This window comes from Tenacibaculum aquaeponti (genome assembly GCF_052084715.1).
Classification (GTDB): domain Bacteria; phylum Bacteroidota; class Bacteroidia; order Flavobacteriales; family Flavobacteriaceae; genus Polaribacter.
The window spans coordinates 1,689,901-2,151,273 of sequence record NZ_CP197288.1; the positions used below are offsets into that span (position 1 = coordinate 1,689,901).

423 protein-coding genes, 10 tRNA genes and 2 pseudogenes (2 of these 435 cut by a window edge) are annotated in these 461,373 nt (G+C 30.1%); 232 read left to right on the top strand and 203 right to left on the bottom strand.

From position 1 onward, the window contains the following. Window positions 1-699 carry the 5' portion of a TlpA family protein disulfide reductase gene (locus ACSIGC_RS07480; protein ID WP_442267508.1) on the bottom strand. Its footprint begins 243 nt before the window's first position, so the window shows 699 of its 942 coding nt (coding positions 1-699); the start codon lies at window positions 697-699; its stop codon lies off the left edge, out of view. A 252-nt stretch (window positions 700-951) separates the two neighbouring features. Between ACSIGC_RS07480 and ACSIGC_RS07485 the strand changes: the two genes are divergently transcribed. Then, on the top strand, window positions 952-1,881 hold the full coding sequence (locus ACSIGC_RS07485; RefSeq protein ID WP_442267509.1) for an ABC transporter ATP-binding protein: 930 nt from the start codon (window positions 952-954) through the stop codon (window positions 1,879-1,881). Then, the gene (locus tag ACSIGC_RS07490; protein ID WP_442267510.1) at window positions 1,868-2,629 is read left to right on the top strand and encodes an ABC transporter permease; all 762 of its coding nucleotides are present in this window, start codon (window positions 1,868-1,870) and stop codon (window positions 2,627-2,629) included. The genes ACSIGC_RS07485 and ACSIGC_RS07490 overlap by 14 nt, the downstream gene beginning before the upstream one ends. A gap of 57 nt (window positions 2,630-2,686) precedes the next feature. Here ACSIGC_RS07490 and ahcY read toward each other — a convergent pair whose 3' ends face one another. Continuing rightward, complete coding sequence (gene ahcY, locus ACSIGC_RS07495) at window positions 2,687-4,003, bottom strand: adenosylhomocysteinase (RefSeq protein ID WP_442267511.1); 1,317 nt, start codon at window positions 4,001-4,003, stop codon at window positions 2,687-2,689. Window positions 4,004-4,065: 62 nt separating this feature from the next. Here ahcY and ACSIGC_RS07500 point away from each other — a divergent pair, with 62 nt between their 5' ends. The 7 genes from ACSIGC_RS07500 (at window position 4,066) to ACSIGC_RS07530 (ending at window position 10,537) form a co-directional block, all read left to right on the top strand. Then, window positions 4,066-4,692 carry a 4'-phosphopantetheinyl transferase family protein gene (locus ACSIGC_RS07500; protein ID WP_442267512.1) on the top strand — a complete coding sequence of 209 codons (627 nt, stop codon included), beginning with the start codon at window positions 4,066-4,068 and terminating at the stop codon, window positions 4,690-4,692. Window positions 4,693-4,903: 211 nt separating this feature from the next. Further along, on the top strand, window positions 4,904-5,893 hold the full coding sequence (locus ACSIGC_RS07505) for a hypothetical protein (RefSeq protein WP_442267513.1): 990 nt from the start codon (window positions 4,904-4,906) through the stop codon (window positions 5,891-5,893). A gap of 32 nt (window positions 5,894-5,925) precedes the next feature. After that, a complete protein-coding gene (locus tag ACSIGC_RS07510; protein WP_442267514.1) occupies window positions 5,926-6,186 on the top strand; it encodes a thiamine-binding protein in 261 nt (86 codons plus the stop codon). Continuing rightward, window positions 6,170-6,799 carry a nicotinamide riboside transporter PnuC gene (gene pnuC / locus ACSIGC_RS07515; protein ID WP_442267515.1) on the top strand — a complete coding sequence of 210 codons (630 nt, stop codon included), beginning with the start codon at window positions 6,170-6,172 and terminating at the stop codon, window positions 6,797-6,799. Before ACSIGC_RS07510 ends, pnuC begins: the two co-directional genes overlap by 17 nt. After that, complete coding sequence (locus ACSIGC_RS07520) at window positions 6,763-7,416, top strand: AAA family ATPase (protein WP_442267516.1); 654 nt, start codon at window positions 6,763-6,765, stop codon at window positions 7,414-7,416. The genes pnuC and ACSIGC_RS07520 overlap by 37 nt, the downstream gene beginning before the upstream one ends. Window positions 7,417-7,419: 3 nt before the next feature. Next, window positions 7,420-7,824, top strand: coding sequence for an alternative ribosome rescue aminoacyl-tRNA hydrolase ArfB (gene arfB / locus ACSIGC_RS07525; protein ID WP_442267517.1), 405 nt, complete (start codon window positions 7,420-7,422; stop codon window positions 7,822-7,824). A gap of 298 nt (window positions 7,825-8,122) precedes the next feature. Then, complete coding sequence (locus ACSIGC_RS07530; RefSeq protein WP_442267518.1) at window positions 8,123-10,537, top strand: TonB-dependent receptor; 2,415 nt, start codon at window positions 8,123-8,125, stop codon at window positions 10,535-10,537. Window positions 10,538-10,574: 37 nt separating this feature from the next. Here ACSIGC_RS07530 and ACSIGC_RS07535 read toward each other — a convergent pair whose 3' ends face one another. From ACSIGC_RS07535 to ACSIGC_RS07590, 12 genes are all read right to left on the bottom strand, one after another. Beyond that, window positions 10,575-10,955, bottom strand: a complete 381-nt coding sequence (locus ACSIGC_RS07535; RefSeq protein WP_442267519.1) for a rhodanese-like domain-containing protein — start codon at window positions 10,953-10,955, stop codon at window positions 10,575-10,577. 7 nt (window positions 10,956-10,962) lie between these two features. After that, window positions 10,963-12,363, bottom strand: a complete 1,401-nt coding sequence (locus ACSIGC_RS07540) for an MBL fold metallo-hydrolase (protein ID WP_442267520.1) — start codon at window positions 12,361-12,363, stop codon at window positions 10,963-10,965. A gap of 13 nt (window positions 12,364-12,376) precedes the next feature. Beyond that, complete coding sequence (locus ACSIGC_RS07545) at window positions 12,377-14,104, bottom strand: SulP family inorganic anion transporter (protein WP_442267521.1); 1,728 nt, start codon at window positions 14,102-14,104, stop codon at window positions 12,377-12,379. Then, the gene (ruvB, locus tag ACSIGC_RS07550; RefSeq protein ID WP_095069644.1) at window positions 14,105-15,127 is read right to left on the bottom strand and encodes a Holliday junction branch migration DNA helicase RuvB; all 1,023 of its coding nucleotides are present in this window, start codon (window positions 15,125-15,127) and stop codon (window positions 14,105-14,107) included. A 107-nt stretch (window positions 15,128-15,234) separates the two neighbouring features. Continuing rightward, a complete protein-coding gene (locus ACSIGC_RS07555; protein WP_442267522.1) occupies window positions 15,235-17,013 on the bottom strand; it encodes a cytochrome c oxidase subunit I in 1,779 nt (592 codons plus the stop codon). Between the two features lie 36 nt (window positions 17,014-17,049). Continuing rightward, entirely contained in the window at window positions 17,050-18,063 is a 1,014-nt protein-coding gene (locus ACSIGC_RS07560; RefSeq protein ID WP_442267523.1) for a cytochrome c oxidase subunit II, read from the bottom strand. Window positions 18,064-18,094: 31 nt separating this feature from the next. Beyond that, window positions 18,095-19,747 (bottom strand): quinol:cytochrome C oxidoreductase, encoded by a 1,653-nt coding sequence (locus ACSIGC_RS07565; protein ID WP_442267524.1) that lies wholly within the window; start codon window positions 19,745-19,747, stop codon window positions 18,095-18,097. A 22-nt stretch (window positions 19,748-19,769) separates the two neighbouring features. Beyond that, on the bottom strand, window positions 19,770-20,318 hold the full coding sequence (locus ACSIGC_RS07570; protein WP_442267525.1) for a c-type cytochrome: 549 nt from the start codon (window positions 20,316-20,318) through the stop codon (window positions 19,770-19,772). Window positions 20,319-20,327: 9 nt separating this feature from the next. Then, window positions 20,328-20,855, bottom strand: coding sequence for a DUF3341 domain-containing protein (locus ACSIGC_RS07575; protein ID WP_442267526.1), 528 nt, complete (start codon window positions 20,853-20,855; stop codon window positions 20,328-20,330). Further along, entirely contained in the window at window positions 20,845-22,245 is a 1,401-nt protein-coding gene (gene nrfD, locus ACSIGC_RS07580) for an NrfD/PsrC family molybdoenzyme membrane anchor subunit (protein WP_299682481.1), read from the bottom strand. Before nrfD ends, ACSIGC_RS07575 begins: the two co-directional genes overlap by 11 nt. 23 nt (window positions 22,246-22,268) lie before the next feature. Beyond that, window positions 22,269-25,505, bottom strand: coding sequence for a TAT-variant-translocated molybdopterin oxidoreductase (locus ACSIGC_RS07585; RefSeq protein WP_442267527.1), 3,237 nt, complete (start codon window positions 25,503-25,505; stop codon window positions 22,269-22,271). Between the two features lie 68 nt (window positions 25,506-25,573). Further along, window positions 25,574-26,872, bottom strand: a complete 1,299-nt coding sequence (locus tag ACSIGC_RS07590) for a cytochrome c3 family protein (RefSeq protein WP_442267528.1) — start codon at window positions 26,870-26,872, stop codon at window positions 25,574-25,576. Window positions 26,873-27,088: 216 nt separating this feature from the next. Between ACSIGC_RS07590 and ACSIGC_RS07595 the strand changes: the two genes are divergently transcribed. Next, window positions 27,089-27,451, top strand: coding sequence for an SPOR domain-containing protein (locus ACSIGC_RS07595; protein WP_299682470.1), 363 nt, complete (start codon window positions 27,089-27,091; stop codon window positions 27,449-27,451). Window positions 27,452-27,551: 100 nt separating this feature from the next. Further along, a protein-coding gene (locus ACSIGC_RS07600) for an IS3 family transposase (RefSeq protein ID WP_442265835.1) occupies window positions 27,552-28,846 on the top strand; the annotation gives its coding sequence in 2 pieces (ribosomal slippage) (window positions 27,552-27,918 and window positions 27,918-28,846; 1,296 coding nt in all). Window positions 28,847-28,875: 29 nt separating this feature from the next. Here the strand turns inward: ACSIGC_RS07600 and ACSIGC_RS07605 are convergent. Genes ACSIGC_RS07605 through ACSIGC_RS07615 form a run of 3 tightly spaced genes read right to left on the bottom strand, consistent with a single transcriptional unit; the run spans window position 28,876 to window position 32,292 of the window. Then, window positions 28,876-29,481 carry a TetR/AcrR family transcriptional regulator gene (locus ACSIGC_RS07605; protein ID WP_442267529.1) on the bottom strand — a complete coding sequence of 202 codons (606 nt, stop codon included), beginning with the start codon at window positions 29,479-29,481 and terminating at the stop codon, window positions 28,876-28,878. A 3-nt stretch (window positions 29,482-29,484) separates the two neighbouring features. After that, window positions 29,485-30,693, bottom strand: coding sequence for an NADH:flavin oxidoreductase/NADH oxidase family protein (locus tag ACSIGC_RS07610; protein ID WP_442267530.1), 1,209 nt, complete (start codon window positions 30,691-30,693; stop codon window positions 29,485-29,487). Between the two features lie 6 nt (window positions 30,694-30,699). Continuing rightward, window positions 30,700-32,292 (bottom strand): GMC oxidoreductase, encoded by a 1,593-nt coding sequence (locus tag ACSIGC_RS07615; protein WP_442267531.1) that lies wholly within the window; start codon window positions 32,290-32,292, stop codon window positions 30,700-30,702. Window positions 32,293-32,713: 421 nt separating this feature from the next. On the opposite strand from ACSIGC_RS07615, the gene ACSIGC_RS07620 reads away from it, so the two are divergent. Next, window positions 32,714-33,115: a hypothetical protein gene (locus ACSIGC_RS07620; RefSeq protein ID WP_442267532.1), complete on the top strand. Its 402-nt coding sequence runs from the start codon at window positions 32,714-32,716 to the stop codon at window positions 33,113-33,115. Window positions 33,116-33,148: 33 nt separating this feature from the next. On the opposite strand, the gene infB is transcribed toward ACSIGC_RS07620, so the two are convergent. From infB to ACSIGC_RS07660, 8 genes are all read right to left on the bottom strand, one after another. Next, window positions 33,149-36,037: a translation initiation factor IF-2 gene (gene infB / locus ACSIGC_RS07625; RefSeq protein ID WP_442267533.1), complete on the bottom strand. Its 2,889-nt coding sequence runs from the start codon at window positions 36,035-36,037 to the stop codon at window positions 33,149-33,151. A gap of 94 nt (window positions 36,038-36,131) precedes the next feature. Continuing rightward, on the bottom strand, window positions 36,132-37,388 hold the full coding sequence (gene nusA / locus ACSIGC_RS07630; protein ID WP_442267534.1) for a transcription termination factor NusA: 1,257 nt from the start codon (window positions 37,386-37,388) through the stop codon (window positions 36,132-36,134). A 10-nt stretch (window positions 37,389-37,398) separates the two neighbouring features. Beyond that, the gene (gene rimP, locus ACSIGC_RS07635) at window positions 37,399-37,860 is read right to left on the bottom strand and encodes a ribosome assembly cofactor RimP (protein ID WP_442267535.1); all 462 of its coding nucleotides are present in this window, start codon (window positions 37,858-37,860) and stop codon (window positions 37,399-37,401) included. Window positions 37,861-38,029: 169 nt separating this feature from the next. After that, window positions 38,030-38,662, bottom strand: a complete 633-nt coding sequence (locus ACSIGC_RS07640; protein ID WP_442267536.1) for a hypothetical protein — start codon at window positions 38,660-38,662, stop codon at window positions 38,030-38,032. 28 nt (window positions 38,663-38,690) lie between these two features. Further along, a complete protein-coding gene (locus ACSIGC_RS07645) occupies window positions 38,691-38,873 on the bottom strand; it encodes a hypothetical protein (protein WP_442267537.1) in 183 nt (60 codons plus the stop codon). 62 nt (window positions 38,874-38,935) lie between these two features. Further along, complete coding sequence (locus ACSIGC_RS07650) at window positions 38,936-39,568, bottom strand: response regulator (RefSeq protein ID WP_442267538.1); 633 nt, start codon at window positions 39,566-39,568, stop codon at window positions 38,936-38,938. A 240-nt stretch (window positions 39,569-39,808) separates the two neighbouring features. Next, a tRNA-Gln gene (locus ACSIGC_RS07655) sits at window positions 39,809-39,879 on the bottom strand. Window positions 39,880-40,022: 143 nt separating this feature from the next. Then, window positions 40,023-40,093: transfer RNA gene (locus tag ACSIGC_RS07660), tRNA-Gln, on the bottom strand. Between the two features lie 187 nt (window positions 40,094-40,280). Here ACSIGC_RS07660 and ACSIGC_RS07665 point away from each other — a divergent pair. The 3 genes from ACSIGC_RS07665 (at window position 40,281) to ACSIGC_RS07675 (ending at window position 47,111) form a co-directional block, all read left to right on the top strand. Then, window positions 40,281-43,457: a glycosyltransferase family 117 protein gene (locus tag ACSIGC_RS07665; RefSeq protein WP_442267539.1), complete on the top strand. Its 3,177-nt coding sequence runs from the start codon at window positions 40,281-40,283 to the stop codon at window positions 43,455-43,457. Window positions 43,458-43,631: 174 nt separating this feature from the next. Beyond that, complete coding sequence (locus ACSIGC_RS07670) at window positions 43,632-46,058, top strand: LodA/GoxA family CTQ-dependent oxidase (protein ID WP_442267540.1); 2,427 nt, start codon at window positions 43,632-43,634, stop codon at window positions 46,056-46,058. 9 nt (window positions 46,059-46,067) lie between these two features. Beyond that, on the top strand, window positions 46,068-47,111 hold the full coding sequence (locus tag ACSIGC_RS07675) for an NAD(P)/FAD-dependent oxidoreductase (RefSeq protein WP_442267541.1): 1,044 nt from the start codon (window positions 46,068-46,070) through the stop codon (window positions 47,109-47,111). 47 nt (window positions 47,112-47,158) lie between these two features. On the opposite strand, the gene ACSIGC_RS07680 is transcribed toward ACSIGC_RS07675, so the two are convergent. From ACSIGC_RS07680 to ACSIGC_RS07695, 4 genes are all read right to left on the bottom strand, one after another. Further along, window positions 47,159-47,452: a thioredoxin family protein gene (locus tag ACSIGC_RS07680; protein WP_095069585.1), complete on the bottom strand. Its 294-nt coding sequence runs from the start codon at window positions 47,450-47,452 to the stop codon at window positions 47,159-47,161. 86 nt (window positions 47,453-47,538) lie between these two features. Further along, on the bottom strand, window positions 47,539-48,762 hold the full coding sequence (locus tag ACSIGC_RS07685; protein WP_442267542.1) for a metallophosphoesterase: 1,224 nt from the start codon (window positions 48,760-48,762) through the stop codon (window positions 47,539-47,541). 149 nt (window positions 48,763-48,911) lie between these two features. Continuing rightward, the gene (locus ACSIGC_RS07690; protein WP_442267543.1) at window positions 48,912-49,634 is read right to left on the bottom strand and encodes a cysteine hydrolase family protein; all 723 of its coding nucleotides are present in this window, start codon (window positions 49,632-49,634) and stop codon (window positions 48,912-48,914) included. A gap of 83 nt (window positions 49,635-49,717) precedes the next feature. Further along, entirely contained in the window at window positions 49,718-50,563 is an 846-nt protein-coding gene (locus tag ACSIGC_RS07695) for a helix-turn-helix domain-containing protein (protein ID WP_442267544.1), read from the bottom strand. Window positions 50,564-50,778: 215 nt separating this feature from the next. Between ACSIGC_RS07695 and polA the strand changes: the two genes are divergently transcribed. The 3 genes from polA to ACSIGC_RS07710 all read left to right on the top strand — a co-directional run bounded on the left by polA (window position 50,779) and on the right by ACSIGC_RS07710 (window position 55,661). Then, entirely contained in the window at window positions 50,779-53,592 is a 2,814-nt protein-coding gene (polA, locus tag ACSIGC_RS07700) for a DNA polymerase I (protein ID WP_442267545.1), read from the top strand. A 441-nt stretch (window positions 53,593-54,033) separates the two neighbouring features. Next, a complete protein-coding gene (locus ACSIGC_RS07705; RefSeq protein WP_442267546.1) occupies window positions 54,034-54,264 on the top strand; it encodes a hypothetical protein in 231 nt (76 codons plus the stop codon). 71 nt (window positions 54,265-54,335) lie between these two features. Next, window positions 54,336-55,661 (top strand): DUF6734 family protein, encoded by a 1,326-nt coding sequence (locus ACSIGC_RS07710; protein WP_442267547.1) that lies wholly within the window; start codon window positions 54,336-54,338, stop codon window positions 55,659-55,661. On the opposite strand, the gene ACSIGC_RS07715 is transcribed toward ACSIGC_RS07710, so the two are convergent. The 3 genes from ACSIGC_RS07715 to ACSIGC_RS07725 all read right to left on the bottom strand — a co-directional run bounded on the left by ACSIGC_RS07715 (window position 55,629) and on the right by ACSIGC_RS07725 (window position 58,235). Continuing rightward, window positions 55,629-56,195 (bottom strand): uracil-DNA glycosylase family protein, encoded by a 567-nt coding sequence (locus tag ACSIGC_RS07715; protein ID WP_442267548.1) that lies wholly within the window; start codon window positions 56,193-56,195, stop codon window positions 55,629-55,631. The two genes, ACSIGC_RS07710 and ACSIGC_RS07715, sit on opposite strands and share 33 nt — an antisense overlap. A 325-nt stretch (window positions 56,196-56,520) precedes the next feature. After that, window positions 56,521-56,880: a Na(+)-translocating NADH-quinone reductase subunit F gene (locus ACSIGC_RS07720; protein ID WP_442267753.1), complete on the bottom strand. Its 360-nt coding sequence runs from the start codon at window positions 56,878-56,880 to the stop codon at window positions 56,521-56,523. Further along, complete coding sequence (locus ACSIGC_RS07725) at window positions 56,880-58,235, bottom strand: DEAD/DEAH box helicase (RefSeq protein WP_442267549.1); 1,356 nt, start codon at window positions 58,233-58,235, stop codon at window positions 56,880-56,882. The genes ACSIGC_RS07720 and ACSIGC_RS07725 overlap by 1 nt, the downstream gene beginning before the upstream one ends. Before the next feature lie 67 nt (window positions 58,236-58,302). Here ACSIGC_RS07725 and ACSIGC_RS07730 point away from each other — a divergent pair, with 67 nt between their 5' ends. Next, window positions 58,303-58,764 carry a Na(+)-translocating NADH-quinone reductase subunit F gene (locus ACSIGC_RS07730; RefSeq protein WP_442267550.1) on the top strand — a complete coding sequence of 154 codons (462 nt, stop codon included), beginning with the start codon at window positions 58,303-58,305 and terminating at the stop codon, window positions 58,762-58,764. Window positions 58,765-58,833: 69 nt separating this feature from the next. Here ACSIGC_RS07730 and tig read toward each other — a convergent pair whose 3' ends face one another. Both tig and ACSIGC_RS07740 read right to left on the bottom strand, forming a co-directional pair. Next, window positions 58,834-60,156: a trigger factor gene (gene tig, locus ACSIGC_RS07735; RefSeq protein WP_442267551.1), complete on the bottom strand. Its 1,323-nt coding sequence runs from the start codon at window positions 60,154-60,156 to the stop codon at window positions 58,834-58,836. A 130-nt stretch (window positions 60,157-60,286) separates the two neighbouring features. After that, the gene (locus ACSIGC_RS07740; RefSeq protein ID WP_442267552.1) at window positions 60,287-60,676 is read right to left on the bottom strand and encodes a hypothetical protein; all 390 of its coding nucleotides are present in this window, start codon (window positions 60,674-60,676) and stop codon (window positions 60,287-60,289) included. A 142-nt stretch (window positions 60,677-60,818) separates the two neighbouring features. Between ACSIGC_RS07740 and ACSIGC_RS07745 the strand changes: the two genes are divergently transcribed. From ACSIGC_RS07745 to ACSIGC_RS07760, 4 genes are all read left to right on the top strand, one after another. After that, a complete protein-coding gene (locus tag ACSIGC_RS07745) occupies window positions 60,819-61,076 on the top strand; it encodes a hypothetical protein (RefSeq protein ID WP_442267553.1) in 258 nt (85 codons plus the stop codon). 153 nt (window positions 61,077-61,229) lie between these two features. Then, a complete protein-coding gene (locus ACSIGC_RS07750; RefSeq protein ID WP_442267554.1) occupies window positions 61,230-62,024 on the top strand; it encodes a TerC family protein in 795 nt (264 codons plus the stop codon). A gap of 82 nt (window positions 62,025-62,106) precedes the next feature. Beyond that, complete coding sequence (locus ACSIGC_RS07755; RefSeq protein WP_442267555.1) at window positions 62,107-62,562, top strand: hypothetical protein; 456 nt, start codon at window positions 62,107-62,109, stop codon at window positions 62,560-62,562. A gap of 59 nt (window positions 62,563-62,621) precedes the next feature. Beyond that, on the top strand, window positions 62,622-63,326 hold the full coding sequence (locus ACSIGC_RS07760) for a hypothetical protein (RefSeq protein ID WP_442267556.1): 705 nt from the start codon (window positions 62,622-62,624) through the stop codon (window positions 63,324-63,326). Between the two features lie 56 nt (window positions 63,327-63,382). Here the strand turns inward: ACSIGC_RS07760 and ACSIGC_RS07765 are convergent, their stop codons facing one another. Together ACSIGC_RS07765 and ACSIGC_RS07770 are read right to left on the bottom strand one after the other, a co-directional pair. Beyond that, window positions 63,383-64,156: an alpha/beta fold hydrolase gene (locus ACSIGC_RS07765; protein WP_442267557.1), complete on the bottom strand. Its 774-nt coding sequence runs from the start codon at window positions 64,154-64,156 to the stop codon at window positions 63,383-63,385. Beyond that, window positions 64,156-64,869: a pyridoxine 5'-phosphate synthase gene (locus tag ACSIGC_RS07770; protein ID WP_442267558.1), complete on the bottom strand. Its 714-nt coding sequence runs from the start codon at window positions 64,867-64,869 to the stop codon at window positions 64,156-64,158. Before ACSIGC_RS07770 ends, ACSIGC_RS07765 begins: the two co-directional genes overlap by 1 nt. Before the next feature lie 60 nt (window positions 64,870-64,929). Between ACSIGC_RS07770 and ACSIGC_RS07775 the strand changes: the two genes are divergently transcribed. From ACSIGC_RS07775 to murI, 8 genes are all read left to right on the top strand, one after another. Continuing rightward, window positions 64,930-65,589 (top strand): CBS domain-containing protein, encoded by a 660-nt coding sequence (locus ACSIGC_RS07775; protein WP_442267559.1) that lies wholly within the window; start codon window positions 64,930-64,932, stop codon window positions 65,587-65,589. Window positions 65,590-65,615: 26 nt separating this feature from the next. Continuing rightward, window positions 65,616-66,506 carry an NAD kinase gene (locus ACSIGC_RS07780; RefSeq protein WP_442267560.1) on the top strand — a complete coding sequence of 297 codons (891 nt, stop codon included), beginning with the start codon at window positions 65,616-65,618 and terminating at the stop codon, window positions 66,504-66,506. Between the two features lie 114 nt (window positions 66,507-66,620). After that, complete coding sequence (locus ACSIGC_RS07785; protein ID WP_442267561.1) at window positions 66,621-67,301, top strand: DUF6089 family protein; 681 nt, start codon at window positions 66,621-66,623, stop codon at window positions 67,299-67,301. Beyond that, complete coding sequence (locus ACSIGC_RS07790) at window positions 67,298-68,050, top strand: isoprenyl transferase (protein WP_442267562.1); 753 nt, start codon at window positions 67,298-67,300, stop codon at window positions 68,048-68,050. Before ACSIGC_RS07785 ends, ACSIGC_RS07790 begins: the two co-directional genes overlap by 4 nt. Further along, window positions 68,043-70,601: an outer membrane protein assembly factor BamA gene (bamA, locus tag ACSIGC_RS07795; protein ID WP_442267563.1), complete on the top strand. Its 2,559-nt coding sequence runs from the start codon at window positions 68,043-68,045 to the stop codon at window positions 70,599-70,601. Before ACSIGC_RS07790 ends, bamA begins: the two co-directional genes overlap by 8 nt. Before the next feature lie 61 nt (window positions 70,602-70,662). Further along, the gene (locus ACSIGC_RS07800; protein WP_442267564.1) at window positions 70,663-71,469 is read left to right on the top strand and encodes an OmpH family outer membrane protein; all 807 of its coding nucleotides are present in this window, start codon (window positions 70,663-70,665) and stop codon (window positions 71,467-71,469) included. Window positions 71,470-71,513: 44 nt separating this feature from the next. Continuing rightward, complete coding sequence (locus ACSIGC_RS07805; RefSeq protein WP_442267565.1) at window positions 71,514-72,023, top strand: OmpH family outer membrane protein; 510 nt, start codon at window positions 71,514-71,516, stop codon at window positions 72,021-72,023. Between the two features lie 75 nt (window positions 72,024-72,098). Continuing rightward, on the top strand, window positions 72,099-72,893 hold the full coding sequence (gene murI, locus ACSIGC_RS07810) for a glutamate racemase (RefSeq protein WP_442267566.1): 795 nt from the start codon (window positions 72,099-72,101) through the stop codon (window positions 72,891-72,893). Here the strand turns inward: murI and ACSIGC_RS07815 are convergent. The 19 genes from ACSIGC_RS07815 to ACSIGC_RS07905 all read right to left on the bottom strand — a co-directional run bounded on the left by ACSIGC_RS07815 (window position 72,890) and on the right by ACSIGC_RS07905 (window position 97,987). After that, window positions 72,890-73,867: a PorP/SprF family type IX secretion system membrane protein gene (locus ACSIGC_RS07815; protein WP_442267567.1), complete on the bottom strand. Its 978-nt coding sequence runs from the start codon at window positions 73,865-73,867 to the stop codon at window positions 72,890-72,892. The two genes, murI and ACSIGC_RS07815, sit on opposite strands and share 4 nt — an antisense overlap. Before the next feature lie 213 nt (window positions 73,868-74,080). Beyond that, entirely contained in the window at window positions 74,081-77,905 is a 3,825-nt protein-coding gene (locus tag ACSIGC_RS07820) for an InlB B-repeat-containing protein (protein WP_442267568.1), read from the bottom strand. Between the two features lie 227 nt (window positions 77,906-78,132). Further along, the gene (locus tag ACSIGC_RS07825) at window positions 78,133-79,194 is read right to left on the bottom strand and encodes a hypothetical protein (RefSeq protein WP_442267569.1); all 1,062 of its coding nucleotides are present in this window, start codon (window positions 79,192-79,194) and stop codon (window positions 78,133-78,135) included. 192 nt (window positions 79,195-79,386) lie between these two features. Next, window positions 79,387-80,133: a LytR/AlgR family response regulator transcription factor gene (locus tag ACSIGC_RS07830; protein ID WP_442267570.1), complete on the bottom strand. Its 747-nt coding sequence runs from the start codon at window positions 80,131-80,133 to the stop codon at window positions 79,387-79,389. A 23-nt stretch (window positions 80,134-80,156) separates the two neighbouring features. Continuing rightward, the gene (locus ACSIGC_RS07835) at window positions 80,157-83,102 is read right to left on the bottom strand and encodes a histidine kinase (RefSeq protein WP_442267571.1); all 2,946 of its coding nucleotides are present in this window, start codon (window positions 83,100-83,102) and stop codon (window positions 80,157-80,159) included. A gap of 209 nt (window positions 83,103-83,311) precedes the next feature. Beyond that, window positions 83,312-83,731 carry a CBS domain-containing protein gene (locus ACSIGC_RS07840; protein ID WP_442267572.1) on the bottom strand — a complete coding sequence of 140 codons (420 nt, stop codon included), beginning with the start codon at window positions 83,729-83,731 and terminating at the stop codon, window positions 83,312-83,314. A 22-nt stretch (window positions 83,732-83,753) separates the two neighbouring features. Then, a complete protein-coding gene (locus ACSIGC_RS07845) occupies window positions 83,754-84,587 on the bottom strand; it encodes a universal stress protein (RefSeq protein ID WP_442267573.1) in 834 nt (277 codons plus the stop codon). A 114-nt stretch (window positions 84,588-84,701) separates the two neighbouring features. Then, window positions 84,702-85,403 (bottom strand): sulfite exporter TauE/SafE family protein, encoded by a 702-nt coding sequence (locus ACSIGC_RS07850; protein ID WP_442267574.1) that lies wholly within the window; start codon window positions 85,401-85,403, stop codon window positions 84,702-84,704. After that, window positions 85,403-85,849 carry a FixH family protein gene (locus tag ACSIGC_RS07855; RefSeq protein ID WP_442267575.1) on the bottom strand — a complete coding sequence of 149 codons (447 nt, stop codon included), beginning with the start codon at window positions 85,847-85,849 and terminating at the stop codon, window positions 85,403-85,405. The genes ACSIGC_RS07850 and ACSIGC_RS07855 overlap by 1 nt, the downstream gene beginning before the upstream one ends. Window positions 85,850-85,869: 20 nt before the next feature. Continuing rightward, window positions 85,870-87,291 (bottom strand): cytochrome c oxidase accessory protein CcoG, encoded by a 1,422-nt coding sequence (gene ccoG, locus ACSIGC_RS07860; protein ID WP_442267576.1) that lies wholly within the window; start codon window positions 87,289-87,291, stop codon window positions 85,870-85,872. 26 nt (window positions 87,292-87,317) lie between these two features. After that, entirely contained in the window at window positions 87,318-88,187 is an 870-nt protein-coding gene (locus tag ACSIGC_RS07865; protein WP_442267577.1) for a cbb3-type cytochrome c oxidase N-terminal domain-containing protein, read from the bottom strand. An 11-nt stretch (window positions 88,188-88,198) separates the two neighbouring features. Next, on the bottom strand, window positions 88,199-88,366 hold the full coding sequence (locus ACSIGC_RS07870; protein WP_075340982.1) for a cytochrome C oxidase subunit IV: 168 nt from the start codon (window positions 88,364-88,366) through the stop codon (window positions 88,199-88,201). Between the two features lie 4 nt (window positions 88,367-88,370). Continuing rightward, on the bottom strand, window positions 88,371-90,569 hold the full coding sequence (gene ccoN / locus ACSIGC_RS07875; protein ID WP_442267578.1) for a cytochrome-c oxidase, cbb3-type subunit I: 2,199 nt from the start codon (window positions 90,567-90,569) through the stop codon (window positions 88,371-88,373). Between the two features lie 21 nt (window positions 90,570-90,590). Continuing rightward, window positions 90,591-90,758, bottom strand: a complete 168-nt coding sequence (gene ccoS, locus ACSIGC_RS07880; protein ID WP_095069516.1) for a cbb3-type cytochrome oxidase assembly protein CcoS — start codon at window positions 90,756-90,758, stop codon at window positions 90,591-90,593. Between the two features lie 172 nt (window positions 90,759-90,930). Continuing rightward, window positions 90,931-92,292, bottom strand: coding sequence for an oxygen-independent coproporphyrinogen III oxidase (gene hemN, locus ACSIGC_RS07885; protein WP_442267579.1), 1,362 nt, complete (start codon window positions 92,290-92,292; stop codon window positions 90,931-90,933). 1 nt (window position 92,293) lies between these two features. Continuing rightward, window positions 92,294-94,663 carry a heavy metal translocating P-type ATPase gene (locus ACSIGC_RS07890; protein ID WP_442267580.1) on the bottom strand — a complete coding sequence of 790 codons (2,370 nt, stop codon included), beginning with the start codon at window positions 94,661-94,663 and terminating at the stop codon, window positions 92,294-92,296. Between the two features lie 96 nt (window positions 94,664-94,759). Then, window positions 94,760-95,632: an RsiV family protein gene (locus ACSIGC_RS07895; RefSeq protein WP_442267581.1), complete on the bottom strand. Its 873-nt coding sequence runs from the start codon at window positions 95,630-95,632 to the stop codon at window positions 94,760-94,762. A 61-nt stretch (window positions 95,633-95,693) separates the two neighbouring features. Then, on the bottom strand, window positions 95,694-96,743 hold the full coding sequence (locus ACSIGC_RS07900) for a response regulator (protein ID WP_442267582.1): 1,050 nt from the start codon (window positions 96,741-96,743) through the stop codon (window positions 95,694-95,696). Further along, window positions 96,740-97,987: an ATP-binding protein gene (locus ACSIGC_RS07905; protein ID WP_442267583.1), complete on the bottom strand. Its 1,248-nt coding sequence runs from the start codon at window positions 97,985-97,987 to the stop codon at window positions 96,740-96,742. Before ACSIGC_RS07905 ends, ACSIGC_RS07900 begins: the two co-directional genes overlap by 4 nt. 110 nt (window positions 97,988-98,097) lie before the next feature. On the opposite strand from ACSIGC_RS07905, the gene ACSIGC_RS07910 reads away from it, so the two are divergent. Further along, window positions 98,098-98,496: a hypothetical protein gene (locus tag ACSIGC_RS07910; RefSeq protein ID WP_442267584.1), complete on the top strand. Its 399-nt coding sequence runs from the start codon at window positions 98,098-98,100 to the stop codon at window positions 98,494-98,496. A gap of 79 nt (window positions 98,497-98,575) precedes the next feature. Here the strand turns inward: ACSIGC_RS07910 and ACSIGC_RS07915 are convergent, their stop codons facing one another. From ACSIGC_RS07915 to ACSIGC_RS07925, 3 genes are all read right to left on the bottom strand, one after another. Beyond that, window positions 98,576-100,630, bottom strand: coding sequence for a PepSY-associated TM helix domain-containing protein (locus ACSIGC_RS07915; protein ID WP_442267585.1), 2,055 nt, complete (start codon window positions 100,628-100,630; stop codon window positions 98,576-98,578). Next, a complete protein-coding gene (locus tag ACSIGC_RS07920; RefSeq protein WP_442267586.1) occupies window positions 100,627-100,932 on the bottom strand; it encodes a hypothetical protein in 306 nt (101 codons plus the stop codon). The genes ACSIGC_RS07915 and ACSIGC_RS07920 overlap by 4 nt, the downstream gene beginning before the upstream one ends. Window positions 100,933-101,345: 413 nt before the next feature. After that, complete coding sequence (locus tag ACSIGC_RS07925) at window positions 101,346-103,736, bottom strand: TonB-dependent receptor domain-containing protein (protein ID WP_442267587.1); 2,391 nt, start codon at window positions 103,734-103,736, stop codon at window positions 101,346-101,348. Window positions 103,737-103,912: 176 nt separating this feature from the next. Between ACSIGC_RS07925 and ACSIGC_RS07930 the strand changes: the two genes are divergently transcribed. Beyond that, window positions 103,913-104,878, top strand: coding sequence for a helix-turn-helix domain-containing protein (locus ACSIGC_RS07930; protein ID WP_442267588.1), 966 nt, complete (start codon window positions 103,913-103,915; stop codon window positions 104,876-104,878). 1 nt (window position 104,879) lies between these two features. Here the strand turns inward: ACSIGC_RS07930 and ACSIGC_RS07935 are convergent, their stop codons facing one another. The 11 genes from ACSIGC_RS07935 to ACSIGC_RS07985 form a co-directional block, all read right to left on the bottom strand. Further along, on the bottom strand, window positions 104,880-105,791 hold the full coding sequence (locus tag ACSIGC_RS07935; protein WP_442267589.1) for a sterol desaturase family protein: 912 nt from the start codon (window positions 105,789-105,791) through the stop codon (window positions 104,880-104,882). Between the two features lie 20 nt (window positions 105,792-105,811). Continuing rightward, the gene (locus ACSIGC_RS07940; RefSeq protein WP_442267590.1) at window positions 105,812-106,639 is read right to left on the bottom strand and encodes a crotonase/enoyl-CoA hydratase family protein; all 828 of its coding nucleotides are present in this window, start codon (window positions 106,637-106,639) and stop codon (window positions 105,812-105,814) included. Then, window positions 106,632-107,666 (bottom strand): alpha/beta hydrolase, encoded by a 1,035-nt coding sequence (locus ACSIGC_RS07945; protein WP_442267591.1) that lies wholly within the window; start codon window positions 107,664-107,666, stop codon window positions 106,632-106,634. The genes ACSIGC_RS07940 and ACSIGC_RS07945 overlap by 8 nt, the downstream gene beginning before the upstream one ends. A gap of 2 nt (window positions 107,667-107,668) precedes the next feature. Continuing rightward, on the bottom strand, window positions 107,669-108,769 hold the full coding sequence (locus ACSIGC_RS07950) for a heparan-alpha-glucosaminide N-acetyltransferase domain-containing protein (RefSeq protein ID WP_442267592.1): 1,101 nt from the start codon (window positions 108,767-108,769) through the stop codon (window positions 107,669-107,671). A 10-nt stretch (window positions 108,770-108,779) separates the two neighbouring features. Next, window positions 108,780-109,361, bottom strand: coding sequence for a nitroreductase family protein (locus tag ACSIGC_RS07955; protein WP_442267593.1), 582 nt, complete (start codon window positions 109,359-109,361; stop codon window positions 108,780-108,782). A 1-nt stretch (window position 109,362) separates the two neighbouring features. Beyond that, window positions 109,363-111,180: an IucA/IucC family protein gene (locus tag ACSIGC_RS07960; RefSeq protein ID WP_442267594.1), complete on the bottom strand. Its 1,818-nt coding sequence runs from the start codon at window positions 111,178-111,180 to the stop codon at window positions 109,363-109,365. Between the two features lies 1 nt (window position 111,181). Further along, complete coding sequence (locus ACSIGC_RS07965; protein ID WP_442267595.1) at window positions 111,182-111,757, bottom strand: GNAT family N-acetyltransferase; 576 nt, start codon at window positions 111,755-111,757, stop codon at window positions 111,182-111,184. Between the two features lie 2 nt (window positions 111,758-111,759). Next, entirely contained in the window at window positions 111,760-114,174 is a 2,415-nt protein-coding gene (locus tag ACSIGC_RS07970; RefSeq protein ID WP_442267596.1) for a GNAT family N-acetyltransferase, read from the bottom strand. 3 nt (window positions 114,175-114,177) lie between these two features. Then, window positions 114,178-115,353: an MFS transporter gene (locus ACSIGC_RS07975; RefSeq protein WP_442267597.1), complete on the bottom strand. Its 1,176-nt coding sequence runs from the start codon at window positions 115,351-115,353 to the stop codon at window positions 114,178-114,180. A gap of 171 nt (window positions 115,354-115,524) precedes the next feature. After that, window positions 115,525-116,850 carry a lysine N(6)-hydroxylase/L-ornithine N(5)-oxygenase family protein gene (locus ACSIGC_RS07980; protein ID WP_442267598.1) on the bottom strand — a complete coding sequence of 442 codons (1,326 nt, stop codon included), beginning with the start codon at window positions 116,848-116,850 and terminating at the stop codon, window positions 115,525-115,527. Beyond that, the gene (locus ACSIGC_RS07985) at window positions 116,847-118,364 is read right to left on the bottom strand and encodes a pyridoxal phosphate-dependent decarboxylase family protein (protein ID WP_442267599.1); all 1,518 of its coding nucleotides are present in this window, start codon (window positions 118,362-118,364) and stop codon (window positions 116,847-116,849) included. Before ACSIGC_RS07985 ends, ACSIGC_RS07980 begins: the two co-directional genes overlap by 4 nt. Before the next feature lie 416 nt (window positions 118,365-118,780). On the opposite strand from ACSIGC_RS07985, the gene ACSIGC_RS07990 reads away from it, so the two are divergent. The 4 genes from ACSIGC_RS07990 to ACSIGC_RS08005 all read left to right on the top strand — a co-directional run bounded on the left by ACSIGC_RS07990 (window position 118,781) and on the right by ACSIGC_RS08005 (window position 123,956). Beyond that, complete coding sequence (locus tag ACSIGC_RS07990; RefSeq protein WP_442267600.1) at window positions 118,781-120,016, top strand: helix-turn-helix domain-containing protein; 1,236 nt, start codon at window positions 118,781-118,783, stop codon at window positions 120,014-120,016. An 89-nt stretch (window positions 120,017-120,105) separates the two neighbouring features. Next, window positions 120,106-121,242 (top strand): serine hydrolase domain-containing protein, encoded by a 1,137-nt coding sequence (locus tag ACSIGC_RS07995; protein ID WP_442267601.1) that lies wholly within the window; start codon window positions 120,106-120,108, stop codon window positions 121,240-121,242. A 472-nt stretch (window positions 121,243-121,714) separates the two neighbouring features. Beyond that, on the top strand, window positions 121,715-122,368 hold the full coding sequence (locus ACSIGC_RS08000; RefSeq protein ID WP_442267602.1) for an outer membrane beta-barrel protein: 654 nt from the start codon (window positions 121,715-121,717) through the stop codon (window positions 122,366-122,368). Window positions 122,369-122,528: 160 nt separating this feature from the next. Beyond that, entirely contained in the window at window positions 122,529-123,956 is a 1,428-nt protein-coding gene (locus tag ACSIGC_RS08005) for a S41 family peptidase (protein WP_442267603.1), read from the top strand. Between the two features lie 142 nt (window positions 123,957-124,098). On the opposite strand, the gene ACSIGC_RS08010 is transcribed toward ACSIGC_RS08005, so the two are convergent. The 13 genes and pseudogenes from ACSIGC_RS08010 to ACSIGC_RS08070 form a co-directional block, all read right to left on the bottom strand. Beyond that, a tRNA-Met gene (locus ACSIGC_RS08010) sits at window positions 124,099-124,166 on the bottom strand. Window positions 124,167-124,837: 671 nt separating this feature from the next. After that, entirely contained in the window at window positions 124,838-125,167 is a 330-nt protein-coding gene (locus ACSIGC_RS08015; protein ID WP_442267604.1) for a hypothetical protein, read from the bottom strand. After that, window positions 125,076-125,363, bottom strand: a complete 288-nt coding sequence (locus tag ACSIGC_RS08020; RefSeq protein ID WP_442267605.1) for a hypothetical protein — start codon at window positions 125,361-125,363, stop codon at window positions 125,076-125,078. The genes ACSIGC_RS08015 and ACSIGC_RS08020 overlap by 92 nt, the downstream gene beginning before the upstream one ends. A 254-nt stretch (window positions 125,364-125,617) precedes the next feature. After that, a complete protein-coding gene (locus ACSIGC_RS08025) occupies window positions 125,618-126,814 on the bottom strand; it encodes an IS256 family transposase (RefSeq protein WP_442265948.1) in 1,197 nt (398 codons plus the stop codon). A gap of 280 nt (window positions 126,815-127,094) precedes the next feature. Continuing rightward, entirely contained in the window at window positions 127,095-128,996 is a 1,902-nt protein-coding gene (locus ACSIGC_RS08030) for an OmpA family protein (protein ID WP_442267606.1), read from the bottom strand. Window positions 128,997-129,014: 18 nt separating this feature from the next. Further along, window positions 129,015-129,935 carry a PorP/SprF family type IX secretion system membrane protein gene (locus ACSIGC_RS08035; RefSeq protein WP_442267607.1) on the bottom strand — a complete coding sequence of 307 codons (921 nt, stop codon included), beginning with the start codon at window positions 129,933-129,935 and terminating at the stop codon, window positions 129,015-129,017. Between the two features lie 10 nt (window positions 129,936-129,945). After that, on the bottom strand, window positions 129,946-139,704 hold the full coding sequence (locus tag ACSIGC_RS08040) for a DUF7507 domain-containing protein (protein WP_442267608.1): 9,759 nt from the start codon (window positions 139,702-139,704) through the stop codon (window positions 129,946-129,948). Window positions 139,705-139,891: 187 nt separating this feature from the next. After that, window positions 139,892-140,602 (bottom strand): response regulator transcription factor, encoded by a 711-nt coding sequence (locus tag ACSIGC_RS08045; protein WP_442267609.1) that lies wholly within the window; start codon window positions 140,600-140,602, stop codon window positions 139,892-139,894. 2 nt (window positions 140,603-140,604) lie between these two features. Further along, a complete protein-coding gene (locus ACSIGC_RS08050; RefSeq protein WP_442267610.1) occupies window positions 140,605-142,629 on the bottom strand; it encodes a tetratricopeptide repeat-containing sensor histidine kinase in 2,025 nt (674 codons plus the stop codon). 616 nt (window positions 142,630-143,245) lie between these two features. Then, window positions 143,246-143,789, bottom strand: a pseudogene (locus ACSIGC_RS08055) (transposase); the annotation flags it as partial. A gap of 110 nt (window positions 143,790-143,899) precedes the next feature. Then, a complete protein-coding gene (locus tag ACSIGC_RS08060) occupies window positions 143,900-144,346 on the bottom strand; it encodes a hypothetical protein (protein WP_442267611.1) in 447 nt (148 codons plus the stop codon). A 100-nt stretch (window positions 144,347-144,446) separates the two neighbouring features. Then, on the bottom strand, window positions 144,447-144,632 hold the full coding sequence (locus tag ACSIGC_RS08065) for a hypothetical protein (protein ID WP_442267612.1): 186 nt from the start codon (window positions 144,630-144,632) through the stop codon (window positions 144,447-144,449). Window positions 144,633-144,775: 143 nt separating this feature from the next. After that, the gene (locus ACSIGC_RS08070; protein ID WP_442267613.1) at window positions 144,776-146,071 is read right to left on the bottom strand and encodes a tyrosine-type recombinase/integrase; all 1,296 of its coding nucleotides are present in this window, start codon (window positions 146,069-146,071) and stop codon (window positions 144,776-144,778) included. 323 nt (window positions 146,072-146,394) lie between these two features. Here ACSIGC_RS08070 and ACSIGC_RS08075 point away from each other — a divergent pair, with 323 nt between their 5' ends. Then, complete coding sequence (locus ACSIGC_RS08075) at window positions 146,395-147,735, top strand: tyrosine-type recombinase/integrase (protein ID WP_442267614.1); 1,341 nt, start codon at window positions 146,395-146,397, stop codon at window positions 147,733-147,735. A gap of 6 nt (window positions 147,736-147,741) precedes the next feature. On the opposite strand, the gene ACSIGC_RS08080 is transcribed toward ACSIGC_RS08075, so the two are convergent. The 9 genes from ACSIGC_RS08080 to ACSIGC_RS08120 are packed head-to-tail and all read right to left on the bottom strand — an operon-like array spanning window position 147,742 to window position 156,108. Then, window positions 147,742-149,286, bottom strand: coding sequence for a type IV secretory system conjugative DNA transfer family protein (locus tag ACSIGC_RS08080; RefSeq protein WP_442267615.1), 1,545 nt, complete (start codon window positions 149,284-149,286; stop codon window positions 147,742-147,744). A gap of 2 nt (window positions 149,287-149,288) precedes the next feature. Then, a complete protein-coding gene (locus ACSIGC_RS08085) occupies window positions 149,289-149,558 on the bottom strand; it encodes a helix-turn-helix domain-containing protein (RefSeq protein ID WP_442267616.1) in 270 nt (89 codons plus the stop codon). A gap of 27 nt (window positions 149,559-149,585) precedes the next feature. After that, window positions 149,586-150,296 (bottom strand): hypothetical protein, encoded by a 711-nt coding sequence (locus ACSIGC_RS08090; protein ID WP_442267617.1) that lies wholly within the window; start codon window positions 150,294-150,296, stop codon window positions 149,586-149,588. 18 nt (window positions 150,297-150,314) lie between these two features. After that, on the bottom strand, window positions 150,315-150,737 hold the full coding sequence (locus ACSIGC_RS08095) for a hypothetical protein (protein ID WP_442267618.1): 423 nt from the start codon (window positions 150,735-150,737) through the stop codon (window positions 150,315-150,317). Next, window positions 150,679-153,420 (bottom strand): MobF family relaxase, encoded by a 2,742-nt coding sequence (gene mobF, locus ACSIGC_RS08100; protein WP_442267619.1) that lies wholly within the window; start codon window positions 153,418-153,420, stop codon window positions 150,679-150,681. The genes ACSIGC_RS08095 and mobF overlap by 59 nt, the downstream gene beginning before the upstream one ends. A 37-nt stretch (window positions 153,421-153,457) precedes the next feature. Continuing rightward, on the bottom strand, window positions 153,458-154,183 hold the full coding sequence (locus tag ACSIGC_RS08105) for a hypothetical protein (RefSeq protein WP_442267620.1): 726 nt from the start codon (window positions 154,181-154,183) through the stop codon (window positions 153,458-153,460). Further along, the gene (locus ACSIGC_RS08110; RefSeq protein ID WP_442267621.1) at window positions 154,180-154,887 is read right to left on the bottom strand and encodes a hypothetical protein; all 708 of its coding nucleotides are present in this window, start codon (window positions 154,885-154,887) and stop codon (window positions 154,180-154,182) included. Before ACSIGC_RS08110 ends, ACSIGC_RS08105 begins: the two co-directional genes overlap by 4 nt. Window positions 154,888-154,898: 11 nt before the next feature. After that, window positions 154,899-155,606 carry a hypothetical protein gene (locus ACSIGC_RS08115; RefSeq protein ID WP_442267622.1) on the bottom strand — a complete coding sequence of 236 codons (708 nt, stop codon included), beginning with the start codon at window positions 155,604-155,606 and terminating at the stop codon, window positions 154,899-154,901. Beyond that, a complete protein-coding gene (locus ACSIGC_RS08120; RefSeq protein ID WP_442267623.1) occupies window positions 155,545-156,108 on the bottom strand; it encodes a hypothetical protein in 564 nt (187 codons plus the stop codon). Before ACSIGC_RS08120 ends, ACSIGC_RS08115 begins: the two co-directional genes overlap by 62 nt. 173 nt (window positions 156,109-156,281) lie before the next feature. Here ACSIGC_RS08120 and ACSIGC_RS08125 point away from each other — a divergent pair, with 173 nt between their 5' ends. After that, a complete protein-coding gene (locus ACSIGC_RS08125; protein ID WP_442267624.1) occupies window positions 156,282-159,563 on the top strand; it encodes an NACHT domain-containing protein in 3,282 nt (1,093 codons plus the stop codon). Window positions 159,564-159,577: 14 nt separating this feature from the next. Here ACSIGC_RS08125 and ACSIGC_RS08130 read toward each other — a convergent pair whose 3' ends face one another. From ACSIGC_RS08130 to ACSIGC_RS08140, 3 genes are all read right to left on the bottom strand, one after another. After that, window positions 159,578-160,057: a hypothetical protein gene (locus ACSIGC_RS08130; RefSeq protein ID WP_442267625.1), complete on the bottom strand. Its 480-nt coding sequence runs from the start codon at window positions 160,055-160,057 to the stop codon at window positions 159,578-159,580. Between the two features lie 130 nt (window positions 160,058-160,187). Next, window positions 160,188-161,429 (bottom strand): tyrosine-type recombinase/integrase, encoded by a 1,242-nt coding sequence (locus tag ACSIGC_RS08135; RefSeq protein WP_442267626.1) that lies wholly within the window; start codon window positions 161,427-161,429, stop codon window positions 160,188-160,190. Window positions 161,430-161,705: 276 nt separating this feature from the next. Then, complete coding sequence (locus tag ACSIGC_RS08140) at window positions 161,706-161,894, bottom strand: helix-turn-helix transcriptional regulator (protein WP_442267627.1); 189 nt, start codon at window positions 161,892-161,894, stop codon at window positions 161,706-161,708. Window positions 161,895-162,102: 208 nt separating this feature from the next. Between ACSIGC_RS08140 and ACSIGC_RS08145 the strand changes: the two genes are divergently transcribed. Beyond that, window positions 162,103-162,948, top strand: coding sequence for a hypothetical protein (locus ACSIGC_RS08145; RefSeq protein ID WP_442267628.1), 846 nt, complete (start codon window positions 162,103-162,105; stop codon window positions 162,946-162,948). Here the strand turns inward: ACSIGC_RS08145 and ACSIGC_RS08150 are convergent. The 6 genes from ACSIGC_RS08150 to ACSIGC_RS08175 form a co-directional block, all read right to left on the bottom strand. Further along, window positions 162,932-163,510, bottom strand: coding sequence for an N-6 DNA methylase (locus ACSIGC_RS08150; protein WP_442267629.1), 579 nt, complete (start codon window positions 163,508-163,510; stop codon window positions 162,932-162,934). The two genes, ACSIGC_RS08145 and ACSIGC_RS08150, sit on opposite strands and share 17 nt — an antisense overlap. A gap of 191 nt (window positions 163,511-163,701) precedes the next feature. Continuing rightward, a complete protein-coding gene (locus tag ACSIGC_RS08155) occupies window positions 163,702-163,959 on the bottom strand; it encodes a hypothetical protein (protein WP_442267630.1) in 258 nt (85 codons plus the stop codon). A 291-nt stretch (window positions 163,960-164,250) separates the two neighbouring features. Further along, a complete protein-coding gene (locus ACSIGC_RS08160) occupies window positions 164,251-164,706 on the bottom strand; it encodes a JAB domain-containing protein (RefSeq protein ID WP_442267631.1) in 456 nt (151 codons plus the stop codon). Continuing rightward, window positions 164,699-165,070 (bottom strand): DUF7222 domain-containing protein, encoded by a 372-nt coding sequence (locus tag ACSIGC_RS08165; RefSeq protein WP_442267632.1) that lies wholly within the window; start codon window positions 165,068-165,070, stop codon window positions 164,699-164,701. Before ACSIGC_RS08165 ends, ACSIGC_RS08160 begins: the two co-directional genes overlap by 8 nt. Before the next feature lie 125 nt (window positions 165,071-165,195). After that, window positions 165,196-165,510, bottom strand: coding sequence for a hypothetical protein (locus tag ACSIGC_RS08170; protein ID WP_442267633.1), 315 nt, complete (start codon window positions 165,508-165,510; stop codon window positions 165,196-165,198). Window positions 165,511-165,842: 332 nt separating this feature from the next. Beyond that, window positions 165,843-167,015: a hypothetical protein gene (locus ACSIGC_RS08175; protein WP_442267634.1), complete on the bottom strand. Its 1,173-nt coding sequence runs from the start codon at window positions 167,013-167,015 to the stop codon at window positions 165,843-165,845. A 365-nt stretch (window positions 167,016-167,380) separates the two neighbouring features. Between ACSIGC_RS08175 and ACSIGC_RS08180 the strand changes: the two genes are divergently transcribed. After that, a complete protein-coding gene (locus ACSIGC_RS08180; RefSeq protein WP_442267635.1) occupies window positions 167,381-168,325 on the top strand; it encodes a hypothetical protein in 945 nt (314 codons plus the stop codon). 6 nt (window positions 168,326-168,331) lie between these two features. Here the strand turns inward: ACSIGC_RS08180 and ACSIGC_RS08185 are convergent, their stop codons facing one another. Together ACSIGC_RS08185 and ACSIGC_RS08190 are read right to left on the bottom strand one after the other, a co-directional pair. After that, window positions 168,332-168,946: a hypothetical protein gene (locus ACSIGC_RS08185; protein WP_442267636.1), complete on the bottom strand. Its 615-nt coding sequence runs from the start codon at window positions 168,944-168,946 to the stop codon at window positions 168,332-168,334. An 83-nt stretch (window positions 168,947-169,029) separates the two neighbouring features. Continuing rightward, window positions 169,030-169,146 (bottom strand): hypothetical protein, encoded by a 117-nt coding sequence (locus ACSIGC_RS08190; protein ID WP_442267637.1) that lies wholly within the window; start codon window positions 169,144-169,146, stop codon window positions 169,030-169,032. 114 nt (window positions 169,147-169,260) lie between these two features. On the opposite strand from ACSIGC_RS08190, the gene ACSIGC_RS08195 reads away from it, so the two are divergent. From ACSIGC_RS08195 to ACSIGC_RS08225, 7 genes are all read left to right on the top strand, one after another. Further along, complete coding sequence (locus ACSIGC_RS08195) at window positions 169,261-169,488, top strand: helix-turn-helix domain-containing protein (protein WP_442267638.1); 228 nt, start codon at window positions 169,261-169,263, stop codon at window positions 169,486-169,488. Between the two features lie 310 nt (window positions 169,489-169,798). After that, complete coding sequence (locus ACSIGC_RS08200) at window positions 169,799-170,920, top strand: Fic family protein (protein WP_442267639.1); 1,122 nt, start codon at window positions 169,799-169,801, stop codon at window positions 170,918-170,920. Then, window positions 170,920-173,625, top strand: a complete 2,706-nt coding sequence (locus ACSIGC_RS08205) for a DNA methyltransferase (RefSeq protein ID WP_442267640.1) — start codon at window positions 170,920-170,922, stop codon at window positions 173,623-173,625. The genes ACSIGC_RS08200 and ACSIGC_RS08205 overlap by 1 nt, the downstream gene beginning before the upstream one ends. 3 nt (window positions 173,626-173,628) lie before the next feature. Then, window positions 173,629-175,596, top strand: a complete 1,968-nt coding sequence (locus ACSIGC_RS08210; protein ID WP_442267641.1) for a DEAD/DEAH box helicase — start codon at window positions 173,629-173,631, stop codon at window positions 175,594-175,596. Further along, window positions 175,589-176,803, top strand: coding sequence for a GIY-YIG nuclease family protein (locus tag ACSIGC_RS08215; protein ID WP_442267642.1), 1,215 nt, complete (start codon window positions 175,589-175,591; stop codon window positions 176,801-176,803). The genes ACSIGC_RS08210 and ACSIGC_RS08215 overlap by 8 nt, the downstream gene beginning before the upstream one ends. Window positions 176,804-176,811: 8 nt before the next feature. Further along, window positions 176,812-177,249 (top strand): hypothetical protein, encoded by a 438-nt coding sequence (locus ACSIGC_RS08220; protein ID WP_442267643.1) that lies wholly within the window; start codon window positions 176,812-176,814, stop codon window positions 177,247-177,249. A 31-nt stretch (window positions 177,250-177,280) separates the two neighbouring features. Next, complete coding sequence (locus ACSIGC_RS08225) at window positions 177,281-177,748, top strand: GIY-YIG nuclease family protein (protein WP_442267644.1); 468 nt, start codon at window positions 177,281-177,283, stop codon at window positions 177,746-177,748. A gap of 51 nt (window positions 177,749-177,799) precedes the next feature. On the opposite strand, the gene ACSIGC_RS08230 is transcribed toward ACSIGC_RS08225, so the two are convergent. After that, window positions 177,800-179,761: an ATP-binding protein gene (locus tag ACSIGC_RS08230; protein WP_442267645.1), complete on the bottom strand. Its 1,962-nt coding sequence runs from the start codon at window positions 179,759-179,761 to the stop codon at window positions 177,800-177,802. 198 nt (window positions 179,762-179,959) lie between these two features. Next, window positions 179,960-180,032 (bottom strand) — tRNA-Met (locus tag ACSIGC_RS08235). Window positions 180,033-180,615: 583 nt separating this feature from the next. On the opposite strand from ACSIGC_RS08235, the gene ACSIGC_RS08240 reads away from it, so the two are divergent. Together ACSIGC_RS08240 and ACSIGC_RS08245 are read left to right on the top strand one after the other, a co-directional pair. After that, window positions 180,616-182,433: a tetratricopeptide repeat protein gene (locus ACSIGC_RS08240; RefSeq protein WP_442267646.1), complete on the top strand. Its 1,818-nt coding sequence runs from the start codon at window positions 180,616-180,618 to the stop codon at window positions 182,431-182,433. A 170-nt stretch (window positions 182,434-182,603) separates the two neighbouring features. Then, entirely contained in the window at window positions 182,604-183,509 is a 906-nt protein-coding gene (locus ACSIGC_RS08245; protein WP_442267647.1) for a M12 family metallopeptidase, read from the top strand. A 167-nt stretch (window positions 183,510-183,676) separates the two neighbouring features. On the opposite strand, the gene ACSIGC_RS08250 is transcribed toward ACSIGC_RS08245, so the two are convergent. Further along, window positions 183,677-183,749 (bottom strand) — tRNA-Met (locus ACSIGC_RS08250). A 120-nt stretch (window positions 183,750-183,869) separates the two neighbouring features. Between ACSIGC_RS08250 and era the strand changes: the two genes are divergently transcribed. The 5 genes from era (at window position 183,870) to ACSIGC_RS08275 (ending at window position 193,506) form a co-directional block, all read left to right on the top strand. Next, window positions 183,870-184,751, top strand: a complete 882-nt coding sequence (gene era, locus ACSIGC_RS08255) for a GTPase Era (RefSeq protein ID WP_442267648.1) — start codon at window positions 183,870-183,872, stop codon at window positions 184,749-184,751. A 92-nt stretch (window positions 184,752-184,843) separates the two neighbouring features. Then, complete coding sequence (locus ACSIGC_RS08260; RefSeq protein ID WP_442267649.1) at window positions 184,844-186,400, top strand: choice-of-anchor I family protein; 1,557 nt, start codon at window positions 184,844-184,846, stop codon at window positions 186,398-186,400. A gap of 83 nt (window positions 186,401-186,483) precedes the next feature. Then, complete coding sequence (gene der, locus ACSIGC_RS08265) at window positions 186,484-187,794, top strand: ribosome biogenesis GTPase Der (protein ID WP_442267650.1); 1,311 nt, start codon at window positions 186,484-186,486, stop codon at window positions 187,792-187,794. 404 nt (window positions 187,795-188,198) lie between these two features. Continuing rightward, complete coding sequence (locus tag ACSIGC_RS08270; protein WP_442267651.1) at window positions 188,199-191,003, top strand: outer membrane beta-barrel protein; 2,805 nt, start codon at window positions 188,199-188,201, stop codon at window positions 191,001-191,003. A gap of 118 nt (window positions 191,004-191,121) precedes the next feature. Further along, window positions 191,122-193,506 (top strand): GAF domain-containing protein, encoded by a 2,385-nt coding sequence (locus tag ACSIGC_RS08275; protein WP_442267652.1) that lies wholly within the window; start codon window positions 191,122-191,124, stop codon window positions 193,504-193,506. 52 nt (window positions 193,507-193,558) lie between these two features. Here the strand turns inward: ACSIGC_RS08275 and ACSIGC_RS08280 are convergent, their stop codons facing one another. Together ACSIGC_RS08280 and ACSIGC_RS08285 are read right to left on the bottom strand one after the other, a co-directional pair. Further along, on the bottom strand, window positions 193,559-194,047 hold the full coding sequence (locus ACSIGC_RS08280) for a hypothetical protein (RefSeq protein ID WP_442267653.1): 489 nt from the start codon (window positions 194,045-194,047) through the stop codon (window positions 193,559-193,561). A gap of 121 nt (window positions 194,048-194,168) precedes the next feature. Beyond that, window positions 194,169-195,383, bottom strand: coding sequence for a Pycsar system effector family protein (locus ACSIGC_RS08285; protein WP_442267654.1), 1,215 nt, complete (start codon window positions 195,381-195,383; stop codon window positions 194,169-194,171). Between the two features lie 86 nt (window positions 195,384-195,469). Between ACSIGC_RS08285 and msrB the strand changes: the two genes are divergently transcribed. The 4 genes from msrB (at window position 195,470) to ACSIGC_RS08305 (ending at window position 198,282) form a co-directional block, all read left to right on the top strand. Further along, a complete protein-coding gene (msrB, locus tag ACSIGC_RS08290; RefSeq protein ID WP_442267655.1) occupies window positions 195,470-195,919 on the top strand; it encodes a peptide-methionine (R)-S-oxide reductase MsrB in 450 nt (149 codons plus the stop codon). Beyond that, complete coding sequence (gene msrA / locus ACSIGC_RS08295) at window positions 195,909-196,439, top strand: peptide-methionine (S)-S-oxide reductase MsrA (RefSeq protein WP_442267656.1); 531 nt, start codon at window positions 195,909-195,911, stop codon at window positions 196,437-196,439. Before msrB ends, msrA begins: the two co-directional genes overlap by 11 nt. A gap of 71 nt (window positions 196,440-196,510) precedes the next feature. Beyond that, window positions 196,511-197,731, top strand: coding sequence for a bifunctional alpha/beta hydrolase/OsmC family protein (locus ACSIGC_RS08300; protein ID WP_442267657.1), 1,221 nt, complete (start codon window positions 196,511-196,513; stop codon window positions 197,729-197,731). Window positions 197,732-197,844: 113 nt separating this feature from the next. After that, window positions 197,845-198,282, top strand: coding sequence for an RrF2 family transcriptional regulator (locus ACSIGC_RS08305; protein ID WP_442267658.1), 438 nt, complete (start codon window positions 197,845-197,847; stop codon window positions 198,280-198,282). Here the strand turns inward: ACSIGC_RS08305 and ACSIGC_RS08310 are convergent. Continuing rightward, entirely contained in the window at window positions 198,271-198,513 is a 243-nt protein-coding gene (locus ACSIGC_RS08310) for a hypothetical protein (RefSeq protein ID WP_442267659.1), read from the bottom strand. The genes ACSIGC_RS08305 and ACSIGC_RS08310 overlap by 12 nt on opposite strands. Window positions 198,514-198,749: 236 nt before the next feature. Here ACSIGC_RS08310 and ric point away from each other — a divergent pair, with 236 nt between their 5' ends. The 10 genes from ric (at window position 198,750) to ACSIGC_RS08360 (ending at window position 211,274) form a co-directional block, all read left to right on the top strand. Further along, complete coding sequence (ric, locus tag ACSIGC_RS08315; RefSeq protein WP_442267660.1) at window positions 198,750-199,475, top strand: iron-sulfur cluster repair di-iron protein; 726 nt, start codon at window positions 198,750-198,752, stop codon at window positions 199,473-199,475. 2 nt (window positions 199,476-199,477) lie between these two features. Further along, window positions 199,478-201,703 (top strand): nitric-oxide reductase large subunit, encoded by a 2,226-nt coding sequence (locus ACSIGC_RS08320; protein WP_442267661.1) that lies wholly within the window; start codon window positions 199,478-199,480, stop codon window positions 201,701-201,703. Window positions 201,704-201,779: 76 nt separating this feature from the next. Beyond that, window positions 201,780-203,342 (top strand): protein adenylyltransferase SelO, encoded by a 1,563-nt coding sequence (locus ACSIGC_RS08325; protein ID WP_442267662.1) that lies wholly within the window; start codon window positions 201,780-201,782, stop codon window positions 203,340-203,342. A 240-nt stretch (window positions 203,343-203,582) separates the two neighbouring features. Beyond that, complete coding sequence (locus tag ACSIGC_RS08330; protein ID WP_442267663.1) at window positions 203,583-203,816, top strand: thioredoxin family protein; 234 nt, start codon at window positions 203,583-203,585, stop codon at window positions 203,814-203,816. 66 nt (window positions 203,817-203,882) lie between these two features. After that, window positions 203,883-204,605 (top strand): hypothetical protein, encoded by a 723-nt coding sequence (locus tag ACSIGC_RS08335; RefSeq protein WP_442267664.1) that lies wholly within the window; start codon window positions 203,883-203,885, stop codon window positions 204,603-204,605. 1 nt (window position 204,606) lies between these two features. Continuing rightward, window positions 204,607-204,870 carry a DUF2024 family protein gene (locus tag ACSIGC_RS08340; protein ID WP_442267665.1) on the top strand — a complete coding sequence of 88 codons (264 nt, stop codon included), beginning with the start codon at window positions 204,607-204,609 and terminating at the stop codon, window positions 204,868-204,870. Between the two features lie 54 nt (window positions 204,871-204,924). Further along, window positions 204,925-205,530 (top strand): MarR family winged helix-turn-helix transcriptional regulator, encoded by a 606-nt coding sequence (locus tag ACSIGC_RS08345; RefSeq protein WP_442267666.1) that lies wholly within the window; start codon window positions 204,925-204,927, stop codon window positions 205,528-205,530. Window positions 205,531-205,667: 137 nt separating this feature from the next. After that, window positions 205,668-209,315, top strand: coding sequence for a metallophosphoesterase (locus tag ACSIGC_RS08350; protein ID WP_442267667.1), 3,648 nt, complete (start codon window positions 205,668-205,670; stop codon window positions 209,313-209,315). A 3-nt stretch (window positions 209,316-209,318) separates the two neighbouring features. After that, the gene (locus tag ACSIGC_RS08355; RefSeq protein ID WP_299680752.1) at window positions 209,319-209,687 is read left to right on the top strand and encodes a DUF423 domain-containing protein; all 369 of its coding nucleotides are present in this window, start codon (window positions 209,319-209,321) and stop codon (window positions 209,685-209,687) included. 72 nt (window positions 209,688-209,759) lie between these two features. Next, the gene (locus tag ACSIGC_RS08360) at window positions 209,760-211,274 is read left to right on the top strand and encodes a hypothetical protein (RefSeq protein WP_442267668.1); all 1,515 of its coding nucleotides are present in this window, start codon (window positions 209,760-209,762) and stop codon (window positions 211,272-211,274) included. 189 nt (window positions 211,275-211,463) lie between these two features. Here the strand turns inward: ACSIGC_RS08360 and ACSIGC_RS08365 are convergent. The 8 genes and pseudogenes from ACSIGC_RS08365 to ACSIGC_RS08400 all read right to left on the bottom strand — a co-directional run. Next, window positions 211,464-211,637 (bottom strand): annotated as a pseudogene (locus tag ACSIGC_RS08365) (DUF2237 family protein); the annotation flags it as partial. Window positions 211,638-211,715: 78 nt separating this feature from the next. Further along, window positions 211,716-212,582: a hypothetical protein gene (locus ACSIGC_RS08370; RefSeq protein WP_442267669.1), complete on the bottom strand. Its 867-nt coding sequence runs from the start codon at window positions 212,580-212,582 to the stop codon at window positions 211,716-211,718. A gap of 88 nt (window positions 212,583-212,670) precedes the next feature. Then, a complete protein-coding gene (locus ACSIGC_RS08375) occupies window positions 212,671-213,519 on the bottom strand; it encodes a TPM domain-containing protein (RefSeq protein ID WP_442267670.1) in 849 nt (282 codons plus the stop codon). Next, window positions 213,520-213,957, bottom strand: coding sequence for a TPM domain-containing protein (locus ACSIGC_RS08380; protein ID WP_442267671.1), 438 nt, complete (start codon window positions 213,955-213,957; stop codon window positions 213,520-213,522). Next, window positions 213,958-214,566 carry a LemA family protein gene (locus tag ACSIGC_RS08385; RefSeq protein WP_442267672.1) on the bottom strand — a complete coding sequence of 203 codons (609 nt, stop codon included), beginning with the start codon at window positions 214,564-214,566 and terminating at the stop codon, window positions 213,958-213,960. It lies immediately after the preceding gene. Window positions 214,567-214,581: 15 nt separating this feature from the next. Continuing rightward, complete coding sequence (locus ACSIGC_RS08390) at window positions 214,582-214,914, bottom strand: MerR family transcriptional regulator (RefSeq protein WP_299678954.1); 333 nt, start codon at window positions 214,912-214,914, stop codon at window positions 214,582-214,584. A 1-nt stretch (window position 214,915) separates the two neighbouring features. Further along, window positions 214,916-215,983 (bottom strand): CapA family protein, encoded by a 1,068-nt coding sequence (locus ACSIGC_RS08395; RefSeq protein WP_442267673.1) that lies wholly within the window; start codon window positions 215,981-215,983, stop codon window positions 214,916-214,918. Between the two features lie 18 nt (window positions 215,984-216,001). Further along, window positions 216,002-216,970 carry a M23 family metallopeptidase gene (locus ACSIGC_RS08400; protein ID WP_442267674.1) on the bottom strand — a complete coding sequence of 323 codons (969 nt, stop codon included), beginning with the start codon at window positions 216,968-216,970 and terminating at the stop codon, window positions 216,002-216,004. Window positions 216,971-217,101: 131 nt separating this feature from the next. On the opposite strand from ACSIGC_RS08400, the gene alaS reads away from it, so the two are divergent. From alaS to ACSIGC_RS08415, 3 genes are all read left to right on the top strand, one after another. Beyond that, the gene (gene alaS / locus ACSIGC_RS08405) at window positions 217,102-219,717 is read left to right on the top strand and encodes an alanine--tRNA ligase (protein WP_442267675.1); all 2,616 of its coding nucleotides are present in this window, start codon (window positions 217,102-217,104) and stop codon (window positions 219,715-219,717) included. A 111-nt stretch (window positions 219,718-219,828) separates the two neighbouring features. Then, window positions 219,829-220,461: a hypothetical protein gene (locus ACSIGC_RS08410; RefSeq protein WP_442267676.1), complete on the top strand. Its 633-nt coding sequence runs from the start codon at window positions 219,829-219,831 to the stop codon at window positions 220,459-220,461. A 10-nt stretch (window positions 220,462-220,471) separates the two neighbouring features. After that, complete coding sequence (locus ACSIGC_RS08415; protein WP_442267677.1) at window positions 220,472-221,422, top strand: GSCFA domain-containing protein; 951 nt, start codon at window positions 220,472-220,474, stop codon at window positions 221,420-221,422. Between the two features lie 34 nt (window positions 221,423-221,456). Here the strand turns inward: ACSIGC_RS08415 and ACSIGC_RS08420 are convergent, their stop codons facing one another. From ACSIGC_RS08420 to ACSIGC_RS08430, 3 genes are all read right to left on the bottom strand, one after another. Continuing rightward, window positions 221,457-221,972 (bottom strand): cysteine peptidase family C39 domain-containing protein, encoded by a 516-nt coding sequence (locus tag ACSIGC_RS08420; protein ID WP_442267678.1) that lies wholly within the window; start codon window positions 221,970-221,972, stop codon window positions 221,457-221,459. Between the two features lie 68 nt (window positions 221,973-222,040). After that, window positions 222,041-222,316, bottom strand: coding sequence for a rhodanese-like domain-containing protein (locus ACSIGC_RS08425; RefSeq protein WP_442267679.1), 276 nt, complete (start codon window positions 222,314-222,316; stop codon window positions 222,041-222,043). A 34-nt stretch (window positions 222,317-222,350) separates the two neighbouring features. Continuing rightward, complete coding sequence (locus ACSIGC_RS08430; protein WP_442267680.1) at window positions 222,351-224,108, bottom strand: aromatic amino acid hydroxylase; 1,758 nt, start codon at window positions 224,106-224,108, stop codon at window positions 222,351-222,353. A 110-nt stretch (window positions 224,109-224,218) separates the two neighbouring features. Between ACSIGC_RS08430 and ACSIGC_RS08435 the strand changes: the two genes are divergently transcribed. Further along, entirely contained in the window at window positions 224,219-224,998 is a 780-nt protein-coding gene (locus ACSIGC_RS08435; RefSeq protein WP_442267681.1) for a M48 family metalloprotease, read from the top strand. 116 nt (window positions 224,999-225,114) lie between these two features. Further along, window positions 225,115-226,590, top strand: coding sequence for a hypothetical protein (locus tag ACSIGC_RS08440; RefSeq protein WP_442267682.1), 1,476 nt, complete (start codon window positions 225,115-225,117; stop codon window positions 226,588-226,590). Window positions 226,591-227,002: 412 nt separating this feature from the next. Here ACSIGC_RS08440 and ACSIGC_RS08445 read toward each other — a convergent pair whose 3' ends face one another. Then, window positions 227,003-227,854, bottom strand: coding sequence for a hypothetical protein (locus ACSIGC_RS08445; protein WP_442267683.1), 852 nt, complete (start codon window positions 227,852-227,854; stop codon window positions 227,003-227,005). A 210-nt stretch (window positions 227,855-228,064) separates the two neighbouring features. Here ACSIGC_RS08445 and ACSIGC_RS08450 point away from each other — a divergent pair, with 210 nt between their 5' ends. From ACSIGC_RS08450 to ACSIGC_RS08475, 6 genes are read left to right on the top strand one after another with little or no spacing between them, the layout of a single operon-like run. Next, window positions 228,065-228,331, top strand: coding sequence for a hypothetical protein (locus ACSIGC_RS08450; protein ID WP_442267684.1), 267 nt, complete (start codon window positions 228,065-228,067; stop codon window positions 228,329-228,331). A 48-nt stretch (window positions 228,332-228,379) separates the two neighbouring features. After that, window positions 228,380-229,897: a 2,3-bisphosphoglycerate-independent phosphoglycerate mutase gene (gene gpmI, locus ACSIGC_RS08455; protein WP_442267685.1), complete on the top strand. Its 1,518-nt coding sequence runs from the start codon at window positions 228,380-228,382 to the stop codon at window positions 229,895-229,897. Window positions 229,898-229,910: 13 nt separating this feature from the next. Continuing rightward, window positions 229,911-230,453 (top strand): thioredoxin family protein, encoded by a 543-nt coding sequence (locus ACSIGC_RS08460; RefSeq protein WP_442267686.1) that lies wholly within the window; start codon window positions 229,911-229,913, stop codon window positions 230,451-230,453. A gap of 5 nt (window positions 230,454-230,458) precedes the next feature. Further along, complete coding sequence (locus ACSIGC_RS08465; RefSeq protein ID WP_442267687.1) at window positions 230,459-230,773, top strand: hypothetical protein; 315 nt, start codon at window positions 230,459-230,461, stop codon at window positions 230,771-230,773. 48 nt (window positions 230,774-230,821) lie between these two features. Further along, window positions 230,822-231,640 carry a type I methionyl aminopeptidase gene (gene map / locus ACSIGC_RS08470; RefSeq protein WP_442267688.1) on the top strand — a complete coding sequence of 273 codons (819 nt, stop codon included), beginning with the start codon at window positions 230,822-230,824 and terminating at the stop codon, window positions 231,638-231,640. Then, window positions 231,640-232,419, top strand: a complete 780-nt coding sequence (locus tag ACSIGC_RS08475) for a class I SAM-dependent methyltransferase (protein WP_442267754.1) — start codon at window positions 231,640-231,642, stop codon at window positions 232,417-232,419. The genes map and ACSIGC_RS08475 overlap by 1 nt, the downstream gene beginning before the upstream one ends. A gap of 4 nt (window positions 232,420-232,423) precedes the next feature. Here the strand turns inward: ACSIGC_RS08475 and ACSIGC_RS08480 are convergent, their stop codons facing one another. Together ACSIGC_RS08480 and ACSIGC_RS08485 are read right to left on the bottom strand one after the other, a co-directional pair. Then, window positions 232,424-233,719 (bottom strand): WG repeat-containing protein, encoded by a 1,296-nt coding sequence (locus ACSIGC_RS08480; protein ID WP_442267689.1) that lies wholly within the window; start codon window positions 233,717-233,719, stop codon window positions 232,424-232,426. Between the two features lie 104 nt (window positions 233,720-233,823). Continuing rightward, a complete protein-coding gene (locus ACSIGC_RS08485) occupies window positions 233,824-234,822 on the bottom strand; it encodes an FAD:protein FMN transferase (RefSeq protein WP_442267690.1) in 999 nt (332 codons plus the stop codon). A 110-nt stretch (window positions 234,823-234,932) separates the two neighbouring features. Here ACSIGC_RS08485 and ACSIGC_RS08490 point away from each other — a divergent pair, with 110 nt between their 5' ends. Then, window positions 234,933-235,778: an OmpA family protein gene (locus tag ACSIGC_RS08490; protein ID WP_442267691.1), complete on the top strand. Its 846-nt coding sequence runs from the start codon at window positions 234,933-234,935 to the stop codon at window positions 235,776-235,778. A 262-nt stretch (window positions 235,779-236,040) separates the two neighbouring features. Here the strand turns inward: ACSIGC_RS08490 and ACSIGC_RS08495 are convergent, their stop codons facing one another. Beyond that, window positions 236,041-238,650, bottom strand: a complete 2,610-nt coding sequence (locus ACSIGC_RS08495; RefSeq protein WP_442267692.1) for a DUF5916 domain-containing protein — start codon at window positions 238,648-238,650, stop codon at window positions 236,041-236,043. 190 nt (window positions 238,651-238,840) lie between these two features. Here ACSIGC_RS08495 and rplM point away from each other — a divergent pair, with 190 nt between their 5' ends. The 7 genes from rplM (at window position 238,841) to ACSIGC_RS08530 (ending at window position 245,486) form a co-directional block, all read left to right on the top strand. Then, window positions 238,841-239,296, top strand: coding sequence for a 50S ribosomal protein L13 (rplM, locus tag ACSIGC_RS08500; protein ID WP_442267693.1), 456 nt, complete (start codon window positions 238,841-238,843; stop codon window positions 239,294-239,296). Beyond that, the gene (gene rpsI / locus ACSIGC_RS08505) at window positions 239,296-239,682 is read left to right on the top strand and encodes a 30S ribosomal protein S9 (RefSeq protein WP_299678883.1); all 387 of its coding nucleotides are present in this window, start codon (window positions 239,296-239,298) and stop codon (window positions 239,680-239,682) included. Before rplM ends, rpsI begins: the two co-directional genes overlap by 1 nt. Before the next feature lie 118 nt (window positions 239,683-239,800). Then, window positions 239,801-240,562: a 30S ribosomal protein S2 gene (gene rpsB, locus ACSIGC_RS08510; protein WP_442267694.1), complete on the top strand. Its 762-nt coding sequence runs from the start codon at window positions 239,801-239,803 to the stop codon at window positions 240,560-240,562. An 82-nt stretch (window positions 240,563-240,644) separates the two neighbouring features. After that, a complete protein-coding gene (tsf, locus tag ACSIGC_RS08515) occupies window positions 240,645-241,613 on the top strand; it encodes a translation elongation factor Ts (protein ID WP_442267695.1) in 969 nt (322 codons plus the stop codon). 113 nt (window positions 241,614-241,726) lie between these two features. Then, a complete protein-coding gene (gene pyrH, locus ACSIGC_RS08520; RefSeq protein ID WP_299678841.1) occupies window positions 241,727-242,437 on the top strand; it encodes a UMP kinase in 711 nt (236 codons plus the stop codon). 35 nt (window positions 242,438-242,472) lie between these two features. Beyond that, the gene (frr, locus tag ACSIGC_RS08525) at window positions 242,473-243,027 is read left to right on the top strand and encodes a ribosome recycling factor (protein ID WP_299678838.1); all 555 of its coding nucleotides are present in this window, start codon (window positions 242,473-242,475) and stop codon (window positions 243,025-243,027) included. A gap of 95 nt (window positions 243,028-243,122) precedes the next feature. Then, a complete protein-coding gene (locus ACSIGC_RS08530; RefSeq protein ID WP_442267696.1) occupies window positions 243,123-245,486 on the top strand; it encodes an efflux RND transporter permease subunit in 2,364 nt (787 codons plus the stop codon). 95 nt (window positions 245,487-245,581) lie between these two features. Here ACSIGC_RS08530 and ACSIGC_RS08535 read toward each other — a convergent pair whose 3' ends face one another. After that, window positions 245,582-253,096 (bottom strand): leucine-rich repeat domain-containing protein, encoded by a 7,515-nt coding sequence (locus ACSIGC_RS08535; RefSeq protein WP_442267697.1) that lies wholly within the window; start codon window positions 253,094-253,096, stop codon window positions 245,582-245,584. A gap of 362 nt (window positions 253,097-253,458) precedes the next feature. On the opposite strand from ACSIGC_RS08535, the gene asnS reads away from it, so the two are divergent. The 3 genes from asnS to ACSIGC_RS08550 all read left to right on the top strand — a co-directional run bounded on the left by asnS (window position 253,459) and on the right by ACSIGC_RS08550 (window position 257,042). Then, complete coding sequence (asnS, locus tag ACSIGC_RS08540; protein ID WP_442267698.1) at window positions 253,459-254,892, top strand: asparagine--tRNA ligase; 1,434 nt, start codon at window positions 253,459-253,461, stop codon at window positions 254,890-254,892. 87 nt (window positions 254,893-254,979) lie between these two features. Continuing rightward, the gene (gene rpoN / locus ACSIGC_RS08545) at window positions 254,980-256,443 is read left to right on the top strand and encodes an RNA polymerase factor sigma-54 (protein WP_442267699.1); all 1,464 of its coding nucleotides are present in this window, start codon (window positions 254,980-254,982) and stop codon (window positions 256,441-256,443) included. Continuing rightward, window positions 256,443-257,042, top strand: a complete 600-nt coding sequence (locus ACSIGC_RS08550; RefSeq protein ID WP_442267700.1) for a hypothetical protein — start codon at window positions 256,443-256,445, stop codon at window positions 257,040-257,042. Before rpoN ends, ACSIGC_RS08550 begins: the two co-directional genes overlap by 1 nt. Here ACSIGC_RS08550 and ACSIGC_RS08555 read toward each other — a convergent pair whose 3' ends face one another. The 6 genes from ACSIGC_RS08555 to ACSIGC_RS08580 all read right to left on the bottom strand — a co-directional run bounded on the left by ACSIGC_RS08555 (window position 257,043) and on the right by ACSIGC_RS08580 (window position 261,344). Continuing rightward, window positions 257,043-257,711, bottom strand: a complete 669-nt coding sequence (locus ACSIGC_RS08555; protein WP_442267701.1) for a porin family protein — start codon at window positions 257,709-257,711, stop codon at window positions 257,043-257,045. A 78-nt stretch (window positions 257,712-257,789) separates the two neighbouring features. Next, a complete protein-coding gene (locus tag ACSIGC_RS08560) occupies window positions 257,790-258,263 on the bottom strand; it encodes an ExbD/TolR family protein (RefSeq protein ID WP_442267702.1) in 474 nt (157 codons plus the stop codon). A 22-nt stretch (window positions 258,264-258,285) separates the two neighbouring features. Beyond that, entirely contained in the window at window positions 258,286-258,915 is a 630-nt protein-coding gene (locus ACSIGC_RS08565) for an ExbD/TolR family protein (RefSeq protein WP_442267703.1), read from the bottom strand. Window positions 258,916-258,921: 6 nt separating this feature from the next. Further along, a complete protein-coding gene (locus ACSIGC_RS08570; RefSeq protein ID WP_442267704.1) occupies window positions 258,922-259,359 on the bottom strand; it encodes a hypothetical protein in 438 nt (145 codons plus the stop codon). 12 nt (window positions 259,360-259,371) lie between these two features. Next, window positions 259,372-260,085: a MotA/TolQ/ExbB proton channel family protein gene (locus ACSIGC_RS08575; protein WP_095069227.1), complete on the bottom strand. Its 714-nt coding sequence runs from the start codon at window positions 260,083-260,085 to the stop codon at window positions 259,372-259,374. A gap of 227 nt (window positions 260,086-260,312) precedes the next feature. Continuing rightward, entirely contained in the window at window positions 260,313-261,344 is a 1,032-nt protein-coding gene (locus ACSIGC_RS08580) for an asparaginase (RefSeq protein ID WP_442267705.1), read from the bottom strand. Window positions 261,345-261,446: 102 nt separating this feature from the next. On the opposite strand from ACSIGC_RS08580, the gene ACSIGC_RS08585 reads away from it, so the two are divergent. From ACSIGC_RS08585 to ACSIGC_RS08615, 7 genes are all read left to right on the top strand, one after another. Continuing rightward, the gene (locus tag ACSIGC_RS08585) at window positions 261,447-262,151 is read left to right on the top strand and encodes a zinc metallopeptidase (protein WP_442267706.1); all 705 of its coding nucleotides are present in this window, start codon (window positions 261,447-261,449) and stop codon (window positions 262,149-262,151) included. 56 nt (window positions 262,152-262,207) lie between these two features. Continuing rightward, a complete protein-coding gene (locus tag ACSIGC_RS08590) occupies window positions 262,208-262,717 on the top strand; it encodes a hypothetical protein (RefSeq protein ID WP_442267707.1) in 510 nt (169 codons plus the stop codon). A gap of 210 nt (window positions 262,718-262,927) precedes the next feature. Further along, window positions 262,928-265,309 (top strand): outer membrane beta-barrel protein, encoded by a 2,382-nt coding sequence (locus ACSIGC_RS08595; protein ID WP_442267708.1) that lies wholly within the window; start codon window positions 262,928-262,930, stop codon window positions 265,307-265,309. Between the two features lie 5 nt (window positions 265,310-265,314). After that, window positions 265,315-266,097: a CPBP family intramembrane glutamic endopeptidase gene (locus tag ACSIGC_RS08600; RefSeq protein WP_442267709.1), complete on the top strand. Its 783-nt coding sequence runs from the start codon at window positions 265,315-265,317 to the stop codon at window positions 266,095-266,097. Between the two features lie 206 nt (window positions 266,098-266,303). Next, window positions 266,304-267,311, top strand: coding sequence for a sensor histidine kinase (locus tag ACSIGC_RS08605; RefSeq protein ID WP_442267710.1), 1,008 nt, complete (start codon window positions 266,304-266,306; stop codon window positions 267,309-267,311). Window positions 267,312-267,321: 10 nt separating this feature from the next. Beyond that, window positions 267,322-268,086, top strand: coding sequence for a LytR/AlgR family response regulator transcription factor (locus ACSIGC_RS08610; protein WP_442267711.1), 765 nt, complete (start codon window positions 267,322-267,324; stop codon window positions 268,084-268,086). Window positions 268,087-268,173: 87 nt separating this feature from the next. Next, on the top strand, window positions 268,174-271,317 hold the full coding sequence (locus ACSIGC_RS08615; protein ID WP_442267712.1) for a S41 family peptidase: 3,144 nt from the start codon (window positions 268,174-268,176) through the stop codon (window positions 271,315-271,317). A 74-nt stretch (window positions 271,318-271,391) separates the two neighbouring features. Here the strand turns inward: ACSIGC_RS08615 and ACSIGC_RS08620 are convergent, their stop codons facing one another. Together ACSIGC_RS08620 and lepA are read right to left on the bottom strand one after the other, a co-directional pair. After that, on the bottom strand, window positions 271,392-272,111 hold the full coding sequence (locus ACSIGC_RS08620; RefSeq protein ID WP_442267713.1) for a Bax inhibitor-1/YccA family protein: 720 nt from the start codon (window positions 272,109-272,111) through the stop codon (window positions 271,392-271,394). A gap of 44 nt (window positions 272,112-272,155) precedes the next feature. After that, on the bottom strand, window positions 272,156-273,952 hold the full coding sequence (lepA, locus tag ACSIGC_RS08625; RefSeq protein ID WP_442267714.1) for a translation elongation factor 4: 1,797 nt from the start codon (window positions 273,950-273,952) through the stop codon (window positions 272,156-272,158). Window positions 273,953-274,310: 358 nt separating this feature from the next. Between lepA and ACSIGC_RS08630 the strand changes: the two genes are divergently transcribed. The 4 genes from ACSIGC_RS08630 to ACSIGC_RS08645 are packed head-to-tail and all read left to right on the top strand — an operon-like array spanning window position 274,311 to window position 276,468. Continuing rightward, window positions 274,311-274,670, top strand: a complete 360-nt coding sequence (locus ACSIGC_RS08630) for a hypothetical protein (protein ID WP_442267715.1) — start codon at window positions 274,311-274,313, stop codon at window positions 274,668-274,670. Between the two features lie 25 nt (window positions 274,671-274,695). Continuing rightward, window positions 274,696-275,232 carry a YceI family protein gene (locus tag ACSIGC_RS08635; protein ID WP_442267716.1) on the top strand — a complete coding sequence of 179 codons (537 nt, stop codon included), beginning with the start codon at window positions 274,696-274,698 and terminating at the stop codon, window positions 275,230-275,232. Next, window positions 275,210-275,599: an OB-fold protein gene (locus ACSIGC_RS08640; RefSeq protein WP_442267717.1), complete on the top strand. Its 390-nt coding sequence runs from the start codon at window positions 275,210-275,212 to the stop codon at window positions 275,597-275,599. The genes ACSIGC_RS08635 and ACSIGC_RS08640 overlap by 23 nt, the downstream gene beginning before the upstream one ends. Beyond that, window positions 275,581-276,468 carry a DUF5777 family beta-barrel protein gene (locus tag ACSIGC_RS08645; protein WP_442267718.1) on the top strand — a complete coding sequence of 296 codons (888 nt, stop codon included), beginning with the start codon at window positions 275,581-275,583 and terminating at the stop codon, window positions 276,466-276,468. The genes ACSIGC_RS08640 and ACSIGC_RS08645 overlap by 19 nt, the downstream gene beginning before the upstream one ends. Window positions 276,469-276,498: 30 nt before the next feature. Here the strand turns inward: ACSIGC_RS08645 and ACSIGC_RS08650 are convergent, their stop codons facing one another. From ACSIGC_RS08650 to ACSIGC_RS08665, 4 genes are all read right to left on the bottom strand, one after another. After that, window positions 276,499-277,485, bottom strand: coding sequence for a Gfo/Idh/MocA family protein (locus ACSIGC_RS08650; protein WP_442267719.1), 987 nt, complete (start codon window positions 277,483-277,485; stop codon window positions 276,499-276,501). A 91-nt stretch (window positions 277,486-277,576) separates the two neighbouring features. Then, on the bottom strand, window positions 277,577-277,774 hold the full coding sequence (locus ACSIGC_RS08655) for a hypothetical protein (protein WP_442267720.1): 198 nt from the start codon (window positions 277,772-277,774) through the stop codon (window positions 277,577-277,579). Further along, window positions 277,771-279,165 carry a radical SAM protein gene (locus ACSIGC_RS08660; protein WP_442267721.1) on the bottom strand — a complete coding sequence of 465 codons (1,395 nt, stop codon included), beginning with the start codon at window positions 279,163-279,165 and terminating at the stop codon, window positions 277,771-277,773. The genes ACSIGC_RS08655 and ACSIGC_RS08660 overlap by 4 nt, the downstream gene beginning before the upstream one ends. Continuing rightward, complete coding sequence (locus ACSIGC_RS08665; protein WP_442267722.1) at window positions 279,155-279,892, bottom strand: prolipoprotein diacylglyceryl transferase; 738 nt, start codon at window positions 279,890-279,892, stop codon at window positions 279,155-279,157. Before ACSIGC_RS08665 ends, ACSIGC_RS08660 begins: the two co-directional genes overlap by 11 nt. 79 nt (window positions 279,893-279,971) lie before the next feature. Between ACSIGC_RS08665 and dusB the strand changes: the two genes are divergently transcribed. After that, a complete protein-coding gene (gene dusB, locus ACSIGC_RS08670; RefSeq protein WP_442267723.1) occupies window positions 279,972-280,973 on the top strand; it encodes a tRNA dihydrouridine synthase DusB in 1,002 nt (333 codons plus the stop codon). A 601-nt stretch (window positions 280,974-281,574) separates the two neighbouring features. On the opposite strand, the gene ACSIGC_RS08675 is transcribed toward dusB, so the two are convergent. The 7 genes from ACSIGC_RS08675 to ACSIGC_RS08705 form a co-directional block, all read right to left on the bottom strand. After that, on the bottom strand, window positions 281,575-282,771 hold the full coding sequence (locus ACSIGC_RS08675; RefSeq protein ID WP_442267724.1) for an ABC transporter permease: 1,197 nt from the start codon (window positions 282,769-282,771) through the stop codon (window positions 281,575-281,577). 40 nt (window positions 282,772-282,811) lie between these two features. Then, a complete protein-coding gene (rbfA, locus tag ACSIGC_RS08680) occupies window positions 282,812-283,207 on the bottom strand; it encodes a 30S ribosome-binding factor RbfA (protein ID WP_442267725.1) in 396 nt (131 codons plus the stop codon). A 137-nt stretch (window positions 283,208-283,344) separates the two neighbouring features. Then, window positions 283,345-283,989, bottom strand: a complete 645-nt coding sequence (locus ACSIGC_RS08685) for a response regulator transcription factor (protein WP_442267726.1) — start codon at window positions 283,987-283,989, stop codon at window positions 283,345-283,347. A 56-nt stretch (window positions 283,990-284,045) separates the two neighbouring features. After that, window positions 284,046-284,795 (bottom strand): sensor histidine kinase, encoded by a 750-nt coding sequence (locus tag ACSIGC_RS08690; RefSeq protein WP_442267727.1) that lies wholly within the window; start codon window positions 284,793-284,795, stop codon window positions 284,046-284,048. Beyond that, window positions 284,768-285,382: a hypothetical protein gene (locus tag ACSIGC_RS08695; protein ID WP_442267728.1), complete on the bottom strand. Its 615-nt coding sequence runs from the start codon at window positions 285,380-285,382 to the stop codon at window positions 284,768-284,770. The genes ACSIGC_RS08690 and ACSIGC_RS08695 overlap by 28 nt, the downstream gene beginning before the upstream one ends. A gap of 30 nt (window positions 285,383-285,412) precedes the next feature. Next, window positions 285,413-286,015, bottom strand: coding sequence for a hypothetical protein (locus tag ACSIGC_RS08700; RefSeq protein ID WP_442267729.1), 603 nt, complete (start codon window positions 286,013-286,015; stop codon window positions 285,413-285,415). Window positions 286,016-286,258: 243 nt separating this feature from the next. Then, window positions 286,259-286,783, bottom strand: coding sequence for a hypothetical protein (locus tag ACSIGC_RS08705; protein ID WP_442267730.1), 525 nt, complete (start codon window positions 286,781-286,783; stop codon window positions 286,259-286,261). A 454-nt stretch (window positions 286,784-287,237) separates the two neighbouring features. Here ACSIGC_RS08705 and mce point away from each other — a divergent pair, with 454 nt between their 5' ends. From mce to truB, 5 genes are all read left to right on the top strand, one after another. After that, window positions 287,238-287,642, top strand: coding sequence for a methylmalonyl-CoA epimerase (mce, locus tag ACSIGC_RS08710; RefSeq protein ID WP_442267731.1), 405 nt, complete (start codon window positions 287,238-287,240; stop codon window positions 287,640-287,642). Between the two features lie 174 nt (window positions 287,643-287,816). Continuing rightward, window positions 287,817-288,695: a cell division protein FtsX gene (locus ACSIGC_RS08715; protein WP_442267732.1), complete on the top strand. Its 879-nt coding sequence runs from the start codon at window positions 287,817-287,819 to the stop codon at window positions 288,693-288,695. 3 nt (window positions 288,696-288,698) lie between these two features. Continuing rightward, window positions 288,699-288,944, top strand: a complete 246-nt coding sequence (locus ACSIGC_RS08720; protein ID WP_442267733.1) for a DUF3098 domain-containing protein — start codon at window positions 288,699-288,701, stop codon at window positions 288,942-288,944. A gap of 2 nt (window positions 288,945-288,946) precedes the next feature. After that, a complete protein-coding gene (locus ACSIGC_RS08725; RefSeq protein ID WP_442267734.1) occupies window positions 288,947-289,741 on the top strand; it encodes an undecaprenyl-diphosphate phosphatase in 795 nt (264 codons plus the stop codon). 4 nt (window positions 289,742-289,745) lie between these two features. Next, entirely contained in the window at window positions 289,746-290,438 is a 693-nt protein-coding gene (gene truB, locus ACSIGC_RS08730; protein WP_442267735.1) for a tRNA pseudouridine(55) synthase TruB, read from the top strand. Here the strand turns inward: truB and ACSIGC_RS08735 are convergent. Continuing rightward, window positions 290,427-290,930, bottom strand: coding sequence for a hypothetical protein (locus ACSIGC_RS08735; protein ID WP_442267736.1), 504 nt, complete (start codon window positions 290,928-290,930; stop codon window positions 290,427-290,429). The genes truB and ACSIGC_RS08735 overlap by 12 nt on opposite strands. 93 nt (window positions 290,931-291,023) lie before the next feature. On the opposite strand from ACSIGC_RS08735, the gene ACSIGC_RS08740 reads away from it, so the two are divergent. Next, window positions 291,024-291,560 (top strand): hypothetical protein, encoded by a 537-nt coding sequence (locus tag ACSIGC_RS08740; protein WP_442264451.1) that lies wholly within the window; start codon window positions 291,024-291,026, stop codon window positions 291,558-291,560. 56 nt (window positions 291,561-291,616) lie between these two features. Here the strand turns inward: ACSIGC_RS08740 and ACSIGC_RS08745 are convergent, their stop codons facing one another. The 4 genes from ACSIGC_RS08745 to ACSIGC_RS08760 form a co-directional block, all read right to left on the bottom strand. Further along, window positions 291,617-296,296 (bottom strand): T9SS type A sorting domain-containing protein, encoded by a 4,680-nt coding sequence (locus tag ACSIGC_RS08745; protein ID WP_442264452.1) that lies wholly within the window; start codon window positions 296,294-296,296, stop codon window positions 291,617-291,619. Between the two features lie 96 nt (window positions 296,297-296,392). Further along, window positions 296,393-296,869 (bottom strand): ABC transporter ATPase, encoded by a 477-nt coding sequence (locus ACSIGC_RS08750; protein WP_442264453.1) that lies wholly within the window; start codon window positions 296,867-296,869, stop codon window positions 296,393-296,395. Between the two features lie 73 nt (window positions 296,870-296,942). Next, window positions 296,943-297,536 (bottom strand): thioredoxin family protein, encoded by a 594-nt coding sequence (locus ACSIGC_RS08755; RefSeq protein ID WP_442264454.1) that lies wholly within the window; start codon window positions 297,534-297,536, stop codon window positions 296,943-296,945. Between the two features lie 46 nt (window positions 297,537-297,582). Then, window positions 297,583-298,551: an NAD-dependent epimerase/dehydratase family protein gene (locus ACSIGC_RS08760; RefSeq protein WP_442264455.1), complete on the bottom strand. Its 969-nt coding sequence runs from the start codon at window positions 298,549-298,551 to the stop codon at window positions 297,583-297,585. 283 nt (window positions 298,552-298,834) lie between these two features. Between ACSIGC_RS08760 and ACSIGC_RS08765 the strand changes: the two genes are divergently transcribed. Continuing rightward, complete coding sequence (locus ACSIGC_RS08765) at window positions 298,835-299,284, top strand: hypothetical protein (RefSeq protein ID WP_442264456.1); 450 nt, start codon at window positions 298,835-298,837, stop codon at window positions 299,282-299,284. Beyond that, on the top strand, window positions 299,281-299,787 hold the full coding sequence (locus ACSIGC_RS08770) for a nuclear transport factor 2 family protein (protein WP_442264457.1): 507 nt from the start codon (window positions 299,281-299,283) through the stop codon (window positions 299,785-299,787). Before ACSIGC_RS08765 ends, ACSIGC_RS08770 begins: the two co-directional genes overlap by 4 nt. Here the strand turns inward: ACSIGC_RS08770 and ACSIGC_RS08775 are convergent. The 5 genes from ACSIGC_RS08775 to ACSIGC_RS08795 form a co-directional block, all read right to left on the bottom strand. Continuing rightward, on the bottom strand, window positions 299,776-300,249 hold the full coding sequence (locus tag ACSIGC_RS08775) for a regulatory protein RecX (protein ID WP_442264458.1): 474 nt from the start codon (window positions 300,247-300,249) through the stop codon (window positions 299,776-299,778). The two genes, ACSIGC_RS08770 and ACSIGC_RS08775, sit on opposite strands and share 12 nt — an antisense overlap. Window positions 300,250-300,319: 70 nt before the next feature. Continuing rightward, window positions 300,320-303,832, bottom strand: a complete 3,513-nt coding sequence (locus ACSIGC_RS08780; protein ID WP_442264459.1) for an efflux RND transporter permease subunit — start codon at window positions 303,830-303,832, stop codon at window positions 300,320-300,322. An 11-nt stretch (window positions 303,833-303,843) separates the two neighbouring features. Continuing rightward, entirely contained in the window at window positions 303,844-305,016 is a 1,173-nt protein-coding gene (locus ACSIGC_RS08785; RefSeq protein ID WP_442264460.1) for an efflux RND transporter periplasmic adaptor subunit, read from the bottom strand. Between the two features lie 8 nt (window positions 305,017-305,024). Further along, a complete protein-coding gene (locus ACSIGC_RS08790; protein WP_442264461.1) occupies window positions 305,025-306,350 on the bottom strand; it encodes a TolC family protein in 1,326 nt (441 codons plus the stop codon). Window positions 306,351-306,355: 5 nt separating this feature from the next. Then, window positions 306,356-306,964 carry a TetR/AcrR family transcriptional regulator gene (locus ACSIGC_RS08795; protein WP_442264462.1) on the bottom strand — a complete coding sequence of 203 codons (609 nt, stop codon included), beginning with the start codon at window positions 306,962-306,964 and terminating at the stop codon, window positions 306,356-306,358. A gap of 127 nt (window positions 306,965-307,091) precedes the next feature. Here ACSIGC_RS08795 and ACSIGC_RS08800 point away from each other — a divergent pair, with 127 nt between their 5' ends. The 3 genes from ACSIGC_RS08800 to ACSIGC_RS08810 all read left to right on the top strand — a co-directional run bounded on the left by ACSIGC_RS08800 (window position 307,092) and on the right by ACSIGC_RS08810 (window position 311,189). Continuing rightward, the gene (locus ACSIGC_RS08800) at window positions 307,092-308,063 is read left to right on the top strand and encodes a polyprenyl synthetase family protein (protein WP_442264463.1); all 972 of its coding nucleotides are present in this window, start codon (window positions 307,092-307,094) and stop codon (window positions 308,061-308,063) included. A 51-nt stretch (window positions 308,064-308,114) separates the two neighbouring features. Continuing rightward, window positions 308,115-308,188 (top strand) — tRNA-Ile (locus ACSIGC_RS08805). A gap of 355 nt (window positions 308,189-308,543) precedes the next feature. After that, complete coding sequence (locus tag ACSIGC_RS08810) at window positions 308,544-311,189, top strand: hypothetical protein (protein WP_442264464.1); 2,646 nt, start codon at window positions 308,544-308,546, stop codon at window positions 311,187-311,189. Between the two features lie 175 nt (window positions 311,190-311,364). On the opposite strand, the gene ACSIGC_RS08815 is transcribed toward ACSIGC_RS08810, so the two are convergent. Further along, on the bottom strand, window positions 311,365-312,591 hold the full coding sequence (locus ACSIGC_RS08815; RefSeq protein WP_442264465.1) for a M14 family metallopeptidase: 1,227 nt from the start codon (window positions 312,589-312,591) through the stop codon (window positions 311,365-311,367). Window positions 312,592-312,630: 39 nt separating this feature from the next. Further along, a complete protein-coding gene (locus ACSIGC_RS08820) occupies window positions 312,631-313,377 on the bottom strand; it encodes a LuxR C-terminal-related transcriptional regulator (RefSeq protein ID WP_442264466.1) in 747 nt (248 codons plus the stop codon). Between the two features lie 251 nt (window positions 313,378-313,628). Between ACSIGC_RS08820 and ACSIGC_RS08825 the strand changes: the two genes are divergently transcribed. The 16 genes from ACSIGC_RS08825 (at window position 313,629) to ACSIGC_RS08900 (ending at window position 324,042) form a co-directional block, all read left to right on the top strand. Then, window positions 313,629-315,242, top strand: a complete 1,614-nt coding sequence (locus ACSIGC_RS08825) for a vitamin K epoxide reductase family protein (RefSeq protein WP_442264467.1) — start codon at window positions 313,629-313,631, stop codon at window positions 315,240-315,242. A gap of 277 nt (window positions 315,243-315,519) precedes the next feature. Then, a complete protein-coding gene (locus ACSIGC_RS08830; RefSeq protein WP_442264468.1) occupies window positions 315,520-317,706 on the top strand; it encodes a peptidase domain-containing ABC transporter in 2,187 nt (728 codons plus the stop codon). 77 nt (window positions 317,707-317,783) lie between these two features. Next, window positions 317,784-317,978: a hypothetical protein gene (locus tag ACSIGC_RS08835; protein ID WP_442264469.1), complete on the top strand. Its 195-nt coding sequence runs from the start codon at window positions 317,784-317,786 to the stop codon at window positions 317,976-317,978. 152 nt (window positions 317,979-318,130) lie between these two features. Beyond that, a complete protein-coding gene (locus ACSIGC_RS08840; RefSeq protein WP_442264470.1) occupies window positions 318,131-319,162 on the top strand; it encodes a hypothetical protein in 1,032 nt (343 codons plus the stop codon). A 15-nt stretch (window positions 319,163-319,177) separates the two neighbouring features. Beyond that, window positions 319,178-319,312 (top strand): hypothetical protein, encoded by a 135-nt coding sequence (locus ACSIGC_RS08845; RefSeq protein WP_442264471.1) that lies wholly within the window; start codon window positions 319,178-319,180, stop codon window positions 319,310-319,312. Between the two features lie 142 nt (window positions 319,313-319,454). Next, window positions 319,455-319,676, top strand: a complete 222-nt coding sequence (locus ACSIGC_RS08850; RefSeq protein WP_442264472.1) for a hypothetical protein — start codon at window positions 319,455-319,457, stop codon at window positions 319,674-319,676. A gap of 229 nt (window positions 319,677-319,905) precedes the next feature. Beyond that, window positions 319,906-320,124 carry a hypothetical protein gene (locus tag ACSIGC_RS08855; RefSeq protein WP_442264473.1) on the top strand — a complete coding sequence of 73 codons (219 nt, stop codon included), beginning with the start codon at window positions 319,906-319,908 and terminating at the stop codon, window positions 320,122-320,124. Between the two features lie 18 nt (window positions 320,125-320,142). Next, complete coding sequence (locus ACSIGC_RS08860; RefSeq protein ID WP_442264474.1) at window positions 320,143-320,376, top strand: hypothetical protein; 234 nt, start codon at window positions 320,143-320,145, stop codon at window positions 320,374-320,376. A 48-nt stretch (window positions 320,377-320,424) separates the two neighbouring features. Continuing rightward, window positions 320,425-321,714, top strand: a complete 1,290-nt coding sequence (locus tag ACSIGC_RS08865; protein ID WP_442264475.1) for an HlyD family secretion protein — start codon at window positions 320,425-320,427, stop codon at window positions 321,712-321,714. A 275-nt stretch (window positions 321,715-321,989) separates the two neighbouring features. Then, window positions 321,990-322,160 carry a hypothetical protein gene (locus tag ACSIGC_RS08870; protein ID WP_442264476.1) on the top strand — a complete coding sequence of 57 codons (171 nt, stop codon included), beginning with the start codon at window positions 321,990-321,992 and terminating at the stop codon, window positions 322,158-322,160. A gap of 212 nt (window positions 322,161-322,372) precedes the next feature. After that, complete coding sequence (locus ACSIGC_RS08875; protein WP_442264477.1) at window positions 322,373-322,567, top strand: hypothetical protein; 195 nt, start codon at window positions 322,373-322,375, stop codon at window positions 322,565-322,567. Between the two features lie 60 nt (window positions 322,568-322,627). Next, window positions 322,628-322,816, top strand: coding sequence for a hypothetical protein (locus tag ACSIGC_RS08880; RefSeq protein ID WP_442264478.1), 189 nt, complete (start codon window positions 322,628-322,630; stop codon window positions 322,814-322,816). 301 nt (window positions 322,817-323,117) lie between these two features. Further along, window positions 323,118-323,315 carry a hypothetical protein gene (locus tag ACSIGC_RS08885; protein WP_442264479.1) on the top strand — a complete coding sequence of 66 codons (198 nt, stop codon included), beginning with the start codon at window positions 323,118-323,120 and terminating at the stop codon, window positions 323,313-323,315. Window positions 323,316-323,386: 71 nt separating this feature from the next. Continuing rightward, on the top strand, window positions 323,387-323,584 hold the full coding sequence (locus ACSIGC_RS08890; RefSeq protein WP_442264480.1) for a hypothetical protein: 198 nt from the start codon (window positions 323,387-323,389) through the stop codon (window positions 323,582-323,584). Between the two features lie 20 nt (window positions 323,585-323,604). Then, complete coding sequence (locus ACSIGC_RS08895) at window positions 323,605-323,811, top strand: hypothetical protein (RefSeq protein ID WP_442264481.1); 207 nt, start codon at window positions 323,605-323,607, stop codon at window positions 323,809-323,811. 12 nt (window positions 323,812-323,823) lie between these two features. Further along, window positions 323,824-324,042 carry a hypothetical protein gene (locus ACSIGC_RS08900; protein WP_442264482.1) on the top strand — a complete coding sequence of 73 codons (219 nt, stop codon included), beginning with the start codon at window positions 323,824-323,826 and terminating at the stop codon, window positions 324,040-324,042. A 112-nt stretch (window positions 324,043-324,154) separates the two neighbouring features. On the opposite strand, the gene ACSIGC_RS08905 is transcribed toward ACSIGC_RS08900, so the two are convergent. Beyond that, window positions 324,155-324,742 carry a riboflavin synthase gene (locus ACSIGC_RS08905; protein WP_442264483.1) on the bottom strand — a complete coding sequence of 196 codons (588 nt, stop codon included), beginning with the start codon at window positions 324,740-324,742 and terminating at the stop codon, window positions 324,155-324,157. A 57-nt stretch (window positions 324,743-324,799) separates the two neighbouring features. Between ACSIGC_RS08905 and pdxA the strand changes: the two genes are divergently transcribed. From pdxA to ACSIGC_RS08955, 10 genes are all read left to right on the top strand, one after another. Further along, a complete protein-coding gene (gene pdxA / locus ACSIGC_RS08910) occupies window positions 324,800-325,834 on the top strand; it encodes a 4-hydroxythreonine-4-phosphate dehydrogenase PdxA (protein WP_442264484.1) in 1,035 nt (344 codons plus the stop codon). Window positions 325,835-325,897: 63 nt separating this feature from the next. Further along, a complete protein-coding gene (locus ACSIGC_RS08915) occupies window positions 325,898-326,440 on the top strand; it encodes a YceD family protein (RefSeq protein WP_442264485.1) in 543 nt (180 codons plus the stop codon). Between the two features lies 1 nt (window position 326,441). Further along, on the top strand, window positions 326,442-326,636 hold the full coding sequence (gene rpmF, locus ACSIGC_RS08920) for a 50S ribosomal protein L32 (protein WP_095069128.1): 195 nt from the start codon (window positions 326,442-326,444) through the stop codon (window positions 326,634-326,636). Between the two features lie 136 nt (window positions 326,637-326,772). Then, on the top strand, window positions 326,773-327,768 hold the full coding sequence (locus ACSIGC_RS08925; protein ID WP_442264486.1) for a beta-ketoacyl-ACP synthase III: 996 nt from the start codon (window positions 326,773-326,775) through the stop codon (window positions 327,766-327,768). A gap of 25 nt (window positions 327,769-327,793) precedes the next feature. Then, window positions 327,794-328,285, top strand: coding sequence for an acetyl-CoA carboxylase biotin carboxyl carrier protein (accB, locus tag ACSIGC_RS08930; RefSeq protein ID WP_442264487.1), 492 nt, complete (start codon window positions 327,794-327,796; stop codon window positions 328,283-328,285). A gap of 48 nt (window positions 328,286-328,333) precedes the next feature. Continuing rightward, window positions 328,334-329,671: an acetyl-CoA carboxylase biotin carboxylase subunit gene (gene accC, locus ACSIGC_RS08935; protein WP_299678574.1), complete on the top strand. Its 1,338-nt coding sequence runs from the start codon at window positions 328,334-328,336 to the stop codon at window positions 329,669-329,671. A 107-nt stretch (window positions 329,672-329,778) separates the two neighbouring features. Next, on the top strand, window positions 329,779-330,633 hold the full coding sequence (locus ACSIGC_RS08940) for a DUF2911 domain-containing protein (protein ID WP_442264488.1): 855 nt from the start codon (window positions 329,779-329,781) through the stop codon (window positions 330,631-330,633). 64 nt (window positions 330,634-330,697) lie between these two features. Beyond that, window positions 330,698-331,942 (top strand): 3-deoxy-D-manno-octulosonic acid transferase, encoded by a 1,245-nt coding sequence (locus ACSIGC_RS08945; RefSeq protein ID WP_442264489.1) that lies wholly within the window; start codon window positions 330,698-330,700, stop codon window positions 331,940-331,942. After that, window positions 331,939-332,499 carry a YeeE/YedE family protein gene (locus ACSIGC_RS08950; protein WP_442264490.1) on the top strand — a complete coding sequence of 187 codons (561 nt, stop codon included), beginning with the start codon at window positions 331,939-331,941 and terminating at the stop codon, window positions 332,497-332,499. Before ACSIGC_RS08945 ends, ACSIGC_RS08950 begins: the two co-directional genes overlap by 4 nt. A 1-nt stretch (window position 332,500) precedes the next feature. After that, window positions 332,501-332,914, top strand: coding sequence for a DUF6691 family protein (locus ACSIGC_RS08955; protein WP_442264491.1), 414 nt, complete (start codon window positions 332,501-332,503; stop codon window positions 332,912-332,914). A gap of 3 nt (window positions 332,915-332,917) precedes the next feature. Here the strand turns inward: ACSIGC_RS08955 and ACSIGC_RS08960 are convergent, their stop codons facing one another. From ACSIGC_RS08960 to ACSIGC_RS09000, 9 genes are all read right to left on the bottom strand, one after another. Then, window positions 332,918-333,514 carry a DUF4230 domain-containing protein gene (locus ACSIGC_RS08960; RefSeq protein ID WP_442264492.1) on the bottom strand — a complete coding sequence of 199 codons (597 nt, stop codon included), beginning with the start codon at window positions 333,512-333,514 and terminating at the stop codon, window positions 332,918-332,920. Between the two features lie 60 nt (window positions 333,515-333,574). Further along, window positions 333,575-333,649, bottom strand: a tRNA-Pro gene (locus ACSIGC_RS08965). Window positions 333,650-333,740: 91 nt separating this feature from the next. After that, the gene (locus ACSIGC_RS08970) at window positions 333,741-336,290 is read right to left on the bottom strand and encodes a M20/M25/M40 family metallo-hydrolase (RefSeq protein WP_442264493.1); all 2,550 of its coding nucleotides are present in this window, start codon (window positions 336,288-336,290) and stop codon (window positions 333,741-333,743) included. Between the two features lie 314 nt (window positions 336,291-336,604). Beyond that, window positions 336,605-336,967: a SnoaL-like domain-containing protein gene (locus tag ACSIGC_RS08975; protein ID WP_442264494.1), complete on the bottom strand. Its 363-nt coding sequence runs from the start codon at window positions 336,965-336,967 to the stop codon at window positions 336,605-336,607. Between the two features lie 68 nt (window positions 336,968-337,035). Beyond that, window positions 337,036-338,343 (bottom strand): cryptochrome/photolyase family protein, encoded by a 1,308-nt coding sequence (locus ACSIGC_RS08980; RefSeq protein ID WP_442264495.1) that lies wholly within the window; start codon window positions 338,341-338,343, stop codon window positions 337,036-337,038. Further along, window positions 338,336-338,803, bottom strand: coding sequence for an SRPBCC family protein (locus ACSIGC_RS08985; RefSeq protein ID WP_442264496.1), 468 nt, complete (start codon window positions 338,801-338,803; stop codon window positions 338,336-338,338). Before ACSIGC_RS08985 ends, ACSIGC_RS08980 begins: the two co-directional genes overlap by 8 nt. A gap of 68 nt (window positions 338,804-338,871) precedes the next feature. Next, a complete protein-coding gene (locus ACSIGC_RS08990; protein WP_299681200.1) occupies window positions 338,872-339,096 on the bottom strand; it encodes a hypothetical protein in 225 nt (74 codons plus the stop codon). A gap of 402 nt (window positions 339,097-339,498) precedes the next feature. Further along, the gene (locus ACSIGC_RS08995) at window positions 339,499-339,894 is read right to left on the bottom strand and encodes a DUF6438 domain-containing protein (protein WP_442264497.1); all 396 of its coding nucleotides are present in this window, start codon (window positions 339,892-339,894) and stop codon (window positions 339,499-339,501) included. A gap of 79 nt (window positions 339,895-339,973) precedes the next feature. Beyond that, complete coding sequence (locus tag ACSIGC_RS09000) at window positions 339,974-340,951, bottom strand: hypothetical protein (protein ID WP_442264498.1); 978 nt, start codon at window positions 340,949-340,951, stop codon at window positions 339,974-339,976. Between the two features lie 108 nt (window positions 340,952-341,059). Here ACSIGC_RS09000 and ACSIGC_RS09005 point away from each other — a divergent pair, with 108 nt between their 5' ends. The 4 genes from ACSIGC_RS09005 to ACSIGC_RS09020 all read left to right on the top strand — a co-directional run bounded on the left by ACSIGC_RS09005 (window position 341,060) and on the right by ACSIGC_RS09020 (window position 345,439). Continuing rightward, a complete protein-coding gene (locus tag ACSIGC_RS09005) occupies window positions 341,060-341,569 on the top strand; it encodes an RNA polymerase sigma factor (RefSeq protein WP_442264499.1) in 510 nt (169 codons plus the stop codon). Between the two features lie 57 nt (window positions 341,570-341,626). Continuing rightward, a complete protein-coding gene (locus tag ACSIGC_RS09010) occupies window positions 341,627-342,538 on the top strand; it encodes a FecR family protein (protein WP_442264500.1) in 912 nt (303 codons plus the stop codon). Beyond that, on the top strand, window positions 342,538-345,105 hold the full coding sequence (locus tag ACSIGC_RS09015; protein WP_442264501.1) for a TonB-dependent receptor: 2,568 nt from the start codon (window positions 342,538-342,540) through the stop codon (window positions 345,103-345,105). Before ACSIGC_RS09010 ends, ACSIGC_RS09015 begins: the two co-directional genes overlap by 1 nt. Before the next feature lie 121 nt (window positions 345,106-345,226). Then, entirely contained in the window at window positions 345,227-345,439 is a 213-nt protein-coding gene (locus tag ACSIGC_RS09020; protein ID WP_442264502.1) for a carboxypeptidase-like regulatory domain-containing protein, read from the top strand. Window positions 345,440-345,526: 87 nt separating this feature from the next. On the opposite strand, the gene ACSIGC_RS09025 is transcribed toward ACSIGC_RS09020, so the two are convergent. Beyond that, window positions 345,527-345,601, bottom strand: a tRNA-Pro gene (locus ACSIGC_RS09025). A gap of 168 nt (window positions 345,602-345,769) precedes the next feature. Here ACSIGC_RS09025 and trxB point away from each other — a divergent pair. Beyond that, complete coding sequence (gene trxB, locus ACSIGC_RS09030) at window positions 345,770-346,717, top strand: thioredoxin-disulfide reductase (RefSeq protein ID WP_442264503.1); 948 nt, start codon at window positions 345,770-345,772, stop codon at window positions 346,715-346,717. A 54-nt stretch (window positions 346,718-346,771) separates the two neighbouring features. Here the strand turns inward: trxB and ACSIGC_RS09035 are convergent, their stop codons facing one another. Genes ACSIGC_RS09035 through ACSIGC_RS09045 form a run of 3 tightly spaced genes read right to left on the bottom strand, consistent with a single transcriptional unit; the run spans window position 346,772 to window position 348,953 of the window. Continuing rightward, complete coding sequence (locus tag ACSIGC_RS09035) at window positions 346,772-347,449, bottom strand: ABC transporter ATP-binding protein (protein WP_442264504.1); 678 nt, start codon at window positions 347,447-347,449, stop codon at window positions 346,772-346,774. Beyond that, window positions 347,436-348,365 carry an ABC transporter permease gene (locus ACSIGC_RS09040; protein ID WP_442264505.1) on the bottom strand — a complete coding sequence of 310 codons (930 nt, stop codon included), beginning with the start codon at window positions 348,363-348,365 and terminating at the stop codon, window positions 347,436-347,438. The genes ACSIGC_RS09035 and ACSIGC_RS09040 overlap by 14 nt, the downstream gene beginning before the upstream one ends. Continuing rightward, window positions 348,366-348,953 (bottom strand): lipoprotein signal peptidase, encoded by a 588-nt coding sequence (locus tag ACSIGC_RS09045; RefSeq protein ID WP_442264506.1) that lies wholly within the window; start codon window positions 348,951-348,953, stop codon window positions 348,366-348,368. A 124-nt stretch (window positions 348,954-349,077) separates the two neighbouring features. Here ACSIGC_RS09045 and ACSIGC_RS09050 point away from each other — a divergent pair, with 124 nt between their 5' ends. The 3 genes from ACSIGC_RS09050 (at window position 349,078) to ACSIGC_RS09060 (ending at window position 351,671) form a co-directional block, all read left to right on the top strand. Then, window positions 349,078-349,884 carry a helix-turn-helix domain-containing protein gene (locus ACSIGC_RS09050; RefSeq protein ID WP_442264507.1) on the top strand — a complete coding sequence of 269 codons (807 nt, stop codon included), beginning with the start codon at window positions 349,078-349,080 and terminating at the stop codon, window positions 349,882-349,884. Window positions 349,885-349,968: 84 nt separating this feature from the next. Continuing rightward, the gene (locus ACSIGC_RS09055) at window positions 349,969-351,249 is read left to right on the top strand and encodes a hypothetical protein (protein ID WP_442264508.1); all 1,281 of its coding nucleotides are present in this window, start codon (window positions 349,969-349,971) and stop codon (window positions 351,247-351,249) included. A gap of 8 nt (window positions 351,250-351,257) precedes the next feature. Further along, window positions 351,258-351,671 (top strand): thiol-disulfide oxidoreductase DCC family protein, encoded by a 414-nt coding sequence (locus ACSIGC_RS09060; protein WP_442264509.1) that lies wholly within the window; start codon window positions 351,258-351,260, stop codon window positions 351,669-351,671. 127 nt (window positions 351,672-351,798) lie between these two features. On the opposite strand, the gene ACSIGC_RS09065 is transcribed toward ACSIGC_RS09060, so the two are convergent. The 5 genes from ACSIGC_RS09065 to ACSIGC_RS09085 all read right to left on the bottom strand — a co-directional run bounded on the left by ACSIGC_RS09065 (window position 351,799) and on the right by ACSIGC_RS09085 (window position 359,196). Beyond that, window positions 351,799-353,694 (bottom strand): M61 family metallopeptidase, encoded by a 1,896-nt coding sequence (locus ACSIGC_RS09065; RefSeq protein ID WP_442264510.1) that lies wholly within the window; start codon window positions 353,692-353,694, stop codon window positions 351,799-351,801. Between the two features lie 100 nt (window positions 353,695-353,794). Next, window positions 353,795-354,436: a hypothetical protein gene (locus tag ACSIGC_RS09070; RefSeq protein WP_442264511.1), complete on the bottom strand. Its 642-nt coding sequence runs from the start codon at window positions 354,434-354,436 to the stop codon at window positions 353,795-353,797. Window positions 354,437-354,472: 36 nt separating this feature from the next. Then, complete coding sequence (locus tag ACSIGC_RS09075; protein WP_442264512.1) at window positions 354,473-354,853, bottom strand: TraR/DksA family transcriptional regulator; 381 nt, start codon at window positions 354,851-354,853, stop codon at window positions 354,473-354,475. 4 nt (window positions 354,854-354,857) lie between these two features. After that, window positions 354,858-358,265, bottom strand: coding sequence for an isoleucine--tRNA ligase (gene ileS / locus ACSIGC_RS09080; protein ID WP_442264513.1), 3,408 nt, complete (start codon window positions 358,263-358,265; stop codon window positions 354,858-354,860). Between the two features lie 163 nt (window positions 358,266-358,428). Then, a complete protein-coding gene (locus ACSIGC_RS09085) occupies window positions 358,429-359,196 on the bottom strand; it encodes a TerB family tellurite resistance protein (RefSeq protein ID WP_442264514.1) in 768 nt (255 codons plus the stop codon). Window positions 359,197-359,264: 68 nt separating this feature from the next. Between ACSIGC_RS09085 and ACSIGC_RS09090 the strand changes: the two genes are divergently transcribed. Together ACSIGC_RS09090 and ACSIGC_RS09095 are read left to right on the top strand one after the other, a co-directional pair. Next, a complete protein-coding gene (locus ACSIGC_RS09090; protein ID WP_299681283.1) occupies window positions 359,265-359,675 on the top strand; it encodes a BrxA/BrxB family bacilliredoxin in 411 nt (136 codons plus the stop codon). A gap of 92 nt (window positions 359,676-359,767) precedes the next feature. Beyond that, window positions 359,768-360,799 (top strand): glycosyltransferase family 9 protein, encoded by a 1,032-nt coding sequence (locus tag ACSIGC_RS09095; protein WP_442264515.1) that lies wholly within the window; start codon window positions 359,768-359,770, stop codon window positions 360,797-360,799. Between the two features lie 52 nt (window positions 360,800-360,851). On the opposite strand, the gene lysM is transcribed toward ACSIGC_RS09095, so the two are convergent. Further along, the gene (gene lysM, locus ACSIGC_RS09100; RefSeq protein ID WP_442264516.1) at window positions 360,852-361,322 is read right to left on the bottom strand and encodes a peptidoglycan-binding protein LysM; all 471 of its coding nucleotides are present in this window, start codon (window positions 361,320-361,322) and stop codon (window positions 360,852-360,854) included. Window positions 361,323-361,391: 69 nt separating this feature from the next. Next, the gene (gene thiL, locus ACSIGC_RS09105) at window positions 361,392-362,441 is read right to left on the bottom strand and encodes a thiamine-phosphate kinase (RefSeq protein WP_442264517.1); all 1,050 of its coding nucleotides are present in this window, start codon (window positions 362,439-362,441) and stop codon (window positions 361,392-361,394) included. Window positions 362,442-362,584: 143 nt separating this feature from the next. On the opposite strand from thiL, the gene ACSIGC_RS09110 reads away from it, so the two are divergent. From ACSIGC_RS09110 to sufD, 8 genes are all read left to right on the top strand, one after another. Then, entirely contained in the window at window positions 362,585-364,054 is a 1,470-nt protein-coding gene (locus ACSIGC_RS09110; protein WP_442264518.1) for a choice-of-anchor B family protein, read from the top strand. 3 nt (window positions 364,055-364,057) lie between these two features. After that, window positions 364,058-365,398, top strand: a complete 1,341-nt coding sequence (locus ACSIGC_RS09115) for a hypothetical protein (RefSeq protein ID WP_442264519.1) — start codon at window positions 364,058-364,060, stop codon at window positions 365,396-365,398. Beyond that, a complete protein-coding gene (locus tag ACSIGC_RS09120; RefSeq protein WP_442264520.1) occupies window positions 365,399-366,166 on the top strand; it encodes an MbnP family protein in 768 nt (255 codons plus the stop codon). Next, complete coding sequence (locus ACSIGC_RS09125) at window positions 366,156-367,223, top strand: cytochrome-c peroxidase (protein WP_442264521.1); 1,068 nt, start codon at window positions 366,156-366,158, stop codon at window positions 367,221-367,223. Before ACSIGC_RS09120 ends, ACSIGC_RS09125 begins: the two co-directional genes overlap by 11 nt. A 128-nt stretch (window positions 367,224-367,351) precedes the next feature. Then, on the top strand, window positions 367,352-367,681 hold the full coding sequence (locus tag ACSIGC_RS09130; protein WP_442264522.1) for a HesB/IscA family protein: 330 nt from the start codon (window positions 367,352-367,354) through the stop codon (window positions 367,679-367,681). 29 nt (window positions 367,682-367,710) lie between these two features. Beyond that, window positions 367,711-369,159, top strand: coding sequence for a Fe-S cluster assembly protein SufB (gene sufB / locus ACSIGC_RS09135; RefSeq protein ID WP_442264523.1), 1,449 nt, complete (start codon window positions 367,711-367,713; stop codon window positions 369,157-369,159). A 59-nt stretch (window positions 369,160-369,218) separates the two neighbouring features. Continuing rightward, window positions 369,219-369,971 carry a Fe-S cluster assembly ATPase SufC gene (gene sufC / locus ACSIGC_RS09140; RefSeq protein WP_299622219.1) on the top strand — a complete coding sequence of 251 codons (753 nt, stop codon included), beginning with the start codon at window positions 369,219-369,221 and terminating at the stop codon, window positions 369,969-369,971. 25 nt (window positions 369,972-369,996) lie between these two features. Then, window positions 369,997-371,310: a Fe-S cluster assembly protein SufD gene (gene sufD / locus ACSIGC_RS09145; protein WP_442264524.1), complete on the top strand. Its 1,314-nt coding sequence runs from the start codon at window positions 369,997-369,999 to the stop codon at window positions 371,308-371,310. A gap of 95 nt (window positions 371,311-371,405) precedes the next feature. Here sufD and ACSIGC_RS09150 read toward each other — a convergent pair whose 3' ends face one another. Continuing rightward, window positions 371,406-373,937, bottom strand: a complete 2,532-nt coding sequence (locus tag ACSIGC_RS09150; protein WP_442264525.1) for a trypsin-like peptidase domain-containing protein — start codon at window positions 373,935-373,937, stop codon at window positions 371,406-371,408. A gap of 372 nt (window positions 373,938-374,309) precedes the next feature. Here ACSIGC_RS09150 and ACSIGC_RS09155 point away from each other — a divergent pair, with 372 nt between their 5' ends. Together ACSIGC_RS09155 and ACSIGC_RS09160 are read left to right on the top strand one after the other, a co-directional pair. Further along, on the top strand, window positions 374,310-375,023 hold the full coding sequence (locus tag ACSIGC_RS09155) for a DUF547 domain-containing protein (protein WP_442264526.1): 714 nt from the start codon (window positions 374,310-374,312) through the stop codon (window positions 375,021-375,023). 147 nt (window positions 375,024-375,170) lie between these two features. Then, window positions 375,171-375,965 (top strand): DUF547 domain-containing protein, encoded by a 795-nt coding sequence (locus ACSIGC_RS09160; protein ID WP_442264527.1) that lies wholly within the window; start codon window positions 375,171-375,173, stop codon window positions 375,963-375,965. A gap of 78 nt (window positions 375,966-376,043) precedes the next feature. On the opposite strand, the gene ACSIGC_RS09165 is transcribed toward ACSIGC_RS09160, so the two are convergent. After that, window positions 376,044-376,415, bottom strand: coding sequence for a VOC family protein (locus ACSIGC_RS09165; protein ID WP_442264528.1), 372 nt, complete (start codon window positions 376,413-376,415; stop codon window positions 376,044-376,046). An 11-nt stretch (window positions 376,416-376,426) separates the two neighbouring features. Continuing rightward, the gene (locus ACSIGC_RS09170; protein WP_442264529.1) at window positions 376,427-377,305 is read right to left on the bottom strand and encodes a DUF4349 domain-containing protein; all 879 of its coding nucleotides are present in this window, start codon (window positions 377,303-377,305) and stop codon (window positions 376,427-376,429) included. A 116-nt stretch (window positions 377,306-377,421) separates the two neighbouring features. Here ACSIGC_RS09170 and ACSIGC_RS09175 point away from each other — a divergent pair, with 116 nt between their 5' ends. Then, window positions 377,422-378,315, top strand: coding sequence for a hypothetical protein (locus ACSIGC_RS09175; RefSeq protein WP_442264530.1), 894 nt, complete (start codon window positions 377,422-377,424; stop codon window positions 378,313-378,315). Continuing rightward, entirely contained in the window at window positions 378,312-378,779 is a 468-nt protein-coding gene (locus ACSIGC_RS09180) for a hypothetical protein (RefSeq protein ID WP_442264531.1), read from the top strand. The genes ACSIGC_RS09175 and ACSIGC_RS09180 overlap by 4 nt, the downstream gene beginning before the upstream one ends. Window positions 378,780-378,781: 2 nt before the next feature. Here ACSIGC_RS09180 and ACSIGC_RS09185 read toward each other — a convergent pair whose 3' ends face one another. The 4 genes from ACSIGC_RS09185 to ACSIGC_RS09200 all read right to left on the bottom strand — a co-directional run bounded on the left by ACSIGC_RS09185 (window position 378,782) and on the right by ACSIGC_RS09200 (window position 384,747). Continuing rightward, window positions 378,782-379,429, bottom strand: coding sequence for a hypothetical protein (locus ACSIGC_RS09185; RefSeq protein WP_442264532.1), 648 nt, complete (start codon window positions 379,427-379,429; stop codon window positions 378,782-378,784). Window positions 379,430-379,478: 49 nt separating this feature from the next. Continuing rightward, window positions 379,479-380,687, bottom strand: coding sequence for a DUF418 domain-containing protein (locus ACSIGC_RS09190; RefSeq protein ID WP_442264533.1), 1,209 nt, complete (start codon window positions 380,685-380,687; stop codon window positions 379,479-379,481). A gap of 83 nt (window positions 380,688-380,770) precedes the next feature. Continuing rightward, a complete protein-coding gene (gene odhB / locus ACSIGC_RS09195) occupies window positions 380,771-381,979 on the bottom strand; it encodes a 2-oxoglutarate dehydrogenase complex dihydrolipoyllysine-residue succinyltransferase (RefSeq protein WP_442264534.1) in 1,209 nt (402 codons plus the stop codon). Between the two features lie 41 nt (window positions 381,980-382,020). Then, the gene (locus ACSIGC_RS09200; protein ID WP_299681354.1) at window positions 382,021-384,747 is read right to left on the bottom strand and encodes a 2-oxoglutarate dehydrogenase E1 component; all 2,727 of its coding nucleotides are present in this window, start codon (window positions 384,745-384,747) and stop codon (window positions 382,021-382,023) included. Between the two features lie 198 nt (window positions 384,748-384,945). Between ACSIGC_RS09200 and ACSIGC_RS09205 the strand changes: the two genes are divergently transcribed. The 54 genes from ACSIGC_RS09205 (at window position 384,946) to ACSIGC_RS09470 (ending at window position 431,103) form a co-directional block, all read left to right on the top strand. Continuing rightward, window positions 384,946-385,019: transfer RNA gene (locus tag ACSIGC_RS09205), tRNA-Asn, on the top strand. A gap of 207 nt (window positions 385,020-385,226) precedes the next feature. Beyond that, a tRNA-Asn gene (locus tag ACSIGC_RS09210) sits at window positions 385,227-385,300 on the top strand. A 141-nt stretch (window positions 385,301-385,441) separates the two neighbouring features. After that, a complete protein-coding gene (gene xerA, locus ACSIGC_RS09215) occupies window positions 385,442-386,539 on the top strand; it encodes a site-specific tyrosine recombinase/integron integrase (RefSeq protein WP_442264535.1) in 1,098 nt (365 codons plus the stop codon). Window positions 386,540-386,694: 155 nt separating this feature from the next. Further along, window positions 386,695-387,210, top strand: coding sequence for a hypothetical protein (locus tag ACSIGC_RS09220; protein WP_442264536.1), 516 nt, complete (start codon window positions 386,695-386,697; stop codon window positions 387,208-387,210). A gap of 451 nt (window positions 387,211-387,661) precedes the next feature. Next, on the top strand, window positions 387,662-388,390 hold the full coding sequence (locus tag ACSIGC_RS09225; protein WP_442264537.1) for a hypothetical protein: 729 nt from the start codon (window positions 387,662-387,664) through the stop codon (window positions 388,388-388,390). Window positions 388,391-388,561: 171 nt separating this feature from the next. Further along, complete coding sequence (locus tag ACSIGC_RS09230; protein ID WP_442264538.1) at window positions 388,562-389,980, top strand: hypothetical protein; 1,419 nt, start codon at window positions 388,562-388,564, stop codon at window positions 389,978-389,980. A gap of 204 nt (window positions 389,981-390,184) precedes the next feature. After that, window positions 390,185-390,610: a hypothetical protein gene (locus ACSIGC_RS09235; protein WP_442264539.1), complete on the top strand. Its 426-nt coding sequence runs from the start codon at window positions 390,185-390,187 to the stop codon at window positions 390,608-390,610. A gap of 165 nt (window positions 390,611-390,775) precedes the next feature. Then, entirely contained in the window at window positions 390,776-391,258 is a 483-nt protein-coding gene (locus tag ACSIGC_RS09240) for a hypothetical protein (protein WP_442264540.1), read from the top strand. Window positions 391,259-391,520: 262 nt separating this feature from the next. Then, window positions 391,521-392,108 (top strand): hypothetical protein, encoded by a 588-nt coding sequence (locus tag ACSIGC_RS09245; RefSeq protein WP_442264541.1) that lies wholly within the window; start codon window positions 391,521-391,523, stop codon window positions 392,106-392,108. Between the two features lie 147 nt (window positions 392,109-392,255). Continuing rightward, on the top strand, window positions 392,256-392,801 hold the full coding sequence (locus ACSIGC_RS09250; protein WP_442264542.1) for a TPM domain-containing protein: 546 nt from the start codon (window positions 392,256-392,258) through the stop codon (window positions 392,799-392,801). A 452-nt stretch (window positions 392,802-393,253) separates the two neighbouring features. Continuing rightward, entirely contained in the window at window positions 393,254-393,949 is a 696-nt protein-coding gene (locus ACSIGC_RS09255; RefSeq protein WP_442264543.1) for an SMI1/KNR4 family protein, read from the top strand. Between the two features lie 74 nt (window positions 393,950-394,023). Next, window positions 394,024-394,698, top strand: a complete 675-nt coding sequence (locus ACSIGC_RS09260) for a hypothetical protein (RefSeq protein ID WP_442264544.1) — start codon at window positions 394,024-394,026, stop codon at window positions 394,696-394,698. Window positions 394,699-395,053: 355 nt separating this feature from the next. Then, entirely contained in the window at window positions 395,054-395,431 is a 378-nt protein-coding gene (locus ACSIGC_RS09265) for a hypothetical protein (RefSeq protein WP_442264545.1), read from the top strand. Window positions 395,432-395,871: 440 nt separating this feature from the next. Then, window positions 395,872-396,432: a hypothetical protein gene (locus ACSIGC_RS09270; RefSeq protein ID WP_442264546.1), complete on the top strand. Its 561-nt coding sequence runs from the start codon at window positions 395,872-395,874 to the stop codon at window positions 396,430-396,432. 152 nt (window positions 396,433-396,584) lie between these two features. Continuing rightward, a complete protein-coding gene (locus ACSIGC_RS09275) occupies window positions 396,585-397,004 on the top strand; it encodes a hypothetical protein (RefSeq protein WP_442264547.1) in 420 nt (139 codons plus the stop codon). 119 nt (window positions 397,005-397,123) lie between these two features. After that, on the top strand, window positions 397,124-397,804 hold the full coding sequence (locus ACSIGC_RS09280; protein WP_442267755.1) for a DUF7832 domain-containing protein: 681 nt from the start codon (window positions 397,124-397,126) through the stop codon (window positions 397,802-397,804). Window positions 397,805-397,959: 155 nt separating this feature from the next. Beyond that, the gene (locus ACSIGC_RS09285; RefSeq protein WP_442264548.1) at window positions 397,960-399,027 is read left to right on the top strand and encodes a restriction endonuclease; all 1,068 of its coding nucleotides are present in this window, start codon (window positions 397,960-397,962) and stop codon (window positions 399,025-399,027) included. A 434-nt stretch (window positions 399,028-399,461) separates the two neighbouring features. After that, the gene (locus tag ACSIGC_RS09290; RefSeq protein ID WP_442264549.1) at window positions 399,462-400,490 is read left to right on the top strand and encodes a hypothetical protein; all 1,029 of its coding nucleotides are present in this window, start codon (window positions 399,462-399,464) and stop codon (window positions 400,488-400,490) included. Between the two features lie 266 nt (window positions 400,491-400,756). Beyond that, window positions 400,757-401,173: a hypothetical protein gene (locus ACSIGC_RS09295; RefSeq protein ID WP_442264550.1), complete on the top strand. Its 417-nt coding sequence runs from the start codon at window positions 400,757-400,759 to the stop codon at window positions 401,171-401,173. A gap of 284 nt (window positions 401,174-401,457) precedes the next feature. Then, complete coding sequence (locus ACSIGC_RS09300; protein ID WP_442264551.1) at window positions 401,458-401,829, top strand: hypothetical protein; 372 nt, start codon at window positions 401,458-401,460, stop codon at window positions 401,827-401,829. A gap of 126 nt (window positions 401,830-401,955) precedes the next feature. Then, window positions 401,956-402,483 (top strand): hypothetical protein, encoded by a 528-nt coding sequence (locus tag ACSIGC_RS09305; protein ID WP_442264552.1) that lies wholly within the window; start codon window positions 401,956-401,958, stop codon window positions 402,481-402,483. 149 nt (window positions 402,484-402,632) lie between these two features. After that, window positions 402,633-402,863 (top strand): hypothetical protein, encoded by a 231-nt coding sequence (locus ACSIGC_RS09310; RefSeq protein ID WP_442264553.1) that lies wholly within the window; start codon window positions 402,633-402,635, stop codon window positions 402,861-402,863. Between the two features lie 542 nt (window positions 402,864-403,405). Then, window positions 403,406-404,671 (top strand): caspase family protein, encoded by a 1,266-nt coding sequence (locus ACSIGC_RS09315; protein WP_442264554.1) that lies wholly within the window; start codon window positions 403,406-403,408, stop codon window positions 404,669-404,671. A 402-nt stretch (window positions 404,672-405,073) separates the two neighbouring features. Next, window positions 405,074-405,376 carry a hypothetical protein gene (locus tag ACSIGC_RS09320; protein ID WP_442264555.1) on the top strand — a complete coding sequence of 101 codons (303 nt, stop codon included), beginning with the start codon at window positions 405,074-405,076 and terminating at the stop codon, window positions 405,374-405,376. Continuing rightward, complete coding sequence (locus tag ACSIGC_RS09325) at window positions 405,376-405,561, top strand: hypothetical protein (protein ID WP_442264556.1); 186 nt, start codon at window positions 405,376-405,378, stop codon at window positions 405,559-405,561. Before ACSIGC_RS09320 ends, ACSIGC_RS09325 begins: the two co-directional genes overlap by 1 nt. Before the next feature lie 22 nt (window positions 405,562-405,583). After that, on the top strand, window positions 405,584-406,144 hold the full coding sequence (locus tag ACSIGC_RS09330; protein ID WP_442264557.1) for an abortive infection family protein: 561 nt from the start codon (window positions 405,584-405,586) through the stop codon (window positions 406,142-406,144). Between the two features lie 174 nt (window positions 406,145-406,318). Continuing rightward, on the top strand, window positions 406,319-406,858 hold the full coding sequence (locus ACSIGC_RS09335) for a GNAT family N-acetyltransferase (protein WP_442264558.1): 540 nt from the start codon (window positions 406,319-406,321) through the stop codon (window positions 406,856-406,858). 48 nt (window positions 406,859-406,906) lie between these two features. Further along, the gene (locus ACSIGC_RS09340) at window positions 406,907-408,373 is read left to right on the top strand and encodes a T9SS type A sorting domain-containing protein (protein ID WP_442264559.1); all 1,467 of its coding nucleotides are present in this window, start codon (window positions 406,907-406,909) and stop codon (window positions 408,371-408,373) included. Window positions 408,374-408,431: 58 nt separating this feature from the next. Beyond that, on the top strand, window positions 408,432-408,914 hold the full coding sequence (locus ACSIGC_RS09345) for a hypothetical protein (protein ID WP_442264560.1): 483 nt from the start codon (window positions 408,432-408,434) through the stop codon (window positions 408,912-408,914). Further along, complete coding sequence (locus ACSIGC_RS09350; RefSeq protein ID WP_442264561.1) at window positions 408,915-409,217, top strand: hypothetical protein; 303 nt, start codon at window positions 408,915-408,917, stop codon at window positions 409,215-409,217. It begins immediately after the preceding gene. 147 nt (window positions 409,218-409,364) lie between these two features. Then, window positions 409,365-409,742, top strand: coding sequence for a hypothetical protein (locus ACSIGC_RS09355; protein ID WP_442264562.1), 378 nt, complete (start codon window positions 409,365-409,367; stop codon window positions 409,740-409,742). A gap of 160 nt (window positions 409,743-409,902) precedes the next feature. Beyond that, window positions 409,903-410,427 (top strand): GNAT family N-acetyltransferase, encoded by a 525-nt coding sequence (locus ACSIGC_RS09360; protein WP_442264563.1) that lies wholly within the window; start codon window positions 409,903-409,905, stop codon window positions 410,425-410,427. 73 nt (window positions 410,428-410,500) lie between these two features. After that, window positions 410,501-412,159, top strand: coding sequence for a HEAT repeat domain-containing protein (locus tag ACSIGC_RS09365; RefSeq protein ID WP_442264564.1), 1,659 nt, complete (start codon window positions 410,501-410,503; stop codon window positions 412,157-412,159). Between the two features lie 488 nt (window positions 412,160-412,647). Then, the gene (locus tag ACSIGC_RS09370; protein WP_442264565.1) at window positions 412,648-413,010 is read left to right on the top strand and encodes a hypothetical protein; all 363 of its coding nucleotides are present in this window, start codon (window positions 412,648-412,650) and stop codon (window positions 413,008-413,010) included. Between the two features lie 286 nt (window positions 413,011-413,296). Next, on the top strand, window positions 413,297-414,697 hold the full coding sequence (locus ACSIGC_RS09375) for an amidohydrolase family protein (protein ID WP_442264566.1): 1,401 nt from the start codon (window positions 413,297-413,299) through the stop codon (window positions 414,695-414,697). Window positions 414,698-414,748: 51 nt separating this feature from the next. Next, window positions 414,749-414,871, top strand: a complete 123-nt coding sequence (locus ACSIGC_RS09380; RefSeq protein ID WP_442264567.1) for a hypothetical protein — start codon at window positions 414,749-414,751, stop codon at window positions 414,869-414,871. A gap of 151 nt (window positions 414,872-415,022) precedes the next feature. Further along, the gene (locus tag ACSIGC_RS09385; protein WP_442264568.1) at window positions 415,023-416,489 is read left to right on the top strand and encodes a serine hydrolase; all 1,467 of its coding nucleotides are present in this window, start codon (window positions 415,023-415,025) and stop codon (window positions 416,487-416,489) included. 74 nt (window positions 416,490-416,563) lie between these two features. Continuing rightward, the gene (locus tag ACSIGC_RS09390; protein WP_442264569.1) at window positions 416,564-417,247 is read left to right on the top strand and encodes a DUF4386 domain-containing protein; all 684 of its coding nucleotides are present in this window, start codon (window positions 416,564-416,566) and stop codon (window positions 417,245-417,247) included. A 572-nt stretch (window positions 417,248-417,819) separates the two neighbouring features. Further along, the gene (locus tag ACSIGC_RS09395; protein WP_442264570.1) at window positions 417,820-419,034 is read left to right on the top strand and encodes an MFS transporter; all 1,215 of its coding nucleotides are present in this window, start codon (window positions 417,820-417,822) and stop codon (window positions 419,032-419,034) included. A gap of 54 nt (window positions 419,035-419,088) precedes the next feature. Further along, on the top strand, window positions 419,089-419,550 hold the full coding sequence (locus ACSIGC_RS09400) for a hypothetical protein (protein WP_442264571.1): 462 nt from the start codon (window positions 419,089-419,091) through the stop codon (window positions 419,548-419,550). A gap of 163 nt (window positions 419,551-419,713) precedes the next feature. Further along, window positions 419,714-421,168 carry an MBOAT family O-acyltransferase gene (locus ACSIGC_RS09405; protein WP_442264572.1) on the top strand — a complete coding sequence of 485 codons (1,455 nt, stop codon included), beginning with the start codon at window positions 419,714-419,716 and terminating at the stop codon, window positions 421,166-421,168. Window positions 421,169-421,179: 11 nt separating this feature from the next. Continuing rightward, window positions 421,180-422,112 carry a hypothetical protein gene (locus tag ACSIGC_RS09410; protein WP_442264573.1) on the top strand — a complete coding sequence of 311 codons (933 nt, stop codon included), beginning with the start codon at window positions 421,180-421,182 and terminating at the stop codon, window positions 422,110-422,112. Window positions 422,113-422,231: 119 nt separating this feature from the next. Beyond that, window positions 422,232-423,152: a hypothetical protein gene (locus ACSIGC_RS09415; protein WP_442264574.1), complete on the top strand. Its 921-nt coding sequence runs from the start codon at window positions 422,232-422,234 to the stop codon at window positions 423,150-423,152. A gap of 169 nt (window positions 423,153-423,321) precedes the next feature. Further along, window positions 423,322-424,605, top strand: a complete 1,284-nt coding sequence (locus ACSIGC_RS09420; protein ID WP_442264575.1) for a S28 family serine protease — start codon at window positions 423,322-423,324, stop codon at window positions 424,603-424,605. Between the two features lie 53 nt (window positions 424,606-424,658). Then, window positions 424,659-425,084 carry a hypothetical protein gene (locus tag ACSIGC_RS09425; RefSeq protein WP_442264576.1) on the top strand — a complete coding sequence of 142 codons (426 nt, stop codon included), beginning with the start codon at window positions 424,659-424,661 and terminating at the stop codon, window positions 425,082-425,084. A gap of 6 nt (window positions 425,085-425,090) precedes the next feature. After that, the gene (locus tag ACSIGC_RS09430; protein ID WP_442264577.1) at window positions 425,091-425,501 is read left to right on the top strand and encodes a hypothetical protein; all 411 of its coding nucleotides are present in this window, start codon (window positions 425,091-425,093) and stop codon (window positions 425,499-425,501) included. A 10-nt stretch (window positions 425,502-425,511) separates the two neighbouring features. Then, window positions 425,512-425,955, top strand: a complete 444-nt coding sequence (locus tag ACSIGC_RS09435; protein ID WP_442264578.1) for a hypothetical protein — start codon at window positions 425,512-425,514, stop codon at window positions 425,953-425,955. Beyond that, the gene (locus ACSIGC_RS09440) at window positions 425,955-426,992 is read left to right on the top strand and encodes an OmpA family protein (RefSeq protein WP_442264579.1); all 1,038 of its coding nucleotides are present in this window, start codon (window positions 425,955-425,957) and stop codon (window positions 426,990-426,992) included. The genes ACSIGC_RS09435 and ACSIGC_RS09440 overlap by 1 nt, the downstream gene beginning before the upstream one ends. A 79-nt stretch (window positions 426,993-427,071) precedes the next feature. Continuing rightward, window positions 427,072-427,632, top strand: a complete 561-nt coding sequence (locus ACSIGC_RS09445; RefSeq protein WP_442264580.1) for a hypothetical protein — start codon at window positions 427,072-427,074, stop codon at window positions 427,630-427,632. Between the two features lie 41 nt (window positions 427,633-427,673). After that, window positions 427,674-428,321 carry a hypothetical protein gene (locus ACSIGC_RS09450; RefSeq protein WP_442264581.1) on the top strand — a complete coding sequence of 216 codons (648 nt, stop codon included), beginning with the start codon at window positions 427,674-427,676 and terminating at the stop codon, window positions 428,319-428,321. A gap of 97 nt (window positions 428,322-428,418) precedes the next feature. Beyond that, window positions 428,419-428,877, top strand: a complete 459-nt coding sequence (locus ACSIGC_RS09455; protein WP_442264582.1) for a hypothetical protein — start codon at window positions 428,419-428,421, stop codon at window positions 428,875-428,877. A gap of 39 nt (window positions 428,878-428,916) precedes the next feature. Next, on the top strand, window positions 428,917-430,113 hold the full coding sequence (locus ACSIGC_RS09460; protein ID WP_442264583.1) for a hypothetical protein: 1,197 nt from the start codon (window positions 428,917-428,919) through the stop codon (window positions 430,111-430,113). 112 nt (window positions 430,114-430,225) lie between these two features. Then, window positions 430,226-430,600, top strand: coding sequence for a nuclear transport factor 2 family protein (locus tag ACSIGC_RS09465; RefSeq protein ID WP_442264584.1), 375 nt, complete (start codon window positions 430,226-430,228; stop codon window positions 430,598-430,600). 59 nt (window positions 430,601-430,659) lie between these two features. Further along, the gene (locus ACSIGC_RS09470) at window positions 430,660-431,103 is read left to right on the top strand and encodes a hypothetical protein (protein ID WP_442264585.1); all 444 of its coding nucleotides are present in this window, start codon (window positions 430,660-430,662) and stop codon (window positions 431,101-431,103) included. Between the two features lie 84 nt (window positions 431,104-431,187). Here the strand turns inward: ACSIGC_RS09470 and ACSIGC_RS09475 are convergent, their stop codons facing one another. The 4 genes from ACSIGC_RS09475 to ACSIGC_RS09490 all read right to left on the bottom strand — a co-directional run bounded on the left by ACSIGC_RS09475 (window position 431,188) and on the right by ACSIGC_RS09490 (window position 435,527). Then, on the bottom strand, window positions 431,188-431,784 hold the full coding sequence (locus ACSIGC_RS09475) for a hypothetical protein (protein WP_442264586.1): 597 nt from the start codon (window positions 431,782-431,784) through the stop codon (window positions 431,188-431,190). A 100-nt stretch (window positions 431,785-431,884) separates the two neighbouring features. Further along, on the bottom strand, window positions 431,885-432,520 hold the full coding sequence (locus ACSIGC_RS09480; protein WP_442264587.1) for a hypothetical protein: 636 nt from the start codon (window positions 432,518-432,520) through the stop codon (window positions 431,885-431,887). 20 nt (window positions 432,521-432,540) lie between these two features. Then, the gene (locus ACSIGC_RS09485; protein WP_442264588.1) at window positions 432,541-433,413 is read right to left on the bottom strand and encodes a hypothetical protein; all 873 of its coding nucleotides are present in this window, start codon (window positions 433,411-433,413) and stop codon (window positions 432,541-432,543) included. 2 nt (window positions 433,414-433,415) lie between these two features. After that, window positions 433,416-435,527, bottom strand: a complete 2,112-nt coding sequence (locus ACSIGC_RS09490; protein WP_442264589.1) for a T9SS type A sorting domain-containing protein — start codon at window positions 435,525-435,527, stop codon at window positions 433,416-433,418. Between the two features lie 127 nt (window positions 435,528-435,654). Here ACSIGC_RS09490 and ACSIGC_RS09495 point away from each other — a divergent pair, with 127 nt between their 5' ends. From ACSIGC_RS09495 to ACSIGC_RS09560, 14 genes are all read left to right on the top strand, one after another. Continuing rightward, window positions 435,655-436,203 (top strand): RNA polymerase sigma factor, encoded by a 549-nt coding sequence (locus ACSIGC_RS09495; protein WP_442264590.1) that lies wholly within the window; start codon window positions 435,655-435,657, stop codon window positions 436,201-436,203. After that, window positions 436,196-436,888, top strand: coding sequence for a hypothetical protein (locus tag ACSIGC_RS09500; protein WP_442264591.1), 693 nt, complete (start codon window positions 436,196-436,198; stop codon window positions 436,886-436,888). The genes ACSIGC_RS09495 and ACSIGC_RS09500 overlap by 8 nt, the downstream gene beginning before the upstream one ends. Before the next feature lie 23 nt (window positions 436,889-436,911). Further along, window positions 436,912-437,451, top strand: a complete 540-nt coding sequence (locus tag ACSIGC_RS09505; RefSeq protein ID WP_442264592.1) for an HD domain-containing protein — start codon at window positions 436,912-436,914, stop codon at window positions 437,449-437,451. Between the two features lie 64 nt (window positions 437,452-437,515). Next, entirely contained in the window at window positions 437,516-438,106 is a 591-nt protein-coding gene (locus ACSIGC_RS09510; protein ID WP_442264593.1) for an RDD family protein, read from the top strand. Between the two features lie 50 nt (window positions 438,107-438,156). Beyond that, a complete protein-coding gene (locus ACSIGC_RS09515) occupies window positions 438,157-439,017 on the top strand; it encodes an alpha/beta hydrolase (protein WP_442264594.1) in 861 nt (286 codons plus the stop codon). Between the two features lie 90 nt (window positions 439,018-439,107). Then, window positions 439,108-439,659, top strand: a complete 552-nt coding sequence (locus tag ACSIGC_RS09520) for a hypothetical protein (protein WP_442264595.1) — start codon at window positions 439,108-439,110, stop codon at window positions 439,657-439,659. A 37-nt stretch (window positions 439,660-439,696) separates the two neighbouring features. Further along, window positions 439,697-440,068 (top strand): DUF2200 domain-containing protein, encoded by a 372-nt coding sequence (locus ACSIGC_RS09525; RefSeq protein ID WP_442264596.1) that lies wholly within the window; start codon window positions 439,697-439,699, stop codon window positions 440,066-440,068. Window positions 440,069-440,082: 14 nt separating this feature from the next. Continuing rightward, window positions 440,083-440,979, top strand: a complete 897-nt coding sequence (locus ACSIGC_RS09530; RefSeq protein ID WP_442264597.1) for an alpha/beta hydrolase — start codon at window positions 440,083-440,085, stop codon at window positions 440,977-440,979. Between the two features lie 113 nt (window positions 440,980-441,092). After that, entirely contained in the window at window positions 441,093-441,992 is a 900-nt protein-coding gene (locus ACSIGC_RS09535) for a DMT family transporter (protein WP_442264598.1), read from the top strand. Window positions 441,993-442,022: 30 nt separating this feature from the next. Further along, window positions 442,023-442,889 carry a YicC/YloC family endoribonuclease gene (locus tag ACSIGC_RS09540; RefSeq protein ID WP_442264599.1) on the top strand — a complete coding sequence of 289 codons (867 nt, stop codon included), beginning with the start codon at window positions 442,023-442,025 and terminating at the stop codon, window positions 442,887-442,889. Further along, window positions 442,889-443,479 carry a guanylate kinase gene (gmk, locus tag ACSIGC_RS09545; protein WP_095068994.1) on the top strand — a complete coding sequence of 197 codons (591 nt, stop codon included), beginning with the start codon at window positions 442,889-442,891 and terminating at the stop codon, window positions 443,477-443,479. The genes ACSIGC_RS09540 and gmk overlap by 1 nt, the downstream gene beginning before the upstream one ends. A 15-nt stretch (window positions 443,480-443,494) precedes the next feature. Further along, window positions 443,495-444,079: a nicotinate (nicotinamide) nucleotide adenylyltransferase gene (nadD, locus tag ACSIGC_RS09550; protein ID WP_442264600.1), complete on the top strand. Its 585-nt coding sequence runs from the start codon at window positions 443,495-443,497 to the stop codon at window positions 444,077-444,079. Window positions 444,080-444,126: 47 nt separating this feature from the next. Next, window positions 444,127-444,993 carry a M23 family metallopeptidase gene (locus ACSIGC_RS09555; RefSeq protein ID WP_442264601.1) on the top strand — a complete coding sequence of 289 codons (867 nt, stop codon included), beginning with the start codon at window positions 444,127-444,129 and terminating at the stop codon, window positions 444,991-444,993. 44 nt (window positions 444,994-445,037) lie between these two features. Continuing rightward, a complete protein-coding gene (locus ACSIGC_RS09560; RefSeq protein WP_442264602.1) occupies window positions 445,038-446,534 on the top strand; it encodes a GH3 auxin-responsive promoter family protein in 1,497 nt (498 codons plus the stop codon). Window positions 446,535-446,606: 72 nt separating this feature from the next. Here ACSIGC_RS09560 and ACSIGC_RS09565 read toward each other — a convergent pair whose 3' ends face one another. The 9 genes from ACSIGC_RS09565 to ACSIGC_RS09605 all read right to left on the bottom strand — a co-directional run bounded on the left by ACSIGC_RS09565 (window position 446,607) and on the right by ACSIGC_RS09605 (window position 453,972). Next, window positions 446,607-447,725 (bottom strand): transglutaminase domain-containing protein, encoded by a 1,119-nt coding sequence (locus tag ACSIGC_RS09565; protein WP_442264603.1) that lies wholly within the window; start codon window positions 447,723-447,725, stop codon window positions 446,607-446,609. A 104-nt stretch (window positions 447,726-447,829) separates the two neighbouring features. Further along, a complete protein-coding gene (locus ACSIGC_RS09570; RefSeq protein WP_442264604.1) occupies window positions 447,830-448,558 on the bottom strand; it encodes a DUF4097 family beta strand repeat-containing protein in 729 nt (242 codons plus the stop codon). 62 nt (window positions 448,559-448,620) lie between these two features. Beyond that, on the bottom strand, window positions 448,621-449,433 hold the full coding sequence (locus ACSIGC_RS09575; RefSeq protein WP_442264605.1) for a hypothetical protein: 813 nt from the start codon (window positions 449,431-449,433) through the stop codon (window positions 448,621-448,623). 7 nt (window positions 449,434-449,440) lie between these two features. Beyond that, window positions 449,441-450,199: a HEAT repeat domain-containing protein gene (locus tag ACSIGC_RS09580; RefSeq protein ID WP_442264606.1), complete on the bottom strand. Its 759-nt coding sequence runs from the start codon at window positions 450,197-450,199 to the stop codon at window positions 449,441-449,443. A gap of 3 nt (window positions 450,200-450,202) precedes the next feature. Continuing rightward, complete coding sequence (locus ACSIGC_RS09585) at window positions 450,203-450,757, bottom strand: RNA polymerase sigma factor (RefSeq protein WP_442264607.1); 555 nt, start codon at window positions 450,755-450,757, stop codon at window positions 450,203-450,205. Window positions 450,758-450,866: 109 nt separating this feature from the next. Then, the gene (locus ACSIGC_RS09590; RefSeq protein ID WP_442264608.1) at window positions 450,867-452,453 is read right to left on the bottom strand and encodes a S41 family peptidase; all 1,587 of its coding nucleotides are present in this window, start codon (window positions 452,451-452,453) and stop codon (window positions 450,867-450,869) included. Continuing rightward, window positions 452,446-452,874, bottom strand: coding sequence for a deoxycytidylate deaminase (locus tag ACSIGC_RS09595; protein WP_442264609.1), 429 nt, complete (start codon window positions 452,872-452,874; stop codon window positions 452,446-452,448). Before ACSIGC_RS09595 ends, ACSIGC_RS09590 begins: the two co-directional genes overlap by 8 nt. Before the next feature lie 45 nt (window positions 452,875-452,919). After that, complete coding sequence (locus ACSIGC_RS09600) at window positions 452,920-453,501, bottom strand: HupE/UreJ family protein (RefSeq protein ID WP_442264610.1); 582 nt, start codon at window positions 453,499-453,501, stop codon at window positions 452,920-452,922. 9 nt (window positions 453,502-453,510) lie between these two features. Next, the gene (locus ACSIGC_RS09605) at window positions 453,511-453,972 is read right to left on the bottom strand and encodes an Lrp/AsnC ligand binding domain-containing protein (RefSeq protein WP_095068982.1); all 462 of its coding nucleotides are present in this window, start codon (window positions 453,970-453,972) and stop codon (window positions 453,511-453,513) included. A gap of 86 nt (window positions 453,973-454,058) precedes the next feature. Here ACSIGC_RS09605 and ACSIGC_RS09610 point away from each other — a divergent pair, with 86 nt between their 5' ends. Next, window positions 454,059-455,315, top strand: coding sequence for a Y-family DNA polymerase (locus ACSIGC_RS09610; protein ID WP_442267756.1), 1,257 nt, complete (start codon window positions 454,059-454,061; stop codon window positions 455,313-455,315). Then, window positions 455,312-455,740, top strand: a complete 429-nt coding sequence (locus tag ACSIGC_RS09615) for a LexA family protein (protein ID WP_299626468.1) — start codon at window positions 455,312-455,314, stop codon at window positions 455,738-455,740. Before ACSIGC_RS09610 ends, ACSIGC_RS09615 begins: the two co-directional genes overlap by 4 nt. A gap of 198 nt (window positions 455,741-455,938) precedes the next feature. On the opposite strand, the gene ACSIGC_RS09620 is transcribed toward ACSIGC_RS09615, so the two are convergent. The 7 genes in view from ACSIGC_RS09620 to ACSIGC_RS09650 are tightly spaced (at most 19 nt apart) and all read right to left on the bottom strand, a layout consistent with a single transcriptional unit that may run on beyond the window. Further along, on the bottom strand, window positions 455,939-456,613 hold the full coding sequence (locus ACSIGC_RS09620; protein ID WP_442264611.1) for a hypothetical protein: 675 nt from the start codon (window positions 456,611-456,613) through the stop codon (window positions 455,939-455,941). 7 nt (window positions 456,614-456,620) lie between these two features. Then, window positions 456,621-458,102, bottom strand: coding sequence for a PASTA domain-containing protein (locus tag ACSIGC_RS09625; RefSeq protein WP_442264612.1), 1,482 nt, complete (start codon window positions 458,100-458,102; stop codon window positions 456,621-456,623). A 3-nt stretch (window positions 458,103-458,105) separates the two neighbouring features. Continuing rightward, a complete protein-coding gene (locus tag ACSIGC_RS09630) occupies window positions 458,106-458,810 on the bottom strand; it encodes a hypothetical protein (RefSeq protein ID WP_442264613.1) in 705 nt (234 codons plus the stop codon). Between the two features lie 12 nt (window positions 458,811-458,822). Continuing rightward, the gene (locus ACSIGC_RS09635; protein WP_442264614.1) at window positions 458,823-460,064 is read right to left on the bottom strand and encodes a hypothetical protein; all 1,242 of its coding nucleotides are present in this window, start codon (window positions 460,062-460,064) and stop codon (window positions 458,823-458,825) included. After that, window positions 460,064-460,561 (bottom strand): hypothetical protein, encoded by a 498-nt coding sequence (locus tag ACSIGC_RS09640; RefSeq protein ID WP_442264615.1) that lies wholly within the window; start codon window positions 460,559-460,561, stop codon window positions 460,064-460,066. Before ACSIGC_RS09640 ends, ACSIGC_RS09635 begins: the two co-directional genes overlap by 1 nt. Before the next feature lie 5 nt (window positions 460,562-460,566). Then, on the bottom strand, window positions 460,567-461,334 hold the full coding sequence (locus ACSIGC_RS09645; protein ID WP_442264616.1) for a hypothetical protein: 768 nt from the start codon (window positions 461,332-461,334) through the stop codon (window positions 460,567-460,569). Window positions 461,335-461,353: 19 nt separating this feature from the next. Further along, a protein-coding gene (locus ACSIGC_RS09650; protein ID WP_442264617.1) for a hypothetical protein crosses the window boundary here: on the bottom strand, window positions 461,354-461,373 show its end. The gene runs 490 nt beyond the window's last position; the window shows 20 of its 510 coding nt (coding positions 491-510); its start codon lies off the right edge, out of view; the stop codon is at window positions 461,354-461,356.

Consider the following 461,373-nt stretch of genomic DNA (forward strand, 5'->3'; position numbering starts at 1 on the left):
TTTATTATTTCTATATTTTTTTTCTAATTTATTTAAATCTGGCATTTCTTCTCTACATGGCATACAATCTATAAACCAAAAATTTAAAACAATAACTTTTCCTTTTAAATTTTGTAACGAATATTTTTCTCCATTTATACTCTTAATAGTAAAAGGTTTTGCTTGTTCTCCAGTTGGGTTTTTAATATCTGCGTATGGATCTATATCGTTTTTATACTTTAAAACAACTAATGCTTTATAAACTTCATTTTTATCTACAAACATCTGCGGCATTGCCTTTCCTTCTTTTATAAGATTTACGCCTTCCTCAAAAGGCACTTTTGTTCCATCTTCTAAATATACTAATTCTAGATATTTAGGAACACCTCTTCTTTTTAGCTCATCCATAGATATAGGTTTTAAACCTGTTGGTAAAAAAGAATATCTTCCTCCAATAATTACTAAAGCTTTGTACTTCCCTTTTTTATCTACAAACATCCTTGGATAGACAGCTCCGCTCATTATAAGAGGAATTACTTCATCTAGAGTCGTTTTTGTTCCATCCTCATAAAATACTAACTCTAAGTTACTAGGAGGTCCTTTCTCCATCAATTTTTCAAAAGACAATTCTTTAAGTCCTTTAGGTATAAAAGAATACTCTTGTGCTTGAATTGTAAAAATCGATGCTAGCACGATTAAAAATGTGATTACTTTTTTCATGATTACTTAATTTACTTTTATTATTAAAAAAAAGAGCACACACTTCGTCTTAAAGACTGAAGTATGTGCTCTACTACACAAATTTGATATTAATTCTCCCAATTTCTTCTTCAGTGATAGAGAATTAACCCATTTATAAAGTACAGACGAGTATAAAATAATTTTGTTACAGTGGTTTTTAATACTTCAAAAAAACTCTGTAACAGTTTTTTAAGTTGATCGTTTTCATATATAACAAATAAACCAAGTATTATGTTACAAGTTATTAAAACAGAAAACCTTACTTTTTCTTACACACGGAAGGGTAACGACATCAAAAACTTAAACCTAAACATCTTTAAAGGAAGTATTTATGGTTTTCTAGGACCTAACGGTTCTGGAAAAAGCACTACAATTCGATTAATTCTAGGCTTACTAAAAAAGGATAGTGGGAATGTAGAGCTTTTTGGTAAATCTTTTAATTCAAAAACACGAATTGAAATATTAGAAAAAATTGGTGTATTAATCGAAAATCCATCATTATATAACCATCTTAGCGGAATAGATAATTTAAAAATAGCCGCAAATTATCGTGAAAATATTTCTTCTAATAGAATTGATGAAGTTTTAGAACTTGTAAAATTAAACCATGCTAAAACTAAAAAAGTAAAGACCTATTCTTTAGGTATGAAACAACGTTTAGGTTTAGCCATTACGTTATTAAGTAAACCTGAGTTAATCATTTTAGACGAACCTACCAATGGATTAGATCCTAAAGGAATTATTGAAATGAGAGAACTCATAAAAGATTTAAATCAAAATTATGGTACTACCTTTTTTATTTCAAGTCATTTACTCAGCGAAATAGAAAAAACATGTACGCATGTTGGTATTATTAGAAATGGGGAAATGCTATTTCAAGATACAATTGCTTCTTTTAAAAATTCTACAAATGATAAAATTATTCTTGAAATTGAAGTAGATAATTTAAATCAGGCGAAAATAATTTTAAGCGAGAAATCTTTCAACTTTAAAATTAATAATGAAAACTTATGCATTAATCTAGATTCAAAAAAAGAGATCCCAAATCTTTTGGACATTCTTAGAAATGAAAACATTGAAGTTTATCAATCTCAAATAAAAAATAATTTAGAAGACTTTTTCTTATCACTAACTGAAAACAAAATCAATGAAATCAATTAACTATTTTATATCTGGAGTAAAAAACGAACTAATAAAACTAAAAAACACTTCGGGTTTTTGGTTATCGTTAATATGTGCTTTGCTACTTCCTTTAGTATTTTTTATTTTATACCTTTTAAAGCATGAAAAATTTATTGTAGGAGATGAAATTAATCCTTGGTTAGAATTTATAAAAAATCAAGAAGATAGTTTATCATTATTAACTTCTATTTACACAATAGTCATTATCAGCTTAATAGTACAAATAGAACATAAATCTTCAACTTTTAAATATTTATTTACGCTACCAATTCCAAAATGGAGTATTTATTTTGGAAAACTACTTTTAATAATTTTACTTTTATTAGCTATATATCTTTTATTTTATATTTCTATTATTATATCTGGGAACCTTTTAGGTTTAATTTATTCTGATTTAAATTTTAATTCTTTTAGTCCTGATTACTCTTTGATTTTTAAAAACATTTCGAAAAGTTTTATCCCATTTTTAGGTTTAGTTGGAATTCAATACTGGTTATCATTTAGAATTAAAAATTTTATTATACCTATTAGTATTGGTTTACTACTTTTAGTTGTGGGTATTGTTTTAATAACACAAAAAGTAAGTTTTACTCAATATTACGCTTATGCTTATAATATTATCGGGCAAAATCCTAATTATAATAATATTAGTTTATACAGTTTATTATACCTTATATTATTTAGTACACTTGGTTATATCGATATAAGAAGACTCAATATTAAATAATTATAAAAAAACCTCGCCAATGGCGAGGTTTTAGATATATAACGAGCTACTAATTTTTTAGTATCTGTAATGTTCTGGTTTAAATGGTCCTTCAACAGTTACACCAATATACTCTGCTTGATCTTGACGTAATTCTGTTAATTCAACACCAATTTTTGCTAAATGTAATTTTGCTACTTTTTCATCTAAGTGTTTTGGTAACATATATACCTCATTCTTATAAGCATCAATATTATTCCATAACTCAATTTGAGCTAATGTTTGGTTTGTGAATGAATTCGACATAACGAAACTTGGATGACCTGTGGCACATCCTAAATTCACTAAACGTCCTTCAGCTAAAATGATAATATCATTTCCTTTAACTGTATATTTATCTACTTGAGGCTTAATTTCAATTTTAGTATCTCCATAAGTACCATTTAACCAAGCCATGTCTATTTCATTATCGAAGTGTCCAATATTACAAACGATAGTTTTGTCTTTCATTGCTTCGAAATGTTGACCTTGAACGATATCTTTATTTCCTGTAGTTGTAATAACGATATCTGCATTTCCAACAACAGTTTCTAATTTTTTTACTTCAAAACCATCCATTGCCGCTTGTAACGCACAAATTGGATCAATTTCAGTAACAGTTACGATAGAACCAGCTCCACGGAAAGAAGCAGCTGTTCCTTTACCAACATCTCCATATCCACAAACAACAACTCTTTTTCCTGCTAACATTACATCTGTAGCACGACGAATTGCATCAACAGCAGATTCTTTACATCCGTATTTGTTATCAAACTTAGATTTAGTTACAGAATCGTTTACGTTGATAGCTGGCATTGGTAAAGTTCCGTTCTTTACTCTTTCATATAAACGATGAACTCCAGTTGTAGTTTCTTCAGATAATCCATTGATTCCTTCAGCTAATTCTGGATATTTATCTAATACCATATTTGTTAAATCACCACCATCATCTAAGATCATGTTTAATGGTTTCTTATCTTCTCCAAAGAATAAAGTTTGTTCGATACACCAATCGAATTCCTCTTCGTTCATTCCTTTCCAAGCATAAACTGGAGTACCAGCAGCAGCGATTGCAGCAGCAGCTTGATCTTGAGTAGAGAAAATATTACAAGAACTCCAAGTAACTTCAGCTCCTAAAGCTTGTAAAGTTTCAATTAAAACCGCAGTTTGAATCGTCATGTGTAAACATCCTGCAATTCTTGCTCCTTTTAAAGGTTGCTCATCTTTATACTCCTCACGTAAACTCATTAAACCTGGCATTTCTGCTTCAGCTAATTCGATTTCTTTTCTTCCCCAATCTGCTAAAGAAATATCTTTAACTTTGTAAGGAACATACGCAGCGGTTTTTGTGCTCATATTTTTGTATCTTTATTTTACTTGAATTTGAGTTGCAAAATTACAAAATAACTTTCTAAAACATGCCTCTATATAAAACAATAACTGTTAACAATACTGCTAAAGTTTTGATTTGGAAGATTGAAGAATCTTATGATGACTTATTTCGAGACACCAATCTAACTCCTCAGAGCTTGGAACGCGTTTCTAATATGAAATCTGATTTACATCAGAGAGGTTTCTTAAGTGTACGTCATTTATTAAGAGAAGTAGGTTATGAAGATCATGATTTATTTTATGATGAATTTGGCAAACCCCATTTAAAAGATGGAACTCATATTTCTATTACTCATTCTTTTACTTTTTCTGCTTTAATTATTTCTAAAGAAAAAAAAGTAGGGATCGATATAGAAAAAAGACGTGATAAAATTGTGAAAATTGCGCATAAATTTACTCCAATAGAAGAATATAAATCTATAGCAAATCACGATGCTTTGGTTAGCAAATTAACCATTGTTTGGGGAGCAAAAGAGAGTTTGTATAAAATTTATGGAAAGAAAAAATTACTTTTTCTAGATCATATTTATGTAGAAGATTTCTCTTTCGAAAATGATACTACTACTGGAAAAATTCTGTACGAAGGAACAACTTCTAACTTTGATATTAGTTTCTTAGAGATTGAAGATTTTACCTGTGTATATGCGCTTTGATTCAGTAATGTAATCAGTAATCAGTAATCAGTAATCAGTAATGTAATCAGTAATCAGTAATCAGTAATCAGTAATCAGTAATCAGTAATCAGTAATCAGTAATCAAAATTAATATTCTGGTGACTTGGCAAAAATTAAACTAAACTGAATTCTATTGAAGTTTGGTATGCGTTTTGTTTACACGTTACTCATTATTAAAAACTGAATTACTATGAAACTACATTACACATTATTTATCGGGATAATTTTACTTATTGCTAGTTGTAAACGAGAAAAACTTGAACCATTTACTCCTAAAAATCACTTCGCAAGTTTTCAAAAAGAAAAATCACAATTCTTTGATTTAGATACAATCTATGATAAGTTTATTGAAGGAAAACATGGAACCAAATTTTACTTCAGAAGAGATTTATTTGATTTACAAGAAACTGATAAAGTACAATTAGAGTTAATAGAGTTATACGATTTTAAAGAAATTTTATATCGTAATATTCAAACCTTGACTACCGATAATCAACTTTTAGAATCTTCAGGAGTTTTAAAAATTAAGTTTACTTCTAACGGAAAAGAACTACAATTAAAAAAAGGTGAAAGAATAGCAGTATATCCTCCAAAAGGAAAGCTAAAGGGTAATGATATTTTCCTTTCTGAAACAGATTACTCAAGTAACATTACTTGGAAAATTACCGACCAGAATTATGAACTATTCACTTATCCTGTTGGTGGTGGAATTTGGGTGACTGATTATGTTAATAAAGATTCTATTCCTTATTATAAAAAGCAAAATAAGGAACTATTAGGTTTTGAAACTTACCAAGAGTATATTAAAGAAGGTCTTGTTGTTAAAGATTTTTTTATTCTTGGTAATGTAAATAAACAATGGATTAATATAGATCGTTTTGTCAAAAATGTATCGAAACTTAATTTCTCACTAGTTGAAAAAACAGAACGTTTTTCTGGCTTTGACATTTATTTCTTCTATGATAATCTTAATTCTTTCATATATGAACCTAGAGCAAATAATAATTTGAAATTTCAACAAATCCCAATTAGTGGAAAAACTTATATTCTAGTGGTTGGTTCGTATAAAAATCAGATTTACTATGATAAAATTGAATTGAAAGAAGCTACGAATAACGCTACATTGAATATTAACATGAAAAAAACTACTAAAGAAGATCTAAAAAGACTATTTGAATAATAGTCTTTATTTTTGTCGGAAATAATATTCTAATGAAAATATCAGTAGAGCTAACACTTACTCCACTTCAAGATAATTTTGAAGAGCCAATTATTAATTTCATTAAAAAATTAAGAGCTTCTGGAATCACAGTTCTAGAAAATCCTTTAAGTACTCAAGTCTATGGAGATTACGATAAAGTGATGCAACTATTAACTTCAGAAGTAAAAGAAGCTTTTGAATCCATAAACAATGGGTTGCTTCAAATGAAAATTGTAAAAACCGATAGAAGCGACTATGAACCAAATTTTTAATTTCTTCTTTAACCAATACAAAACCTATGACACTTTAGATATTTGGTTAGAAATTATTGCTGTAATATTCGGTTTTTTATCTGTTTGGTATTCTAAACAAAATAAAATTTGGGTGTTTCCTACTGGAATGATTAGCACTGCCATTTTCGTGTATCTTTTATTAAAATGGGAGCTTTTAGGAGATATGATGATTAATGGTTATTATTTTATTATGAGCATTTATGGTTGGTATATCTGGACTCAAACTAAAGAAGGACATGTAATACATCCTATCTCAAGAACTACTTTACAAGAAAAAAAACTTAGTGTTCTTATTTTCATTGCTACATTAATTTTTGTGTATGTTGTTTATATAAGTTTCGACAAATGGAATAATTGGACAGCTTATGTAGATACAGTTACAACTGCCGTATTTTTTGTAGGTATGTGGTTAATGGCAAGAAGAAAAATAGAAAATTGGATTTATTGGATTATTGGTGATATCATCTCTGTTCCTTTGTATCTTTATAAAGGTTTTACATTTACGAGTTTTCAATATTTAATATTTACATTTATCGCAATATTAGGGTATTTAGCATGGAAGAAAAGCTTAGACAATCCGAAATTAATTTAGTAAAAGTAGTTTTATTTGGCCCAGAAAGCACAGGTAAAACAACACTTTCTCGTCAGCTCGCCCGACACTATAACACAGTTTGGGCACCAGAATATGCAAGAGAATATTTACAGAACAAATGGAATAATGAACGAAAAACTTGCGAAAAAAAAGATATAATCCCTATTGCAATTGGGCAAATGAATTTAGAAAATTCTTTGGCTAAAAAAGCAGATAAATTATTGATTTGTGATACAGATTTATTAGAAACTAAAGTTTACTCTGAAGAATATTATGGAGGCTTTGTAGATTCTTTACTTGATAAATATGCTATTAAAAATACTTATGATATTTATTTCTTAACTTATATTGATACTCCTTGGGAAGAAGATGATTTACGTGATCGACCAGAACAAAGAGAAGAAATGTTTAATGCCTTCAAAAATACACTGGAAAAATATAACCGACCATATGTTGTATTAAAAGGAAATAAAGAAACTCGATTAAAAAAAGCTATAAAAATAATTGATGAATTAATTTTTAACAAAGATAATCTCTATTCTTATTCTGAATCTCTAATCGATTTAGATTTACATTTCCTACATCAAAATATCGATCCAAACACATTAATGTATTAGCCTTTGGATAAAAATATAATTCAAAAAGAAATTAAATTCAAAGCACTTAAAAGCTCAGGAGCAGGTGGTCAACATGTAAATAAAGTTGCTACAAAAATTGAGTTATACTTCGATATCAAACTCTCTGAAGGTTTAAATGTAAATGAAAAAGAATTAATTTTAAGCAAGTTAGAGAATAGAATTTCTAAAAATGGTGTTTTATATCTTTCTTGTCAAGAAAGTAGATCTCAACATAAAAACAAAGAAACCGTAACACTTCATTTTTTTGATTTACTTATCAGTAGTTTAAAAAGAACAAAAAAGAGAAAACCTACGAAACCTACTAGAAATTCAAAAATTAAAAAGGCAAAAAACAAACAAAATCAATCTCTAAAAAAGCAACTTAGAAAAAAACCTAAGTTAGATTAGTTCTAATTATTAGGTCATAATTTAAAAAACCAACTTACCTTTGTTGCGTTCTCACAAAGGGGTGCCATGTTTTTAATTACGAATTATAAAAATCATAATTAAATTCAGGCTGAGATCATACCCATTGAACCTAGAACAGGTAATGCTGTTTAGGGAAAAACACACTAGAGAATTAAGGCTAATAAATTATGCCTTTTTACAACGGTGTTTATGAATTAATTATTCAAAATTATACAATAGAATAATTACCTCTTTTTATTCTTCATTTAAAATGAAATTTTTAACCATTTGTAAAAGAGTGAAGATATTAGTACCTCTTTTATTTTTTTCAATCTCATTATCAGTTCAAGCTCAATCTGTAGTGTTATCAGGTAAAGTAGTAGACGATTCAAAAAAACCATTAATTGGTGCCACAGTAATTATTCGTGAACTTAAGAAAGGATCTACAACAGATGCTGATGGAAATTTTAAAATTAAATTACCTGAAGGAAAGTATTTATTTGAAGTTTCTTATTTAGGATACAGAACTATTAAAAAGAAAATCTCTACTAACTCAAAAGATTTAGTTATTCAACTTACTTCAGAAGAAAATGTTTTAGATGAAGTTTTAGTTTCTTCCATTAGAGCTAAAGAAGAAACTCCTATGACTTATTCTAATGTAAGTAAAAAAGAAATAGAAAAACGTAATTTAGGTCAGGATATTCCAGTTTTGTTAAACTATTTGCCTTCTGTAATTTCTTCCTCTGATGCTGGAGCTGGAGTTGGATATACATATATGAGAGTTCGTGGTTCTGATGCTTCTAGAATTAATGTAACAATTAACGGAATTCCGTATAATGATGCTGAAAGTCAAGGTACATTTTGGGTAAACTTAGGTGATTTTGCTTCTTCAACACAAAGTTTACAATTACAAAGAGGTGTTGGAACATCTACAAATGGTTCTGGAGCATTCGGAGCTAGCTTAAATATTTTAACTGACGCTATTTCTGAAGAAGCTGGTGGTGAAGTATCAAATTCATTTGGATCTTTTGGTACTAGAAAACATACTGTAAAGTTTACTACTGGTTTATTAAATGATCACTTTGAGTTATCTGGACGATTATCTAACATATATTCAGATGGTTATATCGATAGAGCTTCTACAGATTTAAAATCTTACTTTTTACAAGGAAGTTATATTGATAATAATACTTTAATAAAAGCTATTGTTTTTGGTGGAAATGAAAAAACTTATCAGGCTTGGTATGGAACACCAGAAGTAAGATTAACTGGAGATCAACAAGGAATTGAAGATTTTATTATAAATAATGAATTAACTCCTGAACAAACAGAAAACATTAGAAATTCTGACAGAAGGTATAATCATTACTTATACGATAACGAAACTGATAATTATTGGCAAGATCATTATCAGCTACATTGGAATGAAAAATTTAGCGATAAAATTTCAACAAATATTGGTTTAAACTACACACGTGGTAAAGGATATTTTGAGCAGTTTAAAGAAGATGAGGATGCTGCTGATTTTAATAATCTTATTGCTGACAATAGTGATGTAATTGTTCGTAGATGGTTAGATAATCATTTTTATGTAGTTAATGCTTCTGCAACTTATACATTAAAAGGATTAGAAATTATTGCTGGAGGATCTTATAGTAATTATAGCAACGATCATTATGGAGAAATAATCTGGGGAAGTGATTTAGCTCCAGATACTAATATTCGTGATCGTTATTATTTTAGTAATGCTAAAAAGCACGACTTAAGTTCTTTTGTAAAAGCTAACATTAATATAAATGATAAATTTAATGCTTATGTTGATTTACAAGGAAGATTTGTTAGCTACAGAACAAACGGATTAACTTCTGATCGTGATCCATTAGATGTTAACAAAGATTTTAATTTTTTCAATCCGAAATTAGGTTTAACATATCAAGTAAACGATAATAATAGTCTTTATGCATCTTATGCAAGAGCTAACAGAGAACCAAATAGAAACGATTTTGAAGGAGGTAATTCACAACATGAAACTTTAGATGATTTCGAATTAGGTTGGAGATTAAATACAGGTAGTATTAAAGTTAATACAAATGTATACTACATGGATTATAAAAATCAATTGGTATTATCGGGAGCAATTAACAATGTTGGTGAGCCACTTAGAGAAACTAGTGGAAGTAGCTATAGATTAGGTTTAGAAATAGATGCTAGTGTAATTTTAACTGACTTTTTATCGATACAACCAAATGTAGCTTTTAGTGCTAATAAGAATCGTGATTTTAGAGTTCCTATCGATGGTTCTATAGAAAACTTAGGAAACACAGATATTTCTTTTTCTCCAAATGTAATTGTTGGTAACGCTTTAAACTATAAACCTATTGAAAATTTACAGATTTCATTTTTATCAAAATTTGTAGGAGAACAATTCATGGGAAATTTAAGCGGAAGAATTTCTGATAATGAAAGACTAGATAGTTATTTTACGAGTGATTTAAACGTTGTTTATGAAATAAAAACTAATAAGATTTTTGATTCTATAGTTTTAACAGGATTAGTAAATAATATTTTTGATAGAGAATATGTCGATAGAGGATATTATTTCTTCTTTGATGATACATGGTCAAATCCAGGAGTTACAACTACAGTTGACGGCGCAGGGTTTTATCCACAAGCAACTAGAAACTTTTTAATTGGAGCAACATTAAAGTTCTAAACAATAAAAAAACCGAGTGAATTCACTCGGTTTTTTCTTAATTATTTTTTAATGCTTTTTCCCAAGCAACATAACCACCTTTAACATTATATACATCGTAACCATTGTCTGCTAAAATACCAGCAGCAATTTTACTTCTCCTACCAGATCGACAATATACATACACTGGTTTATCTTTATTAAGAACATCTATACTCCTAGTTTCAAAACTATTAAAAATTAAATTTACTTGAATAGCATTAAAAATAACACCGTCGGAAGTTTCTGAAGAAGTTCGTACATCTAAAATCTGGATGTTTTTATCTTCTCGTATTTTGAGTTTTAAATCATCTACGGTAATAGTCTTTACATTTTCATTACTATTCGCGCAAGAAAATAAAATGCAAATCCCGATTAACCCTAAAATGAATTTTCTCATGTTTCAATTACTTTGAAACACATAACGATTGCTCTCTTTGAATATTGGTTTCTTTAATCGCTTTATAACCTCCTGCTACATCTATCACATTATGAAATCCTCTAGATTTTAATATTGAAGCAGCTATAACTGAACGATATCCACCTGCACAATGAATATAAAAATCGTTAGCGTTTGGAAACACACTAATATAATCATTTAAATAATCTAATGGTGTGTTTTCGACATCTTTTATATGATCTGAATTATATTCACCTGGTTTTCTAACATCAAAAACAGTTACATTCTCTTGAATTTTTTTCTCTAAATAACTTGCAGAAACAGAACGTAACGTGTCGAAATCTTTATTAGCTTTCTTCCAGCTATTAAAACTTCCTTCCAGATATCCTAAAACATTATCAAAACCTACTCTGGCTAGTCTTGTAATTGTTTCTTCTTCTTTACCTTCTGGTGTAACTAAAACAATTGGTTGTTCGGTATCACGTATTAATGCTCCAACCCAAGGCGCAAAAGATCCATTTAAACCAATAAAAATTGATTGAGGTATAAATCCTTTTATAAAATCAGATTGATGTCTTACATCTAAAATTAAAGCTTCATATTTATTTGCTATATACTCAAACTTTTCTATCGAAAGGGCTTTTGTTCCTTTTTCTATAATATCATCAATAGAATCGTAACCTTCTTTATTAAGTTTAACATTTAAAGGAAAATATTCTGGTGGAGGTAATAAACCATCAGTAACTTCTTTTACAAATTCTTGTTTAGTCATATCTGCTCTTAAAGCATAATTTGTTTTCTTTTGATTTCCTATAGTACTAACAGTTTCCTTACTTAAATGCTTTCCACATGCAGAACCAGCTCCATGTGCTGGATAAACAATTACATTGTCGTGTAATGGCATTATTTTAGTTCGTAAACTGTCATAAAGATAACCTGCTAAATCTTCTTTTGTTATATCACCTTTCTGAGCTAAATCTGGTCTTCCTACATCTCCAATAAATAATGTATCTCCACTAAAAATCGCATAATCATTATCATTTTCATCTTTTAGTAAATAAGTAGTACTCTCCATTGTATGACCTGGAGTATGCAATGCTATAATTTTAATATCCCCTACTTTAAACACCTCAGAATCTTTAGCTATATGTGCTTCAAAATTAGTGATTGCTGTTGGACCATATACAATTGTTGCTCCCGTTTTTTCAGCAAGTGTTATATGTCCACTAACAAAGTCGGCATGAAAATGTGTTTCGAAAATATACTTAATAACAGCTCCATTCTTTTCTGCTTTATCGATATACTGTTGTACTTCTCGTAATGGATCTATAATAGCGACTTCTCCATTACTTTCAATATAATATGTTCCTTGTGATAAACAGTTCGTATAAATTTGTTCAATCTTCATAATTCAATGTCTTTTATTTGTACGCTTGATGAATGTACTGAGCGTATTTTTTTTGATTTGTATTGTCTCCTGTTTTAAAAAATGTTACTGCGCCATTAACACGCATAAAAAAGTGATCTAAATTTATAATTTCTAATAAACCGCCTCTAAATAAATCATCTCTTACCGGTCCTTTTACACCTGCAAGATAAAATGTTATTTCTTTTTTCATATAGAATTGAATTTGTTGTTTTAACATTTCAATTCCTGTACTATCTACTCTATTAATACTCTCCGCATCTAGAACAATTAATTTCAATTCTTCTCCTTTTTCTTTTACCATATACTCTAATCGTTCTCTAAAATAACTTGCATTAGCATAAAAAATTTGAGCATCGAAACGAAACACAAGAACTTCATTATCTAAAATAACTTCCTTAAATCTGTTTTTGTTTCTATAAAAATCGGAATCTGGTACTTTTCCTAATTCCACTACATTAGGTCTAGATGTTCTAAAAATCAAAACAATTAAAGATAAACTTACTCCAATTAAAATACCATAGTCTATACCGAAAAATAATGTAGCAAAAAAGGTAGCAATGAGTAACCAAAAATCAAGAATATTTGCCTTCCATAAAAATCGAGCTTCCTTAACATTTACCAATCTAAAAACTGCTACAATTATAATAGCAGCTAAAACTGTTTTGGGTAAATAATAAAATACTGGTGTTAGGTATAAAAGAGTAAGTACAACTAAACCTGCTGAAATAAATGCAGCTATTCCTGTTCTTGCTCCAGCATCAAAATTAATTGCCGATCTAGAAAAGCTAGATGTTGATGGATACGATTTAAAGAATGAACCAAAAATATTACTTAATCCTAATGCTATTAATTCTTGGTTAGGATCTATTTTATATTCATCTTGTTGAGCTTCTAAATATTTACCAATAGAAATTGTTTCCAAATAACCTACCATTACTAAAGTAAACGCCATTGGTAATAACTCTCTTACTAAGCCAAAATTTAACTCAGGTACTGCAAAACTTGGTAAACCTGAAGGAATACTCTCAACAATAGCAACTCCAAAGAAAAAAGTTTTAAAAGCATACATTAAAACAATTCCTAAAACGACTACTATTAAAGCGTTTGGTATTTTTTTATTAATTCTTCTTAATACAATGATAATAATACTTGTGACAATTCCAATAGTAGTTGTTTTTGTTTCGAGTTCAGTAATTCTACTTAATATATCTTCAAGTAAAACATGAATTTGATCACTTTGTAGAAAATCTACACCAAAGAAATTTTTGAATTGATTTAAACCTATTGTTATGGCAACTGCTGAAGTAAACCCTGTAATTACTGGTCTTGATAAAAAATTAACAATAAAACCTAAGCGAAAAACTCCCATTAAGAACTGGATACTACCTACTAATAAGGCTAAAAAAATTGCTATAGCAATATAACTTTCAGATCCCATAAGTGCTATTGTAGATATACTAGCAGCAACTATTAATGAATCAGTCGCAACTGGACCAATGGCTACTTGCCTTGAAGAACCGAATATCGCATAAATCACTTGAGGAATTAAAGCTGAATACAATCCGTAAATTGGTGGTAAACCTGCAATCAGAGCATAAGCAATACCTTGTGGTATTAAAACTGTTGCTACTGTTAAACCAGCAACAACATCTCCTTTAAACTGAGATTTCTTGTACTTTGGTAACCACTCTAAAAGAGGGATGATTTTTTGTATTTTCACTTAAAATAATTCTCCTTGACTAGTTCCTTTTATTCTTCCTAGATGTTTATAAGCTAAATCTGTCACTTCTCTACCTCTAGGAGTTCGCATAATAAAACCTTGTTGAATTAAAAAAGGTTCATAAACTTCTTCAATAGTTTCTGCATTTTCTGCAACTGCAGTTGCTAATGTAGTAATACCTACAGGTCCGCCTTTAAACTTATCAATAATAGTAGACAAAATTTTATTATCCATTTCATCTAAACCATGCGCATCAACATTTAATGCCTTTAATGCATATTTTGCTATCTCTATTGTGATATTACCATCTCCTTTAATTTGTGCAAAATCACGTACTCTTCTCAATAGTGCATTTGCAATACGAGGTGTTCCTCTACTTCTACCAGCAATTTCTATTGCAGCTTCCATTGAAATTGGTACGCCTAAAATTGCTGAACTTCTTTGGATAATAGTAGTTAATAATTCCGTAGAATAATAATGCAAACGACTACTAATTCCAAAACGAGCTCTCATTGGAGCTGTTAGTAATCCTGATCTAGTTGTTGCGCCAACTAAAGTAAATGGTTCTAAATTAATCTGAACTGTTCTTGCATTTGGCCCAGATTCAATCATTATATCTATTTTATAGTCTTCCATTGCAGAATATAAATACTCTTCTACAATCGGACTTAATCGATGGATTTCATCAATAAATAGCACATCTCGTTCATCTAAATTTGTAAGTAAACCAGCTAAATCACCAGGTTTATCTAAAACAGGACCTGAAGTAACTTTAATTCCAACTCCAAGTTCATTAGCTAGGATGTGTGCTAAAGTAGTTTTTCCTAAACCAGGAGGACCATGAAATAAGGTGTGATCTAAAGCTTCATCTCTTTGATTAGCTGCTTCAACGAAAATTCTAAGATTTTCTAAGGCTTGATCTTGACCTGTAAAATCATCAAAAGAGAGTGGGCGTAGTTTCTTTTCTACGTCCATTTCTTCATGAGAATAATTAGTGTTTTCAGGGTTTAAATGCTCATTCATACATTAAAATCAAATTCAGTACTGCTAATATACTTATTAGTATTAATATGGATAACAAAAAAGCCTTTCATAATTGAAAGGCTTTTGGTTTTTATATTTCACACTTTTTAAGATGGTTCTTCACCGTCTTTTAAAGGTACTGTTTGTAAAACGAAATCTTCTCCATGAATATAGTTTCCGTTATCATCAACTTTACTATAGTCGTAAGCCCATCTATGAACTTCTGGAATTTTCCCTGGCCAGTTTCCATGAATATGTTCTACTGGAGTAGTCCATTCTAAAGTATTAGATTTCCATGGATTTTGTGTAGCTTTTTGACCTCTATACATAGAAATAAAGAAGTTTGCTAAGAAAATTAACTGAGCCACACCTCCAATGATTGCCATAACAGTCATAAATACGTTTATGTCTGTTAAATCGTCGAACATTGGGAAGTTTGTATTTGTATAATAACGTCTTGGTAAACCAGCTAACCCTATAAAGTGCATTGGGAAAAATACTCCATATGCAGATATAATAGTTAACCAGAAATGCCAATATCCCATTACTTTATTCATCATTCTACCATACATTTTTGGATACCAGTGGTAAACACCAGCAAACATTCCGAATAAAGCAGATACACCCATTACTAAGTGGAAGTGAGCTACTACGAAATATGTATCGTGTACGTTAATATCTAAAGCAGAATCTCCTAATACTAATCCTGTTAAACCTCCTGTAACGAATGTAGAAACTAATCCGATAGAGAATAACATTGCAGGATTTAATTGTAAGTTACCTTTCCATAAAGTAGTTACATAGTTAAATGCTTTTACTGCTGATGGAATTGCAATTAATACCGTTGTGAATGTAAATACAGATCCTAAGAATGGATTCATTCCTGAGATAAACATATGGTGACCCCATACGATTGTTGATAAGAATGCAATACCTAAAATAGAACCAATCATTGCGCGGTATCCGAAGATAGGCTTTCTAGCATTTGTAGAAATTACTTCTGATGAAATACCTAATGCTGGTAATAAAATGATATATACTTCAGGGTGACCTAAGAACCAGAATAAGTGCTCAAATAATACTGGAGAACCTCCTTGATAATGTAATACTTCACCTGAAATAAATATATCTGATAAGTAGAAAGAAGTTCCGAAACTTCTATCGAATATTAATAATAATGCCGCAGATAAAAGAACTGGGAAAGAGATTACACCAATAATAGCTGTTACAAAGAACGCCCACATTGTTAATGGTAATCTTGTCATCTTCATTCCTTTTGTTCTTAAGTTTAATACAGTAACAATATAGTTAAGAGATCCTATTAACGATGATGCAATGAATATCGCCATAGATACTAACCATAAAGTCATACCTAAACCTGAACCTGGAATCGCTTGTTTTAAAGCTGATAACGGCGGATAAATAGTCCAACCTGCTGATGCTGGTCCAGCTTCAACAAATAAAGACACAACCATTACTACAGAAGACAAAAAGAATAACCAATATGATACCATGTTTAAAAAACCTGATGCCATATCTCTTGCTCCAATCTGTAATGGAATTAATAAATTAGAGAACGTTCCACTTAAACCTGCAGTTAATACAAAGAATACCATAATAGTACCATGTATTGTAACTAATGCTAGATAAGTATCTGCATTCATTACACCGTCAGTTTGTTGGTGATCTCCTAAAAATGCTGTAATTATAGAAAACGATTTTTCTGGCCATGCAATTTGCAAACGGAATAACATTGACATAAATACTCCAATGATACCCATAAACATCCCTGTGATCAGAAATTGCTTCGAAATCATCTTGTGATCAGTACTAAAAATGTACTTTGTTACAAATGTTTCTTTGTGATGGTGATGTTCTCCTGACATAATTTATTTTTTCTTAATAAATTTTTACTTAAAATCTTATTGAATTCTTTGAGCTAATGTTTTTTGCTCTCCTAACCACTTTTTGTAGTCTTCTTCTTCTACAACTGTAATTTTCATTTGCATGTTGTAGTGTGAAGCTCCGCAAATCTTGTTACATAATAATAAATAATCAAACACATAAGGATCTTCACCTTTCGCCTGTCTGATCTTATTAATTCCTTTAGCCTTTGCGATAACCTCTGGATTTTTACGCATTTCCTCAGTAGTAAATTTAGGCGTAAAAGAGAATTGAGTTACCATACCAGGTACACAGTTCATTTGAGCTCTAAAGTGAGGCATATAAGCCGAGTGTAAAACATCTTGTGAACGGAACTTAAATAATATCTTTTTTCCTTTTGGAAGATATAATTCTGTTACTTGTTTATCGTCTTGAGCTTTAGGATCAGACATATCAACTCCCATCGTATTTGTCTTGTTGATATCGATAAAGTTAACGTTACCTAAACCTAACTCGTTGTCAGCTCCTGCGTAACGAGCATCCCAACGGAATTGTTGAGAATACACCTCAATAACAATAGGATTCTCGTCATCTCCAACATACATGATGTTATTCCATTGCCATAAACCGTATCCAATTAATAATACAATTGTTACTGCTGGAATCACTGTCCAAATTAACTCTAACTTGTGACTATCAGCAAAGAATAAAGCTTTCTTGTCTTTATTTCCTCTGTACTTATAAGTAAAGAAGAAAATTAAGAATTGCATGATAAACTGAACAACTCCTATTAATATAAAAGTGATATTGAAAAGTCTATCATCGTGTTCTCCTTCAATCGAAGCACTTTCAGGTAACATGATTACATTCATTGCCAATAAGCAATAGATCATCATAGCGTACAAAAACACCATAAACCCTAGAGCGATCTTTCCTTGTTTATTATTATCGTCATCATTAGCAATTACACTGCGTAAATTCATTACGCGGGTGATTTGCCAAAAACTTACTCCTACTGCTACTGCAATGAAAATATAAAATAAAGCTAGCATAGTTATATACTTATTTTTTTAATTCTTGTTATTAATGATGAGCGTTATCTTCTCCTCTATGTTCTATAATATAATAGTGATGAATTTCACTTTCATGTAAAAATGGATTTCCTTTAACTACTGGATTAGCCTTAGCGAATGCGTTAAATGTAGCAAAGATGAATAATCCAAGGAAGAATAAGAAAGCACTTATTTCACCAATTCCGAATCCCCATTGAGCACCAACAGTACCTGGCATAATCATTACAAATAAATCAACATAGTGTCCTACTAATATGAATACTCCAGCAATAACTATAACCCAAGGCACAGTTTTAAAATCACTATTGATTAATAATAAAATTGGGAAAATGAAGTTTAATGCAATCATTCCAATGAAAGGAACTACATATTCTTTAAAACGTAAAGCAAAATATGTTGTTTCTTCTGGCATATCAGCATACCATATTAACATAAACTGAGCAAACCATAGGTAAGTCCAGAATACAGAGAAACCAAACATAAACTTAGCTAAATCGTGTATGTGACTATCATTAACAAATGGTAAATGACCTTTAGATCTTAAATATAACGTAACTAAACAAATAACTGTTAAAGCAGACACTAATAATGTAGCTAATACATACCATCCAAATAATGTAGAGAACCAGTGTGGGTCTATTCCCATAATCCAATCCCAAGACATCATACTTTCAGTAATCATAAATAATAAAATGAAAACTACAGATGTATTATAAATTTTCTTGTGTAAAGCTAAATCTCCATTATCTTGCTCGATTGATTTCTTTCTAATGAAGTAACGGAATCCATTCCATACTAGTAAATAGAAAATACTTCTCATTACCCATCCTGGTAAATTCATGAACCATTTTTTCCCATCTACGATTGGATCATAATTTTCACTTAAAGGATCGAAAACTCCTTCTGCCATCCATGGGAATAAGTGGTTCATGTGCATTGCGGTTACAATGATAAAAATTAACATGATAACACTTACATAATGTAAGTTAGCTGTAATAGCCTCCATTACTCTAAATAATACAACAGACCAACCTGCATGAGCAACTCTTTGTGCTGCATAGAAAGCCATTACTAAAAGAGAAATACCTAAAAAGAAGATTAAAGAAACGTAAATAGCAGACCATGGCTTGTTTCGCATTTGGTGAAACGCATGCTCTGCATGTTTTTCATGATCATCTCCATGATGACCTGCTTCTGCATGATGTTCGCCTCCTGCATGAGAAGATGTATTAACATGTGCTTTTTCAGCAACGTGTCCGTTTAAACTATCAGTTAAACGTGTATCTTCCGCATGATTAGCAGCTTCTTCATGATGATCTGTAGAATGAGCTACTTCTTCATTATGTGCTGTAGAATCAGATTTAGTTTCTTTATGATTGTTAGTATGTGCTGTAGAATCAGCTTTTACTTCTTTATGATCATCTTTATGAGCATCTTCTTTATGCTCTACAGTTTTATGATCTGCATCTACATGGTGCTCTTTTGTTGCTTCACCATGACCTCCACCATGTCCTCCATGATGAGATACTTCTTGTTCCGCTAAAATGTCTTTTGCTTCTTGTAATGTTTTAGGAGTATTCATGAAACTAATAGCAGTTCCAATTAGTCCTAATACCATTAAACCAATAGCAAGCATTTTTAATTTTCCTGAAAACTGGTACATATCTTAACTATCTATTATAGACTTATTTTTTTAATTCGCTTCTTAATTTCTGAACATACTGTACAACTTGCCAACGTTCTTTGTAAGTAAGTTGTGAAGAATGAGATCCCATTACTCCTTTACCATACATTAAAACATGATAAATACTTCCTTCAGTGATATCTCTATCCTTGTAGTTTGGAATACCTAAGAATTTTTCTCTCTGCATTAAAATTCCATTTCCGTCTCCTTTAGTACCATGACAAACTGCACAGTAGATACCGTACATTTTTTTACCATTAGCTAAGTTCTCATCATCTTTCTTTAATGGACTTTTTAATTCTGCTTTAGCTTTTTCATATCCTTCATTAGAATTTGGAATATCATAAGCTACAACACCATTTCTACTAACTGTACCAGCAACAGGTAATCTATTTACTGGAACTTTACCTGCAGATGAAGCACCATTCGCATCATAAGGTACAGAAACATACATATCTGGCATATACTGTACTTGTGGCTTGCGCTTGTTGTTACAAGAGGCAAATACTGCAACTACTAATAAAGTAATAACTATTTTTAAACTCTTCATAATCTTATATTAATGCTTATCTACAACTTTTATTTCTACAGCACCAGTAGTTTCTAATAATGCTGTTAACTCTTCTTCGTTATTATGAACTGGAATTTCCATTAAGAAATGGTCATCAGTAGTTCTTGGATCTGGATTTTCAGCTTCTTTGAATGGCCAAATTCTACTTCGCATGTAGAAAGTAATCACCATTAAGTGAGCTGCAAAAAACACTGTTAACTCAAATAAAATTGGCACGAAAGCTGGCATGTTCTCTGCCCAAGAAAAACTTGGTTTACCTCCAATATCTTGAGGCCAATCTGCAATCATTGTATACCAAGTTAACCAAGCTGCAACTGAAGTACCAGTGATACCATATAAAAATGCAGTTATAGCTAAACGAGTAGGAGCTAACCCTAATGCTTTATCTAGTCCGTGAACTGGGAAAGGTGTATAAACCTCTTCAATATGATGATGTTCTCCTTTTACTTTCTTAACGGCATCCATTAAGATATCATCATCATTATATAATGCGTGAATTACTTTATTAGTGCTCATTGTTCTCCTCTCTTTGTTTTTTGAAATTCTCTCCAGATGACTTTAATATCGTTTTAACCTCAGCCGTTGGAATTACTGGGAAAGTTCTTGCATATAATAAGAATAATACAAAGAAGAATCCGATTGTTCCAATAAATATACCAACGTCAACGAATGTTGGTTCAAAACGCCACCATGTTGATGGTAACTGACCTTTACTTAATACAATTGCAATAATATCAAAACGTTCGAACCACATTCCAATATTAATTGCGATAGAAACTAGGAAAGATACTAAGAAACTTCTTCTTAATTTCTTTATCCATAAAATCTGAGGTATAATGATATTGAAGATCATTAATGACCAGAAAGCCCATCCATAAGCACCAGCTTCTGCTCCAAAAGATAAATATGTATAGTTTTCATAAGGTGAACCTGTATACCAAGCAATGAAAAATTCTGTTGCATAAGCTACAGCTACAATACCACCAGTTAAAATAATTACGATATTCATATACTCGATATGTAAACGAGTAATGTATGCTTCTAAGTTAGTTACTTTACGCATAACCCCTAATAAAGTCTGTACCATAGCGAATCCAGAGAAGATTGCTCCTGCTACGAAATAAGGAGGGAAGATTGTTGAGTGCCAACCTGGGTTTACAGAAGTTGCGAAGTCAAAAGATACAATCGTATGTACCGAAAGTACTAAAGGAGTAGCTAAACCAGCTAATACTAAAGACACTTCCTCAAAACGTTGCCAATCTTTTGCTCTACCTGACCATCCGAAAGATAATAAAGCATAAATCTTCTTTTGGAAAGGTTTTACAGCTCTATCACGTATAGTGGCAAAATCAGGTAATAAACCAGTCCACCAGAAAACTAATGAAACCGATAAATATGTAGAAATCGCAAATACGTCCCATAAAAGTGGTGAATTAAAGTTTACCCATAAAGAACCAAATTGGTTTGGAATAGGTAAAACCCAGTAACCATTCCATGGACGCCCCATGTGAATAATTGGGAATAAACCTGCTTGGAATACGGCAAAAATTGTCATTGCCTCTGCAGAACGGTTAATTGCCATTCTCCATTTCTGACGGAATAATAATAGTACCGCAGAAATTAATGTTCCGGCGTGTCCGATACCTACCCACCATACAAAGTTGGTAATATCCCATGCCCAACCAATATTCTTGCTAAGCCCCCATACTCCAATACCTGTTCCTACTGTGTAGAAAATACATCCAAATCCCCATAACATTGCTGCTAAAGAAATGTAGAATGCGATGTACCAATTTTTGTTGGCTTTACCTTCAATTGGTCTTGCTATATCCTCAGTAATATCGTGATAGCTTTTATCTCCTAATATTAAAGGTTCTCTATAAGACGATTCGTAATGACCCGACATAATCTATTTACTTATATTAATTGTTAAGCTTCGTTTGTATTTCTTACTTTCACTTGATACACTACGTTTGGTTTTGTACCAATGTAATCTAACACGTAGAAAGCTCTTCTATCTTCTTTTAATTTACTCACTGTATCCTCAGAGTTATTTAAATCTCCGAAAGTCATTGCTCCTGTAGAACAAGCTTGAGAACATGCAGTTTGAAATTCATCTTTCTTCACTGCTCTTCCTTCTCTCTTAGCTTTTAATATAGTAGCTTGAGTCATTTGGATACACATAGAACATTTCTCCATAACCCCACGAGAACGAACAACTACATCTGGATTTAACACCATTTTTCCGTATTCGTTATTCATGTTGAAGTCGAATTCTTCGTTCTCAGCATAGTTGAACCAGTTGAAACGACGTACACGGTAAGGACAGTTGTTTGCACAATAACGAGTACCTACACAACGGTTATAAGCCATTTGGTTTTGACCTTGACGACCGTGAGAAGTTGCTGCTACTGGACATACTGTTTCACAAGGCGCGTGATTACAGTGCTGACACATCATTGGTTGGAAAGTAACCTGAGGGTTATCTGCTGGATTTTCTAAAGCATCAAATAACTTACCTTTACTTAATCCTAAAACTTCTGTAGCATATCTTCTTTCTAACTCTTGATCTGCAAACTTCTTAAATTCAGTTTCAGCATTCTTTTTAGCCTCTTCTGGATTATTTCCAAGACCTTCGTATTTCTTAACTAATTCAGCTTTGAATTCAGCTTTGAATTCGTCGATAGTCATATCTCCTTGAACTTTTGAAGAATAATAACGATCGATGCGTAACCAGTGCATATCTCTACCTACACGTACTTCATCTTTACCTACAACTGGAACGTTGTTTTCTGCATGACATGCAATAACACATGCTCCACAACCTGTACATGAAGATAAATCGATAGATAAGTTAAAGTGATGACCTAAACTTCTATCATGTTCATCCCATAAATCTATTTTACTTCCTTCAGTTTCTTGGTGATCATAAGAAACCATGAAAGGCTTATTCCAAGTATGCTTAGGATCTAAAGACTTATTATTAACATCTTTTAAAGATGCTTCTCTTAAAATATCATGACGTCCAGCTAAAGTACTTTGAACTTGTAAGCAAGCAAACTTATACCATCCACCAACGTTTTTAATAGATACTCCTAACTGAACGTTATTTCTGTTTTGATATAATGGGTAAGCATTTACCCCAACTTGCATTTCTTCTTTTAAGTTTTGAGTTCTACCGTAACCTAAAGCTAAACCTACAGAACCTTTTGCTTGTCCTGGCTGAATAATTACTGGAACTTTTAATGTTTGACCTCCTAAAGTAACTTCTGCAAAATTACCGTCGATAGCTCCATTATCTTTTACTGGATTCTTAAACCCTAATGCTTTTGCATCTACTGGAGACACTGTTAAGTAGTTATCCCAAGAAGCACGAGTAATTGGATCTGGGAATTCTTGTAACCAAGGGTTGTTTGCTTGGTTACCATCTCCTAAAGCAACTGAAGTATATAAGTTTAATTCGAATTCTGAACCTTGAACTTTAGCAATTGCTTTAGCTGCTTCTAAAACAGAAACACCTGAAGTTGCTACGCTAGTCTCATCTCCTTCTTCAGTAGATGAAGTTTCTATAACAGCTTCAACAGCATCTACAACTGGTACTGATGCTGCAAAGAATCCATCGTGTAACGCTTGATTCCAAGAAGCACCATTTAATATGTTAGTACTCCAAAATTCTTTAAGAGTATCATAATAATTTTTAGTAGCTCCAGTCCACTTCAATAAAACATCTTGTACTTGACGCGTATTGAATAATGGAGCAATTGTTGGCTGCATTAAACTATACTTTCCTACTGTTGCCATAACATCTCCCCAACTTTCTAAGTTGTGAGGAGTAGGTAAAGTAAATTGAGTAGTTGCTGCTGTTTCATCATCTTGAGTAGATAATGCAACTGAGAAACCTAACTTTTTAACTGCATCACCAAAACCAGCTACAGAATACGCTGGATTTACATTATAAGTAATTAAACCTTTAGCTTTACCAGAAGTTACATCTTTAATTAACTCAGCAACTTTAGTATCGCTACCTTGGCGTAATAAATTTACATTTTCAGTATCAATTACAACACTTCCTAAAGCTTTGTTTATAGCTAAAGCAATAGTTTGTGCATTTTTATCATTAATACCTGCAAGAACAACTGCTTTTTTACCAGCCTTCTTTAAATCTTTAGCTAATTTTTTAATTTCTGCATCAATTGGAGTTTCTTTAGAAGGTAAACTTCCACCTGTAATTGCATTATATAAATTAACTAAAGCGTGCATTTGAGTTGATGGCTTAGCTACTAAACGCTTATCCGCATTTGCACCAGCTAAAGACATATTTGCTTCAATTTGCACGTGGTAAGACATCTTACCAGAATCTACTTGTCTTCCTTCAATATAAGACTTCTCGTAACCACCTTGCCAGTCACCTAAGAAATCTGCTCCAAAAGACGCGATTACTTCTGCCTTACTTAAATCGTAATTCGGTAAAGCACGTTTACCATACATTGCTTCGAAAGCATCAGCAGTACCACTTTCTGAAACTGCGTCGTAAACAACATGCTTTACATTAGGATATTTAGCAATAAAATCTGCAACCACTTTTTCAGTAGACGGACTTGCTAAAGTACCTGTCATTAAATATACTAATCCGTTAGAAGCTTTTAAACTTTCTAACTTAGCTATAATTTCTTTGTCTGCATCTGCCCAAGAAACTTGAGTTTCCCCTTTTCTAGGTTCTTTAACTCTTAATTTCTCATCATATAATGATAAAACTGATGCCTGAACTCTCGCTGTAGTAGTTCCTCCTGCCTCTTTATTTGGCATAATTTGGATTGGACGACCTTCACGAGTTTTAACTAATACGTTGGCAAAATCGAAACCATCAGAAATTGTTGTTGCATACCAGTCTGCTACACCAACTACAATATCATTAGGTTGAACTACATAAGGAATCGATTGTCTTACTGGACCTTCACATGCTGCTAAAGAAGCTGCTGCTGTTGTGAAACCTACATATTTCAAGAAATCTCTACGAGAAGTTGAAGAATTTTCAAGAGTTTCTTTGTCTCCTAAGAACTCGTCTGTAGGAAGCTCTTGAACAAACTCTTTACCACGTAACGTTTCAACAACTGAACTTTCATTAAGTTCTTCAACACTTTGCCAGTATTTTTTGTTTGAAGCCATTTATTTGTTTTTATTAAATGATTGAGAGCTTTTACACTCTCAATTATAGAATTCTTAATTAATTATTTTTAGTAATGACACTTACCACATTCTTTACCACCTAATTGAGCGATGGTAACTTTATCTACACCATACTTCTCAGCTAACTCCTTATGGATTTTAGCATAGTATTCATTACCCTTCAAGTCAACATTTGTTTCCTTGTGACAATCGATACACCATCCCATAGTTAATGGAGAATGTTGATACAACTCTTCCATTTCTTCTACTGGACCGTGACATTTCTGACATTTAACACCTGCAACAGTAACGTGTTGTGAGTGGTTAAAATATGCAAAATCTGGCAAGTTGTGAATTCTAACCCAATCAATTGGCTTTTGCTCACCAGTATATTCTAATTTTTCTGCATCCCAACCTACATGTTCGTAGATTTTAGCGATTTCTTTATCTAATTCTGCTTTACCAACTACTCTTCCTCCATCTTCTAATACTACTTTAGTATCTTCAGCTACTTCAGAAATGTTTTTATGACAGTTCATACAAACATTTAAAGAAGGAATACCTGAATGCTTACTATGCTTAGCAGCAGAGTGACAGTATTGACATTCGATTTTATTATCTCCTGCGTGAATTTTATGCGAGAATAAAATTGGCTGTACTGGCTGATAACCTTGATCTACACCAACTTTAAATAAAGTACCAAATAACACATAAGCAGTAATTAATGCTCCGAAGATTACAAACAACACGTGTAAAAATGTATTCTTTTTAATCCCTTCCCATAATTCTGCAGCTTGCCCCATTAAACCTGGAGTCTTAGGCGCACCTTTTAATTCACTTACAGTTTTAAGTAAGTTTGCAATAATTAAGAAAGCAACGATAATAGCCGCAGCTAATATCCACAGCACCCATGTTGGCGCAGAACCTCCTTGATCACCGCCTCCATTGTTATCTATAACAACTTTATCCTTTATTGGGTCACCAACAGTCGTATAATATAAAATATTATCAATTTGCTCATCACTAAACTGAGGAAAAGCTGTCATATTTGACTGCTTCCATTTGTTATAAATCTCGTTTGCATAAGCATCTCCTGAAGCTCTCAACTGAGCATTGTTACGGATCCACTTCTTTAACCATGCATTCTCCAATCGACTCTCAACACCTCCTAAAGCAGGACCTGTTGCATCCTTATTAAGTTTGTGACAAGAAGCACAATTTGCATTAAATAATTTTCTACCAGCTTTTTGTCGATCCTTATCGACATCTTGAGCATTTATAGAAATACTTACTAAAAAAACGAATAAGAAAGTAAGGCTATTAAGTAGTACTCGACTAAGTTTACTGTGATAATTCACACTTTTCATACTATAAAAATATATATTTCGTATCTATTTTGTATAACGTTTACACTTGTGGTAAAAAATTACCAGGTGCTTAAACTCGGACAAAATTACTACTTCTCTTTAAAATGTGAAATGTTAAGAGATTCCTAATTTGCAATTTATATCGATTCTAAATAAATAATTTTAGCAATCTATTAGATGACAAGTCGTTACTTTTGTAAAAACTATAAACGAAATATGATAAACGGTAAAATTTTAGCATTTATATTGTTTTTAATTTTAGGATTTTGCATTGGTCATTCACAATCTAATTACACTAGTGATCAAAGTATTAATTCACTCTTAGCTAAAAAAAGAAAGTACAATAAAAAGAATGGAACTGGATATAGAATTCAGTTGTATAATGGTAACGAACAACGTGCAAAAAACATTAAACATAACTTTATGTTGAAGTTTTCTGAGTTTGGAAAACCAAAAATGAGTTATGAATTGCCTGAATGGAAAGTAAAAGTTGGTCGTTTTAACACCAAATTAGAAGCTGATAGAGCTTTAAATAAAATTAAAGAAAAGTTTTCGGGAGCAATTGTTATCCCATATTAAAAACTTCAATTATATAAAAAAGGATCAAACGCCGTTTGATCCTTTTTTATTTTGTTAAAGTGTCTCGTCCTGAAATAGCGTTACACAAATTTGTAACCTTATGAACGACAACATTTACCGCAAACGTACTCAGAAAGATTATACGATGAGTTTTAAACTTTCGGTTGTATCGGAAGTAGAAAAAGGCGAATTAACCTACAAACAAGCTCAACTTAAATATGGGATTCAAGGAAGAAGTACTGTTTTAGTATGGTTGAGAAAATATGGTAACTTTGATTGGACTGATCAAACACCATCTAATATGCCAAAATCACCAGAACAAAAATTATTAGAGTTAGAGCAAAAATTACGTCAATTAGAAAAGCAAAACAATCGTTTAAAAGCTCAAGCAGCAGCATCAGAGAAGAAAGCGATACTGTTTGATATGATGATTGATTTAGCTGAGAAAGAGTATAATATTCCTATTAGAAAAAACTCCAAAACCGAGTAATTGATATGTTTGTTTTACAAAAGAAAGAAAGTATTTCTTCTACCTGTAAATTACTTGGGTTTAGCAGACAGGTCTATTATCGAGCTAACTATAGAGTTAAGAAATCTCAATCAATAGCCAATAAGGTTGTTGAATTGGTTAAGCGTGTAAGAATGGAACAACCAAGTATTGGGACAAGAAAACTGTATTATCTTCTTTCGGAGGAATTAAGCAGTTTAGCTGTTGGAAGAGATCGATTATTTGATATTTTACGAGCTAATAAACTATTGATAAAACGACAAAAGAGTTATCACATTACAACCAACTCTCATCATCGTTTTAGAAAACATACTAATCTTATTGAAAATCTGGAAATAAATAGACCAGAACAAGTATGGGTAGCAGATATTACATATTTAGGCAATCGTAAGAACCCTATGTATTTATCATTAATTACAGATGCATATTCTAAGAAAATCATAGGATATCATTTGGATAAAACTTTAGAAGTAAGCTCAACGGTAAAAGCCTTGGAGATAGCTATGAAAAATAGAGTATATCCAGAGAAGGAACTTATCCATCATTCAGATAGAGGATTGCAGTACTGTAGTAACATCTATCAAAATATTTTATCAAAACATAATATTAAATGTAGTATGACAGAATCATACGATCCATATCAAAATGCGATAGCTGAACGGGTTAATGGAATCTTAAAACAAGAGTTCTTTATTGCTACCACAAATCTAGATATTAAGATAATGAAGAAAATAGTAAAGCAATCAATAACTATTTATAACTCTAAAAGACCGCATTGGTCATGTCATTTTAAAACTCCTAACCAGGCACATCAACAAAATAAAATGAAGATAAAATCATATCGAAAAAAAACATCATCTAAAGCTATAGATTTAGATGATGTTTAATATATTTAATCAATAAATAACTGTAACGGTTATTTAGGACTAGTCAAAGCTTTAATTCTCAACTGTAAATATTGTGAAACAATATCTTTTAAGCTTAAGTTTTCATCTTTAAAACGCTCATGATCTGTCATTATATTCATAATAAAAGCGTTATCCATAGCTAACAATAGAGTAATATTCAAATTCGTAAAAACATCAGTTTTCATACCTTCTTCATAAATCAAAGAAAAAGTAATTAAAACTTTATCTGTTATGCTTTTAATTTCAGTCCAAATTTGCGGAAAATTAGTTTGAATTTCATCTAAAAAATGAATTGAAATACCTTCTATTGCATCACTTATTTTTAATAAAATAGATTCATACAAAACGACTAAGTCGGAATCATTAGGTAACTCATCAAAAACTACTTCTTGAATATCATTCAAAACCATAGTTACCATAGTTTGATAGATCTCATCTTTAGTTTTAAAATAAGTATAGATTGTACTTTTACTTTTTTGAATAAGTGCTGCTAAATCATCTAAAGTTAATTTATTAAGTTTTTCATATTGCACTTTGTAAAACAACTCTTTAACCCAAACTTCTGCTTTTTTAGACAGTTGTTTTCTTTCTCTATCTATTGCTTTTCTACCCATAACTTAAAACCAACCTTTTACCATTTCATTCTTAGTTAATCTTAACACGGCAAGATATGGATTATAGTTTGGCTTTAATGATTTTCCTTTCGCTAATTGATGTATTTGATAATCGTAAAAACCAGCTTCAGCAAAATCTTTCATTTTCTTAATTTTAAACTCAAAAATAGCATCGCTTACTCTATAATTCTCATCCTCTAGAAATGCCTTTGGAAAATTTAGATCAGTAATAAATGGACGTGCAAACCCGATCATTTTTAATTCTTTATTGGCTAAAACATCATTACAGAACTTTTGAGATCGAAATCCACCTGTAACCATTATTGGTAGTGTTGTTTCTGATTTGATTTTTTTTGCAAAATCAAGAAAATAAGCCTCTCTCTTACATGTTGATTCACGTTCGTATCGTTCTGTTAGAAAGACAATATTTTCATAAGTTCCACCAGATATTTCAAGTAAATCTATCTTTAAATACTCTAACTTTTTAATTACAAACATTGCGTCTTCTTCGTTAAATCCACCTCGTTGAAAATCGGCGCTATTTAATTTAACTGAGATGGGGAAATCACCTCCTAAAGTTTGACGAACTCGTTTAACAATATTAAAAAGTAGTCTTGCTCTATTTTCGATATCTCCTCCATAATCATCTTGTCTTTTATTTGTTTTTGGAGATAAAAACTGACTCAATAAATACCCATGAGCAGCATGAATTTGCACTCCTGTAAAACCTGATTTTTTTGCTAAAGCAGCAGTGGTTACAAAACGATTTTCAACATCTTTAATTTCATCTAAAGACATCGCTTTAGGTTTAGCAAACAGCATTAATTTTTTAAGCTGAATCGCAGAAGGAGCTATCGGTTTGAAAGTTGAAAAGATAGACGATTGACGACCTGCATGATTAATTTGAGCCCAAAAATGTGTATTATTTTGCGTTGCTACTTTTGTTACTTCTTGTAAAGCTGCAATACCACTTTCATCTTCTAGAACAATATTTGCAGAAGCTTCTTTGTAACGTTTATCTACCAAAATATTTCCTGAAATTAATAATCCTGCTCCATTAGAAGACCAATGTTGATATAAATCAGCAATCGCTTTAGTGGCGTGTTGTTTTTTATTTGCTAAACGCTCGGTCATAGCTGCTTTTGCAATTCTATTTTTAATTATAACTCCACAAGGAAGTTCAAACTCTTCTAAAATCGGTTTTGCTTTCAATACTATTTATTTTGTTAGTTGAGTTTCAATTTTATTTGGAATTTTAGACATAGCTAATTCTGAAATAGCTGTAATTGACAACGAAGGATTTACTCCAGGATTTGCAGAAATCATCGATCCATCACATACAAACATATTCTCGTAACCAAAGACTTTATTGTTTTTATCAATAACTCCTTCTTGTTGGGTTTTCCCCATTACTGCTCCACCCAAAATATGAGCTGTAGTTGGAGTTCCTAATAATACATCTGCAAAATTCGAAAATGGAATCGCTTTAACTTTTTCTCCTAATATTTTTGCCAATTTAGATGCTTCAGGTATAAAACCACTTGGTGCTTCGTTAGATTCTTTTTCAGTTTTCAACTGTGTTACTTTTCCTAATTTTAATCGTAATGTACTATCTAAAGTCTGCATAAAAAGTAATACTGTTGTTCGTTTACTGTAGGCTTTTGTAAATATTGTTTGAAATAACTGAACAGGTGATTTAAACAACACTCCAAAAACTCCTAAAATTCGAACTATTGCATATTTATGTTGTACTGAAGGAATTGTTAGTGTTCTAAAAAACCCAGAACCTTTTCCATAACGAACAGGTTCTAGATGACTATTTTTATCGATATGTAGAATCGAACCTATTGCTATTCCTTTTGAATAATCTTTAGATTTCTTCTCTGTTGATGTTAGTAATAATAACGACTCATTATTTGTTCTAATATTTCCACCAACCATTTCAGATAGATTCGGTAGTGATTTCTTTTGTTTCAATTTTAACAGTAAAGGTACTGTTCCTAAAACTCCACCAGAAAATACAACTCCATTTGCTTCAACTTTCTTTGTTTTAGAAAATTTCGATGTACTTTTATTGAAATGAATTTCATACCCAGATTTTCCATTCACATTATTTTTAGGCAACACATCTAACACTTCATGTTCCGCTATAATTTCTACACCTAGCTTTTGAGCAAAATAGAGATAGTTTTTATCCAACGTATTTTTAGCATTGAATCTACAACCTGTCATGCAAGCTCCGCAATAATTACATGCAGCTCGATCTGGACCTTCGCCGTTAAAATATGGATCTTTTACTTTTTCTCCAGGTTTGCCAAAATGGACTGCAACTTTAGTTGTTGAAAAATGTTCTTCTCTATCTAAATCTTTCGACAAATCTTTGATTAAATGATCAGCTGGACCGAAATATGGATTCTCTTCTGCACCTAACATTCGATACGCTTCTTTATAATGCGGTGCAAGTTCTGTTTCCCAATCTTTAAGTCCATTCCAACTTCCTGAGGTAAAAAACTCCTTTTTAGGAATAGGCAACGTATTAGCATAAGTTAAAGAACCACCACCAACCCCAACTCCAGAAAGTATACTTACATGATTTAAATACGTCATTTTAAAAAAACCAAACAACCTTAATCGAGGTTCCCAAAGCCACTTTTTTAGATTCCAGTTTGTTTTCGGAAAATCTTTTGATTTAAACCATTTTCCTTTTTCGATTACCAAAACAGAATAACCTTTTTGAGCTAATCGTAAGGCACTCACCGAACCTCCAAAACCACTTCCTATGATTACATAATCGTATTTATCTTTTAGCATATTTATGATTTAAGTTTATTCAACTACAGTATTAAAAAGCGTTTAAATCTCCTTATAATATTCTAAGTACTTTTCAATTTACCTTTACTTAAAACAAAACTATTAACACAAATATAGTTCGATTTAAATTAAATTATTAAATATATTTACAACTAAAAATGAAAGTTTTATGATCTTTTTACTGGATTTGATTCTTAAAAAACAATTATGTAGATTTATCTAGAAATAATATATCAAGTGTAATTTGAGTCTAAAAAAAGATATTTTATTATATTCATTAACAAATAGTGTTAAACAATAAATCACACCCCCCTCTATTTATTTCGTAATTAAAATTAAATATTAAACAATTATTGCATAACCTTATGAGAAATAAAAATGGCAGATATGCTAAAGAAATAATAAAGATAGAAGGTTACAAATGAAAGCATTTAAAAGTTTAATTTCAATAACAATATATTTATTCTTTACCGTAGGAGTATTACCTATTATAAATGTAGCTATAGAAGAAATGAAAAATGGAAATGCATGCCCTAAGATTAGCAACTTTCCACTCTGTTATATTATTTTAATATTGTTTTTAATTGCTTTGATTTCACACATTACAAACAAAATGAAATTTATATATTTTACATCTATAGGAATTGCATTTATAATTGCTACAATAGTATCCATACTACATATGAAAGGAGATTTTGTTTGTCCACGAACTTTTATAAAAGGGACACCTAAATGTTATTATGCTGTAGGTTTATTATTTAGTTTAATATTTTTGAAAATATTACATATTAGGGATATAGAAAAAGACCTTATGAAAACATAAGGCCTTTTGAATTTTATATAATTATTTAATTGATTACTTCAATTTCTTTTTAACTGCTACTTCGATATAAACTTCAACTACATCGTCAACTTTAATATCATTGAAATTCTTTATTTGCAATCCACAATCGTAACCTTTGGTAACTTCTTTAACATCGTCTTTGAAACGTTTTAACGAAGTTAACTCTCCATCATGCACTACAATTCCTTCACGAATAATTCGAACATTAGCATCTCTTGTGATCTTACCACTCATTACCATACATCCTGCAATGTTTCCAACTTTAGAAATCTTATAAACTTCTCTGATTTCCACATTACCAATTACCTCTTCTTTCATTTCAGGAGATAACATACCTTCCATTGCATCTTTAAGATCGTTGATAGCGTCATAGATAATAGAATAAGTTCTGATATCTACTTCTTCTCTATCTGCAACAACTCTAGCATTAGATTGAGGACGTACATTAAATCCGATAATGATCGCATCAGAAGCAGAAGCTAATAAGACATCAGATTCTGTAATTGCTCCTACACCTTTATGTAAGATATTTACTTGGATTTCTTCAGTAGATAATTTCTGGAAAGAATCTGTTAATGCTTCTACAGAACCATCTACATCTCCTTTTAAGATGATATTTAACTCTTTGAAATCTCCTAAAGCAATACGACGTCCAATTTCGTCTAATGTTAATGTTTTCTGAGTTCTAACAGATTGCTCACGCTGTAATTGAGAACGCTTAGCTGCAATTTGTTTTGCTTCTCTTTCATCTTCAAATACATTAAACTTATCACCTGCTTGTGGTGCTCCGTCTAAACCTAAGATAGAAACTGGTGTAGAAGGACCAGCAACTTTCACTTTTTTACCGCGCTCATCAAACATTGCTCTTACCTTACCACTGTGTTTACCAGCTAGTAAGTAATCACCAATTTTTAAAGTCCCAGCTTGCACTAAAATTGTAGAAACATACCCTCTACCTTTATCTAACTGCGCTTCCACTACAGTACCAACTGCATTCTTATTTGGATTTGCTTTAAGTTCTAGCACTTCAGCTTCTAATAATACTTTTTCTAATAATTCATCAACACCTTGACCTGTTTTTGCAGATATTTCTTGTGATTGTATATTTCCACCCCAATCTTCTACTAATAAATTCATAGTAGAAAGTTGCGTTTTAATATTATCTGGATTTGCGTTTGGCTTATCAATTTTATTGATTGCAAAAACGATTGGTACATTAGCTGCCTGAGCATGAGAAATTGCTTCTTTAGTTTGTGGCATTACGTCATCATCAGCAGCAATTACAATAATTACTAAATCTGTTACTTGAGCACCACGAGCACGCATTGCTGTAAAGGCCTCGTGACCTGGTGTATCTAAGAATGCAATCTTTTGACCATCTTCTAGAGTAACCCCATAGGCTCCAATATGCTGAGTAATCCCCCCACTTTCTCCTGCTATTACGTTTGCCTTACGGACGTAATCTAGTAAAGATGTTTTACCATGATCTACGTGTCCCATTACCGTAATAATCGGAGCTCTTGGTAATAAATCTTCATCTCTATCTTCAACCTCTTCGATTGACTCTTCAACTTCAGCACCTACGAATTCAACTGTATAATTAAACTCTTCTGCAACTATCTTAAGTGTTTCAGCATCTAAACGCTGATTCATTGTTACCATCATTCCTAACATCATACATGCAGAAATAATATCAGTAACTGGCTTATCCATCATCGTAGCAACTTCACTTACAGTTACGAATTCGGTAACTTTAAGTACTTTTTCTTGTGCTGCTTGCATTTCTGCTTCAGCTTGCTGACGATGTTGATCTCTTTTTTCTCTACGATATTTAGCTCCTTTACCTTTACTAGATTTCCCTTGAAGTTTTTCTAGAGTTTCTCTTACTTGTTTTTGGATTTCAGCTTCGGTTAGCTCTTCTTTTTTAACCTCAGGTCTTCTTCCTCTACCTCTTTGGTTTCCACCTCTTCTGTTTCCACCCGCTGCTTGACCTCCTCGGTTATTTCCTTGTCCGCCTCGGTTATTTCCTTGACCTCCTCCTCGGTTATTAGTATTGTTTCCTTGTTGGTTATTATTTCCAGTACCTGGCTTTGTAATTCTTCTACGTTTTCTCTTATCGTTATTATTAGAATTATTACCGTCTTTGTTTTCTGGTTTTTTCTTTTTAGGTCTTTCAAATTGCTTTAAATCAATTTTCTGACCTGTCATTTTAGGACCATCTAACTTCTGATACTTTGTCTTTATTTTTTCAGCATTCTCAGGAGTTACTTCTTTAGCAACCTCTTTTTTCGGCTCTTGCTTTTTTGCTAAATCTTTCCTCCCATCATTCTTTTTATTAGCAGCATTTGCAGCGTTAGAAGCTTTATCTATTGGTTTTTGAGGTATTGGTTTCACAGTTGCCTCTTTTTTCATTTCGACAGGCTTTTTCTCTTCAACTACTACCTTAGGAGTTTCCTTCTTTTCAACCTTTATAGGTTCTTCTTTAACCTCAACTACTTTCTTAGATTCCTCTTTAACCTGTTCTTCTGGTTTAGCTTTTGGTTTTTCTATATCTATTTTCCCAACTGTTTTGAGTTGAGGTTTTTCTGCTTTAGCTTTTAAAACTTCTTGTTTTTTTGCTTCTTCTTGTATGCGCTTAGCTTCTTGCTCTGCTTCAAGTCTTTTACGAATTTCTTCTTTTTCTTTTCGCTTTTCTTCGCTTACTTCTTGAGAAGCCACTCTTTTAGATTTATCAGTCTGAAAACCATCTAATAAAATCTGGTATTCAGCATCAGAAATCTTAGTAGTAGGGCGTGCTTCTATCTCATGTCCATTTTTTGACAAGTGCTCCACCGCTCTATCTAAAGAGATATTTAATTCTCTTAAAACTCTGTTTAGTCTTAATTTTTTAGCTTCAGCCATAAATAGTTATTATACTTTATATTGATCATGTTTTCTAATTCTTTAAAGAAAACATGCTGTTAATTTTTAAGGTATCAACAAACCTATTATTAATCTATTCTTCGAATTCTTCTCTTAGAATTCTTTGAACATCAACAATTGTTTCCTCCTCTAGATCAGTCATTTTCACAAGCTCAACTACATCTTTTTCTAATACGCTTTTTGCTGTGTCAAGACCAATTTTCTTGAATTCTTCAATTACCCATGCTTCTATTTCGTCAGAGAATTCTGTTAATTCAACATCTTCCTCTTCAATACCTTCTCTTTGCACATCGATTTCATATCCTGTTAACTGACTTGCTAAACGAATATTAACACCTGATCTACCAATTGCTTTAGAGACTTCTTCTGGTTTTAAAAGTACATTTACACGTCCTTTTTTACCATTCTTTTCTTCCTCGAACTTTATAATTTCTACAGATGTCACTTTAGCAGGACTTAATGCTCTTGAGATATATAATTGTTCGTTTTTTGTGTAATTAATTACATCAATATTTTCGTTCCCTAATTCTCTCACTATACCGTGAATACGAGAACCTTTAACTCCAACACAAGCTCCAACTGGATCAATTCTATCATCATATGAATCTACAGCTATTTTAGCTTTATCTCCAGGAATTCTTGCCACACCTTCTATTGTAATTAAACCATCAAAAACTTCAGGAATCTCTTGTTCAAATAATTTTACTAAGAAATTTGGTGATGTTCTTGATAAAATTATTGCTGGTTTATTTCCTTTAAGTTCTACTTTCTTAATTACACCTCTAACAGCATCACCCTTTCTAAAAAAGTCTGAACGTATCTGTTCTGTCTTTGGTAATACAATCTCATTTCCTTCATCATCAAGTAAGATTACAGCATTATGACGAATATGATGTACTTCCGCGCTGTAAATTTCACCTTCTAAATCTTTAAATTGCTTAAATACATTTGTACTATCGTGTTCATGTATTTTTGAAATTAAATTTTGACGTAATGCAAGAATCGCTCTTCTCCCTAAATCAATTAATTTAACCTCTTCAGAAACATCTTCTCCAATTTCGAAATCAGGCTCAATTTTTCTTGCTTCAGAAAGTTCTATCTCTTCATTATCATCTTCAGACATTCCATCTGCAACAACAACTCTATTTCTCCAAATCTCTAAATCTCCCTTATCTGGGTTAATAATTATATCGAAATTATCATCAGAACCATATTTACGTTTCAATGCTGAACGAAACACTTCTTCTAAGATAGACATAAGAGTAACTCTGTCTATACTTTTGTTGTCTTTAAAATCTGAAAATGACTCAATTAATGCAATATTCTCCATTTTCTTGCTGTTAAAATATAATTTTCACTTTTGCTTCTTTAATATCTTTATACAGTACTTCTACTACCTTCTCTACTGTATGTTTACCTTTACCTACTGGTTTCGGCTCTCTTGTTTTCCATTTTAAAACAATATTATCTTTATTTACTTCAGACAATATTCCTTCAAATTCTTCATCTTCCGTTTTAACCTTTAAAGTTCTATTTAGGTTTTTATTGTACTGCCTTTTTACTTTTAAAGGATGAGAAATATCCGGCGAGGTTACTTCTAACGAAAAATCCTCTTCTTCTCTATCTAAATTATGCTCAATATTTCTACTAATTCTAATACATTCATTCAAAGGCAATCCTGTATCTCCATCAACTATCACCTTAATCTTATTATTAGCAAGAAATTGCAAATCGATAAGGAACAATGCGGGGTTCTCATCTAGAGCTTCTTGTAATAATTCTTTTACTTTGTCTTGATTCATTTTAGGTATAAAAAGAGGGGACTGTTTGTCCCCTGCAATTATCTTATCGAGAATTTCTGTGCAAATATAATAACTTATAATATACTAAACAAGTAAAGTTAAGGCCATAAACAGAGTTATTAATACTTTATAAGAAGAGTCGAATTTAAATTCGACTCTTCTTATAAAGTTATTTTATGGGTTGTTCAATTATTTTAGCCATATCCTCTGTTTTATCTTCATCACAATTTACCATAGCGTAATAAGATACTTTCATTAGTTTCTTCTTCACCTTCCTGTTCCAAGTAAGTTCTTTTTTATGAAACAACCATACCGAAAAAGAAACCAAAATAGTTGTAATTACAGCCAAAATATAATATTCTCCCCTACTTAAATCCGCAGATGATTGAAAAACCCAATAAATCTTCACTATTGAAAACAAAAGAAAAACCAAGTGTATAATTTTAATTCCAATATTCTTTTTTCTTTCTTTTACACTGATGTATAGATGATAAACCACATATAAAAAGAAAAGTAATGTTGGAAAAAATTGATATGAAAAAATTTTAAAACTTTTAAACCCTAAAAATTTATCATCTTCAATCGCCTGATTATAATCGGCTTTAGATTTTTTAAATTGTTTATTCACATGTATATACCTAGCATATAAATCAGGATTGTTTTGCCTTACATAACTCTTTAATTCATTTAACTCTTTAGAATTTGCTTTCCTCTCTAGAATTACCCTCTCTCTTGTGACTATAGTAGCTTTTCCTTCTTTCTCTAAAAACTCGAAAGCAAAAAACAAAAACGCCACTATCACTCCAAAAACTATATAAAACAATATAGCTTTAGTCTTCTTCCATGTCTGGATCCTCTGTTTCTGAATCAGGTGCATTTGCATCTTCTTTGTCTATACCGAATTGTTCTGCTTCAATGATTTGCCCATTACTTGTTACTATTTCTTCGTTTTCTGTACAAGAAACAAAACTTACCATAATTACTAATACTATAATTTTAAATAAATTTTTCATGATTATGTGATTTGAGTTTACAAACCACTAAAATTAAAAAATTTATACTTTTATAACCCTACTTACCCTACATTGAATTTATGCTTAATTGTTAATACAGCTAATCCTATTCTTCTCTTTAACTTTAACCCCTTTACCATTCGGGAAATTATAGTATTAAACGAACTTTTTGCCATTCGCATTTCATCACATATATCACAAGCTTCCATGTTCTCAGTTAAAACCTGAAGTGCTTGCGCTTCTCTTGGCATCATCACACTTTGTAATGTCACCATACTATCTTGTTCTAATTGTTTAGAGATAATGATATCTATAACAGAATCTGTATAAAACCTTCTGCCCTGACTTAACTTATGCAAAGCTTCTTCCAATTCTTTACACAACTCAACTTTAGACACATAACCCAAAGCACCTAATAATATTGTCTCTTGAATTTGCCTGACATCATAAGATCCAGATACAATTAAGAATTTCGGAACATTTTCTTTTCCAAAAAAGGTTTTTAATATTTCGATCCCATTCATGTCTGGCAATTTTAAATCTAAAATAACCACATCACATTCATTAGTATCTAACCATTGGATTAGCTCAGCCCCTGTTTTAGCTGAACCCACTACTTTATGCACAGAAGTTTTTAAAACGGCCTTTATACCATCAATGATCAACTCATGATCATCAGCTATAAATACTTTCATTTTTCTCTTTAAATTTATTACTGCAAGAAATACAGTCGGAGGTTAATTAATTTAAATATGTAACAAATATAACAAGCCGACTTAAATTAATCGACAGTCAAAACCCTAATGTTTTAAATAATTACAAAAAAACTCAATTTACTTACACAAAAAACACAATTTTTAAGAAAAAAACAAGAAACCACATAACACAACTAATAAAAAACAAAAAACCTTCAAGAAAACTTGAAGGTTTAAAAGTTGGCCTACTAGGACTCGAACCTAGAATAACGGCACCAAAAACCGGTGTGTTACCATTACACCATAGGCCAATTTTGTGGGTGCAAATATACAAACAAAATTCATTAAAAAAAACACTAAAGTTATTTTTTTATACTCAATTTAAATATTTACTTTTTTTTAAAAACAACTTTATTCAAAAAAAAAGTTTCTACTATTTGTAGAAACTTTGAAGTTGGCCTACTAGGACTCGAACCTAGAATATCGGTACCAAAAACCGGTGTGTTGCCATTACACCATAGGCCAATTATTATTGCGGCTGCAAATTTATAACTATTTTTCAATTTTGCAAATTTTTTTTTCTTTTAACACAACTTTATTACCAAAATGTAGGCTTTCTCTTATTTTTGTTTGTTATTGATTGCAAGAGATAACTACTATAACTTTTAACATAAAATATTTAGTACATTCGCATTGATTTTTTATTCAAATTATGAAAGACTTTAGTTTCAAAAAATGGAACGTAATATTAGGATGGGTTTCATTTAGTATTGCACTTATTACTTATACTTTAACACTAGAACCTACCGTTAGTTTTTGGGATTGTGGAGAATATATATCTACAGCTGTTAACTTAGAAGTTGGCCATCCACCTGGGGCTCCTTTATTTCAAATGTTAGGTGCATTTTTTGCTATGTTTAGTAGCAATCCTAGTAATTGGGCTTATTTGGTAAACTTTATGTCTGGATTAGCAAGTGCTTTTACAATTCTTTTTATGTTTTGGACTATTACTAATCTTGCAAAAAGATTAGTAAATAAAAACAATAATTTTACTCTTGGAGAAAAAATCGCTGTATTAGGAAGTGGTCTTGTTGGATCTTTAGCATATACATTTTCTGATAGTTTTTGGTTTAGTGCTGTAGAAGGTGAAGTATACGCTATGTCTTCATTTTTAATGGCTATTTTATTTTGGTTAGGATTAAAATGGGAAAGTGAAATGCACCTGGCAAGAGGTAATAAATGGCTAATTGTGATTAGTTATGTTGTTGGTTTATCTTTTGGTGTTCACATTCTATCGCTTTTGGTTATCCCATCAATAGTAATGTTATATTTCTTTAAGAATTACAAGGATATTAATATTAAAACTACAAGTATAGCTACAGTAATTTCTATACTGGTATTAGCTTTTGTTTTTAAATTTTTATTTCCTTTTACACTAAAATTCTTTAGTGCATCTGAATTATTCTTTATCAATTCAATTGGACTTCCATATAACTCAGGAACAATTATAGCTGCACTTCTTTTAGTTGGTTTATTTGTTTATGGTTTAAAATACACACGTCAGAAAAATTTAGTTTGGGTTAATACTGCCATATTATCTATTTTATTTATAATGATTGGCTTTTCTACTTGGTTAATGTTACCTATTAGAGCCAATGCCGATACAATTATTAACGAAAACAATCCTTCTAGTGCTAGAGAATTATTAGCCTATTATAATCGTGAACAATATGGAGATGCTAATGTTTTTTATGACAAATATTATTCATTTGCTTTCCAAAAAGAATTAGAGAAAGATTCAAATGGAGATGATATCTACATAAATGATAAACCTAAATATGAAAAAATAAATGGTAAATACGAAATCGTAAATCACTACGAGAATGTTATCCCTAAATGGTCTAGCAAACATAAAGGATTTATACCAAGAATGGTTGATCCAGGAGCCGAGCAATATTATAAGCAAATTGCAGGAATCCCATTAAGAAGTCAACGTAGACCGACTTTCGTTGAAAACTTAAAATTTATGTTTAACTATCAATTCGGATATATGTATGGTCGATATTTCATGTGGAATTTCGTAGGTAGACAAAATGATATTCAAGGACATTTAGACAATAATGGAAATTGGTTAAGTGGAATAAAACCTATAGATGAATTCTTTGGAATTCCTCAAGAAAAATTACCAGATGACGTAAAAAAAAATAAAGGTAGAAATACTTATTTCTTCTTACCTTTAATTTTAGGAATCATAGGTTTATTATATCATGTAAAAGAAGACAAGAAAAGATGGTATACTTTAGGATTATTTTTTGTTTTTACAGGTTTCGCTATTATTTTTTACACAAATCCTAAACCTTTTGAACCAAGGGAGCGAGATTATGCTGTTGTAGGATCATTTTATGTGTTTGCTATTTGGATTGGTTTTGGAGTTTTAGCTTTATACGAAGCTTTAAAAACTTACGGCAAAAAACCAATAATAGCTTTAGCTATTTCTATAGTATCTTTACTAAGTGTTCCTACACTAATGGGATTCCAAAACTGGGATGATCACGATAGAGCTGATCGTTATATAGCTCAATTAAACGCTCAAACCTATTTAGAAAGCTGTGATCCTAATGCTATAATATTTACCATTGGAGATAATGATACTTTCCCTCTATGGTACATGCAACAAATTGAAGGAGTTCGTAGAGATATTAAAATCATTAATACGAGTTTATTTGCTACAGACTGGTACATCGATCAGATGAAGAAAAAAACATACGATGCAGATCCTATTCCATCTAAATTACAACATCATCAGTATAAATACGGGACTTTAGATATCGCTTATCATTTCCCACATCCTAAATTAAAAGATTCGGTAATTCCTATCAAATCTTTTATGGACTGGATTACTACTGATCATGAAGCTACATATTTCGAATCTCCTAGCGGATTGAAAGAAAAATTATTCCCTACAACAAGAATTCGTATTCCTGTTAATAAAGAAAATGCATTAAAATATGGAATTGTAGCTCCTAAAGATGCGGATAAAATGGTAGATTATATTGATATAAATATTGATGAAGCTATCACTAAAAATAGAATTTTAATGTTAGATATTTTAAATAACTTCGACTGGAAACGACCAATTTACTTTACTGGCGGTGCTGGAGCAGACGAAGAATACATCTGGCTAAAAGATTATTTACAATTAGATGGAATGGCATACAAGTTGGTTCCTATTAGAACTCCTATTGCTGGTAAATCGATGTTTGATATGGGACGAATTGACCCTGAAAAAATGTATAATAATGTTAAAAAATGGGACTGGAAAACTATAAATAACGGAGAAATTTACTTAGACGAACAAGCAAAACGTAATGCAATTTCTTTACGAAACAACTTAATGCGTTTATCTGAAGAATTTTTAATAAAAGAAGATACAGCGACAGCTAAAGAAGTTTTAGATTTATCTCTTCATAAAATGCCTATTAAAGATTTTGGTCACTACAGTATCTCTTTAGGATATCCAGAACTATATTACAGAATTGGTGATAAAGACAAAGCTAGACAAACTGCTGAAACTCTTTTAGATATTTTCAATCAACAACTAGAGCATTATAGTACTTATGATGACATTGCTTATATCGCAGATGATTTAGAAACAACAATATTTATGTATCAAAATATCATGGCTCAAATTAGACGTTTTGACAGCGATATGACCTACAAGAAAACAATTGAAGAAATGTTTAATAATAAACTTTTCTTACTAAACCATTTAATACAAATACCTGAAGAAGAATCTAACTTACCCGAATTAAATAAACAAGAACTTCAATTGCTAGACTCTATAGAAATGCTTCAAAAACAACTCTTAGACTCTACACCAGCAAAATAAAATCATATAAGAGTGTCTGTTAAAACAGACACTCTTTTTTATACAGCACTTATTACAAACATTTATCCCAAAAAAAACTATTTTTATTCCTTATTTTTAGCACCTTAATACATTTATTTCAATTTCAGTAGTTTCTAAAACTAAATTTGATTATGAACTTTAAATCAGATAAAAATGAAACTACGAATCTATCCATCTATAGGAATTGCTAGACTCGGAAACGGTCCTACTAATAAAAAAGATGTTGTTTTTACACCAGAAATTCCTTGGGCAAACTTATATGAAGAAAACTTAGAATTTCACACAAAAGACGGAGCCTTAAAAAAACAAGCACAACGTTTTTATATTTATGAATGTGACGATAACGGAAAACCAATTCGAAAAATAGATCCTGCTTCTTGCGATATCGAATGGACTGTTGAAGTTGCCAACAAAAAACCTTTCTGGTACGATTTTAATAATAGTTTAGATTTGTCTGTAAATACAGATAATCATAATTTAAGTCCTAATTTTTTCACTGAAAAAATCGCTCCAGGAATAAGTACTTCTAGAAGAAATCCAAATGTTCTTAACGAACAATTAATCAATGGTAAAGATTATGATTATAGAAAGGAATTGGTAAACAGTCCAGCTCCTACAACTATTACTTCTAAAAATACATCACCAGTAGCATTAGGCGGTAAATTTCCTTTTCCTTTAGAAGGACAAAACAATAGCTTTATTGCAAACGCAATGAACTTAAATGCTAGAGATGTAAACTTAGGAGCTATTGAATACGATGAAGGATCGCTTATTTTTTATCCGGGTGATGGAATTTCAGCAGCATTAAATCCTTCTGATTTAAACACAGATTTTGCTGATAACTCAAACTGGTACGATGATATTTGCGACGGTAAGGTAACTGCTAAAGTAACGATGAATGGAAAAATATACGAACTTAATGATGCTGATTCTGCTGCTTGGGTTGCTTCTGCTCCACCAGATTATGCTCCGCAAATTCAACCTTTAGCAACAATGTACGATCTTATTTGTGGTATCGCTAACGAAAGTTTTACTACAGATTTCAGTTTAATATTCCCTGTACTTTACAGATTATACAGAATGCAATGGGTTAATTTAAGTGATTTCCTTGCTCCTTCTTTTAGAGAAACTATAGACGAATTAACGACTGAAGAATTTAAAGCTTTATACAGTAATTCTGAAGCTGCACAACCTGTTCGTAATAAGATCTTCCAATTGTTTAGAGATCCATTATACAACTATAACAACGAACCAATAATTCCTAGCAAGAGTAAAACAGACATTACAAATATTGGTAGCGGAACTCAAGAATTACAATATCCGTTTTATCCTGGAGATGGAATTAATTACCCTGGAAGTCCAGCGCAATGGTTTGCTATTCCTCCAGTTTTATACGATGAATTGAGAAAATGGAGAGATGGTAACTTTACTTCATTAGAAGGAGATTACACTACCATGGACGATCTTGGAAAGCATTATCAAAATCAATATTTAGAAGCAGCTAAAGATCCAGCTAAAACAGCTTTATTAATGACTCGCGCCGTTTTAGAAACGTTATATGGTGGAGGATTCCATCCAGGTGTAGAATTAACATGGCCAATGCGACATGCACAAATGTATGCTGAAAACTCTTTAGCGTATGCAAACGTTACTCCTGGGAATTCTTTCTTCGGATTACGTGAAGTAAGAATTGGCGCAGCTACTCCAGAAGAACAAAGTCAAATATTTTACAACGATTTTGGATTTCAAATGAATTCTGATGATGTTAAAGAATCTATCAGTGGAAATAGCAATAAAGGTTGGTTATGGAAAAGTACACCAGGTGATTTAACAAAATGGATGGGAATTCCTTGGCAATCGGATGCAGGTAGTTGCCAGAAAGTATTCTTAGATAGTCAATATCCAATTCCTGCTTGGTGGGCTGCAAATTTACCTGTAGATGTGCTTACTGAAGAAAGTTTAGTTGCTATGCGTAATTCTGAATTAAAACCTGAAACTATTCAATATGTTTATGCAAACAGACTTCCTTGGCTGATGACTACAGATACTGGTTATGTTGGTTATCATGCAGAAGGCGGATACATGAACGGCCTAATTAATATGGTGTACAAATGGAAAAATGTTGGTGTGGTTGCTGGTAGAAAATCTAATGTAAACGGAATTCCAGAATTGGTTTATGTAGCTTCAGAAAGTAAAAATGTAAAAAATATAACTTCTGTATTTTTAGGAAAAGCTATTCCTGCTAAACCTGTAAGATTAGCTCCTCCAAATGTATTCTACACAAACACAAGAGAAATGGTTTGGATTCCAGAAAATGCATCTACATTCTTATCATCTAATCTTGAAGGAACAGGTAATGTTTATGTTGACGATGTTTTTGAAATGAAAATTAACGGTAACATTGTTTTTACTCACGATTTCAGTAATAATTGTAGCGGAAGAATTACTCCTGAAGCTCCAATTGACATCACATCAAACTTACAAGAATTTGCAAATTCATTTGTGACTATAGAAGTGAATTACATTGATAAATGCGGAGGATCTGAAGGTTCTTCAGAATTCTTTTTAATCTTTAAATAATATACTATAATGAGTCCTGAACAATTAAAAACCGATGTTCTAATTATTGGAAAAGGAGTTTCAGGACTCATTTTACAATTACTGTTAGAAAGAAAGGGAATCAATAGTATTCTTGTTGATAAAGTAAATTCAAAACAAATTTTACCTTTAGCTGAAACTATTCCTCCCAGTACTTTAGAGCTTTTACATGAAATTGATCTTTTATCAGTTTTTGAGGCTTTTTCAACAAAAACATATGGTTATCAATCAAAATGGAACAATTCACAAATTAGTGATAAAAACTTCTTCTTAAAAGGTAAATACAATAATGGTTTAAAAATCAACAAACAGAAAATCATTACTGCTTTAGAAGAAAAAAGCAAACATATCGTTCATGCTAAAGATATTACTGAAGTAACTGTAAATAACAAGACAAATAGTATATCAATTAGAGAACTTAATAATAAAACCACAACTATTAATAGTGATTTAATCGTAGACGCCACAGGAAGAAAAAGATATGTTTTAAAACAAGCTAACATTAGTAGTATTGAATATGATAACAACTTGGCCTATTTATGCTATTTACCCAAAACGGGACCTAATTTGAAATACGGATTTTTTACTGAATCTTTTAATAATGCTTGGGGAACAATTTCTGATTTAAATGAAACTACAAGAATTGTTTCTTTATACACAACAAAAGAAAACAGACTCTATAAAGAGTTTAAAGACTATAAAAACTGGAACACTTTACTTAACGAAACATCTTTTTTAAAATACTGTATTCCTGCAAAAGGGAATTTTAAAGTTTTTGGAAAACAAGCAAATTCTTCAATACCATCAAAAATTTCATTTCAGAATATATTAAGTATCGGTGATGCAGCTATGGCTTTCAATCCTATTTCTTCTCATGGAATTTCAAATGCAATTTATACAGCTAAAGAAGCAGCTATTACAATTGAAAAGTATTTAAACGGTAACCATCAAAGCCTTAAAGAATACCAAAATAAAATGTATACTATTTTTAATGAGTATATAAAACAGAAAGAAAAGTTATTCGAACTATATTAAAGTAAAAAAGCCACCTTTTGGTGACTTCATTTTATTTTTATTTAAATTTATACATATTGTTGAACTAAACCTATTAAGGTATTAGCATCTTGTTCTCCTGTTTTTCTCCACATCATCTCTCCATTTTTATATATCATAAAAGTCGGATTTCCTTTTACTTTTAACGCAGATGCTAAGATTTCATTTTTCTTAATGTCAATTTTAATCACTTTAGCTTTATCTCCTAAAGCAGCAGCTACATCTCGAAGAGTATCAAGATTATTTTCGGTATCATCCCAGTCAAAATAAAAATCGATCAATACTGGTTTTTGAATATTAATGATTTCTCCAAACTTTGTCATTGTGTTAACAAATTTTAACTATATAGTGCTTAAAATTACTATTTTTTTATTAGGGAGCCATAAAAACACTATAAAAATGCTGGAAATCAAGCTTTTTTTAACTCTATAACAGTAATTTCTGGCCAAATTCCTACTCTACCCGGAAAAGCATGGTATCCAAAACCTCTATTTACGTTAATATAACGCCCAAACTCTTCATACAATCCTGCCCATTGTTTATACACATATTGAGATGGACTCCAACGTAAAAAACCAGGTATTTCGATTCCGAATTGTAAACCATGAGTATGACCACTTAGAGTTAATTGATAATTGAAATCATCTTCTTTTACCTTTAACTCCCAATGTGTAGGGTCGTGACTCATCAACACTTTAAAATCTTCTTTTTGTATTCCTTCTGAAGCCTTTTTTAAATCTCCTTCTTTTTTAAATCCTTTACCCCAGTTTTCAACCCCAACTAAAGCTATTTTTTCACCATCTTTCTCTATGTATCTATTTTCATTCAACAAAAGTTCAAATCCAATTTTTGGATGAATATCTTTTATTGCTTGAAAATTAGCTTCTTTATCTTCTTTTGTTTTCCACGAAGAATAATCACCATAATCGTGATTTCCTAAAATAGAAAACTTACCTCGAGGTGCTTCTAATTGCTTAAACACATCTATCCAATCATCCATTTCACGAGCGAAATTATTTACAATATCACCAGTGAATAAAATCATATCCGATTGTTGCTCATTAATTAAATCAACTCCATATTGAATTTTCTCTTTATTATCGAAACTTCCAGAATGAATATCGGTAATCTGTGTAATTGTAAAACCATCAAAAGCTTCAGGCAAGTCTTTAAAAGCTAATTGATATTTTAAAACCTTATAATTATACTTTCCTTTAAAAATTCCATATAACATACTTGCGAAAGGAATTGCTGCTAAACCTAAAGCCAACTGCGAAATAAATTTTCTTCTTCCTGCAAATGGTTGTGTAGTTTCATTAGAAGCCATTGAAATTCCTTTTTGAAAAAGGCGCACAACGTCTTCACCAAACATTACAAGCACAATTACAATTTTTGGCAACAATGCTAACAACATAAAACCAGCAGCCCATTGAAATTGTTTGGTTTGACCAGAACTTCTATCTGAAGAAAAAATCGTGTAAAAAAAGTTTATATAAGCAATTAAACTTAATCCAAGCCAAACATATTTGATGTAGGTGTTTTTAGTCACCATTTTAATTGATTGGAAAGAATATGCTTCTAAAATTATAATTAAAGTTGTGATAATTATTAACGAAATTAACCAACGCGGCATAATTTAAAGTTTTTAAAAAGCTAACAAAGATACACGTAATAGTCGTATTTATTTTTTATGAATTTGTGAATATTTACATAAACTTTTAAAAAAAACACCCACAAACCATAGGCTTGTAGATGTAATAAATCAAACTGAAAAAACACTATTTATTTTTTTAATTCTTCTACAATTTCTTTTGTAGTAAAGACATGACTAGCAATCATTCTGAAATTCACTAAGGCTGCCTCATAACCATTTAACTCTGGCAATACTGCTGCTGCAGTTGCATCCTTTACTACAGAAACATCAAATCCATTTTCTACTAATTCTCTTAAATGAGACTCAGTACATAAGTTAGCAGACATTCCTGCTAAGATTACTTTATTATATCCTCTTTTTCTTAATTGTAATGCCAGATCATTAGATTCTGGACCATATACTTTGTGTGGGTTTGTTACTACTATATTATCTCCTTCGATATATTTTTTATATGGTTTTAACCAATCTGCTCCAGAATTTTTAAACCCTTTGGTATTTAAAGTATGGCTTCTATCAAACATACCAATTTTATGCATTAATGCTTCTAAAGCTCCTTCAATCTTCCATTTATGATCATGTTTATAATAATAATGAGGTGATACAAAAACTGTTATCTTCTTTTCTTTTGCAACTTTAAAAAGTTCCTCAAGATTTTGAACTGTATTATTCTCTATTACGCTTTTTCCTACTACTCCCCAAGTTACTCCGTCTGGACTTAAGAAATCATTTTGTGGATCTGTAATTACAACAGCAGTATGTTCATCAACTGTAAATCCTGGGTCTGGCAATTGTGCAAAAACGTTAGATATTTGGGTAATTAACAAAACGGCTAAAATTGTTACTCTCTTCATTTGTATTGTTTTTTTAATAATTATTATTTTTTTACACTACAAATTTCAGAAGAAGCCATTCATTAATAATAGGTAACTATTCCCTAAGTGTTAGCAATTATTCCCGAGCCACAATTTTCACGATAAATACTTGGCGACACACCTTCTTGCTTTTTAAAAAAACGACTAAAGGTTTGCACATCTCGAAATCCTAATTCAAAAGCAACTTCTTTTATTGAAATATCATTGTAACACAACAACCGAATAGCTTCTAAAGTAATACGTTCTTGAATATATTTTAGTGGTGATTTAGAATGTTGTTTTGCAAAAATATTGGAAATAGTTTTTGGTGATTTATAAAGCATTGATGCATAATCTACCACTTTATGTTTTGTTTTAAAGTACTGCTCCACTAAAAAATTAAATTCTCTAATAACATCTAATTCATCTGTATTTTTTGTTAGATTTTGCTGCTCTTTATATAAACGAGCACATAAAATTAAATATCTTTTTAACATCATTTGTAACATTTCCTTTTGTAGATTATCTTGATATTCAATTTCAATCGCAAAGTTTTTCCATAACGTTTTAAAATGCTCTAAATTTTTATGACAAACATTAATAATTGGTAATTGTGAAGCACCAAAAAATAATAATCCCTTACAACTTACCTCTTTGTCATGATCAACTACACAATAGAACGGTCTGTTAAATCGTAAAAAATTCACTTTTCCTTTTTTTACAACTATAACTTTATGGAATTCTGTTAAAAATACAACTTGATTCTTTTTAAAATAATACGTTTTACCATCTATCAAAAACTCATTATTATTAGTTAAAAACCAAAGTACTATTAAACTTCCTTCTTTAGGAGATGAAAAGATTGAGCAAGAATTCTCATCTAATGTTTCTAACTCAATAAATTCATGTATTTTACCTATAAAAATCATTTTTAATTATTTAATACGACTTGTGTTTAGTGTATATAATTTAAAAAAACTTTCAAAAAATATTTTTCCCTTTTAAAATGATAATTCCATTATATCAGTAGTTAATTAACACATACTGCTATAGTATATCTTTCATGCAATTCTAATTTTAATGTATTTCTCTCGCAGACCATCTAACTATTTTGTAGTTTTACATTCTTCAATTTTATAACCATATGGATACCAAAAAAAGACTTTTTTTATTAGATGCATACGCACTTATTTTTAGAGGATATTATGCTTTTATTAAAAACCCAAGAATAAATTCTAAAGGACTCGATACTTCTGCCATATTAGGATTTATGAATTCTTTATTGGATGTTATAAAGAAAGAAAAACCTGATTATTTAGCGGTGTGTTTCGATCGTGGAGGAAGTGTAGATCGTAATGAAATCTTTCCTGAATATAAAGCGAACCGACAAGAAACTCCAGAAGCAATTCGCATTGCAGTTCCGTATATAGAGCAAATTTTAGAAGCAATGAACATCCCTTCTATTATAAAGGAAGGTTATGAAGCTGATGATATTATTGGAACACTTGCTAAAAAAGCCGAAAAGGAAAATTTGGTTACCTATATGGTGACTCCTGATAAAGATTATGCACAGTTAGTTTCTGAAAACATTTTCATGTACAAACCACCAAGAATGGGTAATGGTTACGAAAAATGGGGAGTTGAAGAAGTTCAAAAAAAGTTTGAAGTTGAACGACCAGAGCAAGTAATTGACTTTTTAGGAATGATGGGAGATTCTGTCGACAACATTCCTGGTTTACCTGGAGTTGGAGAAAAAACAGCTAAAAAATTCCTTGCTGCCTATGGAAGTATGGAAGGTTTATTTGAAAACATTCATGAACTGAAAGGTAAAATGAAAGAGAAAGTAGAGTCAAATCAAGAATTAGGATTACTTTCTAAAAAATTAGCAACAATAATGCTCGATGTTCCTGTTGAATTAGAACAGGATAAACTAATCTTTGAGCAACCAGATATTGAAAAAACAAAAGCGATTTTTACTGAACTTGAGTTTAGAAGGTTAACTGACAACTTCTTAAAAACTTTTGGAGTAACACCTGCAACAGATAATACTGCAGCTACAAAGACTACGACAAAAACGTCTAATCCAGCTCAATTTGATTTGTTTGCTACTCCAGGAGGAGGAAATAAAACTGAAGAAATCACCGGTTTTAAAACCATAAACAATACACCTCATTTCTACCAATTGGTGAATACACCACTTTCAAGAAAATTATTACTTTCTAAATTATTACAGCAAACTTCGGTTTGTTTTGATACAGAAACTACAGGCTTAAAAGCCTTAGAAGTGGAATTGATTGGTATTGCTTTTTCTTGGGAAGTTGGTAAAGGTTATTATCTAGCTTTTCCTGAAGATCAAGAAGAAACTCAAACTATTTTAAATGAGTTCTTACCGTTCTTTGAAAATACAACTATTGAAAAGATTGGTCATAATATAAAATACGACATTAAAGTTTTATCTAATTATAATATTCCTGTTGAAGGAAAATTATTTGACACTATGATTGCTCATTATCTGATTAATCCAGATATGCGTCACAGTATGGATATACTTGCTGAAACATACTTAAACTATCAAGCTGTTCCTATTACTGATTTAATTGGTAAAAAAGGGAAAAATCAGCTTTCTATGCGTGTTGTTGAATTGGAAAAACAAACAGAATACGCTGTAGAAGATGCAGATATTACACTACAATTAAAAGAACATTTTGTTAAAGAGTTAGAAGAAGGGAAACTTACTGAGCTTTTTAACACTGTAGAATTACCTTTAGTTTCTGTACTTACCGCTATGGAAATTGAAGGAATTAACTTAAACACTGAATATTTAGGTTCATTCTCTAAAGAACTTTCTAGTGATATTGAAAGCTTAGAAAAAGCTGTTTACGAACAAGCTGGAGAAGAATTTAATATAGCCTCACCAAAACAATTAGGTCCGATTTTATTTGAAAAATTAAAATTAGTAGACAAACCTAAGAAAACAAAAACAGGACAATATTCTACTGCTGAAGATGTTTTATCAGCTTTAAAAGAGCACAAAATTGTTGCAGATATTTTAGAGTACAGACAATGTAAAAAACTACAAAGTACTTATGTTGATGCGTTACCAAATGAATTAAACCCGAAAACAAATAGAGTTCATACTGTATACGCACAAGCTGTTGCTGCAACTGGAAGGTTAAGTTCTAATAACCCGAATTTACAGAATATTCCAATTCGTACAAAACGCGGACAAGAAGTTCGTAAGGCTTTTATTCCAAAAGACGAAAATTACACCTTATTAGCTGCAGATTACAGTCAGATAGAACTTCGAATTATTGCTGCATTAAGTGAAGAAGAAACTATGATTAAAGCTTTCCAAGACGGTGAAGATATTCATGCTTCTACAGCTGCAAAAGTATTTAATGTAGCGCTAGATGAAGTTACTCGTGAACAACGTAGTAATGCAAAGACTGTAAACTTCGGAATTATTTATGGAGTTTCTGCTTTCGGATTAAGCAATCAAACAAATTTAACTCGTTCAGAATCTAAAGAATTAATTGAAGCTTATTACAAAACATATCCAAAGTTAAAAGCTTACATGGCAAAACAAGTAGACTTTGCTCGTGATAATGGTTATGTAGAAACTGTTCTTGGAAGAAAACGTTATTTAAAAGATATTAATTCTAGAAACGCAATTGTTCGAGGTGCAGCAGAACGAAATGCTGTAAATGCTCCAATTCAAGGAAGTGCAGCAGACATTATCAAATTAGCCATGATTAACATTCATGAACGATTTAAAGAAGAAGGATTTAAATCAAAAATGTTATTACAGGTTCATGATGAATTGGTTTTCGATGCTCATAAAGACGAATTAGAAACGATTAAACCAATTATTAAACATGAAATGGAAAATGCTTTTAAACTAGCTGTCCCTTTAGATGTTGAAATTGGTTTAGGAGAAAATTGGTTAGAGGCGCATTAAAACTCTTAAAACATAATATAAATTAAAGCTACCAGAAATTCTGAGTAGCTTTTTTTTATGGAATTACACTTCATCAACTCAAACTAGTCAAAAGTTATCAACACGAAATCGTGATAGTACCCAACTTTAAGAAATCCTTGTATTTTCTAGTGTTTTTTTCTTGTAATTTTAAAAACACATAGGTTTTATTTTGAAAAACCTAAAAGAGTTATGAAAGTTTTATGAAGTTTTGATTTTATATGAATTGCTAGGGAATTTCATTTTCACTCTCATTTATTAACACTCCAAAATTGATGTATTGTTAACTCAATCACATCAATTCAAAAATAGATTGCGCAATCCAGACCGATAAAAGTTAATGTCTTTAAACGATCACTTTTGTCTTACATAGCGGAAACCGAAAAGCTTATGAGTAGGTATAATAGATTAAATCAAATAAAAATGAAAAATAATTTTTTAAACAAAGTAAAAGGTGCTATTCTATTATCTAAAGAAGAGTCTAAAACTATTTCAGGAGGTTACACAAGCGCCTATAGTTGCTTCTTTGTATGTTGTCCAAGTAACATGACTTTAGTTAATGGTAGAACAAATGTAAATGGTTGTACTGGTGATAATCGTTATAAATATTATGCACCTCAATTTGCATCTAACTATTGTGTAGATTGTAGTTAACAAAATATAATTATAGAGATGAAACAAAAAGTTTCATCTCTTTATTTAAAAATAAATTCTTTCTCTACATTATGATTATACAAAGCTTTTGGTCTAAACCTTTTCTAAAAAACTCCAATCATCCTAATGCAAGATTCAAAGGAGGTTGGCTTGATGAAAAATACTTCTATTATAGTATAGCATTGAGTTGTTTGAAATTTAAAGAGTATTATTCAGAAATTACACTATATACAGATCAATATGGTAAAAAAGTATTGGGTGATATTTTAAATCTACCGTACACGGAAATCCACACCACTTTAGATGATTTAGATTCTTATGATTCTAATCTTTGGGCGCTTCCAAAACTTCACACCTATAGTTTACAAAAACAACCTTTTATTCATGTAGATACTGATGTTTTCATTTGGGAAAAGTTTCCTGAATCAAAAGTAAATAGTCCTATTTTCTGTCAGAATATAGAAGACAACTATCCTATTTACCAGGAAACATTAGATGCTATTTTAAAAGTTTTTGATTTTGTTCCTACAGAAATTGTGAATTCGTTGTATCAAAATCAAAAAGTATTAGCTTTTAATGCTGGTGTTATTGGTGGAAATGATTTAAACTTTTACAAGAATTTATATTCAAAAGCATTAGAAATGATCCATAAAAACGAGCATTTATTCACTAAAATAGATGTTGGTATGTTTAATATGATTTTTGAACAGTTATTAGGTCATGCTTTAGCTAGTAAAAATGACATCGGTATAAGTCCTTTACTAGAAAATGTTGATCCGAATTTCGCCAAATTAACAAACTTTCATCTCGCAGGTTTTCAAACCAACTATGTACATGCTATTGGATATGCAAAAAGATCTTTACATGCATGTGAACAAATAGAAGCTTTATTAATGTATGAATATCCTGAAGTTTATAAAGACATCACTAAGAAAGGGCTAGAAAATTCCCTTTGGAAAAAACGATTTGAGATTTCTGAACGTAGAAAAGAATATTTATTTGCGGTTTATGATTATTTCAGATCTCATGATATAAATACGCTTTACAAAACAAAATTCAAATTAAATCCTACAGTTAAAATCTCTGAGAAAGATGAAGTCTCTTTTTTAGAATTCAATAGTCCACAGATGAATGAAATTGAAATATTAGAATTACAGGACTGGGAAAATTTAGTTTTCTACTTTGAAGAAGCAATCTCAACTAACAAATTATGTAAGCAATTACTAGAAGATGAAGATATAAAGCAAACGTATACAGAATCTCAATTACAAGAAAAAGTATTCTCTTTTATTTTAGACAAATGTATTTTACAAGAAATACTTATTCCTGAAATTTTTAATGACACTAACTACATGAAATTGATTTTAGCTCAAAATCTTGCTAACTCGGTTTCTTAATTCTGGAACTACAAATTTTTCAAACCAAGGATTTTTAGACAACCAAAATCTATTTCTTGGTGATGGATGAGGCAATACGAAATAATCTGGTAAATAGTCTTCATAATTATTTATCGTTTCCGTTAATGTTCGTTTTGCTTTATCCTTTAAATAATAGTTTTGTGCATACATTCCTATTAACAATACTAACTCTACATTAGGCATTTTATCCCATAACTGTTGATGCCATTCTGGAGCGCACTCTTTTCTTGGTGGAAGATCTCCTGATTTCCCTTTTCCAGGGTAACAAAATCCCATTGGTATTATTCCAAAAAGCGATGTATTGTAAAATTGTTCATCTGTAACATTCAACCACTTTCGTAATTGTTTACCACTAGGATCGTTCCAAGGAATACCAGTAGCATGTACTCTAGTTCCAGGAGCTTGTCCAATGATTATAATTTTAGAATCTACACTAGCCTCAACAACTGGCTTAGGCTCTAAAAAATCTTTACAAATTGTGCAATTATGGATTTCTTGAAGTAATTGTTTCATTAATATCTTAAGGGGAATAAAAAAACACTTATTACTTAGCCCGTAATAAGTGTCTCCGTTAACGGTTTTTCTTTTAATTTCTTAAAGCATAGCTTGCTCCGCTTCCGAAGTCTGCTAATAGTCCGAATAAACTTTTAAAAAAACCACTAACTCTCTTAAGTAATAATTTCCCCATGATAGTTAATAATTTAAAATAATCCCAACACAAAGATACACAGAAGGTTGCGTTTTTCTCAAGGTTTTTTCCTCTTTTGTATTAAATGTTTGGAAATAGCTATAAATGGACATAAATTTCACATATTCTGCATTACACTGATTATCAATACTATAATTTTACAATATCATCAAAAGCAAAATAGTACGGTTGGTCTTTAAAAACTGGTAAATCAACACTTTCTGAATTTGCTATACCAACTCCAGCATACCAAACTTTAGCATTCATCTTCTTTGCATGTGCTATAAATGTTTCCATCCAAATAGTATCATACTCATTTGGATTCTGTAAATTTTTAGTTGCTTTAACTAAAACAAATATTGTTGGTTCTCCTTTTTTGAACAATACAAATTGTGGATGTTTTTTTAATTGACTATTTACAGCAACAAATTCATAGCCCATTTTTTGAATTTTTTTCCCTACAAAATTCATCGCTAAATTGTGTAACTCTTGTTCTGTAAGTGCCTGCATCATTTCTTTTTATTTCTTTTATTGAAATTTTTATCTCCCTTAGTCTTAGGCTTTTTATATTTCTTCGCAATCTCTCTTCTATAACTTCCTCCTAAATTCACCTTTTTATTTTTATCCTTCTTTTCATGGAAAGCTGGACCAGGAACATATTCTTGAGAACTTCTATTCCTTGATTGTGATTTATCTTCCTTTGGTCTTTCTTCTTCAGTTAATTGATTAGAAATTTCCACTTGTTCTGGAATATCGAGCTTTGGAATTACATAATCCATCAGTTCTTCTATTCTAGTTTTTGCTTCTTGCTCTTTAGCTGTACTTAATAAAATAGACTTCCCTTTATGCTCTGCTCTACCCGTTCTACCTATTCTATGCATGTAGTTTTCTGGGAAAAGGGTTGGATTAAAGTTAATGACATGAGAAATCTCTTGTAAATCTAAACCACGTGCAATAACATCTGTTGCTATTAAAATTCTATGCTTTCCTTCATTAAAATTCTCTATAGATTTAATTCTATAATTCTGAGTTTTATTAGAATGAATAACACAATTATGCCCTGGAAACTCTTCTTCTAAAAGATTAAAAATACGATCTGCATTTCTCTTATTAGGCGCAAAGATTAAAACCTTATTGTACTCATTTTTATCAAAAAGCAAATAGTTAATTAAGTTAATCTTGGTGTAAAAGTTAGGAACTTCATAAGCAGTTTGCTCAATATTATCTAAAGGTGTTCCACTTACAGCAATAGCTATCTTTTTAGGTGCTACAAAAAAATCATCGATTAATGCCTCTACATCTTCAGTCATAGTTGCAGAAAACATAATATTTTGTCTTCTTTCAGGAAGCAAATCGAAAATATTTAAAATTTGAAATCTAAATCCTAAATCTAACATCACATCAACTTCATCAATTACTAATTTCTGGATCGATTTCAATTTTAAAACTCTACTTACTGCTAAATCATACAATCTACCAGGTGTTGCTACAATAATATCACAACCTTCTGCAACAGCTTGTTTGTGTCTATTTAAATTTACACCTCCGTAAACTCCTAAAACTCTTAACGTAATATACTTTGCTAATTTTTCTATCTCTTCAACAACCTGTATAACCAGTTCTCTAGTAGGCACAAGAATAAGTACTCTTGGATGTAATTGTTTAGAAAACTTTAAATCCCTTAGTATTGGTAAAATATATGCAAAAGTTTTACCTGTACCTGTTTGTGCGATTCCAACCACATCTTTTCCTGATCGCACTACTGGAAATGCTTGAGCCTGAATTGGTGTTGAATGTGTAAATCCTAAATCGGCAATTGAATTTCTTAATGGATTTGATAAATCTAAATCTTCGAAAGCTATCATTTAACTTAATTTCTGCAAAGGTACAACCATTATTTTGTATATTTAAAGTAGACATATAGTAATACAGATGAAAACACCTAAACGTTTAGAACAAGCTTTAATTAAATTATACAATGCTTTTCATAATAATGAATTAAACCCAGAGTGTTGTTCAGCTTGTGCTGTTGGAAACATATTAGACAATCATGATAGTTGGAAACATTTATCTGATGATCATGGATCTACTGAATTAAACTACATAGGCCAAATACATCAAAAATTAGGTAGAAAGTTTAATGGTTATACTCCCTTGGAATTATTAAATATTGAAAAAATATTTTTAGAAGCATGTGGTTTTATTGTTCCACTTTGTCATTACAATAAGAAACCTAACAAAACTACCAATAAAGATACTTTATTTAACGGTTTATCAGCTGTAGTTGCTTATTTATGTAAGTTAGATAATATTGAAAACGTAATGGATTATTCTAAAATATTTGAATTTGATAATGAAGACCCTGTATATAAATTTGATATTATTTATAATTAAAAATTAAAGCATTAAAAAAGCGAGATATTTCTATCTCGCTTTCAATTTTGAATATATTATATTACAGTTTTACTTATAAACTTCTTTAATGAAATCTTCGTAAGAAACTTCTTTACTCTTAAACTTCATATTCTCTTTAAAGAAACCTAAAAGTTTTTGAGAAAGTAATTGCGTTTGTAAACGTTGTGCTTCTTCTTGGTTAGCTAAAACTCTACCTGCGATGTTATTTAACTCTTCCTCTTCTGGATTCATGTTTCCAAATTGAGCCATTTGAGCTTTAATAAATCCTTTTGCGTAGTCTAACAACTCAGCATAATCTAAATTGATTCCGTTATCTTTCATAATCTTTCCTTCGATTAATTGGTAACGTAAACCTTTTTCAGATTTTGAATACTCTTCTTTAGCTTCTTCTAAAGTTAATTCTTTCTCTCCAGCAGTTTGTAACCACTTTTGTAAGAACGTTTCAGGTAAATCAAATTTAGTATTCTCGATTAAATGCTCTGTAACTGCATTTAATAATTGTTGATCTGCTTGTTGTTGGAATTGCTTTTCAGCATCTTCCTTAATTTTATCTTTTAACTCAGTAACAGTTTTAACGCTACCATCAGCAAATAACTTATCAAATAACTCTTGATCTAATTCTGCTAACTCAGTTTTGTTAACTTCTTCTACTGTAAAAGTAACTTTTATATCTAAATCTTTAGCATCTTCGTTAGAAACACCTAAAACTTGCTGCAACTTGAAATCTTCTTCGAAAAGTTTCTTAGTCTCTAATTCAATTACATCACCTGCTTTTGCTCCGATTAATTTCTTCTCGTTTTTCTTTCCTTTTAAATCATTTACTAAGAAAGTTGATTTTTTGTTAATTCCTTTTTCTTCATTAACAAAAGTTCCAGTAACATTAGAATGCTCTTCAGCAACTTCTTGAGCGATTAATTTTCCGTAACGAGTTTGAATATTTTCAACCTCTTTATCAATTAATTCATCAGTAGCTACAATCTTATATTCATTGATTTTGTTTTTACCTTCTAAATCAACACTAAATTCAGGAGCTAAACCTAATTCAAATTCAAAAGTGAATTGATCTGTATCCCAAGAAAAATCATCCTTAACAATCGGTAATGGATTACCAAGAATATCTAATTTCTCTTCTACTAAAAACTTGTTTAAACTCTCTTGTAAAAGCTTATTTACTTCATCAATCATTACGGATTTACCGTATTGCTTCTTTACCATTCCCATTGGTACATGACCTTTTCTAAACCCAGGAATATTTGCTTTTTTTCTATAATCATTAAGAACTTCAGCAACCTTATCTTTGTAATCTTCAGCTACGATATCAACTTTTACAACAGCGTTTAACGCATCTATATTCTCTTTTGTAATATTCATGTTATGACTATCTTCTTAAAAAATTGGGTGCAAAATTAATACTTTTCTTCTTGAGAACCAAGAGTTTTATTTACTGAAAAAGAAAAAAACCACATAAAGTGCATGTAAGATTTTAATAGAATCTCATTTTTTATTTTTTTTCTTTTAAAAACTGTTTTAATTCATGAAATAAAATGTTTTTAACTTCATCATCTTCAATTAGTAATTGAATTAATTCTGTTTTTAACTTTGAAGTTTTTTTTATTTCATAATTCTCTTTTGGTTCACTAATCTCTGTATTTATAACATCAGTAACAAACATATTTCCTCTTCCTGTTAACAACCAAGTTGGATTGATATCTGGAAATGAATTTAGAATTTTGTTCAACACATTACTTTTAAAAGAAGCTTTTCTCCTAATTGCAGTACCTATTGAGTTATTTGATACTGAAATTTTATCTTCAAAAGATCTAATATTCATGTTTTTATTTACGATTATCTCTTCAACTCTTTTGTATGTTTCATCAATAAAATCGCTCATAAAAGTAACTTTTTTCTAAATAATTAGAATTTTGTTTTTGTTTTTAGAATTTTGTTCATAACTTTGTAATGGAATTTAGTACAAAGTTCGTACAAATATAGAGCAAAGTGCTTTTCAAAATTTAAAAACATGTAAAGTTTTTATGATAACAGATTTGCAACGAAAAGAATTAGAAAAAATAAAACCTCCAAAGTATCGAGAAAAAGTAAAAAGCCATCTATCAGAACTTGGCTATCACTTTTCTTTAGAAATGATACAAAAGGTTTATTCAGGGAAACGAAAAAACATGATAATTGCTAAAGCAATATTATTAGTTTTCGAAAAGTTTTTAGAAGAAAAACAAACAATTAACAACAGTATTGACATAATTACAAACAAAATAAACAAAAAAATCCCTTGAAGTTTTCGTAACTTAATAAGGACGGGGGAGCAACGAGACAGTAGACTTATGTTTATTAGTCTCGTTTTTGTTTAACAAAATTCTACATTAAATTTGATCGCTTGCATATTTAGTATAAATTAGCAAAAAAAATTAAAAAAAGATTTTCTTATTATGGTTGGAATTATTTTCACTCTTTTAATGCTAGTTTTTTTACAAGCTGTTTTAGGATTCGATAACTTATTATATATTTCTTTAGAATCTAAAAAAGCCCCAGAAGCTGATAGAAAAAGGGTTCGTAAAACAGGTGTTTTAATTGCAATCGCTTTAAGAATTGTGCTTCTTTTTGTTTTGATTTCTATTATAGACTTTTTCCAAACTCCTTTTTCTTGGTTAAGTGGAGGAGCAAAAGACATCGTTGAATTTGCTTTTAATGGTCATAGTATTATTGTTTTAGTTGGTGGTGGTTTCATCATATATACAGCTATAAAAGAAATTTGGCACATGATAGGTGTTAAAAATTTAAATCACGATCCTGAAGCAGAAGGAAACGGAAAAAAAACAGCTAATGCTGCCATCGTTAGCATCGTTATCATGAATCTTGTTTTTTCTTTTGACTCTATTTTAGCAGCAATAGGTTTAACAAGTAGCATGAAAAATTCTACTACTGCTTTTATTGTAATGGCTATTGCAATTGTTATTAGCGGTTTACTAATGTTAGTTTTAGCAGATAGAGTATCTAATTTCTTAGCAAAAAACAGAATGTATGAAGTACTTGGACTTTTCATTCTTTTAATTGTAGGTATAATGCTAGTAACAGAAGGAGGGCATTTAGCTCATATAAAACTATTTGGAAACCCAGTTGAACCTATGAGTAAAACAACTTTTTATTTTGTTATTACAATACTTATTATATCAGATGTTGTCCAAGGGCGTTACCAGAAAAAACTCACTCAAAATAATCATTAAATAATTACTTTTTAATAATAAAAAGAACGCAACCTTTATTTATGTTTAATATCTATTTATATACATATTAAACACTATTAAAATGAAAAAGTTTTTTTTACTATTTACCATTATAATTTTACAATCGTGCAATTCAAACGGAGATTGCAATGATACTTTTGATGCAGTCATTTACTGTCCTAATTCTTTTAATTTCAGTTTTAAATTAATTGATAAAAATTCAAACGAAAATTTAATTCAAAATAACACAATCTCCAAAGACGACATAAATATTATCAGAGAGAATGACAATACTGCTATAGACACCTTTATAGATACTACTACATACACTTTATATATTGAAAATTTTATTTCAAAATCTGAAATTTTAAAATACGCTGTAAAATTATCTGATGTAGATTCTTTTCATATTTCTGCAAACGCAAAAGTTATTAATTCAGACGGTTGCTGTCCTTCCACTGTAGAGATTAATGATATCAAAATAGAAAACACAGATTTTGAAATTAAAAACAACACCTACAATATTTTTGTTGAATAATTTTTTTCTCTTTTAAACCTTTTTGATTTTTAATTGTCTTAGTAACAAAATAAGGAATTATGAAGACATTGAAAATTATAATGGTAGCATTTTTTAGTCTTACCTGTTCTTTAACAAACGCTCAGAATTTTAAAGACAAAAAAGAAAAACTTGACAATAAATATGCAATTGCCACAGGGAAGAAACAGTTGCAAAAAGATATTCGTCAATTAGAAGCATTTGAAAAAAAGATAATTGCTTTCGAAGATGCTTTTATAAATCACAACACTAAACTTGTTAAAACACTGAAAATTGACATCCTTTCTGACATGAAAAGAGAAATCAAACAAAGTGAACGTAAAATTGAACAAGATAGAATTGAATTAAAACAAAGTAAAACTGAATTAAGAAATTCTAAAAGAGAATTCAATAGATCTAAACGCGATGTCCTAAGAAGAAACTCAGTAAAAAACAGAAGAGAGTTTCGTGACGAAAAACGAGACAAAAATGATGATCGTAGAGATTTAATTGACGATAAAAGAGATTTAAAAACTCAGATTGCTAGAACTGAACGTCAAAAAGAAATTTATAATAAAATCAAAGCTTTTAACTTTTTAGCAAAAAGAGCATCTGGTAAACGTAAACTAATGACAAATTCAAAATTATTAAATGAATTTGCAAAAACTATGCAAGCAGATATTACTTCCACAAAAAAAGAATTAAAGGAAGATTATAAAGAAATGAATGAAGACAAGAGAGAAAGAAGAGAAAATTTCAGAGGATAAGTTTCCTTGCCCGCCCTTTGGGCACTTTTCAGAAATAACCTTGGCCTTTGCCAAGGTTATTTATTTAAAAAAGTAAATGATTCTTTATAAAAATCTTTTGGATTTTCTGCATGTAGCCAATGTCCTGCATTAGGAACTGTTTTAATTTCAGCTTTAGGAAAATGTGCTTTAATTAAAAAACCATCTTCATCTAAAACATAACCAGAATTCCCTCCTCTTAAAAACAAAGTTTCTCCATCAAAAACTGTAAATGACGGTAACGGTTTAACTATTTCATGATAATTCTCAGACAAAGACTTCAAATTAAAACGAAACGCTAATTGATCTTTTGTTTTTCTGTAGGTATTTTTTAAAATGAATTGACGTACACCAACTTCTGAAATTAACTCACTTAATTTTTCATCAATTAATTTTCTAGAATTATGCTTTTCAAAATCAACAGACTCTAAAGCCTTAATAATATCTTGATGATGTGGCGGGTATTCTTTTGGAGCAATATCGGCAACAATTAACTTATTAATCAATTCTGGATATTCTGTAGCAAACAGCATTGCTGTTTTTCCTCCCATAGAATGCCCAATTAAATCTACTTTAGTAAAATTGTTATTCTCAATATAAGTTAACAAATCTTCTACCAATAACTCATAATTAAAATCATCTGAATGAAAACTTCTACCATGGTTTCTTTGATCAATTAAATGAACCTGAAAACCATCTTCCGCAAACTTATTTGCATGACTTTTCCAGTTATCACCCATACCAAAAAAACCATGTAAAATCAATAAAGGTTTCCCTTCTCCAACCACTTTACTATGTAAGATCTCACTCATTATTTAAGACGATCTAAATATAAATTAACCACATTTTCAATCCCTAAATAAATGCTTTCAGAGATTAACGCATGACCAATAGAAACTTCTGCTAAATTGGGTATGTTTTCTTTAAAGAACTTTATATTTTCTAAATTCAAATCATGTCCAGCATTAATTCCTAATCCGAGCTGACTTGCTAATTTAGCTGCTTCTGTATAAGGTTTAACCGCATCTTTATTTCCTTTAGCAAACTCAGCAGCAAAATTCTCTGTATACAATTCAATTCTGTCTGTACCAGTTGTTGCAGCCGCTTCGATTAAATTTAAATCTGTTTCTATAAAAATAGAAGTTCGTATACCAGCATCTTTAAATTCTGAAATAATATCTCTCAAATATGATTGATGCTTTATAGTATCCCAACCTGCATTAGAAGTTAACACATCTTCTCCATCAGGCACTAATGTTACTTGAGTCGGTTGTATTTTTAGGACTAAATCTTTAAATTTTTGAATCGGATTTCCTTCAATATTATATTCTGTAACAACTACAGGTTTTAAATCATAAGCATCTTGATATCGAATATGACGTTCATCTGGCCTTGGATGAATTGTTATTCCATCTGCTCCAAAATCTTGAATATCTGATGCTACTTTTAACAAATCAGGAATGTTACCACCTCTAGAATTTCGTAACGTAGCAATCTTATTAATATTTACGCTTAACTTTGTCATTATTGTATTTTAAGAGTACAAAAATAATGTATTAAAAGTTTTTAAACTATATTCGTAATAATGAATATAACCGATTATATCCTAAAAGAAATTAAGGCACTAACACTAAACGATTCTGTGTTTAAAGCTTATGATTTGTGCAAAAATTTACCAATTACACATATTCCAATAGTTGTAAATAATAAGTTGATTGGTTGTTTCGCTGAAGATGATATTCAAACTACAGAAAACAAAGAAGTTAAACTTTCAGAATACACACATCTTCTTCATCAATTTCATACAAATACAAAAACCACACTACTAGATTTAATAACTTTATTTGCTGAGAATGATTGTAACATCATTCCTGTTTTAGATGAAAACCAAAACTACATAGGTTATTATGATTTACGTGATATTTTAGATGTTTTTACAGACAGTCCTTTTATGCATCAGGACAATGAAACTTTAATTGTAGCTAAATCAAAATCAGATTTTTCCATGAGTCAGGTTTCTCAAATTGTTGAAAGTAATAAAGCAAAGTTATTAGGTTTATATGTATCTAAAGAAAATGTAGATAATGTGGAAATTACAATAAAATTATCTTCAGAAGAAATGAATGAAGTTATTCAAACCTTCAGAAGATATGATTACAGTGTAGTTTCTCAACACGAAGATGACTCATATTTAGAAGAATTAAAAGACAGAGCTAATTATTTAAGAAAATACTTAGATATGTAATTCTCTAACTAATAATATTAGAACAATTGAAAAAAGTAGCTATATACGCACAATCGTATTCTTTAAATGCAGAACAAGAAGTTAAAACACTTATAAAATGTCTTGAAAAAAACAACATTGTAGTTTTCATTGAAGAAGAATATTACAATCTTCTTGTTGAGAATAATATTTTAAATAAAAAATATCCTGTTTTTTCTCATTTTAATGATTTGTCAGATTCTTTCGACATGCTATTTACAGTAGGTGGAGACGGAACAATCTTAAGAGCGGTTACTTATATCAGAAGTTTAAACATTCCTATTTTAGGAATTAACACAGGAAGATTAGGTTTCTTAGCTACCGTACAAAAAAAAGAAATAAAAGAAGCTGTCGCTTCTATAATGGAAGGAAAATACACTTTACAAGAAAGATCTTTATTAGAAATAAAAACAACTCCTGAAACTGCAACCTTTTCAGAATTAAATTTTGCTTTAAACGAAGTTACAATAGCTAGAAGAAATACCACCTCTATGATAGGTATTAAAACTTATTTAAATGAAGAATACCTAACTAATTATTGGGCAGATGGTTTAATTATATCTACCCCTACTGGCTCTACAGGATATTCATTAAGCTGTGGCGGACCCGTAATCTCACCTAACTCATCGAGTTTAGTTATAACACCTATTGCACCACACAATTTAAATGCTAGACCAATAATAATACCAGAGAAAACAAATATTCAATTAGAAATTAGTGCACGAGAAAAAGATTTTTTAATCTCTTTAGACTCTCGAATAACAACAGTACCTCAAGAAACTATTGTTCAAATTCAGAAAGCTCCTTTTACTGTAAAAACTATTCTTTTAGAAAATCAATCTTATCTAAAAACTCTTCGTCAAAAATTACTTTGGGGGGAAGACACTAGAAACAAGTAAGTTGTTTAACATAAACTTTTACAATAATTCTTCAAAAAGGAAGTTAATCAAAAAAGACAGATTATTAACTTTTTAAAGCAAATTCAATTCCATATATTTGCACGCTTTCAATAGATGAAAAGGTATATTTTAACATTATTAGTAACTTGTATTTCAAGTATTTCATTTTCGCAAATTCACGAAATTGGCTTTTTCCTAGGTGGTTCTAATTTAATTGGAGATGTAGGGGCAACTAATTACGTGTTACCTAACCAACTTGCAGGAGGACTTGTTTATAAGTATAATTTAAACCCTAGAATTGCTCTAAGGGGTAATTATAATTACATACCTGTTATTGGCGTTGATGCTGACTCTGATAACTTGTTTAGACAACAAAGAGGTTATAGTACATCTAACACTGTACATGAACTAGCAATTGGTCTTGAGTTTAACTTTTTTGATTATAACATTAGAATACGAGAACAATCATTCACGCCTTACATTTTAGCACAAGTTGCTGGTAATAATTATCAAACCCCTAAAAGACAAGAAGGCACAAATATATTATTGACAAACAAATTTTCTTATGCAATTCCTTTAGGAGTTGGAATTAAAGGAAGAATATCAGATCATTTAGCTTACGGATTAGAAGTTGCTGTTCGTTTAACATTTGATGATGATATAGATTATACAACTAATTCAATACCATCTCTTGATTTTGGAGGAAATGGTAATGATTTTTACACCTTTACAGGTTTTTCTATTGTATATACATTTGGAAGACCTGCATGTTATGCCGATCAGAATAATTTATGAGTGAAAAACTACAACGTATTAACCTAAATAAAGTTCCAAATCATATCGCCATTATTATGGATGGTAATGGTCGTTGGGCTAAAAAAAAGGGAATGCAACGTGTTTTTGGACATCGAAATGCCTTAACTGCTGTTAGAGAAGCCGTAGCGGCTGCAAGTGAAATTGGTACAAAATACATCACTTTATATGCTTTTTCTACTGAAAATTGGAACAGACCTAAATTAGAAGTGGATGCTTTAATGAGCTTACTTATTACTTCATTAAAAAAAGAAGTTCCCGATTTTCATAAAAATAATATTAGAGTAAATAGTATTGGCGCTACAGATCAACTACCCAAAAAAGCTCAAAAAGTGCTTCAAGAAGTAATAGGAGAAACTAGCAAAAACTCTAAAATAACACTAACGTTTGCACTAAGTTACGGTAGTAGGGAAGAAATTGTTAATGCAATCAAAAACATATCTAAAAAAGTTGTTAATAACGAAATTGATATAAAAAAAATTGACGAAAAAATTATAAATAGTCATTTATATACATTTAATTTGCCCGACGTTGATTTAATGATACGCACAAGTGGGGAACAAAGAATTAGTAATTTTTTGTTATGGCAAATGGCCTATGCAGAACTATACTTTACTGATACTCTTTGGCCTGACTTCAGAAAGGATCATTTATTCGATGCTATAATAGACTATCAAAACAGAGAACGAAGATTTGGAAAGACAAGTGAACAGATTGATACCAATGTATAAAAATTTATTTTTTACAGTTTTTTTTATTGCTTTAACAGCAATTGCTAACGCTCAAGAATCACCAAAAGATACAATCAATCCTGTAAAAAAGGATACTAAGAGTAAAATAAATTACGAAAGAGGAAAAGATTATATTCTTGGTGGGATTACAGTTACTGGATTACAAAAATTTAGTGAAGAAACTGTAAAAGTTTACACAGGACTTTTAATTGGACAACCTATTAAATTACCAGGAGATAAATTAACCAGTGCAATTAAAAAACTTTACGAAAGCAAACAATTTAGTGAAGTAGATGTATATCTTTCTAAAATTAATGGTGAAACTGTTTATCTTCAGTTTGATGTTGTTGAATTACCTAAATTAAACAACATTAAAATTACTGGAATCAGTAAATCTAAAGCTAAAGATCTTCAAAAAGAAGCTGAACTCCGAAAAGGAACTCAAGTTACAGATAACCTAATCGTTACTACTAGAAATTATTTTAAAAAGAAATATACCGATAAAGGTTTCTTAAAAACTAAAGTTTCTTTAACTACTAAAAAAGATACTACAGACACTAATGTTGTTGATATGTTTATTCATATTGATAAAGGAGATCGCATTAAAATTAAAAATATAGATTTTGTAGGTAACAAAGCTTTATCTGATGGAAAGTTAAGAGGAGCTATGAAAAATACAAAAAGAAAGTTTTTAGGACGTTTCTGGAAGTCTTCAAAATATATTGAAGATGATTTTAAAGAAGATTTAGAAGCTGTTTTAGACACCTATAGTGAATTAGGTTTTAGAGATGCTAGAATATTAAACGATCGTTTAACTTGGAACGATGATAATACAATTAACTTAGAAATAGAACTTGAAGAAGGTAGACAATATAGATTTTCTGATATCATTTTTGTGGGTAATAAAAAATATAATGATGAGTTTTTAAATCAATTTTTAAGAATAGAAAAAGGAGATGTTTATAATGGTAAAGTTTTAAAAGAACGAATTTCCGGTGACGGAACTCCTGATTCTCAAGATATTCAATCATTATATCATAACAATGGATATTTATTTTCTTCGGTAAATGCTGTAGAAACTAAAGTTAAAAATGATTCAATTACAGTTGAAATAAGAATTAGAGAAGATGAACCTGCAACTATTGGAAAAGTTACTGTAGTAGGAAATGATAAAACAAATGACCATGTAATCTATAGAGAGCTAAGAGTAAAACCAGGAGATTTATTTAGCAGACAAAATATTATTAGATCTATTCGTGAAATTGGTCAATTAGGATTCTTCGATACTAATGTTACTCCTGATGTAAAACCAGATTATGCAAACAAAACTGCCGATATAGAATTTTCAGTTGTTGAAAAAGGAGGTAGTCAAATAGAACTTCAAGGTGGATTTGGTGGCGGATCTTTTATTGGTACATTAGGTTTATCATTTAATAACTTCTCTATTAGAAACATATTAAACAAAGATGCTTATAAACCTCTTCCAATGGGAGACGGACAAAGCTTATCTTTACGTTTACAAGCAAGTAGAACAAATAGTACTTATAGTTTTTCATTTACCGAACCTTGGTTAGGTGGTAAAAAACCACAATCTTTATCATTCTCTATTTTTTACTCAAATCAATTTAGATTTAATTTCCAAACTAGAGAAGTGGATAGAAGTCAGAGTTTAGATATTTTTGGTGCCACTATAGGTTTAGGTAAACGTTTAAGATGGCCAGATGACTTTTTCTCTCTATCACAGAGCATTAGCTACCAAAGAATAGGATTAAATGATTTCCCATATAGGGTAGGGTCTTCTAACGCTATTCTAAATAACGGAAACTTAAATAATCTATCGTATACAGCTGTATTAAGTCGTAATTCAGCTGGACCAAGTTTAATTTTCCCTACATACGGTTCTGAATTTTCTATAAAAGCAAAAGCTACCTTACCTTACTCTCTAATTAATGGGAAAAAATTATCCGATCAACCTGACGGATTAACTCCTACTGAACAACAAGATTTCTTGGCAGATCGTTTTAAATGGTTAGAATATTATAAATTATCAGCAAAAGGAAAGTGGTATACAGCTTTAGCTAAAAAATTAGTCCTGATGTCTAACTTTGAAATTGGTTATTTAGGTTCTTATAATGATGAACTTGGCTTAACTCCTGTTGAACGTTATTTCGTTGGGGGTGATGGAATTGCTCAAGGACAGTTAGATGGTAGAGAAATTGTAGGTTTACGTGGTTATGAAAACAATAGTTTATCTTCTTTAGATGGAGGCTCTATATATAATAAATTTCAATTAGAGTTAAGATATTCTATTACAGATAAGCCTTCTGCATCTATTTACACATTAGGATTTTTAGAAGCTGGTAATGCTTACGACAATTTTAGTACATTTAACCCGTTTGAATTAAAGCGTTCAGCTGGATTAGGAGTGCGTATTTTTATGCCTGCTTTTGGATTACTAGGAATCGATTTTGCTCACGGGTTCGATCCTTTACCTGGTTTCTCTCAAAAATCTGGTTGGCAAACACATTTTATTATTGGAAGACAGTTCTAAAATACTACATTTGTAACGTTTCGGTTTTTTGGCACGGTTTTTTCTAAATACACTATAAACAATGAAAAAAATAAGTTTTACGTTCGTTCTTTTACTTTTTGCAGTAGGTGTAAGTGTTGCACAAAAAAATCAGAGAATTGCATATATAGATATGGATTATATTCTACAGAGTATACCACAATATATAGAAGCTCAAAATGCTTTAGATGATAAAGTAGCTAAATGGAGATCTAATCTTGATAAAGAAGCGAGACAAATAGAAGTGATGAAGACAGATTTAGCCAATGAAAAGGCTATTTTAACTCAAGATTTAATTGAAGAACGAGAAGAGGATATTCAAGTAAAACAAGAAGCATTAAGAAAACTTGAATCTTTATATTTTGGACCTGATGGAGACATGTATATTTTACGAAAAAAACTAATCCAGCCAATTCAAGATCAAGTGTACAACGCAGTACAAACTATTGCCTCTAGAAAAAAATATGATTTTGTATTTGATAAATCTAGCGAGTTAGTGATGTTATATTCTAACAAAAAACACGATATTAGCTCACTAGTTTTAAAACTGATTAAAATAGATGTAAAAAAACAAGACAAAAGAGACAAAATTGCTGCAAAAAAGAAATTACTAACTGAAGAAGGTCAATCAGAAGAAGCTAAACAAAGAGCAGCTAAAAAGGAAGCTATTAAACAAAAAAAAGTTTCTGATCGTGAAGCAAAACTTAAAGCTATTAATGAAAAAAGAGAAGCTCGTTTAAAAGCTAGAGAAGAGAAGAGAAGATTATTGAGAGAGAAGAAAGAAGCCTTAAAAAAAGCTAAAGAGGAGAAAAAAAAACAAGAAGAGAACAATAGCAAAGATAAAAACTGATTATACAACAGAAAAGAGAACAAAAATTTTAAATTAAAACAAACATGAAACATTTAAAAACGTTATTATTAGTTGCAATTTTTACGATTGGTTTAGGTGGAGCGGTAAATGCACAAAAAACTGCACATATTAATACCGATAAATTATTAGCTGAAATGCCAGAAACTAAGGCGTTAAAAGCTGAATTAGAAAAATTACAAAAAACATACAGAGCAGATATTGAAGGAATGTTTAAAACTTTAGAAGCAAAGTTTAAAAAATATGATGCTGAGGGGAAAAATCAAACAAAAGAAGTAAATGCTCAAAGAGCTCAAGAAATCCAACAAGATAGAGCTAAGATTGCTCAAGCAGAGCAAACTATGAACCAAGAAATGGCTAAAAAATATAAAGAAAAAACAGCACCTATTTTACAGAAAGCTGAAGATGCAATTAAAGCTGTAGCTTCTGAAAAAGGTATTGTATATGTATTAGATTCTGCTCCTGGAAAAGGATTAATCGTATTTGATAAAGGAGAAGATATCTACAATGCTGTAAAAGCTAAATTAGGATTCTAAAACTTACTTAAAGTTTAAAAACCATATTTAAAAATCCTGCTTAAATTAAGCAGGATTTTTATTTTTGCTTTTAATATGATTAACAAATCAAATCAACCTATTGGTATTTTCGATTCTGGTGTTGGAGGAACATCAATCTGGAAAGAAATTCAACAACTTTTGCCAAATGAAGACACTATATATTTGGCAGATAGTTTACATGCACCATATGGTCAAAAATCAAAAGAAGAAATTGTTCATCTTTCTATAAAAAACACAGAATTTCTGATAAATAAACAATGTAAACTTATTATTGTTGCTTGTAATACAGCCACAACTAATGCTATAAAATATTTGAGATCTAATTATTCTGTTCCTTTTATAGGTATAGAACCAGCCATTAAGCCAGCTTCTCTTCAAACAAAAACAAGAACTATAGGTATTCTTGCAACCAAAGGAACTTTAAATAGTGAATTATTTGAAAAAACATCGTCTTTAATAGATAATGATATTAAGATTATAGAACGCATTGGTGAAGGCTTAGTTGAGCTTATTGAGCAAGGTAGAGTAGATTCGAAAGAAATGACTTCACTTTTAGAGTCATATTTACATCCAATGCTTAAAGAAAATATCGATTGTTTAGTTTTAGGATGTACACATTACCCTTATTTAATAAATGCTATAAAAAAAATCACTAAAAACTCTATAAATATTATTGATTCAGGTGAAGCAGTAGCTAGACAAACCAAAAGAATCTTAAATCAGAAAAAACTATTAAATAATATAAAACATAATGTTTCTAATATATTCTACACAAACAAGGATATAACTGTATTAAAAAACATATTAGATGGTGTTAATTATAGTTTAATAGAAAAATTAGATTTTTAAAACAATTGCCCGTTAATATTAGGACAGGCAGCTAATCTTCTTTTGGCACATAATAAGTTCATTCCAACTGATAATTGATGAAATCCTCCCTCTGAAAAAGCAATGTTTCCAGATTGTTTTGTAAATGTATAAGAAAACATAAATCTCTTAAAGTTTACACCTAATAAAGGACTAAAATATTGAGCATTTTCGAAAGAATTACCATCGAAAGAAGATCGGTAAGAAATACCTGCCCAAAGTAAAGAACCTTTTAATTTCTTATACAATTTCATATTTAAATCAACAATTTTTTCTCCTGTTTGTTCTTTAAATTGAAACATAAATGAAGGTTCAAATTGAAACTTTTCATTTTTACTAAAATAATATCCAGCACCTAGTATATAATTCCTCAAATTTAAGGCGTCAAATTCAGAATTTAAGTTATCCTTAGCTGTTAAAAAAATATTCTTTATTGTTAAATAACTAGAAAAACCTCCATAATGATAAGCTAATCCAAAATCTGAATTAAAATAAAATTCACTTTCAATAATTTGCCTTACTACAGGATCACCAGCAAATGTACTTTGATCGACTTGATTTTGAACCATTGATAAAGATAATCCAAACGATAATTGATTGAATATATCCCCTCTACTCATACTCAAATGATATGCATAACTACCTTGAACAGCTTTTTGAGAATGGAATCCGTTTCTATCATTGAACAAAATAGCTCCAAATGCAGCTTTGGAATCTTCTTTAAATTTTGCATGAAAACTTAAAGTTTGTAACTGTGGTGCATTATTTATACCTAACCATTGTCCTCTTGCTGTTAGACGAATTTTTCCGCATTCGCCTATTCCAGCAGCGGCTGGATGTACTAAATACACATTATCAGAAAGATAATCTTGATAAATTGGTAATGTTTCTTGAGAATTAGAAACATGATTCATTAGTAGAAGAGAAATAACTAATATTTGTAGTTTAATATTCATTTGCAACATTTACAGTTGGCAAATATATTGGATTTAAAATCAACATACTAAAAATTAACACTAAACACAATTTAAAAAAAAGAGCTTATAAAATATAAGCCCTTTTAAATTAATCCCCTTTGACTATAACTTTGTCAATACATAAAGAATAAAACTATATAGTATGATCAAAGTTATTTCAAACCGGTATCTATCTTTACTCCTTTTCATTTATTACTTCTTGATAAATCTACTGATTCCTTTTCCTGAATCAGTTTTTATCATTAAGAAATAAATACCTTTACTTAAGTTAGAAACTTCAATTCCTTCTGAAGACGATTCTCTTACTTTAATTTCTTTTCCTAACATAGAATATAATTTTATATCCTTAATTTCTTCCTTAGTTTCAATGTTTATATAATTACTTACTGGGTTTGGATATAACTTAAAACGAACTGGAAACTCTTCTTCATTTATACTTAATGTGTTTACTGAAAAATTTGCAGTAATTGTTTTATTACTATTCATTGTTATAGTTATTTCATTAGTTGTTCCTGATTCATCACCACTCCAATTATCAAATTGATACCCTGAATCTGCTGTTGCTGTTAAAGTAACTAATGTTCCTTCATCATATGTTCCATTTACTGGGCTAGGATTTGTCGTTACACTACCATTAGTTGCATTAATTGTTAACGTATATTGAACTCTACTAAAAACAGCACTAACAGTTTTATCTGCATCCATTGTAATTACTAATGGATTTGTAGTTCCTGAAGCATCACCACTCCATCCTGTAAATTCGTAACCAGCATCTGGTGTAGCTGTTAAGGTAACTAAAGTTCCATTATCATAAGTTCCATTGGTTGGATTTGGATTCGTTGAAACACTACCGTTTGTAGCATTTAATGTTAGTTTTCTTTGAATTGGTGCGAATGTCGCTGTAACTGTTTTATCTGCGTCCATTGTAATATCCAATGGGTTTGTTGTTCCAGAAGCATCACCACTCCAACCCGTAAATTCGTAACCAGCATTTGGTGTAGCTGTTAAGGTAACTAAAGTTCCATTATCATAAGTTCCATTGGTTGGATTTGGATTCGTTGAAACACTACCGTTTGTAGCATTTAATGTTAGTGTTCTTTGAATTGGTGCAAATGTCGCTGTAACTGTTTTATCTGCGTCCATTGTAATATCCAATGGGTTTGTTGTTCCAGAAGCATCACCACTCCAACCCGTAAATTCGTAACCAGCATCTGGTGTAGCTGTTAAGGTAACTAAAGTTCCATTATCATAAGTTCCATTGGTTGGATTTGGATTCGTTGAAACACTACCGTTTGTAGCATTTAATGTTAGTGTTCTTTGAATTGGTGCAAATGTCGCTGTAACTGTTTTATCTGCGTCCATTGTAATATCCAATGGATTTGTTGTTCCAGAAGCATCACCACTCCAACCCGTAAATTCGTAACCAGCATCTGGTGTAGCTGTTAAGGTTATAACACTACCATCGTCATAAGCCCCTGTACCTGAATTTGGAGTTGCAGTAACACTTCCATTAGTTGCATTTAATGTTAGTGTTCTTTGAATTGGTGCGAATGTCGCTGTAACTGTTTTATCTGCGTCCATTGTAATATCCAATGGGTTTGTTGTTCCTGATGCATCACCACTCCATCCTGTAAATTCGTAACCAGAATTTGGTGTAGCTGTTAATGTAATTGATGTACCATCATCATAAGTTCCCCCTGCTGGGTTTGGTGTTATTGTTCCATCAGTTGCATTTAATGTTAACGTATATTGCGTAACTACAGTTTCATAAGCTCCCATATCTACTGCTCCACCAGAAATCCTTGTATTTCCTGCTAAATCTTCAGTAATATCTGTAGGTACATCTGAACTTAAACCTCCATCTATAGCATTAGAACCTGCTTGTAAAGTAAAATCATTATTTGCTGCATCTGTATATAAAGGATCTGAAGACATACCACCACTCTGACCTCCTTGTACTATAGAGTTACTTACTGAAGAACCACTAGTTGTAATTGAAAAAGGAGATATAGAACCATTTCCATAAATAATGCTATTTTTAATTCTACTATTAGCTGCTCTTTCCATTTTAAATACGTTGCCAAGAACACCAGTGTTGTTTGCAAAAGTTGAATTGATTACATCAACATCTATTCCTGTAGTATTACCTCCTGAGCTTGTAACTAAGCGAACACAAGAAGCAGCAGAAGAAGAAGTATTATTATAAAAAACACTATTTACTAAAGATCCTCTACTATATTGAGTATATTGTTGTGAACCTGCAAATAAAAATGCAGATTCAGAATCTGAATAATTGTTTCTAATTATACAGCTTTTAAAATCTATATCTCCAACTATATTGGTTTGACCGCAAGGATTAAATTGAGCATAAACTGCTGTATCTGATCCTGAGTTATTTTCTAATGTACAATTTTGAATTGTTGCATTTATTCTACCAGCATTATAAGGTTGAACTATAATTGCACCACCTCTTGCTCCTACATCTTGATTTGTAGGTGAAGTAGAACAACTTGTACTATTAACTCCATTAGCATTACCATTTGCAATAGTAAAACCATCAATAACGGTTCCATTACCAGTACCTTTTAATGATACAACATGATAAGAGTTATCACTTCTTGTTGGTTCTGCATTATTAATATTGGTATTATCATCTCCATTTAAATCTCCAGATAATATAGTAATATTATTTCTAAAATCTCTTTGGTTTAAAGCAGTTTCTGTTCCATTAAAACCTCCGTAAATTTCAGCTACTTTATTTTCTAGTTTAAAAGTTCTTCCATTTCCTGTTCCACTTGTTGGTAAATATGTTCCCTCTGCAACCCAAATTTGAGTTGGTAAATTTGTATTATCTATCGCATCCTGTAAATTAGTATATGCATCAGCCCAAGAAGATCCATCGTTATTTCCTGTTGCATCAATATCAACATAAACTTGATTAACAGGAGCACTTATAGGGTAATATTGAACCGAAATTTTATTATTATCTATATAAGCTACATAAACCTTACTTCCCGTTTGATTAACCGTTATTTTGGCTTTTGGATCTACTCCTGTAAAATTTAATCCTATATTTAAATTACTCCAAGAATTTAAATATTGATTGTATTGATTAATAATTAAATCGTCATTACTATTATAATACAAAGCATAAGAATTTTTATCTAAATCATTGTATTCCATAAATAAAGTTCTCTTTTTTGGAGAATCAGCTCCAGATGGCCTTGTACCACCTACCATTTCAATTCTATTTGTTGGGACATTTCCTTGGTAATTATAATGGTGAACAATTTTAGAATCTGTTCCTGCCATTGTAAACATATATGCATTTGCTCCTCCAGCTGGAGTGTAAGAAGTATTCGAAGTAATATTCCATGCATTTCCATTATAACCATACCTTGTAGCTCTTGGTCTCCAATTGTTAAATCTATACGCCCAGCCTACAACTAAATTATCTTCAGAAATTAAATCATAACAGTTTTCAAAAATATCTCTATTAAATTCAAGAGCCCAAGATCCACTTCTATTTGAATACAAGTAAAATAAAGAATTAGTAATAGAAGAACCTACTTTTGAAGTACCTACAAAAGCTTTACCTGTAACTGAAAATTTAAGAATAGTTTTACTATGTGGGTTAAAGTTTGTTAACGACGTTCTTTCTGTTACCCAATTCGTTCCATCAAATCTAATAACATCTAATCTACTTGTACTGTTATTTCTATAAACCACCCATGGTTGATCTGTTACTGGGTTAATTGCTATTGCCATTAAACTAGGTATAACAACTCCAGTTGCGTTACTACCAACATCAATCCAATTAGTTCCATCAAACTTTTTAACATGTACTTGTCCGTCTGTATTATCAGCATAAGCGATGTAAGGAACATCATTAGTATCAGACGCAATAGCTACATCTGTTGCATCGTTTGTAAATCTTGCTGTTCCTTCCATTTGCCATTGAGCAAATGCTATATTACTTATAAAAAAAAGTAAAAGATAAAGTAATTTTAATTTCATAATAGTGATTTAAAGTCCTTATTTATAGAAACAAAATTGTTAGAATAACACTAAAGTTTCTATAGAAAATTTCTGAAAGCACGATTTGAGTTGCTAAACAGAAACGCAAAAAAATTATATAAGCAGTAGCAATATTTACAAATTTTATAAAAAAACCATACAGTTAAACTGTATGGTTTTAAAAGCTAAGTATAAAGGATACTTAATAAAAATAGCGGGTATAAAAACTATTTAAAATATTTATTTACCAAGCTTACTGGAATATCTTTTGAAAATTTATCTGAATAATTTTTCTCTATTACTAATTCTTTAGAAAAACCATTCTCTGTACTCTTTTGATTTATTTTTGCTGCATGAATATCTGTATCATCTCCATTAACATATAAATAATATGCTATTAATTGTCGATCTGTTACCTCATCTGTAACACGATCTGTTTTCTCTTTCCATTCATTTGAATATACAACCAATTTTCTTATTTTTAGGTTAGCGTTATTTCTATACTGCTTCAATTTTTTATAAATTGCTTGCTCACATAGCTTAGCTAATTCTGGTGTATGTAATTTCCCCTCCTTAGGCATAAACTTAAATGATCCGATTTTTACTCTTTTTTCAAAATCCTTTACATAATTTAAAGCCTTATCTCCACTCCATTCATCAAATTTTTCTACACTTGGTGCCGCAATAACAAATGGTCCTTTGATTTTAGATTTTGAAGACATAAAATACGGATACTTTCCTCCAATTTTTTTTCCTCCATCGAAAGCATAAATTAAGTACACATTATCTGGAGTTTTAATTACTCGCTTAGATGCAGAAGGAACTGGAGTAAACGAATGCTTAGTTCCATTTGTATCTGTTACATCCTTTAACTCGTCTATATGAAAAACTTCTTCACCTTCTTTTACGAAATTACTACAATACACACCATCTATATCTCTTTGATAATCGTCTTTAGCAAATCTTGGATATAACTTAAATGCTAATTTATTACCAGAACCAAAATGATATACATTAAATTCGTTTCCTTTTCTTTTTTCTTTTGCTGTGCGCATTTCTAAGTTTGTAAAACCACTAGCAAACCTTGAGCTCATTTTATTTTTAGACACGAATTGTTCTTCTCCTTTAGAAATACTAGCTGAAGCTTTACTCGATGATTTACTTTTCTTAGATGATTTGCTCTTATTTAATACTTTTTTAAAAAATTGAGCATTTGCATTGGGTACTGTAAAAAATATTGCACTAAATAATGCAACAGAAAATAAACCTCTCTTACTAATTTTAATCATTTATTTTGTTTTTGATAGAAAAGCGATTGCTTTTACTTGCTGTTAATGATTTAAAATTCTTTAATTAACACGGTTTAAAATCTTTAAAACTTCTAAAAGTTCGTTTTGAACTTCTCAATTATCACATAAAAAACTCAATTAAAATAAAAAAGACTCTAAAAAAGAGTCTTCTCGAAGTTTGGTTAGTTGAAATTAAATACTTTGAACTATGGTTAAAAATTCTTCCTTTTTATCTTTAGATATTGAAACAGTTTTATCGTTTTCCATGATTACATAACCTCCATCTTTTTTAACATATTCTCTTAAAAATCTTAAATTAATTAAATATGATCTATGAGGACGATAAAATGTACTTATTTTATGGAGTGTTTCTACAAAAAACTTTAATGGTTTGCTTACTAAAATATTCTCTTTCGTAGTAGAAACCTTAGTATACATTCCATCTGCTTCTAACATAATAATATCATTAAAATTGACAAACTTAATTCCATTTCCATTTGGCAATCCTATTTTTTTGAAGTCAGATTCTTGTAAACTTTGTTTTAATTCTTTTAGCCTCTCATTAATTTGAGTGTTCCCAATAAATGTGATTACTTTTTCTACAGATTCTCTAAGTTCTTCACTATCTATTGGTTTTAATAAATAGTCGATTGCATTTAATTTAAATGCCTCTATCGCATAATGACTATACGCTGTTGTAAATATGATTTGAAATGTAATTTCTTCTTCTGAAAAGAAATTTAATATTTCTAAACCAGAATATTCAGGCATTTCAATATCTAAGAAAACAATATCTGGTTGATTCTGTTTTATTTTTTCTATTCCAGTTAATAAGTCTTCAGCCTCATCTATTTCTTTAATTTTATGACACTCTTCTTTTATGAGTGTTTTTAAAACACTTCTTGCTTTAGCTTCGTCATCTATTATTATTGCTTTCATTTTTACTTATTTTTTGAATAGCACTAAAAATCTATTGGTATTTCTAATTTCACTAGAGTTCCTGTAGGATTTTTAGCGTTATCATATTGGTCTATAATTTCTAATTTTATCGGGGTTTCTCTTGTTTTATTTAACAAACTGATCCTTTTAGCATTAGCGTCCGAAGAAAACGATTTTGGTTTAAATGCTTTTCTATTATTTATTTCTTTTGAAAAAGCACGACCAACTCCATTATCTTGAATTAAACATTCTAAAACTTTTAACTCTTCATTTATTCTAAAACTAAGATTTAGCTTTCTATTTTCTTTTCGGTGTAATAATCCGTGTTTTATCGCATTTTCAACATAAGGTTGTATTAAAAACGTTGGAATTTCAATTGTATCTTGATCTAAATTTTCATCCACATCTATTATAAAGGTAAAAGAATCTTCAAATCGATCTTTTTCTAGCTCCAAGTAAAATTTTAACGCTCCTAATTCTTCATGTAAAGTAACATTATTCTTCTGGCTATGTTCTAAATACATTCGAATTAATCTGGAAAACTTCACTAAATATGTACGTGCTAATTTTTTCTCATTATTTAAAATATAATCTTGAATGGAATTTAGTGCATTAAAAATAAAATGCGGATTCATTTGACTTCTTAAGCTCTCTAATTTTAAAAATATGTTTTCGAGTTCTTTGTTTTGTTTATCAAGAATTAATTTCTGTTTTTCTTTTAATTGAGTATTCTTTTTATTAAAATAGTACCAAAAGAAAAAAGAAATTAATAATGTGAGCAGTAAGAAAAACCACCATTGTTTGTAAAAAACTCCTTTAACATTAAATTGTAATGTTTTAATATCTGAAAATTGCTCTCCTTCCTTTGCTCTTAATTGAAAAATATAATTGCCTTGCCCTAATTTATTATAAACTACGGTATTACTTTTAGATGTTTCTTCTTGCCAAGGTATTGTATCATTTTTATTTTGAAGTAATCTATACTGATATGTAATATTTTCTTTCGAGAGAAATCCATTAGTATTAAAAATAATTTCAATTTTATCTTCATCATTAGAAATTGTATAATGATCAGTTAACTCTCTCTTTGTATTACCTATTTTAATTTCTTTAAAATACGGAAGTGGTTTGTATTTATTTTCTTCCTCAAAAATCTTCTTAGTATTAAAGGAAAATAGTTCGTTTGTAGTTGCTATATATATTCTTTCTTTTAAAACTTTTAATCCTAAAAATTCATAAGAAGAAATCCCTTTATTTTTCGTGAGATTACTGAATTTATTAGTTTTTAAATCAAGCTTTTGAATTCCTTTCTCTCCTGAAATCCAAAGAGCATTATTAAGACTATCATACTCTATAAATGAATTAATGTTAGACAATAATCCATCTTTACATTTAATATGCTTTACAACTTTATTATTTTCAATTTTATACAATCCATTTTTAAAAGATAAAGCCCATATTGTTTTTTTTGAAGATGCAATATCTTTTATATAAATAGACTTCCCTTTATGCTTTATTTCATTTCTTATAAAATTTCTATTAAAAACATGTAACCCTTTTATAGTTCCAAAATAAAAGTACTTTTTGTTATTATCGCTATAACAACTATAAGATCTACTCATAGATTTCTTTAAGGCAAAACGCAATTTAGAAACATCTTTTAAGTTTGCTAATTGTGAAGATGCACCTGTAGCCAATAACAAAGTATCTTTACTAACAAAAAAATGATCTTTAATAGACTGGCTTTGATGCTCTCTAACTATATTAATTTTAGTATCATTAAACTTAATAGCATTAAAGAATTCTACATTTTGTAAGTAATATAAATCTCTTTGCTTTTCATAAAATATATACTCAATTTCTCCTGAATTTTTAAAAGGAATAGTATCTAATTTCTTAGTATCTGTATTAAACCTATAGAATTCCTTTCCAGTGCCAATTAAAAAAATTTCATTTTCTTTCCCTAGAAACATTTTTCGAATTCTATTCGTTTCTGAAGATTTAAAATTTGATTTTAAATCAAGATTTGGAATTATAAATATTCCATCATTTAATGTAGAAACCCAATAATTGCCTTTTTTATCTTTTATAACATCACTTGTTGCTTTTCCTACAAGAATTTTTCGTTGTAAAACAAATTTTTTATTAATTATTCTATATACACATAACCCATTACTTGTAAGTAAATAGATTTCTCCATCTATAATTCTAAAAGTATAAACCAAATCTTTTTCAGAAAGATCAACTGTAGAAAAGTTAAATTTCTCATTAAAATTTGTGTTTATAATAAAAAATCTTGTTGATTTATCTCTATGATAAGTTGAAAGTAAATAAAAATCTTCTAGTTGTTCTATTGAAGCTCCTCTTACTCTTTCTTCTCCAAATGATATTTTTTTTCCTAAATCACTATAAGTAAATGTACTATCAATCTTTCCAAGCGAGCCTTCGGTACTAAACGCATATAAATCATTATTCTTTAAAAATACCTCACTGTAAAACAATGTATTATTTTGTTTACTTTTAAACAATAATTCACCTGAGTCTTTATTAAAAATCATTACTTTCCTTGCTTCGGAAAGAATTATTAAATCATTGTGAAATAAAATTCGTACAACTGCTCCTCTGAAAAAATCTTTTAACTCTTTAAATAAATGAACCTTATCATTTTTAATATAAAATATTTGATTTGATAAATTTGTATACCATATTACATTTTCAGAATCGTTAATCACAGAAAACACAGATAACCCAACCTGATTTGGATGCATAAACTGTTTGAACTCAAAACCGTCATACCTATACAATCCTTTATCTGCTGCTAACCAAATAAAACCTTTATTATCTTCATGTAATCTATAAAACTCTTTGTCTGGTAAACCTTCTCTTTCTGTTAAATGTATAGTCATAGGTTGTTGTGCTAAAACAACTTTAGTAAATAAAAAATAGAAAAAGATTATTAAATTTCTCATGTAATTTAGGGTGATCATTACAATGTAAGCTATAATTTGCTTTTATGCATAAAAGTAAATGAAGTTCATCTAATTATCGCAAATTAGTTTCCAAAATAAACTTTTTAACTTCTAAAAAGAAAAAGAGGAAAACCTTTTTTAAGATTTTCCTCTTCTAGTTCGAGGGGAATTCAGAATACTGAATTACGGGGGAAATAAACAATATTATTTTAATACTGCTCTAATAAATATTTAATTAAATCTGTTGTTGTTACTATTCCTACTAATACATTATTTTCTACCACTGGTAAAGCATGAAACTCTCTAGTTGATAATATTTCTGCCACTTCTTTAATAGTATCATTTGCATTAACAGTTACAACATTTTTAGTCATTACTTGTTCTATTGTAAAAATACTATTCAGTACAATGTCTACTTCTGTTTCATATTCTTGAGCTGTTTCTGCATAACTTACTCTCAATAAATCTGTATGACTTAACATTCCTATTATTTCTTCTCCTTGAACTACCGGGATATGACGTATTTCATGAGTTTTAAATAACTCTTCTGCTGTTGTTAAATCATCAATTGAGTTTAATGTTACTAAATCACTTGTCATTATTTTTGATACAGGTGTTCTTTTTTTCATAATTTATAGATTAATATTGGATTTATATTTTAATTGTTAAAACTGGTAATGAAGTGTGGTTTACAATGTCTTCAGCGATACTTCCATCTAAAAAATGTTCTATTCCATGCTTACCATGTGTTGGCATAATAATTAGATCACTTTCATTAGTTTGTGCATACTCTAAAATGCCATCTTCAATTTTATAATCAGAAACCTCTACTATTTTAGGTTTGTTATCGAAATCTTCACCTACATTATATAAAAAGCTGTCTATTCGCTCTTTTTTCTCCTTTGTTGTTTTAAACTTAGTTCCCGGAGTATTTACATGAACTAATTCTAATTCACACTTAAATGCTTTTAATAACTCTTTAGCTTGCTTATACGGATTTACAAATTCATTTGAAAAATCGCAGGCAAAAACTACTTTTTTGAATGGTTCTGTAATTGGAAGTCCTTTAATAACCAATACTGGAATTGTAGAATTTCTTACTACTACTTCCGAATTCGATCCTAAAAACATTTCTTTAAAACCACTTGCTCCATGTGAAGACATAATAATTAAATCTGCATCTTCTTGTCCCTTTAAATCATGAAAGCTGCTAAAGTCTTTGTAAGGTTGAATTAAAGTTGAAACTGTTACATCTGATAAATATGGTTTATCTAGAAACTCATCGAATTTTTGTCGTGCCAACTTTATTTGGAATACTGCCTGCTCGTTGATATATGATGACGAAACTGAAATTAATGCGTTAGATAATTCTAACATATGAACTGCAACTATTTCTGATTTAAATTGCTTTGCAAATGAAGCTGCTGTTCTTAAAGCATTCTCAGAATGTAACGAGAAATCTACTGGTACAATAATTTTTTTCATGATAGAGAGACTTAATAATTAATAGTGTAAAACTACTTTAACTCTCAAATAAAAACTATGATATCAATCAGTTACCCTTTTTTAAAACATGATGAAAATCATTTTTTGAAAAGATTATTTACAAACTGTTTGGTGTTCTACTAAATTGCTAACAGAATTTGCTGGTGAGATATATGGTATGTCTAGAGCTAAACCTCTAAGAATAAACAATACACCAATAAGAATTACAGCGTATGGCACTATTTTTTTAAAATAATTATAAAAAGTAAAATGTGTAAATTTCCCTAAGTATACAATTGAACTCATTAACGGAATTGTACCAACACCGAATAAAAACATATATAAACTTCCGTATAATGCATTATGAGTAGCTATGGCTCCTAAAATGGCCATATAAACTAAACCGCAAGGAAGAAAACCATTTAAAAATCCAATAAAGAAAAAAGTATTTCTTTTTTTCTCTTTGAGTTCTTTACCTAATTCAGATTTTACTTTGATGATAAACCTATTTAATGAATTAGTAATTTTTAATCCGTGAACAATTCTTGGAAATAAAATAATTGCAATCATTAAAACTCCAGTGAAGATGGATAAATGTTGTTGAAATGTAAATAACTCAAAACCTCTACCTAATAATCCGAATACCAAACCTAACAAAGCATAAGTTGACAATCTTCCTAAATGATAACTCATTAACTGAAAAAACTGTGTTGCTTGGTTTTGCTTGTTTAATGGTAACATAAAAGCTATTGGTCCGCACATACCTAAACAGTGTAGACTTCCTAACAAACCCAATATGAAAGCAGTGTACAGCATTAAAGTGTAAGTTCTTTATGATATAAAAAAGGAGTTCCCTTATAAGTAAAATCAACTGTAATATTCCAACGTCCCCCAACTAAAAACTTTTCAGGAATATGTAGCTTTTGATTTTTTAAAACTATAGGGAACTCACTATCTAAAGTTTTATCTGAAGGTCTGTATAAGAATACTTTTCCTTTTATAAATTCTGATTGAAACTCTTCTGAAAACAGCAATTCTAAACCTTTCTGATTCGATTGAATAACTATGGCATCTTTTATTGCTAATACATTTTGTTCAGCATTAATATTATCTTGATATTTTAACTCTTTTTGATAATAGCTGTCGGTTACCAAATCGTGATTGTATTTGTGATCTGTTATCATTGTTGTAACCATAAACATGATAAATCCAATAAAAGCTATGATTGCTATTACTATACCTGTACCCCAATTTAGTTTCATATTTGTTTTAATTTAAAGTGTTACCAAAATTTTCTAGGTCCTAAAAAATTTGTTGTGGTAGTTTCTATAAGTTTGTCTTTACTGTATACTCCTATTTTGAGTTTCACTCTATCTTTTTTTAACTGACTTTGATGTAACTCAATAAAAAGAGAACCTTCAGCCATACCTTGTTTAGGTATTGTAAAATCTTGATGTGTTACAATTTCTATTTTCCCTTTATGAGATAGTAGTTCGTAATGTATATTGTTAATTTCTTCAGTAGTTTTATTTACAATTTTAAAAGAATACACGTTACTGATAATTCCGTCTGCTTTTCGTTCATATAACTGACCTGGTAATCGAAATACTTTGGCTTCAACATCATTTCTTAAGAATAACATTCCTGTTAAAACACCAAATAAGATGACAAGCACTGCTGCATAACCTTTCATTCTAGCAGTAAACTTAAACGGACTCTTTTTTTCTATATTTTCAATACTAGCAAAACGAATTAATCCTTTAGGATACCCAATGTTTTCCATCATGGTGTCACACTCATCTATACAAGCGGTACAATTCACACATTCTAGTTGTGTTCCATTACGAATATCAATTCCTGTAGGACAAACATGAACACATTGCTTACAAGCGATACAATCTCCTTTACCAGATGCTACTCTATCTTCCTTTTTATTAAATTTTGCTCTTCCTTTCTCTTTTTCTCCTCGTTTGTAATCGTACGCAACAACAACTGATTGGTTATCTAATAAAACACCTTGTAATCGTCCGTACGGACAAGCGATAATGCATACTTGCTCTCTAAACCAAGCAAAAACAAAATAAAAAACACCTGTAAAAATTAACAGTGCTACAAATGTTGAAACATGATTTGCTGGTCCGTTACTTATGTATAATAAAAGTTCATCACTTCCAATAATGTATGCTAAAAACACATTTGCAATACCAAATGAAATCAAAAAGAATATAAACCATTTTAATACCTTTTTTTTAATTTTTTCAGTATTCCAAGGTTGTTTAGCTAAACGGATTTGTTTTCCTCGATCTCCTTCAATCCAATATTCTATTTTTCTGAAAACCATTTCTAGGAAAATAGTTTGCGGACAAATCCATCCACAGAAAACTCTTCCAAAAACAACCGTAAAAAGAGTTACAAACACAACTCCAATAATCATTGATATGACTACCAAATGAAAATCTTGCGGCCAGAATGGAAATCCGAATACATTGAATTTACGTTCTAAAACATTAAATAATAAAAATTGATTTCCATTGATTTTTATAAATGGCGCTGACAATAGAAAAAGTAATAATGCGTAGCTCACATAAGTACGATAATTATATAGTTTTCCTTTAGGTTGTTTAGGAAACACCCAAGCACGTTTTCCTTCGGAGTCTATGGTACCAATGCTATCTCTAAATATTTCGTTTTTAGGTGTTTCCATTGTCAACTATCAAAACTAATTACTAACTATTCTTTTTTCCAGATTTCTCCTTGAGGTTTCTTTGGTTTGGCTGTTGTATTTCCTTCAATGGAAATAATATAACTCGCTACTTTTTGAATATCCTGAGGTTTTAAGACTCCTTTCCAAGGCACCATTCCTTTTCCTGCTCTACCTCCATTATAAACCGTATTGAAGACATTCTTAAACCCGCCGCCTAAAATCCAATATTCATCTGTAAGATTTGGCCCTACACCTCCACCTCCATCTTTTGCATGACATGAAGCACAGTTCAAATTGAACACTGCTTTTCCTCTTGCTATTGCTCCATCATCAGTAAGTAATTCTACTTTTTCTATATCAAATAAATTTGGTGTATTTGCTTTATATTGCTCAATTTCATATTTGGCTTTTGCCATTGCTTTTTCATACTCCATTTCTTGAGAATCTCCTCCTGCAATATGAAAACGAATCATGTAAATTACTCCGAAAACTATTGTAGCATAAAATAAATACACCCACCATGGCGGAAGTACATTGTCTAATTCTTTAATTCCATCATAGTTATGATCTAGAACAATTTCTTCTTCTTCATCTATTGCCTTAGATCTTGTAAATTTTTTGAAGATTTTTTTGAACCATACTTCCCATTCATCTTCTATTTCTTCTGGATTAAAACCTTCTTTTTCTAGTTTTAATTCCTCTGTCATTTTGTATACTGTGTAACTAAAGTATTCTTTAACTAAAATGACTAATATTAAGAAGACTAACAGTATCCAAACTAATGGGTTTTCGTATAAACTAAATGGATTTTCATATGAAGTAATTGCTTTAATTAAAGCCCAAAAACTTACAAAAACAAATAGTAGGTATATGATCGATTGAAAAACTCTTTTCATGATTTTTCTGTTTAATTATCTAATGGTATGTTACTTACTTTTTTTATGTATGATTTCTTTGCTGTAAAGACCCACCAAAAAAGCAATAGAAAAAAGGTGAAGAATATGCTTAATGAAATCAATGGGTAGATTTCAATTCCTGTGATACTCTCTAAATGATTTTTTACAAACTTTAACATGATTCTATTTTTTTGATAATTTGTCTTTTACATCGTTTACTTTAATATCAACTCCTAATCGTTGTAAATAAGCTATAAGTGCTACAATTTCTCTGTCTTTCATTTCTACAAAAGGAATATCATTTGCTTTTGCATACTTTTTACTTGCATCATAGTTGCTTGCAAAATCTGGATCTTCATATAAGTTTTCTTGAATTTTCATTCCTTGTTCATCCATACTCTTTTGAGCATTTTTCACATCTTCTTCTGTATAAGGAACTCCTAAAGTGATCATGGCTCGCATTTTCTTTTCAGTTTGCGATTTATCCAGTTTATTTTTGATAATCCATTGGTAAGCTGGCATAATAGATCCTGGTGAAGTACTTTGAGGATCGTACATATGATTAAAGTGCCAACTGTCGTTATACTTTCCTCCTACACGATGCAAATCTGGACCAGTACGTTTGCTTCCCCATAAGAAAGGATGATCGTATACAAATTCTCCTGCCTTTGAGTATTCTCCATAACGTTCTACTTCACTTCTAAAAGGGCGAATCATTTGTGAGTGACATGATACACATCCGTTCGATATATAAATATCTCTACCTTCTAATTCTAACGGAGAGTATGGTTTTACAGCTTCGATATACGGAATGTTAGACTCAACCATTAGTGTTGGTACAATTTGTACTACTCCTCCAATTAAAATTGCTATTGTAGCGTACAATGTTAATTTCACTGGCTTACGCTCTAACCAAGTATGCCATGTTTCACCTTTTGTTCTATATTTTGAAACTTTAGTTAACGGAGCTGCTTCAGCTAAATCATCAGTTACTTTTTCACCTTGTCTAATCGTTTGCACAATAACATAAACCATTACAATTGCTCCGATGATGTATAAACTACCTCCGATAGCACGTAACCAATACATTGGTAAAATTTCTTGAACTGTTTCTAAGAAGTTTGCATAAGTTAATGTTCCATCTGGATTGAATTGTTTCCACATAAAAGCTTGAACAAAACCTGCAACATACATTGGTAATGTATAGATAATGATTCCTAAAGTTCCTATCCAGAAATGGAAATTAGCTAAAGCTCTAGAATATAATTTTGTTTTAAATAATTTAGGAACTAACCAATAAATCATACCGAAAGTCATAAACCCGTTCCATGCTAAAGCTCCAACATGAACATGAGCAATAATCCAATCTGTAAAGTGTGCAATTGCATTTACATTTTTTAGCGACAACATTGGACCTTCAAAAGTTGCCATACCATAACCTGTAATTGCAACGACCATAAATTTTAAAACTGGATCTTGACGAACTTTATCCCAACTTCCTCTTAGGGTTAATAATCCGTTGATCATTCCTCCCCAAGATGGAGCAATTAACATAATTGAAAAAACTACGCCTAAATTCTGAGCCCAGTTTGGTAAAGCAGAATATAATAAGTGATGCGGACCAGCCCAGATATAAATAAAAATTAAAGACCAAAAGTGAATGATCGACAATCGATAAGAATATACTGGTCTATTTGCCGCTTTAGGAATAAAGTAATACATCAATCCTAAAAAAGGAGTTGTTAAGAAGAACGCCACAGCGTTATGTCCGTACCACCATTGTACTAAAGCATCTTGAACTCCAGCATAAACAGAATAACTTTTCAATCCACTTACTGGTAATTCTAAACTATTAAAAATGTGTAGCACTGCAACAGTAACAAATGTTGCTAGGTAAAACCAAATGGCAACATACAAATGACGTTGACGACGTTTTAAGATCGTCCAAATCATATTTACACCAAAAACAACCCATACTAAGGCTATTGCTATATCTATTGGCCATTCTAATTCAGCATATTCTTTAGAAGTTGTATATCCTAAAGGAAGTGTAATTGCTGCTGCTACAATAATTAACTGCCATCCCCAAAAGTTTATATTACTTAAGAGATCACTTGCCATTCTCGTTTTTAACAAACGTTGGAGAGAATAATACACACCTGCATAAATTGCATTTCCTACGAATGCAAAAATTACAGCATTAGTATGTAACGGCCTTAAACGACCAAAACTAAGCCATGAAATCCCATCAGTTATATTTGGGAATAAAAACATAAAAGCTAAGAGAAGCCCCACTGAAAAACCTACGATTCCCCATAATAAGGTAGCGTAAATAAATTTTTTTACGATTTTATTATCGTAATAAAATTGTTGCATTTCCATAATTTAAATTGAATTAAAAATCTATTCTTTATTTGTATTCTTAGTTACTAACTCGTCGTCAAATAACATTCTAACTGAAGGAGTGTAGGTATCGTCATATTGTCCCTTTTTAACGGAAATTATAAATGCAATAAAAAACACTATTGCTACTGACACACTCACTGCCAGCAATACATAAATTACCCCCATCTTGTTAGTTTATTAATTATATTTCAAAAGTAGTTTTGGAAAGGTTTTTATACTATGACATTGGTCATGTTTGACTTTTATTCTTCATATGTATATAAGTTAGATATCCATAAAAAGATTAAAGTTTTTATCAATAGATCGTCAAACAACGGTTTTCTTCCTTTTTATTAGATTATATCGTCATTGAGAATAACTTTGTTTCAGGTTTCTTTCGTTGTAATCGAACATCAAAAGCCATACAAATATTTCGAATAAATGGTCGAGCTTCTTGAGCTACATTTAATGAATTACTATCAATTGTAATTAAATTATCTGAAGCTATTTCTTCTAATAACTCTATTGATTTCGATAAAGCTTCAAAATGCATTTCTTTTGTTTTCCAACTGGTAGAAAAATGACACATAATATTTAAAATATGTTTTCTAATTACCAAATCTTCCTCAGTTAAAATATGACCTCTAAATACTGGGATTTCACCATTGTTGACTAATGCTTGATATTCTTTTACAGTTTTTACATTTTGTGCAAATCCGTACCAAGAATCACTAATTGCTGACATTCCTAAACCAATCATAAGTTTGGTTTTACTTGATGTGTATCCCATAAAATTTCTATGGAGTCTTTGTGAAGTTGTTGCTTTAAACAAACTATCGGAAGACAACGCAAAATGATCCATTCCTATTTCATGATATCCAATATTGGTTAGCATTTCTTTTCCTAATTCATACAAAGCTCTTTTCTCATCTGACTTAGGTAAATTTTCTTCACTAAAACCTCGCTGACCAACTCCTTTTACCCAAGGTACATGCGCGTAACTATAAAATGAAATTCGATCTGGAAGCAATTCTTTTGTCTTTAAAATTGTGTCGGTAATACTTTCTTTTGTTTGAAACGGTAACCCGAAAATTAAATCATGACTCACAGATGTATATCCAATTTCACGAGCCCATTTTGTAACTTTTTTTACGTTTTCGAAAGGTTGAATTCTATGAATTGCTTTCTGAACAGTACTATCATAATCTTGAATACCAAAACTTACACGTGTAAATCCGAGATTATATAAAGTTTCTAATTGTTCTTTTGTTGTATTATTCGGATGACCTTCAAAACTAAACTCGAAATCAGGATGTTTTTCACTTCCTTCTAAAATTGAATTGATCAATTCTTTTAACTGTTCCGAAGCAAAAAAAGTCGGTGTTCCTCCTCCTAAATGAATTTCTTTAATCACAGGAACTTGGGTCATTTTTTCTTTATATAATTCCCATTCCTTAATTAGAGTTTTGATATACGGAATTTCAACTTCATGACGTTTTGTAATGTGTTTATGGCAAGCACAAAATGTGCATAAACTTTCACAAAAAGGTAAGTGTATATATAAACTTATTCCTTCAGCTTGATTACTCTCCTCAAATGATTTTTTAAAACTTTTAAGCCATCTTTCTTTTGAAAAAGTAGTTGTATCCCAATATGGAACAGTTGGATAACTCGTATATCTTGGACCTGGAATATTATATTTTTGAATTAGTGATTTCATATTAAAGTTTTTTTCCTAAAATATTAGTTGCTATAGTGGTAAACACCACAATACTTATTGAACTTAAAGGCATTAGAATCGCAGCAATTACAGGAGATAATTGCCCGGTTACAGCGAAATACAATCCGACACTATTATATACCAGAGAAATGATAAAACAGTATTGAATAATACGCATGGTTTGCTGTGTGGCTTTTATAAATTTTGGGAGTTTTTCAAACTGATTCGCATCTAAAATTGCATCACATGCTGGTGAAAACACATTAATATCTTCAGATACTGCAATACCAACTTCACTTTGCATTAAAGCCCCAGCATCATTTAATCCGTCTCCAATCATCGCCACATTTTTATGTCTCTTTTGAAGTTGAGAAACATAGTCTAATTTATCTTCTGGTTTTTGATTGAATAATAATGTAGTGTTTTCTGGTAATCTTTTTTTCAAATACGCTTTTTCTCCTTCATTGTCTCCTGAGACAACAGAAAGATCATATTCTGAAAAAGTTTGAAATACTTCATCTACATGTTTACGGTAGGTATTTTTTAATGTAAACTTTCCTTTATAATCGTTTTGAATACTTACATGCACAGAAGTATCTGAACTAAATTGTTCTTTTTCATTTTTCACAAAAGAAGCAGATCCAACTTTAACATCAACACTAGCTACTGTAGCTTGTAAACCTTTTCCTGTATGTTCGAAAACATGGCTTTCTTTTTCCAAAGGAATGTTCGACATCGTTTCATAAATTGTTCTACTTAAAGGATGATTAGAAGCTCGTAATGTTGCTTTTAAAGCTTTCTTTTCTTTAAAATTTAAAGTAGACCCCATATACTTTACTTCACTATTTGCTCTAGTTGTTAAGGTTCCTGTTTTATCGAAAACCAACGCGTTTACTTTTGCTAACTGTTCTATAACTGTAGCATTTTTTAAATAGAATTTCTTCTTACCAAAAATTCGCAACATATTTCCTAAAGTAAATGGAGCTGCTAACGCAATTGCACACGGACAAGCTATAATAAGTACAGCTGTAAAAACATTTAAAACTTTAGATGCATCTGTAAAAAACCAAAACACACTTGCTAGAACGGCTATGGAAAGAATAGCAATAGTAAAGTGTTTACTTATTTCATTTGTTATAGTTGTAAATTTACTCGTTTTATCTTTTTCGAAAACAGCATTACTCCATAACTGGGTTAAATAACTTTGTTCTACAGAATTGATTGCTTCAATTTCTATAGCACCAGACAATTGTTTTCCTCCAGCAAATAATTTATCTCCTGATTTTTTCTGAATCGGATTTGCTTCACCAGTTACAAAACTATAATCGATTTGTGCATTTCCGTTAATAAGAATTCCATCTACTGGGATTAATTCTTGATTTCGAATTAAAATTCGATCTCCTTTTTTAATCTTATAAATCTGAATAGTTTCTTCATTTCCGTTTTTATTCACTTTCGTGACAGCAATTGGAAAATAGGATTTATAATCACGCTCAAAGGATAAATAATTGTATGTTTTTTGTTGAAAGAACTTTCCTAATAATAAAAAGAAAACCAAACCAGTTAAGCTATCGAAAAAACCACTTCCTAAATCAAATAATACCTCAACAGCACTTCTTATAAAAAGCACTAGAATTCCCAATGCGATAGGAACATCTATATTCAATAATTTAGATCGTAATCCTTTGTACGCAGAGATCAGATAATCTTGGGCTGCATATACAACTACTGGAATAGAAAATGCAAACATCAACCAACGAAATGTATGTTTATACTTTTCTAACCAAAATTCATTCACTTCAAAATACTCTGGAAAAGAAAGTAACATTACATTTCCGAAAGCAAAACCTGCCAAACCTAACTTATAAATTAAACTACGGTCTACATTTTTACTTCCCGATTCATAATCTTCTAAAGAAATATAAGGCTCATAACCGATAGAACTCAACAACACAACAACTTCTTTTAAAGTAACCTGAGTTACTTTATAGGTAATAGTTATACTTTTCTTAGGGAAATTGACTTGAGTAGTTATAATTCCATTTTGAAGTTTTTGAAGGTTTTCTAATACCCAAATACATGAACTACAATGAATATAGGGTATGTATAAATCTAGAATCTGTATGTTACCATCATTAAATGATAATAGTTTTTCAATAATACTTTTATCATCTAAATAATCATATTTACCTTGTATATCTTGAGGTGTTGCTCCCGGACTTTCTTGCAGATCGTAATAGCATGTTAAATCATTTAGCGAAAAAATCTCGTATACCGTTTTACAACCATTGCAACAAAAAGATTTATTATCAAAATCTATTTTTTGATAATCTTTACATTCATCTCCACAGTGATAACATGTTGTATTCATATACAGAATTTACTTAAAGCAAATTTCTGTATGAAATGAACAGTAAACTATGATATTAATCAGTTTATAACTTTTAAGTAAGTTATTTTGATGTTATTAAATAAAGCGATTCGACCAATTCTGCTTTAGTACTGGTTTTAATTTTTCTAAAGGAATCTCAATACAGTATGTTCCTACAAATGAAGGGCACATTACACAATCATTAAAATAAAAAATTAGTTGATCATCATTAATTACAAAATCATTTTTAGCAATTTCAAAGTCATCTAAACTTACTTCAAAGCACTCGTAAAATAAATCTCCTTTAGCAATTTGAGTTTTAATTTCTGAATTTAAAATATTATGAACTTCTGATAAGCTTCCCTGTAAAAAATAATCTTCAAAGTTTAATAGTTTACCATTTATTTTGTCAAAATTTACCGTTTTGAAAGTATAGTAAGCCGCTTTAGTTTGTGCATAGTGGTTTTCTAAATAAAAAAGTACACTTATATGTGTTTCTTTTTGCTGATATATTTTATACTCTGCAATTCTGTGCTCTCGTATTGGCTTTGTTTTTAGCGTATCACATAGTAATTCTTGACTTTCTAATATATCTTGCTCCATTTTAGAAAGTTGAATTAATTCATTCTCTACAAATTCATTAAACACCTCAAATTTAGGATTGTATTTTTCATTTAAATGAGGGTAACAAAAATCAATTATATAATTAGCTGTTTCCTTATATAATTGTTTGTGTAAAATATGATCTTTTATTTCGTTGCTATCATCTAAATCTGATATTATAGCTTCAATTTTTATATTTTGATTTAACTCTTCAGAATTAAGTTTGGTTACAACCGTATCTTTATGAATTAATGAATCTATAACTTTATTTTCTACAGAAATATTTGTTGGTTTTTTATCTATTTCACAACTGGTTATTAGTAATGCAACCAATAATCCAAACATTAAATAAGTTGTAATTTTCATGATAAATACTTTATTTGAAATGAAAAATATTTGTTTTTAAAAAAGTATAAAATGATAAAAATCATTCTACTAACTTTAAAGCCTCAATATCTACTATTTTTATATTTCTACCTTCTATTTCTATAATTCCTTTCTTTTTCAATTTAGATATACTGCGTATTAAAGTTTCAGTAGCAATACCCGCAACACTAGCCAAATCATGTCTAGCTATTCTTATAATATCATCTGGGTTTCTATTCATACGTTCTGCAAATTTTAGTAGCGTTGCTGCTGTTTTTTTATGAACAGAATTATAAGCCATATCTAATAATTGTTCTTTTACATCTTTTAAATTATCTGCTAAAAGATCAACTAAATCTAATACAACTTTATGATTTTTATGTAAAATAGAAATTAATTCAGATTTATGTATTCCAACAAGTTCTGTTGTTTCCATGGCTATAGCTGTTTCTTGATAAGGAATATTTTGGGAAAAAGAAGTATATCCAAATAAATCATCTTCTTTATATAGCGAAGTAGTTAATACTTTTCCTTGCTCATTAAGCTTAGAACATTTTACGACTCCTTTAGTAACTAAATAAATATAATTAGAATTATCACCTTCTTCGTATACTTTATCTTCAACATGAAATAAAAAAACAGTTCCGTTATCATCAAAAAAATTTTTTAAATCATTTAGATCTCTAAGTTCATTTTCATTTGTTTCTTCTACTACAGTAACTTTTTGCTCTTTTAAAATAGCAGATTTAGCCAATCTACTTTCTATTGCACTGATTAACTCTTCTTCAGTAAAAGGTTTTGTAATATAATCGTCTGCACCTAAGTTCATTCCTTTTCGTACGTCACTTCGTTCAGTTTTTGCTGATAAAAAGATAAAAGGGATAAACTGTGTTTTTGGGTTTTTAGATAAAATTTCTAAAACTCCGTAACCGTCAATTTCTGGCATCATTATATCACAAATAATAATATCAGGTAACTCTTCTAAAGCTTTTTGTATGCCTACTTTACCATTTTCGGCCATTATTACTTCATAGTAATCTGTTAACTCTAATAATTCGGCTGTATTTTCTCTTAATATAATATCATCTTCAATTAGTAGAATTTTTCTCATAATTCGGCTTTATTAGGTATCATAATTATAAATGTTGAGCCAACATTCTCTTTACTCGTAAAAGTAATAGTTCCTCCTAAATTTTCTAAATGATTTTTTACAATATTTAAACCTATACCTGTGCCTTCATTTAATAATACATTCTCTGCTCTAAAATAACGTTGAAATATGTTTTTCTGATCTTTCTCAGGAATTCCAAATCCTTGATCTTCTACCTGAACTGTAGTTTCTGAATGATTCTGACGAACGGAAATTGTTATCGTTGTATTTTCTGGAGAATATTTTACAGCATTACTTAATAAATTTAAAAAAGTAAGTTCCATTATTTTCTCATCTTGATAAATTGTAATGTCTTCCATATCTGAATTACACACAATTTCTTGACCTTTTTTCAATAACAAACTTGCTCCATTTATCGCCTCTTTTATTGTTTTTTTAATTTGAAAAGAAGTTAAATTATATTTAATTTCTCCTTTTTCAAGTTTTTCAACAGATAAAAAATCGTTTAGGATATTATTTAAATAATGAACCTTGTTTTTTATAATCGATAAATGTTTTTCTCTTTTTTCTTGTTGTTCGGTTAATTTGTATTTCGACAACAACATTGTAGACGTTAAAATTCCGCTTAAAGGCGTTTTAAATTCATGAGAAACCAATGATAAAAACTTTGTTTTTAATTCATTTAATTCTCGCTCTTTCTTTAATGCTACTTTCGCCTTTTTCTCTGCAACAATTCTTTTCTTATTTTCTTCATCTAACTGCTGATTCATTTTTTCTAATTCATCTACAGTTTCACTTAAACTTTTGGTTCTTTCTCTTACTTTATTTTCTAGTTTGGTATTTAACTCTAGGATTTCTAGTTCTTGATGTTTTCTCAAAGAAATATCTACAACTAACGCCATTGTATACATTTCTCCTTGCATTTCAAACGGATTTAAACCTACTTCTATAGGAAATACACTTCCGTTTTTGTGTGCGGCATACAAATCTCTTCCGTGCCCCATTTGTCTTTTCTGCTGTACTTTTAAAAATGAATTAAAATGCGAATCGTGAGTTCCTTTATACTTTTGAGGAATTAATGTTTTCAATTGCTGATTTAACAATTCATCTTTATCGTAACCAAACATAGCTTCAGCAGATGAGTTTACAACCATGATTTCTTGATTATTATCTACCACAATAATACCTTCTGAAACAGCTTCAAAAAGAGTATCAAAAATTATTCTTTCTTCCTTGTCGAACATTCAATTAGAAATTTGATATAAAGATATATTTTATTAAAAAGACTATAGCTGATATTTATCATTTCTTGCCTCAGCTGTTCATTTTATTTTTGTTTTGAATCGTATTTAGAATGAAAACAAAAAAGCTGAACATCAAGTTTTATCAGAATATTGCTAAAGTTTTTTATGCAATCGCTAAATCTGACAACCATATTAATTTACATGAAATAAATGCATTAAAGCAGGTTGTTAAAGATAAGTGGTTAATGATTGATGAAACTTTTGATGTATTTGGTACCGATACTGCTTATCAAATAGAAGTTGTATTTGATTGGCTTTATAGTAAAAATGCTACCACTAATGATTGCTTTTCTGATTTTATAGAATACTATTATAATCATCCATATTTTTTCACAGACGATGTAAAACACTTAATACTAGAAACATCTAACCTTATTGCTAATGCTTTTAAAGGAAAAAACAAATCTGAATTATTAATTCTTAATAAACTTGAAATAGAATTGAACTAAATAATTCCTTTATATTTCATAAATAATAAAAAAGCTTTAGAAAAAATCTAAAGCTTTCTGTTTTACAAACATACTAGTTCTATTTTACACTATCTGATTTCCAATACAATATTTCTTTAATTAAAAAGATATTTGCTACTACCATTAAGAATAAAATTAGAATTTCTGAAACATTACTCATTTCGTAAATCATAGCCGTTATCCAATGATAAATATTAAATAATCCTAATAAAACTGCCCAAATTAAAGAAATCCACTTAAACCATTTTTGAGCAAATTCTACAGTTAAAATTGCAAATAAAAACGCCATCCCTTCTAAAATAATTCTCCATTGATGTGCCCATCCTGGAATTTCTCCATCGGCTCCTTCTAACACTAAAGATTCTTGAAAATACACATTTGCTATTCCGTAAACATGATGTATAATGAATCCGATAACCATGGTTAACCATAGTATGATAATTTTTGTTCGCATTGCTATAAAGTTTTTATCTATTGTTTGTTCTTTTAATTGATTTAATTTTTCTTCTTCCATTAACTGTAATTTGACTGCTTTATAATCGATAGGATTCTTCGTAAATGAACTTTGAGTTTTTATTTTTTTATTAATTTTAGTGTAAGCCAATAAACTTATAATCCCAATACTTAACCATAACATATCTACAGTTAAAATATCATACTGATGCTCTTGAAAAGAAGTCCATATCCATTGTTTAGAAACAATTCCGTTTACTATTGGAATTAAAACACCAGTAATTCCACCAAGTAATAAACTGATCTTATTTATTTTGTAATTATCTCTTTTAAACCTCATGAATAATATTGCCAAAATCCAAAGTGTGAAGTAGAAATAATATATGGCAGATTGTGAATTTGTGAATCGCGTTCCAAATAACTTTATGAAAAGAAAAGAAATTGCTGTTACTGGTAACATCGATAAACATATTGACAAATAAATATGCCCAATGTTAGCTGTAAATAAACGCTGACTCAAAGTCATGCTTTTTTTATTTCTAGCTTCAACCCAAATTAGAACTCCCGATAGTATGACAAAACAAGTAATTAATGCTAAGACGAAATAAATGATTTTCATGAAAACACCTCCGAAATCACCAAAATGTAAACGAGTTAAGACTCGTTGTGTATCTTCAATATAGTTTAGTTTCTCTGGATTTTTATCTGCTTTTATTAATCCAGTTTCCATATCAAAAATTACTCTTCCTAAACCAACAAATCTCTCAGAATCTTTCAACTCACCCTGAAGTACATACTTCATATTAGTGCCACTATAATTTCTTATAAATGCAGTTGTGAATTCAAACTCATTCCAAAATGTATCTGATTTTTGGATAAAGTCATTAAAAAGAGGAAGCTTCTCTGTTGTTTTTTCTTTCCAGACATACGTTTTTCGTTCTGGACGAATATCTTCTAAAAGTTTGGTTTGATCTCCATTATAAAGAAAATTAGCTGGAAGTAAAACCAAAATGGATAAACAAAAGTATGCTCCTGTTACTGCAAAAATAAATTGAAAAGGTAATCCTATAATTCCTAAAGCAGTATGTGCATCTGTCCAAACTCTTTTTAAAGCGATCTTAGGATTGAATGTATAAAAATTTGAAACTATTTTTTTCCAATGTACTATCACTCCTGTGATGATTGCAAATAAGAAAAATATGGCTACAAAACCTGCCAAATAAATTCCAATAACAGGAATTTGATGAAAGAAATGTAATCTGTATAAGAACTCTCCAATACCATAATACTCGTGGTACTCTTTTCTCTCTTCAGTATGAATGTCTAGCGAAAAAAACTGTGCAGTTCTGCTCTTTTCTGTTGCTGTAGAATCTTGACTAGCTAAAAGATATACATAAATTTTATCTTCATGCTTACCTAAATCTATCTGTAGATCTCTACCAGATAAATCATAATCTTTATTTAATGTTGCTAATAATTTATCATAATCGATATCCTTTCTATTGGTATAGGTCGATTTTATTCCTTCTTCCCAAATTCCAATTTCATCTTTGAATAAAGCAAAAGCTCCAGCAAAAAAAATAATATATAATGCTACACTAATTACGATTCCACTTACAGTATGTGTATTGAAAAAAACATTGTAATTTCTATTACTCATGATACAAATGGATTTTCTTTTTGAACTAAAGTGTATAGAATAAAAAGTAACACAATAATCAATACATACAGTAGCAGTGATTTGAATCCGTTTTTAAATAAAAATGGAATTATCAATAATGCTCCCCAAATTAAAAACATGGTAAAAATTGATGTGATTAAAATCTCTTTATGAAATGGTAAAACCAAGGCTGCAATCATGTGCAATAAAACTGTTATAATATAGCCTCCAAGTATACCAGAAACAATTTTAGTTCCTTTATGCCAAGACGACGTTGTTAAGTATTTTCTATTAGCTGGCATAATTCAAGGTTAATTCGATTATAATAGAAAAAATCATAACAAAAAAGGTATAGTTTGTTTTAAATAACCGTAATGGATATATACATATTACAAGACTCAACAAACTACTTAAAGCAAATAACCAGAATAAAAAACCAAGTGTAAATCCGTAAGAAAACATAGCATAAATTAATGCTGAACATAATATCGTTAATCCTATTATTTTCTTGAAATAAAATGACCTATTTAAGATACTATCTAAGGAAGAATTGTTAAATAAAACTACTTTGTTTGAAGTGCTATACATTACAAAAACACCTATTAATAAAATTGAAATTTCAACGGTTATCATGATTTAATTTTTTAATCACAAAACTCTAAACCTTAAGATTTAGAGTTTTGCTTTCATGGCTTTAGTTCAAATTACTTAAATCTTAAAATTTGTATGTTAAAGCACCAAAGTAAGCTCTAGGTTGTTGGGGGGTAAGTGTACTCCAACCTTTATAATACACTTCATTTGTTAAATTATTTACATTAAAACTTACTCTAAATTTGGCATGATTGTAATATATACCTGCATTAAACACAGTATATGCTGGAAGTGTAAACTCACCTACATGCGGATATCCTTCCATAGTGTTATAATCACTTGATCCATTAAATCCTGCAGTAACTCCTAAGTTTTTAATTTTACCTTCTTGGAATCTGTAATCTGCCCAAAAGTTATATGTAAACTCTGCTCCTGCTTCACCAAATCTTTGACCAATTAACAATGGATTAGAAGTTGACTCAACTATTTCTGAATCGTTGTAAGCAAAACCTCCTCTAAGATTTAAACCATCAACAGGATATGCGTTGAAATCTAGTTCAACACCTTGACTTTTAATTTTTCCATCTTGTTGCTGTGTAGCACCAAACCCTGTGATTTTATTATTTATAGTAATATTATAATAACTAACAGTAGTTTCTAATTTATTCCCAAATAAGTTTGCTTTTACTCCTCCTTCAAACTGATCTGCATTTTCTAAGTCGAATGAACGTAATACTAATGGTGAAGTTAAATCACCTGGAATTGAGTTTACTAAAACAGGATTTACATAATTAAATCCATTTTGGTAATTAGCAAATACAGAAACCTTATTTAAAATTGGTTGATATACTATTCCCACTTTTGGTGAAAATGTAGATTTCGTGTATTCAGTTGCGTCGTCTGAAACGGTATTTTTATCTCCTTGATAATCGAAACGATCATATCGAACTCCAGCCATTATTGATAGCTCTGGTAAAATATTTATAACGTCAGAAACATAAGCACTTAATACGTTTTGATTCACATTTGTATTTGCATTAGCTGCGCCATTAAGAGCTAAGTTTAAATTATTTCTATTAGTTGGTAATCCTTGAATTAATTGCCCCTGAGGAGTGATCATATTTAATAACCTAAAATCTGAACTATTATCAATATTTTGAGTTTCTAAATAATCTACTCCAATTAATACTCTATTACGAATTCTTCCTATTTTTAGATCTCCTGTAAAATTCTGCTGAATATCTAAAGAATTAGTCTCTGCATCACTTTTCTGACCTACAGTAGCTAAGAAGGGATTTGGTTGTGTAGCATCTAATGGATTTGCAAAAATGTTATTTATAAATGTATAATACCCTTTTGATTTTGCACTACTTCCAGAAATAAGAGTTTGTGAAGACCAATTATCAGTAATTTTGTAAGCAATCTCACCTCTAAAATTCTGTGTCGGATTACTTATTTGAAGACTATTATCTGTAAAAGATAAGTTAGGGTCGTAATTTAATGTTTCTAAATTATTAAATGCTAAAGGTCCTAATCTGTTTAAGAATAAGAAAACAGGATTTGTTTGTTTGTTTCCAGAAGCTTCATAATTAAAGTTTAATGTTAATCGATCATTAACCTGATATGAAATAGCTGGTGCCATAAATACCGATTCTCTTAAACCAGCATCTTGAAAGCTATCTTCAGATTGAAAACCTGCATTAAATCGAATAGAAAATTTTTCACTACTATCTGTTGTATTTACATCTAATGCTAATTTCTTAAACCCAAATGAACCACCACCAACAGAAATTGTTCCTCCTGTACCTTTATATGGTTTTTTTGTTACAATATTAATTAAACCTCCATAAGAAGTAACAGTACTACCAAACAATGTCGCTGAAGGTCCTTTAATAACCTCTACACGTTCTACATTAAACGGATTAATAAAACCATTGGTAATACCTGGCATACCATTTACTAATTGTGGCTGTGTAGCAAACCCACGAATAGAGTAATATCCTGCTCCATCTCCTGCTCTTCCAGTAGATTGCCATAATTTATCAACTCCTACAGCATTTTTTAAAGCATCTTCAAAATTATTAACATTTTGAGAAACTAATAATTCATCTGTAATAGTACTATAAACTTGAGAGTTTTCTATATTTTTAAGAGGTAACTTAGCCACATAAGCTGTTTTTTTTCTCGAAAATTTATTTTTTTGATTTGTAATTGTCACTTCTTTCAATAGTTCATTCCCTTCATAAAGAACTATAGTAGAGTTTTTAGATAATTCTGAAAAACTAACCGTTTTAGTTTTAAATCCTAAGTAAGAAAAAACAATTAAATCGTTTTTATTCGCGATAATAGAAAACTTTCCTTCTATATCAGTTTCAAATTGTTTTGTTGTTTCTTTTATTATTATTGTAACCCCCGGTAAAGAAACATTGTTGTTATCTACAACTTTTCCACTTATTTGAGCATAATTTATTACGCTGTATAAACACAGTAGAAAAAAAAGTATAATTTTTTTCATTTATTTTTATTTAGACTGATTTAATATTAATTTCGCAGCAAATGTAAATTGTTCCCCGTATACTGCAAAATTATTTAGAATAATTTTAAATAATAAAGCAAGTTATTATTCGAGTACAAAATTATATACAGTAATAGGCTTTAAAATGACGTAACTGGGATAAAAAATGACGAACTATGGATACTATTAATATAATAGTTGATACGACTAATGAATATGTTTTAGATGAAATTCTTGAATTAAAAGAAATAAATGATCATTGTGGTTTAACTACAAAGAAATACAGTCTTAAAAATGAATTCGGAGTAGGTGAAGTAATCTCATGGAATTTTGAAGGCTTAATGGTTCGAAAAAGAGAATTTATATTTAAAAAACCAATCAAATTTAAAGGTTTCTATGAAATAGATTCTTTAGTGTATTCTGTATTATTAAAAGGCGAAAAAAAACTTTTTGTTCCTAATCCTAAGATTGAATTAATTCAAGAAGAAATGGAAAGTTGTATTTCATTTATTAATAAAACAAACGGATATATCGCTTATCCAAAAAATATAACAATTAAAGAAATTGTTATTAAAATGTCTCACGAATTTATAAAGAAGCATAGTTTATCATCTTCTTTTCCGATACATGAAAACTATGCTGTAGAAAATCTTCGTGAGAATTTCACAAATCAATTGGATTATAAGACAGAAAATATCATATATGAAATCGTATCAGATAATAAATCGGGATTATTAAAACGTTTATTTTTAGAATCTAAAGCTTTAGAATTATTAATACTCCAATTTGATAATCAAAACAAAGGCATTAATAATTCTACAACTTTGAAGAAAATATATCTTGTTAGAGATTTAATTACAAACAATTTACACATGCAGTATTCTGTTAATGAATTATCTAAGAAGGTATTTTTAAATGAGTTCCTCTTAAAAAAAGAGTTTAAGAAAACTTTTGGAATTACCATATTCGAATTTGCTCTTCAAGAACGTATGAAAGAAGCTAAAAATTTATTAATAAATAATACTAAACCTATTTATGAAATCGCAGAACTTGTTGGGTATAAAAATCCAACTCATTTCTCTGCGGCTTTTAAAAAAATTGAAAAAATAACTCCTAAACAATTTCGAAATAAAGAACAATAATTTAAGCTATGCTTTTTTCTTTCTTAGCTTTTTCTCTATAATACCTTGCTTTTTTTCCTCCATCAATATGATTCCAGCCTGGCGGCATAAAAATGTATTTTATTTTATCTAGAAGAGTAGGTGCATTTTTAATGTCTATCCATAATTCTTTCCAAAGTAAAAACTGAACATGCCAAAAACTCTCACTATTTAACGTATCATGCATTACGCCATACTCTATTTTTTCTTCTTTTATTTCTTTCTGAAAGGTTTTAAATAAACGATCCCAAATACTAAATGTTTCGCCATAATTTCTATCTAAATACACATGATTTCTAGCATGATGTACACGATGTACAGATGGAGTTACAAGAATTTTTTCTAACCATTTATGTTTCCAAACATATTTTTCATTGATATGCGTTAAAGTTGCATATAATCTTGCAACAGGCTCTATAACAAAAATCATAAAAGGATGAAATCCAAGAATAGGCAACCAAATAAAATTAAAAGGAGTAAAAAATACATCAAAAATAGACCCTCTTGCAACTACTGTTAAATTCATTTCTTCTGCTGTATGATGCACGCCATGAATACACCATAAAACTCTAACTTTATGGCCTAAAAAATGAATAAAAAACACTGTGAAATCGTATAATAAATACGCCAAAATCCAATTATACCAACTAAAATCTAAATTGAATAATTTATGTTCGTATAGCCAAAACATACTTCCCACAATAAAAATTTTAGCCAATAAGAAATATGGGATACTTTGAATTAAATAAGAAAGAATACTTACTATACCTTCCCTTTTCTTTTCAATGTAATTAGTTAGAAAAAGTATTCCTAATTCTAATAACATCAACACTAAAACAATTACACTCATATGCTGTAATTGTTGCATTATATTCTCTATTGATGATAAATTCATAATTATCGTTTCCTTTCGTATTATTTAAGTTGTTTTTCTTTTCGCAGTTGCGCTTTAATAATTAATTCCATTCTTCTTAAACTTTCTTTTTCCATGTTCATACAAGCTTCTACCCACATACTTGTTATGTCATATAGTTCTTTCTTTTGAAGAGGAAATATTTTTTTTATACACTTGTAATGATTATAAATAAAATTGAAACTGTTTTTAGAGATATAGTTGATTACAGCATCTATTTCTGAACAATTATCATCAAAAGTCATATTTATTAATCCTTTTTGTTTTAGTTCTTTTGCTTTGTATACATCTCCACTATATAAAATTTCCATTGCAGATGAAAGGCTAATCTTTCTACACAAAAAGCTATAAGCTCCCATTCCTGGAAAGAGATGAAACTTATTTTCTGGTAGACAAAACCGTGCCTCTTCATTAGCAACAATAATATCATGTGCCATTACACATTCAAAACCACCTCCATAGGCATTCCCATTCACCAAGGCTATACTTAGGACAGGGAGCCCAAATGTATTTTGTATATTATAAACAGCATCAATACACAGATTAGCATATTCTGTAAGTGCGTCTCTATTATTTTCTTGAATATTTTTATAGAAAAAAGGTAAATCTCCTCCCATATTATATACTTCTTTATGAGAAGAAGCAGAAACTAAGTACTTTAATGGATACTTATTATCTGAAAACATTATATGAATATCTTTAGATAAATCTTGAAATTCTTTTAAAACTTCTATTGAAAAGTTTGGAATACCAGTGGTTGCAATTTTCCAAAACATCATTTCATACTCTGGATAATAAGCAACTTCAAAATTTTTATAAGTCTTAATCATTCTTTTTTATTTTAAAACTTTCCTTTAAAAAACTACATATTTGTTCTAAAGCAGCCATAGATGCTTGTGTATCTTTAAGGGCATTTAACACAATAAAATCATGAATAGTCCCTCCATATCTTGTAGAGATTACTTGAACATTTGCCATACGCAACTTCTTAGCATAAGCTTCTCCTTCGTCTCGTAACACATCGTATTCTGCAGTTATTAATAATGTTTTTGGAAGTTCTTTTAACTCTTCTATAGTTGCTTTTAAAGGTGCTACAGTTGATAGATTGTGAGTTTTCACATCTGGAGTATAAACTTCAAAAAACCATTGCATTGTTTCTCTAGATAAATAATGTCCCTTTGAAAATTGATGATAAGATGCTGTATTTAAATTAGTATCAGTAACCGGATATAATAGTACTTGTCCGCTTAACTTAAATTCTTTTCTTTTCTTTGTCATTAAAGCAATTACAGTTGCCATGTTTCCGCCAGCACTATCACCTCCTACAATAATTTTATTAGAATTTAAACCTAAATTTTTTCCAAATTTACTGATGTATAATGTTGCTAGATAAGCTTCTTCATTTGCAACTGGATACTTTATTTCTGGTGTTTTAGAATATTCAACAAAAACTACCGCCGCTTTAGCTTTATCTGAAATATCAGACATTAAACGCTTATGGGTTTCAAAACTATTATAAGCCCAACCTCCACCATGAAAATACATTAATACAGGTAATAACTCCTTATTATTTATAGGTTTAGTAATTATAACATTAACGTTTTTATTACGAAGCTCAAACGAATGTTTTTCAAAAGTTACTTTGCTGTAAGAAATTGAACTATCTCTTTGCATATTTTCCATTGCGTTTCTGGCAATGTTAATAGGCAGTTCATGAATTGGCGGACCATCATAAGAATGAATAACTTCTAAAAATTGTTGAACCGTAGGATCTAATCCATAACTTCCTGCTAGTTTAGCTTGAGCAAGAATACTGTATTGCAAAAAAGCAACACATAAGAAAATTATAAACCTCATTACTAAACTGTTTGGTGAATTAATCTTGCTTTCTTTTTTCTCTTAGGAATAACATATGAATTATAGATATACAACAATAAGAATGTTCCTAAATTGATACCGAAAATGATCAGTAGTGTGATTGGTTCATTGTAATGAGAAAAATTTGCTAAAGGCAGTAACCAATAAATTAAAACCCATTGAAGAATATAAAAAGGTGTGACATTTTTACTGCAATAGAATAATAATTTACTGATATAATTTTCTTTCGGAAGTAATAATTCTATTCGATAATAGACCCAAAATAATACTAATAAAATCCCCATTAATCCCATACTTCCTCCAGGACCTAAATGATAATAATCTCCGAAATGATATTCGTAATTATAATCACAAAGTAATTTACCAATGATTAAAAAAACTATTCCGAAATATAGCATCGGTTTAAATAAAGATTGATTAGCGTCTTCTGGTTTATCTTGATAGCTTAAACCAAAATATAAGCCTACTAAAATGAAAGATAACCAAGGAAATAATGGAAAATAAACATCAAAATTATTACCCCATAGTAAATTTAATATGTAATCGATTCCAGGAACTCCAAGTTGAAAGCCACTTACAACTTTAGACAGCCACATGATTATTAAAGCTAGAATGATTAATACATATTTATTTTTAATTAGAAATTTAAAAGAAAGTCCGATTAAGAATAATGAAATCCCTACCAATTGAAACATATCTCCTTTTAAAAAATAATTCCACATTCTATCTGGAGCATTAAGTGCTAAACCACTAGCTTCTACAAAGCTTTCTGGAAAACCTCCAAAAAGTAATAAAGGCACAATGAATCTTAGAAAATTTAAGACATAACCCAAAGCAATAATTAATAAAGCTTTCCTTAAAATACCATTTCTATTTGCATTTCTAGAAAAGGCAAAAGAAATTCCCATTACTATAAGAAATATAGGAGAACCTCTTTCTAGTAATTGTACAAAATTACCAGTAACAGTATTTTCCCAAGTTTCCATACTTGAATAAAGCATCATTACATGTACAGGTATCATCATCAAAACACTAAAGCCTCTAACGAAATCAACTCCTCTTACTCTATTTTGTTTTTTCATTTAATCTGATTTAATTTTTAAAATCCCAAGTCAATTTTTTAGACAATGGTTTTCTTCTTCTATTGCCCAATGCAATATTTTCTTTCAATTTTCCCATGAATAAGATTCCTAGAAACTGTTCTCCTTCTTCTAAAGGAATTCTTTTTCCGTATTCCATAGTTGCTGAAGCTGTATCCCAGTAACAACCGATATTCGCAGCAGTACAACTTAACCACATATTTTGAACTGCACAGGAAATTGCTGCAATTTCTTCCCATTCTGGAAGTTGTGCTCTTTTAGTAGGTTGAAAAATTACACCTAACAGTGTAGCATTTTTCGCATATTGCTTTGTAGATTGAAAACGCTCTGTAGAAAATTCTTCTTCAGTATATAGTTCTCGATAATATTTTGCCATAAACTCACCTAATGCTAATTTGTGATTTCCTTCTAAAACCACAAATCGCCAAGGTTGCGTTAATTTATGAGTTGGTGCCCATAATCCATTCGACACAATATTTTCAATAGTTTCTTTAGACAATTGTTCTTCAGAAAAATCGTATGCATATGTTGATCTTCTATCTTTAATCAGCTTAGTAACCGCTTCAAAAGTCATACTATATCGTTTCTAAAGATGGTTTTGATTTTGTTTCTTTTTTGAATTTCGCCAATGGATTTTCAAGGGTTCCTACGAGTTTTAAACTTTCAATAGGATCAGCTAAATTCAGCATTTGCTTAGTATTTCCTAATTGGAGTCTATTTAAACAACATCGATCAAATTCATCAACAAATAAATCGTAACACTCATACTTATCCATAAACTCCGGATGTTGCTCTTGATATTCATAAATACAATCTGCTACCAATTGCCAGAAGTTATATTCAGAAAAGTTGACATGAAGTTCTAATTGTTCTCCTAAGAATCTGAAAAAACAATCAAATACATCTGTGAAAATTGATAAAACTTTCATTTTATTTGAAGTCTCTGTGTACAATCTATCAACATGCTCTGGTAAATTCATTTCTTTATTGAAAACAATTACCTCTTCTGTGATGTCTTTCATCAAAACATAAACTGGAGTATCTTCTTCTAAAACTAATATTAAGTTTTCTCCGTGAGGCATAAAAACAAACTCATATTTGTAAAAACAATGGAGTAATGGTGCTAAATATGCTTTTAAATAACATTGAATCCAAGTTGTAGTTCCGTACGGAGATTTATCAATTAATCCTGCTAAAAGAGAATTATCTTCTGCATCTATATGTAATAGTGCAGCCATTGTTAACACTCTTTGATTGGAACTAATTTTAGTAAACGGACTTTCTCTCCACAATGCAGATAGCATTTTATTATGCGGATTTGTTTTTCCTAAAACTTCATAATAATGATTCTGATAACCAATAGTTGCAACTTCACCTAACATGGTAAATCCATTATTAGTTAAGTATTCATCTTCAGCAAGTAAATCGGTTATCCAAGTTGTGATTGGTGGCGTACTTTGCATATAATAAGGCGATAAACCACGCATAAATCCCATATTTAAAATCGACAAAGCTCCTTTTGTATACAACTTTTCTGGATTAGTTCTATTAAATAATGTTCTGAGGGATTGCTGTGCTGAATAAAAATCATCACTTTCACCAACTAAAACAATGTTTTTCTTGGCGATATCAGCTGCAAAAACATGGGTGATTTTGTTGGTCCATTGCCAAGGATGAACAGGCATTAAAAGATAGTCTTCAGTTTTTACATTAACTTCTTTTAAAATTTGGTTGAACTCATATACTTTTTTCTTTCCTAGTTCATTATTTAATAAACTTTCATATTCAAAACCTTTTACAGCGGTGTAAGTTGCATAGTTTTTATGAACAGCTAACCATAAAATTTTAAATGGTGTGTTTGCTTCCGGAGCATATAAATGATAGTCGTTGGTATTAAAACCTATCCTTCCGTTATTTGCTACAAAACAAGGATGACCTTCTGTCATTGCATGTTCTATTTCTTGAAAATTTTGAGTCGCAAGTTCTGTTGCTGAATATTTTTCGTTTGATAGTTTGTAGGCCGCGCCAAAAAGAGTGCTTGTTATTTCTTCTAAATAGGTGGCTAAAAACTTATCTGGAATTCCTAAAGTAAATTTAAATTCTGTGATAAAATGAATTGCATCTAAATCTAAATTATTTCCTTTTGCATCATTTTTTATGATACTATTTTTATAAATACTCCAATGATCTAAAAAGTTCTTTTTAGCTTCAAATTGATACTTGAATCTCTCACAATCAGTTTTAATTTCATAAACTGAATATTCACCTTTTTCCTTTATAAAACTTGGCTTTATAATAAGCTCATGAGCAAATTCACTGATTGCTTTTTTAATTAAGTTACGATTTACAATCTTCCAAATATGAGGCTGTAAATGTGCTATATATTGTGACATTTTATATCTTATTTATGGCTTTTTGAAATGATTCTCTTGTACAAAAAGCTAGTGAAGCTATTTTATGTGATAATTCTATATCCTTTTCATAAATGAAACCTGCTTTTTTGTTTAATACATGAATTTTTTCATTGTTCTTATCCGGTTCAACTACTACCCTTTCTACAAAAGGTAAGCTGAAAAAATATTCCATAACTGTAGAAAACACATGCCATGTAAATTGTGGAATTCTTTTCTCAACTGGAGCTACCAAAATGTGCATTCCATAATCATCTAACAAAGCATTATAATGATTTGAGATTTCATCTTCCGAAGCTTTGTAACGTTCCATAAGAAAGATTGGAACTTCATTTAATAAACCAATAAAAGTATGGTGATTTTTATTCTCTTCTATTTCTTGATAAGCTTGTTTTATTTCCGCTAAGGTTTGACCTAACATTCCCCAATACTTTGCATATGGTTTTGTTACCCACTCATAAAGAAAATTGATATCCTCTTCCAAATTGATAGGACGAATGCTCATTTTTCCTACATCAGGAATATCTTTCGAAAAAATTACTGTAGTAGTTGAAATCATTTCTATACAGTTTGTGTTTTGAATTGTGCTATTGGATTTTCTAAATCGCCTGCAAATTGAAGTAACGCTACAGGATCATCTAAATCAATCATTTGTTTATGATTATTTAATTGTAATCTGTTTAAACATGATAATTTAAAATCATCGGCAAACATGTCGTACTTTTTAAATTTTTCTTCTAATTCTGGAAAATGTAATTGATATTCTGTTACATTTTCTGCCACTAATTCCCAGAAACGTTCTTCTGAATAGTGTGCATGTTCAAATAAAATCGGAGCTAAGAATCTAAAAAATCCATCAAACATATCTGTGAAGATTGAAAGTAATTTTACATCTTCTGGTACAGGAGCATACATACGTTTTAAGTGCTCTGGTAATTCTATATCTTCACTTAAAATACAAGCCTCTTCTGTGATGTCTTTTAATAAAACATACACTGGAATATTATGTTCTAAAACTAAAATAATATTTTCTCCATGAGGCATAAACACCAAATCATAATAGTAGAAACAATGCAACATCGGACTTAAATATGCTTTTAAATATTTTCTAATCCAATCGTCGATTGAAATTCCTGAATCTTTTATAATTTCTGGTAATAAAGCATTTCCATGATGATCAATGTGGAGTAAAGCCGCCATAGTTATTGGCTTTTGATTTTTTGTTACAACTGAGTACGGACTTTCTCTCCACAATGATGCTAACATTTTGTTATAATCGTTATGTGGTCCAAACTCTTCAAAATAAGGATTTACATAACTTACGGATCCTATCTCACTTAACATTCTGAATCCGTTTTCTTTTATAAAAGAATCGTTGTACAATAAATTCTCCAACCAAACTGCCATCTTAGGAGCTGTTCCAAGATAATATAGTGGTAAACCTCTCATGAAGCCCATATTTAAGATTGATAAGGCAGATTTGGTGTAGAATTTTTGGGGATTAGTTATATTAAATAATGTACGAATTGATTGCTGTGCTAAATATTGATCTGGACTATATCCTAAGCAAATTAAATCTCCTTTAGCTACTTCTGGTGCAAAAATGTTTGCGAGCTTGTTAAACCATTGCCATGGATGAATCGGAATGAATAGATAATCTTCTGGTTGATATCCTTTTTCTAAAATTGTATTATTAAATTTAACAATAGTCGTTGCATCTAATTCTTGCTGAATCAATTTTTCGTAAGGCAAACTTTCTAACGCAGAATAAACAGCTTTACTTTTATGACCAGCTAACCATAATAATGAAAAAGAGTTTCCTGCTTCTGGCGCATACGAACGATAATCTGTACTATCGAAACCTATCCTTCCATTATTTGCTACAAAACCAGGATGACCTTCAGTCATGGACTGCTCTATGGTTTGAAAATCTGCTGTAGCCAATTCTTTAGCAGTAGGGTTTCCTTTAGTGATTTTATAAGCACTTCCGTATAAAGTACTAATAATTTCCTCTAAGTATACAGGCATTTTTTCATCTGCAATACCTAAAGCTTTTCTAAATTCTTTAATGAAAAAAATAGCATCTAAAGATACTTCTTTATCATTCTCAAACTTTTTAATTGAAAATTCATCAATTAAAAAATGATTCATAGCCATTGGTTTTCCATAAAATTCATATCGAATTTCTTTCTGATCGCCGTAAACTTTATAATGATGAAATCCCTTATCTAAATTAGAAATGATTTCTGGCTGTATTAGTAACTCGTGTGAAAACTCACATAAGGCTTTTTTTATTAATAATCGATTGGCTTGTTGCCAAACTTTTGGTTGTATATGTTGTGTTGATTGTTGTGGAGAAACCACATTATCTATAGTATTCATACTACTTCTTTTTGAAGGTAAAAGTGTTTTTATTTTTTGCTGATAATTTTGCTTTGTTAAAAAAGCTAATTGAGCAGTTTTGTGTGGTAATTCGATGATGTCACCAAGTTGAAAACCTATACGCTCACAAAGCGCAAACATCTTTTTATTTCGAATATCTGGCTCTACTAATATTCGATAAACAGAATCATTAGAAAAGATGAAATCCATGATTGCTCTAAACATAAACCAAGTAAAATTTGGTGTTTTACTTTTCGTTGGTGGAGCTACAATAATATGTACACCACAATCATTATGTTTAGCGTTATAAAACTCTCCCACAATATCTTGTTTAGGATCGTAACGTTCTAGTACAAAAGCAGGCTCATTATTATATTCTCCTACAAAAACATCATAATGTTCTGGTTTTGTCAATTTTTTATATTCTCTTTTTACATCCTTTAAAGTAGCATCTTGCATTCCCCAAAAAAAGGCATACTCTTTTGTTACCCAAGAATGTAAAAACTCACTATCAATTTTTATATCAAAAGGTCTTATGTTAATTTGACCGATTGAATTATATGTCTTTTTAAAAATTATTTTTTTCTTACTCATAACTTAAGTTTTAGCTAGTTCTTTATGAGTTATTCTTACTGATTTAAATACGAAGAAGTATAAAACGAGAGTAATAACAAACCCAACTAAGGCAATGGTAAATGGAATTTGTAAACTAAACTTATCTACAACAACACCTACACTTAATGAAGCTATTAATACTCCTAAATTTTGAAAAAAATGAATTTTACTGTAATCTAATGCATAAGAATCTGGCGTACTTAATTCGAATAAAAGAATATCAAATTTTACAACTCCTTGGAAAATTGCCCATCCGTAAATTATTCTTCCAATGATTACAAAAGCATCAGAAGGAATTCCTTGTAAAAAGAGTCCGATTAAAGCGATAGCTAATGCATTTACAATTCCTTTATAACCATTTTGAGTTTTTCTTTTGTTGTTAATCAATAGTGTAATTAAAGCTACAAAGCCAGGAATCGCGTAGATAGTTCCTGATATGAATTTAGTTTTATAAGCTGAAAAACTTTCCCAATACAGTGAAAAAAACGGTCTGATTAAGAAATCACTGAAATATAAAATCAGTGTTATTAATCCCAATTTCAAAATGAAACCTTTAGGAATTAATTTCTTTTCTGTCTTAACTTCTTCTGAAACGATTAATCCAGTTGCATACTTATCGCTTTTTAATAAATATCCGCTCATTCCCATCTGGATAAAATCTCCAGCGGCCATGATTAAAAAGATATTTCTAGGATCAATTAAATCTACTGTTAACCCTCCAATTACTGCGCCTAAAATTCCGCCCAAATGAACAACAACTGACAATAATCCAATAGTTTTTGGATGTTCTTCTTTTGTAATTATTTTTAAAATATAAGGATATACTAAAAGATAACTTCCTTTAAATAAAATCATAATTAATGAGACAATCCAAAACAGAAGATAAGAACTGGTATAAAAGCAATACAAAGCTAAAATCCCAGCTATAAACTGAGTATAAACCAATATATTTAACTCTGAAACTTTCTTAGACACATAAGCCCAAAAAGGAAAAGCAATCATTACCATGAAGCAAATAGCAGCGAAGTAATAACCAACCATTTCTGGATCTTTTACACCAAAACGTAATTCAAAAAATTGTGGGTAAAAAGGATGTAACAAATAATCACTGACGACAGCAACTAAAGTCATTAAAATCAAAAAGTTTTTTAATTTCATTTGTTTCAATCTTTACTATCACTTCTAGTGAAATTATTCTCCATTGTATTACGAATAATTTCACTAGAAGTATTCATTTTCACTAATTGTTCTCGATACATTTTTACTTCTGATTTCGACTCCACTCAATCTTCAGAAAAAAATACTCGAACTGACATCTATAATTTATAGTTAGTGACTCATTACGCTCTTCATGATTTCTTCTTCTTGACTCACACCAAACTGTTGAAAAGCAATTTTACTCTCGATAGGGTAATATTCTACTCCTGTCATTTCTTTAATGATGTATGAGTTTCTGTAGGCTGCCATTCCTAAATCTGGAGTTACAAAACCATGAGTATGTAATTCTGCATTTTGCACAAAAATTTCGTTACCATTTTTATCTACACTATAATTACGTGCTACATCAAAACGCTCTTTTGCGTCCCATTGAATTCGATCTGAAATTCCATTTACAAATTCTGGTAATTGGTATGAATATCCTGTTGCCAAAACCAAACCTTCAGTTTTGTGTTGGAAGTATTTATTCTGTTCAATTTGATGTAATTCTAATTGAACTGTATTGTCTTGCAGTTTAGTTTCAATAAGTTCAGTATTTGTTCTTAAAGAAACTTTCAACTTATCTTCTGCAACTACTCGTTTCGTATATAAAGTATCGTGAATTGCAGCTATTAAATCACTGTTTATTCCTTTGTATAAATGTTTCTGATTTTTAATTAAATCGTCTCTTTTTTCACTAGGTAAATCATAAAAATAATCTACATATTCTGGAGATGTCATTTCTAATGTCAACTTAGAATATTCTAAAGGAAAGAATCTTGGAGATCGTGTAATCCAATTCAATTCATAACCAATTGTATCTGCTTCTAGTAATAGATCGTGAAAAATTTCAGCAGCACTTTGCCCGCTTCCTAAAACCGTAATTTTCTTTTGTTTTTGTAAACTTTCTTTATGATCTAAATATGTTGAAGAATGAACAGCTTTTCCTTTTAGTTTTTTACAACATTCTGGAATATAAGGTGGAGTTCCAGTTCCTAAAACTAACTTTTTAGCTTTATAAATTTTTATTTCTTGTGTTTTTGTACATCTTGCTGTAACTACATAAACTTTCTCTTTCTCATCATAATCGATATGAGTTACATCTGTATTAAAATGAATATTTTTTAGTTTGCTAATAGCCCATTGACAATACTGATTGTATTCATTTCTTAGTAACAAAAAGTTTTCTCGAATGTAAAAAGAATACATTCTTCCTTTCTGTTTGATATAATTTAAAAAACTAAATTCATTTGTAGGATCGGCTAATGTTACCAAATCTGCCATAAAAGGAATTTGTAATGTGGTATCTTCTAACAACATTCCTGGATGCCAATCGAACTTTTCTTTTTTATCTAAAAAAATACCATTCAAATTTTCTATCGGCTCAGTTAAACAAGCCAAACCTAAATTAAAAGGTCCTACTCCAACTGCTATAAAATCTGCTACATGCTTACTCATAATAATTCGGTTTTTGGTTGATATTGTTTTCCTGTTTCTTCAATCATTTTCACAATATTTAATAGGTTTTCTATTGTGTTTTTAGGATTAAGAAGTGTAAATTTTAAATAGATATTTCCGTTTAACTTTGTACTTGCTACAGAAGCTTTTCCTGATGTATATAGTTTGTTCTTAATGTATAAATTCACATCATCGTGAGTAGGTTCGTGTGCTGCTTCAGAATTTTTATAACGGAAAACAACAGTACTTAATTCTGGAACATGAGCTAATTCAAAATTCGAATTCTCATTTAAATGCATGTACACTTGTTTTGCCAAATCGTGTACTTCCTCTAAGTATGAAGCAATAGTTTTTGTTCCTAAAGTTTTTAAGGTTAACCACACTTTTAAAGCGTCGAATCTTCTAGTTGTTTGAATTGATTTTTCAATTAAATTCGGCCGCTCTTTGTCTTTATTTTCTAGCGGATTTAAATAATCTGCGTAATACGACACATATTGAAAATGTTGCTTATTCTTTACTAAAAAAGCACTACAACTTACAGGTTGGAATAACGTTTTGTGAAAATCGACAGTTACAGAATCTACCATTTCCATTCCTTTAAAATGATGTTTATGTGTTTCAGTTAAAATGTAACATCCACCATATGCGCCATCTACATGCAACCACATGTTTTGCTCTTTCGCAATTTTCCCTATAGTTTGTAATGGATCAAAACTTCCGTAATCCGTAGTTCCTAATGTAGCAACAACTGCAATAGGAATATTTCCTTCTTGCTTGGTTTTCTCAATAGCTACATATAAAGCTTCAGTATCCATTCGCATTTTTTCATCTACTTTAATAGGAATTACAGCATCGTAACCTAAACCTAATAAAGCTGCATTTTTTTGAATACTGAAATGTGATTTCTCAGAACAGAAAATCTTGAATTTATTTACTTCTTCAGACCATCCGTTTTGCTTAATATTGATTCCATAATTCTCGAAAGCGTAATGATCTCTTGCCATTAACAGCGCCATAAAATTCGATTGTGTTCCTCCACTTGTAAATACTCCGTCTGAGTTTGTATTAAAACGGAACTCATTACAAATCCAACGAATTACTTCTTGCTCTATAAACGTTGCCGAAGTACTTTGATCCCAAGTTTCTACAGCTGTATTTACTGTTGTTGCTATAAGTTCTGCAATAATAGACGGTAATGTAATTGGACAATTTAAATGCGCTACATAATTTGGATTATGAAAACGTATTGCATGATTTATATATAAATCATTAAGTTCTTGCAAAGCTTTATCAATTGATTTTGAATCATCAATATCAACTAATCGAGCTTTTAATTTATTCTCATGAATTTCTTCGAGGTTGTCTCCTTTGTAGAATTTTCTTGTGCCTAAAAACTTCTGAATATAACCTAAAGTCTTTGAAACATAATCTTCATATAACTGTAAAGATTCATCGTTAAACAAGTAATTATTTAATGATAATTCTTTAAAAGGAGGAGCTTCATTTACAAACATTATTTTTATTTAGTCTTAATAATGATGCAAAATTATTTATAGATTTAAAAAAATTAGTGACGAATTAAGGATTAAAAAAGACGTGATTATGAACTACAAATATTCTAACTCTACAGGAAAAGGTTTTACAATTATTCCTTTTAAATTTTATTGTTCTAAAGCTTTTTTAAAGGTTTATTAATTATTACAAAAGAAACATCTCTTAATACAAAGTATAAGACACTAAAAAAAACTTAGTTAAAATTGGTAAACAAAAATTAATCATTTAATAATAGCAATTTGTGATGAACAATAAACTAATTTTTAATATTTACTTTTGTAAAAAATTGCTTTAAACTTTTTATATAATTGGAAAAGGCTCCTAACTAAGGGAAAAAGTATAATATAAACACATAATCATATATTCAATTTCACTAATGTTATTAATAAAAATAATACTTTTCAGTATTGCTATATTTCAAGGAATGATTATTGGTTTTTTACTTTTAAAATCACCTTTTTTTAAAAGTAAATCTAACAAGTTTCTTGCTTATGCTCTTTTTTCTGCATCATGGGTTTTGTTAGATATAATATTAGAAATTTCTAATTCATATAAACTGTTTCCTTACCTTAAAGTCATAGAAACATTAGACGCTCTATTACTATTTCCAACTTTTATATTACTTTTTGTAATTCATCAGGTAAAATCGCCTCAAAGAAATTCTAAAAAATTATTATGGCTGTTTATACCCACAGCTTTTATTGTAATAGTATTGGCTTTTTTTAATTATTTCTTTAATGATTTTAAAGATCTAAATGAAACCAATATGTTATTAGCATTTCTTTTAATTGGTTTATTATATATTATTACTCTTTCTTTTATTCCGTATTGTTTAATTAAAACATACAAATACATAAAACTTTCTATTTATAAAGAAGAAAAACAATGGTTATTAAAGTTATGGAAATTTGAAGTTTTTTTATTAGTAATGGTAATGCTTTTATTCGTTATAAGTCCATTCGTAGTTGATTTGACAGCAAGTATAATACAATTAATAGCACTATTTGGAACGCTGTTTATTCATTGGATTGCTTATTCTGGAGTTTATAAATTGAAATTAAAAAGCGACAGGGAAAAAATTAGAGCTCTACTTACCAATAAATTTTTTAACGCTAATAAATTTGAAAACATAAAAGAAAAATCTTCGCTACCAAAACCTCACAACAATGAAACAAATAATAAAGAAGATTTAAAAGTGACTATAACTAATTTAAACATAGAATCACATAAACAAGAATTCAAAACTAATGAATATACTTCAACCTTATCAAAAGAAAATATTTATTTCAAAAGATTAGAAGATCTTTGTTTAAATGAAAAAATATATAGAGATAATACATTAGACAGAAATAAAGTAGCTAAAATGCTAGGCATTAGCCCTAACTATTTTTCTCAAATTATCAATTCTGAAACAGGGAGTAATTTTACTACCTATATCAATCGATATAGAGTAGAAGATGTGAAAAAGATTATTTTAAACAAAGAGTTTGAAAACTATAGCTTATTAGCTATAGGTCTTGAATGTGGCTTTTCTTCTAAAACAACATTTCATAATTCATTTAAAAAAATTACAGGTATGACTCCAAATGCTTATAAAAGTATACATAAATAGGTTTCAATTTGTACGATTCGGTCTTTTTAAAACCTCTTACTTACATCTTTTATAGAGTTTTGCTGTAGAAAAATTAAAAATCTATAGTAATGGAAATTTCAAAAAAAGAAAAAAACACAACTTACCAAACAATTGTACTTTTTACAATATTTATGATTTTATTACTTGTAAATTGTGATAAAAGCGAACCTATTTCAGATTCATCGTTATCAGATGAAATTAGTAATCAAAAGTACGTTGATATTTTAGAAAGTAAACTATCAAATTTACCTGAAGGAGCCCAAGTAGCTATCGCGCTAATTAAAGGAGATAAAACCGAATATATTGGAGTTATTAGAGAGAATGATGAGTTAAAGGTAAAAGACAATACAAATAGTATATTTGAAATTGGCTCAATCACCAAAGTATTTACTAGTATAAGTCTATCAAGTATGATACATAGTAATGAAGTTAGTTTATCTGAAACTTTACAACAGCAATTTGACTTTCCTGTATTAGCTGGTGGAGATGTTACTTTTAAGCAAATGGCAAATCATACATCTGGCATACCTCGATTACCAAACAATATAAGTGAAATTGTAGGCTTTAATCCAGAAGATCCCTATGCAATTTATACTTACGAAAATTTGAAAAGTTATTTACAAAACCATGTAGTTCTTAATAACCCTAGTGGTACTGTTTATGAATATTCTAATATCGCAACAGGTATTTTAGGATACTCTTTAGCTAGAAAACGAAATACAACTTACGAAGAGCTATTACAAGATCTTATTTTTAATCCATTAGGTATGAATAGTAGTACAACATTACTAAATAACGTTGATGCTTCTAGGTTAGTAGAACCAAGAGATATTAATGGAAATATTAAATCGTATTGGAATTTCGCTGAAATCATAACGGCAACTGGCTCAATAAAATCTTCTGTTAGTGATATGGAAAAATTTATTCGTAAAAACTTTGAAAATGACGCCATCTACAATCTACCACAACAAAAAACATTTAAAAAAGAAACAGATCAGCATGTAGGTTTAGGGTGGGGAATTAGTGATCATGAAGACTTTTCTTTATTACAACATGATGGTGGCACAGGAGGTTTTTCATCAATACTTTTTATAGATAAAAGTAATGAAATAGGTGTTTTAGTTTTAATTAATGTAGAGGAATATCATGAAACAATAGTCCCAATGGCTACTAATTTTTTAATTGAATTAAAAATTCAAAATTAAATAAAGGAAAAAATGAAAACGATTATTGTCTTTTATTATCATTTTTAACCATTCAGTATGAAAATATTCAGAATATATCCATAATTAATACCTCATATATTAAAGTAAAAAGTTATCAAAATATACAATTATATCTTTTCTAAACTTAAAAGAAGTTAAAAAACTGATATTCAAACAGAATATCTATATGTATTGTATATAATTTACCTACGAATTTGAACATAGCTTTAATACAAGTCAATTAAGCTACACTATTGATAAAACTATTGGAGATAATATTATTGAAGATATTTGTCTGAGACACTGTAATCATTAAAACAAAGATGATATTTAACCACAATTATGACGGATTCAAATAAATCTGAATCCGTCATAATTACTAAAGATAGCCTTAGTTGACAACTAACTCTTATAAACATTTAAAATTGTAACCTAACACATATACTACATCCCACATAAATAACAATTAAATATGAAAAAGGCCGGATTACTATTAATAGTATTGACTTTTACAGTTATTACACATGGACAAACTTTAAAAATTCAAGGAGGAACATCGATATCAAAACTTAATTGGAAACTATCAGGGATTAATGACAATTCTTTTTATACCCAAACATTAATCGGATACTCCATATTTGTTGGATTAGATTATTTCGACAAACAGTATTTCAATCTTTCTAGCAACATTGGAATGATTAGAAAAGGTGGTAAAGATGAAATTCAACTTACCAACCAATTTGGGGAATTTACGGGACAGATAGTTACAGAGAAACCATCACTGGATTATTTATCAATTAATACTACGATTGATTTCAAGTATAAAATAAAAGAGAATATTTCTCCATTTATAAGTTTTGGACCTCGATTTGATTATTTAATAAATAGTAGCACGCATTTTGAAAGCCTTAAAGATATTAATGAGTTAAAACGCACATCGCTTGGATTAATTTTTGGTGGAGGATTAAAATATGACACTTCAAACTTTCAACTTGGATTGAGAGCAGATTACTATTTAGATTTTACAAAAGTTGCAAATTGGGAAACTGAAAATACTACAAATGGTAGAGAAGTAACCATAGATACTTTTACTATAAATTTGACAATTGGATATAGACTTAAATAATAGCTGATGCCAACACTATGGCATAAAATATTCTTCAGACAGTACTATATTAAAATCAAAAAACACTTAATAAAAAACTAACAAACTTACGTTTCAAGCCATCACTATTATAAAGAAAACATACTAATTACAAAGTGTAGTTAAAAAGAAAAACAAAATTATGCAAAAACAAATTTTAATAATAGTTATTATTCTAGTCACTATTTTTTCTTGTAACAAAAAACCTAACCAAGAAAACTTTTCAGTAAATGGAACATGGAAATCAATTGGTTCAGGTTGGGTTTTGCAAATCATAGATAGCACAAATTATAGTTTTTTTGACGTTACTAATATTTCTTGTTTACCAAGTAGAAAAGGGAGTTTCAGAGAATTACAAAAATCATTAACTTTAAAAAATGACACACTTGAATTAAAGAAAGGAGTTATTACATATAAATTCACAAAAAGTAATCAAATAGAATTATGCAAAACTCAAACTGACCTTAAAAATAAAAATCCTATTTATAATTTTGAAGTATTTGCTGAAACTGTTAAAGAACATTATGCTTTCTTAGAGCTAAATAATATAAATTGGCATAATATATATAATCAGCAAAAGAAAAAGTTAACGAAAAGATCAACAGATGTTGAGCTATACAACGTAATTAATGAAACATTAGAAATACTTAATGATAATCACGCCTTTCTTGAAGCTACTGATGAAGTTTATAAATTATTAGAAAGTAAATCAGAACAAATAGAAGAAACTGAATCAAAACAACTCCCTGAGTATGGAGATTTTCAAGTTGCCCAAATGGTAGCAGAACATCATTTGATTCAAGAAATGACAAAAGATTCTTGGTTAATTCAATGGGGAAAAATGACTGACAACATCGGATTTATTCAAGTTAAAGCGATGTGGTTATTTGCAGATTTAAATATCCCAAAACAATTAATTAACGACATAGGATATGTAGATGCCTATGTGAGAACTTTTCATAAAATGTATGAAGGAAACTATATTGAAAAAGAAATTGCTGGAATATCTAAACAATTAGACAAAATAATGAAAGATCTTTCTGAAATGGAATCTATAGTTATAGATGTTCGGTTCAATGGTGGCGGTCAAGATGCCGTAAGTTTTGAGATATTGAGTCGATTTATTTCAAAAGAAAAACTGCAAATAGCAACCCAACAATTAAGAAATGGTAATGAGCTAACAAATGTACTCCCTTTATACATCAAAGGAACTAAAAATGCATATAACAAACCTGTTTATATTCTAACATCTCAACAAACAGGAAGTGCTGCAGAAGCCTTTTCTATAGCAACATTGGCAATGGATAATACAAAAAGAATTGGCTCTAAGACATCAGGAGCAATGTCAACAGCATTAGAAAAGACACTTCCAAATGGTTGGTCTTTTGCAATTTCAAATGAAATATATATGGATAATAATGGTAAAGCTTATGAAAACATTGGAATTCCAGTTGATTACGAGTTAAATTACCCCAAAGACAGACAAGCTTTTTTCAGGAGTATCGTGAATGATTTAGATATTGACAAAAAAAACATATTAAAAGCAATTAGCGTGTTAGAAAAAAAATAACGCTTTTAACGTCTAACAAGAATAATATGGCCTTTATGAGAAAATCATAATCTTAGTAATTAAAACTAAACGAATATGAATACAGGTATAAAAAAACGGATTGTCCATAAACAATCCGTTGATTTTAAAAGCTCAAGCTTAGTAGCGGGAACAGGACTCGAACCTGTGACCTTCGGGTTATGAGTTCGAAGAATCACCTTTTTTCTCGCTATTTTATGCTTTAATCTTATAAAATCGTTTACGATATTGTTTACTGTAAATTAAACATTATTATTAAACAAATATAGAATAATTATCTGGTAATACTACAACATTATGTATAGTAAAACATTATGTATATGAAAATTGTTTATGTAGGATAATTACTAAATTTTATCGTAATTTACTTTACATAATAATTATTAGGTTTTTTAAAAAACTCGACATTATATTGTTAACTTATAACAAAATTGCTCTTTAATATATGATTTTATTAGATAAATTAGTACAAATGTAAACATATTCCAAATAAAAAGGAATAAGACTATTCTTAACTTCAATTTTGGTTTATAGTTATACTTCTTACTGAATCAATCTGTACTAAAATTAAAGAGTTATATAACACTAGAGCTTAAAAGTACCTTTTTTAATCTTTGTAAAATTAGTTTCTGTTATTAGGAATTTTATTCATCTTCTATTTTAAATTCTTTATCTAAATTATTAAATCTTTCCTTCCATCATAAGTAAAATGTGATAGCTTTCTTTTTAATTTTAGTAATTAAACAGTTAAAATTTATAGTTTTAATGGCGGGTTTCTACCCTCTATTTAATAATTACAATTTTGTAATACCTATGTTTAAGAAATTAGCGTTAAGTGTTCTACCTCCTGCATTAATAACGTATTATATATTAATAATATCATTATCATTTAAAGGGTACATTAATGTTCCTGTAGTTCCCCAAAAATCTTGATTTGGTATACTAGCAAAACCTCTAGATAGATAACCTTGCCTAACACCATTTATAAACACAGCTAATATAAATTTTATATCCCCACTTGGCATATTAGTAGTTGATAATTCACCAGAAATTAAATAGTTTCCTTTTTTTAAAATGGTAACTTCTCCAGTCCCAGTTACGTTATATAATACGCGGTATAATAAATTGTATATGTATTGTACTAAGAGGCAGATTAAAAAAGTTATTTGTTGCTGTTGGAAAATTTCCGTCATCCCTGTTTAGAATTAAGGTTTTACTTTCAATTCCTATAGCTCTCCAAACATTACCATCCCATATTTTAGTTATCGAATTATTAGTATCTGTATTATCAAACCAAACATCGTTTTTTAATGGATTTATTGGCTGAACATTAGATGTTGTTACTTGATTATTTCTAACTGTATTAATAGTTCCTTTGTTATCAATCATTCTAATTTCCTGAGCCTAAACAACTTGAAACATTAAGATAAAGATGTAAACTTATTTTTTCAAAAAATCTATATTTTATTGTTGAATTTTAACAACATTAATTTTTTTATTTCATTTGATTTTATTCGACATATTTTTAGAAACGTACTCATATTTCAAATTAAAAGGAATAAAACAAATAGAGCAAACAACACTATGTATTTTGAGACACTATCCCAAAAAGTGTGTAAGTTCAAAATATCAGGGTTAAGGTTTTAAATCTTAATCCTGTCTTCAAATATAGCCAAAAACTGGTTAAGAATAATCCCCCAGTTTCTAACGGGCATTGTCCATTTTTTTGTACTCTGTCTTAAAGCCAAGAACACAGATTTAATTACAGCTTCATCTGTTGGGTATGAGAGTTTATTTTTGGTGTATTTTCTAATTTTCCCATTTAGATTTTCGATTAGGTTTGTGGTATAAATTATAGTTCTAATTTCAACAGGGAAGTCAAAGAACACCGTAAGTTCATCCCAGTTATTTTCCCAGCTTTTTATGGCATAAGAGTACTTTGAGTTCCATTTGATTTTAAAGTCTTCTAAAGCTGCTTTAGCGGCTTCTTTAGTGGGCGCTGTGTAGATTTGCTTCATGTCAAGAGTAAAAGCTTTTTTATCTCTCCACACGACATATCTACAAGAATTTCTAATTTGATGAACTACACATATTTGAGTAGTAGAATTAGGGAAAACTGTTTTTATAGTATCAGTAAAGCCATTTAAATTATCGGTAGCTGTTATCAATATATCCTGAGTTCCTCTAGCTTTAATGTCGGTTAATACGGTCATCCAAAAAGCAGACGATTCATTTTTACCCAACCATAAGCCTAGCACTTCTTTCTTACCATCTGTTCTTAAGCCTACTGCCATATAGATGGTTTTATTGATAACCTTAGAGTTTTCTCTAACTTTAAAAACAATACCATCCATCCAAACAATTAAATAAGTAGCTTCTAATGGTCTATTCTTCCAAGCTATTATATCATTGGTGATTTTATCTGTAATTCGAGATATAGTAGAACTAGAGATATTAAAACCGTAAAGTTCTTTTATTTGATCTTCAATGTCACTAGTACTCATTCCCTTGGCATATAGGGATATGATGATATTCTCAACTCCATCAGAGGTACTTTCTCTTTTCTTGACAAGCATAGGGTTAAAACTGCCTTCTCTGTCTCTAGGAACTTGTATCTCTGTTTCGCCTAGTGAGGTTTTTAATTTCTTTTTAGAATATCCGTTGCGAACATTCCCAGTGCTACTTTTCTTATGTTTTTCATAGTCTAAATGAGCATCTAATTCTCCTTCTAGAATCTTTTCTATACCACGTTTATGAAGCTCTTCTAGAAAACTAGTTAATTCTGAACCGTTACTGAATTGTTTTAAAAAGTCATCGTTTAATAAATCTTCTGGTTTCATCTTTGCGTAAAATTTTAAAATTAATTATTTAAAAAAAATATCGGGGTTGAATTCAACCCCGATATTTTTAAAACTTACACAGTTTATGAGATACTACCTATTTTGACATAGTGCTGTAAGGGGGGGGGACCTTATTTGCTCTAAAGTATTTAAAGTATAATTTTTAAAAAATTAATAAGGAGCAAAAGCGATATAATATGTATTATACCGGGGGGAACTTTTGCTCACTAATTGTACTTTTAGAATCCCAATCAAATGAAATAAAAAAATCCAGTTAAATTTAATTCTTCAAAATATAAAAAGTTGATCTTCTATTTATCTGATGCTGCTTTTCAGAACATTTATTTATATTAATATCACTACAATTATTTAATAAAATATCCTCTCCATAACCTTTAGCACTTTGAATTCTATTAATTGATATACCTCTCGATATTAAATAATCTCGAGTTGATTTAGCTCTTTTATCGGACAAGCTTCTATTATATTCTTTAGATCCTCTACTATCTGTATGTGATTCAATTTTTATTACCATATTAGGATGATTTGTCATTACAGAAACAATATGTTCTAACTCATATTCAGCATCTTCTCTTATGTTAAATAAATCAAAATCAAAATATATTGGATTAATTACAATTTGATTTTCAACAATCAATGATTCTAACTGTATATTTTTGTTTATAATTTTTTTATCAACATCTCTTGTTATTACATCGGCTTTAGTGTGTTTATAATCATCTTTAGAAGCTACTACTGTATATTTTTTTTCACAGTCTAAGTACTTAAATGAATAACCTCCACTTTCATTTGTTAATTGTTCTTTAACCGGTTCACCATACTCATTTATCAATCTAACTTTAACATTATTTAATGGTTTATTAGTATTTTTTTCAGTAACAAAACCTTGTATGTCTTCCTTACATTTATAAATTACAAAGCTATATACATCATCATCTCCTTTACCTCCTTTACGATTTGAAGAAAAATAACCTTTTGTGTATTCTTTATTAATTACAAACGCAAAATCATCAAATGGTCCGTTTATAGAAGCCCCTACATTAACAGGTTTAGTATAATTACCGTTTTCAAATTTGGTTTCAAAAATATCTAAAGCCCCCAAACCTAAATGTCCATCAGAAGCGAAGTATAAAGTATTGTTTACATCAATAAATGGAAACATTTCTCTAGATTCAGTATTAATATTCTTACCTAAATTTTTTGGTTCTCCAAACTTATTATCTTCTAAAAGATCTACTTTATAAATATCTGTACCTCCAAATCCATTAGGCATATCAGAAACAAAATAAAGCGTTTTTTCATCTAAGCTTAATGCTGGATGACCACATGAATAAGAATTACTATTAAAAGGCAATTCTATAATATTGATCCATTTATTATCTTTTTTTTCTGCTTTATAAATTTTTAAATGAGATATTCTATTTTCATCTCCTTTTAATTTTTTCCCATCAAAATTATCTCTGGTAAAATAAGCTACATTTCCATCTTTTGTTAATATCAAATTTGATTCATGATATTCTGAAGTAAGATCATTAATCAATTCAGGGGTAGCAACATCGAGATTTTCATAATTATGATTAACTTGGTATATATTCAAATATGGTTGATTATTCCATTTATAAAGTTTTTTATTTTTACTTAATGGTTTTGATGATGAATAATAAAGTTTATCGTTATAAATAAATCCTCCAAAATCAGAAAAAGCTGTGTTACTTGACAGGTTTTTTACTTCTATAAAAGTTTTTGGCTTATTAGAATACTCAATAAAATAATTTTCATTATTCTCCAACGCAATTGCTCTACTATCTTCCTTTAAAGTTTTTAATTTTAATAACCATCTGTCAGACTCATTAATTTTCCCATTAGACTTTAAGGTTTGTGCATATCTAAAAATATGTTCCGATGTAGCATCTGAATAATATTTATTCATTAAAGCTTCATAAAAAATTTCAGCTTCATTATATTCTGAATTAAAATAATAAGAATCTGCCAACCTACTTAAAACCAAATATGTGTCATCACCTTTATTATATATTGACTTATATAGTTCTGCAGATTTTTTATAAGCAAATTCTTTGAAATATCTATCCGCCGCATACTTTCTTTGACCAAAAGCTAAAGACGATAGTAACATTAATATTAAAACTATTATTTTTTTCATAATTTAACTTTATAGGGTTTAGAAGAATCTAGGTGATTTAGGAATTAAATCTTTAAATATTTCCCAACGTAACATTAACTCATATGTGCCTGAATTATAATTACTATAATTTGATGTTGTTAAATCATATGCAAACCCAATATGTAAGTTTTCTGATGCTTGAATACCTAAAAGTGCACTAATAGAATCATCCCATCTCCATGCTAATCCAGCATTAAATTTTTCTTTAATTAAAAAATTAGCAGAAATATCTAATGAAAGGGGAGCACCATTAACTACTTTTGTTAAAACTGCAGGTTTAAATTTTAAATTTTCATTTAAATTAAATACATAACCTCCTATGAAAAAAAAGTGCATTCGCTCTTCTGCAATATCTCCTCCATTAAAGTTATCGTTATAATGGTTTGTTTTCAAAAAATTAGGTATAGCACCTCCCAAATACCATTTATCTGTGTAGTAGTAAACACCTGCACCAATAGTTGGTAAAAACCTACTAACATTTCCTTGTAAACGTTTATCATTTACATTTTGTACTAAACCTCTATCCCAATCAATATTTAAATGTCTACCACCTAACTTTAATCCAAATGATAAATTTCCTTCATTACTAGTTCTTATCGAATAAGAAACATTTGCATCTAAATAAATTTCCTTTGATGGTCCAATAATATCATTAGTCAAATTAATTCCTAAACCTACTCCGCTATAACCTAGTGGAGTATCATAACTTAAAGTCTGTGTGTCTGGTGCTCCATCAACACCAACCCATTGGGTTCTAGCTAAAACATTAATAACAGTATGTCCATTAGAACCTGCATAAGCAGGGTTTACACTCATAGTGTTATACATGTATTGTGTATACTGTGGATCTTGTTGGGCATTTCCCTTAATGCTGGAGAACAATAACGAAAACCCGATTATAATATATTTAATTTTCATATTCTATTTTTTATCTATTAATATATAACCAACCAACCTTCGGTTTAGATCCATTACCTAAATCAAGTACATAATAATATGTTCCTGTTGGTAATTTCTCATTTACTTGTATTGTTACTCTTCCATTTGAAGTACCATTCCACGTATTATCATAACCAGATTTCTTATATACAAGGTTACCCCATCTATTAAATATTTCTAATCTGTTGTTAGGAAAACTCTCTATACCTCCAATTACAAATAAGTCATTATCACCATCATTATTTGGAGTAAATATGTTGTAAATAATTACATCATCATTTTCTAATGGAACTATTGTTGGGTTATCATTTGTAAGACTTTCAAAATCTGATAAATCTGAAACCTCTTCATCATTAGAATTAAAACCTATACAAATAGCTTGATTAGACACAAATCCATTATTTAGATCTTCTTGAGTTATTGTATATATCGCTGAGTATGATGTAGAATCTGATTCACCAGGTAATAAAACTTCTATTACATTTCCTGTAAGGATTATATTAGGTAATTGATCATCTACACTTACATCAAATAAAGTTGTGTTCCCAGTGTTTACCACTGTAAAATAATAACTTATTGTCTCACCTTCTTCAGTTATACCATTGTTGTTTTCATCATTAAACTCTGCTGTCTTTATGATAGCAACACTTGAAACTAAATTTAAACCTACAACAGTAGGGTCATCTGGCTCTCCATCTGAGTTTGCATCTGTATTGGTCGGATTGTTCGGATCATCTGAATCATCACTCACACCTGTACCCGATGGACTGCTTCCTGAAACTGTAGCCGTATTGACTACCGAACCTGAATCAACATCTGATTGTAATAAAGTATAACTCGCTGTATATGTCCACGTCTCATCTACTTCTAATAAATTGTTGCTGTTTGTATCTCCACTTACAGGACCTGATACAACTCCTCCTAATAGAGGATCGTTCAATACAACACTACTTAAAGTTACGTTTCCTGTATTACTAACCACAAACGTATAGTCAATACTATCTCCAGCTTGTAAGCCATCTCCGCCATCATTTAAAACACCAACCTTGGTAATACCAATGCTTGGACTCTCTGGTAAACCTACAACAGTAGGGTCATCTGGCTCTCCATCTGAGTTTGCATCTGTATTGGTCGGATTGTTCGGATCATCTGAATCATCACTCACACCTGTACCCGATGGACTGCTTCCTGAAACTGTAGCCGTATTGACTACCGAACCTGAATCAACATCTGATTGTAATAAAGTATAACTCGCTGTATATGTCCACGTCTCATCTACTTCTAATAAATTGTTGCTGTTTGTATCTCCACTTACAGGACCTGATACAACTCCTCCTAATAGAGGATCGTTCAATACAACACTACTTAAAGTTACGTTTCCTGTATTACTAACCACAAACGTATAGTCAATACTATCTCCAGCTTGTAAGCCATCTCCGCCATCATTTAAAACACCAACCTTGGTAATACCAATGCTTGGACTCTCTGGTAAACCTACAACAGTAGGGTCATCTGGCTCTCCATCTGAGTTTGCATCTGTATTGGTCGGATTGTTCGGATCATCTGAATCATCACTCACACCTGTACCCGATGGACTGTTTCCTGAAACTGTAGCCGTATTGACTACCGAACCTGAATCAACATCTGATTGTAATAAAGTATAACTCGCTGTATATGTCCACGTCTCATCTACTTCTAATAAATTGTTGCTGTTTGTATCTCCACTTACAGGACCTGATACAACTCCTCCTAATAGAGGATCATTCAATACAACACTACTTAAAGTTACGTTTCCTGTATTACTAACCACAAACGTATAGTCAATACTATCTCCAGCTTGTAAGCCATCTCCGCCATCATTTAAAACACCAACCTTGGTAATACCAATGCTTGGACTCTCTGGTAAACCTACAACAGTAGGGTCATCTGGCTCTCCATCTGAGTTTGCATCTGTATTGGTCGGATTGTTCGGATCATCTGAATCATCACTCACACCTGTACCCGATGGACTGCTTCCTGAAACTGTAGCCGTATTGACTACCGAACCTGAATCAACATCTGATTGTAATAAAGTATAACTCGCTGTATATGTCCACGTCTCATCTACTTCTAATAAATTGTTGCTGTTTGTATCTCCACTTACAGGACCTGATACAACTCCTCCTAATAGAGGATCGTTCAATACAACACTACTTAAAGTTACGTTTCCTGTATTACTAACCACAAACGTATAGTCAATACTATCTCCAGCTTGTAAGCCATCTCCGCCATCATTTAAAACACCAACCTTGGTAATACCAATGCTTGGACTCTCTGGTAAACCTACAACAGTAGGGTCATCTGGCTCTCCATCTGAGTTTGCATCTGTATTGGTCGGATTGTTCGGATCATCTGAATCATCACTCACACCTGTACCCGATGGACTGCTTCCTGAAACTGTAGCCGTATTGACTACCGAACCTGAATCAACATCTGATTGTAATAAAGTATAACTCGCTGTATATGTCCACGTCTCATCTACTTCTAATAAATTGTTGCTGTTTGTATCTCCACTTACAGGACCTGATACAACTCCTCCTAATAGAGGATCGTTCAATACAACACTACTTAAAGTTACGTTTCCTGTATTACTAACCACAAACGTATAGTCAATACTATCTCCAGCTTGTAAGCCATCTCCGCCATCATTTAAAACACCAACCTTGGTAATACCAATGCTTGGACTCTCTGGTAAACCTACAACAGTAGGGTCATCTGGCTCTCCATCTGAGTTTGCATCTGTATTGGTCGGATTGTTCGGATCATCTGAATCATCACTCACACCTGTACCCGATGGACTGCTTCCTGAAACTGTAGCCGTATTGACTACCGAACCTGAATCAACATCTGATTGTAATAAAGTATAACTCGCTGTATATGTCCACGTCTCATCTACTTCTAATAAATTGTTGCTGTTTGTATCTCCACTTACAGGACCTGATACAACTCCTCCTAATAGAGGATCGTTCAATACAACACTACTTAAAGTTACGTTTCCTGTATTACTAACCACAAACGTATAGTCAATACTATCTCCAGCTTGTAAGCCATCTCCGCCATCATTTAAAACACCAACCTTGGTAATACCAATGCTTGGACTCTCTGGTAAACCTACAACAGTAGGGTCATCTGGCTCTCCATCTGAGTTTGCATCTGTATTGGTCGGATTGTTCGGATCATCTGAATCATCACTCACACCTGTACCCGATGGACTGCTTCCTGAAACTGTAGCCGTATTGACTACCGAACCTGAATCAACATCTGATTGTAATAAAGTATAACTCGCTGTATATGTCCACGTCTCATCTACTTCTAATAAATTGTTGCTGTTTGTATCTCCACTTACAGGACCTGATACAACTCCTCCTAATAGAGGATCGTTCAATACAACACTACTTAAAGTTACGTTTCCTGTATTACTAACCACAAACGTATAGTCAATACTATCTCCAGCTTGTAAGCCATCTCCGCCATCATTTAAAACACCAACCTTGGTAATACCAATGCTTGGACTCTCTGGTAAACCTACAACAGTAGGGTCATCTGGCTCTCCATCTGAGTTTGCATCTGTATTGGTCGGATTGTTCGGATCATCTGAATCATCACTCACACCTGTACCCGATGGACTGCTTCCTGAAACTGTAGCCGTATTGACTACCGAACCTGAATCAACATCTGATTGTAATAAAGTATAACTCGCTGTATATGTCCACGTCTCATCTACTTCTAATAAATTGTTGCTGTTTGTATCTCCACTTACAGGACCTGATACAACTCCTCCTAATAGAGGATCGTTCAATACAACACTACTTAAAGTTACGTTTCCTGTATTACTAACCACAAACGTATAGTCAATACTATCTCCAGCTTGTAAGCCATCTCCGCCATCATTTAAAACACCAACCTTGGTAATACCAATGCTTGGACTCTCTGGTAAACCTACAACAGTAGGGTCATCTGGCTCTCCATCTGAGTTTGCATCTGTATTGGTCGGATTGTTCGGATCATCTGAATCATCACTCACACCTGTACCCGATGGACTGTTTCCTGAAACTGTAGCCGTATTGACTACCGAACCTGAATCAACATCTGATTGTAATAAAGTATAACTCGCTGTATATGTCCACGTCTCATCTACTTCTAATAAATTGTTGCTGTTTGTATCTCCACTTACAGGACCTGATACAACTCCTCCTAATAGAGGATCATTCAATACAACACTACTTAAAGTTACGTTTCCTGTATTACTAACCACAAACGTATAGTCAATACTATCTCCAGCTTGTAAGCCATCTCCGCCATCATTTAAAACACCAACCTTGGTAATACCAATGCTTGGACTCTCTGGTAAACCTACAACAGTAGGGTCATCTGGCTCTCCATCTGAGTTTGCATCTGTATTGGTCGGATTGTTCGGATCATCTGAATCATCACTCACACCTGTACCCGATGGACTGCTTCCTGAAACTGTAGCCGTATTGACTACCGAACCTGAATCAACATCTGATTGTAATAAAGTATAACTCGCTGTATATGTCCACGTCTCATCTACTTCTAATAAATTGTTGCTGTTTGTATCTCCACTTACAGGACCTGATACAACTCCTCCTAATAGAGGATCATTCAATACAACACTACTTAAAGTTACGTTTCCTGTATTACTAACCACAAACGTATAGTCAATACTATCTCCAGCTTGTAAGCCATCTCCGCCATCATTTAAAACACCAACCTTGGTAATACCAATGCTTGGACTCTCTGGTAAACCTACAACAGTAGGGTCATCTGGCTCTCCATCTGAGTTTGCATCTGTATTGGTCGGATTGTTCGGATCATCTGAATCATCACTCACACCTGTACCCGATGGACTGCTTCCTGAAACTGTAGCCGTATTGACTACCGAACCTGAATCAACATCTGATTGTAATAAAGTATAACTCGCTGTATATGTCCACGTCTCATCTACTTCTAATAAATTGTTGCTGTTTGTATCTCCACTTACAGGACCTGATACAACTCCTCCTAATAGAGGATCGTTCAATACAACACTACTTAAAGTTACGTTTCCTGTATTACTAACCACAAACGTATAGTCAATACTATCTCCAGCTTGTAAGCCATCTCCGCCATCATTTAAAACACCAACCTTGGTAATACCAATGCTTGGACTCTCTGGTAAACCTACAACAGTAGGGTCATCTGGCTCTCCATCTGAGTTTGCATCTGTATTGGTCGGATTGTTCGGATCATCTGAATCATCACTCACACCTGTACCCGATGGACTGCTTCCTGAAACTGTAGCCGTATTGACTACCGAACCTGAATCAACATCTGATTGTAATAAAGTATAACTCGCTGTATATGTCCACGTCTCATCTACTTCTAATAAATTGTTGCTGTTTGTATCTCCACTTACAGGACCTGATACAACTCCTCCTAATAGAGGATCGTTCAATACAACACTACTTAAAGTTACGTTTCCTGTATTACTAACCACAAACGTATAGTCAATACTATCTCCAGCTTGTAAGCCATCTCCGCCATCATTTAAAACACCAACCTTGGTAATACCAATGCTTGGACTCTCTGGTAAACCTACAACAGTAGGGTCATCTGGCTCTCCATCTGAGTTTGCATCTGTATTGGTCGGATTGTTCGGATCATCTGAATCATCACTCACACCTGTACCCGATGGACTGTTTCCTGAAACTGTAGCCGTATTGACTACCGAACCTGAATCAACATCTGATTGTAATAAAGTATAACTCGCTGTATATGTCCACGTCTCATCTACTTCTAATAAATTGTTGCTGTTTGTATCTCCACTTACAGGACCTGATACAACTCCTCCTAATAGAGGATCATTCAATACAACACTACTTAAAGTTACGTTTCCTGTATTACTAACCACAAACGTATAGTCAATACTATCTCCAGCTTGTAAGCCATCTCCGCCATCATTTAAAACACCAACCTTGGTAATACCAATGCTTGGACTCTCTGGTAAACCTACAACAGTAGGGTCATCTGGCTCTCCATCTGAGTTTGCATCTGTATTGGTCGGATTGTTCGGATCATCTGAATCATCACTCACACCTGTACCCGATGGACTGCTTCCTGAAACTGTAGCCGTATTGACTACCGAACCTGAATCAACATCTGATTGTAATAAAGTATAACTCGCTGTATATGTCCACGTCTCATCTACTTCTAATAAATTGTTGCTGTTTGTATCTCCACTTACAGGACCTGATACAACTCCTCCTAATAGAGGATCGTTCAATACAACACTACTTAAAGTTACGTTTCCTGTATTACTAACCACAAACGTATAGTCAATACTATCTCCAGCTTGTAAGCCATCTCCGCCATCATTTAAAACACCAACCTTGGTAATACCAATGCTTGGACTCTCTGGTAAACCTACAACAGTAGGGTCATCTGGCTCTCCATCTGAGTTTGCATCTGTATTGGTCGGATTGTTCGGATCATCTGAATCATCACTCACACCTGTACCCGATGGACTGCTTCCTGAAACTGTAGCCGTATTGACTACCGAACCTGAATCAACATCTGATTGTAATAAAGTATAACTCGCTGTATATGTCCACGTCTCATCTACTTCTAATAAATTGTTGCTGTTTGTATCTCCACTTACAGGACCTGATACAACTCCTCCTAATAGAGGATCGTTCAATACAACACTACTTAAAGTTACGTTTCCTGTATTACTAACCACAAACGTATAGTCAATACTATCTCCAGCTTGTAAGCCATCTCCGCCATCATTTAAAACACCAACCTTGGTAATACCAATGCTTGGACTCTCTGGTAAACTTACAACAGTAGGGTCATCTGGCTCTCCATCTGAGTTTGCATCTGTATTGGTCGGATTGTTCGGATCATCTGAATCATCACTCACACCTGTACCCGATGGACTGCTTCCTGAAACTGTAGCCGTATTGACTACCGAACCTGAATCAACATCTGATTGTAATAAAGTATAACTCGCTGTATATGTCCACGTCTCATCTACTTCTAATAAATTGTTGCTGTTTGTATCTCCACTTACAGGACCTGATACAACTCCTCCTAATAGAGGATCGTTCAATACAACACTACTTAAAGTTACGTTTCCTGTATTACTAACCACAAACGTATAGTCAATACTATCTCCAGCTTGTAAGCCATCTCCGCCATCATTTAAAACACCAACCTTGGTAATACCAATGCTTGGACTCTCTGGTAAACCTACAACAGTAGGGTCATCTGGCTCTCCATCTGAGTTTGCATCTGTATTGGTCGGATTGTTCGGATCATCTGAATCATCACTCACACCTGTACCCGATGGACTGCTTCCTGAAACTGTAGCCGTATTGACTACCGAACCTGAATCAACATCTGATTGTAATAAAGTATAACTCGCTGTATATGTCCACGTCTCATCTACTTCTAATAAATTGTTGCTGTTTGTATCTCCACTTACAGGACCTGATACAACTCCTCCTAATAGAGGATCGTTCAATACAACACTACTTAAAGTTACGTTTCCTGTATTACTAACCACAAACGTATAGTCAATACTATCTCCAGCTTGTAAGCCATCTCCGCCATCATTTAAAACACCAACCTTGGTAATACCAATGCTTGGACTCTCTGGTAAACCTACAACAGTAGGGTCATCTGGCTCTCCATCTGAGTTTGCATCTGTATTGGTCGGATTGTTCGGATCATCTGAATCATCACTCACACCTGTACCCGATGGACTGCTTCCTGAAACTGTAGCCGTATTGACTACCGAACCTGAATCAACATCTGATTGTAATAAAGTATAACTCGCTGTATATGTCCACGTCTCATCTACTTCTAATAAATTGTTGCTGTTTGTATCTCCACTTACAGGACCTGATACAACTCCTCCTAATAGAGGATCATTCAATACAACACTACTTAAAGTTACGTTTCCTGTATTACTAACCACAAACGTATAGTCAATACTATCTCCAGCTTGTAAGCCATCTCCGCCATCATTTAAAACACCAACCTTGGTAATACCAATGCTTGGACTCTCTGGTAAACCTACAACAGTAGGGTCATCTGGCTCTCCATCTGAGTTTGCATCTGTATTGGTCGGATTGTTCGGATCATCTGAATCATCACTCACACCTGTACCCGATGGACTGCTTCCTGAAACTGTAGCCGTATTGACTACCGAACCTGAATCAACATCTGATTGTAATAAAGTATAACTCGCTGTATATGTCCACGTCTCATCTACTTCTAATAAATTGTTGCTGTTTGTATCTCCACTTACAGGACCTGATACAACTCCTCCTAATAGAGGATCGTTCAATACAACACTACTTAAAGTTACGTTTCCTGTATTACTAACCACAAACGTATAGTCAATACTATCTCCAGCTTGTAAGCCATCTCCGCCATCATTTAAAACACCAACCTTGGTAATACCAATGCCAGGATTTACTGGCATACCTATAATTGTGCTATCATTATAAGGATTACCATCTCCGTTTGCATCTGTAGCTCCACCATCATCATCTGAGGGAAAAGTAACGGTATCTGGATTACCATCTCCATCAAGATCTACTGCAAGACCTTGTGCTATTGCATTATTGCTAACGCTTCCGTTATCTAAATCTGCTTGAGTGACTGCATATGTAGCTGTTATTGTATTGTTAGTTGCACCTGGCGCTAGCGAAGCGATTGGATTACCTGATATTGTTAACCCTGGCATAGGATCTGATATTACTATATTATCTATGGCAATATTACCTATATTAGTAATGGTAAATACATAGGTAATGGTTTCTCCAACATCTGCAAAGCTGTTACCGTTTGCATCATTAAATGTTGCTGTTTTAACTACTGTTAATGCTGGATCTGGCACTTGTAATGAAGCCTCATTAGCCGCCACAAATCCTATATCTGACTGACCGCTAAACCTAACTATTAACCTATCTACTTGAGAAGCATTTGCTGTTGTTATACCCAAGGAAGCATAATCTAACGCCATCATTCTTATATCCCTAGAAGTGTTACTAGCTCCCGCCCATAAAGTTCCATCGGGATTAAAAATATCTAATATATATGTACCAAGAACCGGATACCCTAAAAAGGAAATTGAAACCTGATTACCAACAACATTACCTGAAGAATCTACAAACCATATCCTATCAACAGTAGATGATGGTTGTGCTATTTGATTAAATAAGAGATCTGGCACACCATCGTTAATTGTTGAAATATTAATAGCTCCTGGTTGCAACTGAAATGTTGTTTGACCTGCTGGTATGTTTGCGACTCCAGTGCCCAAGGCTAATCCTTTAACCCCATCTGTTAACCTTTGGGCGTATTCTTCTGAAGTTGCCGTTGCACCAGCAACAGGCGGAATTAAGTTTGCTACCGTGACAGTACCATCTATTCTTGCACCTTGCAAAAACAAACCACCTGTTGGTATACTTCTTATTGGCAATGATTTAAAGTTGGCCGGTGTAAAAGAAACACCATTTGCTGTTAAACTTGCATCATTTACACCTGTTGAGTAAACTGTTCCGTTCCATCTAAAAGCTGTTAAATTATTGTAACTATCAGGTCTGTTATTTCCTGTAGTTGCAACATTTGACGTCCAATAGCCATTCCAATCAGTCCATATTCTTCCGACTGAGGATTGAGCTGCTGCTTTTGACATACTTAATAAAAAGCATATCAAGAAAATAATTATTATTTCTCGAATGTCATTTTTTTTCATGTGGTCCCTCCTTTTTGTATTCTTTTATTAGATGGTACAAAAAAAAAAAACCTCTGAAAAACAAGATGTTGAAAAAAAAACAATAATACTTATAACATAAAAAACATATTAACACATGTTTTTTATGTTATAACTTAGTTCTATTATTTCTTAAGTAGTTTTCTGGTGTAGTCTTAACATACTTTTTAAAAGCATGAAAAAAATTTGTATAACTTGAAAAACCTAAATCAAATGCTAGGTCTTTTAAATTTATGTTTTCTGTTACAATTATATGTTTTGCCTTATCTATTTTGGTTTTTATTATGAATTGATAAGGTGTAATACCAACATACTTTTTAAATATATTTGAAAAATGTTGTGTACCCCATTGGGTTAATGTAGCCAACTCACTAATTTCAATTTTTTTATCTATATTATTTTGTATGTATTGAATTACGTTTTTAATGCTTAATGGTAGGTAATCTGTATTATTACTCTTCTCTAATACTAATTGAACTAAAATAGTTACATCTACAGATTTAAATGGTTTAACAATATAACCACTTGGTGATGTTTTTTTTACTTGATTTAATGTTTTATTATCTGTATATGAAGTTATATATATATAAGGACATAAATTTTTTGTTTCTATAAATTTTGCTAACTCTACTCCTGTTTTGCTTGAATCTAAATTTATATCTATTAACACGAGATCTGGCGTTTGAGCTAAAATAGCTTTTACTCCTTCTTCATATGTTGTTGCTCCTATAATAATATCATAATTAAATTCAGATAATATTTCTTTTAAATGTAATGCTACAATTAACTCGTCCTCTACAATTATAATTTTTTTACTCATTATTATAATTTTAAAATTAATTGATTAATAGTACCCATATTAGATGAAGTAATTTCTAAAGTTGCTTTTAATTGTAGTGAAAGTAAATTTACTAATTGCAATCCGAAACTATTACTTTGATTTTTTACATCATAACCTTTCCCATCATCTTTTATTTTTAATATAAATAAATCATTTTTATACTTTTTAAATTCTATGTGTATATTTCCACTACTATTAATAAATGCATATTTACATGAGTTTAAAATTAATTCATTAACTATCAGGCCAATAGTTATTGCTGTATCTATATTAATACTGGTATTTTGTATTGAAATATGAAATTTAATTTTTGATAACTTATTAGTATATATTTTCTTTAAATTATTAATAAGTTGATTTACATATACATCTAAACTAATAAATTCTAGATTTTGATTTTTATACAAGTTTTCATGAACCAATGCCATGGCTTCTATTCTAGACTGACTTTTACTTACAAACTCTTCAACACTAATATTATATTTTTTATTTGCTTGAAGATTTAATAGACTAGTAATTAATTGAAGATTATTTTTAACTCTATGGTGTACCTCTTTAATTAATATATTTTTTTCATTGAGGGTTTTGGTTAATTCATTTTTAGTTAATTCTAGTTTAACAATACTGTTTTTATAACTACTATTTAATTTTTCTTTTTTATTAGAAATGTTTTTTAAAATTAATGTATAAACAAATATTATAATAGTAAATATTACACCTATGAGTAATATTATATTTCTTGTTTTGACCTTTAATTCATTTTTTTGATTTTTTATTTTTAATTTTTCTATTTCAGAATTATCGATATATTTATCAAACTCTAATTGTAACTTTATAAGATCATTTTCTTTTTCACTTTTATAATTTTCATTTTGAATAGCCAAGTAACTATTTTTATATCTAAAGTAATTTAAAGTGTCTTTTATTTTTAAATAAGAATTAGTTAATTTAGAGTATAGCTCTTCTTCATTAATTTCAAAAACTATTTTATTTGTATGAGTTAAGTATTTTTCTGTTTCAATTAAATTTTTAATTGCTTTGTTATATTGTTTTAACTCAAAATAACAAAGTCCTAAATTGTACTTAGCTATATTAATAGATTCCTCATTTAAATTAAGGTCAATTATCTTATTACTTAAAGAAATACATTTATTATATTGATTTTTATAATAAGCTAAGTTTGCTATTCTGTTATTATTGTTTATATAATATAATCTACTTTTTTGGGCATCAAAGTAATTACTTGCTTGATTTAATAAAGTATCTGCTTTCTCAAATTTTTTCAATTTTACTTGGATTAGTGCAGCATTTGATTTTAAAATTGCAATACTTTGATCATCCTTTAATGCAAAAAACTTTTTATCAATAGATTTATTCGAATAATCTAGTGCTAAATCAGGCATATTTAACTTCATATAAAGCAAAGCTACTTCAGAAAAAACATTTGGTATATATATATATTTGTTAGTATTCTCGTATATAATTATTGCTTTTTTATAATTGTTTATTGCTTTTTTTAATTGTTTATTTCTAGTATTAATAGCTCCTAATAAACTATAGGCAAACCCAGCATAAAAATCTTGTTTTAAATTATCTGAAAAATCATTTTGTAAGTTTTGCTCTGCTTCAATATATTTTTTTTTAAAAAAAAGTATTAATGATTTATAGTATAACATTTCATTAATATATATTTTTTCCAAATTTTGTGGTAATTCAAAAAAATTTGCAATTATTTTTTCTGCGTTATTATAATCGCCATCATGTATTAAACTATTTGTCTTTAAAATCAAAGATTGAGCAATACCTTTTTTGTAGTTTGATTTTTCTGAATAAACAAAAATTGTATCAACTAAATCATTATAAGTTTTAATATCTGATTTACGCTTTTTTCTTGCTAGTTTATATAAGGAATCAATTTTTAAAGAAATATAGGATTCTTCCTGATTTTGACTATAAGTATTGCTTATAGTAATTAATACTAATAAAGTGATAATAAATTTACGCACAAAAACCAATCTTATATTCAAAACAAATATTATAAAAAAAGATTAATCAATTATAAATATTATTAAAAAAACTCTCAAATAAACAGGGGTTTAACTATACTTAATTACCTTAAATTCAGAATTTATAGTAACCACGAGAAGTTAGTTCAAAACGAATTTGATTTTCAAGAGGCATTTTAACATTTAACAATAATCGTAAAAAGATTACCATCTTATGCATTAAAAATTACTGTTAGTTCTCACCCAATGTTTTAACGAATCTATACATTTTAAGAATACTAAAATTAGCTTTAAAAGAAATTATTGCATAAGGGTTTTCCCACAGACAAATAACCCAAGAAGTACTTGTTAAAATCATTTATAAAATCAATAAAAAAAGAATTCCATATCTATTATTATTTTAAGAGATTATCGACTTATCTAAAAGAAGATGATATTGAGTATTAAATTATCAAACTAGCTTGACTCCACGGTTTTTTTAAATATTTGAATAAATTTAGACTAACCTTTTTATTAAGTTAATTAATATTTTGATAATGAGACTAGGTTAAATAATCATCTATTATATATAAATGATTTCTAATAATATTGATTCTATAAAAAATTGTGATTATCTGTAGATAATTTTATTAATAACCTTAAAGTTCTCTCTAACTTTAAATACAATACCATTCATACAATTAAATAAGTGGTTTCTAAAGGTCTATTCTTACAAGCTATTATATCATTGGTGATTTTATCCGTAATTCGAGATATAGTAGAACGAGAGATATTAAAACCGTAAAGTTCTTTTATTAGATCTTCAATATCACTAGTACTCATTCCCTTGGCATATAAGGATATGATGATATTCTCAACTCCATCAAAGGTGCTTTCTCTTTTCTTTATAAGTATAGGACTAAAACTACCTTCTTTATCTCTAGGAACTTGTATCTCTATTTCGCCTAATGAAGTTTTTAATTTCTTTTTAGAATATCCGTTGTGAGCATTACCTGTGATACTTTTCTTATGTTTTTTCATAGTCTAAATGAGCATCTAATTCTCCATCTAGAATCTTTTCTACACCTCGATTATGAAGTTCTTTTAGGGAACTGGTTAACTCTGAACCGTTACTGAATTGTTTTAAAAAAGTCGTCGTTTAATATATCTTCAGGTTTAATCTTTGTGTAAAATTTTAAAATTAATTATTTAAAAAATATCGGGGTTGAATTCAACCCCGATATTTTAAAAAACTTACACAGTTTATGAGATACAACCATTACCTACAAAATTATTTCACATTAAACCTACTCTTAAACTTCATTTCAATCAATAATCTTTGCATTTCTTGAATTTGTATCAACATTGCTTCTATATCTCCTTTTGTAGCAGGTAAAGAGTTTGGGTTAAATATTTTTTTTAGACCATAAACAGCTGAATCTGAAATTAAATTACTTGTAACCGTATTTGTTATACTTTTTGTATCAAATATTTTTTCTTCTTTTTCAAGTAGGCTATCAAGTTTTGAATTTAATTCACTGGGTAAAAGCTGATTCTCTTTTTTGGTTTTGATAGCTCCTAATTTGTTAATAGACTTTTTATATCCTCCTGAAACATACTCATATTTATTTCTTTTGTAACAAGCCATAGTTCTACAACTTGCACTGCAATACTTTTGATTTCTTCTTTTTCTTTTAAATACTTCACCACAATTTTTGCAATTTATCTTGATTTTCATCGATTTTAGTATTTTAAAACGTTAAATTGAATAAAATTTAACGTTTTATAAAATGGGTAAAAAAATAAAGACTAACTATTCAGTAAGTCTTTATTTACTATTACTTCTTGTTAAAAACATTCTTTAATAAATATTGAATCGCATCCTCCTTTGTTAAAATATGAGTATTAAGTTTCTTTACATTATGAATGTTAAAACGAAATTCTTTTTGTAGCATTTCAAATAACAATTTTTGCTCTTCTAATGGAAGAGCTTTTGCTACTTGATATACTACTTGTGCATTCAATATTACTTTTGATTTAATATAATTAAACACAATAGTAATAACTCTAAAAATAAGCTAAAGAAGTTAAACGAGGTTACACCACTTTAAGCAAGGTTACGTGAGGATAAACTACTTTACGTCACTTTAAAGTAACCTAACACAAACTATTTTATTAAAAAAGAGTAGTCTTCAGGCAATTCTGCATCTATATCTCGTAAATATTTTTCTAGTGCAGTTATTGTTGAATGACCCGTAATCAACATTAACTTACTTTTAGTTTCAAACGGAGAATTTGTTTTGCGAAGTTCTCTATATAGTTTTGTAATAAAAGTATGTCTAAAACTATATAAGCCATATTCTTTACCTAACTTAAAGTGATCTTTTATATTCTTGAATCTTTTAGTAAAATAGTCTCTTTTATTTTCCTCTTCAATATCCCACTCTCCACCTACCGTGTTTTGTGTGAATAAAAAAGATTTTGGGTTTTTATTTGAGAAATCAGGTAATTGTTCAAGTAAAATTTCTGGTATAATCTTAATTTTCACAGGACTGTTTTTGGCTTTGACATATAGTTTTTTGTCTTTAACATCTATATCTTCAACTTTTAATCTGCACACTTCAATTGGTCGTAAAAAATTATAGGATATAAATTGAATAAATAAGAGCAAATGCTCGTCATTTTCCTTCAAATAATCATAAATATCTTTTTGCAATTTTGGAGTATATGTTTTATTCCTTTTAGGTTTAGATTTTAATACACTAATCTTTTTTACAAAGTTTTCGGTAATCAATTCGTTATCTTCTAAAATTTGAAACAGCGAAGCTATATCTGTACGAGTATTATTTCTGTTTCTTGCACTTGAACTTTGTAAAACTTCGTTTAAATATTCAATCACAAGTTTCTTATGAATGGTAGTTATAGATTGTTTTTCGTAGCCTTCCTTTTTTAACCATTTAGAAAAACGATTAATCCTGCTTTTATATTTAGTAAATGAATTTTTGTTCATTAACCTTTCTTTTAAACTCAACCCAATTTTAAAAGCCTCAGCAATTGATTTACTCTCGAGTTCTTGAGTCTCAATACGTTCTTTTTTTTCTTTTTGATTTTTTTGCGTTTGCGCAATATTAGAAGATTGTGCTATACTAGAACTACCAAATAATTCTGCTTCTAATTGCGAATTATCTTGATATGGATTAAAACCTGCTTGCAGTAATTCTAACAATGCTTTTTGCATAGTAAGTAAAAACGCAATGCGTTCTCTTTTTGTTTTTAACTTATTTACACCAGCCTTAATATGTGGCTGTCTTTTCAGTTTTTGCGTTTGTGGATTTCGATAAGAATAATACACAAACCAATCCTTTTTTAATGCAGTTTCTTTTTCAAGTTTTGTCAGTTTAGACCACTCAGATATTTGTACTCCACCAGTATATATTTTAGGTTCTGTAAAATTCATTTTCATTGCAAAAGTGTTTACGCTAGCGTTTACGGTACGTAAAAGTAAGAAAGATAAAGACATAAAAAAACGGATTGTAGTAAACAATCCGTTGATTTTAAAAGCTTAAGCTTAGTAGCGGGAGCTGGACTCGAACCAGCGACCTTCGGGTTATGAGCTTTGATGTCTTTAACCTTATTTAATACAAAATGTTAAAAAACAACCTGTTAACGAATTAGTTGCAAACATATAAAGTCATTTAATTCTATAAAAACACACTAAATGTTTTTACATTGTTTTTACAAAATGATTTTCGTTTTGTATTTTTGATGTGTAAAACAACATCATTTATGGCTTCAATCAAAGTGATCCTTTGGAAATATAGAAAACGAGAGGATGGCTCCTGTTCTATAGCTATTCGAATAACAAAAGATCGAAAACCTCAGTACATTCATACTGGACAGTACATCCATGAAAAAGATTGGGATACTAAAAACGGTATCATTAAAAAATCACACCCTAATTCGAAACGTTTAAACAATCTCATCCAAAAGAAACTTAGTGAAGCCTACGCAACATCTTTGGATGAGGAAGTTAGCAAAAATCACCTTTCTGCAAAACAAATAAAGAAAAAAGTAAAAAGACAATCTTCTGGTGTTTATTTCTTTGAACTCGCAACGGAACGTATCAAAAGAAAATTCAAAGAAGGAACTTTCTCAGTTGCAAAATCTGAATTATCTATCCTGTATAATATTCAGGAGTTTTTAGACCTTAACACTACAATCCCTCAACAAAAAGCTATTGAGGATATTAAAAAAAGAAGAAAAGAACGAATTTCACAAGCTCGAAAAGGAGCAGTAGATGTTTCAGAGGTCTTAAAGAACTTTGCAAAAAATCAATCGCTTACATTTAGCGATATTGATATGGCTTTTATTAATCGGTTTAAAAGTTTTTGTACTTCTTATCTTGAACAAAAAACACGAACAGTTACCAATCAACTCATCTTTATTCGCACCCTTTATAACCAAGCTATCAAAGAAAATTTAGTGGATGGTAGAAATTACCCTTTTGCTGGCGAAAAAGAAAAAATTCGTATTTCCTCTGGAAACAAAATTGGTTTAACCAAAGAAGAAATTAGTAAAATTGAAAATATCAAATTAGAGAAAGATTCTTCCATTTGGCATACTCGCAATGTTTGGCTATTTTCTTATTACTTTGCAGGTGTTCGTATTTCAGATGTCCTTGAATTAAAATGGTCTGACTTCATTGATGGCCGTTTATACTATCAAATGAATAAAAACGAAAAGCCTGTAAGTCTTAAAGTTCCTGAGCAAGCAATGAATATCCTTAATCTGTACCAAGAAAGCAGGAAAAAGAAAAATGATTTTGTGTTTCCTTTTCTTAAAAAAGCTAATCCTAAAAATAAACAGGATATGTTTACTAAAATGAGAAATGCTACATCATTATTCAACAAATATTTGAAAAGAATTGCAACTCTATGTGAAATTGATAAAAATCTTTCCAATCATATTGCAAGGCACAGTTTTGGAAATATAGCAGGTGATGCAATTCATCCATTAATGCTTCAAAAGCTATACCGCCATACAGATTTAAAAACGACCATTAACTATCAAGCTAATTTTATCCATAAAGAAGCAGATGATGCATTAGAACAAGTTTTAAATTCTTAAAACCAATTATTTCTGCTTAAACCCCACCAAAGCAAAATTCTGTTTGTTCTTTCCCCAAGTCTTTCCTGCTTTAAAAACAATATTTTCGACAATATATTTATTAGATTTTCTACCAGTCTTTAGTGTTGTGAAATGATCTGGAGTCACTCGATATTGCATCTGCTGATTTTTACTTTTGCTAATCTCCATATCTTTACTGAAGCTCAAATGCTCAAAATCAACTTTGTGTTGTCCAATCATTTGTGAAGCCCACAGATTAGTATCGTAATTATCATTGCTAGCAAAATATTTCAGATTCAAGTTTCCGAGTAAACTTTTAGCTCTAGACTCTGGTTGTTCACTCCCCATAATGAAATAGATATTGTTAATATTTTGCGTGATATAAACGGATGCTACCCATGAACTTCTGGATGTTGTAGCAAATATGCTATCCTTTTGTGGATTACAAAAAAGGTGGTATTCATCTATAAATATACCAACAGGTTTTGGGTTTTCTTCGTTTTCAACATCCCTTCTCTCCATACATTCCTGAAAAACAGTCTTGTAGATAGTCGCAGCTAAAACACCTGCTAGCTTAAATTCCTTGATTGGGAAATCAATGATTACAATTTTATTTTGTTCATAAATATTTTCTGGTAGTAATTCTTCACTTAATCCATTTGTAAATTGATCTTTTAAAATTCCATTATTCAAAAAAGGCTCTACAATCCCCATAAAACTAGAAACGATAATTCCCGAGGTTTTTTCACCAATTTTAGGAAGTTCCTGAAGCCAATAATTTATTACCAAATTTGCTTGATCTCTATCATTTGCATTTAGTGTTCTGTTACTAATTTTCAAAAGTATTTGCAGAAAATAACGATCTTCAATCCAAGTGTTAATTTCGGTCTGTGCTTTATGACGTTTGTCTGGATCAATCTTGGGATCTGCTGCCAATCGTTCTAATTTTCGATAATACTCTGGCTCTCCTTCTACAAAACGAGATGAAACAAGCCTACGCATATTGAAAATACTAATTTCTTCTCCTGAGAGTCTCAGAACAGAGATGCAACGACTTATAAGCATCCTCAATGATAAATCCCAATATTCTTCGTTTTTTCCTCTACCACTTCCAGATTGATAAACTCTAACAGCATCACTTAGACCTACTAAAAATTCTACAATGTTAAGAATTTCACCTGCTCCCTCTCCTTCACGGTGCATTTCATAGTCTAAAAAGTTAAATCTGAGGTTACTTTGCTTATCAAATATCACCACATCTTCACTACGATCAGGAGCCACCTCTTCAATGTATCGCATCCACCTTCTACGCTCATCCTTCTTCGCACATAAAATGACCATACCAAAACCACTTTTAAGCATAGCATGTGCAATATGTCTCCCTGCTCCACTGGATTTACCACTTCCAATAGCCCCAGTAATAAGAGTTCCTTCTATGCTATCAGCCCACGTAATCACTGTATCTGTCTTAGGGATTTTATATAAAGGTGTATCTAATAAATCCTCGTAACTTTGATGCTTATTTTTAGAACCAATGCCAAAAAATTTCATAACTAAAAGGTATTTTTGGTTTTACTATCTAAGAATTCCTGTATCGATTCAGGGTCATAGCGAATAACTTTCTTACTCGGCTGTGAATACCTTATTTTTCCTTCATCACGATAGCGTTGTAAGGTCGTTGGCGAAGAAATACCCAATTCCTTCATGGCTTCTTTTGGAGTCAGCCATTTTTTTTGCTCTGCATTTATTTTTCCACTCATTCGCTCAACAGCTCTGTCAATGAGTTCAAAAAATGCTTCTTCCTCAATTAGTATCACTTTCATAATTCTGTATTTTTCAATTCTGCTTTATTATCTATCTCTATCCTTACCTTTTATCTTCTCAAAAGTTTTGCGTATGTCCTTCGGCTCTGGGGTATAGGTATTAAAATATTTGCTCAGGCTTTTTTCCGTTTTCTCTGCTGTTTTTTGATTTGGTTTTAATTCCTCAATAGCATTGTGATTTACAATACCTGATTCAACTACATCTACTTTGGAAATGACATTCTCTTTAGCCTGCTGTACTGCTTTAAATGCACCCATGAGCTTTCCAAGTTTATTGTAAACTTTAGCCTTTTGTCTGTTAATTTTCGGTGCTTGTTTGGTAGTTTTTGAAGGAGCTTCTCTATCAAAAAGTTTGGTTAAATTCTCATGATTCTTGTACTCGGCTTTGGCTTCTTCTAGTATTTCATCCCTAAAATACTGGTCTTGTCGTTCTCTGATGTCTTTTAGGTTGTCATGATACGCATGCGGCAATCCTGCCCTTACTCCTTGTGCATAATACAAATCAGCCTGTGTACGTTTAACTTGCTCTTCTTTGATTTTTTCAACGTATCGCTGCTTGATTTTTTGAACTTTGAAAAATTGTTCTTTGCTTCCGTTGCTATATAAATCCAAACGCTCCTGCAATTCTCCATCAGATAAATCCTTTTCTGCGTTTATCATATCTGGGGTATTATCTTGCTTGATAACCGTTGGTGATAATTTGTCCTGTTTTGTCCTTTCTGTTTTTGATGTTCTCATAAATCATAATGTTTAAAATCAATCTACTTGTTTACTAATAGCTTTTCCCTCAATGGTTATATTGGAAATAAATACCGGTGATATCCCATCATCTTTTTCTGAAAAACTCTCAGAAACCCATAACAGGGATTCTGATGCTAGAGCCTCGTCAATAGGTGCGATATTTCTACCTTTTATGATGATTAAAAGCTGATACGCCATGATAAAAAGTGCATCATTTTTATCGGATAACTCTGTAATGGGTAATGTGGCGTATGGCACTCTAAACTTTCTTCCTGACCTTAGAATAATCATAAACTTCTTTATGATTTCTTCTTCCAAAGCCACAGCATAAAATTGATTCTCCGCTGAAAATTCTTTCGATACATTTGGCAACTCTTGTTTAGATTCTACGGGAAATATGCCTCTCAATGGTTTTGTCTCTTTGTTTTGAAATGTCATATTGTTCTTTTTGTCTATGAATATTTTGATGATAATCGCGCTGTTTTTGTCTATGAATATGCTGTGCATGTTCTTTTTCAATATCTCGTGCCGTGGTTCGCTGAGCACTTCTTACCATGGCTTTTTTAAGTTCCTGCTTGTCTGAGGTATAAAGCTGTATTTTATTTTTTCCTCTTGACACACCAACATAAAAACTCTGCTCATTCACTCCACCAAAGGACATATCTGTCATACTGATATACACATCGCTAGCCGTTTTCCCCTGACTGGAATGACTGGTATCTACATAGCCGTGTTTGAAATGATAACTGTTTTTATCTAAAGTTTTGCCTTTGGCTAGTTTAATATCCCCACCTACAAATCCTTTTACCTTTTGTGGTGTGCCGTTATTGATTTTAGTATTTTCTTTAGATTTTAAATTCTCAGTAGGCCGGATTAAATCACCTACTGCAATTTGTGTTTGTGTTTTTTGATATACTGAAAAATGTGTCGGTGTATTATAAGGAAGCTCTAATACTTGCTTTGTTTTTACATCTCGAACTTCAACAGTTTTCTTAGTTGTTTGGGAAACTACCTCATAATGAGTACCAGCCTTAAACCCACCTTTCTGGTTTTTAGTAAAACGAATGATTTGACCTTGCTGATAATTCACCAAATCTTTCTTTTGACTCTCTGTAAAAGATAAATTTTTAAGAGTTTCAAAAGAACGTTCCTTTCCTTTGACAACTCCTTTTTCTTTTAGTTTTTGACGAACAATAGCTGTAATCTGATCACCTTCTGCATGGGTTGGACTCACAATTAAGGCACTTCGTTTTTTTTGAATAGAGCTTAAATAATCATCTGCAATTTGATTTAAACGCTGATCTGTATCAGGGATTTCCTGTATAGCGTTCATTTTATCTAAAGTTTGATAACCACCGCGTATATTTCCGCTAGCAATTTGATTTACCGCCTTACGGTACTCTTTTGGCTCTTGTCTCATATTTTCTTTAACATGGGCAGTTCTTATCTGTGCACTTTTTTGCAACATATAAAACGCATCACCATATTCCCCAGGAGCATTATGCTGTTTGGTGTCTCCACTTAAAATTACTTGTGCATTCTGCGCTTGGGCTTTTTCTAAAACCTGTGTCATGGATTTTACACCACTAAGCCCCGCTTCATCATACAAAAGCACACCATTTCTTATCTTTTGCCTCACCTTTGAATTCACCAGAAAAGCTGCTACCGTGTAAGCATCAAAACCTTCTTTTCTAAGCACTTCTACTGCTTGTGAGGACGGAGCAATACTTACCAACGTTTTATTTTTTTGTTTCACTCCATCTGCTATTTCACTAAGCAAAGTTGTTTTCCCTGCTCCTGCATTTCCTTGAATGCCTGTTATAAAATCAGGGGAACTAAGTGCTGCCTTAACAGCATTCATTTGTCCCTCATTTAGAAAATCTCGCTTAGGTTTATAATTCGGATGGATTGGTTTAAACTTGCCTTTGGTATTTGCAGCAAGTTCAATCATTTTATTTTCGGCACGTACCATTTCACGAGTGGTAATGATAGAAATAGTCTGATCTTCTGACCTCAGAATATCCTCTCTCTCATTCAACGCTTGAGTCACCTCTTCTGGCAATAGTGTTCCGTATCCCAAGCTTAGAGCATGACCAAGTACGCGCTTTTCATGCGCTGTGGATTGTCTTTCCAAAAAATGTTCAAGGCTTCTTTCTACAGCTTCTTTAGCAGATATAGAATTGATCTCATGTTGAGGACTATTCTTTATGTTTTGTAATGTGCTAAATTCTTTTTCACTCAAACGAGCTTTCCAAAGCTCATAAAGCTGCTTGTCATCAACTGCTTTTCCCTTAGAATTTCTTGTGATTACTGCTAGCTTTGCTTTTTCTTTTAGGCTAGTAATTCCTTTTTCTTTTGCTACCAAATCGATTTGCTTACCACGATTGGAATAACGTTCAATAATAGCTCTGGATACTCCTGAAATCTCCCATCGCTCATGAGTTCGTGCTGTTATATAACCCAATTCATTCAGGCGATGACTCATTAGTGCATGATAATAGGCTTCAAAATAAGGTGCGAGCTTATGAATATTTCCAGTCTCAATGGCTTGAAAACGTTTTTTTTCTTCTACCCATGTCACATTAGGCACATAGCAATGGGTATGCATCTGCATATCTGGAATATATAAAACTCTCCCTTTATGATGCACCTCTACAGGACGACTCTCAAAATGATCAAATGCTGCATAAATGATATTACCTGTAGTTATAAAGCCTCGTTGTTTTTGTGTATTTGCCTGTGTCTGTATATGTTTTTCTATTTCCTGCATTGTACTGCGATAGGCATAACGATGTGCACTCAAAATATCAGGGTCTTTGGTTATACCATATAAAACAGAAGCTGATTTAGGGGCTGAAAAAGTAAAATCATAACCTGCTCTACGATTTTTTGCGTTTATAACAGTAAGTCTATCCTTTGTTCCATAATGTTTATTATGAACGAAATCACTAAAAACTTCACCAGTAACCCTACTTCCATGTAGCATTAACTTGACACCTGTTTTTCCATCCCAATGTGCGACTACTTCCTTCTCTTGATAATAGTTTCCTTCTTTACTCAAAGAGTTTTTAAAGTAATCGGCAGCAGCCTGACCATTATATGATTTATAGATTCCGAGCATTGGTTTCTTTTTAAATTTTAGTTGAGTTGTTTGTGAATTATGCTTTTAAAACAGACTGGGTATGCATTTGATAAGCTTTGTCCAACCATTGTTGAGCAGCTTCTGACATAGAAATCAGTATCATGAAAATTCCAAAACACACATCATCTGCATAGTGCCAAGTAGCAAGACCAAGCCCTATACCCAATAGTGGTTCTACAAGGCCACAAATCAGAAATTCATTTACAGGCATCCATCTTGAAAGCACTAAAACGATTAAGCTATTTCCTCGTTTGGTCTGACTTGGATTAGAAAATCCAAGCCAAACTATTATCAAATGGATAAATCCTGATACGACAAATAATCCTGTATAAATCAACAAATAGCATGAATGGATATCAACAAAAACTAATCTGTAAAGCTCATCTTGTGTTTTAAAAAATGGAACTAATGGAACACAAAATGCTACTATAGGCTTTAGTAAGATAGGTACATCCATGCTATTACAACTCAGTAATAGGCTAACTCCAAACATTATAGCCAGTACCCCAATAGTTGCGCTTCCCGCTCTAAAACGAATGGGTGACCAAAACAACATGGCGTGTATGGCTTTGTTAAAACGGAAATAGTATCTGGCTAAAAGCAAGAGCGTTTCTTTCCAAGATTTATATAACAGCGTTTTCCAAAATTGTGTTTGATATACTGCTGCGAATAAAATAGCTGCATCTGAAACTTTAACCGTTTTGCGAGGTGTAATGTTATGATTGGATTTTTGGGTAATCATAATCCTTGTATTAATGAGCTATTTTCTAAACTAGTTACAAACTCAATTCCTGCATTTTTTGACTCGTAATAGCGTGTCCAAAACTGTCTTACTTCTCTAAAAAGTGAATCGTCTTTTTTACTTGGATGAAACACTACTGAAATAACAATTCCTGATAAGTCTGCATCCTTAATCCGAGGGTCATGTTTTTCTAATTCAGCTACTATGTTCTGATAATCATCTCTAATTTTCAAAGGATTCTTACGGTATTTGTAGAAACTGAATTCCGCATTTTCAAATGAATCGCTAAACGCCAATATGCTTTTTCGATCTGCGTTTGATTCCATCAGTTTGTACAAGTGTTCTGCAAAAACACTATATACATAACTTTTGGATAGTTCCTGATTAGGTACATCATAAAGCTGTAATCCGTTTATAAAATCCTTTTCAAATTTTAGCTCTTTTTCATGCTGTTCACTCTCTACCCTTAAAAAGTAGGATGGGCTTTCTTCTTTAACAATTACGGTGCTTTTAGAGATAGATTGATCTCTAATTTCCGTCATCGTTATTTGTCCGTGTGAGATGTTACGGTATATCGAAAACAGGCTATTTTCATTCAGTGGTTCTCTTTTTTCAGTCTGATCGAAAATCAGGACTGCATCACTTTTAGGTGATGTGGTGCAGCCCATCAAAACGAACATAAGACCAATATAAACTTGTCTCATCTTTTAAAATTTTAGTTGGAATAGTTATTTTTATCGCAGGCGTTATAAGCCGCTTTTTCAATATTTCTTAATTGTTTTGTTCTATGTGCCTCATATCCATCAGTAACTTCGATGATATGAGCTGCTTCACTAATAGCATTCTCTATAAAATCAAATTCATCTTGCACTCTCTGAGCCGCATAAGTTTCACCTTCAACTTTTATTGCATTAACTTCATGCTCATACGATTTTTGTTCACGCTCAATTCCTGATCGAATTCTAGCATCTTCCATACTTTTAGCTTCTATCTTTTTCTGTTTATCAAAATGAGGTTGATGTTCAGCTCTTAAATAACTGACATAGGCAATAGTGCCATAAAATCCTAAATTGGCTAGTGTAAGGATAAATGAAGAATCAGAGATAAATCGGATATACGCTATAATTCCTAAAAACAGAATTCCCAAAACAAAAGCTATGATTGCTGCCTTTAACAAACGATTTTGCAAAGCTTCGCCTGCATAATGTGCTGAAAACATCATAGCCAATGACAAGGCTATTGATAATGGAAGCAAAAAGATATTAGAAATATTTTCACCTCCAAGGTGCTGAAGCCCGAAAAAATTCAAGATGAGTTCAACAAATCCCAGTGTCCCTACAAATAGTATGTACCAGTTTATTTTAAGCATTGTACCAGCTCTTTTTTGGCGCTTCGCCTTTGCATTTTTCGAATAAATAGTCATGTGTTTCGTGTTTTAATTGGTTTAACTGTTCTAAAATCAAATGTCTTTTTGCTTTTTGCGCCTCGACATATTCTGTGAGCTTATTTCTTTTTTCTTGAAGTGCCCCTGAATGTTTTTGTAAGTGTTCTTCCTTATATTTTTGTTTAAGGGCTTCTTTATCAAAATTGGCTAGCCTGTGTTTAAATTTGGATTGCCCTTGCGCTACAACCAGTCGAACTGTACCTAGATCAGCTTGAATCTGGTGTAAGGCTTTCTCACAAAGATTGGTAATGTCTTGTTTGACCACTTCCACAGGAAAACGTCTTACACCCTTAATTGTTAAGGGAAGTTTACTCTCTACTTGACGAACAAGTTTATCGTGCTTTGTTACGTTCAAATCATTGTCTCGGTGAAATGGTTTCATCTCTATGCCTAAACTATTTGACGAGGTTTTCTTTTTTTCGGAAACACTACTTACTGGTATGATCAGCGATGGATTCCTTTTCTTTTTTTTGAAAATCATAATGATGTGATTTTGTTTTAATTAATTATTTTTAACCGTGATTAATTAGGTTACTGATGCAAATTTCGAGGTAATTGATAGACAGATATTTGCAGAGTTTTTGCATTTTATTTGCAAAGTCTTTGCAAAATGGTATTGCATCTAAAAACCTCTTAAAAAAAACCAGCTATTAGATGGATCAACTAGATGTTTTTTGGAAAAATATTGCTGAGGACCTAGCGCAACAATTTAGAAGGGGAAACCCTAGCTCTTGGTCTAGAAGCATAAGTGAAGAATTTGTAAGCGATCTTGAAGCTACATTATTGAATAAAGTAAAAAACGATTATTACTTAGGAAATATTTTGCGCGCAAAACGGACTAAAGAGAATCGATTATATATAGGCTCTATAAGTGCCGCTACAGTTGAAAATATATTTAAATATAGGAGATCGAAAGGGAACAAACACACTAAGAATTGTTTTGCAATCTATCTGGGTTACAACTCCGCTAAGGATTATATAGATAGAAAGATTTATGGAATTCAACCTGAAATTACTCAAGACTTATCCCAAGAAACTCATAAAGAACTACTAACTGAAACAACCCCAAGAACAATTATAAAAACGGAACTGGAAAAATGGAAAAAACAAGTCCTTGAAGACCCGAAATGGAATCCTGTTCAATTACTTCTACACGCTCAACTATCTAGTGATGAATTGTATCAGCCTATCCATTTATCCCCCTTAAACATTAGGGAAAGAATGGCATCCCAGACTAGTGAAATGAGAGAATTTGAGATTTCAAAAGGTTTACATGAGAAATCATTCAATTCAATTTCAATTCAATCTCTTTTTGCAGATACATCCCAATGGTCAGTCCTTATTGGGGTGCCTGGGAGCGGAAAGACGTGCAGCTTAAAATGGCTATTAAAACAAGTTTGTTTTGGACATATTACGGATTACGACTTTGCTCTTTATTTCTCTTTACATGATCTAGAGAAATTTTTTAATCATCATCCAACACATTCTTTTTATACTTATTTCTTTCAAGCATATCTAAATTACAATTTAGACACGGCAATATACAAAGGGCTTCTACTTGAAGATATTGTAATCAAAAAAGAGCTAAATCCTATATTTTTGTTTGATGGGCTGGATGAGGTTTCACCTAAACAAAGAAAATCTATTATCAACCAGATTAGGAGTAAGCTGTCAAATAAAAAAGTAATCATCACTTCTAGGTCCAGTGGACTCAGTAAAATATCCCGTTTAGGGACAGTATCTTTTTATGATATTATTCCTTTAGCTCCCTCCTCAATGAAGCATTTAGTAGCTCAGTACTGTAGTTTAAACCCTGGCAAACTGCATCAAAGTGAGATACTTAGAGTATTATTCATTAATAGAACAATTAGGCAATTGGCAACGACACCTTTTATGTTAATCATACTGTGTGAGGTAATTAACTATCTAATTTCCAAAGAAAAATCAGTTGAAATTACAGAACTTACAAAAGCAAAAGTATTTTTCTATTTAGTAAAGCTAATTCAGTTGGATTACAACGAAAATCACGATGATGTATTAGAAGAAGAACATCTAGAAATCATTACGCATTTTGCAGAGATACTTTCATTTTCATCTGAGCAAAAATTAATTAAAGGAGTCTTACCTAAAAATGATTTTGTAAAAAAAGTATTAAAACAATCTAGGTTTTTAAATGAAATTGGAACGAGCCCAGGAGTATTTGAATTTACACACTTAAATTTACAAGAATATTTTACAGCTCTTAGTATTAATAATAAAGGTATTACTTGGGTTAAACGATTTATGCAAGAAAGAGCTTTTGACTTTGAATGGCTAGAGGTGACTTGTCTTTTAGCGGGATGTTCAATGAATACTGACACAGAAGATGTAATAAATAAAGAGCTTAAAGAACACTTAAAATGGATTAAACGTGAACGAACTGGAAATGGATGGTATATCTTAGCGAAGATACAAGTTTCTAAAGGAGCCTCTTTAAGAGATACAAATGATATAGGGATTAACATTTATGAAATATTAATAAACTATGCGTTAAATGGTCATCCCAGGTACCAAGACATCCTTTCCCTATTATTAGAGTCAGAAAATGAATATCTTATTAAAGATTTGTCAAATCGAATCCCTTCAATTAAATGGAGTAATTTACGTTACTCCGTACCTCAATTATGGGCGTCTGATTTTTATACTCGTCTAACTAGTCCTACTTGGAGTAAGAAAGAAGTTAGTTTTCACACTATGAGTAAACAGGATAGGTTGAGATTCTTAAAAATAATAGACAATTGGGATAATGAAAATGAACTTAATGTAATAAGTGCCATGTGTAATATTGCCTCTTTACGAGATGACCGATTTATTGAGACAATCATTCCTTTTTTAAATCGCTCTATTTTTGCTAGTACCGCTACATTTGCTCTTACAACTATTGGCAGTCCTAAAGTTCTTTGCGTTCTGGCAAATCATCTCATTAATGGATGTGAAGATTCTATTATAGCTCCCGAACATTTTTCACGTATAATTAATACGGCTAATCGTATTGATATTAAAACAAAAAAGATGCTTTGTGATTGGTTATTAAAACAAAAGCCACCTTATCCAAATCAGTTTAGATTAGTGATTTACCTTCTAAAAGGATTCTCTATCGAGAAAAATGTTGAGTCAAAGCTTGAACAAATAGTAACAACAGATACTCATGATAGCAAATTAAAAACAGCTATAGTTTCAATTTGTTCTTCCTTTAAAGATGCCAAGAGTATTGGAAAGTTATTCAACTGGGCAGTTCAGAATATTCAGACTAAAGCTGCTGCTATAATCCTTAAGTCAATTTCATATATCCCTATGACGAGTATACATTTGATAAAAAAAATTCAAAATTATAAAGGCGATATTGGCTATCAAATGACACCACATATATATATGTTACTCTATAGATCGTATAAGCATTTTTCTACTATAAATGAATTCTTATTTGTACCTCAATTACTAGAAGAAGCGTTTACAAAATCATCTGAAGAATTTGATAGAACTGAATTTTCATTTCTATTTTGGTCACATCTCAAAGAATACAATACTGGTGATTTTGTAGAGTTAGCCTGGTCTATTATAATTGATGAGCAAGCCTCTTACTTGGATAAGAGTAATTCCATCGAGTACCTTCTCCATTTGAATCATGTACCCAATGATTATTATATTAGCTGGCTAAAAGGATGTCTAATTGATTGTATAAGAGCAATAGTAGAGAGTAAAAAGTTTGATGATGCATGGGCTAATAGTTTTGTAAGTTTACTTATCAAATACTTACTTTTGACAACATCCATAAGTGGACAAGAATTAATTAAATTCATTGAACAAAGTTTTTGCCACAATAATGTAGTAAATTATTTTATCTCTGTTGTTATAAGGACAGCGACTATTAAAGGGGAGTTTATTATGAGTGATTGAGGTTAATAACTTATCTATGGAGGCCCAAAATCAGCCGAAACCCAATTTTTATAGGCAGTTAGTGTTTCTTTGAATTCATCTGAGAAAACACTTTCATCCTGATTAATTTTATAGTAATCACTATTGATAGCGTTCCTTATGCTAAATTCTTCTCTCTTTTGTTTATAGTCTAGATATCTTAATACTTTTTCATGATCCGTTAATGTTGGTTCTGGACGTTTAGCAATTTCATTGTTAATAAACTGTTTGAAAGCCTCAAAATCTTCTACTCCTAATTCGGTCTCACCACATTCATATAAAACTGTAGTTTTATGACTAAGCATACTTAGCTCAACATCCCATTTAAAATTTATTAGTTGAAGTTTTAAATCTCTCAGGGTTTCTCCATTTATTCCAGAATATGCACCATCCTTTTTTAAATCTTCTATCAATTCTTTATTACTATTAGCTATGTATGCTTTGCGACGTTTACGATGAAACACATGCGTTTTCAAACTTGCAACATGATGAAAATAATTTCTAAGATCCTGTGATAATAATAGCGGCATTAACCTCTCCCTATGCTTATGGTAATGAACAATACTCCATTTTAAGTATTATGTCAATTATTTGCATTGATAAATTTTAAAACTTAAGTCTGTCTATGTAATCCGCCCAATCTTGCATCATTAGGGTTCTTTTTTCTAAAAACTGCGCCCTGTTATAGGTAGCTCCCAATGAGCCTTTGGGTTTATGAGCCAATTGTCGATCTACAACAGAAAAATCATATTCTAACTGTTCTTGAATCAATGTTTCTGCCATAGCTCTAAATCCATGTCCTGTATGACGTCCCTGAAAACCTAGCAATCTAATAGCATTTGAAAACGTATCTCTACTCATAGGTCTTTTTGGGTCACGCTGATTGATAAACAAATGCTCTCTATTTCCATTGAGTTCTTTTAACTCATGTAAAATTCGTATTGCTTGTTTTGACAATGGTACAATATGTTCTTCTCCCATTTTCATTCTCTCTGGTGGAATAACCCATTTATTCTCATTTAAATTAAATTCTTCCCATTTCGCTTCTGCCATTTCAACGGGACGAACAAACGTAAGCATCAGCATTTCAAGAGCAAGTCTTGTTTGTTTATGTAATCGTGCATCATTACGCTGAAACGCATCTAAAAAATCTTTTACATCTTCTGGCTTAATCAATGCAGGTTGATGCTTGATTTTATGTTTTACCAGTGCATCTTTAATATCAACGGTATAATCTCGTTCTACCAGTCCACATGCCAATGCATACCTCAAAATTTGTGAACAATGTTGTTTTGCTCTTTTTGAAATCTCAAACGTCCCTCTTTGCTCAATCTTTTTTATCATAGAAAGAATATCTTGAGAGCTTAGTTCTCTTATTGGGATATTTCCCAAAGACGGTAAAATATATTTTTCAATTCTGCTTTTTTTTGTTTCATAAGTTTGGTGCTTAACTTCCTGCTTATGCTTTGCCAACCATTGATAAGTTATCATTGAAAATGTTTGCCCCTTTTCTTGAAGCTCTTTTTGCTTCTTGTTCTTGTTATATGCAATAGGGTCTATACCTTCTGTAACCATTTTATGTAGAGATTGATGGATATTTCGGGCTTCTGCTAAAGAATATTCAGGGTACATTCCAATACTATACAGCTTTTCTTTTCTTTCTATTCGGTATTTATAACGCCAAAGCTTTGAGCCATTTGGCTTGATAAGCATAAATAAACCCCTGCCATCGGCTTTTTTATACTCTCGATTTTTAGGTTTTAACTTTTTGCATTGTAGGTCAGTTAGTTGCATTGGGGGTATCATCCTTTCTCTAAATTGATTCAGTACCCCCAGAAATACCCCCATATAGGATAGATTTCTGTAAATCCTCATGGACTTACTCGGAAGAATAATTCTCCTGAAAAGCTTATTTAGTATGGGGTTTGGGGAGTTTTTTAGATTTCTTTGGAAGAGTAAGTGGTGATCGCGCAGGAACACGAATGAACGCATTAACCGTTTGAATCAAAACACTTTTGGTAAACCTAAAAAATCTGATACCCCCTAAAATACCCCCACAAACAATTGCTATAACATTCAGGGTTATTCCTGTTGGTACATCATTTAGTATACCAGAATCCCTTGTCAAATTGAATAACTCACTCTTTTTTCTTCAATCCAGTTTTCTATATCCTGTTCAATCCATCCTACACTTCTTCTTCCGAGTTTAATCGGTTCAGGAAATATTCCTTCTTTTTTGTAGGCGTATATGGTTGATCTAGACAATCCTGTTTTTTGAATAACCTCTGGTAATTTCAAGATACGATTTGGCATGTTTACCTCTCTTTGTTGATGGGCTTTATAGATTGTTATTTATGGTGCAAATAAAACTCATGAAGCGTCACATATTCAGGGGATTGATCTCCCCTGACGTGATGTCTGTCCTAAAAATTAATTTCTCTATCAATTGATGAGATGCGCAAAATTGGTTCATAAAAAGTTGTTATTTTTGTTTGGATAACCTCAAAACTTACAGCCATTTATGAAATTAAGAATTGCTTTTCTGCTTTTATTTTTTAGTATTGCTGTTTACGCGCAAAAAGATTCAAAAACTAAGAATATAGGTGTCGAAGATTTACCATTAATAGCAAAAGGTACAGCAGGGCAAGCAGTGGATATTTCAGCTCTATTTCCAGTAATTGTTCTTCATATCTCAGGAGGTAAAGATCCTAAATATTCCGCCACAGACTATGCAAAAATGTTTCACTTAATGTTTAAAGATAAAAAGTACACTCAATATCCAACAGAAATCTATGTGCGTTATGAGGAAAGTGGTAAGGATAGAAAAACATCCGTTAGAGCACTTATTTCTCGAAGAAATTTTGACAAAAATGGAGGCGAATACGAAAATGGAGATGGTGTTTTTACACCTGCTGAATTAGTAAATTATATTCCTGTAATAACTGAGCGGTTTGCAAAATTAAATAGTAAAGATTTTAAAACCAACAAAACGGAAGGTATCTCATTTATAAGAAAAGGAAAATCTTCTGATGCTCACCTTCTTTCAGCAAAAATAAATGCAATTGTAATACATGTATCAGGCGGACAGGATAAAAAATATTCAGCTGAAGATTATGCTAAAATGTTTCGTATAATGTTTAAAGATAAAAAGCGCACACAATATCCAACAGATATTTACGTGTATTATGAAGAAAGTTCCTCAAACAGAAGAACTCTAATATCTGCATACTTACAGGGAAAATATTATGACAAAAGTGGTGGTGAATATGAAGGTGGTGATGGCGTTTTTTCACCAAAACAATTACTAGATCACATTCCTATTCTTACAAAACGGTTTGCTAATGGTACAGCTATGAGAAAAGAGTAAGCTGTTTGTCTTCGTTAATATTTGACTTTTTCAATTTTGGAGCCTCACTCCATATATAAGATTGCTCTTTTTCAACGGGAATAATTCCCAATCCATTCATATTGATTTGCCAACTGCCATACCATTCCATAGTAAGACTATTCATCCACGCCACTTCTCCCTTTAGTCCATTTAAAAAGAAATTAAGCGTTGCCATTTTTGCACAGGTTTGGTCGTTATCTGCACCAAAGAACTCATTTTTGTGATTAATTTTAGCCGCTGCAAGTGGCATGCGTCCAGAGCCACATGCAGGGTCTAAAATTCGTTTTCCTTCTTCTTCTAAATTAGGAACTGTCATTTGAGCCATCATTTCACAAACATGAGTAGGTGTAAAAAACTGTCCGTTTTGTCCTTTGGTAATGCTTTGTGTAAAATATTCACCCAAAATATCCGAATATGGATTATCAAACACATTTAGTTGTAAAGCTCCTAAAGATTTAGCGAGTTCGTTTAATTCTTCTTTTGTATAGGACTTGATAGTCTCCATATATAAAGCTTCATTATCTTCATCTTTCTGTATCAATCGGCTTTGTATGTTTGTGCTATGGAATGAACAAATACCCATAGTTAATAGATCATTGAATACTTTTGAAATTCCGTGTTTTCGTCCGATTTGTTCAATAGGTTTTGCAAAGTCGTTAAAATAGTTTACCAATGGTCTTCCTCCATAAATAAGCTATGCAAGGGAGATATTCCCTTGCATAGTTAAGCTCTTTAATTGTCGTAAGTAATTTCAAAAGCGCGTGTAACAATGCGCCCGTCAACATCTGGCAAAACAGGAATTACACTATCCGACCAAGAAATATAGTTAGTTCCATTTTCATTAGCCTTTTGCCATCCAACAGCCAGTTCTATATTCTTGGTTTCACGAACCTGCTGTCCATTCCTTGCTGTTTTGTAATACGCTTTTTCTTGTACCAATCTCCAGTTAGGTTTGTTTTCATTGTTTGTGGTTTCAGTTTTGTTTTCCATTTTCAGTTCCTTTCATAAAATGGTTTTGTGGTTCTTTGAAGCACACCACCAAAGCGTTAGCGTGGTGGGTCGCTTCCATAGAACCAATGGGTTGCTAAAAGGGGGTGTACGAAGGCTTGGCCTTAAAAAACGAGGGGTATCTCCTAAGTTTTTTTAATAAGATGAAATCGAATTAGAAAAACTTGGGGAAACGGTTTTTAAGCTCGTGAGCAAAGCGAAGCCTTAGCCAAGTGAGGGGGAACGCCTAAATTAATTAGTGAACTCGCCACTAGGGCTAATCTGTGAGTTTTATCAGATAAAACCCTGTTCATTCATAGAACCATAAGCACTATCAGTCACAATAATATGGTCATCTAATGGCAAGTCCAATATCTCACCTGCTTTTTTAATTTTCTCGGTAAGTGCTATATCTTGTCTGCTAGGTTTTGTATTACCACTTGGATGATTATGAGCAATAATTATGCGGTTTGCTCGTCGTAATAAAGCTGTTGCAAACAAAATTTTAAGATCAACAAGAGTACCACTCATACCGCCTTTTGAAATCGTGGCAATAGACATTACCCGTAGGTTTCTATCAAGAGCCATTAATTTGAATTCTTCCACCAAATTAATGGTGTCATCATCCCAATCTTCTCTAAAGATTTTGTAGGCATCCCTATTACATGCAACTTTTGGTCTATCTGAAGCTTTGATCTTATTTCTGTAAACAAGTTTCACATGCTCAATATTGCTTTTTCTTTTAGTCATGCTGAGAACCTCCATCAAAAATCTTTAAATCATTTGCCATTTGATGGGCTGTTTGCTCAAAGGCAAACCAAGATAATGATGTTTTTAAATCATAGGTGATCTTTACGGGCGTACCCGTTTGCTTTTGGATATCCATTCGCAGTGCTTCAATTTCATCATAGTAATGATTAAAAAACCGATGCGTTTGGTCATAGTGATTCAGCGTGCTTATCATTCCAGAGGTACAGCTACGTTTTTCTAAGTTTATAAAAAAACCTTTTATATTCCTCCAACTAAGTGCTTCTTTAGCCACAAAAGCTTTGATGCTGTCAGGCTCATTGTGAATAATGCAATTCAAGCTTTTTCGTAAAAGTGTTTCGTTCATATAGATTCCTTTTTTGTTGTTAATCAGGCAGGCGGTTACATCATCTAAGTGATTAGATGCGTACCAATTGAAATACGGTTTATTAAAAAGAACTGACCAGAGTTATCAGCCAGTCATAGGCAGGTTTAAGAAAATTGCTGAATGGTCTGAGAGGCAATTGTTACCATATCAATACCTGCCAGCTTCTTTTTTTTGATTAGGCATTTAAAAATTCTCTTTGAATAATGGGACAATGCTTGAGATTGATTCATTATTTTGACACCTGATAAATCCTGAACAGCATAAAAGACCCTTGCTGCTTCTGAACAAATTGAAAAATGAGACTGCTCATTGTCTTCAAGATGTACGATATGCTTGATTTTTAACAAATCCCCTGGACTACTTAATAATTCAGATACAATTTGATTTCTGATTTCACTATAAAAAATATGGTTTTCCATGTTCTTTCCTTTCTTAAATACTATTTTTCAACAAGGGCTTAGCTCGGAAAAATTAAAAAAATCATTAACAAAGGTTGCAGGTGTATGTACCTGACATATTCCATTCAGATATGAGTTATTTTCTTAATTATTTTTTCTTTTTTTGGGTTTAAGAGCTGTTTGTAAGACAGGGCTATGATTGCCGCAGCGGTGGAAGAGGCAAGACTTGGGCGGTTATTTTTTTCAAGAAAAAATGTTCGGCAACCCGAAGGGCGAGGTCTTTCATGAGCGCAAAGGCTGAAAGGCTATATTTGCACTGGTTTACAAACTGCTATTTTACTCATTTGCTTCGGCTAGCTTTTATTTGGTTTGTCATTCCATAAAGCCAATATTTGATGAACCATGGTAGCTTTCATTTTAAGGCTAGTACACTCGATTACCGATTTGATTTGAGATGAGGTAATGCCCGCTTTTTTCGCCTCTGTATTCCCTCTAAGAATCTTATGCACACCAATGCCAGTGCGTTCAATTTCATTTTTTACATGAGCGGACATTTCAGGAATAATTTTGATGTAGTAATTATCGGGTAATGTTTTCCAAGTATTTAAGAGCGTTTCTACATGCTCTTTCAAAGCACTTTTAGCGCGTCCTTTTACCCAATTAGTAACATTAGAAATGCCTATGTAATTAAGCCCATACAAATTCATAAAGCGATAAATACCTAATCCAGTACGTTCTATATGGTGTTCGATTTCTTCAATAATGTCTGGTGTAATTTGGGTATATCCGTTGCGGCAACCTCTTTTAAGGTTACCGCTTTTATCGGGTAATTGTGCATAGAGTTTGTAAATTGTATCTAGCTTATCCTTAGCAATGCTTTTTTGATGTCCACAATAAAGCTTATAGATAAATTGGAAATTGCCATCATAATTAGACGCTGTGGAAAGTGTGCGGGGACTTATACCTGTGCGACTAGCTTCGAGTTTTATATGTTGCACCATGTCTTCCGTTACAGGAATATATGTTGATTTTAATGATGCTTGGCTTTTGCCTTTTTTACAGTCCTTGTCGGTTTGTAAAATAGTTTCCTCATTTACAATCCTATCAGGTCTTTGAGCGTAAAGTGAAAGGATAATATCAATTTCTTTTTCAAACCATTTATTGATTTTATTGTTTACAACAAGTCGAACATTGACAGGGTTGATATCGACTTCGGGATGTATCTTTAGAAGTCTAGAAATGGTTAATCCAGTACGTTTTATTTCGTCTTTAATTTTATCTCGTTTCGCACTTGGAATTTCAGTCTTTTCTTTGCTCTGTCTTCGGGTATGTGTTTTTTTCTCTGCTTTACAAGCTGCATAAAGATAATTGATATGGCTAGGGTCTACCAATCCGTCATACTCACCTTTGATAAGGGCCGTAAATAAATCATCATCCAATCCCTCTAGAATATCAGTTCTATCTTTTAGAAACCTGTGAGGCGGTATCTTTGTGGCTGCTACACGAAGCCTTAAATCTCTTGCCAATACTTTTGTCCAACGCACAATACCTGCCCTCGCATCAATGAAATCTCACGGTCATAATTATAAAACAAGAAACCTTAATCCTTCTTTAATCTTTTTTATTTAGAGTGTTCCTTCCTTGGGATAAGTCTCTTTATTCCATTTTCAAAAAAATACTGCTTTCAAGTGACTGCGTTCTTTAGGCTATCTAAGTATAAATCGAAATTAAAACAAAAATCATACGGACTGAAAAGGTTAGTGAGCACTTAAATTGGATAAATAGATAAAATTTTAGGGGTATTTATCTAAAATTAGTTTCCATAATTAACCGTCACTTTATCTTTTTCTGTCAAAATATTACGTGACTATGGGGAAATGAGGGAAAACCAATGTCTGAGGATAACAAACACAAACAGGATAATGCGACAGTTGAGGCGGTAGCTGAAAATGAACTACTGCTTGCTATAAAATCTGGTAATCGTGTGGATATTGCCAATACATACATATCCGACATAATTCAAGAAAAAGATCTTAAGAATAAAAAATCAGACGATATTACTAAAACACTTAATTTGATGCAGCAACTGCAAAACTTTGAGGACAGCATTAAGGACTTACTTGATAAGTTAAAAGAAACGCGCATTCAGATGGAAAAAGCTGCTGAGCGCATTAAAAACCTTAATCACCTTAAAGGTGATTTTGATCTTCAAGAGTTTCAATTACTCATGAAAACCGAATATAACAAGGACGTTTCTCACCTAAATGAAAAAGAAGCCAAAGATGTATTGAACACGCAGTTAAGTAAGGAAAAAAGCGATTTTGACAGACTCAAAGACAAGTACAATCACATCAATAAAAACTTAAACGATAAACTCAATGATCCTTTGATGGATAAGCTTGATCCTAAAGTAAGGGAAGAATTGGAAGCCGAGTATAAAGCGGAAGCACTTAAAAAAATTAAAGACCTCACAGCCCAAGCGAAACATGATGGCATTAATACTGAGAAAGCTCTGGTTGATGTACGCATTGATAATAAAGGAAGCTCATCTCTTTTAAACGAAGCTAGAGCGGATATTAGAGAAGATGAACTGGATAACTACGCCCATACAAATAATCTTACATCAAATGACGATCCGTTTGCTTCCTTTAATAATGAAAGTACCACTTCATTTGCAAGTACTGTATCTGATGATCCTTTTTCTGAAAAAGCCAGTAGTATAAAAGACCCGTTTAATGAGGTGGCTAACGGCATGAATATCCAGCCAAAACAAAATATTGCACTAAACACCCAACCACAAGAACCGGTTATCAAATCAGATATTGGTTTGGGATAAGTTGATTTAATTCATTACAATAGATGGAGAGTCAGCTTCTGGCTTCTTAACAGCGGCAATATTGTTTTTCTTAGCATGTTCAGCCGTTAAAACAGGTATTAATTTAACCATCTGAGCAGGCGTTAAAATACCATCACCATCTTTATAGTCTCCACCATTTTTATCATAAGTACGACCATTAATGTATGCAGAACCAAGCGTAACCCTATCTTTTTGGCTTTCTTGATATACAATGGAAATATCAGTTGGATAATTGGTACGCTTTGCATCTTTAAACATGGTTTGAAGCATTTTGGCATATTGCTCTGCGGAATATTTGTCTTTTGTACCGCCAGAAATGTATAGAACCAATGCAGAATTTTTGATTGAAAGTGTTTCCGCATCACCACCGTGTCCAACTTTAATTATTGGAGCATTGTTATTGGTAGTAACTTCTGTTTTAGCAGCGCCATTAAATGCCAACAAATTGTCATTAGATGTCTGTGCCTTTAACGTGCCAAAGGCACCAAGGGCAATAAGACTTAATGTTGCTAGTTGTTTCTTGGCATTCATAATTTTATTCCATTTCTGTAGGTTGTTTATACCATGTATTTCAATGTGCGGGCAATCTTGTGATGTCATAAGTATTAAGATGTTAAGATTTACGGTATTGATTGTTTAAAATAGGTACTGAAATGCCCATTTTATTGCTTTTAATACTGGTTTTATACCCAAATATATCCGCGTCCTTGGCAAGTAGGACAGGTTTCACTTCCTTTTCGGGCATTGTAAATACGCCCCGTTCCATTACACATCGTGCATTTTTGTTTGTGGTTTGACATGATTTTTATAATTTATTTATACGGCTTTTATGCCTCAAATATATTGATTTTTTTCTAATAGAGGCTTGTAAGCCGTATTTTTTAACAATTAAATTACGGTTATTTCGATACTGTATGGGAATAGATAACAGTAAAAGAATAACCAGTATTGCAGAACGCATAAAGAAACTCCGCATAGATGCAGGGTACACGAGCTATGAGAATTTTGCTTTGGACAAAGGCTTGGATAGAAAGCAGTATTGGAGATTAGAAAAAGGTCAAAACTTCAAGATCGAAACCCTTTTTCGTTTGTTAGATATTCATCAAATTACTTTGGAAGATTTTTTTAAAGAATTGAGTTAATCAAATGAAAATTTGCGTTCTGCTTGAGGTGTTTTAAATACCCTTCCAGGTAGCAGTTGTTAATAGCTGAATTGCCAATACACTTGAAAAAAAACTGCAAGATTTTAAGCAGCATTTTTATGAATTTTGGGAGGTATTGGTTGATGAGTAGTAGTTTATACAGAGTCTTGATATTTATGTCAAGTGTTTTTTTGAAAAAAATCGTAAACCACCTTATTATTGGGATCGATATATAAATTGAGCTAAAAAACCTTTATTTATAGCTCAAAAAAATATTATATTTGAGCTATAAAAAAGAAAGATATAGCTCATGACAGCTTTTAAATGGAATTGGCAACAAGATAAATGGCCTAACTTCACCTATGATGAAGAGGCTTTGCTAGGGTTAGAACTTGCATTTATTCAATCTAGCGCGATGGCATTAGGTGCTTTGAAGCATGTATCTAACGATGAGAAAGATCAGTTACTTGTGGAAGTATTATCTGATGAAGCCATGAAAACCTCAGAAATTGAAGGTGAGTATCTAAATCGTGATAGCATTCAGGAGTCCATCAAGAAAAATTTAGGATTAGCCGTTGAAAACAGAAAATTACCTGCTGCCGAGTTTGGAATTTCTGAAATGATGGTCAATCTATATCAGACCTATGATGAGTCATTAACAAACGAATATTTATTTGAATGGCATAGAATGCTTACCAATGGCAGAAGGGATTTGGTTGATATTGGTCGCTACCGAACGCATGAAGATCCTATGCAAATTGTTTCTGGTGCAAGGATGGATAAGAAAACGGTACATTATGAAGCACCTCCTTCCAACAGTATGGCACATGAAATGAAAGCTTTTAACGATTGGTTTAATGAGCAACACGCAAATGGAATGAGTGCTAGTTCATTATTGGCAAAATCAGGAATCGCTCACTTTTATTTTTTAGCTATTCACCCTTTTGAGGATGGAAATGGAAGGATAGCTCGGGCAATTTCAGAAAAGTCTCTTTCTATAAGTTTGGGTCGCCCTGCCCTGATTTCATTGTCCCAAATGATTCAATCCAATAAGAAAGCCTATTATGCATCTCTAGGTGAACATAATATGAAGTTAGACCTTACAGAATGGTTATTGTATTTTGGTCAGACAGTTATTGATGCTCAAAATAACACCTTACAGATTATTGAGTTTTTAATTCAAAAAGCAAAATTCTTTGATCGTTTTGCTAATCTAATGAATGAACGCCAAACGACTGTTGTACGTCGTATATTTAGAGAGGGACATCATGGTTTTAAAGGTGGTTTAAGTGCAGAAAACTATACGCGCATTGCAAAAACTTCTGCGTCAACAGCAACAAGGGATTTAAAAGATTTGGTAGGTAAAGGTATTCTGTTTAAAACAGGAGAGCTAAAAAGTACACGTTATTATATTAATTTAGAAGAAGCTTAATGAAATCAACCGAAATAAAATATAATGTTCAGAATCTAACAGACAACTTTTCAAAAGACGAATTCATATTTGATTTGTTGATTGCTTATGGAATTTCAAGGACTTCTGTAACAAGGCTAAAAAAAGGAGATTATAACTTATCAAAGGTTGATGGTGAGATTCTTTATAAAAAGAAAATCTTTTTTAAAGAAGAGGCTACTGGAAAACTCTTAAGCAGTATTGATACCATTGCAAAAGACGAACAAATCTTAAAATACAAACCAAGATTTGCAATTCTAACTGACAATAAACAAATTGTAGCAAAGGATTTAAGATTAGGTAAAAACTTAGATATTGAAATAAAGGAACTGCCTAACTATTTCGATTTCTTTTTACCATTGGCAGGTAGCGAAGTATATAATTCAAGTAACGATAATGAAGCAGATAGAAATGCCTCGTACAAAATGGCTTCTTTATATGATTTGCTAATTGAGGAAAATCCAAATATTTATAACTCAAAAGAGAGCATTCATCATCTTAATATCTTTTTATCCCGTTTATTATTTTGCTTCTTTGCAGAAGATACTGAAATTTTTGAGCAGGAAAGCATTTTTACCAATACACTTGCACAACATACTGCTAAAAACGGAAGTGATACACACTCTTTTTTAGATGATTTATTTGATCGCTTAAATAGTGAAAGTGAAGATAATTATCCAGATTTCTTAGCTAAATTTCCCTATGTAAATGGCGGACTATTTGGTCAAAAAGTACACTCTCCAAAGTTTAATACTAAAGCTCGAAAAATATTACTTGAATTAGGTGATCTTAATTGGTCTGAAATTAATCCAGACATCTTTGGTTCAATGATACAGGCAGTAGTTATTCCTGATTACCGTAGCGATCTTGGAATGCATTATACCTCTGTAACTAATATCCTAAAGCTTATTAAACCTTTGTTTCTTGATGAATTATACGAAGAATTTGAAAAAGCAACAACTGTAAGACAGTTAAACGCACTTATTAGAAGAATTTCTAATATCAAATTCTTTGATCCAGCATGTGGTAGTGGTAATTTTTTAATTATTACATACAAGGAAATCCGTTTACTAGAGATCAAAGTTTTACAAAAAATTACTGATTTAGAGACTTCCCCTACTTTTAAATGGACTTCTATTCAGCTCTCGCAATTTTATGGGATTGAAATAGACGATTTTGCCCATGAAATGGCAATACTTTCTCTTTGGTTAGCAGAACACCAAATGAATCGAGTATTTGAAGAAATGCTTTTTGATTTCGGTAAATCTAAACCCATATTACCTTTAAAAGAGGCAGGTCAAATTACACAAGGGAATGCAACAAGAATAGATTGGGAAGCAATTTGTCCAATTTCAGTAGAGGATGAGGCTTATATTATTGGAAACCCGCCATATTTAGGAAGCAACTTACACTCTGACGATCAGAGAGAAGATATGTGGAGAATTTTTGGCACAAAGAATTTAAATCGTCTTGATTACATAGGGACTTGGTTTTTACTAGCTGCAAGGTATATCTCAAGAACAAGTGCAAAAGCAGCTTTTGTTACAACAAATTCTATTACACAAGGAGTTCAGGTTCCAGTTTTATGGAGCAGAATATTTGAATTGAATGTGTTTATCCATTTTGCTGTAAAATCCTTTAAATGGACTAATAATGCCAAAGGCAATGCCGGTGTTACGGTAGCTATAATAGGTCTATCATCTTCAAGTGTAAAAAAGGTTCTTTTGTTCGATAAAAACTATGTAGAAACCGTAAAAAGTATAGGTCCATATCTCATTAAAAACACCTGTGTAATTGTACTTCCAAAATCAAAGCCACCAAAAGGATTTCCTCCATTAGTTATGGGAAATAAGCCTGCTGATGATGGAAATTTAATTTTAAGTCAGCAAGAGGCAGAAGAACTCACCTCACAATATCCTGATAGTAAGAAATTTATCAAACACTACTCTAGTGCAGGTGATTTCTTAAATGGAAATCATAGGTATTGTCTTTGGATAGAACCAAAGGATGAAAAAACAGCTAAAGCAATTCCACTCATTAAAGAAAGAACAGACAGACTTTTTACTTTTCGTTCTGAAAGTAAAGCAAAGTCTACCAGAGATTATGCAGAATATGATTTTAGCTTTAGACAAATTTCTTTCAAAGATACGGATGGTATTATTGTTCCACGAGTTTCATCAGAAAACAGAACTTACATTCCCTTAGCATATATTAGCTCTGATACTATTGTTTCTGATGCTACCAATATTGTATATGATGCAGAACCATGGATTTTCGGTTTTATCCATTCAAGAATCCATATAGTATGGGTAAGGGCAATAAGTGGAAAGTTAAAAACAGATTACAGGTACTCAGCAAAGTTGTGTTACAATACTTTTCCCTTTCCTGAAATCAGTAAAAAGAAAAAAGAGAATCTGAATCTCTATGTATTTGCTATTTTAGATGAAAGAGCAAAACATCCAAGTAAAACCATGGCGCAATTATATAATCCTGACACCATGCCAAAAGGATTGTTGAAAGCTCATCAAGAACTAGATACAGCCATTGAGCAATGTTACCGTTTACAACCTTTTAAAAATGATACCGAACGTTTGGAGTTTTTATTCAAACAGTATGAGGAAATGGTAAAAAGAGACACGCTTTTTGCAAAACAAAAGAAAATAAGAAAAAAGACAGCGAAAAAATAAGATATGCCGAACTTAATAAATGTAACATACAATCAAACAGGAAAAAGCAAAAACACCAACGCTTTAGGAATGCGAGAAATGCAGGAAAAAGCCTATGAAGGTAGAACTGCACAATATTTATTAATTAAAGCACCTCCAGCATCAGGAAAATCAAGGGCTTTAATGTTCATTGCTTTAGATAAATTAAAAAATCAGGGTTTAAAAAAGGTTATTGTTGCTGTTCCAGAAAAGTCTATCGGCGCATCATTTGGAACAACAGAACTAAAGAAATTTGGTTTTTTTTCAGATTGGAATCCTAACCCTAAATATAACCTTTGCACACCAGGAAAAGAAAAAAGCAAGGTAACAGCTTTTTTAGATTTTTTAGAGTCTGATGAATCAATTTTAATATGTACTCACGCAACATTTCGTTTTGCTTTTGAAGGTTTGAACCCTAAAAAACTTGATAATACTTTAGTCGCTATTGATGAATTTCATCATGTATCAGCCGAAGGCGATAATATTCTGGGGCAAGTATTAAAGAGCATAATGGCGAACTCATCAGCTCATATAGTAGCCATGACGGGTTCATATTTTAGGGGTGATAATATTCCTGTTTTAATGCCAGAAGACGAAGCAAAATTTACAAAAGTAACTTATACCTACTATCAGCAATTGAATGGTTATGAATATTTAAAATCTTTAGGTATTGGTTATCATTTTTATACAGGTAAATATTTTAAGAAACACCCTGATAAAGAAATGTCAGCTTTGGCTGAAATTTTGAATGAAAATCAAAAAACAATTATTCATATACCTAGCGTAAATTCAGCAGAATCTTCTAAAGAAAAATATGAAGAAGTTAATCACATTATAGATGTTCTGGGTGTATTAGACTATCAAGATGAAAAAACAGGTGTTTTGTATATCAACAGTCATAAGACAGGTAAGATTCTGAAAGTCGCCGATTTAGTGAATGATAATCCAAAATCCAGAGAAAAAATAAGCACTTATTTACGCAATATAACTTCGGCAGATGATATTGATATCATCATAGCTTTAGGAATGGCTAAGGAAGGTTTTGATTGGCCTTATTGCCAACACGCTTTGACAATAGGTTATAGAGGATCATTAACTGAAATTATTCAGATAATTGGTAGAGCAACTAGAGATAGTAATAATAAAACCCACGCTCAATTTACCAACTTGATTGCTCAACCTGATGCAGAAGATGAAGATGTTAAATTCTCTGTAAACAATATGCTAAAAGCAATAACTGCATCTTTATTAATGGAACAAGTATTAGCTCCTAATTTCAAATTTAAATTGAAGAAAGATGAAGACGATGATGATGATGAAAATGAAGACGAAAATACTATTAAAATTAGAGGTTTCAAGTTACCTACGTCACAAAGAGCTAAAGATATAATTGAAACAGACTTAAACGATTTAAAAGCAAAAATTTTACAAGACCCTCAAATGCTCAAAGCAATGCCAGGGAATATTGAACCAGAGGTTATCAATACTGTTTTGATCCCTAAGATTATTCGAGAAGTTTATCCTGACTTAGATGAAGAAGATGTTGAAGCTGTAAGACAACACGTAGTAGTAGATTCAGTCATAAAAAATAGTACGATTGAAGAACAAGGCGATAAGAAATTCATTAGAATGGCAGGAAGTTTTGTTAATATTGATGATATTCATATTGACTTGATAGACCAAGTAAACCCTTTCCAAAAAGCATTCGAAATCTTGTCAAAATCAGTTACCACTCAAGTTTTAAAATTGATTGATGAACATATTCAATCCACCAAAATTGAAATGACCGAAGAAGAAGCTATTTTACTATGGCCTAAAATCAAAGAGTGGGTAAAAAACAACAAAGGAGAACAACCAAGCATTCAAGCATTCGACCAGAAAGAAAAGAGAATGGCAGAAGCTTTAGTATTTTTGAGAGAATTAAAGCGTAAAAAAGCATTAGAAAATGGCTAAGAAGAAACTAACAATAGATGACATTTTCAATGATGATGATTTTGGGCTATTAGATTCTAAAGTCAAAACTTCTACTGTGAAAACAGATGAAGAAAGACTTATTGATTCATTTGAAGAAATAAATCTTTTTATAGATAAAAATGATAGAGAGCCGAATAAATCAAGCATGTCAGAATATGGTTTATTAGCAAAGCTTAAGAACTTTAGAGATAATGACGATCAAAAGAAAATCTTAAAACCTTATGACCGACACAATTTATTGGGTCATGTGGAAACGGAAAAGCCATCTATTGATGATATTTTAAATGAAGATGACGAGTTTGGTTTATTAGACTCTGATAAGGATTTGGATATTTTTAAATTCAATCACACTCCTAAACTTGAAGATCGAGCAGAGGCAGATTTTGTAGCTCAACGAAAACCAATGAAAGAAAAGGACTTTAAGGAATATGAAAACATGTTTTTACAAGTCTATAAGGAAATAAAAGAAGGTAAAAGAAAGATTAAACCATTTAAGAATATTGAAAAGAACTTACATGTTGGAGATTTTTATTTAATGAATGGTATTATGCTTTATTTGGAATCAGCAAACTTACAGAAAGATGAAATTGAATTAGGTTCTGGTAATAGAGTACGGATTGAAGGTCGAACAAGAACCGTCTTTGAAAATGGGACATATAGCAATATGCTTTATCGTTCTTTAGGTAAACAAATCCAGAAAGACGGTAAATTAATCACTAACACTTCGGACAAAATTGAGCACGATTTATTTGTGAATTCTGGACTTGTTAAAGAGGAAGACATTCAATCTGGTTGGATATATATTTTGAAGACAAAATCAACATTACAAGAATTAACCGAAATTAAAGATTTATACAAAATCGGTTTTTCTAGTGATTCTGTAGATAATAGAATTAAAAATGCTAAAAATGAAGCTACTTATTTATTTGCTGATGTACAAAAGGTTGCGACTTACAAGGTCTATAATCGTAACGCAAACAAACTAGAAAATCTCCTACATCGTTTCTTTGCGAATGCATGTTTAAACATTGATTTATACAACGATAAAGGGCAACGACTCAATCCAAGAGAATGGTTTGTAGTTCCTTTAGAAGTTATTGAGGAAGCAATTCAATTGATTTTAAATGAGAACATAACCAATTTTGAATATGATGTAATGAATAAAAAATTAAAACTTAAAAAATAATCTGATTAATGGATAACGAATTAGATCAATTAGCCTTTTCTTTTTTTAAACTTTTTGCTCAATATGAATCATCTCTTAAGGAGAATGGCTTTTTTGTTTCTGGAGGAAATAAAAAAGTAATTGTTGATTGGGATCGTTTTGCAAATGAAGTCATAGGCAACAACTTCATTAATGATTTGGGAGATAAAGCAGAGTTTGCAAACTATATTCTTCAGGAACCACCCAAAAGACAAAGTGTTAATGAAGAAGGAAATATTGTTTGGCAAGCCGTTTCTAATGAAAATAAATCTGTTCAAAGCCTTTTTGGTCACATTTCAAGAGTAAGGAATAATCTGTATCATGGAGCAAAGTTTAATGGCTCGTGGTTCGATCCAGATAGAAGCAAAAGATTGCTTGAATCTAGTTTAGAAATACTAGAACGATTCAAAGAAAAAATCATGCTTTAAACTGTGCGACGTTCAGAAGCAAACAAGAAAAATGAAAAGTGATCAAATTGAAGAATATTTATCAGATTTAGAAGATAAACTTCTCAACAAATCAAAACATTTTAGAATAAGAATAACCCGAGATTGGACCAAGCAATTTCCAAAACAAGCTGCGGTCTATCTTTTCCGTGAAAACGGTAAAGTTTGCTATATAGGAGAAACAGGCAATTTTTATGGAAGAATGGGAGATATTTTAAACACATACCATCATACCTTAAGAAGAAATCTAGGTCATTATCATTTTAAAAACCATCCATTATATGAGAAAGCCTCTTCTCGAAAAAAATATGCTCCAGAAATCGAACTGTTATTAAATGAGCTAATAGAGACCAACTTAACAATGTCTTTCATACTGACTGATTTAGGAAGAAAAGAATTAGAAGAAAGATTGTTTGAGAAGTTAAAACCTAAATATAACTTAAAAGGTAAGAGAGGTTCACACCTATCTAAAAACTTATGATTATTAATAATTAAAGTGTTAGTAATAAACTAAAAACAACCATTTTATGAATTAAAAATCATCAGGCAAATATTCCTTATATTTATTCTTTAGGTATTTTAAACCTTGCTTGTTGTCTTTTAGATTCATATTAAGTTTATCCTTAATGAATTCTAGTTTAATTTTTGCTTCGCTTAAAATCCTTCCCCAAGTCAAAATAAAGACATCGAAGTTATCACTTTTGACAACATGACCATACTCCCTACCAGTTTGAGATAATAACGGTTTTATTTCATCTTTAAAATCTTTTGCCAATAAAATAAATTTCCATCTAGTCTTATCTTTAGGAAATCTTGTATCACCTGCAACTTTTGAAGCATAAGATTCAATCTGTGATTTTTCTGTAAATCCTATTTTTAGATTTGGCTTTTTCAATTCAATAACTAGATTTTCTTTTCCTGCTGAGCCTAAACTAAATTGTTGCCATAAACAAACATCTGGTATTGTTTTCAAATCTTCATTATCTGATTCATCTACTACTTCTTGAAAATCTTTTCTACCTATATCTTTAAGGTATTTTTTTAATACATTTTTTAGTGTCACATCATCAGCTCCGTAAGTGAAATTATCACCAAAAATCCAAGTCTCATTTACAATAATTTTATGAAGATGTTTGCGCTCTTTTATTTCTTTATTTATATCTGTGTCATATATAAGCTGTTCCAATCCATTTATAAAATGTAATCGGTTTTTAATTTCTGTAATAGAATCAATAATACTTGATAAAGAAGTTTCTTCTAGAATTTCTACTAATTCATTTCTCTTCTCATCTGGTAGCTCTATAACCTCAGATAATATTTTCTGTAAAGCAGTAGCATCTTTTTCTAAAGCCTCTTTGATTAAAGAAAAAGTAAATTTTTTACTTTTATCATCTTGCTGATCAAAATCAGGAAGATATTCATGCACTTGTAATGCTACTATATCAAATATTTGATGCTTACTTTTCTCAACAACTGTTTCGGGTTTTTCAGTAAAAGGATAAAGTCCATCCTTCTTTAATTGATTAATATATTCATAAGATTGCTTATGCAGTTGCTTTTTAATGTATTCTTTTGCAATTTTTTTTGCTTCATTATGAACATGATTGATGTTTGGATTTAGCTTTTCAAGAATAAGTTTATTGTCTCTGTGTAAAAGTTCGATGTATTCTGACTGAATAAATATTGATATCGGAATTGATGAGCGAACACCTAAATTAGTTTCAGAAAAAGGAACTCCAGTTGCATTACATAAATAAGTTTTCTTTTTTTCTATTGGAAAATTCCATTCTAAGATTTTAATTGTAAAAAGATAGTTGCTTCCATCAATCTCAATAGGTATTGACTTCTCCATTGAATCTTTAATGAGAGAATTAAAATCCAAAGCATCACCATTAAACAAGATTTTAAAATTTGGATAACTTAAATAATAAGAAGAAAATTTATGCTCAAGCTCTCTTCTATACTTTCTATTTAAGGCTTCATCCGCTTGTTTAGTATTAACATTTAAAATCTCTACACTTAGTCCAGAACTTCCATTTCCTTTAGGAAGGAGTTTCAAATCACTAAAAACTGCTTCTAATAATCTATTCCTATCAAGTTCAATTTGAAATTCAGATAATTGACCATTACCATTTTTTTCGAAATTGCTTGTAAATCTAACTAAATCCCCAAGAGCTAAGCTCTTTAGCCGTCCTTTTCCTTCTTTACCATGATATAATCTTCCATTAGGGCTCTGGGTTCTAATCTTTTTTTCTGAACCACCTAACATCCCAAATACTTTTTGAGCTTTATCATATTTCAAACCGTGACCATTATCACTAATCTTAATGTATTCGTAACCATTAAGAGGTGTTTTTTTATATGATATATTAATTTCAGATGCATCAGCATCTAAAGCATTCCAAATAAGTTCTGAAATTGCTGTAAGCCCATTAGCCCTAGTCAATGATTCTATATGGTCACGTTCAACACTAAGGTTTATAGTTTTTGACATTCCTTTGAATTCGTTTTTTAGCGATTGAGAACTATAAAAATACTTATTTACTTCTATTAAACTGGTGTTTTGATATTTTTTTTCACGTACTATTAATTAAGACAACTAAAGTTAATCCTTGAATATTTGTTTTTACATTGTTTTTACAATAGAAAAAGAAAAAGGCTTTCAATTTCTTGAAAGCCTTGCTGTTACTAGTAGCGGGAGCAGGACTCGAACCTGCGACCTTCGGGTTATGAGCCCGACGAGCTGCCTACTGCTCTATCCCGCGATATTGGACGGCAAAAATACGTCTTTTTCCCAGTAAAATCCAAATAAAAAATAACTTTATTTTGAAAAAACTATAAATTCTACTGATCTATAGATTAAAAGCAGTCTTTCCTGTGTCTGATAATCCAAAAAAAACAAATAACACTATGTTTTGTGAGTTTCATATATACTTCACTTTGCATAATATTTTATTCGTCACAAGAAAAAGAATTCTATAAAACTAAACAATAGATTTCGGTGAAGTTAAATAGTAAAAACTAAGAGTGTTACTTTATCTTGGGGATTATATGTTATGTTAGGGGAAACAACACCCTTAGCCGTTTACAAGCTTAAAGTTAATCTTTTTATTAAAACCTGCTTAATTAAATGAAGTAACAAAAAGTAACATACTGCAAGATTTAAGCACATTGATTATTATAACACATTTAAAAAATTACTTTTGAAACTTGAAAATCTATCATTATTAAAAAGTTAAAAGTATGATTATCTCAAAAAACACGTTAACTTTTTTAATAGTCCAAATACTAAAACTTGACACAATTCATGATTAAAACTTTAAATCAAGGTCATCTTACGATACTATTATGAAAAAAGTAATTATAATAATAGGATGTTGTCTTATATATTTAGCGTTCTCTTCACATTATTCATCCGATTTTGAAACAATTGAAAATTGTTTGGAATCTAATTATAAAAAAAAAGATGTTGATTTATACTTATTAGATTCTCTATTAAACACTAACATAGAAAAAAATTACAAATTCTATTACAAATTAGCTGTAGAGAAAAAAGAAAAAGGTATAAAAACAAATAATATAGAATTACAAATTTTATCTAACAGATTAATTGCTGAATGTTTTTTATTACAAAATAAAAAATCAGAAGCTTTTAAACATTTAAGAATAGCCAATAATTTACTAGCAAAAAGACTAAAAAAATCATACACCGATTTTTCTATAAAATATGGAATGGCTTTGTTATTAATGAAATGTGAACAATTAGATCAATCTCTAAAACATTTTTATGAAGCACTAGATGTTCTTAATAGCTTATGTCCAGAAAAAAATCATAGAAGATTTCATATTTATAATTATATAGCTTCTATAAATTTTAAAAAAAATCAAAATCAAGAGGCCTTAAAATTTTATTTTAAGGCTTTAAACGAGACAAAAGAGTTAGGAAATAACTTATTAAACTCTTCAGCTTATAATAATATTGGGTGTCATTATTATTTTACAAAAAATAATAAAAAAGCAGAATCTTTCTTTATTAAAGCCAAAGATGTATTGAATCATGAAAAACACCCTCTATTTTTAGTAAATATCGAAGAAAATTTAGCCCACATTGAAATTGAACGTGGTAATTTTCATCGGGCATTAAATTTGTATAAACATGTTGAAAAAGTTAGATTGAAAAGCAACGAAAATAAATATGATATTTTCAGCAAAATAAATCAGTTTGTTTGCTATGCTAAATTAAAAAATCACAAAAAAGTTGAACTTACAGATAAAGTTATTACAAACTATTTTAAAGAAAGAAAAGAAATCTTCAACGAAAGATTAAACAGATACCTTAAAAAATTTATTAATAGTAAATTAAAGTATTTAAATGATAATAATTTTAAAAATAAAACAATTAAATTTCAAAGTGAAATAATTAATAAATTAAAACTAGAAAACGAACAGAATAATACCGATTTTAAAATTTTAAAAGATAATTTTTTAAAAATTCAAGAACAAAATTTTAACGACCAATTAGAATTAGAAAAAGAAATACACTTAAGTAAACAAGAAGCATTTCACAAAAAAATAATTTACTTTATAATAACGATTAGCTTAACTCTTTTAACTATCATTATACTATTGATGCTAATTAGAGTAAAAAACATTCATCAAAAAAATCAGCTTCAAATAAATGAACTGAATGAGCTTAAGTTGAAAAACACTGTTAATGAAAAAAACACTCTTTCAAGAGAATTATCATCGGTAAATAATAAAGTAGAAAACATATTAATTTCTAGTAAAGTTAAAAGAGATTTTTTAAAAACTATTCTTGATAACATTAATCAACTACCCGAAAAAAAAGATATTTCTAACGGGATTAAAAAAATCAAGATTGATATTAAATCTAAAATCCTAACAGAAGAGAGATTAATAACTTTATATCAAAACGATTCTAAAATCAACCTAGATTTTATTCAAAATTTAATTGATAAATATCCTAAACTAACAAAAACAGAAAGAGAAGTTTGTTCTTTAATAAAACTAAATCTTTCCAACAAAGAAATCTCTCAAATAAGAGGAACAACTATTGCTTCTGTAAAAATGACTAGATCTAGGATAAGAAAGAAAATGAATCTAGAATTCAAAGATGAATTAAATCGATTTATACAAAACATATAATATTTAAGTTTAAAATATAACAGTAATTACAGCTATTAAAAAAAATTAAACAGAATAAGTAACAAAAGGTAACTATATCGAAATAAATTAACTTACATCTTCATTTATGAAAATTTAAGAAGTTAATTAGCAACACTATTAACAAAATATTAACATTAAATTTTCAAATTATGAGAGTATTAAAAAACCCTTCATTTTTAATCGCTTTTAGTAAACAATCGAAAAAAAGCATTTATTATTTTTTAATTTTATTAATGTCAATTACAGGATTAATTTCATGTCAAAACGAAAATGACGATAATCCTGAAGTCTTAGCTGAAGAACAAGTAAGTTCAAATCCTTTTTTCATGGATATTCCTTTTAAAACTATTAATGTAGTTAACAAAAAAATGAATGTTCAAACTTTTGATGATAAGTTTCTTGTTGATGGAGATATACTTATGTCGAAAAAAAGAATAGAAGAATTCATGACAGACTCTGAAACTACAGATGACATTCAATCTAGAGCTGGTTATGATTTTTCAAGAGGAAGACCTTGGTATGGTAATACAGTATATTATGTATTTGACGGTAACTTTAGTTCGTATGGTAGACAAGTTATGTCACAAGCAATGCAGATTATTTCAAATCAAACTAGAGTAAGATTTCAATATGGAACTGGAAATGGAAATTATATTCGAGTTTTTACTGGTCAAGGAAATTACTCACAACTAGGAATGGTTGGTGGAAGGCAAGATTTGTCACTTCAAAACATGACAATTGGTATAGCAATTCATGAGTTAGGACATGCTTTAGGTTTAATCCATGAACATCAAAGACCTGATAGAGATAATTACATTTATGTAGATCGAAATGCTCAAATGCAGAACTACTATAATTTTGTTAAAATGGGATACGCCTATGGAGCATTTGATTTTAGTTCTATTATGTTATATCCATCAAGACGATTCCCTAATTCAATTGGTTGGGATATGGTAAGAAGAGATAATGGTCAGCCATTTAATAGTAATGTAGAAACAGGAGCTAATAGATTAAGTTATGGAGATACTAGATTATTAAATGCTATCTATAGGTAAGCTATCCTAAAACAGCAATTACTTTTATTTTAAATTTAAATAAGCTTCACAATAATATTATTGTGAAGCTTATCGCTTTTTATAAAATCAGGTTTAAATTTAAATGACTTTAAATTATTTATAAAAAACAAAGGCTTTCAAAAAATTGAAAGCCTTGTCAAATCTAGTAGCGGGAACAGGACTCGAACCTGTGACCTTCGGGTTATGAGCCCGACGAGCTGCCTACTGCTCTATCCCGCGATATTGGACGGCAAATATACACACTTTTAAAACAGTCTACCAAATTTATTTTAACTTTTTTCAAAAAACTATAGTATTATTTTATAATTGACACTCATAAAAACACTTACCTTTGCCCTTATGACACATAAAGCAGGATTCGTAAATATTATTGGAAACCCAAATGTTGGAAAATCAACCTTAATGAATGCTTTGGTTGGTGAAAAGCTTTCTATTATAACCTCTAAAGCACAAACAACTAGACATCGTATTTTAGGGATTGTAAATGGTGATGATTATCAAATTGTTTTTTCTGACACTCCTGGTATTATAAAACCAGCGTATGAGTTACAAGATTCTATGATGGATTTTGTAAAAGCTGCTTTTGATGATGCAGATGTATTAATTTACATGGTTGAAGTTGGTGAGAAAGAGTTAAAAAATGAAGCCTTTTTTAATAAAATAATTAACAGCAAAATTCCTGTTATTTTATTATTAAATAAGATTGATACTTCTAGTCAAGAACAAGTTGAAGAAAAAATAGAATATTGGAAAAATAAAGTACCTAACTCTTTTGTTTATGTAATCTCTGCATTAGAAAAGTTTAATGTAGAAACCGTTTTTTATAAAATTATTGAGTTATTACCAGATTCTCCTCCTTTTTATCCTAAAGATCAATTAACAGATAAACCTGAGCGTTTCTTTGTAAATGAAACTATACGTGAAAAAATCTTACAACACTATAAGAAAGAAATTCCTTATGCTGTAGAAGTAGAAACTGAAAGTTTTGTGGAAGAACCTAATATCATAAAAATTAGAGCTGTAATTATGGTAGAAAGAGAAACACAAAAAGGAATTATTATTGGTCATAGAGGAACTGCAATTAAACGTGTTGGTACTGAAGCTCGTAAAAGTTTACAACACTTCTTTGACAAAAAGATTTTCTTAGATCTTTATGTAAAGGTGAATAAAAACTGGCGTTCAAACGATAAACAATTAAGAAGATTTGGATATAAAGAGTAACTTAACATTCGTAAGTTTAACATAACAAACTATTTTACTTCACATAACTTTTAAGTAAAGTTTTAAATAAATTTTTGTCAAAATTATCAACCATGAAAAATTTATTTAAAACTTTACTATTTGTCCTTGCTTTAAATTTAGTAAGCTGCGACGATGATAAAACTACAGATCCAGTTCCTACTCCAGTTGACACAACTGTGAATTTTCAATATTTAAGTTCCATTAATGTAGGTGGTGAAGGAGCTGCTGAAATTTCAGCATACGATAAAAAAACAAAAAAGTTATTTGTTGTAAATGCTGAATCAAAAGAAATTTCTGTTTATAATATTGAAAACTTAGTTGCACCTCAACAAGTTTCTTCTATTCCTATAATGAGTGGTGCTCCAAATAGCATTTCTGCTTATGACGGTAAAATTGCTATTGCTTTAGAAGATGAAGTAAAACAAAACAATGGGAAAATTGCTTTATATAATGCAGAAAATAATACTTTAATTAATACTTACACAGTTGGAGCATTACCCGACATGGTTACTTTTTCTAAAGATGGTAAGTTATTAGTTTGTGCTAATGAAGGAGAACCGAATGCTTTGTACACAAATGATCCTGAAGGTAGTGTGAGTATTATTGATATTGAAAACAGCCAAGTAACTACATTAGACTTTAATGCATTTAATGGACAAGAAGCTTCTTTAGAAGCCAATGGATTTAGAGTATTTGGTCCTAATGCGAATTTAGCTACAGATGTTGAACCTGAATACATTGCTATTTCAGATGATTCTAAAACAGCTTGGGTTTCTTTACAGGAAAATAATGGTATTGCTAAAGTAAATTTAATTTCAAAATCTATTGAAGCAATTTATCCTTTAGGTTTTAAAGATTATAACCAAGCAGGAAACGAAATCGATCCTAGTAATGAAGATGGTAAAACTGAATTAAGAAGTGTTCCAGTTTACGGAATGTATCAACCAGATGCGATTACTTATGTAAATATAAATGGAGTTGGATATATTATTTCTGCTAACGAAGGTGATGCTAGAGAATACATTGACGATAAAGGAACAGATACTGAAGACGACGACGAAGATATTTTTGTAAACGAAAAAAGAATCAAGAAAATTGATTTAGACCCAACTGCTTTTCCTAACGCTACTGATTTACAAAAAGAAGAAGATTTAGGTAGATTAAAAATTGCATTAGATTTAGGTGATACCGATGGCGATGGCGATTATGACAAGTTATATTCTTATGGTGCTCGTTCTTTCAGTATTTGGTCTGAAAACGGAACTTTAGTGTATGATAGTGGTAATAGTATTGCTAGTAAAACTTTAGAATTAACTCCTGCAAGATTTAATGATGAAGATAAAAGAAGTGATGACAAAGGTGCAGAACCAGAAGCGGTAGAAGTATTAAACATAGGTAATGAAAGATATATTCTTTTTGTTGGATTAGAAAGAACTGATCAGGTATTAGTTTATGATATTACAACACCTACTACACCTACATTTTTATCAATTTTATCTCACGAAGGCGACGAAGCACCAGAAGGTCTGTTAGTTATTCCTGCTGCAGACAGTCCTAATGGAAAAGACTTAGTACTTGTTTCAAATGAAGATAGTGGAACTGTAAGTATCTATCAGAATGTAAAATAAGAACTAATTTGCGTATTCATAAAAAACAACTATTGATGCACTTCAATAGTTGTTTTATTTTATAGAAACGCTACCTTTGCAGCATGAATAGTATTGTAGCCATTGTAGGAAGACCAAATGTAGGTAAATCTACATTATTCAACAGATTAATTAAAAGAAGAGAAGCCATTGTAGATTCTGTAAGCGGTGTAACTAGAGACCGCCATTATGGGAAATCTGAATGGAATGGAAAAGAATTCTCTGTAATTGATACTGGTGGATACATCGTAGGATCAGATGATATTTTTGAAGGAGAGATTAGAAAACAAGTTCAGTTAGCTATAGATGAAGCTGATATTATTTTATTTGTTGTTGATGTAGAACAAGGTATTACTCCTATGGATAATGCAGTTGCTAAAATTTTACGTCAAGTAGATAAACCTCTATTTATTGCAGTAAACAAAGTAGATAACGCTATGCGTGCTGCTGATGCTGTTGAATTTTACAACTTAGGTTTAGGTGATTATCACACTATTTCATCTGTTAACGGAAGTGGAACTGGTGATTTATTAGATGCTATTGTTGAAGAAATTCCTGAACCTGTAGAAGAAGAACAAATAGAAGATGACTTACCACGTTTTGCTGTAGTAGGTAGACCAAATGCTGGTAAATCTTCCTTTATTAATGCTTTAATTGGAGAAGACAGAAATATTGTAACAAATATCGCTGGAACTACAAGAGATTCTATTGATACAAAATATAATCGTTTCGGATTTGAATTCAATTTAGTTGATACTGCTGGAATTCGTAAAAAATCGAAAGTTAAAGAAGATTTAGAATTTTATTCTGTAATGCGTGCTGTAAGAGCAATTGAATATTGTGACATAGCCATTGTTATGGTAGATGCAACTCGTGGTTTCGAAGGCCAAGACGAAAAGATTTTTTGGCTTGCTGAAAAAAACAGAAAAGGTGTAGTTATTTTAGTTAACAAATGGGATTTAGTTGAAAAAGAAACCAATACCATGCGTGATTTCGAAAATAAAATTCGAAAAACGATAGAACCATTTACAGATGTTCCGATTGTATTCATCTCTGCTTTAACAAAACAAAGAATATTTAAAGCTATAGAAACTGCTGTTGAAGTTCACCAAAATAGAAAACGTAAAATACAAACGAGTAAACTTAATGAAACCATGTTGGAAATTATGCAACAAACCCCACCTCCAGCAACAAAAGGTAAGTTCATTAAAATTAAATACTGTATGCAATTACCAACACATACACCTCAGTTTGCATTTTTCGCAAATCTTCCTCAATACATAAGAGATCCATATCGAAGGTTTGTAGAAAATAAACTTCGTGAACATTATAACTTTAACGGTGTTCCTATTAGTATTTATTTCAGACAAAAATAATAGTGGTAGTTAATTATCATTATTATTTATCACTAAAGGTAAATTAAGAAACATTTTAGCTTCTAATTCTAGTAATTTCAAGAATTTAGAAGCTTTTTTATTTGTATAATATCAAATATTTTCAACTATAAAAACAACCTCATTTTTTTCCTTTTATAAAAATTAACATTTCTTAACCATTGTTAACTTATATTAACTTTATATCGTTTCTTTTTTTTGTTCTTTTGTCACTAATTTATTTGAAAGAATAAAATGTTATGAAAACGTTTTCAATTTATTCAAAATGAAACTTGAATATTAAAAACGATATGGTTGATCACCAAAAAATCACATTTCAATACATTTCATTTTTACAATTAAACAGAGTCAAATATTTTTGGCGTCTTTAAAATAAAAGGGGACATATGAAAAAAACATTGTTAATTATTGCTTTAATAACATCTTTTGGTGCTTATGCACAATCTTATAAATTTAAGATTTCTGGTACTATTAAATCTGAAAAAGAAAAAACACCGATTGAAGCAGCAACAATTCATTTAGAAAAAGAAAAAGACAGCACAGTATTATCTTACACAATATCAGACAGTAACGGAAACTTCACTTTAGAAGGAAAAGTATACAACAAAAATATAAAACTATTTATATCTTTTATCGGAATGGATGAGTATAGCAAACCAATTCTTTTAGATAAAGATTCAAAAATAAATTTAGAAACGATTTTCTTAAAAGAAGAATCGAATTTATTAAATGAAGTAGTTATAAAATCTAGAGCACCCATAACGATAAAAAAAGACACATTAGAATTTAATGTAAAATCTTTTAAAACGAAAAAGGATGCTAATGTGGAAGATTTATTAAAAAAACTTCCCGGAGTTGAAGTTAACGAAGAAGGCCAAATAACTGTTAATGGTAAAGCTGTAAATAAAATTCTAGTGAATGGTAAACCTTTCTTTGGAAATGATCCTACAATAGCCACAAAAAATCTTACAAAAGAAATTATAGAAAAAGTTCAAATTACAGATACAAAGTCAAAATCTGAAGCTTTTTCTGGTGAAAAAGGAGATGCTAACAATAAAACGATTAACCTGACAATAAAAAAAGAAAACAATAAAGGTTGGTTTGGTAGAGTTGCTGCTGGAGGCGGAACAGACGAACGTTACGAAGCTGCTACTATTGTAAATAGATTCGACAATAATACTCGTTTTAGTGTATTAGCCGGAACCAATAACATTAACTCTCCTGGATTTAGTTTTGGTGAAATCACCAAAATGTTCGGTAATAGTGGTGGAGCCAGTTTTTTTGGTAATGGTAGATTCTCTATTGGAGGTAGAAGTTTTGGAGGCGGACAAGGTATTGTTACTTCTAGAACTGGTGGAGCAACTTATGCCGATGAATATGGAAAAGGAGTTGATCTTAATGCAAATTACTTTTATTCGGGTAGTGATTCAGAGAACATAAATAGAAGTAATAGAGAATATACTGTTCAAGTACAAGACGAAAATGATCCTACTCAAACTAGAGAACTTCGTTATTTTACAAATTCAAATTCTAGCAGTACTACAGAAAATGACAATCATAATTTTGATGCTGATTTAGATATTGAAATAGATTCTACTTTTTTAATTAATGTTACACCTCGTTTTACGTTTAATGATAGAAGTTCAAACTTCACTCAATCTGATGAAACATTAGATGAAAATAGAACACTTACAAACAGGTTTTCAAGTAATTCATTTTCTACTTCAGAAGCTAAAAACTTTCAAAACAGAATCGACATTACTAAAAAATTTGGTAACAAAGGTGGTTTTATTAAAGCCTCTATTACAAATCAAATTGATCAAACTGAAGGAGAAGATTTTAATAACTCAACAATTGAGACGTTTGGAATAAATGCTAACACTGAAATACGAGATCAAAAAACAGATATTACGAGTGATTTAAACGGATTTAGAACTCGTTTATCGTATCGTCAACCAATTATCGCTAAAAAGTTATTTATTAATTTAAACTATCGTTATAGAATAGATGAAAGAACTAGAGTTGAAAGCACTTTTGATTTTGATAATACTACACAGGATTTTACTAATTTCAACACTGATTTAAGTACCAACTTTACATTTAATGATATTACTAAAACTCCATTAGTTGGAATTACATACGACACAAAATCATTTAATTTAGATTTTGACATAGGACAAACTATTAGAACATTAGAAAATGAAGATGTATTAAGGCCTAACTTAAGTTTAAACAAAGATTTTAATAATGTTACTATTGATGCTAGTATGCGTTATAGATTTCCTTCCAAAGCTAGAGTTTACATCGGATATAATTTAGATAATAATGCTCCAGGAATAACTCAATTACAACCTTTCACAGATGTATCTAATCCATCTAACATTGTAACTGGTAACCCTAACCTTAGACCAAGCCAGAATCACAGAATTTTCGCAAATTTTAATAAATACAACTGGCAAAAAAGAACTGGATTCTTCTTTTGGGGAGGTGGAGATATTACAAACAATCAAATTGTAAGTAAAACAACAATTGGAAACAATTTAGTAAGAACAACTACATATGAAAATGCAGATGGTGCGTATAGTTTTTATGGAGGTGGTAGTTATAATAGAGGAATTAAATTAGATTCAATATCTACGCTTAACATCAGAACAGGGCTACGATACAATTCTTCAAAAAGTATTAATATCTTAAATGAAATAAAAAACACAACAAAAACCAGCTCTATTACTCCTAGGTTAGGGCTTGAATTTAATTGGAATAAAAAAATAGTTATAGAACCTAACTACGAAATTGCTTTTACAAATACTCAGTTTAATGTTAATAATAGAGCAGATCAAAATTTCACTAGGCATTCATTTCGTATAAGAACAAGAACCAATGTACCTAAAAAATTAGAATGGAGAAATGACATCCGTTATACATTTAACCCAAATGTTATTGGATTTAACAGATCGGCTTGGTTTTGGAACTCTACTTTAGCATATTCTGTATTAAAAGATAAAGGAACAATTACCTTAAAAGCATACGATCTATTGAATCAAAATACCAATGCAAGAAGAAATGCCGTTGGTAACTATATCGAAGACTCGGAAAGTACAGTTTTACAACAATATTTTATGCTTGGGTTCAGCTGGAAATTTAACAGTTTAGGAAAAAAAGGAGAAATTAGAGATTACGGATTTCATTAAAACATTAAAAAGTCATCTTAAAAGATGGCTTTTTTTATTTCAATTCTGCAAGTTGTCATAGATCAATACGACTAAGAAATACATTTCGTAATTTTGTAATTACCAAAAAGAGATGAAGATGACCATTAGAAGCTTTCATGATAATATTGATTTAGAATTACCTTTACATATCAACATCAGCTTTAAAAAAGTGTATGATGTATATAAAAAATATGCTGCTAAAGAGTTTGAAAATCATCCTTATCATCAATCTGCTTTAAACATGGTTAAAGAAATTGAAAAAGTTCCTGAATTAATTAGTGGCTTTTCCGATTTTTCTTTATTAAACAAACATGAAGAATTAATAGAAATATTATTAGACACTTTATTTCCTGAAATACTAACAACAAATGAAATAAAAGCAGCTACAATTCCATTCTCTTTTACATGTTTTAAATTCACAGAACGTTTCGATAATATTTTAAATAATGCAGGTGATGATTATGAATTTAAAGTAAGAAATTTCGAACAAGATGCTATGTATATTTATGCCTGTACATTAATTCTATCTTCTATATACAACTATCATGTAGACTTAAAACGTCCGTTTTATTTTGATATCCCAGATAAAATCAGCGACTTTACAAAACATTATAGAGTTGCATTTAATGGTGATTTTATGGACATTACTCCTACTGAAAATGCTCCAAAAATCACTGAAGACGATATTAAATTATTATTAGATAATTTTGATAATATTGAAATTTGGAAAGAAAAATTCCCTCCAAACTCTTATACTTTTAAAGGTTTTGGTATCATGAATCTTTTCGATGTTACTGCAGACGAAACTATCACTTCTATTCGTGATAATCTTGTTAGGAAGGAAGATCAAAGTATGACAGAAAAATTAAGAGATAACTTACGTGATTTTTATGTTATTAAAGATTTAAAAGTAGGGTATTCTGTTTTTGACATCAGTAATATTTCTCATGGAAGTGTAAGAGTAAAAAGATCTGAAAGTATACTTCTTAATCAAGAAACTCAAATTACTTGTAATGAATATTTTTGCAATCATTTAATAAGTAAAATTTTCAGAGAAAATGAGAGCATTGTAATTTCTGATACTAAAAACTACAAAGATTTATCTGGTGGGAATAAATTTTCAAAAAACTTAGAAGACCGAGAAATTGGTAGTATTATCCTTATACCTATTAAGAACAGTACGAGTCAAGATTTAGTTCTTATAGAAATAGCTTCACCAAGAGCTTATGAATTAAACTCTGTAAACAAACAGAAACTTAAAGATATTATTCCTGTTTTTCAAGCTGCTGCAGAACGTAATTCAGAAGAATATATGAATATTCTTGAAGCAACTATTCAAGAATATTACACTTCTATTCATCCTGCTGTTAAATGGCGTTTTTACGAAGCTGCTGAAAACTATCAAAATGCACTTTTAGATCAGGAAGAAGATGCCAAAATAGAAAAAATCACTTTTAACGATGTTTATCCTTTGTACGGACAATCAGACATTAAAGGCTCTTCACACGCAAGAAATTTAGCCATTAAACAAGATTTAACAAAGCAGTTAAAATCTGCAATTCATGTTTTAAGAAAAGCTTGTTTAAAAGAAAACTTGCCTATATATGATGAATTAATGTATCGTGTAGAAGATTATTTAGTTGAAGTTGAAAAAGGAATGAAAGCTGGAGATGAAGTTGCTATTTTAGACTTTTTAAAACGTGATATTTATCCTGTTTTTAATCATATCAAAGAAATCAACAACGAACTTACTCAGGTTGTAAATGATTATTTAGGATTATTAGACAACAATCTTCAAGTTGTTTATGAAAAGAGAAAAGACTATGAAAATAGTGTTACAAAACTTAATGACAAACTAGCTAAGTTTATCGATAAAAAACAAGAAGAAGCTCAAAAGATATTCCCGCATTATTTTGAACGTTACAAAACAGATGGTGTAGAATATAATTTATATATCGGACAATCAATTACAAAAGAAAAAAAGTACGATCCTTTATATCTTTATAATTTAAGATTATGGCAATTGCAAACCACTTACGAAATGGAAAATGTTGCTTATAACTTGAGGAAAGATTTAGATCATGACTTACGCGTTGCATCATTAATTTTAGTTCATAGCAATCCTTTAGCTATTGAATTTAGAATGGATGAAAAACAATTTGATGTAGATGGTGCTTACAACATTCGTTATGAAATCATAAAAAAGAGAATAGATAAAGCACACATTAAAGGTACTACAGAACGCTTAACAACTCCTGGGAAAATAGCCATTGTTTATTCTCAAGATAAAGATGCGCAAGAGTACTTAAAATATATAAAGTATTTACAATCTAAAAACCAATTAGGGGAAGTAGAGATTTTAGAATTAGAAGATTTACAAGGAGTTTCTGGATTAAAAGCTATTCGAGTAGAAGTTAATTATAATGAAGAAGTAAACTCAAAATCTTATTTATCTATTGATGAATTGATTAAAAAAATATAATTAACAACTATATAAAATACAAAGAGCCTCAATATTGAGGCTCTTTGTATTTTTAGTTTACTTCTTTTCCGTCTTTGTCCAAGAATCTTAATTTATAATTACCATCATTATCTTTAAAAACAACAGTTTTCTCTGTTTCTGGCTTATTAAAATCAGTTACATTTTTCGCAGTTACAATTAATGTTTTACACGTTTTATCTGGAGTACAATCGTTATTTGCAATTGCTACAGTTAAACAAACAGTATACTCTCCTTCTCCAATTCCCCAAACAAATGAATTTTCTCCTTTACTTGTATCTTTTGACTCTTCAGTTTTACCTGTTGCATCTTTTTGATTTACCTGAAAAGTATATGTGTATCCATTTTTCTTTTCTGCTTCGAATTTTAAATCTAATCCAATATTTTCAGAAATTGTAAAGTCAACTTTTTCACAAGTTGCAGAACCATTGTCTGGATTTACAACATCAGAATCATCATCATTACAAGAAACAAATAAGATTAATGCTAAATTAATTACTAATAGATTTTTGATAAACTTCATGAGAATTATTTTTTAAATTATTACTCATGTAATACAATTCAATAGAAATTTACCCTATCATTTTTCAACATATTTTTAGCTTAAAAGAAAGTTTTCCTTCAAACTATCTATTGACAAGGAATTAAGCAACTGGAACAACTCCCGCACTTTGATTATAAAAAGCTACTGCAAAAGCAATAACACTTACAATAATTCCTATCATAAATACGGTGTAAGTAGTGCGTAATAAGCTATATTTTCTGTTTAAAACTAGTCCTAAAAAATATAAATCTTTCGTTAAAGATCCATATAAATAATCACGATCTTTCATCATTTCACTCATGCCCCATTCAAACTCTTGCAAACTCATTTTATGAAAGTTACCAAAGAAAATCAAATTTACTTTCTTGTTTGCAATATCTTCTTTTGTAAACTTTCCTTGAGTAACATTAGGTCGTGTTGCTAATATGGAAAGAATTATAGAGATTACAGTAAAAACAACGAAAATAATTGTTGGTACTATTAAATACCCGTTAGAAGGATTATCTAATTTTGGAATTAATGTAGATAATGCCATAGAAATAATAATTGCATTTACAGAAAGTAAAATGTTGGCTTTTGTATCAGCAATATCACTTAGTGTAATATGGTTTCTCAATGCAACACGAAACATTGTTTCAATTCCTCTTTCAGGTAACTCAACTTTATCTTTTTTAAACTGAAGTTCTTCTTTTTTCTGAGATAATTTCTTTTGTTCTTGCTTAATTTTTTTCTCAGTTTTTAAAAGCTGTGCTAAATTTTTCGATTTTTGCTTTTCCCATTTTCTTACAGCAATATCTGTATAAAAACGATGTCCGTTAGTTAAAAAATCAATATTCTTTTTTATCCAATCTGTATCTTTAATTTTTGAATCCGATAATAACTCTATTTCTTTATGAAGTAGTTGAGAAAACTCATTATAATTCTTACTTCCTAAATGAGAACAATCGGCATCTTTTAGTAGCTTTTCTAATTCAGAAACTGGTTCAACATCCATTTTAGTTGCTAAAATAGCTCCCTTAATAACTTCTATTTTCTCCTCTTCTACTCCTTCTTTAGATAAAAAATCAGATGCAATAATTGTACTTTCTACTTCATGATTTTTAGGGTCTACAGTAAAACCTGTATCATGAAACCAAGCTGCTAAAACTAAACACTCTTTATCATTTTCTGATAATTTCGCTTCTTCAGCTAATTCAGAAGATTTTTCCACTACTCGAAGTGTATGCGATAAGCTATGATAAACTAATTTTTTGTCTAGTTTTTCATTTAAAGTATTCATCACAAAACTTTCTGCTTTTTCTAGAATAGTGCTCATAAATCCGTAATTTAGTTTAGTAAAAGTAACTAAACTTTAGCAATTTTTATAACGCAAGGTTTCTTGAATTATTACGACATACAATTATGCTTACTTGGAAAAATATTATACACTTTACCGTTAATGGTAATCCAACTCCTGACAAGAGAGTTGAAAAAACTGATGAAGAATGGAAAGAAATCCTTTCTCCTGAACAATTTATGATTACTAGATTAAAAGGAACTGAAAGACCTTTTAGTGGAGAACACTGTACTTCGTTTACTGAAGGAAAATATTACTGTGCTTGCTGTGGTACACCATTATTCGATTCTTCAATAAAATTTGATTCTAGTTCTGGATGGCCTAGTTTTACTCAGCCAATACAAGAGAATGCTATTAAGTATCATAAAGATTCTTCACATGGAATGATTCGTGTTGAGATTGTTTGTAATACTTGTGATTCTCACTTGGGTCATGTTTTTCCTGACGGCCCCGAACCTAGTGGTTTACGTTATTGTGTAAATTCTTTATCAATTCAATTAGACGATGAAAACTAAAATAGCTACAGTTGGCGGTGGATGTTTTTGGTGTACTGAAGCCATTTTTAATCAAATAAAAGGTGTTGAAAAAGTAGTTTCTGGTTATGCAGGCGGAAACGCTCCTGGGCATCCGACATACAGAGAAATTTGTTCTGGATTAACAGGACATGCAGAAGTAATTCAGATTACTTATCATCCTGATGTAATTTCTTTTCAAGAAATTTTAATCATTTTTATGACCACTCACGATCCTACAACGCTAAATCGTCAAGGAGCAGATGTTGGCACTCAATATCGTTCTGTTATTTACTATCAGAATGAAGAAGAGAAAAGTATTATTGAAGAAGTAATAAAACAAGTACAACCTTACTTTGATAATCCAATTGTTACTGAAGTAAGTGAAATGCCAATTTTCTATGCAGCAGAAGATTATCATCAAAACTATTACGAAAACAACAAGGAACAAGGATATTGCAACTTTGTGATTACTCCAAAGCTTTCTAAGCTTAGAAAATTATATGCTGATAAGCTGAAATAATCGCAACTTTTCTTTTTAGTAAGTAATCATTATTCAACTCGACATAAAACTTGTAAATAAAATATTACTTCATGAAAAGATCTAAACTGAAAATACCTAATAGTAAAGGACAAATTTTAAATGCTTTTTTAGAATTACCAGCAAATCAAAAACCTGATTTCTTTGCCATTTTTGCACATTGTTTTACGTGTACTAGTTCTTTAAGTGCAGTAAAAAATATCAGTAGAACGCTTACTAATTATGGTTTTGGGGTTGTTCGTTTCGATTTTACAGGTTTAGGTAAAAGTGAAGGTGAATTTCATGAAAGTCATTTTTCAGCAAATGTTGCCGATCTAGTTGCAGTAAGTGAATATATGAATACTAATTTTGAAGCTCCTTCTTTATTAGTTGGGCATTCTCTTGGTGGTACAGCTGTACTTACTGCAGCAGCAGAATTAACTTCAGTAAAAGCTATAGCAACAATTGGTGCACCAGCCGATGTAGAACATGTAACTCATTTATTCTCTCATGGGATTCACGAAGTAGAACTAAAAGGAGAAGTAAATGTGAATATTGGAGGAAGACCTTTTAAAATTAATAAAGAATTTGTTGATAATTTCACGAAAACAGATTTACCAAGTATTGTAAAAGAATTAAGAAAACCTATCTTAATTCTTCATTCTCCAATAGATGCTATTGTGGGTATTAAAAATGCTGAGAAAATATATCATAACGCGCATCATCCAAAAAGTTTTGTAACGTTAGATAATGCAGATCATTTATTAACCAATTCAGAAGATAGTAAATATGCAGGTAATGTTATTGGAGCTTGGGTACAACGTTATTTTCCTAAAAAAGCAAAAGTAAACTTAGATTCAGCTAAAGAACAAGCTGTGGGGCATTTAAATTTAATTGAAGATAATTTCACAACAAAAATTCAAACTAGCAACCACAGTTTAATTGCTGATGAACCTGCTAGTGTTGGTGGAGATGATTTTGGTCCTTCTCCTTTCGATTATCTTAATGCTGCTTTAATTGCTTGTACTACTATGACACTTAAAATGTATGCCAATAGAAAACAGTGGGATTTACAAGAGGTGTTTGTATATGTTACTCGTGTAAAAAAATCTAGTGAAGAATTAGGAATAACTTCAGAAGGAATCAACAGACACGATCATTTTACTAAAAAGATAAAACTGGTTGGTGATTTAGACGAAAAGCAAAGAGCTCGTTTATTAGAAATTGCTGCGAAATGTCCAGTTCATAAAACTTTAGAAAACAAAGCATATTTTAAAAGTGAACTCATTGATTAATAGATTAAAGTCAAAATAATCGAAAGCATTTCTAACTTAAGTTAGTGTTATTTTATAAAAGATATTTTTGTCTTTTGTAAAATAATACTACCTTTGCATTATAATCAAATTATATGTTTTCTAAATCTTGTGAATATGGATTACGAGCCGCTATATATATAGCTGAACAGTCTACCCTAGATAATAAGGTTGGACTAAAAGCTATTGCAAAAGCTATTAATTCTCCTGAAGCATTCACGGGAAAAATATTACAAATTCTTACCAAGAATAATATTGTGAGTTCTATAAAGGGACCATACGGTGGCTTTATTATTGAAGAAAACAAGCTAAATGAAATTACATTGGCGAATATTGTAAGTGTATTAGATGGAGATAAGATTTATACAGGGTGTGCTTTGGGCTTAAAACAATGCAACGAAAAATCTCCTTGCCCATTACATCATAAATTCATAGAAATTAGAGAAGAATTAAGAGAAATGTTGATTTCAAATACCTTACACGAAATCTTATACACAAAAGGTAAAAAGAATGTTTTTTGGTTAAAACGATAAAAAATTTAAATACATAACAGATAAAAAGATCTTTTTATATTTTATGAAACATAACAAGTTGTACATAGCGTTAATATTTCTTTGGATTGGTTTTATATCCGCTATAAGTTTCATGGAGGCTTGGTTAAAATTTAAAGCTGAAGGAGTAACACTTCCTATTGGGCTATCAATTGGAAGTTTGGTTTTTAACGCTTTAAATAAAGTTGAAATTCTCATTTCTTTAGTACTCATAAGTATTACATTAAAAAACAGGATTTACAATTTCATAAAACCCATTCAGTATCTCTTAATACCAATTTTAATTCTCGCATTACAAACATTGTATTTATTACCCTCATTAAATATAAGGGCACATTTAATTATTCAAAATCAGGAAGTCCAAAACAACTACACTCATGTTGTTTATGTAGTTCTAGAAATACTAAAGCTAGTAACACTTCTTACCGTTGGAATAAAAATCATTAGACATGAATATAAATAACAAAACATTAGTATCTGAAATAGTAGCTAATAACTACAAAACAGCTAGTATATTCAAAAAATATAAAGTAGACTTCTGTTGCAATGGAAATCGAACAATAGAAACTGTGTCGAAGGAAAATAATATTTCCTCATCAATAATTATAAATGAAATTAATGACCTATTAAATCAAACAGCTCCTCCAACAGATTATCAAAATTGGAATTTAGATTTTCTCGCTGACTATATTTATCAGAATCATCATAAGTACGTTGAAAGACAAGTACCTGAGGTTATTCATTATCTAGATAAAATTTACAAAGTTCATGGTGATAATCATCCTGAGTTAAACGAAATAAGACAGCTATTCAAAAAAAGTGCTGACGAACTTACAATGCATATGAAAAAAGAAGAGCTTATTCTTTTTCCATTCATAAAAAAAATAGCCAAAGCGGCAAAAGATAATTCTAAACTTGAGAAACCTCCTTTCGAAACTATTCAGAATCCTATAGACATGATGCATACAGAACATGATGACGAAGGAGAACGTTTTAGGAAAATTGAGGAGTTATCAAACAATTATAACGTTCCTAAAGATGCTTGTAATTCATACAAAATAGCGTTTTCCTTATTAAAAGATTTTGAGCAAGACTTACATAAACATATTCACCTAGAGAATAACATTTTATTCAAAAAAGCAATTCAAACAGAAAATCAATTATATAACAATTAGAAATGAGAAAAATTTGGACAGGATTTATAATTGTCGTCGTACTATCTTTTGCGGCCTTAATTTGGGTAGGTACTGAAGTATATCAACAACAACCACCTATACCCGATATTGTGAAAGTTAGAGACACAAATGAAGTAGTATATACAAAAGAAGACATCCAAACTGGTCAAAACGTTTGGGAATCCATTGGAGGAATGGAAGTTGGATCAATTTGGGGACATGGAAGTTATGTAGCTCCCGATTGGTCAGCTGATTGGATTCATAAAGAAGCACTATTTTTATTAAACCATTGGGCTTATAAAGATTTTAAAACCACTTATGAACAACTCAATATTGAACAGAAAGGAGCACTAAAAGCAAGATTAGTAAATGAAATTAAAACAAATACTTATAATCATCAGACAAAAGAAATAATAATATCAGAAGAACGATTAAAAGCAATTAAACAGAATTCTATTTACTACTCCAGTATTTTTTCCAAAGGAAACGAAGAATATGCTATTCCAAAAGGAGCATTAACTGATTCGATAAAACTTAAAAAATTAAATGCTTTTTTATTTTGGACCTCTTGGGCAGCTAGTACAAACAGACCTAATCAAAATTATACATACACATCAAATTGGCCACACGAACCTTTAATTGACAATACTATTACTCCAGATTCTCAAATTTGGTCTGGTTTCTCGGTCATATTATTACTCTTATTTATAGGAATTCTGACTTATTACTATATCAGAAACCATGAGAAGGGAGAAGCAATTACAAAACCAACTAGTGATACACTTTTGAATATATCATTGTTTCAATCACAAAAAGCTGTACTGAAATATTTTCTAGTAATCACACTTTTAATTGCCTTGCAAGTTGTATTAGGAATTATTACAGTTCATTACACCGTTGAAGGGCAGGCTTTCTTTGGTTTTAATTTATCTGAATTTTTACCTTATTCCGTTACCAGAACTTGGCATACACAATTAGCTGTATTTTGGATAGCTGCTACTTGGTTAGCTACCGGACTTTTCTTGGCCCCTATGATTAGTGGTAAAGAAATGAAACACCAAGTATTTGGAATTAACTTTCTATTCATTGCCCTACTAATAATTGTATTAGGTTCTATGCTAGGAGAATGGTTAGGAATTCATCAATTCTTAGATTTAACCACAAACTTCTTCTTCGGACATCAAGGTTATGAATATATGGACTTAGGAAGATTTTGGCAACTATTACTAGCAGTTGGTTTAATTCTTTGGATGTTAATGGTCGGCAGACATGTAATTTTTGCAATTCGAAAAAAAGACGACTCTAAACATTTACTAACAATTTTATTAGTTGCTGTAATGGCAATTGGAATGTTCTTTTTTTCAGGTTTAATGTATGGCGAAAATAGTACACTTCCAGTAATAAATTATTGGAGATGGTGGTTAGTACATCTTTGGGTAGAAGGTTTCTTTGAAGTTTTTGCAACAGTAATTATTGCATACATCTTTTCTAGAATGAAAATAATATCTATGAAAACAGCTGGAAAAACTTCTATTGCTTCTGCTACAATATTTTTAGCTGGTGGTATTATAGGAACATTACACCATCTATACTATTCAGGTACACCTGTTCAAGCAATTGCTTTGGGCGCTACATTCAGTGCTTTAGAAGTTGTTCCTTTAACTTTAATGGGGTTTGAAATCAGAGAAAACTGGAATTTACTTAAAGAATATCATTGGATACATCGCTATAAGTGGCCAATATACTTCTTTATTGCAGTTGCTTTTTGGAATATGCTAGGTGCTGGTGTGTTCGGTTTTTTAATTAATCCTCCAATTGCATTATATTATATTCAAGGATTAAACACCACAGCAGTACATGCTCATACAGCTCTTTTTGGAGTTTATGGAATGCTTGGAATGGGGTTCATTATAATATGCTTGCGCTTTTATTCAAATCAACAATGGAATGAAAAGTTGATTAGAAATGCCTTTTGGCTACTTAATATTGGACTAGTTTTAATGGTTGCTTTAAGTTTATTACCTATAGGAATTATTCAAGCATATACATCTATAACAAAGGGATATTCTTATGCTAGAGATGCTGAACTTCTCTATAGTCCAACTGTACAAACTTTAAAATGGTTAAGAATTATTGGAGATGTTGTATTCTCTGTTGGAATTGGGTATTTCTGTGTGTTTGTCACCAAAGCGACTATTGGAGCCATCAAACAGCAAAATATTAGTTAAGTTCTTAGTATTTTTGTAATATATACATGGAGACTGAATTTCTTTATAAATTCAGTCTCTTCTCAACGTATTTAATATGAACTTTACTATCAGAAATACATTCTCCGAAGAACTTCCTCCTGATATCAATCACGAAAATTCAAGAAGACAAGTATTCAATGCTTGCTTTTCTTATGCTACACCTAAAAAAACACCAAAACCAGAACTTTTACATGTATCGGAAACTTTACTTGAACATTTAGGTTTGACTAAAGAAGATACAACATCAGATGAGTTTTTATCGATTTTTACTGGAAATAAAGTTTTAGAAAACACACATCCGTATGCCATGTGTTATGGTGGACATCAGTTCGGAAATTGGGCTGGACAATTAGGTGATGGTAGGGCGATTAACCTTTTTGAAATTGATCATAATAATGAACATTGGGCATTACAATTAAAAGGTGCTGGTGAAACTCCATATTCCAGAACGGCAGACGGACTGGCTGTACTTCGTTCTTCTATTCGTGAACATTTGTGTAGCGAAGCTATGCATCATTTAGGCGTTCCAACTACACGATCTTTATCTTTAAGTTTAACTGGAGATCAAGTGTTACGGGATGTAATGTATAATGGAAATCCAGCTTATGAAAAAGGAGCTGTAGTTTGTAGAGTTGCGCCTAGTTTTATCCGTTTTGGAAATTTTGAAATTTTAGCAGCTCGTCAGAATCATGAAACACTGCAATTGCTTACAGATTATACCATCAAACATTTCTATCCTGAAATTACTTCAGAAGGAAAACAAAAATATCTTGATTTTCTAACAGCGATTAGAGATCGAACTATTGAAATGGTAGTACACTGGCAGCGTGTTGGGTTTGTTCATGGTGTAATGAATACTGATAACATGTCTATTTTAGGATTAACTATTGATTATGGTCCGTATGGCTGGTTAGAAGATTTTGATTACGAGTGGACTCCAAATACTACTGATGCACAACATCGACGTTATAAATTTGGTAATCAACCCTACATTTGTATGTGGAATTTATTCAAATTGGCAAATGCACTATACCCTTTGATTAATGAAGTAGAACCACTTCAAGAGGTTCTAGATACTTTTGAAGGATTATATATTGAGCAATATTCTAAAATGATGATGCAAAAACTTGGTCTTTCTATCAATGGAGATTATGTTGAACTTATTTCATCTTTGGAAAAAGCTTTACAACTTATAGAAACGGATTATACCATCTTCTTTAGAAATTTAGCTTCAATTTCGAAAAATGATTCAACAGCTAAAGCTATCGAAAAAATAACATACGCATTTTATAACGAAAAAGCTTTACAAGGAGAAGTTTTATCGCAGTGGAACGATTGGATGAATAGTTACATTGAAGCATTACAAAATGAAACTAATGAAGATGACGAAAGAAAAGTTAAAATGAATTCAGTTAATCCAAAATATGTCTTGAGAAATTACATGGCACAATTAGCAATCGATGATGCTGATAAAGGAAATTATGAATTAATTGACGAACTATATCAAATGCTAAAAAAACCTTACGATAATCAACCTGAATACGAAAAATGGTTTGCTAAACGACCAGATTGGGCTCGACATAAAATAGGTTGTTCTATGCTATCGTGTAGTTCTTAATTGAAGGATTTCAATACAAATAACACACTAAAAAGTCTCTTATAACATAATTTAAGAGACTTTTCTTTATTCTAAGAGAAAAATAAACACCCGCTACTTTCCTTATATCACAAGGGTTTCACGATATATTCTGAGTTAAGATTAGAAAAAAATCTATCAAAATTTTATTTAGTTAGGATCCCTTACTATATTTGTATCGTAATTAAAATAGAAACAAATATAAAATCAATACATATTATTATGAGTAAATCAATTTTTTATCACGCAGGTTGTACAGTTTGTATAAGTGCAGAACACGATATCGTTAATTTAATTGGATCAGATAATGTAGAAATCGTTCACATTGGTGAAGATCGAAACAGAATTGCTGAAGCTGAATCAGCAGGAGTAAAATCAGTACCAGCTTTGGTAACACCAAATGGTAATGCTTTGCATATCAACTTCGGTGCTTCTATGGCAGATGTAAAAGGATAATTTTTTTAAAAACCAACATAGTTAGGATTCCTACTAAAAAAAATCCTAACTATTAAAACAAATAATATGAAAACTAATATTAAACAATTAACGATACTATTATTTTCAATAACAATTGCTTTTTCTCAGCAAAAGGAATATAAAAGTGATAATTTTAGTATTAAAAACGTACAGGTTACAAATAAAACAGACTTGGGAGTAACAGTTTGGGAAATTAAAGTAAAAGGTTTTGCTGGTAAAACTGTTCCTAAAAAAGCGGGACAATTAGATGGAGCACCAGTTTTAGGTTATGTATTCCCTACATCTTTACAACCATCTGATGTTGGTTTTAATCAAACCTCAGGTATTGTTGCACTCGCTTTAACTTCTCATCCTGATTTTGATGATACTCCGTTGTGGGATGAAAATAATGATCAGAAATACGACAATGATGGAATTATATGGCATCCGCATTGGGTTGTATTACATAAAGATGATAGAGTTTCAGGTGGGCTTTCAGTAAAGCAATTTAAAAAAGCAGATAAAACTGTTGTGTTACCACCAACAAATCCAGGAATGCCAATGTATATGGATTCTCCAGGTTTTCCTGTAACTACAAAAAAGAATACCATAAAAGTTGTTGTTCCCAATTACAGAATGAATAATAAATCTGATTTCAATTACGATGGCGTAACTGCTTTTATGAAAGTTAATACAAGTAACAGTAATTTACCAATGCTCGGAGTATATCATGTATTTAGTGTAGCTAGTGGAAATTTATCATTACCCTATAAAGTAAAAATTCAATAATATGAAAGTATCAGTTTGGGACACCTATGTAAACAGAGAAGATGGCAAATTAATGCATTTCGATATTTTAGTGCCAAATCATATTACTGATTCAAATACTGTATTTGACTTTGGTAAAACGTATCTAAAAAGTAAAACTTTTAAAACATTACAATTAACGGCTAAAGAATGTCGCCTTTGCCATATTGAACAAGCTACTGAAGAAGTAGTAAGTGTGATTCAAAAAAACGGATTTGCAATTATAGAAATGGAAAACTGCAATTAATTTAATTAGGATTACTAACTTTGCCTGTCTACTAAATTCAGACAGGCTTTTTTTATGAACGAAAGTACTTTTAACCCAGAACAACAAGAAAAAGATATTTCTAGCAAAATAGTTGCTGGTTTAGAACGTGTTTCTGAAGTTTTTAAAAAGCTGCTTTGGGAAAAAGCAAAACTTATAGGTTTAAGTCCCATTCAAATACAAATTCTAATTTTCATTACTTTTCATAGGCGAGATTTATGTAATGTAAGTCATCTTGCCAAAGAATTTAATGTTACCAAACCTACCATAAGTGATGCCATTCGTGTATTGCATAAAAAAGAACTAATTATTAAAGATTACTCTTCTTCAGATAATAGAAGTTATACGATTATTTTATCAGAAAAAGGAAAAGAGATTGTAAATGAAACTCAAGGGTTTTCAAATCCATTAAAAAATCAAATAGATAATTTCGAACAACAAGAAAAAGAAAGTTTATTTGAAAGTTTAAGTACTTTAATTCATAAACTAAACAAAAACGGAATTCTTTCAGTACAAAGAACTTGTTACGGATGCAAGTTCTATCAAAAAAGCGGTACCTCTCATTTTTGTAATTTATTAAATACGCAACTACTAACTACAGAAATCAGACTTGATTGTCCCGATTTTGAAGCAAAAAAATAATAATTTGAATTATATATATTTTCATCTTCTCATCAACACAATATTCACTATTGTTTTTAGATGAAAAATACATATATGACTTCACTTTAAGCATCTGTAAACTAATTTGTATTTTTGTTTAGATTAACTCAACTACTATGAAGAAATTCTTTCTTTTAGCTATAATTTCTGTGTGTATTTATGGATGTGCTAGTTATAAAGCTCAGTATAGTTCTAAAAACTACACACCTCAACAAACAACAACTAAAAAACCTAATTATACTTTCTATTTAATTGGTGACGCAGGCAATGTAGCGAAAGAAGGTGATCAACTTACTTCTTTAAACTTCTTTGAAAAAGAACTTATAAATGCAACAGAGAATAGTACTGCATTGTTCTTAGGAGATAATGTATATCCAGTTGGAATTTATCCTAAAAAACATCAAGATTATAAACTTTCTAAATATCGTTTAGAGATTCAAACAGCAGTTGCAAAAAAAAATAAAGGGAGAAGTATTTTTATACCTGGTAATCACGATTGGTATAATGGTGTAGATGGATTAAAAAGACAAGAAAAACTAGTTGAAAAAGCATTAGGTAATGATTCATTTTTACCTGAAAACGGTTGTGGATTAGATAAGGTTGATATTAATGAGAATTTAACTCTAATTACTATTGACAGTAAATGGTTTATCATGAATTGGGATGAAGAGCCTAAAATAAATGACAATTGTGACATAAAAACTAGAGAACGTTTTATTGAAGAATTATGGAGTTTATTTAAAAAGAATAGGTACAAAAACGTGGTAGTAGCTATGCATCATCCAATGTATTCTAATGGTCCGCATGGAGGAAGTTTTTCTGTAAAAGATCATATGAGTCCGGCTCCTATTTTAGGAACATTTAAAAATATGTTACGTTCTCATGCAGGTATTCAAACTGATAACTTTCATAAACAGTATAGCGATTTTGTTCGTCAAATAGAAACTATTGCTAACGACTTTAAAAATAACATTGTTTTTGTTGGAGGACACGAACATAACTTACAATACATAGAAAACAACGGTTTTAAACAAATTGTAAGTGGAGCTGGATCTAAAAAATCTCCTGCTTTAGTTGGTTATGGTGCCGAATTCACTTATGGTAATTATGGTTATGCTAAATTAAATTTCTATGATGATGGTTCTGCAATCGTTGAGTATTACTCTGCAAATGATGAGGATAAGAACAAATTATTATTCAGTAAACAAATTATAGCTCCTATCCAAAGAGAAACAAATTTTGATTTTTCTGAATTTGAACAACATAAAAAAGAAATTACAACTACTTTATATAGTAAAGATGCAGTAGATGTTTCTAGTTTTCATAAATTCATGTGGGGAGATTTAAACCGTGAAAAATATGGTAAAGAAATTACTGTTCCCGTTTTAGAATTGGATAACGTTTTTGGAGGTTTAAAACCAATTCGTCGTGGTGGTGGAAACCAAACAAATTCCTTACGACTAGAAAATGCTGAAGGAAAACAATATGTGCTTCGATCAATGTATAAAGATGGAAGTAGAATTATGGGAGGTGTTTTAAAAGGTACTTTTTTAGTAGATGTTGTTCAAGATATTTTTACGATGTCGCATCCATATGCTGCTTTTGTAATTCCTGATATGGCTGAAGCTGCTGGTATTTATCATACAAACCCTAAATTATATTACATGCCTAAACAACCTGCTTTAGGAATGTATAACGATGTTTTTGGTGGTGGTTTATATTTATTAGAGGAAAGACCCGCTGGAAATCGTGAAGATGTTGCTTCGTTTGGTAACTCTAAAAAGATTATTAGTACCTATGATGTACTAGAGAAAATCAGAAAAAACGGAAAACATACCATTGATCAAAGCTTTACAGTCCGTTCTAGATTGTTCGATATGGTAATTGGAGATTGGGATCGTCATGAAGATCAATGGCGTTTTGCTTCATTTAAAACAGAAGATGATAAAACCTACTACAGACCAATTCCTAGAGATCGTGATCAACCGTTTTCTAGATTTGATGGAGTTTTAATTCCGCTTTTAAAATTAAACACTCCGTTAATTAAGAACATGCAAACTATGGATTACGATATTAAAGATATGAAGTGGTATAACAACTATCCTCGTTTCTTTGATGCAGAATTCTTAAATCAATTAACTTTAGAAGATTGGTTAAAAGAGGTAAAATATATTCAACGTAACTTAACTGATGAAGTTATTGAAAACTCAATAAAGCAATTCCCTAAGAATGTATACGACATTGATGGAGAAGAATTAATTGCTAAAATTAAATCTAGAAGAGATAAATTAGAATCTTTCGCAAGAAAATATTATGCAAAACAAGCTAAGAAAGTCCAAATAGTTGGTACAGATAAAGATGATATTTTCATTATTAAACGTTTAAACAACAATGAAACTAGTGTTGAAATCTTAAGAAAACAAAATAAATTTTTTAGTAGAATTTTTAAAACTAGTGAAACTGAAGAAATTCAACTTTATGGATTAAATGGAAAAGATCAATTCTTTATTTCTGGTGATGTTCAAGAAGGAATTTTATTACGTTTAATTGGAGGACATAACAACGATCTTTACGAAGATAACTCTTCTGTTGAAGGTAATAGTAAAATGACAAAAGTTTACGATTATATTTCTAAAAAAAATACAGTAAATGGAAAAGAAGTTGACGATTTAAGAGAAGATAACTACTTCAAAAACACATATAATCATAGAGATATTGAAAATAACACAACACTTGTTTTTCCTAGTTTAGGTGCCAACCCAGATGATGGTTTCTTCTTTGGAGTAAATGTTACGCATACTCGTTATGGTTTTAAGAAAAGACCATTTGATAACCAACACAATTTAACAGCAAATTATTACTCAAGTACTAATGGTTTCGATATTAATTATACCGGTGAGTTTACAGAATTTATTGGAAATTGGAGTTTAGAATTAAAAGCACGTGCTACAAGTAGTAATTATTCTTTTAACTTCTTTGGTTACGGGAATGAAACAAATTTTGATCAAAGTAGAGATTTAGACTTTTATAGAGTTAAACGAGAAGAATTCTTATTGCTTCCTTCTTTAATCAGAAGATTTAATTGGGGAAGTACTTTTAAAGTTACAGGTACTTTTGAAGCTATTAAAGTAGAAAATACTCCAAATAGAAATATTACAAACTCTCCTAATAGCGCTACTAATATTTTTGACAGAAATTATTTTGCTGGAGGTGAAGTGAACTTTAATCACAATAGAGTTGATAATAATAGTTTCCCTACGAAAGGAATGAACTTTGATGTTACGATGGGAGCTAAAATGAACACAAATAACACAAATAGATATTTCGGATATTTAAAAACTTCACTTGCTATTTATCAGAATTTAGTTCCAAATAGAAGTTTAGTTTATGCTACTGAAGTTGGTAGTCATTTAAATTTTAAAAATAGATTCGAAATATATCACGCAGCAAGTATCGGTGGAAATAGAAACTTAAGAGGATACAACAATCAGCGTTTTACAGGAACTGAGAGTTTTTATCACACCAATGATTTACGTTTGCGTTTAGGTAGTTTTAAAGCTTTTATTCCAATGAGAGTTGGAGTTACTGGTGGTTTTGATTATGGTAAAGTTTGGAGTCCTTTTGCTGCACAATCGAATACTTGGAACTCTAGCTACGGAGGTTCTTTCTGGTTAAGTGGATTGGATATGTTTACCGCTAACTTAGCTTTATTTAACGGAGATGATGGTAGCCGTTTTACATTTAGTTTAGGATTTAACTTTTAAAACATGACTCAGGAAATCACAATTATTATTGCTGCTACTTTTGGTTTTTTAGCTATCATTTTAGGAGCTTTTGGAGCACATTTTTTAAAGAAAAAATTAACTACAGATCAACTCACTAGTTTTGAAACTGGAGTAAAATATCAAATGTATCACGCAATTGTATTACTCACATTAGGATTGCAGTTCAATGAAAAATACGCCAATAGTTTACTTTTATTTACTATTGGTGTACTATTATTTTCTTTCAGTATTTATGGTTTAGTATTGTCTGATGCTTTTGGAAAGAAAATGAAATTTTTAGGTCCTATTACTCCATTAGGCGGACTTTGTTTAGCTGCTGGTTGGTTGTTATTAGGTGTATCTATTCTCTAAAATCTACCTACAAATAGGTATAAAATTCGTCACTTTAAGGCTTTATTTTTATCCCAACCAAAATAAAAGTCAATGAAAGCCTTTATAACATTAGTTCTTTTTTTATCTTATATCGCTACATATTCTCAATCTAAAAGAGAAATATTTAATAAGCGCTTAGACTCTATAACTTCAAATTATAAAGGTGCGCATCATGGCAAAACTATTATTCAAAGTAAACTTTTAAACGAAAGGTTAACCAACGCTTTTAACTATGTTATTTTCAATAATTCAGATTTAGTTGATAATGCTTCTGCTTTTGGAGTTTCTTTAAACGACGAGAAAACTAGAGTTTCTGTAAATACTAATTTTCATTTATGGGGAGAAAGTAAACATCAATTTTTTCTAAAAGCCGGAATTAATGCTAATGGTAGTGGTTCTTTTTTCAACTTGTACTCTAGAGGTGAATGGCAAAGTAATGTCGGTGGAAATTTAGGTCTCATCTGGAAATTTAAAGCCTCTGGCTTAACTAATGAAGGTAAAAACAAACTAAACCATAATAAAGTTCTTAGAAAAATTTTTATTAGAGATAGTATCACTAAAAGAATAACTTCTATTAAGAAGAATGACTATAAGAATAAACTAGAATTATATCTAAATGCATTAAAAAAAGGAAAAAACGACAGTATCTTAAAACGTTATTTTAAAGATTTAAAAAACCTAGAAAAGATTTTTAAAGCTATTGAAAAGTATAAAGGCAACAGAGAAATCACTAATTTAGATTTTAAAGATTACACTGACTCAACACAAAACAAGAAGAACTATAACAGTATTAACAAACTTATAGATTTACTTTGGTCTCAAAAAAAAGAGGGAAATAGAGCTTTAAGTGAATTAATTAAAGAAACTGCTTATGTTTATGATAAAAAAAACATAAAAAGTACAGGTTATAATTTCTGGTGGTTAGATGCTAATGTTCGTTTGAATAATAACTCTTTTAATTTTTCTGAAAAAGCGGCGAATATCAATGAAACTGTTTTAGCAGACTTTAATGCTTTAGAAGTAAAGAAAACAGGTATCAATAGATTAAACACTGTTGTTTCTTTAAACTTAAATTGGACTTTAAACAAACGTTATTCTGCTCTTTATACAAAAGCAGGTTTACAATTTAATTCTGGTTCATTTTTAAATAGCAACTTGATTAATGGAACTGCCGAAATTGCTGAAGTTAACACAGATGATTTGTTTATAATAAAAGATGAAGATGAGCAAGTTCTAGGAAGTTTTGACAACATAGATAAAACATTACAATACGGAGCTTTTAACCTTTATGGAGCATACTTTTTTGGAGAAAAAAAAGTATTTGGTTTAAACTTATCTTTAGCACACAGATTCAAGATTAAAACTCCTGCAAATTCATTTTACCAAGATAATTACTCGCTTTTGTTTGGTCCTGTATTTAGAAAACCAAAAGACAATAAAACAGGACTTACTTTTGGTATTGATATTGGTTTTGACAATGCTAGATATGATAAAAATGCTTACAAAAACTTTGTGGCTAGAATTAGAGTTGGTATTCCTTTCAATTTATATAAAATGAAGAATTAAATATTATAGCTTATAAAGCTATAATCTCTTCTATTATTTATTGACACTAAATAAAAGTAATTTTAGACTAAGAAATTACAAATTCATAAACTTTCAACTTTTCTAAAGTTGTGTACTGTAAAGTTTTTGATGTGTAGCTTCTAAAATAATTTTCGGAGCTTTTCCATATTGTTCTGCTTATAACCACCTTTAAATACACAAACATAATTTAAAACCTGGTTTTAAATCTGGAAATTTCCAATGTGGTATTGAAGTAGATAAATCATTTCCTCTTCTTTTAGTAAACTTAAGAAATTCTTGTGTTACTACTACACAAACTACATGTGTTTCATAATCGTGAGCTGCAGTTCTACATAAACCATCTCTAAAATAACCCGTAGCCGGATTATCACAACAACTTTGTAGTGGTTTTCCTAAAACATTTAATTCCTTAAATTCTCTTTAGTGATTTATTTTTCTGGAAAGATCAAACTCATATAATTTTCCTCCTTTTCCGTGAGATCTTTCATCGGTGATAAATAATTTTGTATCATCATCATTAAAATCGATAGCTTCTTTTTGAGACTCAAAACCAAGATCAATTTCTTTTAATTTACCTTTCAGAAAATTATCGCCTTCAAAATCATAAAATAACAAAACTGTATGAGACGTTAATAAAGCAACTTGTTTTCCGTCATTAGAAATACTTGAAGATGTTATCCAACATTTCATTTTAGAGCAATTTTCAAAACTACTAAGTAATTTTGCCTGGTATTTACCCTTACTTGCTGGTATTTTATATAAACTCGTTTTTCCATAATCTTTTTTCACTCTACTTTTTGTAAAAATGTACAAACTATCTTTGTAGAAAAGTATACTTTCTGCATCGAAAAAACGCTTTTTCTTTTTAGGTGGAAATTTGGTTTGTTCAGGATATTCAAATTGTATTTTTTCAACTTCAACAGATTTCTTATTCATTACTTCTTCAAAGTTAATTTTCAGAATAGTTAAATCTTGTCTTATATTTTGATTGTTTCCAAAATCAGCTAAATACAGATTTCCTTTTTCATCTGAAGTAATATCTTCCCAATCGTTATTTTTTGCATTAATAATAACAGTTCTTTCTATTTTACCTGAAGAATTAACCAGATAAATTTCATTTTTGTTACCACCATCATTATGCATCCAAAATAAGTTTTTACCATGTATTTTTTCTATTCCAGAAACTTCATCTAACAACTTAGGTAATCTTGCTATTTTTTTTAATTGACCATGGTTTGAACAACCAAAACTTAAAAATAATAAGACTAGATAATAGCTTTTTTTCATAAACTAAAGATAACTAAAAAAGCTCCCTAAAATTAAGAGCTTTAACAATTTTATAATAATAAACGATATCTTTATTTTCAATTAATAACTACCAATCTCCTGTGGCTCCACCACCACCAAAACCGCCACCGCCGAAACCTCCACCGAAGCCTCCGCCTCCAAATCCACCACCGCCGAAGCCTCCTGATGAACCTCCAAAACCACCAAAGCCACCACTTCTTCGAGATGAACCTCCGCCTCTACCAGCATTACTTAAAATAATGGTTTCGAAAAGATCACGAGAATCTGAATTTCTATATCTTCCTCCTCTATTTCCACGATTTCCTCTCGATATTAATAGTATAAAAATAACGATAAAAAAAATGAAAATAAAAATACCCGGATCTGTCCCTTTAGTTCTTCTTTTACGAGTTCCTTTATACTCGCCTTTCATTACTTTAAAAATAGACTCTACACCTTGATTTAAACCTGCATAATACTGTCCTTTTTTAAAATATGGTAAAATATCACGCTCAATAATTTGACGAGAAGTAAAATCGGTGAGTAAATGTTCTGTTCCGTAGCCTGTTCTAATGGTAATTTTACGGTCATCTTTAGCCAAAAGCACAAAGATTCCATTGTCTTTATCTTTCTGTCCAATTCCCCATTCATGAGCCCAATTCGTTGCTAAATAACCAATTTCTTCTCCTTTTGTAGTATTTATAATAGCAACAACAATTTGCGTAGAGGTAGTGTCTGAATAACGAACCAATTTGTTTTCTAAAGCCTTATTTTCACTTAAGGTTAGTAAACCTTTTTGTTCTTTATTATCTATTTTTTTTATGTAGTAATCGTAAACACTTGTTTGAAACTTTGGTTTCTTAGGAATATCAAATTGAGCAAAACTCAACTGAACTCCAATACAAAGAAATACTAACGTGAAGAAAATCTTTTTCATTTAGCCTTTAGATACTTCATTTGGTAACTCATCTATATCATCTTCGTCCCAAGGAAAATGAGCCTTTAATTCTTCACCAGCTTTTAAAACTCCTTGAACTAAACCTTGTTTAAAATTACCGTTCTTAAAATTGTTTTGTATAACATCTCTTGTTGTTTCCCAAAAATTATCTGGTACTACAGCATTTATACCTTTGTCGCCGTAAATCACAAATTTATGATCTACAACTGCTACATAGATTAAAACCGCATTTTCGGCTTTTGTTTGATCCATGTTAAGCATTTTAAATACTTCTAATGCTCGATCGTAATGCGATAGCTCTGTAGTAGCTTCAATATGCACTCGAATTTCACCAGAAGTATTTAATTCTGCTTGTCGAATAGCTTCGACGATTTCTTGTTCTTCTTTTTGAGAAAGAAAATCTTCTACTTGAGACATTTACTTTTTATTTCCAAAATCGAAATTAACATCTGGCGCTTTTTCAGAACCTGGATCTGCTTTGTAACGTGCCATCTCTTCAAAACCAAATTTACTAGCAAATAACGAACCTGGAAATTTTTTGATATGTTTATTATAAACATTCACATTTTCATTAAAACGATCTCTTGCTACATTAATTCTGTTCTCTGTACCTTCTAATTGACTTTGCAATTCTAAGAAATTACGATTTGCTTTTAACTCTGGATAACGTTCAACAGAAACTAATAATTTAGATAATGCTCCTGTTAAACCGGATTGGGCTTGTTGAAATTGTGCCATTTTATCTGGTGTTAAATCTCCTGCATTAATATTTACAGAAGTTGCTTTTGCTCTTGCATTAATCACATCAGTCAACGTACTTTTTTCAAAATCAGCAGCACCTTGCACTGTTTTTACAAGATTACCTATTAAATCGTTTCTTCTTTGATATGAACTCTCAACGTTTGACCATTTAGTTTTTGCATTTTCTTGATATTCTACTGCTACGTTATTAAAACGTACAGCTGCACTATAAAAATAAAACCCTATTACTCCGATTACCAATAAAGGCACTATCCATTTTTTCATAATTTCGATTTTTTGTTATTCTATTTGATTTTTGATTTTTATTAACTCCGCTTTTACAGCTTCTAATCTACTGATGATCTCCTGATTTTGAACAATTTTAGTTGGATTTTGCTTTAGTTTTTGTTTTGCTCCATCAAGTGTAAAACCTCGTTCTTTTACTAAGTTATAAATCAACTTAAAATTCTCTATATCTTCAGGAGTAAAAAGTCGATTTCCTTTAGCATTTTTTTTAGGCTTGATAATATCAAACTCACCTTCCCAAAAACGAATTAAAGATGCGTTTACTTCAAATGCTTTGGCTACTTCGCCAATTTTGTAATATCTTTTTTTGGGGAGATCGACATGCATGTTATTTTAATTCTATTTTTCCTGATTCACCAAACTTAATTTTATTTTCTGGAAAATCTTGTAAAGTCAACTTTTTTATTTCGTTAAATGCACGTTCTTGTGAATCTAAAAAAGGATATCTTGTTTTTGTTTGAATTGCTGAATGAATTTTCCCTTCAATAAAATCGCCGTTTTCTTTTAACTTCAATTCAAAAATTGGAGAATATGCTTTAGATCCACTCATACTAAAACGCTTATATGTAGCAAAATTCCCCATACTGTAAGCAATAAACTTCCCTTTGTAAACTTCAATTGCTCTTGGTACGTGTGGACCATGACCTAGTACAATTCCCGCTCCAGCATCAATCATTTTGTGTGCAAATGAATACACATTCCCTCTATTTTCTCCGTAGAAATATTCTGTTTTTCTAGGCACATTTTTATGCTTTGTACCTTCAGCTCCTCCGTGGAAAGAAACAATAACGATATCAACTTTTTTAGCTAAATTCTTTACCATTTGAGTTCCTTTAGTAACAAAGTTTAACTTCAAACAATCTTTATTAGGAGCAAAAGCAATTAAACCATATTTAATACCATCTTTTTCAAAAACAGTAGTTGGTTTAGATAAAACTCCTGCACTTGCAATTCCTGAATCATCAAGAGTTTTTAAAGTATTTTTAATTCCTAAACCACCAAAATCTCCAATATGATTATTTGCAATACTTACAACATCAAAACCTGCTTTTTCAAAATGCTTCCCAAAAGATTCCGGACTTTTGAATGAATAACATTTAGATGGATCTTTACATCGTTTTGCGTTTTTACCTGTATCTGTTAATGTTCCTTCTAAATTTCCAAATAAAACATCAGCGTTTTCAAATACATTTTGTACATCTTTAAAAGGATAGGTTCCTTTTGGTGGTAAATATGAAGCATTAGGAAACGTTGTTCCTAACATCATATCTCCCACTGCCATAAATGTAATTTCCTTTGTTTTTACTTGAGTTGAATCTGCTTGCTGTGCGTATGAGATTCCAGATAACGTTACAATACTAGCAGATACTAATATCTTTCTAATTGTTTTTTTCATAATTTTGGGGTCACTTTTTTAATCAAACGATTGGCCTTCATCTTCTGAAGCCTTTTGCATTGCCAAAAATTCTTCAGGAGTTAAATCTCCATAATAATAGTAAATCGGGTTTACAGCTACACCATTCCGATGAACTTCATAATGTAAATGTGCAGATACAGATCTTCCTGTATTTCCTACATAACCTATAATATCTCCACGTTTAACAGTTTGACCTTTTTTTACTCCAATTTTACTCATGTGTGCATAAACAGTTTTATAACCATAACCATGCTCGATGTATACTACTTTTCCAAAAGTTGCACTTCTATCTGCTCTAGAAACTGTTCCGTTTCCTGAAGCATAAATTGGTGTTCCTTTAGGCGCAGTAAAATCCATTCCTTTATGCATTTTACGAATCTTTAAAATTGGATGCATTCGCATTCCATAACCTGAAGCCATTCGTGTTAAATCTTCAGCTTTTAAAGGTTGAATTGCAGGAATAGATGCTAACATCTTCTCCTTAGCTTTTGCTAAAGCTACAATTTCATCTAATGATTTCGATTGTACCACTATTTGTTTAGACAACACATCTAAACGCTTGGTCACATCGATAATCATTTCACTGTTATTAAAACCCTCTAAATTCTTATAACGATTTACACCACCAAAACCTGCCTTTCGTTGTTCATCAGGAATCGGGTTTGCTTCGAAATATGATCTATAGATATAATTGTCTCGTTCTTGTAAATCTCCTAAAACTTCTGTAACCTCTTCAATACGTTTTCCTAATAACTCAATGTGAAGTTTAGAATTTTCTAATTCTCTCTTTTGTGCTTTTTGTTTTGGCGATTCAATAAACTGACTTAAAACCGTAAACCCAAGAAACATGGTAAGTCCAACACCTAATAGTATAATAATACTATTCTTGAACTTATCTCGCTTTCGTAATTCAATTTGCTGGTACGATAGCGTTTCTGGATCGTAATAATATTTTACTTTTGCCATATGACCAAATGTAGTACTTTTGTGTCCTTTGAAAGGAACTTATTTAGTTGATTAGACATGCAAAGTTATAAAATGTTTCAAAACTCAACGATTTCCTTTCTTTAATTAGAATTATTTTAACGAAATAACCCATGAAATCTCAAGAAATTAGAAGTAAGTTTTTAGAATTTTTTAAATCTAAACAACACGAAATCGTGCCTTCTGCCCCAATGGTATTGAAAAATGATCCAACCCTTATGTTTACTAACTCTGGGATGGCCCCATTTAAGGAATTTTTCTTGGGAAATAACACACCTAAAAACCCACGTGTTTCAGATTCTCAAAAATGTCTTCGTGTTTCTGGTAAACACAACGATTTAGAAGAAGTTGGTTACGATACATATCATCATACCATGTTTGAAATGTTAGGAAACTGGAGTTTCGGTGATTACTTTAAAAAAGAAGCCATTGCTTGGGCTTGGGAATTATTAACTGAAGTTTACAAAATTCCTAAAGATATTTTATACGTTACTGTATTTGAAGGTGATGAAGGTGATGGAACAAAAATGGATCAGGAAGCATTCGATTTATGGAAAGAATTTATTTCTGAAGATCGTATTTTAAAGGGGAATAAAAAAGATAACTTCTGGGAAATGGGTGATCAAGGACCTTGTGGACCTTGTTCTGAAATTCACGTTGATATTCGTTCTGCTGAAGAAAAAGCTAAAATAGATGGCAAATCTTTAGTAAATGAAGACCATCCTCAAGTAGTTGAAATATGGAACCTAGTTTTCATGCAATACAATAGAAAGGCTGATAAATCTTTAGAAGAATTACCAGCTAAACATATTGATACAGGAATGGGATTTGAGCGTTTATGTATGGTTTTACAAGGAGTTCAATCGAATTATGATACTGATGTATTTACTCCATTAATTAGAGAAATTGAAACCATTACAGGTGTAAAGTATGGAAATGATGAAAAAATTGATGTTGCTATTCGTGTAATTGCAGATCATGTAAGAGCAGTCTCTTTCGCTATTGCAGATGGACAATTACCAAGTAATAATGGAGCTGGCTATGTAATTCGTAGAATTTTAAGACGTGCCATTCGATACGGATTTACATTTTTAAATCAGAAAGAACCATTCATTTACAAACTATCTGAAACTTTAGCTCATCAAATGGGTGAAGCATTTCCAGAGATTAAAAAACAAGACACACTAGTTCACAATGTAATTAAAGAGGAAGAGCAATCATTTTTACGCACATTAGACCAAGGTTTGTTATTATTAGATAAAGTTATTGAGTCTACAGATAGCAAAATTGTTTCAGGTAAAAAAGCTTTTGAATTATATGACACTTATGGTTTTCCTTTAGATTTAACTCAGTTAATCGCTCGTGAAAAGGGATATGAGATTAATGAAAAGGAATTCAAGCAAAGCATGCAAGAACAAAAAGACCGTTCACGCGCTGCTTCGGCTAGTGAAACTGGAGATTGGATTACTTTAGTTGAAGATGAAGTTGAAGAATTTGTAGGTTACGATACTTTAAGTGTAGATGTAAAGTTAACTCGTTACAGAAAAGTAACTACTAAGAAAGATGGTGATCAATATCAGTTAGTTTTTAACATGACTCCTTTTTATCCTGAAGGAGGAGGACAGGTTGGTGATAAAGGTTTCTTAGAAGATGCTCATGGCGATGTTATTTACATTTTAGACACAAAAAAAGAAAATAATGTAATTATTCATTATGCTAAAAGCTTACCAAAACACTTAAACGAATCGTTTAAAGCTGTTGTAAATGAAGAATACAGAAGATTATCTGCAAGTAATCACACAGCTACGCATTTATTACACCAAGCTTTACGTTCAATATTAGGAACACATGTAGAACAAAAAGGGTCTTTAGTTAGTCCTAAACATTTACGTTTCGATTTTTCTCATTTTTCTAAAGTTGATAGCGATCAATTAAAAGAAATTGAAGAATTTGTAAATGCTCGAATTCGTGAAAATCTTCCGTTGGAAGAAAAACGCAACATTCCAATGCAACAAGCAATCGACGAAGGCGCTATTGCTTTATTTGGAGAAAAATATGGCGATAGTGTACGAGCGATTAAGTTTGGCCAGTCGATGGAATTATGTGGAGGAACACACGTTCAGCAAACTGGTGATGTTTGGTATTTCAAAATTAAATCTGAAGGTGCTGTAGCTGCTGGTATTCGTCGTATTGAAGCAATTACAAATATGGCTGTTGGAGAATATTTCGAAGACGTTGAAGATAAATTTAATGCTGTAAAAGATGTGTTGAAAAATCCTAAAGATTTAACTAAAGCTGTTACTTCTTTACAGGATGAAAATGCTGCTTTAAAAAAGCAAATAGAACAGTTATTAAAAGATAAAGCTAAGAACATGAAAGGTGATTTAAAAAATCAAATCACTGAAGTTAATGGTGTGAACTTCTTAGCTACGAAAGTAGATTTAGACCCTACTAGTATTAAAAACTTACTATTCGAGTTAGGTGGTGAAATTGACAATTTATTTGTCTTATTTGCTACTGCTCCAACCAAAGAAAAAGCAATGTTAACGTGTTATATTTCTAAAGATTTAGCTAACGAAAAAGGTTACGATGCAGGTAAAGTAGTTAGAGAATTAGGAAAATTAATCCACGGAGGTGGTGGTGGACAAAATTTCTTTGCTACGGCTGGAGGTAAAAATCCTGGTGGAATTCCTAAAGCATTAGAGCGCGCTAAGGATTACATCGCATAATATAAAATTGAAAATCAATCTGAGAACTCATTTAAGATTCTAAGATAAGTTCAGTATAGCATTAAAAAAATCTAAGGTCATTATGACTTTAGATTTTTTTATTTTTACAACATGAAAGAGAAATTATCACATTATTGGACAGAGTTTGGGGTTTGGATCTATTTTATTTTATACATACTAATAGATATATTCTATGGAGATATGATTTCATTTTATTATGAAAAAATCCCAAAACCTATTATTACCTCTGCTTTATTCTTATTATTAATTTATACTACATATAAAGCTTTTACTCCAACAAAAGAAAATCCAGAAATTCTATTAATACCTAGTGAAAACGACCTTCAACGTAAAGAAAACACCTTTATTTCTTTGATTTTTATTATACCAGCATTTATAATGTATTTTTTTATTTCAGACTCTTTTAATGTAAATTATATCATTTTTTTTCTGATTGTATTAGTAAATGCTAAAAATGAAACTTCTTTAAAGAGAACAGCATCCTTTCAAATTAAAAAAGGATTAATAACTTTTAAAAATGGGAAAGAAGAACGAATTTTTAATGTTTCAGAAATAACAAGTTTACAAGTATTCCCGAATCAGATTATATTTTTTAAAGAAGATTCACAAGAATTAATTTCTTTTCTTCAATTAGAAAAAGAAGATTTCCAAAACATCAAAATATACTTTAATAAAAGAGTACCAGAAATTTCAATTAATTTAGCGCAACCAGTAACTCAGTAAGTGAAATAGTATGGATTTACAAACCAAATTACCTTTAAAACAACAATCACATAACTTAATTGATTACAACTCTAAATTATTATTGTTAGGTTCTTGTTTTTCAGAAAATATTGGAAATAAACTCAGTTATTATAAGTTTCAGGTCAATCAAAATCCGTTTGGAATTTTATTTCACCCAAAAGCTATTGAAACATTAATTACCAATGCCATTAATGAGAAAACATATACTGAAACTGATATTTTCGAATTAAATGAACGTTGGCATTGTTTTGATGTACATTCTAACCTTAGTGAAATTGATAAAGAACAGTTACTTCAAAACATAAATTCTGCGATTCAAACTACCTCTAAAGAATTATTAGATGCAAGTCATATTATAATCACTTTAGGAACAGCTTGGGTGTATCGTTTTATTTCTTCGGATACAATTGTTGCAAATTGTCATAAAGTGCCTCAAAAGCAATTTTTAAAAGAATTGTTAACTGTTGATGAGATTACAGCTAGTTTAGAGAATATTTGTACTTTAATTAAAAGTGTGAATCCTAAAGCTTCAATAATTTTTACTGTTTCTCCTGTGCGTCATTTAAAAGATGGTTTTATAGAAAATCAAAGAAGTAAATCACATTTATTTGCAGGAATTCATGAAGTGGTTGAACCAAGAAACCAACACTATTATTTTCCATCTTATGAAATTCTAATGGATGAATTACGTGATTATCGTTTTTATAATGCTGACATGATTCACCCAAATAAGACTGCCATAAATTACATCTGGAAAAAGTTTTCTGAAACTTGGTTTAGCGAAAACACATTACAAACATTAACTAAAGTTGAGGAAATTCAGAAAGGATTAGCACACAAACCTTTTAATCCGAATTCTGAAGCACATCAAAAATTCTTAAATAAAATTGCACAAAAAATGGAAACACTAATTCAAGCATTTCCTTTTATGAAGTTTTAGTTTTTTATCTCTTAATAAACTAAGATTGTTTTTATTAAAGTAATTCTGTAAGTAACATTACCCCTTCTTCTGAAGTAGTATTACCCTCACTTTGAACCCAACTTTCACAAAATTCTTTTTTTGAATATCTCACCTTACCTTTAGCAGGATCAGCAACCCAAGCACTATCTTTTGTCATTTTATAAACCACTACAAAATGATTATTCTCCCAGTGAGCAATGGTCGGATTATCGTATTCTAATATTTTATCATAAGTAACTCGGATTCCTAAATTTTTGATTCCAATGCTATCACAAGCTTCACTTAAACCTAATAGTGTTGTTCCCTCTACTGGATTGTAAGACGATAACTTCTTTAAACTATCCAACTGAATATTTAAGTCATAATATTTACAAAGCATTGCTAAGCAAACCGGACCGCAATCTTTTGCATTTTCTTGAAGTATAATAGGGAATTTCTTAGTGAGAACTGGAGGATTAGATGTGTTTACTTTACATCCAATAATTACTAACCACAAGAATGCAATTGTTGATATTAATTTAATTTTCATAGCTTATTTTTTAAAAAAGCAAAAAGATGTGCTAAAGCACACCTCTTTACAACTTTAATATTTTTATTTTATAAATATTGATCTACGTCTCCCCAAGGACCTCCGTTGATTATATCTATTCCTTGCCCTTGTAAAAAATTAGTTGCTTGTCCACTTCTACCTCCACTTCTACAAACAGCAATTACTGGTTTACCCCAAGATTTAATTTCTTCTACATTATTTGGAATTGTATCTAACACAATATGCTTCGCACCTTCACTATGCCCTTCATTCCATTCAGCTAAAGTCCTTACATCTAAAACAACAGCTCCTTTTTTTAAATATTCTTGTATTTCGTTTGCCATATTTTTCCTTCTAAATAAATTAAATATATTCATTTTATACTACTTGTTCATTCAATAATAATGATAATCCTTCTTCAATTAAACTAGAGAATTCTTCATTCATTTTTAAACGATTTAAATATTCTTTAATTGAATTTTGAATTTCATAATTCTGTTTTACAGAAATTTCATACAACTCTAATGCCAACAACCAATCTTCATTAAATTTTTCTTCAACTAGATTAAAAATTGCCACAATTTTATTTTCAGAAATTAAATTTTCTTTCCTCATTTGTCGTACTTGACTATATAAATCGTACAATTCACGATCTGAGGAAGAATATTTAATCTTATGTGTTTTAGTTTCAGAAACTTTACCAATGTCTTCAAAAGAACTTACATCAGCAGGGCCAGCATATGCAGAAATAACATTTACTCCAACAGCCATATCATAAATTCCCCAATCTGGATGAAATAGTACTGTATCAAAATGAGTAACTGTACAGTTTTTAAATGATATAAGTTGAATTCTTCCTCTTAAATCTCTAGTTCCCGTAATAACTTCTCCTTCTACTTTTACACCTCCTTCAAACTCAAGACTAACTGTTTTTCCTTCATAAATTCCATAAGCTTCCAAATCTCTAGGGCTCATATTCTCAATTGGAATATTAATTCCTTTCAGTTTTCCAATAGGGCTTCCATATCCTTCTGCATGATAACTTATACCATGACCTATCAATTCTTTATCTCTATTTGCTAAAGCTGTTGCTCCAGTAGTTTGAATATAAATAGGTTTATTATTTTCATCTGTAATTACATTAGTAAATACTCCTGAAATTTGAATCCCTGTTGACAATTCAATAGTTCCTAAATTTTTAGAATCTATAAGTTTATTAACACCACTTAAACCTCCTTTTCGAATTCCCATGGTATTTGCATACTGTTCTAATACTAAACTCAAATGTGCAAAATCTGGAGTTACAAATAATTGCGGTTGTGGTTTTGTAATATCAAAAGATACATTAGAAGCTTCTAAAGTATAAGGTAATTTCTTAACAGCATCTTGCATACACCATTTACTTTCTCCTATTGAAGAAAGCAATCCTGCTCCATAAATCTTAGGATTATCAACAGTACCAATTAATCCATACTCTACAGTCCACCAATGCAAATTTCTAATTTGAGCCATTTCAGAAAGTGCCCCCATATTATTTTGTAACCATTCTACTTTTTCTTGTGCTTCTTGAATTTCCTTTTGACTAGAATTTGGATTTTCTTTTAAGATTGAAAGTAATCGAATAGCTTCATACATTTCATAATCTCTAGAAGAAGAAATAGCTTTTGCTCCAATTTCTCCAAATCTTCTTAAATACTCTGCATATTCAGGATTTGCAATAATTGGTGCATGACCAGCAGCTTCATGAATAATATCTGGTGCAGGTGTATATTTGATATGGTCTATTGTTCTCATATCTGAAGCTATTACCAAAACATTATAAGCTTGAAATTCCATAAAAGCATTTGGTGGAATAAAACCATCTACAGATACAGCAGCCCAACCTATCTCTTTTAAAATTCTATTCATTCCTTCCATTTTTGGAATTGTATCGATAGAGATACCTGTTTTTTGTAATCCTTCAATGTAAGATTCATGGGCTACTTTACCTAAATAATCTACATTCATTCGCATTACATATCTCCATACAGCCTGGTTTTGAGCTGTATACTCATCATAAGGTTGTTTAACCACAAACTTATGTAAATGTTGAGGCAATTTTCTAGTTACTTCATTTAACTCAAATTGAGCTTTCATACGTTAAAATGTTTGTGTTGTTTGTAAGGATAAAAATACTCATTTCGAAATTAATAGCCTTAAAATTTTCGTTTTTTGTATATTTACGAGTAACACAAAAATCAAAAAACATGAGAAGAGGAGGATTTAAGTTCCGCCTATTAATTGGCTTAATTATAGTTGCTTTCGCTTACTTAAGAAAGTGCAGTCAAAAAAAGGTAAATCCATACACTGGTAAAACGCAAACCATAAGTTTAAGCACAGATCAAGAAATAGCTATTGGATTACAACAAGCTCCATCTATGGCAAACCAACATGGTGGATTATACCCTAACAACCAATACCAAGCCTACATTGATAAAATCGGACAAAAACTTGTAGATAATTCTATAGCAAAAAGATCTGCCTATAAATATGAATTTCATCTATTAAGAGATGATAGAACAATTAATGCATTTGCCTTACCTGGCGGACAAATATTTATCACTTATGCTTTATTTTCTAAACTCACAGACGGATCTGGAACACTAAATGAAGATATGGTTGCTGGTGTTTTAGGACATGAAATTGGTCATGTACTTGGCAAACATTCTAACGAAAGAATTAGCGAAGCAAACTTCTGGAAATTAATTACAATGGGAGCTTCAGTTGGAGCAGACATGGGACAATTAGCTAACAGTATCGGCCAACAAACTTTACTTAAAAACGGAAGAGGTGATGAATTAGAAAGCGATGAATTAGGTGTAAAGTTAATGCTTGACGCTGGTTACGACCCTCGCTATCTAATTAACGTAATGGAAATTTTAAAAGCTGCTGCGGGTCCAAACAGAGTTCCAGAATTTCAAAGTACTCATCCTGATCCTGAAAATAGAATTCAAAAAATTAAAGAAGCAATTAGGAAATATTCTTAAGAATATTTCCTAAAAAAAATTCTGGTATAATATTTATTAATAAATACTGTTATAATTTAGTAATTGAAAAAGATGTTTTAGAGTTTATAGTAATATATTAATTATCACATCAAACTATGTCAAAATCTGAAGAAACAGATTTAAACTTATTAATTAGCTCCTTAAGTTCCAAAGTTTACAACTCTTTTAAAAGAAGTTTAAATACAAAATCTGAAAACACAACAAAACTCAAACTTTTAGAAACAATAAGAAGAAAAAAAGATTTTGAGAAAGACTTTTTTATAAAAAAACACAAATTATCACCTCTAAAATTTAATACATTAAAATTTGATTTATTTCAAGAGTTAATAGATCATTTAAAAGTATCTGAAGAAAAGTATTCCGACATTAATTTATTCAAAAAACTTGTAGAATTAGAAGTCCTTTTAAAAAATGCTTTATATACTAAAGCCAAAAGAAAACTTAGTAATCTAAAAAAAATTGCTTCTGAGAAATGCAACTTTGAAATCTGTTGCCTGTTACAGAAAAAAGCTGTAGAGTTTAGGCTTTTTAATTACGAAAAAGGCACTAACAGCTTCAAAGAAGGAGTTGCAGAATTAGATAAATATATTCAGTTATCTAAAAACTTGAGTTCTTATAAACTTTTGGCAGAAGAGATTTGCGAATTACACTATCAATTTTTAGACAAACGTATAAAAAACAGAGACACACTTCTAAACTACAACAAAACCCCACTACTTCAAGACATTAACAATGCTAAATCTGTATTATCTATATACTTTTTCTACAGAGCAAAATCGTTAATTCACATGGGGAACAATGATTTTAATGAAGGCAAAAGATATTCTTTTTTAGCATATGAACATTTAGACCAAAACCCCTCTAAATATCGTGATGATTTCCTTTTGAAATTTAAAGCTTTAAATAATTATTTAGATTCTAGTATGAATTTAATGGAAACAACTCCTTTCGAAAAAATTCATCCAGAACTTTTAAAGCTGATAAATGAAAACAAACACAAATTTAATGTAATCACTAAAAGTTTTACTACAATTGCTAATGACTGTTTAGTTTTAAACTATTTATGGATAAAAAAAGATATTGATCGTTTCTTACATATTATACCAGAAATTAAAAAAAATTACGATTTACATAATGAAATGACTGGCCCTAACTTTAGTGTTGAAGTATTATTATTTATTGCACGCATGTATTTTTTAAACGGTATGTTAAAAGAAGCAAATCATTATTGCGTGATGATAAGTGAGAAAAAAACGAATCCTGCTTCTCTTATAATTTCTTGTGGCAACATTTTAAGGATTATGATTCAACATGATCTTGGAGATCATCAATTAATCTCTTATTTAATTCATACCAGTAAATATTTTTTGAAAAGTAATGAGCGGCTTTTTAATTTAGAGCGCAGTATTCTAAATGGTTTACATAAGATTAAACCTTATTTTTCTGATTCTCAAAAATCACAACTCTTTAAAGAATTGTATTTAGAAATCAATGAAAAACTAGATAAATCAGAAGATTCTATTCTAGATAAAAAAATAGGAATTTTAGAATGGTTAAAATCTAAGATATAAAAGAACACAATTTTCTTTAAAAAAAGAATTTAACCTTTAAAAAAACAACATAAAAACATTCAAAAACAACCAGTTAACATACTGAAGATGTTTTATTTCCATGAATTTAGAAAAACTTAACTAGTAAAATATTTTTTAAAATTCCTTAAAAAACAATCATCTTGCAATGGATTAGAGATTAGTGTTGATACTTTCTATGTTCAACGCATCAAAAACTATAATTTAAAATCGTTTTTAAATACACTTTTGATTTGATTAATTAAAAAAATTAATCTTAAAAAAAATTATTTATAGTGATTATTTGAATTGTCAAAATTACCCAAGATTGACTTTTCAATTTTAAGGTGCAAAAAAGGGTAGATTTTAAAATCTACCCTTTTTATAGTTAAACTCAATTATCTACACTAAAAACTTAAGCTGTTTTTAGCTTATTTAGTTTTTCTTTTTTAACTTTTATTTCGTTTTCTAACTTATTTAATCTTTTTTCAACTCTACTAATAATTGCTTCTTTTCTTTGAATATCTTCAGCAGTTAAAGCACCTTCTTTCTTAGCTGCTTCTAATTGATCTTTCTTCTTTTTCAAACCTTGTCTTCCACTAATTAACATTTCTTCATTAACACTAATATCATCTTCTACCTCCATTATTTTCATTCTCTTTTCTTTAGAAATCTTATCTTCAATTTCCTTTTTTTCAGCTTTCAACTGACTATCTAACTGCGTTAACTTTTCATTTTTTTTACGCAAAGCCTCTAATTGCTTTTTATAAGCCTCTTCACTAGCTTTTATTTCTTTCTCTAACTTCTCTCTTGCAGCTTTTAATTCTTCTTCTCTTTTTTCTAAATCACTATCAGTTTTAACTTCTGAAACAGGAGTTGCTACAGTCTCAGTTCCTACAGACTCAACTTCTTTAAGTTCAGCAACTTTAACATTTAAAGATTTCTTGAATGAAATTAACTCTTCTTTTTGAGCTTTAATCTTCTTATCAAGTTTAGATAATCTAGCCTCAACATTTCTAATGATTGTTTCTTTTCTTATAACCTCTTCTTTAGTAATTCTGTTTTTACTTTTATCTTTCGTTAATCTAGACTTAATTCTTTCTAAACCTTCTACTCCACTTAACAACATTTCTTCGTTAACACGAATTTCTTGTTCTTTATTTTTAATTGCTTTTCTATCTTCTCTGGATAATTCTTGAGAAAATACGGTTTGAAAACTGAAACAAATAACTACTATTGTGGGGATTACATTTTTGAACATTTTCATTTCTTCTTTTATTTATACTTTCAATGTTTACACTTGTATTTGATACCTTTTTAGTTAAAAAGTCACAAAACAGAACCTCTTTTTTTAAGGGGGTGCAAATATACGAATAAAAAAAACACAAAAAACACATCCTCAAAATCTATTAACATAAGTAAAAATGTAACATTTTCAAACATTTAGCTACATATAGGAAATGCTAAAAATATTGTTATGGGATCAACTTCTGCTATGATTACGAGTATTAAGAACAATAAAAGGCCTCGTAAAAGCGCTATTGAAAAATTAAAAAAACACAGCCATTTCGGAAAAGATGATTCATACGAATTATCTTTCAACAAAACAGCTACTGAAAAACAATTAGAACAAATAAGATTAGAAGCCAAAAAAGAAAACAGACGAAAACTTCTTTCTTTTTTAATTCCAATTGGTTTAATTTCTATCGCTACATTAATCGCAATCGGTTTCGTGAAATTTTAAGTAAAAAACCTAAAATCTTTACTACTTTTACTTATCAAATTATACCAAATGGATAAGAAAGTAATTTTAATGATTTTAGATGGTTGGGGAATTTCACCTGATCCTGAAATTTCTGCAGTAGATAAAGCAAACACTTCTTTTATAGATTCTTTATACTCAAAATTTCCTCATTCTGAATTAAGAACCGATGGCGAATATGTTGGACTTCCAGAAGGTCAGATGGGAAATTCTGAAGTTGGACATATAAACTTAGGTGCTGGAAGAATTGTATACCAAAACCTTGCTAAAATAAATAAGGCTATAAAAGAAGATACTTTAGCCAAGGAAACTGAATTACTTGATGCTTTTAAATACGCAAAAGAAAACAATAAAAACATCCATTTATTAGGTTTGGTTTCAGATGGTGGAATTCATTCACATATTAATCATTTAAAAGGATTATTAGATGCTGCAAAGAGTAATGATATATCAAATATTTTCTTACATGCATTTACAGATGGTAGAGATACAGACCCAAAATCTGGAGTTGATTACATAAAAGACATAGAAAATCACATGGCGAATAGCACTGGACGTTTGGCTTCTATTACGGGTCGTTATTACGCTATGGATAGAGATAATCGTTGGGAAAGAGTAGCTTTAGCTTATAATGCATTAGTAAATGGTGAAGGAACCTTATCTACAAACGCTATTGAAAGTATTGAGGCTAGTTATAAGAATGATATTACTGATGAATTCATTAAACCTATAATTTTAACTAACGAAGACAATCAACCTAAAACTACAATTAAAGAAGATGATGTTGTTATCTTTTTTAATTTCAGAACAGATAGAGGTAGACAATTAACTCAAGCGTTAAATCAAAAAGATTTTACGGATCAAAACCTTAAGAAGTTACCATTATATTTTGTTACCATGACAAACTACGATAGTACTTTTGAAGGAATCCATGTAATTTACGATAATAAAAACATTGAAAATACTCTAGGAGAAGTTTTAGAAACTGCAGGAAAGAAGCAAATCAGAATCGCAGAAACTGAAAAATATCCACACGTTACATTTTTCTTCTCTGGTGGAAGAGAAAAAGAATTTATAGGAGAAAAAAGAATCTTATGTCCTTCGCCAAAAGTAGCTACTTACGATTTAAAACCTGAAATGAGTGCTTTTGAAATTAAAGATGCAATCGTTCCTGAATTAGAAAAAGGAGAAGTAGACTTTGTATGCTTGAATTTTGCGAATGGAGATATGGTAGGACACACAGGAGATTTTGATGCTGCTGTTAAAGCTTGTGAAGCTGTTGACACTTGCGTAAATGAAGTTGTTACTAGTGCTTTAGCTAATGGGTATACAACCTTATTAATTGCAGATCACGGAAATTGTGAAACCATGATTAATCCAGATGGTTCTCCTAATACAGCACACACGACAAATCCAGTTCCATTAATTTTAATAGACAACGAATTAAAATCAATCAAAAATGGAATTTTAGGAAATATGGCTCCAACTATATTACATTTGTTAGGTGTAGAAAAACCAGCTGAAATGACTCAAGAATCTCTGGTATAAACTTTAAATAACAATGAAAAAAATAATATACGCAATCACTATTTTTTTAATCGGTGCTTGTTCTTCTTATCAAAAATCAAACACAAAGTTTAAAGCAGAAAAAGATAGCGATGGGAACTTAGTTGGATATGCTACTCAAAATGACTTTAAACAAGAACCATACGGAAGCGAATGGTTTAATGATTATTATGAGTATTACGAAACAGATAAAAAAACCATTTCTGAGTTAACTCCTTATTTAAAAGATATAACAATTAAAGCTTTTATGGGAACTTGGTGTGATGACAGCAGACGTGAAATCCCTAACTTTTACAAGATTTTAAATGAAACAAAATTTAATCAAAGTAGATTAGAACTTGTTACCGTAAACAGAGATAAAAAGGCAAAAGGAATAGAAAAAGGATATAATATTGAAAGAGTTCCTACATTTATTTTTTACCGAAACGGAAAGGAAATTGGAAGATTTGTAGAACATACTGTTAACGATGCTTTTTTAGAACAAGACATACTACAAATTGTATCTGGCAAAGGATACAAACACGCATATGAAAAGTAAACATTATGGCTCTAATAATATTAGACTCAACAAAATGTTCTTTGTGCAACAAAACATTAAAAGCAGACGATGAAATAATTTCATGGTCTGCTTTTTTAATACCTGATCATAAATTTGGTGAATTTTCAGATTCTGGAATGCACAAATCTTGTTTTGAAAACTGGGAACATAAAGACGAATTTCAGTATTTACACAGCTACAAACCTTATTTTGATTTTAATGATTCACACATTAAAACAATGATAGAAAAACATGGAATGCCAGACCGGTTAAAAGAAGTGCAAGCGTTTAGAAAAAAGCATCCAGAATTTAAACCTTAAATGTTTCTACGAATCCAGTATATTTGCACTTTATTTATTCCATAGGAAATGATTATACCAAAAAACAGAGAAGAAATAGAGTTAATGCGCGAAAGTGCTTTAGTAGTTTCTAAAACTTTAGGAATGTTAGCTAAAGAAGTAAAACCTGGAGTTACTACTTTATATTTAGATAAACTTGCTGAAGAATTTATAAGAGAACAAGGTGCAATTCCTGCTTTTTTGGGTTTATATGATTTTCCAAACACATTATGCATGAGTCCAAATTCTCAAGTAGTGCACGGAATTCCTAACAACACTCCTTTAGTTGAAGGAGATATTATTTCTATCGATTGTGGAGCTTTAAAGAATGAATTCTACGGAGATCATGCATATACATTTGCTGTTGGCGAAATTGATTCAGAAACTAAAAAACTGTTAGACATTACAAAAGAAAGTTTGTATGTCGGTATTCGTGAATTTAAAGTTGGAAACCGTGTTGGAGATGTAGGTTATGCTATTCAACAATTTACAGAAAAACATGGTTATGGTGTAGTAAGAGAATTGGTAGGACATGGAATTGGTAGAAAAATGCATGAAGATCCGGAAATGCCAAATTATGGAAGACGTGGTAGAGGTAAAAAATTTGTTGAAGGTATGGCAGTAGCTATTGAACCTATGACAAACATGGGAACTCATAAAATAAGATTCCATAAAGATGGTTGGACGGTAACTACTTTAGACAATAAGCCATCTGCTCACTTTGAACATGATGTTGTAATTATAGATGGAAAACCAGAATTACTTTCTACATTCCAGTACATTTACGAAGCTTTAGGTATTGAAAGTGATGAAGAAAACGAGTTTAGACAACAACCTTTAGTTCTTTAATAGTGTCGCTTTTTAAAACTGTATTAAACACCATACCTCGACCTATTTTAATCAAAGTCAGTTATTGGGTTCGTCCTGTAATAGCTTGGTGGTTAAAAGGAGATAATTTCACAGATCCTATCGATGGAAAATCTTTTAAAAAGATGCTTCCATACGGTTATGAAGTTCAACGCGAAAATGTATTATCTCCATCTACTCTTTCTTTGGAAAGACATCGCTTGTTATGGTTGTATTTACAGCAAGAAACGAACTTTTTTTCATCTAAAGAAAAGAGAAAACTACTACATATTGCTCCTGAACAATGTTTTTTGCACCGTTTTAGAGCATTAAAAAACCTAGAATATATCACTTCAGATTTAGAATCGCCTATTGCTGATGTTAAAGCAGATATTTGTGACTTACCTTTTGAAGATGAATCTTTTGATATTATTTTTTGTAATCATGTATTAGAACATATCCCAGATGACACGAAAGCTATGCAAGAATTGTATCGTGTTTTAAAACCTGGTGGCTATGGTATATTTCAAATTCCTCAAGATTTAAACAGAGAAACTACTTTTGAAGACGACTCTATTACAGATCCAAAGGAGAGAGCTAAAATATTTGGGCAATACGATCATGTTCGTGTTTATGGACGAGATTATTTCAACAAACTACGTTCTATAGGATTTAATGTAAAAGAAGTAGATTACACAAAACAAATCGCCCCAGAATTAGTGGAGCGATATGCTTTAGCTAAAGGTGAAATTTTACCTTTATGCTATAAAACAGGACAATAAACAGTTATTTATTTTCTTTCAAGTAATCTTCTAAAGATTGAAGTTTTTTATCTCCTAAAAACACAATTCCGTCTTTTTTAAGTTGATATTTACCTGTATCCTTTTTTTCAATAATTACATCATTAGTATAAGTTCCTTTTGCATCTTTCATTTTACTAACTTTTTCTCCAAGGATATTATACCAACTCGTGTTTTTTCGTTTTTGAGCTTGAATTTTATTTTTATAAAAACTCCCCAAATAGCCAATATCTTCAGCAAATAAAACTCGATTCTCGTTTTCAGAAATTTCTGAAGAACCAAATAAATATCCTTTTAACTTTTTAGTTTCTTGATCGTATAATGTATAAATATCTCCGCCTAAATGACCACCTAACTTATACCATGTTTTATAAATTTTCACAGTGTTTTCATCTTCATCGTACTTATCAATTATATCTGCTTTTTTCATAGCCTTTAACTGCCCTTCAATGTTTTTAATTCGAAGAAAACTCTCATTAACTAAATCAAAAACAAAGGTATCTGCACTATTATTCAGATAAGCAACTAATTGTTGATTTCCTCTTGGTAACAAAACTGCCTCAAAAAAAGAAGATTCAGAATTAATACTTTTAATATCTGGCAGCTCAAAACCTTCTTTCTCTTTAGACTTATAGCAATAGATTTTAGTTCCTTTTCGTTTCTTATCTACAAAAAGAAACACGCCTTCAAAAGTTAAAGCATTTTCATACAAATTTGGTTTTATGAGAACCTTACCATTTTCATTTAGCAAACCGTATTTATTTCCTTTTTTGAAAATAGCTAATCCGTATGTATTGAAGTTGAAAATGGTATCTGCATGAATAGACAAAGCATCTGAAATTGCATTCCATTCACGTTTTAATGAATCTATTCGCTTTGCCTCTTTTTCAGCCATTAATTTTAGCCGTTTCTCCTCTTTTTCTTCTGCTTCAATCTTCTCTAGTTTTTCTTCAATATCAACATACAGTTCCAACATTTGCTTGTAAGTTTCTGAAGTTTTACTTCTAGATAATTGGAAATATTTTTTAGCAAAATCTTTAGCTTCTTTATACGATTTGAGTTCGTAATAAATTAAAGTGCCCATTTCTGCAATTCTAGATTTTTGAATAGAATCTATTTTAGACAATCCTTTATCAAAGTTAACTTTAGCAGCTTGATAATCTATTTTCTCCATGTCTCTTTCAGCTTTACTGAAATAAACCTTAGCAATCTCATAATTAGATTGCCCTATTGAAGTATAGAAATTAACGACTAAAAAAACGATAAATAATCCCCTTCTCATTTTTATGCATTTTATGGTTAAAATCCTGTTCTTGATTTCATTTCAAAATCAGAACTAAAATACCATGAGAAAAAGATTTAAAACATACCTAAAACTAGGTATTATTAATTAGAAAACTCCTCTATTTCACCTTTATCATTTGTAAAAAGCAGCACAACCTTAAGTTCAGGATGTTTCTCTAAAAAAAGTTTTGTTTTTTCTAACCCCATCGCCATAAATGCTGTCGCATAAGCATCTACATCAGCACAATCTCCTTTCATTAAAACTGAAGCACTTAATAAATTATTCTCTTGGGCCAATCCTGTTTTTGGATTTACAGTATGTACAATTTTTTCTCCTTTTTCATTGACTTTAAACTTTCTGTAATTTCCTGAAGTAGCCATAGATTGATTATCTAATAAAATAAATCGAGATTGGCTCCTAGATCCATCAGTTTTAGGATCATCAATTGCCACTTTCCATGCAGAATCTCTAGAATTTTTACCTCTAGCTCTAATCTCACCTCCTATTTCAACTAAATAATCTTGTATATTTTTACTTTCTAAAAAGCGTCCAACAACATCAATTCCTAAACCTTTTGCATACGCATTTACGTTAAATTCCATTTCAAGAGATTTTACAACTTTATTATCTTTTAAAGTCATTTTATCGAAGCCAGTAATCTTCATTAATTCTTTAACTTCTTCTTCAGTAAGGTTCTTTTTTTCTTTACCTGAACCAAAACCATAAGCATCAATTAATTTCCCTATCGTAGGATCAAAATACCCGTCAGTTTCTTTATATAAACGCTTTGCTTTATCAAAAGCTTCAATAAAATAAGCATCTACAACTACTGTTGTGTCATTCTGATTTATTTTAGAAATTAAAGATGTTGGAATGTAAGTAGATAATGAATTATTAAAATTTTCAAATATTTCATTAATTGGCTCTTGAAAATTTTCTGTACTCTTATAAATAATATTATACGTTGTTCCAAAAACGTTTCCTCTCAATTTAGTGAAGGATTCTTGCGTTGTTTGAACTTGTTCTTTTTTATTTTCTGTTTTACAAGCTTGAAAAAAAACTAAGAAAACTAGTAGAAAAGAATAGTATTTTGGCGCCATTAATTTATATTTTTTTAACAAAAATAAATCAATCTATACTAAAATACCGTTAATGTGACTTTTTGTTTTATCATTTTTTTAAATTTGCTACTTACATTAACTACATTAAGATGAAAAAAATAGTATTATTTCTATCGGCTGCTGTTTTATTAGCTTCTTGTGCATCAAGTAAAGAATTAGAAGCTCTTAAAGCAAAGCACGAACAAACTAAAGATGAATTAGCAACAGTAAAAACAAACCTTACTAAGTGTTTAGTAGAGAAAGAAAAGTATCAGGATCGCTCTAAAGATTTAGAAGGTAGAATTGACGAACTAAGAAAAGACAAAGAAAATACTATTCAACAAGTTGAAAATTTAACTGTTTTAACCAAAGGTGCTAACGACAACATTAAAGAAACTTTAGCTCAATTAAGTAAAAAAGATAAATACATCAACAAAATTAGAGCTGCAGCTTCTAAAAAAGACTCTTTAAACTTAGTAGTAGCTTTTCATTTAAAGAAAGAATTACAAGACGGAATTGACGATCAAGATATCGAGGTTAATGTAGAGAAGACCGTTGTATTTATTTCTATTTCTGATAAGTTATTATTTAAGAGCGGTAGCTATACAATTACAGATAAAGCATCTAAAGTTTTACAAAAAGTTGCTACTGTAGTAAACGGGCAACCAGAAATGGATGTTATGATTGAAGGTCATACTGATGATACTCCAATTAATACTGCTGCTGTAAAAGACAACTGGGATTTAAGTGTAAAACGTTCTACAGCAATTGTACGTGAGTTACAATCGAAGTATAATGTAGCACCTTCTAGATTAATCGCTGCAGGTAGAAGTAGTTTCTTACCATTAGCTCCAAATGATACACCAGCTAACAAAGCTAAAAACAGACGCACAAAGATTATCATCTTACCTCGTTTAAATCAATTCTTTGATTTATTAGATCAAAAAGTTGAGTAATCTTTTCACTTTACAAAATTTAAAAACCACCTAAATCTAGGTGGTTTTTTTATGCTTTTATATTCTGTATTTTACAATAACAATAAAAATCAAATACAGAAATCTCATCAACACTTAAAACCTTTACTAACATAAACTCACTAATTATTCAATTGGTTAATAATTCTACTATTACAATAAGTATAGGAATTCACAAACTAGCATAAAACAAATCAGCCAGAGTGATACTCTGGCTGATTTATTTATTTTAAAAGCTTTATTCTTATTTCAAGAATCGATAAGTGAATTTAATTAGAAATATATTTTCTAATTCTTGTTCTAAAATTTGATTATTTAACCCTCCTAATAAAGATCGATCTGGATCTTGACTTCCTGTAGTTCCTTGCGACCAAACAAAGAAAAACTCAGAACCAGGAGTATACTCCCAACGCATTACTAAATTAGATCGGAATTGAGCAAAAGAAAAATCTGGATTAGAAAATTCATAATCTGTAATTCCATCTAAATTCTCATCAATCCTAAAAACTTCATCATTTGCATCAAAATTCACTTGATTTTCATCTAAAAAAACAACTCTTCCTCCAATATCTTCAGATAAAGAATTTAATACATAATTGAAATTACTATATCTTCCTCTAGCTATAAATGGCTGCCCGTAATACTGAATTGACAAGTTGGGATTAATACTATAATTCGCTCTAAATGTAAAAGATAAATTCTTGTTATCTATTTCTCCTAAAACATATCTTGGTGTAGATCCATTTAGTTCTTCAGAAACATATTGTGTTTTATTTATATTCTCTCTGAAACTAGTACTCAAAGTAACACTTAAAGCATCCAATGGCTGATAGTTTAAATTAAGATTATAATTCTTAACATTAAAAGAATCGTCAGTTCCATAGCTATTACCATAACCGACAGAAAAATTAAATCTTTTACTTGAATCTGAACCAACGGCGAAATTATAATATACCTCTTCTGAATTTCTCCAACGTGGCCCTCCTCTTAAAAACGAATTCTGAATAGACCTAGGACGATAACCAATTCTTCCTTCCGTACCCCAGTTATTATCCCAATTAATATTCCCTCCAGTTTCATATTCTATTCTGTTAAAATTTCCTGCAAAATCATACATACTTCTTAATACAACTCTTGCCGATGCTCTTCTGTATATTTTAGTAGGATTTTGCCACAAGTATTCTATATTTCCGAACTGCCAAATTTGATCTGTTTGCCTTAAAAAACCTACATCATTCAATTCAAATTCTGGAGATTTCCAGTTTGCTCCTAAAAAGAAACGCCAATTCCCTCCACCTCTTTTCCCTCCAAAAACTCGTCCACCTGTTCCCGTCAAAGAAGTTCTATTCGGATCAACATTTAAATGACTAGCATCTACTCTTTGGAATAAATGACGAATAGATTCTTGTGTTCTCTGAATTGCTTCTTTACTCCCAGAAACATGACTCATAGAGAAATTACCCTGAATAAAATAATCTCTATCATTCCACTCATGCCTAAAATCCAAACCTCCAGAATAGGCCGATTTATGAAGTGTATTTATTGATTGTAAATCTCTATTTGTAGCTGTAAAAATTCCACCAATAAAAGATTTCCTATCATTAAAATCCTTTTGAACTCTTGTTACAAAGTAATTAGTTAATGGCTCCACTAAAACCTCTCTTCTGTCTCCATTATTATCAATCTCTGAATACTCATTATCTGTTACAGTTTCTAAAACTCCAATAGACCAACCATCTCTTGTTTTACCAGAAAACTTGGCAGCAGCAATTATAGAACTATTAATTGGTGCATCTACAAATTCTCCATCATTAGAATTGGCAGAAGTTTGTGGACTTCTTCCAATCCTTCTACTATAGAACACATTATCTTGTCCTCCAACTCTAAAATCAAAAATATTTTTATTTTCGACGAAGAATGGTCTTTGTTCACGGAAGAAAACATCATCGAAACCATCTAATACAATATTTCCTGGATCAGCTTCAACTTGACCAAAATCTGGATTAATTGTTACATCTAAAGTTAAATCATTTGTTACTCCAATTTTAGCATCTACTCCCCCGTTAACTCTAAAATTATCACCATCTCTGAACGGATTTCCAGGTTCTTTTTCAAAAGTCTCGTAAGACATAACTGTAAATGGCTGAATCTCTAATTGCTTTTGTGATTTTAAATCGATTAACCCATGTAGTTCTCCTGCTTCACTAATAAAACCAGAAATATCATTTGGAATTCTTTGCCAAAGCGATCTTTCATTTTTTCTAAAGATTGTACGATTAAAGTTTAACCCCCAAATTTGTTCTTTTGCTTTACCAAAACGCAATTGACTAAACGGAATTTTCATTTCTCCAGTCCAGCCTTTATCATCAATAACAGCATCTGTATACCAAACAGGGTTCCAACTTTCATCCCAGTTTTGACCATTTTGAGTTACAAACTCTTCACCTTTTACCCCTGCAGCTGTTACTGTAAAAACAAAAGCAGTTCTTTTATCATGATAGCTATCTATAATTACATTTACTCTATCACCTGCAAAACCATCACGACGAGTTAAACGAGCTTCGATTTCTTCTGGTGAATCATCAAATGCTCTAATAGCTATGTATAAATACTTTGTATCATAAAGAATTTTAAATTTAGTTTGAAAAGCAGGAGCAACTCCTTCTTCTGGATCTTTTTGAAAAAAATCACCTCCCCAAGGAACAGCTTCCCAAGCAGGTTCATCTAACCTCCCATCTATTACAAGTTCTTTATCGGTCTTTTTTGTTGTGTATATTTTCTTTTCTAAACTTTGTGCTTTTCCAAACAAAGAACACAAAATAGAAAAAGTAAACAGTAATATTCTTACCTTCATTATTAGTTTTGAATCGTTGTCGCAAAAGTATACTAGAAATCTCTTAACAATATGTTAATTTGCATTTTAAGATTCTTAAATAAAATTAAACCAACTTCCTATTTGTCAATAAAATAAATATTTGTAAATTTGCACTCCTTTTTTAAGGAAAAGTTATATAATTTATTAATAGACAAAAACTAAATCGTGTATGAACACATTAAGTTACAAAACAGTATCGGCTAACAAAGCAACTGTAAACAAAGAGTGGGTTGTTGTTGATGCGGACGGGCAATCATTAGGTCGTTTAGCTTCTAAAGTTGCAAAACTTATTAGAGGTAAACACAAACCAAATTACACACCTCACGTAGATTGTGGTGATAATGTTGTGGTTATCAATGCTGAAAAAATTAATTTAACAGGAAGTAAGTGGAATGACAAAACTTACATCCGTCACACTGGTTACCCAGGTGGACAAAGATCGTTAACTGCTCAAGAAATGTTCGATAAGAATCCTACTAGACTAGTAGAAAAAGCAGTAAAAGGTATGTTACCTAAAAACAAATTAGGTAGTACTTTATTCAGAAATTTATATGTATATGCTGGTGCAGAGCACGCTCAAGAAGCTCAAAAACCAAAATCTATTAACCTTAACGATCTTAAATAATGGAAACAGTTCACAAAATAGGTAGAAGAAAAACAGCTGTTGCTCGTGTATATGTTTCTCAAGGAAAAGGAGACATTACTATCAACAAAAGAGAATTAACTAATTACTTTACTACTCCTACTTTACAATATAAAGTAAGACAACCTTTAATGTTAACTGAAAACTTAGAGGCTTACGATATTAAAGTAAATGTTTACGGTGGTGGTGTAACAGGACAAGCTGAAGCTATCCGTTTAGCTATTACTAGAGCTTTAGTTTCAATTAACGAAGAGCACAAAGCAGTATTAAAACCAGAAGGATTATTAACTCGTGATCCAAGAATGGTTGAGCGTAAGAAATTCGGTCAGAAGAAAGCACGTAAGAAATTCCAGTTCTCTAAACGTTAATCGTTTATTAGAACTGTTTTTCGAAAAATATTTTTCATTAACAGTTTAGTATCTAAATAGCTCAGACGTAAAAACTACTGATCTATTGCGAAAACAGAACGTAAACACATTTATTAAAATGGCAAACATTCAAGAATTATTAGAAAGCGGAGTACACTTTGGTCACTTAACTAGAAAGTGGAATCCTAACATGGCACCTTATATCTACACTGAACGTAATGGTGTTCACATTATTGATTTATATAAAACTTCAGCTAAGATCGACGAAGCTAAAGAGGCTTTAAAGAAGATAGCTAACTCTGGTCGTAAAATTTTATTCGTAGCGACTAAGAAACAAGCTAAAGATATCGTTGCTGAAAAATCTAAATCTGTAAACATGCCTTACATCACTGAAAGATGGCCAGGGGGTATGTTAACTAACTTTGTTACTATCCGTAAAGCTGTAAAGAAAATGGCTTCTATTGATAGAATGAAGCAAGATGGTTCTTTCGACGCTTTATCTAAGAGAGAAAAATTACAAATTAACCGTCAACGTGAAAAATTAGAAAAGAATTTAGGTTCTATTGCTGATATGACGCGTTTACCAGGTGCTTTATTTGTAATTGACGTAAAGAAAGAGCACATTGCAATTGCTGAAGCTCAAAAATTAAACATTCCAATCTTTGCAATGGTTGATACAAACTCTGATCCAAGACCGATCGATTTCGTAATCCCTGCAAATGATGATGCTTCTAAGTCTATTGATAAAGTTTTATCTTATGTTACTGAAGCCATTTCTGAAGGTTTAGCTGATAGAAAAGCTGACAAAGAAAAAGCTAAAACAGAAAAAGAGACTGAGAGTAAAAAAGTTGAAGAAGTAAAAACTGAAGAGGCAAAATAAAAACTTAAAGGTTTCATCACATTGAAACCTTTAATTTATTTTATCATTGTACAATTAAATACAACCTTAAAAAACAAACAAAATGTCAAAAATTAGCGCTGCAGACGTAAAAAAATTAAGAGAGACTACAGGTGCAGGAATGATGGACTGTAAGAACGCTTTAGTTGAAGCAGAAGGTAACTTTGATAAAGCTATTGAAATCTTACGTAAAAAAGGTCAAAAGATCGCTGCTAAAAGAGCAGATCGTGATTCTTCTGAAGGTGTAGCTATCGCTAAAATTAGTGACGACAATACTTACGGTGTTGCTATCGTATTAGCTTGTGAAACTGATTTTGTTGCTAAAAATGACACATATAAAGAATTAGCTCAGCAATTCGTTGATATCGCTATCAACCATTCTAACAAAGAAGATTTCTTAGCTGCTGAATTCGAGAGTGGAGTTACTGTTGCTGAAAAATTAATCGAGCAGACTGGTGTAATCGGTGAAAAAATTGAAATTCCTTCTTTTGAAAGAATTGAAGCTCCTTACGTTGGTTCTTACACTCACGTTGGAAAAATTTCAGCTTTAGTTGGATTAACTGAATCAGTTGAGAAAGCTGCTGATTTAACTAAAGATTTAGCTATGCAAGCTGCTTCTATGGGAGCTACAACTTTATCTTATAAAGATTTCTCTCCTGAGTATGTTGCTGCTGAGACTGAAGCTAGAATTGCCGCTATCGTAAAAGATAACGAAGAATTAGTACGTTTAGGTAAAACTTTAAAGAACGTTCCGCAATTCGTATCTAGATTACAATTAACAGATGAAGCTTTAGCTAAAGCTGAAGAAGCTGCTAAAGAGCAATTAAAAGCTGAGGGTAAACCAGAACAAATCTGGGACAAAATCTTACCAGGTAAAATGGAAAGATTTATTTCTGATAACACCACTTTAGATCAAGAGCAGTGTTTATTAGATCAAAAATTCATCAAAGATGAGAAGAAAACTGTTGCAGAATATGTTTCTTCTTACGGTGAAGTAGAAGTTAAAAACTTCGTAAGAGTTACTTTAGGGTAATTCTAAAAAATAAACTAAATAACTTCTGTATTGAAGTTTATTACAAAGGGGACTAAAAGTCCCCTTTTTTTATTATGAATACTTTGTATATTTGCACAACTTTCAACAGAACTATGCAATACAAACGAATACTTCTAAAATTAAGCGGAGAAGCCCTAATGGGAGAACGCGACTATGGAATTGACCCAAAAAGATTAAAAGAATACGCCTTAGAAATAAAACAAGTAGTTGAAAAAGGTGTAGAAGTTGCCATTGTAATTGGAGGAGGAAATATTTTCAGAGGTGTTTCTGGTGCTGCTAATGGAATGGATAGAGTTCAGGGTGATCACATGGGAATGCTAGCAACTTGTATTAATGGCTTAGCTTTACAAAGTGCTTTAGAAGATGAAGGTGTTTATACCAGAATGCAAACTGCTTTAGAAATTAAAGAAGTAGCAGAACCTTACATCAAAAGAAAAGCCATAAGACATTTAGAAAAAGGTAGAGTTGTAATCTTTGGAGCTGGAACTGGTAATCCTTATTTCACTACTGATACTGCTGCAGTTTTAAGAGCTATTGAAATTGATGCAGATGCAATTTTAAAAGGAACTCGTGTTGACGGAATTTATAACGATGATCCTGAAAAGAATAAAGATGCTATTAAATTTGAAACTATTACTTTTAAAGACGTAATAGAAAAAGGATTAAAAGTAATGGACATGACTGCTTTTACTCTTAGTGAAGAAAACAAATTACCAATTATTGTTTTTGATATGAATAAACAAGGAAATTTAATTAAATTAGTTTCTGGGGAACCAATTGGAACAATAGTTGATCATAAATAAACCGTATTTATACGAGTTAATTAAATTATAAAGAGATGACTGAAGAAATAGATTTTATTTTAGATAGTACTAAAGAAGCTATGGTTAATGCTATTTCTCATTTAGAGAAAGAATTAAGAAGCATTAGAGCAGGAAAAGCATCTCCTGCAATGTTAGCGAATGTACAAGTTGATTATTATGGATCTCAAACTCCATTAGGTCAAGTAGCAAATGTGAATACACCAGATGCAAGAACAATCTCAATTCAACCATGGGAAAAAAACATGTTACAAGAGATTGAAAAAGCTATTATGATAGCTAACTTAGGCTTTAACCCTATGAATAATGGTGAAAATATTATTATTAATGTACCGCCATTAACTGAAGAGCGTCGTAGAGATTTAGCTAAACAAGCTAAGGCCGAAGCTGAAAACGCAAAAGTTGGAGTACGCAACGCACGTAAAGATGCTAACAATGAAATAAAAAAGGTGGACGCTTCTGACGATATGAAGAAAAATGCTGAAGCTGATGTACAAACTTTAACAGATAGCTACGTTAAGCAAATTGACGAAAAACTGGCTGTTAAAGAGAAAGAAATTATGACTGTATAGTTTTTCTCAAAATATTTAAAAAAAGAGTGTTTTAAAACACTCTTTTTTTTATTTTTCTTATCTTTTAATATTTACCTTTGCACAAATTTTTTTAAATGACTTTTTGGACTAAGATCGCAGGATTTATTTTACGAAATCGCTACCTAGTGTTAACTACTATAGTTATTATCACTGCACTTTTACTTACCCAGTCCAAATACGTTCGATTTTCTTACACTGAAGCAAATCTTCTTCCTGAAAATCACGAAGCAAACATCCAATACAACAAATTCTTAGAAATTTTTGGTGAAGAAGGAAACCTAATCATTCTAGGAATTAAAGACAGTACTTTTTATTCTTTAGATAAATTCAATTCTTGGAATAAATTAGCTCGTGAATTAGATAGTGCTCCAGAAGTAGAATTTACAGTTTCTATATCAGATATTAAGAAACTAAAAGCTGATCGTAAAAAAAGAAAGTTTGTTGTTGATCCTTTGTTTGAAAAAGAACCAACGAAACAAGAGGAAATAGATCAAATTAAAATTCAACTATTTGAAAAACTTCCTTTTTATGAAAATATTTTATTCAATAATGAAGGAACAATTCAGACAGCTATTTATCTAAAAAAAGACATTGTAAACAAACCTGAACGTGCTCAGTTTATTGAAGAAACATTAATTCCTTCTATAGAAAAATTTAAAACCGAAAACAACTTAGATGTTAAAGTATCGGGAATGCCGTACATTCGAACTTTAAACTCTAAGAATATTTCCGAAGAAATGGGAATATTTGTTTTAGGTGCATTGTTTATTACAGCAATTATATTCTTTTTCTTCTTTCGTTCGTTTAGAGCTACGTTTATCACCTTATTAGTAGTTATAATTGGTGTAATGTGGGCCTATGGTTTTATTGGTTTATTACGTTATGAACTGACTGTTTTAACAGCTTTAATTCCGCCATTAATTATTGTAATTGGAGTTCCAAATGCAGTGTTCTTAATTAATAAATACCAGCAAGAAGTAAAAAAACACGGTAATCAAGCAAAATCATTACAACGTGTAATTTCTAAAATTGGAAATGCCACGTTAATGACAAATATTACAACTGCTTCTGGATTTGCAACTTTTGTTTTTGTAAAAAGTAAATTACTTCGTGAATTCGGAATTTTAGCTTCAATAAATATTATTAGTATTTTCATTTTAGCACTATTAATTATTCCTATTCTATATAGTTTTATGCCTCTTCCGCAAAAAAAGCATTTAAATCACTTAGAAAAAAGATGGATGGAAAATGTAGTAGACTGGATGGAAAGAATGGTGAGAAAACAACGAATTTATATTTATATAACTACAGTTGTGATTATCATTTTAAGTATGATAGGTTTATATCAAATACGAGTTTCTGGTAGTTTGATTGAAGATATGCCTAAAGGCAAACAGTTTTATAAAGACATTAAATTCTTTGAAAGTGAATTTGGTGGTATAATGCCTTTAGAGATTCTTATTGATACTAAGAAAGAAAAAGGTGTTATGAAACTTTCTACATTGAAAAAGATGGAAAAGTTAAATGAAACTATTGAAACTTTCCCTGAACTTTCTAAACCTATTTCGGTAAACAACTTGGTAAAATACTCTAAACAGGCTTATTATAACGGAAATCCGAAGTATTATCAATTACCAACTAGTCAAGAAAAGAGTTACATTTTTGCATACACTAAGAATTCTAATAGCAACTCTGGAATGCTAAAAAACTTTGTAGATAGCACTGGTAGATATGCGCGTATTACAACATTTATGAAAGATATTGGAACTGATAAAATGGATATCATTCAAGATCGATTAAATGCTGTGATTCAAAAACAATTTAAAGGAGACAAGTTTAGTGTTTCTATGACTGGTAAGGCTTTAGTTTTCTTAAAAGGGACCAATTACTTAATTAAAAACTTAGTGATTTCTTTATCGTTAGCTATTTTATTGATTTCAATTTTTATGGCTTGGATGTTTAGATCTCCTCAAATGATTTTAATATCGTTAATTCCTAATATGCTTCCTTTGCTAATTACTGCTGGATTAATGGGCTTTTTCGATATTCCTATAAAACCATCAACAATTCTTGTATTTAGTATTGCTTTTGGTATTTCTGTAGATGACACGATACATTTCTTGGCAAAATACAGACAAGAATTATTAGCGAACAACTGGAAGATAAAACCAGCAGTTTATGCAGCTCTTAAAGAAACTGGTGTAAGTATGTTTTATACTTCTATTGTATTATTCTTTGGATTCTTAGTGTTTACTATTTCTAGTTTTGGAGGAACTATTGCTTTGGGCGGTCTAGTTTCTGTAACATTATTACTAGCTATGGTTTCTAACTTATTATTATTGCCTTCTTTATTACTTTCTTTTGAACGAAAAATTGCAAATCAGAAAGTATTAAAAGAAACCAACTTTAAGATTTTCCCACCTGAAGAGAAGAAATAAAAAATTAAACATAAAAATTAAAAACGCACACTTTTTAAAAAGTGTGCGTTTTTGTTTCACAATCCAAATTACACAAATTATCTAAACTAAAATCATTATCTTTTAATCAATCGCTTGACTATTCTTCCTTGAGTTGATTGAATATTTATCGTATACACTCCTGATGGTAAATCTTGAATATTCAACTTATCCGTTACCTTATTAATAGACTTTACTTTTACTCCTGTTATAGAGAAAACATCTAATTTTTCTATTTTAATATTATTTGAAACATCAATATTAATAATACCGTTCGTTGGGTTTGGATATAAAACAATAAAGTTCTTCAACGCTTCATTCTCTATACTTAAAGTAGTATCAAATGTAGCTGTAACTGTTCCTGTTCTTAAGGTTAATCCTGCAATAACAGTATTTGTAATTTGACAATAATAAGTTCCATCATCAGCAGAAGAAGGATTCAAAATATCGTAACTAGCTTCATTCGCCCCTGTGATTGGCGATCCATTTTTATACCATTGGTATACATTATTATTTCCGGATACTTGAGCTTCTAATCGATAATCTGCATCAGTCAACTCAACTGTTTCATCTTCACTAACATTGGCTTGTGTTTGGTATAAAAACTGAACAAATGTACTGTAGGTTGAAAACTCATCTTCAAAATCACCAAACTGGAAGTTATTATTATCAATATTAAAATTATTTAATGAACTGATATTGGTTAAGTCTGGAATAGTTCCCTTTAGATTATTTGAAGAAACTAAAAGAGTTTCTAATTTAGTTAGTTGATTTAAACTTGATGGTAAACTATTTTCTAAATTATTTACATTTAAATCTAAATACTTTAACTCCGATAAACCACCTAAACTTTCCGGTAAAGTTCCTGTAAGATTATTACTACTTAAACTAATTCTAGTAATATGTTTACCTCCATTTACAATTTCTGTAGTTATTCCATGCCATTTAGTTGTATTAAAAGGCGAATTCATAATCGCTCTATTCAAAACTCCAGTCCAATTTTCATTATTTGTCCAATTAACTCCGTCTAAAGCATTATACATATCAACTAAAGCATTTATCTCTTCATTAGGAACATTATTGTAAGCAGTACAATCTTGTCCCCAAACAATATTTGGATTTCTTTGAGCAAATGGTGAATTTTCCCAATCTGAAATTGTTGTTTGCGGAACGGCTATACAATTTAAATATGCATTAGAAAAACTAAACGATCTTGAAAAGCCACCATCAAAATCAAACTGATTATCGAAAACCTGTGGAGAAACACCAATTTTAAGCCCTGTAATTTCATTTGAACTTACATGTAATGAGGTTAGATTTACTAGGTTAGAAAAATCTAAACTTCCTTCAATTGCATTTCCTTGAATATCTAAATGTTTTAATAAGCTTAAATTATTTACTTCTACAGGAAGCGTACTTAATATTTTCTGACTTGTAATTGCATCAAACTGACTACTTAAAGTTAACTGTTCTAGATTTATTAACTCTCCTATTTCAGCTGGAATTAATGAAACTGCATTATTTGATATTTTAAATATTTTTAATTGACTTAAATTTCTAATTTCAGTTGGCAATTCTCCCTTAAGTAAATTAGAGTTTAGCTCTAATTTAGTTACATGCTTTTGTCCGTTTATCATAGCTGTAGTAACACCAAACCACGCACCAACATTTACTTTTTGAGTTATATCTGAATTCCAAAGTACTCCATTATATGAACTTGTTAAATCGTTTCTCCAATTATTTCCATCTGTTGCATTAAATAATGCAATTAAAGCTTCTCTTTCTATATCTGTAATACTATTATTGGTGACACCACTACAATTATCTGAATATACAACACCATTATCTAGAACGCTGTTTTGTTCATTAAAACCAGATAATTGCCAAGACACTAATTCGTCACTTGGTACTTCCACACAACCACAAGCATTTCTCAATAAAGAAAATCTACCGAAATTAGAAGTTCCAAAAGAAGTTGGAGAAACATTTAATTTTAGATTACTAACATTATTGTATTCTAATTTTAATCTATTTAAAACCGTTAAGTTATTTAAGTTAATATCTCCAGAAATTCGATTCATACCCGCTATTAACTCTTTTAAATTTGCCAAGCTATTAATTGTAGTTGGTAATTCTGTTAATAGGTTATCTTCTAAAATTAGGAACTCTAAATTTGAAAGATTCCCTATAGATGTTGGTATACTAGTTAGTTTATTAGTTCTTAATTCTAATCTTTTTAAGGTAGAAATATTACCTAAATCATTGGGTAATGAAGTAAAAGAACGTTCATTAGAACTCGCCTCTATTTGATTATTAACATACAATTCTTCTAAACTTACTAAGTTCCCTATACCTGATGGTAAAGTGATTAAAGAATTTGAATTTAAATTTAAACGCAACAAACTCGATAAACCTCCTATTTCATCTGGTAAACTTGTTAAACCTTGAGCTGATAAATCTAATCGTTCTAATTTTTTAAGCTCTCCTATTTCAGGTTTAATCTCAATTAAATTAGACCTTCCTACAGCTGTACTTGATAAATTGATTTCTTGTAATTCAGTTAAGTTTTTAATTTCAGAAGGAATAAATCCATTTAAATTTCTATTTAAAATCTCGAGTTTTACAACATGTTTCTGTCCATTAATAATATCGGTAGTTACACCACTCCAAGCACCTACATTGCTTAAGCTAGTTGGGTCTGTATTCCAAAACTGAGCTGTCCAATCTATTCCTCCACCTGTAGCATTATAAAAAGCAATTAAAGCTTCACGTTCTAATTGCGGCACTCTAAATCCTGTACAATTATCACTAAAAGCAACACCATTATCTATACTTGCAGTGCTCCCTGGAGAATTCTCCCAATTACTAACTTCTGAAGTAGGAACTTCGATACAACTTAAATTCGGATTGCTAGTTAAACGAACTGAAAAAGGCCCGATACCTAATTTTAATCCACTTATACGGTTATCTGTAAACTGAAGAAAACTCAATGTAGAAATATTACTTAAATCGATGTCACCCTCTAGTCTATTTCCAGTAGCATCAAAATTGACTAAACTTGTTAAATTATTTATAGTTAATGGTAAACTATTTAGATAATAAGTATTAGTAGTATCAAAAGTAATTTGATATGCTATATTTAAATTTTCTAGATTCGTTAAATTTCCTATTTCATCTGGTAGGCTTGATAATCTATTATAGGGAACATTTAAAGTTTTTAAACTTGATAAGGCTCCTATTGTAGACGGCAAACTTGTCAGTTCATTTCCATTTCCAGCATTATCACCTAAATTTAATTCTTCTAAAGCTATTAAACCATTTATCGTATTTGGAATAGAAGATAATTTATTTCCTTGAAGTGATAATTTCTTTAAACTTACAATCGCTCCTATTTCATCTGGTAGTACTTCAAGTGTTTTTTCTCTTGTTGTTACATTATTTTGATGTGTTACAAATAGCTCTTGTAAAACCGTAAAATTTCCTATCCCACTAGGTAAACTAGTCAATGAATTGTTTGATAGATTTAAATATGTTAAACCTGATAAATTACCTATTTCATTAGGTAAACTTAAAAGTGTATGCCCTGATAAATCTAATCGTTCTAGTTTTGTTAACTCTCCAATTTCTGGTTTTATTTCTATTAAATTACCTCTTCCGTTAAATACTCCTAGGTTTAATTCAAGTAATTCTACTAAATTCTTTATTTCCGAAGGAATGAAACCATTTAATCTTCTATTAGAAAGATCTATTTTTACAATATGTTTTTGTCCATTAACAATAGCTGTAGTTACTCCTTCCCAAGCACCAACATTACTTAAACTATTTGGATCTGTATCCCAAAACTGTCCTGTCCAACTTGTTCCTCCTTCAGTAGCGTTGTAAAAAGCAATTAAAGCCTCTCGTTCTAATTGTGGCACTCTAAAACCTGTGCAGTTATCACTAAAAGCAACTCCATTATCTGTAGTTACTGTACTTGTTGTTGAAGCAGAAGTTTCCCAATTACTAACCTGGTTAACTGGAACTTCTACACAAGTTAAATTAGGATTACTACTAAGCTGAGTTGAAAATGGAGCTATTCCTAATTTTAAACCACTGATACGATTATCTGTAAGCTGTAAACTATTTAATGTTGAGATGTTACTTAAATCAATATTTCCTTCAATACGATTGGTTACTGCATTAAAAGTTTTTAAACTACTTAAATTATTAAGAGTATTAGGTAAGTCTGTTAAATGGTATGTAGTATTTCCATCAAAAGTAACTTGATTTGATATATTTAAGTTTTCTAAATTAGACAGATCACCTATTTCATCAGGTAAATTTGACAATCTGTTATATGCTAGATTTAAAGTTTTTAAACTTATTAATCCTCCTATTGTAGAAGGCAAACTTGATAATTCATTTCCATTTCCAGCATTATCACCTAAATTTAATTCTTCTAAAGCTATTAAACCATTTATCGTATTTGGAATAGAAGATAATTTATTTCCTTGAAGTGATAATTTCTTTAAACTTACAATCGCTCCTATTTCATCTGGTAGTACTTCAAGTGTTTTTTCTCTTGTTGTTACATTATTTTGATGTGTTACAAATAGCTCTTGTAAAACCGTAAAATTTCCTATCCCACTAGGTAAACTAGTCAATGAATTGTTTGATAGATTTAAATATGTTAAACCTGATAAATTACCTATTTCATTAGGCAAACTTAAAAGTGTATGCCCTGATAAATCTAATCGTTCTAATTTTGTTAATTCTCCTATTTCTGGTTTTACTTCAGTTAATTGTCCTCTTCCACTAAAAACATTAAGGTTTAATTCTTTTAATTCAGTTAAGTTTTTAATCTCTGAAGGGATAAAACCATTCAAATTTCTATTTACTAAATCTAGTTTAACAACATGTTTTTGTCCGTTAACAATTTCTGTTGTTACTCCTTCCCATGCTCCAACGTTACTTAGACTGTTTGGATCAGTATTCCAAAATTGGCCTGTCCAATCGGTTCCTCCACCTGTTGAATTATAAAAAGCAATTAATGCCTCTCTCTCCAATTGTGGAATTCTAAAACCTGTACAATTATCACTAAATGCTACTCCATTATCTCTATTAACTGTACTTGTACTTGCAGATTCCCAACTAGATACAAATGCAGTTGGAACCTCTATGCAACTTAAGTTTGGATTACTTAATACTATAGTAAAAAATGGAGCTTTCCCTAATTTTAATCCGCTTATACGATTATCAGAAAGTTGTAAATTAGTTAACCCTAAACTATTACTTAAATCTACTTCGCCTTCAATACGATTTGAATTAGCTTCAAACCTTTTTAAATTCGTTAAATTCTTTATCGTACTTGGTAAACTTGTAAGATGATAAATAGTTTCAGTTTCAAAACTTATTTGACTTGTAATATTTAATTCTTCCAAAGAAGATAAATTACCTATTTCATCAGGTAATACAGATAGTTTATTATTTTGCAATTGTAATATTTTCAAACCATTTAAGCCTCCTAATCCAGGTGGTAAACTTTCTAATCTGTTATTTTGAAGTGGTAACTCAGTTAACAAAGTTAATCCGCCTATTGTATTTGGTAATTCTTTAAGTTTGTTATTGTTTAGTGTTAATTCTTGTAATAAAGTTAAATTCCCAATATTAGCTGGTAAATTGGTATTAAACATAGAATTATCTTCTCCTAACCTATTTTGATGCAGTCTTAAAAACTTTAATTTTATAAAACCACCTAAACCAGATATTACTTGTAACTCATTATTATTAAGGTATAAGGTTTCTAATTCTGTTAAGTTCGCAAACTCTGGAGGTGTATTTGAAATACTATTAGAAGATAAATCTAAAAATTGTAAAAGTGTTAATTGACCAAATTCTGATGGAATACTTGCTATTTGATTATTATAACCTTGAACATTTGTTAATGCAGTCATATGACCAAATTCTGGAGGAATTAAAGTAATTCTATTATTTTCGAATTGAACTGTGGTTAACTTTGTTAAACTTCCAATAGTACTAGGAATTTCATCTATTCGATTATTTGCAAAATTAAAAGTTAATAACTCCGTAAAATTCCCAACATTATTATCTAAAGTTAGTATTTGATTGTTATTTAAAAACAAACTTTTTAAAGTGGAAATATTATAAAACTCTAGAGGTAAAGAGTTTATTAAATTAGATGATAAATTAAGTATCTCTAACTTAGGTAAATTCCCTATTTCTAAAGGAAGTGTAGTTAACGAATTTGATGATAAGTTTAATGATAATAATTCTGGCAAACTTCCTATTCCTGCTGGTAACGTTTCTATCTGATCTCCTCTTAAATTAAGAGTTTTTAGTTCCGAAAATACATTAATACTAGAAGGTACTTCTTTGTTAAATAATTGAGTCTCTAATATAAAAATACCTGTTATTCTTAATTCTCCATTTATATCATCTGTAATAATCCATTCTTTATCTCCTGTTCCGTTAGCAATAGTATTATTATAAGTTACAGTTCTACCTCTAAAAAAATCTTTTATTGCTTCTTTTTCCGTTATGTTTGAAGTAACAGTTCTATCAACATTTGTTGTACTACTAACAATTCTAACTCCAATATCAAAAAAACCTGAATTTAAATTGTAAAAATTAGCTGGATTAGAATCTACTTCTACATAGGCTAATTTCGGAGTATCTTTAATTCTAAAACTTCCTGAATTATTTCCGTTTACTGAAGCTGGAATTCTTAGATAATTTATATTAGTATTACTTATATTAACAATTGTTAAACTAACAAAGCTTTCTAAATCTAACTGGCCAGAAAAGTTATTGCCATTTATCCAAAAAGTTTCAAGTGTATTTGGAAAAAAACTTTCTGAAATTACGCCATCTAAATTACAATTTTCTAAAAACAGGCCTTTTAAATTTGGAGGTAACAAACCTTCATTAAAAGTATTTCCAGAATAATCTACATCCCTTATATCCAAACCCGTAAGTCTATTTAAACTAGAGAAATTTGGAAATGCCCCAGTAAATTGATTTCCTCCAATTCTTAAAGTTCCAAAAATATTGCTGAAAAAATTCACATTTGGAAAACTACCGCTATAATTATTGTAACTTAAATCTAAAGTTCTAATATTAAATCCCGATAAATCTGGTATGCTTCCTCCTAACTCATTTTTTGTTAAATAAAGATCTAATATTGGAGCATTAGGTAAATTGGCATTATTAAGTACTCCAGAAATACCATTATTTTCCAATGAAATAAGCTGTAATTTAACTAAAGAGCTTAAATCAGGCAGGCTTCCTATTATATTATTATTATTAAAGTTTATTGATCTAAGTTCTGTTAATGCACTTAAATCTATAAGTTCACCTGACAAATTATTATCAGGTAAAGAAATACTTACAACCCTACTACTGCCATTGATAAATTCTGTTGTAACACCAAATCTATTTAAAGAGTTTATATTATCCCAACCTGAATTATTTGTCCAATTTGGTCCATCTAAAGCATTGTAAAGATCTGTTAAAACCTGTCGTTCAACTGTTATCTGTGCACTTATCTTAATGAAAAACGACAGAAAGATTAATAAAAGTAATTTTGCCCTCATACATATATTTTTATATGATTTAAAATTACATTCACAAGTTTCGAAAGTAAATACCTATAAGTAGGTGTTTTAAAAAACAAAAGGTTCTCGATAACAGAGAACCCTTGTTTTAAATTGATTACAGATAAACAAATAAAGTTTACCTCTATACATTATATGCCCCAATATTATGAAATAATTATTAATAAATCATAATATATTTTTGATTTCAACGATTATTCATAAATAAAAAAGATTTCTTAATAAAAAACTCCTAAATATCTACTTTATATTTATATAATTATTGAAGTAGTTAGTAAACATCATTGTAATTTCTTCTTAATAAATTATATTTGTCGCTTAAATTTGTTAACCTATTTATAATGACAACAAGTAGTGTAAAAGAGCTTTTAAACTCAGATCAGTTTTTACAAGAAGTATGTGTGAAAGGTTGGGTAAGAACCTTCAGAAGTAATCGTTTTATTGCATTAAACGATGGTTCTACTATTAATAATATTCAATGTGTTGTTGATTTTGAAAATACTGATGAAGCTTTATTAAAAAGAATTACTACTGGTGCTGCTGTTGCAATAAAAGGAACTTTAGTAGAAAGCCAGGGTAAAGGTCAATCCGTTGAAGTTCAAGTAAACAATTTAGAAGTATTAGGAGATTCTAATCCAGAAGAATATCCAATTCAACCTAAAAAACATAGTTTAGAGTTTTTACGTGAAAATGCTCACTTAAGAGTTCGCACCAATACATTTAGTGCTGTAATGCGTGTTCGTTCTGCACTTTCTTTTGCTGTACATCAATATTTTCAACAAAATGGATTTTATTATGTAAATACACCTATTATTACAGGCTCAGATGCTGAAGGAGCTGGTGAAATGTTTAAAGTAACCAACTTTGAAGCAAACAAAGCGCCATTAAACGAAGAAGGTGAAATTGATTATAGCCAAGATTTCTTTGGTAAACAAACAAACTTAACCGTATCTGGACAGTTAGAAGCTGAAACCTATGCAATGGGGTTAGGTAAAGTATATACATTCGGACCAACATTTAGAGCTGAAAATTCTAACACAACAAGACACTTAGCAGAATTCTGGATGATAGAACCTGAAGTAGCATTTAACGACTTAGATGCAAATATGGATTTATCTGAGGATTTTATTAAAAATGTTTTGCAGTATGTTTTAGATAACTGTAAAGATGATTTAGAGTTCTTAGAAAACAGACTTTTACAAGAAGAAAAGACAAAACCACAAGCCGAAAGAAGTGAAATGTCTTTAATTGAGAAATTAAAGTTTGTTGTAGATAATAACTTTAAACGTGTTTCTTATACTGAAGCTATTGATATTTTGCGTAATTCTAAACCTAACAAAAAGAAAAAATTTCAATTTCTTATCAATGAATGGGGCGCAGATTTACAATCAGAACATGAGCGTTATTTAGTTGAAAAACACTTTAAATGTCCTGTAATTTTATTTGATTATCCAGCTAAAATCAAGGCATTTTATATGCGTTTAAATGAAGACGAAAAAACAGTAAGAGCTATGGATGTTTTATTTCCTGGAATTGGAGAAATGGTTGGTGGATCACAAAGAGAAGAACGCTTAGATGTGTTGAAAGAAAAAATGGCTGCTTTAGATATTCCTGAAGAAGAATTATGGTGGTACTTAGATACTAGAAAATTTGGTACAGCAGTACACTCTGGTTTTGGTTTAGGTTTTGAACGTTTAGTTTTATTCACAACAGGTATGAGTAACATTAGAGACGTTATTCCTTTTCCAAGAACACCTCAAAATGCAGAATTTTAATTCTACACTAATATATAAATAAGATCATCGTCATTCTTCACTAAGAATGGCGATTTTCTTTTTCTTTGAATTCATATATTTGTAATTATGTTAAAGCAAAGTTTACATCAAAAATTACTTCAAAAATTATCTCCACAACAAATACAGTTGATGAAGTTAATTCAATTACCTACACAAGCTTTTGAAGAGCGTTTGAAACAAGAAATAGAAGAAAATCCTGCTTTAGATACAGGAAAAGAAGACACAGATAGTTTTGAAGATAGTTTGAATAATGAAGCTGAATATGACGATACGGGTAATGAAAAGATAGATGCTGACGATATAAATATTGATGAATATTTAAGTGATGATGAGTATCCTAGTTATAAAACACAAAGCAACAATTATTCATCTGACGATGAAGAAAAACAAGTTCCTTATGCAGCTGGAACAACATTTCATCAATCATTAAAAAATCAATTAAATACATTTCGTATAAATGACGAAGAAAGGGCTATCGCAGAATTCTTAGTAGGAAGTATTGATGATAGTGGATACATAAGAAGAGAAATAATAGATTTAGTAGATGATTTAGCTTTTACTCAAAACGTATTTACTTCAGAAGAATTAGTTGAAAAAATACTTACCGATGTTGTTCAAAGGTTAGATCCAATTGGTGTTGGAGCAAGAGATTTAAAAGAATGTTTAATCATTCAGTTAAAATCTAAAACTGAAACTAAAAGTAGAGCTTTAGCTATAAATGTTTTGGAAAGTGCTTTTGATCATTTTGTAAAAAAACATTATAAGAAACTTTTAGATAAGTTTAATATCTCAGAAGAAGAGTTAAAAGAAGTTATTGGTGAAATTTCTAAATTAAATCCAAAACCTGGTAGTTCTTATGCTGGAAACAATAAAATAGCTGAACAAATTGTTCCTGATTTTACTATTAGAATTTTAGATGGACAATTAGAACTTACTTTAAATTCAAGAAATGCTCCAGAACTTCATGTTTCAAGAGAATATAATGAAATGCTGAAAGGATATCAGAATTCAAAAGATAAAAGTAAATCTCAAAAAGATGCAGTTTTGTTTATTAAACAAAAGCTAGATGCTGCAAAATGGTTTATTGATGCAATTAAACAACGTCAGCAAACATTATTGGTTACCATGAACTCTATTATGCATTATCAATATGATTATTTTCTGACAGGAGATGAACGTAAGTTAAAACCTATGATTCTTAAAGACATAGCGGATCAAATTAATATGGATGTTTCTACAGTATCTAGGGTTGCAAATAGCAAATATGTATCAACACCTTATGGAACAAAACTAATTAAAGACTTTTTCTCTGAATCAATGAAAAACGATCAAGGTGAAGATGTTTCAACCAGAGAAATAAAAAAGATTTTAGAAAATGTTATTGCTGAAGAAGATAAACGTAAACCTTTAACAGACGAAAAACTTTCTAAAATACTTAAAGAAAAAGGATATCCTATTGCTCGTAGAACTGTGGCAAAATATAGAGAACAACTTGATATTCCTGTAGCACGTTTAAGAAAAGAGATTTAATGAGTTGGCAAAAAGTTTTATCTACAATCTTGCATCCTGTAGTTATGCCAACTATTGGCATACTTACTTATTTTATTATAACGCCTAATCATATTTCGATTACTAAGCAATTACATCTTTTTTTAACTGTTTTTGTAACCACTTATTTATTTCCTATGTTATTATTAATTTTTTTAAAAATAACGGGGAAAATAAAATCTTTTGAAGTTCTAACAATTAAAGAACGTAAAATACCATTACTTTTAATGACTTGTGTTTTTTTATTTTTAGGTAAATTCTTTCATCAACATACCGTTATTAATGATCTTTCTTATCTTTTTTATGGTACTCTATTAGGTTTAATAAGTGTATATTTTATATTCTTTTTTAAAATTAAAACAAGCTTACATTTATTATCAATAGGTAGTGCTTTAGGCTTTTTTGTTATTTTACAATTAATATATAATATTTCTTTACTGCCTTTAATTATCATTTTCATGCTTTTAGCTGGTTTTTTAGCTGCAGCAAGATTAGATCTTAAGGCTCACACTCCAAAAGAAGTCTATTTAGGCTTTTTAATAGGATTTTCTTGCCAATTAATTACTTATTATACGTTGTAGTTACAAAAGATAAAAAATAAGGCCAAATTTTATAATATTTGATTTTACTTCCTTATTATTAATCGTCGTATTACTATATATTGGGGTTAAACCATAATACAGGTAAAAATTAAAAGTTCCATAACCTGCAGATAATTCTAAACCTGTTTGAAAATTATTATAAATGGGTATATTTTTAAACTCAACAAGATTAGCTCCTTCAAAATAATTAAAACGATTACTCAGATTATAAGTCATTTTCACACCTGAATATACCCTCCAAAATGAGTAAGTAACTGCATCAGAATTTCTCCATCTAAATTGAACAGGGAATTCCAAATTATGTAAAATCAATTTATTCGAAGAAACATCACCTCCTAATTGAATTGTATTTTCATTAACAACTTGTAGACCATGGTTAAATGAGTTAAAACTATAACCAGCACCAATACCAACAGCTAAATCACCTTTTCTATTTAAGGGTATGTCTCTAATATAGCCTAATGACAAACTATAAGAAAACCCTGTACTTGTAGTTCCCTTTGGCTGATTTAACATAATATCATAACTTACACCTAAGTATAATTGATCTTCTAAATATTTATCTCCAAGCTTTAAAGAATCAGCCTGACTAATTAGTATTTGAAAACTATTAAAAAACAAAATAGTTAAATAAAAATGTTTAAACATATATTCACTTTAGTCTTTAAAAATAAAAAAGAGCAATATAACTATTGCTCTTTTTTAACTATTTAGAAATAATATTTCTTATTTTTTAATGCTATTACCTTTTTGAGTTGATAAACTCAATTTAAGAGCATTTACCTCTCTTAGTTGTAAACGAATATCTGTAAGAGTTCCTACATTTGATTCTTTATCTGCTTTAATTGAAGTTGTCATAAAAGGTATCTCTTTTTCAGACACCTGTTGACGTTCATTTAAAATAAAAGCAGGGATATCATCTGGTGTAGCTATTTTATCATTCAATTGAATTCTATTAAATTTAGAACCCCATTTGTCTGTATCTTTAGCTCTACCAACATAAATAGTACTTACTAAACTTTTATGTTCTAACTTCTTAATCTCAGTAGCACTAGGTAAACGTGGACTATCTACTTTTAGATCAGTTTCACGCATTACTGTAGTTACCATGAAAAAGAATAATAACATAAAAACGATATCTGGTAAAGAGGCAGTTGATATGGCTTGTTGACCTGATTTTTTCTTTTTAAATTTAGACATAATTCAATGTTTTATAATTTAATTACTTATCATCAGAATCTAAGTCAGTAATAATTTGAGGGTAACTATTTTTGATATTTTCTACCTTCTTTTTTAACTCCTCATCTTTACGACCCGTTTTCTTATATGCTTCTTCTAATTCTGTGAAAGACATACCATACCTTTTTTGGCATAATTTGTTTCTAAGCTCAGAATAAGCACTTAACAATTCATTTTGAATAGTAACATAAGTACCATACTCGGCCGCTCTATCACTTTCAATAGATATAATTGCTTTGTTTGGGTGATCTGACGAATCTGGATTTCTTTCACCTTCACAATAATCACATTCAGCACCTTTATCTTCACCTGGTAAAGGATTTCCTAATCCTCCTCCGTTATCGATAAACTTAAGTGCAGCGCTCTTCAAATCTTTTAACTCTAATACATCTCCGTCAACAAATAAATCATTATTCTTATTGATACTTATTTGAAAGATATTTTTTTCTTTAATTTTTGGCGGATCGTAATCTTTTGGAGGTTTTTCAGCTAATTTCTTCGAAATACCTGAATCAACATCCATAGTTGTTGTTACAAGGAAAAAGATAAGTAGCAAGAAGGCTATATCTGCCATCGAACCTGCATTAATTTCTGGGTTTTCTCTTCTTGCCATGTCTTATTATTTAATTAATCCTTTAAATAAATCGAAAACAAAGAATGCTCCTCCAACTACTAAAAGAATAAGACTTGACCAAATTCCTGTACTTGTTAACTTAGAAACAGAACTTCCTTCTGCTGCAATTACTTCCTTGTTTGCATCTAAAACTTGACTAGAATCAGACACTAACGAAGAAATTAATAATATAACCCCAAGAACAGCTAAACCTAACAAGGCTTTTTTAAGTGCTTTTGGGTTTTTAGTTACGCCTAATATTGAAGCTAATACTGCAATCGCTGCTGTAGCGACAAGTATTACTATACCAAATGTAACTATAGGGCTAGATGCATCAGACATAGCTATTTTGTCTTCTGAATCTGTCATCATTACGTTGATAAAAAGACCAAAGCCTACAACGGAAATGATAGCTACTAATAGTGTTAATATTTTATTATTCATTTGCTAACTTTATTATTTTTTATACTTAGCTAACAAATCAATTAAAGAAATTGATGCGTCTTCCATGTTGTTAACTATACTATCTACTTTAGATACGATATAGTTATAGAAAATTTGTAAGATAATTGCTACTACTAATCCAAATACTGTAGTTAAAAGTGCAATTTTAATACCACCTGCTACTACCGCTGGAGAAATATCGTTTGCAACTGCAATTTTATCAAAGGCATCGATCATACCAATAACCGTTCCCATGAACCCAAGCATCGGAGCTAATGCAATAAATAAAGATAACCAAGAAATATTTTTCTCTAATAATCCCATTTGCACACCACCGTAACCTACTACAGCTTTTTCAGCAGCATCTAATCCTTCGTCTGCTCTTTCTAAACCTTGATAAAAGATAGAAGCAACAGGTCCTTTTGTGTTTCTACACACTTCTTTAGCAGCTTCTACACCACCTGAACTTAAAGCATCATCAACCTTAGCTACTAATTTCTTAGTATTTGTAGTTGCCATGTTTAAATAGATAATTCTTTCTATTGCTATAGCTAAACCTAATATTAAAGTAACTAAAACAATCCCCATGAATTTAGGATCTCCTTCAATAAAACGTTGTTTTAATTCTTGGTGGAAAGTTTTTTCAACTTCCTGAGCAAAAGTTGATTGAATAGCCCCAAAGAACATAATTCCTGTAAGTGTTAGGACATTTACTGCTTTTTTCATTTTGTTATAATTAATTTAAATAGTTAACGTGATAAAAATACAAATTTTTAAATTGTTTAAACTCGAGTACAATTTACATTTATTCATTATTTATAGTAAAAAAAAAGTACCCCCTAGTTTTCAGACTGCCAATTAACAAAAAAATGTTGATTCAGTAAAGAAAATTAACGGTTATTGTTAAAATACTTTAAGTTTTTAATGCAATCAAGATTTCAATTAAGATAAATTTATGAAATCTCACCTCTTAATGGAGTTTCAAAATAATACTTAAACTGCTCTTCTGATAAATCTTCACCTAATAAATACATCATTTTGGCTATAGCTGTTTCCGTTGTTATATCTTTTCCATTTATAATACCCATATTTTTTAAATCTGTACTTGTTTCATATAAACCTAAAATCACACTACCTCCAGAACATTGAGTAACATTAACAACACGAATACCTTTCTTGATAGTTTCTTGGATTAAATCTATAAACCATTGTTGTGTAGGTGCATTACCTGAGCCATAGGTTTCCAAAACTATTCCTTTTAAACCTGGAACATTTACTATAGCATCAATAACTTTAGGTTTAATACCAGGAAAAAGCTTTATAATAACGATATCTTCGATTAAGTTTTTTCTAAAAATTAACTTTGAGTTTTTGGACTCATTTCGAAGCAATAAATGTTTATTAAAAGATAAATGAACACCACTTTCTGCTAAAGGTGGATAGTTCATAGATGCAAAGGCTTCAAACTGTTCTGCATTAATTTTTGTAGTTCTATTTGCTCTATAAAGTTTATATTCAAAATACAAACCTACTTCTTGAATTATTGGCTCTCCTTTTTCTGAAGCACAAGCAATTTCAATAGAGGTAATTAAGTTCTCTTTTGCATCTGTTCTTAAATCACCTATGGGTAACTGTGAACCTGTAAAAATTACAGGTTTTTGCAAATTCTCGAACATAAAACTTACCGCTGATGAGATGTACGACATGGTATCTGATCCTGTTAACACTACAAAACCATCATATTTATTATAGTTTTTTTCAATTATTTCAGCAATTGTAATATAATAGCCTGTATTCATATTTGATGAATCTATAGGTTCTTCAAAAGAAATAGTATCTATTTCACAATTCAACTGTTTTAACTCTGGAATTTTTTCTAAAATCTGACTAAAATCAAAAGCTTTTAGTGCATTTGATTTATAATCTTTTACCATACCAATGGTACCTCCTGTATAAACTAATAATATATTCGGACTATTTGTCATTTTGTCAACTTTTTAACCCCTTTTTAATTATGGAATAATTTATGTTGTAAATTTATCAAACTAAGAAAGAATACAAATATTAAAAGATAAAAAAGTACAACTATGGTAATGGGTTTCGGATATTACATTTTAATGGGAGGTATCGCTTTATTGAGTGGAATAGTTAGCAATACTCTTAAGAGAAAATTCAAGAAATACTCTAACATTCGTTTGCGAAATGGAATGAGCGGTGCAGAAATAGCTGAGAAAATGCTAGCTGATCATGGTATTTATGATGTGAGAGTTATTTCAACACCAGGACAATTAACAGATCATTATAATCCTCAAAACAAAACTGTAAATTTAAGTGATGTCGTATATCATGAAAGGAATTCCGCAGCCGCGGCTGTTGCTGCTCATGAAGTTGGGCATGCAGTACAACATGCTCGAGCTTATAAATGGTTAACCATGCGTTCTAATTTAGTTCCTCTAGTTGGTTTTTCTTCAAAATTTTCTAACATTTTAATTATGGCTGGGTTGGTTTTAGGTTTAACATCTAACCTAGGATACTGGGCACTTTCTGCTGGTGTTGGATTATTTGGTATAGCTACGTTATTTAGTTTTGTAACTTTACCTGTAGAATATGACGCAAGCAACAGAGCTTTAGCTTGGTTAAAAAATAAAAACATGGTAACTCGTGAGGAATTAGCTGGATCACAAGATGCTCTTAAATGGGCTGCAAGAACATATTTAGTTTCTGCTTTAGGTTCTTTGGCTATGTTGTTATATTGGGTAATGAAATTAATGGCTGCAAACAGAAACGATTAACCTCTATAAATTGTAAGGTTTAATAAATTACATCGTCGAAGCAATAAATTTTATTTATGAAAAAATTTATTGCTTCTTTTGTTTTAGTAATACTTCTTAGTTGTCCCTCTCATAGTCAAGAAATGACTCTTACAAAACTTGGAAAAATATTCGAACATGCTAGCGATAGTATTAGTAGTAAAAAGACTCAATGGAGATTCCTAATTAAAAACATTCCTTTCATAGCAATTGCAGATTCAGTTCACAATAGAATGAGAATTATATCACCTATTGGAGAAAGTGACAAACTTAACGAGAAATTAAAAACAGCAGCTTTAATGGCTAATTTTCATACTGCTTTAGATGTTAAGTATGCAATTTCCGATAATATTCTATGGTCTGTTTTCATTCACCCTTTAAAAGAATTAACTGAAGCACAAGTATATGATGCCTTAAGTCAAGTATTTTATGCTCACATAAACTTTGGATCTACATTTTCAAGTACTTCTTTAATTTTCCCTGGCAATAAAAAATCAGCAAAAAAAAATCCTAAAGAAAATAACCAAAAATTTATCAAAAAAATATAATCAAGTTGTTTATTTCATCTACATTTTTTAAGTAATTAGCCTTAACACATTCTTCCCTAAAAAAAAGAATAGACTAAAATTTACGGATAACAAGCAGACTTTTTATAAGTCTAATTCAACCTGTTTTTATCCCAATTCAACAGTTTTACATTTCACACACTATGTAACAATTATAATTTTGGATTGTCTTTAAAAAATAAAAATTCAATTATGAAATTATTTAAACAACTACTATTCTTCTTTCTTATTAGTGTTTATAACCTATCAGCTCAGTTTTCTATCAATGGAAAAATAACAGATAAACAAAACCAACCTTTACCATTTGCTAATGTGATTCTTTTAAGCAACGAAAAGGAAGCTCTACCAAAAGGTATGGTTTCAGATGATAATGGAAATTACATTTTTGAAAAAGTAAAAAAGGGAACATACACTATTGAAATATCAATGCTAGGTTTTAAAACTAAAAATCTTAAAGCTTTTGAATTAAACAGTAATAGAACTTTCAATTTTACTTTAGAAGAAGAAAATGAGTCTCTTGATGAAGTTGTTATAAAAAGTAAAAGACCAGTAATTAGGCAAACAGCTGAAAAACTAGTTTTAGATTTAGAAAAATCTGAAATGCTAAATAGTAACTTACAAGATGTAGTGAAAAGAGTTCCTGGAGTTATTGTAACCAATAATGGGATCAATTTTGCTGGGCGATCGGACATTCGAATTTTGATTAATGGAAAAACTACTGACTATATGGATGTAGAAACTCTTTTACAAAACTTACCTGCCGATAATATCGCTAAAGTAGAATTAATAGAACAGCCTGGTGCTGAATTTGATGCAGAAGGTTCTGGACCAATTATAAATATCATCTTAAAAAAGAATGTTCGTTTAGGAACTCATGGATCTGTTGGAGTTTGGGTTGGTGAAGATGAAGGCATTGAATATGGTGCTAATGCTTCTATTGCTAGTTATAAAAACAAATTAAATTGGCAATTAAGTACAGGATATTCTGCACCTACATGGAGAAATGATCTTTTTATCAACCGTAGAGTTGTAGATCCAGGAACAAATGAAACAGTTACTTATGACCAAGCAACTATAGAACCTTTTGATCCAAAAAACACTTGGCTATCTGGTAGTATTGATTATTACATTAATGATAAAAACACCATTGGTTTTAGTACTCGATATAACAACACAATGTCTGACAGAGTAGGTAGCAGTAATACTGAAGTTCGTTCTACAACTAACATTGAACGTTTTGTAACTGAAAACTCTTTTGATAGAGAACGAAATACATTCAGTATTAATCCGTATTATGAGTTTAAATCAGATAACGATAAATTCATTTTAGATTTTAATTATGTAAATTTTGTAAATGAAAACACAAATACAATCGATGCTGTTAACGGTAATACTGTTCCTTTTGTAAACCAAAGATATTTGCAGGATGGTAAATATACTATTAGAACAATAAAAGCAGATTATAACAAAAATATTACAGATGATTTTAAAGTTAGTTTTGGTTCTAAATTTTCTGATGTAGATACAGATAGCGACCTAAAATTATTTACTCAAAATACTAATGGTAATTTCGATTTTCAGGCTGATGATAGTAATCGTTTTATTATCGATGAAAGAATTTTTGCACTATACACAAAAGTAAATTATAAATGGAGTGATTGGTCTTTATCTGCAGGTGTTCGATACGAAAACAGTGATACCAGAGGAACATCTACATCTACAGACGAAACTAGAACTCGAATTATTTCTCAACTTTTCCCAAGTGCTTCTTTAAGCAAAAAACTTACCGAAAAGTTAGGAGCAAATGTTGCATATAGTTATAGAATTAGAAGACCGAATTATAATAGTTTAAATTCTTTTGTTACTCTTTACGATCCTTTAACTTCTGAAGTTGGTAACCCAGCTTTAAAACCAGCTTTTACAAACAATTTGCAATTTAATTTAACTTTTGATAATCAACCTTTTTTTACCGTGAGTTATAGTGAAACAAGTGACGATTTATTCTTGTTTATCTCACAAGACGATGCAACAGCCCAAATTTCTAGAACAACCATTAACCTTCAAGATAGACAAAACTGGAACTTCAGATTATTCGGACCTTTAAGTTTTATTGAAAATCTTGATGGATTTACAGGTTTCATTGTAGATTACAATAAATTCGAATCAAATGAATTAAGTCCGAACTTATTTTTATCAAAATGGAATTTAGGTTGGTACACACAAGCTAGTTATAAATTACCTTGGGATATTAATGCGGAAATGTCTAGTTACTTTGGTACTGGAGCTTTAGAAGGACAAATTGATGCTGGTTGGATTGGGGATTTAAGCTTCTCTTTTGGTAAAAAGTTCTTAGATGACAAGTTAAAAGTTAACTTAGGAATTAACAAAGTATTGAACAGAGGTTTTGTTGGTACTGTGAATTACGATAACATTGATGCTAATATTGAAAGTAACGGATCTCGTCAAAATGTTCAACTACGACTAACATATAGTTTCGGATCTAGATTCGGAAAGAAAAAAGCAAAAAGAAATGCATCTGAAGAAGAACAAAATAGAATAGATAACAACAACTAATTACTATGAAAAAGACATTACAACAAATTATAACCTTTGTCAGTTTTATTTTAATATTACTGATACTTAACAACAGTGTTAAAAGCTATTTAGTAGCACAAGAAATAGAAAATTACAATACAATTTTATTAGTAAGAACTGCTAGTAATATCATTCTGAGTTTAGTTTCTTTATTTGTAATAAAAAAACTCAATTTATTTGAACTAGGTGGTTTAAAAGCTATAAAAACTGAGAAAAAAGGGCTTTTAATTTTTCCTTTAATCTATTTAGTCGCTTTAAATTTATTATTCGCAGATGATATTCCAAATTTCACGAACACTAATTTAATTATCTTATTAATTTACTGTTTAAGTATTGGTGTTTCTGAAGAATTAAGCTTAAGAAGTGTATTACTGCCGCTTTTCATAAAACATTTTGGAAACTCAAAAAAATCAGTTATAAAATCAATCTTTGCGGCAGCTGCTATTTTTGGATTATTACATCTTATAAAATTCGATAAAGGAATTTATGGTGAAATTTCACAATTTTTCTTTGCAACTTTTATTGGAATTATGTTTGGAGCTTTACTAATAGTAACCAAAAGAATTTATCCGTTAATCATAATTCATATGCTTATAGATCTTGCAGCGAAACTTGATGATATTGGTGTGAATTTTAAAGCAGAAGATATTAATGAAACAGATTTAACTGGAGCTATTTTTACAGTTATTATTACATTACCTTGTTTATTTTATGGTATGTATATTATGAAAAAACACATTCCGAATGATCTTTCTATAACAAAATAATCCAAGAGAAACTATATTTATTAGGGCTTTTACTTACAAGTTCTAGCCCTAATTTACTTTTAACAAAAAATACTCAATTTAACAGCTTACCTTTAATTAACACTATTAATTTAGCTCTCTATTTTTGACTTACTTGAAGCCAATTAATCTGTGTATATTTAGTTTTTTTATCGAATAATATTTGATTTTATATCAAAAAATAAAAAATGAACACCAAATTAAATAAATCTGACTGGGTTTTAATTGCATTGCTATATGGAGCAACATTAATATTAAACGCAATAGATTACTACAGAAGTAATAACAAACTGATAGAGTATGTAGTTGATTTACCCACCTCATCTTTATTGTCTATAGTTTTAATCTTAATATTTCTATATTTTTTAATTCCGAAGTATTTAATAAACAGAAGAAAATATGCTTCATTTTTCTTTTTAAGTTTACTGATTTTAACTTTTATAGGTTGTTTAGATAAAATTTCAGGAATTTTAACATCTGGAAAAAGCATCTATAACATCCCAAATATTTTTCTTTTTTTACAAAGTGGTTTATATAATGCTACAGATATGATCGGTTTTCCTTTAGGTGTTTTATTAATTAAAAAATTTTACGAAGGACAAACACAATTTTTAAAAATTGAAAAACAACAAAAAGAAAATGAATTAAAATTATTACGCTCTCAAATAGACCCGCACTTTTTATTTAATAATCTGAACACTTTAGATAGTTTAATTGATACAGATTCTGAAAAAGCAAAAGAATACATCAATCGATTATCATTAATATATCGTTACCTCATTCAAACTAAAGATTCTGAGGTTATGGAGCTTTCTAAAGAAATACAATTTGCCGAAAATTATATCTTCTTAATAAAAACAAGATTCGAGTATGATTATGATTTTGAAGTCATTAAAAATGTAAGCCTTAAAGATTCATTTATTCCAACAGGTGCTATTCAAACATTATTAGAAAATGTAGTAAAACATAATAAACCCGACGGACAACAACCTATTCGAGCATCGATAACTATTGATGAAAATCGTTTAACTGTTGTGAATACAAAATCGAATTTTAAGGTTAAAAACGATTCACTAGGAACTGGATTAGATAATTTAAAAACCAGATATCAATTATTATCCGATCAAGAAATTAGTATTATAAACACAGCTCATAACTTTAAAGTTTCAATTCCTATCATTAAACTATCTGAATAAAATACCGCTTATGAAAATTTTAATTTTAGAAGACGAAGTTCCTGCGTATAAAAAGCTTTTAAATTATTTAAATGACTTTTTTGAAATCGAAGTACAACACGATTGGGCTAGATCTATAAAAGACGGAAGAACAATGTTACTGCAAAATTCTTATGATTTTATTTTATCGGATATTCAATTATTGGATGGAATTTCTTTCGATTTATTTGATGAAATTAATTTAGAAGCTCCAATTATATTTTGTTCTGCTCATGATGAATATTTATTTAAAGCTTTCAACACAAACGGAATTGCTTATATTTTAAAACCATACACAAAACTTGACTTCAATAAAGCTATTGAAAAATATAAAGCACTATTTCAAAAGGGAGATTATAATAATTTAGACACCAAAATTATTACAGAACTAAAATCGGCTTTAAAGGAAGAAGAAACCAATTATAAAAAGCGATTTGTTATTAAGAAAAGTACAGGAATTCAGCTTTTAAATGTTAATGAAATTACATTAATAGAAGCTTCGGGTGATTTTTGTATTGCTACAGATGCTAACGGTAAACGTCATACGATTTCTCAGAACTTAAGCTCTATTTTTAAACAACTAAACCCTAATAAGTTCTTTAAGATTAATAGGAGTGAAATTATAAGTATCGATTACATTGAAAATATTGAAAATCACTTTAAAAATAGATTATTACTTACGGTTACTGGTTGCAAAGAAAAACCTATGACAAGCACAGCTACTACATCTGAATTTAGGAAATGGTTAGAAAGTTAAAATAACTAGTATGTAGATCTCTTTTTGTACTTTTAGCGCAGAACATATAAAAAATAATTGCAACCTAAAAAAATTAACCTACGCAAAATGAATCTATTCAAATCTATTTGTTTGTCTGTACTTTTCTACAATTTATTTTCTATTTCGTCGTATGGTCAAGAGTTATATTTTGCTCAAGATCCAACATTAACACCAGACGGAAAAACAATAATTTTTAGTTACGACGGAGATTTATGGAAAGTTCCTACTGAAGGAGGAAATGCATACAGAATAACGGCTATGGATGGAGAAGAATCACGTCCATCAATTTCTCCTGACGGAAAGTGGATCGCTTTTTCTTCAAATCAATACGGTAATAGAGATATTTATACTATTCCTGTAAAAGGTGGAGAAATTAAACAACTAACTTTTCACGATGGCGATGATTTAGTAAGTAGTTGGTCATGGGATTCTAAAAAAATATTCTTTTCATCTTCAAGAGAAAATTCAACTTCTACTTATGAAATTAGTGTATTTGGAGAAACTCCAAAACGCTTATTCCCACATTTCTTCAACAGAATTCACAATGTAGTTCAACATCCTAAAGATGGTAGTTTTTTCTTTAATGAAAGTTGGGAAAGTTCATATTTTACAGATCGTAAACGTTATAAAGGAGATTTTAATCCAGATATAAAATCTTATAATCCGAAAACTAAAGTTTTTAAAAAATATACCACATATAATGGGAAAGATTTTTGGACTACTTTAGATAAAAACGGAGGCTTGTACTTCGCCTCTGATGAAAACAACGGAGAATACAATTTATACACATTCAAAAACAATATAAAAACTCCTTTAACGAAATTTAAAACCTCAATTTTTAATCCAAAAGTGAATAGCGACGGAACTAAAATTGTTTTCACTAAAGATTATCAAATACATATTTATGATATCGCTAGTAAGAAAACAAAAAAAGTAGCTATCACAATTTATAACAGTAATACACTTAACAAGTCTCAGGATTTCAATGTAAAAAGTAATGTTACTTATTTTGATGTTTCTCCGGACAATAAAAAAATTGCTTTTGTAGCTAGAGGTCGATTATTTATATCTGACACAAAAGGAAAATTTGTTCGTCAAATTCCATTAAATCCAAAAGAGAGAGTTGTAGAAGTAAAGTGGTTAAAAGACAACAAAACCTTATTATACAATCAAACTTATAAAGGTTATTTAAACTTGTTTACTATTGCAGCTGATGGAAAAGGCGAAGAAACACAGATTACAAAAAACGCTAAAAGTAATGCCAACATTGTAATTTCTCCAGATTATAAAACTGCAGCTTATTTAAGTGGTAGAGACCATATCAATTTACTGGATTTAAGCAATTTTAAATCTAAAACTGTAGTGAAAGATGAATTTTGGGCATTATATTCTTCAGAAATTAGGTTTTCGCCAAACAATAAATACCTTTTGTATAATGCATACAGAGACTTTGAAAATGATATTTTCACATATAATATTACCTCTGGTGAAATTATTAATCTTACGCAAACTGGAGCTGATGAAGGAAATCCTTTTTGGTCTCCAGACGGGAAATACATTTACTTTAATACAGGTTTTGAACCGACTTTTCCGTACAGAAAGGCAAATCAAAGTATTTATCGAATGGCGCTTAATAAATACGACAAGCCTTATAGAACTAAAAAACTAGACGATCTTTTTAAACCTAAAGAAGATTCTAAAAAGAAAGAAGACAAAAACAAAACTCCTAAAAAAGAGATTAAAATATCGATTGATCAAGATGGTTTAATGGACCGATTAGATTTAATTAGTCCTTATTTTGGTAATCAAAATAATGCCACTGTAATTGCAGAAGGTGATACCCATCACATTTATTACATCTCTAACCATGATAAAGGAGAATTTAAATTATGGAAAACTACATTAAAACCTTTCGAAAAACCTAAAACGGTAAAAGTTATTGATCGTATTTTTGGTTATCAAATAGTTTCCAGAAAGAAATCTAATTATATTCTTCATAGAGGAAACATTCATACTTTAAATTTACAGAGTAACAAAACAAATACTATTAATCTTAACTTCAAGTTTAGAAAGTCATTGTCTGAAGAATTTCAACAGATGTTTGAAGAAGCTTGGGCTGGTTTTGAAGAAAACTTTTATGATGAAAAGTTCCATAATGAAGACTGGGCTGTAATTAAAAAAAGATATAGTAAATACTTACCATACATTACTAAAAGAACCCATTTAAGGAGATTATTTAACGACATGTTAGGTGAATTAAACACTTCTCATGTTGGGTTTAGATCTTCTGGTAAAGAAGAACGTAAATTTCATAAAAGTAGTACACAATCAACAGGTATTGTATTTTCTAAAGAAAACCCATTCAAAGTTGAAGGTATTGTGAAAAATGGACCTACAGATGTTGTAAACAACAAAATTAAAGCTGGAGATATTTTAGTTTCGGTAAATGGTGTAAAAATAGACTCGAAAAGAAATAGAGAATTTTACTTTTCTCTACCTTCTTTAGATCGTGAAATGGAACTTACATTTAATAGTAATGGAACGAATAAAGTTGTTAATATACATCCTATTTCTAGTTTCTTTTTAAAGAATTTATTGCACGATGAGTGGGTTGATAATAATCAATCTTATGTCGACAAAAAAAGTAATAATAGAATTGCTTATATCCATATGAAGAATATGGGCGGAGGCGAATTAAGAAACTTCAAAAAAGAAATGGTTTCTGAGTATTATAAAAAAGATGCTTTAATTCTTGATCTTAGAAATAATACTGGAGGAAATGTACACAATGATGTACTTAACTTTTTATCGCAAAAGCCTTATTTAAAATGGAAGTACAGAGGTGGAAAATTAACAACACAACCTAATTTTACTCCTGCTGCAAAACCAATTGTTTTATTAATTAATGAACAATCTTTAAGTGATGCTGAAGTTACTGCAGAAGGTTTTAAACAATTAAAATTAGGTAAAGTTATAGGTACAGAAACCTATAGATGGATCATCTTTACTTCAGGCAAAGGTTTAGTAGATGGTTCTTTTTATAGACTTCCATCTTGGGGTTGTTATACTTTAAACGGAGAAGATTTAGAAAAAACAGGAGTAAAACCTGATATTTATGTAAAAGAAGATTTTAAGGATCGAATTAATGGTTTGCAACCACAATTAGATCGAGCTATATTGGAAATCATGAAAGAACTTCCGAAGAGGTAAATCTCTTTATATAAAAACAAAAAAATCCAACAGAAATGTTGGATTTTTTATTGTTCTTATATTTTCAGTTGTAATTAATCTCTACTCATAAAGATTCTTAATACATACCAGAATAATAACATTAGCGATGCAAATAAACCAATTGCAGCCGGAATATAATCTTCTGTTGTAAACCTATGAACTAAGTTAGATGTTTGATATAAAATAGATCCACCAGCTAAAGCACACATACCTACTGAGAACCATAAACCTAAGTTAAACCCGAATAAAACTCCAGCTAAAACCAAACCAATGGCAATAAAGAATCCAATTGTTAAAGCAGATCTTAAAAAAGAGAAATCTTTTTTAGTTAATATTACTACAGCAGATAAACCCGCAAATAAAGTTAACGTTACAATTCCTGCTTGTTGAAAAATTTCAAAACCTTGAGTATACATTGCTGCCATGTATACTAATGGCACAAAGAATAAAGCTTCTGCGAATATATAACCTGCATAAGCCATATATTGTAAATTCTTATCTGTAGTTCTTAACGCAGTACTTTCAGCATAATTTGTAATTAACATAAAACCACCTAAAAGTAATAACATTTTATAACCTTGCATCATTGACATCATAAAAGTAACTACAGCTTCACTTTGTAATAATGCATATTCAAATAAGATGAATAGCAATACTCCTCCTGCTACATGAGCATAAGTTTTCTTGTAAAATGACACACGTTCCATATCTGTAGAATGTGCTACTAAAATTCTGTTCGATGGGTTATCAAAAGAATTGAATGAATTTTCCATATTATTTTTTTATTTAAATTTTTATCTAAGATAGTATTTTAATACTAATCATTTAACTTTAAAACAGCCATAAACGCTTGTTGTGGAATTTCCACATTTCCAACTTGACGCATACGTTTCTTACCTTTCTTCTGCTTTTCTAAAAGTTTACGTTTACGAGAAATATCACCTCCATAACATTTTGCTGTTACATCTTTACGCAAGGCTTTTACAGTTTCACGAGCAATAATTTTAGCTCCAATTGCTGCCTGAATTGGAATATCGAATTGTTGACGAGGAATCAATTCTTTTAATTTCTCACAAATTCTTTTACCAATAGAATAAGCATTACTATCATGTAATAAAGAAGAAAGTGCATCAACCGATTGTCCGTTTAATAACATATCAACACGTACTAATTTCGACTTTTTCATTCCTATTGGATGGTAATCGAAAGAAGCGTAACCTTTTGAAACTGTTTTTAAGCGATCATAAAAATCGAATACAATTTCTGCTAATGGCATTTCAAAAATTAACTCAACGCGTTCCGGAGTTAAATAAGTTTGATTAATAATTTGCCCACGTTTTTCTATACATAAACTCATTACCTGACCAACAAAGTCTGCTTTTGTAATAATTGAAGCTTTAATAAAAGGCTCCTCTACTCTTTCTAATTTTGATGGATCGGGTAAATCAGAAGGATTATTTACAACAATAATCTCATCTGGTTCTTTCTTTGTGTATGCATGATAAGACACGTTAGGAACCGTAGTAATCACAGTCATATTGAACTCACGTTCTAAACGTTCTTGAATAATTTCCATGTGTAACATTCCTAAGAATCCACATCGGAAACCAAAACCTAAAGCGGCTGAACTTTCTGGTTGAAATACTAAAGAAGCGTCATTTAATTGTAACTTCTCCATAGAATTACGAAGTTCTTCATAATCTTCAGTATCTACAGGATAAATACCCGCAAATACCATTGGCTTTACATCTTCAAAACCTTCAATAGTATCTGTAGTCGGATTAGCAAAATCTGTAATTGTATCTCCTACTTTTACTTCTTTAGCTGTTTTAATACCTGTAATTAAATATCCAACATCTCCTGTTTTTATTTCTTTTTTCGGCTCTTGGTTTAATTTCAATGTACCTACTTCATCTGCAAAATAGTCATTTCCAGTAGCCATGAATTTAATCTTCTGATTCTTTTTAATAGAACCATCAATAATTCTAAAATACGTTTCAATTCCACGATAAGAATTATAAACACTATCAAAAATTAAGGCTTTTAAAGGTGCATCTGGATTTCCTTTTGGTGCAGGAATTCTATCTATAATTGCTTCTAAAATTTTATCAACTCCAAAACCTGTTTTTCCACTTGCTGGAATTACATCTTCAGGATCACAACCTAACAAATCAACGATATCATCAGTAACTTCTTCCGGGTTAGCCGAAGGCAAATCTACTTTGTTTAATACTGGAATAATTTCTAAATCATTCTCTAATGCTAAGTATAAGTTAGAAATTGTTTGAGCTTGAATACTCTGAGCTGCATCTACAATTAATAATGCTCCTTCACAGGCAGCAATAGATCGAGAAACTTCATAAGAGAAATCTACGTGACCAGGAGTATCAATTAAGTTTAAAATATATTGTTCTCCTTCATGAACATATTCCATTTGTATTGCGTGAGATTTAATGGTAATACCACGCTCACGCTCTAAATCCATATTATCTAATAATTGATCTTGCTTTTCACGTTCAGTTACTGTTTGAGTAAAATCTAAAAGTCGATCTGCAAGTGTACTTTTACCATGATCAATGTGGGCAATAATACAAAAGTTTCTAATGTTCTTCATTCGTTCTAATAACTTCTTATGACCGACAAAGATACAGTATTTGAAAGCTACTTCAAATAAAAGTATACCACTAAATTTTAAACTTATTTGAAATATCTTCTCTTTATTAAATTCTATTTACTTCTCAATTTATTAGTATTTAATTATTCTTACTTTTTTCTCTCTAATAGTGTTTTTTCAACTGTATTTTTTCCTTTTCAACCTGTTTTATTTCCTCCTAACCTCATTTAACACACTATATAAAAAGCATTTAAAATACATTTGTCAGTGAGAATCATTTTCAATAAAAAGCTAAGAAAAACTATTCATTAATCACAGAGTAAACATAAATACATTTAATCTCAATAATTATTAAAAAATGAAACCATTAATAAATTTATTTTCTATTTCAATTCTTTTAACAATTTCGAGTTGCTCTACGTCTGAAGTACCTAGTGATGAAACTCCAATAGATCCTGTAGAGAAAATAACTTACGAAAAGGATGTAAAAGGAATTATAAATAGTAGTTGTGCTACAACCAATTGCCACGATGCAGTAAACCCAACAGCCGGATTAGCTTTAACTAACTTCAACAATGTTAGAAATGCTGCCGAAAATGGTAATTTGTTCGGGCGTATTAATAACTCCGCTAGTCCAATGCCTCCATCTGGATTACTACCATCATCAACCAGAAATATTATTAGCCAATGGAGAGCTGATGGATACTTAGAAGAATAAAGACAACCCCAAAACAAACAACATCATGATGAGACTTTTCGTAATCTTATTACTTATAACACAAACATTATTTAGTCAGAAATTTTACACAAGAACTGGAACAACCGGATTTAAAGCTTCTGTAGATGCATTTGAACCTGTACAAGCCTTAAATAAAAGTACAACTGCTATCTTAACTAACGATGGCGAAATTGCTTCACAATTATTCATAAGTGCTTTTAAATTTAGGCTGGCTTTAATGCAAGAACATTTCAATGAAAGTTTTATGGAATCTAACGAATTTCCTAAAGCTGTATTTAGAGGTAAAATAGAAGATTTTAATGCTGCTTCTTTACAAGGAAGTAAAGAGGTTTACATTAAAGGAAAAATAACTATCAAAGGTGTTAGTAAAAAAATAGAAACTAAAGGAACAATTACTAAAGTAAACGATAAAATTAATTTAATAACTAATTTCGACCTTTTGCCAAGTGACTTTAATATTAAAATACCTAGTGTTGTACGTCGTAAAATAGCAAGAATAGTTACTGTTAATTTGAATTATGAGCTTTCTGAAAAAAAATAAAAAACTATTAATTATACTTTCATTAATTGCCATAGTTAGTTTTGGAACTTACAGTTATATCTTTCAAAAACCTCAAGAAGTTTCTGAAATTAAACCTTCGTTTGAAGGTTCTTCAAAAGAATTCATTACTCAAAATGGCACTAATATTTCAGAATGGAATTCTAAAATTATTCAAATTACTGGAACCATATCGACAATAAATAATGAAGGTGTAGTTATCGATGAAAATGTATTTTGTCAATTTTCTGAAAATCAAAATTTAAACACATTGAAGGAAAATCAAACCATCACTATTAAAGGAATGGTTATAGGTTACGATGATCTGTTAAATGAACTAAAACTAAACCAATGTACATTAAAAAAATAACACTTCTTTTCTTCTTTTTACTTGCTATACAAACAAGTCTTCTTTTTGCTCAAGATGATTTACTTAACGAACTAGATCATTATAGTAATAAAAAAACAACTGGAAAGTCTAACAAAAATAAATTTGAATTGCCCGCTTTTAAAACATTAAAAATTGGTAATCTTCAATCTACAAAAATAGGTGACAAAGGAGAATTATACTTAATTGTTTCACATAGATTTGGACCTTTAAAAGATGGTTTAGATACATTTTTAGGTTTAGATCAGGCCAATACTAAAATTGAACTTTTATATAGTTTTTGGGAAGGAACACAATTCAGCTTAAGTAGAGAATCTTTTGAAAAAACAGTCGCTTTAGCTGTTAAAAGTAGATTTACAAAACAATCGGAAACTTTTCCTTTTAATTTAGTAGGTTATGCTACTGCAAATATTAATACAGAATTAAACAATAGTAGATTCTCTAACTACACGTTACAAGATGGCGACAGAATGAGTTATGCTGTTCAATTATTAGCGTCACATAGATTTTCTAAACGTTTCTCTTTTGAATTTGCACCTACTTATGTAAGGGAAAATTTACAAATTTTAGAAGAAACAGGAGCTGCAAATCATAACCAATTTGCCATGGGATTTGGTGGCCGCTTAAAACTAAGCAAGCGTGTGAGCTTAAATGCAGAATACATTCATAATTTTAATAGAGATAAAAATTCAATTTTTTATAACCCGTACACTTTTGGTGTAGATATTGAAACGGGAGGTCATGTTTTTCAATTACTATTTACTAACGCACAATCGTCAAACGAGCCAGGATATATAAGCAACGCCGGGGGGGATATTGCTTTTGGCTTTAACATTGTAAGAGTATTCTAGTATAACTAATTTGATCTTTTTTAGATAGACCTATTTATTTCCATCATGATTGGGATAAACTAGGTCTATTGTTTTTCTAATTTTATCTAAAGTTTGAATAAGTTCTAAACTAAAATTATTAGATAAAATTGGACTTTCAATTAAATCTTTGTCTAAACATTCCATGACGTGTGCAGCTTCAAAGTAATACCCATAACCTTCTCCATCATTTTCTTTTAATTCTTGAATTCCATCTTCAGTTTTTATAATAATCGGACAATTCATCTCTCTAGAAATTTGAACGGTTCCTTTTTCAAAATGGAAAATAGAGTAATTTGGAGCATCGCAAGTAAAACCAGCCCTTAAATACGCTCTCTTCTGATTTTCGTATTCAAAAATGATGTCGATATGTTTGTCTGAACCTGTGGGACTTTTAATCGCATTCGCTATAATATTATCTGGAACACCTAAAGTTTGAAGGGCGGTAAAAACAGGATAAATTCCAATATCTAATAAAGCGCCACCTCCTAAATCTAAATTATACAATCTGCTATTTTCATTATAAGCTCCATAAAACATAAAATCTGACTGAACGACTTTTAACTCACCCAATTCTTTTGAGTTTATAATAGTTAAAACTTTTTTGAATGTAGGAACCAAACGTGTCCAAAAAGCCTCCATTAAAAATGTTTTTTCCATTTTAGAAGCAGTAATCATAGCTTGAACTTCTATTTCATTAATTGCAAAAGCTTTTTCACATAAAACAGCTTTTTTATGTTGTAACGAAAGTAACGTATGCTCATAATGAAATGTATGAGGTGTTGCTATATAAACGATATCAACGTTTTCATCTTCTAACATTTCTCTATAATTACCATAAGCTTTTTGAAAACCAAACTGATCTGCAAACTTTTCCGCCTTTTTTATATCTCTAGATGCTGTCGCATATAAAACAGCATTATTAAGCGTTTTTAAATCTCCTGCAAAAATTTCAGCAATCCAACCACAACCTAAAATAGCCCAATTGTATTTTTTCAAAATCGATGTATTTAATGAAATTTAAAGATAGCTGAATATACATCGAAGTAATTGATACTAATTTTTCAATTGTAACGTAAAAAATAATTATTTAAGCTAAACCTCCAAAACACATTCCTAAGCCAACTAAAACATAAAGCGCTGCCAAAATAAATAATACAGTTGCTGCTTCTTTATTCTTCTTTTTAACTGAAAAACCAATAATTACAAGTAACAAAGGTGGGCCAAACATAATTAATATAATTATGGCGAATAGTCCTGATAAATCTCCTACTTCTAAAAAATTCATATGCTTTCTTTTTTAAGTTCTTCTAAACGTTGTTTTTTATCGTCTCTATAGAATAAATTCATAGTTTCAAAAGGGATGATTTTATAGTCTTTATCTACAATATGAACACAAGATTTTTTAATTGCGCGTACATCAAAATTATAAGCATCAATAAACTGCATAATAATTATTCGAAACAAATTGTCGTAACCCAAATTTGGTGCATCAATATTAGGTAAACAACACATAATTGATTTTAAATTTTCTTGAGCAACTTCTACGGAATTTCCTGTACTAAATAATTCTATCATTTTTCCGTGCAGTTGCTCATCTTGCTCGTAAACAATAGTGTTTTTACTATTGTCTAATAAATCTGCTGGATTCACATAACGAGTTAACGGAAATACTTCTCCTCCTAGTTTTAAAGCATAGCCCATCACTAAAGCGTCTGGATTACAAGGAACCGGAATTAAATCATCTGAATTAAAAACAGGAGACTGTTCTAATATTTTTCTTCGAACTTCTGTTAATGTTAATCTATCTTTTTCTGGATCGAAATTTTCTAATCGACCAGCTATTTGTGTAGGTTGAAATGTAACACCTCGAACACATTGTTGTTGCAAGGCATATTCGATAATTTCTCCAATTTCATCGTCATTCAATCCTTTTTGAAGCGTTACTACTAAAGTTGTTGATAAATTAACTTCATTTAAATTTGCTATCGCTTGTTTTCTAATCTCAGATAAATCTGCTCCTCGCATTTGCTGCAAAACTTCATCGTTAAAAGAATCAAACTGTAAATAAATTTCAAAATCTGGCGTGTATGTTTTTAACCTTTGTACAAATTCTTTGTCTCTTGCTATTTTAATTCCATTAGTATTCAGCATTAAATGACGAATTGGTAACGTTTTAGCGTAATCTAGAATTTCAAAAAACTGTGGATGAATTGTTGGCTCACCTCCACTAATTTGAACTACATCAGGTTCTTTTTCATTCTTAACAATAGTATCTAACATTTTCTTTATCTCTTCCAAAGTTCTGTGTCTTCCATACGTTGGCGAAGACCCTGCATAACAAGTCGGACAAGTTAAATTGCATCGATCTGTTACTTCTAAAACTGTTAAACACGAATGTTGTTCATGATCTGGACATAATCCACAATCGTAAGGACAGCCATAATGTGTTTTCGTATTAAATGTATAAGGCGTTTCCGACGGTTTATTGTAATTTCTAATATTCTTATAATATTCTACATCGTCAGCTATTAAAACTTTTGAATTGCCATGTTCAGGACAACGCTTTAACATATACACTTTATCATCTTCAAATACGATTTTAGCATCAACTCTCCTTAAACATTCGGGACACAAACTCAATGTAAAATCGTAATATGTATATTTTCTAACGGGCATATTTCACAGCTTTTAAAATAAATTTATAATAGTATAACCAACAAGTTATACATAATATTTGAATGGAACTTAATCCGAAAACAAAAAACTCATTAGGTTTTAAAAATTCGATACAAAAACGGAACCCAAAATAACTCAACATAAAAACCTTAAACAAATCTCCATTTACTGAGAATTTACTTCGAAAAGATTTCAAAAGAAAAAATAACAGGATTAAAAAAATCAATTCATATAATGCTAAAGGATGCCTTAAAATTCCGTCACCTAAATCCATTCCCATGAAAAAAGAAGTTTCTTGCCCGTAAGTAAACTCTTTTATTCCTGTTAAGAAACAACCTATTCTACCAATAAAAATCCCGAGAATAATTGGTAATGTAAACAAATCTCCTGAAGATTGTTTTTCACCAATAATCTTTTTAGAAATTTCCACTCCTAACAAACCTCCAAACAAACCTCCCATAATGGTTTTCACATTAAAAATGTACAAGAAAGATTGCTGTATTGCGATAATGGGATGTTCTAATAACCCAACTATTCTTGAGCCAAAAAAAGCTCCAAGAGCAGCTCCAAGAATAATATAAAGTCTATTTTCTGTTGGAATATGATCTTTTGATCTCTTTTTCAAAAATGCATAATATCGATATCCAAGAAAAAAGGCTAAGTATTCTAATATCAAATGAATATTAACTTTTACACCAAAAAGTATAGGTTCAAAAGGGATTTCCAACAATTTATTTTTTAGACGATTTCAAACTTATAAAATCATTCTATAAAAAAACAGTAATTTTGCAACGATTTTTTGAATTATGGTAAAGATAGACAACATAGAACTTCCTGATTTTCCATTGCTTTTAGCTCCAATGGAAGATGTTAGTGACCCGCCTTTTAGAGCACTATGTAAAGAAAATGGTGCAGATGTAGTATATACCGAGTTTATTTCTTCGGAAGGATTAATTCGTGACGCAGCAAAAAGCGTTATTAAACTTGATATTTATGAAAAAGAGCGTCCTGTTGGTATTCAAATTTTTGGTGCTAATATGGATTCTATGTTACGTTCTATAGAAATTGTAGAAAAAACCAAACCAGACATTATCGATATTAACTTTGGTTGTCCGGTAAAAAAAGTAGTTTCTAAAGGAGCTGGAGCAGGTATTTTAAAAGATATCGACTTAATGGTAAAACTTACTGAAGCCATGGTAAAACATACAGATTTACCAATTACTGTTAAGACTCGTTTAGGTTGGGATCATGATTCAATTCGAATTGTAGAAGTTGCTGAACGTTTGCAAGATGTTGGAATTAAAGCGATTTCTATTCATGGTCGTACTCGTGCGCAGATGTACAAAGGTTCTGCAGATTGGAGACCAATTGCTGATGTAAAAAACAATCCTAGAATGCATATCCCTGTATTTGGAAATGGTGATGTTGATTCTCCTGAAAAGGCTATGGAAATGCGAGATTCTTATGGATTAGATGGGGCAATGATCGGTAGAGCATCTATTGGTTATCCTTGGTTTTTTAATGAAGTAAAACACTTTTTTAAAACTGGCGAACATTTACCAAAACCTACAATTGCTGAACGTGTAGAAGTAGCTCGTCGTCATTTGCAAATGTCTATAGACTGGAAAGGTGAACATTTGGGAGTTGTTGAAACACGTAGACATTATACAAATTATTTTAAAGGAATTCCTCACTTTAAAGAACATCGATTAAAGTTGGTTACTTCTGATGATCCACAAGATGTATTTAATGCTTTTGATGAAATTCAAAATGAATTTGGAAACACTAGAATTCCACAAATTAAATAATCCATTTATCTAAATTACAAAACCATTTACCTAAGATTAACTTAGTTGCATCTAAAATTTAAATTTTATTTTAGTTTCTTATACTACATTTACAATGTTAGTAATTAAATAGTCCCTTAATTATTTACAATTAATTAATCCATTTTTACTTATATAAATGAAACATAAAGTAAATCTTGAAAAGAATAGATCACTAAAAAGAAACATTTATATAGTGGAAAAACTAATACTCGGTGCTGGGTTATGTATAAAATCGCTCAGCGCTGAGTTATATAAAATTAAATTTACCTAAATAAACATCTTTAAATGCTTCTAACCCGATTAAACTCTCAAATACAGCCCAACTTACTCCTCTAAACTATCACAAATACCTGAATTTTAAGCACCAATGTGACTTATCAAAAACTTATGTGTCATAAAAGTGTAAATGAATGAATCACTAAAGTTGTTATACTTAGATTCTCAATACATAAGATTTCATACATGAAACATAAAGTAAATCTTTAAAAAGATCTCTAAAAAGAAACATGCATGAATCAATGAAAATATCCTAGCGCTGGGTTTTTATTTTTTTAAAAAATATAAAATGAACAACAAAAATTTAGTTTTCTATAAATTCTTTTGTTATTCTACTACTTGCAATTTTTGACGCTATAAATCCTAGTGTTAAAATAGTCAGCATAACCGTAACTAAATTAAACCACCTAAACTCAACAGGATAAGCAAGATCTGGACTTATTTTAAACCATCCAAAATGTCGCTGAAGAAACACTAAATTTACTCCAACAAACAATCCTATTATCATTCCTATTAAACACAATAAAGAACCTTGAAGCACAAAAATTCTTTTTACATCATTTACCGAAGCACCTATATTTAATAAAGTTTTTAAGTTTTTTCGCTTATCTATTATCATCATAATTATTGCTCCAATTAAATTAAATAATGCTATAATTACGATAAGAGTAAAAATTAGATAAGAGACAAAGTTCTCTGTACTTATTACTTTTAAAATTAATTCATTTAACTCTGCTCTAGTTTGCACTTTAAATGCATCTCCTAATTCTTCTTGTAATTCTCTAGAAATATCATCGACAATTTCAGGGTTTCTAACTTTTAATTCAATTCCTGAAATTGTATTTGATTCATAGCCCATTAATTCTTGAGCAACATGTAACTCAGTAAAAACAAACTTATTCCTAAACTCTTCAGATCCTCCATAAATACCAGTTACTTGAGTATTTAAAGAACGATATGCGTTATTTGGATTAATAATACCTGTACCTGGTTTTGGCATAAAAATCACTAAAGGTCTCATGTAATTTTGAATGGATAGTTTACTATAAATACCATAACCAACAACTGCTGTATTTTTAAATTCTTTATCAATCCAATTTCCTGACCATAAAATTGAATCTACAGCTAAAACGTCAGTATAATTTATATCTACTCCCTTTATGTAGGCAATATGATTTTTATCTCCATATTTTAAAAAGGCACGCTCTTCTAAAACTTTTGAAAAATCTGCAATTTTTGTATTAGAGACTAAAGTTTCATCCAACTCTTTCGTATATAAAAAACTCTTTCCTTTACTAGCTGTAATTTTAATATCTGGATCTGAACTATCTAGCATTGAATAACTATACTTTCTTAACCCAGAAAAACCAGATAAGATAATAAATAATGCTAGAGTTCCTATAATTACCCCAAGCATTGCTATAATGGTAATTATATTTACTGCATTAGTACTATTCTTAGAACGCAAATAGCGTTTTGCTATGTATAATGGGAAATTCAATTGTTACTAAAATTATTGGCAATGTAACAATTATTCTCGATTATCTTTTTTGACGACGTGGTAATATTTCAGGATTTTTAATAGGATTTGTATCTTCTCCTTTTAAAGACTTATCTATTTCTTCAATATAATCTAAACTATCGTCTCCGAAGAATATAAGTTCAGGCATTCTTCTTAATTGATTTTTTGTCCTTTGCGATAATTCATGTCGAATTAATGGCGTATTTGATTTCACACCTTCTAAAATTTCATCTCTTTTATCTGAAGGAAAAACGCTTAAAAAAACTTTAGCCACACCTAAATCTGCTGTAACCGATACTTTCGATACAGAAATAATTACTCCCTTCATTCCATCTTGAGCAGCACGTTGTAATACTTCAACTAAGTCCTTTTGTAGAACTCCTGCTATCTTTCGCTGTCTATTAGTTTCTTCCATACTGCAAATTTATTGATTTATTATGGAATACCATTTCTAAAAACACCAAAACTATAGATACGCAAAATTATACTCTAAATTATTGTTTTAGAGTTTTTTTTTGCGAACATGAAATAAAGGGAGCAATTCTTAAATAATTAAGGGGTGTAAATCTTGTTCTTTATAGCATACATTACAAGTCCTACTCTGTTTCTGACATCTAATTTGGTAAATAAACTGTCTCGATAACCGTCAATAGTTTTTGGGCTCAAAAACATTTTTTCTGCGATCTCTTTGTAGGTTAGTTCTGAACACGCTAATCTCATGAACTTGATTTCATTTTCTTTGAAATTGACTTGATTTCGGTTTCCTTTTCCGGAAACTGACTCTAATAGTAGGTTAGTTACGTTTCTAGTGTGATAGAAACCATTCTCCATGATTTCTAATAATGCTTTTTCGAGTACTTCTTTTTGGGTATCTTTTAAGAGATAACCAATGGCACCTGCTTTAAGCATTTTTAGAATTGTTCCGTCTGCGTCTTCAACAGAGAGCGCTAGCACATGAACATTTGGATAATTTGCAACAATCCATTCTGTGGTCTCTATACCGTTCATAACGGGCATGTTTACGTCGACCAAGACAATGTCTGGAATGTTTCTGGGGGAAGCTTTAAACTTGTCTTTCACTTCCCCTCCATTTTTGCATGTATACAACACTTTAAATTTATCGAAAGTATTGACCATGCCTTCAATAGCTTGTGATAATAACGTATGATCGTCTACCACAACAACTGAATACTTCATAGTTAAACGGGTTAAATAAGTTAGTAAATAACTACTGCATAAGGGGATTACGCTTCCTAAAAATAGTAATAAATATTTAATTCTGTGCCTAAGTTTGGCTTAGATTCTAAATTTATATCAGCATTAATTAATTTGGCTCTGGTTTTCATATTTTCTAAACCAATTCCTTTTTGCTGTATTTCTTCCATATTAAAACCAACACCATCGTCTATTGCTTTAATCGTAAGTTGATTAGACTGAAATTGCAAATAGACTTCTAATTTCGATCCGCGTGCATGTTTTATAGTATTGGAAAAAAATTCTTGTAAAATTCGAAATAAAATTATCCCGTGTTTCTGATTTAATTCTTTTTCTTCTCCAGAAATATGCAAACTTGCCTTTATAAACTGTAAACGATTAAAACGTTCTACTTCTAATTGTAAAGCATCTTTTAACGCTATATTCTTTATAAATTCTGGATTGATGAGTTTAGATAATGAGCGTATTTCATTTAAACTTTTAGTAATTGTTTCTGAAATATCATCTAAACTTTCTGGTGTGGCGTTTTGCAATTGTATTTTTGCTAAAGTTAAGAGTTGCCCGATATTATCGTGCAACTCCCAACTAATATTTCTTAAAGTTTCTTCTCGTATTTCTATTTGTGTTTCTGCAATTTCACGCTCGAAACGTTTTTTTTCTGTAGCTTTTTCCCTTAACAGCTGGTTTTTACGTCGTTGAAACACTGTAAATAGGATAATTAGAAAAACAACAATTATTCCTATTATTAACGTAGATGCAATTAATACTTCTTCTCCTTGTTGCTGCATAGTAATCCATATATAATAAAAGTGTTCATTAATATAATTAAAATACTCAAAACAAAGAACAAACCTCTATTTTTCATATAATCTCTTAACACAAAAAATGGAATCGATGGTAAATAAAAAACTAAAAAACCAACAGAAACCCAAAAAGGCAACAATCTCTTATAACTAATTATCTCGTAAGAGAGTAATAATTGTTTTAAATATAGAAAAACATACAAACTTGTAATAACTGCTCCGAAAATTATCATATTATAATACGATATTCCCATAAAATAGATTATTATAAATGTTATATCAAATAATAGTATTGGGATAAATAATAGATACTTATGTTTTTCTACTTTTATTATTTTCTGATAAGCTAATGCTATTAAATTAAAGATTAGAAAAGTATAACTAACGTATAATAAATAACTAGACTTCTCTATTTTAAAATAATATAATCCCAGTGATTCCACTACAGCAGTAAGACATAAAACTCCTATTAAAATAAAATAAAAAGAAGATTTGAATTTTTTAATAAAAAACAATCCTAAAATTGCTGTTAAAACTTGCAATGTGGTTACTATTAAGGGTAGGGAATTCATTAGCTTTTTTTGTTTTTAAACAATATTGTCTTATTGCATATGGTAAGGAGGTGTTGTATTCCCCCAGTTACCTATTAAACTTTCGTTTTCATCATCTCCTAATTCATTTTCATTAGCTGATCTTAAGAACTGTTTATTATCTGTTTTATCAGTCTTTAATTTGAAATTATTCTTATTATCATATTTCCATTCATATCCTAAAGTTGATAACTTCTCTTTTAAAGTAACTATTTTATCTCTAGAAGAACTCTCCAAATCTATTAACATTTCTTTTCCATTAACTAATGCTGTAGGTAGATATAATAAGTTTTCATAACCTACAAAATCGCCATTTTTTGCATTCTTTTCATTATAAACTCCTTTTACAAAACTAATTCCTTTCAGCTTTATCCCTTTTTTGTGAGCTAATTCTTCTGTGTAAGCTAAATAGTTTTTCATTTCAGCAAAATCAAAAGTATTCACTCTTGTATCTTCAAAACCAAGGTTGTTAACTAAAATCTCAAACCTGGTATTATCATATTCACGTAACATGTGTACCACCTGTTTATAAGTTAATAATGTTTTAGGTTTTGTTGGTTCCGGTTGATGCTTTATCCCGAAAAGTTTGCAAATTATCAAAAGTAATTTTTTCATAATACTCAAAAGTTTGGTTATTGATTAGCATCAAAAATACAAGCTATTTTTATACTTTTTCAAACAATTTTCTTCTCCTATCAAAGAAATCAATTAGTTAAGTATAATAATACAGGAAAAACACCTTTTACCACTCAGGGTCTTTCCTATTAGGTTTTCAGGATTTAACAGATAGAAATTGAAAAAAATTATTACTTAAAAAAAACTCCTACCGAAATAGGAGTTTTTAATTATTATTTTAATCTATATGGCGCTTGGAGGTAAACCAGCATGTCCAACATTCAAAGCATCAATTCCTTCAGCAGTAATATTATCACTATTCTTTAAAATTAAGTTTTTATTTTCCACACCTGTATTATGGGTTGGCACAAAAAAGAAAGTAGTATTTCCAGGATCGTTAAATTTTTCTTGGTTTGGATATGCTCCTAAATGTACACGTAATCCTAAATTTTTGTATCCTTTCTTTTGTGCTTCGGCTTTTACATATGCAATGTATTGTTCTAGAACTTCTAAATCGTACCAAACATCACGTACGTCTTCTCCTTGTATTACACCACGAGATTGTAAAGCTTTGTTTAGCACATTTGCTCTGGTTTCTATATACTCTTTTTGTAATACTCTAGCTTTTTCATACGAAATAGCTTGTGCTGGTTTTACAGCTTCTACCACTTGTGTTTCTGGAGTAACTGTGTCTTCATCTTTTTGGCACGCAACAAACGTAACCGCACTTACCAATACAGCAAGCGTAACAACTTTAATTGTTTTCATAATTAAATAATAATGGTTAATAAATAAGTAAATAGCTAATTTTCTATATTTTAAAATGCAATTTTTATGTAGAAAATTTAAACTAACAATTTTTAACAAAGGTAAAACTTATGAAATATATTTCCTAGCCAAATTTCAATCATTGTTTTATTACAATATCTATTAACTCGTTCTGCATTTAGAATAAAACTCTATCAATTCGAGTAGTTTTTCGGAATAAAATGAATAAAAAGTATATTGAGAATACGAATTTTGACTTCGAAATAGTTCTCGATACATTTTTTCGTATCTCAAAAACACTCGAACTGACATCTAGATAAAATTAAAGTTTCTAAATGCAAACAGATTAATTAATTTTCGAGTAGCATTTTATATGGAACAGATCTTTAATTTTTGCATCAAAAAACAAAAGTGAGGCTACATCACTATTCAAAAAACTCATTATTTTTACACTATGGATAAAATCGAACACATTGGTATTGCTGTAAAAAGCATCGAAAAATCGAATGCTTTATTTGCTTCTCTTCTTGGTGAAGCACATTATAAAATTGAAGAAGTAGAAAGTGAAGGTGTTAGAACTTCGTTTTTTAAAACCGGACCTAACAAAATAGAGTTGTTAGAAGCAACAAAACCTGATAGTCCGATTGCTAAATTTATTGAGAAAAAAGGAGAAGGAATTCATCATATAGCATTTGCTGTTGAAGATATCGAGGCTGAAATTACTCGTTTAAAAGATGAAGGTTTTATTGTATTAAATGAAACACCCAAAAAAGGAGCAGATAATAAACTTGTTGCATTTTTACATCCAAAATCTACAAATGGTGTATTAATAGAACTTTGTCAAGATATTAAAAAATAAATTCACAATAAAACACACTGTATTTTTTAATAATATGGTGTGTTTTTAATTTAGTTAAATTGGCACTACACTTTTATTTTTTTATAATAAACTCCTAAAAAGTAAGCTTCATCACATAAACTTTATCAGTTTATATCAATTATTTGTAACTTGCGAATTAAATAGAGAACATTAATGACGAATTCTTTCGATTCTTTTCAAAAAAGACGCTTGCGATCTTCTTACGCTTCAGTAATTATTAGTATTGCTATTGTGTTATTTATGATAGGAATTTTAGGTTTAGTTTTATTAAAATCTACTAAAGTTGCTAATCATTTTAAGCAAGAAGTAGTAATGTCTTTATTTTTTAAAGACAACGTAACTAAAGATCAAATAGAATCTTTTAGAGAGTTATTAACTACAAAAGCATACACAAGAGAATTATATTATATTTCTAAAGAAGAAGCTGCACAAACTTATAGTAAAGATTTAGGTGAAGATTTTTTAGAATTTTTAGGAACCAATCCTTTAAAAAACGGAGTAGATTTATACTTAAATGCAGATTTTGTGACTCCTGAAAAAATGGAAGAACTTAGAAAAGAGTTTGAAAAAAATTCTTTTATTGCAGATATTTCATACGACAAACCTTTAGTAGAACAATTAACAAAGAATATAAAAAAAATAAGTTTTTGGCTTTTAATATTAAGCGGATTCTTTGCTGTTGTATCAGTTATTTTAATTAATAGTTCTATACGTTTATCAATTTATGCAAAACGTTTTAATATTAAAACTATGCAAATGGTTGGTGCAACAAAACGATTTATTAGAAAACCTTTTATTTGGCAAAGTATAAAATTAGGTTTTATTGGTGCTTTTTTAGCTTTAATTGCTTTAGGTGTTATGATTTATTATATCGATAAAAACATTCCAACTTTAGAATTAATTAAAGATTACATTTCTTTAATTTATTTAGCTGTTGGAATTTTAACTGCGTCTTTTATTATTTCGTGGATTAGCACTTTTTTTGCAACACAACGATTCTTAAACTTACAAACCAACGATTTATATTATTAAACTATGAAAAAAAATAAAAATTCAGAACAACCAGAATTTTTATTCGGTAAACGAAATTATAAAATCATGCTAATTGGTTTAGCTGTTATTGCCTTAGGATTTATTTTAATGGCAGGAGGCGGAAGTGATGATCCTAATGTATTTAACGAAGAGTTATATGGTTGGAGAAGAATCCGTTTAGCTCCTACTTTAGTTATTATTGGTTTAGGTATTGAAATATATGCTATTTTAGCCAACCCTAAAAAGTAACTATGGATATTTTAGAAGCAATTATCCTTGGAATTATTCAAGGATTAACTGAATTTTTACCTGTTTCATCAAGCGGACATTTAGAATTGGTAAAAGCCATTTTAGGTGATAATTCTGTACCAAAAGAAAGCTTAACTTTTACTGTTGTTTTACATTTTGCAACTGCTTTAAGCACGTTGGTAATTTTTAGAAAAGAAGTTGCCCAAATTTTTAAAGGATTATTTCAATTTAAATGGAATGAAGAATCTCAATTTTCGGCAAAAATTGTAATCTCAATGATTCCTGCAGTAATTATTGGTTTGTTGTTTGAAGAGCAATTAGAAACCTTTTTCAGTAAAAATATACTTCTCATTGGTTTTATGCTTTTAATAACTGCTATACTTTTATTGTTAGCTGACAAAGCAAAAAACACAGAAAAAAACGTATCTTTTTCTAACTCTTTAGTCATTGGAGTTTCTCAAGCAATAGCAATGTTACCCGGAATTTCTAGATCTGGAGCAACAATTTCGACATCTGTATTATTAGGAATAGATAGAACAAAAGCCGCACGTTTTTCATTTTTAATGGTTGTACCTTTAATTTTTGGTAAGATTGCGAAAGATATTTTAGGAGGAGATATTAATTTTCAATCTTCTGAAATTGTTCCGATTTCTGCTGGTTTTGTTGCTGCTTTTGTTACTGGGTTACTAGCTTGTCAATGGATGATTGCTTTAGTTAAAAAAAGTAAACTTTCTTACTTTTCTATTTACTGTGCAATTGTAGGTGTAATTGCTATTGGATACGCTTTATTAAAATAATCACATGAATACTTTAGAGGGTTTTAAAGAAGGAAAGGTTTTACTTATTGATAAACCTTTAGAATGGACGTCTTTTCAAGTGGTGAACAAACTTCGTTGGCACATTAGAAAACGTTTTGATATCAAAAAAATAAAAGTTGGGCATGCGGGAACACTAGATCCTTTGGCTACTGGTTTATTAATTATATGTACTGGTAAACAAACTAAAAGTATTGAAACATATCAAGGTCAGATAAAAGAATATACAGGAATCTTCGTTTTAGGAGCAACTACACCTAGTTACGACTTAGAAACTGAAATTGATAAAACTTTTCCTACAGAACATATTACACCTGATTTAATTCATAAAACTACTGAACAATTTTTAGGGAAGATTCAGCAAAAACCACCTATTTTTTCAGCAATTAAAAAAGATGGCAAGCGTTTATATGAGTTAGCCAGACAAGGAAAAACAACTGAAATTAAATCGAGAGAAGTAGAAATTACTGAATTTGAAATTACTAAAATTGATGGTTTAAATATCGACTTTAGAGTGGTTTGCAGTAAAGGAACCTACATTAGATCTTTAGCTCACGATTTTGGTATTGCTTTAAACTCAGGTGCTCATTTATCTGTTTTGCGTCGTACTAAAATTGGTGATTTTTCTGTAGATAATGCCCAAAATATAGATGGATTTATTGAAAGTTTAACGAACTAGTTTATTACAATCTATATTCTCATTTTCACATCGTAAACGATAACAGTTATTCATTTTAGTTTTTACTAAACTATTCTCAGGAAACAAGACTGAACTCTTTTTATAAAAGAACAAGGCATTTTTATAATGTCCATCATAATAGAATTCATCACCTTTTTTCAGGTATTTATTAAACTCATTTAATTTACGCTGATAATTCTTAGATGCAATATATTCTTTATAATTTCTGTTTTCTTGAATTAAATAATTTACTGTAAAACTTACAAAGGCAATTACGAAAAGAACAGCAATTATTCCTAAAACTTTTTCTTTCCAGGATTGTTTAGCCATTTCTTTTTTAAATAACTTCAATTCTTCATCAGATAATTTTACAAATTCTAATTCTCCTTCTTCAGATTTTAATCTTTTTTCTTTATCCCTAAACAAGCTTTTCTTTCGTAATAAATCTTTATTACTATTTAATAAAGGCTGTATACTTCCATATCCCCCCATAACTTTTACATTATAAGACGTAAATTTTATTTTTCGTTACATAGTGATTTCATGGAATAGTTATTGATAAGTAGAAGGAAACCAAAAACTATTATGCAAAAACTATTACTTAGTCTTTTATTTTTAAACTTTTACTTAGTAAGTGAAGCACAGATTAAAGAAAAGAAACCTTTTTTTATTGGAAACATTGGAACTACATTCGGAATTAATCAACAATTTAAATTAGGAGAAGATGGAAATGGTCCATTTATCACACCAAAATCTATTTTACTTAGAGCAGAAGTTGGTTATCAATTCGATCAACGTTGGTCTGGAAGTGTTAGTATGGGATACGATCATCATTTTAAATACGCTATTAACTCTATTCCGTATTTTGGGACACTACGATATAACTTTATTGCTAAAAGTAGCTCTGCGTACTTCGTAGATGCTAGTTTTGGTAGAATGTGGAGGCCTTCTGAAAGTTTCAGCAGCGGAAATTATTATAAAGTGGGATTAGGACTAATGAGTTTTAGTTCTAGTCGTTGGAATGGTTTAATTCGAATAGATTTCCATAGAAAGAAAATTGCAGAATTTAGGAATGGAAATTTAGATAGTATATCTTTAGGAATAGGATTTTCTTTCTTTTAAAGAATAAAAAAATGCGTATAGAAAACTAAACGCATTTTTTTATAGTAAGACTAATCTTATTTCTTTACGAAACGTAATGGTTTATATCCATCAACTTTTAATAGATAAACACCTCTAGCTAATTCATTCACCTGAATTTCTTCAGAAGAAATTTTAGCAGATCTTATTTCCGTTCCAATAATCGAATAGATTTTATATTTCTTATTGATTAAATCAACTGGTAAGATTAAACGTTCTGAAGCAGGATTAGGATATACTTTTAAAATTTTATCCTCAAAATCTTCAACATTTAAAACCTCTGATTTATACTCTATAACTGGTGATAATACTACTTGATTATTTTCCTTCCTAATCAATGTATTATTTTCCATTCTAGTAGAAGTTTCACTTATTACCATTTCTACTTGATACCTACCTGATTTGGTTGGTTTATAAGTTGCTTCATTTGCTCCTGGAATTCTAACATCATTATCTACATCTATCCATTGGTAAGAAGCTGCATTTTTATATAATGCTTCTAAAATTTCCAAAACTTGATTAACTGTATTATTGATTTCAATTTTGTCAATACGAACTGTTAGTGGATTAGAGATACAATCATTAGCATCTTTCACAAGAATTGTATAAGAACCATCTTCTAAATCTAAAAATCTATTTGATCTTTTAAATTCTCCTCCGTTAATACTATATTTATAAGGCTCTATTCCACCATCAGCCCCAACCTTTATTCTTCCGCTTGGAAACCTTCCTGTAGCTCTAATATCAACAGAACTGATAAATAAAGTTTCTGGCTCTTCAATATTAACAGGAATAACATTAACACAACCAGAATTATCTAAGACCGTTATCGAATAAGAACCTGGCATTAAACCTGTAAATGTATTTTCACTTTGAAATCTTCCTGGCTTAGAGCTGATTTCATAAGCATAACCACCTGTACCTCCTGTTGAATTCACAATAATACTTCCATCATCGGAACCGTTACAACTTACATTTTCTACTACCAAAGTAGTTTCTAATAATTCAGGTTCTAAAACAACTACATTGATAGATCTAGAAGTGTTTCCATTACTATCTGTAACTTCTACAGTGTAATCTCCAACTCCAACATCTGTAAATAAACCATTAGAACTATCTGCAACCACTGAAGAAGAAAAATCTAACAACACATAAGTATATGGAGGCACTCCTCCTGATACTGTCGTTTGAATTACTCCATTATTGTCACCATTACAAGTTACATCAGAACTTGTTAAAGTTATTACTATTGGAGTTACTTGAGGATCGACAGTTATAAATACTGTTGCTGTATCACAATAGTTTCCAGAAATATCACATACTGTATAAGTAAAGCTATCAGTCCCAGTAAAATCTGGATCTGAAATGTAAGTAAGAATATCATCAGTTAAATCACTTGGCGTACCCGAATCATTTACTTGCACTAAACCATTAGACGGAGTCGTAACAGTTAAAGTTCCTTCTGTTGGAATGTTTGTGTCATTTGAAAAAATATCTATATCTAAAGAAGTGTTAGATAGAGTATTTGCTATGTCATCAGCTAATAATATATTATTCGTATCATTTACTGTTAAAGATGTAATAGATACACATCCATTTATATCTCTAACTTCGATTATATAATCTCCAGGACTAACACCATTAAAAACATTACTAGTAATAAAACTACCTCCACTTAAACTGTATTCATAAGGAGGATTACCTCCTATTGCATTTACCGTTATTGTATCTCCATTCACATGGGCAGAAACACTTAAAGGAACTGCTGGACCGAAAATATTAACATCTGCTGTAGTTAAAGTACAAAACGGAAAATCATTCAATGTAACTTGTACTCTATAACTCCCTGAAGAAAGACCGTTTATAACTAAAGGGTTATTAGTTGCAACCGTAGAAACACCTATTGGATTTCCTCCTGTATCAAAAACTTCATAACTATAAGTTCCTGTATATAGATTAGCTCCCTCATCTTCAATTGTTAGAGTTAAAGAACCATTACTTTCCCCAAAACAAGCAGCTGGTGTAGAGTTAACTATACTTACAGTATAAGTTTCTGCATTTAAAACGTCGTGAGTTTGATTTAATTCACATCCTGTAACTGAATTTAATACTTTAATAGTATATGCACCAGGTATTAAACGTATATTACTATTAACACTTATATTATTCTGAACATCAGTAATTGTATCTACTACAGTACCTGTACTATTAATTATTTGTATTATCGCATTTGAAGCTCCTAAACTTGAAGTATATGATATACTTATTAACTCATCTGTAGTTATACAACTAACTGGATCAACTTGAGTAATCGCTACGTTAAGTAATTCATCAAAAGCATTAACAGTTACAGGAGCTGATAAAGCTTGACAATTATTACTATCTAAAACTTTAGCGTAAAAGTTACCACCGTTTACATCTAAAATATCAAACGAGTAAATACTTCCCGTATTAGTTCCGTTAACTTTTATATCATCACTTGAATCTGACGGTGTTCCATTATCATTAAATAATTCTAATGAAACATAAGATCCAGTACCTCCAACTATTAAACTAGTATCTAATGCAATGTTTGCATTATTAGTTACATTTCCTGAACTACAACCAAACTGAGTTACTGTTAAAGGAGGAATTATAATAGGAGATAATTCTGATACTACTAACGATAACAGAGATGTACAACCATTATTATCTGTAACTTGAACTTCATAATTACCTCCGCTTAAACCAGTAAACACATACGAATTATCATCACTTACCACTTCATTAACTCCTCCGTTATTACCTAGTGCATTAATAATTGTATATGTAAATGGAGCCTCTCCACTTGAAACGTTTATAGATATACTTCCATCTGTACCTGTACATGATGGATCATCACTTACAAATGCTGTAAAATCTAACGCCCCAGGAACAACATTAAATGTTTCTGAAAATGGCAAACAAGCAGATGGCGCACCAGTACCACTACCTTTAGTAACTTTATAAGTACCGAATGCATTTACTGTAATCGATTGTGAAGTTCCTATTACAGTTCCACTATTATCTTCCCATTGGTATGTAGCAAATCCAGACGCAGCAGTTAATGTCATTGAAGAAGTACATGATGTAACATCTTTTGTTATATCTGTACAGTTTGAAAGTTCAACTAAAAAACTTGTAGCTCCAACAATTCCTTTATTACAAGCATCTATACCAGAAAAACTAGGATCGTTTGAAATTTGAATTCCGCTATTAACTCCTGAATAACTAGAGAATGCTTGACTCTCAATTATATTTGAACAAGATGCAGTAAATCCACTACAATCGTTAGCCAACCGTGCATGAAAACGGATATTTTGTGAAGCACTACCCTCTTCAACTAAACTATCGTTCACAGTAAAAATTAATTCCCCTCTAGAATCATTGGCAATTGAAGGTTGTTCATATGTAAAAGTCACTCCTGCTGGTAAAATAATATCTGTAGGAATTAAATTTACATTTTTAGGAAGACGCTTACTAATTATTGTATTTGTTGCGTCATCATTCCCTATATTTTGAAATTGAAGGTTATACCAAAAATCAGTACCTAAACTTAATATTGAACCCGACAAATCATTACCTGCTCCATCATCTACGGTACCTACAACTCTAACATCTGGTTCAGAAGCCTCTACAGCAATTGCATTTAAAAACGGCCAATAAACATCTCCACTAGTAGTAAATCTTGCTTCTATTGAAGTTTGATTATTTGCTATAATAGTATTTCCTGGGTTATTAATTTCAAACAAATCTACGTCGAAACCTAATGTATTTTCACTTGACGGATTTCTATCAACCACGAAGTCACCATTTTGAGTAATAGAACTATTAAAAAAGTTATCTTCAGGGTTTGCCTGATTAATCATATTGGTATAAACACCATTACTCCCTCTTATTTGAAAACGATCTCCGATAAAAGATTGATCTCCTTCTAGTGTTGCTACTAAAGTTTTTACCTTAACAGGACCAGCTGGAACAGTTCTAATTCCAGAAAATAAAACATCAGCATCATTTGCTCCATTAACAGTAGAGAAACCATCAAATAACGAAATATTTTTTGTTGTTTGAGTTTCATTCTCATAAATCACAACTAAAACCCATCCGGCAGCTCCCCCTAAACCATTATTTAAATCAGCACCTATAGTTCCTCTTATATTAGCAGCAAAATAATCTCCATTTGGATCTGGCAAACTGCTCACTTCTGCAGTCATATCTTTATAACATACATATGGGCGTTGTGTAGCTATTCCACTATCATATATTACTTCATCGCTCGTAATATCTTGATAATCTTGGCCAGGCATTTTAAATTTTATATTTCTAAAATCGCCAGATCTTGGTTCTTCTCCTTCCCAAGTTTCATAAGGAAATACTGCAGACCAGTACAAACCAGCATAAACAACTCTAGAACAAGTTGGTACATTTAAAATCGAGCTAGAAGAAGAAAACGTTGTAGGATCATTATCTATATCTATATATTGAATATTGAGTTGTCCATTACTACCATTTCCATTAAAGGGATCGTTTGGTGAAAATGAACTATCTTCTCTATTCAGTATATTATTAGATACAAAAGTTACGTCTCCTTTTACAGTAATTCCATCAGCTGATAAACGCTGTGTAAAAGGCACATCTTGTGCTTTAAGATTTAATAAGGAGGTGAGAAAAATTGAAATTGAGAGTATTAGTTTTTTCATATAATTAATTTTATCACAAAAGTAAAATATTAATCATATGATTTACTCAATTTTAAAATAATTACATAAAAAAAGCGTAATTTTTATAATACTAATTTATAAAAATCGATTGTACCAACTTTCTGTAATTGGCACTTCCCAAAAGTTTTCAAAATCATATTTAGTTTGCACCAAATTATCAAAAACAATTGTCTTATCATTTACCGATTTATTCTTAAGTAATTTTTTAAATTCTTTTACTTCTTTATATTGTACGAATTCTCCTTGTTTAAAACTCACATTCATTTTATCAAGCAATTCTATTTCATAATCTCCTTGTAATTTTAAAATAAAAGCTACTTGTTCGTCTAAATGTTGATTATTAACAATTACTCCTTCTTCCGAAGAAAATACAATAAATCTATCATACTTAATACAGTATGATAATTTTGCATCCGTATTATTTAGCCAATTATTTAAAAAACTTTTAATATTTTCTTTTAAAGAGTCAATTTCTTGAGGGTAGAATTTTCTACTAGATGGATAAATCCAAATTTTGGCTTCTTCAGATAAAGTTTCAAACGGTACTATCATAGATTGCAAATATAAATAAAGCCTCATGAGAAACATCATGAGGCTTGAATATAAACTACTTTATTTAATTTTTTTAGTTTTTCAATAACGATAAAATATCTTCTTGTACATTAGTTCCTTTGTTCTTATTATACCAAACTTGCAAATCTTTTTTAATATCAGCATCTACTACGCCATGTTCTTTCTTATAATCTGCTATCATTTTTGTAGCTTCAGTTGGTCTTGGCCCCCAAGTAAACAAAACCTCTTTATCTTTATTTACTGCAATTAACTTCGGAATAGACCTTCCTCCATTTGTAAGAAACTTATCCATTAACTCTAAATTCTCGTCTCTTAAAACTAATTGAAGATCGATATTAGGGTTCTCTTCTGCCATTTTATTTAATACTGGAATGTTGTGAGCTGCATCTCCACACCATCCTTCAGTTAAAACAATCCAAGTTTGTTGCTCTTCAATATTTTTAATTTTAGCTAAAGTATCATCAGACAACTTTGATGTTTTATCAAGACGTTTCATACGTCTATCATTAAGAAAACTATAATTATATAGTGCTTCTGATTGATTTATTCCTGTTGATTTATTTTCAATCAATAAATCTGAAACTAAAGTTCTATACTCTAAATATGTTAATGCACTTTCAAGGCTCTTTTCTATAACTTCTTTCATATGTTAACCATTTTACAATGATTATGACGAATTCATTTTTACAAACTTACAAAGTCTTTAAAAGCTCATTATTTTTTGACTGAATATTAGTTAACATTTCTTTTGTCATTAACTCAATATCAAAAGAATGATTCCAACCCCAGTCTTTCCTTGCTTTATTATCATCTATAATTTGCGGCCAACTATCAGCAATTTCTTGCCTGAAATCTGGCTTGTAAGAAATTTTAAATTTAGGAATATGCTTTTGAATTTCTTCTGCAACTTCTTTTGGAGTAAAACTCATTGCTGCTAAATTATAAGAAGTTCTTGTTTTAATATTTTCCGCTGGAGCCTGCATAATTTGAATTGTAGCATTAATCGCATCCTCCATATACATCATTGGAAGTTTTGTTTCTTCACTTAAAAAACATTCGTATTTACCTTCCTCTTTTGCTTTAAAATAAATATCGACAGCATAGTCCGTTGTTCCTCCTCCTGGTTTTGTTTTCCAACTAATAATTCCTGGATATCGTAAACTTCTTACATCTACACCAAATTTATTATGATAATAATTACACCAATGCTCACCTGAAACCTTACTAATTCCGTAAACAGTTGATGGTTCCATAATTGTTTGTTGTGGTGTATTTACTTTAGGAGAAGTACTACCGAAAACAGCTATAGAACTTGGCCAGTAAACTTTTTGAATATACTTTTCTTTCGCTAATTCTAATACGTGTAAAAGTGATTGCATATTTAAATCCCAAGCTTTTAAAGGAATTTTTTCTCCTGTTGCAGATAACATTGCAGCCATTAAATACACTTGAGTTACTTCGTATTTTTTTATAACTTCCAGAATCCTATCCTTATCCATTGCATTAATAATTTCAAATGGACCAGAATTTAAAAACGCGGCATCTCCTTCTCTAATATCTGAAGCAATCACTTGCTCTCTCCCATAAATTTCACGTAATTTCTGGGTAAGTTCTGTACCTATTTGACCGCAGGCTCCAAGAATTAAAATAGTATCACTCATTTACAAAAATCTATTTTTTACGCTGTACAAAGTTAATGAATTTAAATATTCGTAATATTTAATTATTATTTTTTAACTATCGATAATTTCAAATTTTAAAAAACTGATAATTAAGCTTTAAGTTTAGTTTTAGAAAAAACGAATATAAAAAATGTATTTTTGGACAAAATTTACAAGAGTAATGTTTAAATATTCTAGTCTTTTTATTCTTTTAATTAGTATGTGTTTTTTCAATTGTAACCAAAAGAAAAAAAACACTGTCGAAAAAATAGTTACTTCTGATATGAGTACTGTTGTTAAGCATAAAAAAGTAACCAACCTTTCTGAATTAGCTAAAACAAAAATTCAGGATTGGACTGAATACAATGAACTTGATGAATTTTTAGGCAGATTTTCTTCTGTATCTCCTAATCAAGCCTTACAAATGGCTAACGAATTAAAAGGATTAGTTAAAAGTTTAAACGACAGTTTAAAAATTGAAACACTTAAAACAAATGCTTTAAAAGCTAGAACCAATGTTTTAGAAAATGAGATTTTGCGTTTAAACGACATGACTTTAATTCCTGCTATAAAAGCCAAAGAAGTAAACAATCAAATTGATAAAATCTTACTTATTTACAGCAGCTACAATGCTAAAGTGAACACCATTTACAGTAAAAAGGAATTTGATGAAGAAATTAATTTAGATGATTTCTTTAAATCTGAAGTTAAATTAACAAAGAAGAAAAAATGAAACCTCTACACTTATTTATAGTTTTTTCATGTTACATACTTATTAGTTGTAACCCTATAAAACAACAAAGTACAAGTTCTTTCAACAAAGAAACTATCAATATTTTTTTAGACAATTGGCACAAAGCTGCTTCTGAAGCAAACTTTGATAATTATTTTAATGCAATGGATAATATCTCCGTTTTCGTTGGCACTGATGCTAGTGAGGTATGGTCTAAAAAACAATTTCAAGATTTTAGTAAACCTTTTTTTGATAAAGGAAAAGCTTGGTCATTTAAAAAGATTCAACGTAATGTTTATACTGAAAACGATACTAATTTCATTTGGTTTGATGAAATTTTAGACACCTGGATGGGTGTTTGTCGTGGTTCTGGAGTACTTAAACAAATTAATGGAAAATTAGTTATAAAACATTATGTTCTTTCTGTAACTGTTCCTAATGAAGTTATTGATAAAGTTATTCCTTTAAAAAAGGAAAAAGAAGCAAAATATTTAAGGCATTAACCCATTCAACACTTCATTAATCAAACTAATTTCATATCCACGGTAATTCAAATAATCAAAAACTTTTTTTCTTTTCTTAAAAGAATTAGGTTCATTAATTGAAGAAATTTTTCTTTCAGCCAAACTATTTAGTTTCGAGAAGTATTCTTCTTCATCTATTTCCGAAAGTGCTTGTTTAATATTATAGGCTGAAATATCTCTTAATTTCAGCTCTCTTGTAATACGAACTTTTCCCCAGTTTTTAATTCTAAATTTTCCTCTAGCAAAACTTCTAGCAAAACGTTCTTCATTTAAAAAATTATGTTCTAAAAGATGTAGTAAAATAAGCCCTTTTGCTTCAGGTATTAAATGAAAACCTCTTAATTTCTCTTCCACTTCTTTATGACATCTATCTTGATACACACAAAATCTTTCAAGTTTTCTTTTTACCTCATCTACCGTTAGCACACTCTTTTTATTCATACCCCAAAAAAACAAAAAGAGTTAGTAACATACAACTACTAACTCTTTTAATACAAACATAAATTATCTCTTAATTTCCAATCTCAGCAATTTCATCAAATGATTCTTCTGTGATACTATTTCTGTTCTTGATCCACATTTTAAACTTTGTGATTAAGTAAAATAATATTGGAACAACAATTAATGTTAAGAAGGTAGCTACAATTAAACCGTAAATTACTGTCCATGCTAATGGCCCCCAGAAAATTACGTTGTCTCCTCCAACATAAATATGTGGATTTAACTCAGACACTAATGTGTAGAAATTAATATTTAACCCTGTAGCCAAAGGAATAAGGCCTAAAATTGTTGTAATTGCGGTTAATAATACTGGACGTAACCTTGCTTTTCCTCCTTTGATAATACTCTCTTTTAAATCTTCAATAGAAACAAATTCATCATCATTTAAACCTAAATCAACTTTCTTTCTATTTATTAACAACTCTGTATAATCGAGAAGTACCACTCCATTATTTACTACAATACCTGCTAAAGAAATAATCCCCATCATTGTCATCATAATTACAAACGATGAGCCTGAAATTACAATTCCTCCAAATACTCCTATTAAACTTAAGAATATAGCTAGCATGATAATTGCCGGCTTAGACACAGAATTGAACTGATAAATTAAGATTAAGAAAATTAAACCTAAACCTGAGAAGAACGCTCCCATTAAGAAAGCCATTTGTTTATTTTGCTCTTCGATTTGTCCTGTATAATCTACTTTAATTGTAGCAGGTAAACCTGTAAAGGTTTTCATTTCATTTTGAATCTTAGACACAATTGCTCCTGCATCTGTATATCCTGGTGCTAAAGCAGAATATACTGTAACAACTCTTTTACCTTGTTTGTGCTTAATTGCACTAAAACCTGATGTATTTTTTTGTGTTGCTAAAGCAGAAACAGGAATTGATTTTACTTGACCATTTGAAGGATCTCTGAATGTAATATTCTGATTAAAAATAGCACTTGTATTATATCTATTCTCTTCATTAAATCTTACATAAATATCATAATCTTCACCATCTTCTTTATAAACACCAGCTTTAGCTCCGAAGATAGAATTACGTAATTGCGTTCCTACCTGAGCTGCACTAACACCTAATTCTCCAGCTTTCTTTCTATCAACATCAACTAACATTGTTGGCTTAGATTTATTTACATCAATCTTAAGTTCAGCGATCCCAGGAATAGATTTGGTATTGATAAAATCACGCATTTTTTCAGCTACATTAATCAATTCAGCGTAATCTTTTCCTTCTAATTCAATATTAATCGGATAACCAGCAGGTGGACCAACAGGATCTTTTTCAACAGAAATTGACAACCCTGGGTACACTCCTTGTAACTCCTCTGTAATAGCTTTTTTTAACGCTTTACTATCTGCACCTTTTCTATATTTATACTCTCGCATCGAAGCCACAATCTTACCTCTATGAGGCATTTCTGCTGTAGAACCACCATCCGTTTGAGGGTTTCCTGATCCTGCTCCTACTTGAGTAATAGAACTCTCTACTAAGAAATTATACTCTCCATCTAAATACTCAGAAAAATTAATCATTTTAGTAACTCGTTCTTCTAAATCTTTCATTATTGCATTCGTTTTCTCAATATCTGTTCCTTGTGGATATTCTACATATACAATAACTTGATTTGGTGTATTATCTGGAAAAAACTCAACCTTAGTTCTTTTCTCCTGAACAGAGTTTCCAAACCCCATAAATGCTACAATAAGCATTACAAATGTGATAATTGTAATTACTTGCGGTTTCCATCCCTTTAAAGCACCTCTAATCATTCTTTCATAAAAACGCTCCCATTTTGGTAAAACACGAGATTGAAATCCGTTAGCAGCAGGACGCATAATATATCTATATATCCAGAAATTTGCAGCAGCGAATATTAATAAGGTTCCTAAAGGTTTTATCCCACCTCCAAAAAGAACTATTAATAAACCTAAAACCCCTAAAACAATTGTTAATCGAATAATTTTATGCAATGGCATATTCTTATCCTCAACATTCATAAACTGAGAAACTAGTACTGAATTAAAAAATATAGCTACAAATAAAGACGAACCTAATACTACACCTAAAGTCTTTGGAAAATAAACCATGAATTGTCCCATTACTCCAGGCCACATTCCTAAAGGAATAAATGCGGCAACTGTTGTAGCTGTAGAAATAATAATTGGCAAAGCGATTTCACCAATACCTTTTTTTGCTGCTTCTAGTCTAGACATTCCTTCTTCATCCATCAAACGGTACACATTTTCAACTAAAACAATTCCGTTATCTACTAACATTCCTAATCCCATAATTAATCCAAAAAGAATCATGGTATTCATTGTAAACCCCATCATGTTTAAGATCATTAATGACATAAACATTGACATTGGAATTGCAAATCCTACGAATAATGCATTTTTCAATCCTAAAAAGAACATTAATACAGTTACTACTAGAATAACTCCGAAAATGATATTATTTACTAAATCATCTACCTGACCAACTGTTTTAGAAGATTGATCGTTTGCTAAAGTTACTTTAAGTGTTTCTGGTAATACTTTAGTTTCTTGAGCTACTTTTACAATCTCTCTAATTTTATCAGTCGCTTCAACCATATTTTCTCCAGAACGCTTTTTAACATCTAGCATTACAACAGATTCTGCATTCTCACGAGCATAAGTTGTTTTGTCTTTATCTTTAAAAGAGACTGTTGCAATATCTTTTAAATAAATCGCACTTCCTCTTTCTGATTTTACCACGAAATCATCTAATTCTGAAGGTTTTTCTATTTCTCCTAGCACACGAATCGTTCTTCTTTGTCCACTAGAAATAATATTACCAGCAGAAATGGTAGCGTTTCCATTTCCGATAGCTTGAAGTACATCGTTAAAACTAACTTGAGCCGCCATCATTTTATAGATATCTACAGCAACTTCAACTTCTTTCTCTTCAGCTCCACGAATATCTGCCTTTTTTATTTCCTTTAAATCTTCTATTTCATCTTGAAGATATTCTGCATACTCCTTTAATTGTTCTACAGTAAAATCCCCTGAAATATTAATATTCAAAATTGGCGTTTCTTCAGCAATGTTTAATTCGAAAACGTTAGGTTCAACTTTTGCTCCGTTAAACGTTGGCCAGTCTTCACCTGAAACCTCTTCATCGATTTCATCTTTAACTTTTTGCTTCGCTTCTTCAACAGTAATTTGCTCGTTAAATTCGATGGTAATCATCGATACATTCTCTTGAGAAGTAGAGTTAATTTTAGTAACATTACTTACTGTTTTTAACTTCTCTTCTAAAGGATCAGTAATTAATTTCTCTATGTCTTCTGCTGTATTTCCTGGAAAAACAGAGCTTACATAAATTTTGGTTTCTTTAATCTCAGGGAAATTTTCTCTTGGCATGTTAATAAATGCCGAGATACCTGAGAACAATATAATTACCATTAATACATAAATAGTAGTTTTATTGTTTATTGCCCAAGAAGATAAACCAAACTCTTTATCTACTTTTTTTTGTTGTTCAGTCATCAGAATATTTTTTATTTTTTGGCTAATTGTAATATTTTAACTTCCTGACTATCTTTCACACTTCTTGCTCCTTCATTAATAATCTTCATTCCACTTTTAATTCCATCAAGTACTTCAATAACATCTCCTTGAGTTTTACCTGTTTTGATGATAATTTGTTGCGCTGTAGATTTTCCTTCTTTTGTATTAACTACATAAACATATTGCTCTCCTTTTGAATTTTCTGAAATGATACTCTGAGGAATTAAGATTGCATTTGGATTGGTATAATCGTTAATCTTAAGTTTAGCTGTTAAGTTTGGTTTGATACTTCTATCTTTATTTGGCACTCCAATTTCAACTTTAAAAGTTCTGTTTGCTGGATTGATAAAATTACCCGCTTGACGAACTTCTGAATTTAATTTCTTTCCTAAGATTGGAAACTCAACTTCTACTGCTTTTCCTTTTTTAACTGAACTGATGTAACTTTCTGGAACATCTGTTTCTATATACATATTCCCTAAGTTTACAATTCTAAAAACCTCTGCTCCAGGACCAGGAGCTACAACTGTTCCTTGTTCTTTAATCACATCATCTACAATTCCAGCAAAAGGAGCTCTTATGGTGTATTTAGCAATACTTTTCTTTAAATTAGTTACCGCATTAGTTTGCGCTTCGAAATTTGTTTTTGCTTGTAAAAATTGAATTTCTGATCCAATTTTCTGCTCCCATAAACGCTTTTGACGCTCATAAGTAGTTTTGGCTAAAGCTGCATTTGCTTCTAATTGCGCTAATTGATTAGACATCCCTGCATCATCTATTCTAGCTAATGATTGTCCTTTAGCAACTTTTTGCCCTTCTTTTACAAAAACACTTACTAATTGACCAGGCACTTCTGGATATACTAATACATTTTTTTTAGTCTGAACATTTCCTTGTAATTCTAAATAATGAATAAACTCAGACGCATTTGCATTTATAGTTGTAATTAATGGTATTTTTTTATTTTTATCGAGCTTAGAAATTTCAGTATCTAATAATTTTATTTGACTTAATATCTCTTGATTCTTTGTACTTAACTCATCTTTCTTTGCTCTAATTTGCTCTAAATTTCCAGATGCAATTACAGCGTCTACCGATTGTCCTTTTTTACCACATGAAGCTAAAAGAACTGTAGTTATTGTGAATATGAATATCTTTCTCATTGAGTTGATTATTTTATAGGTATATTTAATGCTGTTTCTAATTGTGCTTTTTTAGCAATTACGTTTAACATAGATTGCACGTAATTTGATTGTTGTGTGTAAAGTTGGTTTTGTGCCTGAGATAAATCGAAACTTGTTGAAAGTCCTTCGAAAAATTTCACTTGTTGTTTCTTCTCAATTCGTTCTGCTAATTGTAAATTTCTTTTTGCTGTTTCATAGTTTTCTATACTTAATTGATATTCACTCTTTGCTGTTTGTGCTTGTAAATTCAATTTTTGTTTAATCTCTTCTAATCTTATATCTGAATTTTCAAGTTCTAACTTAGCTTGTTTTATTCTTGATTTAGCTCTAAACGAACCGAATATTGGAACATTTAAACTCACTCCTAAAAGAGAAGTTGACCTCCATTGTTGTGAGCTATTAAAAAAAGAAAAGGAATTTGAGTTAGCAATAGCATTATAGTTAACAAAAGCAGCTAAAGTTGGCAACTGTCTATTCCTTTCTAATTTTAACAATAATCTGTTTGCTTCTCTATCGTTACTAGCAATTCTATAATCGATATGATTATCAAGATTAAACGTTTTACTTAACAAACCTAAATCTGTGTTTTGAATAGCTAAATCCTCCAAAGTATCACTTAACTCTAATTGTTTATCAATAGAATTTCCTAAGGCAATGTTTAACATTTTGTAAGCGATATCTCTAAGACGTTGCGTGTTTCTAATGTTGTTTTCTAAAGTTCCTAAAGTAATTTGAAGTTGTTCTACATTTTCTTCTTCAGTTAGTCCGTTATCAAAAATCTTTTGAGTCTCATTTAAGTTTTTACTTAAAACTCTTTTATTACTTTCTAAAATCCCTAAACTTTTCTCTGCTACTAAAACATTTCCATAAGCATTAATTACAGCTTCTTTAGTTGCCAACTCCGTCTTTTCTTTGGCTTGTTCCGAAATTTTTAAATACGTTTTAGCAGACTGCAATCCCACTAAATACGTTCCATCAAAAATCAATTGTTTTAATGTTACACCAGCAGTAACAGAATGTTTCGCTCCAAAATCTGGAAAACCATCTTGATTAAAATCTACTGGTTCGAAAAGTTGTTTTAGGTTATTTTGATAATCAACTTTACCATCAATTTGAGGTAATCCAATTGTTGTAGTTTCCCATTTCTTTTGTTTAGCTGCTTCAATATTTTTTAAAGCTACTTTGTTGTCGTAGTTAGTTTTTATTGCATAATCAATAGCTTCTTGCATTGATAATCGCAATACTTTTTCCTGAGCATTTATAGCAATACTCATAAAAAATAAAACAAATACACTTGTTATGTATTTCTTCATTAGTTTCAATTTTGATTAATTATTTTTAGTTGTTTTTCTAGCTCTTCTAATCCTTTTTCAGTAGCTATGGCTCGTATATGATATTCTAAAATTTTGTATTCTATTTTTACTAATTCTTGCATATTTTGACTATACATATCACTTTCAAAAAAACCAAAGATTAAAGTGAAATAGAAATCAGTAATAAGAGGCAATTCTATCTCAGCTCTATATAAACCTTGTTCTATTCCTTTCTGTAAGTTATCTTTATTACAATCTTTAAACATACATACTTCTCTCTCCATCAATTTTGTGTAAATTTCTGGGTAAAATTTTCTCAATTGATACATGGGAGATGTTTTTGCGTTTTTAAACATTTCTTTAAAAATTGCTTTAATAGCAAATTCTTCGGCTATTGCATTATACTCATTACTTTTAATGAAATCGATTGTTTCTTCAATAGACTGATGAATAGTAGAACAAGATGCATCCACTAAAGAAGCTTTATTAGAAAAAAACTTATATAAGGTCTTCTTTGATATTCCTAATTCACTAGAAATATCATCCATAGTCACGCTTTTAAACCCTAAGGTTAAAAACATTTCTCCAGCTTTATTTATAATTTTATCTCTCATAATACATTGCAAAGTTACGCAAGGAAACTTTAGAAACAAAAAAAGTTTCCTAAGTTTTAATGATTTTTTAACATTAGAGTTACTCAGTTCTTTTAATTGACTTATTTTTGTAACAAAAACTTTACTTTTGGAATTATCTAAGTACCAGCAATCATTTTTAAATTACTTACAAAATCAGGATTTTAATAGAGAACCAAAAAACCTCTACGCTCCTATTGATTATATCTTACAACTAGGTGGTAAACGTTTAAGACCTTTACTTACTTTAATTGCATGCGACATCATTTCTGGGACATTTGAAAAAGCTTTACCCGCAGCAATGGCTGTAGAAACTTTTCATAACTTCACTTTAGTTCACGATGACATTATGGATGAAGCTCCTTTGAGAAGAGGAAAAGAAACTGTACATCAGAAATGGGATATAAATACTGGAATTCTTTCTGGCGACGCTATGCTTATTTTAGCTTATCAATATTTTGAAAATTATGAACCTATAATTTTTCAAAAACTCGCAAAACTATTCAGTAAAACAGCAATTGAAGTTTGCGATGGACAGCAATTAGATGTTGATTTTGAAACTCGTAATGACGTTACTATTGACGAGTACATTAAAATGATTACACTTAAGACTTCTGTTTTAGTTGGTGCTGCTCTAAAAATGGGAGCAATTGTTGCAGAAGCTTCAGATGCACAAGCTGACGAATTATACAATTTTGGAGTAAATCTTGGTATTGCTTTTCAATTACAAGATGATTACTTAGATACCTTTGGAAATCCAGAAACTTTTGGAAAACAAATTGGTGGAGACATCATTGAGAACAAAAAAACATACTTATATTTAAAATGCATAGAAATTGCCAATTCTAATGATTGTGAAAAATTAAAATCTTTTTTTAATCAAAAATTAGAAAACAATTCTGAAAAAGTATCTGAAGTAACTAGAATCTTTGAAGAAAATAATATTCCAAACTTAATTCAAGATTTAATTAAAGAATACACAAATAAATCTTTCGAAAACTTAAAGCGCCTAAACATCTCAGAATCAGCAAAGGAAAACTTAATAAATTTTGGAAAAAATTTAATGGTAAGAAAAGTGTAAAAAAGGCTTTCAAAATTAAAAAAAGTTTTTATTTTTGCAATCCATTTTACTGGTCCTATAGCTCAGTTGGTTAGAGCACCTGACTCATAATCAGGGGGTCCATGGTTCGAGCCCATGTGGGACCACCTTTAAAGCTTCACTTTTTGTGAAGCTTTTTTGTTTTTACAAACTCATAAACAACAAGTTACAACCCCTTGTATTTACTAGCATCAGAAGGGTTTTTATGTATACTAGGACTCCTGATATAGAGTAAGGTGACCTACATTAATAACACATTGATAATCAATAAAACCTTTCTAAAAAAAGTACTTTTTCAACCATTTTTTTTCAAAAAACACTACTTTTTTACGACTTTTTTATGGCTTTTTTTTAACAAAAAACTCTTGATCTAAAAACTTAGTTAAATCACCAAAAAAGCTTTTAAATTGCATTTTACAAAAACAACAGAGATAAACTCCTTTTATTTATATCTTTTTTTCAATGCAAGACAAACAAAACTTCAATGGTAATCGAGGTGAAACTAGAACAAAAGCTATATTAAGTGAATACTTTTATGTTAGTGAAAGAAGCGTAGATATTGATGGCGCTGATTTCATTGTAGAAATCATTCATAACTCTATTCAAAGCTTTAGAGACTTTAAAGAACAAGGTATTGTACAAGCTAAATATTTTGAAAAAAGTAATCAAGTCAAAATTGCTAAAGCATACATTGAAGATATTGATGGATTAAGAACAAACTTCTTTGCTTTTCTTCATACAAATGATGAAAATGGCAATAAAACTCACTACTTTTTCACCGCTAGTCAAATCAAAAAAGAGTTTAGACTAAAGAAAGACCCCAAAAACTCAAAGGATTATTACATTTTTAATTTAACAAAAACAAAAAAATTCAAAAACTATAAAAACTTAGATGAAAGTAAAATATTCAGAACTATTAAAGAGGGAATTTTAGCCACAGAAAAATACTCTCGTATAAAACTTATAAAAGAAATTGAAGAAAAATTTAAAAACCCCAAGAAAAACCTATCAGAAAACAACAATCAACAATTATTCGACGCTATCAAGAACAAACATATTGTCGAAAAACTACACATATGCCTAAACGAATACAAAGAATTTAGACGAATAACCTCCTGGAAATTAATAGATAAGATCACCTTTTTAAAAAGACCCAATACCCACACATACTATAATAGTTTTCAATTGTGTACAAATAATGAAGATATTATAAGTTTCTTTGAATCAATAGAAATAAAAAGAGAGGTTAAAATCACTAACAAAAAACTATTTAACAACATTCAAAGTGCAGAACAAAAGGTCAAAGAAATTATCAACATTCTCAATGATAATTTAATTTTTCAATTAAATCAAAAAACTAAAAATAAAATCACCAACATTGAACTACAAACTGAATCAATTTGTGATTGTATTGAATCGCACTACAGAAATCTAAATTTTCACTTGATAGCTAAAAAAGGTGTACTTGTTGTAAAACCTAATAACTTATGGGACTCACTAAAGCACTCTCTTACATTGACAAAAATTGGTGAATATGATTTAGCAAAAAAAATACTTAATGAGATTTCAAAATTAGCAAAAGAAGAAAAACAATTAATTATTTATTTTGTTTCAAAATACAATCTTCGCAAAATTGCTCTAAAGCAATGGGATGAAATTATTCCCGATTTAAATCTAGAGCTAGAAACACTAAATATCTCAAATGAATATTTCTCTATTCTTAACGGTATAAATAATGGTAATTTTTCAGGTGATTATCATAACTCAATAGACGAATACTATTCTCAAATAAAAGATTACAAACAAAGAAGAAGCATCCATAGCACTCTAGATATTGCTAAAAAAATATATTACAGGTATGGTGAGTATATTAATTTTATAGACGGTAATTATATTCACCAAGATAATATATATGATAAGCTAACAGAAAAAGTAATAGAAAGCCTTATCATCTCTTATTCCATGACAAATGATCACACAAATCATTTCAATGAATTCAATGATTTTATTATTGAGAAAATAATTCATAATTGTGAACCTGACAACCTATTAAAATATATTCAAAGAAACAACATTAGCGAACTACCTTATCATTCTTTAACTAATTACATAAATACAGTTATATCTAATTTATTTTCAATCGACAACATAACCTTCTTAGAATCTGAAATTACATATATAGACAATAGATCAAAAAACAAAGATTTAAGAAAAACTATTGAAAGAATATTTCAAAATCTTTGTATTTTAATTGCATATTTGAAAGCTGATTTTGATAAAAACTTACTTAATAAAGTAATAATATTTATAGAACGATTAGACTTTTCCATTCATGAATTATCATTACTATCTTACCCTCTACTAAAAAAACCATATTTATTTTCTTGTCATGAAATAATCAAGTTAATAAATCTATTAATAGACAAAAAATTAACCCGAGGTTTCTTAATAACTAATGCTATATATTCACTTAATGAAAAAGGATACATGTTTAAGAATAAAGATTTTGAAACCCTAACTAAAATATTCAATATTGCTATTGAAAACTCAGAATACGGAATTTTAAAAGCATTAAAAACAACAACTTACAACCTCCATCAAAAAAGTCTTGAATCTCAAATTAACCAAACACTTAATAAAAAGTTCAACAAAACATTATTTTACAATAGTGTCATAAGTAAACATATTAGAATTAATGAAAAGCACCTTAATGAGTATATTGAATCCAACTACAAACTAATCAATAATAGTACTCCCTACCTATCAACAGGCAAAAGCTCAAATACAGGTATACCATTCAAGTTCAGAGAACCTTTAAACCAATTAATCACAGTTCTGTACATACTAGACGAAAAAAAAATCCTCTCGAATCATATGATAAAAAAAATAAGAGAATTCCACTCTTATTACAATTTTATTTTAGATTTTGAAAAGTATACTATTCCTACAGATTTTAATATAAATTGGTTATTAGAGAATAAATCTGATGTGGTCCTCAATAAAATTTCTCAAAACAAAAAATTAAAATTAATGCTTAAACAATCTTTATTTCCTGATTTTAACAAAGAGTTTGTAAGGTTATATATTGATTATTTCGATAAAAATTAAATTTATTTTTTTACTACTTTTTTACTACTTAAAAAAACAAATTAAAATTAAAAAACTAAAAAACAGTAAGTTATAACAAAAAAGCAAATTACTCATAATCAGGGGGTCCATGGTTCGAGCCCATGTGGGACCACCTTTAAAGCTTCACTTTTTGTGAAGCTTTTTTGTTTTTAAATCAGTATTTATTTAAAACCTTCATCATTTCTTCCGCAGTAACTTTACCTATTAGTTTTATTCGCTCTCTTGGTGTTTCATCTCCAATTTCGTATGTGATCCCTACGGCATTATGACCGTACAAAAACCAACCTTTAGATACTGGTTTCTTACTATTACCTGGTTTTTCGTTTACTTTGTAATTTGGAATTTCTTTTTCTAAAGCTGCAAACCAACTTTTTATAAAATCAGGAAAAACTGTTCCTTCTTTTATTTTATTCGTGTAAAAAACATCTTCATAAGTAGAATGAAAATCTAAACCTAAAACTATTTTACTCTTAAACTTTTTACTTTCTTTAAGTATAAATCTTACTATTTGCTTAATTTCAGATTGACGATACTGAGACCAATCTCTATTAGTATCAACTCCATTGGCATTATGCCTCCAATGCCCTAAATCAACACCATCTGGATTCACAATAGGAAAAGCCAGTACTCTATATTTTGTAAAAAACGTTTCTGTTAAATTATTTTCTTTTAAAATAGATTTTAAAAATTCTTGGTAAGCAAAAAAACCTGTTACTTCTGGCGGATGTTGACGTGTTAACAAAACAACAATTGGTTTATTTTCTTTAGTTCCTTTAAAAATATCTAAAACAGGAAGATTACGCCCTAACTTAGTTTTCCCTACACTCTTTAAATGAACATAATTTTTAGATCTAATAAGAGTTTTATACCATTTTTCGGTATCCTTAACTGTTACAACCTCTTGAGCTGAAACCCATGTTGTATCTTTTGAAAGATCCAACTTCATTATAAATAAAGAGTCTCTTTTATAAATTAAGCTAGAATCTAATGATTTCCAATTCTCACTGTTTCTTTTTAATTTAGGGACATAACGATGTTTAAAACCTTTTGGATATGTGAACTTTACATATATTGTTTTTGGTTGACTACTCCACAATTTAAATGAATAATAAGCACTATTATTTATTGGTGTATTTTCAGGTTCAACAAATGCCGTAAATAAAGAATCATTTTCCTTAAAAAAATCACTTAACCTTGCTCCATTAAATTTATTTGAAGCAAAAACTTCTTTCTCTATAGAAAACACTTTTTTATCCTGAAGTGTTATTTTCTTTGAGTTTGTATCTACAATATTTTCAAAAGGTACCCTTTTAACAGAATTACATTTAAAAAATAAAAAAATGACTATTGAAAACACTATATATTTAAATTGAAACTTCATATTTATATTTTTAGATCTTTATTATCGTGCTTTATAACTTCAACTTACTTTTTTAATTAACTCGGACACTTTATTTACACCAGTTTTTTTATATATATTTTTTATATGTGTATGAATAGTATGTAAAGAGACCGAAAGTTTATCTGCTATTTCTTTTCGAGAAAACCCTTCAACCAGCAAAGCAGTTATTAAATTTTCTGTTTTAGTTAACTGTTCCTTTTTGTAAATTATTTTTTTTTCAAATAAAGTAATTTGCTTCCTTCCTTCATTTAAACGAACAATTCCTTTTACTCCATTAATAAACTGACTTGATTCATAACATAAACCAGTGGATAAAATAGGTAATTTACCATCAAACTTTGTATAAGAACTAAACTCTACCATTTGCATTATTATCCCAGAATTTTTATGCTTGATTTTATAATAAATTTCAAAAACTATTTTACCTCTTTGTTCAAAATCTAATTCTTTGGAAAAATCATTCATCTTTGGAAATAAATTAGTCGTTAATAATTCAAAATCCTCTTCAACCATGATAAGCGGTAAAATATGCATTCCTTTTTCACGAAACTCTTCTGAGCTATATCCTGTAAAACTATAACAAGCATCATTAACATACTCGTACTTCATTGTATTTAAGTTTAATACATAAAAAATAGAATTTGAATTTATCCCTACATTTCCTATAACTTTAAACTGATCCAAAAAAGCCTGTAATTCATCAGTTTTAATACTCGAAGTATTATGTAATTGCTCTATATGTTTATTTAAAATAACCTTTTTCATATTTATCCATTAAGTATTTACAAATTTAAAAACACTGAGTAATTGACAATAAATTCGTTGTATTTTTTTCAAAACCAATATTTTTTAACCCTTTTTTTAAGAAATTCCCTCAAATAAAACACTCTTAGTAAAACAAAAAAATGTTAAATTTTTAAACAAAAAACAGCTGTTTTAAAAAAAATTGTAACTTTAGAGTCATCAATCAATAAATTTAAAATAAGTATTTCCTCAGTGAAATACTATTGCCTCCTATGAAAAATGCATTATCTTTGATAGTACAAAAGTTGCTATCATTAAACGGAATTGTATATGATAAGAAAGAATTAGCTTTCCAAATTCAAAGTCATCCTTCTTATCCAAGTCTTCATGCAATAACAGGTGTTCTCGATCATTTTAACATTGAAAACATTGCTGCTGAAGTACCTACTGATAGTCAAACCTTACAACAATTACCTGATAGTTTTATTGCTCAAATATCTACAGACAAGGGAGATGATTTAGTAACAGTTAAAAAGGACTCTAAGAAATCTATTTATATAATAACTAGCGGAGAAGATAATAAAGAAAAAAAACTTACAGAAGGTGAATTCTTAACACAATTTACTGGAATTATTGTTGCTGTTGAAAAAACAGATAACATTACAACCTCTAGAGAAGAAAGCAATGTTAAAAACTTTGTTTTAATAGGTTTATTGTCTGCTGCAATCCTTTTCTTATTAATCAACGAAAACAACAGTCTTGTTAATTATGCTTACAGTCTATTAGCCATATTCGGAGTTATTACAAGCTATAGCATATTAAAACAAGAGTTAGGAGAAAGTACTGCTATTGGAAATGCTTTTTGTTCAGGTACCGACGAGAAAAAAGATTGTGATGCTGTATTAAACTCAAAAGGAGCTGAGATTATTAAAAACCACAAACTAAGCGATTTAAGCATTGTTTATTTTTCAAGTGTATTAATTGCATCATTTTTATTAAAGAATTTAAATCCACTTTTACTTATTGGTTTAATTTCTTTACCAATTACAATATACTCCATTTACTATCAATACAAAGTAGTAAAATCATGGTGTTTACTATGTTTAACAATAGTAGCGATTCTATGGTTACAAGCCGCTTTAATTTTTGTTCATAAAGATCCTTCATTTATTATCTCAAACTTAAAATTAACTGATATAACCATTACAATAATTTCTTTTATTGGTATTTATTTAACTTGGAGCTTTATAAAGCCTATGGCTAAAGAGTTAAGCACGCTACAAAAAGAGAAAATTGATTTTGTAAAGTTCAAAAGAAATTTTAATCTTTTTAATAGTTTACTAGTAAAATCTCCTAGTTTGAATACAAACATTAATAATCATAATGAAATTGTTTTTGGAAATAAAAATGCTGCTTTAGAAATCGTTACTGTAACAAACCCATTTTGTGGACACTGTAAAGGAGTACACGAAATAGTAGATGAAATACTAAAGAAATATAACGATTCAGCTAAAGTAATTATTCGCTTTAATGTTCCTGTAGATGATAATGAAAGTGCTGGTGTAAAAGTTACAAGTACATTAATTGAACTTTACAACTTAGGTCAAATAGAAGATTGTAAAATTGCGTTAGATGAAATTTATAGTGGTACCGATCACAAAAAATGGTTAGAAAAATGGAATAAAGAATCACAAACTACAAACCCTATAGAAGTTTTAAAAGCTGAAAAAGAATGGTGCGTTGAAAATGGGATAAACTTTACTCCGGAAATTTTAATCAACGGTAAATCTTTCCCAAAAGAATACAACAGAACAGATTTAATCTTTTTTATAGAAGATTTAGAGGAACATTTTCAGGCTTCATTAAACCTTCATGTAGAGGATTAAAATTAGGCAAAGCCGCAATAGCGACTTTACCTTTCGAACAAAATTCTCTCGCGAAGAATAGACACACTTGGTGAGTGTCTTAAAATGTTCGCCGCAAATGTAATCTTAAAATTTAAATTATTAGGGGAAAAGTAATAAATAAGCATAAAAACCTTATTATTTAAAATCATTTTAAAAACTTTCACCTTATTTGTTACATTTTAGAATTGCAGTGTAAATCACAATAAGTTTTATATAAACTAAAAGTGAGTTTTTAACCAAATGAATTAGAATATACTTGAAAAAATTTCCACATTATAAACAAACAGAGGCTAAAGATTGCGGGCCTACTTGTATAAAAATAATTGCCAAACACTACGGTAAGACTATTAATACACAGCAACTCAGAGAACTCAGTGAAACAACAAGAGAGGGAAGTAGTTTATTAGGCCTTAGTGAAGCTGTTGAATCTATGGGGTTCAAATCTTTAGGAATCAAATTAGCTTTTGAGAAATTAAAAGAAGCTCCATTACCTTGTATTGTTCATTGGAACAAAAACCACTATGTAGTTCTTTATAAAATAAAAAAAGATAACGTATACATATCTGATCCAGCACACGGACTAATAACTTTAACTAAAAAAGAATTCATTAAACATTGGATTGGTAATAATGCTGATGAAAATACTGAAGACGGCATAGCTTTATTAGTTGAACCAACTGCTGCATTTTATTCACAAGAATTTGAAGAAGATGAAAAGTTTGGTTTTTCGTTTATTTTTAAATATCTAATTAGATACAGAAGTTTCGTAATTCAATTAATTATTGGATTACTAGCAGGAAGTTTACTTCAATTAATATTACCTTTCTTAACTCAAAGTGTTGTAGATGTTGGTATTGAAAATCAGGATTTAAACTTTGTTTATCTTATTTTATTTGCACAATTATTCTTATTCATTGGAAAAGCTTCTCTTGAAATTATACGAAGTTGGATTTTATTACATTTAAGCACACGAATAAACATTTCTTTAATTTCCGATTTCTTTATTAAACTAATGAAATTACCTATTTCATATTTTGATGTAAGAATGACAGGGGATTTATTACAAAGAATAAACGATCATAAGAGAATAGAACGTATTTTAACTACCTCTTCTTTATCTGTACTTTTTTCATTTATTAACCTAATTATATTCAGTTTTGTTCTAGGGTTTTATAGTTTACAAATTTTTGGTGTTTTCGTATTGGGAAGTGTACTTTATTTTGCTTGGGTTTTATTCTTTTTCAAAAAGAGAAAAGAATTAGACTATAAGCGTTTCTCTGAAGTAAGCCAGGAACAAAGTAAAGTAATTGAACTTATAAATGGAATGCAAGAAATTAAACTCCATAACGCAGAAAGAAGAATGCGCTGGAATTGGGAATATGTTCAAGCTCGTCTATTTAAAGTTGCAACTAAAAGTTTAGCATTAGAGCAAACTCAAAGTGTTGGTTCTAATCTTATTAACGAGTTAAAAAACATGTTAATAACCATTCTTTCAGCAAAACTGGTTATTGATGGAGATATTACTCTCGGTATGATGATGGCTATCAGCTATATTGTTGGTCAGTTAAACGGACCAATTATGCAACTTATCAACTTTATGAGAGATGTACAAGATGCTCAAATATCATTAGATCGTTTAGGTGAAATTCACAATATGGAAGATGAAGAAAAACCTAGCGACGAAAAAGTGACCAACATCCCAATAAATCACCCTATAAAACTTAAAAATGTTTCTTTTAGATACACAGGGGGATTAGAACCAGTTATAAAAGATTTAAGTTTAGAGATACCTGCAAACAAAACTACAGCAATTGTTGGAGTAAGCGGAAGTGGAAAAACCACATTAATGAAATTATTACTCGGTTTTTATCAAATTGAAAAGGGTGAAATTATTGTAGGAAACTTTAATTTAAAAAACATATCACAAAAGGAATGGAGAAGAAATTGTGGTGTAGTAATGCAAGAAGGTTATGTTTTTAATGATAGTATCGCCAAAAACATTGCTGTTGGTGAAGATTTTGTTGATAAAGAAAAACTTAGTCACGCTATTAAGGTTGCTAATATTTCTGATTATATTGAAGCTTTACCACTTGGTTATAACACCAAAATTGGTAGTGAAGGTAACGGGTTAAGCACAGGTCAAAAGCAAAGATTATTAATTGCTAGATCTGTTTACAAAGACCCTAAATTCTTATTCTTTGACGAAGCTACATCTGCTTTAGACGCAAATAACGAAAAAGTTATTATGGAAAATTTAAACAACTTTTTTGCGGATAAAACAGCAGTTGTTATTGCACATCGTTTAAGCACAGTTAAAAACGCACATCAAATTGTTGTACTTGATAAAGGAAAAATTGTAGAACAAGGAAATCATGAAGAATTAATAAAATTGAAAGGAAACTACTATCATCTAGTTAAAAATCAACTTGAATTAGGTAGTTAATATTTTAAAAAAAAAGACACATCCTTGAGTGTCTTTAAATAATCAAGGATCAAATATTTTTAAACTAAATAATTAATATGAAAAAATCAATTTCAACATTAGGAAAAATTTTAAACAAAGAAGAACTAGCTCTTATAAATGGACAAATTTCTAGAGAAGAATTTTGTGCTATAAAAAAATCTGTCCTTTTAGGTGATTACCAAGGAGATTTAAGTTATGGTTACAAAAGCTATTACACTCATTGTGGCTCATATGGCTACCCACTTTGGTAAAACTAAATTAATAAAAGGGGAATAATCTCCCCTTTTAAAAAAATCTAAAAACAATGGTAAAATTTATTTTTTTATTCTTTTGTGCGTATTGTTGCTTTAGTCAAAAAGTTCTCCATGAGATCCCATTTAGATTAATTGATAATCAGATATTTTTGAATATTAAAATAAACAATAAACCATTAAATTTAATGTTTGACACAGGTGAATTTGGAGTAGTTTTAGATAATAATAGTCCATTATCATCAAAAATATCTCCAAGAAAACTAAGTAAAAAACCATTAATATTTAGTATAAATAATTTCAGAAAAAAGGAAAGATTTGTAAGATTAAATAATATATCTGAACATTTAGGAGAATCATGTGATGGCATTATCGGAATAGATTTTTTTAAAGAATATTTATTAGAAATAAACTACCAAACCAGTGTGATTAATCTATTTGATCTTAATGAAAATAAATTAAATGATTATGAAAAGCTTAACACCATTCATCACACCAAAGATTTGGCGTTTTTTAAGAGATTCACAGTCAACTTGAAAATCTCCACAAATAACAAAGGCAATATTGCTGGAGACTTTTTAATTGATACTGGTAGTAGTAGGAACATATCAACAATTAACAGTTTAAACGAACTAAAACTAAACCCAAAGCCATTTAAAATCAAATTATTAAATTCTAGTCCTCATGGTTTTAATTCTCCTACATATTTTAAAATAAAGGAAATTTTTCTTAATAAAACCTGTTATAAAGATATAATAATAGACAACAATGAAGATGTAAAGTTCCCTAAAGAAAGTAGAACTAAATTAAAAGGAATTATAGGTGGTGGTTTTTTAAAAAAGTTCAATCTTTTAATTAACTACAACAAATCGGAAATCTATTTAAAAAATCATAAAAAAAAACATTTAAATGATTATATAAGCGATGGAATTAGAATAAAAGATTACAGAAAGACTAAAAAAAAACTAATCATTGCTAGTGTTATAAACCCTCAAAAAAACACTTTAAAAGTAGGTGACGAAATACTAAAGATAAATGATATAAATTTTAAAGATCTTGATTTAAACAGGTATAAATTAAACAAGAAAAAACCAGGCAACATTAACAACTATATCATAAAAAGAGACAATAAAATCATTACCGTAAAAAAAATATCCAAATCTATAATAAACACCAATACATAAAACAAAATAATTAATATGAAAAAATCAATTTCAACACTAGGAAAAGTATTAAACAAAGACACACAAAAGAAAATCAACGGAGGATTTGGAAACAACTGTCCTACAATAGATTTTTTATGTGATGATCTTACTGATACTGGTTGTTGTTAATATTTTTTTTAGACAATGAATGTGTTTTAGTTTGTAACTAAAAACACATTTTCTTAACTATATTTTTTCGCGAAGAATAGACATAGACCTTGAATGTCTTTAATTGATCAAGGATTTAATTAACATTTAAATCATATGAGTTATGAAGAAATCAATTTTAAAACTAGGTAATGTTTTAAACAAAGCTCAACAAAAAACAATCGCAGGAGGAAACAGTGTATTCACTGGACCTTGTTTTGAATGGTGCGCAGATCCAGATATACAAGAACTTTATTACAAACCTCTTTTTTGTAACTGTACAGTAAGTGGTGGAGGCACTTCTCCAGGAAACCCTGGAGATGGAGGTCCGCAAGATCCGGTATAATAGATAATTTAAATTAATAAACAATGAAAAAATCAATCTTAAATATCGGAAAAGCTCTCAATAAAAATGAGCAAAAAAATATAAATGGTGGTGTTTTTGGATCATCATGTACTGGGTTTGAAAAATACCCTGTTAGTTCGTGTAGCCAATGCGTAAATAAAATTATACCTAATGGGCCTACGTTTTGTTTCAACAACTGCTGTATTCAAGCATATTAATTTTTAAAATAATGAAAAAATCAATCTTAAATATCGGAAAAGCTTTAAACAAAGCCGAACAAAGAAAAGTTAACGGAGGATTTGGTAGTTGTGATGACTACACAGGACCTTTTTGTTATGCAGATAGTATTCCTGGATGTGCATCTTGTGCAGAATACAATGCATTACCAAGACGACATAAGGCTTGTGCCTTTACTCATGCAGAATGTGAAATTCCAGTAAACTTATAATTTTTTCAATTAATAATAATGAAAAAATCAATCTTAAATATTGGAAAAAAATTAAACAAAACCCAACAAAAGAAAATAACAGGAGGTTTTGGAGACCTTTTTATCGGAAGTTCTTGTTACACTTCTCTTAGTAGATGTAACTCAGCAATGTCTTCGGCCATTGCTAATGGAGCTAATCCTGCATGCACAAAATGTGAACAGTGTACTACATTTTTCGGTACCACTGGTTACCAAGTAAGAATTTACTGTTAATACTAATTGTAGTGAGGGATCACACTCCCTCACTTTTTATAAAAATAAATGCCACAGAATAGTCAAGACATAGAAATTAGAAGCGAAGAAGTTCAAGAAATTCTAAACAAAGTACCTAGTTGGATGATAAGGTATGGTAACATCTTAATCTTATTATTAATTATCATGTTGCTTTTCATTTCTTGGTTTGTAAAATACCCTGACGTTATTAAAACTCAGGTTATGGTTACAACTACAAATCCACCAGAGAAAATTTTTGCGAGAACTACTGGACAATTTGAAGTTCTTTTAGCAAATGAAGGTACTGAAGTTAAACAAAATGAAATTTTAGCTGTTATTAAAAATAGTGCTTCATACAAAGATGTATTGTTTTTAAAAAGTATAGTAGATACTATAGAGTTTCACAACGAAAAATTTAACTTTCCTATAAACGATATCCCTCCATTGGTATTAGGCGATATTAATTCTAGTTTTTCTCAATTTGAAAATGACTATCAGGCGTATCAACTAAATAAAGATTTAGATCCTTTAAAATCACAAGTAAATTCTAGACAAATATCTGTAATAGATGCGAGAAGAAATCTTAGTAATATGTTGTTCCAAAAAAAATTAAGTGAAAAACAATTAAAACTTAAGGAAGAAGGTTATGAAAGAAGTAAACAGATGTTTGAAAAGGGTGTGATTTCTGCTAAAGATATGGAACAGCTTGAACATGAATTCATTCAAGCTCAAAGAAATCATGAAAACATGAAAACTAGCATTTCACAAATTAGGGAACAAATCAATAATTCATCTCAAAATCTAGATGATGCAAGTATAAAAAAAATTCAGAACGATAGAAACCTTCAAAAAAGAGCTAAACAATCTTTTTTACTACTTAGAAAAGCAATTAGTGATTGGGAAAATAATTATGCCTTAACCACCTCTGTAGGTGGTAAAGTTTCTTTTCTTTCTTTTTGGAGTAGAAATCAAACAGTTAAAACTGGAGATTTAATTTTTACAATCATACCAAATAATGCAAAAGATTTTATTGGTAAAATTAAAGCTCCTATAGCTAATTCAGGTAAAATAAAGACTGGACAAAAAGTACAAATAAAACTATTAAATTATCCTTCAGATGAATTTGGTAAGCTAGATGGAAAAATAAGAAGTATTTCTTCTATTCCAGATCAAGAAGGGAATTATTTAATAGATGTAGATTTACCCAATAATCTTACAACTTCTTATGAAAAACAATTAGAATTTAGACAAGAAATGCAGGGTAATGCAGATATAATAACAGAAGACCTTAGGTTAATAGAAAGATTTTTCTATCAACTTAAAAATGTCTTAAAATAAAAAATAATCTTTCGCGAAGAATAGACATAAACCTTGGTGTCTTAAAATGAACAAGGATTTAATTAACCTTAAATCTTTCTCGATTATGAAAAAATCGATTTTAAATTTTGGTACTCCTATCACCAAAACCCAACAAAAAGAAATTCACGGCGGTATAAATACGCTTCCATGTGTTTGCCGTAATAAACCTACACTACTAGTTAGTTGTTTTATAGTTTGTGATGATGGTTCTTATCCAATTTTAGCGGTAGGATAACTTTTAAAAAACTCGCATCATGAAAAAACTTAAAAACATAGATTCTTCTAGAATTCTAAAGAAAAATGAATTGAAATCTATCACAGGTGGCATAACTTGTTTTGAATGTTATGATAATTGTGTAGCTACTTCAAAAGACAGAATGGAATTAGGAATATGTTTTGATAATTGTCAATTAATTTGCTCTTAAACATACTTTTTTAGTACAGTTTAATAGTTTTTGACATCATATTCTTTTGTAAAAAAATGTAAGCTACATATTCAGTTTAACATTTATGTTTTTGTAGATAGCTTTTTTAGCTAGGCTACTATCCTTATTAGTATTAAAAACTAGAGTAATTAGATACAAGATCAATTATTGATCTGAAAAATCTATTTAATTAACCTTTAAAACAAATATTCATGAAAAAATCAATCTTAAATCTTGGTAAATTTTTAAACAAGGCAGATCAAAGAAAAATTAAAGGAGGAATTATTGCAAACTGCCCAACTTATGAACCTAGTAAGTGTACTGCTTGTGGTGGACATCCTTTAGCAAACGGATGTTGTTTAGGTTCTCGAGAAACACATTTTTGTTTATCAGGAATCCATCCTTAAACAAAAGATAAAATTAAGGATCAAAACCTTTAATTATTTATTAACCTTAAAAGAAATATCATGAAAAAATCAATCTTAAAATTAGGAAATATTATTAAAAAAGTCGATCAGAAAAAAATCAATGGTGGTGGTTTAGGTACTTGTTATCAAAAAGGTGTTATGTGCTGTAGAGAAACCTCAATACCTGAACTAAATCCGTTTTGTGAGCCTGGAAGATGTACTATTTATGGATCTTGTTTTTATTATTAATTAGTACACAAAATGAAAAAATCAATCTTAAATCTAGGCAAAAGCTTAAATAAAAAACAACAAAAAAAAATCAATGGCGGATTAGGCATTAGATGTTATAGATCAGAAGATTGCCGTGGTTCTTCAGACTGCTGCAATTTTGGTCAATGCATAGATACCACACACGCTATATTAGAACCGTATTGCTCTTAAGAAAACGTAAGAAATTACCTTTTGAACAATTTTTTTCGCGAAGAATAGACACAAGCCTTGAGTGTCTTTAAATGTTCAAGGATTTAATCAATTTTTAAATCTTTCAATTATGAAAAAATCAATCTTAAATGTTGGAAAAGCTTTAAACAAAGCTGAACAAACTGAAATTTTAGGTGGAATTATTACTGAGCCTATTAAAATTAAAACATGTGCCGAAGTGTGCCCTACTGCTACTTCAAGAATAAAATGTGGACCTCCTCACTGTCCTGGAGTATGTGATGGTCGTGGCGGTTGGTATAACTATTAATCAAAACAAATTATAATCTGCATTTGAGGAGTTACTACCAACTCCTCATTGCTTAAACTAATTAAAAAATTATGAAAAAATCAATCTTAAAATTAGGTACCACATTAAACAAAATTCAACAAAAGGAAATAAACGGTGGTAAAATGGCGCAAGACTGTCAAATATATGACCCTGCCACAGGATGGCAAAGTGGATGGTCTGTAGAAGACGCACAATGGTTATATCATAACGAAGCTTCTGTTACCGGATATTGCTGTGCTAGTTGTTAATCTTTAAAAATATTAAAATTATGAAAAAATCAATCTTAAAATTAGGTACATCTTTAAATAAAGTTCAACAAAAAGAAATTCACGGTGGATATATTCCAACACCTTATCAATTTTGCTGTACAAGAACACAAGGATTTTGGTTAAGCAACTATCCTTTTTTAGGCAACGATCCGATGTATGATTGTGGCCAATATGGTTCATGCAGAGATGGAGATTTCCCTTTTTAAATTGAATTCATTATGAAAAAATCAATTTTAAAATTAGGTAAAAAACTTAATAAAAGCATTCAAAAAAGCATTAATGGTGGTCAATATTCATATTGTCCTCCATCTCCAACATGCTATGGTGTTTTTGATACCCAATTAGGATCAAACTGTGGAACTTGCGAACAATATCATGCTTTACCTTTCGAATGTAAAATGCGTGTTAAAGTAAGTGTATATTGTTTTGATTTTTAGTTATTGAAACAAAATTCACACATATTGACAATAAATTTTACATAAGAAATTATTTCTTATATTCTATTTATTGTCAGTTATAAAAAAGAAAGACTACCATATGGTAGTCTTTCTAATTTTTACTAGTCAATCTTGCAACATATTTGCCGATAACATCAAACTCTAAATTCACTTTCGTTCCTATTTGAAAATGTTTAAAAACTGTATGTTCTAAAGTATAAGGAATAATTGCTACACTAAATTCATTTAATTTAGAGTTTACAACGGTTAAACTAACTCCATTCACGGTTATCGATCCTTTTTCTATAGTAACATTATTTAATCCAGAATCATATTCAAAAGTAAAGACAGTACTTCCTCCTTCTTCTTTAATATCTTTACAAAATCCAATTTGATCAACATGACCTTGAACAATATGACCGTCTAAACGATCTCCTAACCTCATTGCTCTTTCTAAATTAACTTCATCTCCTACTTTTAAATCCCCTATATTACTTTTATCAATAGTCTCTTTAATAGCTGTAACAGTATATTCGTCATTATCAATTGCCACAACAGTCAAACAAACACCATTATGAGCAACACTTTGATCTATTTTTAATTCGTTAGTAATTTCACTCTTTAAAGAAACATGAATATTCTCTTGTTCTTTCTTGAGCTCAGTTACACTTGCAAGTGTTTCAATTATACCTGTAAACATTCCTTAAAATTTAGTTACTTTTGTTAACATCAAAAATACAACATAGGTATTCTAAATATGGAAAAAACGAATAAAATTATTGTCGGAATCTCAATAGGTGATATTAATGGTATAGGTGTAGAGGTAATTCTTAAAACATTTGAAGATAAGAGAATGTTAGAATTTTGTACTCCTGTTATTTTCGGCTCTAACAAAGTTATTTCATTCCATAAAAAAGCATTAAACTTAAATAATAGTATCCATGGTATTCAGTCTTTAGACAAAATTGTACATGGAAAAATCAATCTACTAAATATTTGGAAAGAAGATATTAAAGTAGAACTTGGTAAAATAACTCCCGAAGGAGGAAAATATGCATTAAAATCTTTAAGTATGGCAATTAAAGCACTTAAAAACGATACTATTAATGTATTATTAACAGCTCCTATAAATAAAGAAAACATCCAATCGAAAGAATTTAATTTTCCTGGACACACAGAATTTTTAGAAAATGAATTGGAAGGTGAAAGCTTAATGATATTAATGTGTGAGGATTTAAGAATAGGTTTAATTACAGGTCATGTACCTGTTTCTAAAGTCACAGAACTTATTACACCAGAATTGATAAAGAAAAAAGTAAACATAATGCATCAATCTTTAAAAAGAGATTTTAGTATTAACAAACCAAAAATTGCAATTTTAGGATTAAATCCTCATTGTGGAGATAAAGGTGTAATAGGTAAAGAAGACGACGATATCATACGTCCAACAATAGCTGAGATTAAAAAAACTGGAAAAATGGTTTTCGGACCTTATGCTGCTGATGGTTTTTTTGGTTCTAAGACTTACGAGCAATTTGATGGAGTTTTAGCAATGTATCACGATCAGGGTTTAGCTCCTTTCAAAGCCTTATCCTTTGGAAATGGTGTAAATTTCACTGCTGGACTTAACAGAATTAGAACTTCACCAGACCATGGAACAGGTTTTGATATTGCAGGAAAAAACATAGCAAACGTAGAATCTTTTAAAGAAGCTTTATTTAGTTCTTTAAAAATTTATAGAAACAGAAAAGAAAATATTGAATTAGAGTCAAATACATTAAAATCAAAATAGTTCTAATTCTTCTTTTTTAAAAAAATATTTTATTATATTTGCGCCCTCAAATTGATATTGTAAATGAAAGGTTTAAAAGAATATAGTATTCCTTTTGTAGGTTTAAAAGAAGGTAGCCACGAGTTTCAATACCAAATTGACAACACGTTCTTTAAAGAATTTCAGTATGAAGAATTCAACGAAACTAACGTAATAGTTGATGTTGAGTTCATAAAAAAGAGTACTTTATTTGAAGTTTTGTTCTCAATTAGCGGTTCTGTAAATGTACCTTGTGATTTAACAAGTGAATTATTTGATCAGCCAATTGAAGGAGATTATAAATTGATTGTTAAGTTCGGACAAGAATTTAACGATGAAAATGAAGAAATTTTAATCATTCCTCATGAAGAATATCAATTAAATATTGCTCAATATATTTATGAACTAATAATTCTTTCTGTTCCTAACAAAAGAGTACATCCAGATGTAACCAATGGAACAATGCAATCTGAAACTTTAAAGAAACTTAAGGAATTAGAGATTAATAAAGAGAAACCGGTTGAAGATGAGTCAACCGACCCGAGGTGGGATAAGTTAAAAGATTTACTAACAGGAAAAAACACATAAAATGGCACATCCTAAGAGAAAAATATCAAAAACTAGAAGAGATAAGAGAAGAACTCACTATAAAGCTACTATGCCTCAGATAGCTGTTGATCCTACTACTGGAGAAGCACATTTATATCATAGAGCTCACTGGCATGAAGGTAAGTTATATTACCGCGGTCAAGTAGTAATTGATAGTACTGAAGCTGAGGCTTAATATATTATAACTTCTATCAAGATTTTATAGTTTAACATATTTAACGTCAAAAACGAAAGTTTTTGGCGTTTTTTTCGTTTTCAAGTGAAAAAAAAATCACTACTTTTGAAAACTAAATTTACTATAAGTAACAAACATGGCTAAAATAACTGCAGCAATTACAGCAGTGGGAAAATATGTTCCTGACTACATTCTAACCAACCAAGAGTTGGAAACAATGGTAGACACCAATGATGAGTGGATTACCTCTAGAACCGGAATTAAAGAAAGAAGAATATTAAAAAAAGAAGGTGAAGGTACTTCTTACTTAGCCATTAAAGCAGCTGAAGATTTAATCAACAAAAACAATATTGATCCAAAAGAGATTGATTTAGTTATTGTAGCGACTGCAACTCCAGATATGTTGGTTGCATCTACAGCAGTATATACTGCAACAAAAATTGGTGCTACAAATGCATTTGCTTACGATTTACAAGCAGCTTGTTCTAGCTTTTTATATGGTATGTCTACAGCTTCTAGTTATATAGAGTCTGGTAGATATAAAAAAGTATTATTAATTGGAGCAGATAAAATGTCTTCAATTATTAATTATACAGACAGAGCTACATGCATTATTTTCGGTGATGGGGCTGGTGCTGCTTTATTTGAACCTAACGAAGAAGGGTTAGGTCTTCAAGATGAGTATTTAAGGAGTGATGGAATAGGAAGAGAATTCTTAAAAATTGATGCTGGAGGTTCAATTTTACCTACTTCAGAAGAAACGATTAAGAACAATCAACATTATGTACATCAAGAAGGTAGAACTGTATTTAAGTTTGCAGTTTCTAACATGGCAGATGTTTCTGAAAAAATACTGGAACGCAACAATCTAACAAAAGAAAATGTAAATTGGTTAGTTCCTCATCAGGCTAATAAAAGAATTATAGAAGCTACTGCCAATAGAATAGGTTTAGCTGAAGAAAAAGTAATGATGAATATTAGCAAATATGGTAATACTACCTCTGCTACCTTACCTTTATTACTTGCAGATTATGAAAAAGAACTTAAAAAAGGTGATAATTTAATTTTTGCTGCATTTGGTGGTGGTTTCACTTGGGGAGCTATCTACTTAAAATGGGCGTATAATAAATAGACACAATCAACTAAAATTATAGACAATGGACATTAAAGAAATTCAAAATCTTATTAAGTTCGTAGCAAAATCTGGTGCTAGCGAGGTTAAGCTAGAAATGGATGATGTAAAAATCACCATTAAAACTGGATCAGATGCACCAGAGACAAAAATTATTCAAGCTGCAGCACCCCTAGCTGCTGCACCTCAAGTTGTTGCTACTCAACCAGTAGTAGCTCAACCAGTTGCTGAAGCTGCTACCCCAGCCGCACCAGCTAAATCAGATGACGATTCTAAATACGTTACTATAAAATCTCCAATTATAGGTACTTTATACCGTAAACCATCTCCAGACAAACCTGTGTTTGTAGAAGTTGGTGATGAAATTAAAGCTGGAGATACTGTATGTATTATTGAAGCAATGAAACTTTTCAATGAAATCGAATCTGAGATTTCAGGAAAAATCGTAAAAGTTTTAGTAGATGATTCAACTCCTGTTGAATTCGATCAACCATTATTCTTAGTTGACCCATCTTAATTTATCGTATAGCTTAATCGATTAAGCTATTAATTAACTATTACAATTATGTTTAAAAAAATATTAATTGCCAATAGAGGTGAAATTGCACTTCGTGTAATTCGTACCTGTAAAGAAATGGGTATAAAAACAGTAGCTGTTTACTCTAAGGCTGATGCAGAAAGTTTACATGTAAGATTTGCTGATGAAGCAGTTTGTATTGGACCTGCACCAAGTAACGAATCTTACTTAAAAATGGATAGAATTATTGCTGCTGCAGAAATTACAAATGCAGATGCAATTCACCCAGGTTATGGATTTCTTTCTGAAAATGCAAAGTTCTCTAAACTTTGTGAAGAGCACGAAATTAAATTTATCGGTGCTTCAGAAGAAATGATTTCTAAAATGGGAGATAAAGCTACAGCTAAAGCTACAATGATTGCTGCAGGTGTACCTTGTATTCCTGGTTCTGAAGGAATTTTAGATTCTTACGAAGAAGCAGAAAAAATCGCTGTTGATATGGGATTTCCTGTAATGTTAAAAGCTACCGCTGGTGGTGGTGGAAAAGGGATGCGTGCTGTATGGAACAAAGAAGATTTAAAACCTGCTTGGGATTCTGCTCGTATGGAAGCAAAAGCTTCTTTCGGAAACGACGGAATGTACATGGAAAAGTTAATTGAAGAGCCAAGACATATAGAAATTCAAATTGTTGGTGATTCATTTGGTAAGGCTTGTCACTTATCTGAAAGAGATTGTTCTGTACAACGTCGTCACCAAAAATTAACTGAGGAAACTCCTTCTCCATTCATGACAGATGAATTAAGAAATGCAATGGGAGAAGCTGCAGTAAAAGCTGCTGAATATATTAAGTACGAAGGAGCTGGTACTGTTGAATTCTTAGTAGACAAACACCGTAATTTCTACTTTATGGAGATGAATACTCGTATTCAAGTAGAGCACCCAATTACTGAAGAGGTTGTTGATTACGATTTAATTCGTGAGCAAATTTTAGTTGCTGCTGGAGTTCCTATTTCTGGTAAAAACTATACTCCACAGTTACACTCGATCGAATGTAGAATTAATGCAGAAGATCCTCACAAGAACTTTAGACCTTCTCCTGGAAAGATTACTTCTTACCACGAGCCAGGTGGACATGGAGTTCGTATTGATACGCATGCTTATGCAGGATATACAATTCCACCAAACTACGATTCTATGATCGCTAAATTGATTGTAACTGCACAAACTCGTGAAGAAGCAATTAATAAAATGAAGCGTGCTTTAGATGAGTATATCATTGAAGGGATTAAAACTACAATTCCTTTCCACAGACAATTAATGGATCATCCTGATTACGTAGCTGGTAATTACACTACGAAATTCATGGAAGATTTCGAAATTAAATAAATTCAAAAAGGGCTGTCTTGTTAGACAGTCTTTTTTATTTACGTCTATTTGTAATTAATTTTAGTTTTCTCGTCTACTTCAATACAAAACAAAGACAAACTATCCTTATGAAAGCTAAATTAATCTTACTTATTACACTACTAACGTGCGCATCGTTAATTTCTCAAATTACACAACCTAGTTTAAGCCCTAAAATTACAACTAAACAAAAAGTTGGTTTAGCTAACATCAATTTACAATACGGACAACCAAGTGTGAAAGGAAGAACAATTTTTGGTTCTTTAATTCCGTATAATAGAATTTGGAGAACTGGCGCTAATGCTTCAACAAAATTTACAACAGATAAAGAAATTAATGTTGCTGGTTTAAACCTTCCTGCTGGAACTTACGGTTTATATTCTATTCCTGAAGAAAAAGAATGGACAATCATATTCAATAAGAAAAGTAATTTATGGGGAAGCGCCGGATATAATAAAGAAAATGATATTATTCGTTTTAAAATACCAGTAACTACCTCAAAAGAATTAAGAGAAACATTCTCTATATATTTTGAAAACTTTACGATTAATGGAGCTAGTATGGTTATTGCTTGGGAGAATACGATTATTAAAGTTCCTGTTCTAGTAAATTCAGATCGTATTATTGAAGAACAAATCGCTTCAAAAATAACAAATGAAAAAGGAGAAATTAAAGCACAAACGTATTTTGATGCTGCTCAATATTATTATCAAAAAAACAAAGATTTAAAGCAAGCTTTAATCTGGTTTACAAAAGCAGAAGAGTTAAGACCTCAAGCTTTTTGGTATACATATTATAAATCTGAATTGGCTTTAAAATTGAATCAAAAAGATATCGCTAAAATAGGAGCTCAAAAATGTTTAAAAGCGGCAAAAAACAGCAAGAGTTCTGACTATGGTTATATTGCTAAATGCTCTTTATTATTAAAAGCAATAGACAATTAAAAAACAAAACATATTTGACTCTTTAAAAGGCTAATTATAATTAGCCTTTTTATATTTTTGAAGCATGAATTTTCTTTACAACATTCTCATTCATCTAGCTTACTATATTATACAGTGTTTAAGTCTGTTTAATAAAAAACTAAAACTATTTGTTAATGGACGTAAAGAGACTTTTAAAAAACTAGCTTCAATTACCTCTAATGATCGTGTTTTTTGGATTCATGCCGCTTCTTTGGGTGAGTTTGAGCAAGCCAGACCCATCATTGAAAAACTAAAAATTAAATATCCAAATCATAAAATTGTAGTTACTTTCTTTTCTCCTTCAGGATATGAAATCAGAAAAAACTATAATCTAGCAGATATTGTTTGCTACTTACCTTTCGATACCAGAAGAAACGTAAAACGTTTTATAGAGTTAGTACATCCTGATTTAGCTATTATTGTTAAATATGAATTCTGGCCTAATTTATTGAATCAACTAAAAAAGTCTAATACTAAAACCATTTTAGTTTCTGGAATATTTAGAAAAGATCAACTGTTTTTTAAATCTTACGGACAATGGATGCGTAAGTTTTTACATACTTTTTCTTTCTTTTTTGTTCAAAATGAATCCTCTAAAAAATTATTAAACGACATTAATCTAGAAAATGTAAATGTTTCTGGTGATACAAGGTTCGATCGCGTTTCTGAAATTCTAGATCAAGATAATACTATTGAAGCTATAGAGTTATTTAAAAATAATACTTACACAGTTGTTGCAGGAAGCACATGGAAAGAAGATGATGAGTGTATAGTAAACTACATAAATAATCATGCTAAGAAAGATGAAAAATTTATTATCGCTCCGCATAATATCGATAAAAATAAAATAGAAGAATTAAGAAATCTCATCTTAGAGAAAACAATCTTATATTCTGAAAGAAACAATGTTAATCTTTCAGATTATAAAGTTCTTATTGTTGATAATATTGGATTACTTACCAAAATATATTCTTATGCTAACACAGCTTATGTTGGAGGAGGACTAGCAACTGGCTTACATAATATTTTAGAACCTGCAACTTTTGGTATACCTGTAGTTTTTGGTGGAAATAAACATCAAAAATTTCAAGAAGCAAAAGATTTAATGCTACTTGGCGGTGCAAAAACTATATTAAATACTAACGATTTTTCTAATATCTTTGTTAGCTTAAAAAAAGATATTAACCTAAGAGTTACTATGGGGAACATCAATAAAAAATATATAGAAGATAATATAGGTGCGACTCAAAATATACTCTATTATATAGAAAATAATATTACAACGTGAGTTTTTTACTTGACCCTTGGCCATGGTATATTTCTGGTCCTTTAATTGCTATCATTTTATTACTATTCTTTTACTTTGGAAAAAGTTTTGGTGTATCATCAAACTTAGAAACTTTATGTACAATTAGTGGAGCAGATAAATTTTCCGACTATTTTAAAAAAGATTGGAAAGAAAGAGATTGGGCCTTAATATTTTTAGTAGGTTTAATTATTGGAGGTTTTATAACTAACAACTATTTCTCTACAAATGCTCCAATAAATCTAAATCCAAAAACAATTATAGAGTTAAACGAATTAGGTTTTTCTAATGCTGGTAAGACCTTAATGCCTAATGAATTATTCGATTTTGAACATATTTTCACTTTGAAAGGATTCTTACTTTTATTAGTCGCAGGAATTTGTATTGGTTTTGGAACACGTTATGCCGATGGTTGCACTTCCGGTCATGCAATTACAGGATTAAGTAATTTACAACTACCTTCTTTAATTGCTGTTATAGGTTTTTTTATTGGTGGTTTAATAATGATTTGGTTAATCTTCCCTCTTTTATTTGGATAACATGAAACACATACGTTTTTTATTAATAGGAATTTTATTTGGCATCATATTAACTAAATCAGAAGCCGTTTCTTGGTATAGAATCTATGAAATGTTCAAGTTTCAATCTTTTCATATGTATGGAATTATTGGAACAGCCATAGCGACTTCAATGATTTTTATGTATCTTTTTAAAAAAGGAATTATTAAAGATTATTTAGGAAACAAAATTAAACCTAAGGATAAAAGCAAAGAATATAAAAAAACTCTAATAGGAGGAATCATTTTTGGTTTAGGTTGGGCTTTAGCAGGATCATGCCCTGCTCCTATCTTCGTCTTAATTGGTAATGGTGTTTTTGCGATAATAATTGTTCTTTTAGGAAGTTTAATCGGAACTTTTATTTACGGTTTACTTAATAAGAAATTACCAAAATAAAACTTAATCTAAAAACGGAATTTCTTTAAATGTATTAGTATTATCTACTATTTCCCAATTATAAATTTTAGATAACTGGTAAATTTTAGATAACTCTTGAAATAGACGTGTTTTAGCTTCTTTTTTCTGTGAAGTAAACTCTATAGTTTCTTCAATCATTTTTGTAGCTTTATCACTTAATTTATTTAATTCTTCTTTAGAAAAAGTATTGAACTTACTTTGTTGTAAGTCGAAATATTTAATATCTGGTGAAATGGTTATTTCTTCTTCAGGAATTTTATTAATTACTATTTGTTTGGCCAAACTATCAATCTGAATATCCAACTTCGATAAATCGTAGCCAACTTCAACTTTGGCATTTACAGATAACATTGCTTTTTTCTGAAACTCTACATAATCAAAAAAGTATTTTTTAGTATCAGAAAAGCTATACATTTCAGAATATGTTCCTTGAGAAACAACAAGTTTACTCAAGTTTTCTATCTGATTCACCATTACTTTTATTTCTTCAGTTTGATGTTTTTCTTCTTTTTTATCGTACCAAAACTTTGCAACTAAAAAGCCTACAAAGAAAACAGCTATATACTTTAAGAAACGCATAAAAATTCAATATTTGTGGATAGAAAATTACTAAATATTTAGAAGAAGAGGAAATTAAAATCGGGATGAGAGGATTCGAACCTCTGATCTCTGGTCCCCCAGACCAGCACTTTAACCGGACTAAGCTACATCCCGAATAAATTTCAAAACAAATATAAAAAAGAGGCTTCATTATTTTAAAAATAACAGCCTCTTTAACTTTTATTCTTGTATAAATTTTAAACAGTTAATTAATCACTACTTTTTTTATCACTTGGTCTTCTCCTTTAGTTACAACTTTAAGTAAATAAACTCCTGTATTTAATTGATGTTTTTTTGCTGAAATTTTATTCTCTCCTCCTTTTAACTTCATCTTTGCCACAACTTTTCCAGTAATATCATACATAAAAGCATTAATATCGTTTTGGATCGTTTTATTTTCAATATTGATGTAGAAAAAATTTGTACTCGGATTTGGATTTACAACTAAAGAATAAAGTATTCCTTCCTTATCTGTTCCTATAATTGGTTTAATAGAATTTGCAACCACTTTACTAGCTATTGATGCATCACAAGAACCTTCATAAATTTTCACATTACTAAATACTGATGCATTTCCAGACCCCGAATCGTTGTCGTTAATAAAAACTAACCTATCCATTGTTCCTGTATAAAAACTTCCAACAGGTATTACATAAGTTTGAGTTCCATTTGTGTAATTATCATAATTTGTAACTCCATAATTCTGACTTCCATGTACTTTAAAGTATCTCGACGAACTTAAATTATTATCATTTTCAAAACCTACTCCATGAATTTCACCTTGTGAAGTACTGCTAAATTCAAATTCTAAAACAGTATTAGCTGTAACATTATAATCGTAAGAAATATATTTCCAAGTATTATTTACTAAAGTTAAAGAATTACCAGAATTTGTAATATTGAATGTTCCATCTGAATCTTGATTTGAAAAAGCTGTAACTGTAAAATCATTAAAATTTAAAGATTGACAAGTTGGTGGTGGAGTTGTTGTTCCATTTTCAATAGAAATTTCATCAATAGCAATATCACTTTGCCAACCTTCACTTCCTGAGCCTGTAGTAATAATAAAACGAAACTGAACTTCTGCTGTATTTTTATAACTACTTAAGTCTATTGTAGCAGCTTCCCAATTATTTCCTTGAGTTCCGCTTTTTGTAAATATTGAATTCCAAGTAGTTTCACTCTTTAATTTCGTCTCTACTTCTAAAGAAGCTATAGAACTTCCTAACATATGATATTTAAAATTCAATTGCGGTGTGTTAAGTGAAGTAAAATCAAAACACGGAGAATTTAAAACAGCTCTTTTACTAGGAAATCCCGTACCATTACCTGAGGCTTCTACATAAAGATAAAAACTTCCTGAAGCTGCTCCACTTGGTCCTGTATTATTAGATGGTGTTCCTCCAGAATTCCTCGTAAAATTTAAATCATCATTAGTAGCATCATTCCATAATCCTAAAGAACTTTCAAAACCTTCTTCATATGGAAACGAATTTACTGTTTGTACACAATCTGTCGGAGGAGTAGCATTAACACCGTTAGAAATCTCTATTAAATATTCTAAAGCTAGCTTCGCAAATTTAGCTGCGTGAGTAGCATTAGGCGTAGGAGATCTATCAAAAGTATCACGAGATGTATGAATATTAGGATTACTTTGATTAAAACTTGCTTCGAAAGGAAAAGCAACATTATATCCTTCTTGAGCCCAACTATAATGATCTGAACAACCATAATTACATTGTGAGGTTCCGTATGTTAGTTTATGTGTCCCAGATGCATTATAAAAATTTAAAAGTTCAATTAAAAAATTATTCAAATTATCATCATTGTAAGAATCTGTAGAAATATAAATATCATTGGTAGAACCTTTATAGTTTGTCATATCTAATTGCATATAACTAACTACATTTACATTTCGTTGTCTATAATCTTCAGCAATTTCTCTAGAACCTCTAAGCCCCACTTCTTCTGCGGCAAAAGCCATAAACTCTATAGTTCTTTTAGGTTTAAAATTCATTTCAAACAATACTCTTGCTGCTTCTGTGAATGTCGCTATTCCTGAAGCATTATCATCTGCACCTGGTGCATTATTATTATCTCCTCTAGCTGTAGAATCTATATGTCCTCCTATAATTACAAACTCATCAGGTGTTTCAGTTCCTGTAATAGTCATTACAACTGAAGGCATATTAGTACTTGAATGATTTACGATTCTTACAGATACATCACTTCTTCCTGAAGCCATATTTTCCCATTTTGCTTTTAAATCTAAAACAGATTGAGTCGCACTATTTGTGGTATGATAACGGGTTCCATAAGCTTCTAATTCTTGAATATGATTCGCTATGTTTATGTTATTTACTAAATCTAAACTCTGTCGCACCAATGTTTCTTGAGTTATCGCAAAAGAGATTAAATTATTACTTAAAGAAGATCTAGAAGCTATTTTATTGCTCTGATTAATCGCTGCAATCGCACTCTCCCTTGATGGTTCGTAAATAAAACCTGGACCATGAACCAACACTTTATGATGAAGTTCTTCGGCGGCGTTTGGACTTAACATTACAGCACTAAAACCATTCAAAGAATGAATTATTTTAATGTCTTTTGGATGATTAATCTTTAATCCTTGAGCATCTTTGGTTTGCATAGTTGCATAAAACATATTACTTTTTTCTTGTCCATAAAAGACATTTGAAGTCATAAGCATACTGCATAATAATACAGTTAAATAAATTGTTCGGATTGTTTTCATTTTATAGGGTTTTTGAGTTAATTACTTGAGGTTAATTTTTAGAAAAGTAAATTTTCGAGATTACTATACTTTTCCGGAAGTTACTACATGTAAACTTTGTAGTTATTTAGATAATATTTGACATAGGAGGAAAAACATTAACCAATTACCATATATTTTTTAAGATATAAAAAAAGAAAGAAAACAAATTAAAACTACACACTTATTTAACTAATAGTTAGAATATTAACAACTTTCAGAAAATAAAGTTTTTTTTAACAAAAAAGGTATTGTATAAACATACAATACCTTTTTATTATTTTATCTTTTTATAATTACATCGTGTAAAAAAACTGCTCATTTGTAATTTTTCCTTCTTGCACTTCAAAGACACAAACTTCTTCCATTTGTTGTCTTCCTCTGTCTTTAAAAGTAACATCGAAAGCCATTTTTGAGGTAAAATGATTATCAGCAACAACAGGATCAGAGATTTCAGAAGAATGAAATTCTACTACATTTTCTAACCATTGTTTACTCTTTTCAAAAACCTCCTGTTTTCCTGAAACAATTTCTCCGTATGGAACACCTGGCATTTCTTTACTTACAACATTATCTGCATACAATTCTGTAATACAATCTAAATTCTTTCCTTCTCTGCACATTTGTGCCCATTGGTTTGCAACTTCTTGTGTGGTCATAATAATTTAATTTACTTGTTAATTCCTTAAATTTAATAAAAAGCCACACACAGATCATTAATTACTTGTTAAGAATCAGCATTTAACGCGTTTTTATATGTAGTTAAACAGCGTTCTCTTGCAAACTTATGATCTACCATTTCTTTTGCATAAGTAAGCTCTTGAAATTCTGGGACCCACTTTTTAATATATTTCAATTCTTTATCAAACTTTTTAATTTGAGTAGTTGGGTTAAAAATTCTAAAATACGGAGCCGCATCTACACCACAACCTGCAACCCATTGCCAATTCCCTACATTACTAGCCAATTCAAAATCTAATAATTTTTCAGCAAAATAAGCTTCTCCCCATCTCCAATCAATCAATAAATGTTTACATAAGAAACTTCCAACTAGCATACGAACTCTGTTGTGCATAAAACCAGTAGCATTTAACTCTCTCATTCCTGCATCTACTAATGGATATCCAGTTTTTCCTTCACACCAAAGTTTAAAATCTTCTTCATTATTTCTCCACACTATTCTGTCATATTGTGGTTTAAAAGATTCTTTTACTGTATGCGGATAATGCCAAAGAATTTGAATAAAAAATTCACGCCAAATTAATTCTTTTAAAAAAGTAATATTCTCACTTTTGTTAGCTTCTTGAACTGCTTTTCTTGTAGAGTAACTTCCGAATCGTAAATGCAAACCTAACTTTGATGTTCCTTTTATAGCTGGAAAATTTCGTTTGGCTTCGTATTCGTCTACAATTTGTTGACTCACATCATAATCTGGAATTTCAATTCCTGAAGGTTCAAAACCTAAATCAGACATTGAATGAATAGCTTTACTTTCTGAAGTATATATTTGATCTAAATGTTCTTCAGATGGAAAGAAATTTAGAGTAACTATTTTGAATTTAGCCAACCATTTTTTAGAATATGGTGTGTATACCTTGTATGGATTTCCATCGTCTTTAACCACTTCTTTCTCTTCAAAAATAACGTGATCTTTAAATGATTTAAATCCAACATTTTTTGATAATAAAAAAGCTTCAACATTACGATCACGTTCTCTTGCATACGGTTCGTAATCTTTATTTGTAAATACGTTTTCTATAGAAAACTTCTGAGTAAGGCTTTCAAAAACTTCTTCAGGCGTACTGTAAAAAGTAGATAAGTTCCCTCCTTTTTCTTGAAATATTTGGTGTAATAATGAAAGTCTAGAATGAATAAACTCTAATCGAGCATCTTTCTTAGGAAGTTTATCTAATATATTTTTATCAAAAATAAATATTGGGAGAATTTTTCTTCCACTTTGAAGCGCTTCAAATAATCCTTTGTTATCGTCAATTCTTAAATCTCTTCTGAACCAAAAAATTGAAATCTTATCCATTGTATTCTCCAAAAAGCTCTATTAATTTTGTTTTACGATAGCTAAAAATCTCTTCTAGTTTTGGTTTTACTAAAAACGGATGAACCATTTGACCTAAAATACCTAATGGAATTTTATAATCGATAATATCTTCCATTTCAACTCCTCCATTTATTTCCTTGATAAAGTGTTTGTGATGCCATAAAGAATAAGGACCAAAACGTTGCTCATCTACAAAATACTCTTGATGTTGTACGTGAGTAATCTCAGTTACCCATTTCGTTTTAATTCCTAAAACTGGTGTTACGATATACTGAATAATTTGACCAGGATACATTGGCCTATCTGCACCAGAAAGAATGTTAAACCCCATGTAATCGGGTGTAATTACTTTTAAGTTTTTTGGATCCGATAGAAATTCCCAAGCTTTCTCAACAGTTATCGGTAAGTTTTGTTTTTTTTGAAGACGATAAATTTTCATATTAACCGTAAATTTTTTGATAAAAAAAAGGCTGTTAATTAAAATAACAGCCCTTATAAATTTGTTTACTATGCAGTTAGAGGTTTCCCTTTAAGCCTTTTCTCTATTCTTTGCTTAACAACGGTTAACCTTTTCATTAAATCCATTAGCTCAGCATCTTTACTTTTTTTGTACTCTTCATTTATTTCTAAAATAAGAGCTTTAGCTTCTCTAGAGGCTAAAATTCTATCGCTGGTAGTTACGAATTTAAATTTTCGGTTCTCAAACTCTAATGCTTTTTCTATTAATGTCATAACTATTCAATAATTATAATGTTTGCGCCAAACTACTATAGCTTGATCAAATTGATCGTTTCCAAATTTTGGTCGTAATTATTCAAGAAATCTTTCAGAAAAAATACAACAATCATAAATTAAGAAACTTGGGGCAACAAATGTATACATATCTTTGACATATACATATATTTTTTGATTGATTTAAATAATATCTTAATTATTTTTTCTTATATCAATCTTTTTGTTTATCAAAAATACAAAAAAAATAAACAAAGCAAAAGAATATTGAATTTTTAATCGTTACAATACTCAAAAATTAATTTAAAAAAACTTTTAAATCAGTTCATTTTTATCTAACACATAAAAAAATCACCTTCGAAAAAAGGTGATTTTAAGAACCAATACAACTAAAGTAGTAGCCTAATGTAAAAGATCTAGCTGCTTTAGTAGATTATTAAATACAATTAAGTTTTTATTTCCTTTAAAGGTTAAGGTCTTATTATCGAAATTAACGATTGTTTTAGGTAAATCTCTTCCTTTCTTACTTTCAGAATCAACTACAGAAGATAGTTTAGATAATTCTCCTTTTAATAGTTTCACCTGTTGTGTGGAAATTTGATATTCTGCTTCTCCTTTGATTTTAGTATTATTGACTCCGTTGAAAATTACTTTTCCATTTTGATAAACATATAAATCAAAAACAGGGCACTTACTTAAGCATGCTGTTTTTCTGTAATGAATTTTATCTTCTGGGAAATTCTTTGCTGTTGAACAACTCACTATCAAAAGAATTATAACGATATATAACTGTTTCATGATTTTAAATTTTTAAATGCGCCAAAACGATTCAACATGAAAGAACCTGAACAAGTGTTTTGGCGCTAAGAGGGATATTTTAATGCTTATGACGTCTACAAGATTTTCCAATTCTATTTGCTTGTTTCCATTTTCCTGGCTCAGGTAAAACAAAGCTGTTTCCACCTCTACTTCTAAGGTTTAAATTCGTGCGAATGTGATTTCTAAAATCTACTATTTCTCTTCTGTTATTCATTAATAACATTTTCTTTTCTGCAATTGTATTTCCTGCTGCGATATCTCTTTTAGTAACATAAGTAGCAAAAACTTCAGCAATATCTTCTGCTGGATTTGTAGCAGCATAATTAGTTACAAATCGATCTCTATTTGCTTCATAAAAATTATTTAAAGCTGCTTCTCCTTCATTGTTTGCTTTTTCATAAGCACTCCAAATATCTGCCCAATACTTTTGATATAACTCATTAATGTATGCATTAGGTTTTGCACAACCTTCACCTGGATTGTATGTCGCACAACTTGTTTGACTTGAATCTAATTGAGTATCGTTTAACGTTAATACATGTCCGAATTCATGAATAATGGTGTAAGCTAATTCTCCTCCATTATTAAATCCTCCTTCGTAAGCATAGTTGATCGCGATTCCCATTTTCCAGCTCGATAAATCTTCTTTTATTTGAACTACAAAACCAGCGCTCCCCGTTGGAGTTCCGTTATAAATAACAAATTCTCCTACTTTTTTTAACTGATCTAACGGAACAATTTTTAAAACTAAATCCCAAATTTGATTATGTTTCTCAATATCTTTTTGATAAGCTAAATCTTCACCTGTAACTTTGTAATCTTGAATTTTATTAATTTTATCACCATTTACTTTGTACAAAGTAATTTCACCATCTTCACTTGTTGCCCCTTGATTTCCATCACCCGTTGGATCGGTCGTATCTGGCACAATAGTATCTGTCGGAATTATTACTTCATCATCACTACAACTTGTAACTACACTTAGTGTAAATGCTACTAAAAATAAAAACTTGAACACTTGTTTAAAATTTCTCATACTCATATCATTTAATAATTAATAATTTATGCCTGATTTGAATAAGAAACAGCCATCTAAAAATCTACCCTACCTTTTTTGATTAATTTTTTTTTATGTTTGCTTTACATGGAGCAAGAAAATTCAATATGTAAACCAAAAGTCTTTGAGGAAGTGTTCGACACACATTCTGAAAGTCTTAGAAATTATATGTTTTATAAATGTGGTGATGTAGATTTGGCGGAAGATTTCGTGCAAGAAAGCTATGTTCGACTTTGGAAAAACTGTGCTAAAGTTCTTATAACTAAAGCTAAATCGTATTTATTTACTGTAGCTAATAATTTATTTTTAAATCATGTAGCTCATAAAAAAGTAGTTTTAAAACATCAAAAAGTTCAAGAAAAAAAATACACTTATGAAACACCAGAATTTCTTTTAGAAGAGAAAGAGTTTATGGTAAAACTTCAAAATGCAATAAGTGAATTATCTGAAAAACAACGCGAAGTTTTTTTATTGAATAGAATTGACAAGAAAAAATATTCTGAAATTGCAGAAATGTTAGGAATATCTGTAAAAGCAGTTGAAAAAAGAATTTCTGCAGCTTTAAAAAAGCTTAGAGAAAAAATAGATGTAATATAGTTAGGGTAAATTATTAATAAACTGTTTTTAAGAAACAAACATCCTAAAAACTCAAATATGGAAATCAATAAAGATGAAACTTTTTTAGCCAAGTGGATGAATAATGAGTTAAATGCTGAAGAATTAGAAGCGTTTAAAAAGCATCCTGATTTCCCATTATATGAAAAGATTATTTTTAAATCAGAAAAATTAGCTGCTCCACCTTATGATAAACAAAAACTTTTATCAAAAGTAAAAGAAGAAATTGAAGATACTAAAAAACCAAAAGTAGTTTCTTTATACTCTAAACTTACTATTGTAGTTGCTGCATCTCTATTAATTTTATTTAGTGTTTTTTATTTTAAAAATTCTGCAACTATATACAGCACCAATTTCGGAGAACAATTAGCCGTTAATTTACCTGATGATTCCGAAGTAATATTAAATGCCAAGTCTTCTATTTCATTTAAAGAAAATGAATGGTCGAAAGCAAGAACGATCAACTTAAAAGGAGAAGCTTTTTTCAAAGTAAACAAAGGAAAAACATTTACTGTTGAAACTGATTTAGGTAAAGTAACTGTTTTAGGAACTCAATTTAATGTAAATATTGAGAATGATCTTTTACAAGTAAATTGTTACGAAGGAAAAGTAAAAGTAAGCGTAAATGAAAAAGATGTATTTCTAACTAAGGGAAAAGCATTTAGAATTACAAAAGATACAACTGAAGAATGGGAATTTAAAGAGAAAAATCCTAGTTGGGAAAATGGTGAGAGCTCATTTAATAGTGTACCTTTAAAATACGTTATAAAAGCGATTACTGATCAATATAATGTAGAGATAAACGCAGCAGAAGATATAAATTTAAACTATCTTTACACTGGTGCATTTACTCATGAAGATTTAAAAATAGCTTTAGAAACTGTTTTTACCCCATTAAAAATTAAATTTGAGTTTACAAATAAAAGCACCATTTTACTCGTTAAACATTAATGACGCTTAAAAAAAGGTATATTTTTCTTGCTTTTATTTTTATTTCGAATCTCCTTTTTTCTCAAAAAGATGGAGACAATTACTACCTAAAAAATATTTTAATAAGCTTAGAGAAAAAACATAATGTTAAATTCTCTTATGCAGATGATATAATTAAAAATAAAAAAGTTAATACAAAACTGTTACAACTTTCATTTAAAGAGTTACTTGTTAAACTTGAGAAGCAAACTAATTTAATTTTCAAAAAAGTTTCTAATAGATATGTACTTATTTTAGAGAAAGATAATAGTTCATTCATTTGCGGGTACGTTAAAGACACTTATTCTAATCAACCTATTTTTGGAGCAGAAGTTTACTTAGCAGATAATTCTATAGGAACTGTTACTAATGAAAAAGGATATTTTGAGTTATCTGGGCATCGAAAAACTGATACTTTAGTTATTTCTTTATTAGGATATCAATCTAAAAGAGCAATTATACCTCAACAAAAAAATACTGAATGCAGGCACTATACTATTGAAGAGTATTCTTCGCAATTAAATGAAATCCTCATTACAAGTTATTTAACAGATGGAATTACAAAAAGCAACAATGGAACTATAGAAATTTCTCCTCAAAAAAGAGGAATTTTACCTGGTTTAACGGAACCAGATGTACTTCAGAGTTTACAGTTATTACCAGATATTCAAAGTCCAAACGAAACTACTTCTGGATTACACATCAGAGGCGGAACTCCAGACCACAACCTTGTACTTTTTGATGGAATTCGAATATATAATCCAGCACATTTTTTTGGAATGATTTCCGCTTTCAATCCTTATATTATTGACAAAGTAAATATTCAAACCAGTGGTGTAAATGCAAAATTTGGAAATCATATTGCGGGAGTTATTGATATAGAAACTGACTCTAAAATAGATTCTATAATTTCGGGTGGATTCGGAACAAACTTAACTCACGCCGACGCTTTTTTAAAATTTCCATTGAGTAAAAATACCGCTATTCATGTTGCTGGTAGAAGATCTTTAACTGACGCTTTTAATAGTATTACATTTCAAAGAACGTCTGATCGTGTTTTTCAAAATACTATTATTGCTAATAATCAACTTAATGATACTGAAAATTTCTTTGATAAAGACAATACTTTTTTTTTTAATGACTTTCATATGAAATTACTTGTTAATTTAGGAGAAAAAGATAAAGTCACTTTAAGTCAATTATATGTTAATAACAAATTAGATTATCGTTTTGGTAATGAAGATGAAAGCTTCATTCAAAACGATAATCTTTCAATTAAAAACTTTGGTATTAGTGGTTCATGGAATAGAATTTGGAACGATAATTTGAAGCAAAACACAACTTTATACTATTCTAATTATAATTTAGATTATATTTTTAATGGCGAGCAAACCGTTGAAACTTCTTATAGGGAGTCTTCAATAAAGAAAAATGAAATTAAAGAATTTAGTTTAAAATCTTTATTAAGCACCTCTTTAAATAACAATCATCAACTAAGTTTTGGTTTAGAGTACTTTAGAAACAGAGTAAGTTTTACACTTGGAAGAACTTATTCTCTCTTTCCTGACAATGATTATAAAACTGAAGAAAATAACATAAACAATACATTTTCAGTATTTTCTGAATATCAATTTAAAAAAAACAAAGATTTCAATATAAGTTTAGGTGTTAGAAGCAGCTATTTTTCTATTGAAAAAAAATTTGCTTTTGCTCCTAGATTATTCCTTCAATCGAAACTAACGGATAACGTTTGGTTTAATATTTCTTATGAAAAGAAATATCAAAATATTAGTCAATTAATAGAATTTTCTACAAGTGATTTTGGTTTAGAAAATAAGGTCTGGAGTCTTTCAAACAAAGAGGAAATTCCTATTTTAAAAGCCGATCAAATTTCTGCTGGTCTCGTGTTTAAAAACAATGGTTGGTTATTCGATCTTAATATGTATTATAAAGATGTAGATGGTTTATCTTCTCTCTCTAGAACAGTGACTTCTGATTCTGATATTATACAAAATGGGCAAAGCAGATCTAAAGGAATTACAATGTTGTTTAAAAAAACATTTGATAATTACACAACTTGGATGAGTTATAGTTTAGGAGCTACAGATTTCTCATTTCCTCTTGCTAATAATGGTATCTCTTTTCCTGATGACAACGACATTCGACATAGTTATTTTTGGTCTCATAGTTATCAAATAAATCAATTTAACTTCTCCTTAGGATGGAATTACAGAACAGGAACACCCTTTACCCAAGTTTCTGAAATAAACGAAAATAATTCGCAAGATTTCATTATCGATAAAATTAATGGTGAACGATTATCTCATTATCACCGTTTAGATTTTTCTACAACGTATAAGTTCAATCTTTCAAAGAAGAAACGTTGGAAAGGAAAATTAGGTGTTTCTTTTTTAAATCTTTACAATAGAAGAAATAAATTACAAAAACGTTTTTTTATTGCAAATGATGGCTCTAATAACACCCTTGAAAACGAAGAAACTTTTTCATTAGGCTTTACTCCAAATGCTGTTTTTAGATTAGAGTTTTAGAAGTTCATTTTATTTTTTTATTCTACTTTTTCTTTTCCTTGACTTCATTGTATAGCTATTTCAAAACATACATCCTCAAAATACTTTTGAGCTATAATTAAACATAAAATATTTTACAACTATGAAAATTATAGCCACATTTTTAACTCTTTTTATTTATACTATTAGTTTCGCACAAACCTTTACTGGGAAAGTAATCGACAAACAAAACCAACCTATTTCATTTGCTAATATTGTAGCAAAAAACAAAACCGATAATTCTATAATTACAGGAGTAATTTCTGATGAAAATGGTGAATTTTCTATTAAAACAAAAAAGAAAATATATTCTTAGAAATTAGTTTTGTTGGGGTTTCTACTAAAAAAATAAAAAACACTGAAGATTAAAAAAATCAACAGTGTTTTTATATTTATTATGTTGTCGGGGTGGCAGGATTCGAACCTGCGACCTCCTGCTCCCAAAGCAGGCGCGATGACCGGGCTACGCTACACCCCGTTTAACGGGCGACAAATGTATAATTTTTTTTCTTAGAATACTAATTTATTCAAAGAAAAATTGAAATGTAAGATTAATTTTAATTATCGTCTAATAACAGAAATATATGTATATTGTTCTTACGCAAATAAAAAAAATATACATTTGTAGTTCTATAAAAAATACCCAATGTCAAATACTGTAGAAAGAATAAAATGTTTAATAATCGGCTCTGGGCCTGCAGGATATACTGCTGCAATTTATGCTGCTAGAGCCGACATGAAACCTGTAATGTATACAGGAATGCAAATGGGTGGTCAGTTAACAACGACCACAGAAGTAGATAATTTCCCAGGATATCCAAATGGTACTGACGGGACAGCTATGATGGAAGATTTAAAAAACCAAGCTGAGCGTTTCGGTACTGAAGTTCGTTTTGGTTTAGTAACTAAAGTTGATTTTTCTACTGAAGAAGGAGGAATTCATAAAGTTATCGTTGATGAAGCTACTGAATTAGAAGCTGAAACTGTAATTATTTCTACAGGAGCTACAGCTAAATATCTTGGTTTAGAAAGTGAACAACGTTTAATTGGTGGTGGAGTTTCTGCTTGTGCTACTTGTGATGGCTTCTTTTATAAAGGACAAGATGTTGTAGTTGTTGGAGCCGGAGATACTGCTGCTGAAGAAGCTACTTACTTATCAAACATTTGTAGTAAAGTTACTATGTTAGTTCGTAAAGATTACATGCGTGCTTCTAAAGCAATGCAACATAGAGTAAATAAAACTAAAAATATCGAAGTATTATTTAATACTGAAATTGATGAGGTTTTAGGAGATAATGTTGTTGAAGGTGTTAGAGCTATAAACAATCAAACTGGAGATAAAACAGATATTCCTGTAACTGGAGTATTTATTGCAATCGGACATACACCAAACACACAATTATTTAAAGGTGTTTTAGATATGGACGAAACTGGATATTTAATTACTAAAGGAAAAACGACTAAAACGAATATTCCTGGAGTTTTTGCCGCTGGTGATGTTCAAGATAAAGAATACAGACAAGCAGTTACAGCTGCTGGTACAGGTTGTATGGCTGCATTAGATGCTGAACGTTATTTAGGAGCTTTAGAATAGCGTTTTAAAACATAAAATTAGAAAGAGAGATTACCGAAAAAGTGATCTCTTTTTTTATTTTAAACCTAATTTATCTATCGTATTAAGAAGAGTTTTAGCTTTCATTTCATCTTCTAATTCAGTGAAATCTTCTTTCATTACTTTTTTTACAAAACTTCCTTTTTCTAATACATGGATTTCATCGCACGTTGTCGCTAAAGTTGAAAAAATATGAGACGAAATAATCACCAACTTATTCAGCTTTTTTAATTGATGAATAATTTCTGTGATGACAATATTACTTTGTATATCTACTCCATTAAAAGGTTCATCGAAAATAAAGACTTTATTTTCTTGTAAAAGAATTGCCGTTAAGGCCAATTTCTTTTTCATTCCTGTAGAATAATTAATCGCATATTTATCTAACGGTAAATCGAAAATATTACGTTTATCTATATCCTTTACGCTTACTTCTCTAGCATTTAATAACAATTGAATATATTCTCTTCCTGTGATTTTTGGAAAGAAATAAAATTCAGTTTGCAAAAAACCAATCGTGTCTTTTAAATTCGATACTGAAACAATATTCCCTTTGTAATTTTCTATTCCCGATAAACAGTTAAAAAAAGTAGTTTTACCTGCTCCATTCTCACCTACAACTCCATATACTTTGCCTTCTTCAAAATCAATATTAATATCATTTAATACTGAATTTCTTCCATATTTTTTAGATAGATTTTTAATGCTTATCATTTAAAATGGATTTTAATTTTTGAACAGATCTCTTGTAAAAATAACCAAATGTAAAAAGCACAAAAGGTGGCAAAGCTAAGCTCGCAGTAAAAATCATAGAACTAGGTAAACTCATTTTCTTAGGAAAATCAGAATACTTAGCTATAATAGCTTGAATGTAATATAAAAAACAAATCAAATTGAAAATCATCACAATGAGTATATATTCACTAAAAAAAATGGTTAAAAATATAGTAATCGGTGCACTTAAAATAACCGCATACAATACTCCTATTTTTATTTTTTTTTGAAGAAACTCTTCTGCAGAATATTTAAATGACCACACATAAAATTCATTTTCCATCTTAGAATAATATGTGATAAGTGTTATAAATAGTAGCAGTAAAGAAAATATTCCTAGATTAAAATTACCAACTTCAATTGATTTGTAAGTTAACCAATACACTATTGGAAACATGTAAAAAGTATTTCTAAAACCTATCGGAAATTCAAATGGTTTTTTTCCAAATGGTGTTGGAATAACAAAACTAGAAGAAATGTTTATTATTAATTTACTTAAGAATAATATCGCAAAGAAAACGTATACTAGAAATATGTATTCGCTTTGATAAATGAAGTATAAAACAAACGGTATACTTATTACTAAGTTTTCTGTAATTCTTAACTTGTTATATAGTTTTTTGGTGAAATTAAGTTTTAAAAAATCGTTTCGCTTTTTTTCACTCAACTTAATTAATACAGATACTAACAACAATAAATAGCTATAAGCTGCATAATCCTCTAAAGTATAAAAGATGAAATTAGAACTTAAAACAAATAAGGTAATTAAAATAGGATAAGCTAATAGAGGTGGTACTCCAAAATCATTTAAATGTCTGTTAAACATTTTTATTTGAAGTTTTAAATACCACTTCATTTATTCTTTTTTAGCCTTAGGGAAAGCTTGTTTATTAAAAATAAATAATAAAATTACACCAATAGTAATCCAACTATCTGCTCCATTAAATATCGCGTTAAAAAAGGTAAAACTTTCTCCTTGATACATTGGAAAATATAGCATATCTACCACTTTTCCGAAGAAAAAATCAGCATAACCTGTTTCTGGAAACATTGTAGCAATTGGACCTTGATGTTTTGATTCACTAAAAATTACTCCATAAAAAACAGAATCTATAATATTTCCTATAGCACCTGCAAGAATTAAAGAAATTGCGATCACTACTCCGTTATGGATTTTATTTTTTATAGTTTGTATTAACCAGTAAATAATACCAGAAACAGCAACTAATCGAAACAATGTTAAGAATAACTTTCCTGCTTTTCCTCCAAACTCAAACCCCCAGGCCATTCCATTGTTTTCAGTAAAATGAATTCTAAACCAATCTAAGCCTAATACCTTTATCTCTTCTCCTAACGAAAAGTGTGTTTTTATGTAAATCTTACTAATTTGATCTATCAATATCGCTAGAATTACGGTAAGTATCGCTATAGTTTTCTTAGACATCTTTAAAATTTAATAGCGACAAAAATAAGAAAAGTATTATGAATAAAGTAAGTAGCTTTTGGGCAAAAAACTATTTTAAGGAAAATTTATCAATATGGAAAAAATATAGTAAGTTGCTTACCTTATGATGGATATTAAAACGATAAGTCCAAGCACTAAACTTTCTAAATATATTTGCTTTTATTATGAACTCGAATTACATAATGAAAGTTACTATGCATTTCCATCTGGTAATAATGTAGTTTGTATTTTTGAAAAGGCTAATGTTAGTTATAAAGACGACTGCATTTCTATTAAAGAAGACTCCAATTACCCGAATACCTTTACTGCTTTAAATAAATATGCTAAACCTTTACAGGTTAAAACAGAAGGACTTGTTCGTGAATTTGTTATCATTTTTACACCTTTTGGTTTATCTCAGTTTACCACTAAAGATTTTTCTAATATTCCTTTTTTTCAAATTGATGATTTTAAAGATTTTTTCATTCAAAATGGTGATTTCTTTAGTCAAACTATAGAAACTAAAATCAAAATTGTAGAAGAATATTTGCTTAATAAATTAAATGAGAAAAAAGAACTAGATATTATTATTAAAGCAGTACATCTTCTTCAAGAAGAAAAATTAAATATTGATGAAATTGCTAAAGAATTACATTGCAGCTACAAAAAACTATATCGTTTATTTATAACACATTGCAGATGTTCTCCTACTATTATCAGAAATAATATTCGTTTTAGAAACGCTTTAGAAAAAATAAAAGCTAAGAATAAAGATTTTAAACTTTCCGATATTGCTTACGAACAGAAATTTTACGATCAAGCTTCTTTTAACAGGATGTTTAAAACTCAAACTGGAGTTACTCCTAATCAATTTTTTAAAGAAGTAGATGTTTTATCTAAGAAAAACATTTATTTCAAAAATCTTAAATAGTGTTAATGTCCATTTAATACAATTTTTTGTTGTTCAATAAAGATAGCTTTGAAGTTGATAAAGTTTTATCTAATTAATTAACCTATGAATAATACTTCTATAGAAACAACCCAATGGTCTATAACTGAAAAAGTATCATTTCGTTTTTTCTTTACATATTTTATCTTATTTATTTTCTTTAATAATAATGGTGCTTACCCTTTTTATGGATATATAAATCAATTTTTAAACAATTTCTTATATACATTTATCCCTTGGGTTGGAAAAACAATCTTAGGAATTAGTTATGAAATAAAAACGGGACCAAATGGTAGTGGAGATACAACATACGATTATGTTCTAATTTTTACTATTCTTTTAATTTCAATAATTACTACAATTGTTTGGTCTGTACTAGATAGAAAAAAAACAAATTACAAGAAATTATACTACTGGTTAACAGTTGCTTTAAGATTTTATGTTGGATTAATGCTAATTAACTACGGATTAGCTAAAGTTATAAAATCACAATTTCCATACCCATCATACAATCGCTTAAATCAAACATATGGAGAATCGTCTCCTATGGGGTTAGCTTGGACTTTTCTAGGATTTTCTAAAGGTTATAATTTATTTATGGGGATTGCAGAAGTGGCAGCTGTATTTTTATTATTTAGAAGAACATTAACATTTGGGCTAATTATTACTCTAGCGACAGCAGCCAATGTAATGGCAGTAAATTACTTTTATGATGTACCTGTAAAAATAATTTCAACTCATTTGGTTCTCATGTCGATATTCCTGTTGGCTCACAACTTTGAAAGTCTTTATAAGTTTTTCTTTTTTAGAAAACCTATTACACTTTCAGATATTGAAAAACCTAAATTTAAAAAAGGCATTAAAAAAACTCTTTTAGTTTTAAAAATACTTATCCTTTTTTATGCACTTCCTTTTACCTTATACTTATCTAGTCAAGGAGGAGGAGAAAGTCCTTTAAAAGGCTACTACGAAGTAAAAGAATTTAAAGTAAATGATTCAATTTACTCTGCCTCGGATACCACTAGATTTAATATTACAAAATGGAAAAGTATGTTAATTGAATCTAAACGATGGATGAAAATAAAAAAAGCAAATGATAAAAGTAATTGGTACAATATAAGACTGAATGAAAAAGAAAATAAGCTAATACTTTCAAAATATATGGATTCTACTGAAGTTTATAATCTAAGATATAAAGAAATAGATACAGCGAATTTTATTGTAAGAGGCTCTTTAAAATCTGATTCAATATATATTAAATTCAATAAAACTAAAGACTATAGAAAAAACTATCTTTTAACTAATAGAGGTTTTCACTGGATTAATGAAAGACCTTTTAATAGATAATAATCAGAATGAATATTCCTAAAAATAAATATTTAATTCTTTTTGATGGAGATTGTAATTTGTGTAATTCTAGTGTACAATTCGTTCTAAAACACGATAAAAAAAATCAATTTGTTTTTACTTCATTACAAGGAAAAACAGGAAAAAAAATTATTGATAATTTTAATATAGACACTAATAGAATAGATTCTATTTTATTATTTACTCCAGATGAAAATTTATTTTATAAATCGACTGCAGCGTTAAAAATAGCTTATCGCTTAAAGTTTCCTATACATCTTATAACTATCTTTTTTATTCTACCTAAATTCATTAGAGATGTTATATATGATTTTATTGCCAAAAACAGATACAAATGGTTTGGCAAAAGGGAATCTTGTTATATACCAACACCAGAATTATCAATCAAATTTCTGGACTAACCCAACTTAGTTACACTAACCAAAAGAAAGGTCATTAATACAATGTATTTTTGACCTTTCTATTTTAAAAAAGATCAATACGTTTAATTACATATTGATCTTTTTACAACTATAAAAGCTTATTATCTTACCCTTTTAACCAAGCATTTAATAAATTTTTCTGTTTTTGAGTAGCATCTGGTTTAACTCCTAAACTTTTACCCATCGTATACGATTGAGTCAATTTCGTTTTTATAACGATTTCTTTTCCTGCTCTTTCTAACTTCACTTCTACATCTGTTCCAGGTTGCCATCCGAATAATCCTCCAATTACTTGTCTTGCATTTTCTCTTGTTAAAGCAGTACCGTTAATTACTTTAATTGCATCTCCTGGTAAAGCTCCGTTTTCAGCCCAAAAACTATTGGCTTTTACAGCTTCTGTAAAAATAATATTTCCTGTAGCTTGATCTCCACGTAAAATAAATGCTCCTCCATTTCTTACATAATCTGTTTCAATTTTGCGTTCTGCAACACCTACTCCAACTTTTTCAAAGAAAGAATTATAATCTATAGGAGTTCCTCCAACAACATGAGTATTTAAAAATTCTCCGATAGAAGGATATGTCATTGCCGTAATTTCTTCAATTAATTTATCATCTTCAAAAGGTTGATTTTTACCATATTTATTCGATAATTCTTTCATTAAAGAAAGGATTCCTCTTTCTCCATTGCTCTCTTCACGCATTAAAATATCAATACACATACCAATTAAAGCTCCTTTTTGGTATACGTTTATATATTGATCGTGATATTCTTTCTCTAAAATATTTTCACTCATTTTAGTAAAACTCATAGCGTCGTTCATACGAGAAGCACTATTAATTTTACCCATAATTTTTGAAAAGAATTCATCTTCTTTTACTAAACCTTTATTTACTTGGAAATGTGTTGCAAAATATTCTGTTACTCCCTCGTACATCCATAAATGTTTAGAGAACGTTGGCTGATCATAATCAAAATAATGAACATCTTCAGAATGAACACTTAAAGGAGTTACAATATGGAAAAATTCGTGAGAAACTACATCTATCATCGATTGTGCTAATCTAGCATCATCCATAACTTCTGGTAATACAACTACTGTAGATGTGTGATGCTCTAAAGCTCCAAAACCTTTAGGAGAACCTTCATTTTGCCCTGCTAAGTATAAATAAATATCATATCTAGGTGTACTATTAACACTACCTAAATAAGATTTCTGCGCTTGCATCATTTTTTCCATTACTGCTTTAATTTTTTTCGCAGAATGCTTTTTAGTTGGAGAGTATACACTTAAAACGATTTTAATATCTCCTACATTAAATTCTTCTACATCTAATTCTCCATAGAACATAGGATTATCTGTAATATCAAAATAACGAGGAGCTAAAAAACTAGTTGTCACAGTAGCTCCATCTTCACTTGTTTTCGTTCCCACTTCTTGTAATGCAGAAGTTCTTTTAAACTTTGAAGGAGCAATTACATCTAATTTGTATTGATTCTTTTTTAAAACATCGAAATACCCAATAAATCCATGTAGATTTAAAACATAGTTTGTTTCTTCGATATTAGTTCCTGATGGTGAAAAAGGAACTTCTTCTCCTATTCCTCCTACTTTTTCTTGATCGAAAGTATCATTTACAGCATATGAAACTTTATCTAATTGAGTAGCACTGGTAATTTCCCAAGTATTTTCATCGAGCTTTTGAACTGGCAAAACTTCTCCATTATAATCAAACGCTTTAAAATCGTCTACATATTTACCAAAATTACTCACAGAATAAGTTCCTTGAACAACTCTAGGCAGTCTATAGGTTACTTTTTCAGTAGTGAATCTTCCTGGATTAATAACTACAGGAACCTGATCATTTTTTACGTTTGTTAAATCTATACTAGATTCTATGGGATTATTAACTGCAGAATCATCTTTCTTTAGAGACTTAGTAGAATTACAACCTACTAATAACAATCCTGCTGCAACAGCAGTTAATGTATTTTTGTTCATTCGTATTTGTTTTTTTATGGTCTTTTATTAGTTTACAAAAATTGCATTCTGTTACGAATTCACAATAATATTTAACTTTTTTTATGAAAATAATTCGAAACTATAATTGATTCAAAAAGATATTTGCTCTGATAGATGAAATTGTAATTTGTTTTTTAAAGTTTCTATTTCTTTGAAGAAAAGGCGAAATTTTTAAACTATCATTACATTTTATTTTACCCCTATTTGTTGTGATATTAAAGTTTGATTTATTTGAAGAAAAGTATACATTTCCTTGAAATAGCTTTAAGTTTAAACTACGTTTTACTTCATTTAAATTGATATATCCTTTCTCAATGAAAATATTTAAATCACCATTAAAATTTTCAGAAACAACATCTACATTTTCTCCAATAACAGTTATGCTTTTATTTTCTGGGATCTTAATTAATACAGATGCTCTATTAACTCTTTTCGTTATATATTTTCTGAAAACATTATTTGATAATGAACTTACTTTAAAATTTATTTTTAAAAAACTTTCAAACTCTTTTACAATAACATCATAAAGCTGTTCAGATTGACTCAATACATGAATTTCTAATTCATTAGTCTCTGAATTTTGAATTTTCACTTCATCTAATGCTTTAACATTAACCTCTATTTCATTTAAAGGCGAAACAAAACTTTTAAAAGAACTATTTTGACCCCAAATTGCAAACTGAGAGATGAGTGTTATAATTAAAGTATTGTAATATTTCATAAAATAAAAAAGCTCCCTAAAAAGGAAGCTTTTTGCTTATTGTTTTCTTTTGGCCTCAATACTTAAGGTTGCATGAGGTACTAATTTCAATCTTTCTTTCTGAATAAGTTTACCTGTAACTCTACACACTCCGTATGTTTTGTTTTCAATACGAATTAAAGCGTTTTTTAAATCACGTATAAACTTTTCTTGACGAATAGCTAATTGCATATTACGCTCTTTAGCCATAGTCTCTGTTCCTTCTTCAAACGACTTAAATGTCGGTGAAGTATCATCCGTTCCATTTCCTGCACTATTTTCGTAAGACGATTTTAATAACTCTAAATCCTCTTCGGCTCGCTGCATTTTCTTTAGAATGATTTCTTTGAATTCTTGTAGGTCACTATCAGAGTACCTTACTTTAACATCTTCTGCCATACTACTATGCTTTTTCGATTAACATCTTACTTTTAATGGTATCAAACTCAATATCTGTACCATTCTCAATAGCATCAACAAAAACCAACTCATTGGTTAGTGTTTCTGTTTTTATGTAATTTTCATTAGCTAACACAGATTGTTGTAACTCTTCTAAATTTAAAAACGTTAAATTGATTTTATCAGTTACTTCAAAACCTGAATCTTTACGTGCATTTTGAATTCTATTTACAAGTTCTCTTGCAATTCCTTCTTTTCGTAATTCATCTGTAATTGTAACATCTAACGCAACTGTTAAACCACCAGCATTTGCCACTAGCCAACCTTCTATGTCTTTTGATGAAATTTCTACATCAGCCGTTTCTAATGTAATCATTTTTCCGCTAATTTCAATAGAAATTTGACCATCTTTTTCTAACTGAGTAATGTACTCCTGCGTAAAAGACTGAATCTCAGAAGCAACAGATTTCATGTCTTTTCCAAATTTTGGACCTAAGGCTTTAAAATTTGGTTTTATTTGTTTTACTAAAATACCTGAAGCATCATCTAAAAGCTCTATTTCTTTTACATTTACTTCCGATTTTATTAAATCTGAAACAGCTAAGATTTCTTCTTTTTGAGTATCATCTAAAACAGGAATCATGATTCTTTGTAATGGTTGACGAACTTTTATTTTTTCTTTAGCTCTTAAAGAAAGTACTAAAGATGATATTGTTTGTGCGTTTTCCATTTTACGCTCTAACGATTTATCAACTAAAGCTTCATTGAATTTTGGAAACTCTGCTAAATGAACACTTTCGAAAGATTCTTTACCTGTTGCTGCATTTAAATCTTTATATAAACGATCCATAAAAAAAGGTGCTACCGGTGCTCCTAACTTAGCTACAGTTTCCATACATGTATATAAAGTTTGGTAAGCAGAAACTTTATCTTGAGCATATTCTCCTTTCCAAAAACGTCTTCTACATAAACGAACGTACCAGTTACTTAAGTGGTCTTGTACAAAATCTGAGACAGCTCTTGTTGCTCTTGTTGGCTCATATTCTGCATAAAATTTATCAACTTTAGCAACTAAACTATTCAGTTCAGAAAGAATCCAGCGATCAATTTCTGGACGTTCTGCTAAAGGAATTTCAGCCTCTGCATAAGTAAATCCATCAATATTAGCATATAAACTAAAGAATGAATATGTGTTGTATAATGTTCCAAAGAATTTACGTTTTACCTCTTCAATTCCAGCGATATCAAACTTTAAATTATCCCAAGGATTTGCATTTGAAATCATGTACCAACGCGTTGCATCTGGCCCGTGTTCTGCTAATGTTGTAAACGGATCGACAGCATTTCCTAAACGTTTCGACATTTTTTGTCCGTTTTTATCTAAAACTAAACCATTAGAAACTACATTTTTATACGCTACAGAATCGAAAACCATTGTTCCAATTGCATGTAATGTATAGAACCATCCACGAGTTTGATCTACTCCTTCTGCAATAAAGTTTGCTGGATAGCTTTCTTTATTATCAATTAATTCTGCGTTTTCAAATGGATAGTGCCATTGTGCATAAGGCATTGAACCAGAATCGAACCAAACATCAATTAAATCACTTTCGCGTTGCATTGGTTTTCCTGAAGCTGAAACTAATACAATTTTATCAACTACATTTTTATGTAAATCGACTTTATCATAGTTTTCTTCAGACATATTACCAACTTCAAACTCAGCAAAAATATCTGAATCCATAACTCCAGCTTCAACAGCTTTTGCTATTTCTGATTTTAATTCTTCTAAAGAACCTATACAAATTTGTTCTGTTCCGTCTTCAGTTCTCCATATTGGTAATGGAATTCCCCAGAAACGAGAACGTGATAAATTCCAATCGTTTGCGTTCTTTAACCAATTTCCAAAACGACCTTCACCAGTTGATTTTGGTTTCCAATTAATCGTTTCATTTAAATCGAACATACGATCCTTTTTATTGGTTACTTTTATAAACCAAGAATCTAATGGATAATATAAAACTGGCTTATCAGTTCTCCAACAATGCGGATAACTGTGTACATATTTCTCAACCTTAAAGGCTTTATTTTCTGTTTTTAGTTTAATCGCGATTTCAACATCGATTGATTTTTCAGGAGCATCTTCATCTGTGTAATATTCATTCTTCACATATTTACCCCCAAATTCTTTCAATTCTGGTCTGAAACGTCCTTGTAAATCTACTAAAGGAACCGCGTTTCCATTTTCATCTAAAACTAATAATGGTGGAACTTCTGGAACAGCTTGTTTTGCTACGAAAGCATCATCTGCACCAAAAGTTGGCGCAGTGTGAACAATTCCTGTTCCATCTTCCGTAGTTACAAAATCTCCTCCAATAACTCGGAATGCATTTTCTGCATTTTCATATGGCAATACATAATCGATTAATTGCTCATATTTGATATTGATTAAATCAGCTCCTTTGAATTCTTTAACTACATAAAAAGGAATTTGTTTATCTCCTTCTTTATACGTTATTAAATCTGATTTCGCTTCAACTTTATTAAACTTTTTACCTGCAAATTGTTTTGATACTAAATTTTTAGCCAATACAACATTTATAGGTTCAAACGTATATTGATTATATGTTTCTACCAAAACATAATCAATCTTTGGCCCAACTGTTAAAGCTGTGTTACTTGGTAACGTCCAAGGAGTTGTGGTCCAAGCTAAGAAATAAATTGTTCCTTCATTCTGTAAGAAATCTGGTAACGTTTCTTCAACTGCTTTGAACTGCGCAACTACAGTAGTATCGGTTACATCACGATAACACCCTGGTTGATTTAATTCATGTGAACTTAATCCTGTACCTGCTTTTGGCGAATACGGTTGAATTGTATATCCTTTATAAATTAAACCTTTATTATACATCTGTTTTAGTAACCACCAAACAGATTCCATGTATTTTGGTTTATAGGTAATATACGGATCTTCCATATCAACCCAATATCCCATTTTATGAGTAAGATCATTCCAGATATCTGTATAACGCATTACTGCTTTTTTACAAGCTTCGTTGTATTCTTCAACTGTAATTTTACTTCCAATATCTTCTTTGGTGATCCCTAACTCTTTTTCGACTCCAAGTTCAACCGGTAAACCATGTGTATCCCAACCTGCTTTACGCTTCACTTGATATCCTTTTTGCGTTTTATAACGGCAAAAAATATCTTTAATAGAACGTGCCATTACATGGTGAATTCCAGGTAATCCGTTTGCTGAAGGCGGACCTTCGAAAAACACGAATGGTTCATTTCCTTCACGAGTTGTAACACTTTTCTCAAAGATGTTATTTTCCTCCCAATAGTTTAAGATTTCTTCTGCTACTTTAGGTAGGTTTAATCCTTTGTATTCAGTAAAATTCTTACTCATTTTTTCGTTCTATATATTGAATTTGCGAAATTACATATTTTATTGTAATTCTAATCTTTAACAAAAGAAAAACGCTCCTAGAAAGGAACGTTTTTTTCATATTTATATTTTTTCTTTAAAATTGCCTAAAAATCTCTATCTACTTGATCTTTTCAAAGGGTATTTATGACATATTTCTTTCATTTTTGATACTCTCATAAGCATTTTGAATACTCTGGAATTTTTCTTTAGCTCCTTTTTTATGTTCTTCTCCTACATCTTGTAAACGATCTGGATGATATTTTTTCGCCATTCTTCGATAGGCTTTTTTCACTTCATCATCAGAGGCTTCTTTTTCAATTTCTAAAATTCGATACGCACTATCAACTTCATTATAAAACATTGCTTTTATCGAATCATAATCTGCGTCATTAATGTATAAATACCCAGAAATTTTATGAATTGCTTCTTCTTCTGAAGCAGCTACCATTCCATCTGCTTTTGCTATTCCAAATAAAAAGTGAATTAGTTGTAATCTTGAAGAATGAGACATGTGTTCACGAATTTGGATACAGACTTGCCTTGTAGAAACATCTTTCTTTATAATTCCATTAAATAATTTGAATGCATTATTTGCTCTTTCTTTACCATATAAATTGATAAAATGCAGACGAACATAATCTAATTCCGTTTTATCAATTTTTCCATCAGCTTTAATAACAATAGAAGCTAAAATCAGCAAACTAATTTCAAAATCTCCAGCTGTTGTATGCTTTACACTTGACCTTTCTTTTTTTCCTATAGTTTTTTTGTAATCTTCTTGCTCACTAGTAAAATCTTCAATTTTCACTCCATCTAACATTGTTCCAATCGCATAACCTATTATTGCACCAATAGGACCACCAAAAGTAAATCCCAGTCCAGCTCCTAGCCATTTTGTAAATTTTCCCATCTCTATTCTTTTGAATGTCAAATATAATGAGATTATAAGTATCTTTGTACCTCTAAAAATAAATAATTATGTATCCAGAAGAATTAGTAAAACCTATGCGTGATCAGTTAATTGATGCTGGGTTTACTGCATTATATACTGCAGAAGATGTTGATACTGCATTAACAAAAGAGGGAACTACTTTAGTAATGGTTAATTCTGTATGTGGTTGTGCAGCCGGAACTGCTAGACCAGGAGCTATTGCTTCTTTAGGAGCAGATAAAACTCCAACAAACTTAACTACAGTTTTTGCTGGTGTAGAGAAAGAATCTACAGCTAAGGCACGTGAATATATGATTCCTTTTCCTCCTTCATCTCCGGCTATCGCTTTATTTAAAGACGGGAAATTAGTTCACATGTTAGAAAGACATCACATTGAAGGTCGTTCTGCTCAAATGATTGCACAAAATTTAGCACAAGCTTATGATGAATTCTGTTAATTTACAGCATTTATAAAAGTTTTAAAATATAATCCACTCGCTGAGTGGATTTTTTTATGCGTACTTTTGAACCTTAATTTAATTCTCGTTTCTTGAAGAAAAAAAAACATATTATTGTTTTCAGATTATCTGCAATGGGAGATGTTGCTATGACGGTTCCAGTCATAAAAGCTTTAATCCAACAAAACCCTGATGTAAAAATCACAGTAGTTTCAAAAAAGTTTTTAGCTCCTTTATTTGAAAGCATAGAAAATGTGAACTTTTTCACTGCAGAAGTTGATGGAAGGCATAAGGGTTTTTTCGGATTAGTAAGATTATATAAAGATCTTAAAAAACTTAAACCAACTCATTTTGCCGATCTTCATAATGTACTACGTTCTAAAATAGTTAGGTTTTTATTCTCTATGTTTAGCGCCATAAAAATTTCTCAAATTGACAAAGGAAGAAAAGAAAAGAAAGCGTTAACATCAAAGACCAATAAAATTTTTAAGCAACTAAAAAATTCGCATCAACGTTATGCTGATGTTTTAAAACAATTAGGTTTCTCAGTAGATTTAACTTACATAAAACTAGAACAATTCCCGTTAAATTCTGATAACATTTCTAAACTAGGAAACAAGATAAAACCTTGGGTTGGAATTGCTCCTTTTGCTGCTTTTGATTCAAAAACATATCCGCTAGATTTATTAGAATTAGTAATAGCAAGTTTAGCTAAACACAATATTCAAATTTTATTATTCGGAGGTAAAAATAATCAATTGATCTTAGAACAGATTGAAAACAAGTTTGACAATACAAAATCTTTAGCTGCTAAGTTAGGCGGCTTACAGAACGAATTAAATGTGATTGAAAACTTAGACGTAATGTTGTCTATGGATAGTGGAAATGCACATTTAGCTGCAATGAAAAACGTAAAAACAATTACTTTATGGGGAAATACACATCCATTTGCTGGGTTTGCTCCTTTTAATCAACCAAAAGACTTTTGCATCTTACCTAATTTAGATAAATACCCATTGTTACCTTGTTCTATATACGGCAATAAAACTTTTGAAGGTTATGAAGATGTAATGAGAAGTATTTCGCCAGAAAAAATATCAGAAAAAATCCTATCATTATTATAAAAAAAGCATCACAATATGTGATGCTTTTCTTTTTTGGTTATGTAACTTTTGGTTAGTCCACTAAAGGTGGAATTCTTAATACTTGTCCAGGATAAATCTTATCTGGATGTTCCAACATTGGCTTGTTAGCTTCAAATATTACAGGATACTTCATTGCATCGCCATAAAAAGTTTTTGCAATTTTACCTAAAGTATCACCACTTACCACTGTGTGGAATTGTGCCATTTCTTCTTCAGCGACTTCTTCAACCTCAGCCACAGTCATATTATCTTCTACAGTTGCAATACCTTCTGTATTGCCAACGACTAATACTACTTTTTCTTTTGTTGCTAAGTCTGCAGCCTCACCACTAATTGTTGCTTTATCATCATCAACGCTAACTGCTAAATCTGCAACAGACAATTCTAAAGCATTAACAGCATCAATTAACTTATTTGCTTTTTCTGCCGCTTCTTCTTCTGTTGTTTTACCAATTCCGAAAACTTTAGCTCCGGCATTTTTAATAAATGAAAATAAACCCATTTCTTTTAATTTTTTGTTATTGTTAAATATTTATTTGTTTAACAATATACAAATTTTATACCATAAATATTATCCTTCCTGATTAAAAGAATTCCAACCCTGAGCCTTTAATTTAATTGACTGATTTCCACGTGTAATTAAATTCAAACCTTCATTTTTTTCAGTAATATGACCTATTACAGATAAGTTTGGATTCCCTTTAATTTTATCAAAATCCTTTATTGGAACGGTAAATAACAACTCATAATCTTCACCTCCACTTAAAGCAACAGTTGTAGAATCTAAATCAAACTCTTCACATGTAGAAATTACTTGTGGATCTAATGGTAATTTTTCTTCATAAACATTACAACCAACTTTACTTTGCGTACATATATGAATTAACTCTGATGATAATCCATCTGAAACATCGATCATTGACGTTGGTTTAACCTCCAACTCTTTCAATAATTTAGGAATATCTTTTCTTGCTTCAGGTTTTAATTGTCTTTCTATTATGTAAGAATACTCTTGAAGATCTGGTTGATTTTGAGGATTTACCTTAAAAACTTCCTTCTCTCGCTCTAGAACTTGTAATCCTAAATAAGCTCCACCAATATCTCCTGATAAAACAATAAGGTCTGTAGGTTTTGCTCCATTACGGTAAGCTATTTCCTCCTTTTTAGCTGAACCAATAGCTGTAATAGAAATTATCATTCCTTTGGTAGACGACGTTGTGTCTCCTCCTATTAAATCAATTTTATAAGTATCACAAGCCAATTGAATTCCTGCATATAACTCTTCAATTGCTTCTAAAGGGAAACGATTAGAAACTGCAATTGAAACAGTTATTTGTTCTGCTTCTGCATTCATAGCATAAACATCAGAAATATTTACCATTACAGCTTTATACCCTAAATGTTTTAAAGGCATATAACTTAAGTCGAAATGCACTCCTTCTACTAGAAAATCTGTTGTAATTAAAGTTTCATTATCATGAGAAATAACAGCACAATCATCACCTATTCCTTTTACTGTAGTTTCGTGATTTATTTTAAAAAATTGAGTTAAATGATCTATCAAGCCAAACTCTCCTAATTCAGCTAATGAAGTTCTTTGTTTATTCTTATCTTCCAACATGTTGGCAAAGATACTATTAGATTTAGGAATCAAATACTACAAAACGATAATTAAAATGAAAAAAAATTGAAAGTATGTTAGGGATTTTACATTTTTAACTGTTTAATTTTAGAATTAACTTACCAAATTTCATAAATTTGTTTATGACTCTTAATAAAATCTATATTGAAAAAAAATTACTATCAGCCTTAATTCTGACTATAATTTTTAACCTCGCTCTATTTTCACAAACACCTTGTTCTGGTGGTTTTGCGGGTTCATATCCATGTAAAGATTACGATTTAATGTCCATTGTTTCTAAACAAACACTTTCCGGTTCTACAACAGCCGAAGGAAGTGATGTATGGGGCTGGACAGATCCTTCTAACGGTAAAGAATATGCCATAGCAGCCATGACAAACAGCACTGCTTTTGTTGACATTTCCGATCCGTTAAATCCAATTTTTTTAGGTCGATTAAACACTAACGCAGGATCTAATTTCTGGAGAGATGTTAAAGTATATAATAATTTTGCTTTCATCGTTGCTGATAACGTGGGGTCCCATGGCGTTCAAGTTTTCGATTTAACTAAGCTAAGAAATGTAACTTCTCCTCCTACAACTTTTACTGCAGACACTGTTTATAACGGTGTTGGGAGCTGCCATAACATTGTCATTAATGAAGATAAAGCCGTGGCTTATTTAGTTGGCTGTAGAGCAAATAATGGAGGCGGACCTATTTTTCTAGATATATCAGATCCTTTAAACCCTACTTCTTTAGGAGATTACAGAACAGCAGGTTATTCTCACGATGCGCAAGTAATCACATATAGTGGACCAGATTCAGAACATGTCGGTAAAGAAATTTACATTGGTAGCAATGAAACAGAAGTTGTAATCTTAGATGTGACCAATAAAAATAATGTAGTTGAATTAGCAACAGTTGATTATCCTCAAATAGGATACACACATCAAGGGTGGTTTACGGAAGATCAACGTTACTTCATACTTGGAGATGAAACAGATGAAAGAGATTTAGGTTTAAATACAAGGACTTTAGTCTTTGATTTAAGTGATTTAGATAGCCCTAGACTTTCATCAACTTACACCGGATCAACAAAAGCAATAGATCATAATGGATATGTAAAAGGAAACGAATATTTTATGGCAAGTTATACTGCTGGTATGCGCGTTTTAGATATAACAAACATTGCTGCAACTGCTGGATCAATGTCTGAAACAGCATTTTTCGATACTTTTCCCAGTAATAATGCAACTGCTTTTAATGGCGCTTGGAGTGTTTATCCGTATTTCCCTAGTGGAAACATTATAATTAATGATATTAACAGCGGATTATTTATTGTAAGAAAAAGCGGAACATTATCCACAAACCCTATTACTAAAGCTAAAAACAGTTTTATCATAACTCCAAACCCAACTAGTTTGGATCCAAAAGTAATTTCTAGCGATAAACCTATAACTTCAATTGAAGTATTCAATATTTTAGGAAAAAGAGTGTTTCAGAAGAAAAATATTAACCAAAAAAACTATACCATCCCTTTATCAAGTCAATCGAGCGGTATATATATCGTAAAGATCAACAATACTATTGGTAAAAAATTAATTTTGAGATAAGGATTGATTAATCACAAGCACATATTAACATTTTTAATATTACTTACTATTTTTTCTTGTAGTAGTGATCCAGATAAAGATGAAATTAAAAATCCAGATCCGTCTTTTTTAGGAGAATTAAGTTTTACAAAAACATTCGGAGGAACTAGAAATGAAGTAGGAAACTCTATTATAGCAACTAACGATTCTGGTTATATAATCTTAGGTTATGTAGACAGCATAGATGGTGATATAATTAACAAAACTGCTAACGATTCCGATTATTTAATTTTAAAATATGATGCTAATGATAATTTACAATGGCAAAAATCATATGGTGGTTCTAAAGATGATCGAGGAAATTCGATTATACAAACTAATGACAGTGGTTTTGCTTTAATAGGATTTAGTAAAAGTGACGATGGTGATGTTGGTATAAATGAAGGAAACTCCGATTTTTGGTTTCTTAAACTCAACCCTTCTGGCGATATTAGTTGGAAAAAAACTTTTGGCTTTTCAGGTAATGATTTTGGCACATCTGTTATCCAAACTTCAGATAATGGTTATTTAATTATTGGTGAATTGGATGTTACCTCTTCTGGCGGACTAGGAAACTCAAGGTTTTTAAACAGACATGCTGGCGGAGATTTTTGGGTAATTAAATTAAATGCATCTGGCGATACAGAATGGACAAAGTTTTTCGGAGGAACTTTTACCGATACAGCTTTGGATGTTGTTCAAACGGATGATAATAGTTTTATTATTCTAGGAACTTCTGATAGTACAGATACAGATATTACAGATCCAAAAGGCGATTATGATTTCTGGATTATCAAAATTAGTAACACTGGAAATTTAATCTGGGAAAAGAATTTTGGGGGCTCACAAATAGATAAAGCTGCTAAACTAGTTAAAACCAACGATGGTAACTTTTTATGCGTCGGAAACACTAGAAGTTCTGACAAAAATATTACAAATAATAATGGCGGCGGAGATCTTTGGGTAGTTAAAATTTCTACAAACGGAAATCTAATTTGGGAAAAAACTTACGGCGGTACAAATTTCGATGCTGGCACTTCAATTTACCCAAGTAAAAAAGGTGATTTTATTTTAGTCGGAAACTCTAGAAGCACCGATAATCAATTCACTAACAACGGTCAAAATGATGCTTGGATCTTAAAAATATCTTCTAACGGAAACACTATTTGGCAAAATTTTATTGGAGGAAGCAATATAGACCTACTTCACGATGTTATTGAATTAGATAATGGAAATATTGTCGCCGTTGGAGAAAGTAACAGTAATGACAAAGATATTTCAGAAAACAAAGGTTTTTCTGATTTATTAATAGTTAAAATCAAATAAATGAATAAAATAATCACCTCTTTAATTACATTATTATTACTCGTTTCTTGCTCAAGTAATGAAGATGACACTTTACAAAGCAAAAAAATCACGATCAATTTTGTTCATAAATGGGATGATACAGTAGTTACAAAAGCAGATTTTAATACCGAAAAGTTCGAAACCAGAAATGAAGATAAAGTAAGTATTGAACGTTATAGATATGTTTTATCTAACATTAAGCTAGTAGATGCAAATAATAACGAAACTCCTCTATCTGATTATTTACTTGTTGATCTTGGTGAAGAACAAAACTTAATTTTCGAAACTGATAAAATTGTACTTAATGGTACATACAGTCTTAATTTTACTTTCGGTTTTACTGATGAAGATAATAAAGATGGAGAATATAGTGATTTAAATGTTGACTTTTTCGTTCCTTCAAACTTAGGTGGCGGATATCATTACATGCAATTTGATGGTAAATTCACCAGTGCAACAACTACAACTGCTACAGGCTTTAATTATCATGTAATTAGAGCAGCAAATATTACGGACCCTGCAAATCCTACATATCAAGATACTTCTATAGCTGTTAAATTAACAGATATTAAAGTTACAAATAATGATGTTATCATCAATGTAAATGTAGATATTAATCAATGGTTTGAAAACCCAAATACATGGAATTTAAACACATTAAACCAAATGTTAATGCCTAATTTTGATGCTCAATTATTAATGAGCTCAAATGGCACAACAGTTTTTAGCTTAGATAGTGATTCGTAATTATATTTTTTTTCTAACAATATTTTTTTTTATTTCTTGTTCTTCTGATACTAATGGAGAACAAGAAACATATACACCTGTTCCAATTTCATTAAACACTCCTAAATTATTTAGAGATAAACTTATTGCTCCTATAATTCCTAGCACAAATCCGACAACAGTAGAAGGAGTTCGATTAGGAAAAAAATTGTTCTTCGACACCATTCTCTCTTCAGACAACTCTATTTCTTGTGCATCTTGTCATGATCCAAAAAAATCATTTACAGATAATTTACAATTTAGTAAAGGAGTAAATAACACATTCGGAACTCGCAATTCAATGCCTCTTTTCAATTTAGCTTGGAATTTTGATGAGCGTTTTGCTTGGGATGGTAAAGAATTTGGTTTAGAAGAACAAGCTTTCGAACCGGTGACTAATCCTATGGAAATGAACAGTGACTGGAAAGTTGTAGCTACAAAACTTAAAAATCACAATGAATATCCACTATTATTTAAAGAAGCATTCGGTAATATTGAAATAGATTCAAACTTAGTTGTTAAAGCTATTGCCCAATTTGAAAGAACTTTAATTTCTGGAAACTCTAAGTTTGATAAGTTTTTGAACAATGAAGTTGAACTTACTCCAGAAGAACAAAACGGGTTTAATGTTTTTATGGAAGAAAGTAGAGGAGACTGTTTCCATTGTCATGGAAGTGAAAATAATCCTTTATGGACCGATAATAAATTCCACAATAACGGATTAGATGAAAACTTTACAGATTTAGGATTAGGTGCAGTTACAGGAGACCCTAATGATAATGGTAAATTTAAAACTCCTTCACTAAGAAATTTAGCTTTTTCCTCTCCTTACATGCATGATGGTCGTTTTAACACACTAGATGAAGTAATAAATCATTATTCTGAAGGACTTAAAAACTCTCCTACTATAGACCCTTTAATGAAAAAAGTTGCTCAAGGCGGAGTAGGTTTAACGGATAAAGATAAAGCTGATTTAAAAGCATTTCTTCTAACACTTTCGGATACTGAATTCGTAAACAATCCTGAATTTCAGAAATAATTATTAAACTTTTACTACAAAATAGTTAAACATTATAGTTGCATAGATCATATTCATTCTAAAAATAGGATAATATGACATTTTGTATATATCTTTGCACTTAATTTAGATTTAATCAATTTTAAAACATGATAAAAGTTTCAGACACAGCTAAAAAGAAAGTTGTTCAATTGATGACCGAAGATGGTTTTGATGCTACAAACGACTTTGTACGTGTTGGTGTTAAAAGCGGTGGTTGCTCAGGACTTTCTTACGATTTAAAGTTTGATAATTCAAAAGAAGATAATGATAAACTTTTTGAAGACAATGGTGTAAAAATTATTGTTGACAAAAAGAGTTTCTTATACTTGGTAGGAACTACACTAGAATATTCTGGTGGTTTAAACGGTAAAGGATTTGTATTTAATAATCCGAATGCCAATAGAACTTGCGGTTGTGGAGAAAGCTTCTCTCTATAACATTCATTCCAACAACTGAAAACTTGACGATGAGTAAATATACAGAAGACGATTTAAGAGAAGAGTTAAAAACCAAAGAATACGAATATGGTTTTTATACCGATATAGAAAGTGAAACATTTCCTAAAGGGCTTAATGAAGATATAGTTCGTGCTATTTCTAAAAAGAAAAACGAACCTGAATGGATGACAGAATGGAGATTAGAAGCTTTTAGAATTTGGCAAGAAATGGAAGAACCAGAATGGGCTAATGTTAATTACGAAAAGCCAAAATTCCAAGATATCTCATATTATTCGGCTCCTAAACAAAAACCAAAATTAAATAGTTTGGATGAAGTAGATCCAGAAATGCTAGCTACTTTCGAAAAATTAGGAATCTCTTTAGAAGAACAAAAACGTTTAGCTAATGTTGCTGTAGATATCGTTATGGATTCTGTTTCTGTAGCTACTACTTTCAAAGAAACTTTAGCCGAAAAAGGAATTATATTCATGCCTATTTCAGAAGCAATTCAAGAACATCCAGAATTAGTAAAGAAATATATTGGCTCTGTAGTTCCACCAACAGATAACTTTTATGCTGCATTAAATTCAGCAGTTTTCTCAGACGGATCTTTCTGTTATATTCCTAAAGGAGTTCGTTGTCCTATGGAATTATCTACATACTTCAGAATTAATGAAGGTGGAACAGGACAATTTGAAAGAACTTTAGTAGTTGCTGACGAAAGTAGCTATGTTTCATACTTAGAAGGATGTACCGCACCTCAACGTGATGAAAATCAACTACACGCAGCTGTAGTTGAATTAATTGCTATGGACGATGCAGAAATTAAATACTCTACAGTTCAAAACTGGTTCCCTGGTGATGCTAAAGGAAAAGGTGGAGTCTTCAATTTTGTAACCAAAAGAGGATTATGCGAAACAAACGCTAAAATTTCTTGGACTCAAGTTGAGACTGGTTCAGCTGTTACATGGAAATATCCTAGTTGTGTATTAAAAGGAAATAACTCTGTTGGAGAATTTTATTCAATTGCAGTAACTAACAATTACCAACAAGCAGATACAGGAACAAAAATGATTCACTTAGGTAAGAATACTAAGTCAACTATCATTTCTAAAGGTATTTCTGCTGGTAAATCACAAAATAGTTATCGTGGTTTAGTTCAAATAGGCTCTAGAGCAGAAAATGCAAGAAACTTCTCTCAATGTGATTCTTTATTAATGGGTAACGAATGTGGAGCACATACATTCCCTTACATTGAAGCTAAAAATAAAACGGCTCAAATAGAGCACGAAGCAACTACAAGTAAAATTGGTGAAGACCAATTATTCTACTGTAATCAACGTGGTATCGATACTGAAAAAGCCATTGCACTTATTGTAAATGGATTCAGTAAAGAAGTATTAAATAAATTACCGATGGAATTTGCTGTAGAAGCACAAAAATTATTAGAGATTTCTTTAGAAGGAAGTGTCGGATAATTCAATAAATAATTAAAACAAAATTAGAAATCAAGCTTTAAGCTAATAGCATAAATAAGATGTTAAAAATTCAAAACTTACACGCAGAAGTAGAAGAAAAATCAATCTTAAAAGGATTGAATTTAGAAGTAAAAGCAGGAGAAGTACACGCAATTATGGGACCTAACGGAGCTGGAAAAAGTACAATGGCTTCTGTTATTGCAGGTAAAGAAGAGTATGAAGTAACTTCTGGAACTATTGAATTAGAAGGTGAAGATATTAGTGAATTAGCACCTGAGGAAAGAGCACATGCTGGAGTATTTTTATCATTCCAATATCCTGTAGAAATTCCTGGGGTAACAGTAACAAATTTCGTTAAAACATCTATCAACGAATCAAGAAAAGCACAAGGTTTAGAAGAAATGCCTGCTAAAGAAATGCTACAAAAGATTCGTGAGAAATCTGAATTATTAGAAATTGATCGTAAATTCTTATCACGTTCTTTAAACGAAGGATTTTCTGGAGGTGAAAAGAAACGTAATGAGATTTTTCAAATGGCAATGTTAGAACCTAAATTAGCAATCTTAGATGAAACAGATTCTGGTTTAGATATCGATGCATTACGAATTGTTGCAAATGGTGTAAACAAATTAAAATCTAAAGACAACGCTGTTATTGTTATCACACACTACCAACGTTTATTAGATTATATCGTGCCAGATTATGTACACGTTTTACACGATGGTAAAATCGTTAAGACTGGAGATGCTTCTTTAGCCTTAGAATTAGAAGCTAAAGGATACGATTGGATTAAAGAAGAAGTGAACTCGTAATTCATTTCAAAAACAACACTAGAGAATGGAATTAAAAGATAAATTAATATCATCATACGTTGCTTTTGAAAATGGATTGAATGTGAATTCTGACGTTCATGATATTAGATCAAAAGCGCTTCAAAATTTTGAAAAACTAGGCTTTCCTACCAAAAAGTTAGAAGCCTGGAAATACACTTCTTTAAATTCAGTTTTAAAAGAAGATTATAGCCTATTCCCTAAAGCTGAAAAAGCTGTTGAGTTAGCAGATGTAAAGAAATACTTCATACATGATATTGATACATATAAAATCGTATTTATTGACGGAAAATATAGTTCTTTTTTATCTGAAACTACTCACGATAATATTGACGTTTGTTTATTATCATCTGCTCTAGATAAAATTAAATATAAGCCCGTAATAGAAAATTACTTTAATAAAATAGCTAAGCAAGACAATTTAACATCTTTAAATACTGCTTTTGCTAATGAAGGAGCCTATATTTATATACCTAGAAATGTAGAAGTACAGAAGCCTATACAAATTATTAACTTTACAACAGGGGCAGAAAATGCAACAATGGTTCAACCAAGAAACTTAATTGTTGCTGAAAGAAATGCACATGTACAAATTATTGAACGTCACCAAAGTTTAACAGATCATCCTGTATTAACCAATTCTGTAACTGAAATTTTTGTAGACACGCATGCTAATGTTGACTATTACAAAATTCAGAATGATAACGTTAACGCTTCTTTAGTTGATAATACTTACATCGAACAACAAACAGAAAGTGTTTGTTCTGTACATACTTTTTCTTTCGGAGGAAATATTACTAGAAACAACTTAAACTTTTACCAAAAAGGAGAACATATTAACTCTATTCAAAAAGGAATTACTATTCTTGAAGGTAAACAACATGTTGACCATCATACATTAGTTCATCATATTGAACCTAATTGTGAAAGCCACCAAGATTATAAAGGAATTTACGGAGATCGTTCAACAGGAGTTTTTAATGGTAAAGTAGTAGTTGAGAAAGAAGCTCAAAAGACAAATGCTTATCAACAAAATAATAACGTCTTAATTAGTGATAAAGCAACTATAAATGCTAAGCCTCAATTAGAGATTTTTGCAGATGATGTAAAATGTTCTCATGGATGTACTATTGGCCAATTAGACGAGCAAGCATTATTTTATATGCAACAAAGGGGAATTCCAAAAAAAGAAGCTAAAGCTCTTTTAATGTATGCCTTCGCTAATACAGTATTAGAAAGTGTTAAAATCCCAGAAGTAAAACAAAGAATCAATAAACTAATTGCTAATAAACTAGGAGTTAACATTGGTTTTGACCTTTAAAAACAATAATATTTTACTAAAATATAAAGCAAAAACCCTCTTGAAATCAAGAGGGTTTTCTAGTCAATTCAATAAATAATTATACTACTCATTTATTATTCTTCAATAATAAATTTCTTACTAGTTTTGGTAAACTTATTTTCTATTCTTAAAATATAAACTCCTGAATTTAATCCATTTGTTTGAATTGTTTTTGACGGATTTATATTTCCTTTTTTAACAACTTGTCCCAACATATTTACTATATTATAAGAAGCATCTTTTAAGCTTCTATTCGGGCCTAATATTTGTAATGCATTTCCTCTTTTCAATGGATTAGGCGCAACTTGGATAGTTGTAAATAGATCTTCGTCTTCATCACCTAATACATCAACTCTAGTTCCAAAAGATTCAGCAACAACCATATTTGAATTTTCGCAAGAGCCTTCATAAATTCTAACATTAGAGAATGTAGAATTATTACCTGACCCTCCATCATTATCATTAATAAACACTAAACGATCCATATTTCCAGTATAAGAACTTCCTACTGGAATAGTATATGTTACTGTTCCACTAGTATAGTTATCATAATTAGTTATTCCATAATTTTGAGTACCGTGTACTTTAAAATAACGAGAAGATGTTAACGTATTATCATCCTCGAAACCTACTCCATGAATCTCTCCTTGTGAGGTACTAGAAAATTGAAATTCTATTACTGTATTAGCAGTAACAGTATAATTCATAGGTAAGTATTTCCAAGTATTATTTGTTAATGTTAAAGAAGCACCAGAATTTCCAACAGATGAAGTACCATCGGCATCTTGGTTAGAGAATGATGTAATTGAGAAATCATTAAAGTTTAAGGCTGCACATGCTGGAGGATTAGGGTCTCCTCCACTAGACAATGATAAATCATCTATTGCTATGTCACTAGACCAACTTGAGCCAGTTGTACCCACAAAACGTAATCTTAATTCACTTTGCCCTAAATAACTACTTAAGTTTACAGAAACACTATTCCATTGATTACCTTTATTTCCAGAATCATTCCATAAGCTTGTCCATGTAGATCCATCAGTAGAAGCCTCTAACTTTAAAGACCCAACACTTGTTCCATACATATGATTACTAAATGAAAATGTTGCAGACGACAAACCTGAAAGATTAAAACAAGGACTCTCTAAAATAGCAGTAGCATTAGAACCTATTTGACCTGTACTTCCATTTGTAGAAGCTTCTAAAAACAAGTAAAAACTTCCATCTGCACCAGAACTTGGCCCTGTTCCTGAAGAAGGTGTACCAGAAGCATCTCTTACCCAATTTCCATCATCTCCACTTGCTTGCGTCCAACCAACATTAGATTCAAAACTTTCTCCATAAGGAAAAGAACTAACAGTTGAAGTACATTGAGTAGGGTTTGGTGGATTACCTCCCCCTCCATTATTATCAACTCCATTAGTAGGCATATCATTACCTATAGAAGAAATTAAATCATCACTTCTTCCGAAAGAACCATTAGGACACTCACCAGTATTATGAATAGCTAATACCAAATTAGAATTATAATCAATTACAGGAGAACCAGAACTTCCTCCTTCAGTATCAGCAAAATAATTAATTGTTTTTTGAGGTACACGTGGAGTACCACAATCTCCTACACAATTTACTGTAGAAAAACCACTATCTGTATTTACAGAAATTTCTTTTCTTCTACCACCTGGATGCTGAGGAATATAAATTCTATCACCAGCAGAAGGCAAAGCAGAGCTTAAACTTAAATATCCATAAGTAGCAGTTGGGTTAGTCGGTAATTTAACTAAAGTATAATCTAAACTAGAACTTGTTTTTATAAAAGTAGCAGATGAAGCAACTACGTCAGAACTAGCGGCACTTGTACCAGCACAATTTGTATTTTGGTAATTAAAAACGAAATCTGTGTTTTGAGCTGCTGAAGAAGAACCTATACAGTGATTATTAGTCATTAAATGACCTTCGTTTCCTAATAACCAACCTGTACAACTACTACTACCATTGATTATTAAACGACAAACTGCTTTTGCTTTTTCAAACATTTCAGTTCCTTGATAACAAGCTATTTGCTCTTTATTATCACTAGAACATATAGCTCTATTTTGTAAAGATTTGTTATCATCAAAAATTTTAGCAAGTTTTTCATTGCTATATCCGTAAGCTACTCTAGCAATTTCAAATCCTTTATGGTTTTCAATTTTACCATAAGAATACAATTTCACTTCTACTTTATCATCAAATAAAACTTTAGACCAGAAATCACTAATCATAGTCATATCACTGTCTACTATTTTACCTTTACCTCCGTAGATAATTTTTTCTCCAGTAGTTTTACCAGTAATCTCAACATAATCGCCAGGAGCTAAATCAAAATCTTTAAAATACAATTTTACATAAGCTGAATTCTTAGAATAAAATTCTTTTTTGAACACCATATCAGGTTTACCGTCAATGTTTTTAAATTTTAATTCCTTTAGATCTTGATAACTTTTAGTCATCTTAACATCAGAATCAAATTCATCTCCAATTTTAAAAGTTTTTTGTGCTTGAATACTATGAGCACATAGGAAGGAAGTGACTAAAAAAGTCACTTTGAAAAAGAGTTTTTTCATTTTGAAGGGTTTATAGTTGGTTAATAACTTATTAACAAATCTATAAATTAAACATAAAATATACAATTTTTTATCTTAAAACATACATAAAGCATAATAATTTTAAACTTTTTAACTAAAAAAACAAACAAAAATCATTTTAAAGAGACTTAAAATACTTCTTTTAAAAAATTAAATTTTGTTAATTTTTACTATCAAACAAACCCCTTGAAAAACCTAGCTAAACTTCCTTTTTTTGAATTTAAAAACACTTAAATTTTAACATAATTTATTTTTGTTTTAATTTTTTTTACCGCGCATTTGTAATGTATTTTTTTTTTACCCGTCTTAATCTTTGTAAATAAATTCCCCCCGCGGACAAATTAACACAAAATGAAAAAACTATTTATTACTTTATTATTCAGCACATTAACATACAGCATCCAGTCTCAATCTAACGAAGTTTTTAACGCACTATTAAAAACCTATGTGACTTCAGACGGAAAATTAGATTACAAAGGTTTAAGAAAAAACAAAGCTGTTCTAGACATTTATTTAAATCAATTAGAAGCTACAATTCCTTCAAAAAAATGGTCTTCTAAAAAAGCTAAAGCTTTTTGGATGAATGCTTACAATGCTTACACTATTAAATTAATCATAGACAGTTACCCTTTAAAAAAGTTAACTGATATAAAAATAAAAGGAAGAAATGCTTGGAAATTACCTTTCGCTAAGGTGGGTAAACAAACATATTCTTTAGATTATATTGAACATAAAATTTTAAGAAGATGGCACGATGATGCTAGAATACACGTTGGTATAAATGCAGGATCTGTTTCTGGACCTAAATTCCCTAACTACGCTTTCAGCGCGAAAAACATTGATCAAAAACTAGAAAGTTTAATGTCTGATTTTATAAATGACACATCAAAAAATAAAATTACTTTAACTAAAATTGAAGTCTCAAAGATTTTTGAGTGGTACCAAGAAGATTTTACATCTAACAACACACTAGTAGACTATATAAATAAATATTCTAAAACTAAAGTAAATGATAATGCTACAATTTCATACTTAGAATATGACTGGAGCTTAAACGATAAATAAGATAATTATCCCTTGTTCATAAATAATCCTAAAAAAACGAGTAGTTTAAAATCTACTCGTTTTTTTTTTAAATCTTCACAAACCAAAACTATATCACTGAAATTCATTATATTAGAGTGTTTTGAAAAAACACAATTTTAATTAATTATGAAAAATTTCTTATCCCCAATTATAATTCTACTTTGTTTTAATACAATTTATGGTCAAATTGAAGATTACAATACTATTCTTCAGCAAAATATTAACCTTAATGGAAAGATAAATTATAAATCAATCCTAAAAAACTCTGACAAACTAAACTCTTATTTAGATTATTTATCAAAAACGAAACCAAATGAAGAGTGGAGCAATAATAAAAGAAAAGCCTTTTGGATTAACGCATATAACGCATATAACGCATATACAATTAAGATAATTATTGACAATTACCCTCCTAAAAAAGAAACAAGCATAGAAGAAAAACAAAATACAAATAGCACTATTGGTTTTATAGTCACAAGTACAACCAATAATAGTATAGTGCATATAAAGAAAAAAGGTAAAGATGCTTGGAATTATCGTTTTGCTAATGTTGGAGGTAAAGTTTACACATTAAATGAAATTGAACATGGTATTATTAGAAAACAGTTTAACGATGGTCGTATTCATTTTGGATTAAATGCGGCAAGTTACTCTGGTCCTAGGTTTACAAATTCTGCATTTACTGAAAATAATATTGAAGAAAATTTAGAAAAACTAACCAAAGAATTTATTAACGACTCAATTAAAAATAAAATAACCAATACAGAAATAGAAATATCTAAAGTTTTTGAATGGTATCCAGAAGATTTTCAAATGGGAGATATTATTGCTTTTATTAACAAATATTCTGAAGTAAAGATTTTACCTAATGCTAAAATCAGATACATGAATTATAACTGGAAACTTAACGATCAAAATTAATTTTTTTAAACAACTACATAACTTATCAGATAAAGCGGACTAGAAATTCTTCTATTCCGCTCTAACTGACTTTCATTTTTATACATGTTGATCTATTAAAATTGTGTTTCCATCAGGATCAAAAAACACAATACTTGCAGGACCAGTTGTAGTTTCATCTGTTTCTTTTTCTAATTTGATGTGGTTCTCTTTTAAGTGTTTTTGAATCGTTCTAACATCATCAAATTCTTCTAAATTATTTGCATTTTCATCCCAACCTGGATTAAATGTTAAAATGTTGTTTTCGAACATTCCTTGAAATAAACCAATCAACGAATTTCCATTTTTCATGATTAAATAGTCTCGTTCCATTTCTCCAGCGAATACTGAAAAACCTAGTGTTTCATAAAACTCTTTTGATTTTTTTAAACTTTTAACAGACAAACTTATTGAGAAAGCACCTAATTTCATTGTAAGAAGATTTAGTTAATATCCTCTAATTTAGTATTTTTTCTTTTTCGGTATAACAAAAATCCCACAACACCTATTAAAATCACTGGCCAAGTATGTACTAGAGTTAGCACTAAATTCTCTAGAAAAGTCCAACCAAAGGAAATCGCTCGCTTAAATTTACTGCCAAAAGTTTCTGTTTTTATCTTTGAAAATTTATAAGGAATTTCTTCATATAATTTTACATGAATTGTGCTTAACATTACTCTATTGGATAAGTATTTCAATCGACCTTGTGCTGCTTCAATTTCTTCCTGAATAGCACCTAACTTCTCTTCTGCATAAATAATATCTTCTACGGTTTTAGCTTTCTTTTTTAATATGGTTTCATAACGTTCTTTAACTTGAAGTTTTGTTGCTAATCTTGTTTCTATGTCTAGAAATTCTTCAGTTACATCTTGAGTACTCACATTCTCATAATCTAAAACTTCAGCATAAGTACTAATCGAATCTAATAATACATCGAAAGATGCTTTCGGTACTTTAATTGTAAAATTATTTTGCTTCTGATAAGAGGTGTTTTCATATCGCAAATTTGCTATGTAAGCATTATACTTTTCGAGTAAAGTTTTTATTTGAGCAGTTGTTGTTTTTACATTTTTAACTTTAAGTTTTAACTCTCCAGTTTTAATAATTTTTAATTTCTGTTTTTCAATAGTTTTAATAGTTGGTTTATCTTTTACTTCTTCTGAAGCAGCAAATGCTTTCAAATTACTTTCCTTAGCGAAACTTTCTGAAACACTGATATTCTCATTATAAGATGGAGATTTGTCGCTACACGCAAAAACTTGTGATAATAATAAAAACAACATCAACAATTTTAATTGGATTTTGATTGAATAAACTTTCATAACTTTATATTTAATAATTCGTTTTACAAACCTATTTTTGTTGCTATACATAGCCTTGTAAAACACTTGTAAAAGCTTTGTAAACTATTTTACAAAACAAAAAAGCTATTAGAACTTTGGAGAAAACCGAATCTTATCACTTTGATTTACTTAAAAAAGAGCTTGTTGTTACTTTTTTAAAAACGCATAGCGCACCAAAAACCATTGAAGATTGGAAAGGAGAAGACATTGTTCTTTTTCAGGAAGATTTATTTGATAAGGTGAAAGGAAAGGTCAGTGAAAAATGGTTTTATACCTATTGTAAAAACACTTCTGATAAATTACCAAGAATTGATATTTTAAATTTATTAAGTAAGTATATTGGCTACGAAAACTGGAATGATTTCGTCACTAAAAATGAAAAAGAAAGAAGTCATGTAATTCCAAAAAAAACTCTACTCTTCGGAATTTCAATTCTTTTAATTAGTATTATCGGATGGACTTTAGTAAAACCTAAAACTAATGAATTTGTATTCTGTTTTGTAGACCAAATTACAGATATTCCAATTACCAAATCACATTTAAATATTACCGTACTATCCAAAACAGAATCTCCTTTGTATCTTAAAACTGATAGTTTAGGTTGTTTTCGACACAAAACTACAGCTAAACAAATCACTTTTGTTGTGAGTTCTCCTTACCATAAAACAGACACCATTACACGTCGTATTGTATCTAATAGTAATAATAAAGTAAGAATTGCTTCTGATGATTATTCTTTAATGTTAGATTATTATGCGAATAATAATGTGAAAGACTGGAAGGTTCGTCAACTAAACTTAAATAATTTAATTTCAAATAATGCTAAAATCTATCGTTTTTACGGAAATGATTTGGGGGTAGAAGTATATTCGAAATTAAACTTTATTCAGCTGATTTCTACTCCAACGAATACTTTAAAGAAAATTAAAATTCTTGATAAAGTTATTGAGCATGGAAAAATTGTTAAACTTAAATTTATTGTACAATGAAACAGTTAATCTACATAATTTTAGTTTTACTATTTATTTCTTGTGCGAATAAAGAGATGAATAAAACCTATGATTTCACTGCTAAAAGTTATACCGAAACTTCTGCTTTAGAAATCACAAAACATGAACTCTTAACAGAGAAGTTCAATCAGTATTTTGATTTATTAAAATTGAAAGCCACTCATCCTGATTTTGAAGAAAACATAATCAATCAACTACAAGAATTATCTCAGAATAAAATATTAGAAATCAATTCAGTTAAAGAGGCTGAAATTGAAAATATTCAAGTAACTGATCAAATTACCTTTGTATCTGATTCTATTGAAAAAATTAAAATTAATTATGATTTGGTTACACCTAAATTAACCGTAAAGGATTCAATTTACGCCTACAAAACCTCTTCTGAAATAACTATAGATGGTGTTAGTTTTCCTAGTTTAAAAATTAAATTTTCTAAAGAATAACCTTATTTCTTCGCGTTTTTTATCACTGCTCTCATTAAAAAATAATATGCTGTATTATATAAAACAACACTTAAAATGATAAAAAACAATGATGTTCCTGTAATTTTCTTTGAACCAGATAAAGTATCAGAAAAAATAAAAATAATAATTGATAATAACATTTCTCTATTTCCGAAAGCTCCTCCTTTTGTAGTAAATAACGAGAAAGCTATAGCTAATAATAGTAATAAACTAAATGTTGTTGCTACAGCTAAATAATAAAAAGTACTATTTACATATAGAACATAAAATATAACACCAAAGAACACAGAAGTTATTCCTAATACTTTAAAAAAAATAATGTAATCTATTTTACTATTCAAATCATAGATTAATTTTAACCAACTTAATCTCAAGCAAACTAAACTTAACATCCCCAGTAAAGTGTAGTCATTTAAAGAAAATAAAAAACCTGTTAAAACAATAAAAAAGGATAATATCAAAAAACTTATCTGGATTTTTTTATTAGTAAAACAACCATACAAAACAACTGCTGATAAACTTAATATTCTAGGCAACCACAACAAATCTTTACAACCATAAAAAATCGTTAAGACATCAACAATACTAAATAAAATAAATAAGATTAAAAGTAAATGCTTAAAATGCATTTTTAATGGATCTTTATAAAGGTTAATCTATAAATATATAAAAGTATAATTAAACATTCTTTTTTAACCTAAAAACCTTTTTATAAGTAAGACATCTCCATAACCATTCTAATGGACCAAATTTAAAATAGTACAACCATATTCTACTAGTAATAATTTGAAAAACAAAAACTAGTAGTGCTATTAAAAAAGTTTGTGAGGGACTAAAAGTTTCATACAGCGATAAACCTACGGAAGAAAACAATAACAAACCAATAAAACTATGCATTAAATAATTCGTTAATGCCATTTTACCTACATGTTTTAAAGGTGACAAAACCTTTCTGAATTTTGTTTTATACCACAACCAACTCATTATCCATAAATAAAATAGTCCCATAATTACATCTGAGATAACCATAAACTTTATAAAAAGTTGTCTTACAATATCAATTTTATAGACATCTAATTTTACCAATACATAAAGAAATAATATTCGATACAGATTAGAAACAACTGCTACAATTAGTACCGGTTTTTTAATGTTAATTATAAAACTTTCTAGAGATTCATATATCTTATTTTTTCCTAGATACAAACCCAATAAAAACATTGATAAGGCTATTGGAGCAAGAAATCCGATTAGCATAGGAAAGTTCGCTCCATATTCTAAAAACCGTAATTGCACACCTTCAAGATAAGATCCATTTCTTATTATATTTCTTACTGATTCTCCTGAATGGTTTATTAAAAATTGGCTAGAATCATAACCTACAACATTAAATAATCGCTCAAATACAAAATCGTAAAAAGGAAAGAGTAAAAACAACAATGATAATCCTAAAATCAATCGGTTCGATTTTTTAATAAAAAACACCGTTAACAAACCCAGAAAAGCATACATATTTAATACATCTCCAGACCAAAGTAAACTGATATGTAAAAACCCAAACAAGAATAAGAAGAACATTCTCCTGATAAAAAAAGCAGTGCTCATTTTTCCTTTTTCAGTTAATTTAATGGCTTGCATAGAAATTCCTAGACCAAATAACAAAGAGAAAATTGGAAAAAACTTAGTATAAAAAAACAACTGCAAAACTTTCTGAGCAATAACATCAACACTAGATGTCCATTGAGTAGCGAATTCATCTTGATTTAAAAATGTAGAATTCATGATCACGATATTCACAACAAAAATTCCGAGAATAGCAAACCCTCTATAAACATCTAATAATTCTATTCTTTTTGTTGTAGCAATTTTTGAATCTTGTAGTTTCATTTTATTGATTAATTATGTGACAAAAAAAATCCTACACTGTTTAGGTATAGGATTTTTTAATTTTATATTCACTTTAAAGAAAATTACATTTCTAAAGCTTTCTTAATATCTCCGTTCATTAGTAATTCTACAGGATTTTCTAAAGCCTCTTTAACAGCAACTAAGAAACCTACAGATTCTTTACCATCAATAATTCTGTGATCGTAAGATAAAGCTACATACATAATCGGACGAATAACAACTTCTCCGTTTTCTGCAACTGGTCTGTTTACAATATTATGCATTCCTAAGATTGCACTTTGTGGAGGATTAATAATTGGTGTAGATAACATAGAACCAAATACACCACCATTTGTAATTGTAAATGTACCTCCTGTCATTTCATCAACAGTAATTTGACCTTCACGAGCTCTAATTGCTAAACGCTTCACTTCGCTTTCAACACCTCTAAACGTTAAGTTTTCAGCATTTCTAATTACTGGAACCATTAAACCTTTTGGCCCAGACACAGCAATTGAAACATCTTGAAAATCGAAAGAAACCATTTCTTTACCATCGATCATAGAGTTTACAGCTGGATACATCTGTAACGCTCTAACACAAGCTAATGTGAAGAAACTCATAAACCCTAAACCAACTCCGTGTTTCGCTTTAAAAGCTTCTTTATATTCGTTACGCAAATCGAAAATTGGCTTCATATTAACTTCGTTAAATGTAGTTAACATTGCCGTTTCATTTTTTACAGCAACTAAACGCTCTGCAACTTTTCTACGCAACATCGATAATTTCTTACGCTCAGAACCACGAGCTCCCATTCCTGGAGTTCCCATAGATGGAACAGCTTTTACCGCATCTTCTTTAGTAACTCTTCCGTCTTTCCCTGTTCCTTTAACAGTAGCAGCGCTAATTCCTTTTTCAGCCAAAATTTTCTTAGCTGCTGGCGACGCAGTTCCTGTTGCATATGTATCTTTTGCTGGTTCAGCTTTAGGAGCTTCTTTTTTCTCTTCAGCTTTTGGTGCATCTTCTTTCTTCTCTGCTCCACCTTCTGGCTTAGCAGCACCCATATCTATATGACAAACTACAGCACCAACTGCTACAGCATCTCCTTCTTCTGCTTTTAAAGTGATAATTCCGCTTTCTTCCGCTGGTAATTCTAACGTAGCTTTGTCAGAATCAACTTCGGCAATTGGTTGATCTTTTTCTACATAGTCTCCATCTTCAACTAACCAAGTTGCTATTTCTACTTCTGTAATTGATTCCCCCGGAGAAGGAACTTTCATTTCTAAAACCATCAGTATTAATTTTTATATCTGAAATTTATTTTATTCTTTTTTTATTTATCAAAAACTTTAGCAATAATTGCTTTGTGGCGCTCTTCTGAACGCTTTTTAGAACCTGCAGCGGGAGCAGCTCTGTATGCATCTGAAACGCATTCTAATCTTGCGTGCTCAAAACGCTCTAACATGTGCGACCAAGCTCCCATATTTTTAGGTTCTTCCTGTGCCCAAACATAACTTTCAACGTTTGGATACTTATCCATAACTTCTTTGATTTTGTCGTTATGTAATGGGAATAATTGCTCAATACGAACTAAAGCAACATCTTCTCTACCTAATTCATTACGTTCAGCTAATAAGTCGTAATAGAATTTACCCGTACAGAATACCATTTTCTTCACTTTAGCTGTATCGATTGTATCATCGATTACTTCTTGGAAAGTTCCTTCAGCTAATTCTTCAATTGTACTTACTGCCGCTGGTAAACGTAATAAACTCTTAGGAGTAAATACCACTAAAGGCTTTCTGAATTCACGTTTCATCTGACGACGTAAAATGTGGTACATATTTGCTGGTGTAGAACAATTTGCAATTGTCCAGTTATCTGTAGAACAAGATTGTAAGAAACGTTCTATTCTTGCTGATGAATGTTCTGGTCCTTGACCTTCATATCCATGAGGTAATAACATTACTAATCCGTTCTGTAACTTCCACTTGTCTTCTGCTGAAGAAATATATTGATCGAAAACGATTTGTGCTCCGTTAGCAAAATCACCAAACTGTGCTTCCCAGATTGTTAAAGTATTTGGTGCAGCCATTGCATAACCGTAATCGAAACCTAAAACTCCGTATTCAGATAAATGAGAGTTGAAAATTGTTAACTCTCCTTTATTTTTAGGATTTGTGTTTAATAAGTTTACACGCTCTAAAGTATTTTCATCACGCATGATCGCATGACGGTGAGAGAATGTTCCTCTTTCTACATCTTCTCCAGAAATACGAACATTGTAACCTTCTTCTAGTAAAGTTCCGTAAGCTAAATTTTCGGCAGTACCCCAATCCAACTCATTTTTTTCAAATACCATATCTGCACGTCCTTTTAAAATACGTTCAGCTTTACGAACAAACTTATGTCCGTCTGGTGTTGATGAAATTACTTTTGCAATATCTTTTAATGCTTCAACAGAATATGTTGTATCTGTTGGCTGTAACATATCTTCTAATTGCTTACGCACGAATCCGTCCCAAACGTCTGGCATGAAATCTTGAATCTTAGAAGTTGTTTTCTTCTTTGATTCTGTAAACTCAGCCTCTAAATGCTCTTTGAATTCGTCTGTAATTTGTTTCACGTAATCTTTAGTTATTGATCCATCTTCTAATAACTTTGCTACGTAAATTTCTTTCGCATTTTTATGCTTCTTGATTAATTGATATAATTTAGGCTGTGTAAAACTTGGTTCATCACCTTCGTTATGACCATATTTACGGTATCCTAATAAGTCAATAAACACATCTTTTTTGAATTTTGCTCTGTATTCCACAGCAATTTGCATTGCGTGACAAACAGCTTCTGCGTCATCTGCATTTACGTGTAATACAGGAGACAATGTTACTTTTGCAACATCTGTACAGTATGTACTAGAACGAGCATCTAAATAATTCGTTGTAAAACCAACTTGGTTATTTACTACAACGTGAATTGTTCCACCCGTTTTATATCCGTTTAATTGTGCCATTTGCACAACTTCATATACAATACCTTGACCTGCGATTGCAGCATCACCATGTACTAAAATTGGAAGAATTTTAGAATCATCCCCATCATAATCTAAATCCACTTTAGCTCTAACAATTCCTTCAGCAACTGCATCTACAGTTTCTAGGTGAGAAGGGTTAGGAACTAAGTTCATTTTCATCTCTTGACCACCTCTGTACGATTTACTTAACGTAAGACCTAAGTGATACTTTACATCTCCATCTATAGTTTCATCTTCGAAATCTTTACCTTCAAACTCGCTAAATAAATCACGAACAGGTTTTTTAAAGATATTCACTAATGTATTTAAACGACCACGGTGAGCCATACCTAAAACACACTCTTGAACTCCATATTTTTCAGCAGCATCACGAAGCGCCACACTAATACCTGGAATTAAAGTTTCTCCACCTTCGACAGAGAAACGTTTTTGACCTACATATTTTGTTTGTAAAAAACTCTCGAAAGTAGAGGCTTGATTTAATTTAGATAAGATGTATTTTTTTTCCTCTAAATTATAACTTGGGTGATTGTCGTTTTTATTCAAACGATCTTGCCACCATTTAATCTCTTCTGGATTTCTAAGATACATATACTCTACACCAATACTATCGCAGTAGATGTTTTGTAAATGCTTAACGATTACAGATAACGTTTGCGGGCCAATACCTAAAATTTGTCCGGCATTAAATACCGTTGTTAAATCTTGATCCGTTAATCCGAAATTTGCTAAATCTAAAGTAGGCGTATATTTTCTACGCTCTCTTACAGGATTCGTTTTAGTGAACAGGTGTCCTCTGGTACGATATCCATTTATTAAATCGATTACTAGAAACTCTTTACGAACTTCTTCAGGAATCTCTATCTCTTCTTCATCAGTTAACGAGTAATTCTCGTTTGCTAAATCATATCCTTGGAAAAAACTTCTCCAACTTGGTTCAACAGCATCTGGGTTTTTCTGATATTGTTCATACAACTCTGAAATAAAACCAATGTGTGCTGCATTTAAGAACGAAAACTTGTCCATATAAAACAATTGTACTTTTCTGTAATAAGAATAACTAATACAAAAGTACAACTTTTAGTAAAATAGCATTCTTTAATTTTAAGATTTTAATTTTGAGACACTAATTAAAAAAAAACGTTTTTTTTCACTAAAAAGTTTGCGGAATAAAAAAATGATGTTATATTTGCACTCGCAAAACACAAATCTTGTGTCGCAAACTCCTCCTTAGCTCAGTTGGTTAGAGCATCTGACTGTTAATCAGAGGGTCCTTGGTTCGAGCCCAAGAGGGGGAGCAAAAAAGTCCAGCAGAAATGTTGGACTTTTTTTATTGAATTTATTTTCAAAAAAACTCACATCTAGTTATTATCCTATCTCATTCATTCTTAACTGATTTAATTCTCTCAACAAAATTTCTTCAAAGAATTACGTGAAATAACGTTTGCGGAATAAAAAATGATGTTATATTTGCACTCGCAAAACACAAATCTTGTGTCGCAAACTCCTCCTTAGCTCAGTTGGTTAGAGCATCTGACTGTTAATCAGAGGGTCCTTGGTTCGAGCCCAAGAGGGGGAGCAAAAAAGTCCAACAGAAATGTTGGATTTTTTTATTGAATTTATTTTGGTCTTCAAACTCTATTTTTTTGTATCGTCTTCGTATTTAACCATTTTCATTTAAATTACTATTTTAGCAATGCTATAAAAGAAAATTGCTATGATGACTAATTCTAATGTTATTTTGGAATGTACTACCCATAAAGGAAATTCACAAATCACTATTCGCTTTATTTACAACAAAGAAATCATTAACATCATTAAAAATTTGAATGGTATAAAATGGAGCAAAAGCTTAAAAAGTTGGTATTTATTGAAATCCTCAGAAAACATAAATAAAATTTTAAACTTACTAGAAAACCATAATATCTCTTTTACAAATCGTATTATTAGAAATCAAAATAAAAAACACATCACAACATTTCCGGTATCTTATGAATTATTATTAAAAAGAAAGAGATACAGTACCAACACAATAAAGGTTTACACTTCTTCTCTTAAAAAATTTATAGATTTCTTAGATAAAAAACCTATTGAAAGTGCAACCGAAGAAGACATTAGAAACTTTCAAGACTACCTAATTCAAAGAAAAAAAGTATCTATCAGCACACAGAATCAAGCCATAAATGCTATTAAATTTTATTTTGAAAAAGTTTTACAGAGAGACCGCAAAACATATTATATAGAACGACCGAAAAAGCCAAAGCAACTTCCAAAAGTTTTAAGTGAGCAACAAATTTTTAAGATATTAAAACACAGTAAAAATTTAAAACATAAGTTTATTTTAGCTTTACTTTATTCATCTGGCTTACGCATAAGTGAGTTATTAGCCTTAAGAAAAGAAGATATTTTATATGATAAAAATCTTATATTTGTTAGATCTGGAAAAGGAAACAAAGATAGAACTACAATTTTCGCAGAGCATATGAAAAAATTGCATAATCTATATATAAATGAATATAAACCAAATTATTGGTTAATAGAAGGATTTAATAGAAAACAATATAGTAGCAGCAGTGTTGCTAAAATTTTAAAAAGAGCTGCTTTGAAGGCAGGAATTTCACAAAATGTCACTCCACATATGTTACGCCATTCATTCGCTACACATATGTTAGAACAAGGTATAGATTTAAGATATATTCAAAATATTTTAGGTCATGGAAGCAGCAAAACAACTGAAATTTACACAAGAGTTACTAGCAAGTCTCTTGCAAAAATAAAAAGTCCATTAGACACTTTTTTAGACAATAAAACAATATAAATCAAACACTTAAACAACAACAAGATAAATGTAGATATACTGCATTTAAGTTTATACAAACGTTACCCACAATAATGAGAAACGCGATAATATATGTTATTTTTCTTTTTTCCTTTTACGGTTTTTCACAGACTAATAAAGAATTTATAACAGACATGGAATTGTCAACTTCTGATATTGATTCAATAGTTTCAAAAACTGAAAAATTTATAAACTCTGAAATACTCCGTATTGAATTAATCAAAATTTTACCGAAATGTAGGAAGGTAAAGTTTTTCAATGATAATGGAGATAAAATTTTGGAAAAGGAATGTGATAACGAAACTATAATTAAAAAAGAGTACATTAAAAATAAAAACTGGAAAGTTGAATTGGAAGAAAAATTAATTGGACAGAAAACCGAAATAAAGAAATCGGATTTTACAATTTTTCTTAATAGTTTGTTTAACCAAAAAACAGATATAGAAGATTATACAGTAGATTCATGTTACGCTCCTCGTCATGGAATCATATTTTATGATTCTAATGAGAATATAGACGGATTTTTTGAGATTTGTTTTGAATGTAGTAATTATAAAATAGTAGGAGAGATTCCAAGATTCATTTTACTATCTAAATCAAAATTCAATAAACTTTCTGAATTATTTGATAAATATGATATGAAGGAATAGATACTGTGGGTAACACCGTGTATAATTCATTGCTTAATTCTGGATTCTTTAGGAAGTATTCGCTGAAACTAAAAACCAATAATTTTTAGTTACATTTGGAAAAAAAACGCAACTAATAATACACAAACCGTTATATGCAAGCCGCATTATTTATCATAATGGCGACTTAAATAAAAAATAGTCAATTTATTTAGTAAAGTCCGCGCCTAGAAAAACCTCGACATAAAAGAACATCTTTAAATAATAGCTTTTAAAATATATAGTCCTTATTTTTCAACTAATAAAGAGCCAGCAAATAACAGTGTGTATATTTAGTTGCGGAATACTAACTTTTTTAAACTAAATCATATTATTCCAAACTCAAAGCTTTTTTATTAAATTTACAGAAAAAGCGCAAAAAAACATACACATAAAACGTTAGCTGTAATAGAACTTAAACCAAAAGATAAATATGATTAGAAGCATAGTAACTAAGTTAACTTTAATCTTAGTTTTTTCATCTTTAATTTCATGTTCTAAAAAAGACATTAAACAGTCAGATGTTGAATATTTTTTTCATGACTTTTATTGTTTTGACTTTGTAAAACAGTGTGAATTAGAAATTGTAAAACTAAAGAATCGTGACACAATAATTTATGTAAATTCAAGTCAAAACCATGGAAACTATGAAGAGTTTCATGGTAAATTAACAAGAATAAATGACACTATTTATCATGTAAAACCTTTCAAACATTATATTCAAAAAGGAAATATTCAAATGCCTGAGAGAGTAGTCAAAGACAGTGTTTTTTTCTATTGTGATAGTTCATTAATAAATAAAGAATTAAGTATTGAGTACTTAAACGGAAGAATAGAAAAACATAGAATTAATTCAACAGAGAATAAAATTTGGATAAACGAGAAATTATTTAATAATAAACAGAACAGAATCTACATCAAATTTAATCACAAAAACCCTGTAGTAAATGAGATTGTTGAAATTGTTTCTAAGTATAGCCCGAAAAGATCAGATATTATTTTTTCTTCAGAAAAAAAGTCAGACGATTTTTATGTTATAATTAATAAGAATAGAATAAAAACTCTTAGCATTGGAGAGGAAAATAATGAATCTTATGGCTTAAAATTTAGTGTAAAGAAAGTAAATTCAGATAAAGAAATTAAGAAAATAATTTATAGATAAAACTACAGCTAACACCGTGTATAATTAATTGCGGCTGAATTTACTCATCGGAAATTCAATCTTATTAATTATCTTTCCGCAACATCGGAAAACGACTCGCGTCCTTTTCCCGCAAAAAATCATACACAAATACGTTACCTGCAAGCTGAAAATCAAGATTAATCAAAACCTATGATAAAAGTTTATTTTGACTGGAATGTTTTATCCCAAATGAAAAATGGAAAACACGATGAATTGAAAGAGCTAATATTAAACAATGAAAATTTATTAATACCCTTTTCAACTTCACACATAAACGACATATCCTCTAGCTTTAAAGAAACATCAAAACAGCAAGAATATATAAATTCTGATTTAGAATTTATTTCTGATATAACAAATGAGTATTGCCTTTTTAATAATGGAAAAGGAATCATATTAGACTATTATCCGCCAAAAGAATTGTTTGAACAAAATATCTCTGACAAAAACACATTCAAAGATATAAGTATAGATGGATTATTAGAAAACTTTGAAGATGATGAATTAACAAAAAGGCTTGTAAAACCAATATTTGATTTACTCAAGTCTATTCCAATTGAAGAGTCTTTTAAACAAGCTTTTGAAACACCTGAAAGTTCTGAAGTTATGGAAAAAATGTTCCCTGGTTTAAAAGAAAACCCTACAATAGAAGGTTTCTTTAAAAGTTTTAGTAAAATGAACTTCAATCTTAACGAATTGGAAGATTATAAAGATTTAAGAAAAACAGTTCAAAGCGGAACAGGAATTAATAGAGATCAAATATTCGATACAAAAAAACCATTTGAATTCATTCAAAAAACTTATGATAAATTAGGTTTCAATCCTGAACAGTTCTATCCTGAATATCAAAATGCTCCAAAATGGTTTGATGATATAACAAATACATATCTAAAACTTGATATGCACGGTTACCAAGAAGATACTGTAAATATCAAAAAAGGCAGAAAAGAAACATTTAAAAATACAACTGATGATGCTTTTCACGCTGCCTTTGCTTCAACTTGTAATATTTATGTAATTAATGATAACAGATCTTTTAAAAAAACTAAAAAAGTATTTGAGGAACTAAATATAAATACTAGAGTTTTCAAACCCAACGAGTTCTTAGAATTTTACAAAAAATTCTTCTATTTTGATAACCCTAACCTCGATTTAAAAATTATGCAAGATTTATTAAAGTCAGATAGTTTTTATGATTCAAAATCTGAAGATGGCATTTTTAGAACATTTTATTTTCCCTATTTTTTATTTGGTTTTTTTAATAAAATTGGAGTCTTTTATCCTACCAACACAGAAGAAGAAACAAGTACTTTCTTAAGTCAAGACAAACCTACAAATTGGTTTATAATCGATAAAGAAGTTAAAAGGTTAGTCAAAAGAATGTTAACTTATTTTGGTAATGATATAGATAATGAAGGAGAACTGAGAGATAATGAATTTAATAAAGATAAATGGGATGGTCGGAAATGGAAATTTGAGAGCCTAACTCTAAGACTTCAAGCAATAAATGGTTATGTCCAGTTATATTTTGATTTTGAGAATGAAAAGCCAGCAGGTAACAAGGTATAAAAATAATAAGGGTTATAGTGCAAAACCCAAATCTTGTGCTAATTAACAAAGACCGCCAAATTTTCAATTTGACGGTTATATAAAAAGAAAATTAACGGTAAAATTGTAAATTTGGCTAAGTACTAAACCGATAAGTAAGAGCGTTTTAACCCCTTACTATTCTTATACAAGACCGTTGGGCAACATTTGAAAATCCCGAGCTGAATGAAAAAATGGATTTTAATAATAACTACAATAATTTTAATCGGAATTGTTGGAATCGGAGTTAAAATCAACTCTGACTTTAATGAAGTTGCGGAAACTTTTCATTCGAAGCATTCACTAAAAGAAGGTGATTTTATTCTTATTTCAAAGGCAATTTCACCAAACAAAAAACATAAATATTATGAATACCAATTAGACAATGGCGGATTTGGATATTCAAGAGTATTTTGGTCTGTTATTGAAAATAAAAAAACTGAATTTGACCTCGAAAAAGGACTAATTCCAGACGGGTTTAAAATAAAAGGCTGGACAAACGAAAACAAACTGATTTTGGAAAAGTGGAATCCTTATTACGAAATCAAAAAAACGGAATTGAAAAGCGGAATGGAAATAAACGGAGTGAAAATAACTCTTGCGGATTATTAGAAAACGTTGCCCAACAAGGTGTATAATTAATTGCGGCTGAATTTCCTCGACGGAAATTCAATCTTATTAATTATCTTTCCGCTACAACGGAAAACGACTCGCGTCCTTTCCCGCAAAAAATCATACACAAATACGTTGTAACACATTTCGACCAAACAAACACAAATGAAATCTAAAATAAACATAATCTTTTTGATTTTAGTCTGTTTTATGTTAATGGGTTGTCCTGGAGGACATTTTCACGAATATAAATATACTGGAACTGAAATAACCGACGATGAATTGCCTTTTACTAAAGTTGAATATGAAAAGGATAAATTTTTGAACATCAGAACAGGATATTACTTACAATTTATTAAACCAAAACAAAGTGGCTTAAGTGCTATAATTGGATTGAGTCCTAATTTTGACTTGAATAAAAACATTGCTATTAAAAATGTGAAATCTTCGGTTTTTGGAAGGCTCGAAAAAGTGGATAGTTTATCTTATCCAAACAGAATTTTTGAAAAAGAGCAAAGTCTGACTTATAATCTGACTTTTGAAAATAACAATGAAACAAGAATGTTGAAAAAAATTGAAAATGACACTATTTCAATCGAATTATTCAACGGAAAAACTTTACAATTTGTTAGAAAAACAACTGAATAAAAAACGTGTTACAACAATGTATAACCGCAATTACGGCGGATTCGACTACGTCCGAATCCACTCGGAATTGCTAAGACTAGTGTTTAATCCGAAAATAATCGCTAATTTAACCCGTAACTGACGGTTATACGAGACCGTTACCACACATTTGAAAAAAACACATTACATATCGATAATTTTAGTTTTAAACACAATCTTTTCGTTTGCCCAAAACAAAATTGAATTGTTTTCCAATGATTGTAGTAAAGAAAATGGTTTTACTATGTTTAAACTAGATAGGGCAAAACCAAAAATTCTGACCAACCAAAAATTTGAACAAACTGAAAAATATTGGGGAAATGAAAAAAAGATAATCGTAAATAACTCTGACTTTTTAAGAATCGAGTACACGAATATTTTTGGACAGCAAATCGATACGACTTTCACAAAAACAAAGGAACTGACTGAAATAAAAATCTGTGTAAATAAATATAAAGACTACGATAAGAAATCTTTAATTAAAGAGTCAATTAAAAACAATGACAGTTGGGTTTTAATTTCATCTTGGGGACATCAGACTTTTGAATCTGACAAGCTGATTTTAAAGCCTAAAAATGGATTTTTAAAATATAAATATTACAAAAATGGTAAAACAATAAAGCGTGGAAAAATAAAAATAACGGAATCTGTTATTAACAAAATAGCTTTGTTTGAACGTAAACTGAATTTAATGCAGAATGCTGACAATTCCTGTAATTTCGGAATTAGTTATAATCTTGATAACGGAGCTGAAAAAATTAAATTTCAAGACAACAGTTGTTCTGGATTTTCGAATGAACAATTACTAACTGAATTAAAAATAGTAAAATAAAAAACGTGTGGTAACAACGTGTATAGCTCATCTCGACTGAATTCCTTAATCGGAATTCATTGCAATTTGCTATCTTCGTTTTACGTCGGAAAATCATAGCTGATTTTCCGCGACGAGCCATACACAAAACCGTTGTACATAATACCAATGAAAAAGATATTTAGAATATTTATAATTACTGTTTTAATAGTTTCTAGTTGTAAATCAAAACAGGTTGATAATATAGAATCTAAATCAGAAGCGCCTAAAGTTGAATTTTCAGAATTTGATCTTGGAGAAAGTGATTTACCAAAACTGAAACGTGAAGTAAATGATTATGAATTCATTTTTACGATAGAACAGTTAGAAAAATTGACGTTGATTATTCGTGAGTTTGAGAAAAAATCGTCTAATCAAATTGCTATAGTATCAATAGCTTCAATCGGAGAATATACTGACTTCGACAAATTCGCTATTGACCTTTCAAATTACAACGGAATTGGATTGAAGGAAAAAAATAACGGACTTACAATAGTTTTCAGCAAAAACTTGAGGAGAATAAGAATCTCAACGGGTAATGGAACTGAAAAAATATTGACGGACGAAATATGTAAGAAAATAATGGATAACATTATTATTCCTGACTTCAAAAAAGGAGAATATTACAATGGAATTGAAAAAGGAATTAAGGAGTTAATCTCGAAATGGGAATAAAAGTACTATGTACAACAAGGTATATAATTAATTGCGGCTGAATTTCCTCACCGGAAATTCAATCTTATTAATTATCTTTCCGCAACATCGGAAAACGACTCGCGTCCTTTTCCCGCAAAAAATCATACACAAATACGTTATATGCAAGCCGCATTATTTATCATAATGGCGACTTAAATAAAAAACAGTCAATTTATTTAGTAAAGTCCGCGCTTAGACAAACCTCGACATAAAAGAACATCTTTAAATAATCGCTATTGAAAATATATAATCCTTATTTTTCAACTAATAAAGAGCCAGCAAATAACAGTGTGTATATTTAGTTGCGGAATACTAACTTTTTTAAACTAAATCATATTATTACTAACTCAAAGCTTTTTTATTAAATTTACAGAAAAAGCGCAAAAAAACATACACATAAAACGTTAGCTGCAATACCTACGAAAATAAATATGGAACATTTTTCAAAATACGAAATCGAAAAAGATGACTTAAAAAATCTTCTGAGTTACGAATCCCGAGATGGTTTTGAGCTAATTGAGAGAGACGATTTTGAAAGTATGCTTGAATTTTTTGAGCAATATGAAATTTACGAAAATTTGATTCCAATACTAACCGATAACAACTCAAACTATTGGTGTTTATATGTTCAAGGAAAATTAAAAGGAACTGTTTGTTATTTATCTCACGACGAAGTAAATCTTGAACCTAAATTTAAGAACATTACTAAATTGATAAATACGATTAATAAAAACCCAGAGGCTTACGACTTTAGTGAGTTGGATGTTCAAGTTTTTGATTATCCGAAAAGAGAAAATGAAATTGACTTAGACAACAGAGAAGAAATAATCGCTGAACTTCTGACTGAATTGGAAAAAGTTTCTGAAAATAAAGAAGATTTAAGACAACAATTAGCTTTTTCTGTTATGGCTTTAGTAAAAAGCAAGGAAATTGAATCGTATATTTATTCTTTTTTGGACGATGAAGATATGTATATCCAAGAAAGAGCAATAGATATAATAGGATTTCATAAATATGAACCTGCAAGAAATAAACTGATTGAATTGACCAAAACCGCAATGGATAATGGAAAATCAGCAGCAGGAAGAGCATTAAAAGAATTGAATAAAAATAAATATAGCAGCTAACAATGTATAACAAATCATAGCCGCCTATCGGCAGGCTACGCTTGTTATACGAGACGTTGTAAGCAATTTGAGAAATGGGAATACTATCAAAAATATTTAAGAAAAAATCTGCATCAGACAAAGCAAGTCTGATTTTGGACGACAACGGAATTAACTCAATTGGTGGAAAGGCAAGTTCCGAAATTAATATTCCTGAATTAGAGACAAGTCCGATTGTCTACTTTGGGTGCATATCCAAAAATGAATCTCATTTCCCGAAAATTGATTTTGACTTACATTTATTATGTCCAATATTCATTGACTTGCAATCACCTGTGTTTTTTGACTATTCAGACCCAAAAAAACCAAAACTGATAAGGGATAATGTGGATTCGAATTTTTATCAATTATTTGAGGACATACCATCGGATGCCTATATTGAATATAAGAAATTGAATTTCAAGATTGAAAATGCACCTTCAAGAAAAATAAAGGTTGGCGTTCACGAATTTGACATGGTGCCTGGAGAAATTGGTCACACTGTAATACCTAATTGGATTCACGATGAAAATTGGCTTAATTGTCCAATTTCTGGAAACAAAATGGAATTTCTATTTCAGATAGGAGATATTGATGACTCGGAAACTGTAAATGGACAAGAGATTTTAGATAAAGAATCATTTGACCCTTATCTACACTTTGGACACGGATATTTATATGTATTTTACGAACCTGAATCCAAAGTTGTTGGATACATAAATCAACTATAAAAAACTGCTTACAACAATGGCTATAAGTAATTGCTTGTTCTCGCCCTCTTCTGAAAATCCTCTCGGATTTTCAGCTTGGTGTGTACTTGCAAAGTTAATCGCTAACCCACGCAACTACTCATAGCCGAGACCGTTACCCAACATTTACAATAAATTGAAAACAAGAACAAAATACATCCTTCTAATTTTATCAATTATCACATTTACTTTATTAATTTTTAATTCAGTAAAAATGCAATATTGGTACAATGTAAAGTTGGAATTGACAATTTCAAAAGTTTTATTTTTTATAGGTTTTATAAGTGTTGGACTTTATTCCCTCGCTAAAGATTGGCGGAATTTCTTGACAAAAACAATGATTGGCACATTTGGAATCTGTTTTGTTTTAAATTTACATTTATGGACTGAATATTATAAATCTTTACAAAAACAAAAGAGACTTACTGAATATTATGAATTAGATACTTGTGAAAAAATGGAAAATAGATTCTCTATTGACTTAAAAAAGGGTGAATTAAAATACTTTCATTTTGGTATTGGCTCTATTATAGGAATGGATGAAATTTTGGGATCGAAATATGATATTGAATACTATTCAATGGGTTGCATTTTAAGGTCAGAAATGGAATGTTATAATAAACTAATAGATAAACATCTAAAAAAGAAATTCAACAAATCTATATCTGATATTCAAAAAGAAACTGATTTTTATAAATTAACTGAATCTGAATAAAAACATTGGGTAACAAAATGTATTATTAATTGCTTACGGATTTATCCTTCGGACAAATCTCGCAATACCAAAAGTTCATCTCTTTTAATTAATTTTACAATCAAAAAATCGCAAATAACAATACACAAAACGTTATATGCAAGCCGCATTATTTATCATAATGGCGACTTAAATAAAAAATAGTCAATTTATTTAGTAAAGTCCGCGCCTAGAAAAACCTCGACATAAAAGAACATCTTTAAATAATAGCTTTTAAAATATATAGTCCTTATTTTTCAACTAATAAAGAGCCAGCAAATAACAGTGTGTATATTTAATTCCGGAATACTAAATACTTTAAACTAAATTATATTATTCCCAACTCAAAGCTTTTTTATTAAATTTACAGAAAAATCGCAAAAAACATACACATAAAACGTTGTGCAACATTAAAACGATTAATGAGAAAATTATTATTTATCTTATTTATTTTCACATTACTTTCCTGTAATGACAAATCTAACGAAACACGAGTTATAGAATTTCATAACATGAGGATTAAGATTCCGTCATCACTAACTCAAAAAACACTAGACTCCTGTAGTAATGTTCAATCCTATACTGATTTAGAGAATAAAAGCTCTTTAGAGTTTAAAATCTGTAATTATGGACTTATAACAGGAAGACAATCTTTTGAAAGTTTAAATAAATTTTTCCAAGAAGAGTGTGAAGTTCTGAAACATGAAATTCTTAACTCAAATTCCTTAAAGAAATTATCAAAAAAAATTGGTGATAATTATATCTTTAGACACGACTTTAGAATTGGAGAAAAGTATTTCAGTAATAATTACATCGCTTACAAAAACAATTACCTGACAATAACTCTTCAAACATTAAATAAAAAGACTCTTGCTGAATTTAAAAAAACAATAGAAACTCTTTCTTACGAAAATTTATCAAGTAAAATAAATACATCTGGAATCGATAAATGTTATTATTGTAAAAGACCTTTGTTTTGGTAAAACGTAGCACAACAAGGTGTATAATTAATTGCGGCTGAATTTCCTCGGCGGAAATTCAATCTTATTAATTATCTTTCCGCATCAACGAAAAATGACTCGCGTCCTTTTCCCGCAAAAAATCATACACAAATACGTTGGCAACAAGTCCTAAGATGAAAAAATACTATCACTCTTTTTTTATATTGTATCTTACTCTTTTTCTTAATTCATGCGTAACTGAAACTCAAAAAAAACACAATGGAAATCTAATAGGTTTTAAATCTATTGAAATCGGAGAACCAGAATACAAATATAACGTTGGGAAATATAAGTTTGACTTTAATAAAGTTCAAATTAACTATATAGACGACATAATTATCGTCAAAACAATATATAAAGTTAACGGATGTGATAAATATGATGTTAGAATTAGTAAAATAAAAGATACTATAAAATTAAGATACGAGCCCATATCTGAAAGTTCATGTAAGTCTTTAAGAGTAGACGAATTGACCTACATTATCGACAACCCTAAAAAAAAGAAATGGATTTTTGACAAATTAAAACCAGTTGCCAACAAAATGTATTATTAATTGCTTGCGGATTTATCCTTCGGACAAATCTCGCAAAATCAAAAGTTCACCACTTTTAATTAACTTTACAATCAAAAATCGCAAATAACAATACACAAAACGTTGTAGCCAATTTGAAAATGACAATTCGATTAGAAAAGAAAAATAGAGTAACAACTGATTTTGTTCAGATGGAAATCGATAGACATCTATTGAAAATTCAATCTGGAAAAATTGGGAAAAGCGGAATTTCTGAATCTACTAAACATTGCGGAACAAATGCAAAAGCAATAAATGAATTGAATAAATTAAAACAAGAATTTATTGACAAAAAATATATTGAAGTAGAAATCCTAAAACGACCAGATGGTTTTAACGGAGTATATGATAAAGCGAAATGGCATTTTGACGGAGAATTTCCGAATGAATTAGACAATTTTCAAGGTTATGTTCATACTGGATTTTACTTGACTTGGATTATTGAAAATGGACTTTTCGACACAAATGACGATGAATTTTTGAATTCAGAAATTTCTAAAGTCAAAAAAAGAAAATTAACTGGAGCTGAATTTTTCGAAAGAAATCTTGATGGAGTGTTAATGGATGATGATTTGACTGAATTAGGGAATGAATTCACGTATAAATACTATGAAAATGGAGACTTTTTAGAAGATTATTCTGAAACTTTGGGTACAGATTTGCCAACACTTTACCATATTCAAGATAATTGGGAGAATTATGAAAAATTCAAGCCAATTTTGAACAAACGATTTAAAAGTTGGAAAAAATCAAAAAAACCGAAATGGTGGAAATTAAACTGAATAAAAACTGGCTACAACAATGTATAACCGCAATTACGGCGGATTCGACTGCGTCCGAATCCACTCGGAATTGCGAGCATCAGTGCTTAATCGAAAAATAGTAATTTAAAACCGGTAACTGACGGTTATACGAGACCGTTACCAGCAATTAGAAAATGGAAGAAAATAAGCGACTAGACATATTTAAAACCTACGAAGAATTTGAAGCACTGATTGCTAAAATTCTAAAATTTAAAGGTTTTACAGTAAAAGATGTAAGCCGAAATAGAGATATTGGTTACGATTTAGATATTGTAAAGAATGGTAAGGAAGCAATTGTTGAAATAAAAATCCAAAGAAATAAAAAGGCAAGAATTGATTTGGTTAAAAGAGCTTGTCAACAATTATTCTTTGTTCATAAGAATCGAAAAGACACTATTCCTTTGTTGATTATATCTAGCTCTGTAAATAAAGCTTTTAAAAACGATATTTTTAAGAACTATGGTATAGTGATTTGGGACATTCGAGAACTATTTGCCTTGGTGATTGATTCTGGTGATTTATACTATAAACTTGAAGAGTTTCTTTTCAAATTATTTGGAGAACCTGTTGAAGAGTATTCAGTTGTTGACACAAATATAAGTTCAACTTTAATCCAAGATTTTCTAAATACTCGAATAACCGATAAAGAAGGTGAGATTATAGAACTTAAAGGCAAGCAACTTTGTGCTGAATTAAGTGATATAGGCCCTGGTCGTGGCGACTTTTCAAAATTTGAAAAAAAATGCACCGAGATATTACAGTACTTATTCAATAATGATTTAGAACTGTGGAAAGATCAGAACAGCACTCTTGACGGTTTGCACAAATTCGACCTACTTTGTAGAGTTAGACCCTCAGGAAAAAACTTCTGGGAAGAAATTCTTCATGATTTCAAAAGTCGATATATTATTTTCGAATACAAAAATTATTCAGATGTTATCAATCAAGGTGAAATTTACACCACTGAGAAGTATTTGTTCACAACAGCATTACGTTCAGTAGCTTTTATAATTGCTAAAAATGATGGTCATGTAAATGCATATAAAGCTGCAAGTGGCGCCTTAAAGGAAGCAGGTAAACTAATTGTTATAATATCAGCCAAAGATCTTTGCAAAATGTTAGATATGAAAGATAATGGAGTCGAACCTGCTGAATTATTAAGAGCAAAGATTGATGACCTTTTAATTACTATGAGTAGATAAAAGCTGGTAACAATGTATATAAAAAATAGGCGTAATATTACTAATATAAAGGTTCACTGCTTGTATCAAACTTTATGCTTAACTGAAAGTTTAGTGCTTCGAAACCGCCTACTTTTCATATACTAAACGTTATATGCAAGCCGCATTATTTATCATAATGGCGACTTAAATAAAAAACAGTCAATTTATTTAGTAAAGTCCGCGCTTAGACAAACCTCGACATAAAAGAACATCTTTAAATAATCGCTATTGAAAATATATAGTCCTTATTTTTCAACTAATAAAGAGCCAGCAAATAACAGTGTGTATATTTAGTTGCGGAATACTAACTTTTTTAAACTAAATCATATTATTCCCAACTCAAAGCTTTTTTATTAAATTTACAGAAAAAGCGCAAAAAATCATACACAAATACGTTAGCAGCAAGTTAAAAAATGAACATCAGAATAACAACATCTCTATTTTTATTTATTCTCTCTACAACTCTATTTAGCCAAAATAACAGAATTATTCTTGGCTCTTGGATTAAAACAAAAATAGAGGCATTTGATAAAGGAAATAATCCATTTATCGAAAAAAGAGATAAAAATTTTATCAAATATACTTTTGAAAATAATGGTCAAATGTATATTTCCTCTGTTTACAACGAAAAGGGCTATAAAATTAAATACACAGTTAAAAATGATATTATCGATTTACTATTCAACAAGTTTAAAATTGAAAAAATAGATAATAGACAACTAATTTTAATTGAGTTAAACAATAATAAAATTAGTCCTAGTTCGGCAAGGATGTTTTTTTCTAGAGAGCAAGTGTATTTGGATGAATTAACTCTTGACGAAAAGAATATTATCAAACAAGGAAAAGACTCTTTATATATTGAAAATCAAAAAGTTTATCCAAAATTCAGGAATAAAGACTATGCTAACGTAAAAAGTTTTATTCAACCATTTGTAGAAGGACGTTCAAACGGGAAAGAACATTTATCTTACTCGACATTTGTGATAAATACAGATGGAAAAGTCAGTGATATAAAAATTCATCATCACATTAATAAATCATATGACAAAAATTTGAAAAAGGCAATTTTAAAAACTAATGGAATGTGGATATCCCCAGTCGTAAACGGAAAAAAGGTGAAAGTTCTCAAGGAAGTTTTATTTCATTATATCTTATTTTCCAATTCAAAAAACACGAATGGAAAAATAGAAATCAATCAAAAAACAAACGGTATTACAAAATCTTACGAGTCACTATTTAAAAAGGCAACAAAGGAGTATCTTATTGGGAATTTAGAATCTGCATTGAAAATATATTCTGAGTGTGTAGATTTAACCTCAAACAATATCAATATTAGTATTCAAAAAAATATAATCTATAAAAAATTGAATGACTCATTGAATTTTGACAAAACCAAAGAAAGAATTCAAAATTCAAAGTTTAATTATACATTAAAAAAATAAAAAACCAACTGCTAACAAAGGCTATAATTAATTGCTTGTTCTCCTCTACTTCTGAAAACCCTCTCGGATTTTAAGTTTGATATATGACTTGCAAAGTTTAGTACTAATCTACGCAACTACTCATAGCCGAGACCGTTGCCAGTAATTTGAGAAAAACATTATTCATATTAATCATTCTTCTAAGTTGGACTTCATTCTCGCAAGCCGAAAGAAAACCTGATCGAATTTTGACTTATGGCTCATCGAATTATCACTATAGAAAAGCGATGGAATTCGTTGGAAAAAAATGGGAAATTGAACTTTATCAAGTTGCAGGCTCTATAATTTCACAAAAATTAGTTGACAGCGTAAAAACAGTACATACAGAACTTTGGAAAAAAATGGACAGTATTCACGGAGTAAACTCTGAAAAAAAATTTCGCAAAGAGACTATCGCTGAAATGAAACGAATATCAAAGGTTCAAAAGATATTTGATTCTAACCGACAAATTAAAAAACGAATACGCAAAATAAAAGGACAAACAAGTTCTAACCTCGAAAGTATCTCTGACGATGGAAATGTATATTATTGGACTATATATAGCTTCCAAAGAAAAAACAATCCTGAATTCAAATGGGAGCCTGAATTCAAAGTTGGAGTGAGTTTGACTAAAAATAAAATCGAAGTAATTGAACTGAAATAAAAACTACAGGCAACAAAATGTATGGTTAATTGCTTGCGGATTTATCCTTCGGACAAATCTCGCAATACCAAAAACTCACCTCTTTTAATTAACTTTACAACTAAAAAACGCAAATAACAATACACAAACCGTTACCAGCAATTCAAACTACCAAGATGGATAATTTAAAAGAATTTAACAGACTTTCCATTAGGGCAATGACCGCAATTGGTGTCTTTAGTCTTATATATTATTCCAGGAAACATGCAATTAATGATTCTGACCTAATTCAATTCGGAAATAAAATGCTAGATTTATTGACAACGGACAACATTCCTGAATGGGATAATGAATGCAATCAAATTAAAATTAAAGGCTTAGGAGATGAACTTCCAGAAGAATTGATCAACGAATACCCTAAATATCAAAACACAATTCACGAAATAACTCAAAACATAAGAGAAATAAGCGCTTCCCAAATTTATGGTGAGTGGAATCCTAAATTATCTTATTCTATGCTTAATGGAATACAGAAATTATGTCAAATTAGAATCAGGTCAGAATTTGATTTAGAGCTATTTAAAATGCATAATGCAGGATCAAATGGTTGGGGCGCAACCTTGTCGAATGAACTAATTGAAAAATGGAAAAAAGCTGGTAACAAAATGTATAGTTAATTGCTTACAAATTTATTCCTTCGGACTAAATCTCATAACATCAAAAGCTAATCACTTTTAATTAACTTTACAAACAAAAAATCGCAAATAACAATACACAAAACGTTACCACACATTTAAGAAACAATGCCTTATAAAACAGAAATCGAGTATTTAAATATTGTACTATCCGAAATTCAAGACATTACAAGTTTTAATGTTTGGAAAATATTATCAGAAGATGAGGATTTCGAATTTGAATTAGCAACTGAAGAATTAAAGCAAGAAATGTTAGATATGAGTTCTAGAGTTCAAAGACTAGGAATGACCTATAAATACTTTGACAAAATTGACCATTTCGAATATAGATTAACAGAAAAAGGAATAAAAGCAAAGGAATTAGGTGGACATCAAGAATATGAGAAATTTATTTCTAAAAAGCCTCTTGATTGGTATAGAATAGTACCAATATGCCTATCAATAATATTTGGAGTTTCAGCTGTATACTATGCAAATCGAAATTACAATCTGAAACTCAAACAAACTGAATCGAAAGAAAAGACATCGGAGTTAGAAAAGAAAATAATCGAATTTGAATCTAAAAATGACTCTTTGAATAAAGAATTACGATTGACAAAAATTGAATTGGAAAAACTAAAAAACAAAACTGAATAAAAACATGTGGTAACAATGTATAACCACAATTACGGCGGATTCGACTTCGTCCGAATCCACTCGGTAATTACTAACACTAGTTTTTAAACAAAATATGTAACTTTAATCCCGTAACAACAGTTATACAAATACGTTGTAAAACATTGCTCATGAAAACGAATTTATTGAAAACACTTCTCAAACTAACCTTTATATTAGTTTATGGAATTTCATATTCTCAAGTTGAGATTAACGGATATGTAAAATCCTCTATTACAGGTGTAAAACCAATTTCAGAAATTGATATTGAACTGTTGAACAGTAAAAAGCCTCTTTTAGAGAGAATGACAATGGCAGACAGCTTAGGTTTTTTTCGAATTAAAAAATCTGAAACCATATAAGCTTTATGAAGTTCAACTTTTAGTTTTTGGATATGATAATCAAGTTTTTAAAATAAAAACCAACGACGGAATTACCAAAACGACTCTAATCATAGAAGCTCACTGTGAATATAACAAAGAACAGGCAGACAAAGACTGGAATAATAATAGAGCAAAATTACTTTTAGTTGGATCGATTGCCCCAAGAGCAAACTCTCTATCTGATACAAGATTTGAGAAAAAATATGGAATAGAATATTTTGACTTTGGTTGTACACCTCCAACTGAAGAGTGCATAAAAATATATAACGAGCGAATATTTGAACTCATGGATGAAAAGTATGGAAAAATATGGCGTAAGAAAGTTCGTTCTGATGTTGAATATTTAGACTAAAAAAACGTTTTACAACACCGTGTATTATTAATTGCTTACGGATTTGTTCCTTCGGACAAATCTCGCAACACCAAAAGTTCACCACTTTTAATTAACTTTACAAACAAAAAATCGCAAATAATAATACACAAAACGTTAGCTGCAAGCTGAAAAAAACTTAATCGAATAAATGAAAACATTAGCATTGGTAATTGGAAATGACAATTACTACGATAAATATAAATTGGACAACGCCTTAAACGATGCACATAGTGTTAAGCAGGTTTTTGAAAAATTAGGCTATGATGTTATTTATTGTGCGAATGGGAATTCTCAGAAAATCGTTGAACTTTTAACGGAGTTTGAAGAAAAAATTAAGAATTACGATGCTACCATTTTTTACTTTGCAGGTCACGGATTTGAAGTTGAAGGAGAAAACTATCTAGCCTTTACTGAATGCCAAATTGATTTTCCAAATACATATCATTGTAAACAAACCTGCATTCAGCTAACCGACTTACTTTCCATTTATAAGAATAACTCGAATAAAATAAACATTGTAATTATTGACGCTTGTAGAAGAAGTTTCGAGCGTGGTGGAATTATAGCAACAAGTCCAATTCAGGCACCAAAAGGAACTTTAATTGCCTTTTCGACTTCGCCAAATGATGGTGCGAGTGATGTAGGTTACGAAGGGAATAGTATTTTTACAGGTTCGTTATTAAAGTACATTGGACGAGAAAGACTTTCCGTAGAGGAACTTTTTAAGAAAGTCAGAAAAACTGTATTTAATCTTAGTAGTGGTAAGCAGACCACGTGGGAACATACCTCTTTAATTGGAGATTTCTATTTTAATAATGGGCAAATGGTTCATTCAGTTTCTATTCCATATTCAGAAGATGTTGTAAAAGATGTCAATTACGTTAAAAATGACGAATTTGGAATGCTAATTAAAAAAATCAAATCTTACGATTGGAATATTCAAAATCCTGCAATTTATAACATATTGAAAATCCCTAAAAATTCGTTGGATAAAAACCAGATGTTCATTTTAGGTAGAAATTTATTACAATCAAGTGGCGCTGCGTTTAACGCTATAGAATTTATGCAAGATTTGGACAGCAACTTAAAAAAATATTCTGAACCTGACGGAGAAAATCACTTGCTAAATGGCATTCTATTTGAAATATACTTCAATCCACAAGCTGAATTTAGAAAGCACAAAACCAAAACACATTTTTTTGAAGAAATATTGTCTTTGAGAAGTAATCCTTCATTCAAAAAGTCATTTGAATTTATTAAAAACCTATTGATTTCTACCGACTATAATTTAATTTATATACCGAGTGAAAAAGATGAAATAATTGATATAGATGTCTTAGCAAACAGTAAGAAAATTTCCAATCATTTTGATATTGAAACTGAATATCAACTAATAAATAAAATTACTTTTTAACGGCATTGATATAATAAAGGATATCGCAACTTATAACATATATGGAGCGACTGAATTGGGTCTAAAAACAGTTGTCGCCAATTATCTATCAGCACCGATTGACTTGATTCAAATTAACTCGAATTTAGAACTTAAAAAAATTGCGATTGTAAAGCCAATTGAAGAAGATGATTTAATAAAATGGTAAAAAAGCCAGCAGCTAACACCGTATATAATTTATTGCTAGTTTTAGCTTACTTACGAAAATCCTCGCGGATTTTCTATTCGGTATGTATTTGCTAAATTAGGTCTTAAAACACGCAACAAACCATATACAAACACGTCACCTGCAAACTGAAGAAACCTATGGAACAAAAACATATAAATTGTAATGAATTAAGGGATTTTGTTGAATTACACAAATTGAGGAATAGACATTCTATTATTCATTTCAATGCTTTAGTTAGCATAAATGCAGCGAAAAACTCTGTCACAAATGAAAGAATTGAAGTAATGATTAGTTTTGATAATTATAACAGTTATGGAGAAGTAAAATTTTTGACTGGCGATTTAGATCCATATCTATTTCCAACTGTTTTTGAGGCAAAATGGAATAAAATGGAGCAAAAAACTGACCATTTATTAATCTCTGACATTCATACTAAAAATTCAGATATTGGAAAATACGAAGTAAGAATAACACCACTCGAAAAGATAAGAGATTAATGAATGAATTAATATCGCCAAAATACCAAATGAAACTCGTGAAATCTGTTCACGATGCAATCTGGCAAGAATATAAAACATATAAAGAAGTTAGTTTATACATAGACAAATGGCACGAATGTGATGAATGGAATAATCATTGGGAAAATTTTTATATAATACCAAAAAAAAAGTGGAGACATTGACTTATTAAGAACCTTACATTCTATGTCAGGAAATGACTTGTTGAAAGTAGCTATTGATATGGGTGTTGACACACCTGATTTTATTCCTTCTATTCCAACATTTAAAAATGAATTAAAATCTGAATTTAAAACAGCTTATGATACATTTACTAAAGCTTTTAAGCTAATAGAAACAGACCCAAGTCTTGCTGTAGGTTTAGTGAATTCTGCATTAGAAAGTATAATAAAAGAAATTTTAAAAGACGAGAGAATTAATAGTAAAGTTAAAGGAACTGAAACCTTATATAAACTAACGACTATAATTTTGAAAGAGTTTAATATTATAGATAAGAATCATCCTGTTGAAATAAAAACAATCGGAAGTTCACTCTTAGCGATAAGTCAATCAATAGAGAAATTAAGAAGTGAAAAAACAGATTTTCACGGAAAAACAGCTGATGACTACTTATTAAATGATACAGTTTATACATATTTCATTGTCAATTCAGTTACTACAGTTGGCCTTTTTTTAAATTCATATTTTAAGACTAAATTTCCAAAACCTAAAAAAATAAATGAAGAACCAGATGATTTACCTTTCTAACTGAAGAAATAAAGCCTGCAGGTAACAAAGTATAAATTTTATTGCTAACTAATTGCTCACTTGCGAAAGTTCTCGCGAACTTTCTAATCAGTAATAATTTTCTAACTTTACGCTAAACCAGACGCAACAAACTTTATACAGAGCCGTTATGTGCAAGCTGAACAAAACTTAAGAATGAATTATAGAAAAGGGAATAATAGTGATTTAGAACAACTAAGAGAATTAGGATTAAAATCTTGGACTCAATTTAAAAATGAATTGACAGATGATAATTGGAATAGTTTATCTGAAACAATAGGCAGTCATAAATCATATTCCAATCTTTTAAAAACTTCCGAATGTATAGTATGCGAAAATGAGACTAAAGAAATAGTTGGAATGGCTTTTTTAGTGCCAAACGGGAATCCGACTGAAATTTATGATGAAAAGTGGTGTCATTTGAGATTTGTTTCAGTCGACCCAAATTATCGAGGTAATGGTATTGGAAAAAAATTAACTGAATTATGTATTGAATCTGCTATCGAAAAGAAGGAAAAAACTATGGCTTTACATACTTCAGAAATAATGGGAAGCGCAAGACACATTTACGAAAAAATGGGTTTTGAAATATTGAAAGAAATAGAACCTCGGCTTGGAGTAAAGTATTGGTTATATACCCTCGAACTTAAGAAATGGAATAAAAGCCTACACACAACAAAACCTAAACTGCATTAAAACGACCATTTATACAAAACGTTGGCTTTAATGCTAAAAAAGAAGACTATGAAATATAAACTATTATTAATAACATTACTTATCACAATCAATTCTAATGCACAAATCCCTGGGACTTTAGACAATTCCTTTGGAATTAATGGCCAATATGAATATACTGTTACAGTAGGAACTACTCTATATGGAATCATTGCCAACGATAGTTACACACTACCAAATGGTAAAATATTAATTGTTGGAGTTGCTAGTAGTGGATGCTCTAGTAACTCTAGCTATTCTGGTATAATGGCTAGATTCAATAGTGATGGTACTTTTGATACATCTTTTAATCAGACAGGATTTAAATTAACTTCTACTGAAAATTTTAGGCAAATAATCCCAGTAGCAGATGATTCATTTTATATATTAAGCTATACTAAAATATTAAAAGTAGATCCTCAAGGTAATTTAGATAATTCTTTTGGTAATAATGGGGTCGTAAATTTAACTCAATTTAATAAAGCTTTTAAAATAGATTCACAGGGTAACTTTATTGTTTTATCGAAATTTAGCTCAAGTAGCACCACACATTATTTGAAAAAAATTACCTCTGTCGGTAATATAGACTTAACTTTTGGAAACAACGGTTTTTATCAATTTGATTTTGCTTACAGATTAAACACACTATTATTAGACTCTAATGACAATATTTATGTTACAGGTCAAGATAATACTTCATCTACTGCTCCTAAATTAATAGTAGCTAAGCTCACCAATAATGGTGATTTATACAATACATTTGGAGTAAATGGTGTTTTTAAGTTAAATACTTATGTTATAAGTCGTGGCTTTCTAATAAATTTTGATTCACAAAACCAGCTAATAGTAGCTGGTGATGGGAATTATTTAGGTAATTTAGGATTGATTCTATTAAAAATTAATACCAATGGGATTTTAGACAATACTTTCAATAGTTCAGGGTATTTACATAAACCTATAAGTAGTGAATCTACACCATCAAAACTACATATAACAAATGATGGAAATTTATATGTATTAGGAACAGGTTGGTTTAGAATGTATATTGCAAAATTTAATGGAAACGGCACTTCTGATTCAGATTTTGGCACAAATGGATATGTATTAACTGAAAATGTAAGTTCAATAGTTTATTGTAAATCATCAGAAATTAATGATAATAACATTATTGTTGTTGGAGCTAAATCCTTTACTCACTGTAATCAAACAAAATATAAATTGACCTTATCAAAATATTTTATTGAAGACGAAACATTAAGCATTGAAGACCAAGAAATGTCTCAAATAACACTATATCCTAATCCATTTATTGATAAAATCAGAATTAACACAGGCGGCAAGGCATACAAAGTAAAAATGTTTGATATAAATGGAAAAGAAATGCCTATTCATATAGATAGTGACGTGATTACAACGACACTCCTTACTAAAGGGATTTACTTATTAAAAATTAACATTAATGACAAGTCTAAATATTATAAGATTATAAAGCACTAAAAGCCAACAAAACCTAAACTGCATTAAAACGCAGTTTAACCAAACCCTTGTAACCAATTTGAGAAAAACCGAGTTTACACATAATCCAGAAATAATTTTTGAATCTGATTTCAATTCTGATTTACTGAAATTTAACGGAATTGAAATCGGACAAAATTTGACTGAATTACCAACAGAACTGATTTCTGAATTTTATGACAAAGAGGATAAAAATCAAAATACAGACATTAAGAATGGTTGGATTTTGACAAATAACGGAATTCAGTACGTGTTGAAAAATGGGATTGTAAAAATGATACGCGTTAAGGAAAACGGAATTACAAAGCTGAATGGATTTGACAAAGTTTACGTGGAAAAACTAATTGGAAGACCGAATAAAATAAGTAATGATTCAATAACTTGGATTTGGGACAATGTCGTTAATGCAAAAGTTCATCATTATAAAAAAAGAAAAACTAAAATTCACTTCTCAACCGAAAACGGAAAAGTTTGTGAATTAGAAATTGAATTAAAAACTAGTTACAACACCTTGTATAATTAATTGAAGATAAGCAAACCAAGATACAATCCTAAACGGACTGCAATTCTAATTGTTGGAATTTGTTTGAGTGGAATATTAATTGGAAATTATGTTCAAAGATTTCGAATTTCTGAACACCGCTGGATTTATCAATATGGTAGTCTTTTAAATATAGTAATGGTTTTGGGATCATCTTTTTGGTCTTTCCTACACCCTTTATTAGTTTGGTCAGACTACAAAATGGAATCGAAAAAACATTTAATTTGGATTATTATAGGAATGATTCCTTTTCTATACTTTACTATTTTAATGACTTATACATAAAGTAAGAAACGTGTTACAACAAAATGTATTATTAATTGCTTACGGATTTATCCTTCGGACAAATCTCGCAATACCAAAAGTTCATCTCTTTTAATTAATTTTACAATCAAAAAATCGCAAATAACAATACATTTTGTTACCACACATTTGATCGAGCCAATTAAAAAGGGAATTTTAATAATAATTGGAATCATAATTATCGGAATTACTTATTTAGGAATTAAAACATTTGGTTATTCAAAAGAAATAACTGAGGACTCTAAAAAAGCTAAATTTTCTAAATATCAAAATTCTGAATTAATATTGTTTTATAAAGATTTTGAAAAAGAAATAACTGAAATTATATGGACTGATGAACCACCTATAAAACTTTCTGGAGTAATTTTCAAGATCAATGAAAATAAATATTATGAAATTGAATTAGATTCTATACCAAAAACTCATAAAGTAAACTTGGAGCGTGATTGGAAAATACATGAAGTAGGAGAAAGTAATATCCGGAGTATCAAACTAATTGAAAGATAAAAACATGTGGTAACAAAATGTATTATTAATTGCTTGCGGATTTAATCCTTTGGACTAAATCTCGCAAAACCAAAAGTTTATCACTTTTAATTAACTTTACAACAAAAAAGCGCAAAAAAAACATACACATAAAGCATTTAATCAAAATAAACTTCAAAAAGTGGAAACGAAAAACTACAAACTAAAGGAAATAAAACCCTCTGACATAAATAACATTCATAAAGGACTATCTAACCCAGAAATAACAAAATATTATGATGTACATTTCTCGACACTAGAAGAAACAGAAGAGCAAATGGAGTGGTACAGAAATCTAAAAAAAGATGGTACAGGAATTTGGTGGGGTATTTATGATAAACAGGATAACTTATTTTGTGGCGCTGGAGGATTTAACAGCTTGGACAAACAACATAGAAAAGCTGAAATTGGTCTATGGCTACTGAAAGAGCATTGGGGAAAAGGTATATTAAAGGAAGTAATGCCTAAGCTTTTTGAACAAGGTTTTAATGAACTAAATTTAAATCGGATAGAGGGCTATGTAGTAAGTGAAAACGCCAAGTGTAAAAGGGCATTAGAGAAAATTAATTTTAAGTACGAAGGAACCATGAGAGAATGTGAAATTAAAAATGGAGAAAAAATAAACGTTGATTTTTACTCTATTTTAAAAAGCGAATGGAATAACTAAAAACGCATTACAACAACACCCTACCTACATTAAAACGCAGTTTAGCCAAAACGTTAGGACACATTAAAACGAAATGAAAAAACACATAATAATATTAATCACTTTTTTTACATCAGTAATATTATTTGGTCAAAATATTGAAGATTTCAAAAAAGATTTCAAGAACGCAAGTAAAACTGAATTTAGTAAAACTGAATTGAATGATATGTTTAGAAAGTACTCGACTTTACTAACACCTCACAGTGATATTACTCAACTAACTACAAGTTTAAAAAACCAAAGTATATTACATTATCCTCTTACGGAGTTTAAGGAAACGGATATTTATAAAAACAATATTCAGGCGTTGTTTAATTCTGAAAATCCAAATCAAAGATTACTTTCATATTTAGTAATTGCAAGTGCAGGAGATATAAATTATGAGAAAAGTCTTTTAGAAAAAATAAAAACGGAGAAAGAAAAAGGCAATCTAATTTGGTCTGGAATGACACTAATGCATTTAAAAACAACGCATACTACCGAACTTTTCGATTTTCTTATTGAAAATGAAAATTTTAGAGACACTCATATGATTCCATTATACTTTAAACTAGATAAGGATTCTTTAAGAAAGACAGCTTATGCAAAAATCAATAGTGAGGATTTAAAATCAAAAATTTTATCGGCACAAATACTATCAATAACTGGAAAGAACCAAAAAACAGAAGAATTACTTCTTGATGCAGTAAAAAATTGGAATTACAATATTAAAGGCTACGCTATATATTCTATAAAAGAGCTCCAAATAGGAAATCTAAAAGAAACATTTATTCCTCTATTAGATAGCACTCAAACTAGAAGGATTGCAATTCAAGCATTAGCAAATAGTCCAACAATTGAAGATATTGATTATTTAAAAGAAATATCACAAAATGAAAACTCAGTATCTGAAGATTTTTTAGATGCTTTTTTTGAATCAAAAAATATAGCAAATGTAAAATATTGGCTAAAATTAGTTACTTTAAATAAAATTCCAAAAAATTATTATTTTAACATTAATAAGCAGCCACTTTTATTTTCAGATGAGCTACTTAAAGATGTTCAAAAAGCTTTATTAGAAACAGAAAATATTGAAATTCAAAAATATTTAATTAAAGTTCTAGCGGGTAGAAATGACAAAATATCCGAAGAAATTCTCACTACTTATTTAGATAATTTTGATTCATCCGTTAGATATTGGACTGTAGATGCCTTAAAGGGAAATAACACAAAAGTAATTTTGGATAAACTAATAAGTATGTTAGTAAAACCAGAACAAAGAGTGGTTTCTATAACTGAAATACTTATTGAAAACAAAATAGACACACTTCAAACGATATATAATGAAATAAATAAAACCGAAAAAAGTCTAGATTGGAAAAGAAGCTCTATTGAGTATTTATCAAATTTTCCAAGAGAAGAACATAAAGAAATATTCTTGAAACTGTTACTAAACGAAAAAACAGATTTTGCAGTTAAAAGGGATGCTGCTATGGGGTTAGCGAATCTAAAAGATAAATCTTCCATAGATAAAATCATTGACGTTTGTGAAAAAGAAAGAATCAATAGCGATTATAATGCTCAAACGTATTTAATAGTTTTATCAAAAATAAAAGGAAATAAGGCAAAAAAATACATTGAATCTTATAAAAATAGTGATGAAGAAAATGTCAGAGTATTAGTGGATGAATTATTAAAAGAATGGGATAAATAACGTTTCCTAACAATGTATAAAAAAACATAACGCATTTATGGCTTAAACCGAAAGATCTGTGAACATTAACTGAGTCTACTAAATATAAAATTTGGCATTTATAGTAGAAAAGATTAAAGTTTAATCGCCCAAGAATAAATAAGCGGATTGAAAAATTTGTTAACCATAAATATGACTTGGTAATCACCACGCCAAGATAGTTTTGAATTATAATGGTTATTCTGATAAATATAACAATAGTGAATCCGAAAAATGGTAGGTAATTTGGAAATAAGAAACTGGGTACAACAATGACTATAAGTAATTGCTTATTCTCGCCTAGTTCTAAAATCTTTAATAAATTCAAAATGGACATAAATACAAAGACAAACAATACTCTTATTAAAATTCAAAACTTTGACTTTTTAATAGGAAAATGGAATGTACTAAACAAAAAGCTTAAAGAAAGGCTGAAAAACTGTGACGAATGGATTGAATTTTCCGCCAAAATGGAGACTAAACCATTTCTTAATGGATTAGGCTTAATGGACGAAATGAAATCATCTCATTATGGAGATGATTTTATCGGGTTTAGTATTAGAATGATCAATCCTAAAACAAATATTTGGACAATCTACTGGGCTGACACTTCTAGTCCAGAAAACTATTTAAAAGAACAAGTGACTGGAGAGTTTAAAAATGGAATTGGAGAGTTTTATGGCAAAGAATTATATCTAGGAAAAGAATATCAATTAAGGTTTACTTGGAAAAAGGAATCTCTAAATACTGCGCAATGGGAACAAGCCTACTTTGATGAATCAAAGAATGAATGGGAAACAAATTGGATAATGGAATTTACGAAAGATGATTAAACTAAATACTATACACAACACAGCCTAAACTGAATTAAAATGTGGCTTAATAGAAACGTTGAATGTAATTACTCAGTTAATAAAAAATAGAAATTATGAACGGAAAACTATTTTTATTAATCTTATTAATTTCAAATATTTTTTTGTTGTCAAAGTACTTTTCATATACTATAAAAATACGTTAAGTAAAATTTCAACTAAAAACTGTAACAAAAAATAAATCATTCTGTCTTTTGAAGAAATCATCAGTCAAACTATCAAAATGAATTTCTTAAAATTTCTAATATTGCTTGTAGTTATAAGTTTCAATTTAAACGCACAAAACAATTCAAATTTAAAAAACAACCAAGAAGAAAACATTATTTATGCTATAACGAATGTAAATGTAATACCTCTAACCAAAGAAAATAAGGTTATAGAAAATGCTACAGTAGTATTAAAGGAAAACAAAATCTTCTCTATTAATGATTCAATACCTAAAAACGCCGTAATCATTGATGGAACAAATAAATGGCTCATTCCAGGTTTAATTGATATGCATGTTCATACACTTGCAGATGGAAGTCCTTTTGTAATTTATCCAACTAAAGGGCCATTAGTAAGCTATAAAACACAGTATAATATGACACCATATATAGCCAATGGTGTTACAACTGTTTTCGATTTAACAGCAAGAACAGAACATTTTGGGCAACGTAACGAAATTATAAGAGGCGATGTAATTGGTCCACGAATGGCATTGGCTAAAGTAATTGGTGGTAAAAAATCGAATACAATTGCCCAAACTCCATCCGATGGAAGAAATGCTGTACGTTTTGCCAAAGAGGAAGGTTATGAATTTATCAAGGTGTACACTTGGCTAAACGAAGAAACCTTTAAAGCTGTTATAAATGAAGCTGAAAAACAAAATATGAAAGTAGTAGGCCATATTCCAGTAGCTTTCGAAGGGAAACCGTCAAAGAATTTTTTTATCCCTCATTTTAGTTTAATTGCTCACGCCGAAGAATTATCGAAACAAACAAATGATTACAGCTATGAAAAAGCACAAGAATTTGCACGTTTAGCAAAAGAGAATGGCACTTGGTTAATTCCTAATTTAACAAATATGATTTCTATTAGCAAACAGGCTAAATCATTAAAGAACATCGAAAATTTACAAGGATTTAAATATGTTCATCCTCTTATACAAAGTAAGTGGCTAACTTCAAACGGATACTATGGAGCGTCTGAAAAATTAATTGAATATTATAACAAACAACACGACTTTCATATCTTAATTATAAAAGCTTTTAAGGAATTTGGTGTACCTATGGTTTCAGGAACAGATGCAGGAATATCTGGTATAATATGGGGGTTTTCACTTCACGACGAACTGAAATTATTGGTTGAGGCTGGCTTAACTAATGAAGAAGCATTGGCTTCTGCAACAAGATTAGGAGCTGAATGGTTTGAAATTGATGATAAAATAGGAACAATAGAAACAGGGAAATTCGCAGATTTAATTTTGTTAAACGAAAATCCCCTAGAAGATATCAGCAACACACAAAAAATTTCAGATGTTTTTGTAAACGGTAAATGGATTAACAGAAGTAAAATAGACTCAATGCTTTTAGATGTTGAGAAATGGAATAATGCAAACAAAGAAAAGTATGACTGGAAAAAACTCTTAAGCAATTTAAAAAATTAATATAAAATATGTCAAAAACAACGAATATGAAAAATCGGAACGAACATAATTATGAAATATCATAATTGGATGAAATCTATTGATAAAAAAATTGAAAGAATATATTCTTACGTTGAAGAAAGTATGAAAAATATAAAAGTTCCTGGAAATCCAACAGAGTCTGAAAAAGTCTAAACTTGTTTAATTAACTTTACAAACAAAAAATCGCAAATAGAAAACACATAAACCATTATCTTTTAGCTTTATTTTAAAAAAACATGTAACAAAGCACAAAATTTTAGGTCTATATGATTAACTAATTCTTCTTCAATCGACAAAACTTAAAATGAAAAACAAAGCTTCTATTTTTTCACTACTTATTATAAATCTATTATTGATCATTTCTTGTTCCAAAGGTGAATCTAAATCTCCCATAAAATCAGAACAGGTTAATAAGAAAGTTCATGATTATATATCTTCCCTTATTAAAGCCGATGAAATTCCTGGTATGGCACTTGCTATCGTTAAAGATGGGAAAGTAATTCACAAAAAAAATTACGGCCTTGCCAACATAGCACATAAAGTTCCTGTATCTGATAGTACTTTATTTAGATTATATTCAACTACTAAATTAATTACAGCAGTCGCTAGTTTTCAATTAATAGAAGATGGGAAACTCTCATTAGATACTCCTATTTCTAAATATATAGACAATCTTCCCGACTCGTGGAAAAACATAAGAATAAAACATTTGTTAACCTGTTCTTCGGGCTTACCTGAGTACAAAGATTTCGACAAAAAACTTACTGATAAAAATTTAATGAATGAACTTATCAAACAATCATTACATTTTGAAAAAGGTTATAAATATGAGTATAATCAAACAAACTATTGGTTTCTTAAATTAATTATTGAAAAAGTAACAAATCAACGTTTTGAAAAATTTGTCAAAGAAAACCAATTCAACAATAAAAAAAACAATGTGCTTTTTGCTTCAAACAGTTTGGTAGATTATCCTAATAGGGTTTCTAAATATCAGTATAACAAAAAATATAATGCTTACGAAAAAACCACCTACGAAGCTGGTAATCGTTCTCTTGCTGGTAATGGGTTAAATACAAATCTAAATACTTTATTAGATTGGAATAAAAAGTTAGATAACGACCAATTACTAAAACCAGAAACTAAACGTTTGATGATGTCACCGTTTGAATATGAAAATAACAGCTTTCCTTTTAGTTATACTTGGGGAATTTATGGACCAAAAGGGAAACAATATTATGGTTTTGCTGGTGGAGGTGTAAATGCATTTATGAAATTTATTGATAAAGATTTAACTATTATTATTTTATCAAATGGTTTTAAAAACAGACCTGTTATTGCTACTGCCATCACATATATTTCGGGGTTAATTGACAATAGTTTAGTCAGAAAAGACAGAATGCTTAATGAAGATATACGACTAGCTTTTATTTTAAATGATTACAATAAAGCTGTTAAAAAATACAATCAAATAAAACAGAATAATAAAGATATAAATTTTGAACGAGGATTAAATAATGTTGGTTACTATTACTTGTCAAATAGTCAAATCAATAAATCAATTGCTATCTTTAAATTATATACACAAGAGTATTCAAATTCTTCTAATGCATTTGATAGTCTTGGAGAAGCGTACTTTAATAATGAGCAATATGATTCATCTAGAGTGAATTACAAAAAATCTTTAGAGTTAGATCCGCGCAATAAAAATGCTGAAAAAATGCTAAAAAAAATTGACCAAATAACTAATATTAATAATAGTTATAAGTAATTACTTGTTCTTGCTAATTCACTCAACTACTCATAACTAAAGACGTTACTCTTTATTAGAATGAAAAAAACATTATGTATTCAAGTAAAAAGATTTCAAGAATAGCAGGCGTATTAATTATACTTGGAATTATTATCGGTGTATTAAGCGTTGTTCCTTCTGTAGAAGGCCAAAATTATCTTGGCGATGTTTTTCCAAATAGAAATCAAGTCTTAATTGGTGCAGCATTTCAATTTTTCTTAGTACCAATATATATTGGATTTTCACTTCTACTCTACCCATTTTTGAAAGATTACAATAAGTCACTTTCTATCGGGTTTGTAGGATTTAGAATTATCGCAGGAGTGTTTCAATTAATAGGAATGATCCTATTACCATTATTTATTATTCTTAGTCAGAAATATTTAAGTGAACCAAATCCAAACTTATTATTCTTTGATTTAATAGGTCAACTATTAAAATCGTTTCGAGATCTAACTAATCATTTGGGAGTAATGTTAGCTACTGGTTTAGGGAACCTAATTCTATACTTTATCTTTTACAAAGGGAAATATATTCCTGTTTGGTTATCATTATGGGGAATGGTTGGAAACATACTACTTATGTTAGGAAGTTTTCTATTACTATTTCAGTTAATTGATGTCATCTCAATAGCATATGGAATTTTAACCATACCTATTATTTTTCAAGAGATTACATTGGCAATTTGGTTAATAGTAAAAGGACTTAACTTAGAATTCATCAATCGAAATTTGTAAAACAAAAGAAGAATGCACAACAATGTATATGAAATACATTACGCATTAATCTTAATTATTTTTTTAACTTTGAATTAGAGAAGAAATAATCTGATTTTGTAAAAACAACAAATACAAAAAAATCAGAGAGTCTAATTAACAAAAAATGCTATATAATAAACTCTACCATTTGAACATGTCTCATATTGCGATAAACTAAAATTGAATTTAAACTAGACGGAAAATTAAGTGTATTCGAATTCCTTGACAGAAAAAATGCACGAAAGACCAAGCTTATAAAGTTCGTAAAAAACTGTGAATATTGGAATAAGACATGGTTTTTGAATATGATATTAAGTTCAGATACATTACAATTAAAAATTGACTGAATACCAAATTACTTTTGGACTTATTCTAATTCGAATGACAAAAAAATAAAAAAAGATGGTTAAAATGTATAACCTCAAATACGGCGAATTCGGACGTAGTCTAATCCACTCAATTACTATCGTTAATTTTTAAACCAAACATATAACAACTATAATCTAACATACAAAAAACGTTAAAGGTAATTTACCACCACATAAAAACGAATGGAAAAAATTAAAAAACAAAAACACTCAACAGAAACTCTCTTTTTTTCTCTTTCTCGAATGTTAGAAAGAGCTTCTTATTATGGTTTTCGTGCTATTGTAATCCTTTATTTGATTGAAGAAACACTGAAAATCGAAAAAAATGAAGCGTTAAGTATCTATGGGTGGTTTACAGGTTCGATAGTTTTTTCTCAAATTATAGGAGGACTTTTTGGAGATTTACTTATTGGAAATAAAAAAGCCGTAATAATTGGTGGAATTACTCAAGCAATTGGAGCTTTTAGTTTGTGTATACCTTCTACAACTAGCACGTATTTAGGAATGTTTTTTGTTGTTTTAGGTAGTGGTTTTTTTACTCCAAATATCCTTTCAAGTTTTGGAAAATCTTATTTAAACAAAACAAAATTGTTGGATTCAGGATTTACAATCTTCTATCTCGTAGTCAATATAGGTTCATTTCTTGGAATTTTATTAATTGGCTATTCTGGAAAAAAATTTGGTTTCAATATTGGATTTATAATATCTGGTATACTTATGTTATTGTCAATTATTCCAATCATTTTTTCAAAAGAAATTAATTTAGAAGAATTTAAAAAAAATAAGATATCAATTAAAAAGAGAATTTTAAATATCCTAATTACTTTTATTGCTGTTGGGTTATTTTGGAATATTTACGAAATATCAAATATTCGTTTTTTTGATTTACAAAAGCAATTCAGTGAAATTTCAGCCTGGAATATCTCTAAAAGTTTATGGCAAACCATTAGTTCTATTTTCACCTTTCCTATTTCTTTAGTTGCAATTGTTTTTTGGAGTTTTTTCTACAGTTCTCAATTTCTTAAATTAGTGTTTGGTTTTATTTTTGGAGCAATATCACTTAGTATTTTATTTCTAATTCCGGAAATCCCAACAGAAAATCACACAATTATATATTTAACATCATTGATTTTTCTCGGAATTTCAGAAATTCACATTGCCCCAGTAATTCATTCGGTTTTAACAAAATATGCGAATCCAAAATATTTAGCAATTCTAATGAGTTTAACATTTTTGCCGACAAGATTAATTTCTTTAATTTTTGGCCTGTTTAACGACAAATTATTTGATAATTCTATGTTAGGATTGAAAGTTGGAATAGCAGGAATGATATTTATTGGAATTGGACTAATTGGATTTGTATGGTGGAATAAAAAAACTACTTACAACACCCTCTAAAATTAATTGCTTAAAACACATAACTAATCTTACACAAAACGTTGCATAACATTTATGAAAATACTTTTGATAAATTTATTATTCTTCTTGACATTTATTTCTTTTGCTCAAAAAAAAGAGGTTAAAAGCTTCATGTTTAACGATGCTAAAATTCAATACACAAGAATTGATTACTCAAAATATGGAGTATCACAATTCTATGTCACAATGTATAATATTAATCCAAAAAATAATTTAATTGAAAAGAACTCTATTAATTGTTTAAAAAGAGAAGAAAATTTATATCATACTTTATACTTCTTTTTAAAAATACCTAGTGGTTTTAAAAACGAACATCAAAAAACAAAATTATTCTCTAAGTTTATAACTCATTTAGAAAAAGAAGAAAAAGTCAAAGAGTTTAATTTATATCTAAATTTCGATATTAATTATTCTATCCCCTATCAATTAAAAAATAACAATATAAAAAGAATTATCACTGATATTAACTCGGAAAACATTTGTAAAACACTATAACAATCAGATTAAAAATATTACACAATAAAATATTTAATTAATCATCTGTAAGTTTGCCCTTTAAACATCATTTTTTAGATTTTAATTAACTTCGTATCTAAATAACAACAAACAAAGCTTTTGCTTCATTCAAAAAATATTAATGTTATAAATAAAGTAGTAAATGTTATTTAACTCTATTGAATTTGCTATTTACTTACCTATAGTTTTCATCTTATATTGGTTTGTAATAAATAGAAATTTAAAACTCCAAAATAGCTTACTTGTTATAGCTAGTTATGTTTTTTATGGATGGTGGGATTGGAGATTTCTTTCTTTAATTTTTTTTAGTTCTTGTGTAGATTATTTTATTGGAATTGGATTCTCCAATACGAAAAACAAAAGAAAGAGAAAATTCCTTCTATGGATAAGCATCTTTATTAATCTTGGCTTTTTAGGGTTCTTTAAATACTTTAATTTCTTTATTGAAAGTTTCGCAGAAACATTTACAATGTTAGGAAAACCAATAGAAGTAAATAGATTGAATATCATTTTACCTGTAGGTATAAGTTTTTATACTTTTCAAACACTTAGCTATTCCATTGATATATATAGAAAAAAACTAAAACCAACAAAAGACATTATATCATTTTTTGCTTTCGTAAGTTTTTTCCCTCAATTAGTAGCAGGCCCAATAGAAAAAGCGACAAATCTTTTGCCTCAATTTTACAAAAAAAGAATATTCAAATATGATTTAGCAGTAGACGGAATGCGTCAAATTCTTTGGGGTTTATTCAAAAAAATTGTAATTGCAGATAATTGCGCACAATTTTCAAATCAAATATTTGCGAATTATGGAGATTATAATGGAAGTACATTAATATTGGGAGCTGTTTTTTTTACTTTCCAAATATATTGTGACTTTTCTGGTTATTCTGATATTGCAATAGGAACATCACGTTTGTTTGGATTTAATTTAAAGCAAAACTTTAACTTTCCATATTTTTCTAGAAATATTTCAGAATTTTGGAGACGCTGGCATATATCATTGAATACCTGGTTCAAAGATTATTTATATATTCCACTTGGAGGTAATAAAGGTGGAAAATGGAAGAAAATAAGAAATATATTCATAGTATTTATTATTAGCGGATTTTGGCATGGGGCAAATTGGACGTTTATTGTTTGGGGATTTCTTAATGCTTGTTATTTTATACCCATCATATTCTTAAATAAGAACAAAAAAATAAATAGTGTTACTGAGGATAAATTACTACCTACTTTAAAAGAAACGCTTCAAATAATAAGTACATTTGGACTAACAGTTTTAACTTGGGTGTTTTTTAGAGCTGAAAATGTAAGTAATGCTTTAAGTTATATTAATAAACTTATCTCCTGGTCACTTTTCGAATCTCCTAATAATTTTGGTTTTTCAAAACTTATAGTTCTTCAACATATTTTTATAATAATAATTTTTATACTTATTGAATGGTTTGGCCGAGATGGAAAATATGCATTACAAAAAATTACAATCATTAAATCAAAATTTTATCGATGGATATTATACTTAATCATTGTTATTTTAATTTTTGCTTTAGGTAATTTTAGTAAAACCGAATTTATATATTTTACTTTTTAAATAAATAGAGAATGAAAAAATTCATAATTAATTCTTTAGCAGCATTTTTAGTATTTACTGTCATTATGATTGTTATTTTTCATCTCACCTCATATTTTGTTAAACAAAGGGAGTTTAATAATTACAATACAGAAAGTAATACTTTATTTTTAAAAAAAAATCGCGAATATGATATCTTATTTATGGGGATCTCTCATGCTCGAAACTTTTCAAGGCATAAAAATCATTTAAGGGTTGAAAATATATTAAATTCTAATATTGTAAACATCGGTCAAGGAGGGGGAATTTGTGGAGTTAACGAGCAACTTTTTTACCTTAATTATTTTTATAAACTAGGAAATAAAACATCTAAAATTATTTATATACTATCACCTCCAATGCTTTATTCATCAACCCTTCCTGTAGCATCTAACACATTTGACAATGAAGCTTTTGATTTTTATTTCCTAAGTGATTATTTAAAATTTAACAGTAAGAATAAAGAAGAAAGAATTATATCTTATTTACAAAGTAAACTTAGTTTCAAATGGATATTAAAAAAACCAGAATACAGGGCAGATTCTAAATCTTTTGCTTTAGATTCTTTAAATTTAAAAAACGTGATATCTGGACAAGATTTAGCTTATAGTGGTTTGAAACTAGACACAATACAGTTTCAACAATCAGTGAAACATGTAGAAATGACAATCAAGTTAGCAAAAGAGAAAGGAGATCAAATAATTTTACTTATCCCTCCTGCTCTTTTTGGAAAATGGAGAGGGCATCAAGAAACGAGTAACTTTGCTAAGAAAATGGAGAACATGTATTCCAACGTATCTTTTTTTGATGGTTCAGAAACAGTTCTTAAACCAAAATACTATTATGATAGTCATCATTTAAATACCGAAGGAGTTATATATTTTACTCGTAAATATTTAAAAGTATTATTAAAAAAAGAAAATTAACTTAAAATCGCTAAAGTTAATTAATCATACTTTTACCCCCTTTATTTCCTCTACATAAAAAAACTACAAATATTTGTAACATTATTGTTTAACAATCTTCTATAGTTAAATATTAAATAATGAAATACTACTTTATACTCTTTCTAGTTGTTACTTCAATTTTATACTCTTGTTATTCTAAACAATGTAAAAATGAAATCAAATTTGAATGGCAGAGTTTTGAACTTGAAGGTAGAAAATATAAACATGGAGCCATGTTTTTACCTGTTTATCTAGACAGTATAGACAAAACCTTTAAAATGCAATTTGATTTAGGGTTAAACGTTAGTGGCATTTACGAAAACCCTCTCAATACTATAATAACTAAAAACCCTTATTTAAAAAATAAAATAGAATTTGGAAAAGATTATCAAGTACTAAAAACAAAAACTAAAATTCAAAATTACATTTCATCAGTAGATAGTCTTTTTATATTTAAAGGATATGGAGATAAAAAAGAATATGATGAATTATCTGTTATAGGATCAATAGGAGCAAATGAACTTGAAAAGAAAATATTAATCATCGATTTTAAAAACACATCTCTTAAAATACTCAACAACAGCTCACAAATTGACAAAAACAAATTTAATTTTGTACAACTAGAATATAAATTTGGTAAAATTTTCATCCCTTTATCTATTAATGGGAAAACTTATAAATATATATACGATACTGGAGCTTCTATAACTCCAATTACAACTATAGATAAAGCTTTTTTTTCTATAGCTACAAAAAAAACAGCAAAATTAGACACTGTCAAATTAAATAGCTGGGGGAAATTAGCTACATTTTTGAAATCGGAAATAAAAATACCTGTACAAATAGGAAATGTAAATTTAAAAATAGAAGGCAAAAGTATTTTTTACACAGAAGAAGAAAAAATTATAAAAACTCTTAATCAAGTTGGTGTAAAAGGTTTAGTTGGCAATGATTTCTTTATAGATGACATAATTGTTATCGATCTAATAAACAATAAATTTGGAGTTCAGAAAAAATAAAACAACAAACTTAAACTCTCGTATAAATATACATTCATAGCCAACTTAATAATTTTAGGCAAAATTTAAAGAATAATTCTCTTACCTCTCTTCTATCTTACAATTACTTAACTTAGTTTCAAATAAAAAATATAAATTTAAACCCGAAACTAATATTAAAAAACTTGTTATGTGTAAGAAATTTATCGCCTTAATTTTAATTCTATGGACAACTTGTGAAGTAAATGCGCAAACTCTAACTATTGAAGATCAATTAAAAAACTTATCAGATATAACATTCAAAAAAGTTAAATCTTCAAAATCTACTTATGAATTAAAAATCAAACAACCTTTAGATCATTCAAATCCAGAAAAAGGTTTTCTTCATCAAAAAGTTTATTTAACTCATACAGACTTTACGCATCCAACGGTAATTGTAACTCAAGGATATCAATTAAGGAAAAACCGAGAACAAGAAGTTACTAAACTTCTAAATGCAAATCAAATTAATGTAGAACATCGATTTTTTGGAGAAAGTAAACCAGATTCTTTAGATTATTCATTTTTAAATCTAAAACAAGCTACAGCTGACTTACATCATATTAGAACATTATTTGATAAAATATATACTAAAAAATGGATTAGTACAGGAATTAGTAAAGGCGGATCTACAACTATATTTTACAAGTATTTTTATCCTAACGATGTAGATGCTAGTATATCTTATGTAGCTCCTTTAACCAATTCATTTGAAGACAAAAGAATTTATGATTTTTTAAATTCTATTGGCACTAAAGAATGTCGAGAGAAAATCAAAAACTATCAAACTCGTTTACTTAAAAATAAAGCGCAAATTATTCCTATTCTAAAATCTTATGCTTCTCAAGCAGACTGGAAGTTTACATATTTATCTATTGAAGAAGCTTTCGAGTATTCAGTTTTAGAATACCCTTTTGCTTTTTGGCAATGGGGAAATAACTGTGAGGAAATTCCATCGGAAAAAGATACTTTCCAAAAAGATGTTATACATTATTTTACTATGGATCCTATTTCTCTATTCAATGATAAATCTATAAAGAAATATGGTTCTCATTACTATCAAGCTGCTACAGAAATGGGATATTACGGATATGAAATTAAAGATTTTAAAGATTTATTGGTTTCCTTACCGACAGATAAAAATCCGCACGCAACTTTTGTTCCGAACAAAATGAAAGTCGATTTCGATGGGACTTTACTAAAAAAACTTCATCATTGGATTGAAAACGATGGCAATAATTTCATCTTTATTTATGGAGAAAATGATACTTGGACTTCTTGTGCTGTTCCTGAAAATGATAAAATTGATGCTGAATGGTTTGTGATGAAAGACAAACATCATGGAAATGCTCGTATAAAAAACATGAGTAAAAATGAATATCAAAGATTATGTTCAGCTTTAGAACGATGGCTAGAATTGAAAATAGAAAAATAAGTTAAGATAAAGAATGTTAAATTCTGTTTCTGAAAAAGAAAATTTGCTCAAAAATGAATAGTGAACTTATAATTGAATTTGATAAAAAAGTAACTATCAAAAGTATAAAACAATGGGAAACTTACGGTGGCTTACTTGAAGGTGTACCAACTAAAAGATCAAATAAAAGAACTATTGAACACACAAAAAGAGAAGCAAAAAAAATTACTGGTGTACATCAAATATTTTTAATCGATCCAGAACAAAAACCCATTGATCATGTTAAAAATTATTTTTTCGGAACTCCAGCTTCTCTACCGAAAATAACTTGTGTAGCTGAGTTGTGGTATAACGATGTATTTAGAGATAAAAACAAAATGTTTTCTAGTCTTTGTATTATCTGGTATCAAGAGGATTATGCTTTTCCTATAGAAGAGCATATTTTAGATGCTATTAAAGAAATACCTTTTAGTAAAATTTGTGGCGAATTCGATTATTAATAAACTATGGAATTTAAAAAAGACATTCAAAAAATAATAGATTATTCAATTCATTTTGCTGAAACCATGTTGTTAGATGGTAAAGAATACTATCCATTTGCTGCAACAATTAATAATAAAAACGAACTCGTTCCTATTAGTTATTACGAAGAAGGAAATGAATTTCCTGATAGTCAAATTATCATTGACTTTTTATCCAATAACTTGCATAATGAGCTTAACAATAAAAAAATTAAAGCCTTTGGAATTACATCAGATATAAAAGTTAAAAGCTTTGAATCTGAAGAAACAGTTGATGCTGTAATGATTGATATTTATCATTTAAACTCAAATGAGATACCAAAATATTTTTTCACTTATTCATGGAACTCTAATGATGAATTAGTTTTTGGTGAGAGTTTTGGAATAAAAAGATAAAATGAAAAAATTGAATTTATACTTTGGATTATTATTCTTTGTTGGCTTTTTAGCTACGGGTTATTATATGGCAGAATATTTTAAACCCAATAACGTTGATAATTATGTCGCAAGAATGCAAATAAGAGCAAATCACATATACATTCTATTTATTTCATTACTAAATATCATTTCTTTTAAATCTGAAATAAAAATGGATCATAGTATATCAAAATATTTAAATATCTTATTTAGAATTTTAATATTAATTGCTGGAATAATTTCATTTGTTGCGTTTTTAAAAGATCATACGGGAAATTTAAAAACAAGAAATTGGACTCTTACTGCTATAATTCTATCAGTTCTATCAATAAGCATGGTCTTACTAAATGAATTAATTAGTTATATAATAAAAATAAAAAAATCAGTTTTAATTAATTATCTTAATAAGAAAAATCAATCAAATAAATTATAATGAAAAATAAATTAATAATCGGAAGTCTATTCATAACTATAGCTTTTATTTCTTGCAAACAAGATAAAAAAACAAATGATACACAATCTCCAAATAAAGAAACTTCTGTTTCAGATAAAAAAGAACAAGCAAAAGAAACTGTCAGCCCAAAAATAAAAGATTTTTCTTGGAACGACATACCAGAATCAACTATTGATATAGGAGTTTATCCTTACATTACTCCTCCGAAAGGAATGAAAATAGATAAAAATACAAGTGATACAAAATCTTATGAGTTTCATAAATTAGAAATGTTTGATGGAAATACTATAATTAATATTAAAGGACGAGTAGAAATGATGGGAATTCAAATGGATTCGTATAAAGAAAATTGGAATCAATTTTTATTTGATGAAAGTGTAGATGAATATTTGAAATCAATTGGAGCTGTGTTAATCTCGGATAAAAAAATATCTGAAGAAATAATAAATTCTTGGGGAGAAACACCTAATGAAAAATATGCTCATATGCATAATTTTTATGTTGGTGATGTTATTAACGATAAAGTTAAAATGTATCTATTAAGAACACCTAATAAAAAAATTGGCTTTCAAGTATATTCAAATACTGCTACAGGAAATATTGGTATTGTTGAGCAAAAAGATTTTAACCAAACAATTGAAAAAATCACAGCAGACGACATTTTCAAAGCAATTAACGATAAAGGTTTTGCTACTTTACATATTAATTTTGACACAGGAAAGTCTAAAATTAAAGCAGATTCTTATGGAATAGTTAATGAAATTTCAAAAATGTTGAAATCGAATCCTGAATTAAAAATTAGTATTGAAGGACATACAGATAATGTTGGTGATGAATCTTCAAATATGGAATTATCTAAAAATAGAGCCAAAGCTGTTCTTATGGCTATTATTGATGAAGGTATTGATAAATCAAGATTAAAAAGTGAAGGGTTTGGACAGACAAAACCTATTGGTAGTAACGAAACCGAAGAAGGTAAAGCACAAAACAGAAGAGTAGAATTAAGAAAATTATAGTGTAAATAGTTTGGTTGTTTATCGAAAAAACTTGGATTAGCAACCAAATTTATTGGCAATTATCTCTTTAAACAAAAACATGAAGAACTCTAAATCATCAAACTACATAAAACAATTTGTAAAGGATATTATTCCTGTAATATTTGGAATTTTAATAGCATTATTTATTAATAATTGGAATGAAAATAGAAAAGATAGAAACTACATTAAAAAGTTCTATGTTTCTCTAAAAAAAGAACTCAATCAAACCAATAAAGAAATAAAAGATAAAATTCCTCATCAACGATCAGTCATCGATTCTTTAAACTCTTACATGAAAGATAATAAGGTGACTTTATTAAATACAATTATTAAGGCAGATGGAATTAAAGCTCCTACGATTAGAATTAATTATTGGAAGGCTATTTCTAATTCCAAAATTGAATTGTTAGAATACGAACAGTTAGCCACATTATCTACTATTGAAGAAGGAAAAAAACTCTTAGACTTAAAACTTAAAAACTTAATAGATTTTTTAAGTTCTTCAGGCATGAATGACACTACTAAAAATGCAAAATTAAAAGCTAAGTTTATGATACAAGATATTATTGTTACGGAAAAAGGAATTCAAGAAGAAATTGAAAAAGTTTTAAATCAATAAAAATTATAAACATTAAAAAGCTAAATACTAAAATCAATTCTTTGAAAGAACGAATTGTTAAAACAGGTAAAGTTCCATTCAAACTATGGCTTGAGTTTGAGGAAACTGAACCATGGAGTGATATTGAAAATGATTTTGCCAATATAATTGTCAACACTCTAGATGGAAGATTATATGGAATTAATACTTGGACTTATAAATTTCTTAATTCGGCAGTTAAACAAGACGAAAAACATGACTTGAATTTAAAGGGATTATACCAAGTTGCTCCTGATCTTTTTGTTAAAGAATTAAGTAGAGAATGTATTGAACAAACTATTTCTCATTTACTAGAACAAGGACCCCTTGAAGAAGTTTTAAACCCTTCTGTTTTCAGTCTTGAATATCTTGATCCATGGATTGGGTTTCATGAATTAGAGGATGCTGGTGAAACTCTTGAAAAAAGAATTAAGGAGACAAATAAAAAAAATCACTTCTTATATAAAAATAACGTTTTTTATGTTGAAGCTATCCACCAAAATAATAACGAAATATTAATTAAACTAGAAGATGGGAGATACTGTGTAGTTCATTTCACAGACAATAAAATAAAAAAAGAAACAAAAGCTTTTACTAAAACAGAAATCTATTTAAACGATAAAGATTTCTGGATTCGTAGATTGTCTAATGATATTAAAAACTATAAATAAAAAGCAAAATATATAGAACTGAACAGTGAATTTATTGAGTTTTCAAAGTTAGAAAGAAGTATTTATTTCAATAGAAGAATTTTAAAAAGTTAAAAAAATGAATTCATTTACAATGGCTGAAGCTGGAAACACATACAACTATGCTTTAACCACTATTATTGACAAAGGTTTTAAAGTTTTTATCATTCCAGATCAAAGAGAAAATTATTTTGGCGAATATTGGGCAATTAATAATACTCACAAATTTATTGGTAGTTCACCTTTAGTTATTTTAGGTTTAATTGGAGTTTGGGAAAAATATGGTGATGATTGGTGGGAAAATCATCAAAAAACACCAAAAAACTATCTATCGATACTTGAAAATCGTGCATTTCCAGATTGTGTCTCTGATTTTGAAAATATATCTGAATCTGACTTCAAAATATTTGTTTCGGAATATCAACTTCTTTTTAAAGCAACAAAAGCCTGGAATAAATTTAAAATTACAGAAAACATAACCCGAAAAGAATTATTTTATATTGTAAATAATTATTGGAAAGAAGAAAATCACATATAAACTTATTTGATTCATAAACTACAGCTTCTCTAAAAAACAATGAACAAACCATATTTTAAAAAAGATAAAATTTCAATCCAGAATATTGGGAAACAACGATTTTGGTTTGGAGTAATTGCTGGTTTAATATCTGCTTTTACTCTTTCATTAATCTTTAATCGAATGCGGGAAACCATTCGGTTTATTTCAGGAGTTTCTGTGGATCTTGTAATTTTGAAAGAAGATGAATTTCTTTTCTTTAACTACTTTTTTGCTGCATTAGCTTCTAGTCTTGGTTTTTCAATAACCATTTGGGTTTGGATGAGAAGTAAAATTTATCAAAGAAAAAAATATAAACGCTACAAAGAACAAGCAAAAACACAAGCTTTATTTTTCTTTTGGACTATTTTATTTTTAACTGCTCAATTAAGTTACTTGTTATTATTTGTAGCGCTTGCAGGTGTTTCTAGTTTCGATTTACCAATAGATTTATATCAAGATCATTGGCTATTGTTTGTTTTAACACCGTTAGTTATATTTTTACAAAATTGGTTTTCTGTAAGACTTATTTACAAATCTGGTTTATGGATTTTCTATTCTCTTTGCATTTCAGCTATTCTAACATTCATACTTTATTACACAACTACTGTAAATCAAAATGAGATAAATTCTATATACTTTAAAAACAATAAAAACGCATACGAATACATAGAAAAAGAAACACAAAAAGCAAAGAAAAATTATAGGATTGAATTTTCAGAAAATACCATAGAAATATTAAAACAATGGAATACTAATTCCGCTACAGAACAAGTTCGTTCGCTTCAACAAGATTTCAACAAAAAAGAATCTGTCAATCTAAAAACTATACTGTTAGAAAAAATAAGTATTCATAACTATAAATATTACAATAAATATAGATATTACAACGAAAGAAATCCTTTTATAAATTGGCCTTATGCGTTTCCCAAAGACATTTTAAATCAACTCAATTATTTTGATATTAACTCGAATGAAACTAAAGAACTTTTCGAAATTTTAAAAGAGCTAATTATTCTAGCAAATAAATCAAAATTAGAAGTTAAAACACCAGAGAGCACCTCATATTTTAATCGTGAAAAATACAACTCAGAGTACAAAGTTAACATCGAAGTAATTAAAGAATTAAAAGAAGTATGCGATAGCTTAAAAAAGATAAAAAAATATGCACATTTAAGCAAAACATTACCTGAAGTTAAATTAAATAAAACTCAGTAATTATTTTTTTAACTATGTTAAACAACATCAAAAACAACACATTAATAGTTGATAATTCTAATGAAGCTTTTTTCTATATTGAAAATATAAAATAACCTGCGATATAATAACAATGAAAAAGGAAATTGCAATCCAATATTTAAAACATTTAGAAAACGGAGAAGTTGAGAATATTATTGATTTATTCCACTCTGAAGGAATTGTAGACTCCCCTATTTATGGAATTAAAAAAGCTAATGTATTTTATAAAGAATTAAACAACGACACTTCAAATTCAAAATTAACTTTGAGAGGTATTTTTGAAGAAAATGATTCTAAAACAATAGCATTGTATTTCACATATCATTGGACTTTAAAAAACAAAGAAGTGGTAACTTTTGATGTCGTTGATATTATTGATTTTGATTCCAACCATAAAATCTTAAAACTAAAGATTATTTATGACACCGTTAATGCTCGTCAATTAGTAAATCAATTAAATGATTAACTGAGCCCCATTAAATTACGGTATGATTTTTGTAGTTTTTTTTTAAAAAACCACCTATTATGAAAAACTACTTCTTAGTATCAATTTTAAATTTTTCCATTCTATTTTCTTCATTCTTCTCAAATGAAAAATCCCCAAAAAACAATGATAATTTTACAAGTTATGAATGGAAAAAAACTTCAAACAGCAACGTAGAATATCGATTAATTAAAGATGATTATGGATACCATGCTATCGAATTCATCAATAACTCTGACTGTCCTGTAAAAATAAGAGCCGAAGTTTTTTTATTTGGAGATACAACAAATAAATATATTACTATAAAAGGAAAAAATTCAAAAACCTGGTGTTTTTTAAGCTCGATTTCACGTTCTAATGGTACTTGTAGTTTTATATTTGAATTTACAGATAATAGATATATTTATAAATCTGATGTAACTGTAAATATTCGTGATATAAAAAACAAAACAACTTGTAATCTAGAAAACAGAAAAGAATTATAGCATAAAAAACTTATCCTATTAACATATAAAAAGCAACTTACTCATAAGTTGCTTTTTTAAATTCGTCGTTTTTATTCTCTTGTATTATCCTCTTCTTCTTTCTAATAATACAAGCATCATTAAAGCCAACATAATTCTATCATCATCATCGTTATCTAATTGGCCTACTTTTGAAACTTCAAAATTTCTTCCAAAGAAAGATTTTAACTTTTTAAGCCTAACAATGACTTTACCTTGTTTGTCTTTTACTACATATGAAGGATTAAATAAATATCCTGTAAAAATGCTTAAAATTGGGATTTCTCCTAATAGAGAATCAAATACTTTCACCCAAGGATTTTCCTCATTTATAACATATTGTTGTTTTTCATTTTGATCGATAATTTCATAATGTGCTTTCCAAACAGAACGCCATCCTTTACGAACTACCTTTCCGAATTCTTTTCCGTCTACATCTAAGAAGCTGTACGCAGTAGAAAAATCTAACCATTTATCAGCTTTAATCCTATAATTTACATGAGATTTAGATTCGTCACTGTAAACAGAAATATCTTCTTTTAGTTTAAACATTTTCTGACGTACATAAGCAATCATTTTACCACTACTATCTGTTGCAGAAAAGTCGTTTGCTAATGTTGAAATATTGAACTTAAAGTTCACTGGAAATTGAATGTTTTGCATAATTTTTAGCAATTTAGTTTTTGAATAGTTTAGTTATCGCATAGCAAATAACGCTTGCAAGTTAATTATTAATAATGAATGCTAATTATGCTTTTTACTTTTATTTTATGAAGCCTAAATCCTTCGCCATTTGTATCGAAATCTTCTCAAAATCTCTATCCTTTGATTGTTCTTCTTTATTGAAAGGAGCTCCAGGCGCCACTATTTCTAAAGTATAACCTTCTAACTTTACTTCTAATTTTCTTTTTGCACCTGTATATAAAGCCGCTTTTCCAACTTTTGGAATCCATTTTGCCGATTTAGACATTGATTTTTTTAACGACCAAGCTTCTTCCCAATTTTCACCTTGCCCAATTGCTTCAGAAATTCCTCCTGCATCTTGACTAGAACTTACTTCTTTGTAAAGAGAAATCATACCTGTTAAAAAGTTCCAGTCGGAACCACCAAGTTTTACTCTTACCATACAGGTTTTTGTATTTCCGTTTTGCACAAATTTCCCTTGTCCTACAGTCACGATCGCATCTGCTGTTACGTTATATAAACCAGCTAATTTTTCCTTATTTATTAAACTGCATACATCTGTTACTGCATTAAATTCAATAGTATTTCCTTGAAAGTTTTTATTCACAAAAGATGTATATCCCAAATCAGATTCAACAATTGATTTTTTATCTCCAAAACATGAGCTTAGTACTGCTAAAGTCATGATAAATATTACTGTTTTTAATAATTTCATAATTTCTTCTTTTTTTGTTATTATCTAAAATCCTCGAACTTTTTCAACTTCACATTGATCATTCCTTTTACTTCTCCTTCTCTAAAAACAAAAAACTCTTTCATGTATTTTGAACGATGTGATTTACACTTTTTTTCTTCTTCTTTAGAACTTGCAGCTCTTTTCTCTAAACAGTCTACCATTTGAATTCCATTGAAACTTGCTACAAATTCTTTCTCATTAAAACGTTCTATGTAAAGCGTACCAGAAAAAGCTCTACTTTCTATTAATTTATGCGTATTTATAAAATTGATACTATATGTCGTAGCATCTTCAGCTTCAGTAAAACGTATACTATTCGTATAACTAGATTGAGCTTCTTTTAATAAAGGATCACTTAAAACTTTTAATTTCTTACCAAATTCATCAGCAGAAATTTTACCTTCTTGAAATTTCTTGGTAAGCGATTTCATTTTCTCTTGCATTCCGTTCTTTTTCCTTTGAAAATCTTTCCTTTCTTTTTCAATACGAGTGTGGTCTTTACTATTAATTTGACTCATCATACTCATATCATCACGATAACCTTTATTTAATGCACTTAAATTGATATACACACTGTCTTTAGGAGTAATAGGGAACTTTAAACCGTTTATAAATTCTACCTCTATAAGCAATTCTAAATTATTTGGAACTTTGTTGTTATCTACATTTAATCTTCCTCCAGACAACTCAAATTTCCCTCCATAACCTTCTCTTAATTCATGTTGTGAGATATACACTGAAAACTTGTTTTTACTCAAACTTGCTTCTACAGCTTCACAAGTTCCAAAAGCTTCACCACTATAACCTACTTTTTGACTAACAACTGTTTGGACGAATAGAAAAAACAGTAATAGACTAACTACTTTTTTCATATTTAGTGCTTTATAATTTTTCTATGAATAACATTTTTGAATTCATCTTCGACACGAATAAAATATAAACCTGCAGGAAGATTTCTTAATGAAACTTCTGTTTGCGTGTTTTCTATATTTTTCTCTTTCAAACAAACTTTCCCATTACTATTGAATACAACTATAGATTGAATTGAGTTTGAATTTTTAATCTTTATCAATTCCCAAGTTGGATTTGGATATATGGAGAAATTTATATCAGAAACTACATCTTCAGTAGATAATACACTTGAAGTATCTTCGGCCTTTAAAACAAAACCTCCAGATTCTGATTTAGATTGAAATCTACTAGATAGTTCTAACCAAACTTGTAAATAGTATTCTTGACCAGGATTTAAATTATCTACTGATAAATTTCCTTCATCACAATTTAATGGAGTTGCATCTGTACAAGTTTCATACAATGCAATTTTTGAAATTAATGTGCCTGCAGAAATAGTTATATTCATACTTCCAGATTCTGGAGCTGTAAACGAATACCAAACATCAAAAACTGTTATTCCATTTTGAGCACAATTCGGATTTGTTGCTGCTCCAGATGCACTAATTGTGCTTCCTGGCGTATCTTGTCCTAAAACAATTGGAATCGTAAAAGAACAATTGTCATTTACTGGTGTACAGTTTTCATTAAAATTTGTTTGCATATCTATTTGAGCCCAAGTAGAGTTACTATAATTTACATCATCTACCTGAATACAGGTTAAATTAAAATTTGCAAAAACAGAGAAGTTTTCATTAGAAATTCGTGAATTATTTCCATTTTTTATGTTCAATCCAACCAAAGCATTATCATTACAACTTAACTTAGTTAATCGAGAATTGTTTACTAAATCTAAATACTCAATAGCATTAACTTCACAGTTCAAATTTTCTAACTTTGAGTTTGATAAAGTGTTTAATTCAGTAATTTGATTTGCACTACAGTTTAAGTTTACCAACTCTAAATTTTTAATAACCGATAACTCACCAATATCATTATAAGAACAGTCTAAGTCTGTTAAATTCACTAATGTGCTAACATCTAAACTTGTAAGTTCATTTGTACTACAATTTAAATTCGTTAAAGCAGTAAACTCCTCGATCCCAGAAAGATTAGTAATACTTTGCCCGCTAACATCTAAAGTAGTTAATGCTTGAATAGCCGAAGTTGATACCTTATTATCTCCTGTAACTCCATTACCAGCACCTATAGATTCTAAATAAGTTTCAAAATTACTATCAGGAATTTCAGTAGTTTCTAGAGTTGAAGATCCGCCACAATCGTTACTGAAGATCAAGTATTCATCAAATCTTAAAACTCCTGTTGTTTTTGTTCTCGACCAATTTGCATTTACATAATCTGCATCAGAAACTTCAATACATCTTAAGTTAGGATTAGATAAGCTCTCTAAGTAAAAATTGTTTAATCCATTTTTAATGGAAACCCTAGAAATACTACTTAACTCATTCAAAATAATATCTGTAATACGTGTATTATTTGCAAAATCAAGATTATCAATTTTATCACAGAAGTAAACAAAAAACTGACTTAAATTGGTATTACTTGATATATCTACAATTTCTAGAGCATCATTATTGTTAAGATTAATATGATCTAAACTAATTGCCCCCGTAGTATTTAAATCAACCAATAACGCATTATTTTTTAGACTTAATAATTCTAAATCCGTATTAGAAGAAACGTTTAATGAAGTAATCGAAGATCCATCTAAAAAAATTCGTTTCAATTTAGTTAAACCAAAAACATCTATTGAAGTTAATGTTTGATTCCCTGCAGTTAAAAACTGTAGCTCTGTATTTCCACTTACATCTAGTGTTTCTAATTGATTTCCTGAAATCCTTAGTTCTTTTAATCCAGCAAAATCTTCTAATCCTGTTAAATCTTGAATTCCTATGGAATTCATTGATAAGAAAGTAACATTTTTAATATTATCTGTAAGTACATAATCATCTAAAACAGTATCGTAACCTTTATTGATAAGAAACTGTTCAAAAGCATCATCTGGCACAAAGGTTTGCTGAGCAAAAAGTCCTACAGATAATGTCATAAAAAAAAGTAGTAATCTATATTTCATATGAATTGCTTTTAATTGTTATTCAATTGTTTCGTTTTTATATTCATATATTAGTTTTATAATTATTTCGAATCTTAACATTTTTCAGAAAAAAATTCTGTTAATATTACCTGTATCTCAGCAACTAATGAATAGAAACATTAACGATATATTACTTCAACAAGAATTAAGAGAAGGTAATAGAGATTCTTTACGAACGGTATACGTGAATTATAGAGCTGACTTTTTAAAGTATGCTTTTACTTACAAGTTAAGTGAAGAAGATGCTTTAGACATTTATCATGATGCTATTATTGCATTCAATAAAAGTTTCACACAGAATAAAATAAACATTACCAAAAGCTCTATAAAAACCTACTTATTTGGTATTGGAAAAAACAAGATTTATAATCACTTTAAAAAGAATAAAAAAATACATTTAATAAAAGACAGAGAAGATGAAGCCTATGAAAGTATTGAAATTGATGCTGTAACTCCAACAATTGAGCAAATTGCATTAAGTAAAGCTTTACAAAAGATATCGGAATCTTGTAGAACTCTTTTAAAGCTGTTCTATTTTCGAAACTTAGATATTGAAGAAATTGTAAATCTTACCGATTACAAAGATGCAAATACAGTGAGTAGTCATAAATCTAGATGTATGAAAAAACTTAAAGAGTTAGTGAAAAATGAATAATTACGAAGAAATTATACAAAAACACTTTAAGAATGAATTAAATAGTGAAGAACAAAAACTATTTAACTCATTAAAAGAAACTAACGAAGAATTTCTAGTAGCTTTAAAAGCTCACGAAGATCTTATGATCGCTTTTCAGGTTAATGAAGACAAAGAAATTAGTAATCTTATTAAAGATATTGAAGGCAAAAAGAAACCAAAATCTGTTTTTCTTAAAATCGCAGCAGCTTTAGCTGTATTTATTACTGGTTATTATTTTCTCTTTTTATCTAGTGAAAATTACGAATATTATTTAGAAGAATATCCTAATGTTCATCATCCTATTACAAGAGGAAATTCTAAAAGTAAACTAGACGAGGCTTTTAATGCTTATGAAAGTAAGTCTTATAAAAATGCTATTGTAAAGTTTGATGCTATTTTAAGCGAAGAGAAATCTCCTGAAATTCAATTCTATAAAGCAATGGCATTATTAAATGATAAGCAATATCATAAAGCAGAAAATATTTTACAAAACTTAACTCAAATTTCTTTTGAATTTAAAGATGAAACGTTTTGGTATTTAACAATTCTATCTTTAATAAAAGAAGATGAAACTAATGCTAAAAAGCTCTTGATTACAATGAATAAAGAAAATATGGAGTTCAAACAAGAAGAACGTCAATCAATACTCAAAAAATTAAATTAAAAAATCTTCATTATTAATAATAAATGATACAAGAACTATATCAACAAGCAATGAAGTTTGCAGGAGAAAAACACTGTAATCAAAAAGTTCCAGGAACCAAAGCAAATTATTTATTACATGTTTCTAATGTAGTTATGGAAGTTATTATTGCCTACAATTACACAAAATCTTTTGATATAAATTTGGCTGTACAAACTGCTATTCTTCACGATACTATTGAAGATACTGATACTAGTTTTGAAGAAATTTTATCAAATTTTGGAGCAACTGTAGCTGAAGGTGTTTTAGCACTAACCAAAAATGAAAATTTAAACACTAAGGAGGAACGCATGCGTGATAGTTTAAAAAGAATCAATAAACTGTCTAAAGAAATTGGTATTGTTAAAATAGCTGATCGAATTACAAATTTACAAGAACCACCTAAACATTGGAGTCAAGATAAAATTGAAAATTATTTAAAAGAAGCTCAGTTAATTTCAAATGAATTGAATGATAAAAATGAATATCTGAATAACAGATTACTAGAAAAAATTGAAGCATATTCAAAATTTATATCCAAATAAAATTCTAGCACCAATATTTTATTACTTTTGCCCTTGCTATTAAACTAACAAAAATTGAAAAACTATGACTAGAGAAGAACGTTTAAGCTTCTGTAAAATTTGTAAAAACCAAAAATTAGATTTTAAACAAGGAATTGTTTGCGGACTAACTAATGCTCCTGCAGAATTCGAAAACTCATGCGATTCTTTTTCTGAAGACATAACCTTAAAAAATGAAGCACTTTTTCAAGAGTTTGAAAATATTCATGAAACTGTTGGTAAAGGAACCAGATTAGCAAATTACCTACTTGATCTTATATTTATTTATATACTAGGTTATTTAATTGGTTTAATGATTGGACCTTTATTAGTCAATTTTGCTCCTGATTTAATTTATTCTACTAATACAGGTAAGATTTTACTCTTTGAATATCTTTTAGGTGCTTTTATAAATATGATTTACTATGTTTCTTTTGAAGCAAGTTCAGGAAGAACTATAGGTAAATATATTACGAAAACAAAAGTAGTTACTCTAGATGGTGAAAAACCCGATTTTAATGTAATTTTAATACGTTCTTTGTGCAGACTAATACCTTTTGAAGGTTTTTCTTTTTTAGGAGATGATGATTCTGGTTGGCACGATACTTTTTCTAAAACAAAAGTAGTAAAAGCGTAATTTTTTGTAACCTACTTTTAAATTCATCCGTCTTACTAAAAAAACTTTCAATGACTAAACTTTTTAAATTTTTAAAATGGATACTAATTATTGTAGTTACCATTATTATTGTTGGCCTTTTATATTTAAGATTTTCACGATTCTCAGATACTATGATTTATCAAGTTAATGGAAATCAATACAGCGAATTCAAGTCTAATTTTAATCATGAAGAATTTTATTTTGATATAGCTGAAAACACCAAAATTCACGCAGCTCTTTTTAAACCAGATTCTATTCCTACAATTGGAACAATATTTCATTTTTCAGGAAAAGGAATGCATTTAATGTCTGTTCAAAAATCATATCAACCTTTGTTAAATAAAGGATTTCAAATCTTTTGCTACGAACGTAGAGATTTTGGAAAATCTACAGGTGAAGCAAAAAACTCTACTATTATACAAGAAGATGCTTTAACTATGTTTGATAAGATCGCTGCTTTACCAAATGTAAAAGAGAAACCTATTGTAATTTGGGGACAATCACTCGGTGGTGCATTTGCGACTATGACAGCTAATAAAAGACAAGATAAAATTAAAGGTTTATTCTTAGAGGGAACGTTTAGTTCTTTTCCTGATATTGGTAAAGAATATGCGAGAGCTTTACATTTAGAAAATTTCAAATGGTTAGTTCCTATTGTTATGAACAATGATTTTCCTGCAGAAGAAGAAATTAAAGAATTACAAATACCAATTGTAATTGCACATAGTAAAACTGACAAACAAGTTAGGTATGAACTAGGAAAGAAACTTTATAATAATGCTCCAAAAAACAACAGTCTTTTTTGGAATATTAACGGTAAGCATATTAGAGGAATTTACAATCATGAAAAAGAGTATGTAAATGCCTTTTTAACAATGCTAAAAAAGTAAAAACATTCGTTTAAATTAAACCTTAAAAAGAAAAAACATTTTTGGTAAGTTCAACAGAATTAATCTACATTTATAGAAAAAAAATAAGTATTGATTTCTACAACATACAATTCAAATAAAAAGAAATTTTACCATAATAAAAAAGTTAACACTTTAGCTTATGTATATTATATCCTATTTGCGGCAATAGCTTCGGTTTTCATTTCTAACCTTCTAGATAGTTATGTTTTTAAGGTAATTCGATCAATTCCTTTGGATGAAATAGGAATTATGACAGCTGTAATCTCTTCCTACAGTATCTATAAAATTCATAAAACAAAAATCCTAGTTGTTAACTTAGAAGAACATAGTGCCACTTTTATTATTATTGAAGCTAAGAAAAGATTTCGCAGATTCGAAAATATGTTTGACACCGTTGATTTTCTTAAAGGCAAAAATGATACTATTACTGTTCCATATAATAACATGAAATCAATACAAGCTGAAAGTACGTTAATACAAAACTTAATTACTTTAAGCTATGTAGATGACGATAATCAACTTACAAAACGAAATCTAGCGCTGTACGATGTACTAGAGGAGGCAGATATCTATATTATTAAGAGACAATTGAGAACAAAAGGGATTGAAGTAAATTTTTAATCCTACAATACATATTCTTTTTTAAAAAACTTAACTTATGAAATCGACAGCACATCACGACGAAAGAATTGCTAATATGATATTCGCTTCTGTTTATCCGCATTATGTTACTAAAGTTGAAAAGAAAGACAGAACAGTAGATGAACTACACGAAGTAATCACCTGGTTGACAGGCTTTACCTCTGAACAGATACAAAATTTGATTGATGAAAAAGTAACGTTTAAAACTTTCTTTGAAAGAGCAAATCTAAATCCGAATGCTGATTTAATTAAAGGTGTAATCTGCGGATATCGAGTTGAAGAGATTACTAACAAACTAACTCAACAAACACGTTATTTAGATAAACTTATTGATGAATTAGCTAAGGGACGTAAAATGGAGAAAATTTTGAGAAAACCTAAAGAATAAAACAACACAAAATTGTGAAAAAGAGATATAAATTTTTAATTCTATTCTTGGTTTTTATAAGCTTAGGAATATATTTTATTTTTCATTCTATAGCTCCATACGCTATTATACAACCGCAAAGAATTAGTATAAATAAACAACCTAAAGATTTAAAATTAAAAAGTGAAGAAATAGATATTCTCACTAAAGACAGTTTAACTTTAAAAGGACATTGGATTAAATCTAATAAAGAAACTTCTAAAGGAATTTTGATTTTTATTCATGGCATTGGAGGTTGTAAAGAACATTTTTTAGAACTATCAAAAAAATTAGCTGAATTCGGAATTGAATCGATTTTATTTGATGGAAGAGCTCATGGTAAAAGTGAAGGTAAATACTGTACTTATGGTTTTTATGAAAAACATGATGTGTCTAAAATTGTAGATTTCATCAAACAAAAAAACCATAACCTTAAAGTTGGAATATGGGGAAATTCTTTAGGTGGCGCCATTGCTATTCAAGCTTTAGAAAAAGATAAACGTATTCAATTTGGTATTATAGAAAGTACATTTACAACATTAGACGAAATTGTTTTTCAATACAAAAAGAACTTACTCAAAGGTTTTGGAATAAAATTCTTATCCGATTTCAGTTTAAAAAGAGCAGGACAAATTGCTAATTTTAATCCAAATAAAGTAAAACCTATCCAATCAGTTACAAATATTACGCAACCAGTTTTAATTGCTCACGGAGATGCAGATCAAAATATTCCTTTTAATTTTGGTAAAGAGTTATTCGAAAACCTTAAATCAAACGATAAAAAGTTTATTCCAGTTAAAGATGGTGGACATCTAGATTTATTTGAAAAAGGAGGAGAAAAATATCAATCGGAATTATTAAATTTTCTATTACAGAATTTTAATTCAAATTAATTTCTTGAATAAGATATTATCAAAAAACATCTTCTAGTTAATATTCAAACATTTCAACTCGCTAATTAAAAAATTGTTCGACCTTTGCCGCTTAATTCAAATAAACGAGTAAAATGAACACTAGAGTTATAGCGTTATTAGCAGTTTCTATTGTTACTATTATTTACGGAGTTACTTTTACCGTAGCCAAAGAAGTAATGCCTCATTATGTAAAACCTTTTGGTTTTATCTTTCTTAGAGTATTTGGTGCTGCTGCTGTATTTTGGTTTTTAAGTTTATTTATTAAAAACGATAAAATTGAAAAAGGTGATTATAAAACCATTGCCTTATCAGCCTTCTTCGGTATTGCATTAAACATGCTTACCTTTTTTAAAGGTTTAAATTATACAACACCAATTAGTGCATCTGTAATGATGGTTACTTCGCCGATTTTAGTACTTATTTTTTCAAGTATTTTAATTAAAGAACGTCCAACATTAACCAAAATCATCGGTGTTATTATCGGATTAATCGGTGCAGTCGTTCTTATTGTTTACGGAACAGAACCAGGTGCAGATGCTAAAAACATGATGTTAGGAAACTTTTTAGTGTTTATAAATGCGGCATCTTATGGAATGTACTTGGTTATTGTTAAAAAAGTAGTTGCCAAATATAAACCGGTTACGTTTATCAGATGGCTATATTTCTTCGGATGTATTTTCGTTTTCCCTTTTGGAATAGCTGAATTCTCAGAAGTACAATGGACGATTATTCCAACATCAGGTTATTTAAGAATAGGATTCGTTGTCATATTTGCTTCTTGTATCACTTATCTTTTCAATCTATTTGCATTATCAAAACTAAAACCAACAACAGTAAGTGTTTTCATTTATTTACAGCCTGTTGTCGCTAGTATTTATGCATTATTGGTAGGAAGTGATCAATTAAATACGATTAAAATCTTAGCAAGTATTTTAATATTTATTGGTGTATACTTGGTTTCTAAACAAACTACCGAGAGTAAAAGCAAATAATGTATCTTTACAGCCAATTAAAAACAACCTATGATTCAATCAATGACAGGATACGGTAAATCCGTATTACAACTTCCTACTAAAAAAGTAACTATTGAGATTAAATCGCTTAATAGCAAAAATTTAGATATCAATACCCGTATTCCTTCATACTATAAAGAGAAAGAATTAAGCATCAGAAAAAAACTAGCTTCAGCATTAGTAAGAGGTAAAGTTGATTTTTCTATTTATGTTGAAATCACTGCTGATGAAACTTCTTCTTCTATAAATAAGGCTGTTGTAAATAAATATATCGATCAACTTAGAGATATTGTAGTTATAGATACTTCAGACGATGTAAAGTTATTAGAAATGGCAGTTCGTATGCCAGATGCTTTAAAAACTGAGCGTGAAGAATTAGATGAAAATGAATGGAGTGAAATTGAAAGTCACATCGATACTGCTTTAAAAGATATTGTTCAATATAGAACTGATGAAGCTGCTTCATTAGAGATTGACTTTATACAACGTATTACCAATATTAAAAGTTGTCTGGCTCAAGTTCATGAAATGGACGGTGAAAGAATTGAAAACGTAAAACAACGTTTAAGGAAAGCCTTAGATGAATTAAAAGTTGAAGTTGATGAAAACCGATTTGAGCAAGAATTAATTTACTATTTAGAAAAGTTAGATATTAACGAAGAAAAAGTTCGTTTAGCGAATCACTTAGATTACTTCTTACAAACTTTAGACACTAGTGATTCTAACGGAAAAAAATTAGGATTTATCGTTCAAGAAATTGGAAGAGAAATTAATACTACTGGATCGAAAGCAAACTATGCTCCGTTACAAAAAGTAGTGATTCAAATGAAAGACGAGTTAGAAAAAATTAAAGAACAAATATTAAACGTATTATAATGGCGAAAGAGTTTCAAGGAAAATTATTTGTGTTTTCGGCACCATCTGGATCTGGTAAAACAACAATTGTTCGTCATTTATTAGCACAAGAACGCTTTAATTTAGAGTTTTCAATTTCTGCTACTTCTAGAGCTCCACGTGGAGAAGAAAAAGACGGAATTGATTATTACTTTATCTCAAGAGATGAATTTATTCAGAAAATAAAATCTGAAGAATTCTTAGAGTGGGAAGAAGTATATACTGAAAACTTCTACGGAACTTTAAAAACGGAAGTAGAACGTATTTGGTCTGAAGGAAAACACGTGATTTTTGATATCGATGTTGCTGGAGGATTACGAATTAAAAAGAAATTTCCAGAAGAAACATTAGCTGTTTTTGTTAAACCACCAAGTGTTGATGAATTAAAAAGACGTTTAAAGGAAAGAAAAACAGAAAGCGAAGATAAAATCAACATGAGAATAGCAAAAGCTTCTGTTGAACTAGCTACTGCGCCTCAGTTTGATACTATTATTAAAAACTATGATTTAAGTACAGCTTTACAAGAAGCAGAAGATCTAGTTTCAGACTTTATTGGTTTAGATAAAAATTAGAAGTCAAAAGAGTTCATGAAAAACATCGGATTATACTTCGGAACATTTAATCCTATTCATATTGGGCATTTAATTATTGCCAATCATATGGTAGAAAACTCTGATTTAGATGAAATTTGGATGGTAGTTACACCACACAATCCTTTCAAGAAAAAAAGTTCTCTTCTTGATAATCACCATCGTTTAGAAATGGTATTTAAAGCTACTGAAGATTACGATAAAATTTCCCCTTCAGATATAGAATTTAAATTAACACAACCAAATTACACAGTTCATACTTTAGCTCATATTTCTGATAAATATCCTGATTACAACTTCAGTTTAATTATGGGTGAAGACAATTTAAAAAGTCTTCATAAATGGAAAAATTACGAGGTAATTTTGCAAGAACATCAAGTATATGTATATCCGAGAATTTCTGAAGGAAAAGTAGAAACTCAATTTGATAATCACCCGAAAATTCATCGCGTGAACGCTCCAATTGTTGAGATTTCTTCTACAATGATTCGTAATGCCATAAAGGAAAATAAAAATATTAAACCATTACTAACTGCTGAAGTTTGGCAATACATTGATGAGATGAACTTTTATAAAAAATAGTTGTCCTATTTTTTCGTTGTATATTTGAGATTCCAAACCTAGTATTCGTGGCTAAAAACAAGAAAAAATCGAGTAAATTAAAACAAAAACTCACCGATAAATACAGATTGGTAGTTTTAAATGAAGATACATTTCAGGAACGTTTTTCATTAAAATTGTCACGTTTAAATGTTTTTGTATTTGGTGGTATTTTTTCTATTCTATTAATCACGCTTACTACGTTTTTAATTGCTTTTACTTCTTTAAAAGAATATATTCCTGGATATTCTTCGACAAAACTTAAAAAAGATGCCAGTAGATTAACCTATAAGGCAGATTCATTACGCATTCGTTTAGCTGTTTTAGAAAAATTCACCCAAGCTATTCGTCCGGTTTTAACTGGTGATATAGAACCAGAAGCTATAGATTCTATTAGAAATGAAGCAGACAAAGCTGCCATCGATTACAAAAAACTAGAAGCTACAGAACAAGATTTACAGTTTAGAGAAGAAATAGAACGTAAAGATCGTTATGCTTTATCTGCTGGAACAGCAAACAAAGCTAAAATTGTATTCTTTGCTCCTGTAACTGGAAACGTAACACAATCTTTTAATGCTGCCAATAAACACTTCGCTATAGATATTGTGGCTGAAACAGGAACTCCTGTAAAATCAATTGCAGACGGAACTGTTATTCTTTCTGGATGGACAGCAGAAACTGGTTATATTATTACTATACAACACACCAATAATTATATTTCTGTATATAAACATAACGGACAACTTCTAAAACAACAAGGTGACTTTGTAAAATCTGGAGAAGTTATTGCTAGTGTAGGTTCTACAGGTGAATTAACAACCGGACCTCATCTTCATTTTGAGTTATGGAACAATGGTTATCCTGTAAATCCAACTAGCTACATTAACTTTCAGTAATAATTAGCAGTAAAATCTTCAAGCTTCAAGCAAAATAAAACTCTATGTCATTAAAATCTTTATTAGCTATTCCTTTCGCAAAACGAGCGGTAAAACAAGTAAGAAAATGGGCTTCTAAACCAATTAAAACTCAAGATAAAGTTTTTCAATATTTAATTTCTGAAGGATGTAAAACTGCCTTTGGAAAAGATCATGACTTTGTTTCGATTAATTCTTATGAAGATTTTAAAAAACGTGTTCCTGTTAACGACTATGAAGGTTTACGCCCTTATGTAGATAGAATGGTAGCTGGTGAAGAAAATATTTTATGGAAAGGAAAACCAATCTATTTTGCTAAAACATCTGGAACAACATCTGGTGCAAAATATATTCCAATAACTAAAGAATCGATGCCAACACATATTAAATCGGCACGAAATGCTTTGTTATTTTACATTAATGAAACTAAAGATGCTTCTTTTGTAAATGGAAAAATGATCTTTTTACAAGGAAGTCCAGTTTTAGATGATATGAATGGAATTAAATTAGGCCGTTTAAGCGGAATTGTAGCGCATTATGTACCTAATTATTTATTGAAAAATAGGTTACCAAGTTGGGAAACAAATTGTATTGAAGATTGGGACACAAAAGTAGACAAGGTAGTTGAGGAAACATTACCTGAAAACATGAGTGTAATTAGTGGAATTCCTTCTTGGGTTCAAATGTATTTTGAAAAGTTGATTGACAAAACAGGAAAAACAATTTCTGAAATTTTCCCTAACTTCAATTTCTTCATTTACGGCGGTGTAAACTTTGAACCTTACAAGAATAAATTTGAAGCTTTAATTGGTAAAAAAATCGATTATATCGAACTATATCCAGCTTCTGAAGGTTTTATTGCATTTCAGGATTCTCAAAAAGAAAAAGGAATGCTATTACAGCTTGATTCTGGTATTTTTTATGAGTTTATTCCTGCAACTGAATTCTTTGATGAAAATCCAACGCGTATTTCCTTAAAAGACGTACAATTGGGTGTAAACTACGTTATCATCTTAAATACTACTGCCGGACTTTGGGGATACAATATTGGAGATACTGTTGAGTTTACTTCTCTAGCTCCGTATCGAATAAAAGTTACTGGAAGAATTAAGCATTTTATTTCTGCTTTTGGTGAACATGTTATTGGTAAAGAAGTAGAAAAGGCGTTAAATGATGCCATTGTTGGAACCAATGTAAATGTAAGTGAATTTACTGTAGCTCCACAGGTAAATCCAGAATCTGGATTACCATATCACGAGTGGTTTATTGAGTTTGAAAATGAACCTGAAAATTTAGATGAAATGGCTGCAAAAATTGATACTTCTATGCAGCAACAAAATATTTATTATCAAGATTTAATTGAAGGAAAAGTATTACGTCCATTACTGATTAGAAAAGTTAAAAAAGGCGGTTTTCATGAATACATGAAATCCATTGGGAAATTCGGTGGACAAAATAAAATCCCTCAACTTTCTGATAATCGTAAAATAGCCGATGTTTTAGAAGGCTTTTTAGTGGAGTAAATATTTCAAAAAAACAAACCACCGAAATTGTATTTAATTTCGGTGGTTTGTTTTTTTGCTTATTTGAATTGTTTACACTGGTTTTGCATAAAAATCTTGTAATGAATTGGTGTATAAATAATCATCTAAAGTCATTTTCCAAAAGTCTATCTTGGTGGGGTTTTTACTTCCTGTTGGCACTAACATTAAATTGCTTTTTCCTGAAACTTTATGAGCTTTTAAAGTTGTGTTTTCTAAATAACGTTGATCTAAACTTACATCGAAATGATATAAATAATCGTAAACAAACTCTACATATTCTCGTTTAGAAACTTCAGCAAGACTTTTCATTATTAGAGTTTCATAATTATTCGTTATTGCATCTTGAAGTTCAACTGCATTTAACGGATTTCCATTTAAAACTGGCATAATATTGAACTGTCCATCAATAAAAATCCATTTGTTTAATTCTGGAGAATATACTTCTGTTGCCACATGACCTGGCGATCCTTTTCTCGTTTCAACATCTTTTGTTTTTAAGTAAATCGTACGTGATTTAAAACCAGCATTTTCTAATTGAGATTTTAACACTACAGCATAAGCAAAACATGGAAAGTTTTTTCCTTCTTTCGCTTCATTTAAAATAGTAATTGCATCTGGTTTACTTGGTGATACGTTTCCATTATGCTTCCATCTACTGTTTGTCCAATTTAATACGCTTAAAATTTTATCAACATCAGAGGTTTTATTAGCAACCACATCATGTATCGGATATTTTTCTTTCAAATCTTTTAAATAAGGAACACCTTCACTTTCTGAATATTTAATTTGTAAAGAATTATCTGTATCAGAAGTATTAAAAGTTATGGTTTCTTTAGGGAAAGCTTCTCCGATAATTAGCATATGAGCATATAAAGAATCTTTATATTGTGCGTAAAACTCATAATTTTTATTTCCTTCTACTGAAAATGAAATACTATCTATTTCTGATGCAAAAGCTACAGGCTCACTAGCATTAATACAGCTTATTCGTAAGCTATCTTTTTGTTCGTTAGTTTTAATTCCCCAGGCACTTTTGTACCAATTGTTATTAAACTGAACATCTACAGTTTTTTTGTTTGTTTTTAAAACTGGTAGGCCTTTATATGTTTTGGCTTCTTTAGCACAAGAAATAACAGTAATACTCACTAATCCGAAGAGCAATTTTTTCATATAAATTTGTTTTAGTTTCATTTGGTTATGCAATTTAAAAAAACTCAAGATTAATGATTATTTAAATTCTTAAAAGTAAGTTAAATCTTTAATTATTTTCCTTTTTAGATTTTTCTTAAGAAAATATTTCCGCTAATAGTTTTTAACTCTAAAGAAGCTGTTCCGTTTTTTACTTTTCCATAGATTTTTTGGTGCGCATCACGTCTTCTTTTTTTATCAAAATCGATTTTTAAATCTGAGTACACTGTTCCTGTTAAAGTTTGTGCCTTAAATTCCGCATCAGCAACATAAACGTCAATATCCCCACTAATTGTTTTTAATTTCATGTTTTTCGAATGTTCTTTCACAGTAATATCCCCACTAATTAAATCTAACGTTAGTTTGCCTTTATAAGTGACTTCTGTTACATTGCCAGAAATACTTTTCACTTTTAAATCTACATGCTTAGGTAAATAAATCGTGTAATCTACAATTACTTTATTATGAGCGTTACAATATTTATAACTATTACAACCAGCATTGTCTTTCATTGTTATATTTACTTGATGCTTTTTAAAAAAGCTTCCATAATCTGATTTTATTAAATAAACATCTCCTAATTTTTCACCTTTTAGCGAAAAGTATTTATTGTCTTTATTATCGTTTAAGTTTGCTGAAGCTGTTACTAAAATTTCATTTTTATTCCAGTTTTTAATCTGAATATTCTGAGCAAATTTCACATTAACTTCTACAGTTTCTATTCCTGAAGTTGCGTTTTTAATTTCTGTTTTTTTCTGAGCTGATAGGTTACTAAAAGTCAATAGTATTCCTATGAAAAAAAGTATTCTTTTCATTTTTAGTAGTTTAAAAAATTAATTGTTTTTTGGATTAGCTTTCTAAGCTAAATAAGGTAGTATTATTTTTTACGGAGATAAATATTCCCTAGTGTAGATTTTAATTTAATCTGAACACCTCCATTATTAAGAGCACTTGAGATTTTCTGACTTCCTCTAACAGCTTTCAATCCGTCTTTCTTAGGCATTTCAATATCAAAATTTGTATAAAAAGTTCCACGAGTTCTCAAGTCTAAATTTGCTTTAGTATTTTCTGGTATTGTTACATCTATCTCACCTACATTAGAAAAGATTGTAATTGGAGAACTCTGATTTACTTTAGAAAATTCTATGTTCACATTTGCTGCATTAGCATTCACTGTAATTGGGCCAGTAACATCTTTCATTACAATAGCTCCTACATTCGTTTTTGCTTCAACTTCAGATGTAAAACCTATTACTTCTACAGCTCCTAAGTTTGGCGTATCAAAAATGATATTTATGTTTTTAGGTAATGTTATGAATAAATTATTACGTTTTACATGAGATAATAAATCTACTACATTCAAAACATCTCCAGATTTTTCAATAGAAAATCCCATACCGTCTGCATTATCTTCTCCTCCTGGATAAATCGCTTTTAAACCTTTCGTTTTTTCTTTTAAAGATTTATGATGATCATGATTGTCATGTTCGCAATCTCCGCAATGATTATCATGATCATTATTTTTTTCCTTTATAGTTAACTCATTATTTTTTGATGCTGTAATTTTAACTTTTGTATCAGTATCTATTTTTACTGTTTTAATTCCTTGTAATTTGTAAGTAAAACTTTTCTTTTGTCCATATGTTACAGACATTAAAAGCAATGTTGCTATTGTTATTAATTTTCTCATAATTTTATTAAATTAAAGTTGGTATATTATACGCTAACTCTTGTTTGACATAATCTGGAGTTTCTTCATGATCTAACAGTTTTTTCATAGGAACGAGCGCTCTTTTTTCCTGAATTTCTGCTAAAACTTGGATTAACTCTATTTGAACCGAAGGTTCTTTATCTGTTTCTAACGCTTTTAATAAAGCATTTCGAACTTTCTCTAAACTTGAAAACTTGGCTAAAGCTTCTACAGCTGCTAAACGTACATTGGTATTTTTATCTACAAACATTTTATTAATTAAAGCATCTATAATACGTGTATCTTCTACTGAATACGTTGTCGTTTTTGAAATCGCTAAAATTCGTTTGCTTGCCGATTGATTTTCTAATAATGAAAATATAGCTTGTTGTTCTTTATTTGTTTTTATCGTAGATTCATTATTAGATAATTTTCCTAAGAAATAGCCACTAATTAATATTACTATACTTGCTGCTACTCGCAAATAACTTTTCCATTCTTTTTGAGGTGTTAATGCAACAACTTTCGTTTCTTCTTTATTGATATCTTCTTGTAAAGCAGTTTCAAAACGTTGCTTTAAATTATTACTTGGTTGTTCTTCTTCAACAGCATTCATAACATCTAAAAAAGATTGAACATTTGCTAACTCTGTTTTACAAGCATCACAAGTTTGAATATGATTCTCAATCGCTATTCTTTCCGATTCAGCAACTTCATTCATTACATACGTCATTAATTGTTCTTGTACATCTTTACATTCCATCATACTTTAATTTTTGTTACTTACTGTATTTATTGATTGAAAATAAATTTCCTTTAATTTTTTTAACGCTCTATGCGTTTTCACTTTGACTGCATTTTCTGAACTTCCTACAATTTGCGCAATTTGTTCATATTGTATTTCTTGAAGTTTATGCATTACTATTAACTCTCTGTCTTTCTCATTTAACTTTAATAACGAACGTTGTAAGTGCTCTAAGTCTTCTTTATTTGAGTCTATAAAAAGTTTTTCTTCTGAGTTTAAAAAATCATCTTCTATAATATTACTTCGCTCTTTTTTTTGTTTTTGATAATAACTCGAAAATATATTTCTTGCTACTGTATATAACCAAGATGCAAAGTTTCCATTATTATACGATGTTCTGTATTTTAGAATTTTAATAAAAACTTCTTGAGTTAAATCTTCGCTTACCATTTTATTGTGTGTCATTTTCTGAAAGAAATTATAAATTCGAACATGGTATCTGTCGAATAATATAGACAGCTTATTTAGCTCTCCATTGGCTACAGCCATCATTATTTTCTCATCAGTTAAATGTTTCAACTTTGTGGTAGTTTTGATTAGTTTCTATTATTAATACCTATACTTTTTTTAAAGGTTACATTTTAGTTTCATTTTTTTCATAAAAAAACTCGCCCTGAGGCGAGTTCTACTATTTTTTCTCAAGTTCTAAAACTTGTTTTATCATTTTATCATCTAAATGATTGAGTCGATACCAACCTTCATCATTAAATAATTCTCTGGCTATATTAATTTTTAATAGTTTTCTTAATTTCTCTTTCGTTTGCATAGATGTTCTAATATCTTTTACTTCGTCGAAAAAGCGATCTGATATTTTTCTGTCTTTATCAAATTCATTAACAAACTCCTCAAAAGATAGTTTATTTAATTCATCTCTATGATTATCTACATAATTAAACGCAAAATCGTTCATTGGTGTAAAGAAAATTGCTGGTAAATATGCTGTAGTATCGATTGCTACAAAAATATCTGGAACAATACCTCCACCTCCGTAAACAATTTTCCCTTTAGGAGTTTTGTATTGTAAACTATCTATTAATTTGATACTGTCTTTACTAAATAATTCTCCGTTTCTATAACGGCTTTCTACTTCATCTCCATAATTGACACTGTTCTGTAAAGCATTTGGATCTTTTAACTCTAATCCATTCTTATTATATGGCTTTTGTATCGATCTTCCTGTAGGTGTATAATAACGTGCAGTAGTTAATCGTACCGCAGAACCATCACCTAAATCCATTTCTTCTTGTACTAATCCTTTTCCGAAAGATCTTCTTCCAATAATGGTTCCTTTGTCATTATCTTGTAATGCTCCGGCTACAATTTCAGAAGCTGAAGCTGAGTTTTCATCAATTAAAACGTATAAACCTCCTTTTTCAAAGTCCCCTTTTTCAGTAGCGAAAGATTCTACAACTTCACCTCCATTATTTTTAGTAAAAACAATTAGTTTATCGTCTTCTAAAAATTCATCCACTATTTTATTTGCAATATGAATAAATCCTCCTCCATTTCCTCGTAAATCTAAAACCAAATCGGTCATTCCTTTGGCTAATAAATCATCTAATGAGGTTTTAAACTCTCGGTAAGTATTTTGTGCAAAACGATCTAATTTAATGTAACCGATACTATCGTTTAGCATGTAAGCTACATCTACACTTTTAATATTTATTTTACTTCTTCCAATAGTAATATTAAATAAACTATCGTTTGATTTTCGATATACTTGTAAATTTACTTCTGAATTTGGAGCGCCTTTCAATCTTTTTAAAATCTCCCTATTTCTTAATCGTTTTCCATACAAAGTATCTTTGTCTGCCATTAAGATTCTATCTCCTGCTAAAATTCCTTTTTTAATACTTGGCCCACCTTCCATAGGGTGAATTACAGTAATAGAATCATTAATCAAACGAAATTGAACTCCTATTCCTACAAAATTACCTTGCATACTTTCGGTAACTGCTTGTAAGTTTTCTTTAGGAATATAAACAGAATGTGGATCTAATTTTGTTAGCATTTCAGCAATAGCTCCATCTAATAACTGATCTGTATCAACATCATCAACATAATCTTGTTGAATAAAGTTAATTAATCGTTTTACCTTTTGTTCGTTTGCGGATGTTTTACTGAAACGTGAAGAATTACCATTAAAAAAGTAACCAATTAAAATTCCAAAGGTTACTGCTATTGCGAAATATATTGGTAAGTAATTTTTATTCATTAGGTAAATAAATCAATTCTACTCCTGCTTTCTCTAAAAATTCTAATCCTGACATATCTTTATATCTATTAGAATAAATAACTCTTTTAATTCCTGATTGATGAATTAATTTACTGCATTGTTGACAAGGTGATAATGTAATATATAAAGTAGCGTCTTTACAAGATTGTGTGGAACCTGCTACTTTTAAAATTGCATTAGCTTCTGCATGCAATACATACCATTTTGTGTAACCTTCCTCGTCTTCGCATATATTTTCAAATCCTGTCGGAGTACCATTGTAACCGTCAGAAATAATCATCCTATCTTTTACGATAATAGCGCCTACTTGCTTCCTTTCACAGTGCGAAAGTTTAGCCCATTCATGAGCCATTTTTAAATAAGCTTTGGCGTATTTTAATTCTTTTTTTGTTAGAGACATAGGAAAGCTAAAATACGGAGAAAATTAAGTTCTTTACGTTAATTTTTACCAAAAAGCACGATCTACCATCATTTGTAAAGCAAAACCAATTACTATTGATGATGCAACTAAAATCCAGTCTCTTCTATTTACTCCAAAAATAGATTGTATTAATGCTCCAAATAATAAAATTAAAGCCACAATAATTACTTGAGCAGCTTCTACTCCTAATGCAAATTCTAGTAACGGAACTAATTTATCCTCACCTCTACTCACCATCATTTTAAAGTAATTAGAAAAACCTAAACCGTGAATTAAACCAAAGAATAAAGCAAAAAATAAATTTTGATTTTCTTTTCCAACTGAAGCTTTTCTAGCTGTTAACACATTCATTAATCCTGTAATGAAAATTGTTAACGGAATTAAAAACTCAACTAAATCTGCTCTTACATTAATTTTCCCGAAAGCAGATAAAGCAAGAGTTATAGAATGACCAATGGTAAACAATGTAATTAACCATAATACTTTTTTCCATTGTTTAAACTGATAAACAACTGCTAGAACAATTAAAAAAAGAATATGGTCATATGCTTTGATATCTAAAACATGAAATAATCCTAGTTTAAAGTATTCGATAAATTCGTTCATTATAGGGATTTAAATTTTTATTTGTCGATCTATTTGTTGATCCAAAGATATGAATGTTTCTGTTCTTGAGACTCCTTTTATAGACTGGATATCTTTATTTAACAAATGCATTAAATCTTGATTATTTTTACACATAATTTTAATAAACACTGCATAATTCCCTGTTGTATAATGACTCTCAACAACTTCAGGAATATCTTTCAATCTTTTAATTGCTGAGGAATACAAACTCGCAGACTCCAAAAAAATTCCAACAAAGGCTGTTGTTGTATATCCTAAAGCTTCGGGGTTTAAAACCATTTTGTATCCATCTATTAGATTAGACTCGTCTAATTTGCGTAATCTTTGATGGATAGCAGCTCCGGAAATTCCAACTTCTCTTGCTATACTTAAAATAGGAGTTCTTGCGTCTTTTACTAACCTTTTGATGATAATTTTATCAATACCATCAATTTTTAATTTTTTCGACATAAAAACAAAAATAAGGAAAAGTTTAAAGCATATGAATATCATAGTATAATTTAAAAAACTATTATATAATGATTAAATTTGCAACAATGTTTGCTTTAGTTGATTGTAATAATTTTTATGCTTCTTGCGAGCGAGTTTTTAATCCGAACTTGCAAAACAAACCTGTAGCTATTTTAAGCAATAACGATGGGTGTGTAATTTCTAGAAGTGATGAAGCTAAAGCAATCGGTTTACCAATGGGAGCTCCAATTTTTAAATGGGAAAACTACTGTAAACAACACAACATTAAAGTAATTTCTTCTAATTATCCACTGTACGGAGATATGAGTGATCGAGTGATGAAAATTCTAGCTCAATTTACTCCCGATGTTGAAATTTATTCTATTGATGAAGCTTTTCTTCAATTTAAAGGTTTCGAAAACTATGATTTAGATGACTACGGAAATCAAATTCGAAATCGCATTTTACAGTGGACCGGAATTCCTACTTGTGTTGGTATAGCTCCAACGAAAGCATTAAGTAAATTAGCTAATAAAATTGCTCGAAAATTCCTTAAAGAAACTGGAGGCGTTTATGTTATTGATTCTGAAGAAAAAAGAATTAAAGCTTTAAAATGGATGCCTATTGAAAAAGTTTGGGGAATTGGTCGTGGACTTCAGAAAAAACTAAAAACCGCTGGTTGTGTAAAAGCTTATGACTTTACACAATTGGATAGTGAAACGGTTCGCAAAAAATATTCTATTGTCGTTTGGAGATTACAACAAGACTTACTGGGAAAATCAACCATTCAATTAGACGAAGAAAAGGATAAAAAAGCAATTGCAACAACACGTAGTTTCGAATATACATATTCTGACATTGAAAACATTAAAGAACGTGTTTCTACATTTGCGACTAATTGTGCAGAAAAATTAAGAAAGCAAAAACACAGTTGTCATATGATTATTGTTTTACTTCGTAGTGATCGTCATAAAGAACATTTAGAACAACATCGAGTAAGTAAAACGGTAATTCTCCCAAATCCAACAAACTCATCGTTAATTATTAGTAAATGTGCTGTTGAAGCTGTTAAAACCATTTTTAAACCAGGCATAAAGTATAAACGAGCTGGTGTAATTGTTACAGGTTTGGTTCCAGAAGATAACTTTCAACTCGACTTATTTACCAAAGAAGACCCTAAACACAAACCTCTTATGAATGCTATTGATCTTATTAATCGAAAATATAAGTCAAATAGTGTTAAATTAGCTAGCCAAGATCTGCAAAGAACTTGGAAAATGCGTCAAGAAAGATTAACTCCTAAATACACAACAAACATTAACGATATAATAGTTGTAAAATGAGTGTAACATTAACATTCTTTAGTCCGAAAAGCACAGATAGTGAAGGTGCTATTTTCTTTGATACTGGAATTTCTGCTGGATTTCCTTCTCCTGCTGATGACTTTAAGGAATCGCGAATTTCTTTAGATGAAGAATTAATTCGTAATAAAGAAGCTACTTTTTTTGCTCGTGTTAGCGGACAATCTATGATTGGTGCTGGTTTAGATGATAACGATTTATTAGTTATCGATCGAAGTATTCCTCCAACAAATAATAAAATTGCTGTTTGTTTTTTAGACGGCGAATTTACTGTGAAAAGACTTCGTGTAGATGGAAATGAAGTTTGGCTACAGCCTGAAAATCCAGATTATCCAATTATTAAAATTACCGAAGAAAACAACTTTGTGATTTGGGGAATAGTAACGAATGTGATTAAACGTGTTTAGTTTTTTAGTATTTCTATTAAATCTCTTTTACTTTTCTTCACATCTAAGGTCTATTAAATTATATTTTTTTTAATAATTCGTAAAGTATTTGATTATAGTAATCTTTAAAATTTTCATCTTATTTTTAATAATAACTAATTTTAAAAATTATAAAGACAGAAATAATCTGCCTTTATAATTTCATTATATTTTCTATAATTACAAAACCAAAGTAATTGTATCATCAACCTTTAGCAGTTTCTTTTTATCCTTATCATATGCTGGTATTTGTGCTGTAAAAACAGTTTCATTATTTACAGGATTCATTTCTGTCTCTCCTTGAATTACATATGACAAACCATAGTTTAATAATAATTCTTTTATTTCTCTAAAAGTTCTTTTTTTAGTAATAATCTCATTATCATCGCTTTTTGTTTCTTTTTCAATTACATTGGGTAAAAAACGAATTATTTGTGCATCTGATGGCGGAACTGGAACAATATCAAATTGAATTTCAGCTGTTGCATTTAACCCCATATTATATTTATTTGTATTCGATGCATTCACTGGAGTTGCATACATTTTTGGTCGGAAAGCACGTTGATTTTGACCTATAATACCTGTACTTTGTTGCGAAATAGATAATGATATTTTTGCTTTAGCTGTAGTTTTAGGTATCGTATAAAATGTCGGTTGATATCCTATTTCTCTTAACATTTTTAATGTTTCATGAGATTCATCAGGATTGTTATTATAAATCTCTAATGTTTGACGTAATGAACCTTCATCTAAAGCTGCTTGTGCTTCTCCAACACCTTCTCCTATAGAAGCGATAAAATCTCCTAAAGGCGCTGCAAATGCATCTTTTACATAATCGTATGAATTATTCGACATAATTTAATTAGTTTAATGATTTTGCGAAAATGACTACTACTTCTTGCCCCTCTACAATAGTTGTATTAGGAGCAGGTGATTGCTTAAACGATTGACCTTCTATTAAATTTTCATCGTTAGTTGGGTGATAAATAACATCTAGTTTAAGTCCATATTCTAATAATTTTTTTCTTGTAGCTGTTTCTGTTAGCCCTAAAATATTTGGCATTTTTTCACCTATAGTTGTTGTTAAATTTTGATTAGGAACTATATCTATACTAATATCACTAATAGCTGCACCATTTATTACTTTTGCCGTTTCAAAATCTAAAAGCCCTAACACGGTTCCTTCTGGTCCTTTCTCTACGGTAGTTTTTAAATTTAATGACACATTTGCCAATTTAAATTTTGAATTTATCAACTCTTCATCTGCTTTAATTACATCATTTACAATACTTCCATAAACTTTACTTGCCGACAATTTATTAGGTTGATCTGTTTGATGAAAAGCCTTTAATTCTTCTAATTCTTTAGATAACTTTTGTATTTCTTCCTCTAAATTAGTTATTACAATTTGTTTTCTTTCTATATCGGTATCTTTAGCAACTAACAAATTCTTATAATCTCTAATATCAGTATGAAGCTTACTTACACTTAATAAAAAAGCTTCTCTCTCTGCTATTAATTCTTCATTTTCTTTTTGTTGAATTTGTAATTGACTTTCTAACTCTTCTATTTTTTTTTGTAATATTTCGCTTTCTTCAGATTTCAATTCTAACTCTTTAATTCTATTTTGAAATTCTAAATTTTGTCCTTCCGAAGCTGTAATTGCATCAATTAATGTTTTCTTATTTTCAATTTCTTCTTGTAATTTAGAATTCAATTCGTTAACGCTAACATTTAACTCTCTTAATAAAATTTCTTTTTCTTCTATTTGCTTTTTCAACTCAGTAATTTCAGTTATAAATTCTTCTTGTATAACTTCGTAATTATCAACATTCTTTTGCAAAGCGATAATTTCTCTGCCAAGAGTTTTATTATGAATCTCTAGGTTAGAAATTTTAGAAATAAGATTAAAAATAGGTAAAGGTGTTCCTGAAATTATATGTGTTTTCACATTGGTTTTTAAAACTTCATCTAACAACCAATTTATACCAAAATCAATTAAAATAAATGCTTTTTCCTTTTGAATAACAATATTGAAACTAGAAGCAATTACTTCTGTTAATTCTTGTTCTTCATCTATTTTAATAATTCTAAAAGACGGCACTCCTCCTTCTTGTAAAACTTCTCTAACAATTCTTATCGTTTGATTTGTTGTAGAAATTCTATCAGGAATTTCTATTTTATGATTAAACTTCCCTTCTTGAATTACAGATGTGGTTAATGTGATCCAATCATAAATGTTAGCATTATAAAATTGAATAGCTATTTTAAACTCAGAAACTGGTGTATTTTTCGAATCAAATAATTGACCTTGAAACTGTATAAAATCTAATTCTATATCCATAACTTATTTTTGTATTGAAATTTTAGTAATTACATTTCCCACATTTACTTCTAATATTAAAATATGCCCATTAGCAAAATCTACAGCATCTACTTGCACTTGTACTGCTGCTTTTCCATTTATATCTGTTCTTACTTCGCTAGTATTTAAAAATGAAGTTGTATGATTTAATGTTTCGTTCGAATTTAATAAGTCTGTTTTTTGTTTATTATAATTAAATTCTACTAAAGCATCGGAAATTTGTTCTCCTGCTGCATTTATCACTTCTACATTAATAGTAAAAACATGAACTCCTGTTTTCTTTGGTGTGGCATTAATAATAAGTTGTGGTAATCCTTCATTAGGTACAACAGCTACAAATCGCCCAGAAATAGTGCTAGTTACTTTATTTGTTTCTTTTGTATTTGTTGTATTTACCACAGGTTTAAAAGCTATTGATTTAGCATATCCTTTCTTATACTGTGTTTCATAAGGATAAGAAACAGGACTTATAGCTTCAGATTGTTGCGTTTCTGAACTTGTTTCTTTTTCAAATTCTGCTTCTACCTGAAGATTGAAATCTAAATAAGGTAATGTGTATAATGTATTTGGTCTTCCAAATTCATCATAAGGCTTTACATTTCTTAAATGATTTTGTGCCTCATTCAAACTATCGGAAATCCCTAATAATATCTGTTTTAAAGTTAATGCATTGTTAACTGAACTCATTGTGGTATGTTTTTAAAATGAAAAACTATCTTTTTTATCTTTTAATTTTTTGAATGTATCTATTCCTGATTTTACCTTTTTTATAGTATTTGTATCGATAACTAATTTTTTATCCTCTACTTTAAAATCTTGATTTTCCTTATTCTTCGTTCTTAATTTCTCTAAAAAATCTAGATTAAAATCGTTATCCGTTTTCTTTTCTTTTTTTCTAGTAAAACTTATCGATTCTAACTTTTTATTAAGCACATCAGAAACTTTATCCGTTTTATCTAAGTATGTATTTACTGTATTAAAAAGTTGATCTACTTTATTAATTTGTTTTGTTGTTCTATCTATAATTTCTAAACCTTTAGAAAAGTTTTTTTCTACAGATTTAGAAGCGGTAGGCTTTAATTTCTCTGATGTTTTTTGAATTCCAGTATGTACTTCTGATATTTTACTTGCTGTTTTTACTATCTGCACAGCTTTATTCACAGTTTTCCCTATACTTTTAACAGTGTTGTTTTCTTTATTTTCTGATGTTTTATCTTGATAATCTGATGATCCCTTTTTTGAGGATTTATCTAAAAAATCAGATAACTTTTCCCTACCCTCTTTTGCCTTGTTTAACAAGGAATTTACCTTGTTCGTTTTTTCTGAAACACCTTGAATTTTTCTTTGTAATATTTTTAATTCTTCTTTCTCTAGTTTTGTAAATGAGTTTGAAAGTTTTTGAGTAGATACATCAGAAAAAGATTCTTTTTCAATCTTCTTAAAACCATTAAAATGATCCTTATTTTTTTTAACCTCTTTAATTCCTTTTTTTAATTCATTTTTTAACTTAGGTAAAGACAACGATTCTATTTTCTTTTGTTGCTGCTTTTTTAACCTAGGTTTTCCAGCAATTACTTCTTTATTTTTAAGCTTATTAGAAACATCTACTCTCCATTTATCATCTTCCTTTTTTCTTTTTCTCTTTTTCTTTTCAGCATTTTTTTCTTCCCTCCTTTTTTCATCAATTGTTTTTATCTCATAATCAAACTTCTTATTACTATCTCCTTCTTCCTTTTTACCTGTTAATTCGGCCATTTGAGCTTCTAACTCTTTTTGCTCATTTAGTAACGATTTTAAACTCGAATTAAATTCGACAACATCTTCTAACGATTTTCCTGTTTCAGAATTCTCTCCAGAGGAAAGAAGAGTTTTAAAATCAAACTCTTCTTTTTCTTCTGAAGCTTTTTCTTTTTTTACAAAGTTTTTCCAATGTTTAGCCATTACAAACTAGTATTATTAGTATTTAATGCATCCCTTTCTGCTTCCAATTCGGTAGCAATTAAACTTTGTAATCTTTGTTCAAATACTGGAGGATTTGGAACTGTAACCAATTTTGTTCTTATTAAAGAACTAGCTTCTGCTGAATATTGATATTTTTGGGAGTAGCTTGCTGAAACCGAAGCTGTAACAGCTACAAATCCAACATTAAAACCAGCACTAACTGAAACTGATGCTCCAAATTCTCTAGATTCCATCATAGAAACAGACATTTTACACTCGAAAAACGTATCTACATACTGATAAAAGGTTGGAGTAAAACCTAATGCTAATAAGCTATACTCTTGTCCTCCCATTTCGATTTTGGTATCTACTAGCTCTTTTGCTAAATCCATAGAAACTTTATCTAAAGCTCTCTGTGCTTCTGCAATACCAAGACCTAAGCTTTTTACCATTTCTGGTAAAGGGGCGTTTTGTATTTCTCTAGTGATCCTACCCATTGGAATTATTCATTTAATTCCATTAATTTTCTAATACGTTCTTCTAAAATTGCTGGAGGTGGAATTGGGACTAACTTCGTTTGTAATAAACTTGAAGCTTCTGCAGAATAACTAAATTTTTGAGAATAACTCGCATTAACCTGAGTTGTAGTAACCGTTTTATTTGATCTGAAACCTCTTCTAAATCCAAAACCAAAACTTCCTCCCTTTTGCTCACTCTTTCTAGAATACTCACTTGTTGAAGACCCTTCTCTTGTAAAAGAAATTGCAACCTGAGCTCTCATTAATGTATCTACAAATTGATAGAATGTTGGTGAAAAACCTAATTCTAACATCGATTTTCGAGATGGCACTCTAACTTCAGCAGTTTCATTGATTCCTGATTTTAATCTAATTTTAGTTGTGTCGTTAGGATCTTTTTCAAATACATTTTTGTTTTTTCCATCTCCTGCTTCATTAAAAATTTGATGTTTGGTTGCTTCATCTGTCGTATTATTATACACTATTACAGCGTCTGATACTTTCATTTTTTCACTTCCAAAAAATACACGACTATCTTCGAAAGTCATGATTTCTTTTTCTTTTCCATTTTCGTCTTTAATAGTTTTAGTAATAGCTTTTAAACCACCCATCATCTCAGCGACTTCAATCGAATTTGCATCTAATTTTAATTGAGCTTCTGCTATAGAAGTTGCCATACCTTCTATCATATCACCCATAGGAACATTAAGTATTTCCTTTCCTATTTGTGGGTTTTCTCTAAACATATTCATAATTTGTTTTTTTTTATTTTTATTCTTCTGTATTTATTG

Bases quoted from the DNA above. Each gene is read 5' to 3' on its own strand.
- ACSIGC_RS07485 (WP_442267509.1), top strand. From the start codon at position 952: ATGTTACAAGTTATTAAAACAGAAAACCTTACTTTTTCTTACACACGG.
- ACSIGC_RS07490 (WP_442267510.1), top strand. From the start codon at position 1,868: ATGAAATCAATTAACTATTTTATATCTGGAGTAAAAAACGAACTAATA.
- ahcY (WP_442267511.1), bottom strand. From the start codon at position 4,003: ATGAGCACAAAAACCGCTGCGTATGTTCCTTACAAAGTTAAAGATATT.
- ACSIGC_RS07500 (WP_442267512.1), top strand. From the start codon at position 4,066: ATGCCTCTATATAAAACAATAACTGTTAACAATACTGCTAAAGTTTTG.
- ACSIGC_RS07505 (WP_442267513.1), top strand. From the start codon at position 4,904: ATGAAACTACATTACACATTATTTATCGGGATAATTTTACTTATTGCT.
- ACSIGC_RS07510 (WP_442267514.1), top strand. From the start codon at position 5,926: ATGAAAATATCAGTAGAGCTAACACTTACTCCACTTCAAGATAATTTT.
- pnuC (WP_442267515.1), top strand. From the start codon at position 6,170: ATGAACCAAATTTTTAATTTCTTCTTTAACCAATACAAAACCTATGAC.
- ACSIGC_RS07520 (WP_442267516.1), top strand. From the start codon at position 6,763: ATGGAAGAAAAGCTTAGACAATCCGAAATTAATTTAGTAAAAGTAGTT.
- ACSIGC_RS07535 (WP_442267519.1), bottom strand. From the start codon at position 10,955: ATGAGAAAATTCATTTTAGGGTTAATCGGGATTTGCATTTTATTTTCT.
- ACSIGC_RS07540 (WP_442267520.1), bottom strand. From the start codon at position 12,363: ATGAAGATTGAACAAATTTATACGAACTGTTTATCACAAGGAACATAT.
- ruvB (WP_095069644.1), bottom strand. From the start codon at position 15,127: ATGAATGAGCATTTAAACCCTGAAAACACTAATTATTCTCATGAAGAA.
- ACSIGC_RS07555 (WP_442267522.1), bottom strand. From the start codon at position 17,013: ATGTCAGGAGAACATCACCATCACAAAGAAACATTTGTAACAAAGTAC.
- ACSIGC_RS07560 (WP_442267523.1), bottom strand. From the start codon at position 18,063: ATGCTAGCTTTATTTTATATTTTCATTGCAGTAGCAGTAGGAGTAAGT.
- ACSIGC_RS07565 (WP_442267524.1), bottom strand. From the start codon at position 19,747: ATGTACCAGTTTTCAGGAAAATTAAAAATGCTTGCTATTGGTTTAATG.
- ACSIGC_RS07570 (WP_442267525.1), bottom strand. From the start codon at position 20,318: ATGAAGAGTTTAAAAATAGTTATTACTTTATTAGTAGTTGCAGTATTT.
- ACSIGC_RS07575 (WP_442267526.1), bottom strand. From the start codon at position 20,855: ATGAGCACTAATAAAGTAATTCACGCATTATATAATGATGATGATATC.
- nrfD (WP_299682481.1), bottom strand. From the start codon at position 22,245: ATGTCGGGTCATTACGAATCGTCTTATAGAGAACCTTTAATATTAGGA.
- ACSIGC_RS07585 (WP_442267527.1), bottom strand. From the start codon at position 25,505: ATGGCTTCAAACAAAAAATACTGGCAAAGTGTTGAAGAACTTAATGAA.
- ACSIGC_RS07590 (WP_442267528.1), bottom strand. From the start codon at position 26,872: ATGAAAAGTGTGAATTATCACAGTAAACTTAGTCGAGTACTACTTAAT.
- ACSIGC_RS07595 (WP_299682470.1), top strand. From the start codon at position 27,089: ATGATAAACGGTAAAATTTTAGCATTTATATTGTTTTTAATTTTAGGA.
- ACSIGC_RS07605 (WP_442267529.1), bottom strand. From the start codon at position 29,481: ATGGGTAGAAAAGCAATAGATAGAGAAAGAAAACAACTGTCTAAAAAA.
- ACSIGC_RS07615 (WP_442267531.1), bottom strand. From the start codon at position 32,292: ATGCTAAAAGATAAATACGATTATGTAATCATAGGAAGTGGTTTTGGA.
- ACSIGC_RS07620 (WP_442267532.1), top strand. From the start codon at position 32,714: ATGAAAGCATTTAAAAGTTTAATTTCAATAACAATATATTTATTCTTT.
- infB (WP_442267533.1), bottom strand. From the start codon at position 36,037: ATGGCTGAAGCTAAAAAATTAAGACTAAACAGAGTTTTAAGAGAATTA.
- nusA (WP_442267534.1), bottom strand. From the start codon at position 37,388: ATGGAGAATATTGCATTAATTGAGTCATTTTCAGATTTTAAAGACAAC.
- rimP (WP_442267535.1), bottom strand. From the start codon at position 37,860: ATGAATCAAGACAAAGTAAAAGAATTATTACAAGAAGCTCTAGATGAG.
- ACSIGC_RS07645 (WP_442267537.1), bottom strand. From the start codon at position 38,873: ATGAAAAATTTATTTAAAATTATAGTATTAGTAATTATGGTAAGTTTT.
- ACSIGC_RS07650 (WP_442267538.1), bottom strand. From the start codon at position 39,568: ATGAAAGTATTTATAGCTGATGATCATGAGTTGATCATTGATGGTATA.
- ACSIGC_RS07665 (WP_442267539.1), top strand. From the start codon at position 40,281: ATGAAAGACTTTAGTTTCAAAAAATGGAACGTAATATTAGGATGGGTT.
- ACSIGC_RS07670 (WP_442267540.1), top strand. From the start codon at position 43,632: ATGAAACTACGAATCTATCCATCTATAGGAATTGCTAGACTCGGAAAC.
- ACSIGC_RS07675 (WP_442267541.1), top strand. From the start codon at position 46,068: ATGAGTCCTGAACAATTAAAAACCGATGTTCTAATTATTGGAAAAGGA.
- ACSIGC_RS07680 (WP_095069585.1), bottom strand. From the start codon at position 47,452: ATGACAAAGTTTGGAGAAATCATTAATATTCAAAAACCAGTATTGATC.
- ACSIGC_RS07685 (WP_442267542.1), bottom strand. From the start codon at position 48,762: ATGCCGCGTTGGTTAATTTCGTTAATAATTATCACAACTTTAATTATA.
- ACSIGC_RS07690 (WP_442267543.1), bottom strand. From the start codon at position 49,634: ATGAAGAGAGTAACAATTTTAGCCGTTTTGTTAATTACCCAAATATCT.
- ACSIGC_RS07695 (WP_442267544.1), bottom strand. From the start codon at position 50,563: ATGATTTTTATAGGTAAAATACATGAATTTATTGAGTTAGAAACATTA.
- polA (WP_442267545.1), top strand. From the start codon at position 50,779: ATGGATACCAAAAAAAGACTTTTTTTATTAGATGCATACGCACTTATT.
- ACSIGC_RS07705 (WP_442267546.1), top strand. From the start codon at position 54,034: ATGAAAAATAATTTTTTAAACAAAGTAAAAGGTGCTATTCTATTATCT.
- ACSIGC_RS07710 (WP_442267547.1), top strand. From the start codon at position 54,336: ATGATTATACAAAGCTTTTGGTCTAAACCTTTTCTAAAAAACTCCAAT.
- ACSIGC_RS07715 (WP_442267548.1), bottom strand. From the start codon at position 56,195: ATGAAACAATTACTTCAAGAAATCCATAATTGCACAATTTGTAAAGAT.
- ACSIGC_RS07720 (WP_442267753.1), bottom strand. From the start codon at position 56,880: ATGCAGGCACTTACAGAACAAGAGTTACACAATTTAGCGATGAATTTT.
- ACSIGC_RS07725 (WP_442267549.1), bottom strand. From the start codon at position 58,235: ATGATAGCTTTCGAAGATTTAGATTTATCAAATCCATTAAGAAATTCA.
- ACSIGC_RS07730 (WP_442267550.1), top strand. From the start codon at position 58,303: ATGAAAACACCTAAACGTTTAGAACAAGCTTTAATTAAATTATACAAT.
- tig (WP_442267551.1), bottom strand. From the start codon at position 60,156: ATGAATATTACAAAAGAGAATATAGATGCGTTAAACGCTGTTGTAAAA.
- ACSIGC_RS07740 (WP_442267552.1), bottom strand. From the start codon at position 60,676: ATGAGCGATTTTATTGATGAAACATACAAAAGAGTTGAAGAGATAATC.
- ACSIGC_RS07745 (WP_442267553.1), top strand. From the start codon at position 60,819: ATGATAACAGATTTGCAACGAAAAGAATTAGAAAAAATAAAACCTCCA.
- ACSIGC_RS07750 (WP_442267554.1), top strand. From the start codon at position 61,230: ATGGTTGGAATTATTTTCACTCTTTTAATGCTAGTTTTTTTACAAGCT.
- ACSIGC_RS07755 (WP_442267555.1), top strand. From the start codon at position 62,107: ATGAAAAAGTTTTTTTTACTATTTACCATTATAATTTTACAATCGTGC.
- ACSIGC_RS07760 (WP_442267556.1), top strand. From the start codon at position 62,622: ATGAAGACATTGAAAATTATAATGGTAGCATTTTTTAGTCTTACCTGT.
- ACSIGC_RS07765 (WP_442267557.1), bottom strand. From the start codon at position 64,156: ATGAGTGAGATCTTACATAGTAAAGTGGTTGGAGAAGGGAAACCTTTA.
- ACSIGC_RS07770 (WP_442267558.1), bottom strand. From the start codon at position 64,869: ATGACAAAGTTAAGCGTAAATATTAATAAGATTGCTACGTTACGAAAT.
- ACSIGC_RS07775 (WP_442267559.1), top strand. From the start codon at position 64,930: ATGAATATAACCGATTATATCCTAAAAGAAATTAAGGCACTAACACTA.
- ACSIGC_RS07785 (WP_442267561.1), top strand. From the start codon at position 66,621: ATGAAAAGGTATATTTTAACATTATTAGTAACTTGTATTTCAAGTATT.
- ACSIGC_RS07790 (WP_442267562.1), top strand. From the start codon at position 67,298: ATGAGTGAAAAACTACAACGTATTAACCTAAATAAAGTTCCAAATCAT.
- bamA (WP_442267563.1), top strand. From the start codon at position 68,043: ATGTATAAAAATTTATTTTTTACAGTTTTTTTTATTGCTTTAACAGCA.
- ACSIGC_RS07800 (WP_442267564.1), top strand. From the start codon at position 70,663: ATGAAAAAAATAAGTTTTACGTTCGTTCTTTTACTTTTTGCAGTAGGT.
- ACSIGC_RS07805 (WP_442267565.1), top strand. From the start codon at position 71,514: ATGAAACATTTAAAAACGTTATTATTAGTTGCAATTTTTACGATTGGT.
- murI (WP_442267566.1), top strand. From the start codon at position 72,099: ATGATTAACAAATCAAATCAACCTATTGGTATTTTCGATTCTGGTGTT.
- ACSIGC_RS07815 (WP_442267567.1), bottom strand. From the start codon at position 73,867: ATGAATATTAAACTACAAATATTAGTTATTTCTCTTCTACTAATGAAT.
- ACSIGC_RS07820 (WP_442267568.1), bottom strand. From the start codon at position 77,905: ATGAAATTAAAATTACTTTATCTTTTACTTTTTTTTATAAGTAATATA.
- ACSIGC_RS07825 (WP_442267569.1), bottom strand. From the start codon at position 79,194: ATGATTAAAATTAGTAAGAGAGGTTTATTTTCTGTTGCATTATTTAGT.
- ACSIGC_RS07830 (WP_442267570.1), bottom strand. From the start codon at position 80,133: ATGAAAGCAATAATAATAGATGACGAAGCTAAAGCAAGAAGTGTTTTA.
- ACSIGC_RS07835 (WP_442267571.1), bottom strand. From the start codon at position 83,102: ATGAGAAATTTAATAATCTTTTTCTATTTTTTATTTACTAAAGTTGTT.
- ACSIGC_RS07840 (WP_442267572.1), bottom strand. From the start codon at position 83,731: ATGAAAAAAAGAACACCTGTATCAAAAATAATGACAAGTGATTTAGTA.
- ACSIGC_RS07845 (WP_442267573.1), bottom strand. From the start codon at position 84,587: ATGAAAAAAATTATTGTACCAGTAGATTTCTCGTTACATTCTGAGAAT.
- ACSIGC_RS07850 (WP_442267574.1), bottom strand. From the start codon at position 85,403: ATGCTGTACACTGCTTTCATATTGGGTTTGTTAGGAAGTCTACACTGT.
- ACSIGC_RS07855 (WP_442267575.1), bottom strand. From the start codon at position 85,849: ATGAAACTAAATTGGGGTACAGGTATAGTAATAGCAATCATAGCTTTT.
- ccoG (WP_442267576.1), bottom strand. From the start codon at position 87,291: ATGGAAACACCTAAAAACGAAATATTTAGAGATAGCATTGGTACCATA.
- ACSIGC_RS07865 (WP_442267577.1), bottom strand. From the start codon at position 88,187: ATGAAAAGAGTTTTTCAATCGATCATATACCTACTATTTGTTTTTGTA.
- ACSIGC_RS07870 (WP_075340982.1), bottom strand. From the start codon at position 88,366: ATGTTAAAGTTTGTAAAAAATCATTTAGAGAGTATCACAGGAATTGAA.
- ccoN (WP_442267578.1), bottom strand. From the start codon at position 90,569: ATGGAAATGCAACAATTTTATTACGATAATAAAATCGTAAAAAAATTT.
- ccoS (WP_095069516.1), bottom strand. From the start codon at position 90,758: ATGGGGGTAATTTATGTATTGCTGGCAGTGAGTGTGTCAGTAGCAATA.
- hemN (WP_442267579.1), bottom strand. From the start codon at position 92,292: ATGAAATCACTAATTCAAAAATATAATATTCCAGGTCCAAGATATACG.
- ACSIGC_RS07890 (WP_442267580.1), bottom strand. From the start codon at position 94,663: ATGAATACAACATGTTATCACTGTGGAGATGAATGTAAAGATTATCAA.
- ACSIGC_RS07895 (WP_442267581.1), bottom strand. From the start codon at position 95,632: ATGAAAATTACAACTTATTTAATGTTTGGATTATTGGTTGCATTACTA.
- ACSIGC_RS07900 (WP_442267582.1), bottom strand. From the start codon at position 96,743: ATGAGAAAAATTCTACTAATTGAAGATGATATTATATTAAGAGAAAAT.
- ACSIGC_RS07905 (WP_442267583.1), bottom strand. From the start codon at position 97,987: ATGTTCGACAAGGAAGAAAGAATAATTTTTGATACTCTTTTTGAAGCT.
- ACSIGC_RS07910 (WP_442267584.1), top strand. From the start codon at position 98,098: ATGAAAACAAAAAAGCTGAACATCAAGTTTTATCAGAATATTGCTAAA.
- ACSIGC_RS07915 (WP_442267585.1), bottom strand. From the start codon at position 100,630: ATGAGTAATAGAAATTACAATGTTTTTTTCAATACACATACTGTAAGT.
- ACSIGC_RS07920 (WP_442267586.1), bottom strand. From the start codon at position 100,932: ATGCCAGCTAATAGAAAATACTTAACAACGTCGTCTTGGCATAAAGGA.
- ACSIGC_RS07925 (WP_442267587.1), bottom strand. From the start codon at position 103,736: ATGAAAAAAATTATACTTTTTTTTCTACTGTGTTTATACAGCGTAATA.
- ACSIGC_RS07930 (WP_442267588.1), top strand. From the start codon at position 103,913: ATGGATACTATTAATATAATAGTTGATACGACTAATGAATATGTTTTA.
- ACSIGC_RS07935 (WP_442267589.1), bottom strand. From the start codon at position 105,791: ATGAATTTATCATCAATAGAGAATATAATGCAACAATTACAGCATATG.
- ACSIGC_RS07940 (WP_442267590.1), bottom strand. From the start codon at position 106,639: ATGATTAAGACTTATAAAAATTTTGAAGTTGCTTATTATCCAGAGTAT.
- ACSIGC_RS07945 (WP_442267591.1), bottom strand. From the start codon at position 107,666: ATGAGGTTTATAATTTTCTTATGTGTTGCTTTTTTGCAATACAGTATT.
- ACSIGC_RS07950 (WP_442267592.1), bottom strand. From the start codon at position 108,769: ATGAAAAAACAAAATAGAGTAAGAGGAGTTGATTTCGTTAGAGGCTTT.
- ACSIGC_RS07955 (WP_442267593.1), bottom strand. From the start codon at position 109,361: ATGACTTTTGAAGCGGTTACTAAGCTGATTAAAGATAGAAGATCAACA.
- ACSIGC_RS07960 (WP_442267594.1), bottom strand. From the start codon at position 111,180: ATGTCACAATATATAGCACATTTACAGCCTCATATTTGGAAGATTGTA.
- ACSIGC_RS07965 (WP_442267595.1), bottom strand. From the start codon at position 111,757: ATGATTTCAACTACTACAGTAATTTTTTCGAAAGATATTCCTGATGTA.
- ACSIGC_RS07970 (WP_442267596.1), bottom strand. From the start codon at position 114,174: ATGAGTAAGAAAAAAATAATTTTTAAAAAGACATATAATTCAATCGGT.
- ACSIGC_RS07975 (WP_442267597.1), bottom strand. From the start codon at position 115,353: ATGAAATTAAAAAACTTTTTGATTTTAATGACTTTAGTTGCTGTCGTC.
- ACSIGC_RS07980 (WP_442267598.1), bottom strand. From the start codon at position 116,850: ATGAGTAAGCATGTAGCAGATTTTATAGCAGTTGGAGTAGGACCTTTT.
- ACSIGC_RS07985 (WP_442267599.1), bottom strand. From the start codon at position 118,364: ATGTTTGTAAATGAAGCTCCTCCTTTTAAAGAATTATCATTAAATAAT.
- ACSIGC_RS07990 (WP_442267600.1), top strand. From the start codon at position 118,781: ATGTTATTAATAAAAATAATACTTTTCAGTATTGCTATATTTCAAGGA.
- ACSIGC_RS07995 (WP_442267601.1), top strand. From the start codon at position 120,106: ATGGAAATTTCAAAAAAAGAAAAAAACACAACTTACCAAACAATTGTA.
- ACSIGC_RS08000 (WP_442267602.1), top strand. From the start codon at position 121,715: ATGAAAAAGGCCGGATTACTATTAATAGTATTGACTTTTACAGTTATT.
- ACSIGC_RS08005 (WP_442267603.1), top strand. From the start codon at position 122,529: ATGCAAAAACAAATTTTAATAATAGTTATTATTCTAGTCACTATTTTT.
- ACSIGC_RS08015 (WP_442267604.1), bottom strand. From the start codon at position 125,167: ATGACGGAAATTTTCCAACAGCAACAAATAACTTTTTTAATCTGCCTC.
- ACSIGC_RS08020 (WP_442267605.1), bottom strand. From the start codon at position 125,363: ATGATTGATAACAAAGGAACTATTAATACAGTTAGAAATAATCAAGTA.
- ACSIGC_RS08025 (WP_442265948.1), bottom strand. From the start codon at position 126,814: ATGAAACCAGAAGATTTATTAAACGATGACTTTTTAAAACAATTCAGT.
- ACSIGC_RS08030 (WP_442267606.1), bottom strand. From the start codon at position 128,996: ATGAAAAAAATAATAGTTTTAATATTAATGTTACTATCGTCTTTAGCT.
- ACSIGC_RS08035 (WP_442267607.1), bottom strand. From the start codon at position 129,935: ATGAAAATTAAATATATTATAATCGGGTTTTCGTTATTGTTCTCCAGC.
- ACSIGC_RS08040 (WP_442267608.1), bottom strand. From the start codon at position 139,704: ATGTCAAAAGCAGCAGCTCAATCCTCAGTCGGAAGAATATGGACTGAT.
- ACSIGC_RS08045 (WP_442267609.1), bottom strand. From the start codon at position 140,602: ATGAGTAAAAAAATTATAATTGTAGAGGACGAGTTAATTGTAGCATTA.
- ACSIGC_RS08060 (WP_442267611.1), bottom strand. From the start codon at position 144,346: ATGAAAATCAAGATAAATTGCAAAAATTGTGGTGAAGTATTTAAAAGA.
- ACSIGC_RS08070 (WP_442267613.1), bottom strand. From the start codon at position 146,071: ATGAAAATGAATTTTACAGAACCTAAAATATATACTGGTGGAGTACAA.
- ACSIGC_RS08075 (WP_442267614.1), top strand. From the start codon at position 146,395: ATGGCTTCAATCAAAGTGATCCTTTGGAAATATAGAAAACGAGAGGAT.
- ACSIGC_RS08080 (WP_442267615.1), bottom strand. From the start codon at position 149,286: ATGAAATTTTTTGGCATTGGTTCTAAAAATAAGCATCAAAGTTACGAG.
- ACSIGC_RS08085 (WP_442267616.1), bottom strand. From the start codon at position 149,558: ATGAAAGTGATACTAATTGAGGAAGAAGCATTTTTTGAACTCATTGAC.
- ACSIGC_RS08090 (WP_442267617.1), bottom strand. From the start codon at position 150,296: ATGAGAACATCAAAAACAGAAAGGACAAAACAGGACAAATTATCACCA.
- ACSIGC_RS08095 (WP_442267618.1), bottom strand. From the start codon at position 150,737: ATGACATTTCAAAACAAAGAGACAAAACCATTGAGAGGCATATTTCCC.
- mobF (WP_442267619.1), bottom strand. From the start codon at position 153,420: ATGCTCGGAATCTATAAATCATATAATGGTCAGGCTGCTGCCGATTAC.
- ACSIGC_RS08105 (WP_442267620.1), bottom strand. From the start codon at position 154,183: ATGATTACCCAAAAATCCAATCATAACATTACACCTCGCAAAACGGTT.
- ACSIGC_RS08110 (WP_442267621.1), bottom strand. From the start codon at position 154,887: ATGAGACAAGTTTATATTGGTCTTATGTTCGTTTTGATGGGCTGCACC.
- ACSIGC_RS08115 (WP_442267622.1), bottom strand. From the start codon at position 155,606: ATGACTATTTATTCGAAAAATGCAAAGGCGAAGCGCCAAAAAAGAGCT.
- ACSIGC_RS08120 (WP_442267623.1), bottom strand. From the start codon at position 156,108: ATGATTTTCAAAAAAAAGAAAAGGAATCCATCGCTGATCATACCAGTA.
- ACSIGC_RS08125 (WP_442267624.1), top strand. From the start codon at position 156,282: ATGGATCAACTAGATGTTTTTTGGAAAAATATTGCTGAGGACCTAGCG.
- ACSIGC_RS08135 (WP_442267626.1), bottom strand. From the start codon at position 161,429: ATGGGGGTATTTCTGGGGGTACTGAATCAATTTAGAGAAAGGATGATA.
- ACSIGC_RS08140 (WP_442267627.1), bottom strand. From the start codon at position 161,894: ATGCCAAATCGTATCTTGAAATTACCAGAGGTTATTCAAAAAACAGGA.
- ACSIGC_RS08145 (WP_442267628.1), top strand. From the start codon at position 162,103: ATGAAATTAAGAATTGCTTTTCTGCTTTTATTTTTTAGTATTGCTGTT.
- ACSIGC_RS08155 (WP_442267630.1), bottom strand. From the start codon at position 163,959: ATGGAAAACAAAACTGAAACCACAAACAATGAAAACAAACCTAACTGG.
- ACSIGC_RS08160 (WP_442267631.1), bottom strand. From the start codon at position 164,706: ATGACTAAAAGAAAAAGCAATATTGAGCATGTGAAACTTGTTTACAGA.
- ACSIGC_RS08165 (WP_442267632.1), bottom strand. From the start codon at position 165,070: ATGAACGAAACACTTTTACGAAAAAGCTTGAATTGCATTATTCACAAT.
- ACSIGC_RS08170 (WP_442267633.1), bottom strand. From the start codon at position 165,510: ATGGAAAACCATATTTTTTATAGTGAAATCAGAAATCAAATTGTATCT.
- ACSIGC_RS08180 (WP_442267635.1), top strand. From the start codon at position 167,381: ATGTCTGAGGATAACAAACACAAACAGGATAATGCGACAGTTGAGGCG.
- ACSIGC_RS08185 (WP_442267636.1), bottom strand. From the start codon at position 168,946: ATGACATCACAAGATTGCCCGCACATTGAAATACATGGTATAAACAAC.
- ACSIGC_RS08190 (WP_442267637.1), bottom strand. From the start codon at position 169,146: ATGTCAAACCACAAACAAAAATGCACGATGTGTAATGGAACGGGGCGT.
- ACSIGC_RS08195 (WP_442267638.1), top strand. From the start codon at position 169,261: ATGGGAATAGATAACAGTAAAAGAATAACCAGTATTGCAGAACGCATA.
- ACSIGC_RS08200 (WP_442267639.1), top strand. From the start codon at position 169,799: ATGACAGCTTTTAAATGGAATTGGCAACAAGATAAATGGCCTAACTTC.
- ACSIGC_RS08205 (WP_442267640.1), top strand. From the start codon at position 170,920: ATGAAATCAACCGAAATAAAATATAATGTTCAGAATCTAACAGACAAC.
- ACSIGC_RS08210 (WP_442267641.1), top strand. From the start codon at position 173,629: ATGCCGAACTTAATAAATGTAACATACAATCAAACAGGAAAAAGCAAA.
- ACSIGC_RS08215 (WP_442267642.1), top strand. From the start codon at position 175,589: ATGGCTAAGAAGAAACTAACAATAGATGACATTTTCAATGATGATGAT.
- ACSIGC_RS08220 (WP_442267643.1), top strand. From the start codon at position 176,812: ATGGATAACGAATTAGATCAATTAGCCTTTTCTTTTTTTAAACTTTTT.
- ACSIGC_RS08225 (WP_442267644.1), top strand. From the start codon at position 177,281: ATGAAAAGTGATCAAATTGAAGAATATTTATCAGATTTAGAAGATAAA.
- ACSIGC_RS08230 (WP_442267645.1), bottom strand. From the start codon at position 179,761: ATGTCAAAAACTATAAACCTTAGTGTTGAACGTGACCATATAGAATCA.
- ACSIGC_RS08240 (WP_442267646.1), top strand. From the start codon at position 180,616: ATGAAAAAAGTAATTATAATAATAGGATGTTGTCTTATATATTTAGCG.
- ACSIGC_RS08245 (WP_442267647.1), top strand. From the start codon at position 182,604: ATGAGAGTATTAAAAAACCCTTCATTTTTAATCGCTTTTAGTAAACAA.
- era (WP_442267648.1), top strand. From the start codon at position 183,870: ATGACACATAAAGCAGGATTCGTAAATATTATTGGAAACCCAAATGTT.
- ACSIGC_RS08260 (WP_442267649.1), top strand. From the start codon at position 184,844: ATGAAAAATTTATTTAAAACTTTACTATTTGTCCTTGCTTTAAATTTA.
- der (WP_442267650.1), top strand. From the start codon at position 186,484: ATGAATAGTATTGTAGCCATTGTAGGAAGACCAAATGTAGGTAAATCT.
- ACSIGC_RS08270 (WP_442267651.1), top strand. From the start codon at position 188,199: ATGAAAAAAACATTGTTAATTATTGCTTTAATAACATCTTTTGGTGCT.
- ACSIGC_RS08275 (WP_442267652.1), top strand. From the start codon at position 191,122: ATGACCATTAGAAGCTTTCATGATAATATTGATTTAGAATTACCTTTA.
- ACSIGC_RS08280 (WP_442267653.1), bottom strand. From the start codon at position 194,047: ATGAAGTTTATCAAAAATCTATTAGTAATTAATTTAGCATTAATCTTA.
- ACSIGC_RS08285 (WP_442267654.1), bottom strand. From the start codon at position 195,383: ATGAGCACTATTCTAGAAAAAGCAGAAAGTTTTGTGATGAATACTTTA.
- msrB (WP_442267655.1), top strand. From the start codon at position 195,470: ATGCTTACTTGGAAAAATATTATACACTTTACCGTTAATGGTAATCCA.
- msrA (WP_442267656.1), top strand. From the start codon at position 195,909: ATGAAAACTAAAATAGCTACAGTTGGCGGTGGATGTTTTTGGTGTACT.
- ACSIGC_RS08300 (WP_442267657.1), top strand. From the start codon at position 196,511: ATGAAAAGATCTAAACTGAAAATACCTAATAGTAAAGGACAAATTTTA.
- ACSIGC_RS08305 (WP_442267658.1), top strand. From the start codon at position 197,845: ATGTTTTCTAAATCTTGTGAATATGGATTACGAGCCGCTATATATATA.
- ACSIGC_RS08310 (WP_442267659.1), bottom strand. From the start codon at position 198,513: ATGAGTACTAAAGAAATGAGAATTTCAACTTTATTTAAAGCGTTAAAA.
- ric (WP_442267660.1), top strand. From the start codon at position 198,750: ATGAATATAAATAACAAAACATTAGTATCTGAAATAGTAGCTAATAAC.
- ACSIGC_RS08320 (WP_442267661.1), top strand. From the start codon at position 199,478: ATGAGAAAAATTTGGACAGGATTTATAATTGTCGTCGTACTATCTTTT.
- ACSIGC_RS08325 (WP_442267662.1), top strand. From the start codon at position 201,780: ATGAACTTTACTATCAGAAATACATTCTCCGAAGAACTTCCTCCTGAT.
- ACSIGC_RS08330 (WP_442267663.1), top strand. From the start codon at position 203,583: ATGAGTAAATCAATTTTTTATCACGCAGGTTGTACAGTTTGTATAAGT.
- ACSIGC_RS08335 (WP_442267664.1), top strand. From the start codon at position 203,883: ATGAAAACTAATATTAAACAATTAACGATACTATTATTTTCAATAACA.
- ACSIGC_RS08340 (WP_442267665.1), top strand. From the start codon at position 204,607: ATGAAAGTATCAGTTTGGGACACCTATGTAAACAGAGAAGATGGCAAA.
- ACSIGC_RS08345 (WP_442267666.1), top strand. From the start codon at position 204,925: ATGAACGAAAGTACTTTTAACCCAGAACAACAAGAAAAAGATATTTCT.
- ACSIGC_RS08350 (WP_442267667.1), top strand. From the start codon at position 205,668: ATGAAGAAATTCTTTCTTTTAGCTATAATTTCTGTGTGTATTTATGGA.
- ACSIGC_RS08355 (WP_299680752.1), top strand. From the start codon at position 209,319: ATGACTCAGGAAATCACAATTATTATTGCTGCTACTTTTGGTTTTTTA.
- ACSIGC_RS08360 (WP_442267668.1), top strand. From the start codon at position 209,760: ATGAAAGCCTTTATAACATTAGTTCTTTTTTTATCTTATATCGCTACA.
- ACSIGC_RS08370 (WP_442267669.1), bottom strand. From the start codon at position 212,582: ATGAAAAAAAGCTATTATCTAGTCTTATTATTTTTAAGTTTTGGTTGT.
- ACSIGC_RS08375 (WP_442267670.1), bottom strand. From the start codon at position 213,519: ATGAAAAAGATTTTCTTCACGTTAGTATTTCTTTGTATTGGAGTTCAG.
- ACSIGC_RS08380 (WP_442267671.1), bottom strand. From the start codon at position 213,957: ATGTCTCAAGTAGAAGATTTTCTTTCTCAAAAAGAAGAACAAGAAATC.
- ACSIGC_RS08385 (WP_442267672.1), bottom strand. From the start codon at position 214,566: ATGAAAAAATGGATAGTGCCTTTATTGGTAATCGGAGTAATAGGGTTT.
- ACSIGC_RS08390 (WP_299678954.1), bottom strand. From the start codon at position 214,914: ATGCATGTCGATCTCCCCAAAAAAAGATATTACAAAATTGGCGAAGTA.
- ACSIGC_RS08395 (WP_442267673.1), bottom strand. From the start codon at position 215,983: ATGAAAAAAACAATTAGAAAGATATTAGTATCTGCTAGTATTGTAACG.
- ACSIGC_RS08400 (WP_442267674.1), bottom strand. From the start codon at position 216,970: ATGGCAAAAGTAAAATATTATTACGATCCAGAAACGCTATCGTACCAG.
- alaS (WP_442267675.1), top strand. From the start codon at position 217,102: ATGAAATCTCAAGAAATTAGAAGTAAGTTTTTAGAATTTTTTAAATCT.
- ACSIGC_RS08410 (WP_442267676.1), top strand. From the start codon at position 219,829: ATGAAAGAGAAATTATCACATTATTGGACAGAGTTTGGGGTTTGGATC.
- ACSIGC_RS08415 (WP_442267677.1), top strand. From the start codon at position 220,472: ATGGATTTACAAACCAAATTACCTTTAAAACAACAATCACATAACTTA.
- ACSIGC_RS08420 (WP_442267678.1), bottom strand. From the start codon at position 221,972: ATGAAAATTAAATTAATATCAACAATTGCATTCTTGTGGTTAGTAATT.
- ACSIGC_RS08425 (WP_442267679.1), bottom strand. From the start codon at position 222,316: ATGGCAAACGAAATACAAGAATATTTAAAAAAAGGAGCTGTTGTTTTA.
- ACSIGC_RS08430 (WP_442267680.1), bottom strand. From the start codon at position 224,108: ATGAAAGCTCAATTTGAGTTAAATGAAGTAACTAGAAAATTGCCTCAA.
- ACSIGC_RS08435 (WP_442267681.1), top strand. From the start codon at position 224,219: ATGAGAAGAGGAGGATTTAAGTTCCGCCTATTAATTGGCTTAATTATA.
- ACSIGC_RS08440 (WP_442267682.1), top strand. From the start codon at position 225,115: ATGTCAAAATCTGAAGAAACAGATTTAAACTTATTAATTAGCTCCTTA.
- ACSIGC_RS08445 (WP_442267683.1), bottom strand. From the start codon at position 227,854: ATGAAAATGTTCAAAAATGTAATCCCCACAATAGTAGTTATTTGTTTC.
- ACSIGC_RS08450 (WP_442267684.1), top strand. From the start codon at position 228,065: ATGGGATCAACTTCTGCTATGATTACGAGTATTAAGAACAATAAAAGG.
- gpmI (WP_442267685.1), top strand. From the start codon at position 228,380: ATGGATAAGAAAGTAATTTTAATGATTTTAGATGGTTGGGGAATTTCA.
- ACSIGC_RS08460 (WP_442267686.1), top strand. From the start codon at position 229,911: ATGAAAAAAATAATATACGCAATCACTATTTTTTTAATCGGTGCTTGT.
- ACSIGC_RS08465 (WP_442267687.1), top strand. From the start codon at position 230,459: ATGGCTCTAATAATATTAGACTCAACAAAATGTTCTTTGTGCAACAAA.
- map (WP_442267688.1), top strand. From the start codon at position 230,822: ATGATTATACCAAAAAACAGAGAAGAAATAGAGTTAATGCGCGAAAGT.
- ACSIGC_RS08480 (WP_442267689.1), bottom strand. From the start codon at position 233,719: ATGAGAAGGGGATTATTTATCGTTTTTTTAGTCGTTAATTTCTATACT.
- ACSIGC_RS08485 (WP_442267690.1), bottom strand. From the start codon at position 234,822: ATGGCGCCAAAATACTATTCTTTTCTACTAGTTTTCTTAGTTTTTTTT.
- ACSIGC_RS08490 (WP_442267691.1), top strand. From the start codon at position 234,933: ATGAAAAAAATAGTATTATTTCTATCGGCTGCTGTTTTATTAGCTTCT.
- ACSIGC_RS08495 (WP_442267692.1), bottom strand. From the start codon at position 238,650: ATGAAGGTAAGAATATTACTGTTTACTTTTTCTATTTTGTGTTCTTTG.
- rplM (WP_442267693.1), top strand. From the start codon at position 238,841: ATGAACACATTAAGTTACAAAACAGTATCGGCTAACAAAGCAACTGTA.
- rpsI (WP_299678883.1), top strand. From the start codon at position 239,296: ATGGAAACAGTTCACAAAATAGGTAGAAGAAAAACAGCTGTTGCTCGT.
- rpsB (WP_442267694.1), top strand. From the start codon at position 239,801: ATGGCAAACATTCAAGAATTATTAGAAAGCGGAGTACACTTTGGTCAC.
- tsf (WP_442267695.1), top strand. From the start codon at position 240,645: ATGTCAAAAATTAGCGCTGCAGACGTAAAAAAATTAAGAGAGACTACA.
- pyrH (WP_299678841.1), top strand. From the start codon at position 241,727: ATGCAATACAAACGAATACTTCTAAAATTAAGCGGAGAAGCCCTAATG.
- frr (WP_299678838.1), top strand. From the start codon at position 242,473: ATGACTGAAGAAATAGATTTTATTTTAGATAGTACTAAAGAAGCTATG.
- ACSIGC_RS08530 (WP_442267696.1), top strand. From the start codon at position 243,123: ATGACTTTTTGGACTAAGATCGCAGGATTTATTTTACGAAATCGCTAC.
- ACSIGC_RS08535 (WP_442267697.1), bottom strand. From the start codon at position 253,096: ATGAGGGCAAAATTACTTTTATTAATCTTTCTGTCGTTTTTCATTAAG.
- asnS (WP_442267698.1), top strand. From the start codon at position 253,459: ATGACAACAAGTAGTGTAAAAGAGCTTTTAAACTCAGATCAGTTTTTA.
- rpoN (WP_442267699.1), top strand. From the start codon at position 254,980: ATGTTAAAGCAAAGTTTACATCAAAAATTACTTCAAAAATTATCTCCA.
- ACSIGC_RS08550 (WP_442267700.1), top strand. From the start codon at position 256,443: ATGAGTTGGCAAAAAGTTTTATCTACAATCTTGCATCCTGTAGTTATG.
- ACSIGC_RS08555 (WP_442267701.1), bottom strand. From the start codon at position 257,711: ATGTTTAAACATTTTTATTTAACTATTTTGTTTTTTAATAGTTTTCAA.
- ACSIGC_RS08560 (WP_442267702.1), bottom strand. From the start codon at position 258,263: ATGTCTAAATTTAAAAAGAAAAAATCAGGTCAACAAGCCATATCAACT.
- ACSIGC_RS08565 (WP_442267703.1), bottom strand. From the start codon at position 258,915: ATGGCAAGAAGAGAAAACCCAGAAATTAATGCAGGTTCGATGGCAGAT.
- ACSIGC_RS08570 (WP_442267704.1), bottom strand. From the start codon at position 259,359: ATGAATAATAAAATATTAACACTATTAGTAGCTATCATTTCCGTTGTA.
- ACSIGC_RS08575 (WP_095069227.1), bottom strand. From the start codon at position 260,085: ATGAAAAAAGCAGTAAATGTCCTAACACTTACAGGAATTATGTTCTTT.
- ACSIGC_RS08580 (WP_442267705.1), bottom strand. From the start codon at position 261,344: ATGACAAATAGTCCGAATATATTATTAGTTTATACAGGAGGTACCATT.
- ACSIGC_RS08585 (WP_442267706.1), top strand. From the start codon at position 261,447: ATGGTAATGGGTTTCGGATATTACATTTTAATGGGAGGTATCGCTTTA.
- ACSIGC_RS08590 (WP_442267707.1), top strand. From the start codon at position 262,208: ATGAAAAAATTTATTGCTTCTTTTGTTTTAGTAATACTTCTTAGTTGT.
- ACSIGC_RS08595 (WP_442267708.1), top strand. From the start codon at position 262,928: ATGAAATTATTTAAACAACTACTATTCTTCTTTCTTATTAGTGTTTAT.
- ACSIGC_RS08600 (WP_442267709.1), top strand. From the start codon at position 265,315: ATGAAAAAGACATTACAACAAATTATAACCTTTGTCAGTTTTATTTTA.
- ACSIGC_RS08605 (WP_442267710.1), top strand. From the start codon at position 266,304: ATGAACACCAAATTAAATAAATCTGACTGGGTTTTAATTGCATTGCTA.
- ACSIGC_RS08610 (WP_442267711.1), top strand. From the start codon at position 267,322: ATGAAAATTTTAATTTTAGAAGACGAAGTTCCTGCGTATAAAAAGCTT.
- ACSIGC_RS08615 (WP_442267712.1), top strand. From the start codon at position 268,174: ATGAATCTATTCAAATCTATTTGTTTGTCTGTACTTTTCTACAATTTA.
- ACSIGC_RS08620 (WP_442267713.1), bottom strand. From the start codon at position 272,111: ATGGAAAATTCATTCAATTCTTTTGATAACCCATCGAACAGAATTTTA.
- lepA (WP_442267714.1), bottom strand. From the start codon at position 273,952: ATGAAGAACATTAGAAACTTTTGTATTATTGCCCACATTGATCATGGT.
- ACSIGC_RS08630 (WP_442267715.1), top strand. From the start codon at position 274,311: ATGAAACCATTAATAAATTTATTTTCTATTTCAATTCTTTTAACAATT.
- ACSIGC_RS08635 (WP_442267716.1), top strand. From the start codon at position 274,696: ATGATGAGACTTTTCGTAATCTTATTACTTATAACACAAACATTATTT.
- ACSIGC_RS08640 (WP_442267717.1), top strand. From the start codon at position 275,210: ATGAGCTTTCTGAAAAAAAATAAAAAACTATTAATTATACTTTCATTA.
- ACSIGC_RS08645 (WP_442267718.1), top strand. From the start codon at position 275,581: ATGTACATTAAAAAAATAACACTTCTTTTCTTCTTTTTACTTGCTATA.
- ACSIGC_RS08655 (WP_442267720.1), bottom strand. From the start codon at position 277,774: ATGAATTTTTTAGAAGTAGGAGATTTATCAGGACTATTCGCCATAATT.
- ACSIGC_RS08660 (WP_442267721.1), bottom strand. From the start codon at position 279,165: ATGCCCGTTAGAAAATATACATATTACGATTTTACATTGAGTTTGTGT.
- dusB (WP_442267723.1), top strand. From the start codon at position 279,972: ATGGTAAAGATAGACAACATAGAACTTCCTGATTTTCCATTGCTTTTA.
- rbfA (WP_442267725.1), bottom strand. From the start codon at position 283,207: ATGGAAGAAACTAATAGACAGCGAAAGATAGCAGGAGTTCTACAAAAG.
- ACSIGC_RS08685 (WP_442267726.1), bottom strand. From the start codon at position 283,989: ATGAAGTATTCAGTTGTTGTGGTAGACGATCATACGTTATTATCACAA.
- ACSIGC_RS08690 (WP_442267727.1), bottom strand. From the start codon at position 284,795: ATGCAGCAACAAGGAGAAGAAGTATTAATTGCATCTACGTTAATAATA.
- ACSIGC_RS08695 (WP_442267728.1), bottom strand. From the start codon at position 285,382: ATGAATTCCCTACCCTTAATAGTAACCACATTGCAAGTTTTAACAGCA.
- ACSIGC_RS08700 (WP_442267729.1), bottom strand. From the start codon at position 286,015: ATGAAAAAATTACTTTTGATAATTTGCAAACTTTTCGGGATAAAGCAT.
- ACSIGC_RS08705 (WP_442267730.1), bottom strand. From the start codon at position 286,783: ATGAAAACAATTAAAGTTGTTACGCTTGCTGTATTGGTAAGTGCGGTT.
- mce (WP_442267731.1), top strand. From the start codon at position 287,238: ATGGATAAAATCGAACACATTGGTATTGCTGTAAAAAGCATCGAAAAA.
- ACSIGC_RS08715 (WP_442267732.1), top strand. From the start codon at position 287,817: ATGACGAATTCTTTCGATTCTTTTCAAAAAAGACGCTTGCGATCTTCT.
- ACSIGC_RS08720 (WP_442267733.1), top strand. From the start codon at position 288,699: ATGAAAAAAAATAAAAATTCAGAACAACCAGAATTTTTATTCGGTAAA.
- ACSIGC_RS08725 (WP_442267734.1), top strand. From the start codon at position 288,947: ATGGATATTTTAGAAGCAATTATCCTTGGAATTATTCAAGGATTAACT.
- truB (WP_442267735.1), top strand. From the start codon at position 289,746: ATGAATACTTTAGAGGGTTTTAAAGAAGGAAAGGTTTTACTTATTGAT.
- ACSIGC_RS08735 (WP_442267736.1), bottom strand. From the start codon at position 290,930: ATGGGGGGATATGGAAGTATACAGCCTTTATTAAATAGTAATAAAGAT.
- ACSIGC_RS08740 (WP_442264451.1), top strand. From the start codon at position 291,024: ATGCAAAAACTATTACTTAGTCTTTTATTTTTAAACTTTTACTTAGTA.
- ACSIGC_RS08745 (WP_442264452.1), bottom strand. From the start codon at position 296,296: ATGAAAAAACTAATACTCTCAATTTCAATTTTTCTCACCTCCTTATTA.
- ACSIGC_RS08750 (WP_442264453.1), bottom strand. From the start codon at position 296,869: ATGATAGTACCGTTTGAAACTTTATCTGAAGAAGCCAAAATTTGGATT.
- ACSIGC_RS08755 (WP_442264454.1), bottom strand. From the start codon at position 297,536: ATGAAAGAAGTTATAGAAAAGAGCCTTGAAAGTGCATTAACATATTTA.
- ACSIGC_RS08760 (WP_442264455.1), bottom strand. From the start codon at position 298,551: ATGAGTGATACTATTTTAATTCTTGGAGCCTGCGGTCAAATAGGTACA.
- ACSIGC_RS08765 (WP_442264456.1), top strand. From the start codon at position 298,835: ATGAGTACTGTTGTTAAGCATAAAAAAGTAACCAACCTTTCTGAATTA.
- ACSIGC_RS08770 (WP_442264457.1), top strand. From the start codon at position 299,281: ATGAAACCTCTACACTTATTTATAGTTTTTTCATGTTACATACTTATT.
- ACSIGC_RS08775 (WP_442264458.1), bottom strand. From the start codon at position 300,249: ATGAATAAAAAGAGTGTGCTAACGGTAGATGAGGTAAAAAGAAAACTT.
- ACSIGC_RS08780 (WP_442264459.1), bottom strand. From the start codon at position 303,832: ATGACTGAACAACAAAAAAAAGTAGATAAAGAGTTTGGTTTATCTTCT.
- ACSIGC_RS08785 (WP_442264460.1), bottom strand. From the start codon at position 305,016: ATGAGAAAGATATTCATATTCACAATAACTACAGTTCTTTTAGCTTCA.
- ACSIGC_RS08790 (WP_442264461.1), bottom strand. From the start codon at position 306,350: ATGAAGAAATACATAACAAGTGTATTTGTTTTATTTTTTATGAGTATT.
- ACSIGC_RS08795 (WP_442264462.1), bottom strand. From the start codon at position 306,964: ATGAGAGATAAAATTATAAATAAAGCTGGAGAAATGTTTTTAACCTTA.
- ACSIGC_RS08810 (WP_442264464.1), top strand. From the start codon at position 308,544: ATGCAAGACAAACAAAACTTCAATGGTAATCGAGGTGAAACTAGAACA.
- ACSIGC_RS08815 (WP_442264465.1), bottom strand. From the start codon at position 312,591: ATGAAGTTTCAATTTAAATATATAGTGTTTTCAATAGTCATTTTTTTA.
- ACSIGC_RS08820 (WP_442264466.1), bottom strand. From the start codon at position 313,377: ATGAAAAAGGTTATTTTAAATAAACATATAGAGCAATTACATAATACT.
- ACSIGC_RS08825 (WP_442264467.1), top strand. From the start codon at position 313,629: ATGAAAAATGCATTATCTTTGATAGTACAAAAGTTGCTATCATTAAAC.
- ACSIGC_RS08835 (WP_442264469.1), top strand. From the start codon at position 317,784: ATGAAAAAATCAATTTCAACATTAGGAAAAATTTTAAACAAAGAAGAA.
- ACSIGC_RS08845 (WP_442264471.1), top strand. From the start codon at position 319,178: ATGAAAAAATCAATTTCAACACTAGGAAAAGTATTAAACAAAGACACA.
- ACSIGC_RS08850 (WP_442264472.1), top strand. From the start codon at position 319,455: ATGAAGAAATCAATTTTAAAACTAGGTAATGTTTTAAACAAAGCTCAA.
- ACSIGC_RS08855 (WP_442264473.1), top strand. From the start codon at position 319,906: ATGAAAAAATCAATCTTAAATATCGGAAAAGCTTTAAACAAAGCCGAA.
- ACSIGC_RS08860 (WP_442264474.1), top strand. From the start codon at position 320,143: ATGAAAAAATCAATCTTAAATATTGGAAAAAAATTAAACAAAACCCAA.
- ACSIGC_RS08865 (WP_442264475.1), top strand. From the start codon at position 320,425: ATGCCACAGAATAGTCAAGACATAGAAATTAGAAGCGAAGAAGTTCAA.
- ACSIGC_RS08870 (WP_442264476.1), top strand. From the start codon at position 321,990: ATGAAAAAACTTAAAAACATAGATTCTTCTAGAATTCTAAAGAAAAAT.
- ACSIGC_RS08875 (WP_442264477.1), top strand. From the start codon at position 322,373: ATGAAAAAATCAATCTTAAATCTTGGTAAATTTTTAAACAAGGCAGAT.
- ACSIGC_RS08880 (WP_442264478.1), top strand. From the start codon at position 322,628: ATGAAAAAATCAATCTTAAAATTAGGAAATATTATTAAAAAAGTCGAT.
- ACSIGC_RS08885 (WP_442264479.1), top strand. From the start codon at position 323,118: ATGAAAAAATCAATCTTAAATGTTGGAAAAGCTTTAAACAAAGCTGAA.
- ACSIGC_RS08890 (WP_442264480.1), top strand. From the start codon at position 323,387: ATGAAAAAATCAATCTTAAAATTAGGTACCACATTAAACAAAATTCAA.
- ACSIGC_RS08895 (WP_442264481.1), top strand. From the start codon at position 323,605: ATGAAAAAATCAATCTTAAAATTAGGTACATCTTTAAATAAAGTTCAA.
- ACSIGC_RS08900 (WP_442264482.1), top strand. From the start codon at position 323,824: ATGAAAAAATCAATTTTAAAATTAGGTAAAAAACTTAATAAAAGCATT.
- ACSIGC_RS08905 (WP_442264483.1), bottom strand. From the start codon at position 324,742: ATGTTTACAGGTATAATTGAAACACTTGCAAGTGTAACTGAGCTCAAG.
- pdxA (WP_442264484.1), top strand. From the start codon at position 324,800: ATGGAAAAAACGAATAAAATTATTGTCGGAATCTCAATAGGTGATATT.
- ACSIGC_RS08915 (WP_442264485.1), top strand. From the start codon at position 325,898: ATGAAAGGTTTAAAAGAATATAGTATTCCTTTTGTAGGTTTAAAAGAA.
- rpmF (WP_095069128.1), top strand. From the start codon at position 326,442: ATGGCACATCCTAAGAGAAAAATATCAAAAACTAGAAGAGATAAGAGA.
- ACSIGC_RS08925 (WP_442264486.1), top strand. From the start codon at position 326,773: ATGGCTAAAATAACTGCAGCAATTACAGCAGTGGGAAAATATGTTCCT.
- accB (WP_442264487.1), top strand. From the start codon at position 327,794: ATGGACATTAAAGAAATTCAAAATCTTATTAAGTTCGTAGCAAAATCT.
- accC (WP_299678574.1), top strand. From the start codon at position 328,334: ATGTTTAAAAAAATATTAATTGCCAATAGAGGTGAAATTGCACTTCGT.
- ACSIGC_RS08940 (WP_442264488.1), top strand. From the start codon at position 329,779: ATGAAAGCTAAATTAATCTTACTTATTACACTACTAACGTGCGCATCG.
- ACSIGC_RS08945 (WP_442264489.1), top strand. From the start codon at position 330,698: ATGAATTTTCTTTACAACATTCTCATTCATCTAGCTTACTATATTATA.
- ACSIGC_RS08955 (WP_442264491.1), top strand. From the start codon at position 332,501: ATGAAACACATACGTTTTTTATTAATAGGAATTTTATTTGGCATCATA.
- ACSIGC_RS08960 (WP_442264492.1), bottom strand. From the start codon at position 333,514: ATGCGTTTCTTAAAGTATATAGCTGTTTTCTTTGTAGGCTTTTTAGTT.
- ACSIGC_RS08970 (WP_442264493.1), bottom strand. From the start codon at position 336,290: ATGAAAACAATCCGAACAATTTATTTAACTGTATTATTATGCAGTATG.
- ACSIGC_RS08975 (WP_442264494.1), bottom strand. From the start codon at position 336,967: ATGACCACACAAGAAGTTGCAAACCAATGGGCACAAATGTGCAGAGAA.
- ACSIGC_RS08980 (WP_442264495.1), bottom strand. From the start codon at position 338,343: ATGGATAAGATTTCAATTTTTTGGTTCAGAAGAGATTTAAGAATTGAC.
- ACSIGC_RS08985 (WP_442264496.1), bottom strand. From the start codon at position 338,803: ATGAAAATTTATCGTCTTCAAAAAAAACAAAACTTACCGATAACTGTT.
- ACSIGC_RS08990 (WP_299681200.1), bottom strand. From the start codon at position 339,096: ATGACATTAATAGAAAAAGCATTAGAGTTTGAGAACCGAAAATTTAAA.
- ACSIGC_RS08995 (WP_442264497.1), bottom strand. From the start codon at position 339,894: ATGAAACAGTTATATATCGTTATAATTCTTTTGATAGTGAGTTGTTCA.
- ACSIGC_RS09000 (WP_442264498.1), bottom strand. From the start codon at position 340,951: ATGAGAAATTTTAAACAAGTGTTCAAGTTTTTATTTTTAGTAGCATTT.
- ACSIGC_RS09005 (WP_442264499.1), top strand. From the start codon at position 341,060: ATGGAGCAAGAAAATTCAATATGTAAACCAAAAGTCTTTGAGGAAGTG.
- ACSIGC_RS09010 (WP_442264500.1), top strand. From the start codon at position 341,627: ATGGAAATCAATAAAGATGAAACTTTTTTAGCCAAGTGGATGAATAAT.
- ACSIGC_RS09015 (WP_442264501.1), top strand. From the start codon at position 342,538: ATGACGCTTAAAAAAAGGTATATTTTTCTTGCTTTTATTTTTATTTCG.
- ACSIGC_RS09020 (WP_442264502.1), top strand. From the start codon at position 345,227: ATGAAAATTATAGCCACATTTTTAACTCTTTTTATTTATACTATTAGT.
- trxB (WP_442264503.1), top strand. From the start codon at position 345,770: ATGTCAAATACTGTAGAAAGAATAAAATGTTTAATAATCGGCTCTGGG.
- ACSIGC_RS09035 (WP_442264504.1), bottom strand. From the start codon at position 347,449: ATGATAAGCATTAAAAATCTATCTAAAAAATATGGAAGAAATTCAGTA.
- ACSIGC_RS09040 (WP_442264505.1), bottom strand. From the start codon at position 348,365: ATGAAGTGGTATTTAAAACTTCAAATAAAAATGTTTAACAGACATTTA.
- ACSIGC_RS09045 (WP_442264506.1), bottom strand. From the start codon at position 348,953: ATGTCTAAGAAAACTATAGCGATACTTACCGTAATTCTAGCGATATTG.
- ACSIGC_RS09050 (WP_442264507.1), top strand. From the start codon at position 349,078: ATGATGGATATTAAAACGATAAGTCCAAGCACTAAACTTTCTAAATAT.
- ACSIGC_RS09055 (WP_442264508.1), top strand. From the start codon at position 349,969: ATGAATAATACTTCTATAGAAACAACCCAATGGTCTATAACTGAAAAA.
- ACSIGC_RS09060 (WP_442264509.1), top strand. From the start codon at position 351,258: ATGAATATTCCTAAAAATAAATATTTAATTCTTTTTGATGGAGATTGT.
- ACSIGC_RS09065 (WP_442264510.1), bottom strand. From the start codon at position 353,694: ATGAACAAAAATACATTAACTGCTGTTGCAGCAGGATTGTTATTAGTA.
- ACSIGC_RS09070 (WP_442264511.1), bottom strand. From the start codon at position 354,436: ATGAAATATTACAATACTTTAATTATAACACTCATCTCTCAGTTTGCA.
- ACSIGC_RS09075 (WP_442264512.1), bottom strand. From the start codon at position 354,853: ATGGCAGAAGATGTTAAAGTAAGGTACTCTGATAGTGACCTACAAGAA.
- ileS (WP_442264513.1), bottom strand. From the start codon at position 358,265: ATGAGTAAGAATTTTACTGAATACAAAGGATTAAACCTACCTAAAGTA.
- ACSIGC_RS09085 (WP_442264514.1), bottom strand. From the start codon at position 359,196: ATGGGAAAATTTACAAAATGGCTAGGAGCTGGACTGGGATTTACTTTT.
- ACSIGC_RS09090 (WP_299681283.1), top strand. From the start codon at position 359,265: ATGTATCCAGAAGAATTAGTAAAACCTATGCGTGATCAGTTAATTGAT.
- lysM (WP_442264516.1), bottom strand. From the start codon at position 361,322: ATGGGTTTATTTTCATTTATTAAAAATGCCGGAGCTAAAGTTTTCGGA.
- thiL (WP_442264517.1), bottom strand. From the start codon at position 362,441: ATGTTGGAAGATAAGAATAAACAAAGAACTTCATTAGCTGAATTAGGA.
- ACSIGC_RS09110 (WP_442264518.1), top strand. From the start codon at position 362,585: ATGACTCTTAATAAAATCTATATTGAAAAAAAATTACTATCAGCCTTA.
- ACSIGC_RS09120 (WP_442264520.1), top strand. From the start codon at position 365,399: ATGAATAAAATAATCACCTCTTTAATTACATTATTATTACTCGTTTCT.
- ACSIGC_RS09130 (WP_442264522.1), top strand. From the start codon at position 367,352: ATGATAAAAGTTTCAGACACAGCTAAAAAGAAAGTTGTTCAATTGATG.
- sufB (WP_442264523.1), top strand. From the start codon at position 367,711: ATGAGTAAATATACAGAAGACGATTTAAGAGAAGAGTTAAAAACCAAA.
- sufC (WP_299622219.1), top strand. From the start codon at position 369,219: ATGTTAAAAATTCAAAACTTACACGCAGAAGTAGAAGAAAAATCAATC.
- sufD (WP_442264524.1), top strand. From the start codon at position 369,997: ATGGAATTAAAAGATAAATTAATATCATCATACGTTGCTTTTGAAAAT.
- ACSIGC_RS09150 (WP_442264525.1), bottom strand. From the start codon at position 373,937: ATGAAAAAACTCTTTTTCAAAGTGACTTTTTTAGTCACTTCCTTCCTA.
- ACSIGC_RS09155 (WP_442264526.1), top strand. From the start codon at position 374,310: ATGAAAAAACTATTTATTACTTTATTATTCAGCACATTAACATACAGC.
- ACSIGC_RS09160 (WP_442264527.1), top strand. From the start codon at position 375,171: ATGAAAAATTTCTTATCCCCAATTATAATTCTACTTTGTTTTAATACA.
- ACSIGC_RS09165 (WP_442264528.1), bottom strand. From the start codon at position 376,415: ATGAAATTAGGTGCTTTCTCAATAAGTTTGTCTGTTAAAAGTTTAAAA.
- ACSIGC_RS09170 (WP_442264529.1), bottom strand. From the start codon at position 377,305: ATGAAAGTTTATTCAATCAAAATCCAATTAAAATTGTTGATGTTGTTT.
- ACSIGC_RS09180 (WP_442264531.1), top strand. From the start codon at position 378,312: ATGAAACAGTTAATCTACATAATTTTAGTTTTACTATTTATTTCTTGT.
- ACSIGC_RS09185 (WP_442264532.1), bottom strand. From the start codon at position 379,429: ATGCATTTTAAGCATTTACTTTTAATCTTATTTATTTTATTTAGTATT.
- ACSIGC_RS09190 (WP_442264533.1), bottom strand. From the start codon at position 380,687: ATGAAACTACAAGATTCAAAAATTGCTACAACAAAAAGAATAGAATTA.
- odhB (WP_442264534.1), bottom strand. From the start codon at position 381,979: ATGGTTTTAGAAATGAAAGTTCCTTCTCCGGGGGAATCAATTACAGAA.
- ACSIGC_RS09200 (WP_299681354.1), bottom strand. From the start codon at position 384,747: ATGGACAAGTTTTCGTTCTTAAATGCAGCACACATTGGTTTTATTTCA.
- xerA (WP_442264535.1), top strand. From the start codon at position 385,442: ATGACTAATTCTAATGTTATTTTGGAATGTACTACCCATAAAGGAAAT.
- ACSIGC_RS09220 (WP_442264536.1), top strand. From the start codon at position 386,695: ATGGAATTGTCAACTTCTGATATTGATTCAATAGTTTCAAAAACTGAA.
- ACSIGC_RS09225 (WP_442264537.1), top strand. From the start codon at position 387,662: ATGATTAGAAGCATAGTAACTAAGTTAACTTTAATCTTAGTTTTTTCA.
- ACSIGC_RS09230 (WP_442264538.1), top strand. From the start codon at position 388,562: ATGATAAAAGTTTATTTTGACTGGAATGTTTTATCCCAAATGAAAAAT.
- ACSIGC_RS09235 (WP_442264539.1), top strand. From the start codon at position 390,185: ATGAAAAAATGGATTTTAATAATAACTACAATAATTTTAATCGGAATT.
- ACSIGC_RS09240 (WP_442264540.1), top strand. From the start codon at position 390,776: ATGAAATCTAAAATAAACATAATCTTTTTGATTTTAGTCTGTTTTATG.
- ACSIGC_RS09245 (WP_442264541.1), top strand. From the start codon at position 391,521: ATGTTTAAACTAGATAGGGCAAAACCAAAAATTCTGACCAACCAAAAA.
- ACSIGC_RS09250 (WP_442264542.1), top strand. From the start codon at position 392,256: ATGAAAAAGATATTTAGAATATTTATAATTACTGTTTTAATAGTTTCT.
- ACSIGC_RS09255 (WP_442264543.1), top strand. From the start codon at position 393,254: ATGGAACATTTTTCAAAATACGAAATCGAAAAAGATGACTTAAAAAAT.
- ACSIGC_RS09260 (WP_442264544.1), top strand. From the start codon at position 394,024: ATGGGAATACTATCAAAAATATTTAAGAAAAAATCTGCATCAGACAAA.
- ACSIGC_RS09265 (WP_442264545.1), top strand. From the start codon at position 395,054: ATGATTGGCACATTTGGAATCTGTTTTGTTTTAAATTTACATTTATGG.
- ACSIGC_RS09270 (WP_442264546.1), top strand. From the start codon at position 395,872: ATGAGAAAATTATTATTTATCTTATTTATTTTCACATTACTTTCCTGT.
- ACSIGC_RS09275 (WP_442264547.1), top strand. From the start codon at position 396,585: ATGAAAAAATACTATCACTCTTTTTTTATATTGTATCTTACTCTTTTT.
- ACSIGC_RS09280 (WP_442267755.1), top strand. From the start codon at position 397,124: ATGACAATTCGATTAGAAAAGAAAAATAGAGTAACAACTGATTTTGTT.
- ACSIGC_RS09285 (WP_442264548.1), top strand. From the start codon at position 397,960: ATGGAAGAAAATAAGCGACTAGACATATTTAAAACCTACGAAGAATTT.
- ACSIGC_RS09290 (WP_442264549.1), top strand. From the start codon at position 399,462: ATGAACATCAGAATAACAACATCTCTATTTTTATTTATTCTCTCTACA.
- ACSIGC_RS09295 (WP_442264550.1), top strand. From the start codon at position 400,757: ATGGAATTCGTTGGAAAAAAATGGGAAATTGAACTTTATCAAGTTGCA.
- ACSIGC_RS09300 (WP_442264551.1), top strand. From the start codon at position 401,458: ATGCTAGATTTATTGACAACGGACAACATTCCTGAATGGGATAATGAA.
- ACSIGC_RS09305 (WP_442264552.1), top strand. From the start codon at position 401,956: ATGCCTTATAAAACAGAAATCGAGTATTTAAATATTGTACTATCCGAA.
- ACSIGC_RS09310 (WP_442264553.1), top strand. From the start codon at position 402,633: ATGAAAACGAATTTATTGAAAACACTTCTCAAACTAACCTTTATATTA.
- ACSIGC_RS09315 (WP_442264554.1), top strand. From the start codon at position 403,406: ATGAAAACATTAGCATTGGTAATTGGAAATGACAATTACTACGATAAA.
- ACSIGC_RS09325 (WP_442264556.1), top strand. From the start codon at position 405,376: ATGAATGAATTAATATCGCCAAAATACCAAATGAAACTCGTGAAATCT.
- ACSIGC_RS09330 (WP_442264557.1), top strand. From the start codon at position 405,584: ATGTCAGGAAATGACTTGTTGAAAGTAGCTATTGATATGGGTGTTGAC.
- ACSIGC_RS09335 (WP_442264558.1), top strand. From the start codon at position 406,319: ATGAATTATAGAAAAGGGAATAATAGTGATTTAGAACAACTAAGAGAA.
- ACSIGC_RS09340 (WP_442264559.1), top strand. From the start codon at position 406,907: ATGAAATATAAACTATTATTAATAACATTACTTATCACAATCAATTCT.
- ACSIGC_RS09365 (WP_442264564.1), top strand. From the start codon at position 410,501: ATGAAAAAACACATAATAATATTAATCACTTTTTTTACATCAGTAATA.
- ACSIGC_RS09370 (WP_442264565.1), top strand. From the start codon at position 412,648: ATGGAGACTAAACCATTTCTTAATGGATTAGGCTTAATGGACGAAATG.
- ACSIGC_RS09380 (WP_442264567.1), top strand. From the start codon at position 414,749: ATGAAATATCATAATTGGATGAAATCTATTGATAAAAAAATTGAAAGA.
- ACSIGC_RS09385 (WP_442264568.1), top strand. From the start codon at position 415,023: ATGAAAAACAAAGCTTCTATTTTTTCACTACTTATTATAAATCTATTA.
- ACSIGC_RS09390 (WP_442264569.1), top strand. From the start codon at position 416,564: ATGTATTCAAGTAAAAAGATTTCAAGAATAGCAGGCGTATTAATTATA.
- ACSIGC_RS09395 (WP_442264570.1), top strand. From the start codon at position 417,820: ATGGAAAAAATTAAAAAACAAAAACACTCAACAGAAACTCTCTTTTTT.
- ACSIGC_RS09400 (WP_442264571.1), top strand. From the start codon at position 419,089: ATGAAAATACTTTTGATAAATTTATTATTCTTCTTGACATTTATTTCT.
- ACSIGC_RS09405 (WP_442264572.1), top strand. From the start codon at position 419,714: ATGTTATTTAACTCTATTGAATTTGCTATTTACTTACCTATAGTTTTC.
- ACSIGC_RS09410 (WP_442264573.1), top strand. From the start codon at position 421,180: ATGAAAAAATTCATAATTAATTCTTTAGCAGCATTTTTAGTATTTACT.
- ACSIGC_RS09415 (WP_442264574.1), top strand. From the start codon at position 422,232: ATGAAATACTACTTTATACTCTTTCTAGTTGTTACTTCAATTTTATAC.
- ACSIGC_RS09420 (WP_442264575.1), top strand. From the start codon at position 423,322: ATGTGTAAGAAATTTATCGCCTTAATTTTAATTCTATGGACAACTTGT.
- ACSIGC_RS09425 (WP_442264576.1), top strand. From the start codon at position 424,659: ATGAATAGTGAACTTATAATTGAATTTGATAAAAAAGTAACTATCAAA.
- ACSIGC_RS09430 (WP_442264577.1), top strand. From the start codon at position 425,091: ATGGAATTTAAAAAAGACATTCAAAAAATAATAGATTATTCAATTCAT.
- ACSIGC_RS09440 (WP_442264579.1), top strand. From the start codon at position 425,955: ATGAAAAATAAATTAATAATCGGAAGTCTATTCATAACTATAGCTTTT.
- ACSIGC_RS09445 (WP_442264580.1), top strand. From the start codon at position 427,072: ATGAAGAACTCTAAATCATCAAACTACATAAAACAATTTGTAAAGGAT.
- ACSIGC_RS09455 (WP_442264582.1), top strand. From the start codon at position 428,419: ATGAATTCATTTACAATGGCTGAAGCTGGAAACACATACAACTATGCT.
- ACSIGC_RS09460 (WP_442264583.1), top strand. From the start codon at position 428,917: ATGAACAAACCATATTTTAAAAAAGATAAAATTTCAATCCAGAATATT.
- ACSIGC_RS09465 (WP_442264584.1), top strand. From the start codon at position 430,226: ATGAAAAAGGAAATTGCAATCCAATATTTAAAACATTTAGAAAACGGA.
- ACSIGC_RS09470 (WP_442264585.1), top strand. From the start codon at position 430,660: ATGAAAAACTACTTCTTAGTATCAATTTTAAATTTTTCCATTCTATTT.
- ACSIGC_RS09475 (WP_442264586.1), bottom strand. From the start codon at position 431,784: ATGCAAAACATTCAATTTCCAGTGAACTTTAAGTTCAATATTTCAACA.
- ACSIGC_RS09480 (WP_442264587.1), bottom strand. From the start codon at position 432,520: ATGAAATTATTAAAAACAGTAATATTTATCATGACTTTAGCAGTACTA.
- ACSIGC_RS09485 (WP_442264588.1), bottom strand. From the start codon at position 433,413: ATGAAAAAAGTAGTTAGTCTATTACTGTTTTTTCTATTCGTCCAAACA.
- ACSIGC_RS09490 (WP_442264589.1), bottom strand. From the start codon at position 435,527: ATGAAATATAGATTACTACTTTTTTTTATGACATTATCTGTAGGACTT.
- ACSIGC_RS09495 (WP_442264590.1), top strand. From the start codon at position 435,655: ATGAATAGAAACATTAACGATATATTACTTCAACAAGAATTAAGAGAA.
- ACSIGC_RS09500 (WP_442264591.1), top strand. From the start codon at position 436,196: ATGAATAATTACGAAGAAATTATACAAAAACACTTTAAGAATGAATTA.
- ACSIGC_RS09505 (WP_442264592.1), top strand. From the start codon at position 436,912: ATGATACAAGAACTATATCAACAAGCAATGAAGTTTGCAGGAGAAAAA.
- ACSIGC_RS09510 (WP_442264593.1), top strand. From the start codon at position 437,516: ATGACTAGAGAAGAACGTTTAAGCTTCTGTAAAATTTGTAAAAACCAA.
- ACSIGC_RS09515 (WP_442264594.1), top strand. From the start codon at position 438,157: ATGACTAAACTTTTTAAATTTTTAAAATGGATACTAATTATTGTAGTT.
- ACSIGC_RS09525 (WP_442264596.1), top strand. From the start codon at position 439,697: ATGAAATCGACAGCACATCACGACGAAAGAATTGCTAATATGATATTC.
- ACSIGC_RS09535 (WP_442264598.1), top strand. From the start codon at position 441,093: ATGAACACTAGAGTTATAGCGTTATTAGCAGTTTCTATTGTTACTATT.
- ACSIGC_RS09540 (WP_442264599.1), top strand. From the start codon at position 442,023: ATGATTCAATCAATGACAGGATACGGTAAATCCGTATTACAACTTCCT.
- gmk (WP_095068994.1), top strand. From the start codon at position 442,889: ATGGCGAAAGAGTTTCAAGGAAAATTATTTGTGTTTTCGGCACCATCT.
- nadD (WP_442264600.1), top strand. From the start codon at position 443,495: ATGAAAAACATCGGATTATACTTCGGAACATTTAATCCTATTCATATT.
- ACSIGC_RS09560 (WP_442264602.1), top strand. From the start codon at position 445,038: ATGTCATTAAAATCTTTATTAGCTATTCCTTTCGCAAAACGAGCGGTA.
- ACSIGC_RS09565 (WP_442264603.1), bottom strand. From the start codon at position 447,725: ATGAAAAAATTGCTCTTCGGATTAGTGAGTATTACTGTTATTTCTTGT.
- ACSIGC_RS09570 (WP_442264604.1), bottom strand. From the start codon at position 448,558: ATGAAAAGAATACTTTTTTTCATAGGAATACTATTGACTTTTAGTAAC.
- ACSIGC_RS09575 (WP_442264605.1), bottom strand. From the start codon at position 449,433: ATGAGAAAATTAATAACAATAGCAACATTGCTTTTAATGTCTGTAACA.
- ACSIGC_RS09580 (WP_442264606.1), bottom strand. From the start codon at position 450,199: ATGATGGAATGTAAAGATGTACAAGAACAATTAATGACGTATGTAATG.
- ACSIGC_RS09590 (WP_442264608.1), bottom strand. From the start codon at position 452,453: ATGAATAAAAATTACTTACCAATATATTTCGCAATAGCAGTAACCTTT.
- ACSIGC_RS09595 (WP_442264609.1), bottom strand. From the start codon at position 452,874: ATGTCTCTAACAAAAAAAGAATTAAAATACGCCAAAGCTTATTTAAAA.
- ACSIGC_RS09600 (WP_442264610.1), bottom strand. From the start codon at position 453,501: ATGAACGAATTTATCGAATACTTTAAACTAGGATTATTTCATGTTTTA.
- ACSIGC_RS09605 (WP_095068982.1), bottom strand. From the start codon at position 453,972: ATGTCGAAAAAATTAAAAATTGATGGTATTGATAAAATTATCATCAAA.
- ACSIGC_RS09610 (WP_442267756.1), top strand. From the start codon at position 454,059: ATGTTTGCTTTAGTTGATTGTAATAATTTTTATGCTTCTTGCGAGCGA.
- ACSIGC_RS09615 (WP_299626468.1), top strand. From the start codon at position 455,312: ATGAGTGTAACATTAACATTCTTTAGTCCGAAAAGCACAGATAGTGAA.
- ACSIGC_RS09620 (WP_442264611.1), bottom strand. From the start codon at position 456,613: ATGTCGAATAATTCATACGATTATGTAAAAGATGCATTTGCAGCGCCT.
- ACSIGC_RS09625 (WP_442264612.1), bottom strand. From the start codon at position 458,102: ATGGATATAGAATTAGATTTTATACAGTTTCAAGGTCAATTATTTGAT.
- ACSIGC_RS09630 (WP_442264613.1), bottom strand. From the start codon at position 458,810: ATGAGTTCAGTTAACAATGCATTAACTTTAAAACAGATATTATTAGGG.
- ACSIGC_RS09635 (WP_442264614.1), bottom strand. From the start codon at position 460,064: ATGGCTAAACATTGGAAAAACTTTGTAAAAAAAGAAAAAGCTTCAGAA.
- ACSIGC_RS09640 (WP_442264615.1), bottom strand. From the start codon at position 460,561: ATGGGTAGGATCACTAGAGAAATACAAAACGCCCCTTTACCAGAAATG.
- ACSIGC_RS09645 (WP_442264616.1), bottom strand. From the start codon at position 461,334: ATGAATATGTTTAGAGAAAACCCACAAATAGGAAAGGAAATACTTAAT.